The organism is Streptomyces sp. HUAS YS2 (assembly GCF_033343995.1).
GTDB lineage: Bacteria > Actinomycetota > Actinomycetes > Streptomycetales > Streptomycetaceae > Streptomyces > Streptomyces solicathayae.
The window spans coordinates 168,667-615,634 of the sequence record NZ_CP137573.1 but is presented as its reverse complement, the minus strand read 5'-3'; the positions used below and the strand labels follow the sequence as shown (position 1 = coordinate 615,634).

Here is a 446,968-nt window from a genome sequence, read left to right as displayed (position 1 = left end):
GTCGTAGAAGTAGTACGACTCCGGGTACTGCAGGAAGTCGACGGTGACGGTGGAGAGGGCCGCGGCCAGGCCGTCCAGGAGCGCGGCGCCGCCGTCGGAGTCGAGAGCCTCGGCGCCTACCCGGCTGCGCCGGACGTGGGACAGCCGGAGGGCCAGCGCCCTACGGCGGGCCAGCGCTGGGTAGATGCCGAGGAGCCAGGCCACGGTCGCGGACAGGAGGACGAAGCCGACCAAGGCCTCCATGGGAGCGAGCACACGCAGCCAGCCCGAGGCGGGCGCGATGTCCCCCAGACCGAGCGTGGCCAGGGTGACCAGGGAGATGTAGAGAGCGTCGAGCGGACCCGCGTGCTGCTCCGGGGTGAGCCCCGGGGCGTAGGAGAAATCCTCGGGCATGTGGGGCCAGTAGATGAGCCCCCAACCCACGGCCACGATGAGCGCCCAGAGGGCGAGGACCGTCAACATGCCCATCGGGCCGGCGAGACCGGCCGACCGCCAACGCGCCCCGGGATGGGTGGACAGCCACCATACGGACCGCATCACCAGCCTGCTCAGACCGCCGTGACGGGTCGGGTGCCAGAGGGTGTGGAAGAGGTCCCGGAGGATGAACAGCACCAGGACAGCGCCCGCGAGCGTCGGAAGCCACGTCATTCCGGCACACTTCCCCCGGCGGCGACGCACTCCCTCCGTCGGGCGCCGATCTCAGCCCGGTGGCGGACGGCGGGCCGAGATCTCCCGTTCCGTCACATGGGCCTCGGAGGCAGGTTCTTCGGCCCGGGCTCCATGGGGGAGTCACCGGGACCAGGGCCGGTATGACCCATGGGCCCTCTGTCGGCGTCCGAGGGGCGCACTCGTCCTCGCCAGCCTCCGGTCGCCTTCCCGCGATCCTCGATGTACTGCTTGAAGCGGTACAGGTCGCCCTCGACGCGGCTGTCGATCACCCCCACGGCGGCCGCGGCCTTCTCGGTCACGCCCTCGGGTTCGACGTCCATCGCCAGCGTCACCCGTGTGTGCGTGTCGTCCAGACGCTGGAACGTGACGACGCCCTTCTGTTTCGTGTCGCCGCCGACCGTGCGCCAGGAGATCCGCTCGTCGGGAAGCTGGTCGATGATCTCCGTGTCGAATTCACGCGTGACACCGGCGATCTTCATCTTCCAGTGACAGAGCCTGTCGTCCAGCTGCTCGACCGACTCGACGCCCGCCATGAAGCGCGGGAACTCCTCGAACTGGGTCCACTGGTCGTACACCTCGCGCAGTGGAGCGTCCACCTTGATCGTGTCGTGCACCATCGTGGTCATCTCCCTCGACCGATCCGGCCGCCCCGCACTGCGGAGCAGTGGTGTCGGCTGTGCGCGCGGCCCGGCTTCACGGCGAGTACCCCGGTCGGGCCGGTGCATGCGAGTCCGGTCGGTGCCCGCCCTCACTGAGTACCGGCGAGGAGCCGGAGGAGTCCGGCGATCTCGTGACCGGCTTCGGCGGGGTGGCGGAAGCGGCTGTCGGGAGCGATCGTGTAGCGGTTCCGGCGCGCGTCCTCCGCCCGAGTGCGCGTGAGGTACCCGGCAGCCTCGAGGTCCGAGACGATCGCCTGGACCGTACGCTCCGTCAGCCCGCACTCGGCCGCCACGTCCCGGAGCCGCACGCCGGGGTCCCGGGCGATGGCCAGCAGGACACGGGCGTGGTTCGTCAGGAACGTCCAGTCGGATGCGTGGGCGGAGGTTTCTCCCATGACTCAACTATGCCTCTTCCCCTTCAGAGGAGGATGAGGGAAAACGGGAAAACAGCCGAAGCGAATTTCGTGTAATGCGGAGCGTATAATTGATCGAAGGGCAGGAGGTGCGTCATGGCGTCCGACAAGGAGTCGGCAGCACAGACTGAAGGCGAAATCGCCGGTCCGCCCCCGTTCGTCGTTGGGGTCAGCGGCGACATGGACCTGGACCACTCCGCCGAGTTGCGATCCCTGCTTTTCGACGGTGTCGCGCAGGCACCGCATGGCGCTGAGATCGTCGTCGACCTCCAGAATTCCTCGTTCTGCGACTCGACCGGTCTCAACCACTTGTTGGCAGCGAGGCAGTTCGCCCTCGATCGGGGGAGCACCATCACGCTCGCAGGCCCCAGTCACCAGATGGTGCGGCTGCTGGAAATCACGGATTCCGTCGATCTCTTCGGCCTCGCTCCGGCCGCGCAGAGGCGGAGCGTGTGATCGCCGGGTAGCGCTCAGATCTTGCGGAGCGCGGGCAGGAGGGTGCTCTCCGCCCAGTGAAGGAAAGACAGTTGGTGCTCCCCTCCGACCTGTACGAGGGCGAGATCGGTGAATCCCGCCTCGGCGTAGGGTCGGACGGCGTCCACCACGGCGTATGTGTCGTCGCCGCACGGGATCTCCCGGGCCACGTCCTCGGGGCGCACGGCCGCGGACGCCTGCGCGAAGCCGGCCGGCAGGGGGAGTTCCGCGTTGACGCGCCAGCCGCCCAGAGCCCAGCGGAACTGTTCGTGGGCACGCTCGACGGCCGCGTCGCGGTCGGTGTCGTAGCAGAGGGGAAGCTGCCCGATGCGGGGTTTGCCCGCGCCGCCGTGCTCGTCGAAGGCGTCGACCAGTTCGCGCTCCGGCTCGGTGGCGATCAGCAGGTCCGCGTGGTGACCGGCGAGTTCGCACGAGCGGGGACCGGACACGGCGATACCCACGGGCGGTGCGGTGTCCGGGAGGTCCCACAGCTTGGCATCGTCGATCCGGAAGTGAGGGCCGTGGTGTGTCACGTACTCCCCGGTGAACAGCGCCCGGATGATCTCGACGGCCTCCTCCAGCATGTCGAGGCGGACCCGCGCCGAAGGCCAACCCTCCCCGACGATGTGTTCGTTGAGGTTCTCGCCCGATCCGAGACCCAGCCGGAACCGGCCCTCGGACAGAAGCTGGACGGTTGCCGCCTTCTGGGCGATCACAGCGGGGTGGTAGCGGAAGGTCGGGCAGGTCACGAAGGACATCAGCGGGATCCGGGAGGTCGCCTGGGCTGCCGCTCCGAGGACGCTCCACGCGTACGGAGCGTGCCCCTGCGCCTTCAGCCAGGGGAACGAGTGGTCCGACATCACGGAGAAGTCGAAGCCGACGCGCTCCGCCTCGACCACGTGATCGACGAGCTCACGCGGACCCGCCTGCTCGGTCATCATCGTGTAGCCGAAGTGCATCATGTGCCGCGGCTTGCCGCGGACACAGGTCCGTAAACCGAAGTTCAGCGATCAACAGGCCAGCACGGGGCAAGTGATCATGCCGCCGGTCATCCCGCGGCGGTCAGCACGGCGAGCCCGTCCACCACGTCGGTGAACAGTCCTCGACGGCGGTAGGAAGCCCGCTGCCGGGCCGCTCCGGTGCCCTGAGCGCGGATGTGCCGCCACTGGCGAACGACCGGCGCGGTGTCGCCGGCGGCGTCGAGCGCCGGGCGCGCCCGCTCGACGAGCAGGTCGACGAGCTCCGCGACCGGACGCTCACGGCCCGTGTACGGGTCCAGGCCGCATCCGGCCAGACCGTGCCGGGCCGCCAGATCGTGAGCCCGCAGGAGACGAGGCCGCACAGGGGCGGGCGGCCCGGGCTGTTGCCCGTCCAGCTCCGCCAGCAGCGTGGAGGCGAGCCCGCGCACGAGGGCCGCGAGCATGACGACGGTGTCGACGTCCGCAATGGAGTCCGCGACCCGGATCTCGAGGGTGGGGACGTGCTCGGACGGTCGGGAGTGCCAGAACACCATGTGCCGGTCGAGCAGCGTTCCCTCCCGTACCAGCTCGGCCACGTGGGTGAGGTATCGAGACTCGTCCAGGTCGGGGGCCGGCCCGACGGTGGGCCACCGGGCGTGCTCGACCGCCCGCCGGCTCGCGAAGCCCGTGTCCCGTCGCAATTCGTACGGCGAGTTGACCGCGAGGGCCTCCAGGACGGGCAGCCACGGCGCCATCCGGCTGGAGAGGGCGAGCGCGAGGTCCCGGTCGAGGGTCCCCACGTGGACGTGGCATGCGCTGAGCAGGCCGTCGACCGAGCTGAAGCGGGAGGCGAACCGCTGTCCTATGCGTTCGTACCGCTCGCCGTCGGTGATCGTCAACGGACGCTCGGGTGGCAGCACCGGGGTTCCGGTCGCCACGGGCAGGCACTGCTCGGCCCGTGCGGCCTCCCGCACCACGTAGCGCAGCCCGACGAGTTCGTCCCGCAGGTCCGCGCAAAACGACACGGGCTTCGACGCGGTCTCCACCTGAGCGTTGAAGAACTCGGGCTGCACCTGATCACCGAGCTGCCTGCCGGCCGCCCGGATCACGTACGGGCCGCGGTCGACCGGGGCGCGACCACCCCGGTCCACGAGCACGAACTCCTCTTCGACCCCCACCGTAAGGATCTTCATGCCTGCTCCTCGCGTCGGCCCGCGGCTACCCCGTCCGCGCGCGCCCATCCGCGGGGAACCCGCGGGTCCGCGTGTGGCCCGGCCACAGCCGGGTACCCGCGCCGCGTGAGTGCCAAGAGACTCATCAGACCGCCCGGCGTCTACGTACCCCAGGCCGACACGGCATTGCTCATGGACTGCCTGGCCGAGGAAGAGCTGGGACCGGGCGACCGCACACTCGACCTGTGCACCGGCACGGGCGTCGTCGCCATCGCGGCCGCGCGCAGAGGAGCGGAGACCACGGCGATCGACATCTCCGGCGTCGCCCTCGCGGCGGCGCGGTGCAACGCCCGCCTCCACGGATCGCACCTCCGGCTCAAACGCGGTGACCTGGCGACGCCGGTCGAGGACGAACGGTTCGACGTCGTGACGGCCAATCCGCCCTACGTGCCCGCCGCTTCGACGCGTGCCCCGAGGCGGGGCCCGAGCAGAGCATGGGACGCGGGGCCGGACGGCCGACTTCTGCTCGATCGCATCTGCAGTGCCGTGCCCTCCCTCCTGGCGCCGAACGGAGTGCTGCTGCTCGTCCAGTCCTCGCTCGCGGGTGTGGAGGCCAGCCTCGAGGGGCTGAGCCACACGGGGATTCCCGCCGTGGTGGTCGCCAGGCGGCGGCAGCCGTTCGGTCCCGTGATGACGGCGCGTGCCGCCTGGTTCGAGGAGAAGGGCCTGGTGGCGCCCGGGGTACGGAGCGAGGAGCTCGTGGTGATCCGCGCGGTGAACGACTCGGCCCGCATGCCGGTTCCGTTGTCGGGCAGTCGCCGGGTGACATCGGCGACCGGAGCGGAGGAAGCGGCATGAGCACCTCTCGTGCGGGACAGCAGGGCGTGGCGCGTGCGGGGCGACAGGGTGCGGGGCAGCAGGCTGCGGCGTGGCAATGGCCACGGGCCACCGGAGCGCCGCGCGTCGTCGCCGTAGAGGGAGGACCGCTGCTGATCGAGGGCCCGGTGGAGATCGTTCTCCCCGACGGGGCGACCCGCATGTGCGAACGGCCCGTGATCGCCCTGTGCACGTGCCGTCGCAGCCTCCGCATGCCGTTCTGCGACACCAGCCACCGTCGCCGCAACCGCGGGGCGGCCAGGTTCCCCTCGCGCGCCGCCACGACAGCTCAGGCAGGTGCCGAGGGGGCGAAGCAGGCCGAGGAGGCCTGACATGACGTCGACGCAGACCATCGGGACGCAGAACGCCCCGAGCCCGGGGCTGCCGCCCCCGCGCGGGGAGTTGTCACAGGCTGTGGTCGCCTTCCTGCTCGCCGGGGGACGCCCTCTCCCGGACGGCCGGGAGGCCGCGGACGCCGATCCGCTGGGCGAGGACATGCAACTGGCCCTCCATCTGACGTACGAACTGCATTACCGAGGCTTCGCCGGCGTGCCCGACGACATGGAATGGGATCCGGAACTCCTGCGCCTGCGCGGGGTCATGGAGCAGCGGTTCGAGCAGACGCTGCGTGACCGATGTGGACGATACGGGAGCGTGGACGAGGCGTTCGAGGCGATCCTGACCGTCCCGTCCGACGTAAGCGGGGTCGGTCAGTTCCTGCTCCGCGCGGGCACGCCGGCCCATCTGAGGGAGTACGCGGTCCTGCGCTCGGTGTACCAGCTCAGGGAGGCGGACCCGCACCTGTGGGTGGTGCCCAGGCTCTCGGGCCGTGCCAAGGCCGCGATGATGGCCGTGGAGTTCGACGAGTTCGGCTGCGGGCGGGCGGAGCGCATGCACGCCCGGCTCTATGCCGACCTCCTGCAGGACCTGGGACTCGACTCCACCTACGGCGGCTATCTGGACTTCGCCGGCCGCGAGGCACTCGCCACGGTCAACCTGATGTCTCTCCTCGGCCTGCACCGCGCACGCCGCGGCGCCCTCGTCGGCCACTTCGCCGTACTGGAGGCCACCTCGTCACCGGCGGCGTCCTGGATGGTCGCGGCGATGCGGCGGCTCGGCGCCGGGGAGGCGGCGATCCGGTTCTACGACGAGCATGTGGAGGCGGACGCCGTGCACGAACAGCTCGTACGCAGAGAGGTCGTCGGCGGCCTGCTCGACGACGAGCCGGGACTCGCCGGCGACGTCGTGTTCGGCATCGAGGCGACGGACCTGCTGGAGAGCACGTTCACCGAGACGGTCACCGCAGCGTGGGAGGCCGGCACGACGGCACTCCGACGCCCCCTGCCGCTCGGCGGGTGAGGAGGAGGCCGGGATGACACCCCGCAACGACGAACGACTTCAAGGCGCGGCCCTGTTCGACCTGGACGGCACCCTGGTCGACACCAACTACCTCCACGTACTCGCCTGGTGGCAGGCGCTGCTGCAGTACGGACACGAGGTTCCGATGGCACGGATCCACGGGGCCATCGGCATGGGGGCCGACCGGCTCCTCGACAAGGTACTCGGGGACGACCGCGACAAACGGCAGGACGAGTCCGTCGCCGACGCCCACGGCACCCTCTACGCGACCTGGTACAAGGACATCCGCCCGTTCGACAGCGCGGCCGATCTGCTGCGCGCCGTGGCCGCACGCGGGTGGACCGTCGTGCTCGCCAGCTCGGCCAGCGAGGCGGAGGCGTCGGCGGTTCGTCGTCGGCTGGACGCGGAGGACGTGATCGCCGCGGCGACCTCGGGCGGTGACGTGGACAGCACCAAACCCGCCCCGGACCTGGTGGAACGCGCGCTCGACACCGTGGCCGCCGACCCGGAGCGGGCGGTTCTGGTCGGCGACACGGTGTGGGACGTAGAGGCGGCCGCCAGGGCGGGCGTGCCCTGCGTGGCGCTGTTGACGGGCGGGGTGTCGAAGGAGGCCCTGGAGAACTCCGGAGCGGTCGCCGTCTACGACGACGCGGCCACCCTGCTCCGGCACATCGACACGAGCCCACTGTCCCGGCCCCCGTCCTGAGCGGCGGCAGGGGACGAACAGCCGGAGGACTGCTGGGAGGCGCCATGCCGGACCTTGCCGAATTCGCGGATGCGTCGGACGGCACGATGTACGTGGTCACCGCGGCATCCGGCGGGACACGGGCCGGATGTCTCGTCGAATACGCATCGCCCTGCTCGATCGATCCGCCGTACTTCGTCGCCTGGCTGTCGACCGCGAACCGGACGTACGGCGTCGCACGAGACGCCCGCTACCTGACCGTGCACGTGCTCGGCAGGGAGCAGCGGGACCTGGCCGAGCTCTTCGGCGGACAGACCGGCGATGCCGTGGACAAGTTCGCCGAGATCGCATGGCGGGCCGGCCGGGAGGGCAGCCCGGTGCTGTCGGACGTGCGGAGCTGGTTCACCGGCCGGATCGAACGCGTGCTCCCGGGCGGCGATCACGTCGGCTTCGTACTGCTTCCGGTCGAGCACGCGGATCCGGGAGCGGAGCCGCCGCCCGCGCCGCTGCGGCATCGCCACGTCCAGGGCCTGGAGGCCGGTCACGCGAGCGGCGAGCAGCGGGACGGCGACAGTGACCTTGTCCGCATGGATGGGCGTGGACCAGGGCACTAGCCAGTCGCGCCCCCGGGCGCGGACGTAGGACGTGAGTGCGACATGGCGGACTTCGAGTTGATGGACGTGACGCTGGTCTCCGACCGGTTCGGGCGGCTCAGGGTCCCCCTCGAAGGCGACCGGAGGGAGGTCGTGACTCTCCCGGCCGGAGCGGTGGTGAGCACCGTCCTGACGTTCCGGACGGGGCAGGAGGTCGAAGGGCTGAGATTCGTGGAGGAGCGGTTCTGCGACGGCCACCTGATCGCCACGGTCAACAACACGCTCGGCGGGTTCCGCGCGGGCGGTCCGTACGAGCTGCAACTGACGGCCGAGCGATTGCCTGCGGGGCCGGGGAACGTCGGCACGTATGAGGTCGCAGGCCGGTTCCTGGACGGTTCGGGTCGCGAACTCGCCCGCGAGAGCCATCGCTTCCGCATCGTGCCGCCCGGACCTCCGCCCGAGCCCGGATCTCCGCCCGAGACGGACACCTAGCCGGTGAGCAGCTTTCGTGCCGCACTTACGGGAGGAGTGAGCGAGGGATGAGCAAGTCGGCCCGGACGGCCTCACTCCGTCCGGGTCGACCACCAACCTGACGCGGCCGTCACGTGCGACGCCGCATCTTCCCCTTGGCCTCTTCCATCTTGCCCTTGGCCTCTTCCACCGTTCCCTTCACGGTCTTCTCGGTCTCGCCGGCAGCCTGTTTGGCCTGCCCCGCCACCTGGTCCTGTACGCCCTTCATGCGCAGGTCCTGCTTGCCCGTGGCCTCTCCGGCCTTTTCTTTCGCCTTGCCCATGGTTTCCTGGGCCTTGCCGCGAATCTTCTTGCCCTCAGCCACACCGATCAGCTCCTCGGCCCGTCCGACGCCTCCATTGGGAGGCTGCAATGGCGGCTACCCGCCTCACGCCGGGACAATCCGCCTCAGCGGCTTCTCGCTCGGCTCCGGTCCACAAGAGCGACGCCGATCGCGGCCAGCGCGATCTGGATGAGCCATTCGATCCAGTCGACCCCGCTCGTGTCGTCGATTCCGGCCGCGTGAGCAATGGCGGATCCACCCAGTGCGGCCCCGATGCCGATCAGGATCATGAGCCAGACAGGTATGTGCTGCCGGCCGGGGAGAACGAGTCGGCCCAGCAGGCCGATGATGGTGCCGATGACGAGAGCGCTGATGATTCCCGATATTTCCATGGGAACGCCTCCTCCTGAAGTCGTTCGCCATGCAACTTCCCCGTCGCTTGCTGTGCATGCAGAGTGAGGAACAGTCTGTGATATCACGCCGTGCGACTCGTGATGCCTGTCAAGTATCGTGGATATGGAGAGATTTGAACCAGTAACGGGTGTAGATGACAACTTTGGCGGTGAACCGTCACGAATACCGTCCGGAAGCGTAAGAAGGATGACCCCGACGAACCGGCGCCCGAGCGCGACACCGAGTCGGAACCGGGCAGCGAGGCCGAAGGCGAGGCCGAGGACGAGGCCGAATCCGAGACGGACGAGCGCGAAGCCGAAGCCGAGGCCGAAGGCGCTGAGCAGGAATCGGGCGCCGAGCCGGATCGAGTTCCGCCCGCGGATGCGTTGCGTTACGCGGTGGAGCAGCTCAGTGACCTTTTGGGGCGGACGCCCGAATCCGTGTCCGCGCTGAGGCCGACGGATCAGGGCTGGGCGGCGGAGATCGAGGTCGTCGAGCTCGAAAGAATTCCGGAGACCACCAGCGTCATGGCAAGTTATGAGGTTGCGCTGGGCCCGGACGGGCAGTTGCTGGGGTACGAACGCGGCAAACGATATACGCGAGCTCAGGTCGACAAGAAAGAGAGCTGAGCGCGAAGCCGCCCTTTCGACCGCAGGGAGATCGACGTGTCTGTTGTGCAACAGGGCGGCGGAATGCCCGGACAAGGTGGAAGCACCGGAAATCTCTATGACGTGTTGGAGCTGATACTCGACCGCGGGCTGGTGATCGATGCGTTCGTCCGCGTGTCTCTCGTCGGAATCGAGATCGCGAAGATCGACGCCCGCGTGGTCGTGGCCAGCGTCGACACGTACCTCCGCTTCGCCGAGGCGTGCAACCGCCTCGACCTCGAGAGCGGCCGCAATGCTCCCGCTCAGCTGACGGACGTGATGGAGAAGACGACCGAGGGAGGCGCCAAGGGCAAGACCAAGGGCGCACTCACCGGGGCCGTCGAGGCCATCACGGATTCCCTCGGCGGTGGTCGCGACGAAGAGCGCGAGAAGGAACCGCGTCGCGAAGGGAAACGCGGCGACGACCGAGGCCACGAGCGCCGCACGCGGCGTTCCTCCGAGGACGGCGAATAGCGATGGTTCTCTACGTCTACGCGATTACGAAGTCGTCGCACCCGCTCCGTCTGGACGGCCTGACGAGTGTGGGCGGCGAGGAATCGGCCTTGCGTACGGTATGCCAGGAGTCACTGTGCGCTGTCGTGAGCGAGGCTCCTGAACAGATCGAGGTGAAGCGCCCCGATGTGGAGGCGCACCACGAGGTGCAGGAGAGATTGTGGAGCGACGGCGTCACTCTGCCTCTCGGCTTCGGCTTCGTCGCCGAGGACGACGACGCCGTTCGCGCCGTACTCGACCAAGGCGCCGAACAGTTCGCCGAGCGCCTCGAAGAACTCACGGACCGCGTGGAGTTCAACGTGAAGGGAGTCCTGGAGGAGGAGGCGGCCATGCGGCAACTTCTCGAGGAGTCCGAAGACGTTCGTGAGTTGAACGAGGCGACGCGTGACGGCGGTGGGACCTACGACGAACGGCTCCAACTGGGCGAGCTCTTGAGCAAGGGGATGCTGGCCCAACAGGAGGCCCTCGCCGAGTCGGTCCTTGCGGCGCTGAGGCCCTATGCCAGGAGCGAGCGTCTGTCCGAGCCGTCCCAGCAGTACTTCTTGAGTGCCTCTTTCCTGGTCGACCAAGAAGGCGCCGAGGAATTCACGAAGGCGGCCGAGCAGGCGGCCGAAGAGCAGTCCGAGGGCGTCGAGATTCGAGTCCGCGGGCCGCTGCCACCGTACAGCTTCGCCTGACAGGCACCCAGGGAGGCCATCGTGGGTTTGGTGACGGAGATCCTCGCACTGCCCGCCGCGCCGTTCAGAGGGGTCGGTTGGGTCCTGGACAAGGTGGTGCAGGCCGCCGAGCAGGAGTACTACGACCCCGGACCCGTCCAGGAGAAGCTCGCCGACCTCGAACGAGCGCGAGAGGAGGGCCGCGTGAGCGACGAGGAGTTCGACGAACAAGAAGAGCTGCTCCTGCGGCGACTTGAGGAGATCAAGGCGTACCAGCTCCGCAGAGCCGGATCCAACGGCGCGTAGAGACCCGGGCCGGGGGCGAGGAGGGAGAGCAACATCATGAACAACGCCAAGATAGGCACCGCCCTGGTCGGCGGATACGTGCTGGGACGCACGAAGAAAGCCAAACTCGCGTTCGGGCTGGCCATGGCCCTGGCCGGATCGCGGATCAAGCCCGGACAGCTGGGAAAGTCGATCGCGAAGTCGCCCCTCCTGAGCAACGTGAACCAGCAGGTTCGCGGCGAGCTCGTCACCGCGGGCAAGGCGGCGGCGACGACGGTGCTCAACGCGAAGGCCGAGCACTTGGCCGACGCCCTGCACAAGCGAACGGAGGGGCTGCGGGAAGGGGAGCACGAGGACGAGAAGGACCACGAGGACGAACACCCCGACGACAGCGCGGACCACGACGAGGACACGGACGAGGACACGGACGAGGACGCCGGCGAGCGAACAGCCCGAGACGAGGAGAGCAAGCCGTCCGAGGAAGACGAGGAACATGAGTCCCGTCCGCGACGTACGACCTCCTCTCGGCGCAGCGCCTCGACGGCCAAGACCGCGGGGACGGCGAAGTCGCCGGCGAAGAAGGCGTCCAGCGCGTCGAAGGGCACGCGCTCGAGGAGTACCAGGAGGCGGGACGATGCCTGAAGCAAAGGCTTCGGAGCGCGGGACGAAGGGCTCCGAGAGCAGCTCCGGAACGAACCGGCTGGCAGAAGAGTTCGAGAGCTATCTCGAGGCGCGACTGCAGAAGGTGCTCACCGGCGTGAGTCACCGCATAGGCGACGCGGCCGGCAAGCTGGGCGACTCGCACATCGGCCCGGGCCTGGTCCGTGGGGCAGGAAGAAAGCTGGCCGAGCACGCACCGGGCAAGGCCGCGCTCGCTTCGGCGGCCGTGCGCGCCGTGGACACGGCTTCCCACGCCAAGGACACCGCCGCTCACGCCAAGGACGCGATCGCGGACAAGGTGAAGGACGTCACCGGCGCGTCGCACGAGCCGCGCTCCTCGGCGGCGAACGCGGGCCACAAGAGCATGACGGTCATCGAGGACATCGACATCGGCGTTCCCGTGCGCGAGGCGTACAACCAGTGGACCCAGTTCCAGGAGTTCGGGTCGTTCGCGAAGGGTGTCGTATCCGTCGAGCAGGAGGACGAGACGACGACCCAGTGGCAGGTGAAGGTCGGGAAGTCGACCCGGGCGTATAAGGGGACCATCACCGAACAGATCCCCGACGAACGCATCGCCTGGACCTCGGAAGGGGCGAAGGGCACCACGAGAGGCGTGGTCACCTTCCATCCGCTCGGCGAGAACCTCACCAAGGTCCTGCTGGTCATGGAGTACTTCCCCAAGGGCATCGTCGAGAAGACGGGCAACCTCGTGCGTGCGCAGGGCCGGCGTGCTCGGCTCGACCTCAAGGCGTTCCGCAAGTTCGTCATGATGCAGGGCGAGGCGACGGGCGGCTGGCGCGGTGAGATCCGCGACGCCGAGGTCGTCTCCGACACCGACGAGGACGAAGAGACTCCTGAAGAGGCCTACGAGGACGAGGACGAGGGAGAAGAGGCCGAGGACGAGGAAGGCGACGCGGAGCCCGAGGACGAGGACGAAGTGCCGGAGGACGAGGAAGAAGAGGACGAGGAAGAAGAGGACGAGGAGGACGAGGAGGACGAGGACGAGGAGGAAGAGGAGGAAGAGGAAGAGCCGGAGGACGAGTACGAGGAAGACGACGAGGGCGAGGAAGAGGAAGAAGCCGACGAGGCCGGGGCCGAGGAGACGGACGAGCGACCCCGTAGCCGTCGAAGCCGGAAGAGCTGACGCCCAGGGAGCGAGGTCGAATCCGTCGTGGATGCATCGGACTCCGAAGGCCCCTCGGTCGCGCGCTCCCTGACGCCTTACGGTCAGCAGCAGAGTGCGAACCTCGCTGACATCTTGGAACGCGTGCTGGACAAGGGCATCGTGATCGTCGGAGACATCCGGATCAACCTGCTCGACATCGAGCTGCTGACCATCAAGCTCAGGCTCCTGGTCGCCTCGGTCGACAAGGCCAGGGAGATCGGGATCGACTGGTGGGAACACGATCCCGCACTGTCCTCGCGGGCCGGCCATCAGCAGGAGCTGAAGGAGGAGAACGAGCGGCTGCGCGCCGAGGTCAAGTCACTCCGCGCCCGTTCCGAATCCCGGTCGGAGCTGCCGGAAGGACCGAGGAGCCGCCGACGCCGTACCTCCGAGGCGGACGAGCAACGGGCCGCCCCCGAACGCAGAAGCCGACGACGGGAGTCGGACGGCAAGAAGACCCGGGCCCGCGACGAGTCGGACGCCGAAGCCGAGACCGAGGAGCGGCAGGACTGACGTCATGGACGGAGAGCTGAGCTACGCGTACGCCGTCGTACGCCCCACCGCATCCCTGGAAGCGGAGGTGCTGCGGGGCATCCGAGGTGTCGCGTCAGGGCCGGTGAGGATCGTCCGGGCGGGGGAAGCGGCGGCCGCGGTCGGTTCCGTACCGGAGAGCGACTTCTCCGAAGCGGCGCTCAAGGTCCACCTGGAAGACCTCGACTGGCTCGAACGCGTGGCACGGGCGCACCACAGCGTCGTGGAGCTTCTCGCGACGCACACCACCGTCCTCCCGCTGCGGCTGGCGACGGTCTACCTGGACGACGAGCGCGTGCGCGAGGTTCTGCGCCGCGGGGAATCGATGTTCGACCGCATGCTGGACCGGTTCGCCGACCACGTGGAGTGGGGGGTGAAGGTCTACGCCGAGGTTCCCCAGGGCTCCGCCGGGCGGGACGACGACGACACGGACGTTCCTGACCCCGGCCGGGCCTACCTGCGTCGCCGCAGGCAGCAACGCGAGGACAAGGGAGCCGCCTGGTCCGCCGCTGCCGAGGCGGTGCGCAGGATCGAGGTCGAGGTGGCCGAAGTGGCCGAGGAACGTGCGCGGCACCGACCCCAGCAAGGTCAACTCGCTTTCGGAGCAGGGGAGAACGTGGCCAACGACTCCTACCTGGTGCCCCGTACACGCTCCGACGAGTTCCGTGAACGCGTCCTGAGGTCGGTTCAGGACGTGAGCGGGGTCCGGGTCGAGATCACCGGGCCGTGGGCTCCCTACTCGTTCGCGGTTCTCACGGGACCGGAGGCGCCGGAAGAGGTGCGTCGGTCGTGACGAGGCACGAGACGGGGCACGTGGCGAGGCACGACGAGAACGCGCTCGCAGACCGGCAGGTGGCACTCATCGACCTCCTGGACCGGCTGCTGAGCGGGGGAGTGGTGCTGACCGGCGACCTGGTCCTGTCGATAGCGGACATCGACCTGGTCAAGATCTCCCTGCGTGCCGTCATCGTCGCGGCCCAGGGGGACGACCAGTGGGCCCTGACGTCTCTCATGCCGGGCGTGCAGGAAAACGCGCCGCAGGAACTGGAGGGTCCGCGCCGTGACCGGCCGCTCTGACCGTCCCGACCACGCGGGAGGCGATCGCCGTCGCGAGGTGGCCGATGCCGCGCAACGCGCCTTCGCCTTGCTCCCGGCGCGCACGGACGATCTTTCGGCGGTCGACGGAGGGGCGCGGCGTCCTGCTCGGCGTGTGTACAGCGACCCGGAGACCGTGGAGCGTGATCTCGTCCAGCTCGTCCTGACCATCGTCGAGCTGCTACGGCAGTTGATGGAGCGTCAGGCACTGCATCGTGTGGATCAGGGCGACCTGACCGATGAGCAGGAGGAAAGGCTCGGCCTGACGCTCATGCTGCTCCACGACAGGATGGTCGAGCTCTGCGACAGCTACGGTCTCACCCTGGAAGACCTGAACCTCGATCTCGGCCCACTCGGCCCCCTTCTGCCGCCCTGACGACCCCTCGGCCCCCGCGCACGCCCGTCGCGCCTCTCGGAGGCGCGACGGGCGTCGACGGGTGAAGGTGCCTCACCAGCGGTACCAGCGGGCGCTGCTCCCGCTGCGGAAGAAGAATCCCAGTACCCAGAGGACGAGCACGGCGATGGCGATGTACCACAAGGCCTCGACGGCGAAGCCCGTGCCGAAAAGCACCAGGATCAGCAGCAGTACGAGTAGCAGTGGAAGCATGACGGACCTCCTCGGTCCCCACGGGAGGCGGACATCGCCCGGATCCCTCGAGTTGTTTCAGCCGTACCGGCGGTCGGGACGGCCCTGGGCGTCGGGAGGCCTGTCGGGCAAGTTGCCACAGTCCTCGGTGAACTCCCTGACACGGCCCACTCGGCGCTCGCCTTGAGCGTGTAGTGCGCCGCTCGTCGGACGCTTGCGCGGCTACCCGGCTTCGACGGAAGTAATCCGGCGTCGGGGAGGGGAGTGCGTCGACGCGGACGGGTGGGGCCGGCGGGCGTCGTTTCCGACGAGGTGCGCGGGGCACTCGCCCGGCGGAGGCAATCGGGACCGAGGAGGGCGACATGACCGGGCAGGAAGGACGTCGCCGCCGGCCGCGGACGTACGACCGCCGTGGCACGGAGAACGCCGGCGGGCGCGCTGACCCCGCCGACGCGGGCGGACACGCCGCCAAACGCCAGAGCCCCGGCATAGGCCGTGAGGAGCAGATACGTCCGCACCCCCCAGAGGACCACCCTCGCGAGACCGGCGAACAGTCGTGAACCGGAGGAGGGGCGGCGGATCCCATGCCTCGTACGGCGCTCATCGTGATCGACATGCTCAACGCCTACGCGCACGACGACGCCGAGGCTCTGGTCCCGTCCGTCCGTGAGTCGCTCCCCGGGATCACCATGCTCTTGAGGCACGCCCACGCCAGTGAGTCGCCTGTCATCTATGTGAACGACAACTTCGGGGAGTGGCGCTCCCATCACGGAGAGATCCTGGAAGCCGCCCTCGCAGGCCGGCACGGGGAGCTCGTGGAACCGATAGCCCCGGACGAGAACGCGTTGTTCGTGGTCAAGGCTCGGCACTCGATCTTCTTCGAAACCCCTCTGGCCTACCTCTTGGGTCAACTGGGGGCCGAGCGCCTGGTCCTCTGTGGGCAGGTCACCGAACAGTGCGTGCTGTACTCCGCTCTGGACGCTCACATCCGGCACTTCGAGGTCGTCGTGGCGGCCGACGCGGTGGCCCACATCGACGCCGCCCTGGCCGAGGCGGCGCTGCGGATGATGAGCCGCAACATGTCCGCAGAGGTCTGCGACGCGGACGGCATCACGTTCGACGCGCGGCTGGATTGAGGCGGGGAGGCGCCGACGGATACGGCCCCGGGTACCCCGGGGCCGTATGGGCTGACGGGCCGCCCTCGCGTCGAGGTGGGTCGGCACGGCCCGAGGCGAATCGGTCCATCGGCATCAGGGCGTGGCATGCTCGACCTATGGAGGGCGATTTCGTCGTCTCCAACGCCGGCGTCGGCGCGACACCCGAGACGCTGGCGTTGGCGAAGGTCGTCTCGAGACTGCGTGCCGAGGTCGTGGACCTCGAGAATCTCGCGTCGATGACAGCCGTCCTAGAAAGGGCCAAGGGCGTGCTGATGGCCCAGGAGGCCGTCACGCCGGACGCTGCCTACCAGCTGCTGCTCGACCGCGCCACCGACCACCGGCGCACCCTGCTGGAGGAGTGCTGGATCACCCTGGGCCGGACCGGCGCAGTCGCGGTGACGCCGTCACCGCAGGCCTCTGCACCACCGCCGTTCGCCACCGGGACGGTGCGGGCCGCGCCGGAGGAGCCGGACCCTTCGGCGTTCCGTACCAGTCGTTACGCCGGCGAGGGCGGCCCATCGGCGGGTCATCGCACGCTCCTCGCCGGCTTGGCCCGGGACCTGGCGGAAGCCCGCACCCCGAACGAGATCGCTCAGGCGCTCCTGACCGGGCTGGCCGGTGCCGAGGACATCGACGCGGTGATGATCTATACGGTGGCCACTGCCGGGAGCCTGAACCTGATCGGGTCCGCCGGCATCGGTGAGGTCATGGCCGAGCAGTGGAACCACATCCCTCCGCTCAGCGGTATCGCCGCGATGGAGGCCATCGCGACCGGGCGAGCGGTGTGGCTCGAGGACCAGGACGCTGACGCCACCCGGTATCTGCTGATCGGCGATCCGCCCGAGCGGTGGCCCACGCGCGCCTGGCTGCCCGTTCCCCGCAACGGGGCGGGGACCGCGGTCATCGGGTTCTTCCGCAACCGGCCGGGACCCTTCGGCGTCCGTACCCGGACCCTGCTCAGGCGAGCCGTCAGGCTCTGCGGCGGGCCCCTGCACGATGACGTGAGCCCGCACGCGCAGGCCCCCGTTCCCGGTGAGGTCGACGAGATCCAGAAGATCTTCGACGCACTGTCGGGACCGGCGATCCTGCTGACCCCCTTGCGTTCCCGGACGGGCGAGGTGGAGGACTACCGGATCGACGCGGCGTCGCCGGAGTCGCAGGACGTGGCCGGGCGGCGCGGCAAGGAACTGGTGGGCACTCGGATACTGGAGAACTACCCGACGGTGGCGGGCACCGCGCTCTGGGAGGGGTATCTGGACGCGCTGACCATGGGGGAGGTGTACGAGGGAGAACCCTTCGTCTACGAGGAGGTGACCGCCGGAAGGCCGCGGCAGTCCGTGTACTCGGTCCGGGCGTCCAGGCTGGGCGAGCGCCTCGTGGTGTCCTGGACTCGTCACGACACCACCGAACGGGAGATCCGCAGGCTGGACGACCTGCAGCGGCTCGGCAACCTCGGTTGGGCGAACTGGAATCTGGTCACGGACTCGGTCACCTGGTCCGACCAGGTCTACACCATTTTCCACCGCGACCCCGCCCAGGGACCCATGCGGCTGGAGGAACTGCCCGGACACGTCCTGGCGGAGGACCTGCCGGGGCTGGCCGCGGCGGTTCAACGGCTGCTGGGTGATGGTGAGGCCGTCGACCACAACTTCCGCATCGCCACCGAGAGTGGCGTGCGCCATCTCATGATCGTCGCGGAGGCACAACGAGATGCGGACGGCAGCCCGTTGGAGGTGCACGGCTTCTTCCAGGACCTGACCGCGCAACGGGACGCCGAACTGGCCCTGCGCGAGAGTGAACGCGCCAATCTCGTCCAGCGCGGCATGCTGAAGGCCGAACGCGCCCTCGGTGCCAGGCTTCAGGACACCCTGCTCCCGATCCCGGAGCAGTCACTGGAGCTGGCCGGTCTGCACGTCGACGTCGCCTACGTCCCGGTCGACCGTGGGTTGAACGTCGGAGGCGACTGGTACTCCGCGATCGAACTTCCCGACGGCAGCGCGCTGTTCGTCGTCGGAGATGTCGCCGGTCACGGTCTTGCGGCTGTGGGCACCATGGCCCAGCTGCGGTTCACCGCCAAGGGTATGACGATCACCGGTTCACCCCTGCCCGACGTGCTCGGCCGGCTCAACTCCCTCTTGATCCACACGGCTACGGATGCCCAGAGCGCAACCGCCACGATGGTCATGGCGCGCTATCAGCCCTCGGACCACCGTCTGATGTGGGTGCGGGCGGGCCACCTCCCTCCGTTGCTGATTCGCGAGGGTGAGGCGCGCTACCTCCCCCAGCCGGAGGGCGCTCTCCTCGGCGCCGCGGCCGACGCCGCCTACGAGCAGAGTGAGACCGCCCTGCTCCCCGGCGACCACCTGTTCCTCTACACGGACGGCCTCGTGGAGCAGCCGGGAGAGGACATCGACGCCGGCCTCGCCCAACTCGCCGATACCGCGCTCCGGCTCGTGCGGGAAGGGCCGAGCGAAAGGCTGGCCACGAGCCTCGCGGCCCTGCGGCTCGGAAAACGGGACGACATCTGCGTCCTGGAGATCCACGTACCCGAACTGCCCTGACCCGGCCCGGGAGACATCCCGCGACCACCGTCCACGAGCGTCACACCAGCATGGAAGAATTCCCGCGATGACAGACGAACACGGACCCGACGGCGATCTCTACGTGCTGTGGCACGCGCGCCATCTCGCGGTGGAGCAGGACGAACGGGTCATCCATCTCGATGCGGACGGAACCATCCACCTGGACGAGGAGGAGTGGAGGATCATCGGCATCTACCCGGACCAGGCAGTCGCGCAGAGGCAACTGGAGATCTCCAGGAAGCTTCCAGGGTTCCAGGACGAACCTGATTGTTTCGAGATCGCACCCGTGACGGTGGACGAGGATCTGTGGAACCAGGGGTTCGTCACGGTGTACCCCGAAGGGCTTGGGCGAGACTGATGGACCGGATGCTCTACCTCCTGGTGCACAGGCATCACTTCGCGGACGAGGCGGGTGCTCCCACCACCGTCGACTTCATGGAAGACGGCGAGCCCCTCTTCTGGGACGACAGCGAGGACAGCTTCACGTTCCTCGGCCTGTATTCGAGCCGGCAACGGGCGGAACAACGCATCGACCAGGCGCGCACCCTACCCGGGTTCAGGGACCATCCCGACGGCTTCCACGTGCACGAGTACGCCGTGGGTCAAACCCACTGGGCCGAAGGGTTCCTCGTCGGCGAACAGACCGACAGCTGAGCAGCCACCACCGCCTCCAGCCGCCCTCGTCCTGTCACACAGGCAGCCAGTCCGGCCACCAGGGCGGGGCGTTGTCCGGGGCGCAGGCGGTGACTCCTACCGGATAGTCGGCGGGAGCGTTCAGCGTCGCCATGAGCACCCAGTAGACGCACAGCGTGGCGATCACGGCCACCCCGGCGGCGAGCAGCAGTCCCCTTCCGCCGAGCACCCCGAACGCGATGGCCCAGATCAGCGCGACGACCACCCAGACGGCGAAGAAGACGGGAATCAGGGACCAGAAATTCGCTGATGCGTTGACTCCTATTTCGCACTCGTCCCAGGCTCTCGCAAGCATCGTCATCCCGCCGTAGCCGGCTATGGCCCCCATCACGGGACCGAGCACGCAACCGACAAGGCGACGGGCAGCCTGCGCATCTCCGGACAATTTCTGATTCTCCATTCCGAACGGGATCGCCGGGCGCCCCACCGCGTGGGGCGCCCGGCTCGGTTCCTAGTAGTACGGGGAGTGCGGCGCCCTGCCGAGCCTCGGCTGGGTGTTCCGATACTGCAGGTCAGGATATTCGCTGAGCTGACCGATGACGCCTTGGACGCCGGTCTGGAACTCCTGGAACGTCATATCGGCGCCGTACTTGTCGTACATGTCGATTCCGGCCTGAACGGTCAGGACGTCACCGGGGTCGGTCCTGCCGACCGCGCCGCCGAAATCTGCCTCGGCGCCGGCGTGCAGAGCTCCGCCGGTGAATCCGGCGGCCCGGCCGATGAATCCGTAATGGATGTTCGACCAGACGTCGTAGAAGAGTTCCGCGTCCGAGCCGGGAATCTTGAAGTACAGGTCGTCCGCGTTCTCGCCGGACAGCCCGAACTTACTCCTGAGCTTGGGCTTGTGATCCCAGATCGAACCGGAAGCGACACTCGCCCCCCAGAGGCCGAGCGCGGTGAACTGGAGCGACCTCCCCTTGAAGTCCTCACCGCGCTTGAAGGCCGACTCGAACTTCGACACGAGATCCTGGAGCTTGTCGAACCGTGGAGTCGTCTGGTTGAACATCATCTCGTTGTAGATGTACTTCTGCGACTCCGTGTACATGTACTCCTTGTAGTCGGCGGAGAGTTCTCCCCCCTCACTGTGCACGATGCTGGCGTAGTTGCTCCCGTAGCCCGTGACCTTGGTGCCGCCCTCACAGGTGTACATGCCGGAAGCGCACTCTGCGAGCTGGTGGCCGTCGAGTTCGATACGGCTGACAGGGTTGCCGCCGGTGAAGGCGTACCTGTTGCTGGTGTACGGGTCTGTGCCGAGGCCCATGTCGTCGAGGGCGCCGTTGAACATGTCCCGGGTGGTGAAGCGGTTGAGGCCCGGGTTGTAGTCGCGGAAGCCCATGTCGTAGGTGCCGGACTGGGCGTCCCAGCGCTTCGCGTTGTAGCGGTAGGGGTTGTACTCCTCCTTGGTGGGGTCGCCGGCATCCGGCTTGTCGATGCCGGTGAACTCGGAGGTGTCGTCCTTGCCGTAGGCGGTGTAGCCGTAGGTGGCCTTGGTGTCACCGTTGCCGTCGGTCAGCGTCTCGACGTCGGAGTGGCTGTTGTAGCCGTAGTAGCCGTCCTCCGTCGAGCCGTCGCTGTTGTGCTTGACCTGGGAGAGCCGCTCGCCCCACGGGCTGTACTGGAACGACTTGGTCAGCACGCCCGCGACTTCCTCGTTCAGAACCTCCGTGGAGAGACCGAGGTACGTGAAGTCGGTCTTCTTGCCGTCCGCCGTCTTGGAGGAGGTGCGGTCGAGCGGGTCGAACGTGTAGGTGGTGGACTTCATCGCGCCGCCGCCGTCCCGCTGCTGGGACTCGACGACGTGGTCGAAACCGTCGTACACCTTCCGCTCGACGACCGTGCCACCGCTGGTGACGGACTCCTGACGGCCGAAGGGATCGTAGTTGTAGTCGGCCGTCGCTCCTCCGCTGGTGGCGCGCAGCAGCCGGTTGCGGTCGTAGGTGAACGACGTCGAGACGTTCTTGACCGTCTGGCTGATGACGTTGGCGTTGTTGTCGTGGACGTAGGTGTCCGTGCCGGCGCCGTTGCCGGTCTTGACCGACCGGGCGAGCCGCTCCACGGGGTCGTAGCTGTAGTCGGTGGTGGAGTCGAGATAGGCCGCGTGGTTGTCGGCGTTCATCTTCTTCGCCACGTCCTGCGCCTTGTTGCCGTTGGCGTCGTACGTGTACGTGTGCGAGGAGACGAGAGTGCCGTTCGGCTTCTTCTCGGTCTGGCTCTTGAGCGCGCGGTCGAGGTAGTAGGTGTAGTCGACGGTGTTGCTGTTGGGCTTGGTCTCCTTCAGCTTCAGCCCGCGGTCGGTGTACGTGTAGCCGGTGACCTTCGGCGAGGCGTCGGTCGGCGTCTTGCCGACGGAGACGGTCTTGACCAGATCACGCAGGTCGTAGGTGTACTTGGAGAACTGGTCGGGGTGGGTGACCGTCTCCGGCCGGCTGTTGACGTCGTAGGTGTAGGAGGTGGACTTCTTCTCCTGGCCGGCGAGCGCCTCGGTCACCTTCTGCACCTGGTTCAGGCCGGTGTAGGCCACGGTGTAGGCGTCGATCTTCGCACCGGAGGAGGTGTCGTCGATCGAGGTGAGGTTGCCGTTGACGTCGTAGGCGTAGGCGAAGTCCTGCTTCTCGCCGTCGGTCTCACCGGTGGTGTCACGCACCAGCTTGACCCCGTCGGCGACGACCTTGCCGCCGCTGTTCTGGAACAGCTGGAGCTTGGCCAGGTTGCCCTGGGTGAAGGCGAACGAGCCCAGCGGGACCCAGGTTCCGGCGCCGGTGGCCTGGCTGATCGTCTTGTCCGTGGTGCCGGTGGAGTGCGTGACCGTGTACTTGGCGGTCGTCGCGGCCCCCGTCACCTGCGGGAACTTGACGTAGGCGGTGTAGGTGCCGTTCTTGGGGATGTTCAGCGTCCAGGTGAACGCGTCCGTCCCGGTGCCGGCGGCGTGGACCTGGTGGTCGTAGCCCTGCTGGTCGGCGGCTGTGGCCTTGGTCCAGGTGCCGCTGTAGCTGGTGTTCTGGACGTCGGAGTTGTCCACGAGCGGCACCGCGCTGCCCACCGGAACGCCGTCGTCCGTACGGGACTTGAGCTTGCCGTCGGGGTAGTACGACCAGCCCATCGTGCGGGTGGACGAGCCGCCCGCCGAGGTCAGGGTCCGGGCGGTCTGCTTGCCGATCTCGTCGTAGCCGTAGCTGGTGACGATGTCCCAGGGGTCGGTGGTCTTCCTGGTCCAGCCGTTGTCGAAGTACTCGTAGGTGGTGTCGTTGCGGACCGTCTGCCCCTCGGACGGCGGCAGCGAGGTCTTCTTGACCCGGCCGACCTCGTCGTAGACCGTCTCGGTGTAGACGTTCGGGCTGTTGTAGCGAGCGTCCGCCGGGTCGTACGGCTGGAACTGCTTCACCGGCCGGTTGAGCTTGTCGTACTCGGTCCGCGAGGCGAAGTCGTCCGCGTTCGCCGTGTCCACACCCCGCGGGGTGATCACCTTGGTGGCGTTGCCGACCTGGTCGTACTCGAACTTCGTCGTCCGGTAGGTGATGCCGGGGCTGGTGCCCGTGTGCGGGACCTTGACCTGGGTCTGCTTGCCCCGGCCGTCGTACGTGACCAGGGTCTCGTTGTTCTCCGCGTCCGTGGTGGAGACGACCAGCGAGTCCTTGTCGTAGGACTGCCTGGTCGACTTGCCGGCCGCGTCCGTGACCGTGACGACCCTGTGGTTCAGGTCGTAGGCGGTCTTGGTCGTGTAGTCGGTGGTGTCGGCGGTCGCGTTCTTCCTTGGATCGATGACCGTGACCGCGTTGCCGACGTTGTCGTACTCGTACGAGAGCTTGTCACCGGCCGCGTTGACCACGCTGGTGAGCTGGTAGATCTCGTCGTAGTAGGAGGTCGTGAGGTAGTCGTTCGGGTCCGCCGTGGTCGCGGTGCCCTTCGGCTCCGTGGTCGTCCTCAGGTGGCCGGTCTTGTCGTACGTGTAGGCGGTCTTCCGCTCACCGGAGGTGGCCGTGTCCTTCGGGGCCGTCGCGGTGACGACCTGGTCCGCGGCGTCGTACACCGCGGTGGACACCGCTCCGTTGGGAGCCGTGGCGGAGGTGACGTTGTCGTTGGCGTCGTAGACCGGGGCCGGCGTGGTGATGAGGACACCGGCGGTCTGGTCCTTGGGCACGGTCCGGACCATCGGACGGCCGAACGTGTCGTACGTCTGCGTGGTCTTCTTGCCCAGCGCGTCGGTGACCTCACGGACCTGGCCGCGCTCGTCGTAGACGAACGACGTCGACTTCAGCAGCGCGTCGGTGATCGTGTCCGGGAAACCGGTCGGACCGAAGCCGCTGTTGGTCGTCGGGTTGCCGTTGGCGTCGGTCGTCCTGGTCAGCTGACCGTACGCGTTGTACTCGTGCTTGGTGGTGTAGTCGTCCGGCACACCGGTGGTCGCGACGCCCAGCGGGTCGGTGACCGTGGTCAGGTTGCCGTAGTTGTCGTAGCCGAACTGCCAGGCGCGCCCCTCAGGGGAGGACTTCTTCGCCAGGTCGGAGGAGTAGCCGTCCAGGCGGGTCCGGTAGTCGTACGTGAACGCGTTCGCCGGGTGGACGCCGGGCGCGCAGTCGCCCGGCGCCGGGATGCCCGCCTTGTTGTTCTCGGCGTCGCGCCGCCAGAGCGGGTAACCGGTCTTCTGGTCGTAGCAGTACGCGGTCCTGGCGCCGTTGGCCTCCTCGAGGAACGTGACGTTGTTGTCCGCGTCCCAGGCCAGCTTGGTGGTCTGCGACTTGGCGTTGGTGGTCTGCACCGCACGGCCGAAGTCGTCCGTCACGTACTCGGTCGCACGGTTCTCGGCGTCGGTGATCTCCGTGTCGGTGAACTTGGAGTTCGTGGCATCGGCCGCGTACGCGAAGCCGGTGGCGCCCTGCAGACGGTCGGTGATCGTCTTGGTCCACCAGTGGTACTTCGGGTCGTCACCGGTCTGCGGCGCGTGGTAAGCGAGACGCGTGTCGTTGCCGCGCGGGTCGGTGACCTCGACCAGCTTGACGTTCTTGTTGCCCTGCGTGGCGTCGTAGGTGAAGGTGAAGTCCTTCGGCGCTCCGTTGGTGGAGCCGACGCCGTCGGTCAGCCGGCCCAGCAGGCCCTTGTCGGTGTAGAAGAACCCGATCTTACGGCCGGAGATGTCCGTCATGGACTTCACGTGGTCGTAGATCTTGGAGTTGCTGAGGTTGTTGCCGGTGGCCTTCTGGCCCAGGTCGTTGATGTACTCGTAGGTCCCGTCACCCTTCTTGAAGTACTCGACCGTGAGGCTCTGACGCCCCGTCGGGTCGGTGATGTAGGTGAGGAACTTGGTCGGCTTGTTGTTGGACTTGCGCTCCTCGTACGTGTACGTCTGCGTGTTGCCGTTCTTGTCCACGACGGAGGTCAGGTAGCCGTCGCAGCCGAACAGGAACCGGGTGCCGTCCGGACGGGTCAGCGTCCAGGCGTCCGGGATCGGGTCCTTGTCCGGGGTGCAGTCGAGACCCGGCAGCGCGGTCAGCCGGTAGTGGACACCGGCCGGGGCCTTCCAGGTGCCGTCCGGCTGCTTGCTGAACACGTGGGTGGTGCCGTCGCCGTCCGGGAGGCGGATCTCCGTCGGGTGGGGCTTGGGGTGGAACTCCAGCGGCGCGCCGAGCCGGATCGGACCGGCCGCCTGGCCGGACCAGCCGTGACCCAGGACCGTGTCGGAGGTGTCCAGGCTGTTGTAGGCGAGACGGGCGAACGTGGTGATGCCGCGTCCGGGGTTGGAGAAGGCGTTGTACTGCCAGACGCTGTTGCCCGACGCCGTGTTGTTCATGACGGACGAGCCCGCGCCGGTGTTCTTGCCCGCGTAGGAGTAGAACTTCTCCAGGCCGAGCTGGTTGGACGTCGGGTCCTCGACCGCGACGTTCTGCTTCAGACCCGGAATGCCGGCGGTGCCCGAAGCCCATGTGCCGGCGGTCTTGTTGAAGACGTCCCAGGTCAGGACGTAGTCGGTGCGCTTGTTGCCGTTGTCCGAGTTGATCGGCGTCTTGACCTGGGCCTGGAGGGAGACGCTGTCGCCGGGGGTGACGTTGCCGGACAGGGCGGTCTGGATCTGGTTCCCGCCGTTGGTGACGTCGGTGCCGTCCGGCAGGGTCCACCTGTAGGTGAGGACCTGGTCGGCCGCGTTCCACGTGGCCGCGGTGGTGTTGGTGAGGTCGAAGTCGACCGTGTAGGTCGTGTTCGGCGTCATCCGCGCCGGGGTCTGCGGTGCGTAGTACGTCGACTCGGTGGTCGAGTCGACGTACGTGACGAGGATCTTCGGGTGGAGCCGCGGCTCGGCGCCCTCGGAGGACAGGAACAGGGTCCGTTCCTGTTCGGTCGCCTCGTTGGCCATCTTGACGGCCACGCCCTTCTGCGAGGCGGGCGTGGTCACCCAGGACTGGGCCAGGGAGGTGATGTTCCAGTCGTGGCGGGCCGGGTCGTTGCTGAGCGTGCCGATCGTGTCCGCCACCGGCGCGCCGACGTCACCACCCGCGGTGGTCCAGCTGGTGGTCGCGTTCGCCTTCAGCCAGGTGGCGGTCTCGTCGAAGTCCCTCGTCAGCGGGCGCAGTTCGTAGATGCCCCCGGAGGCCGTCGTGGCGGTCTGGGTGCCCCACATGCGCACCTTGGCGTCCAGCACCCGGGCCGTGGTGGGGATGCCGAGGGCGGGGAACTTCAGCAGGGTGCGGGTGTCTCCGTACGTCGCGGAGTTGTTGCCGACGGTGACCCAGGACTGCGGGCCGCCGTCCTGGATGGTGTCGTGCGCCGTGGTCGACTCGAACGACGACAGGGTGGTGTCCTGCGTCGCGGCGAGCACCTTCGTGGTCCGGCCCGCCTTCGGCAGCCGTACCAGCTGCGTCGGCGCACCGACGACCTGCCCGTCCTTCGTCTTGACCGCGACCATGTAGTAGTACGCCCGGCCGAACGGATCCGGGTCGTCCGCCTTCGTGGGCGTCGCGGTGGTGTCGGTGAACGACGTCGTGCCCGGCGCGAGCGGGGACACCAGCGTCGTGGCCGACGGGGTGAAGGTCTGGTAGATCGAGCGGTGGACCTGGTACTCGACGAGGTCGTCACCGGTGGCGGTCGACGGGTCGACGTACCCGGGCCAGTTCAGCTCCGCGCCCGTGTCGTGGATCGTCGTCGGCGCGGCCAGGTTCACGCCCTGTCGGCCGAAGGTCAGGACGAGCTTCGGGTAGTTGGCGGTCTCGCCGCCGTAACCGAACTCGCTGCCCTCGTACCGCGGTCCGCCCTTGGGGCCGTTGGCGGACTCGTCGCCGGCCTTGATGACGAAACCGTGGTTGGTGTTGGTGCCGTCGATCCAGGACTGCACGGTCTTGGTCACCGGGAAGGTGTGCCAGGTGTTCAGCTCGCCCGGCTTCTTGGTGACCACACCGCCCTTGGTGAACCGGACCGCGTCCGCGATCACCGCGGTGGTCGTGGACGCGGGGCCGTCGCCGAGGACGACCTTGCCCAGGGTGCCCGCCTTGAACGGGTGGGTCCCCAGCGTCTTCCAGATTCCCGTGCCACCCAGCTGCTGGTCGACCGAGTACGCCTTGGTCCCGCCGTTGTGGGTGATGGTGTAGGGAACGTTGGTGGGGCGGTCGGTGGCTCCGACCCAGTGCGCCTCGACCTGGTAGTCGCCGTCCTCGGGGAGGTTCGGCTGCCAGGTGTAGGTGTCACCCGCAACGCTGTCCTTGTTGTAGTGGTAGTCGCTGCCGACCGCGTACTGCGTCAGCGTCGAACCCGACGCCGGCCAGGAGCCGACCGCGGCGGTCGTCCCCGAGTCGCCGTCGTCCACCACGACCGCGGTGCCGGACAGCTCGCCCGTGATCGCGTTCGCGTTGTTCCACGTCGCCTGGTCCTCGGCCCACGCCTGCGTGGCCCGGTGCGCCTCCAGCTGCACCTCGGTGTCGTTCGCGGTGTGCGTCTGGTCGTAGTACAGCTTCAGGTCGGCGGTGTCGAGCTTTGTCCCGGCCGGGACGCCGGTCAGCGGGAACCGGAGCAGTGCTCGGGAGGAACCGGTGCTGGTGTTGCCCACCGACAGACGCCAGTTGTCGTCGTAGTTCGATGTCGGTCCGTCCGAGGAGATCATCACGTCCTGGGCCGTGGTCGGCGTCGGAGCGATGGAGATCGTCGGGTCGATCGTGACCGGATACTGCCGCTCCGGCGCGGCCAGCCACTTCGCGTCCGGTGTGACGGTCAGCTTCCAGCCCTTGCCCGCCCGCGTGAGCTTCTGCGTGACCGCGGAACTGTACCCGGTGCCGTACGGCGAGGAGGCGTTCTTCTTCGTGTCTGTCATGAACGCGGCCGGAATGACGAGGACCGGATCCTCGCCCTCTCCGTAGAACCGGACCGAGCCGTCCTTGCCGGCCTTCGGCGTCAGCCCACCGGCATCCAGCGTGAACGTGAACGACACGGGTCCTGAGGGCCGCGTGTCGAGAACGATGTTCTCCTTCACCCGTCCCGGCCCGACCTGGTACGACAGATCCGCACCGGCCACCGCGTCCTTGTAGGTCACGGTGTCGCCCTTGGCGACGGGGGCGAGCGTGCCCGCGCCTTCCAGGCCCAGGGTCACCACGTGACCGTCACCGGATTCGAACCGCAGCAGCCTCGCCGCATCCGCGCCGAACGAACTCTGCGCGATGTTCGTCGTGTTGGTGAAGACGAAGCCCTCGGCGTCGGTCGGGACGACCGTCGGGTCGATGTCCTTCCACGACTTCGCCGACCGGTACGCGGTCGGCGTCGCCGACACCTCGGCCTGCACCCGCCCGTCGGACAACTTCCAGTACCGGGCGTTCGCCGTACGCCTGCCCGTCAGTTCCCCGACGCGCTTCGCCTTCCCGGCCGCCTTGCCCCGCGGCAGCTTCTCCCGGCTCGGCAGCACCGGAGTCCCACCGGTCGACGGCTCGTCCAGCCCGTCCGAATCGCCGTCGTCATCCGAGAACCAGCCCGCGAAGGCGTCGACGACACCCTCGCCGCCATCAGTTGAAACCGGTGCCGCATAAGCGACTTGTGGAAGCATGGTGCCGACGATCGTCGAAACCACGAGGCAGGCTATCGCCCGCCCGTATGTCACTTTCACGCCAATCCCTTCTTCGGCACCCTTCCCGCGCTGGGCGAAAGAGGTGCGCCGACCCCGCCGGCGCGGACAATCCGTCGCCGGTCGTGGCAAACCTGACCTCGACCGGAGCGCCTCAGGGCATGGCGAACCAGGCCACCTTCCGCATGCGGGAAAGCGGCCGCGCCAGAGGCGTGCCGATCACGGCGGGGGGATCCTCATCATGTTGCTGATGAGCCGTCAACCGATAAGGCATACAGGGCATTTCACTGACGTGCCGATGGTGATTGAGGTCGCCTTGCCCGACTTCTCCGTCGCCTGGCGTCCGTCGAATCCGGTGATGTATAACCCAGGCGAATTCACTTCGACAGAAAGCGCGGCCATGCCGACGACCGAGGAACCGGCAGGCCCGTATGGGCCCGAAACCCCGGGCACCCGGCGGGTTTACCGGAACGGCGAGGCCGCGGACAAGCGCCCGACGACACCCACCCGAGCGTCTGCAGTACCTGAAGGAGTCCAGTGACCCCGAACCTCTTCCGTCGCACCGCCAGGGTCGCGGCGGCCACCGCCGTCGCCCTCGCGACCCTCGGTCTCACCTCCCCGGTGGCGCCGGCGGCGCAGGCGCCGGCCGGAGTCCGGAGCATCGCGCTCCAGGGCTCCGATCCCGCCCAGCGCTCGCTGTCGGCTCGGCGCACCGCGCCGTTCTCGATGCTCGGCGTCACGTGGACTGACCGGCGCGCCGCCCTGGGCGGCACGGCGCAGGTGCGTACCCGCGACAGTGTCACCGGTGTCTGGTCCGGTTGGCGTGATCTCGAACTCGACGTCAGGACGGCCGAGGTGGGGCCGGACGGCGACGACGCAGGAGTGCGGGCCGGAACTCAGCCGCTGTGGACCGGGCCGTCCGACGGCGTACAGGTCCGGGTGACCGGACAGCACGGCAAGCTGTCGATGCTGCCGGACGGGCTGCGCGTGGAGCTGGTGGAACCGGGCGCGACCGGGGCGACCACGGCGTCCACCGCGGTGAGCACGGCCCCGCAGCCCACCGTCGTTCCGCGTTCGGGTTGGAATGCCGACGAGTCGCTGGTGAAGGACCCGCCGACGTACACGACCGACACCAAGGTGGTGTTCACTCACCACACGGCGGGCACCAACGACTACACCTGCGCGCAGTCCCCGGAGATCATCCGCTCGATATTCCTCTACCACGTGCAGGGTCAGGGCTGGAACGACATCGGCTACCAGTTCCTCGTCGACAAGTGCGGCACGGTCTTCGAGGGCCGCGCCGGCGGCATCGACCGGCCCGTCCTCGGTGCGCAGACCTACGGCTTCAACACGGACACCTCCGGCGTCGCGGTCCTCGGCAACTACAACGACGCGATCTCCTCGCAGCCCGTGCTCGACGCGGTGGCCGCGGTCGCCGCGTGGAAGCTCGGACTGTACGGATACGACGCCGACGGCACCGTCGTCCTCACCGCGGCCGCCGACAACGGCAAGTACACAAAGGGCCAGAAGGTCACCCTGAACCGGATCTCCGGCCATCGCGACGGCTATCCGACCGAGTGCCCCGGCAACAACCTGTACGCCGATCTGCCGGCCGTCCGCGCGATTGCCTCGGCGGCGCAGGCGAGTTGAGCGCGTCCTGACGCCCGTGGCCAGGCTGCCTACGTCTTCGGCGCGCGCTGCTGGAGGGCGGTGCGGCCGGCCACGGACGTGACGAGCGCGAAGAAGAACAGCGGAATCGCGAGCGCGCTGAACACGGCGCTGCGCCACAGCATCAGAGCCAAGGGCGCGTGGACGACGAGCAGCGCGACGGCGAACGCCATCCCGAGGACCTGCCGAGAGCCGCGGGCCACCAGCAGGAGCGGCCGGCGCAGGCGAGGCGGGACCCGCCGGGCCTGGAACAGCAGCCACCCGCCCCAGCTGCCGACCAGCACGGCCGCGCACGCCAGGCAGGTGACGAGGGCGTCGGTGCCGGCGGCGCCCGCACGCAGGTGGGCGGAGCCCAACGACACCGCGATGGTTCCGGCGAGGGCCACCCAGCGGGAGCCCACGACTGTTCCCCAGGCCATGGTCTCCAGGTTGAAGCGGGCCTGGCGGTCCTTCAGGTCGAGGGCGGCGGACTGGACGAAGCCCTCGGCGGCACGGGTCCACGAGCCGGGGCGGAGCCGGCGGCGGCGCAGAAGGAGCAGCGAGAGGCCGTTGTGGGCCTGACTGCTGTCCGGGTCGAGACGCAAAGCCGTCTCGTAGGCCTGCAGGGCGACGCGGTGATTGCCTGTCTGATGGGCGGTCAGGCCGACGAGGAAGTGCGCGTCGCTCTCCTCGGGGGCGAGGGCGACGGCCGTGCGGGCCGACTCGTACGCGGCCCGCCAGTGCTTCCTGCGGGCGCCCTGGCTGAGGACGGCGCCGAGGGTGTAGTGGCTCGTCCAGTGCTGCGGGGCGAGTTCGACGACGCGGCGGGCGGAACTCTCGGCCTGCTGGTACTCCTTCAGAGCGAGCAGGACGTGGGCGCGCATCTGCCAGGCGCTCACCGAATCGGGTTCGACGCGCAGGGCCTCTTCGATGCCGGTGAGCGCCTGCTGTTCGTCGCCGAGGTGGTGCCGGCACCGGGCGAGCAGCACGAGCGCGGTGACGTCGTCGGGGTTGCCGACGAGGTGCTGGGCGGCGAGTGCGGCGGCCTGCTCGTAGCGCCCCAGATCGAAGAGGGCATCGGCCTGTTGCAGGGTCCGGTTCATCAAACCTTGTCCCGGTCGTGGGTGATGCTGAGCAGGTTCGGTACGAGTGCCAGCCAGAACAGGACCTGAGGGACGGTGCGCTCGCTCCACGGAACGGCCAGGAGCAGCAGCGCGCACAGGGTGGCCCAGGTGGCCTGGCCGAGCACGACCCTGGGCCAGAAGGAGCGGCGCACGAGCGCGAACACGGTGAGCTGCGCCCCGGTCCGCAGCCGCCGGTAGCGGCGCCACGCGCCGAAGCCCCACACCACGGCCATCAGGGTCAGCGCCCACAGCCGGGTGCCGAGAGGGGCGGGCAACTCCTTCGCCTCGGCACCGGTGGTGAAGACGTCGACGGTGACGGCGGCGATGGCCAGACAGAGCAGGGCGAGCCATCGGGTGCCGCGCAGCATCCGGTAGACGGCCCTGTCGAGGTCGGAGCGGAGCCACTCGGAGCCGGGGGCGGCGGCGAGCCCGCCGGCGTAGAGGTCGGCGGCCCGGGCGGCGGACGTGCCGGGCTTGCGGGCCTCGCGCTCGGTGGCCAGGGTGACGGCGAACTGATCGGCCGGGTCGATGCGCAGAGCCTGCCGGATGGACTCCTCCACCAGGTCGGAGCGGCTGTTGAACGCGGCGACCTTGTACAGGGTGTGCCACGTGTCGACCACGTCGGGGCCGAACCGCACGGCCTCCAGGGCTTCCTGGAGCGCCTCCTCCTTCGTCCCCACGAAGATCAGCATCTCGGCGCGCTGGGCGCGCGGGCCCCAGCGTTCGGGCGAGAGGCGGATGGCCTCGCGCTGAGACTGCTCGGCCTCGGGCAGCCGGCTCAGCCTGCGCAGGGCGAAGCCGCGCATGAAGTGCCCGTCGGCGAGCTCGGGTTCGAGCTTCAGCGCCTGGTCGGCGGCGTCGAGCGCCTCCTCGTAGCGGCGCAGGCCGCAGAGGGCACGGGCCCGCACGGTCCACGCCTCGTGGTCGTCGGGCGCCTCGGCCAGATGCCCGTCGAGGAGGGCGAGGGCCTGGTCGTGCCGATCTATTGTGTAGAGCTCCAGGGCCTGTTCGACCCGCTGGTGCAGGGACGTTCCACTCACAGCTTGCGCTTCTTCTTCAGGTAGGCGACGAGATCGTCGTACACACCGCCGTCGTTGGCGAACATGGCGACGTTACGGGCGGAGGCGAACCAGGATTCGCTGGACGGCTTGATCTGCTTGGCCGCGTTCAGGAGGTCCTTGGTGCCGATCATGCGGACGGTGCCGGAACGGGCGGAGTCCAGGAGCGCGTACTCGGCCGCGCTCTCGCAGACATGGGCGAGATCGGCGCCCGAGAAGTCCTCGGTGACCCTGACGATCTTGCCGAGGTCGACGGACTCGATGGGGCGCTCGCGCAGGTGGTACCGGAGGATCGCCTCCCGGGCCGGGGCGTCGGGCGGCAGCACGAGCAGGGTCCGGTCCATGCGGCCGGGGCGGCGCAGGGCGAGGTCCACGTCCCAGGGGACGTTGGTCGCGGCGAGCACGAAGACCCCTTCGTTCTGTGCGGCGTTGATGCCGTCGAGCTCGGTGAGGAGCTGGTTGACGACATTGCGCAGACCGCTGTGGTGGGTACGCGAGCGCTTGGCGCCGAGCGCGTCCAGCTCGTCGAGGAAGACCACGCAGGGCGCCTGGCGGCGGGCGGCCTCGAAGATGTCGTGGACGTTCTTCTCCGAGGTGCCGATGTACATGTCGAGGATGTCGGAGAGCGAGACCGACATGAAGCCGGCACCGAGCTCGCCGGCGACGGCCCGCGCGATGAACGTCTTGCCGCAGCCGGGCGGGCCGTAGAGGAGCAGGCCGCCGCGGAGCGACTTGCCGTACAGCTTGCGGAGTTCGGGGTTGCGCATCGGGGCGAGGAAGGCGGCTTCGAGCCGGTCCTTGACCTCCTGCATGCCGCCGACGTCGGCGAGACGTACGTCGCCGGGGGCGTCGATGTCCCAGGCCGACGCATCGGCCGGGTCGCCGCTGCCGTCCGCGGTCAGGGGGGCCTCGGTGGCGTCCTCCGCGTCGGCGGCGAAGCGGGGGCCGACGACATCGGCGACCTCCTGCTCGGCGGTGGCCCAGTCGAAGGCGGGGGGCTGGTCGCCGACCGTGGGCAGTTGCATGGCACGGACCATCAGGTCCCGCACGGCTTCGTCACCCGGCGCGTGCTGGAGCGCGACCGCGGCTTGCGTGACGGCCTCCTCGTGCCTCCCCTCCGCGAGGAGCAGTTCGGTGAAGTGCAGCCGCAGGGGCACGTCTTCGGGAGCGGCGGCGACAGCGGCCCGCATGCTACGGATGAGAGGAGACTCGTCGGACATGGGGTCAGCCTAGAAAGCGGCCCGTGGCTCTCGATCACCGGGTGCGGCCGAGATCGCCAGGCGCGCGGGGGCGCGGTGCCGTGATCCCCCGCCAATCGGTCGGACGCGCGCCTCGAACGGGTGAGGTGCGGGCTCCGTCGTGCTTGTCCCCAACACGTGGTGCCCGAGGATCGCAGGTGGCCGGTGGACTGCGGTTCCCGGGGCCGTACCGTCCGCCGTATCCCGGGAGGGCCGCCCATGCGCATCCTGCTCGTCGCCAGCAGCTTCAACAGCCTCACCCAGCGGGTCCTGGTCGAGCTGCGAGACCGGGGGCACACCGTTTCCGTGGAGGTCACCCCCGACGGGGCCGCCGTGCGTCAGGCCGTGGCGCGCCACGCGCCCGACCTGGTCGTCGCCCCGATGCTGAAGGCCGTCGTACCCCGGGACGTGTGGACGGCGCATCGCTGCCTCATCGTGCACCCGGGGCCCGTGGGCGACCGGGGGCCGACCTCGCTGGACCACGCGATCCACGACGGGGTCGACGAGTGGGGCGTCACCGTCCTCCAGGCCGACGAGGAGATGGACGCGGGCGACGTCTGGGCCTCCGTCGCCTTCCGCGTCCCGGAGGTCGGCAAGAGCGATCTGTACCGCAACGAGCTGTCCGACGCCGCCGTCACCGCCGTGCTCCTCGCCGTCGAGCGGGTCGCCGCCGGGGCGACACCGACTCCGCAGACCGGTGAGATCCGTGCCCGTCCCGCTCTCCGTCAGGAGGCGCGCCGGATCTCGTGGGAGGAGGACACCACCGAGACCGTTCTGCGCACCCTGCGGGCCGCCGACTCGCAGCCCGGTGTACGCGACCGGCTGCTCGGCGCCGAGTGGTTCCTGCACGGCGGCCACGCGGAGGACGGGCTGCTCGGAAGGCCCGGCGCACTGCTCGCCACCCGGGCGGGCGCGGTCTGCCGCGCCACGGTCGACGGCGCGGTGTGGATCCCGGAGCTTCGCGCCCGCACCGGCCCCGGCCGGCCCCGTGCCTGCAAGCTCCCCGCCACCATGGCCCTCGCGGGCAGGCTGCCGGAGCTCCCCGAACTTCCTGCGCCCGCCGACCCGGCGCCAGGATTCCGGACCTGGTCCGACATCCGGTACCGCGAGGAGGGACCGGTCGGCGTCCTGTCGTTCGCGTTCCCCGGCGGGGCGATGAGCACCGACCAGTGCCGCCGCCTGCTGGACGCGTACGAGACCGCCCGTACACGCCCCACGTCCGTCCTGGTGGTCGGCGGACAGCGCGACTTCTTCTCCAACGGCATCCATCTGAACGTCATCGAGGCCGCCGCCGACCCGGCCGCCGAGTCCTGGGCCAACATCAACGCCATGAACGACCTGGTCGAGGCGGTCCTCACCACGACCGACCGGCTCGTCGTCAGCGCGATCGGCGGCAACGCCGCCGCCGGAGGCGTGATGCTCGCCCTGGCCGCCGACGAGGTGTGGTGCAGGTCCGGTTCGGTGCTCAATCCGCACTACCGGCGCATGGGCCTGTACGGATCGGAGTACTGGACTCGTACCCTGCCCGGGAAGGTGGGCGGGGCTCTGGCCGCGCGGCTCACCGAGGAGGCCCGGCCGGTGTCCGCGGCGGCCTCGCTCGACATGGGCCTGGTCGACCGGGTCGTCGACTGCGGACCCGGGGAGTTCGCCGCAGAGATCACCCGGTTGGCCCTGCGCCTGGCTTCTCGTGACGGTATCCAGCCACGCGTCGCGGCGAAGAAGGCGGAGCACGAGCGCCGGGAGGCCGTCTCTCCCCTTGCCGCCCACCGCGAGCGTGAGCTCTCCCGGATGCGGCGGATCTTCGACGATCCTGCCGCGAGCTACCACGCACTGCGCCGGTCCTTCGTCCGGAAGGAGGATCCGCCGGCGCTGTCCCCGGACGGCCCAGGTGCGGGCGCGGGCGGATCGGCCGACTGTTAAGCAAGACCTAGGCCTGAAGCGAGGCCTCAGCCCCACCCCTCCTCAGGAGGCGACTCATGAGTGCAGTAAAGCCGGCCCCGGTCGAGGACCAGGGTGCCGCACCCGGCAGCGAAGAGAAGCCGATCCATATCCTCTGGATCAACGCGGGTCTGAGCTGCGACGGCGACTCGGTGGCCCTCACCGCCGCCATGCAGCCCAGCATCGAGGAGATCGCCCTCGCGGGGCTGCCGGGCCTGCCCAGGATCGCGGTCCACTGGCCACTGATCGACTTCGAGTGCGGCCCGGTGGGCGGCGCCGACACGTTCATCGAGTGGTTCTTCAAGGGGGAGCGGGGCGAGATCGACCCGTTCGTGCTGGTCGTCGAGGGATCCATCCCGAACGAGGCCATCAAGCAGGAGGGCTACTGGTGCGGCTTCGGCGACGACCCGGAGACCGGCCAGCCCATCACCACGAGCGAGTGGATCGACCGGCTGGCGCCCAAGGCGCTCGCGGTGGTCGCGATCGGCACCTGCGCCACGTACGGCGGCATCCACGCCATGGCGGGGAACCCGACCGGCGCGATGGGTGTCCCGGACTATCTCGGCTGGGACTGGAAGTCGCAGGCCGGCATCCCCATCGTGTGCGTGCCCGGCTGCCCCATCCAGCCGGACAACTTCGCGGAGACGCTGACCTACCTGCTCTACCAGGCGGCCGGCTCCGCGCCCATGATCCCGCTGGACGACAAGCTCCGTCCGACCTGGCTGTTCGGGGCGACCGTGCACGAGGGCTGCGACCGCGCCGGCTACTACGAACAGGGCGAGTTCGCCTCGACGTACGACTCGCCCAAGTGCCTGGTCAAGCTGGGCTGCTGGGGACCGGTCGTCAAGTGCAACGTCCCCAAGCGCGGCTGGATCAACGGCGTCGGCGGCTGTCCGAACGTCGGCGGCATCTGCATCGCCTGCACCATGCCCGGATTCCCGGACAAGTTCATGCCGTTCATGGACGAACCTCCCGGGGCCAGGGTCTCGGTCTCCGCCAGCGGCGTGTACGGCTCGGTGATCCGTCGGCTGCGAAGCATGACGGCCAGGACCGTGGACAAAGAGCCGAAGTGGCGGCACACCGGCGAACGGGTCACCACCGGCTACCGGCCGCCCTGGTGACCGTGACGCCCCCGCAGCACCCCCGCACCACCCTCATCCATCCCCACTGTTCGCGAAGTCGAAGAGTTCACGAAGGGCACCGCAGCGACCATGGCATCTCCGGCGAAGACGACGGGTGACGGCTCCGGCCTTGTGGAGATGGCGTGGGACCCCATCACCCGGATCGTGGGCAGTCTCGGCATCCACACGAAGATCGATTTCAAGCAGAAGCGCGTCGCGGAGTGCTACAGCACGTCCTCCGTCTTCCGCGGCTACAGCGTCTTCATGCGGGGCAAGGACCCCCGCGACGCGCACTTCATCACCAGCCGCATCTGCGGCATCTGCGGTGACAACCACGCCACCTGTTCCGTGTACGCCCAGAACATGGCGTACGGCGTGAAGCCCCCGCACCTCGGTGAGTGGGTCATCAACCTCGGCGAGTCCGCGGAGTACATGTTCGACCACAACATCTTCCAGGAGAACCTGGTCGGGGTCGACTACTGCGAGAAGATGGTCCGCGAGACCAACCCCGGGGTCCTGGAGCTGGCCGAGCGCACCGAGGCGCCGCACGCCGCCGAGCACGGCTACCGCACGATCGCCGACATCATGCGCTCCCTCAACCCCCTCGAGGGCGAGTTCTACCGTGAGGCGCTGCAGGTCAGCCGCTATACCCGGGAGATGTTCTGTCTGATGGAGGGGCGCCACGTCCATCCCTCCACGCTCTACCCCGGCGGTGTCGGCACGGTCGCCTCCGTGCAGCTCTTCACCGACTACATGAGCCGCCTCATGCGCTACGTGGAGTTCATGAAGCGCGTCGTCCCGCTCCACGACGACCTCTTCGACTTCTTCTACGAGGCGCTGCCCGGCTACGAGGAGGTAGGCCGCCGGCGCGTGCTGCTCGGCTGCTGGGGCGCCCTCAACGACCCCGAGCACTGCGACTTCACCTACGCCAACATGACCGACTGGGGACGGAAGATGTTCGTCACCCCGGGCGTCGTCGTCGACGGCAAGCTGGTGACCAACGACCTCACCGAGATCAACCTCGGCATCCGCATCCTGCTCGGCAGCTCGTACTACGAGGACTGGCAGGGACAGGAGCAGTTCCTCACCCACGACCCGCTGGGCAACCCGGTCGACCCGCGCCACCCGTGGAACCAACACACCATCCCGGCCCCGCAGAAGCGGAACTTCGACGACAAGTACAGCTGGGTCATGTCCCCGCGCTGGTTCGACGGCAAGGACCACCTGGCGCTGGACACCGGCGGCGGCCCCATCGCGCGCCTGTGGTCCACCGCGCTCTCCGGCCTCGTCGACATCGGCTACATCAAGGCCACCGGGCACAGCGTGGTCATCAACCTGCCCCGCACGATGACCAAGCCGGAGACCACCTTCGAGTGGAAGATCCCGAAGTGGAGCAACGCCCTGGAGCGCAACCGCGCCCGGACTTACTTCCAGGCGTACGCGGCCGCCGTCGCCCTGCACTGCGCCGAGAAGGGCCTTGAGGAGGTTCGCGCCGGACGCACGCAGACGTGGGAGAAGTTCGAGGTGCCGGACGAGTCCATCGGTGTCGGTTTCACCGAGGCCGTACGAGGTGTCCTCTCGCACCACATGGTGATCAGGGACGGGAAGATCGCCAACTACCACCCCTATCCGCCCACCCCTTGGAACGCCTCCACACGGGACACGTTCGGCACCCCAGGTCCGTACGAGGACGCCGTGCAGAACACCCCGATCTTCGAGGAGAACCCGCCCGAGAACTTCAAGGGCATCGACATCATGCGCGCCGTGCGCAGCTTCGACCCCTGCCTGCCGTGCGGCGTCCACATGTACACGGGCAACGGCAGGACCGTGAAGCAGATGCACGTGCCCACCGGCCTGAGCGGTCTTGCCGGATGAGCGCGACCACCGCCGAACAGGCGGGCCGACGGGTCGAGGAGGTCCTCGACCGGTTGGCGGAGAACGGCGACGCCGAGGCCTGCGCGGCGGCGGAGGAAGTCGTCCGCGTCCTCATGGAGTTCTACGGCACCGGCATCGCCCGCGTCGTCGACCTCCTCGGGCGTCCCGCCGCCCGTCCGCCCGCCGACCCGCTGGGCCCGCTGCTCGCGGACGAACTCGTCGCGAGCCTCCTCAACCTGCACGGACTGCACCCCGAGGACGCGCCGACCCGCATCGACCGCGCCCTGTCCACCCTGCCGCAGCCCGTGGAGAACGCCGGATTCGAGCCGGCGACAGGCGTGCTGAGGCTTCGGGCCGGCACCTCGGCCGGCTGCGGCTGCTCCAGTACCCAGGAGTCCGTCCTGCAGGCGGCCGTGGACGCCCTCGCCTGCTTCGCCCCCGAGGTCACGGACGTGGAGCTGGAGAGCGCCCCGCGCGAACCGGCGCTGCTCCAGATCGGCAGCCGACCTTTGCTCGCGGGCGCGGACGGCCGCTCATCGGCCGCCCGGTGAACGGGCCGCAGAACGGCGCCGTGCGGTCCCCGGGGCCCAGGGGCCTGCGCCGGTTCACCACCCCGCGCCCGCCCCGCGAGGAGCGCTGCGAACTGTGCGGCGCCCCGCTCGCGGCCGAGGAGCGCCACCCGCATCTCGTCGACACGGACAAGCGGGCCCTGGTCTGCGCCTGCGGCCCGTGCTCGCAGCTCATGGACCGCTCCGCCGCCTCCCCGGGACGGTTCCGGGCGGTCCCCGGCCGCTTCCTGAGCGACCCGGGCCACCGCATCGACGACCGGGCGTGGGAGTCGCTCCGCATCCCGGTCTCGGTGGCCTTCTTCTTCCGCAACTCCGCACTCGACCGCCCGGTGGCGCTCTACCCGAGCCCCGCCGGCGCCACCGAGAGCGAACCGGACGAAGAGGCCTGGCAGTCCGTCCTCGACGCCACTCGGCTCGCCGCCCACCTCGAACCCGACGTGGAGGCCCTGCTGCTGCGGCGCCACGAGGGCCGCACCGAGTGCTACCTCGTACCGATCGACCTCTGCTACGAACTGGTGGGCCGCATGCGACTGCACTGGCAGGGCTTCGACGGAGGCGCGGAGGCGCGGGCGGACCTCGACGCCCTCTTCGCCCACGTCCGCGGCCTGGCCCGCGAGCCGCAAGGGAGCCGACCGTGACCGAGTTCTCCTTCGCCTGCACCGACGTCCGCGCCGACGCCTACGCTGCCGGACCCACGCTCGTGTTCCGGCTGAGGATCACCGCCACCGGCGGCACCCGGGTCCACGCCATGGCCCTGCGCTGCCAGATCCGCATCGAACCCGCCCGGCGCGGCTACGACGACCACGAGGCCGCCGGCCTGGGCGACCTGTTCGGCGAACGCTCCCGGTGGGGCAGCACGCTCAACCCGGTCCAGTTCGCCCACGCCTCCGTCATGGTGCCCGGCTTCACCGGCGAGATCGAGACCGACCTCGTCGTGCCGTGCACCTACGACACCGACATCGCCGCGTCGCGCTACTTCCGGGCGCTCTCCGACGGCGACGTCCCGCTGCTCCTGCTCTTCTCCGGCACCGCGTTCACCGGCGCCGGCGGCTTCCACGTCGAGCCCGTTCCCTGGGACAAGGAGGTTTCCCACCGCATGCCCGTGAAGGTGTGGAGGGAGATGATCGACCAGCACTTCCCAGGCTGCGGATGGATCCGGCTCCCGGGCGACGCGATGGACGCCCTGCTCGCCTACCGCTCGCGCCGCGCCCTCCCGTCCTGGGAGGCCACCGTCGCATCCCTGCTGGAAGCGGCGGGGGAGAGGACACCATGACCACCGTCGCCTTCACCCCCGGCACCGAGGCGCGGCTCGCCGTCGCCCGGCATGTCGCCGACGCCGTCCTCTTCGAGGGATACGTCCTCTACCCGTACCGTGCCTCCGCCGCGAAGAACCGGCTCCGCTGGCAGTTCGGGGTTCTGGTGCCGCCGTCCTGGAGCGCCGCCGCCGAGGAGCACGACTTCCAGCTCACCGAGTGCCTCATGGAGCCCCGGGCCGGCGCCGAACTCGCGGTGGAGGTCCGCTTCCTGCGCGCCCAGCGGCGCACCGTCGAGGAACTCCGCGAGGACGGCACCTACGTACCGACCGGCGAACTCCGCCTGGCCGACCGGGTCCTGGTGGCCTGGGACGAGGGCGTCGAGGAACGCGTCACCCTCGCCGTCCCCGTCGGCGACCTGCGGGACGACGGCACCACCCTGCCCTTCACCCGACCCGCCGCCGAGGAGGTGGAGGAGGTCACCGACGCGGACGGGCGCGTCCTCGGCCGACTCGTACGCCGCCGCGAGGAGATCAGCGGCACCCTGCGGATCTCGGCGGCCGAACTCGACGGCCCGTACCGTGTCGAGCGCCTCTCGGTCACCGTGGAGAACACCAGCGCCTGGACCGCCGAGCTGGACACCGACCGCCACGCGGCGCTGCCGTACTCCCTCGTCGCCACGCACACCCTGCTCCGCCTCGACGGCGGCTCGTTCCTGTCGATGACCGACCCGCCGGAATGGGCCAGGGGCGCCGTCGCCGCCTGCCGCAACCTGCACACCTGGCCCGTCCTGGCCGGCGAACCCGGCCGTGCCGACCTGATGCTCTCCTCGCCGATCATCCTCGACGACCACCCGGCCATCGCGCCCGAGAGCCCGGGCGCACTCTACGACGCGACGGAGATCGACGAGATCCTCGCCCTGCGCACGGCAGCCCTCACCGACGAGGAGAAGCGCGAGGCCAGGGGGACCGACGCCCGCGCCGCGGCGGTGATCGAGCTGGCGGACACCATGCCGCCCGAAGTCCTCGAGCGTCTGCACGGAGCGGTTCGGAGCCTCCGGAGCGTCACCGGGCCTCCGGAGCCGACCCGCGACATCCTCGAACCGGAGACACCCTGGTGGGACCCGGGCGGCGACACCGGCGTCGATCCGGGCAGCGACCACGTCCTCGTCGACGGACGCGCGGTCCGCGCGGGCAGCAGGGTCGTCCTGCGCCCACGGTTGCGCCGCACGGACGCCCAGGACCTCTTCCTCGACGGGCGCAGCGCCCTGGTCGAAGCGGTCCTCCACGACGTCGACGGCGGCGTCCACATCGCGGTGACCGTGGAGGACGACCCGGGCGCCGACATCCGCCGCGAACAGGGCCGGTTCCTCTACTTCCAGCCCGATGAGGTCGAAGCCCTGGAGGACGCGTGAACGGTCCCGCGCCCGAGGCCCCGGCGCCCCGCACCCTCGTGGCCGGGGTGGGCAACATCTTCCTCGGCGACGACGGATTCGGCGTCGAGACCCTGCGGCGGCTCAGCCGGGAGGAACTCCCCGCCTCCGTCGAGCTGGCGGACGTCGGGGTCCGGGGCGTCCACCTCGCCTACGAACTCCTCGACGGCTGGGACACCCTCATCCTCGTCGACGTCACCGCGCGCGGCGGCGAACCGGGGACGCTCTACCTGATCGACGCCTCGGCGACCGGCGACCGCGGCTCCGGCACGGGGCCCGCGCCGCTCGACGGCCACCGCATGACGCCCGACGCCGTCCTCGCCCTCCTCGACACCCTGTGCGCGGGTACCGGCGCCGCGCCGCCACGAAGGATCCTCGTCGTCGGCTGCGAACCGGCCTGCCTCGACGAGGGGATCGGGCTCAGCCCGCAGGTTGCCGTCGCCGTGCCCGAGGCGGTGCGCATGGTGACCGAACTGGTCCGCCAGGAAGCCGTCGTATGAACACCGAAACGGAGAGCCCCATGCACAGGAACGTCCTCGGCGCCGCCCTCGCCGCCACCGCCGCCCTCGCCGTCGTGGCCGTCCTGGCGGGAGCCCTCCCCGACCTCCGGCGCTATCTGCGCATCAGCAGGATGTGACGCCCCTCGGCGCGGTGCCCCGCGCCGCGCCGTGCCCCCGGCCCGGCGCGGGAGCGGCTGCACCGAACGGACGACACCGCCATGCCGTCCCGGCGCGCCGGACCGGACCCCGCCGCAGCCCCGTCCTCTAATGGCGCCCGAAACCCACGCCCGCGCCCAGGACGGAGACCGATGCACGAGATGTCCCTCGCGGTCGCCGTCGTCGACCAGGTCGAGACCGCGGCGAGGTCCCGCGGCGCCGTCGGCGTCAGCAGCATCGAGCTGGACGTGGGCGAACTGGCGGGCGTCGTCGCCGACGCCCTCGCCTTCTGCTTCGAACTCGCCTGCGCCGACACCGTCGTCGAGGGCGCCGAGCTGATCACCCGTACCGTCCCGGGCACCGCGCGCTGCGAACCGTGCGCCGAGGTCTGGGCGGTCGGCATGCCGCCGTGCCTGCTCTGCCCCGGCTGCGGCGCCGCCGCCGACGGACTCGTCTCCGGCCGCGAACTCCAGATCCGCGAGGTCCGCTGGGCCGATCCCGAAGCGGCGCGCGAAGACCATCGCCAACCGATCACCGAGGAGAGCTGAGCATGTGCCGAGCAGTCGATCTCCAGCGTGCCGTTCTCGCCAAGAACGAGGCCGCGGCACAGATCCTGCGAACCGAACTGACCGCCCGCGGCACCACGGTGGTCAATCTGCTCTCCAGCCCCGGAAGCGGCAAGACCGCCCTGCTGGAGCGGGAACTGCGGCTCGCCGGCGAACGGGGCGTCGCCGCCGCCGCGCTCACCGCCGACCTTGCGACCGAGAACGACGCCCGCCGCCTGGCCCGCTCGGGCGCCCCCGTCAAGCAGGTGCTCACCGACGGCCTCTGCCACCTGGAGGCCGACATGGTCGCCCGGCACCTGCACGACTGGCTGCCCGAGTCCACCCGGCTGCTGTTCGTCGAGAACGTCGGCAACCTCGTCTGCCCCGCCGGCTACGACCTGGGCGAGTCGCTCCGCGTCGTGCTCGCCTCGGTCACCGAGGGCGAGGACAAGCCGCTCAAGTACCCCACCGCCTTCGGCCTCGCCCAGCTGGTGATCGTCACCAAGACGGACATGGCCGAGGCGGCGGAGTTCGACGAGGCGGCCTTCCGCGCGCACGTGGAGCAGGTCAACCCCGGAGTCGAGGTCCTCCTCAGCTCGGTGCGCGACGGCCGGGGCGCCGGAGCACTCCTCGACCGGGCCCTCGCGGCGGCCGGAGGGAACCGTGTCCACACCCCGGTGATGGCCCGGGCCGGCGCGTGACCACCGCGCGGCCCGGACCCGCACCCACCACGGCCCCGCGGCGCAGCCGTGTGGTCGTCCGCGGTGTCGTGCAGGGTGTGGGTTTCCGGCCCTTCGTCTACGCCCTCGCCACCGGGTTGCGCCTGTCCGGGCACGTCACCAACACGGCGGAGGGCGTCGTCGCGGAGGTCGAGGGAGACCCCGAGGACGTCGCCGCCTTCTGCGCCCGCCTCGCGCCCGACGCCCCGCCGCTGGCCCGGGTGGAGTCCGTCGAGGCGGCCGAGGTGACCGCGAGCGGCGGCACCGGATTCACGATCGTGCCCTCCCGACAGGGCGGCGCCGTCCGCACCCTCGTCCCGCCGGACACCGCGACCTGCGACGACTGCCTCGCGGAGCTCGCGGACCCGGCCGACCGGCGGCATCTGCACCCGTTCATCACCTGCACCCACTGCGGTCCGCGGTTCACGATCGTCACGGGACTGCCGTACGACCGGGTCCACACCACCATGGCCGGCTTCCCGATGTGCCCGGACTGCGCACGCGAGTACGCGGACCCCGCCGACCGGCGTTTCCACGCACAGCCCGTCGCCTGCCCCCACTGCGGCCCCCGGCTGCGCCTGGTCACCGCACCGGACGGCCCGGCCGGCCCCGGCACCCGTCCGGATGCCGGCTTCGCGTCCGATCTCGCATCCGATCTCGCCTCCGACTCCGGTGACGACCCGATCGCCGCCGCACGCCGGATGCTCGCGGCCGGTGCGATCCTCGCCGTCAAGGGCCTGGGCGGGTATCACCTGGCCTGCGACGCGACCGACCCCGACGCGGTGGCCGAACTGCGCCGCCGCAAGGCGCGCGGTGACAAACCGTTCGCGATGATGGCCGCGGACCTCGCGGACATCGAGCCCCACGCCTACCTCGGTCCGCTCGAACGTGAACTCCTCACCGGCGCCGTCCGGCCCGTCGTCCTGCTGCGCCGCCGCGACGCCGCCGCACCCCGCGAGGGAGCCGTCCCGGCGCGCGCGGTGGCTCCCGGGAGCCCCGACCTCGGCTTCATGCTTCCGTACACCCCCGTGCACCATCTCCTGCTCGGCCTCGGCGCGGCGGACCGGGAAGGGCCCCGGCTGCTGGTGATGACGAGCGGCAACCTCTCGGGTGAACCCATCGTCACGGACGACGCGGAGGCACTGACCAGGCTCGCCGGCCTGGCGGACGCCTGGCTGCTGCACGACCGGCCGATCCATGTGCCCTGCGACGACTCCGTCGTCCGCGTCTTCGACGGCGAGCAGCTGACGCTGCGCCGCTCCAGGGGCTATGCGCCGCTGCCGGTCGCGCTGCCCGTCGAGGTCGCCCCCGCCCTCGCCGTCGGAGGGGACCTGAAGAACGCCTTCTGTCTCGGCGCCGGACGCCAGGCATGGCTGTCCGCCCACATCGGCGACATGGACGACCTCGCCACCCAGCTCGCCCTCACCTCCGCCGAGCAGCAGCTCGAGTCCGTCACGGGCGTACGGCCCGGTCTGCTCGCCGCCGACCGCCACCCCGCCTACCGGTCCACTCGCTGGGCCCGGGACCGTTCCGCCGGTCGACCCGTCGTCCCCGTGCAGCACCACCACGCGCACGTCGCGGCGGCGATGGCCGAGAACGGCCTCGACGGCACGTGCCCCGTGATCGGCGTCGCCTTCGACGGCACCGGCTACGGTCTCGACGGCGCCGTGTGGGGCGGCGAGTTCCTGCTCGCGGACTACGCCGGGTTCGAGCGGTTCGCGCACCTGGCCTACGTCCCCCTGCCGGGCGGTGACGCGGCCGTCCGGCGGCCCTACCGCATGGCTCTGGCCCATCTGCGGGCCGCGGGTCTCGCCCTCGACCCCGCACTGCCCTGTACGGAAGCTTGCGCACCCGGAGAACTTCCGCTACTGGAACGGCAGTTGGTCCGCGAGCTGAACTGCGTGCCCACGTCCAGCATGGGGCGCCTGTTCGATGCCGTCTCCTCCCTCGCGGGGATCTGCCACCACGCGGGCTACGAGGCGCAGGCCGCGATCGAGCTGGAGGCCGCGGCCCTGAGCGCACCCGCCGTCGCCGAGGACGGGCGCTACGTCTTCCGTCTCGGCCCGCCGCGGGCCGGGGCCTCGCTCACCGCCGACCCCGCGCCCCTGCTGGCGGCGGTGTCCGCAGACGTGCTCGACGGGACTCCCGCGGCCGTCGTCGCGGCGCGGTTCCACCTTGCCGTGGCACGACTGGTCCGTACGGTCTGCGTCGCCGCCCGCGGGGAGACCGGCGTGGAGACCGTCGCGCTGACCGGGGGAGTGTTCGCCAACACGGTGCTCTCCTCGGCCTGCGCCGAAGGACTGCGGAAAGACGGCTTCACCGTGCTGCGCCATCGCCTGATCCCGCCGAACGACGGCGGTCTGGCTCTCGGCCAGCTCGTCGTGGCCGCCCGGGTCGCGGACGGGGCGGCCCCCGCAACGCCACGACGAGAGCGACAGTGAGGAGACACCCATGTGCCTGGCGGTACCCGGAAAAGTGCTGGATGTCGAGGACCGGGACGGCACCCGGATGGCCAACGTCGACTTCGGCGGGGTGGTCAAGGAGGTGTGCCTGGAGTACCTGCCGGATCTGAAGCCCGGTGAGTACGCCATCGTCCACGTCGGGTTCGCCCTGCAGCGTCTGGACGAGGAGTCCGCCAGGAAGACGCTGGAGCTGTTCGAAACCCTCGGCATGCTCCAGGAGGAGTTCGGCGACCCGTGGGAGTCGGCCGCCGAGGCGACGGGAAACGAGCGGCCGGCGCATGAAGGCGTGGCCGGAGAGGTGCGGCCGTGAAGTACATCGACGAGTTCCAGGACCCCGAGCTGGCCCGGCGGCTGCTCGACGAGATCCGGGCGACGGTGACCCGGCCCTGGGCGCTGATGGAGGTCTGCGGCGGCCAGACCCACACCATCATCCGGCACGGGATCGACCAACTGCTTCCGCCCGAGGTCGAGTTGATCCACGGACCGGGCTGTCCCGTGTGCGTGACGCCGCTGGAGGTGATCGACAAGGCGCTGGAGATCGCCTCGCGACCCGGCGTGATCTTCTGCTCGTTCGGGGACATGCTCCGGGTTCCCGGCACGGACCGCGACCTGTTCCAGGTCCGCGGGCAGGGCGGTGACGTCAGGGTCGTCTACTCGCCGCTCGACGCGCTGCGGATCGCCGAGCAGAACCCGGACCGCGAAGTGGTCTTCTTCGGCATCGGCTTCGAGACCACCGCGCCGCCCAACGCCATGACCGTCCACCAGGCGCGCAAGCTCGGCATCCGCAACTTCAGCCTGCTCGTCTCGCACGTCCGGGTCCCCCCGGCGATCGAGGCGATCATGCGCTCGCCCGACTGCCGCGTCCAGGGCTTCCTGGCCGCGGGGCACGTGTGCAGTGTGATGGGCACGGCGGAGTACCCCGAACTCGCCGCACGCCACCGGGTTCCGATCGTCGTCACCGGGTTCGAACCACTGGACATCCTCGAAGGCGTACGACGGACCGTGCTCCAGCTGGAGCGCGGGGAACACACCGTCGACAACGCCTATCCGCGCGCGGTCCTGCCCGGGGGCAACCCCGCCGCCCGGGCGATGCTGGACGACGTCTTCGAGGTCACCGACCGCGCGTGGCGCGGGATCGGCGTCATTCCGGACAGCGGCTGGCGGCTCTCGGAGCGGTACCGCGAACACGACGCCGAGCACCGGTTCTCCGTCGAGGGCATCGACACCCGCGAACCGGCCGAGTGCCGCAGTGGCGAGGTTCTTCAAGGCCTGCTGAAGCCGCACGAGTGCGAGGCCTTCGGGACGACGTGCACGCCCCGCTCCCCGCTGGGCGCCACGATGGTCTCAAGCGAGGGCGCGTGCGCCGCGTACTACCTCTACCGACGGCTCGACCTCGGTACTCCGTCGCCGAAGTCTCCGGCGGCCGACTCCGCGGCTCTGGAGGGCAGTTCCGTTGTCTGAGCTCATGCGCGACACCCCCGGGGCACAGGCGCCCGACATGCTCGCCTGGACGTGTCCCGCCCCGCTGCGCGATCAGCCGCGTGTGGTGATGGGCCACGGTGGAGGCGGCGCGCTCTCCGCCGAACTGGTCGAGCACGTCTTCGCGCCCGCGTTCGGCGGCCCCGCGCTCTCCGTCACCACCGACGCCGCGACCGTCGAACTCGGCGGTGCCCGGCTGGCTTTCTCCACCGACTCCTTCGTCGTGCGTCCTCTGTTCTTCCCCGGGGGCAGCATCGGCGACCTGGCCGTCAACGGCACGGTGAACGACCTCGCCATGAGCGGGGCCCGCGCCGCCTATCTCTCCTGCGGCTTCATCCTGGAGGAGGGGGTGGAGACCGACGTCGTGACCCGTGTGGCGCAGGCGCTCGGCGCGGCGGCCCGCGCGGCGGGCGTCCAGGTGGCCACCGGCGACACCAAGGTGGTGGAGGCCGGCCACGGCGACGGCATCTACATCAACACCTCCGGCATCGGTCTGATCCCGCCCGGCGTCGACCTGCGGCCCCAGCGCGTCGTGCCCGGCGACGTGGTGATCGTCAGCGGCCCCGTCGGCGTCCACGGTGTGGCGATCATGAGCGTGCGCGAGGGGCTGGAGTTCGGGGTCGAGATCGAGAGCGACTGCGCGGCGCTCGGTGGCCTCGTCGAGGCGATGCTCGCGGTCACCCCGGACCTGCACGTGCTGCGCGACCCCACCCGCGGCGGCCTCGCGGCCTCGCTCAACGAGATCGCGGCCGCGTCGGGCACCGGCATCGTCGTCCAGGAGCGGGCCGTGCCCGTCCCCGCCCCCGTGGCCAACGCCTGCGCCGTGCTCGGTCTCGACCCGATGTACGTGGCGAACGAGGGGAAGCTGGTGGCCTTCGTCCCGCGTGCGCAGGCCGACGCCGTGCTCGCCGCGATGCGCGCGCATCCGCTGGGCGCGGGGGCGGCCGTGATCGGGGAGGCCGTCGAGGCGCATCCGGGGATGGTCGTCGCCCGTACCGGTCTCGGTGGTACGCGCGTGGTGGACATGCCGCTCGGGGAGCAGCTGCCGCGCATCTGCTGAGTGTCAGCCCCGCGTGCCGCCATGGCGGTCGCGGGAGGTGTCGAGGGTCCATGTGTGGGTGCAGTTCGGGCACTGCAGATGGACCTTCGGCCCCTTGTTGGCTATCAGGTAGCGCCAGTGCTCCGAGCAGTTGCGGCGCTCCGCGCAGGGCCCGCAGCCACGGGCGTCGTCACAGCCCGGGCAGGCGACCCAGGCTCGGCGCGCCCGGTCGGCGTGGGGGTCAATGGGAAGCCGCACGGCCCGGCTCCTGTCCCGGCAGTACACCCGCCGCCACCAGCATGGAGTGGATCCGCAGCTGCTCCTCGTCCAGGCCCGAATAGAGCAGGTCGTGCGCGGCCTGCTCCTCCTGCAGCACGGCCACCGGGTCCCAGTCGGGCCCGAGTGCCGCCACGACCTCGGCCCGTCGGCGGGCCTCCTCGACGGTGAGGTCGATGGTGAAGGTGACGTGGTCGGGATCGGAGGCCTGGTTCATGGGGGTGCTTTCGACGTGCTTGCGACGGAAATCGAACGGGATCCGCCACGTCTACCAGAGCGGGCACCGGGCACGGAAGGGCGGAAATCACCTCCCGAGCTGCGTGCCCGGGTGCCCGAGAGAGCGTGGTGCGGGCTGACCCTGCCACGAGACGGGCAGGGGGAGGGCACGGGCCGCGGGAGGCGGCTCGTGAGGGGCCACCACGCCTCGCGACGCTGTGGCGCATCTCACCGTCTTCCGAAGGTCAGGCGAACCCGAACGTACTGCTGACGCCGGCCCGACCGCACCGCGCAGAGCCGGGCCGTCGGCACGCACGCGCCTGGCCCCGCCCCGAGGTCAGTCGGTCGATGTCGGGGCCGTCCGGGCGAAGTGGCGGGCTGTGGGGACCAGGGCCGCGGCGGCCGGCACGAGGAAGCAGGCGGCGGCGCAGACGGCGAGTACGGCCGTGACCCCGAAGGCCTCGATGGCCGGGGCGATCAGGGCCAGTCCGACCGGTGCCAGGCCGTAGGAGACCAGGAAGTCCAGCGAGGAGACGCGGGCCAGCTTGTCCGGGGCGACCTCGCGCTGGGTGGCCGTGAACCAGGGCACATTGAAGAGTTCGATCCCGATCCCGGCGACGGCGTACGCGGCGACGACCGCGACCGGGTGGACGGGGAGCATCAGGCTCAGCGGTGCGAGGCCGTACGCGGCCAGGCCGGCGAAGGCGGCCCAGCCCTGCGAGCGCGGCCGCCAGACGGCGATGACCAGGGCTCCGGCGAGCGCGCCCAGGGTGTACGCCGTCATGGCCGCGGCGAGGACCCACTCGGTGTCGTAGCGGTCCCGGCTGATCATCGGCAGCGCGACGCTGGTCGCGGAGTAGCCGAGCGCGACGACCGCGACGAGGCCGGCAAGTCCGGCGAGGAACCAGGGGTGTCGGCGCGCCTCGCGTATGCCCTCCAGGAACTCGGCGCGGAAGCCGGCGCGCGGGGCGGGCTCGGCGGCAGGGTCCGCCGCAGTGCGGGCGCCCTTGCCCGGGACGAGCGCGGCGACCAGCCACAGGAGGCCGATGCCGAGGAGCAGCGTCCCGACGTCGAGGAACGCCGCGAGCAGCGCGGTCAGGGCGGGTCCGGCGAGCGTGGAGCTCCGTACCGCCATGGTCATGGCGGCGTTGGCCTGCCGGCGGCGCTCGGCGTCGACGGTCTCGGCGGTGAGTGCCTGGAACGCCGGGCGGCAGGCGCCCTGTCCGGCTCCCGCGAGCGCGGCGGCGGCCGTCATCAGCACGAGCGAGCGGCCGAGTCCGGCGGCGAGCAGGGGCGCGGCGACCGCCGCCGCGAGGGCCGAACAGAGGACGACCGAGCGGGGGGAGTGACGGTCGGCCTGCACACCACCGACGGCGACGGCGAGCAGGAAGCCGGCGGTGCGGGCGGCGAGGACCAGGCCGAGGGCGGCCCCGCCGAGGTCGCGGTGCAGTACGGCGAGGCCGAGGACGAAGGGCAGGGCCCAGGTTGCGAGGCCGGAGGCGGTGGTGCCCGCCCAGAGACGCAGGAACGCGGTGTCGCGCAGGACCGAACGCGGGCTCGGGGTCGGGGACTTGGCTGCTGCGGGCGCGGGTGTGATCGCCACGGTGTGGTTGCTCCTTGGAGGTGGGGGAGGGGTCGGCGAACCGCCCCCCGGGGTCGTTAATGAAAATGAATTCCATTACAGTACCCTTCGAACGCGGCATTCCTGCCCGGTGCACGACAACACCCACGCCCTCCCTCCCAGACCGGAGACACCTATGCGCCACCCCGCCCGTCTCGGCGTCGCCCTGACCATCGCCCTCGCCACCGCGGGCTGCTCCACGGCAGCCGACGGCGGCTCGAAGGCGGGTGCCAAGCCCGCCGCCCAGGCGGCATCCGTCACCAGCTGCGGCCGCCAGGCGGCCTTCGCCCAGCCGCCGAAGCGGACCGTCGCCCTGGACCAGACCTCGACCGAGACCCTGCTCGAACTCGGGCTCCAGGACCGGATGGCGGGGACCGCCAACCTCAAGACGAAGATCCCCGCGCACTATGCGGCCGCGTACGCCAAGGTCCCGGTCATCGCCCCGAAGATCGCCACAGGCGAGCAACTGCGCGCAGCCACCCCCGACTTCGTCGTCGCCGGTTCAGCGGACCTCTACACCGAGGATCGCGCCGGCACCCGCGAGGAGCTGGCCGCCCTCAAGCTCCCCACCTTCGTCAGCGCCGTGGACTGCCCGCAGCAGAACCCGGCCGGGAAGACGCCCTTCGAGCTCCTCTTCTCCGACTACGAGAACCTGGGCAAGGTCTTCGGCGTCGAGGAGCGGGCCGGCAAGCTCGCCGCCGCACAGCGCGCCGCGGTGGCCGAGGCCGGGGAGAGCGCCGCGAAGATTCCCCGGGGCGCGGACCGGCCGACCGTGGTCTACCTCTACTCGGTCTTCAACGGGATGCCGTACGTGGCGGGCAAGACCGGTCTGCCCAGTGAGATGAGCCGGATCGTCGGCGCGAAGAACGCCTTCGACGACGTCGACGAGGACTGGCCGGAGGTCTCCTGGGAGGAAGTCGCCGAGCGCGACCCGGACTTCATCGTGATCGGAGATCTGTCCGAGCGCGGCAGACCCGGCGACAGCGCCGCCGAGAAGCGTGCCACGATGACGGCGCACCCGGTGATCTCCGAATTGGCCGCAGTCCGCGACAAGAAGATCCTTGAGGTGCCGGGCATCGAGCTGGACCCGTCGGTGCGCTCGGTACACGCCCTCGGGCTGCTGGCGAAGGGCATGAAGGACCTCGGGTATGTCCGCTGACCCGGTCACCGGGAGAGAGTCGACGGATCTCCTGCTCCCGGCGGCCCGCGGACGGGCGGTGACGGGGAATGCCGTCACCACCCGGCCCCGGTCGGCCGGATCGGCCGGATCCGCCGGGAACCCGGGCCGGTCCGCGGGGGCCCAGATGGTCCTCTTCCTCCTCGCCGCGGGCGTCCTGGCGGGTTCGGTGGCGGCGGCCGTACGCATCGGCACCGCCGACGTGGGCTGGACCGGCCTCACTCGCGTCTTCGGTGCCCATCTCGGTCTGGACGTGGAGCCGTTGCCCCCGCTTGTGGACTCCCTCATCTGGGACCTGCGGCTGCCACGGGTCCTGATGGCCGCGCTCGTCGGCGCCTCGCTCGCCGTGTGCGGCGCGGTGCTCCAGGCGGTCACCCGCAACGCGCTCGCCGACCCGTACCTGCTCGGCATCTCCTCGGGCGCCTCGGCCGGAGCCGTCACCGTCGTCGTCCTCGGCGTGGGCGCGAGCACGCTCGGGGTCACCGGCGGCGCGCTGGCCGGCGCGCTGCTCTCCTTCGGGCTGCTCCTGCTGCTGCTGAAGCGCAGCGGGCTCGACTCGGTCCGTATCGTCCTCACCGGCGTGGTCGTCGGCCAGCTCTTCACCGCACTGACCTCGCTCGTCCTGATGGCCTCGGCGGACGCGGACACCACGCGGGCAGTCACCCACTGGCTGCTCGGCTCGATGGCGCCCGCCCGCTGGAACACCGTCGCGGTCTGCGCGATCGTCACCCCGCTGGGCGTGGTGGCCGCGTGGCTGTGCTCGAACGCCCTCGACGGACTCGTGTTCGGCACCGACACCGCCGCGTCCCTCGGGATCGGCGTCCGACGCACGCGGACGGTGCTGCTCGTGGTCACGGCCGCGCTGACCGCGGTGGCGGTGGCCACCGTCGGTGCCATCGGTTTCGTCGGGCTGATCGTCCCTCACGGGGTGCGGTTCCTCGTCGGGCCGTTGCATCGGGTGCTGCTGCCGTACGCGGCGCTCGCGGGCGCGGTCTTCCTGGTGTGGACGGACGCCCTCGCGCGGATCGCCTTCGCGCCCCGCGAGGTCCCGGTCGGTGTGATCACCGCTCTGCTCGGTGTGCCGCTCTTCCTCATCGTCCTGCGCAGGAGAGGTGAACTGTGAGGATCACCGCCGAAGAACTGACCTGGTCGGTGGCGGGCACCCCTGTCGTACGCGAGGTCAGCACGGACATCGCCCCCGGCGAGACGGTCGGCCTGCTCGGTCCCAACGGCTCGGGCAAGTCCTCGCTGCTGCGCTGTCTGGCCGGGCTGCGTGCCCCCGACGCCGGCACCGTCCGGTACGACGGGATGTCCGTACGGGACTGGAGCGCGCGCCGCATCGCCCGCCATGTCGCCTTCGTCGAACAGGACTCGGGCGCGGACAGTGATCTTCGGGTCGCCGATGTCGTGGGCCTGGGCCGTACCCCGTTCCGGGACCGCTGGCGCGGACCGGATGCCACCGACCGCGCGGTGGTGGCCGCCGCACTGGACCGCGTAGGGCTCACCGCGCTGGCCGGCCGGCCTTGGAAGGCGCTGTCGGGCGGCGAGCGCCAGCGTGCTCACATCGCCCGCGCGCTGGCCCAGCAGCCCTACGGGCTCCTGCTCGACGAGCCCACCAACCACCTCGACGTCAAGCACCAGTTGGAACTGATGGAGCTGCTGACCGATACCGACCAGACGGTCCTCGTCGCGCTGCACGACCTGTCGCTCGCCGCCCGGTACTGCGATCGGCTGCTGCTCCTGCACCACGGCCGCCTCATCGCCTCCGGCCCCCCTGCCGCCGTCCTGACCGCCGAGCGGCTCGCGGAGGTGTTCGAAGTGGACGCCGCACTCACCACCGACGCCCTGGGGCACCCGGCCGTCACCTACCGCCGGCCGCTGGGCGCCCCGCCCCGAACCGAGACCCGGGCACCCCAACCCGCCCTGTGAAAAGGAATCCCATGACCCAGCCGACCCCCGCCGCAACGCTCGTGCCGTCCGTCGACCGGCTCATCGAGGGTGTTCTGGCCGGTGAACACGGCCCGCCGCCCTCCGAACTCGTCGCGACCAGCGTGTTCTGGATCCACCACGGCACCCGCCTGGCCGGCGGCGACACCACCTACCTCAACCAGTACGTCCTGGTCCGCCTCGGCGGCTCCTTCGGCGGCTGCGCCTTCGAGGCCGGCGAGATCGCCCCCTCGATCTGCCGCGACTCGTCCGGCACCCCGCTGGACGTCCTGCTGCGCGAGGCCCCGCGGCCGCTCCGGATCGCCGCCCTCGACGCGTACCTCTCCGAGACCCGCCCGCACCGCGCGGCGGCCGAGGCGGGCGACGCCGAGCCCGTCACCCTCCCCACCGGCACGCCCGAAGTCCGCGCGAAGGCCCGCGACGCCGCCATCGCCGGCCTCCTGGACATCGAGCAGGGCGCAAGGGTCGGCCTCATCGGCGTCGTCAACCCGCTGGTCGCGGCGATCCGCGAGCACGGCGGCGAACCGCTGCCCTGCGACTTCAACCTCAAGGCCACCCAGTGGGGCGACCCGGTAACCGACGACATGCACGAGGTGCTGGACCGGGCCGAGGCCGTCGTCGCCACCGGAATGACCCTGAGCAACGGCTCGTTCGACACCATCCTGGAGCGCTGCCGCTCCCGGGGCATCCCGCTGATCGTCTACGCGCAGACCGGCAGCGCCGTGGCCCGCGCCTTCCTCGGCTCCGGCGTGACCGCCCTGTCCGCCGAACCGTTCCCCTTCTCCCAGTTCAGCGCCGCGGAGACCGTCCTGTACCGCTACCGGACGGTGGGCGGCGCGTGATGATCCCCGCCGCCCGCCCGGCGGCACCCGGTGCCGGTGACCTCCCCACCGGCACCGGGCACGCCCCGTGCCATCACGGCGAGATCCTCCAGGGCGTCTTCCTCGACGCCGACGGCCGCCGGTGCGCCGGCCTGGTCACCCTCCCCATGGCCGGACCCGGCAGCACCGCCGGGTTCACCCGCCGGCCCGGCACGCCGCCCGAGGCGCTCACCGTCGTACCCGCCGACCGTACGAAAGCCGTACAGGCCGCGGCCCTTGCGGCGGCCGAGTGCGCCGAGCGGACCGGACAGCCATCCTGTGGTGGGGAGTTGCGGCTCACGGGCGACGTCCCCGTCGGCCTGGGCATGGGCAGCTCCACCAGCGACGTCATCGCCGCCGTACGTGCGGTCGCCGACTCGTACGGGCTGCGGTTGCCCGGCGAGACGATCGCCCGGCTCGCCGTACGGGCGGAGCTGGCGTGCGATCCGCTGATGCTGGACGGCCGCCCGGTGCTCTTCGCCCAGCGGGAGGGCCGGGTCCTGGAAGTGCTCGGCCCGGCCCTCCCGCCGCTGGTCGTGGTCGGCTGCGCCCTCGGCGGGGGCGCGCCCGTGGACACCCTCTCGCTGCCGGTGCGTGACGTGGACGACTGCGACGTACGGGCCTTCGAGCGGCTGCGCACGCTGCTGCGCCGGGCGGTGGCCAAGGGGGACGTGCAGTTGCTCGGCAAGGTCGCCACCGCCAGCGCCCGACGCGGCCGGCAGGTGCTCGGCCACCCGGAGTTCGACGCGTTGAGCGGAATCGCCCGGCGGGTCGGAGCGGCCGGCGTCCAGATCGCGCACAGCGGCTCGGTGGCGGGCGTGCTGTTCGACCCGGCCGTGACCGGCCTGCGGCATCGCGTGCGCAGTTGCCTGCACGCCCTGGACGCCCACGGCATCCCCGCCACCCGGACCTTCACGACCTTCACCACCACCAAGGAGACCCTGGATGGACCAGCACATCGCGGAGGCGATCGGCCGACCGGACCTGATACGCCTCGACGACCGGCTCGTCTGCCTGCGCTTTGAGACGATGAAGGTGGTCTCCGCACTCGCGGCGGTACGCCACCTTCTCGACACCGGTGCGGTGCGCCGCGGAGACACCCTGCTGGACAGCTCCAGCGGTATCTACGCGTACGCCCTCGCCCTGGCCTGTCACCGCCACGGTATGCGCTGCCACATCGTCGGCTCGACGACGGTGGACCATACGTTGCGCATCCAGCTCGCCGTACTCGGGGCGACGCTGGAGCAGATGGAACCGTGCAGCGACCTCAAGCTCGATCAGAAGCGGCGCGTGGAACGGATCCACGAGATCCTCGCCGCACACCCCGAGTACCACTGGATGCGGCAGTACCACGACAACATCCACTACTTCGGCTACCGCGAGATCGCCGACCGGATCCGGGAGGCCACGGGCGGGGAGCGGCTCACCGTCGTCGGCGGGGTCGGATCGGGGGCTTCCACGGGCGCACTCGCCCGCTACCTGCGCGGGGCGGCAAACGGCCCGGCCGACGTCGAACTCGTGGGCGTCCAGCCTTACGGCAGCGTCACGTTCGGCGCCGAACACGTCTCCGACCCCGAGATCATCATCGCCGGAATCGGCAGCTCCATCCCCTTCGGGAACGTCGCGCACGAGCTGTACGACACCCTCCACTGGATCTCCTTCCATGCGGCGCTGGCCGGCAGCATCGACCTGCTGCGGCGGCACGCCGTCTTCGCCGGGCTGTCGACCGGCGCCGGCTACCTCGCGGCCCGCCATGAACGGGAACACTCCCCAGAGCGGACGGTCCTCTTCCTCGCCGCCGACACGGGACACCGCTACGTCGACACCGTCTACGCCCGCCACCACGAGGCCGCGCGGATCGCGGACCTCGCCCCGCGAGAGGTCTCCGGTCAGAGCGAGCTGGCCCTGCCGTGGTCCCGAATGCACTGGAACCGCGCCCCGGCGGCCGCCCCGTCCCCGGCCTCGTAGCTCCCCGGCAGCCTGCGCCCAGCGGCAGAGTGGCCTCGCCAGGGTGGTTTTCTTCCTCGCCGGATCAGGGTCGGCGCTTTCGGGCCAGGCGAGACCTGCTCGGCGCTTTCCGAATCGTTCCCGTTTCCCCTGGTGAGATGACGCGTTGGCCGTCGTACCCGACTTTCGTCGCGGGAACGACTTCCGGCCAACATCCTGACGTTTCCGCGTTCCGGACAACCGGACGCTCGATGCCTTCCTCTCATAGCGCAGGTGCACCGAGCACCGCATACCGCGTCAGCCCCGGGGCGGTGACCTCCCGCCGGGCCGCGACCGATTTGGCTTTCTCCACAGCATCCGGAGGACGAGAGAACGATGAGTACGACGCGCACCAACCGGCTTCCGCGGCCGCTGCTCGCGGGGACCACGGCTGTCGCCGCGATGGCGGTGACGGTCGGATTCATGACCGCCGCGCCGGAGCAGGCGACGGCCGCGACGGGGCCGCGGCTGAGCCTCGTCGCGGCGACCGGATCGGTCACGCTCACCTCGTGGAAGGAGGATCCGGGCGTCTGGCTGGACCTGGGCACGTACCTCACGGCCGAGGGGAGGCCGCTGGAGCTGAAGGTGACCCGGAAGTCCTTCAAGGATCCGGTGACCGTCACCCAGACCGTGTTCGAGGGCGGCAGGAGCAAGGCGAAGCCGTTGCCCCTGGGTACCGTGAAGGACTTCTCCGGGCTGCCGGGGTTCGCCAAGATCACCGTCAGGGACAAGGACGGCAAGGTCGTCGTCAGCCGCGCGGAGAGCTTCTGCCCGAACAACGCCAGCGGACGCATCCGGCCCGACGCGCCCGCCACCTCGAAGTATCCGGAGAGCTGCCCCAGCAACCCCTTCACCCTCGGCTCCGTGTGGGGCGTCGAGAAGGGGTGGGCCGCCAACACCTACGGCGGTTCCTACACCGAGCCCGTGAAGCTCGCCGCGGGGGCGTACACGGCCGAGGTCAGGGTCGCCAAGAAGTACCGGGACCTCTTCGGCATCGCCGACAAGCCCGCCAAGGTGAAGCTCACCGTCGAGGAACGCAGCTGGGAGAGCGCCCGGTCGGCCGCAGCCGGGGAACACGCCGGACATGGCTCCGCGCACCAGGCATCCTCCGCCCACACAGGGCACGGAGCAGCCCACGCCCCGACCCCCGCCCAGGCCGGCGCACCGCAGACCAGCGGCGCCGGCCCCTCGTACAACGTCGGCCACGGGCCGCTGAAGGCCGCGCCCCCGGCACTGCCGTGGGCGCTGAAGGTGCAGCAGGCCGGGCGCGCCGGTGTCCAGGCCGCCGGTGACACCCCCGGGCAGACCGACGGCTCGCGCAAGGCCCCCGCCCTCGCCCCCCGGTCCGCGCGCCCCACCGGGACCCCGTCCGTCCCGAACGTCCCCAAGCCCGACCTGCGGTCTTTGCCGGCCTACGGCATCATGATCAGCGACGGTGGCGTCCAGGACATCCCCGGCAAGGACTACCTCGCCTTCAGCGCGAACGTCTGGAACGCCGGCCCGGCCCAGCTCGTCGTGGACGGCTTCCGCTCACCCGGCAAGGCCAAGATGGACGCCTACCAGTACTTCTACGACGCCCAGGGCAAGCAGGTCGGCTACACCCCCACCGGCACCATGGAGTGGGACCCGCGCCCCGGCCACGTGCACTGGCACTTCACCGACTTCGCCAGCTACCGGCTGCTGAAGGCCGACAAGAAGGAAGCGGTCCGCAGCGGCAAGGAGGCCTTCTGCCTCGCCAACACCGACGCCGTCGACTACACGGTGAAGAACGCCAACTGGCACCCGAACAACACCGACCTGTCCACCGCCTGCGGCCAGGAGAACTCCATCTCCGTCCGCGAGGTACTGGACGTCGGCTCCGGTGACACGTACACCCAGGACCTGCCGGGACAGTCCTTCGACATCACGGACCTGCCCAACGGCACCTACTACATCCAGGTCCTCGCCAACCCGGCCAAGAGGCTGAAGGAGACCAACCTCGACAACAACAGCGCCCTGCGCAAGGTCGTCCTCGGAGGCACGCCTGGCCGACGGACTGTCACCGTCCCCGCCCACGGCCTCGTGAACGCGAACTGACTACAGGGCGCTCCCCGCAGTACCCGCCGAGCCGGCCCGACCGGGCCGGCTCGGTCGTCACCTGGAGCAGGGTTCCGCTCCTACGCGCCGTCCCGCCAAAGCCCGACCGGCGGGGGTGGTCGCAGCCGGTCGAGGCTGCGTCGGGGCCGGCCCCGACGCCCCGCTTACGACGCCGGCCGGGCGCGGGCGGTTGCGGCGGCCTGAACGGACGGCACCCGAGACGGTCACGCGGTGCCGGAGCGCAGAAGCTGCAGGACGGCGCGTTCGACGCAGCCGTGGCTTGCCGGTTCGCCGAACCCCCTCTTCCACGGCCCGGGCGCGCCGGATCCGTGCAGGCCGACGGGCAGGACGGGACGGCTCCGGGTGTCCTCAAGGGCGACCGCCACGGTGGTGGCGAACGCGGTGTCGCGGACGCGGAAGCCGATCAGAGCCGCCAGCAGCTGAAGCGGGAAGCGAGGCCGTGAGGTGGGTGGCATGGGCACGCTCATGAAATTCCGCGCCCGGGCGCCTCCGAAGGCGGTTGTCATCGAGTTGAGGGGGCAGGGGCAGCACCGGGGGATGCCAGGAAGAGGAGCATGCTCATGACCCCGAAGTCGCACCCCAAGCACGGAGAAGGGCCCAGCCGACACGAAGGGACCGATCAGCACGGATGGTCGGTCGACGTCGACTCCACGCACACGCAGGACAACCCCAGCGCCCGGCGCTCCTTCGACACGCCGGACAAGGCACAGGGCGCCACGCGCAGGCAGCGGCCCTCGGCCAAGGCCGACGAGGGAACGCCGGTCGAGTCCACTTCGCGAAGCGGAGAGGACCTGGCCGGCACGGGCCAGAAGGGCCACCACGAGCTGGGGCCCCGAGGGCGCTCTCAGCGCCCCAGCGGCGGCAAGGACGCCTCCGCGTTCACCGGCGTCGACGCGCAGGAGGGATCGAAGCGGAAAAGGAAGGGCTGACCCGCCCGCCACGACGCCGCGACCAGGCTGGCGGACTCCGGGCGGTGGCGCCACATGGGCATACGAGGTCACAGTCGGCCCCTGCGGGGCCGCACGGTCGTGGTTACCGGAGCGGCGCGCGGGCTGGGAGCGGCCCTGGCGCGGGCATTCGACGACCGGGGTGCGCGATTGGCCCTTCTGGGCTTGGAAGGGGCAGGCCTCCAAGAGGTCGCGGCCTCATTGCGCAACGAAACCGCCTGCTGGGAAGTCGACGTGACCGACGACGCGGCCATGGCAGACACGGCCGGAGAGGTCCGAACCCGCCTCGGAGCGGCATCCCTGGTGGTCGGCAACGCAGGCGTTGCCGAAGGAGGCCCGTTCGCCGACTCCGATCCACTGGTCTGGCGCCGAGTCATCGAGGTCAACCTGATCGGCAGTGCGGCGACAGCACGCTGCTTCCTGCCCGACCTCCTCGAGACTCGCGGCTACTACCTGCAGGTCGCCTCGCTGGCGGCCATGGGGACGTCCCCTCTCATGAGCGCCTACTGCGCCTCCAAAGCCGGCGTCGAGTCCTTCGCCCACGCCCTGCGCGCGGAACTCGCCCACCGAGGTGTGGCAGTCGGCATCGCCTACATCAACTGGACCGATACCGACATGATCCGGGACGCTGACCGTCACGCCGTCCTGCGCGAGTTGCGCGCCCACATGCCGCCGCCCGCACGCAAGGTGTACCCGGCGGATCAGGTCGCCGAGCGGCTGGCCGTCGCCGCGGAGCGACGCGCGACATCCGTGTACATGCCGGTCTGGCTTCGTGCCGTCCAACCCGTGCGTGCTTGTCTCCCGGCCGTGGTGACCCGCGTCGCCCGCAGTGAACTGCCGCGCCTGGAGCGTACGCGGCCCTTCGAAGCCACTGGACTGCTGGGCGCCGGCGGCCACGCGGACGAACGCCACGACGCCTCGCGGCGTTTGGGATCGGGGAGCGCGGAAGAACCCGGCAGGTAGAGGTGCGGTATGTCCCTGTCGGAGCGACTTGGCCCCTCGCGGCTGGGCCGTGCGGGCGATCCACCTCAGTCGCACCTCAGTCGGCAGGGAGAGCGAGGCCGGCCAGGACGAGGAGTGCGGCGTCGGCTCCGGCGAGCAGCAGGACGACCAGGAAGGGCATCCGGCCGCGTGCCAGGACGGGAGGTGCGGCCACCGCCGCCAGACACAGGGCCGATGTCACGCCCAGCAGCAGCCGGTCGGCGGAGGTCACCGGACCGGCGGGTCCGCAGGTCAGCACCGCACAGGAGGCGAAGGCCAGAACGGCGGCCAGCACGATGGATCCGCGTCGTCCGAGTCTTTGCGGGAGACCCAGAACACCGCCCGCGATGTCCTCGTCGATGTCGGGCAGGGTGTTGGCGAAGTGTGCACTCGTCCCCAGCAGGGCGGCCGCGGCCGTCAGCCACACCGGCGGCCAGCCGCCCGGCCGCGAGGTCAGTGTCAGGAAGGCGGGGAGCAGTCCGAACGCGACGGTGTACGGCAACCAGGAAGCGGGCGTGCGCTTCAGCCACAGGTTGTAGGACCAGGCGGCTGCAACGCAGCCGAGGTGGACCGATCCGGCCCGGGCGCCGCAGGCCAACGACAGCGGGACACAGACGATCAAGGCCGCACCCGCCGCCGCGGCCACCACTCCCGGCCGCACCTCTGCTGCGGCGAGCGGCTTGTCGCGGCGGCCGGCCGCCGCGTCGCGCCGCATGTCCAGTCGGTCGTTGCACCAGCCGACCGACAGCTGGCCCGTGGCGACCGCGGCCACCGCTGTGGTCCCGGCGGCGGGGCCGAGCCCGACGGCGGCGGCAAGCAGGGCGGTGAGCAGCGTGACAGCGGCGGCCGGCAGTGGGTGACTGGCTTTGAGGAGCCTCAGGAAGCCTGCGAGGGCGAGCCGCTGGGCCTTCGCGGACCCGGCGGCCGGGGTGGCTGAGGTGACTCCTTCGTCGGTGGTGGCGGGCATCGCACCCACGCTACGTATCCGGCGCGCCCATGACGGCCGCGTTCAGCGTGGCGACGTCCCACTGTCCCTATGTTGGAGCAATGACACGCGTCCTCGCGGTGAGCACGGTGTTCCCGCCGCATCGCTACAGGCAGCAGGAGATCACCGACGTCCTCGCATCCTGCCTGCCGTCCGGGGCCGACGGCGCGCTCCTGCGCCGGCTGCACGGCGCGGCCCAGGTGGAGACGCGCCACCTCGCCCTCCCCCTGGACCGGTACCGGGAACTCGGCGGCTTCGGCCACACCAACCGTCTGTTCGTCGAACTTGCCGTCGGCCTGGGCGCCGAGGCCGTCCAGCGGGCACTCGAAGAAGCGGGTGTGCGGGCCGAGGAGATCGACCTGGTCGTCTCGACGACCGTGACCGGCATCGCGGCGCCTTCCCTGGAGGCGCGGCTGGCCGAACACGTAGGGCTGAGGCCCGACGTCAAGCGGGTACCGCTTTTCGGGCTCGGCTGCTCCGGCGGGGCGGCGGGGCTGGCCCGGGTCCACGACTTCCTCACCGGCCGTCCAGGCGGTACGGCGCTCCTCCTGTCCACCGAACTGTGCTCGCTCACCTTGCAGCCGGCCGACACCTCGCCGGCGAACCTGGTGGCGGGCAGCCTGTTCGGGGACGGGGCCGCCGCGCTGGTGGCGATCGGCGGCGAACACCACAACGCGACAGCGCGCGGGGCCGGCTCGTCCGGGCCGGTGGTCGTGGCCACCCGCAGCCGCCTGTACCCGGGGACCAGCCACCTGCTGGGCTGGGACGTCGGCGACTGGGGCTTCCGCATGGTTCTGGGTCGGGAGATCCCCGAGCTCGTCAGGCTTCACGTGGCGGAGGAGATCGAGTCCTTCCTCGCCGGCCACGACCTCAAACCGAGGGACGTCGCGGCCTGGATCTGCCATCCTGGCGGCCCTAGGATCCTGGACGCGCTAGCCGACGAGCTCGGCCTGCCGGACACCGCCCTGGCTCCCTCCCGGCGCGCGCTGGCCTCCACGGGAAACCTGTCCTCCGCCTCGGTGTTGCAGATCCTGCGCGACACCTGCGTCGAAGCTCCGCCGACGGGAGCGACCGGCCTCATGGTCGCCTTCGGACCGGGCTTCTCCTCCGAACTCGTACTGCTGGCCTGGTGAGTGCGCCATGACGCCGTACACCGTGCTGGTCCTGCTGGTCGTCGCCGAACGGTTCGCGGAACTGGTCGTGGCGCGCGGCAACGCTGCCTGGAGCCGCGCTCGGGGCGCCCACGAACGAGGGGCCGGGCACTACCCGGCGATGGTCGCCCTGCATACGGCGCTGCTGTTCGGCTGCCTCGTGGAGCCCTGGGCGGCCGATCGGCCTTTCTTGCCCCTGCTCGGCTGGCCTGCTCTGGTCCTCGTGCTCGCCGCCCAGGGGCTGCGGTGGTGGTGCATCAGAACCCTCGGTCCTCGCTGGAACACCCGCGTGCTGATCGTCCCCGGTCTCCCGCTGGTCACCGCCGGCCCCTACCGGCACCTGCGCCACCCCAACTACCTGGCGGTCGCCGTCGAGGGCCTGGCCCTTCCCCTGGTACACACGGCCTGGATGACCGCCCTGGGCTTCTTCCTGCTGAACGCCGCCCTGATGACCGTACGCATCCCGTGCGAGGACGACGCGCTGGCTTGCGCCCGCCCCCTTCCGGCCCCGGAGGCGGCCCCGTGATCGACCTCCTCGTCGTGGGCGGCGGCCCGGCGGGCCTGGCCACCGCGATCCACGGAGCACTGGCCGGGCTCGACGTCGTGGTCGCCGAACCGCGTCCCGCGCCCGTCGACAAAGCCTGCGGGGAGGGCCTGATGCCGGGCGCGGTGCGCGCCTTGGACGCCCTGGACGTCGAGGTGACCGGCTGGCCCTTGCGCGGGATTCGCTACGCGGACGCAGTTGGCGAGCGGCGCGCCGAAGCCGTGTTCCGGGCGGGCCACGGACTCGGCGCGCGCCGCACCGTGCTGCACGAGGCACTCACCGCCCGGGTCGCCCAACTCGGCGTTCCGGTCATCCGGCACCGAGTTCGCCAGGTGATCCAGCACGACACCCACGTCACGGCGGACGGGATGGCCGCCCGCTATCTCGTGGCAGCAGACGGACTGCACTCACCGACCCGTCGGGCGCTCGGCCTGAGCGTTCGGCCGGCCGCCCCTCGGCAGCCATCGCGGTACGGGCTGCGGCGCCACTACGCCATCGAGCCGTGGAGCGACTTGGTGGAGGTGCACTGGTCGGCGGCCTGCGAGGCCTACGTCACTCCTTTGAGCCCGCGTCAGGTCGGCATTGCCGTCCTGACGTCCGAACAGCTCCCGTACGATGCCCAACTGGCCCGATTCCCGCTGTTGGCGACCCGGCTCGCCGAAGCAGGCCGGACGCCGGTCCGGGGCGCGGGTCCGCTCCGCCAGCAGGCCCGCTCCCGGGTGGCCGGCCGAGTCCTGTTCGTGGGCGACGCAGCCGGGTATGTCGACGCTCTGACGGGCGAGGGCCTCACCCTCGCCCTGACGGCGGCCGCCGAGTTGGTGCGCTGCCTGCGCGAGGGTCGGCCGCAGGCGTACGAACGCGCGTGGTGCCGGCTGTCCCGCAATTACCGGCTGCTGACCAGGTCCCTGCTGTGGGCCCGCAACCAGCCCCGGCTGGCACCCCTGATCACCCCTGCTGCGGCCCGCTTCCCCGGACTTTTCCAGCACACCGTGAACCTGCTCGCCTGACCGTCGTCAGGCCACACGGGCCGGAGGGCCGAGGCGTACGGGTCCGACGCCTGGAGAGGTGTGCACGAGCGGCACGCCCACGGGCGCGGAACCACGAGCAGCTAGAGTGCGCCTGCGACGCGATGAGGAGGCACGGTGGCCAAGGTCAATATCACGCTGGACGCCGAACTCGTAGTGGAAGTGATGGTCCTGGCGGGGATCGGCTCGCCCCAGGACGCGATCGAGGCGATCGTGCGGGACTACGTCGCCCGTGGCCACCGCACGGAGGCCCGCACCGAGCTCAAGGACCGGCATCTGCGCGACCTCGACGTCAAGCCGCAGGATCCGCAAGGCTGAGCACCCTGCCGTTCCGCCGCTCAAGCCGCGAGGCCACGCGTCCAGGAGCCCGCCGGCGCAGGCGACGAACGGCAGTTACCCCCGGGACCGTCCTGCCAGCGGTCACCTCAGTTGTCCCTCCTGCGTGGTGAGCGTGCCGAAGATCCAGTCCGTGATGTACGCGCTCATGCCGTCGCTGTGCCGGACCCACCTGAAGTGGTCCAGCCGGTGACTGCTTGCAAGGGCCTCGGAGTAGTGCCACCGGCTCACTGGGGCAGCCGGGATCTTCTGCAGCAGATGGTCCGTCGCGCCGGGCGGCGCCAGGCTGTCGTTCTCCACGCCGACCGCGAGGACGGGAAGCGTCAGCCGCGCGAGCGCCGCCTCGTAGTCGGTGTCGCTGCCTCGCAGCGTGTAGCGGCCGGTGCGGCCCTGCCGCGCCCAGTCCCGCATCACTGCCGTGGGCTGGGTGCCACCGAAGCCGAGCCGTTCCCCGGGCCAGTAGCCGAGCACCGTGGCGAGCGCCGCGAACAGCTGGCTGCCGACCAGGTTACGGGGCCCACGCACCCAGCCGAACCCCCGCCACCAGACCGACCCGGCCGCTGTCAGCACGACGGCGTGCACCCCGGTGAGCTCGGTCGCGCTGCTGAGCAGCGCGAGCTGGCCGCCGAGGCTGTGCCCGATGAGTACCACCGGCGACCGCGGGAACGCGGCGGAGACCGCACGGGCGACCGCGGGAAGGTCGTCATCGACCATCTCCCGGTACCCGTAAGCCACTCCGCGGCGTGCCATCGGGGTGCTCTCGCCCTGGCCACGGAGGTCCGTGACCGCCACGTGCAGGCCGCCCTGGTGCAGCCCGCGGGCAAAGGGAGCGTAGAACCGCGCCCGCGCCCCCATCGCCGGTACCACGAGCGCCACGGGGGCGTCTGGCCGCTCCGCACGCAGTAGCCGGACCACGAACTCCGCGCCTCCTGACGACCGTACCCGTACGGACTCCTCGGCGGGATCGTGCTGCTCCCGCGCCACCGACGGTCCCGTATCGTCCGTCTGCGCCTTCTCCGAGGTCACCCTGTCTGGCGCAGTGTGTCGGTCCTGATACGTCATCTTGGTGCTCGTCCTCTCATCGATGCCGACTTCATGCCCAGGTGAATCCAGGGCCCGGGCAGCCCGGTGGGGAACAGGTCCCTGACCGCGCGTCACGCTGATCACAGAGAGCTAGTTGTCACTTCGCCGTAGTTCGGGGAGAACGCGGCCGGGCCAGCCCTGCTCCTTCGCCCTCGACGCGTAGACGGGCACGTACTCCTGGCCGGAGACCTCTGCTATGGCTTGCACAATCAGGTCAGAGACAGCCCTTCGGGCAGCAGCGTCAGCGGCGGAGTCCTCGTACAGGGAGAGGTCGACGGGCTTGCCGAAGACGACCCTGACCTTGGCCGGACGCGGAAGCACGCGCCCGGGCGGCAGGACGCGATCGGTGCCGCTCATGGCTACCGGCACCACGGGCGCGCCGGACTTGAGGGCCAGCCATGCCACACCCGTCTTGGCCCGGTAGAGCCGGCCGTCCGGGGAGCGTGTGCCCTCGGGGTAGATACAGAAGACGCCGCCGTCCTTCACCACCCGAAGACACGCGTCAAGCGAGGCTACCGCCGCCCGTTGGTGCTGGCGGTCAACCGGAACCTGCCCACTGCCCCGCATGAAGGACGAGACGATCCGCGTCGGCCAGGAACCACCCTCGAAGTACTCCGCCTTCGCCATGAAGGTCACCTGTCGGTCCAGCACCAGGGGCAGGAAGGTGGAGTCCACGATGGACAGATGATTGGACGCGAGAATGACGCCGTTCGACTGCGGCACATTCTCCAGGCCCACGGCTTCGAGCCGCACCGCGGCACGCAGCACCGGTCCGGTCAGCCGCTTCAAGTGCTCATACATCAATTCGTTCCTCTATTGGATCTGTGCCGGGCTCGCGGCGAACGAACGCTGCAGGTTGGGCTGCGCCACAAGCAGAACGGTGCAGTCCAGTGCGACGATCACCGCCCCGGCCGCGCTGGCGAGGAGCGGGACCCGAGCGTTGCAGCCGCCGCCCGGTCATGAGGCCATCGGCCCGAGATGGGCGTCCAGCGCACCTTCGACCAACCGGTCGCGACTGTCGGAACCCTCGCCGCCGAGGGCGAGTTGCAGGCTGCCCAGGACCACAGTTGGGCGATGCCGTGCAGGTTCGCCCACAGGGCGGCCGCAGTCACTGCCGCCGAAGGCTCCAGCGGCTGTGCCCGGCGCCGAGCGACGAGCTCTACGTCGGCATCGACCAGTCGTTCCCGCAGGGGCCCTTCAACTTCCATAGACAGTGTCTACCAGACGTCCGTAGACAGCGTCTACTGGCAACTCGACTCCGCGGACCGAGGGCGATGGCTGCCGCCGTCGAAGCCCTGGTCTGGTGTGTCGCTTACGACGCGCAGCTGGCGCTGGTGCGGCTGGCCGACAAGCAATCCTCCGTCTCAGGCGTCGTGCGTTCCCCTCGGCTCCGGTCCAGTTGATGCAGTGCCAGGCGGCAATGGACGACCCGACGTTCAGCGTCTCGAAGCTGATGCCCCGCCCCTCGCGGAAGACCGGGGCAGCGGCGCAGTTGCACACTGTCGTCTTGTGGGACCGAACCGAGGCTCCGGCCGTCGTCGCCTTGGGCTACCGGTAGGTTCATGCGCCGTATGTGGCATGGGGGCTGCTGCGGGTCGGCTGGCGGCAGCCAGCGCGCGGCGGACAGGTGGCAGGGCGTGGCGGACGCCGCTGCGGAGCGCCGGCCGGCGTGCCGTTGGCCCTCTTCGCGAGCGGTCAGGGCGTCAGTCCCGGGGCACCGCGACGTACGCCTCCTTCGGCGTGGTGGTCGGCGTGTAACGGGACGCAGCGGGCGCGGTCGGGATCAGATCCCGATGGATCACCTCGGCCACGGCCCGGATCGTGTTCACGCCTTAGTTCATGGTGCTGTTGCCGTCGGTGAGTACGGAGACGATGCAGTCGTGGCCGCTGCCCTGGAACGTGCCGACGCTATGCACGCGCCAGCCGCGCGTGGCCCGCTGCGGCCAGCCGTTCTTGACATGCACGGACACGGAGGAGGGCGCGCCGACCGGGGTCCCCCACCTCTGCGAAGTGATGACTTCCCCCATGAGCTTGAGGATGTAAGCGCGGGAGTTGTCACTCAGGACGGTGTTCCTGGCGTTGATCAGCGAGACCCGCCGCTGCTCGTCGGTGATGTTGATCTGGGTGAGCCCCCCAGTAGCCGCCGGGACTCCGGCACCGTCCGCGTCACTCCGGCAGCCGCCAGGAAGCCCTTCACCTTGGTGACGCCGAGCTGGTTCCACCGGGAGGTGGTGGGCGCGTGGCATCCCGGCGGCAGCCACGGCCGGAAGCGCGCGGGCACGCAGGGATATGTGGTGAGTCATGTGGGTCCCCCTGGAAACGAATCGAGCACGCCTACGGCGCACTCGCCTTGCATGATTCTTGAGCGCGCGGATGGTTGTGCGAATCCAGCGGGATGGTGGAGCGGGCGCCCCGTGGACATGGTGCCGCTGCGAAAGCGCCTACGCTGACCAGCGAAAACGGCGGGAGCCGAGCTTGCCCGCCCGGAGTTCCGCCCCATGGACTTCACCGGGCGACCTATGTGCGGCCGGGCGCTCCTCCCGCTACCAAGTGGGTAAAAGCACGAGCTGCCTCTAGCCTTGAAGGAGAGACTCCCGGGGCTCGGACACCTGCCCGCGGAGTGGTGGCCATGGAAATGTGCATCGCACGAAACGGCAGCGGGGCGTCTCGCGCAGCCGTTGCCGGGGCAGAAGTGCGTCCACGCTTCCGGGTGTGTCTGCTCCGCCCGCCACGCGATCCCCACCAGGCGCTTCCGATGCCGCGGACCCGACGGTGGACCCACGACGATGAAGAACCCGATGCCCGGTCTTTCGCCGGAGTACACCGGGCCGCACTATCGGCAGTTCCGGCAGCTCCGGCAACTCCGGGCCGTGCAGGTGCCGGCGGGGGCCGGGCGAAGGTGGGGCATGGAACGCCTCCCGAGGACGCGCGCCGCCCTCTCGTGCAGATCACAGGTGGAAGGCCCACAACCCCAGAGACCGCCTGCCGAGACCGGGCGTTCTTCTCCCGCACAGGAGGGAATGGCGATGCGCGAGCACAGGGTCGGCACACAGGAGGAGTTCCAGGCAGCCCGAGAGGAGCTGCTCGTGCAGGAGAAGGAACTCACGCGGCGCGGCGACGAGCTCGCCCAGAAGCGGAGGGACCTTCCCTGGGTGCGGGTCGAGAAGGACTACCGCTTCGAGACCGAGGGCGGGACCGCAGCGCTCGCGGACCTGTTCGCGGGGTGCTCGCAGCTGCTCGTCTACCACTTCATGTTCGGTCCGCCGTACGAGGCCGGATGCCCGGTGTGCTCCTCGATCGCGGACACACTCGATCCCAACGCGGTTCACCTCAAGGCCCGCGACGTGACGCTGATCTGCTCCTCGCGGGCGCCGGTCGACAAGCTCCTCGCCTACCGCGAGCGGATGGGATGGAGCTTCGACTGGGTCTGCGCAGGCGGCAGTGACTTCCACCGCGACCTCGGCTTCCAATACACGGAGGAGGAGCTGGCGCCGTTCCTCCGGGGCGGGATTCCCGCGACCGTGAGCCAGATGGCGGAGGCGTGCGGCACGGACGTGCTCGGCTACGTCTCCGAGGGCCCGGGGCTGAGCTGCTACGCACTGTCGGAGGGCACCGTCTACCGGACGTACGTCACCACCGCCCGCGGCCTGGAGCCCGCAATGGCCTACTACGGACTCCTCGACCGCGCGCCGCTGGGCCGCCACGAGGAGGGCGAGGAGGCCCACTGGCTGCGCCGCCACGACGACTACGAGGAAACCTGAGACAGCGGATCTTCAAGTTCGTCCCCGTCCGCGTCCCCTTTTTGCGGGCGCTGACCGCGTGCTGATGGGCCCCGTTGACAGTGGAGTCGACGGCAACGGTCCACTCCACCCGCCACCGCGTCGTCGCGGACCTGGCTGTGCTCCAGCAGCCTTGCCCAGGTGCCGTCAGCCTCCCAGCGGGCGAACCGGTTGCTGTGGTCGACATAGCGCGCGAGGTGTTGGGCGCCACCGACTGGCTGTCCAGCACCTCCGGTTAGGTTCTGGTCCTGGGCGTTGTCGCCGTCAGTCACGGCGGCCTCCTTGGCCGGAGTGCAAGATCAGGCGAAGGCCGTGTTCACGTCCCCCGCATCCACGAACGGGAGCACGTTCAGGGGACGGTTGGCGGTCAGACCATAAGAATCAGCTGAGACGCCGACGATCGCCACGCACGCCGCCGGATCGGCCTGCGGGCGAATGGGGCTGGGAGCCGTCCTCGTGCAGCTCACTGGGCAGGCTTGACGAAGTGCAGGGCCTCACGGGCCAGTTCGTCCCATGCGAGCTCAGAGTCGGGGTCCAGGCTGAGCCACTCGTGCATGAGCCGGCCGTGCCCCGGGTCGAAGCGCTCGCCCTGACCGGCGTCCACCAGCTCGTCGACCCTGGCCCGCGGGAGCTTCACCACCAGACGGCTCTGCGCGAGCATCGCGAAAATCTTCCCGCCCACCTTGAGGGCGGCAGCGCCGAACTTGCCCTCCTGTCCGGGCGCGTCGCCAGGGACGGTTACCCCGTCCACTTCCTCGAACTGCGCGACCAGCTGCTCGTACCGCTTCTCGGGGGAGACTGCCCGCCGTCGCTCCATCGGCTCCTCGACTCGTGCCGGCCGGTGCGAGGTCTCCTGCCGACCTCGGTCATCACGGCCGGGGGCAGCCTACTGTTGTGGCCAGGTCAGACTGTTGCCGGACACACAAGCCCAGCATGGTGGTTCACGCTCGGACGCCACGGCTGGGTGGTGCCCTCGTCGTGCTGGTGCAGGGCGTCCGTGAAGCGCAGCTCGGCCTGGTCGTCCGGACCGGTCAGGGCCTCGCAGCGGTGCGAGAGGGCGAGTGCCGTGGGCTGGCGTGCGGCCTGCGCCCCATGCGCCCGCAGCGTCGCGGGCTCCGTCGCGCGCTGGCACGCGAGAGGTGGTGCTCCGGCCGCCCTCGCAGTTGCTCGGCTTGATCGCCTTGCCGTACGTGCGTTGACCTGCTGGACGGCCGTGGCATTCATCGTCAGGTAATTGCAATGACTGAACGGGACGTCGTTGCCTTACGCTTCAATCCGTTGCAACGATTTTGCCGTCATGAGCTGCGGAGATGGCTAATTCGCCGCAATGATTGATTGCCAGATCTGTGAATGCAACGTAGCGTTTCGCTCATCAGAAACAGCGGGGGCCGGTAGAGGTCTCGCTGCGAGAGCAAGGAGAGAGAAATGCAGAAGTTCGACACCCCCGCCCCGGTCGCCGTAGTCCTGGACATCCCCACGGGGCGCATCCGGCTCATCGCCATCGACCGGGCCGACACCGTGGTCGAGGTCCTGCCCGCAGACGCTACGAAGAGCCGTGACGTGAAGGCGGCGCAGCAGACCGTCGTCGAGTACGGCGACGACGTCCTGCGGATCGCGGCCGCGCCGGCGAAGAACCAGCTGCTCGGCAACGTCGGATCCGTAGTGGTGACGGTTCAGCTGCCCACCGGCTCCCGCGTCGAATCCACCTCCGCCGCCGCAGAGGTGCGTACCGAGGGTCGGCTCGGCGACGTGACCGTCCACGGTGCTCATCGACGCATCGAGATCGCCGACGTGGAAGGCTTGCGCCTCACCTCCGTCGACGGCGATGTCCACGTCGGTCGGCTGGGCGGCCCCGCGGACATCTCCACCGCGCGGGGCGGCATCACCGTCGGCGAGGCGGTGCACGGCACGGTGGTGCTCCACACCGAGCACGGCAACATTTCGATCGCCGCCGCCGGTGCCTCCGCCACGCTGGACGCCGCCCCCCGCAACGGCCGCGTGAGCAACGCCCTGGAGAACCACGGCTCCCCGGTGCTGGAGATCACTGCCAGCAGCGGCTATGGCGACATCTCCGCCCGCAGTCTCTGACCCCCTCATCCGCGACCATCCCCCTCTCTTCTCCCGCCCCACTCCTCATCCTCGACACTTCCACCCGACAAGGGAGCACCCCGCCATGTCCCAGTTCACCGCTGCAGGGCAGCGCAAGATCCGCGACGTACTGGCCCGCCACGTCGACTCCGGCAAGATCCCGGGCGTCGTCGCCCTGTACAGCAAGGACGACGAGACGCACGTCGAGACGCTTGGCACGATGGAGCATGACGGCGGTGCGCCGATGCGCCGGGACACCATCTTCCGGATGGCGTCCACCTCCAAGCCGGTCTCGATAGCGGCGGCGATGGTGCTGCTCGACGAGTGCCGACTGCGGCTGGACGACCCGGTGGACCGATGGCTGCCGGAGCTGGCCGACCGTCAGGTACTGAAGGCGGTCGACGGCCCGATCGACGACACGGTCCCTGCACGCCGTCCCATCACCGTCCGGGACGTGCTGACCTCCACCTTCGGCCTCGGTATGGACATGACCTCCATCGGTACGCCGATCATGAACGAGGTCTTCGCACAGGGGCTGACGCCCAACCTGCCCACGCCGATGCCGGAGCAGGACGAGTGGCTGCGCCGCCTCGGCACCCTGCCGTTGATGCACCAGCCCGGAGAGCACTGGCAGTACCAGCTCGCCAGCGACCTGGTCGGCGCACTGGTTTCCCGGGTGACCGGTAAGACCTTCGAGGAGGCGCTGCGCGAACACGTCTTCGGCCCGCTCGGTATGGAGGACACCGGCTTCCACGTTCCGGACGACAAGATCGACCGGCTGCCGGTCCTCTACGCGCCCGACCCGGCGACCGGCGAGTTCCACGTGTGGGACGAGTCCAAGGGCGGCCGATGGAACATCCCTCCGGCGTTCCAAGGCGGTGGCGGTGGTCTGGTCTCCACCGCTGACGACTACCACGCCTACTTCAGGATGCTGCTGAACGGCGGCAAACACGGCGGCGAGCGCGTTCTGTCCAGGCAGGCCGTGGAGCTGATGACCACCAACCGCCTCACCCCCGCGCAGACCGCCGCCCGTACCGCGCTGGCCACCGACAACGTCCACATCTCCTTCGGCCAGGGCCAGCACGGCGGTTGGGGCCTCGGGATGGCGGTGCGGACCTACCGCGGTGACTACGCTCCCGTCGGCCAGTTCGGCTGGGACGGCGGCTCCGGTACCTCCACCTACGCCGACCCCGTCAACAACGTCGTCGGCATCCTCCTCACACAGGTCGGCACATCCGTGCCCGACTCGATCCACCTGATGCACGACTTCTGGACCACTCTGTACCAGGCGATCGAGGACTGATCGCGCGCCCGCGCGCCACCCGCGGATCACCTACGCCATGAAACCTACAGAAACGAGAAAATCACGACATGCGTGTGCTGTTGATGGCATACGGATCACGCGGCGACATCGCGCCGCTGGCGGGACTGGCTGCCCAGTTGAGAAAGTTCGGCGCGGAGGTACGCGTCTGCGCACCGCCCGACGAGGAGTTCGCCGAACTGCTGGCCGGTGTCGGTGCGGAGTTGGTGCCCTTCGGACGGGACGTGCGGGCGCTGCGGACGGGAGCGCCGCCGTCGGATGCGGCCGCCTTCGCGGCCGAGCTCGTCGCCGCGCACTTCGAGACGGTCGGCAAGGCGGCCGAGGACTGCGACGTTCTGGTGGCGAGCGGCCTGATGCCGGCCGGTGCCCGCTCGGTGGCCGAGAAGCTGGGCATCCGCTACGTGTATGTGGGCTTCCACCCGTTCGAGATGCCGTCCGCGCACTACCTGCCGTCGCCGCGGCCCGGCCCGCCGGCTCCGCCGGACGTGACCGACGTCCAGGCCCTGTGGGACCTGGACGCCCAGAAAGTCAATGCCCTCTACCTCCAGCCCCTCAACACCCACCGCGCGGCGATCGGTCTTGCGCCGGTGGACAACGTCCGCGACCACGTCTTCGGCGACAGGCCGTGGCTGGCGGTGGACCCGGTCCTGGGCCCGTGGCAACAACTGCCGGACCTCGACGTCGTGCAGACCGGTGCGTGGATCCTGCCCGACGAACGCCCCCTGCCCACCGACCTGGAGGCGTTCCTGGACGCCGGCACCGCTCCGGTGTACGTCGGCTTCGGCAGCATGCCCCTGAGCGCGGCCACCGACGTCGCCCGGACGGCCGTCGAAGCGGCCCGCGCGCGGGGCCGCCGCGTGCTCGTCTCCCGAGGCTGGGCCGACCTGGGTCTGGTCGACGATGCGGGCGACTGCTTCGCCGTCGGCGACGTGAACCACCAGTTGTTGTTCCGCCGGGTCGCGGCCGTCGTGCACCACGGCGGCGCCGGCACCACGACCACCGCCGCCCGGGCCGGCGCACCTCAGGTGGTGGTCCCTCAGTTCGTGGACCAGCCGCACTGGGCCGCCCGCGTGGCAGACCTGGGCGTCGGCGCGGCACACGACGGCCCGACCCCGACCTTCGAGTCCCTGTCAGCCGCCCTCGAGACGGCCCTGACCCCCGAAACGGCGGCACGGGCGAAGGCCGTTGCCGGCACGATCCACACCGACGGGACGACGGTGGCCGCGAAGCTGCTCCTCGACACGGAGCACGCGCGGCGCCGATGAGCCGCGAAAGAGATCTCCGCCATCGCGCAAGCCGACCACCGGATCAAGTCCCCGCTCGACGACGATTCGGTCAGTCGGCTGCTCGAGCACGGCCTGCCGCGAGGCGACGAGCGCGTGCTCGACCTCGGGATGCGGCACGGCCGAATGGCTTCTGCGCGCCCTGGCGACCCGCCCACACCTGCACGCCGAAGACGTCGACGTCTCGGAGGGCGCCCTGACGCAGGCCCGGAAGACCGCACGCGCACTCGGAGTCGACGAGCGCCTGGTACTCCACCAGCAGGAGGCCGCGGACTTCGTCTCCACAGAGCGGTTCGACCTGGTGATCAGCGTCGGCGCCACGCACGCATTCGACGGCCTCGTCCCCACCCTCGCGGCAGCCCGCAAGCACCTGGCGCTCGGTGGCCGCGTCCTGATCGGCGAATCGTTCTGGGACCGCGACCCGTCACCAGCGGCCGTCGAGATGTTCGGGGACCTCGACGACCTGGCGACCACGGTGCACCGTGTCGTCGCCGACGGCTGGACTGGCTCTGCACGCGAGTAGTGGGTTCTGGCACAGATCTTGGGGAGTCGTCGCGGAGCGTTACCCCGATGTTCGATTGCGAGAAGTCAGGTGCGCGTGAGACCGCGTACGCCTTGTCGTCCGACAGTTGGAAGTGACGCTCCCTCAGGTATCTGCTGACCGCGCTGCGGTTGCTTGTGGGCGGTGATGGTGCTGGTCATGCAGACCGATGCACCCTTCTGGGACTCGCTGGTGTTCGAGGGGATCGACGATGTGGATGTCGAGGCGGTTACGGCCGCGTTCGGCTCTGTCGAGGTGGTGGCGAGAGGCCGCGCGGCCGGCTCTCCATGCCCGGACTGCGACCGCTTCGCGGACCGTGTCCACGACCGATACCAACGCAGGCTGAAGGACCTTCCGTTCGCTGATCAGGGCTTTGTGATCCGGCTGACGGTCCGGCGCTTCATCTGCGGGTCGGCGGGCTGCCCGCGCCGGACGTGCGCCGAGCCGTTCTCCCGGCTCGCCGCCCGCATGCACGGTTCACTACGCGGCTCAACCACGCTCTGGAGCGTGTGGGGCTCGCGCTGGCCGGGCGGGCCGGAGCTCGTCTGGCTGCCCAACTGGGCTTCGGCGCGGGACGGATGACTTTGTTGCGCAGGGTCATGGCATTGCCCGATCCCCGGTTCAGCGCGCCGCGTGTGCTGGGTGTCGACGACTTCGCGATCCGCCGCGGCCAGACCTACTCCACCGTCTTGACCAGCGTCGAAGACCATCGCGTGGTCGAGGTGCTCCCGACCCGCGAAGCCGGGCCCGCCATGGTCCGCGCGCACATCCCCACCTTGCGCGGGGCTCCGCCTGCTGTGTCGCCGCGGGCGCCGTCGGTGCGGCAGGTGACCGGCTGGCTCACCCGTCACCCCGCGACCCTGACCGAGGAAGACCGGGCCAGCCTGAAGGAGGTCCTGGCCCGCTGCCCCGAACTGGACAAGGCGGCCGGACACGTCCGCGCTTTTGGCGAGATACTCACCGAACGCCTCGGCTCCACACTCCGCACCTGGATCGACGCAGTCGACGCCGGCCGGCTGCCCGGTCTCACGGGCTTTGCACTCCATTTGCTCCGAGACCGAGACGCCGTGACCGCCGGGCTCACTCTCGACTGGAGTTCCGGCAGAATCGAGGGCGCCGTCAATAGCATCAAGAAGATCAAGCGGCAGCTCAATGGGCGCGCCGGATTCGAACTCCTCCGCAAGATGATCCTGCTTCAGTGACCCTCCGCGATCGCAACCCCAGATGTTGTCCCTCCGAAGCGCGGCCCGACAGTGGGATGCGAGACCAAGGCACAGGCAGCGATCTGCAGTTGCGCTTCCCATGCTGCCTCGTCGAGCCCAAGCGTGTACTCGATGCAGCACGCGCATGGCGGGAGTAGCGCCACGAATGCTTGCTCCTCAGCGGTCTCGACCTCCATCTCCGACCACTCGTCCGATGCCAACTCGGCGAGATCCACCTCCCCGGCGGTGAATCGTGTGGCCAGCCTGCGCAGCGCGTATCGCCGGGCCAGGTGGTGATCGGGCAAAACGATCCCCAATTCTTCGAGAGCCTGCTCGAATGTGTCGCGGATGTCCCGGGGGTCCGCATGGCGCGGCAGGCCGGCGAGCTCGCACAGGGTCGGCGTGTCCATTCCCATTGCGAGTGCCTGGGCAGCGGTCATCGGCAGGTCTTCCGGACACAACTGATCCGCCTGATACAGCCACGCTGCCTCCACCAGGGGCGGATAGGTGCTGCGGACAGGGCTGTCAGGTTCGGATGTGTCGTCTATCGCTGCCATGGTTCACACGATGCCAGCACGGCTCGCGAGGGCGCCTGGAAATTTGGGCTGTCCCGGTAAACCGCCCTGCGGGCCGACCCAACTCATGCTGTTGCCCCGGTGACACTCCGCGACCGCTCCCCAAGATCTGTTCCAGAACCTCGTTCTCGCATACAGAGCCAGCTGGACTCCTGTCCACGACCACGTCAGCACCCGCGCTGAGCTGGACGCCTACGAGTGGGCATGCTGGGGCTCGCTGGCCGCATGGGCCCTGGACCACCCCGCGGATCCGGCCACCGCGCAGGTGCTGGAGGCTGCCACCGACGCACGTTCACAGGGGCTGCACGGGTACCGGGACAGCTTCGGCTTCGTCTGCCTGGTGCTGTGCCGGACCTCGGAGTGATCGCGTAGGCCGCCGGCACGCCGCCACGCCAAGGTGCGGTGCCTCCCGTGGGGAGGTGGGCACCTCACCGTCAATTCGCCTCCGGCCCGAACCGGGCCTTGTACGCCGACGGAGTGATGCCGGTCTCTCGGCGCATCAGCGCGCGCAAGTTGGCAGCCGTGCCAAGCCCGCTACGCCGTGCGACCACCTCGAAGCGGTACTCGCCGCGTTCGATCAACCGGCATGCGAAGGCGAGCCGTTCGCCTGTGAGCCATGCCAACGGTGTCGTTCCGAGCTGAGCCCGGAAGCGGCGATGCAGCGTCGCCGAACTGACCGCCGCACGTGCCGCAAGGTCAGAGACCGCGAGCGGTGAGTCCAACCGTTCCTGCGCCCAGGCCAGGACCGGCGCCAAGGACTCGTCCGGCAGGTCGGGCATGGGGCGTTCCACGAACTGCCGCTGCCCGCCGTCCCGGTGCGCGGCGAAGACCAGCCGCCGACTCACAGAATTGGCGACCTCCGCGCCGTGGTCGCGGCGGACCACGTGTAGCCCGAGGTCGAGCGCGGCCGCGCTCCCCGCCGCGGTCAGGATGTCACCGTCATCCACGAACAGCACGTCCGATTCAAGGTGGACCGAGGGGAAGCGGGCACGGAAGGAATCAGCCCACTGCCAGTGTGCAGTGGCCCGGCGGCCATCAAGGACTCCGGCCTCTGCCAGGGTGAAGGCGCCGCTGCAGAAGCCGACCAGGCGCGCACCGCGTGCGTGCGCCCGTCTGATGGCATCGAGTACGGCGGGACGGTGGGGCATCTCGGTGTCCGGGCGGTTGGGGACGATCAAGGTGTCCGCCGCGTCGGCCGCTTCCAGACCGGCGACTCCCGTGAGCGTGAAGAACCCGTCTCGCATCAGGGTGCGGGGCGCGGGGGAGCAGAGCCCGAAGTCGTAGAGATCACGACCGATCTCCGGTCTGCGCAGACCGAAGACTTCGGTCGCGCAGCCGAGCTCGAAGGGGTTCGAGTTCTCGTCCACGATCACGACGACCCGGTGTACGCCCGCCGAGTGAACCGCATGCGAGGATTCTTGCGCCATGTGCAATTCCTAGCACTCACGCCGACGATGCGGTGCGCCTCAGGATGAGCCCATGAGCAACGAACCCATCCTCCTCGGCAAGGCTCTGGCCTCCTTCGATGCCCTGTGGAGCCCCCACATCGTCACGCGCGTCAACGACTACGACGTCCGCATCGCCAAGGTCGAGGGCGAACACATCTGGCACGTCCACGACGACACCGACGAGTTCTTCCTGGTACTCGACGGCGAGCTGCACATCTCCTTGCGCGAGCCCGATGGCGAGCGCACGGTCCTGCTCCCACACGGGGCGGTCTTCACCGTTCCCCGAGGCACGGAACACAAACCGTACGCTCCATCCGGCGCCGCAATCCTCATGTTCGAGCCCACCGGGACACTGACCGTGGGTGATCGCCACGACGAGATCCCGGACCACGTGGACTCGACGACCGGACATCCACTCAACGCCTGAGCCGACAAGCATCGAGCACGGTCCTCCCTCTGGCAACGGCCCGCCACCGAGCCCGGGTGCGTGAACCGTCGCCGTCGCCGAAGCCGAAGCCGAAGCCTCGGCGCGAAGCCCGTGGTTCGGGGCTACTCCACGCGCACGCCGTCGAGCTCCACGGCAAGGACTGCGTGGCAGAGGCGCAGCAGCAGTGGCGCTCGGCGCGGTCCGTCGCCCGGTCGTCGATACGCAGGCTCGCAGCGCGTCGAGGCGCTGTCCGGCGCGTACGAGACGGCTCAGTAGCCGCCTCGCCGCACCCCGCGCCGGGTGACAGGCCGGGCCCGCTCCGGCCTGTCACCCGAGACCGCCTACGATGACCGCCCATGAGCACGAATGAGGACCGAAGACCCCTGGTCGACGGACGCTTCCGACTGATCTCCCGACTCGGCAGCGGCGGCATGGGAACCGTCTGGCGCGCCCGCGACATCGCCCTCGACCGCGACGTCGCCCTCAAGGAGGTTCGCCCGCCCGACCCCGCCGTCGAGGACGCGAACCCCGGATTCGCCGCGCAGCTGCGCGAACGCGCCGTCCGCGAGGCCCGCGCCCTGGCCCGGCTGTCGAACCCGCACGTCGTGACGATCCACCACATCGTCGAGCCGCAGGACGGCTCGCACCCGTGGATCGTGATGGAGCTCGTCGAGGGCAGCTCCGTGTACGACCGGCTCGCCGCGGGCCCGATGCCCGTCCCCGAGGTGCTCGCCCTCGGCCGTCAGGTCCTCTCCGCACTGCGCGCCGCGCACACCGCCGGCATCCAGCACCGCGACGTCAAACCCGCCAACGTCCTGCTCCGCCACGAAGGCGGGGCCGTGCTCACCGACTTCGGCATTGCCGCGTTCGACGGCGCCACCTCCCGGCTCACTTCCACCGGCGACCTGATCGGTTCGCCGGAGTTCATCGCCCCCGAGCGGGTCCGCGGCGAGGAGGGCAACCCGGCCTCCGACTTGTGGTCGCTCGGCATGCTCCTCTACGTGGCGGCCGAGGGCCACCACCCGCTGCGCCGCGCCACCGGCCTCGCGACCGTGGTCGCGGTGCTCGACGACCCGATCCCCGCGCCGGTGCGGTCCGGCGCGCTGGGTCCCGTACTGACCCGGCTTCTCGTCCGCGATCCGGCACAGCGGCCGGACGGGGCGCTCCTGGACCGGCTGTTGGCGGACGCGGAAGCAGAGGCGGAGGGCGGCGCGGCTGCGGCCCCTGCTCCCGCCGCTGCTTCTGCCCCCGCTGCTTCTGTCCCCGCTCCTTCTGCCCCCGCTCCTTCTGCGCCCATCGCCGCCCCTGCCGCCCCCGGCCCGTACGCGCCGACGCCCGCGCCGTACCCGCACCCTGCCTACGGCCCGCCCGCCGCGCCGGGCGTCGGCTTCGGCCCCCCGACGCTGCCCACCCCCGCGCCCTCCAGCCCGCGCAAGCGCGCCGCAGGCGCCGCCGTCGGCCTCACGCTGGCGGCCGCCGCGGTGATCGGCGTCGTGAACCTGTTCCCCGACGGCGACGACGGCAGCGGCGGTTCCTCCGGGGCGAAGGGTGGCGCCTCGCCGACCGGCGCCGTACGCACCCCCGGCCAGGGCTCGGGCAGCACGGGCGCGGTCCCGTCCGCCTCCGCGCCCGCGGTCCGCGGCAGCCTCCTCACCACCGCCAACGTCCGAGCCGTCATCGCGGAGTTCCGCCGGGCGAGCGGCACCACGACGATCAAGGATCTGACGGTCTACGAGGAGTACGCCCTGGCGAACATCCCGACCCGGCCCGGCGCGAAGACCTACGACGCGTACGAGTACCGGGCCGGCGTGGCCAGGAAGACGGGCCCCGGCGGCACCATCAGTGCCGACGACGCCGACGAGCAGCCCTTCGACGTGTCCACGATGCCTTGGGACAGCCTCCCCGCGCTGATGAAGCGCGGCGAACGCGACCTCAAGGTGGACGACCCCACGATGCGATACGTCGTCGTCGACCGCTGGACCTTCAACGACGACCGTCCGACACTGCGCTTCTACCTCAGCAACGACTACCGGGCCAGCGGCTATCTCGCCGCCGACGCCTCCGGCAAGATCGTGTCGACCCTGCCCGCGTCCTGAGGTCCACCCTTGCGGACCGTAGCTGTCCGCAAGGGTTCCGAGGGTCGGAGCATGACGCAGACACAGACAGGTATACCGGCGCCGCCGACCCCTCACGCCGCCGACAGGCCCCTGCGCAGGCCCTGCACGAGGCGGGCCGCGACCGAACCGTCCGGGTCCAGGCGGGGGTTGAAGATGGTGACGTCCAGGCCCACGGCCCGTTCGTCCGCCAGGGCCGTCCGCAGCACCGCCTCCAGATCGTGCCACGAAAGTCCGCCGGGGAGGCGGTAGTCGACGGCCGGCATCACGGCGTCGTCCAGGACGTCGGCGTCGAGGTGGACCCAGAAGCCGGTGGCGCCGCCGGAGGTGAGCCGTTGGACCGCCTCCCGCGCCGCTGTCGCGGCACCCATGGCCCGTACCTCCGCGAGGTCCATCGCCCGCAGCCGCGGCGGCAGGGGCTGCATGCCGTCCGCGGCCGACTCGGCGGCGTCGCGGATGCCGAATGCCACCACGTCCTCGTCGCGCACCAGCGGGCCGCGGCCCTCGAGATCGGTGAGCGTCCGGGGGCCGCGCCCAGTGGCCAGGGCGAGCTCCATCGAGGCCGCCTCGCCCGTCGGCTCCGCCGAGGGCTGGTAGAAATCGGTGTGGCCGTCCAGGAACAGCAGCCCGTTGCGGCCGCGGCGGCGCAGCGCCAGCAGGTTCCCCAGCAGGATGCTGCAGTCCCCGCCGAGCACCACGGGGAACCGCCCGCGGTCGAGCACCGCGCCGACCGCGTCGGCCAGTTCGGCCGAGTACCGCGCGATGGCGTCCGCATTGAGAATTCCCGTAGCCTCGTCGCGCCTCGGGTCGTACGCGGGCGGTTCGACCCTGCCCGCCCACTCCGCGCCGAGCCCCTCCCGCAGGCCGGCTCCGAGCAGCGCGGCGGGCAGGTCCTGGACGCCGGAGGGCCGCAGCCCCAGCACCGACGGCGCTTCGATGATCGCGGGCCTCCGCACGGACGAACCCCTTCCTCGGGCCCCTCCTCGACTGTCGCACACCCGCCAGGGCCATGGCCGCATCCCGAGCCGGGTGCGGCCGGGGCTCCTTCGTCCCTACACCGCCCGGGACCGTCCCGGTTCCACCTCCACGACCGCCCCCGGCCGGCAGAGGAAAGGTCAGGCGCCTACCCAAACGAAGGGAGGCCGACAGTTCTCTGCGGCGACACCGGGCCGTGGCGATCTTGGTTCCTCCGCTCGAGCGGAGGTGAACCGTGCGCCATCGGCGCCCTGGTCTGCGTCGCCGGCATGGCCGTGATCAGATACGGGCCCGCAAGCACTGACTCTCACCATTCCGCACATGCCGCCCACCCCGTCCAGGCCGAGGGCGAGGGCGACGACCCCGATCTCGTACCTGGCTGCGGCATGCGGACCTATTCGGCGATCCACAATTGCGCGAGCTCCGCCGGCGCTGCGGCCTGGCCGGCATCCTGGACCAGGCCGAGACTGTGCGGGCCGTGGGCGAAGACGTCCACGGCGTGCGGCACCTCGTGCGCGGCCAGTGCCGAGTGGCCGGCGGGGGAGCGGTGTCTGGGGCGGTCGCGCCTGTCTCTCCCCAGTCCACCGAGGCGGATGCGAGTACCAACGGCGCGGTCGCCGCAGCCGTGCCTAGACCGATGGTGCGGCTGTGATGGACGCGGCCCCGCATCGGCTACGCGCTCAAGACGACCCGCAGGAGCCCCGAACGAGGACGTCAGCTCACCACTGACCAGTGGCGATGCCCCACAGGAAGACGCCAATCGCGATCAGCCACAGGAGGCAACCGCACCCCGGACTGCAGCTGTTCCCAGCCGCGACGCCGCCCATGAACGCGTTCGTGTTACTGCCGTTGTTCCCGAACATCAGCGCCCCCGATTCAGGTCCAGATGCGATTCTCGGCCCGGCTGCAAGCACGGGCAATGACAGATCTGGCCAGCCCGAGGAGCCCCTGATGACCGAACCCACACCCGTCAGATGGCGCACCGCCGACGCGATCACCAGCGACGCCCTCGCCCAGCTGTACGCCCGGACTGAGAAGCCCGTGCGAGCAAGCCGTCCGCATCGACTACGCCGAGAAGCACGTCTGCATGCCCGGGACAGACATGTGCTCCATCCCGGCGAGCCGCAGCGTCGAATCCGACTGCCACGGCGGTTTCGACACCAGCTGCGGCCGGCCCGAGCTGCACAAGCCGCTCATCGCCCCGGCTGACATGGAGTACACCCCGGAGAACGGCGCTTGGCACACGGTGTGCCTGGAGGGGAACTGGCGGTACCTCACAACGAAGATGACGACCGAGCAGCGGGAGTACGCCGCGGACCGGGTGGCCGCGTACGGGCAGTATCTCGACGCGGTGGACGGAGATCCTGGACCGTGCGGAGCCGGAGGGCTGCGCTGGTGACGGGAGGCTGGCCGACGACCGCCAGACGGTCGGCGTACGCGCGCCGGGCGCTCGGGATGGAGGCGGGGGCGGTGTGGCCGCTGCTCGTCGTCCACGGCCCGCCGATGGCCGATGGCCGTCTCCGGGCCAGGGGCGCCGCGGTGGGCGGGCGTGGTGTACGTGCTGGGGCCGGCGCTGCTGCTGCCGACGCTGGCCGCCTCCATGCGTGCGGGACCCGCGGCCCGCGGGTTCGCTGGTGGCGCGGGTGGATCGCGTGCTGCGCCCGTATGGCGCGGTCGGGCGAGCGCCGGACGCCGGTGAGCGCGAGGGGGCCCGACACCTAGGGGTGTCGGGCCCTCCCGCTGCCCGGGTGGCCCCATGGTCAGCGTGGGTGACGCAACCACTACTCGCCTGGAGCCCGGTACTGGACTTGCTCCGCTTTGCGCAGGGCATCCAGCGTTTCATCGACGCTCAGGAGAACGGTTGTCTCGAACGAGCTGAGCGCGCCACCTCCGCTGATCGCCAGCGCAACGGCAGCCATGGACACGTTGTCCGGAGCCTCCCAGAGGTTGTAGCCGTCGTGCGTGCCGAAGGCGTACCAGAAGCCGTGGAGCTTTCCACCGACGGATTCGATGTAGACCCGGGCGGCCTTTGCGCGGTCCTCGGGGTGGCCGATCATCCTCGCCCAGGTCTCCGGTGTGTAGCTGAACCTTGATAGATAGAGCGGCACGTTTCTCCCTTTCGTTTCGCCAATGGATGCCCGCGCGGGTGGGAGATGGGTCGGGGCGGATCGCGGTTCGCCCGAACAGCCGGGGACGATGACCGCGACAACGCAGGGGAGGCGCTAACCGGGTGAGGATCGGGTGATCTGTCTCGTCGGCCCGTTCCCGCCCGGGGGCCGGCCGCCAACGTTTCCAGGGCCGCTCGCCGCCCCCGGCTGCGGCTGGGCTACGGGTGCACCTGCCACCAGCCAGCCGCCTCGGCGCGCGCCACTTCGGCGTTGTACTGACTCGCGTCGAAGTGGAACTCGGGCGGAGGGTAGGGCGCGGGCGCGAGCGGAGACTTCGACGGAACCTCCCAGTCCGACCACTGCACGATCTCCCCGAACCGCTGCACGACCACGGTCAGGAAGCCGCAGCAGCCACCGGTGCAGTCCGGTTGCCCCAGCTCCAGGCGGCGTGCTGCGCCGGTCGCGCGGAGAGGGCTGGGGCTGCCGGCCGGCAGCGCATCAGACGCGTACGGCCCGCGGCCCGCGTACGGTCCGGATCCGCCGATCACCTCCTCGACCAAGTCCGCGCCGTTGACCCAGCACCGCACCTGAGCTGGGAACCGGGGCCCCTGCGGCAACACCTTGATCTCCAGATGATCGAACATCAGGCCACCCTACGGAGCCGTATTGCGCAGGTCGGGGCGGTTCCTTGGCAGTCCGAAGCCTGCCATCTCCTTTTCCTCGTAGGACAGGAATCCCAGGCTCCGATAGAAGGCGTGGTTGCGGTAGCCCTCGGGTGACGACTCGTGGTCCGTGGACAGGAGGAAGAACCGGCAGTGGGAGTAGCGCCGCATCAGGTGCTCGACCAGCGCCCGGCCAACCCCCTGCCTGTGCTTCGCCGGATTGACCACGACGTCCTGGACGTAGCAGATGTGCTCGTCGTCGGAGACGGTCCGGGCCAGTCCGAGGAGTGTTCCCGATCCATCTCGTGCCGTGATGACGAGGTGAGAGTTCACGAGACCGCGACAGAGCTTGTCTACGTCACTGGTGTAGCCCTCCCAGCCGACCGAGTCGTAGAGCTTGAGCATCTCCGCAGGATCGAAAACGCCCTCTTCTGCTATGAACATGTCGATCCCCTATGCGCTGGTGCCACTTCTCACCCGCAACTCGACACCACACGCTTCGGGCACGTCAAGATCGACTACTGCCGGACCCGGCCGCCTCTCGCTGGCTCCCCGGCTCGTGGACGGGTGCCGGGGAGACACCCCCCCTGGCGGACGGGTTTCTGGACTGTCTGCACCGCTCCTACGCGCGCACGCGTTTAGTTGGCTGTGTCAGTGGTGCCCCGGCAGCGCGGCGCGAGCTCGGGGTCATCGGAGCACAGGGGCCGCAGCCGACTCGTACGGCCTGTGTGGTCACGGCTGGGATCGGATCACCGCTACGCAGCACAGCGCTGCGAGGCCCAGAGTTGCCGCCGTCACCCCCGCGAGGGCCTCGGTGGCGGTGGCGGGGAGGATGCGGTCGGTCGGCGGGACGCTGGCCTCCGGGTCGAAGACCATCGTGAGGTGCTGGCCCGGGCGCGCGGTGGGACCGCAGGTGCGCCAGGCTTCGTTGGGGACCGGGCTGCCGTCAAGGAGGCGTACTGAGCAGGAGTTCTTGACGTAGTTCCGTCCCTCGTAGCGGTGCACGTGGACCTCGGTGACCACCACCGTACGGGCCTTGCCGCGCGCCGCGAGGACGGCCTGTGCCGCCTGGCCCGGTATCCACCAGGCGAGGGCCCCGCCGAGCAGGGCGACCGCGGCGACCAGGACACGTCCCGCGTTCGTCGAGAAGAGATACCCGGCGGCGGCCAGGCTCACGATGAGACCGACCCCCGAGCCCACCATGCCGAAACCGGTCAGCGCACCCGTCACCACGGCACCCCCGATCAGGAAGCCCACGACGATGCCTTCCACCACCAGGCGGGTCGGTGGTCGTCCAGAGAAGTTGGCCGGGCCCCACAGGAACGCCGCGTCGTAGGACATGCTGCTCCATTCGTCGTTCGGAACCTTGCGGAAGGGGGAGCCGCCCGGCACGTCCTCGGCGTACGGGATCCCGGATTCGAGGGCTGTCCGGGCTGGCGGCCGGGGAGGAGCGATTGTCTGTCTGAGCGAGTCAGCCCGAGCTATCGAAGGGGCCCGCATTCATCGACGTTCATGGTCGGCTCCGACAGGAAGACATCCTGGCCGACGGGGCCGTAAGCGATGTTGAACGTGTCGAGCCAGTACGACCAACCGCGAATTCCCAGTGCGCTGGTGAACCGGTAGTTCAACTGCCAGCGGACCCACTGCCCGGGAAGCAGCCGAACCGCCGGCGGCCTGCGCGGCCGAGGCGGCAACCCGAAGAGCGGCTCCACACGAGCGAGCACTCGGAGCCGATCACCTTCGTCCCGCAGGCTGACACCGATCTCACGAAGGTCCTTCTGGCTCGGACGCGGCTCGAAGCCGTCACACTCGGACATGTTGACGAAGTGGGCAAACCCAGAGGGCACCTGAGGCAACGAGAAGCCGACCGGCACCGCGTTCCTGCGGGCAGCGGCCTCCCCGCCCCGGGACTGCTTCGTCCAGGACGTCTTGATCCACTGCACCGTGATGTCCACTGCACCTGCCCTTCACCGGATCAATAGTCAAGACCTGTGGATCGAGCGATGGCGAGCCCCTATCCCGATGAGGCTGGCGATCTCCTTCGTTGGCCATGGGTCAGTCGGCCATGTGCCAGGTCTCCCAGACCAAGTCAAGGCGTCGGTATGCGTCGTCGAACCAGGCATCGGCCAGTGGGACGGTGACCGTCACCGTCGTCATGGACATTGAGCTGTCCTTGATCGTGACCTGGCACCGGTCATCGTCCTCGTCAAGTTCGATGAACAGCCACGGAGCGCGTTTCCCCTCGCGCCAGGCGATGTCCTGTCCTGCGTCGAGCGAATCCAGGGCCTGCTGCCACTGTCGCAGGTCCTCGGGGAAGACCCAGGTCTTGAGGGCGCCACGGACGAAGGGCGTATCGACCAGGAACTCTCCGACCAGGGCGTCTGCCTCGGTGGGACGCTTCCGCTCCTCCTTCCCCGTGATCCGGAGAATGACGCTATTGCCATCCCCCTCGAGGCGGATCAGGTCGATCGGATCCTCAGCCATGACTGCCCCTCCCAGCTCGCGCATGCTGACGAACACTAATCGTCGGCACGGACACAGGATCGGTTGAGGTGTCAGGCCGCGTGGAAGCGGACCGGCCGATCGGATCGCACCCCTTCGACGTGGGAGCCGCGCCGACTGGGGCGGTTCGGATGACGGCCCGCCGCGACACCTGCCCCGATGTGACGCAGGACACATCGGGCCATGTCACATCCGGCGGGGGTCGCTTGTCCCATGGGCGTCACCGGCACCGAGGCCGGTGCCCGACCCAGGGAGACCGATATGAGCACCGGCCACCGCATCGTCGTTCTCGGCGCCGGCTACACGGGGATGTTCAGCGCGATCCGACTGGCCCACCGCACCCGCCGGACCGGCGTGGAGATCACCCTGGTCAACCCGTCCGGCCGGTTCGTCGAGCGGCTGCGGATGCACCAGTCACCAGGTCGTCGCCGTCACCCGACGGTCCGGCGCCATCGTTCCGGGCGCCGACGTGGTCGTCGCCGACGTGCTGCGACGCGACGAGCTGTTGCGCGCCGTGGACGGACTGGCCGTCGACGTCGTGATCCACGAGCTCACGGCGTTGAGCAAGCCGCCCGCGAAGTACGCCGACATGGAGCTGACCAACAAGCTGCGTACCACCGGAACGGCGCACCTGCTGGAGGCGGCCCGGCCCACCGGTGCGCACCGTTTCCTCACACAGTCGATGGTCCCCGGCTACGGCTACACGGAAAAAGGTCCCCGGCCGCTCACCGAGTCCGACGCCTTCGGCCGGCCTCGCGGCGACAGGACCGATCCGGCCGTGGCCGCTCTGCACGCCACGGAGCAGCAGGTCTTCGGGGCTGCTGGCATCGAGGGCATCGCGTTGCGCTACGGCGCGTTCTACGGCCTGGACGCCTCACAAGGTTTCGTTACCGCGCTGAGGGCCGGGAAGCTGCCCGTGCCGCGCGGCGGTGGCGGCACCATGGCGTGGATCCACCTCGCCGACGCCGCGGCGGCCACGGTGGCCGCGATCGGCAAGGCCACCGCCGGGCAGGCGTACAACGTAGTCGACGACTTCCCGGCCACGTGGGGAGAGATGTTCCACGCGCACGCCCGAGCGGCGGGCACCAGACCGCCGCGCGCCCTGCCCGGCTGGATGATCCGGCTGACGGCCCCCTACTTCGCCAGCCTCATGATCGACACCTCCCTGCGCGTGAGCAACGCCAAGGCGAAGGCCGAACTCGGTTGGAGCCCCGCCCTGCCGAGCTACCGCGAAGGTCTCGCACACGACTTCCCAACCGCCGCACCAGGCAAGCTCCGATGACCTGCGGGCACACCCCATTCGAGACCTTGTCCTCGGGACCTGGGCAACCGGGACTCCCCGCCTCGATCCACCGGTAAGAGCTCGGAGTGAGCCTCGTCCTCCGGCCAGATGCTGCCGCAGTGAGTTCTTGGTGGCGAGGGCGTGCAGGCGGACCTGCCGACCGACCTTTGCAGGTGATGCCTGCGACGCGCTGGGCTGGTGTGAGCGGGGCCTTGCTACGGGGTGGGGTGCCATTCGGCCATGACGATGGTGGCGTCGTCGGACAGCTTGTGCTCCTGGTGGCGCTTGAGTTGCTGCAGGAGCCGTCGCAGGGCTTCGGGGGCGGGTTCGCCGGCGGCCATGGCGCGGATGACGGTGTCGGCGAGACGCTGTTCGCCGAACAGGTCGCCTTGGGGCGAGCGGGCCTCGGTGACGCCGTCGCTGTAGAGCAGGATGCGGTCGCCGGGCTGGAGCCGGGCGCGGTGCGTGGTGGGCGGGGTGTGGCTGTGGAAGTTCCAGCCCAACGGCAGGTTGGGTTCGCGTTCAAGTATGTGCAGGATCTGCCTGTCGCGTACGAGCAGGGGCGGGGGATGCGCGCAGTTGACCCAGGTCAGGGTGCCGTCGGTGAGATCGAGGTCGGCGATGATCGCGGTCATGAGCCGGTCGGTGAACCACTCGTCCAGGATCCGGTCGATCTCGGTGACGATGTCGGTGAGGCTGCCGCCGGAGCGCCGGGTGGCGCGGCAGGCTGCCAGCCCGGCGGCGCTGGCTCCGCCGGAGGCGAGGTCGTGGCCCATGGCGTCCAGGAGCGTCAGGTGCAGCCCGTCGGCGGTGAAGCTGTGATCGAACGCGTCGCCGCCGGCGCTGTAGGCGGGCTCCAGCACGGCGGTCGAGGTGGCCAGGGCGGTGCCGATGGTGCGCGGCGGGAGGAAGGCCCACAGCAGTTCGGCCTGGACGGTCATCGGCTGGCGGCGCTCGGCTTCGACGAGCACCTCACTGTGGGACGACTTCGAGACGAGCAGCAGCGCGGTGACTCCTGCCAGTGCCTCGCAGTCGGCGACGGACAGGTCGGGGCCGCGGGCTTTGAGCACGCCCAGGCGCTCGACGCCGTCGACCATAGGGATCCACGCCGTCGTGCCGTCCTGCGTCAGGTGGGTACGCTCCAGCCGATAGGCCAGCCCGGCCAGGGAGGAGTCGATGTCCAGGGTGGGCTCCCCGGCGGGAACGGGCTGCGGAAGGGCGATGAGCCGCGTCTGCTGCAGGTCGGTGACGTACACGCCGGTGGCTGTCAGGCCCACGCTCTGACCGGCGTCGAAGACCAGTCCGGCAAGATCACGGCCCGAGACCAGCTGCGAGCGAGTCACCAGGTCGGCCAGGAAGCCGTTGCTCGCCACCATGACCAGGACCTCCTTTCCCGGTGGAGCCGGGGAACGCCGGCGCGTCTCGCGCCGGCCAGCGCTCTGTACCCATGCGACTGCCCACAACAGGCTCCGACGACCACCAGCAGGCGACGCCCGACTGCGCGGTCCGTGACCAGTACCGGGGACACCCCGCGTCACCGGGGACACCCCGCGTCGTAGCTGCGCGTGCCCGGATGGAGTCCGGATACGTCGGGGCGGATCGAGGCGCAGACTCTCGGCATGGCGGCGGACCAGCCGCGCGTGATCGTGTACCAGCCCACCGGGCAGGGCCCCGGCGCGTGCGCATCGAAGGCGAGAACGGATCCGGTCGGGTAGGAACAGGTGCCGCGGAAGTGCGCGGAGCGCGCGCTGCAGCGCGTCGGGCAGCGGGGCATCGGCTCGCCGAGCTGCTCGGCGATGGCGGTGAGCAGCCCGTTGACGAAGTCCTCCGGCGCGGTGCCAACGGTGCCAGGCAGGCGTGCGTTCACGGGTTCTACCGCTCGTCCGACGGCGGCGGAGGAGGAGGGAGCAGGGGAGGCGGGGGAGGAGGGAGCTGGGGAGGCGGCGGTGGGACGGGCCGGTTCGGCTGGTGCCCGTCGTGTCCTGGCTGTAGTCCGTCTCTACGGAGGCTGAAAGCGGCCTGGGCGGGCGGTCAGGCTCGCTGGAACGACGACGGCGAGCAGGCTTGCTGCCCCTGCGACGCCCACTCACGCCGCCGGGAAGCAGCGAGCCGTCGAGCCGCCGGAGGGGCTGAAGGCCCGGTGTGAAGCCTCAGACGAGCGTCGGCCTGGGGGTGGGCAGGTAGGGGGTGATGTTGCGCCAGGCACGCTCGATGTACTCCTCCTTCTCGCCGACCGGGGCGACGTAGTGCAATGCACCCTCGGCAGCGTCCTTGCCTTTCAGCCGGGTGATGATCCAGGCGGCGAGGTAATGCGAAGCCAGGCAGCCGCCGGCGGTGGCGATGTTGCCCTTGGCGTAGAAGGGCTGGTTGAGCACCTCGACGCCGGCCGCGATGACCCAGGGCTTGGTGATCAGGTCGGTGCAGGCGGGGATGTCGTTGAGCAGCCCGAGCCTTGCCAGTACGAGCGCGCCGGAGCACTGTGCCGCGATGAGTTGGCGCGAGGGGTCCAGGCCCCGCAGGACACTCATGATCGCCGGATCTTCGACGACCTCACGGGTGGCGATGCCGCTGCCGATGATGACCGCGTCAGCGGTGCACGCCTCCTCCAAGGTGGACATCTGCTCGATGACCACCCCGTTCATGGACGTCACCTTGGGGCTGGGGGTGGCGATGGTGACGCGCCAGTCGTCCGCCTTGATCCGGTTGAGCACTCCGAGCGCGATCAGGGAGTCGAGCTCGTTGTACCCCTCGAAGGTGAGGATGGCGATGTGCATGGCGGCTGTCCTTCCAGGCGGGTGTGGACTGACCTGGACGGTACGGACCCACGAGCAGGACAGTCAAAGAATTGTCATGGGTACACTTCGGTCCATGGCAGTCCCGCGCTACAAAGCTCTGGTCGACGCATTCGCCTCCGACATCCGGACGGGGCGACTCGCGGCGGGCGCGAGGTTGCCGACCCACCGGGCGCTGGCCGCCCGTGAGGGGGTCGCGGTGGTGACCGCGACGCGGGTGTACGCCGAACTGGAGGCCATGGGCCTGGTCAGCCGGGAGCAGGGCCGCGGCACGTTCGTGCGCGACCTCGCGGTTCCACCCGGCCACGGCATCGACCGGCAGCTCGTCGCCACGGACGCAGTCGACCTCAACTTCAACTACCCGTCGCTGCCCGGCCAGGCCGGCCTCCTGCGCCAGGCCCTACGGGAAGTGGCCGTCTCCGGTGACCTCGACTCGCTGCTGCGCTATCAGCCGCACTCAGGCCGACCCCAGGACAGGGCCTCGATCGGACGGCACCTGGGGCGCCGGGGAATCACGGCTGACGCGGACCGAGTCCTTGTCGTCAACGGTGCGCAGCACGGCCTGGCCGTCACGGTCATGGCCACGCTCAATGCCGGCGACGTCGTCGCGGTCGATGCCCTCACCTATCCCGGCTTCAAGGTGCTTGCGCACGCCTTCCGCCTCGACCTGGAGCCCATCCCCACCACCGCCGACGGGCCAGACCTCGAAGCTCTGGAGAAGCTGTGCGCTACCCGACCGGTGCGTGCGGTCTACACCATGCCGACCCTGCACAACCCCCTGGGCTGGGTCATGACGGAAACCGATCGGGCCCGCCTGATCAGGATCGCCCGACAGCACGGCGTGCTCATCATCGAAGACGCCTCGTACGCCTACCTGGTCGAAAACCCCCCACCGCCGCTGGTGGCGACCGCACCGGACATCACCGTCTACGTCTCAGGGCTGTCCAAGAGCGTCGCCACGGGCCTGCGGGTGGGATTCGTCCTTGCCCCGCCGACCACGGTGCCGCTACTCGAACGCGCGATCCGAGCGACCACCTGGAACACCCCGGCCCTGACCACGGCGATCGCTTGCCGCTGGCTCGACGACGGCACGGTGGACCAGTTGGAGGCGCAGAAGCGAGACGATGCCAAGGCCCGCCAGGCCATCGCTGTGCACGAACTGGCAGGGCTACCGCTGGTCGGCCATCCCTCGTCCTACTTCACCTGGGTGCCGCTGCCCGACGACGCACGCGCCGACCGCCTGACGGCCACCCTCGCGCGTCACCGCATCTCGGTCACCACGGCGGAGCCGTTCACCACCTCGGCTCACACGCCGCAGGCGATTCGCCTCGCGCTGGGCTCGACCGACCTGCACAGCCTCCGATCGACTCTGTGCACGGTACGGCGCCTTGCCCTCGAAGACGCATCCACCTGAACCCGCTTGCACGCGGCGCCAAGGCGGACAGGTCCCTCAGCGCCGAGCTGCGGGTTGCGCAGCCCCTCATCCGGTGCCGTCCCGGCAGCATGGTGCGGGCGACTTCCTCGCGGCCGGCAGGGAGAGCGGCATGCTGGGCGACGAGTCGCGCGGTCCGACCCGCAATGCATCAGAACGTGGCGGGGTCGCAGCCGCGCCGACACACACCCCTGACCCGAACCTCACCCACAAGGGGGCAGGGATACCGCATGGTTCGAATGAGGCTCCCTGCCAGCTGGAGCCTCGGCGAGGACGCCGGCCCGACGGAAGGCGTACGCGAACGACTGTTCAGCCGCGCGGGGACGCGGGGGATGCCTTCTGGCAAGCGGTTCTGGGCAGTGGGTGACTTCGCAGGGGCTGGAGCGTCTTGCTGGGTGCACCTCCGCAGGCCGAACGGGGAGGCGTCGTCTGCACCGCCAGCGCTGCAGCATCCGCCCGTCGGTCCCGGATGACGGCGGCCTGCGCCTTAAGCCTTCCTGCCGCTGCTCATCTCCGGCTGGCCCGTCGCGAGCTATGGCGGCCCGCTTTGTCGCACGCGGCGGGCAGCTGCTCCGGCCGGGTCCTCACACCGACGATCGACTATGGCCGTGGCCTTCCCACGGTGGGCCTCCGGGCAAGATCGGGTGCACCAGGTCGCGCTGATACCAGGTGCCTGGCTTACCGCCGAGATGGGCCGGGTCGGCGGGGCCGACAGGGACGAACCCGGCTTTTGTCAGCACCTTTTGGGACGCGGCATTCTGCCGGACGGTGGCCGCTCGCAGTGCGCGCAACCGATACTGGGCCGAGGCTAGTTGGCACAGCTCCCGGACGGTTGTGGTCGCCACGCCGCGGCCGGCGACGTGCTGAGCGACCCGGTAGCCGAGTTCCGCAGTGTGGTTCTCGATGTCGACCAGGTTGAACCTGCCGAGAACCGAGCCGTCCTCGGCGACGAGCACGTGGAAGGCGCAGATACCTGCCTCCTGCTCAGCCAACAAAGCGTCGTACCGGTCGGTGAACTGGTCGAAGTAGTCGTCGCCGCGGTCGGGGACCGAGGCAGCGAAGTAGGTGCGGTTCGCCCGCTCGAAGGCCAGGACCGCCGGGGCATGGCCGGCGTGCAATCGCTGCAACTCAGGCATTGCCCGACTCTACTCAGACGGTGCGCCGAGGCCACCTGGTTTCCGCCGGCAGACGGCCCCAAGCAGGGCACATGACGATCTATGGCTGGAGTACTTGCGGCGAGCGCCAGGCCGAGCACTTCCTGGCCTTCACCGTCATCGCCGGCGCGCTCGACTGCGGCGTTCACCCCTGATCAGGAACACAGCGGCGTGCGTGTCGAACAGGGCCAGCGACGACCGGTAGAGGTTGAGCCACCCCGGTGCCCAGAACCTGGCGGGTCTGCTCCCTGCACCCGCGGGGATGGGCGAGCTGGGCGGAGCGCCGGAAGTACGACAACGACCTGCTCCCCGCACGCGCGGAAGGGTCCCGAGTCGGCCGCGATGACCAGCTCGCCCACCCCGAGGCCAAACCGCGAAGAGTGGGCAGCTCCGCCAGATAGGGGAACTCGGCCGAACCGGCCTGCCCGCTCCTCTGTCCCGCGCGTGGGTCGGATTGGGCTGGTAAGGGCCTCGGCCGTGGCTCGGTTGAGCATTCCCGTGGAATACATGTTCTGGGCGTGCGTTCGGCATATGCCCGCCCCTTGAATGATCCGCAAGCCTATGAGCGCGACTGCCGCCGCGGCGGCGCCGGCATCCATCTGTTGGCTGCCGGACGCCTATGGGACGTGCTGATCGTTCCCGCGTGCCTGGGCCTGCGCGCCGCGGACATCCTCGCCGCCCCTCCTCGCGTCGATCCCGGCCCTGTGCTGCTGGACGGCCGGCGACGCGAGGTCGGTTTCTTCCTGCCTCCCGACCCTGGGGCCACCTGGGTCGGTGACCGCACCCGCCACATCACCCAGGGAGGATGGATCGCCGCCCCTGCCCCCCACTGCCGCTGGGGAGGCCTGCGATGGCTCGTACCGCCCGACGGCAGCTGCGCCCTGACCACGCCCCGCACCATGGAGCTCGCCCTGCACCGGGCCACGAAAGAGCTCGCCCGCTGCCACAGCACCCCCACCCACACAAGCCGGTCCCCCCACCGTACAGGTGGCATTTCCACCACGATCGACAGCACAGGCCGTTGGGGCTGGTGACGAGCTCAGCCAGGACCGGCAACCGGTCAGTCTCACAGAGGCATTGGTTGCGGCGCTGCTGAATGGGGTGGCGATGCCTTGGGTCAGCGGTCCCGCGCCGTCCACGTGAATCCCCTGGCAGAAGCCGCCCGCTCCCGGCCTCCAGGCCGTCCTTGAGCGCCCTGCCGCAGTAGAGCGTCTACCTCGGCAGCGTGACCGCAGCCGCGCTCCTCATCTGGCTCCGCTCGTCAGCCCGGAGGATGTGCTCACTCCTGGGTCTGGAGGTTCTCCAGACCGGCCGCGACTAGCAGGGGAGTGAACTCCATGACGCTGTGCGTGGCGACGTCGTTGAGGACGTACGGGTCGGTGGCGAGAAGGCGGTCAAGTTCTTCGGCGGGCATCTGGGCGGCGAGGTAGACACCACCGACCAGAGGCACCTGGCGGCCGGCAACCAGAAGCAATTTCCGGGATATGAGCTGGTTCAGCCAGTCGCCGTGGGCCGGCCTCTATGGGTCCACTTCGTCCAGCAGTGCCGTGTAGGTGACTGTGACAACGAACATGCCCGGACCGTAGCGGAACACCAAGGACTGCTGCGATCACGTTTCATGATCCGGGAGACAGGCTCTCGGGCAGAATCCCGCCGCTACCTGCCCGAGTGGCCGCGCACAGAGGCCCCCGCCGGATCCGGACAGGGGCCTCTTGCTGCGGTGCCTACTTGGTTAGAGCCACCAGTTCTGGCTGGAGTATTCGTACGGGTTGCAGGACCAGAGGGTCAGGTAGGCCCCGTTCGCCAGGCTCCCGCCGTAGGGAGTGATGCACCCGCCCCCATTGAGGCTGGAGATCCAGTAGTATCCCACGTCCTTCGGCGTCACCGCCCAGCCCTGCGACAGGGCTCCGTTGCATGTCCACAGCGTGAGCACGGTTCCGTTTGCGCCACTGCCGCCACTGGGGGTCAGGCACTTGTGGCTTGCACGGTGCACAATCGCGGAGCCGTTCCAGTCCCACTCCTGCAGCGCGCTTCCGTTGCAGGTCCAGACCGTGATGATGGTGCCGTTGGCCGTGCTTCCCCCCTTGGGGGTGGCGCAGACGTTTTCTGGGTTGTACATGGTTGTGGCCCCCGCCGGCGCGGCGGTGACGAGGTGGGCGGCCAGCAGCGCTACCAGCGCCGTCAGGGTTGCGAAGAGCTTGCGCATGTCCCCTCCTTCTTGATCAACATGCGTGAGAACTTCGGCATCCTACGGGCCGCGTATCCGCACCAGGCATCCGGGAGTTGAGCAGGCACGGACACCTTCCCGCCGGCGACCGGCACACCCCGCCCCGCCCCGCATCCCACCGACGACGTCGAGGAGTTGCTGGCGTTCTACGACTTCCCCGCCGAGCACTGGATCCACTTGCGCACCACAAACCCCATCGAGTCCAACTTCGCCCCTGTCCGGCTCCGCACGAAGGACGTCGAGTCCGCTCAGCAGCGGTAGGGGGCCGTCAATGCCCCCGCCTCGTCGCCCTCGTCCGTGCCGGAGCCCGCTTCGAACGAGGAAACCTCGTCGAACGCCCCGCAGCTCACGCAGCCTGACACCTCAACCGCCTGTGTCCGTGCCGGCGACTAGTGTTCGTCAGCATGCGCGAGTTGGGAGGGGCAGTCATGGCTGAGGATCCGATCGACCATCACGCCGAGGACGCGACCGAGTGGATGCCGCCACTGGATCCGCTGAGATTGGAAGGCGAGCGATCGGACCGGGTGGAGCAACCCAGGCCGGCCGCAAGACACATGACGGAGGGAGTGCTGCGGTTCAGTCGAAGTTGAAGGTGGCGACGACGGGTGCGTGTTCAGACTCGCGGTACTTGGTGTCGATGTCGGCGGCGAAGGCGAGGGAGTCGTCGTGGAGCTTCTCAACGTGCCGGTAGCTCAGCCACCCGATCCCGCGCCGACCGGGCCCCCGGTGATGGCCTGCATCTCCTGCCCGATCATCTCTGGCAGCGGCGAGCCGTCGCGGTTGCTGAGGATGACACCGACCCAGCCGGTGTCCGGGTAGATGCCCCAGTTCGCCCTGACACCGGGGTTGCCGCCGGCTCGCTGGTAGTTCCACTGGCCGTTGACGATGGAGACCGGAATCCCGTACGCCCCGAACGACGCAGGCCCATGGGGGACCTTGGCGGCAGTGAGCACGTCGGCCCAAGGCCGGTCCAGCACCGTGCCGTCGCCCAGCGCGTGCGCGAACCGGACCAGATCCGGCGCGGTGGCGAAGCCACCGTCCCCGGGGGCATCGATGAAGGCGCGGCCCGGATTCTTGCCGAGTACGTTCGGGTCCGGGCTGCTCTTGCTCAGGTCGCGGACGGCGTCCACCACGCTGCCGTCTGCCAGTTCCATGTACGGGTGCGCGATGTGCTCGTCGGTGAGCCACTGCGGCCGGGTGTAGAACGCCGAGCCGGTCATGCCGCAGCGCTCGAAGATGTTCTCCTGCACGTAGTCCCAGTACATCCTGCCGGTCACGGCCTCCACGATCAGCGCGGAAATGGTGACCTCCGCCTCCTCATGGCCAGTGCCAGGAGTGCCCGGGACGCCCACCAGCTTCGCCTGTCGGGCCCGCTGCTCGTAGTAGTCCTGCACCTCGTCCCGGCTCTGGAAGACGCGTTGCACGTCCTCATCCGGGCTGTCCAGCCCGGAGGTGCCGGACAACACGTGGTGGATGGTCACCTGCTCGGCGATCTCCTTGGCAAAGCCCCTCAGATGGGCGCCCACCGTGTCAGACAGCTTCACCTTGCCCTGCTGCGCCAACTGCAAGACGGCCACCGCGCCGAACGGCTTACCGGCCGAACTGAGGCTGAACGTGACGCCCTCGTGGTTGGCGATCCCTTTCGCCTCGTCGGCCATGCCGTAGCTGCGGGACAGCACCGTCCGGCCCCGGTGCGACAACAGCACCACGCCGGAGAACTTGCCCTCGGCGGCCAACTTCGCCACATACCGGTCGTACGCCCCGCCAGGCCGCGTGTCTGGCGGGATCTGGTTGGTCGGGGCCCGGTCGGCGTGGCCGGGCTGGGCCCCCACCGGCGACGCGCCTGCCACCACGCCGGCGGCCGCCATCCCGCCCCACCCGAGCAGCCGCCGCCGGTTGACACCGCATACGGAATCCGAGTCCATGATCACAGTCCTTTCCCGATGGACGAACTGACCGTTGATGCACTTGGGCTGACTCCACTGAAGACGGGAGACCGTTGCGGTGGCGTATGCGATTTCCGATACGTCCGCGATACGCGTTCCGGGAGCATCAATGGTCGACCTCTGCGGGGACGTTGAGCCGGTAGGCCACGGCGGCGCCCTGGCCGCGGTCGCCGCCGTGGCCGGCTTCGCGCAGAACCATTGCGGTGCGGTCGACTGAGTCGCCGCGCATGACTGGCGGCGTGCTCGGCACGGGCGGCGGCAATCCGTCCAGCGTGGCCTGTAGTGTCTCGGCGGCCGTGCCCACCGGTCCAGAACCGCTGGTAGCTAGTCGATCGGGGCGATGTTCCTCGGCGGTCGGCGGTCGGCGGTCGGCGGTTGGCTTCGGTGTCGGAGGCGGTGTCGGCCTGCCGGACCGGGCGTGTCCTGGGATTCCGCGTGGGCGTTCCGCCTCCGTGCGCGGGGATGCGGGGGATCGTCGGGCGGGTCTCGCCAGGGTGGCGGGTGTGGTGCTTCGGTGCGAGGGCCTCTGACGTTCGGTGGTGGCCGGCGCACCGTCCCCCTGAAGCGGATGGTCGGTGTCAATGGCTCTGTCCGGTCCCGCATCGCATCAGTGGTCACCAACCCGGCGGACACGTCTGATCAACGGGCCGTCCCGTCGAAGAGGCGCGCTGCCGTGATGACCGGTACGCCGCCCGGGCGATGGCGCGGATGTGTCCGGCGGGGCCCGTGTGCCGCCCTGACGTGCCTGCACCCATCTGGTAGGAAACGGGTCGAAACGACCGTGACCGAAAGGTGCTCGCCCTATGTTTCGAACCGTTGCGACTGGGCCGCCGGCTGGCAGATCCTTCCTCTCGGGCTCCCGCTTCAGACGCCGCATGAGTGGCTTCCTCGTCGGGGCGCTGATGTGCCTGCCACTGGTGGGGTCGCCGGCGCAGGCCGCGGTCGGGATCGTCGAGTACCCCCTGCCCGATCCGGCCGCTGCTCCGTACAACATCACCACCGGGCCGGACGGCAACTTCTGGTTCGCCGAGCCCGCTGTCGACAGGATCGGACGGATGACCCCGGCCGGCGAGCTCCTCGCCGACTACACCGCCAGCGGCCCGTACGACATCACCGCTGGGCCGGACGGCAATATGTGGTTCACCGAGCAGGGCTTCGGCAGGATCGGGCGGATCACCACGGCCGGAGCCGTCACCGAGTATCCGCTGCCGGACGAAGTCAGCGAACCGTTCGGCATCACCGCCGGGCCGGACGGCAATCTGTGGTTCACCGAGCTCAACGGCAACAGGATCGGGCGGATCACCACGGCCGGAGCCGTCACCGAGTATCCGCTTCCCACCGCGGGAAGTCAGCCGATCGACATCACCGCCGGGGCGGACGGCAATCTGTGGTTCACCACATCGGACGACAAGATCGGCCGGATCACCCCGGCCGGTGTCATCACCGAGTACCCCCGTCCGAACGAGGAGGGCGGCCCCGTTCGTATCACCGGCGGGCCGGACGGCAACGTGTGGTTCACCACCTATGGTGGCAACACGATCGGCCGCGTCACCCAGGCCGGCGTCATCACCGAGTACCCCGTTCCCACGCCGGACAGCTTCCCGCAGGGGATCGCCTCCGGGCCGGACGGCAGCCTGTGGTTCGCGGAGCTCGGCGGCAGCAAGATCGGGCGGATCACCACGGCCGGCGTCTTCGCGGAGTTCCCGCTGCCCACCCCGTTCAGCGACCCCGAAAGCGTCGTCACCGGACCGGACGGTGACATCTGGTTCACCGAACTACAGACCCCCAAGATCGGGCGGTTGGACGTGACCGAGGCCGACCTGGGCGTGACGAAGTCCGACAGCGGCTCGGACCCTGTGCCGGCGGGCGGGAGCGTGACCTACACCCTCACCGCTGCGAACAACGGCCCGCAGACCGCCGAGGGAGTCGTGCTGAAGGACACGCTGCCTGCCGGGCTCGCCTTCGCGTCCGCGTCCGGTGGATGCACCGTGACGGGATCCGCGCCGCAAGTGGTCACATGCGACATCGGAACGCTCGCCTCCGGGGGCAGCGCGGTCAGAACCATCACCGCCACGGCCACCGCCGAGGGCCTCTACAGCGACACCGCGTCGGTGGCCGGCGCGGTTTCCGACGCGAACCAGGCCAACGACACCGCTGCACAGACCACCACCGTCGTGCCGGGTTGTCTCGGTCAGTCGCCCACGATCGTGGGGACCCCCGGCAACGACCAGATCTCCGGCACGCCGCAGCGCGACGTCATCGTGGGCCACGGCGGGTCCGACACGGTCGACGGCCAGGGTGGTGACGACGTCATCTGCGGCGGTGCCGATGGGGACACGCTCACCGGCGGCAGTGGGAACGACCGGATCGTCGGCGAGGACGGCAACGACACCCTGCACGGCGGTCCCGGCAACGACGCACTTGCCGGGGGCGGCGGTGACGACGCCCTGTTCGGAGGCAACGGCCGGGACACGCTCGACGGCGGCCCGGGCGTCAACACCAACGACGGTGGTACGGGTGTCGACGAGTGCACCAACCCCGGCACAGGCCCCGGCTGCCCCTAGACGAGGAGGCCCGAAGGCCCCGGGCGTATGAGCGAGGGTCTCGTCGGCCTGTCGGTGACGACACACGCCACGAGACCTTCGCGACGCGGCATCCGGGGCGACTCCTTACGGCGGCACCCGATCCTCCCGCACCTCACCTGCTGGTACGTATCCGCGCGCGCATCTGCAGCAACTCCCTGTGCGCGGGATCCGTACAGGCCCTGGCCCGGTTCCGTGCGCGCCTGGCCCGCGCCTCCTGATCTAGCTCGCGCTGCGGCTGCACGCGATGGCGGCGGTCGTCCGCTGATCGACGAGAAGGCCGTGCACGGCTCGGCGGAGCGGTCGGGTGCGGGCCCGCGGCCGAGCCCCCAGAGGACGACTTGGTGCGACCGCCTGAGCACGTGCACGAGCCCGGCAGCTCCTTCCGGAGCGTGCCGGGCTCGTCCGGGCGGTGGTCGGAACCGACTACCAGCCGTGGTCGGAACCGCCTACCAGCGGTACCAGCGGTACCAGCGGCCCGTGCGCCCCTTCGGCCGGGCCACGAAACCGATCAGCCACAGCACGAGCAGGATCACCGCGATCCACCAGAGCACCTTGACCGCAAAGCCGAATCCGAAGAGCAGCAGGATGAGAAGGAGTACAAGCAGCAGGGGAACCATGCGTACCAACCTCCAAGAGATGACGGGTACCGAAGGGGGGCGGGAACGGGCCGGGGGTAAGCGGCCCTGGGCAGGGCGGGTCGCGGGTCGCTCCTCGCGCCTCAGAAGCGGGATCCGAGGAGCCGGGCCAGCGGCCCGCTGCGCCGCCTCGCTCGTCGTCCCAGCGCGTACGCACCGGTGATCGCGGCCGTCGCGCCCACGACGGCGCCACCCGTCGCCGCCTTGTGCGAGCGCACGGCGGCCCACAGCGTGCCCCCGGTGCCGCGCGCCACGTACGCGGCCGTACGGGCCTTCTCGGCGAACGGGGCCGGCAGGGCCCGCAGAGCTCCCGTGGCTGCCGGCCGTGGCCTCTCGACCGCGTGGGCGTCCATCTCTTCCGCCGGACGGACGTGGTCCGCGCCGCTCCGGCGGGACGGGTCCCGGTCGCTCTTCTCCGAAGCACTCATATGGGTCGTCTAGCCGGGGCTCGCCCGGGGCAAACCCCCATCCGGCGCGCCGCATTCGGATTCCTGGGCGGGTCTCGGCAGGCCGCCGCAGGTCAGCCCGCCCGTAGGTCTCGGCAGTCCCTCGTGCGAGGCGCTCGCGGCGCGCGACGCTCCGGCCCGTGACGCGCTTGACCCGGCCGATCCGGGACAGACGACCGTGCATGGTGAACGTTCTTTTCGCGGGCATCCCGGCCGTCGCCGCCCTCGGCACCGGCCTCCTGGCCGTCCTGGTGTCCCCTTGGTGGTGGTGCGCGGCCGGCCCCGCCCTCCTGCTCGCCGCGGTGGCATTGCGCGACCTGCTCCAGCGGCGCCACTCGATCCTGCGCAACTACCCGCTCCTTGGGCACCTGCGGTTCGCGATGGAGGCGCTCCGTCCCGAGGTGCAGCAGTACTTCGTCGAGCGGAACGTCGACGGCGCGCCCTTCGACCGTGACACGCGCTCCATCGTCTACGAACGGGCCAAGGGGACCGACGCCGAGGACCCCTTCGGGACGGAGCTGCAACTGGACCGTCCGGGCACCGAGTTCCTCGTCCCGTCCATGGCTCCGCGCCCGGTCCCGACCGAACCGCCGCGGGTCCGGATCGGCGGGCCCGGGTGCAGCAAGCCCTACGACATGGCCCTGCTCAACGTGTCGGCGATGAGTTTCGGCTCCCTCTCCGACCGGGCGGTCCGCGCCCTGAACGAGGGCGCCCGGCGCGGCGGCTTCGCCCACGACACCGGCGAAGGAGGGATATCGGAGCACCATCTCGCTCCGGGCGGCGACCTCGTCTGGGAGATCGGCACGGGGTACTTCGGCTGCCGCACCGAGGACGGCGACTTCGACCGGCGCCGGTTCGCCGAGAAGGCCGCTCTGGACCAGGTCGCCTGCGTCCTGTTGAAGATCAGCCAGGGAGCCAAGCCCGGCATCGGCGGCGTCCTGCCCGGCACCAAGGTCGGCCGGGAGATCGCCGCGGTCCGCGGCGTCCCGCAGGGCCGCACCGTGATGTCGCCGCCGTACCACCGCGTCTACCGAACTCCCAGGGAGCTCGTGCGCTTCCTCGACCGGATGCGCGCACTCGCCGGGGGCAAGCCGGTCGGGTTCAAGCTGTGCGTCGGTTCGCGCCGCGAGTTCCTCGCCGTCTGCAAGGCGATGCTGGAGGAGGACGTCACCCCCGACTTCATCGTCGTCGACGGGGCCGAGGGCGGCACCGGGGCCGCGCCGCTGGAGTTCGCCGACACCGTCGGACTCCCCCTCACCGAGGGCCTGACGACGGTGCACCGCGCCCTCGTCGGCGCGGGGCTGCGCGACCGGATCCGGATCGGCGCCTCCGGCAAGGTCGCCACCGGCGGCGACATCGTCAAGAGGCTGATCCAGGGCGCGGACTACACCAACTCCGCCAGGGCCATGATGTTCGCCCTCGGGTGCATCCAGGCCCAGCGCTGCCACACCAACACGTGCCCCGTAGGAGTCGCCACGCAGGACCGCCGGCGCGCCCGGGCCCTGGACGTCGAGGACAAGGCACAGCGCGTCCAGCGCTTCCAGGCAGCGACCGTCAAGAGCGCTCTGCAGATCATGGCCGCCATGGGCGCCGACGACCCAGGCGGTCTGGCGCCCGGGCTGCTCCTGCGCCGGGTCGGCCCCGACGACGTACGGGCCCACGACGACCTGTACGAGCCGCTCGCTCCCGGGCAGCTCCTGTCGTCCGGATCGGTTCCGGACTCGTGGGCGGGCGACTGGAAGGCGGCTCATCCGGACCGGTTCACCCTGCGGTGACCCGGTCGGTCGATGCCCTTCGCGACAAAGGAGTCTCAATGACGAAGTCAAGCCGCCTGCGTGACCGGTGGGGCGGAGGTGAACGTCCGTCTGTCACGCAGCAGTGCCCAGAGCACGCTCGCGCGGCGGCGGGCCAGGGCGATGACTGCCTGGACGTGCTTGCAGCCCTCACCGCGCTTCTTGAGATAGAAGTCCCGGTTGGGTCCTTCGCGGATGATGCTGGTCTGTGCGGACATGTAGAACACCCGACGCAGGCGGCGGCTGTAGCGTTTGGGTCGGTGCAGGTTGCCGGTGCGTCGGCCCGAGTCACGGGGGACGGGCACCAGCCCGGCCGCCGAGGCCAGGTGTCCGGCGTCGGCGTAGGCCGCGAGGTCGCCGGCGGCGACGACGAACTCGGCCCCGAGTATCGGGCCCATGCCGGGCATGGACTCGATGATCTCCGCCTGAGGATGGCTGCGGAACGTCTCCCTGATCTGCTTGTCGATCCGCTTCAGGCGGTCGTCCAGAGTGAGGATCTGTTCGGCCAGGTCGGCCACGATCTGGGCCGCGACGTCCTCGCCGGGCAGCGCAGTCTGCTGGGCCTGAGCTGCCTCCAAGGCGGTCGCGGCCACTGCGTCGGCGCCCCGGACACCGCGGTTGGCCAGCCACGCCGTGAGCCTCGCCCGGCCTCGGCGGCGGATCGCCGCCGGCAGCTGGTAGCCGGTCAGCAGGACCAGCGCGCCCTTGTGGCTGCTGTAGTCGAAGGCCCGCTCCAGCGCGGGGAAGACACCAGTCAGGACATCGCGCAGCCGGTTGATCATCCGTACCCGGTCAGCCATCAAGTCGGATCGGCGAGCCGTCAACAGTGCCAGATCGGCGGCAAGTTGGGCGGGCACGTCGATCATCGCGAAGTCCCGGCGGTGGCGGGATGTCTCCGCGATCACGTAGGCATCGCGGGCGTCGGTCTTCGCCTCGCCCCGGTAGGCGCCAGCCATGCGGTTGACCGTGCGTCCGGGCACGTAGACCGCCCGTTGGCCGTGACCTGCGAGCAGGGCCAGCAGCAGCGCCGAGGACGTGCCGGAGATGTCCACCGCCCAGTGGACTTCCTCCGCCAGGTCCAGGAGCTCGCCAAGCGCGGCCAGGATCGCCGCCTCGTCGTTCTCGATCTTCTTCGACCACAGCGTCGCGCCGGTCTCATCGACCGCCGCCCCCCAGTGATGTCCCTTGCCCGCGTCGATACCGACCCAGACCTCGGTCTTCCTGTCGCTCACTTGCTCCTCCCCGGTCCGCACAGCCCTGCCGTCGGCCCGAGGAACACCCCGCTGTCATCTCCGTAAATAGCGACCGAAGCGCACATCTCAATCAGCAGCCAGGGCGCCCCGGAGAGCCGGACGGCCGCTCCTTCGCAGCCACAACTGGCAAGACCACATCAGCCACATCCGGCTCTCCCGGGCCGCCTAACAACTTACGGAGACCTCATGACTCGTACCGTCGCCCAAGTGATCGTCGACGGTCTCGCCGACCTCGGTGTGGACCACGTCTTCGGCGTGGTCGGCGATGCCCTCAACCCCCTCACGGACGCCATCCGGACCACGGAGGGCATCGAGTGGACCGGCTTCCGGCACGAGGAGGCCGCGGCCTTCGCCGCCGGCGCGCGTGCCCAACTGTCGGGCGAACTCGGGGTCTGCATGGGCACCGTGGGGCCCGGTTCGGTCCACCTCCTGAACGGGCTGTACGACGCGGCGAAGAGCGGCGCACCGGTCCTGGCGATCTGTGGCCAGGTGCCGTTGTCGGAGGTGGGCGGCGACTACTTCCAGGAGGTGGACAACGACCTCCTGTTCCGCGACGTCGCCGCGTACCGGGCCACGGTGACCTCCCCGACCCAGATGCCGAGGCTGCTGGAGACCGCGGTGCGAGTGGCCGTCACCCGCCGGGGCGTGGCGGTGCTGACCGTGCCCGGCGACCTCGGCGGCCAGAAGGTCGAGGACGACCGGCCGCCCCGTTTCGCGCTGCCCCGCCCGGCCGTGACCCGCCCCGACGACCCGGTTCTGGCCGAGGCGGCGGAGGCGATCGCTGCCGGCTCCCGGGTCACTCTGCTCGTCGGTCGCGGTGCCCGGGACGCCCGCGAGGAGGTGCTGCGCACCTCCGAGCTGCTGGCGGCGCCGGTGGTGCTCACGCTCAAGGGCAAGGAGGGTTTCGAGGAGGACAACCCGTACGAGGTCGGCCAGACGGGCCTGATCGGCAACCCGGCTGCCGCCCACGCCCTGGACCGCTGCGACACCTTGATCATGCTGGGAACCGACTTCCCCTACCGCGACTGGTACCCGGAGGATTGCCGGGTCGTGCAGATCGACGTCCGTGAGGAGCGTCTGGGCCGCCGAGTCCCGTTGGACGTGGGGCTGGCCGGCGATGTCGGTGCGACGCTGCGGGCCCTGCTGCCGCTGCTGACCCCGGTCGACTCCCGGTCCCACCTCGACGAGGCCCGCGAGCGCTTCATGCGGTGGCAGGAGAGCCAGGCGGACCTGGCCGACCCCGCCCACGACATGCGCCTCCTCGGGCGGGTGCGGGCGATGTTCGACAACCGGGTCGAGGAGATCCGCCCCGAGGCCCTGGCGGCCGCGGTGGACCGTCACGCGGCCGACGACGCGATCTTCACTTCCGACACCGGCATGGCCACGGTCTGGCTCTCACGTTGCGTCAGGATGCGTGGCAGCCGTCGGCTGATCGGCTCGTACGACCTCGGCTCCATGGCCAACGCCATGCCCCAGGCCATCGGCGCCCAGCTGTGGGCACCGGACCGCCAGGTCGTGGCCTTCTGTGGCGACGGCGGCCTGAGCATGCTGCTGGGCGACCTCATGACCATCCGGTCCGAGCGGCTCCCGGTCAAGCTCGTCGTCTTCGACAACCGCCGTCTCGGCATGGTCAAGCTCGAACAGGAACAGGCCGGGCTCCCCGAGTTCGGGACGGTCCTCGACAACCCCGACTTCGCCGTGGTGGCCGAAGCCCTCGGGCTCACCGGCATCCGCGTGACCGAGCACGGAGAACTGGACGAGGCCGTACGCCGGGCTCTCGCCGTTCCCGGCCCGGTGCTGCTGGACGTGGTGACGAATCCCGCCGAGGTGGCCGTGCCGGGCAGGCCGACGGTGTCCCAGGGGTGGGGCTTCGCCATCGCCAAGATCAAGGAGAACCTGCCGTCGGGCGACCGCTGAGCGGCCGGAGGAACGGCTCGGAGGGACGGCTCGGAGGAACGGCTCGGCCCGGGACGGAGAGCGGTCTCCGTCCCGGGCCGAGGCCCGCGGGGCGCGTCGGACGGCGCCACCGCCGCCCTGGAACGGGCCCTAGAACGGGCCGCCGATGCGGTAGTACGCCACGAGGTCCTCGCGGTACTGCACGTCGGCGAGGTGCTTGTCGGAGTGGAACTCGGGCGCGTCCTTGACCTGTTCCTTCGTCAGGCCCAGGTGGACGGTGTGCTCCTCCAGGTCGACGCGGGTCACCGCGCTCGCCGGGATCAGCACCTCCTTGCCGAAGATCCACACTCCCGTGTCCACGACCAGATAGGCGTCGTCGACCTCGTCGGAGTGCTTGTCCACCTTTCCGATGTGGCCGTCGGCCGCCTCGACCCGCCATCCGGTGAGGTCGGTGCCCGCCAGGTGGCCGGATTCGGTGTTGTAGGTCCACACGTGGTCGGTCATTGCTGTCACTCCTCTGTTCGTGTAGGTCGTGTCCGTCTCTGCGGATCCCTGTGCGTCTCCGCCCGGTGAGCGACCTGGCTCAGAGCAGGTCGCGCCGGTCGTCCTCGGTGGCCGTGGGGGCCACGGGCGGGACGACCATCCGACGACGGCGAAGGACGCTGGTGTAGACGGCGGTTCCGATGAGGCCGACCGCCATCAGGATGAGCCCGACCAGATCGAGGTCGACCGCTTCGAGCTCCCAGTCGGTGGCGAAGGTGAGAATGGCACCGACGGCGATCAGGATGATGAACAGTCCCAGACCCATGGTTGCTCCCTCCCAAGGGGGTTGGACATCCGCGTACCCGGGTTTCCGAGATTCACGCGGACCGGCCACGGGCGATGGGCATCCTCTCGATCCTCGTCTGCGTGCTCGCACAGGGATGTTCACGTCCCCACCAGGGGAGTCCTGTGGGGCAAGGGCCGCAGCAGGCGCCTCAGGACCCGGCCGACTCGCTGCGGACCGTGCGGGCGGCGGCGACGAGGTCCTCCAGGGACGCTCGGGTATCCGGCCGGCCTCGGGTATCCGGCCGGCCTCGGGTCTTCGGACCACAGTCGGGGTTGACCCAGAGCCGCTCGGCGCCCGCCTCAGGCCGGGCGCATCGCCGCCCGGTAGCGGGACGGGGCGATCCCGAACCGCTCCGTGAACGCCTGCCGCAGCGCCTCGGCGCTGCCGAAGCCGCAGCGCGCCGCCACGCCCGCCATCGGCAGAGTCGTCGAGGCGAGCACGTGCGCAGCGGCCTCGGTGCGGGCCTGCCGGACGTAGCGGCCCGGCGCCCGGCCCAGCTGCTCCGTGAAGAGACGGGTGAGGTGGCGTGGCGTCACCCCAGCCCGCGCCGCCAGCGCCGCCGTGCTCAGGTCGTCGTCCGGGTGGGCCGCGATGTGCTCGACGAGCGCGCGGACCCCGTCGTCAGGGGCCGACGGGGTCGCGGTGAACAGGCTCATCTGCGCCTGGTTCCCGGGCCGTTGCAGATACACCACGAGGTCCCGGGCTACCTGGCGGGCCAGTTCGGGACCGTGGTCCTCCTCGACGAACGCGAGGGTGAGGTCCAGCGCGCTCGTCACCCCGGCCGCCGTGTAGACGTGACCGTCGCGGACGTAGATCGGGTCCGGGTCCACTGCCACCTTCGGGTGCCGCTCGGCGAGCAGACGGGCGAAGCGCCAGTGGGTGGTCGCACGACGGCCGTCCAGAAGCCCCGCGGCTGCCAGTACCCCCGCACCCGTGCACACCGACGCCACCCGCCGGCTCTCGCGCGCCAGCCGGCGCACGTGCCCGACGAGCCGCGTGTCTGATGCCGCGCGCTCGTACCCCGTACCGCCGGAGACGATCAGCGTGTCGAGGGGGCCGCTCAGCCGCTCCAGCGACCGCTCACTGCCCAGGACGAGCCCCGAGCCGCAGACGAGGGGACCGCCGCCCGGACCGGCGAGGAGCACCCGGTACGGGACCTCGGGCGCACCGATCCCGTTTGCCATGGCCAGGGTCGTGGTCACGCACGCGATGTCCAGCAACTCGGCCGCCTCGTAGCCGACCACCACCATGAGCCTCTCCGCCATGCGCCTGACCCTATGCCGGAAGGACGGGTACCCCAAGGGAAAGGACATGGCGGCCGGCCACCGCTTCCCGCCGGCCCGGACGCCACGGACAGTGGTTCTCGCCCACATTCGTCCGTACGTCCGCACGCGGGAGGCACCCCGATGCACACGATCGCGCACCGCTGGCCGACTTTGATCGCCCTGGCCCTGGCGGCTCTGACCTTCCTCGACGGCCGGCCCGCCCCGGAGTTCCTCGCGGGAGTCCTCGCCGCGATGCCGCTGTTCTACCTACTCTTCGGCGTGTTTCGGGGGGAACTGCGGCGCCCGGGCGCCCTCGCCGGACAGCTCGCCGGCCTCGTGTGCTTCGCAGCCGTCGCCCTGTCGGCCGCTTGCCTGAACGGCACCCTCGCCCTGCTCGTCCTCGCGGCCGGCTGGCTGGGCCACGCCGTCTGGGACGCCGTCCATTACGCAAGAGCCCGGGTCGTGCCCCGGCAGTGGTCCGAATGGTGCGGCGTCTTCGACGCCTGCGGTGCTCTGGCCCTGCTGCTCGCCGCCGGGACGGTCACCGGCTAGCAGAAGCACTGAACAACCGTGGCCCCGAAGGCAGTACCGAGGTGTGGCCCGGTCCGCTTGAGCCTGCGGTTCTGGCGGCCCTCGCGCAGCATCCCGGCGAGCGCGCCGACCGCATTCGACGGGAGTGGATTCATGGGACGGCCACCGACGTGGGCACACGGCACGGCGTAGACACGCTGCCGCCGGGCCGAAGCTGACGGTGAGCGCGGATGATGTAGCCGTCGCCAACGAGGAGCTGCCCCTCGCTGCCGGTCACCTCATGCTCGCCCAGCCCTGGCCCGGCCGGCTCTGCCCAGGGGCTCTGGTCCACATCTCGTGGAGGCTTACGGACAGTGATGCAGGTGGCGTGTGGTGGGATGGCCAGACTGTGCCGCTGATCCGCTCGGAGGTTCTCGTGACGTCCTCTTTCCCATCCCTGGCTCGCGCCTTGGCCGAGGCTTTGGTCGATGTCCTGTGGTTCATCGATGGCAGCGAAGACGAGCAGATGGATCAGGACGACGCGGTCAAGGTCATGGAGGGCGTTGCCCACGCGGTCAGCACGCTTCACAGTGATCAGCGAAAGGAACTGATCGAGCTGGTCAGCGAGATGGCAGCCGCCGAGAGCAACCTGGCTCGCCGCCAGTTCCTGGAAGAGTTCCCGGAGGACTTCGGGCTCATCGACGATGCGTCCTGAGTGACCATGACACAACACGAAGACCGCAAGGTCTACACCCGCCGCGACCTCATGGCCGCCTACGGCATGGCACTCTCGCCGCTCGAAGAGTGGTACCGAAACCGCCGATGGACCGGCCACCCCGAAGCACTCGGCCATGCAGGCCGCGAACTGATCTGGGACGCCGCCGAATGGGACCACTGGTACCAAGAACGGAACAACACAACTCACCTGATCAGCCGCACCGGCCTCCAAGAACGCCACGGCCTTGCCCGCAGCACCCTCGAACGCCTTTGGGCCCTCCGTGATGACAACGGGCACCCCGAGCCCGTCAAAACCCTCGAACGCGTCATGTACTGGAACCAGGACGACTGGGACGCCTGGTATGTCGAGTACAAGAGGAACACCCAGCGACGAGACCTCGACATCGACCGCAGCGGAAGCCCCGACGACCTCCTCACCCTCGCCCAGGTTGCCCGCGTCCTCGGCGTCCCACCTGCCAGCATCGCCCACTACCCCACACGCATGCCCCGCAGCTGGCCCGAGCCGGCCAAAGAAGAAGCGCTCCCCAGTGGACGCCCACGCCGCTACTACCGCCGTGCCGACATCTGGAACTACGCCGACAACCGCACTGCCGCCGGACCCCACCGAACCAAACACCCCAGCAGAAAGCCCCGCTCTGATGGACCGGGATAAGCGCGCTGGGTGTCCCGTTGCCGGCCGGCGGGGAGCTTGATGAGGATCTGTGGAAATGGCGCCTGTACAGCGAGCCGGTTGCCGAGCACGCGCCCACAGGCCGCCTCGGCACCAGGCTCTCCACCTGGATCGACGCAGTCGTCGCGAGCCAGCTACCCGGCCTCACCGGCTTCGCACTCCGCCTGCTCCTTCAGGAGAGAGGTGCTGGTCATGGTGCGTCGGCCGAAGCTGGGTTGTACGCCGGCGTCCAGCGCGATCGCCGGGCTGGTGCCTCGATGCGGGCCCTGGAGCGCAAGTACGACGTGACCTTTCGGACGGTACGCAAGCCAGTGAACGCGGCTTGGCCGGAGCCGCGCAAGAAGCCGCCCCGCCGACCTGATCGGCTGCAGCGTCATGGGTTTCTCGTTACTTCACGGCGCGGCCGATGAGTTTGTGGCTCCCGGCCGGTCCAAGCTCGTGATACCGAAGAAAGGACACCGCCATGTCGGAGCTTCTCGTCGACTTCATCACCTCCCTCGACGGATACGCATCGGGAGAGGGGTGGCCCGGGTTCTGGGGCCTCGAGGGGCCGGAGTACCTCGCATGGCTCGGCGAGCAGCCCGAGGTCACCTACCTGATGGGAGCGAACACCTACCGCCTGATGTCGGGCTTCGCCGCAGGCGAGGTCCCGAGTGGCCAGGACGAGTTCAGGCCTGAGGAAGAGGCGTCCTTCGACGAGCTCACGCGAGCCTCCAAGGTGGTGTTCTCCTCCTCGCTCGAGGAGCCACTGACGTGGGCCAACTCCACGCTCGTCCGAGATGATGCCGTCGAGGCGGTTCGCGCCATGAAGTCGAGTGGCTCGGGGCTCCTCAGCACGATCGGCAGCCTCAGCCTGTGCCGGTCCCTGCTACGGGCGGGGCTCGTCGACCGCTTCCGGGTCGTGATGTTTCCGGTGATCACCGGGGCCACGGGCGAGGAACGCATCTACGACGGCTATCCGGACGTTGCCCTTGAGATGATCGAGCACCGCACCTTCGACAACCGCATCCAGTTGGTCGAGTACAAGCCCAGCGTGCTCGAGCACCCGCCGCTCGGCGTCCCCGCGTGACGTCGCCCCATCCGGCCGAGATCGGTACGGACGCGCAGATCTACAAGCACCCGACGCACCCCTACACCCAGGCGCTGCTAGGTCGTGTCCGGAAAGTCATGGGAGCCAGAGTCGGAGGCAGGCGAGGGTGACCATGGCTTGGTAGTGGACGGCGCGTTTGTCGTAGCGGGTGGCCAGGGCCCGGTTCTGCTTGAGCCGGCTGAAACAGCGTTCGACAACGTTGCGGCGCCGGTAGGCGGTCCGGTCGAGGCGGCAGCGGGTCTCGCCGCGGCGGATGCGCCCGTTGATCTGGTCGATCCGCTCCGGGATCGTGCAGGCGATCCCGCGTCGCCTCAGGTAGGCCCGGATCTTGCGGGCCGAGTAGCCCTTGTCTGCGACCACGCGCTGGGGCCGGGTCCGGGGCCTGCCGGGCCCCGGCCGGGCGACGCGGATCCGGTCCATGACCGCCTCGAACTGGGTGCAGTCGTTGACGTTCCCGCCGGTCAGGGTGAAGGCCAGTGGCCGGCCCTGGCCGTCGCAGGCCAGGTGGATCTTGCTGGTCAGCCCGCCGCGTGATCGGCCGAGTGCCTCGCCTTCCCAGGGCCCCCTTTTCGGGCCCCGGCCGCATGCTGATGCGCGCGGACCGTGGTCGAGTCCACGCAGACGATCGACCAGTCGACGGTCCCGACGGCGTCGGAGTGCTGCTGGACGTGGGCCAGCAGCCGGTCCCAGGTGCCGTCGGCGGACCAGTGCCGGAAGCGTTCGTAGACCGTCTTCCACGGCCCGTACCGCTCGGGCAGGTCACGCCAGGCGGCCCCGGTGGACAGCTTCCAAAGGATCCCGTTGACCACCTGGCGCCGGTCCCGCACGGGCCGGCCCATACGGCCCGGCGCCAGCAACGGAGCGATCAACGCCCACGACTCATCCGTCAGTTCATGTCGACGCACCACAAACGGAGTAACGAGCCAACAACTTTACGGACACGGCCTAGGGCTGCCGCTTCCGCACCCGGTGCTGGAAGGCGCAGGACGCGGTTCCACCGAGATCCCGGTGCTCGCGATCCCGGAGCGGTTCAAGGGTCAGGACACCCTGGCCGCGCACGAGTCCGCGTGCCACTTCGCCGAGGAGAAGCAGGTCGTCCCGGTGTGGTGACGCACTGAACACGAGACAGGGTGCCCTGCCGTACGTACCGGCCGGGCACCCTCTTCGTGTGTCCCTGCCTGCCTCAGCCGGTCGGCGCACCCGTCCGCAGGACGCGCACGACCCGCCCCAGGATCTGGTCCTGGGGGCACGGCCCGAAGTGCCGGGAGTCACTGCTGTACGGGCCGTCGCCCTTGACGGCGATGTGCCCGGGAGGAACGGGACCCGGCTGTGACGATCCGGCGGGCATGGGGTCACCGGGCATTCCCACGGCCCGCTTGATGTTCCACGGCGACTCGTCCAGCCCCCGCGGCGCGGGCCGGCCGCTCTGCGGCCAGCCGGTGATGGCGTCTGGCTCGGCGATGACGACCAGATCATCGGCCCTCAGACGCACGGCTCCCCTGCGGACGATGACCCGGGCGCCGGGGCGGAGCGTGGGTTCCATGCTGCTTCCGACGACGTTTACGGCCACGTAGGTGCGCCTGATCCACCAGACGGCCGCGGCAGTCGACACGGGGACGATCCCGAGCAGGTGCCAGGGGCGGATACGTGCGTTCACAGGGTTGCTCCGGATTCGATGTTCTCGGTGTAGTTCGCCGCCTGGATGGTGAAGAGTCTCGCGTACTCCCCGTCGATCCGCATGAGTTCGTCGTGACTGCCGGACTCCGTGATGCGGCCGTCCTCCAGCACGATGATGCGGTCGGCGTCGCGGAGGACGCCGAGGCGGTGCGAGATGAGGAGGCTCGTGGCGCCCTCCCGGTAGACCTTCAACTGGGCGTGCAGCTGTTGTTCCGCCGCTGGGTCCATGCCCGAGCTGGGTTCGTCCAGGACGAGGAGGTCCCGGCCGACGCGCATCAGGGCCCGCGCCAGGGCGAGGCGCTGCCACTGCCCGCCGGAGAGGACGACGCCCGCGAAGTCGGCGTCGGGGTCGCCCTCCATGTCGGGGAACGTCCGGGAGAGCAAGGTGTGGTAGCCGCGGGACAGGCCGGTGAGGTGTTCGTGGATGCCGGCCTCCTTCGCCGAGGCCTCGATACGGGACTGGTCGTCGAGCCGCTGTACGTCCCCGATACCGATGTTCTCCGCGGCGGAGAGGTCGTAGCGGACGAAGTCCTGGAAGACGGCGCTGATCCGGTCACGCAGGGTCGGGAGATCGAGGTTGCGCAGATCCGCCCCGTCCCAACGGATGACGCCCTTCTCCGGGTCGTAGAGGCGCAACAGCAGTTTCACGACGGTCGACTTGCCGGCTCCGTTGAGCCCCACGAGCGCGAGGGAACTTCCCTGTTCGATCGTGAAGCTGACGCCGCGGAGCACCCAAGGCCCGTCCTCGCTGTAGCGGAACCAGACGTCGTCGAACGTGATGCGGTGGGCCAGGGCGGGGGTTGCGCCGGAGGTGCGGGCGGCCGGCAGGTCGTTGGCCGCCGTGGTCACCTCTACGTAGTGCCCATAGAGAACCAGGGCATGATGATAGGTCGTCACCAGGGCGACGGTTGAGGTGAGCGAGCCCTGGACGCCGCCGATCGTGGTGATGAAGGCGGTGATGTCACCGGCGTTGAAGGTACCTGACGTCGCGGCTCCGACGATCCAGACCATGCCGCTGCCCGCGATCACGGCACCGAGGACCGCGAGGGGAGCCTGGGCGAGGAGTGCCTTGCGGTCCACCCGTTCCTCGGCGGCGTTGATGGCGCGGGTCTCGCTGTTCATCCGGCCGAGGAGGAACGAGCCGATCCCGAAGAGCTTGGTCTCCTTGATGGCGGAGACGTTGGTCATCAGGCTCTGGTAGAAGATCTGGCGCCGGTTGCGCGGGCTGATCGACCACACCATCTTCGCGCGCTGCCTGCTCAGGCGGATCTGGATGGCCAGGGCGGGAAGGGCGGCCGCCACCGTCAGGACCGTCATCGTGGGGGAGATGAAGTGGAGCACGGTGAGGAGACTCGACACGGAGAGGGTGTTCTGGATCAGTCCGAACAGGGACTGGGTGATCGCCTGCGGTGCCCCGATCGCCGATTGCTGGGCGAGCTGGAGACTGTCGAGGAAGCGCGGGGACTCGAACTTCGCAATGCCGTCGAACCTGTTGACGGAGGAGAACAGATCCTCCTGAACGCGCAGCACGATGCCTCGGGTGAGCCGCGACTGAACGTACTGGGTGGCGAGCGGCAGCACTGCGGCGAGCAGTCCCAGCACGGCCACGCCGACGACGAGCATGAGGGGGCCGGCGCCGGGGCCGTGCCGGGCCGGGTCCTGGCCGATCTGGTTGAGCAGCCATTTCAGCTGCAGGGCGACTCCGGCGGGTATCAGCCCCTGGACGAGGGTGCAGGACAGATGGATGAGGAACGCGCCCGGGCCGGCGCGCCAGGTGAGAGCGACGATGCTGACCGTGCGGGAGAGGAACTCCCGCCAGCCTCCGACGGTGGCCATAAGAACCCCTCCGCTCGTGCTCCCGCCGACGGATCGGCGGGAGCACGGGTCGTTTCAGATCAGGCGCACTGAGGACCGCAGTAGAACCATTCGCTGCAGTTGTAGGGCGAGCAGCAGCGGGCGTACAGGCTTGAGCCCGCACAGCGGGACTCGTAGCGCGCGAGCCATTCGCCGCAGGAGGTGCACGCCGACCAGCCCGCGGTCGCCGATGCCTCCGGTGCCAGCCGGTTGAGCATGGCGTTGCCGAGCTTGTTGAACAGACTCATGGTTGTCTTACCTTCCTGTGTTTGGTTCCGGGCACGTTCGGAGCCCGACGATGGGCTCCCGCTGACGGATCGGCGGGAGCACGGGTCGTTTCAGATCAGGCGCAGGACGTACGTCTTGGCGCCGTAGCAGTGCTCCTTGAAGGGGTAGGAGGAGGGGCACCCCTGGGAGCAGATGCTCCACGCGGCGGCCGTGGCCTCCGGTGTGAGTCTGGCGAGGAGGGGGTCGCCGAGACGGGGGAGCGGTTCATGGGGAGATCACCTTCCCTTGCGTCGGTGTGTGAGTGGGGTTTTCAGCGGTGGGTACCGCAGAGCTGCCACGACCCACAGGCGCCGACGCGGCAGCTCGTCTCGTGCTCACGCATCCGGCGTCGGCTACGCCGGAAGTGCCTGGAGGGCCGGCTTGGACCCGGTGTGCGTGGCGGTGACGTACTGGTCGGCGTCCGCGATCACGGTCGTCGGGGTCGCGGTGATCGAGTAGAGGGAGGAGATGTCACCGGGAGCCTCCTCGAAGACCACCGTGGCGAGGCCGTCGAGGCGATCCGCCATCTGCCGGGCCTTGCCCTGTTCGCCGGCGATGACGACCACGATCCGGGAGTCGTCCAGGCCGGTCCGTGAGGCGAACTCCGGCATGTCCGCGACGAATTCGTCGCACGCGCCGCAGCTGGTCGTGATGAACGACAGGGCAGCCGCACCGCCCGCGAGCGATTCCGAGGCGAACACCTCGCCGTCGAGGGTGGGGGACGAGAACGTCGGCAGCTTCGTGCCCACCTCGGGACCGGAGGGCGCGTGGGGGTCGACCCGGCGCTGTTCCTCCTGGCGCCGCAACCGTCGCACGATCGCGAGGGAGAGGGCCAGGTTGAGCAGGCCGAGCGCACCGACGAGTATCACGCCCGCGACGAGAAAGACCATTACTGCTACTCCGTTACGAGAGAGGCGATGTCATCGAGGAAGGCGATGACCAGTGTGAAGATCAGGGAAAAGGCGGCGGCGAGCGCCAAGCCCGCGAACTCCGCCGTGCCGGAACGGGTAGTGGACGCGAGGGCGAGGCCCCCCGTCGCCATTGCGGTGAGCAGGGCGTTGCGTACGACGTGCCGGATGCCGAGCGGGGAAGCGGCCCTGCCGAAGCAGGCGCAGACGATCGCCGTCCGGGAGCGGGCCGAGTGAACGGCCACCACGGTGAAGACGGAGAAGAGGAGCAGAGCGGCGGCGAACCCGACGACGCGGAAGGGGAATCCGGGTATCAGAGCGACCGCGGTGACGAGTTCCGCGCCGATCAGTGCGCGCGCGCCGATCGGCGCGTACCGCCGCAGCCCTGGAGCCGTACGCGCCAGCACCTCCTCCACCATGACCCGGGAGTCGCGCGGGGCACGGAGCTTCCCGATGCCGGAGACCAGTAATGTGCCGAGGAGGGACAACTGGAGTGCCGCGAGGAGGTAGTTCACCGTCCGACCGCCTTCCTCGTCTCGTAGGGCGAGAGGAAGGTGCGGGTCGGCGGCTCCTCGGTGTCATGGCCGCCCGTCCTCATGATCATGAACTGGAGCGTCTCGTCGGGGTGGCCCGTGGCGGCCGGATACCCGCCGATGTAGTCCCTGAGGGTCGCGTGCACGGGGGTGACCTGTGCGGGGGAGAGCTTGTCATCCGCGGCGAAGGACAGCTCCTGACAGAGGTCGAGGAAGGCCTCGTCCCGTCGCCGCTCGGGATACCGGACGAACTGGGACACAGAGTGTTTCGCGATGGTTGAGGCGACCTGCCACTCGCCTTCATGGCCGGGCTCGCCGGCTCGGCAGAGCAGATGGAAGTCGTGCTTGACGGGATGGGGGGCGAACAGCCGCCAGGCGGGCAGCATCAGCAGCGTGGGGTTCGACTTGCGCAGCCGGTCTAACGAGCGCAACGGGTGCCGGCTCAGCACGGTAACGGTCAGGGCGGCGCCCGGGGCCACCTCCACACACGTGGCGAAGTGCGAGCCGCGTCGGCCGTGCGCTCCTCTCCCGAGCGGTCCGGGTCGCGCGAACCCGCTCACCGCACACGGCCGTTGAGCTCGGAGAGGTCCAGCCTGTGCCGTGCCACCTGGGAGAGGCTGCCGAGGGGCTCGAGATCGGCGTCGCGGTGCGCTATCAGTGGGAGTCGGGTGTCAGATCTCACGGATGTCCGCCTTCACGGGCCGTTGGTGCGCGTAGTAAAGGAGAGCTGGATATTTGGCGGTGAAGGGCCAGAAGAATCGCCCGAGGCCCATGGTGCCGGAATTGATGAATAGGAGTAGGGGGAATGTACACTCTCCGGCGATCACGGTATAGAAAAGGGCTCGGGTCTCCTTCAGATGTCGGGTCGTATAATCGAATGCCGCTTCCCTCCCGTATGCCCCGGTGCGAGGGATTCCGGAAGGTGCCGCACCCGAGTGCAAATCCGGACCGGCGAGTTTCGAGTAGCCTGCCACCGCGTATGCGAGCGCCGATTGCAGCGATATGCACCAGAGGTAGGCGTCGGAGATTCTGCTGCTCTTTGCGCCGAGCCCGGACAGAGCGGATGCCGGCTGCACCTGGAAGAGGAGCTGCTCCGATCCGTCCGACCAGGATCGTCGCGGCGGTAGCGCAGTTCGGGTGAGGCGGTGAGTCGTCCCCCCAGGGCGGCCTTTCTCGCGCGACTGTGCCGACTCGTCACCAGGAGCGTGACGGCTGCGGCAAGCCGTCCCACCTCGATGTACTCGTCCCTGCTGGGGCCGCTGACCGCGTCGAGCAGCCGACCGAAGGCTCCAGTGGTGCGTGGCGGCCGCTGTCTGGCCAGTCCGTTGACGGAAGTAGCCACCGGCGTGGCCGTGAGACCGACGGCGATGATTCCGGTGCCGACGGCGAAAAGACGTGATCGATCCAGGGGATCCCCAATTCTCGAACGCGGTGATGGCGGCGTGGGCCGCTGACTGCCCCGCCGTCCTTTGATGTTGGGGAGCCTAGGATTTCGACTTCTTGATTGTCAATGCGATAGGTGCATTCATCTAGCGATGGGCTCTGATTGATTTGAGTAAGCTCAGATCTTCCTCAAGTCTCAGCGCGTCCACCCAAATGTGTGGCAAGAAACTCTCCGACAGTCGCGTAGTGGCGCGTGCGATTCGCCGACCGCGTCAGGCCATCCCCTTCGTCATGGAAAAGGAGCTACTCGTGCGCGAGCCCCTGCTGCCGAAGTGCCTCGACGATCTGCTCGGCTTCGGGTCACGCGCTGCCGATGCGCGTGATCTGGCGGTGCTGCTGGACATGCTCGGACTGCTGCCCGAGACCGGCCCAGAGTCGTCGGATCCACTCGGAATAGACGGGCTTCCCTCATGAGCGATGCCCTGGCCGCGAGCGAAACGAGGCTTTGGTGAGCGGCCCGATCGCCCTTTCGGAAGGCTGCCGTGATGCCCTCCACCACTTGAAGCAGACGAGGGAGATCAACACCGCGATCCTCCGCTTCGCTGAGATCCCGGGTGTTCTGGTGGTAGAGGCGGAGGGAAATCTGACCCATGAGGTGCTGATCGGTGCCCTGCCCGCGCACCAGGCGGTCACGGCCCGAAGGCGGCTGGGCAAGCTCCAGCCGGGGCACTGCCACGCGCCCGACTGCCGTGGCCTGTCACATCGGTGCTCAGTTCAGAGATAGGCGGGCTCCAGCAGCCGGTATAGCTGCCGTTGTGATCAAGACTGCTGCCCGCGGCCTCGCCGCGCTCACCCTCGTTGGGGCCTCGCCGCGGACCAGGCGGAGGCCGACGCGCTGACGGTGTACGCCGAGGCCTGCGAGACCACCGCCGTCCACACGCAGGCGTCGGCGCGGTGTCCGAGCCGTGATCTCACAGCCGGCCCGACCAGGCCGTGAACCGCGAACATTCTGACCTTCGGCCCCACGTCAGCGTGGACAGCCCCTGCCGTCCGTCGCACTTCGTGCACGGGCGGCAGAGTGTCCGGCTCCCATTACTTCGGGATCGCTCCTGCTGGTCGAAGTGGCAGTACGTGCTGTGCCGGTCTTCGCATCCGCAGGCGTCGCCCAAGCGAAGCAGACTACTTCCCGCGTGGACAGGACGAAGCCGGCGATGCCGGACGCAGCTACTCCCCGCAGGCGCGGGGTTGGTCCCCGGGTGTCGATCGGCGCCGGGGTGCGGCTCGGTCACGGCACGATGACGTGGTTGCCGCTCATTCATTCGGGGTATGGCTCCGCCGCACTCATCCGAGGGGGGACCATGAGTAGCGACAGCGGCGGTGATCACGCTGAGCACGAGCATGACGAGGACCGGCGGAAGCGTGTCGAATTGCTGTGGCGTATAGGCACAGTGGTGGCAGGGGTGGCCTTCGTCATCTTCCTGATCTCGATCTACGAGGATCCCGGCTCGGTATGCGGCACGGGCCAGGACAAGGGCCCCTGCTGAAACACGGGCGGGAGGTCGACAAGCCGAGAAGGTCGATGTCGCACCGCTGGGAAAAGCGCCGATCGCCGCGTGGTCAGCCTTGGCGCATGTCGCGCCGGCCCTTCCTCACACCTGCGGGGGAGGGTACTGGGACGAAGGTGGACCCGACCCGATACGGGGCAAGGAGCCTGTTCCCCGTCACCCGCAGGGATGGTCCGGGGATTTGCCGGAACTTTGGAACTGGTGCGGAATGCTTTCGATCCGCCGTAGAGTCGCAGGTCAAGACTGCTCCCCCGCCCGCTGGGATGGCCCTACCGCCCGGCCCGTAGTGCCGGCCTCGAATTCCTGCTCCCAGCACCCGCGTGGCGTTCGCCGCAGACCGATGCAACCCGCTTCTCCGGCTGCCCGCCTGAGTGGCGTTTCGCAGGGTGAGGCGAAGCCGCGTGGCGAGCGGTGTGCGGCCGGACCTCGTGACGGTCCCAGAGGCCGGCACCGTGGCGAACAGGCCGGCGCCCCCGTCCAGAGCGCGGATCGGGGGCGCGAGGGGCGGGCCGACGAAAGCCACCACCCCGAAGGGTGAACCGCCCCGGGACACGGTAGGGGGCGGCTACTCGGCGGTGGGCTCCCCGCGGAGCGCCTGGCCGACGTGGGCAGAGGTAAGGCCGATGGTGCGGGCGATCGTCTCCCGGTCGACGCCACGCACGTGCGCCGCGCGCATGGCGGCGTTCCGGTGGGCGACGAGGGCCTGGCGGCGGTCACGGGACGCCACCGTACGTTGAAGAAGACGCGCCCAGTGCAGGAGCGCGCGGCCGGTCCACAGTGTGAAGGGTCGGGGTGCGGGTGTGGTCGGGTTGGCCAACATGTCCCCCTCGTGCTCGACACGGGTGTCACTACTGAAGGTGACGGGACACCAGGTCGCGCCGCAAGGGCGCAAAACCGGCCGCCGGGACAGGCGTGACGGGTGCGGAGATCGGGCGCATGAGTGAGTGGGGGATCGCCCTGATCGCAGCCGGGTCGGCCATCGCGTGCAGCATCAAGACCGGCTGGTTCGCGTGGAAGGCCGGCCACCGGCAGGCCGCCGCAGCGGAGGCTGCCGGCCACGCACAGGCCAACGCGCTGATAACGACCGTCCAGGCCACGTTGGACGAACAGCGTCGCGCACGAGCCGCCGAGTGGCGGCGGCAGGTCTACCTGGAACTGCTCGACGCCGCCCAGTGTTGTCAGGTGGAGGCGACCACCGAAGCGGGGAGCAGGCTGCTGCGGGCAGAAAGCATGGTCGAGCTCGTGGGCCCAGCCCCGATCGCCTCCGCCGCCGATGCCTACATTCAGCTCGTGCTCGTTCAGAATCCGAGCGACCAGGAGAAGGATGACGCTGAATGGGCTCGCAGGGCCTACATCGAGGCCGTACATCAGGCCTTGAACGAGACCTGACGGCGCCGAGCGATGCGACCTGATCGAGACCACGCGGGCCGGCCGCGTCGCCCCGACTAGGACTTGCCCGGTCGATCATGCGCCTGTGATGGAACAAGCATGATGTCGCCCAGGTCGTGGCATCTGCGACGCCACCACGGCCAGGCGTCTGGAGTGTGAGGGTCGGGCAGAGTGCGTGCCAGGAAGTCGACATCGGCTTCTTTGACGACCGATGCGATTTCCCGAGCTGCCCGTCTGTCGAGAGCGCCGATGGCTCGTTCTATCAGGAGGCGGTCGTCCCAGATGTCGTAGCCGGGCAGGTGTGGTTTGGGCAGATAGAGGGGCCAGCCTGGACGGCGCACGAAGCTCCGCCAGCAACGGACGGCGTGTTCGACCGCCCGGACCGGAAGACCGCGTTCGGCCTCGAATCGGGCCGCCTGGCGACGTGTGTGGGGTGAGAACTGTGAGGACTGGCGCCGGTAGTCCTGAAGATGGGACCGGCAGACAGCGTCCAGACGTAGAGCAGCCGCCGTCTTGCGGGGCATGACTCTTCTTTCGAAGTAGTGATCTCGGCGAGTCACTGTACTGGGTGATCTTGCGGTGTTCATGTCCTGAGCCAGATGGCCGGCGCCGCTGCGGTTGCGGTGCCGAGGAAGACGTAGCCGCGTTTGTCGTATCTGGTGACGACGGCTCTGACGTGCTTGAGCTTGCTGATGGCCCGTTCGACGGTGTTGCGCTTCTTGTAGCGCTCTTCGTCGAAGACGGGTGGCCATCCGCCATGTGAGCCATTGCGCAGGCGGGCGGCCTGGCTCGGGCGGAAGGGTAGCTCCGGAGTGAGGCAGCCGCGATGGGATGTCAGCCCCCTCTGCCAGCATGCTGCTGTGACAGGCACATGTGATCAGCGTCCCGCCGAAGCCACTCTGGACTTCCTGCGCTCCGCGTTTCCGTCGGAATGGCGCGAGCCGGCGCTCGGCCATGAAGCCGTGGCGGACTGGGAGCGGGAGAACGGGGTGGTCCTCCCGGAGCCGTACAGGACGTTTATCGCGGAGATCAGTAACGGCTCCAGCCTCGGCCCCGCCGGCGACGGAGGTCTCCAGCCGCTCGGCTGGCTGCCGGACGGATGGCCCGACCTTGGTCCGCGGCAGCCAGGAGAACCGTTCCCCCTGGAAGCAGCCTGGCCCTGGGAGGACGACGAGAGCGTCGGCCCCGAGGACCCGCGGATCGACGCCGCATTCAACAAGGGGTCCATCGTTCTCGGTTCCGAGGACGGACTGTCGTTCTGGCTCCTGCTGACTACCGGCCCCCGCCGCGGTGAGGTGTGGATGATCGCCGACGTCGGCGCCATCCCGGCACCCGGCGACCAGGCATGGGGCTTCAAGGAGTGGGTGCAGTGCTGGAACACAGGCAATGACTGGTGGGACTGAACGCCCCGTACTGACCGGTCACAGGTCACGGGCTGTTCGAATCTCGGGTGCCTCCCAAAGTGGTGAACATCCGCTGTCCGTACTCATGGACATAGCCAGCCGACGGACCGGGATGGTGAGCAGCAAAGGCGGAAGTCCCCCGGTCGCGCGATCGGGGGACTTCACCAAGCGAGCCGGCTCGGGGGACCGGGGTGGGTCCGATTGCAGCCCCGGGTTCCTGGTGTCCGTTTTACGCGGCCGGATTGAGTTCGGCTTGGCCGAACAGCAGGGCGTAGCCGGTGGGGAGCTGGTGGAGGATGCGGGTGATGAGGTCGGGGTTGGCGTGCGCGGTGACGGCGGCGAAGACGGATCCGGTGTCCCACCGGGTGGTGGCCAGGGAGGCGTGGGAGCGGGCGGCGAGGTCCTTTACGAAGGCCCAGCCGGTCAGCGGCTGGGTGTCGGGGATCTGTGCGGTCAGGACACGTGCGGCCTCCAGGGGCAGGCAGGCGGCCAGGTCGACACGTTCGTCGCCGGTCAGCTGGCGTCCCAGTCCCGAAAGGACCAGGCGGACGGCTTCGTCTGCTCGCTCGTGGGTGGGGTAGGCGCCTTCGTAGCGGACTTTCTCCAGCATCTGCTCGTACGCCGTCGAGTACGACTGCTGGTGCTCAAGCGGTACGCGCACGTCGGTGATCACTGCGGTGCATGCCTTTCGTCAAGCCAGGGTGGGATGGTGCCGATGTGCGGCACAGGTGGTCAGGTGGGTTGGGGGCGGCCGAAGAGGAGGTCGTATCCGGCGGGGAGCTGGAGCAGGATCTGTCCCAGCAGGTCCTCGCCGGCGGTGTCGGCGACCGTGGACAGTACGGCGCTGACGTCCCAGGTCGCGGTCTGCTCGGTGGCGCCCTCGATCCAGGCTGCGGTCGCCCTCACGAACCGTTCCGTCGACAGCGGTTCGGCGCTTTGCAGCGGGTTGAGCAGGATCAGGGCGAATTCCTCCGGCAGGCGTGCCGCGAGCTGGGCGCGAACTTCGCCGATCAGGTGCGCGCCGAGCAGCGCGAGCACCACGCGGGCCGCGCGCTCGGCTTCCTCTACAGTGCCGTACTCGCCGCGTTCCTTGACGTGGTCGAGGAACGCTTCGCGTCGCAGAGTCATCTCGGCCGCCACCCCTTCTGGTTATTCGAACTGCCCACAGGGTGCGGAGGGCGGGATGGAGGGGGGAGATCAGGTGCCCGTCCTCCGCACCTGTCCGGCCGGTGTCAGCCGGAGATCTCCTTGTGGCCGGTCCCGACGCCGATGGAGATCTTGCGGGGCTTGGCACGCTCGGCGATCGGGATGCGCAGGGTGAGCACGCCCGCGTCGTAGTCGGCCTTGATGTGCTCGGTGTCGAGGGTGTCGGCGAGCACGATCTGGCGGGAGAAGACGCCCAGCGGCCGCTCGGACAGTTCCATCTGCACGTCGTCGGCCTTCGCCACCGGTCGGCGCTCGGCCTTGACGGTGAGCATGTTCCGCTCGACGTCGATATCGATCGCGTCCGCGGTGACACCGGGGAGATCGAAGGCCACCACGTACTCGTCGCCCTCGCGGTAAGCGTCCATCGGCATCGCCGACGGCCTCGACCAGGTTCCCGGACCCAGCAGCTGCTGCGTCAGCCGGTCCAGCTCACGGAAGGGGTCAGTGCGCATCAACATCGTGAAAACACCTCCAGCAGGTTCAGGCAGTTGCTGCCAATGCGCCTCACTGACACCGTTGTAACATGTCATCCAATGGATGACAAACACAATGTCGTCAGCTCGATGACAAGCCCAGGGAGGTGTTCGTGACCCCGGCCGACCAGCCGTCCACGACCGGCACCGACGCTCACAGCCCGGCGTCGTTCCTCGCCGCCGCCGCGGCCCTCAACGCCATAGACGACGCCTTGCGCGAAGCCCAGCAGGAGGCCCCGAACGCTTCCGATGCCGGGCCGGCACCGGAGCAGGCCCTGGCCTCGTTGTCGCTGCTGCGGCATGTCCGTGAGCGGCTCGCCGGATGGGAGACCGGCCTGATCGAAACGGCCCGCGACGCGGGCGCCAGCTGGGCCGACCTCGCCCCGCCCCTGGGCGTCGCCAGCCGCCAGGCCGCCGAGCGCCGCTACCTGCGCGGCCGCCCCGGCGCGGCCGGGACCACCGGCGAACAGCGCGTGACGGCCACCCGCCAGGCACGTGCCGCCGACCGCACCACGGCCGCCTGGGCCCGCCGCAACGCGGCCGACCTGCGCCGCCTCGCCGGGCAGATCACCGCCCTCACCGACCTGCCCGCCGCGGCCCGCCGCCCCCTCAGCGAACTCGACGCGGCCCTCGCCCATGACGATCCCGCCGATCTCATCGGCCCCCTGACCGCCGCCCGTCCCCACCTGGCCGCCGCCCACCCCGATCTCGCTGCCCGGCTCGACACCCTCACAGCCCCGTAGAACCCTTCCGAGGTCCCCCGGCGGGCTGCTACCTGGCCGAAGTGTGGAGCCGCTCTACGAGATCTCGTGCGCTTGGCCTGTCATCTTCCAGGGGCGTCAGGGCGGTTCGGAATCACCGGCAGCCGGATTGACGCTGCTCGAGGACGGGAAGGTCCACCGTCTCTACCGCTCGTGGGGGTACGAGGACATCGGCCAGAGCAAGCCGTCACCGGCCTCGCCGCTCCTGATGGTGATGATCCACGCCGTTTGACCGGCGCTGCGGGTTCGGGCGTCTCGCCGCAGTGCCGGGTCTGCTGTACGGCCGTCACTGACTCGGAACGGCGATGCCGGCTGCGCGCAGGTTCGCCTCGACCAGCGCGTTCAACCGGGCGAGGGACGGCGACTGGTCCTCGCGGTGGTGGTTGACCATTGCGTACCGGGAGGCGGCGTCGGACTGGTTCCGAAACCCGGTCGGCATCGCCAGCAGCGCGCGGTTGGTGAGCAGCTTGTCGGCCAGTGCGGACGCCAGCTCGTCGATCCGCGGGTCGTCCGGATCCCAGTCCCTCGCATCCCAACCGCGCTTGGTCAGCTCGACGGACTCGGGATCGTCGAGCGAATGTTCAAGCCGGGTCAGGAAGCTGTCGAAAATCTCCGGGACAAGCGCCCGGGCCAGCACCAGAGCCTCCCGTTGACCAGCCACGTAGTCGGAACTGAAGCCGACTTCGGCAAGTCGGTCCAGGACCGCGCAGGCCCGGTCGGGCAGCAGGGCCCGGTCGCCATGGTCGAGACGGTGCAGCCTGTCGCGGCGCGCGATCAGGTCTTCGATCCGTTCGGTGAGCTGGTGATGGACGTTGTCCAGGGTGTCGGCGAACGTCTTGGGATCGGCGTCGAGCAGGTGACCGATCTCGGCCAGCGGCACGCCTGCCGCGGCCAGGGTCCGGACCTGGACCAGCCGGAACAGCTCGCCCGATCGGTAGCGGCGGTAGCCGGAACCGTCGCGATTCGGCTCGGCGACCAGGCCGAGCCGGTGATAGTGCCGCACGGTCTTGATCGTGACACCGACGAACGCCGCCGCCTGACCGATCGTGAGTCCGTCTGCCATCGGGTCAGCGCACCTCCAGATCGTGGGCGGCTGCGGTCTCGCGAACCGCGTCGGCCGGGAAGTCCGGACGATCACAGGAGCGAGGATAGCGCGCAGCAGTTTCAGCCCATCCCCCTGCCGCCGAGCAGGACCGGGACGCCTGTCATCGGTGCCGGGTCACCCCTTGATCGCGATGCGGGTTGACCTTGACCTTGGGTCAAGGCTGCAGGCTCTTCACATGGCCGCTCGAAGGGCCAGGCAGTCACCAGGGCCGTGGGAACTAACACTGTGAACAGGAGATTCATCATGGGAACAAGCAAGAGCGGCTTCTCCGACGCAGGCCTGCGCCGACTGCGCGAGGTGCTGGCACGGCATGTCGAGTCCAAGAAGATTCCCGGCCTTGTCGCCCTGGTCAGCCGCGGCGGCCAGACGCACGTCGAAGCGATCGGGACGATGCGTCATGACGGTGGCTTGCCGATGCGCCGGGACACGATCTTCCGGATGGCATCCACGTCCAAACCGGTCACGATGGCGGCGGCGATGATCCTGCTCGACGAGTGCCGGCTGCGGCTGGACGATCCGGTGGATCAGTGGCTGCCCGAACTTGCCGACCGCCGGGTGTTGAAGCGGCCCGACGGACCGCTGGACGACACCGTGCCGGCGCAGCGGCCGATCACCGTACGGCACCTGCTGACCTCCACGTTCGGGCTCGGAGTGGACTTCGAGTCGATGGCTTCCCCGATCAGGGCCGCGACCTTCGAGCGTCTCGACTACAGCGTGGCATCCGGGCCGGCGCCCGAGCCGGACGAGTGGATGCGCCGCCTCGGCGAGCTGCCGCTGCAGTACCAGCCCGGAGTGCGGTGGCAGTACGACCTCAGCAACGAGGTAGTCGGTGTGCTTGTCTCCAGGGTCACGGGACTGTCGTTGGAGACGTTCCTGCGTGAACGCATCCTCGATCCGCTGGGGATGAAGGACACCGCATTCCACGTGCCCGCCGACAAGACCGACCGACTGCCGCCCCTGTACGGGCCCGACCCGCAGACCGGCGAGTTCATCGTGTGGGACGAGGCGGCAGGGGGAAGGTCCAGCGTGCCTCCCGCGTTCCAGGGCGCCGGCGGCGGGCTGGTCTCCACCGCCGACGACTACCACGCCTACTTCCAGATGCTGCTGAACCACGGGATGCACGGGAGTGAACGGATTTTGTCCCGGGCCGCCGTCGAGCTGATGACCACCAACCGCCTCTCGCCCGAGCAACTAGCCGCCCGGGAGGCCATGTTCAGCAACGTCGCCCACCTGTCGTCCGGCCAGGGGTCGAACGGCGGCTGGGGCTTCGGGATGGCGGTACGCACCTATCGCGGCGACTACGCGCCCATCGGCCAGTTCGGCTGGTTCGGCGGTACCGGCACCACCGCCTACGCAGACAGGACCAACCAGCTCACAGGAGTCCTGCTCACCCAGGTCGGACTGTCCACCCCGGACTCTCCGCGTGCCATGAACGACTTCTGGACCACGCTCTACCAGGCCATCGACTGACAACGAGCTCGACCGTCACCTTGCGGCCGGGGCCAGAGACAAGCGCCCGGCGCCGGCACCAGGTGTCAATCCTCGTCGGTGGCGTCCGGCTCACGCAGCGGACGCAGGGCGACATCGGGATCGCCGCGGCAGTGCGCGGCACGGTCACCGTGAGCACCGGGTCCGGCGAGTCTCCGTCGGCACCGCCCGCGGAGTCTCCCGCCTCCCTGGACTCCGGCACCGCCTACGGCCGGATCCACAACGCACTCAGCAACACCGACGCCGCCGCCGCTGGCCTGAACATCCACGGGACCACCCACCAACGGCGACATCACCGCCCGCAGCCTCTGAGGAGCACCCAACATGACCGCAGGCTCGACCGACCTCTCCGCCTCGGCCCGCACCAGTGGTCACGGGGCGCAGGCCGAGGCGGGTGTGTCAGGCCGGCGGTGCCGGGCGGTAGTCGAGGACGAGCGCCCCCGAGCTGAAGGACTGGGTGCCCGCGAGCGTCCAGGTCTTCGGGGTGAGGCCGTCCGCGAACAGGCGCTTGCCGCTGCCGAGGGTCACAGGGTGGAGGAACAACTTGAGCTCGTCGACCATGTCGTGCTCGATGAGCTTGTTGACGAGCGTGACGCTGCCGTAGACCAACAGGTCAGCACCCGGCTCGGCCTTGAGCTTGGCCACCTGTTCGATGACGTCTCCGTCGATGATCGCCGCGTTCCAGGTCGCCGTCTGCAGCGTGGTGGTGGCGACGTACTTGGGGATGCTGTTCATCCGCGCGGTGAACTCGTCCGACTCGTCACGCGGAGCCCACGCCTCGGCGAAGCTCTCGTAGGTCGCTCGCCCCAACAGCAAGGCGCGGCTCGCGCGCAGTTGGCCGTTCTGATACTTGGCGTGCTCGTCGTTCCAGAACGGGCCGGTCCAGGCGGGGTCCTCGACTACGCCGTCCATTGTGATGTACGTGACCACAACAACCTTGCTCATGCGGAAGTCTCCGTTTCGCAGCATGGGGGAATCCGCTCCGAGGTCCCGGGTGGCCGTCGGACGCGACCTCTTCAGCGTGCAAGATCCGCAAGCGGTGCAACAAGACACAACCGCACCACGCTCGGTTGAGCGCGGCTAAACGATCAAAGGGTGGGCATGCTGGAAAAGCTGGAGCTCGAAGCGTTTCTCACACTCGCCGAGGAGCTGCACTTCGGGCGCACCGCCAAGCGCCTGCACGTCACGACCGGGCGGATCAGCCAGATCATCCGCAGGCTCGAACGCCGCGTCGGCGGACCGCTGTTCGAACGCAACAGCCGCAAGGTGACGCTGACCGCGCTGGGCAAGCAGCTGCGCGACGACCTGCGCCCCGCGTACGACCAGATCGCCGCCGGGCTGGCGCAGGCGATCGCGACGACGCGCGGTGTGCGCATCAAGGGCGTGGTACGTGTCGGCTTTACCGCGCCGTGGTGCGGCAACCTGGTCGTCAAGGCCGCCGACCTGTTCCGCGCGCGCCATCCGGACAGCGTGGTGGAGATCGAGGAGATCCAGCTCGTCGACCCGCTCGGCCGCATGCGGGCCAACGAGGTGGACCTGCAGCTCACCGAGTTCCCCATCGACGAGCCCGACATCGTCCAGGGGCCGCTGATGTTCGCCGAGCCGCGCGGGCTGCTGGTGCCCGTGGACCACCCCTTCGCCGGCATGGAGGCCGTCTCGCTGGAAGACCTCGGCGACGCAACGCTGGTCACGATCGCCTCGGAACACGTCCCCGAGTACTGGATGGACCACTACTTCCCGCGAAGAACCCCGTCGGGCCGGCCGATCACGCAGGGGCCGGCGACCCAGTTCTGGCCCGAGGTGCTGGTCCACGTCAGCATGGGGGTCGGCGTCAGCACGGTGGCGCTGCGCGCCAAGGACTTCCACTCCCGCCCGGGCCTGTCCTTCGTCCCGCTGCGCGACGCCCCACCGATCGACTACGGCTTCCTGTGGCCGCGCACCGGCCTGAGCCCAGTCGCCTCGGCCTACCTCGACATCGTGCACGAGCTCGCCACCCCCGTCCGCTGACCGCTCCCTCGGCCGGGCCGCGTGCCGACGGCGACCAGAGTTCCGCCACCCCGGCGTGTTCGCCGGGTGCCGGGGTTCGCGACGCTTCACGAGCGGGCCGATCAGGTCTGACACGTGGAGAGCCGTTGGCGATGTCCGACCAGACCTTGGAGCGTCACTCCACTGCCGCGCCCGGGTCTCGGTCGACGCTGATGCCGATCAGGTAGCACGTGATCGACTCGCTGCCGGTTTTCCGCAGCAGTCGGCGCATCCTTAGCCGGTGGAGGAAGCACGCCCGGCGCTGCGGTAGGGCTGGAACAAGGCGGTGGGGTGATCGAGCGGAAGAGCCGGATTCCAGGCCGTCAAGCACTGGCTGCTGGGCACGAACAGCGGCTGCGGAAGCGCGTCCAGGGGCCAGAACCGCCAGGCTCCGATGGCCTCCTCCCGCTCGTGCGGGACGCCGCTCCAGGTGGTGACCAGGACGGGAACCGTCAGCCGGACCACGTCGCCCACGCGGTCGAGGAGCGTGCCGAGCACCTGCACGTCGCCTGGGTCCGCCTGGAGGCCGGCTTCCTCGGCGAGTTCTCGCACCGCGGCCTCGGCGAACGTCTCGCCGGGCTCCACGGATCCGCCGGCCAGCTCGTAGGTGCCGCGTCGGTGGCGGCCCAGGAGAACACCGTCCGGGCCGTGAACGATCACGCCGACCCCGAGGGCCGTGTTCGGCGGCGGAGGTGCTGTCGTACGGGGACGGCTCGGGACCCGCTCCGGTCGGCGGGCCATGTACAGCCGGTACGAGACAGGGGTGTCCGGCTGCGGGGCGTCGATCGCCGTGACCGAGTCCAGGATGAGGCCGTGCTCGACGAGGAGGTCCTCCCACAGCTGCGGCGCGAGGACCCACATGTGCACGGAGTGGTCCTCGGTGGTTCTGGGGAGCCGCAGAACCTCCTGCCGTGCGACCACGGAGGCCGAGGGACCGGCCCCGTGGGAGTTGGTGTGCAGCGCGCTGAAAACGAAGCGCCCGCCGGGCCGGAGTCCGTTGGCCAGTGCGGGCAGGAGCCGGCGCGGGTCCGTGAAGGGCACGCCGCTGACCGAGTAGATGAGGTCGTACGGTTGGGTGTCGCGCAGGTGGGCGACGGCGTCGGCGCAGACGAGGTGGAGGCCGGGTGTGTCGGGGTAGCGGGTGGCGGCACGCTGGTGCTGGGTGGGGGAGGAGTCCACGGCGGTGACGGTCGCGCCCAGGGCGGCTATGCGGGCGGCGTGCCGGCCGAGTCCGCTGCCGAGGTCGAGCACGCGCAGCCCCTTCACGTCGCCGAGGACCTCGACGCCGGGGCCGGCACCCGGGATGTCCCAGGCCCACCCGTCGAGTTCGGGCAGGGCGATGTTCCTGGCGAGTTGGTGGGCGCCGTACGTGGTCCAGGTGTCCAGATTCTGTGTCGCGAAGTTCGGCATCGGTTGCTCCAGCAGTAGTGGGGCGGTCAGCGGTCCTGGGAGAGTTCCAGCAGCTCGGCGAAGGTTCCGCCGGCGTGAACGAGGTCGTCGTAGCAGCCCTGTTCGGTGATCTGGCCGTGCTCCATCACGATGATGTGGTCGGCGATCTTGGTGTTCTCCAGGCGGTGGGTGACCACGATGGTGATGCGGTCGGCGGCGATGGTTTTGATCTGTTCGAAGACCTGGTGCTCGCCGCGCGGGTCCATCTGGGAGGTGGGCTCGTCCAGGATCAGCAGGGACGGGCGGCGGTAGAGGACTCGTGAGCAGGCGAGGCGCTGCCACTGTCCGCCGGACAGTTCCGCGCCGCCGAAGATCTCGCGGGCGAGGAGGGAGTCGAGTCCGGCGGGGAGGTCCTCGACGGCCTCGCGCATGCCGACGGCGTCGACGGCGTCCCACACCGGGCCGTCGTCCTGGGTGCGAGGCTGCCCGAGGGTCACGTTCTCGCGGACGCGCAGGGGCCATTGGGCGAAGATCTGGGGGACCAGTCCGGTCTGCTGCCAGACGGTGGCCGGGTCGGTCTCGGCGAGGTCGCTGCCGTTCCAGGTGACGCGGCCCTTGTCGGCGAGATAGATCCCGGTGATGAGGCGGGTGAGGGTCGACTTGCCGGAGCCGTTGACGCCGACGATCGCCAGAATCTCACCGCGGCGCAGGGTGAGGGAGACGCTGTCGACGGCCGGTGCGTCCTTTCCCGGGTACTGGTAGACGGCCTCCTCGAGCCGGATCACCTCCACGGGTGCGGCGATCGCCAGCGGCCCGCGCTTGGGCGCTCGCGCCTCCGCGTCGTCCAGGAACGCCTGCATGTCGGACAGGTAGAGGCTGGTGTGGAACAGGGCCGCGCCGTTGACGATCACCTGGGAGAGGGCGGCGAGGGTGGTCTGCACAGCGACGACGGCCGTCGCGGCGAGCGCGAGCGCGATACGGCCGGTGGTGGCGAGCCAGGCGAGTCCTCCCCAGGTCGCGACGAGGAAGATGCCGGCGACGAAGGAGGAGAGGAGTTGGATCCGTAGCGTGCGCGGAGCTGCGGCGAGGTTCCGCCGGTCGCACCGGTCGGACAGGGAGCGGTACCAGAACAGCAGGTAGTCCGTCATCGAGTTCGCGCGGACCTCGTCACCGTACTTCGACGACGTGGACCACCAGCGCATCATGCCGCGGACGTTGCGGTCGGCGATGTTCGCGTAGTGGATCTCGTAGTCGACGCGCGCGGTGAGCACCGCGCCGACGCCCGCCGGGAGCACGGCGAGCAGGAGCAGTGGCAGCATCAGCGGGTTGAGCACGCTGAGTGCTCCCGCGGCCGTGACCATCCTGACCAGTGCCGAGAGGAACCGCTGGGCGTCGGCGACCATCACATGGGTCCGGATCACGCCCATCTCCGCGGCCTCCTGCCGGTCGGAGAAGCCATCGACCGCGTACGCCGATGCCTCGACCCTGCAGACCGCTGCCACCAGAGCGGTGTCCGTCTCGGTGGTGAGCCGGGGGGTGATGCGGCGCTCCGCGTACGTGGCCACGATGGTCGCCACGCGGGTCACCGCGGCAGCGACACCGACAACGACCAGCGCCGGCAGGGCCTCGTGCAGCCGGTCGGCGACGGCTCCCGTACCGAAAAGCGGGCGCATCGCGCGGGCCGTCGCCGCCAGGAGCACCGCCGCCGCGGCACCGGTGACCACGGGACAGGCCAAAAGGAACAGCACCGCCCGTCGGTCGATACGCCACGACATGACGATGATGCGCTGCAGCACCTTCGGGACCTGTGCGCAGAGCCTGCGCAAGGACGCTTCACCGAGGGGGTTGACGGAGTATTCGCCCGTGTACTGGATCTCCGCCGGCGGCGGAGGAGGAACCGTGCCGTTCTGCTTGGACTCGCGTGTGCCCGCTGTGCTCAACTGCGTCCTCCCTCACTGAACTGCGTGCCATGCGTGATGACACCGAGGTCAACGACGTGGACCCCGATATCGAACACACGTGTTTGAGCCGATGCCGAAACCCCGAGATGGCGGGCCCGGCGTCGCATGTAGAGCCCACGGACCCTTGTTCGGCCCGGACGCCCATCGACCGGCCGGTGGCTGACACGCCGAGCCTCGATACGCCTGCGGCGCATGGGTTTTCGGGACCCGGTGCGGCGGCGGGGTAACGTCGTTCCCCCGGTCGGCTTCACGGAACTTCGGGGGCCTGCGTGGTCATCGGAGAGGCTTTGGAACGAAGGAGCATGCCGGCTCTCGCCAGGTCCTCCGGCGCATCGACCGCTATCGATTCGTTCAGGAACCCCGAGCATCCGAACGCCGTGGCCGTGTGCGACGAAGCGCAGCATCTCCACACCCTCGGTACGCTCCAGCGGGCCCTGCGGGAGGCGCCGGAACAGGTTGAGCGCCGTTCCGGTGAAGCCGTAGAGGCCGAGCTGACGCAGGTAACTCGGCCGGTGTCCGCGCGGGCAGGGCAGATCTGCACCATGAGCACGGCTGTCCGCAGCGGCGCCTCGCTCGTCATGATCCCCCGCTTCGACCCTCAGACCGTCCTGGACGCCATCGCCCGCGAGATCGGCGAGCTGGCCGTCCGGGGCCACACGCATCTTCTGCTCAGGCGTCAGCCTGGCCGCACAGCAGGCCGACCCTGGTCCACTTCTCCGGCTCACCAGGCAAGCGATTCTGAGCAGTCTTCAGGTGCCCGAGGCATTGCAGTTCCAGCCACCGACGTGAGCCAAGGAGCCGCCGGGCCGCCACGCGCCGCCGGCCCGAACACCGTCGCCCGGGCCGGCGGATACCTCCTGGACGGTCCTACGAGCCCTGCTGGGCACGGACGCCCTCGGTGATGCGCTTGCCGAGGGCGGCGTCGATGTTCGTCCAGTACGTGAGGGCACGCTGCAGGACCGGCTCGCTCACGCCGTCGAGGAGGTGGCCGACGACGTTGTCCACGAGGCGGTCGCGGGCCGCGTCGTCCAGGACCTCACGTACGAGGGTGCCGGGCTGCCCCCAGTCGTCGTCCTCCGGATGGGAGACGTAGGCCGTCCGGGTGATCTCGCCGTCAGCGGTCCATCTCGGGGGGCTCCCGTACCGCTCGGTGTCCGCGGCGGGTCCGCCCTTGGAGTTCGGCGCGTAGACCGGGTCGGAGGTCTTCCGGTACGCCATCGCCCCGTCCTTGGAGTACGTGTGGACGTCGACGACGGGCGCGTTCACCGGAAGCTGCTGGTAGTTGGCGCCGATACGGGCCCGGTGGGCGTCCGCGTACGAGAAGAGCCGGGCCAGCAGCATCCGGTCCGGGCTCGGCCCGATGCCGGGGACGAAGTTGTTCGGCTGGAAGGCGGCCTGCTCGATCTCGGCGTGGTTGTCGGTGGGGTTGCGGTCCAGCGTCATGCGGCCCACCGGGATGAGCGGGTAGTCGCCGTGCGGCCAGACCTTGGTGAGGTCGAACGGGTTGAACCGGTACGCCGCGGCGTCCTCGTACGGCATCACCTGCACCTGCAGCGTCCACGAGGGGAAGTCCCCGTCCCGGATGTGCTCGAAGAGGTCCCGCATGTGGTAATCCGGGTCCACGCCCGCCAGCCGGTCGGCCTCGGCCTGGGTGAGGAACTCGATGCCCTGGTCGGTCTTGAAGTGGTACTTCACCCAGGACCGCTCGCCGGACGCGTTGATCCACATGTACGTGTGGGAGGTGTAGCCGTTCATGTGGCGCCAGGACCGGGGGATGCCGCGGTCGCCCATCAGCCAGGTCACCTGGTGCGCGGACTCGGGGGAGAGGGTCCAGAAGTCCCACTGCATGTCGTGGTCGCGCAGGTTGCTGTCGGCGCGGCGCTTCTGGGAGCGGATGAAGTGCTGAAACTTCATCGGGTCCTTGACGAAGAAGACCGGCGTGTTGTTGCCGACCATGTCGTAGTTGCCTTCGGAGGTGTAGAACTTCACCGCGAAGCCGCGGGGGTCGCGCCAGGTGTCCGGGCTGCCGCGCTCGCCGGCCACCGTCGAGAAGCGGACGACGAGATCGGTGCGGGTTCCAGGCTGGAACAGTGCGGCCTTCGTGTAGCGGCTGACGTCGTGGGTGACCTCGAAGCGGCCGAAGGCGCCGCTGCCCTTGGCGTGCGGCTGGCGTTCCGGGATCCGTTCCCGATTGAACTGAGCCATTTGCTCGATCAGGTAGGCGTCCTGGAGAAGGATCGGGCCGCCGGGACCCACGGTGAGCGAGTGCTCGTCGCTCTCCACCGGGGCGCCGGAGTCGGTCGTCGTCGCGGGTCGGCTCTCGGTCATCGCGGTCTGCCTTTCGTAGTCGCGCACGCCCACCTTCTGCCGAGGCGGTGAGAGCCGCTACCTGAGCCGCAGCTGCCGCCCGCTATGTTGGCGGTGCTCACTTGTCCCGAGTGCACCGTCCCCGCGCCGCCGGCCGCGCTGATCGTCCAGCCGCGTTCGCGTAGCAGGTTCCACAGATCCTCATCGGGGGTGCAGATCCGGCCGACGCACGGCCTCGAGCAGGGCGGCGGGCAGCGGATGGGCGGGCGTCCGGCCCGGGGTCGCGGCCCGCCTCGGCCAGGAGCGCCGCCCCTTCCCCGTCGATGTCGAGGTACCCGCCGAGCAACAGCTCGGCGGCGGCCGCCTCGGTCGCCCGCGACTCCATCGCGGCGGCGTGGTACGGCTCGAGGTCGAGGGCGCCGACCAGTCCGAGGATCTCGCGCCGGATCCGGGCACGGCGTCGCCAGTGGAGGCCGATGGCCCCGTACACGGCGGTGGCCACGGTGAACGCGGATGCGGCAAGGGCGAGTTGGAGCACGCCGTCGAGGCTACGTGCACGGGTGTCGGAGCCGACATGGAATTTCGGCACGCTGAGTGATCGCTTCGCGTAGTGCGGATTGTTCACGGTCGCTGACTTCCTGTAGCGGTGTTGGTCGTGCCCGGCGCGTCCCACTGGCGTGGGCGCATACTGGCCGCATGGGATGGCCGCCTCCCACCGTGGACGACCTGAGGGAACGGCTCGGCAGCGAGCTCTTCCGGCGCGTCGCCGGTCCTTCGGGCGAGAAGACGCGCGCCCGTATCCACGAGACGCCCGGACCGCGGTGGTTCGGCCCCGACCGTCCGATCCGCACGGTCCACGGCGACGCCGCGATGTTCACCGGGGGGCTGGCGGCGCTGCTGCTGCAGTCGCTGCACCCGCTGGCCATGGCGGCCGTGGCGGCGCATTCGGGGTTCCGGGGCGACCCGTGGGGCAGGCTGCAGCGGACCAGTACGTTTCTGGCGGTCACGACGTTCGGTACGGCCGATGACGCACGGCGTGCGGTGGAGCGCGTCCGTGTGGTCCACGAGCGGGTGCGGGGCACCACGCCCGACGGGCGGGAGTACCACGCCTCCGATCCGCATCTGCTGGGCTGGGTGCACGTAGCCGAGGTCGACAGTTTTCTGCGGGCTCACCGGCGCTACGGGAAGTACCCGCTCGACCTCGCGGGCTACGACGGCTATGTGGCGGACACAGCCCGGATCGCTGAGGAGTTGGGCGTGGAGCGCCCGCCCCGGAGCCTGGCCGAGCTGGCGCGGCGGATGGAAGCGTACCGAGGCGAGCTCGACGGGACCCGCGAAGCCCGGGAGACCGCCCGGTACTTGCTGTTGAGCCCCCCGATCCCCTGGCAGGCCCGGGCACCCTACGCGCTGCTCGCGGCGGGTGCGGTGGAACTGCTGCCGTCGTGGGCGCGTGGTCAGCTGGGTCTTCCCACGCTCCCCGGGCCGGCGAGGGCGGCCGCGCGCGTGGGAGGGCGGGTGGCGACCGTGGGGATCCGCTGGGTGATGGCTCCGCCCCCGCCGGACGCGGTCCCTCTCCCACGTGCGCGCCCCGGCGGACCGTCGCGTCGGTGAGGGCCGCGAGGCCATGTAGGCGCGTTTGTCGTAGCGGGTGGCGACGGTCGGTTGGTGTTTGATCCGGTTGATGGTCTGGTCGACGACAGCAATGCCCGCCACTGAACTCCGGTGGCGGGCATTGTTGCGTGATGACACCTCAACTAGTAGGTGGGATACCATGCGTGACTGCGGCCGTCGACGTAACACGGCCACTGCACGGCGTGGGTGTCCAAGGCGCTGGAGTTATAGGGAGTCGCGCACTTGCCGCTACCCAGGTTCTTCAGCAAGAACCCGCCTGGGACGTTACTGCTGTACCAGCCCCAATTCTGAGTCGGGTAGTTACGGCATTCGAATTGCACCAGCACGGCATTATCTGCACTGCTCCCATCCTTTACGGACAGGCATCGCTTGCTCTGGAAGTTGCGGAAAGAATTCCCGTCTTCGTACCAGCCTTGCGCAATCTTCCCGCTGCAGTCGACCTGCATGACGGTGAGATTGTCTTTCAAGCCGTTCAGGTAAGGGACCAGGCACTTTCCGCTGTGAACATTCTTGAGGCGGAATGTAGGGATATAGTCGGCAACGTGATTGAGTTCGAACACGAGCCGCTGCGGGTAGTCCTGCTCGTCCTGGATCACCTCGCTGATGCCCCGCAGGCGCACTCTGTTTGCGTCCCAGTCCAGGTTCTGCGACATGTCAGGTGCCATGGTCAGGACCGTCGCATTGAGGTACACAGAGGTGCCCGGGGCAGCCTTGAAAATACAGGAGGCTGCTCCCTTCCTGTATCCGTTGCTGTTATCGAGGTTCCACCCATTGGGGCATTCGCCGCTGATGTAGAAATGCCCGCCCGTGTACACGGCGCCCTGCATGCCCAGGACATTCGAGTACCAGGCTGCTGAGGCGTAGGAGTCGCCGACTTCGGATCCGTTGGCAGACTTCGGCAACCACGTGGTCTGATTGAACGGCCACCGCACGATCCGCCCCTTAGGGCTTTGAACAACCCCGTTGACTGTCCGGGGCTGCCATTCGGATGACACGAGGGAACTGTTTTCGCGGTCGAAGCTCAGCGAGGTCAGGCAAGGCTCAAGCCCTTGAAGGGGTGTACAGGATCTCTCTGTCGCCGTCGTCCAGTACTGGAGGGTGAGGGGAAGTACGTATTGATAGTCGCGTGTAGTCGCCGGATAGTCGTTCCTCTGAAGGTTCGAAAGGCTGTAGACCTCGAGCCGGTATCCGGTTCCCATGATCAGGTTGTCGCCGTACCAGACCACACTGTCGCCGTGGCCTGTCACGGTGCTCACATTGCCGTACCGGTCCACCGTGACGGGCAGAACGTCGACCCAGCGCGGGGTGGCCTGGGAACGGTCAACGAACCTGAACTTGATCGTCTCCCAGGGCTCCTTGGCGTAGTCCTTGTTGTTGTGCCAAGAGACCACCTCCCAGCGCCGACGGGCACTACCCGTGGCAGGCCAATATCCGTCATTGTCGACGGAGGCACTGTGAGGGATCGAGATACCCTGCGGCGTCCACCGGTCAGGGGCGCCCGGGGTCGCCAAACCGCTGTCGTCGGAGTTGTTCCAGCAGTAACCGTCAGCATGCACACCCGGATGGAATGGCTCCGGATAGCACAGTCCAGCCTTCCCTGTCCCTGTCAGCGGCAGGCTCGACAAATTGATCGGGTCGAGGTTGTTGTTCGCTGCGAGTCCGGCGGCGACGTCCCCACGGAGATCCTTGGCAGCGGTCAGCTTGAAGGAGGACGAGGGCGCCAGAACCGGATCGTCCTCGGCGTGAACCGCTCCTGTGCCGGCGCAAAAGCCCACCACCAGAGCGACAGTTGCCGTCACGGCCTGTGCCGCTCGGCGCACGCGCCAACGTTGTTTGATCTTATTCATAGGGCCGACAGTTTGGCATGTCTGCTTCGAGTGCCACCCTTCGGGGATCCTCCGGCCAAGACGGCGGTGCCGGAGATACGGACGGATCCTCGTGCCCGCCGACGTCAGCCTCCAGCCCTTCGCAGGAGGGCGAGCAGACCAGCCTCGAGGGCTGGGGGACCTCTCCGGCGCCGGGCCTGACGACGAGCAGCTCCACCGCAAGGACCTCCGCCGCGCGACCACCACCGAGGGCCGGTTGGAGAGTCACGACCGGCCTCGCGTACGTGCGAGGGACGCGAGACGGGCCCGACGTGGCGCACCGTCCTGTCCGGGCGCCGACATCGAAGGTACGGAACACGGTTGTGCCGTGCATCCCCTGAACGTCCGTCGGGGACGCGTACAGGAAATCCCGGTTCATGGTCGATGGGGTGGTTGGTCTCGCCGATCGACTGAGTGTCAGTACGCCCGGCGGCGCCGGTCGTCAGTCCGCCATGACTACTGATCAGACCGCTGACCCGGCAGCGGATGTCTTCGACACCCCGGATCACGCCGACGAGAGAGGGCAGCACACGGGTCTGGTGGCCGGTCCCCGGTGGACCGTTGACCGCTGGTCGCACGAGGACAGCTGCTTGACCTTGCCGCTGGCGGCAGGGTTGAACGATGACCGGCATGAACAGCACCGCACCACAGAGCAGCAGGGTCGTCGCCATCACCGGGGCGGGCACCGGGATCGGCCGGGCCACCGCCCGCGCCTTCGCCGCCGAGGGCGCCCACGTAGTCGCGATCGGACGGCGCACGGAACCGCTCAAGGAGACCGCTGCCGGGCACGGCCGGATCAAGCCGCTGGCCGCCGACATCACCGCCGGGGGCGAGCCCGAGCGAATCATCCACGCTGTACGGGAGACACATGGCCGGCTGGACGTGCTGGTCAACAACGCCGGCATCGTGCGCAGCGGCACCCTCGGCACGCTGACGCCGGAGATGATCGCGGCGCAGCTTGCCACCAACCTCATCGCCCCCATCCTGCTGGCCCAGGCAGCGCTGCCGCTCCTGGAGGCGTCGGGCGGGGTGATTCTCAATGTCAGCACGTCGGTGGGGCAGCGGGCCTGGCCGGGCAGCTCGGTCTATGCCGCGACCAAGACCGCCCTGGAATTGCTGACCCGCAGCTGGGCGGTCGAGCTGGCACCCCGTGGGATCCGGGTCGTGGCTGTCGCCCCCGGCGCGATCGACACCCCCATCGGCGAACATCAGGGCCTGACGCCGGAGCGAACGGCCGCAGTACGGGAATGGCAGTTGGCACACACCCCGCTGGGCCGGATCGGCCGACCCGAGGAGGTGGCCTGGGCGGTCACCCAGCTTGCTGCACCGGAGGCGTCGTTCGTCACCGGAGTCGTACTCCCGGTCGACGGCGGAGCCGTCGTGGCGTGATAAAAGTGGCCCGGGAGGTGGGACGGATGCAGATCGGCGAGCTGGCCAAAGCGACCGGGACGACCGCCCGTGCGCTGCGGCACTACGAGCAGGCGGGCCTGATCTCCTCCGAGCGGGCCGCCAATGGCTACCGCATCTACGACGAGCAGTCAGTGCTGCGGGTCCGCAACATCCGCTACCTGCTGGCCGCCGGGCTCACCTTGGACGACGTGCGTGTGTTCCTGCCGTGCCTGGATGGTGATGTGGCTGCCGCATCGCCCTCGGACACGGGTCTGCGTGTTGCATTGGAACGACTGGCAGTCCTCAACGAGCGGATCGCCGCCCAGACCGAGACCCGCGATCGGCTGGAAGCTGCACTTCGGCAGAAGGCCGGCGGCCTGATCCGCCCGGTGGCCTGACTGGTTCTCCCAGGACCGCGGTCGAACCCAGAGGCCTACATCACCCCCGGCTCGGACGTCACGTTCGGCGCCCGCGCGGCCGCCGACGTCATCGCATGGAACCCCGCCCGGCTTATCGTCTGGGGCGGCCACAACGACAACCGCGGCAGCCGGCCCACGATCGCCGGGGCGGCCGACGCGCTGTACACCCAGCTCAAGACCCGCTTGCCGAACTGCCCGATCACCGTCATCGGCTGCTGGACCCGACCGACAGCCCCGCCGCGAGCATCGTCAACACCGACACCACCCTGCGCACCGCGGCGTTCGCCGCCGGGCTCCCGTTCATCAGCCCCGTGACAGGGTCCGCGTACGACGCATCTGGCTAGCTAGTCCGGTCCGGCCTGAGGTGCGCCACTCGGGACCATGCGGTGGCGAAGGGCCGAGGCATTCCCTGCCCCGGTTCGCGCTCAACGGGAAGCGTCGGGTCTCCGAGGGACCGTCCCCGAAGACCCGACATCAGGGTCCTGCCGCCGCCACGGGCAAGGCCCCGCCCCCGTCACCCTGCCGTTGCCTCACGATCACCGGCGCACGGCATCCCGGTCGACGCCGAACTCGCCGGCGCCCGTTCCGGCTCCGCTGCCCGGCCGGGGAGTTTCGACGTGAACGCGGCCCTTTCACGGGCGGGGCACGCGAGGGGCTGCTGGTGTGCGAAAGCCCAGTTCAGGTGCCTTCCTTCGTGTCGCTAGAAGAAGCCGAGCTTCTTCGGTGAGTACGACACCAGCAGATTCTTCGTCTGCTGGTAGTGGTCCAGCATCATCTTGTGGGTCTCGCGGCCGATGCCCGACTGCTTGTAGCCGCCGAAGGCGGCGTGGGCCGGGTAGGCGTGGTAGCAGTTGGTCCACACGCGGCCGGCCTGGATGGCGCGGCCTGCGCGGTAGGCGGTGTTGATGTCGCGGGTCCAGACGCCCGCGCCGAGGCCGTACAGGGTGTCGTTGGCCGTGGTGATCGCGTCGTCGAAGTCGGTGAAGGACGTGACCGCGACGACCGGGCCGAAGATCTCCTCCTGGAAGATCCGCATGCGGTTGTCGCCCTCGAAGATCGTGGGCTGGACGTAGTAGCCGCCGGCCAGTTCGCCGTCGTGCTCGATGCGCTGACCGCCCGTCAGGATCTTCGCGCCCTCCTGCTGGCCGATGTCCAGGTAGGAGAGGATCTTCTGGAGCTGGTCGTTGGACGCCTGGGCGCCGATCATCGTGTCGGTGTCCAGCGGGTGGCCCGGCAGGATCTTCTCCGTGCGGGCGACCGCCGCCTCCAGGAACTCGCTGTAGTGGCCGCGCTGGATCAGGGCCCTGGACGGGCAGGTGCAGACCTCGCCCTGGTTGAGGGCGAACATCGTGAAGCCCTCGAGCGCCTTGTCGCGGAAGTCGTCGTCCGCCGCCCACACGTCGTCGAAGAAGATGTTCGGCGACTTGCCGCCGAGTTCCAGGGTGACCGGTTTGATGTTCTCGGAGGCGTACTGCATGATCAGCCGGCCCGTCGTGGTCTCGCCCGTGAAGGCGATCTTCGCGACCCGCGGCGACGACGCCAGAGGCTTGCCCGCCTCCGCGCCGAAGCCGTTGACGATGTTGACCACGCCCGGCGGCAGCAGGTCCGCGATCAGGCTCATCAAGTAGTGCACCGAGGCCGGGGTCTGCTCGGCCGGCTTCAGGACCACCGCGTTCCCGGCCGCCAGCGCCGGGGCCAGCTTCCAGACCGCCATCAGGATCGGGAAGTTCCACGGGATGATCTGGGCGACCACGCCCAGCGGCTCGTGGAAGTGGTACGCCACCGTGTCGTCGTCGACCTCACTGAGCGAGCCCTCCTGGCCGCGCAGCGCGCCCGCGAAGTAGCGGAAGTGGTCGATGGCCAGCGGGATGTCGGCCGCCAGCGTCTCGCGCACCGGCTTGCCGTTCTCCCAGCTCTCCGCGACAGCCAGCTCCGGCAGGTGGGCCTCCATCCGGTCCGCGATCTTCAGCAGGACGTTCGCGCGCTCCGTCGGAGCTGTGCGGCCCCACCCCGGCGCCGCCGCGTGCGCGGCGTCGAGGGCGCGCTCGACGTCCTCCGCGGTGCCGCGGGCGATCTCGGTGAACGGCCGGCCGTCGACCGGGCTCGGGTTCTCGAAGTACTGGCCCCTGGCCGGGGCGACGTACTCGCCGCCGATCCAGTGGTCGTAGCGCGACCGGTACGACATGAGCGCGCCGTCGGTGCCGGGTGCGGCGAAACGGGTCATCTGCGGGGCCTCCTTCGGGCCGCGCCGGCCGTCCCTGGCCGGCGCTCACCGCCGAGTGTGCGGACCCGGACGTTGCAACCCCGTTGCGCCCGCGGACAGTTCCGCGTCCAGGGCGTGCAGCCGGGCCAGCACCGGAGGCCGCTGCGCGGCCGGGACCGCCGCCGCCAGCGCCCGCCACATCTCCACGTCGTCCTCGCCCCACGCGCTGTACGCCCAGTCCGCGAGCAGCCCCGGATCCGCCCGGTCCGCCAGCGCCGCCCGCAGCCGGTCAGCGAGCCGCTCCCGCAGCCGTACGACGCCGGGCGCGCGCGAACCCGGCAGCAGCGGCCCCGGGTAGCCGCCGAGTGCGGCCGCGACCGCGCCGGAGGCCAGCCGGCGGTCGACCGCGGCGAAGTCCGCGTCCACCTCCGTCGAGAGGCGGTACGGGCGCGAGCGGAGCGCCTCGGGGCCGAGCAGCCCGCGCAGCCGGGACAGTTCCGCGCGCAGCGTCACCGGGGTGACCGACTCGTCCTCGTACAGCTGCGCCAGCAGTTCGTCGCCGGTCACGCCCTCCGGGCGGTGGGCCAGCACGACCAGGATCTCGCTGTGCCGGCGGCTCAGCCGCAACGTCCGGCCACCCGTCCGCAGCAGCGCCTCGTCCCGGCCGAGCGCGGTCAGCCGCAGCCGGTCGGCGCGGACCGCCGGAGCACGCAGCGCCAGCTGCGACTCCGCCGCCCGCGCCACCGCCTGCACGAACGCCAGGCTGTGCGGATGGGCGAGCCCGTCGCCGCCGGTGATGTCGACCGCGCCGAGCAGCCGGCCGGTGTGCGGATCGTGGACCGGGGCGGCCGCGCACGTCCACGCCTGCACCCGCCGCCGGAAGTGTTCGGCGGCGAAGACCTGCACCGGACGGTCCACGGCGATCGCGGTGCCGGGCGCGTTCGTCCCGGCCGCCGACTCCGACCAGCGGGCGCCCGCCACGAAGTTCATGCCGTCCGCCCTGCGCAGCGTGGTGGGGTGGCCCTCCACCCACAGCATCCGGCCCGCCGCGTCGCAGACCGCGAGAAGGTGCTCCCCGTCCGTCGCGTACGCGCCCATCAGCTCGCGGATCACCGGCATCGCGGCCGCCAGCGGATGCCCCTCCCGGTACGCGGCGAGGTCGCCGTCGCCCAGTTCCACGCACGCCGCCCCGTCCGGGCTGACCCGGGCCCGCGCCGAGCGCCGCCACGACGCGGCGACCAGCTCGCGCACCGGCGGGCGGCGCAGCTCGCCGCCCGAGGTGAACACCTCGTGCGCCCGGCGCACCGCCCGTACGTCCGGCTCCCGCCCCGCCGCCCAGGTGTCGCTCACATCGGCCTCCCGCCGAGGTCGTCAAGCCCGTCGTCCCCGTGGCCGCCATCGTGGTGCCGGAGCCGCCCGCCGACAAGCGTCCCGGCACGGCCCCGGCCCGGCCCTGGCCGGTCCGCCACGGTGCCGGTCACGTAGAGTGGGCCTCGGGCCGTGACTGGCGCTTGGGTGGATCACCACCGGGGAGCGGCCCGACGGACCGAGGTCCGACTGCCGCGCGCCTGGGCGATTCCCATCGAAGTCGCATCCCAGGAGTGGCCCATGTCCACCAGCACCGTGTCCCTCATGGACGGCACCGCGCTCGCCCGTCGCACGGCCGAGGAAACCGCCGCCCGCGCCGCCGAGATCACCCGCCGCACCGGTGTGACGCCGTGCCTCGCCACCGTGCTCGTCGGCGAGGACCCGGCCTCTGTCACGTACGTGAAGATGAAGCGGAACCGCTGCGCGAAGGCCGGAATCCGCTCCCGGCACGTCGAGCTGCCCGCGGCCACCACCACCGAGGAGCTCGTCGCCGCGATCACCGCGCTGTCCGCCGACCCCGAGGTCCACGGCATCCTGCTCCAGCACCCCGTCGGCCCGCACATCGACGAGCGCGCCGCCTTCGAGGCCATCGTCCCGGAGAAGGACGTCGACGGCGTCACCATGGCGTCCTTCGCGGCGATGGGCTTCGGGCTGCCGGGCTTCGTCTCCTGCACCCCGGGCGGCATCATGCGACTGCTCGACGCGTACGAGGTCGGGCTCAGCGGCAAGCGCGCCGTCGTCGTGGGCCGCAGCGCGATCCTCGGCAAGCCGGCCGGTCTGCTCCTCCTCGGCCGCGACGCCACCGTCACCTACTGCCACTCCCGCACCACCGAGCTCTCTTCGATCGTGCGCGAGGCCGATATCCTCGTCGCCGCGGTCGGCAAGCCGGCCTTCATCAAGGGCGAGGACATCAAGCCGGGCGCCGTCGTGATCGACGCCGGCTACAACCCGGGCAACATCGGCGACGTCGACTTCGCGTCCGCCGCCGAGCGCGCCTCCTTGATCACCCCGGTCCCGGGCGGCGTCGGCCCGGTGACGATCGCCGTCCTGCTGGCCCAGACCGTCGAGGCGGCGGAGCGGCAGCTCGGCCTGCAGTAGCGATGCACGGGCACCGGGGCGTCGGCTCAGCCGCCGCCCCCGTGCCCCGCCGGGTCGTCGAGCACGGCACGGACCACGGAGTGGGCCGCGCCCAGCAGCGGGCCCTCCGTGCCGAGCCGGGAGACCGTCAGCACGGGCCTTCCGTCCCGAGCCGTCCGGCGGGTCAACTCGCGCTCCAGGGACGGCAGGAGCCAGGGCGCGAGGCCGGTCAGCGTGCCGCCGAGAACCACCGCGCGCGGGTCGAGCAGGTTCACCGCCCCGGCCAGGGCGATGCCGAGCGCGGTGCCCGCGGCCCGCAACGCCCTGCGGGCCGCCGGGTCACCAGCGTCCGCGAGCGTCCGCAGCAGCGCCGCCGGGCGGCCCTGCGCGGTGAGACCCGCGGCCCGCGACAGCGCCTCCTCGCCCGCGTACTGCTCCAGGCAACCCCGCCCGCCGCAGGCGCACTTCGGGCCGTCCGGCCACACCGGTACGTGTCCCAGCTCGCCCGCGAAGCCGTGCGTGCCGCGCAGCAGCCGGCCCTCGACGACGACGGCCGCGCCGATCCCGGTCTCCGCCGAGACATGGACGAAGTCGCCCGTGACGCCCGACAGCCAGAGCTCGGCGAGCGCGCCGGCGTTGGCCTCGTTGTCGACCGTCAGCGCGGACCCGTACGGCAGGTGCGCGCCCAGGTCCACGTCGCGCCAGCCGAGGTTCGGCGCGCGGACGACGGTACGGGTGTCGCGGGCGATGAGACCCGGCACGGCGACCGCGACCCCCGCCGGTCGCAGTCCCTCGGCCCGCGCGTCGCCGCTCACCCGGTCGATCAGCGCGGCGAGTTCGGCCAGCACGGCCTCCGCCGGACGGCTCCGGTTGTCGACCTCGGTCGTCACCCGGGCGCGTACGTCGCCCCGCAGGTCCACGGCGATCGCGGCGAGCCGGTCCATTCCCACCTCGGCGCCGATGCCGCACGGGCCGCGGTCGCTCGGCGACAGCGCGCTGCCGGGGCGGCCGACCGCGCCGGACTGCTCGAGCCCCAATTCCGTCAGCAGGCCCGCCCGGATCAACTCGTCGACCAGCGAGGAGACCGCGGCCCGCGTGAGCCCGATCCGTCCGGCCACGGCGGCCCGGGACAGCGGCCCGTGGTCGGCCACGGTGCGCAGCACGAGGGAGAGGTTGCGCCGCCGGATCCCCTGCTGGGTGTTCTCCGCGGCCGGCGGCGGTCTGCGCGCGCTCACCACGGTCCTGCGGGTGCGGTCATGGCCGGATCTTATGGGTGAGGCCCGCTGGCGAACAGGCGTGCAGGCGGGAGGACACCCGCCGCTGAGGGTGTTTCGGGTGGATTCGCGCCCTCGAATGTCACGATTGCGTACGGCCGGGGCCGTAACTGCCGACCCGGTCTCGCGGGTCGCCGGGGCACCGGTCACTCTTTCCTCATGGCTGAGCGACCTTCCTCCTCCGGCCCGCACCGTCGCCTGATGCCCGGGCCGCTGGTGCTCCTCGTGCTGGCCGCGCTCGTCGTGGCCGCCGTCGCGGCGGCCAGGGACACGCTGCGCGCCGAGGACATGCACGACCACGCTCGCCGTCCCGCCCCGGCGACGCCGGGCGAGAGCACGGACTTCCGGCGGCCGGGGACGCCGTCCCCCGACCTCTCGGCGGCGGGCGGCGATCCGGCACGGCTGCCGTCCCCGTCCCCGTCCGCGGCGGGGAAGGCCGACTCGCACCCGTCGCGCCACTCTGCGAGCCCGACGGCATCGACGCCGCCGGTCACACCCGGTCCCCGCGCCGGGCGGTCGGAGCGGCCGCGCGCGGACGGGCGGCGCGCGGCGGGCGAGCCCGTCGCGTTCGAGCGGCTGCGCGTCGGCGACTGCTTCGACGTCGACCGCGAGGCGCCCGGAACCGCGATCCGGCGCGCCTGTGACCGCCCGCACGTTGCGGAGGTCGTCGCCCGGCTCCGGTTGGCGGGCCTGCTCCGGACGGACGACGAGGTCCGCCACCGGGCGGCGGAGCTGTGCCGCCCGCCGCTGCGGGCCAAGGCCGCCGCCCAGCCCTCGGGCACGTACTGGACGACGTACGTCCAGTACCCGTACCACTCCGGCTACCTGCTGGGCTCCGACACCGTCGTCTGCAGCCTCGCCGACCTCTCCGACGAGGACGGCCGGCTCACCACCCGCCTCCAGTAGGGGCATGACCCGGATACGCCAGAAACCCGCCTCAGGATGATCTTGGAGTCCGGATGGCCCGCTACGGGGTGTCGCCCGGGAGGAAGGAGGGTCTCAGGCGGCGAGGGTGGTGTGGAGGGCGTCGAGGCCGTCGCGGTAGATGGTGGTGAACAGGGCCACGGCCTCGTCCTCGGTAGCGCCGTCAGGGTTGAATCGGCCTGACCACTGGACCTCGGCGGCGTTCTCCTGGCCGGGGACGGCGTGGACGCGGATCGTGGAGAGGTAGCCGTTGACGGGGAACGGCGCTTCCAGGATGGCGTAGCTGTAGTGGCGCTCGGCCTCGTTGAAGGCGACGAGGCGCTCGATGATGATCCCGCCCTCGGGGTTGCGCAGGCGGCGGACGCGGCCGCCTTCGAGGGCGGTGCTCTCGGGGATGTAGGGGAGCCAGTCGGGGAGGGAGTCGAAGCCGCCGATGATGTTCCACACCTTGTCGGGGGAGGCGGGGACGATGCGGCTGACGGAGGCGGAGGCCATGATCGGATTTCCTGACGGGTTGGGGGTGGTTCAGGCGCCGTACGGCAGCGGGGCGGCCGGGCTGACGAGGTCGGCGGCGCGCAACTCCTGCCAGAACGCCGCGGGGACGGCCTCGTTGAGCGCCGCCTGGTCCTCGGCGATGCGGCTGGGCTTGGTGGCGCCGGCGACGACCGCGGCGGTGACCGGGTGGGCGAGGGAGAACTGCAGGGCGGCGGCCTTGATGCTCACGCCGTGCTTCGCGGCCAGGGCCTTGAGCCGGGTGACGCGCTCGATGATGTACGCAGGGGCCTGCTGGTACTCGAAGTGGGTGCCGCCGGCGAGGATGCCGGAGCTGTAGGGGCCGCCGACGACCATGCCGACGCCCTGCTGCTGCGCCATCGGCAGCAGGCGCTGGAGGGCGTGCTCGTGGTCGAGGAGGGTGTAGCGGCCGGCGAGGAGGAAGCCGTCCGGCCGGGGCTCGTCGAGGGACAGGGTGAGCTCGATCGGCTCGGTCTTGTTGACGCCCAGGCCCCAGGCCCCGATGACGCCCTCGTCGCGCAGGCGGGACAGGACGCGGAAGGCGCCGGTGCGGGCTTCCTCGAACTTGGCCAGCCACTGGTCGCCGTGGAAGTCCTGGGCGATGTCGTGGACCCAGACGATGTCCAGGCGGTCGGTGCGCAGGCGCTCGAGGCTGTCCTCGATGGAGCGCTCGGTGGCCTCGGCGGTCCAGACGTGCAGCATCTTGTTGGGGTTGCCGTGCTCGAACAGGCCTCCCTTCTCGCCGAGTTCGCGGACGCCTTCCTCCAACTCGTCGAGGATGACGCGGCCGACCTTGGTGGAGAGCACGTATTCGTCGCGGGGCTTGGCGGAGAGGACCTCACCGAGGCGCTCCTCGGCGAGGCCGGCGCCGTAGAAGGGGGCGGTGTCGTAGTAGCGGACGCCTTGCTGCCAGGCGGCCTCGACGGTGGCGAGTGCCTCGATCTCGGGGATCGCGCGGAACATGTTGCCGAGCGGGGCGGTGCCGTAGCCGAGCTTGCCGGGGAGGAGTTCCTTGAGGGGCATGGTGGTGCCTTTCGAACGGAGAGTGCGGGATGCCGGGTGAAGGGCCGGCCCGCAGCGGGCTTCCGGGGGTGCGGGGTCCGTCAGATGAACTGGTCCGGGTGCGGGCCGGTGCGCAGGCCGCGGTCGGTGGCGGCGATGGCGGCCATGTCCTCGTCGGGCAGCTGGAAGTCGAAGACGTCCAGGTTCTGGCGGATGCGCGCCGGGGTGACGGACTTCGGGATGACGATGTTGCCGACCTGGAGGTGCCAGCGCAGCACCACCTGGGCGGCGGACTTGCCGGTGCGGGCGGCGATCGCGGTGATCACCGGGTCGTCCAGGACGGCGCCCTGGGCGAGCGGGCTCCACGCCTCGGTGGCAATGCCGTGCTTGGCGTGGAATGCGCGCAGCTCGGACTGCTGGAGGCCGGGGTGCAGCTCGACCTGGTTGACGGCAGGCACGAGCCGGCTGTCGTCCAGCAGGCGCTGAAGGTGGGCGGGCTGGAAGTTGGAGACGCCTGCGGCGCGGACGCGGCCCTCGGAAGCGAGGCGCTCGACGGCGCGCCAGGAGTCCGAGTAGAGGTCGCGGGCCGGGGTGGGCCAGTGGATCAGGTAGAGGTCGATCTGCTCCAGACCGAGCTTGGCGAGGCTGGCGTCGAAAGCGCGCAGCGTGGCGTCGTAGCCCTGGTCGGCGTTCCACAGTTTGGTGGTGACGAACAGCTCCTCGCGCGGCAGGCCGGAGGCGGCCAGGGCGCGGCCGACGCCGGTCTCGTTGCCGTAGATCGCGGCGGTGTCGATGCTGCGGTACCCGGCCTCCAGGGCGGCGCTGACGGCGGCGGTGGTCTCGCCGTCGGGGACCTGGAAGACGCCGAAGCCGAGCTGGGGGATCTCGACGCCGTTGTTGAGCTTCACGGTGGGGATGCTGAGGTCGTTCATGGTGCGCACTTTCAGAGAGGACGGTCGGCGAGGGTGTAGCGGACGGTCTGGGCGCTGATGAGTCCGTCGCGGAAGACGAAGGTGTCCACGCCGTCGGTGACCCGGTGAGTGGCGGTGGCGGCGGTCCACTGGAGGAACAGCACCCCGTCCGCGAACTGAGGGTCCAGCTGCCAGTCGGCGTCCGGGAGATCGGCCAGGAGGCGGCCGATGACCCGCCGGACCCCGTCGTGGCCGCGGAAGGCGCCCTCGGGGGTGATGAGGACGGTGTCCTCGGTGTAGTTCCCGGCGATGCGGTCGAGGTTCCCGGTGCCCAGTCGCTGACCGTGGTCGGCGAAGACCTCCTGTGGGGTGCGGGTCATCGGGCGAGTTCCGTCAGCGCGGCGGTGGCGAAGGAGTGGTCCTGCTCGGGGGCGCCGCCGCCGAGGCCGATGGCGCCGACGAGCTTGCCGTCGCGGTGGATCGGGACGCCGCCGGCGATGAAGAGGAGCGGCCGGTCGAGCGCGGTGGTCAAGGTGTGGAACGGTCCGTCCGGCTTGACGAGGTCGACCAGGTCGGCGGTGGGGGCGCCCAGCTGGAGGGCGGTGTACGCCTTGCGGGTGCTGGTCTCCCCGGAGATCAGCACGGCGCTGTCGTCGCGGAGGAAGGCGAGCAGGTGGCCGCCCGCGTCCAGGACGGTGACGCTGACCGCGACCCCGGCCGCCTGGGCGGCGCGGCGGGCGGCGGTGACGAGGGTCTCGGCGTCGGCGGTGGTCAGAGGGGTGAGGGTGGTGCTCATGGTGGCGCTTCTCCTGGAAGGAACAGGGAGGGGGAACGGGGAGAGGGATGGTCAGTGGTGCACAGGGACGGGAGCGGCGGTGACGGTGCCCTCCCGTACGGGGGCGCGGCGCTCCAGCGCGGCGGACCAGACGGCCAGCAGGAGGGCGGCCCCGGCGAGCAGCGCGCCGACCCAGTTCGGGGCGGTGTAACCGAGGCCGGCGGCGATGACCTGGCCGCCGAGCCACGCGGCGAGGGCGTTGCCGAGGTTGAAGGCGCCGATGTTGACGGCGGAGGCCAGGGTGGGCGCGCCGTGGGCCTGGTCGAGGACGCGCTTCTGCAGCGGCGGGACGGTGGCGAAGCCGAGCGCCCCGACCAGCAGGATGGAGACCGCGGCGAGGATCTTGTTGTGCGCGGTGAGGGTGAACAGGGCCAGGACGACGGCGAGTCCGCCGAGGGAGGCGTAGAGCATCGGCATCAGCTTGCGGTCGGCGAGCCTGCCGCCGAGCAGGTTGCCGAGGAACATCCCGACGCCGAACAGGACCAGCAGCCAGGTCACCGCGTCGTCGGAGTACCCGGCGACGTGGGTCATCATCGGGGCGATGTAGGTGATCGCCGCGAAGACACCGCCGAAGCCGAGGACGGTCATCGCCATGGCGAGCAGGACCTGGGGGTTGCGGAACGCCGTGAGCTCGCGGCGCAGGTGGGTGCCCTCGGGGCGGGGCAGGGCGGGGACGAGCTTGGCGATGCCGAGCAGTCCGACCACGCCGAGCGCGGCGACGACGGCGAAGGTGACGCGCCAGCCGACGGCCTGGCCGATGAAGGTGCCCAGCGGAACGCCGGCGATGTTGGCGATGGTGAGGCCGGTGAACATCGTGGCGATGGCGCCGGCCTTCTTGTCGGGGGCCACGAGGTCGGCGGCGACCACCGAGCCGATGCCGAAGAACGCGCCGTGGGCGAGGGAGGCCACGATGCGGCCGACGAGCATCACGCCCATGGTCGGTGCCACGGCGGAGAGCAGGTTCCCCGCCACGAACAGGACCATGAGGATCATGAGCATCGTCTTGCGGCTGATCCGGGTGCCGAGCACCGTCATCAGCGGGGCGCCGATGACGACGCCGATCGCGTAACCGGTGACCAGGAGTCCGGCGGAGGGGATGGACACCCCGTAGTCGCCGGCGATCTCGGGCAGCAGGCCCATGACCACGAACTCGGTCGTGCCGATCCCGAAGGCCCCGATGGCCAGGGCTAGGAGCGCGAGGGGCATGGTGTGCCGCCCTCCATGTGATTGCTGTTGCGCCTTACGTGCTCCGACAATAGTTGCATACGCGGGCTAAGTGCAAGTGCGGGCATTCGCTCATCGCTGACAGTGGGCGGTGGCGGCGGGCGTGCGGACGTGGATGAGGCTGGGGTCGCGTCGGCCTCGGGCTCCATTCGCGCTGGTCGGGCACCCGGCGCGGCGAAGTCGCCACCCGTAGGCGCGGGTGCGTCGAGCCTGGATAGTTGGAGCCCCGGTCGACGCGATACTTGCATGAGCGGGATATGCGCGTTGGCCAATATTGAATGCAAGGGCTTATCCTGGGGAGCATGCACCTGGAAGGAGAGCCACGCCCATGACCGCCACGGACCCCGCGCTGACCGCCCTCGCCAATGGCTGGGCGGCCCTCTACCTCCTGGCCGGCCGGATCGAGGCGCACATCGAGCGCACCCTGCAGGCCGAGCACGACCTGAGCGTGCGCGAGTACTCGCTGCTCGACGTGCTCAGCCGCCAGCACGACGGCGAGGGCGGGCACCTGCAGATGAAGCAGGTCGCCGATGCCGTCGTGCTCAGCCAGAGCGCCACCACCCGCCTCGTCACCCGGCTGGAGGACCGCGGCCTGCTCTCGCGCTACCTTTGTGCGACCGACCGTCGCGGCATCTACACCGACGTGACAGGGCCCGGCCTGGAGCTCTTGGAAGCGGCCAGGCCGACCAACGAGGCCGCCCTCCGGGAAGCGCTGGACGAGGCCGCCAAGAATCCCGAGCTGGCCCCGCTGGTCGCCACCGTCGAGGAGATGAACATGTCGCGACGGCTCCCGGAGCCCGCTGCCACACGCTGAGCACGACAAAGCCCCGGGACCTCGCAAGGCGGTCCCGGGGCTTCGTGCTGACTGCGGGATTCTGGCGTATCCGGGTCAGGCCCCCGCCCCCGTTGCTGCCGGGGGCCGTGCCCGCGTCACTCCTCCCCGGCCGTCGCCGTCGCGCCCGCCAGGGCCGAGGCCGGGTCTGCGGTCGGTGGGCCGGCCGGGGTCCAGTGGCTGCCGGAGCGGCGGAAGGGCCACCAGCGGCCGTCGTCGGCGAGGCGGAGTTGGACGTCCGTGCCGGCGACCGTCCAGCGGGCCGGCGCCGACGCACGCAATGTCGGCCGGTCCGCGGGCTCCCAGGCCTCGGCGAGCATCGCCTTCCCCCGCGCCACGACCTCCGGGGACGGCGCCCGGGTCCCGTCGAGGACGGCGAGCGCCGCCGCACTGCCGATCCGCCACGCGTCCGCCGCCGCCTCCAGCTCCGCGCCCCGGCGCCCGGTCCCGGACGCGAGGCGCGCCGCGATCCAGGGGGCCGGGCGGGCGGCCGCCAGCCGGGCCGCGTCCTGTTCGACCGTCAGGGCCGGCTCCCGGGCAGCCTGTTCATGGCCGGGAGTCAGGGCTTCGGCCAGCATCCGTAGCGCCCGGGACGCCGCGTCCGCCGCGAGGAACTCCAGCGCGGCCGGGTCGACACCCGGCTCGGGGTCGGTCTCGGTGTCCAGGGACTGTGCCGCCCCGGGCGCCTCGGGAACCGGCGGCGGCGCGGGCAGCGGCGGAAGGATGTCGCGGGCCGCGAACGCCTCCGCCGCCGGCACTCCGGCCGGCCGCGCCGGCTCCGCGGCCGGCTCCGCCCGGGCCGCACTGCGGTCCTGCAGGTCGTCCAGGAGCCGCCGCTCGCCCCGCCCGCGCATCAGCAGCAGCACGAACGGGTCCTGGTCGAGCAGCCGCGCCACCTGATGGCAGAGTGCCGCGGTGTGCGGACAGTGGTCCCACGCCCCGCACGTGCACTCCGGCTCCAGGTCGCCGATGCCCGGCAGCAGTTCGAGACCGAGCCCGGCCGCGTCCTCCACCAGATGCGGCGGCATCTCGCGGTCGAGCAGCGCCGCGATGTGCCCGGCGCTGTCCGCCGCCATGTCCAGGAACCGGTCCCACTCGCCCTCGGTCAGCTCCCGCAGCAGCACGTCGCTGCGGTGCGTCGTGCCGTCCGCGTCGCGTACCACGGCGGTGATGCGGCCCGGCAGCACGGACACCGCGCCCACCGCGCCCTCCCGCGCCGCCTTCCGGCCCCGCTTGACCTGCTCGCCGTCCAGCGCCGTGTCCTCCAGCGCCTTCAGCCAGGCCTGGCCCCACCACGTGCGGGCGAACCCGCGGCCCCGGACCGGCGGCAGCGCGGCGAAGGTCAGCTCCTCGGCACGGTCGCTCCCGTCGTGCGCGTCGTTCCCGTGCTCGTGCGTGAAGTCGACGAAGTCGACGGGGTCGTCGTCGTATTCGCTCATCGTCCGCTCCCTCGCAGCTCCACCAGGTCCGCCAGCTCCGCGTCGGTCAGCTCCGTCAGAGCGCCCTCGCCGGAGCCCAGTACCGCGTCCGCCAACTCCCGCTTGCGCAGCAGCATCGCCGCGATCCGGTCCTCGACCGTGCCCTCTGCGACGAGCCGGTGCACCTGCACCGGCTGCGTCTGCCCGATCCGGTACGCCCGGTCCGTCGCCTGGGCCTCCACGGCCGGGTTCCACCACCGGTCGTAGTGCACGACGTGCCCCGCCCGGGTGAGGTTCAGGCCGGTTCCTGCGGCCTTCAACGAGAGCAGGAACACGGGTACTTCGCCGTCCTGGAAGCGCTGCACCATCGCCTCGCGCTGCGCGACCGGGGTGCCGCCGTGCAAGAACTGCGACGGCACGCCCCGGTCCGCGAGGTGTCGCTCCAGGAGCCGAGCCATCTGCACGTACTGCGTGAACACCAGTACGCCCGCGCCTTCGGCGAGGATCGTGTCGAGCAGCTCGTCGAGCAGCTCCAGCTTGCCGGACCGGCCCTCGATGCGTGGCCGGTCCTCCTTCAGGTACTGGGCCGGGTGGTTGCAGATCTGCTTGAGCGCGGTCAGGAGTTTGACCACGAGCCCGCGCCGCTCCATCCCGTCCGCCTCCGCGATCGCGGCGAGCGTCTCGCGGACCACCGCCTCGTACAGGCCGGTCTGTTCGGCCGTCAGCGACACGGCCCGGTCGGTCTCGGTCTTGGGCGGCAGCTCGGGCGCGATGCCCGGGTCCGACTTGCGCCGGCGCAGCAGGAACGGTCGGACCAAGGCCGACAGCCGCTCCGCCGCCGCAGGGTCCTGGCCGCCCTCGACGGCCTGCGCGTACCGGCTGCGGAAGGTCCCGAGGCGGCCGAGCAGGCCCGGAGTGGTCCAGTCGAGGATCGCCCACAGCTCGGACAGGTTGTTCTCGACGGGCGTGCCGGACAGCGCCACCCGCGCCCGGGCCCCGATGGTCCGCAGCTCCTTCGCGGTGGCCGAGTACGGGTTCTTCACGTGCTGCGCCTCGTCGGCGACGACCATGCCCCAGTCCGTGCCGGCCAGCCGGCCCGCGTCGAGCCGCATCGTGCCGTACGTGGTGAGGACGAACTCGCCCTCCGCCAGTCCCTCCAGTGAGCGGGCCGCGCCGTGGTAGCGGCGTACGGCGGTACCGGGGGCGAACTTCTCGATCTCCCGCTGCCAGTTGCCCATCAGGGAAGTCGGGCAGACGACGAGCGTCGGACCGGCGGATGTTTGATCGGTCTGCCGGTGCAGATGGAGCGCGATGAGGGTGATGGTCTTGCCGAGGCCCATGTCGTCCGCGAGGCAGCCGCCGAGGCCGAGCGAGGTCATCCGGTGCAGCCAGTTCAGGCCGCGCAGCTGGTAGTCGCGCAACGTCGCGGCGAGCGCCGTCGGCTGGGGGATCTCCGGTGTGCCGCCCTCTGGGTCGGCGATCCGGTCGCGGAGCGCGGCGAGCCACCCGGTCGGGGCGACCTCGACACGTCGGCCGTCCGCCTCGGCGCTGCCGGTGAGGACGGCGCCGAGCGCCTCGACGGGCGTGAACTTGCGGTCCTGGGACCGCCGGGCGCGGTGGACCTGCTCGGGGTCGACGAGAACCCATTGGTCGCGCAGCCGGACCAGCGGGCGGCCCGCTTCGGCGATGCGGTCGAGTTCGGCGCGGCTGAGTTCCCGGTCGCCCACCGCGAAGCGCCAGTTGAACGAGAGCAGCGCGTCGGCGGAGAGGAAGGAGGGCAGGTCGGAGTCGCGAGGGTCGCCCTGGGCGCCGCCGTCGCCGTCGTCCGCTGGGCCGATGACGGCGCGCGCGGTGAGGCGGTGGGACAGGTCGCGGGGCCAGTGGACCTGTACGCCGGTGGCCGCCAGGGCGCGGGCCGCCGGTCCGAGCAGCTCCGCGATCTCCTCGTCGGCCAGCTCGACCGCGTCCGGAACGGCCGCCGACAGCAAGGGCGTCAACGGAGCCCAGGCGCGGGCGGCGCGCCGCAGCGCGAGCAGGGCGTCCATCCGGGCGCGCGGCCCGAACGCCGTCACGGCGGCGTCGGAGGCCCCGGATCCGGCCGCTCCGCCCGAACCGGCCCAGACGTCGGCCGCGTCGGCCAGCAGCGTCGGGTCGGCCGCGCTGTGCATCTGGAGTACGGCGCGGAAGCGGGGCGCCGCGGACGGCTCGTCTTCCGCGGCCGTCAGGCCCGGAACCTCGATGCGCAGCGAGAGCCGTACGCCGGCGTCGTGGCCGGCCGCGACGTCCGCCGCCCACGCGCGCTGCTCGGGCAGGGTCTGCGCGGCGTTGGCGGCGAAAGCCGGTCCGCCCGCGGCGAGTTCGGCTGCCGGTGTGCGCGGCAGGCTGTCGGCGACCGCGTCGAGGAAGGCGCGCAGCAACTGCTCCGGGTCGGGGAGCACCGGCTCCGGCCCGTCCGCGTCCAGGGGTACGGAGTGGGCGGCGGGCGGCATCGACGCGGCGAGCGTCCGTACGAGGCCGAGCTCGTCGGGGCCGAGCGGTCCGATCCGCCAGGCGTCCCGGTCGGTCGCGGTCAGCCCGGGCAGCAGCAGCCCGCGGGCCACCAGGTGCAGGCCGAGGAGCGCGGCCGAGCCCCAGAAGGCGGTGGCGGGCGAGGCGGTCTCCGAGAGCCGGGCGCGGGTCAGGACCGGCAGGGCGTCGCGTACCGGGATGCAGAGCGCGGGGACGGTGTGGACGCGGACGTCCTCGGTCACCACGACCAGGTCGTCGACGGCGACGGAGGCCGGGTCGACCCAGGGCAGGTCGGCGGCTGTGGGCGGAGCGGGGTCGTCGGGGGACCAGAAGGCGATCCGCCCCGTACGGCCGGGGTCACCCGGCAGGAAGACGACGGAGCGGCGGGCGAGGGTGAGTTGAGGGGCGGGAGCGGTCTGGTCGAGTCTCTGCACAGCGAAGACGCATTCCTCAAATTTGACTACTGCGGGCCGGAGCGGCCGAGGGTACTTGAAATGACGGCCCCGCGCCTCCGGAATCGCTGTGACATGGCTCACCAGGGTGGGGCAGGCCCTACCCCGCACACTGGGAGGACCCCCCGAGGATCCGGGGGATGCCGTCATGGCCGCACCCGATCCCCGTTCCGTAGGTTTCAAGGGCCGGCAGCGACAGACGCTCAGACACCCTTCCCACGGACACCGGAGACCGCCATGCCCCAGGCCACCGCAACGCTCACGGCGCCCGCCAGGCCGCCCGCGCCCCGGCGGGCGTCCGGCGCCGGCAGCGAGTTCGCGCCGCTGCTGCGCACCATCAAGGAGCAGGGCCTGCTGGAGGGGCGTCCCGGCTGGTATGCCCGAGGTATAGCCGTCAACCTGCTCGGCCTGGCTGCCGTCGTCGCCGGGCTCTTCCTGATCGGCCCGTCCTGGTGGGCGCTGCCGCTCGCGGTCCCGCTCGCCCTGCTGTCCGCCCGCGCCGCGTTCGTCGCCCACGACGCCGGCCATTCCCAGATCAGCGCCGACCGCCGCCGCAACCGGCTCATCCAGCGCCTGTACGCCAATGTGCTGCTCGGCATGAGCCAGGAGTGGTGGAACGACAAGCACAACCGCCACCACGCCAACCCCAACCACGCCGAGAAGGACCCCGACGTCGCCCCCGACATCCTGGTCTTCGCCCAGCACCAGGCCGAGGGGCGCACCGGCTGGCGCGGCTGGCTCACGCGGCACCAGGCCTGGATGTTCTTCCCGCTGACCACGCTGGAGGGCATCGCGCTCAAGGTGTACGGCTTCCAGTCGCTGTTCGCGGCGGACGGGCCGTACCGGAACCGGCGCGAGCGGCTCGCCGAGGGAGCCCTGCTCCTCGCCCACGTCGGCGGCTACCTCGCCCTCCTGCTCACTGCCCTCACCCCCGCGCAGGCCCTGGTCTTCGCCCTGATCCACCAGATGCTGCTCGGCCTCCACCTCGGCCTCGCCTTCGCGCCCAACCACAAGGGCATGGAGGTGCCCGACCCGGACGGCGAGCCCTGGGGGCACCTGCGCCGGCAGGTCCTGACCTCACGCAACATCCGCGGCGGCGCCCTGACCGACTGGTTCCTCGGCGGACTGAACTACCAGGTCGAGCACCACCTCTTCCCGAGCATGCCGCGCCCGCACCTGCGCCGTGCCCAGCCCGCCGTGCGCGCACATTGCCGCGAACTGGGTATCAGGTACACGGAGACCGGTTTTGTCGACTCGTACCGGCAGGCCCTCGGGCACCTGCACGACGTCGGCGAGCCGCTGCGGAGCGCCTGACGACCGTGCGGGGGCGGACGGCGGGGGAACCGTGCCGTCCGCCCGCGCGTTTCCCTGGAGAAGCGGCCGACGGCCGTGAAGGAGGCCTCGGAGATGTCGACAAGGACCAAAATCGTCATCGGGGGAGTGGCCATCGGCCTCGTCCTGATGCCCTTCATCGGATTCTGGATGTCGCTGCTCGTCGTCGTCGGTGTTCCCACGGTGGCGTACTTCGCGCTCGACCCGAGCCAGCGCCGCAGGCTGCGGAGGATCTCGCACAAGGAGATCGGTCGCTGATCTGTTCGAGGCGCCGGTTACCCTCGTGGTGATCACCGGCCAGGAGAGGTGATCACCAGCGAGGAGAGGGGAGCTCCGGACCATGAGCGGAACGGTCACCACGGTCAGCAGCAACGGCGAGTATTCGTTCACCAAGCCGAACCGGGAGAGCATCACGCTGCTCACCGGGCTCGGCGTGGAGGGCGACGTCCACGCGGGCGTGACGGTCAAGCACCGCTCCCGGGTCGCCAAGGACCCCACGGTGCCCAACCTGCGCCAAGTGCACCTGATCCACGAGGAGCTGTTCGACGAGGTCGCCGGAAACGGCTTCACCGTCGCCCCCGGCGCCCTCGGCGAGAACATCTCGACGCGCGGCATCGACCTGCTCGGCCTGCCGACCGGCACCCGGCTGCACCTCGGCGACGAGGCCGTCGTGGAGGTCACCGGCCTGCGCAACCCCTGCGCCCAGATCGACAACTACCAGCACGGACTGCTCAAGCAGGTGCTCGGCCGCGACGAGAACGGACAGGTCGTGCGCAAGGCCGGGATCATGAGCATCGTCCTCGCCGGCGGGGTGGTGCGGCCCGGGGACCCGATCCGCGTCGAGCTGCCGGAGGAGCCGCACCGCCCGCTGGAGATGGTCTGAGCCCGGGCCTCAGCCAGTGGGCGCCAGCGCGCACGCGTTGACCACGTCGCCGTCCGCCGGCCGAGCCACCGTACGGTCGGCGGGCGGCGCGTCACCGCGCTCCACCCAGGCCCGCAGCGCCGCGAAAGCCGACCGGTAGCAGGGCAGGATCGGCCGCAGCCGGTCCGGGAACGTGTCGTAGAGACCGTCGGCGTGCGTGCCGTCCGCCACCGTGTAGTACCGGTGCAGCCCGCCCCGGCCGCGCTCGTCGATCATCCGCGCGTACACGTCGGAGTCGGTGGCGATCGGCAGCAGCGTGTCCAGGTCGCCGTGCAGGGTGATCAGCGGGCGCCCGATCCGGCCGGTCAGTGCGATCCGCTCGACTGCACGGTGCACCGAGGCAGGACGTGACGCGTAGTCGTACGCGGCGTCCGACGCGCAGGCCGAGAAGATCTGCTCGGCCGTCGAACCGGCCGTCGCCCCGGGGCAACCCGGGTCGTACGACGGGTCGAACTCGGCCCGGAAGACCTTCTGCGTGAGCCCCCAGTAGACCTTCTCGTGGTACGGCCACAGGAACTGCGAACCGGGCGCGAACCCGGCGTCGATGAGCGCGGCGTCGTCGGCCCGGCCGAGGGAGCGGGCGACGGTCACCGGCAGCCCGGTGAGCAGATTGGGGCCCCCGGCGGTCCACAGCACCCCCTCCCAGTCCACGCCGCCGTCGTAGAGGTCCGGCCGGTTCTCCAGCTGCCAGCGGGTGAGGTAGCCGCCGTTGGAGATGCCCGTCATGTACGTGCGGCGCGGGCCGTGGCCGTACCGGAGGCGTACCGCCTGCTTGGCGGCGACCGTCAGCTCGGTGACCCGGCGGTTCCACTCGGCGACCGCGTCGCCGGGGCGGCGGCCGTCGGTGAAGAAGTCCGGACCGGTGTTGCCCTTGTCGGTGGCGGCGTACGCGAAGCCCTGCGCGAGCACGGCGTCGGAGATGAGCGTGTCGGTCGCGTACTGGCGGCGGGTGCCGGGAGCGCCGGTGACGACGAGGCCGCCGTTCCAGTGGTCGGGCAGCCGGATCACGAACTGGGCGTCGTGGGCCCAGCCGTGGGTGGCGTTGAGACGCGAGTCGTCGGGGAAGTGGCCGTCGATCTGGACGCCGGGGACGCCCGAGGGGTTCTTCGTGCCCTTCGCCGAGAGCCCCGCCTGGTCGGCCATGTCGGTGTACGGAGTCCCGGCCAGGCCCGCGGTCGTCAGGTCGGGGAGGCAGGCGGTGACCTGTCGGTCGGCGCCCGGGACGCGGACCCGGTCCTGCCGGGCGCAGTGGGCGGCGGCGTTCGGCGGCCCCGCCTCCGCCGCCCCGACGGGGCTCGCGGGACCGACGGCGGTCAGCGCCGCCAGGAACGCGGTGAGCAGGGGTACGCCACGGAACGGGCGCATGGGCGGCCTCCGGGATGAGGTACGGACGGGGTGCGCCGCCACATCCTCCGATCACCCGCACGGCCCGGCCATGGGCCGGGACCACACCGCGGACCGCCCGCACATGTGGCCCCGACCAGGAGGGTCAGGACGGGCGGACCGCCATCGCGTCCAGCGCCTCGAGGAGCCCGGGCAGCTTGGGTCCGCGCGCCACCGGCAGGACTTCCCGCGGCTCGTCGTCCAGCAGGACGAACGCCATGTCGTCGGTCCGTGCGACCAGGGACCAGCCGGGACCGTCCGCCCGCAGCATCCGCGCGCCGTCCGGAGCGAAGCTCGACCGGACGCGGCCGACCGGCGGCGGGGTCTCCAGGTAGCCGCGCAGCTCGCGGAGGGCACGGCGGACGCCGTCGTAGGGGTCGTGGACGTCGGGAGCGTCGGAGGTCCCCGCCTCGGCGCCGGTGTCGGGGGCTGCGGCGTCGGCGTCGGGGGCTGCCGCGCCGGCCTCCTCCGCCTCTCCGGCCTCTCCGGCCTCTCCGGCCCCTCCGGCCTCGGCGTCCTCCGAGTACTCAGCCTGCTCCGGCGAGGACTCCTCCTGCCCCTCGTCGAACTGCGCACGCCAGGCCGCCCATTGCAGAGCCACCTCGTCGGCACCGAAGCGGCGCTGCGCAGGCCCCCACTCCGAGCCGTCCGGCGGGGTGAGCGGCGCCCGGTCGCCCTCCTCCGGGGTGGGGTCGTGCGGCGCGGGGACGCCGGGCGCGACCGTGGCGACGGCGAGCGGCCACCCGGGCAGCGCTGCGACGACGGTGCGTTCGCCGGGGGAGAGGTCGTACTCCATCCCGCAGTCCCAGGACGCGATCGCGACCGCGACCAGCGAGACGTCGTCGACGACCACGGTCCAGCGGGCCCCCTCGCCGTCCTGGCCGAGCACGAGCCCGTACCCGTCGGCGTACGGCTCCAGGCCGAGCGCGGCGCAGGCGGCCGGGTAGTCGTCGCCGAGCACGCTCGGGAACTGCGCCGGAGTCAGCAGCACCGCCGTGAGCACGTACAGCGCGTCGTCGTCGTCGGCGACGACGGCAGGCGCGTCCACGTCCACGTCGGCGTCGTCGGTGGCGGTCTCGTCCGTCCCGGCCACGTCGGCCTCCCCATCAGCGTCAAGCGTCCCCATCGGTTGTCGGCGCACCTTAACCAGTGGGTAACCCGCACGTCGAGAGTCCTTGCTTCCGGTTCGCGGGTGGCCCTCAGTCCGGCGGCAGGCCGAGCAGGCCCCGGGCGACCGTCTCCGGGGACTCGTCCCGCTCCCGGGCGAGGGCGATCACCGCCCGGACGGCGAGCTCGTTGATCCCGAAGCTGAGCGCCCCCGGGTCCACCCAGGTCGCCGCCTCGTCGACCCGCTCCTGATCGTCCTCCGCGCAGCCGACCACGTACGCCGCCGCGGCTTCGAACAGGTTCCGTCGCCGCCCTGCCTCGGTCTCGTGGGCCCGGGCGCGCATGCGCGTCCTCAGCTCGCGGAGTCGGTCCCGTACGCCGGCCATCGTCCACCGCCTTCCCCGGGCAGGGCCACCCGGTCCCACCACCGTAGAGAGCGGACCGCCGCGGCAGAAGACCGCCGACAGGTCCTCGCCACGGCCCTGCAGCGGTGCCCCGCACCGGCGTTCACGCTCCGCACCGTCGAGTCGCGGAGCGTGAGGGGGTCTGTTTTCATGCGGTCATGGCCGAGCTCGTCGACATCAATACCGCGCCCGTGTCGAAGCTCTCCGCGCTTCCCGGAGTCGGCGACACGATCGCCGAGAACATCGTCGCGTACCGGGAGTCGAACGGTCCGTTCGACTCCGTCGAGGGTCTGCTGCGCGTGGAGGGCATCACGGAGCGGCTGCTCGGCCGGCTGCGACGACTCGTCACCATCTCGGCGCAGCCGGGACGTCCGCCCGTCCCCGAGACCCTGGCCGTCCAACTCGTCCAGGGCTCCGGCGGCGGTGACTTCACCGGCCACTCGGTCTCCGTCACGGGCGTGCACGACAGCGGCGACGCGGCGACCGGCGACGTCCCGTTCGCCGCGTCCGGCCCGGCCGGCGCCGACGGGAAGGTCACGCTGAGCGTCCCCGCCCGGGCCACCATGGTCGGTGAGGTGACCGTACGGGCGAGCGCCCCGGACGGGGAGCTGCTCACCGGCGCCGGGTTCACCGGCACGGCCCTGCCTGCGGCGGTCACCCTCACGGTCCAGGCGCGCGTGCCCGGCACCACCCAGCCGAACGACGACCCGGCGGCCGGCCGACCTGCCCGGGTCCGGGGCCGGGTGATCGACTCCGCAGGACGGCGGCAGGCCGCCGGGCTCCAGGTCGTCCTGTGGGGCGCGACGGCGCCGAACCCGACGCCCGCCGACTTCCGCGCGCTGACCGTCTCCACCACGGACGCCCAGGGGCACTTCGGCGGTCCGTACCCCGTGGGCACCTTCACCGACGCCCACGCCACGGTCGGCATCGAGGACGAGGCCGTCGAGGTGCCCGTCCATCTGGAGCCCCGGGGACTCTTCCCGGAGACCGTGGTCCTCGTCGTCGACCTGCCGGAACCCGACAGCGAGGACGACTGCGCCTGCCACCGGCCGGGCACCGCGCCACGCTCCCCGGACGCCGCCGACCTGGCCCGCGCCGACGGCACCTTCTCGGCCGACGCCGGAATGGGCCGCTGCGTCGACTTCACCCGGCCCGACCGGACCCTGGAGGAGTACGGGTTCAGCTACCTCGTCCGCACGACCGAGCCGGAGATCCGGGGGCTGGTCCTGGACGAGCCCGTCAAGGTCCCGGGGTACCGGCTCGACGCCTTCGTCCGGGACTTCGTCAAGCACGAGCTGACCCGGCCGCTCGCCGCGGCCGGAGCCGCTCCGTCCGTCCCGGCCGTGTCCGAAGCCGCTCCGGCCGGCGGCGACGTCGGGCGCCTCGCCGCCGCGCGGCTCGCGGCGGCCGCCGCCGACGCCCGCTGGCCGGTGCTCGTCGGCGTGCCCAGCGCGGCCGAGGTCGTCGAGTCCGCCGGCCCCCCGGTCACCGGTTTCATCGACGCCGCGGCACTCAGGGCGCTGACCCGCAACCCCGGCACTTCGCCGCTGAAGGCGATCCATGCCGCCGCGGCGCTCACCCGCCACGGCGATCTGCAGCGCTATCTCGGCGCGGCGGTGGCCGAGACGCCCGGCCGGGTACCGCTGACCGCCGGCCGGCCCGTCGACTGGGACAAGGACCCCACGGTCTTCCAGGCGGCCACCATCGCCCACGGGCACATCCTCCGCTTCAAGCAGGAGTGGGTCGCCGACGGCTACTCGATGGGCAATCTGCTCTACAGCCTGCCGCTCGCCCCGGGACAGAAGAAGCAGATCGCCGTCGTCGACTGGGAACGCCGGGAGACCACCGCCCGCCAGGAGTTCCGCGAGGCCCGGGAGAGCCTGGAGGCGAGCCTGACCCGCGACCGGGACATCAGCGAGATCGTCTCCGGCACTCTGAACGAGTCGACGCGCGGCGGCTCCTCCTCGTCCTCCGGCAGCATCGCCGCCGGACTCGGCATCGCCGCGATCATCCCGCCGGTCGGTGGGCTGCTCGGGGTCGGCGGCGGCTACTCCAGCGCGGACAGCTCCTCCTGGCAGGAGTCGTCGCGTTCGACCGCCGCGAACGCGCTCAACCAGCTCCGGGACCGGACCGTCCAGGCGGCGTCCGCGGTCCGCACCCAGCGCACCTCGGTCGTGCACACCGTCGCCCAGGGCGAGCGGGTCGTCGCCACCACCGAGTCGGTCGCCAACTACAACCACTGCCACGCGCTGACGATCCAGTACTTCGAGGTGCTGCGCCATCTCCTCGTCAGGGAACGCCTCGTGGACGTCCAGGAGTGCCTCCTGGTGCCGCTCTTGATGTCCTGGTTCACCGCCGACAAGGCGCTGCGCTGGCGCAGCACCCTGGCGGGTGCTGTGCCGAGCGCGCTGCGGAGCGGCTTCGACGCCCTGGACCGGATCGACGCCGGCTACGAGGGCAGCGATCTGCCCGAGAAGCGGTACGCCGATGAGAACCTGCTCGCGGTCGAGGGCGAGCTGAACATCCGCTTCCAGCTCGCCCGGCCGCGCGACAAGGACGACGACTTCGACCCGGCTACCTGGGACCCGCTCCTGAAGCTGTTCGGCTTCACCCCGAAGGACTTCTACGACCAGTACCTGAAGGGGCAGCAGTTCAAGGACCGGGTGTTCCTGGAGCAGCTCGGGCCGCGGATCGCCTCGTCCGTCGTGCGGGCCCTGCGGGTCCGGGCCGTGCGCGGCGACGACTCCACCGTCGACCTCGGCATCGACCCGACACTGGTGACCCGGTTCGCCGACGACCGGAGCCTGTACGTGTCCCTGCGGATGGGCGGCTCGCTCCCCGCCGTCCGGCGCTCCGACATCAAGGCCGTGACGATCTCCTCCCGACTCGAACTCGTCGGCCTGCCCTTCGTGATCGACCTGCTGCCGGCCGGCTCGCGGGTGATCGTGGAGTCCGGTGCGCTGCGCTACCGCACCGCGCACCTGTCGGAGCGGCTGTTCGGCGACGCGACCATCCAGAACGACCTCACCGGCTACGACGACGTGCGCGTCGAGACCCCCCTGAGCCGGCAGGAGCTGCGCAACCCCCGCGAGGAGGACAAGGAGCTCGCCCGCAACCTGCTCGACCACCTCAACGAGAACCTCGAGCCGTACCACCACCGCCTGTGGTCGCTGATGAGCGACGCCCGCCGCTTCATGCTCCTCGACGGCTTCGTGGCGCCGAACAGCGGCGGCCGTTCGGTGGCCAGCGTCGTCGAGAACGAGCTGATCGGCATCGTCGGCAACAGCCTCGTCCTGCCGGTGGCCCGCGGCTTCCACCTGGACCCGACGTTCCAGCAGGACGTCCGCAAGCCGGTCGACCTGCTGGAGCACTACCAGCCGAACACCCCGATCGAACCGGCCCGGATCGCCGTCCCCACCTCCGGCGTGTACGCGGAGGCCGTCATGGGCGCCTGCAACTCCTGCGAGGAGCAGGAGGAGAACCGGTTCTGGCGCTGGCACGAGGTGCCGGTCCCGGACGGGCCGCCGCAGATCCTGCCCACCTCGACCGACACCCGGCGGACTGCCCCCGGCGACGTCACCCCGACCGAGTTCCCACAGCCGATCATCGCGATGCAGAACGCCCCGGCCGCACCGGATCCGACCGGCGTCGGCGCCGCGCTCACCCTGCTGGGCCAGTCCGGGGCGTTCCGCGACATGGCCGGTCTGGAGGGCACGCAGAAGAACGCGGCGGCCGCTCTGGAACAGGCCTTCAACACCGCCACGACCTTCGGAACCAAGGCGGCCGACCTCGCGCTCCAGGCGAAGATGAGCAAGGACATCGACAAGGCGCTCAAGACCATCAAGGCGGCGAAGGCCGACAAGCTCATTGGCGACAAGCAGGCCGCCGAGCTCGCCGGCACCGCCATCCGCGGCATGGTCGGAGCGGGTGCCACCAACCCGGAGTCCTCGACGACCAACCGGGAGGTCAAGGAGCTCACCGACGCCGCGGGCGAGAACAACGCCGCCGTCACGGTCACCCGGCCCACCGGCGAGAAGATCGACGTCGACGCCCGGCCCGTCATGCCCGGTTCGAGTCCGCCCCAGGACGCGGGCGTTCCGCCGCCGGCGGCGGGCGTCCCGCAGGCGCCGGTCGAGATCGAGATCACCGGCGGCGCGCACACCCTGGACCCGTCGGCCATGGGGCCGCCCGCCGAGTTCGTCTTCACCATCAAGGACTTGAGTGCGATCGCCGCCGACAAGGTGACGCTGACGGTCAACGACACGCTCACCACGCTGCACGAGGAAGTGCTGCCGCAGTCGTTCCTGTCCACCGGACGCCATGTCTGGCACTGGAACGGACGGAACACCGCGGGCATGTTCGACGGGGACGGCCTGCGCCACCAGCTGTACCTGATGCTCACCTTCTCGTACCAGGGCGATACCACGGTCGACAAGCTCGTGGCGCTGGACAACCGGCCCGTACGCCCCTGGTGTCGGTCGAAGGTCGATCCCGTCGCGAAGACGGTCACGGTCGACATGTACGTCGACTGCCAGAACGAGGACGGACCCCTGGCGCAGGCAGGATTCGACCACATGCAGCCGCTCGTCCTGAGCGGCATCGGGAAGTACTGGTCGCGCAGCGTCGTCATCGGCGGCGACACCTACACGGTGACGACGACCGCCCATCAGCGGGGGTACGCCGCCGAGCCCATGGACCTCTATGTCGAGTCCGGCACGTCCTTCCGGCGCAGCCACAACTCGGGGATCATCGACGCCTCGATCTTCTACAACATGGGCTTCTACGGTGGGATGAACGCCAAGGCGGACCAGGAGTTCGAGAAGACCGCGGCGCACGAGTTCGGGCACAGCGTGCTGGACGCGTGGGGCGGGAAGGGGCTCTCCTGGGGCCACAAGGGCTCGGTGAACGCCAACCCCTTCAAGTTCTGGAACTTCCAGGACTATTCGCCGAGCGCCACGGCCCACCCGGCGACCGGCGAGATCGACCTGATGCTGTACTACACCGACGCCAAGCCGGCCGACTACTACAGCAGGGTGAAGGCCGCGGAGGAGGACGTGCTCCGGCTGATCGGCATCACGGGCGTCACGCTCCGGATGCCTTGACTTCCGCTCTCCGCCCTAAGGGGCGGGGATTCCTACCACGGTCGTCTGACCGTCTCGGTGGGTTCCTGTTTCTTCGCGCTGTGCCGGGACGAGTCCCGGTCTTACCCGCGCTCCGCAGGCTGATACCGCCAGTCCGGCGGCCTTGGCGACGTTGACCGCCGCGTTGATGTCCCGGTCCAGGACGGTCCCGCACGCCCCGCACGTCCATTCCCGGACGTTCAGAGGCTTGGGGCCGTCCTTGGCGCCGCAGACCGAACACACCTGTGAGGTGGGTTCGAAGCGTCCGATGCGGTGGAAGGTGCGCCCGTACTTCGCGGCCTTGTACTCCAGCATCGCGACGAACGCCGACCATCCGGCGTCGTGCACCGACTTGGCCATGCGGGTACGAGCGAGCCCCTTGACCGCCAGGTCCTCAACGGCAACCGCTTGGTTCTCACGGATGACCTTCGTTGAGAGCTGGTGGTGGAACTCGCGCCGTGCGTCGGCCACCGCGCCGTGGGCGCGAGCGACCTTGATGCGGGCCTTTGTCCGGTTGTTGCTGCCCTTCGCCTTGCGGCTCAGGTTCCGCTGTGCCTTCTTGAGCTTCTTTTCCGCCCGCCGCAGGAAGCGGGGGCTGTCGATCTTCGTACCGTCGGAGAGGGTCGCGAAGTGCGACAGGCCGAGGTCGACACCGACCACGGCATCCGTCTCGGGCAGCGTCTCGAGATCGGTCTCGACCACGAACGACGCGAAGTACCGACCGGCCGAGTCCTTGACCACGGTTACCGTCGACGGGGTCGAGGGCAGAGCACGGGACCACTTCACTCGCACGTTGCCGATCTTCGGCAACCACAGGTCTTTGCCGGTCGTGATCTTCCACCGGGCATTGGCGGTGAACCGCACGGCCTGCCGGTTGTCCCTCAGGCTCTTGAACCGAGGCGAGCCCATGCGCGGGCGCTTGCCCTTCAACCCACTGAAGAAGTTCCGGTACGCCGTATCGAGGTCTCGGAGGGACTGTTGCAGCACCACGGCCGAAACCTCGCCCAGCCAGGCCCGTTCCTCGGTCTTCTTCGCCTCGGTGATCAGCAACTTCGACAGGTCACCGATTGTCGGGAATACCTCACCGCCTGCACGGGCGGTCTCACGGGCCCGAAGGGCATCGTTGTAGACCACCCGCGCGCACCCGAACGCACGGGCCAGCGCTGAACGCTGAGTCCCGTTCGGGTAGAGGCGGAAGGAGTACCGGAGCTGCACGCCGATCACCGTACGACAGTTGGGTCATAGCCGGCATGCAGAACATTCGTGCAGGCAGGCACTGCCCCTTCGGTACCGATTAGACCTGGTAGCCGTCCCGCTCGGTGCTCAGTCCTCGCGCAGCGCGAGCACCAGGTAGCGGTCGTCCTCGTCCACGTACCGGACCATTCGCCAGCCCGCGTCGGCCAGCAGCGGCCGGAGGTTGGGCTCTGCCCGCAGGTCGTCGTCGGCGATCTGCCGGCCGTGCCGGGCGGCGAGCGCGGCGCGTCCGACGGGGTGGAAGAGGGCCAACTGCCCGCCGGGCCGGACCGTGCGGGCGAGTTCGCGCAGGTTCGGTGCCGGGTCCGGGAGGTGGGAGATCAGGCCCGCCCCGAACACCGCGTCGAGCGCGCCGGTGCGCACCGGGAGCCGGGTCACGTCGGTCAGTACGAGTCTCGCGCTGTCGGCCCGCCCCGCGTCGACGGCGGCCGCCAGCATCGCCGGGGTCAGGTCGGCGCCGATCACCGTGCCGTTCGGGCCTACGGCGTCGCGCAGCGGGGGCAGGGCGCGGCCGGTGCCGCAGCCGGCGTCGAGGACGCTGTCGCCGGGGCGCAGGCCGAGTTCCGCGACGGCGGCGGCGTACGCGGGGCCGTCGTCGGGGAACCGGGCGTCCCAGTCGGCGGCGCGTGCGCCGAAGAACTCCTGGACGTCTTTCGGGTCGTCGCTCATGTGTCCATGATCCCGCATGTCCCGGCGGTCGTTCCGTCCCTCGATCCGGTGGTTTCGCCCTTCCTTACGGTGAAAGTTCGGTGCACTCGTTCGAACTCGGTGCGATCGTTCCAGAACATCTCTTTGTCATATTCCATCAGCTTTCGAACTGCGCCCCCAGCGTGCGCCCCTGCCCCGGCTAGCGTCCCCGAGTCATGGGACACCTGGACCACGCCACCTTCGGTTGGCTGACCCCCGTGCTGTCGTACGCGATGGCCTGCATCGGCGCCGCCCTCGGCCTGCGCTGCACCGTGAGAGCGCTGGAGGCGAGTGGCCGCTCGCGGCGCAACTGGCTGCTCACCGCCGCGTCCGCCATCGGCACCGGCATCTGGACGATGCACTTCGTCGCGATGCTCGGCTTCGGCGTCACCGGCACCGACATCCGCTACGACGTGCCACTGACCATCCTCAGCCTGATCGTGGCCATGGTCGTCGTCGGCGCCGGCGTCTTCGCCGTCGGCCACGGCCGCGACCGGATCCGCTCCCTGCTCATCGGCGGACTCACCACCGGCGTCGGCGTCGCGAGCATGCATTACATGGGCATGGCCGCGCTGCGCCTGCACGGGCAGGTGCGGTACGACCCGATGCTCGTGGCCCTCTCGGTCGCCATCGCGGTCGTCGCCGCGACCGCGGCCCTCTGGGCGGCCCTCAACATCCACGCCCCGATCGCCGTCGCGGTCGCCTCGCTCGTCATGGGCGCCGCCGTCAGCAGCATGCACTACACCGGCATGTTCGCCGTCGAGGTCCACGTCGTACCCGCGTCCACGGCCCTGCCCGGGGCCACGGCGATGCAGTTCATCTTCCCCCTCGCCGTCGGCCTCGGGTCCTACCTGTTCATCACCTCCGCCTTCGTCGCCCTCTCGCCGACCGCGCGGGAACGCGCCGCGTACGCCTCCGCCGAGCGACTGACGGAACCGGACGAGCGGGCCGTCGACGTTGCCCCGCCCGGCTTCCGGGAGACGGTCGGCAACGGTCGCGCCTGACGCGGCCCACTCCGCACGGCACCACACCCGCACGCACCCGGAACGAGAAGGCCATGCGAACTCCCCGCAACACCCCCGACGCGCACCCCGATCGGCCCGCCGACGGGCCCGCCGACGCGACGGCGACACCGCCCGCGGCCGCGGCGCGCGGCCGGCGGGCGCACGCGGGCCCACCGGCCGACGAGCCGCCGGGCACCGGGCCGTTCGCCGCCCAGCCGCCGCCCGGTGACGCCTCCTCCGGGGACCCGCGCGCCGCAGCGGGCGGCCCGGCCGCCGGGGACGGCGCCCCGCCGCCCCGTACCGGACCGCGGCGGCCCGGACTGCGCCCCAGGACCGTCCGGGCGAAGATCGTCTCGCTGCTCATGGTGCCCGTCGTGTCGCTGCTCGCGCTCTGGGGATTCGCCACCGTCACCACCGCACAGGACATCTCCCGGCTCCGGCAGCTCCAGCGCGTCGACGCCGAGATCCGCGAACCCGTCGCACTCGCCGTCGCCTCCCTCCAGGCCGAGCGGCGCGCCGCCGTACGCCAGGCCGCCTCGCCCGGCAGCGGCCGCGCTGCCGAACTCAAGGCACAAGGCCGCCGCACCGACGCGGCGGTGGCCCGGCTCCGCCTCGGCGGCGACCACACCGTCGGCGACACCGGGGACCTGCCCCACGAAGTCGGTGAGCGGGTCGGCCGGTTCGTGAAGCAGGCCGAGGCCCTGCGCTCGCTCCGCACCCGGGCCGCCGACGGGAAGGCGGACGGCGGACAGCTGTACTCCGCGTACACCGACGCCATCGCCACCGCCTTCGAGGTCGGCGGCGCGCTCACCGGCCTCCAGGACGCCCGGCCCGGCTCGGACGCGCGCGTCCTGCTCGAATTCGCCCGGGCCGGCGAGATGTTGTCCCGCGAGGACGCCCTGCTCGGCTCCGGCCAGCTGGTCGGAACCCTCAGCGCGGAACGGCTCCGCCTGTTCACCGGGGCGGTCGAGACCCGTCGCACGCTCACCGCGACCGCGACCACCGACCTGAGCGGCCCCGCCCGCACGGCCTGGCGCACACTCGCCGCACAGGACGGCTACCGGCAGCTCACCGCGGCCGAGAACCGGGTCGTTGCCGCGCCCGCCGGACGGCGGGCCGCCCAGGCGGTCCCCGCTTCGACCTGGGACGCCGCCCACTCCTCCGTACGCGACGGGCTCGCCGCCGTCGAGAGGGACGCGCGTCGGGCCGCCGCGGACCGCGCCGACCCCTTCGCGGGCGGTGTCTTCACCGCCGGTGGCGCCGCGGTCCTTCTCGGCCTGGCCGCGGTCGTCGCGTCCCTCGTCATCTCGGTACGGATCGGCCGCGGGCTCGTCGTCGAGCTGATCAGCCTGCGCAACACCGCTCTGGAGATCGCCCGCCGCAAACTCCCGCACGCCATGCGGCGGCTGCGCGCCGGCGAGGAGATCGACGTACCCGCCGAAGCACCGCCGGGCCCGGCCGCGCACGACGAGATCGGCCAGGTCGGCGAGGCCCTCGGCACCGTGCACCGGGCCGCGCTCAGCGCCGCCGTCGAACGTGCCGAACTCGCCAGCGGCATCTCCGGCGTCTTCGTCAACCTCGCCCGTCGCAGCCAGGTCCTCGTGCACCGCCAGCTCAACCTGCTCGACAGCATGGAGCGCCGGGCCGACGATCCCAACGAGCTCGGCGACCTGTTCCGGCTCGACCACCTCACCACCCGGATGCGGCGGCACGCCGAGAGCCTGATCATCCTGTCGGGCGCGGCGCCCGGTCGGGCGTGGCGCATGCCGGTGCCGCTCACCAACGTCGTACGCGCCGCGGTCTCCGAGATCGAGGACTACGCCCGCGTCGAGGTCCGGCGGCTCCCCGAGACGGCCGTCGTCGGCGCGGCCGTCGCCGACCTCACCCACCTGCTGGCCGAACTCGTCGAGAACGCGGCACAGTTCTCGCCGCCCCACACCAAGGTCCGGATCAGCGGCGAACCGGTCGGCAACGGCTACGCCCTCGAGATCGAGGACCGGGGGCTCGGCATGGGCCCGGACACCCTCGCCGAGGCGAACAGCCGGATCCGGCAGTCCGAGGCTCTGGACCTCTTCGACAGCGACCGGCTGGGGCTCTTCGTGGTCAGCCGGCTCTCCTCGCGGCACGACATCAAGGTCCAGCTGCGCACCTCGCCCTATGGCGGTACGACGGCGGTCGTGCTGCTGCCCACGGCCGTGCTCCAAGGGGCGCTCCCCCCGGGGCGGGAGGGGGCGGTCGGCGCGGCGGAAGCGGCGGACCGGGGACGGGGCCGGGTCGACGAGGCCGACCGGATCCGGATGGACCGGCTGGATCGGATGGACCGACTGGATCGGCTGGATCGGACAGACCGGACGGATCGGATGGGTCGGACCGATCCGAGGGACCCTCCGGAGCCGATGGACCAGTCCGCGCGTATGGACCGTATGGACCGACTGGATCGGACCGATCAGGCGGCTGGCCGGATCGGCCACGTCGACAGGGCGGACCGGGCGGACCGGGTGGACAGGGCGGACCGTGCGGGTCGGCCGAGCATCCCGCCCCAGGGACCGTCCGCTCCCCTCGTTCCGCCTGCCCGCCGCGCGCTGCGGGGCGGAGGGGGCGGCGCCGGGCGACCGGACGCCGGCCGTCAGGGCGCCGACGAGCAGCCACCCGCCCCCGTCACCGCACTGCCGCTGCGCGGCCGTTCGGGCGGGCCGGAGCCTGCGGACCCCCGACGGGCTGAGGCAGCCGTCGACGGCCCCGGCGGCCGGGAGGGAGCGGCCGGTCCGGACGACGCGGCCGGCAGCCTGCCCCGGCGCGTACGCCAAGCCAGCCTGGTCCCGCAGTTGCGTGAGGCCCCCCGGGCAGACCCGTCCCATGGCCGGGCGGCGGGCGCCGACAGCCGCGGCGAACGCACCCCGGAGCAGGCCAGGGACCGGATGACCGCGTACCGCGACGGCTGGACCCGTGGCGGCGGCGCGGCGCCCGGTGCAGGTGCACCGGGACGACCGTCCGGCCCGCCCGGAACCCGCCACCCCAGAACCGGATTCGGCACCGACGGCAGTGAAGGAGACGACGCATGATCGACCACGAGAGGGTTGCCCCGCACCGCTCCGGCGAGCTCGACTGGCTGCTGGACGACCTCGTCCTGAGGGTCCGCGAGGTCCGGCACACCGTGGTGCTGTCGAACGACGGACTCGCCGTCGGCGCGTCCAGCGGGCTGAGCCGCGAGGACGCCGAACACCTGGCGGCCATCGCCTCCGGCTTCCACAGCCTCGCCAAAGGGGCGGGCCGCCAGTTCCGCACCGGGGGCGTGCGCCAGACCATGGTCGAGATGGACGACGGCTTCCTGTTCGTCGCGGCGGCGGGCGACGGTTCGTGTCTCGCCGTCCTCAGCTCGGTCTCGGCGGACATCGGCCTCATCGCGTACGAGATGGCCCGGCTCGTGAAGCGTGTCGGCGAGCACCTGTACACGCCGCCGCGCGTGACCGCGACCCCGCCGGTCGCCGGTTGACCGGCGGCCCCGGACAGCTCCGGAGACACCCATGAACGACGACAGCACCGACGCCAGCGCGAGCGGCGGCAGCGGCGTGCACGGCGCTGTGCCGGGCAGCCAGTGGTACGACGCCGACGCGGGTCCGCTGGTCCGGCCGTACGCGATGACCGGGGGCCGGACCAAACCCGGACCGAGCAACGTACGGTTCGACCTCATCGCCCTCGTCGTGGTCGACGACGACCCGCCCGGCGCGGCCGAGGAATCCCTGCTCGGCCCCGAACACCGGGCGTTGCTCGCCCTGTGCCGGGCCGAGACCCAGTCCGTGGCCGAACTCGCCGCCGACGCCGACCTGCCGGTCGGCGTGGTGCGGGTGCTCCTCGGCGACCTGCTCGAATCCGGCTACGTGAAGGTCAGCCGCCCCGTACCGCCCGCACAGCTCCCCGATGAGCGGATCCTGAAAGAAGTGATCGATGGCCTCCGAGCGCTCTGACAGCATCGGTGGAGGCGAAGCGGCGGACACCACCGCCCTCGCCCTGAAGATCCTCGTCGCCGGCGGGTTCGGCGTCGGCAAGACCACCCTCGTGGGCGCGGTGAGCGAGATACGCCCGCTCCGCACGGAGGAACAGCTCAGCCAGGCGGGGCAGTCCGTCGACGACACGGGTGGGGTCGCCCAGAAGACCACGACGACGGTGGCGATGGACTTCGGCCGCATCACGATCCGCTCGGGCCTGTCGCTGTATCTGTTCGGCACGCCTGGCCAGGACCGGTTCTGGTTCCTGTGGGACGAGTTGTCGCAGGGCGCCCTGGGTGCGGTGGTGCTCGCCGACACGCGGCGGCTCGAGGACTGCTTCCCGGCGGTGGACTACTTCGAGCACCGCCGCATCCCGTTCGTCGTGGCGGTCAACTGCTTCGCGGGCGCCCGGAACTACGGCGCGCACGAGGTCTCCCAGGCGCTCGACCTGGACCGCGGCACACCGGTCGTGCTGTGCGACGCGCGGGACCGCGACTCGGGCAAGGAGGTCCTGATCCGCCTGGTCGAGTACGCGGGCCGTATGCACACCGCGCGATTGCTGGATTCGGTCGGCTAGCCGCTCTGTCGGACGGGAACTTCCGGTGGCGCTTGCCCTGTTCACGACAGTGAGTAAGGCTTACGCGGGACACGCGGCGCCCGTGATCCGGGGCCGCATCAACGGGGAGGACCGAACATGGCGCTGGACAAGGGGCTCGACTGGCTCCTCGACGACCTGACGCGGCGGGTGGAGTACATCCGGCACGCACTGGTGCTGTCGAACGACGGGCTGGTCACGGGCGCGAGCGCGGGGCTGGAGCGGGAGGACGCCGAGCACCTCGCCGCGGTGTCGTCCGGGCTGCACAGCCTCGCGCGGGGCTCCGGGCGGCATTTCCGGGCGGGCAGGGCGCGCCAGACGATGGTGGAGTTCGACGACGCGATGCTGTTCGTGACCGCGGCCGGCGAGGGCAGCTGCCTGTGTGTGCTGAGCGCGGCGGAGGCCGATGTCGGCCAGGTCGCGTACGAGATGACGCTGCTGGTCAACCGGGTCGGCGAGCACCTCGGGGTGGCAGCGCGGCAGCCGGGCGTGGCGGGGATCGCCGATCTCTGAGCAGCCGACTGCGGGCCGAGGTTTTCCACAGGCTCGACGCGACCCCTTCACTCTGCGCTACGGTCGTCACCGAGAGTAATCGTCGCTCGCGGGGAGGACCGCCATGACCACGACCGAGAGCAAGGCCTTGGAAGCGCAGGCAGCGGGCCCGGTATCGGGGCCCGGGGCAGCGGCGCAGCGGCTGGAACTGAAGTGGGACGAGTTCGAACTGGCCGTCCAGATGGGACTGGTGCGCACGGTCGAGGCGACCGGGGCCCGGATCAGGGTGGAACAGCAGGAGCTCGACCGGCTAGGGGCGGCACCGGACTTCCCGAACGGGCTGCGTGAACGTGTGCGGGCAGTGGGCACGGCGGAGGCCGCCCAGCTGCTCTCCGTCTCCTCCGACCGCTTCACCTGGCTTGCGCGGACGGGACACGTCAGTCCTGTGCGGTTCTACTTGAACCGCTACAACACTGTGGTCTGGCTCTATCTCGCCGGAGAGCTGCGGGAGTTCGTCGAGGCGCACGCCGAGCTGTTGACCGCGAGGATGGGGCGCGAAGCCCGCGACCGCCGGATCGCGGGCGAGGACCGGCGCCCGCGGAACTGGCGGGCCCGCCGCCTGGGACTGCTGCTCCGGGGCACGGACGACCCGTGGGAGCGGGCCGCGGCGATCGCGTCCCTGCTGGATCCGGTGCAGCTGGCCGAGGTCGTGGGCGATCCGTACGAGCGGTCGTTCCTGCTCCGGCTGCGTCCGCCGCTGCCGACCGGGCTGCCGGACGGCGCGTCGGCCCGGGAGATCGCCGACCGGCTCATGGTGGCCGACGATCCGGACGAGATCCTGTGGCACCGGATGAGTCTCGCCCTCGCGCTGGACGAGGCCCGCGCCCTGCAGTCCGCCCCACGCCCCGCGGCGAGGCCACCCCGGCCGGCCGCTCCACCGCCACCCGCACCGAGGCCGGTGGCGGGTGCGGCGGGACGGGCCAGAGAGTCGGTACGGCCGCCGGCGAGCCCGCGGAAGCTGCTGACCCGGCTGCGTCTCCGCCGGCCGCGGACGGGGCCGCGGCCCCCGGAGGTCGGGCGATGACGCGGCGCGCGTGCGGGGCTGGGTGGGGGAGGGGAGCATGGGCGCATGTTGTTGGTGCGTCTCGCGGATGTCTCCCATCAGGTCGCCGCCACCTCCGCGCGGTCGGAGAAGATCGCCGCGCTGGCCGGGCTCTTCGCCGAGGCGGCGCCGGAGGAGAGCCCGCTGGTCATCGCCTATCTCTCCGGGAGTCTGCCGCAGGGGCGGATCGGGGTGGGATGGAGCGTCCTGAAGCACGCGATCCCGCCCGAGGTGCCGGCTGCCGAACGGCCCGCGCTGACGCTGGCCGGAACGGACGCGGCGATGTCGGAGCTCGCCGCCGTGGCGGGGCCGGGATCGCAGGCCGAGCGGATCCGGCGGGTGCGCGAGCTGATGGCGGCCGCGACCCTCCGTGAGCAGGAGTTCCTGCTGCGACTGCTCGGCGGGGAGGTACGGCAGGGCGCGCTCGACGCGATCGCCCTGGAGGGCGTGGCGCGCGCCGCCGGAGTGCCGGCCGACGCGCTGCGCCGGGCGGTGATGCTGGAGGGCTCGCTGCCGAGGGTCGCCCGGGCGGTGCTCGCCGAGGGGCCGGCGGCCCTGGCGGAGTTCTCCCTCCGGGTCGGCAGCCCGGTGCTGCCGATGCTCGCCCACACGGCGGGGTCGGTGGGCGAGGCGATCGACACGCTCGGGCCCTGTGCGGTGGAGGAGAAGCTCGACGGGATCCGGATCCAGGTGCACCGGCTCGGGGAGGACGTACGGGTCCACACCCGTTCCCTGGACGACATCACCGCCCGGCTGCCGGAGGTGGTCGCGGTGGCCCGGGGCCTGGCCGCCGACTCGTTCATCCTCGACGGTGAGGTGATCGCCCTGGGCGCGGACGGGCGCCCGTCGGCCTTCCAGGACATCGCCTCCCGCGTCGGCTCGCGGGTGGACGTCGACACGGCCCGCGCCGCGCTGCCGCTGTCACCGGTGTTCTTCGACGTCCTCACCCTGGGCGGCGAGACGCTCATCGACGAGCCGGGGCAGCACAGGCACGCGGCGCTCGCCCGGCTGCTGCCGGAGGAACTGCGGGTGCGCCGCACCGTGGTCGACGATCCCACGTCCGCCGTACAGAAGGAGGCCGCCGAGGAGTTCTTCGCCGAGACCCTGCGCAGAGGCCACGAGGGCGTCCTGGTGAAGGCGCTGGACGCCCCGTACGTCGCGGGCCGCAGGGGCCGCAGCTGGCTGAAGGTGAAACCCGTCCACACGCTCGACCTCGTGGTCCTCGCCGCCGAGTGGGGGCACGGCCGCCGTACCGGCCTGCTCTCCAACCTGCACCTGGGCGCGCGGTCCGCCGACGGAGGGTTCGTGATGCTGGGCAAGACGTTCAAGGGGCTCACCGACGAGGTTCTGAGCTGGCAGACCGAGCGACTGCGGGAACTGGCCGTCGAGGACGACGGGTTCACCGTCCGGGTGCGGCCCGAGCTCGTCGTCGAGATCGCGTACGACGGCCTCCAGCGTTCCTCCCGCTACCCGGCGGGGGTGACGCTCCGGTTCGCCCGGGTCGTGCGGTACCGGCCGGACAAGCGGCCGGACGAGGCGGACACGGTCGACCGGATCACGGCCGGCGGCTGAGCACAGCTCACCTTGCGCTCGGCGCTGCTCACCCGCCGCGGCTCACTCGCCGCTGGTGTACCGGCGGCGGGCCCACAGTGGAAGCACGTACCAGCAGAGGAGGTACCAGGTCACCAGACCCGCCACCAGCCAGGGCACGTACGCGGAGTCGGTGGCGAAGCGGAGCACCAGCAGCAGGGCCGTGCCGAGCGTGGCCAGCAGCAGCGCGAGTCCCACCGCGATCAGCCGGCCCGCCCACCGGACGGCCTGCGGCTTGATGCGCCGGCCGGCCACGATCCGGTGGAAGGACACCGGGCCGATCAGCGCGCCCGTGGCGGCCGAGCCCAGGCCCAGCGTGGCGATGTAGAGGGCGAGGTCGGTCGACGACAGTTCGACGAAGCGCGGCGCGAACACGACGGTGAGCAGGAAGCCGAGCAGGATCTGCACGCCCGTCTGGGCGACGCGGATCTCCTGCACCAGTTCGGTCCACCGGCGGTCCGCGCGCTCCTCGGGGGTCTCGTGCCGGCCGCGGGTCAAGCCGTCCCCGTCCCCGTCGGCCGCCTGCCCGCCCGGACGGTCTTCCCCGGTCTGTCCTTGTTCCTGCCCGGACATGCCGCCTCCTGGGTCTCGGTTCCCATCGAGCCTCTACCCAGAGGGGGCGCTCCGCGCGCCGTCGCGGGGCCGTCCGGGTGAGGGCTCGCGACCGGGCGGGGTCGGGGCGATGCTTGAGGGGTGATTGGGAGGAGATGAGCGACGTGGACGACCGACACATCGACACCGATGTCACGGTGCAGCTGAGCAACTGTTCCGGCGACGACGCGCGGGCGGTGTTCGAAGCCCTCGACCGGGTCTACGCGGTCGAGGACGTGCCCCCACCCGAGGCCCCGCGACAGGTGCCCGCGCCCACCGTGTGGATGGCGACCTTCGACACGGCGGCCGGACGCGGTGCGGCGGCCCGGCCCGGCCACCTGACGGCAGAGGTCCCGGTGCTGCTGACCGGCGGGTACCACGCGGTCGACGAGATCGAGAAGGTCCTGGCGCAGAGCTTCGACGTGCGGTCGCTGGAGTCGGTCTCCGGGGATCAGGAGACCGAGGCGCGCCTCCTCCTCGCCTCCCGCTGAGCGGCCCGGTGGAGGGAAATGCCCGGTCAGGGCGGGAGTGAGGTGACTCACACGGTAGGGGTGGAGAAGTCCGGAACACGGAGCCATGGTTTATCGTTCATGTTTATGTGGCCGTGAAGGTACGGCGCGCCCGCCCCTCCCCCCCCCCGGGTGAGGCAGCGCTCTTCCGGTCACGACACACGGCCCCGGCTGGAATCCCCCGTCCAGTCGGGGCTCTGTCGTTCGCGTGGACGAGACCCCGGACGGCCCTTGAGCCCCATCGACATGTCCCAGCCGACCACGCCGGGTCCGGGTCCCGGAGCCCGGCGCGTGCCACACCCGCGTCAGGCGCCGAGCCAGAGGTCCGGGCCGAACACCTCGTAGTGGACGTCGGCCGGGGCGACGCCCCGCGCCAGCAGGTCGCCGCGGACGGCGCGCATGAAGGGGAGCGGGCCGCAGAGGTACGCGGTGGTGCCGGCCGACAGGTCGAGGAGGCCGACCTCCGCGCGTCCCGCGCGGGCGTCGGTGTCGCCCGGCTCCTCGTACCAGAGGTGCAGCCGGGCGTCGGGCAGCTCCGCGACCAGGCGGAGCAGTTCGGCCCGGTGGGCGTGCGCGGCGGGGGAGCGGTCGGCGTGCACGACGGTGACCGGGCGGGTGGAGCCGGTGGCGGCCAGGTGGCCGAGCATGGCGAGCATCGGGGTGCTGCCGATGCCGGCCGAGGCGAGCAGGACCGGCCCGTCGCCCTCGGGCAGGACAAGGTCGCCGAACGGGGCCGACACCGTCAGGACGTCGCCGGGCGCGGCGTGGGCGTGCAGCCACGACGACACCTCGCCCGCCGGGTCACCGTCGATCCGCTTGACCGTGATCCGCCAGAGCGGACTGCCGGGTGCGGAGGAGAGGCTGTACTGGCGTATCTGCCGCGCCCCGTCGGGGAGTTCGACCTGGACGCTGACGTACTGGCCCGGGCGGAACGCGCCGGCCGGCGAGCCGTCGGCGGGCCGCAGCAGGAAGGAGGCCGTGTCCGGCGTCTCCTCCTGCCGCTCGACGATCTCCATCGAACGCCGGACCTCGCCGTCCGGGACCCCGGTCTCCTGGTAGAGCCGCGACTCCAGGGCGATGAGCGCGTTGGCCATCAGCCAGTACACCTCGTCCCACGCGGCGGCGACCTCGTCCGTCACGGCCTCGCCCAGGACCGCCACGATCGCGGCGAACAGGTGCTCGTGCACCACCTTGTACTGGTCGGCGGTCACGCCGAGGGAGGCGTGCTTGTGCGCGATCCGGCCGAGCATGACGTCCGGGCGGGTCCCGGGGTGCTCCAGGAGTGCGCCGGCGAAGGCCGCGATCGAACCGGCCAGCGCGCGCCGCTGGTCGCCGGTGGCCTGGTTGCCGCGGTTGAACACGTCACGCAGCAGTTCGGGGTGGGCGGTGAAGAGTCCCGAGTAGAACCGCTCGGTGATCTCGTCGAGGTGGGCTCCGACCACGGGAAGCGTGGTGCGGACGACCGGGGTGGCCTGCTCGGAAAGCATCGGGACTCCATATCTGGTAGATGATCTGCGTATTTAAGGCCGTGAGGGATCACGGATCGAACGGGTGGTGAGGAAATCGCGGTGCCGCGGGGCTCAGTCGGTGCGGCGCCCGCTCAGGGACACGAGGACGGGGCCGGTGGGGGACTCGACCAGGTTCGCGACGGTGAGCGGATCGAGCGTGCGGTAGAACGCCTCCTGTGCGGACCGGAGGGCTCCACGCAGCCGGCACGCGGCGCGCAGCGGGCAGGGTGGATCGCCCTCGCAGGCGACGACCTCCTCCTCGCCCTCCAGCGTCCGCACCAGCCAGCCGACCGAAGCCCGTCGGCCCACGTCGGTCAGGGCGAGCCCGCCGCCGCGACCGCGCCGCGCCTCCACGACGCCGAGGTGCTGCAGCCGGGTGACGACCTTGGCCATATGGGCGTACGGCACGGCCATCGCCTCGGCCACCTCGCGGGTGGTGGCCGAATCGTCCTGCTCGGAGACCGCCAGGCGCATGACGGCACGCAGCGCCAGGTCGGTGAACTTCGTCAACCGCACGAGAAGACCGTAGCAAACCGGCATGTGGGATTCGTATTAAGGGTGCCCCGAGGCTGCCGGGCGCCCTGAGGGAGACCAGGGGAGGAGCCGAGGAAGCCTCTGAGGGGCCGCCTGTGGGGCCGCGGCCTGTGCGTCAGCGCGTGCGTGCGCGCAGCGCCGACAGGGCCCGGTCGGCGTGGGCGCTCATCCGGAACTCGCTGCGGACGACCTCCAGCACCGTCCGGTCCTGGTCGATGACGAACGTCACCCGCTTCGTCGGGGCGAGCGAGAAGCCGCGCTGCACGCCGAAGCGGGAGCGGACCGCGCCGTCCGGGTCGGAGAGGAGGGGGTAGCCGAGGCTGTGCTTGTCCGCGAACTCCTGCTGGCGGTCGACCGGGTCACCGCTGACGCCCACCGGCTGCGCGCCCGCGGCCCTGAACTCGGCGGCCACGTCGCGGAAGTGACAGGCCTCTGCGGTGCAGCCGGGGGTCATGGCAGCGGGGTAGAAGAACAGGACGACGGGTCCGTCCTGGAGCAGTTCGCCGAGGGTCCGCACCGTGCCGGTCTCGTCGGGCAGACTGAAGTCCTCGACGACGTCACCGATCTTCATCCGACTCGCGCCCCTTCCGGCCGCCCGCTCCCTGCGGGACGCCGTGACCCTACCGGAGGGTAGTCGCCCGGTCGATGCCGGGCGAGGCTCAGATTCCGGTACGCGCGGCCAGCACCGCCAGGACCTGCTCGCCCCAGCGCAGGTTCTCCTGCTCGAAGGAACGGCCCCGCATCAGCGTCAGGTACGGCCCGATCCGCTCGGCCTCCCGCAGGTACAGGGCCTCGTCGCGGCCGGCCAGCAGGTGGTCCCGGAGCCGGTCGAAGCGGGCCAGCCGCGCCCGCGTACGGTCCAGGTGCTTCTCGACGCTGTTCCGTACGGCCTCGGCGTCGCCCTCGTCGACGGCCTGGATCTGCACCATGAGCTCGTCGCGGATCGCCGTCGGCCGCGGATCGGCGGCCGTGAAGGCGTGCAGTTCCTGCCGCCCCTCCTCGGTCAGCCGGAACAGCCGCTTGTTCGGCCGTCGCTCCTGCTGCACCACACGCGCCGCCACGAGACCGTTCTCCGCCAGCCGGTCGAGCTCCCGGTACAGCTGCTGCGGCGTGGCCGCCCAGAAGTTGGCCACCGAGACGTCGAAGATCTTGGCCAGGTCGTACCCGGAGGACTCGCCCTCCAGGAGGGCGGCCAGCACGGCGTGCTTGAGAGACATCCGGGCACGTTAGCACTCTGACGATTAATCGATTCCGCACCTAGTCCGGGACGCCACGGCGTCGACCGTCTCAGCCGGTGTGCAGGATCCGGAAGCGGTCGGGCTCCGCCGGGTCCCGGTCGACGACCTGCACGGGCGGCCAGGCCCACTGCCACACGCCGATGCCCGGCGTGCGGGAGAACCGGATCGGCCCGCGGGTGCCGTCGACCGCCACGCGCGGCCACGCCCCGGCGACGGCCGCCGGGTCCGTGCCGTGGGCACGCAACACCTCGGCGAGCACGGCGACCGTGTCCCATCCCTCGTACGCGACGAACGAAGGTGCTTCGCCGAGCCGCTCGTGCAGTTCCTTCCCGACGCGTTCGCCGAGCGGGCCGAAAACCTCGGGGAGGTAGCGCAGGAAGGGGACTCCGGCGCCGTCCGCACCCAGCTCCGCGGCCCATCCGGCGAACTCCGGCTGTCCGGCCGGAGCGCCGATCAGGATCTCCGCGAGCCGCTCGTCGCCCCGGACGGCCCTCACGATCGGCACCGCCGGCTCGGGGGTGCCGACCAGCAGGAGGAGCGCCGTCGCGCCGTGCTCGACGAGCGCGTCGCACAGGGCCTCGGGCGTCAGCGCGTTGGCGTCGAGCTCGACGACCGTGCCGCCGCGAGCGGCGAGATGCTCCCGCAGGAGGCGCGTCCCGGACGCCCAGTAGACACTCGGCTGGGTCACCACGGCGACCCGGTCCCGGCCGGCGCCGAGCAGGAAGTCCGCATAGATCCGCCAGCCGTGGGACTGGGCCGGGGCCACCCGCGCGACCCACTCCGTCGGCTCCTCGGTGAGCGCGTCGAGCACCGCGGACGAGCAGAGGAACGGGACGCCGAGGGCGTCGGCACGCGCGGCGGCGGCGCGGGCGACGACGCTGTGGTACTCGCCCGTCACGGCGGCCACGCCCAGGCCGGCCAGTTCGTCCACGGCCGCCGCGGCCCGCTCCGGATCGGCCGCGGTGTCCCGGACCACCAGCTCCAGCGGCCGGCCGTCGACCCCGCCGGCGTCGTTGACCTCGCGCACGCCGAGTTCGAGCCCGGCCAGCAGGTGCCGGCCCGCCTCGACCCAGCCGGGCCGGGTCAGCGGGACGAGAGCTCCCAGGAGGACGGACGGCGAGGGCGGCGTGGCCGGCGTGTTCATCGGGTTACGTCTCCTCGGAAGCGATCCGGTTGAGGTGATGCGATCGCGGTCATTCGATCCACCGCCCTGGCCCGGAGGCAACCGATTATTTGTTCGCCGAGCTGGGCGAGGCGGGTGACCCCGGCGGCGTGTCGGACCGGGCCCGCTCGCCCGGCGGTCGTACGAACGAATGCCAGATGGAGCAGCACGCCTGGGGGTGCGGCGGTCCCGCCGCCCCGATGACCGCATGGGAGCAGACCCCGATGGACAGCAACGCGTTCGTCTACACCACGTACATCCTCACCACGCCCGACGACCTCTGGAAGGCGCTGACCGACCCGGAACTCACCCGGCAGTACTGGGGCGTGGCCTTCGAGTCGGAGTGGACCGTCGGGGCGACGATGGTCTGGGACGAGGCGGGCCGGAAGACGGCGGACCCGGAGCAGGTGGTCCTGGAGGCGGTGCCCGGCCGCCGGCTCTCGTACACGTGGCACACCTTCACGGAGGAGTGGGCGCGGATCGCCGGGATCGGGGAGGACGCGCTCGCCCGGCTCGCGGCCGAGCGGCGCTCGAAGGTGAGCTACGAGATCGAACCGTCCGGGGACATCGTCAAGCTGACGGTCGTGCACGACGACCTCGAGCCCGGCGGCACCATCCGCGGCCTCATCGGCGAGGGCTGGCCGGTCCTGCTCTCCAGCCTCAAGACGCTGCTCGAAACCGGCGAACCGCTGCCCGAACCCGCGCGCTGACGACCCGCGGCGGCGCGGGCGTTGGTGCTTTCGAGTCGTCTCCGGGGGCGGAGCCGCGCCACGCCCGGTGCGTTGATCATCTTTTCCGATCTCGTCCGTTTTGATGCTCGCACACCACACGGACGAGTCGGGGAGGGCCGCATGGCGCCGGTGCACAGGTCGGTCAAGAGCTGGGGAGCCGTCTCCGTGGTGGCGGGGGTCGTCCTGCTGACCGCAGCCGCCCGGCCTGCGGGCCCGGACCGGCCCGCGGACGACGGCGGCTCGTCCGCCGGCGACGGCACCGCGGTCGTCTCCGTCGCCCGTACGTTCGCCGACGCCGGGGCGGTACTGGACGACTGCGGCGGCGCCGACGGGGTCTGTGCCGCGACCGGCGCGGTGCACCGCACGGCCGTACTCACCACCCGCCCCGGCCAGGACGCCGCGGGCACCGACGCCGGACCCGCCCTGCCGGACCTGCCCGCCTGGCCCGGCGGGCCCGTCGAGATCCGGCTCAAGTCCCCGGGCGGACTGGCCGACATCACGGTCGCCGACAGCCGCGGCCGCCGCCTCGCCGGGGTCGTGAGCCCCAACGGAACGCGCTGGACCAGCACCGGACAGGTGCCGGCCGGCCACCGGTACACCGTCCGGATCGCCGTAGAGGACGCGGGCCGCGGCGCGGCCGGCGAACGCCGTTTCACGCGCCTGCACTTCGCCACCGCCCCCGCCCCCGCCGCCTCCGACGAAGGCCGGCTCACCGTCGCGTTCGGGCCCGGCCCCGGCCGCTACGGCGTCGGCCAGCCGCTGACCGCCGAACTCAGCCACCCCGTGCCGGCCGGGAACGCTCACGCGCGGGCCCACGTGGAACGCGCCCTGGAGGTCCACTCCCAGCCCCGCGTCGAGGGCGCCTGGCACTGGGTCGGCCCCACCACCCTGCACTACCGGCCTCGCACCTACTGGCCGATCCATGCCACCGTCCACGTCCGCTCCGCACTCGACGGCGTCCAGATCACCGACGCGCTCGTCGGCGGCCCCTCCCGCCCGCTCACCATCGGCACCGGCGACCGCGTCGAGGCCGTCACGGACGTCGCCGCCCACCTCATGACCGTCCGTCGCAACGGCCAGATCGTCCGCACCATCCCCGTCACCACCGGCAAGGCCGGCTACCGGACGCGCGGCGGCATCAAGGTCGTCCTCGGCAAGGAACCCCTGGTCCGCATGCGCGGCGACTCCATCGGCATCTCCAAGAAGAGCAAGGACTTCTACGACCTCAAGGTGCGCTGGGCGACCCGCGTCACCTGGAGCGGCGAGTACCTGCACGCCGCCCCCTGGTCCCTGGACGCTCAGGGCACCGACAACGTCAGCCACGGCTGCACGGGCATGAGCACCGAGGACGCCGCCTGGCTCTTCGCGGCGGTGCGCGAGGGCGACATCGTCCAGGTGGTCAACGGCGAGGGCGAGGAGATGACCCCCTTCGACAACGGCTTCGGCGACTGGAACCTCCGCTGGCCCGACTGGCAACGCGGCAGCGCCCAGGGCCCCGCCCTGAGCCGCGAAGCAGAGGCCACCGGGCCTCTGCACCCCGAGGTCTGACGGGTGGTCAACCGGAGAGCGCGTAAGTCACGAGCCGCAGACGCTCGGCGGGCAACGGAACCCGTACGTCGGAACGCCCTCGTCCGAGGACGACGGCCAGGCGGCCCCGGCGTATCGCGAGCCGGTTCGGCAGTGCGGGGCCGTCGGCGCCCGCTCGCCCGCAGACCCACGCACCCCCTCTGCCCGGCGCTACTCGGGCCGTCAAGGGCGGGGCGCGGCCCGCTCGTTCGGGCCTTGGAGAGGGTCCGGGGAGGGTTCGCCCTCGACGACGTACTGGAAGGTGAATCCGTGGGCGGCCGGGCCTTGGAAGGTGTGCGGGGTGTGCTGCCATTCGGGGAGCGGGGCCGTCCAGGCGTCGTCGCTCGCGATACGTGCCACGCGCAGGGAGAGTTCCGGCACTCTGCCGTGTTGTCGTACCGGGCCGACCGCCACGGTCGTCCCGCCGGTCCGGACCGGTGTCAGTGCCACGCCGACGGGGCGCAGACCGGGTGGCCACAGGGACCACTCCCAGTTCACGTACGCGTACGACGCGCCGGCCGTCGCCCCCGACCGGACGAGCCCCAGGGCCTTCGGCGCACGGCCCGCGCGGAGTTCTTGGAGGAGCGCCTCGGGGTCCTCCGGGGTGACGCCCGCAGTGGTGAACCAGGTCTCGTCGGCCCCGTGCTTCGGCCGGCCGGCCGTCCCCTGGGCCGTACGGCCGTCGGCCGCCCCGCACCCCGCCGACAGCGCGAGCAGGACCGCCGAGGCGGTGGCGAGGACCGCACGTGTTCCGGTGGGGCGGGTCATGGCGGGTCCTCCGTCCGGCCGGGGCGGACCACGTCCGGCCCGGCGGCGGGCCGCGGTGCGCCGAGCCCATGACACCCACCGGCCGCCACGGCCGCATCTCGACGCCGCCGAATGGCCCCGCCCGGCCCGCCCGTGTGGGCCCGAGCGGCCTCCCTGGCTGCGCCGCGTCCGCAGCCGGGTTAGCGTTCCAGGGTCCGGTCACACGCGAGGGATGAGGTTTGGCAGCGGTGTCGACGCCACATCACGAAGCGTTCGGCGCACCGTGCTGGGTCAGCCTGATGGCACGCGACCTCGACGCGGCGCAGCGTTTCTACGGAGAGGTCCTGGGCTGGCGGTTCCGGCCGTCCGAGCTCGGACCCGAGTTCTCGGTGGGCTTCCTCGGCGGGCGCCCCCTGGCCGGTATCGGCGCCATGGCCGGGAGCCTGTCCGTGCCCGTCGCCTGGACCCCGTACTTCGCCGTCGACGACGCCGACGTCGCCGCCGCACGGATCCGCGAGCGCATCGGCACCGTCGCCGTCGGCCCGCTGTCCTTCGGCACCGGACGCGCCGCCCTCGCCGCCGACCCGCAGGGCGCCGTGTTCGGCATCTGGGAGGGAAAGGCCATCCCGGACTGGCGTTCCGACGCCGACGACGACGGCGGCCCCGCCTGGCTGGAACTGCGCACCCGGGACGCCTTCGCCGCGGCGATCTTCTACGGCGAGGTCCTCGACTGGGCGGGTGGCCGGCCCGACTGCGTACAGGTCTCGTACGAGGGTGAGCACGTCGTCCTCCGGCACGGCGGAATGGCCGTGGCGCGGCTGAGCGGAGGCGCGGTCGAGGAGGCCCCCGACCCACAGATCCGGCCCCGCTGGCACGTGCACTTCCGGGTGCCCGACGTGGCCGCCGCCACCGACACCGCGGTGCGGCTCGGCGGAAGCGTCGTACGAGGCGTGCACAGCGGCGGCGCGGGCCATTGGACGACCCTGCGCGACCCGGACGGCGGGCTGTTCACGATCGGCGAGTCCGGAACCGCCGCACCTGCCGCGCCCACCCGCACGGAGGCCTGAGACGCGCCGCCGGCGGCGGTGTGCGTTCGCCGTCCGCCGGGTGGATCCTGGGAACAGGAACGGTTGCGCGACCGCATCGGCCCGGGGGCGGGTCGGGAGCCGCGGACCACGCACGGTAGGCACGGTATGCGGACAAGGAGGCAGGCCATGACACGTACGGTGCAGTGGACGGTCGGCCTGAGCCTGACCGAGGACGAGGGCACGACGAGGGCCCGTGCGGAGCTCGACACGGGCACATCGACGCTCACCGGCAAGGGAACCGCCCGGTGCAACCCGTCGGACGTCGACGTCCCCGTGATCGGCGACGAACTGGCGGCCAGCCGCGCCATGAAGGACCTCGCGGCGCAGCTGATGCGAGAGGCCAACCGGGACATGGAGGCCGTCGGCGCGGGGACCGTGCCGCAGCACACCGGCCCCGGCTACGGCTGGCCGGAGGCGGTCACCTGACCCGCCCGCGGCCGCCGTCCGACGGCTGAACGCCCCAGGCCCCGGGGCGGCGGGAGACCGGTCCGGGAGCGGCGCCGCGCCCGGACATGGGCGGTGCCCCACCTGGTACCACCGTCCGGTGCCTCACCTCGTACGCCCGCTACGCCCCGCGCGTGACCGGCGCCCCGTCGCGTCGCCGGCGCGTGACCGGCGCCCCGTCGCGTCGCCGGCGCGTGAACCGTGCTCCGTCTCGTACGCTGCCCCGGGGGGTACCTCTGCCCTGTTTCGTCGTATCTCCGCGTCGCCCCGGCCTCCTCACGCTCCCAGCGCTTCGTCCTCCTCGTACCCCAGCCGGTCTTCCACCTCCACCACGCCGTCCACGCTCTCGCACAGCCGGACGACGATCGGGCCGAGGCTCCGGCGCGGCAACGTGCCGCTCAGCGTCACGCGGCCCTCGTCGACGTCGATCGTGACGGCGGACGGCGGCAGCCCGAGCGTGCGGGTGACGATCTCCTCCAGGATCTCCTCCTGGATCGCCCGGTCGCGGCGCAGGAACAGCTGCAGCAGATCGCTGCGGCTCAGGACGCCGATGAGCCGTCCGTCGCCGTCCACCACCGGCAGCCGCTTGATGCGGTGCCGCTCCATCACCCGCGCCGCCTCGACGGCGCTCCAGGCCGGCCGGGCCACGACCGCGGGGCTGGACATCATGCCCTCGGCGGTGCTCGGCCCGTTCTTCTCGGTGTGACGGCGCAGTAGATCGGCCTCGGACACGACCCCCACGGGCCGTTCGGCGTCGTCGACGACGGGCACGGCGGTGATGCCGTACTCGTCGAGCAGCCGCGCGATCTCCTTGAACGGTGTGCCGCGCTGCACGGCGACCGCCGTCGGGGTCATGAGATCGGCGACACTCCTGTGCCTCATCGCGTGCTCGTCCCTTCTCCGCCCCCGCGTGGGGGCGCGGGCACCGGTCTCTCCGGTGTCCCGATAACGGAACGGGTGGTTCCATGGAGGTGGTTCCCCGCTGGAGGGTCCGAGGGCCCGGACGAGGAGTGGCCCCGATGGACCGAGAGACGCAGTCGCCCCGCAACGGGGCCCCGCACCCGCGCGGCGACATCGGCCGCAGGGTGGCGGCCCGACGGCACGAGCTCGGGCTGTCCCGTGAGGAGCTGGCGCTCCGGGCGGGCTCCGCGCCCGGCTACATCCAGTACCTGGAGGAACAGCCCGCCACGCCCGGCGTCGCCTTCCTGCTCCGGCTCGCCGACGCGCTGGAGACCACGGTGCCGGTCCTGACCGGCGCGATCCCGGGCGGCCGGCCGTACACGGCGCTGCTGCGCACCGTGGAACTCGACGCCGCCGAATGCTGGGACCTGCTCGACGCGCACGGCCTCGGCCGGATCGCCCTGACCACCCCCGACGGCCCTGCCGTCCTCCCGGTGAACTACCTGGTCACGGACGGCGAGGTGGCGTTCCGCAGCAGCAGCACCAGCACCAGCACCAGAAGCGGCAGCAGCGCTCGGCCGACCGCCGCCGGCCCCGATGTGGCCTTCGAGGCCGACCACATCGACGAGATGTCCGGGCAGGGCTGGAGCGTCCTGCTCGTCGGTCCGGTCCACGACGTCACCGACCCCACCGTCGTCGAACGGCTGGCCGCCCGCGCGGACGGCGGCCCCTGGACGGGCGGCGAGGACAGTCACTGGACGCTGCTCGCCCCCCGTCGCGTCACCGGCCGTCGGATCCTGCTCGCGGGCTCCTGAGCCCGCCGCGCGGGCCCGTGCCGCACGCGGCAGGGCGTGACTCACGCGTACCCACGCGTCCAGTCCGGGCCCGTGCGGCGCCACTCGTACTCCCATTGGGCCGCCCGCCGCCGGTCGGCGATCCGGCGGACGCCGACACCCACCACCGCGGCCGTGCCCGCGGCGAAGGCGGTCGAGGTGACGCCGATGGTCGCGGCGCCGAGCCATACGTCCGTGCCGCTGAGCGGCGGACTCGTCATCCGCCCCTTCTCGTCCAGCCAGATGGGCGTCTGCTCGCCGCGCTTGGTGTCGGCGGGGACGAACGCCTTGCCCTGGCCCTGTTGACCGTCGCTCCCGGTCCACCGGACCTTCACCTGCGCCTTGATGCCCCGCCCCGAGTCGTACGTCGACGGGGCCACGTCCGAGGCGTTCTCCAGGACCACCGCGGGGACCCGCTCCCGGGTCGCCGCCTGCTCCACCGCGACGGCGCTGTCGTGCCTGTACACCGACCAGCCCGCCGCCAGACCGGCGACCGGGGCGCCTACCCAGAGCGCCACACCGACGACGAGCAACGCCCAGGCCTCGACGACGTCCACGGGCCGGCGCAGCGGATGGTCGCGCCATTCCTGTCTCCACACTGGCGCGGCCATCGCATCCACCACCCCTCCGCAGGGCCTCCCCTCCAGCGTGCTCCTCCCCTCCGGAGGCCGCCACGCGGCGGGCAGCGCCTGGAGAGGATGCGGCACGCGGTGCCCCGCGTCCTGGCGGACAGGGGGTCGCGCCCGGATGATGTGCGGGTGAGCTCCCCGCCCCCGCTCCCGGCCGACCCGCCCACCCCTACCGCCCGCCTGCTCGCCTCCGTCGCGGGCGTGGTGGCCGGCTACGCAGCGCTCGCGGTGGCCGAGCTGGTCGCCGCAGCCGTGCGGCCCGAGGCCGGCCCCGTGACCGCGGTCGGCGGCTCGGCGATCGACCTGACGCCCGCGCCCCTCAAGGAATGGGCGATCCGCACATTCGGCGAGAGCGACAAGACGGTCCTTCAGCTCGGCATTCTGGTCGTCCTCGCCGTCGTCGCCGTGCTGCTCGGGCAGTGGGAGCTGTGGCGGCGGGGCGCCGGCGCCGCGGGCCTGCTGGCCTTCGGCGTCATCGGCGCGGTCGCTGCCGCGACCCGGCCCGACGCCGGCTCCGCCGCGGACGCCCTGCCATCCCTGGTGGGCGCGGCGGCCGGGGCCGGCCTGCTGTACTGGCTGGTCGGACGGCTCGTCGCCCGCCCCGGAGCGCCCGCCGGGTCCCGGCGCCGCTTTCTCCTCGCGGCCGGCGCGACGGCCCTGGCCGCCACCGGCGTGGCCGCCCTCGGCCGGTCCCTCGGCGCGAACCGCTCGAAGGACGCGGAGGCGTCCCGCGCGGACGTGCGGTTGCCCCGCCCCGACGAGCCGGTCCCGCCGCGCCCCCGCGGCACGCAGCTCGCCGTCGCCGGCATCAGCCCGTTCATCACCCCGAACAAGGACTTCTACCGCGTCGACACCGCCCTGGTGGTCCCCAAGATCGACGCCGCGCGCTGGCGGCTGCGCGTCCACGGCCTCGGGGTGACCAAGGAACTCACGCTCACCTTCCAGGATCTGCTGGACCGTCCGGTGATCGAGCGCGACCTCACCCTCAACTGCGTCTCCAACGAGGTCGGCGGCCCCTACATCGGCAACGCCCGCTGGACCGGCGTCCGGCTCGCCGACCTGCTTCGCAAAGCCGGCGTGCGCCCGCCGTCGCGCGGCGGTCCGGCCGACCAGCTCGTGGCCCGCTCCGTCGACGAGATGACGATCGGCACCCCCGTCGAGGACGTCATGGACGGCCGCGACGCCCTGCTCGCCTTCGGGATGAACGGCGTGCCGCTGCCCTTCACGCACGGCTTCCCGGTCCGGATGCTCGTTCCAGGCCTGTACGGATACGTCTCCGCCTGCAAGTGGATCGAGGAGATCGAGCTCACCACCTTCGACGCCTACGACGCGTACTGGGCGCGCAACGGCTGGGCGGCCCGAGCGCCCGTCAAGACGCAGTCCCGCATCGACACTCCGCGGGACCAGGCCCGGCTGCGCGCCGGGACGGTCGTCGTCGCGGGCGTCGCCTGGGCGCAGCGCCGCGGCATCGAACGCGTGGAGGTGCAGGTGGACGAGGGCCCATGGGAGCGGGCCGAACTCGCCGCGTCGGACGGCCCGGACACCTGGCGGCAGTGGTTCCTGCGGTGGCGGGCGACCCCGGGCGAGCACACCCTGACGGTCCGCGCGACCGACGGAAGCGGCGAGACGCAGACCGCCCGGCGCACCGGCACGATGCCGGACGGTGCGACCGGGCGGCACACGATCAGGGTCCGCGTGGAGTGAGTTCCACGGCGGCCGACGGGCCGCTGAGCGGCCCGGGTCCTGGGCCATGGGGCTCCCCCCGGGCGGTACGCGGTGGTACCGATCCTTCGGGAGGTCCGGGCGACCGCCGGCCGGGCGGCCCCCGAACCGGGGACCGACGGCGCCTCACGCGGCTGTGACGAGCAGGTGGACCGCGAGGACCACGATCAGCGTGCTCGATGCCGTCGCCGTGGCCAGGCGGCCCCTGCTGCCGGTCAGTGACCGTCCGAGGAGTGCGCCGCCGGAGGCGAGCAGCAGCTGCCAGGCCGCCGACGCGGCGAACGCGGCCGCGACGAAGACGGAGCGGTTCACCGGGCCGGTGAGGGAGCCGCTCGGCCCGCCGATGACGAGCGCGGCGAAGTAGACCACGGTCAAGGGGTTCATGATCGTGATCCCGAGGAAGCCCAGGTAGGCCCGGAGTGGACCGAGGGGCGTCTCCTCGCTCGCCGGCCCGGCGGGTCCGCGGGCGCGGTACCGCGCGATCGCCGTCGCCGCCCCGCGCACCGCGAGGGCGACGAGCACGACGGCGGAGGCGATGCGCAGCGGTACCAGGAACGGCTGGAGGACGGGGACGAGGGCCGCGCCGCCGGCGACGGCGATCAGCGCGTACAGGCCGTCGGCCGTCGCGACCCCGAGGGCGGCGCACGCGCCCGTCCTCAGGTCCGTCCGGGCCGTGACCGCGACGAGGTAGGTCGCGACCGCTCCGACCGGCATGGCGATGCCGAGTCCGGCGAGCAGTCCGGCGACCAGCGCGCCGCTCACGCGTGCGGCGGATCGAGCCTCCGGTGAAGGCCGGTCTGCTGCTGCTCACGCACCGAACGGTCGGCGGGGATCAGCGGCAGCAAGGCGTGGAAGGTCGGGTTCATGCGCCGGATCGTGCCCGACCCGGCTCGTCCCCGACAAACGGTTTTCCGCACCCGCCCCGTCGGCCCCGGACGCCGTTGCCCGCGCCCGCGCCCGCGCCGGCGCCGGCGCCGGCGCCGGCGCCGGCGCCGGCGCCTGTGCCGACGCCGTGGCCCGCCCCGCCCCGCCCCGCGCCGTCCGCCCGGAGCGTCAGCGTCGCGCGTCCTGGTGGTACGCGTCCGTGACGCAGTCCGCAGCGCACCCAGCCCGCTCGAACCGACGGCGCAGCACGTTGCCGGCCTGCCACCGGGGGACCTCCACGTAGCCGAACCGCTCGTCGAGCACCCGCAGGACGTCGGCAACGGTCACGATGGCCGGTTCGCCGTGACCCGCCGCGTCGCGTGCCGACGCGATCGCCAGGTCCGCGGAGCGCACCAGATGCCTGTGGTACAGCCGTGCGTCGACGGCCCGCGCACGGGCGCGGGACAGAGGGCGCACGATCCGGCCCTTCCAGATGACCCCGACGGCCATCAGCACCGCGCCGGAGACGATCACGAGCAGTCCCACCAGGCATCGACTCCCCACGGCCGCACCCTCGGCGGCCTCCTCCGGCGTTCCGTCCCGCCGCCTTCTAGGAGTCCTTCCCTCCCGGCACCGGTTCCCACGCGTCCGGGGGCCCGGATTCGTACAGAACGGTGTGGAAGCGCCCCGGCCCCGCCCGTCCCGACTCCTCCCGCCCCGCCGGGTCCGCGCCCAGCGCCCGGACCGCCTCGACGGCGAACGCCTCCTCGCGGGCGTCGGTGAACAGCCTCTGCGGATAGGTCCGGGTGACGTCGGCGACCGTGCGCAGCCCGTACCCCGACAGGGTCTCGGCGACGGGCACGTACGAGACGGTGCGCAGCACGAACGCGCTGACCCGGACGGGCCGACGGGCGCAGGCGAGGAGCGCGTCGAAGGTGCGCCGGGTGAGGTAGCTGCCGCCGCCGGTCAGGGTGAGCAGGCCGACCCCGGCCATCGCCTCCCGCAGCCGTGCGCTCGGCGCGTCCCGTTCGAGGTTCTCGGCGAACGCGTCGTCCAGCAGGCCGACGTCCTGGGCGTACCGGAGTGCGCGGCCTGCGATGTCGAGCCCGATGACGTGGAGGGCGTCAGCGCGCCGCCGCGCCCCGTAGAACTGCTTGTCCCGCAGCACGAGTTCGGCCGTGGTGAGGTCCTTCACGCCGGGCGCGGTGTAGTGCCGGTACAGCTCCGACAGCGACACGTCGTGGTTGAGCAGGGCCGCGTTGATGCCGTACGAGCAGCACAGGTCCAGGACCGTCCCGCCGTCCGTCGCGGCCGCGGCGCGCCGGAAGGCGGCCTGCGCGTGGTGCGGGATCTCGTACTCCAGCGGAGCGAGCCGCCGGAAGTACGCCCGCGGGTCGGGCCGGTCGTAGATGTCGTCGAACCGCGCCTTGCCGGACATGGCGTACGCCTCCTCCTGCATCCAGGATCTCGCACCGCGCGAGCCCGGAGCGATCCTGCGCTCCGCCCGTCCCCGTTCTCCCGTACGCATCGGGGGCGCACGGGGGCAACACCCGTTCGGCGGCGCGGGCGGCAGGGCGGGGGCGCGGGCCGCATCCGGACAGGTTCGTGCACGGGTCTTGTCTCCGGGCGCCGACCTCCCTACGGTTCCGCTTACTTACTTGAAAGTAACACCGTCGGTAACACCGCCGGGACGCCGGCATCGGGCCGGCAGAGACCACCGGGAGGACCATCGTGTCGACCGCACCGCGCAGCCGTGCCCGCCGGACGGCCGGGTGCATCGCCGCCGCGCTCGCCGTACTCGCCACCACCGGCTCCGTTGCCGCCCCGGCGGCGGCCGATCCCGGTCTGCGCGAGGTCATGTTCGTCGGCAACAACTGGGAGGGCACCGCCGACGTCGTCGAGGCGCGCGGCGACTTCGCCCGGATCGGCCGCGTGAACGTCATCCCGGACAAGGCGGACCGCCTCCGCGAGATCTACTGGAACCCGCTGAAGCTGGCGTTCTTCCTCGGCATCCGCGAGTCCGCGGGCGAGGGCCACGACCAGTTCGTCGACGACATGTACTCCACGCCCGACGGCACCGCCGTGGTCGTCTCCCGGCCGAGCTTCGCCGACGTGGTGTCGATCGACCTCGCCAGCGGCCGGATCAACTGGCGCTTCCCCGTCTCCGGGTTCCGCTCAGACCACATGGCCGTGTCGCCCGACGGCACGCGCGTCGCCGTCTCCGCGTCCACCTCCAACACGGTGCACGTCCTGGACATCCGCAGCGGCCGTGAGCTCGGCTCGTTCAAGGGCGGCGACAAGCCGCACGAGAACGTGTTCAGCCGCGACGGCCGCTACCTGTGGAACATGGCGATCGGCGAGGTCAACACCGCGCTCGACGCCCCCTGGCTGGACTTCACCAAGGGCGACCGGCACATCAGCGTCGTCGACGCCACCACCTACAAGCAGGTGCGGACCATCGACATGCGCGAGCGGCTCGACGCCTTTGGCCGCAAGGACCTGTCCGACGCGGTCCGCCCGGTCGCCTTCACCCCGGACGAGCGGCACCTGTACTTCCAGGTGTCGTTCTTCAACGGCCTGGTCGAGTACGACGTGGCCGCCGACAAGGTCACCCGGGTCAAGACCCTGCCGAAGAACCCGGAGACCAGCGAGGACCGCACGACCTGGGTCAACGACTCGCGTCACCACGGCCTGTCCATGAGCCCCGACGGGGACCACCTGTGCGTCGCCGGCACCATGGACGACTACGCCACCGTCGTGGACCGCGAGACCCTCCAGGAGGGCCCGCTGATCCCGGCGTCCAAGCCGTACTGGGCGACCGTCAGCGGCGACGGCAAGTCCTGCGTCATCTCCGAGAGCGGCGCCGACCGCATCACCGCGATCGACTTCTCCACGGGCCGGAAGGTCGCCTCGGTACCGGTGGGCGACCACCCGCAGCGCGTCCGCGTCGGCCACGTCACCGCCGACTGGCGGCGCTGACCGCGCGGCCACCGGACCGGCGGGTCAACGGGTGCGCAACGCCTCCGCGACGGCGGCCGCGAAGCGGTCCAGGTCGCGGGGGCGGCGCGAGGTGATCAGCCGGTAGCCGCCCCTGTCGTCGATCACGACCTCCCGGTCCACCCACGTCCCGCCCGCGTTCGACAGGTCCGCCCGCAGCGTCGGGTACGAGGTCAGCTCCCGACCGGCGGCCAGCCCGCTGTCCACCAGCAACCACGGGCCGTGACAGATCGCCGCCACCACCTTGCCCGCGTCTGCGAAGGCCGAGACCAGGCGCTGTGCGTGGTGGTCGATCCGGAGCCGGTCCGCGTTCACCGTGCCGCCGGGCACCACCACCGCGTCGTAGTCGTCCGCCGACACCTCCGCGAACGTGGTGTCCGGCCGGATCCGCTCGCCGGGTCCCCGGTCGGAGACCACCGTCTCGATGTCGTCGGACGTCCGGGCCGCCACCGTGACCCGCGCACCCGCCCCGCGCAGGGCGGCCACCGGCTTCTGCAGCTCGCTCTGTTCCGTGCCGTGGTTCGTCGTGATGACCAGTACGTTCCGGCCCTCCAGGGACTTCTCGGGCATGCCGCCTTCCTCCGCCGCCGGGTGTTCCTCCCCTCCAGCCTCGCCCGGCGACCCCCGGGCCGCAATGCGTTGGCGGGGGCGGCGCTGACCGCCTAGGGTCAGCGGCCATGGCGATCATGGGAGCAGACGACATCGACGCGGCGGTGGAACTCACCGCCGCTTCTCTACGCGCGGTGACGGACCGGGACTGGTCCGTCCACGCCTCCGGACTGGAGTGGAGCTGTTACGACACGGCCGTGCACATCGGCAGTGACTTCACCGCCTACGCCGGGCAGTTGACCGGCCGGGCCACCGACGCGTACGTCCCGTTCGAGATCGCCGCCGACCCCGGCACCACCCCGGAGGGTCTGGTCCGGATCATCGAGGCGACCGGCGGCCTGCTGTCCGCCGTGGTCCGGACGTCCCCCGCGGAACTGAAGGCCTGGCATCCCTTCGGCAGCGCCGGTGGTGACGGCTTCGCCGCCATGGGCGTCCTCGAAGTGCTTCTGCACACGTACGACATGCTCGGCGCGCTCGACGTGCCCGGCTGGCAGGGACCCGCGCCGCTCTGCGCCAAGATCCTCGACCGGCTCTTCCCGCACACCCCGCGCAGCGACGACCCGTGGCAGGACCTGCTGTGGGCCACCGGCCGGGCCGAGCGTCCCGGACTGCCCCGGCTCGCCGCCTGGCGCTGGTACGCCGACCCGCTGCGCGGCGAACGCCTGGTGCTCTGCGAGGTGTCGCCGCGGGTGGCGGACGACCTGCACGCGGGCGGCACCGGCGGCTTCGCCTGGGCGGACGCCGGTCCCGGCGAGGGCATCCGGAGCGCGGCCGGCCGGGTCGTGAAGGCCCGCGACGAGGGCAGGTTCCGGCCGGGCTGGGGCACGTACGCGATCGTCCGCGCAGACGACGGCCTGGCCGTGGGCGGCATCGGCTTCCACGCCGACCCGGACGGCGACGGCACCGCCGAGATCGGCTACGACGTCGTCGAGTCGGCGCGCGGCCGGGGCTACGCCACCGAGGCCGTACAGGTGCTCGCCGACTGGGCGTTCCGGCAACCTGGGGTCGCCGCGCTGCGGGCCCGCGCCGACGAGGACAACGATGCCTCGCGGCGGGTGCTCGCCCGCGCCGGCTTCGCCGAGACGGGCACGGTCTGCTACGAACTCAGAAGACCCGCCGTCGCCTGACCGCGCAGGGCCCGGGCCGGCCGCCGAGGCCGCCGGCCCGGCGCCCACGCCAACACACCGCGCGAGGCCGAGGGGCGGGTACGGTCTTCGACCATGACCGAGCCCGCCTTCCTCCACGCCACCCGGGTGTCGTACGACGCCATAGCCGCCGACTACGCCGAGCGTTACGCCGGAGTGCACGACGCCCAGCCCCTCGCCCTGGCGATGCTCGACGCCTTCGCCGCCCTCGTCCGCACGGCCGGCGGCGGCCCCGTGGTCGAGGTGGGCTCCGGGCCGGGGGAGGTGACCGCGCGGCTGCACGGGCAGGGCCTCGACGTACGCGGCGTCGACCTCTCCCCGGCGATGGTCGCGCTGGCCCGCCGGGACCACCCGCAGCTGCGGTTCGAGGAGGGCAGCATGACCGCCCTGGACCTCGGCGACGGCGCCCTGCGCGGTCTCGTCTCCTGGTACTCGCTGATCCACATCGCCCCGGAGGCCGTCCCGGCGGCGCTCACCGAGTTCCACCGGGTGCTGGCCCCCGGCGGACTGCTGCTGCTCGGCTTCCAGGTCGGCGACGAACCGCTCAGCTTCACCGAGGCGTTCGGGCACGCGGTGGACCTCGACTTCCACCGGCTGCGACCGGAGAAGATCGAGGTACTGCTCCGGGAGGCGGGCTTCACCGTCCAGGCCCGGATGGAGCGCGCGGCGGACCCGGACGAATCGACTCCGCAGGCCTACCTGCTGGCCCGCAAGGCGCGGTAGCGCGCGGGCCGGCCGCCGCTCAGAGCCAGCCGTTGCGGCGGAAGCTGCGGTGGATCACGTAGCAGGCCAGGGCCATCGCGCCGAGCGCGGCGGGATAGCCGTACTCCCAGTGGAGCTCCGGCATGTGGTCGAAGTTCATCCCGTACACGCCGCACACCATCGTCGGCACCGCGATGATCGCCGCCCAGGCGGTGATCTTCCGCATGTCCTCGTTCTGCGCGAGCGTCACCTGCGCGAGGTGCGCCTGAAGGATGGAGTCGAGCAGCGCGTCGTACGACGCTATCTGCTCCGTCACCCGCGTGAGGTGCCCCGCCACGTCCCGGAAGTACGGGACGAGTTCGGCGTCGATCGGCGTCGTCGGACCGGCCGCCAGCTGCTGGAGCGGACGGTCCAGCGGGGCCACCGCCCGCTTCAGCTCCATGAGCTCGCGCTTGAGCTGGTAGATGTGCCCGGGGTCGGCCCGCGCCGCGTCCTCGCTGAACACCTGCGTCTCGACGGCGTCGAGGTCGTTCTGCAGGGCGTCGGTCACGGCGAGGTAGTCGTCCACCGCGCGGTCCGTCACCGCGTGCAGAACAGCGGCAGGCCCCTTCGCGAGTTGGTCGGGGACCGACTCGAGGGCCTCCCGCAGCGGTCCGAGCGAGCCGTGTCGGCCGTGGCTGACCGTCAGGACGAAGTCCGGCCCGGCGAAGACCAGCAGCTCACCGGTGTCCACCACCTCGCTGGTCGCGGTCAGTTCCCCGTGCTCGACATAGCGGCAGGTCTTCAGGACGGCGAGGAGCGTGTCGTCGTACCGCTCGAAACGCGGCCGCTGGTGGTGGTGCAGGGCGTGCTCCGCCGCGAGCGGATGGAGCGCGAACAGCTCGGTCATGCGGGTGACCTCCTCGCCCGACGGTTCGTGCAGACCGACCCAGACGAATCCCGTGCCCGCCTTGCGGACCCGGGCCAGCGCCTCCTCCGCCGGGTAGGCGCCCGGCTGCCGCACCCCGTTCTCGTAGATCACGCAGTTGACGACCGAACTGCCCAGCGGGGACCGGGCGGGATGGCTCAGGTCCACGGTCCGTTTGTAGGCGCGGCGCATCAGACGCCTGAGGTTGCGGATCACGGACACGCGGGTGGCTCCTTCGTTCGACCGGCGGACAGTGTGCCATCTGTTCGTTCGTAGACAGTGTCTACGCCCTGGTGGTAGACAAGGTGCCATGAGTGATCAGCAGGAAGCCGGGCTGCGGGCCCGTCTGGTGGCGGCCGGAGTCGAACTCGTGACACGGGAGGGCGTGCAGGCGCTGTCCCTGCGCGAGATCGCCCGCAGGGCCGGTGTCTCGCACGGAGCACCCCGGCGCCACTTCCCGACCCATCTCTCGCTGCTGTCCGCCATCGCGGCCGAGGGCTTCGGCGCGCTCGGCGCGCGGCTCGCGGCGGCGGTCGGCGACGACGCGGCGACGCCCCGGGAGCGCGTCGCCGCGCTGGGGCGGGCCTATCTCGACTTCGCCTTCGGCGAGCGCGGCATGTACGAGCTGATGTTCCGCCACGACCTGCTGGAGAGCGGGCAGAAGGGCGGCCTGCGCGCCACCAGCCTGCCGCTCTTCGCGGAGTTCGTGGCGCTCGTCGGCAGCGCCCGGCCGCAGGGCACCGTTCCGCCCGCCGTGGCCGCGGGGGCGCTCTGGGCCAACCTGCACGGCATCGCCCAGCTCTGGGGCTGGGGCAGCCTCCAGCTGGCGACCGGCGCGGACGCCGTCGAACCGCTGCTGCGGGCCGCGCTCGACGCGCATCTCGGGCCGGAGGACGGACGATGAGCGGGGGAGCGGCGGAGGCGCCGGCCACGGCGGGCTCCGGTTCGCGCGCGGACGCACCGGAGCCCGGGAGTGCCGTGTCGCGCGCCCGGCGGGGGGTGACGCTGGCCGGGAGCATCACCGGGGCCGTGATCGTGGCGCTCGACGGGACGCTGCTCACCGTCGCCCAGCCGACCCTGCAGCGCGACCTGGACGCCACGTTCGCGCAGGTCCAGTGGACCAGCACCGGTTACCTGATCGCCGTGGCGAGCCTGCTGGTCCTCGCCGGGCGCCTCGGCGACCGCTACGGCCACCGCCGGATCTTCGCCGTCGGCACGCTCGGCTTCGCCGCCGCGTCCGCGGGCATCGCCCTCGCCCCCGGCATCGGCTGGGTCGTCGCACTGCGGGTCGCCCAGGGCGTGTTCGGGGCGCTGCTCCAGCCCGCCACCCTCGGGATGCTGCGCGCCGTCTACCCGCCCGACCGGCTCGGCATGCCGCTCGCGCTGCGCACCAGCGCCATCGGCCTCGCGGCGGCCGCAGGACCGCTCGTCGGCGGCGTCCTCGTCGCGCACTTCGGCTGGCGCGCGGTCTTCCTGCTCACCGTCGTGCCGGCCCTCGCGATCGCCGTGCCCGCGCTCCTGTACCGGGAGAACCCCGAGCCCTCGCCCGCCGCGCCGCTCCCGCTGGACCTGCCGGGGGCGGGGATGCTCGCGGCGGCCCTGGCCTGTTTCGTGCACGCCCTCGTCGCACTGCCGGATGGCGGTTCGCGCGGGGGGTCCGTCCTCGGTCTCGTCGCGGCGGCGGCCCTCGGCGCGGCGTTCGTCCGCCGCGAGCGGCGCACGGCGAGCCCGCTGGTACCGCCCCGGGTGCTCGCGCCCGCCGCCGTCCGGGGCGCGCTCGGTGCCCTCGTCGCAGCTTCCGCGGCGCTGTTCGGCGCCCTCTTCGTGTGCACGTACTTCCTGCAGGACGTGCTCGGCCTGGACCCGCTGGCGACCGGGCTGACCGTACTCCCGCTCGCCGTCATGATGGTCCTGGCCGCGCCCCTCGCCGCGCTCCTGGCGCGGCGCTGGGGCCCGCGCCGGACGACCGTCGGCGCGGCGCTGCTGCTCGCCCTCGGGGTCCTGCTGCTGGCCCGGCTCGACCCGGACTCCGGCCGCGTGGCCGTCGCCGGCGCGTCGCTGCTCGTCGGCGCCGGGTTCGGCGCCGTGATGGTCACCGCGACGACGGTCGTGGTGCGGCACGCCTCGGTCGCCGACGCCGGCGTCGCGGGTGGCCTCCAGCAGACCGCCATGAACGTCGGACCGGTGCTCGGTGTCGCCCTGGCCACGACCCTGCTGGCCCGCGGCGCCTTCGCCGAGGCGACCGGCCCCGCCCTGACCGCCCTCGCCGCCGTTGCCGCGGTCGGAGTGCTGCTCGCGGCACGGCTGCCACGGAAGTGATCTTCGGAGCGCGATCGGCATAGGGTGGCCGGGACGACGAGGACGGCGTGACAAGGAGGTTCGCGGTGAGGGAGTTTCGGCCGGCCGGAACAGAGGCGTACATCCGCTGGCTGGACATCCCGGGCGACGACCTGGTCGCCCCGGTACGGGTGTACCTGCACGGCCTGGGCTGCTCGGCGTCCTCCGACTTCGCGCACGTCGTCGCCCGGCCCGGCCTGTCCGGCGCCCGGTCGCTGCTGGTCGACCTGCTCGGCCACGGCCTGAGCGACCGCCCCCGCGACTTCGACTACACCATGGCGGAGCAGGCCGCGGTGGTCGCGGAACTCCTCGACCACGAGCGGATCCGGGACGTGGACCTCGTCGGGCACTCGATGGGTGGCGCGGTCGCGATCCAACTCGCCGCGGCCCGCCCGGATCTGGTGGCCCGCCTCGTGGTCGCCGAACCGAACCTGTACCCGGGCGGCGGTGCGTTCAGCACCCCGGTGGCGAAGCAGTCCGAGGAGGAGTTCGTACGGGAGGGGTACGCCCGCATGCTCACGGAGCAGGCGCCCGACTACGCGGCCCGGGTGCGGCTCACCGACCCGGCCGCGCTGCACCGCAGCGCCGTCGCCCTCCTCGAAGGCACCGTGCCGTCCGGCGGCGAGCTGCTGACCGGGCTCGACCGGCCGCGCGCGTTCCTGGTCGGCGCGCACAGCCGCCCCGATGCGGAGGCCGACGGCGTGGCAGCGGCCGGGGTGCCGGTCTTCGAGGTGCCCGGCGCCGGCCACAACATGCTGATCGAGAACCCGGGCGGGTTCGCGGAGACGCTGGTCCGCGCCCTCGCCGGGGCGCGCCCGGCCGCCTGATCCGCCGCAGTGCGGGCGGGGTCGCCGCGGCCCCGCCGCACGGAGGGGAAGTGGTACGACGGGGCCTGCTGGGCGGCTGCCCGAAGGCCCCCCGGCTATGCCCGGTTCATAGCGATATGTCCAGCCAAGGGTGGTGCGAGCGCAGAGGCGCGCCGACGGTGCGCCCCGAGGCGAGGTCCAGCTCGTGCCCGGAGACGCCGCTGGTGCCGAACTGGCCCTTCCCGCAGGCGCGTTGGCGACCGTACGGTCGGTCCGAGACTGTCAGGCACCCAACGAGGAACGTGAACCGTGATCGTCATCGCCCACGTCAGCGACATCCACGTCGACGAAGAAGAGCGCAGCGCCGCCCGGACCAGGGCCGTCATGGAGTACCTGGAGGGGCTGCCGTACGCGCTGGACGCCGTTCTCGTGACCGGTGACATCGCGGATCACGCGAGCCCCGTCGAGTACGAGACGGTCCGCGAGCTGCTGCGGTCCCGGCATCCGGTACTCGTGTGCCCGGGGAATCACGACGACCGCGGGACGTTCCGCCGCTCGCTGCTCGGCCTCGAGGACGGGGAGCGGCCGGATGCTCCGGTCAACCGGGTGCATCGTGGGGACGGCTTCGTCGTGGCGCTGTGCGATTCGTCCGTGCCGGGCAAGGACGAGGGGTTCCTCGAGGACGAGACGCTGGAGTGGCTGGAGGACGTGCTGAGCGGGACGCCGCGGGACGTGCCCGTCCTCGTCGGCTTCCACCACCCGCCCGTGCCGCTGAACACGCCGTTCGTGGACGAGATCCGGCAGTTCGGCGAGGAGCGGCTCGCCGCACTGGCGGGCCGGCACCCGCACCTGGCCGCGTTCCTCGCCGGTCACGCCCACACGGCGGCCGCCACGACCTTCGCCGGACGCCCGCTGCTGGTCGCGCCCGGTGTCGTCTCGGCGCTCCGGCTGCCGTGGGAGCACCCCGGAACGACCGTGGAGTACGTGCACCTGGACCTGCCGCCCGCCCTCGCCTTCCACGTCCTCGACGACGAGGGCCGGCTGACCACCCACTACCGCACGGTGTCCGTCTGACGCCGGGCTCGTCCGCTCAGGAGTAGTGCGGGACCTCGGCCGCGGCCCAGTCGGCCAGCGCGCGGGCGCATTCTGCGACCGACTCGCGCCAGCTGCGGGCCGCTCCCTCGCCGGCCTCGTCGCTGACGTGCTTGACGATCCGCAGCGGCACTCCGGCCAGGCGGGCGGCCGTCGCCAGGGCGTAGCCCTCCATGTCGACCAGGGCCGCCCGCTCCGCGAGGCGGGCGCGGGCCGCCTCGTCCGAGATGAAGGCGTCACCCGTCGCCAACGTCGCGGCCCCGTCACCGTCGCCGTCCGGCAGCGTCAGGGGCGCGCCGTAGCGTTCGCCGGTCAGCGTGGCCAGCAGATCGCCGTCGAGGTCGTGCTGGAGCACGGTCCCGACGACATGGGTGCCCGTCCAGCCGGGGCGCAGCGCGCCGGCCGTGCCCAGATTCACGATCCCGGACGGCAGCGGGCCGCGCCCGAGGACGGTGGACAGGGCGGTCGCCGCGTTCACCTTGCCCATGCCGGTCAGCAGGATCGGCAGCCTCGTCGCGAGGAACTGCGCCTCCTCCTTGACGGCCAGCACGAGCAGCGGACGGTCGGTGGTGATCTGCCCCATGAGTTCCATGGCCCCCACGCTAACCGTGCCGCGCCGGCGAGCGAACTCCGGGGCGGCGCTGAAAAGAGGGTGCCCCCGGCCCTGGGCGGCGGGCATGATCGACGCCATGACCTCCCCGAGCTTCCCCCACCCCGAGTGGATCACGATCGCCGGATACGGGAACGTCGCCGGCCGCCCCGCACCGCTCGCCGCCGTCCGCGCTTGACTGCGTGAGCGCGGCGTCGACTGGATGCCGTTCCGCCCCGAGGACATCGGCTGGAGCCTGTCCTGCGGCCCCGGGCCCGACGGCCGCTGGCACGGCTGGTTCGACGTCCGGGTCCGCGCCGAGGCACTGCGCCCGCTCGGCCTGCACCCCGATCAGCCCACCGCGCGGCCCGCGGCCGGCTCGCCGCCCGCCTGGTGGCACGCGGCGGCCGACCGGGCCGCCGACGGGATCTGGCCCCTGGACAGCTGACACCCCCGACGGCCTCAGCCGCCCTCGAAGGCGGTCGTGCCGTCCGGGAGGACCGCCTCCACCGCCGTGCCGTGCTCCACCGTGCGGCTGACCGTGCAGTACCGCTCGTGCGTCAGCCGCACCCCGCGGGCGAACTTCTCCGCGGCCTGCTCGTCACCCGCCGGCAGTTCCATCTCGTAGCTCACCCTGATCCGCCCCACCCGGCCCTCGTCCTCCGGTCCGGACACCGACTCGACCACGATCCGCAGCCCGTCGTGCTCGACGGTCCGCGCGGTCCGGTCCACCACCAGGCCGCCGCATCCGCCCATGGCCGCCAGCAACAGCTCCACCGGCGTGAACGACGGCTGCGCCCCGTCGTCGTCCGCCGCCCCGATCCGGACCTCCGCGCCCCGGTCGTTGCGAGCGGTCCACCTCCGGAAGCCGTCCCGTACGGTCTCGATGCGGTAGTCGGCCATGGTGCGGGGCTCCTCGGGGTCGAATACGGCGTGTCCACCCAAGGAACCCCACGTCCTCCGCCCACGCCAACCGGGCGCGCCGTGAACCAGCCTCACACCGGCTTCAGGCCGTCCTCGGTCCGTCCTCGGTCCGGCCTCAGACCGGCATCAGCCGGGCGATGAGCGCCCCCAACTGACGTGCGTTGCGGCACGGATGCATCTCCACCAACCCCGCGTACGTGAGCGCGACCGAGTCGCCGGTCTGCCACAGCGAGGGCTGTTCGGGATTGAGCCAGTACACCCGCCGCGCGCGGTCCGCGATCGCCTTCAGGGCCGGGAGGTTCGGGTCGCTCATGTTCGTCCGCGCGTCGCCCAGGACGAACACGACCGTCCGGGGGCCCACCGCGTCCGCGAACCGCTCGGCGAACTCGCCCAGCGCCGTGCCGTAGTCGCTCTGCCCGTGCCAGCTCGTCAGCGTCCCCTCGGCGAGGACCCGCTCGCCGAGCCCCGCCGGGTCCGCGGAGGCGCGCGCCACGAGTTCCGTGACCTCGTCGACGCGGTTGACGAAGGCGAACACCCGTACCTTGCTGAACTGGTCGTGCAACGCCTGCACCAGCAGCATGGTGAAGTTCGCGAACCCGGCCACCGACCCCGACACGTCGCAGAGCAGCACGAGTTCCGGTCGTCCGGGCCGCCGCCGGCGCAGCACCGGCCGCATCGGGACACCTCCGGTCGACAGCGACCCGCGCAGCGTGCGCCGCAGGTCGATGCTGCCCCGGGCCGCATTGCGGCGGCGCGCCGCCAGCCGGGTGGCGAGGGTGCGCGCCAGCGGCCGTACGGTACGGCGCAGTTCGTCGAGCTGGGCGCGCCCCGCGAGCAGGAAGTCCACGCTCTCCGGCGTCCCGCCGACGGCGCGGCGCGCGACCCGGTCCCTGCCCTGCCGTTCGGCGACCCGGCGCCGGGCCTCCGCCCCCACCCGGACCCGGAACGCCTCGATCCGCCGCCGGATCTCGTCGTCGTCCAGCCGGTCGGTGAACTCCGCCGCCTCCGCACCGCCTCCGCCGCCGCCCCCGGACCCGCCGGTACCTCCGGAGCGGCCCGCCCGCTCCGCGCGGATCGCCGCCCGGACCCGTACGAGCAGGGTCTGCGGCCGCAGCCGGTCCAGGGTCTGGTACGAGGACCAGCCGTCCGCCCCCGGCGTCGAGCCGTAGCCGCCGAGCGCGCCCACCGCCTCCGCCGCCAACCGGTCGAGCAGGGCCCGGTCGTCGGCCGCCAGCGCGGCGACGAGGCGTTCGCGCAGCTCCGCCGTGTCCGGCGTCCCCGCCTCGGGAGGAGGCCCGTCCGCGACCCCGACGCGCAGTGGAAAGTACAGGTCGAAGACCCGGTCGAACAGCGCCCGGTGGCCCTCCTGGTGCAGCAGCGTGGCCGCCAGGCCCTCCCGCATCCGCTCACGGTCCTCGAACCCCAGAGCCTCCAGCGCGTGCCCCGCGTCCACGGTCTCACCCGGCCCGATCGCCAGCCCGTGCGCCCGCAGCGCCTGGACCAGCCCCGTCAGCCGGTCCGCGACCCCCGCCGGCGAGGCGGCGGCCCCCGCCCCCGGGTCCGCGATCACACGGCGTCCAGATCGAGCTTGGCCGCGGCCTTCAGGATGTCCTCCTGGTGCTTCAGGACCACCCCGAGGCTCTCCCGCACCACGGTCTCGTCCAGCGTCGCCGCGCCGAGCGCCAGGAGCGTGCGGGCCCAGTCGACGGTCTCCGCGACCGAGGGTGCCTTGCGCAGGTCCATCGCCCGCAGCGCCGCGACCACCCGCACCACCGAGGCCGTCAGCGCCTCGTCGATGCCCGGCACCTTCATCCGGACGATCCGGCGCTCAAGCGCCTCGTCCGGGAACCCGATGTGCAGGAAGAGGCAGCGGCGCCGCAGCGCCTCCGACAGCTCGCGGCTGGCGTTCGACGTGAGCACGGTGAACGGCCGGCGCGTCGCGCCGATCGTGCCCAGCTCCGGCACGGTGACCTGGAAGTCGCTGAGCACTTCGAGCAGCAGCCCCTCTACCTCGATGTCCGCCTTGTCCATCTCGTCGACCAGCAGCACCTTCGGGTCGTCCCCGCGGATCGCCGTCAGCAGCGGACGGGCCAGCAGGAACTCCTCGCTGAAGATGTCCGTGCGGGCCTCGTCCCAGTTCTCCCCGCGCCCCGCCGTGATGCGCAGCAACTGCTTCGCGTGGTTCCACTCGTACAGGGCACGGGACTCGTCCACGCCCTCGTAGCACTGGAGCCTCACCAGACGCGCGCCGGCGACCTGGGCGACCGCCTTCGCCAGCTCGGTCTTGCCGACACCGGCCGGCCCCTCCACGAGCAGCGGCTTGCCCAGCCGGTCCGCCAGGAAGACGGTGGTGGCGACCGCGGGCGAGGCGAGATAGCCGGTCTCGGCCAGCCGCGCGGCCACGTCGTCCACCGAGGCGAAGTACCCGCTGGAGCTGAATTCCCCGGTCGTCATGGCGTGTTCCCCCGGCTCTCCCGAAACGCGTCGATGCTGCTCCCGTACTTGATCAGCCCGTCGCGCCGCCGCACAACGGGGCGCCGACGTTTGCGGTGAACGTCACGCCGAACCCGCTCGGGGGTCGACCGGCGGCGGCGTCTCTGCCAGAGTCACCGGCCGAGGACAGGCGCGGCCGGGAAGGGGTTCACGCACATGACGGAGGAGACCACGGAGCGGCGGCCGGGCCTGCTGCCCCCGGGCCTCGGGCGGGCGATACGCGACACCGCGGACGAGATCGCGGCCCTGCTGCGCGACGCGCCCGACACCGGGCTGCCGGTGCCCGGCCTGACGTGGACGGTCGGCGAGACCGCGGCCCATCTCGCGCAGGCCAACCTGCTGATGGCAGAGGTGGCGGCCGGCCATGCGCGCACGCACGGCGACGGCACCCCGGGAAGCATCGCCGACGCCAACAGTCGCGTCCTCGCCGAGTTCGGCGAGCGCGCCGCCGCGCCGCTGGCCGATTTGATCGCGCAGCAGGCCGCGGACTTCCTCACGGCGATCGAGGAGCGCGACCCGGAGGAGGTCCTCGTGACGCCACTGGGCCCGATGGACCCCGCCACGTTCGGCTCGTACCTGCTGACGCACATGCTCGGCCACGGCTACGACCTGGCCAGGGCCCTGCGCACGCCGCACATGATCGACCGCACGCGAGTGGAGCTGACGCTGCCGTTCATGCTGACCGCCATGCCCAGAGTGGTGGACCGGGGGGCCGTCGCGGACCTCAGCGCCCGCTTCACGGTCCGGCTGTGGGGCGGTGCACGGTTCGGCGTCACCGTGGTGGACGGTGCCGTCACCGTCAGCGCCCGCCCGGTGGACCGCCCGGACTGCACGATCTTCACCGAGCCCGTCGCGTTCTTGCTCATGGGGCTCGGGCGCCGCGGGCCGTGGGGCGCCGTGGCCAGGGGCCGCGTGCTGAGCTGGGGACGCAAGCCATGGCTGGCACCCCGCTTCCCGACCCTGTTCGTGGCGCCCTGAAGCAACCCGACCTCGACCTGAACCTCAGGTGGAGGTTCAGGTCGAGGTCGAGGGTGAGACTCGGACCGTGACGGCCTTCAGGCAAAGATCAGGAGAAGACGACCGACCGGAGCTTGAGCCGCGCAGAGCCGTAGCCGGTGAGCGGGCGCATCGTGAAGTGGTCGCCGGTGCAGCCCGCCCCGGTGAAGACCGTGGTCGTGGCGTCCGTCCGGTTGCCGGTCGCCGTGATCGATCAGGTTTGCGCTCCTGGAGCGCACGACACTGCGCGCCTTCCCCGCCCACACCCCCGACGTGCGCCGCTGTCCTGCTGAAACGATCCCTTGTCACCCGCTCGGTGTGCCGTGTGGCCCGTGGTGCTGATGGAATGGCTGTGTCGGGTGCTGCTCGGAGTGGGCTGCCGAGGTGGAGGTGCCGTGTCGGAGCGCGAGGGTGCCCAGGGGGTGCCGGCCCGGGAGCACGCGGCCGTGCTGGACCGGCTGCGTGCCCTGGAGGAGGCGGCCGACCGGATCGGTGCGACCCTCGGCGTGGACTCCGTCTGCCGCGAGACGGTGGCCTTCCTCCGGGACCGTCTGTGCGACGCGGCGGCCGTCGACCTGCTCCCCGAACCTGTGGACCTGGGGGACCAGCGGCCGGAGGCGGCCCCGCCGGCCGCCCCGTCCACGGCCCGCCGCGCGGCCCAGGTCGGGCCTGAGGACCTCCTGGACCACACCGACACCTCGCGCACCGTCTCCGTCCCGCTCGCCGCGCACGGCCTGCTCCACGGCACCCTGCTCGCCGCCCGCGCCGAGGGCCCCTTCACCGCGCACGAGCGCGCCACGCTCCGGACCGCTGCACAGATGGCCGCGACCCACCTCGGGCACGCCCGCCGGCTGGCGGCGACCGAGGAGACCGCCCTGCACCTGCAGCGCGCGCTGGTCGCCGAGCCCGGCCGCCCCCATCCGAACCTGGAGATCGCCGGCCGCTACCTCCCGTCCGGCCCGCGGACCCTCGTGGGCGGCGACTGGTTCGAGACGGTACGGCTCCACTTCGGCCGCAGCCTGCTCGTCGTCGGCGACGTCATGGGCCACGGTCTCGACGCCGCCGTGGACATGAACGCGTACCGCTCCGCGCTGCGCGAGGTCGCCTCAACCGATCTGCCTCCGCACCGGGTGCTGCGCCAGCTCGACACCGTCGTCGCCGAGGACCGCGCCCGGCGCCCCGCCACCTGCCTGCTGGTACGGGTCGACCCGACACGCGGCGCGGCCGGCTTCGCGAGCGCCGGGCACCTCCCGCCGGTCGTCTTCACGGCCGACGGCTCCGCCGACATCGTGGAGGTCCCGGTGGGTCCACCGCTGGGCACCGGCTTCGGCGGCTACGAACTCGGCACCCGTGAACTCGCCGCCTCCGAGACGCTCCTGCTGTTCACCGACGGCCTGGTGGAGCGGCGGGGCGAGGACATCGACGTCTCCCTGGAGCGGCTGGCAGCCCTCCGCATGCGGCCGGGGGCCGCGCCGGAGGAGGTGGTCGAGGAAGTGCTGCGCCGGCTCGACGCCCGCCACGCCGAGGACGACGTGGCCGTCCTGGCCGCCCGGATCCGCGACCGTGGCCCCGTCCCCGGCCTCCGACCCGACGCCCGCCCCACCCCATTTCCCTGATTTCTCTGGCTCCGTACCGTCCCCGGGGACGCCCCGGTACGGCCCCGTTCGCGCCCTCGTGCGCCCCTCGGTGCGTACATGCGCGCCTACGGCGCGAATTGCTCGGTCAACCGCCTTGTGCGAATCCCCCGGTGAGCGGCACGATCCGGGTATGAACACAGCCCGGCACGCCAGTGAACGGCTGATGAGCTGGCCGTCGCTGATCGCCGACCGCGCCCATTGCGGTGCGGAGCTCGGACTGCGCACCACCACGCAGGAGATCGTGCACTTCCACGGCGAGCACGAAGCCGACGTCCACCTCACCCGCTCCATGATCGCCAAACTGCGCCCGGCACTGATCGGGTCCACCGCGGTGCGACTCCGCGCGGGGTCGGGCTGGGTGACGGTGCGTCTGGACATGGGGTCGGACATCGACCTGCTCGCCACCCTGGTGAGCGCCGCGCTCCAGGCGTCCACCGCTGCCCTCCCGGGCGGCGCGGACGCCGGAGCTCCGGACCACTGCACCCGTGAGACCGGCCGTACCGCGACACGGCGCGCGGTGGGCCGCCCCTGACGCACCTGCCCGGCGCTTCGAGGCCCCCATGGCCGCCTGACGCCCCTGCCGTCCTCGTCGCCCGTTCCGTCCTTGCCGGGCGGGCGGGCGGCTGGCAGTCTGGCGCATGTGATCGACTCGCCCGCCGTCGCCGACCCGCTCGTCCCGTTCACCGAGCACCGGCGGCTCCTGTTCGCCACCGCGTACCGCATGCTCGGCAGCGTGGCCGACGCCGAGGACGTCCTGCAGGACGCCTGGCTGCAGTGGGACGGGGCCGACCGCTCCGCCGTGCGCAACCCCCGCGCCTATCTCGTACGGACCGTCACCAACCTCTCGCTCAACCGGCTGACGTCGGCCCGCGCCACCCGTGAGGCGTACGTGGGCCCCTGGCTGCCCGAGCCGCTGCTCACCACGCCCGACATCGCCGAGGAGACCGAGCTCGCCGAGACGGTCTCCACCGCCATGCTGGTCGTCCTGGAGAGCCTGAGCCCGCTCGAACGCGCCGTCTTCCTGCTGCGCGAGGTCTTCGGCTACAGCCACGCCGAGATCGCGACGGCCCTGGAGCGCAGCGAGGCCACGGTCCGTCAGACCGCCCACCGGGCGCGGGAGCACGTCCAGGCCCGCCGCCCCCGTTACGACGCCGACACCGCCCGCCGACGCGAGGCGACGGACCGTTTCCTCGCGGCCTGCTCGGGCGGCGACCTCAACGCCATGATGGAACTCCTCGCCCCCGACGTCACCGTCTGGTCCGACGGCGGCGGCAAGGTCACGGCCGCCCGCCGGCCGCTGCACGGCGTGGACGCGGTCGCCCGCTGGATCGTCGGCATCTTCGCCAAGCCCGAGAGCCAGGGAATCACGCTGCGCCCCGCGCACATCAACGGGGAGGAGGGCGTGCTGGCCTTCATGGGAGACGTACCGATCGGGGCGCTCACCTTCGACGTGGTCGACGGGCTCTTCGTGAACCTGCGCTTCCAGGTGAACCCCGACAAGCTCACCGGTCTGGACCCGGAGCGCGCGCTCTGAATCCGGGTCGGCCCGCACACGCCTGACGACACGTGGCGTGACCCGACGTGCCGCCGTCGACACCCGTTCGGCGGCACGTCGGAGACGTCGGGCCCGTGGGCGGGTACTCGACCGAACATGCCGCATTCCTCCGATCCCGGCCCTGGTCCCGAGCCCGGTCCCGGTCGCCGTCCCGGTCCCGAGCCCGCGCACGGACACTGGTTCCACCGGCTCCACGTGCGCGTCGTGACCTCGGTCGTCGGGCTGGCCTGGAACCGCGGCCGGGAAATGGAGTTGATGCACCGGGCGATGGGCTTCGCGGCGCTCAGCCTGCTCACCCTCGTCCCGCTCCTCATCGTGGTCGCGGCCGCCGACCTGGCCAGCGGTCAGGGCTTCGCACGCTGGCTGGTGCAGGGGCTCGGCGTGTCCGAGGTGTCCCAGGAGGAGGTCGAGCAGCTCTTCGGCAAGCCCGGTCAGGCACTGCAACGGACCACCGCGTTCGGTCTCGCCGCGCTCGCCGCGTTCGGCGTCACCTTCGGTTCCGCGGTGCAGACCGGGTACGAGCGGGCCTGGGATCTGCCCACCGCCCGCTGGCACACGATGTGGCGGCACGTCGTCTGGCTCGCGGTGCTCGTTGCCGCGCTGCTGCTCTTCGTCAACGCGCCCCAGCCGGAGGAGTCCTCCGCGCCGCTCACGCTCCTGGTGGCCCTGGCCGACCTCGTCGGCACGTTCCTGTTCTTCTGGTGGTCGCAGCGGTTCCTGCTGTGCGGGCGCATCCGCTGGCGCGCGCTGATGCCGGGGGCGGTCGGCACCGCGCTGGGACTGCTGGGGCTGCGGGTGTTCTCGCAGTTCGTCTTCTCCCCGCTGATCGCGTCGAACGCGGTCACGTACGGGCAGTTCGGCACTGTGCTCGTGCTGCAGTCCTGGCTGGTGGGCGTGGGGTTCGTCGTCTACGGCGGCGCGCTCGTGGGGCGGCTGTTCCACGAGCGACGGGTGATGCGGCGCATGGACCTGGAACCGCTCGACTGGGAGTGACGCGAGCGCAGGCCCCGGCCCGAGTCGATCACACGATTCGGTGATCCGTGCCGGGGCGGGCGGATCACGGCCGCCCGGTCGGGAGGATGGGCCGGAGACCCGTCGAGAGAGAGCTGACCCCATGGCGAAGACCTGGCTGCCGCCCGCCGAGTACATCGCGACGTTGCCGAGAGCCACGGCGTACGCGTGCCTGTACTTCACCGACACCGCGGGCCGGCCGTTCCAGCTGCGCTCGGTGTACGGCTCGGAGGCCTGGCAGTGGCCCGGTGGGAACATGGACCCCGGCGAGACGCCCTGGGAGACGGCCGTGCGCGAGTGCCACGAGGAGACCGGGATCGCCTACGACGGCGAGCCGCGGCTGCTCGGAGCGCACTTCCTCGCGCCTTGCGGCGAGGACTGGCCCGCCAATCACATCGGCTTCATCTTCGACGGCGGGATGCTCGACGACGAGCAGATCGCGGCCGTCGTCCTGGACCCCGAGGAGCACACCGAGTACCGGGTGTGCACGCTCGCCGAGTGGGAGCGCGAGATGACCCCGCGGAACTTCCAGCGGCTCGCGCACATCGACCGGGCGCGGCGGGAGGGCGCGGCCGTGTACCTGGAGACGGCCGCGTTCATCTGACTGAGGGCAAGGGCAAGGGCAAGGGCATGGGACGGGCCCGGCCGTCGGCGGCCGGGCCCGCGTCGATGTCCTCCTTGCTCCCCGGTCAGACAGGGCAGCCGTGCGGGTGCCTGACGTCCAGGACGAAGCGCTCCGGGGAGTGCAGCGTGAACGTCTTGTACACGGGTTTGGCCTGGAACGCGGTACCGAAGGTGACGACGCCCTCGAAGTCACCGGTGAACGCGAGGCCCTTCAGTACGGGCAGATGGATCTTGAGGAGCCGCGGCCCCTTGTAGACGGACTGACCGGCGTCATTGTGGGCGGCGGCGGGGGAGAGCTTGATCTCCAGGAAGTACTTCCCGGCGAGCGGAACCTTGTTCCCCGAACCGTCGTACCGCAGCACCTTCACCGGCTTCACGGTGACGGGCGGCATCTTGCCCTTCACGTCGATGACCAGCCGGTCGAAGGAGCCGTGCCCGCCCCACCGGGCGTTGACCACGAGGGCGGTCGACGGCACGGTGGCGGGGGACTGCGGTGCGGAAGCGGTGGCCGGGATGGTGGCGCCGATCCCGGCGGCGAGAAGAATGCCCGCGGCGGCCGCCGCGAGGCCCTGGCGGTGGAACATGACGCCCCCGATTCCTGCTGCTGTGGGGACAGTGGTGTCACTGGTGAAGACATCCACCAGAACCATACGGTTCCGGTTGATTTGTGCGAAAGGGGACGATTTCTTCGAATTCACCACCAGTGTGAAGCAAACAAAGTGTTCACATCGAATCGTTGACACTGCTCCGTGTGTCAGCCCATTCTGGACGCATGACATCGACACCGGAGCCGTCCGCCGACCTGTCCGCCGACTCGTCCGCGGATCCGTTCACCCCCGCGCACCCCGAACAGGCCCGCGCGCAACGCGTCCACGCCTCGCTGTTCCGCATCGCCGAGCGGCATGCCGCCACCGACGCGCAGCGCCGCCGCCAGACGCATCCGTCGATGCTCGGCCCGCACGAGGCCGTACGGCTGGTGTCGTTCCTGCTCAGCGGTGCCACGCTGCCGGTCGAGGATGAGCCCGAGGTGGATCGCGCCGACATCACTGCCGCGCTCAGCCTCGTACCGCTCGTGCGCGGCGAGATGGACGAACTGGAGGCCGGGCTGCTGCAGATGGCCCGGGGGCGGGGGATGACCTGGCCCGAGATCGCCTTCGGCCTCGGGCTCGGCACGCCGCAGGCGGCCCGCCAGCGCTACGAGCGCCTCGTCAGCCGGACCGGGTCGCCCGACGAGGACGGGGCTCCGCACGCGTGACGTCGCCCGCGTCCAGCCCGTCGGTACGGTCCCGCAGCCAGCCGAGGAGCCGCGCGACGCGCTCGTCCCGCTCCGGCGGCCGGGGGCCGAGGAGGTAGTAACTCGTGCCGTCCGGGCGGAAACCGAAGGGCGCGGCGAGCTGCCCGCGCTCCAGGTCGTCGCGCACCAGCGCGTACGGCCCGATCGCGACCCCGACGCCGGCCGCCGCGGCCTGCAGCGTCAGGTAGAAGTGCTCGAAGGTCTGCTCGCCCGCGCTCCCGCCCTGGGCCCCGGCCTCGCTCGTATCGCCCGCGGCCCGCCGCCAGTCCTCCCACGCGCCGGGCCGTGTCCGGGTGTGCAACAGCGGCAGTCGCTCGACGGAGGCGGCGAGATCGGGGCGGCAGACCGGGCCGATCCGCTCGGCGAACAGCAGCGTCCGGCTCACCTCCGGCGGGACCGGGAAATCGTCCCGGCGGATCGCCACGTCGACTCCGCCGCGGTCGAACGAGACGGGCCCGCCGCCCGCGGACAGCAGCACCGTCACGTCCGGGACGCTCGCTGTCAGGTCGGGCAGCCGGGGGATCAGCCACCGCATCAGCAGCGTCGGTTCGCACGACAGCGTCAGCGGACCGCCCGCGCCGCGCCGCGACACCTGCCCGGCCGCCGCGTCGATCTGGTCGAGCGCGTCCCGGACCACGGCCGCCAGCTGGCGCGCCTCGGGCGTGGGGCGCAGCGTGCGTGCTCCGCGCTCGAACAGGGTCACCCCGAGCGCCCGCTCCAGGTTCTGGATCTGCCGGCTCACGGCCCCGTGCGTGACGTGCAGCTCCTGCGCGGCGGCGGTCATGCTCGCGTGCCGCACCGTGGCCTCGAAGGGCAGCAGCGTGTTCGGCGGGGGCAGATCGGGCCAGCGCGGCATGTGTGAATTCTACTCACGGGACATGTGAGAACGAATCGTTTGTCCTGCGGGTTTCCCCTGCACCAGACTCGATTCCGTCACAACAGCCAGCACCACCGCACCCGACTCCCTGGAGGAACAGGCATGGCCATCGCCATCCTGGCCGACGACCTCACCAGCGCCGGGGACGGCGCCGCCCCCTTCCGCCGCACCGGCCACGACGCCCGGATCCTGTTCGCCACCCCTGCCGCGCCGTCCGCCTCCGGCGCTGCCGCTCCCGGCCCCGACGTCACCGCGATCGACCTCGGCACCCGGATCCTCGACGAGGCCACCGCCGCCGACCGCACGCGCCGGGCCGCCCGCGCCTGCGCGGACGCCACGCTGCTCCTCAAGACCGTCGACTCCACCCTGCGCGGCCACGTCGCCGCCGAGATCCGGGCCGCGCGGGAGGGCTCCGGCCGCCGCGCCGTCGTCGTCGCCCCGGCGTTCCCGGCGGAGGGCCGTACGACCGTCGGCTCCGTCCAGTACGTGCGGGGCGTCCCGGTCCACGAGAGCGAGTTCGCCCGCGACCCGGTCCACCCGGTCACCCGCTCCGACCTGACCGCCGTCCTGCCGGGATCCGTGCCGGTCGCGCCCGGCGAGGTCGCCGGCCGGCTGCCGGAACTGATCCGCCACGGCGGCCTGTTCGTCTGCTCCGCCGGCACCGACGCCGACCTCGACCGGATCGTCGCCGCCGTGCCCCGTCCCGACGCGGTGCTGTGGGTCGGCTCCCCGGGCCTCGCCGCCGCCCTCGCCCGCCGCTGCGCCGGCCCCGGAGCCCTGGGCGCCGCCGCCGCCCCGCCGCCGCCCGCCCGACGCCCCCTGGTCGTCGTGGGCAGCGCCAATCCGGCCACCCGCCGCCAACTCGCCCGGCTCCGCGCGGAGACGGACGCGGACGGCGTCACCGTGACCTCCACCGCCGCCGGCACCGCCGCCTCGCTGCGCCGCCTGACCGCCCCCGTCCTGACCCTCTCCACCCCCGACACCCGCGTCCCGGCCGCGACCGCGCGCGCCCTCGCCGAGATCATGGCTGCCGCCGTACGGACCCTGGCCGCTGAAGGCGTCGTCGACGCGCTCGTCGTCACCGGCGGAGAGACGGCCGCCACCGTGCTCCACGCCCTCGACGGCACCGGCCTCGACCTCGTCGACGAACCGGAGCCGGGCGTCGCCCGCGGCACGCTGCTCGGCGGCCCCGCCCCGCTCCCCGTCCTCGTCAAGGCCGGCGGCTTCGGCGACGACGACACGCTCGTGCGGCTGAGCCGCCTGACCCTCGGGACGGTGGACGCATCGTGAAGCCGATCGCCCTCACGATGGGGGACCCCTGCGGCATCGGCCCCGAGATCGTCCTGAAGGCCTGCGCCGACCCCGCCCGTACGCCCTGCCCGGTCGTCGTCGTCGGCGACCCCGGGGTCCTCGCCCGCGCCGACCGGGCCGTGCGCACCGGGATCGCCCTCCGCCCGATCGCCTCGATCGACGAGGCGGCGTACGAGCCCGGCACCGTCGACGTGCTCCATGAGGACGCACTGCCCGACGACCTGCCGTGGGGCGCCCTCGACGCCCGCGCCGGCGCCGCCTCGTACCGGTACGTGCACCGCGCGGTCGAACTCGCCCTGAGCGGCGCCGTACGGGCCATGGTGACCGCGCCGATCAACAAGGAGGCGCTCCGCCTCGCGGGCATCCCGCACCCCGGGCACACCGAGATCCTCGCGGAGCTCTCCGACACCGACGACTTCGCCATGATGATGGCCACCGACGAGCTGCGGGTCGTCCTCGTCACCGTGCACCAGTCGCTGCGCACCGCCATCGACGCGCTCACCCCGGCCCGCGAACTCGACATCATCCGGCTCACCGACCGCACCCTGCGCCACGCCGGCCTGCCCGCCCCGCGCATCGCCGTCGCCGGGCTCAACCCGCACGCGGGCGAGAACGGCCTCTTCGGCCGTGAGGACCTCGACATCATCGCCCCCGCCGTCGCCGCCGCCCGCGCCGAGGGCATTCAGGCCGACGGCCCACTGCCCGCCGACACGGTCTTCATGCGGGCCCGCGCCGGCGAGTTCGACGCGGTCGTCGCGCAGTACCACGACCAGGGCCTGATCCCGGTCAAGTACCTCGGACTCCAGCACGGCGTGAACATCACCATCGGCCTGCCCTTCGTCCGCACGAGCGTCGACCACGGAACCGCCTTCGACCTCGCCGGGACCGGCGCCGCCGACCACGCAGCCCTGCTCACCGCGCTGCGCCACGCCGACGCGCTCGCGGCCCCCGCCGCCCCGCGCTCCTGAAAGGACCCGCACCACCGTGGACTTCATCTTCATGCTGACCCGCGACGACCGAACCGTCACGGACTGCCTCGACGTCCTGGACGACATCGCCGGCCTCGGCATCACCCACATCGGCTTCAAGGACGTCGGCGTCGACGCGGACACCCTCGCCCGCCTGCACACCCGCATCCGCGCCCTGGGGGCCACCAGCTACCTCGAGGTCGTCAGCACCGACCGCGCGCAGGCGCTCGCGTCCGTCCGGACCGCCGTCGAGCTCGGCGTCGACCAACTCCTCGGCGGCACCTGGATCGACGACACCCTGCCGCTGCTGCGCGGCACCGGCATCGCCTACCTGCCGTTCGCCGGCGAACCCCTCGGTCACCCCACCCGGCTCGCCGGTGGCCCCGACCGGATCGCCGCGGACTGCCGGCGCGCCGAGGCGGCCGGCTGCGCGGGCGTGGACCTGCTGGCGTACCGAGCCACCGACGCGGACCCCCTGGACCTGGTCCGGGCGGCCCGCGCCGCCACCGGGGGCCGCCTCGTCGTCGCGGGCTCCATCGCGAGCACCGAACGCATCCGGGCGCTCGCCGACGCCGGAGCGGACGCCTTCACCATCGGCTCGGCGGCCTTCGACGGCTCACTGCGCCCCCGGGCCGGCACCCTCCGCGCCCAGCTCGCCCCCGTCCTCGAGGCGGTGCGTGCCCCCGTACGGTGACGTGCTCAGCGGCTGACGCAGCGGAAGCCGAGGTGGCAGGCGGCGGTGGTCTCGGCCTCCGCGAGGCGAGCGGCCGGCCGGAAGTGGTGGCAGGACCGAGGGGCGCACAGATGCGAGCCGCCCTTGACCACCCGGTGCGCGTGGCGGGCCACGGCGCTGCGGGAACCTTCCGCCGCGCCGTCGGCGTCCGGCACGCGGCACGGGTGGGCGGAGCGTGCCGCCAGCTCGGCCGCGGCCGGGTCCGAGGTCCACTCCCACACGTTGCCGACCATGTCGTGCAGCCCGAGGCCGTTGCGGTCGTAGGCGCCGACCGGTGAGGTGCCGTGAGGCGCGGCGCGCCGCCAGGGGAAGTCGCCGTGCCAGGTGTTGGCCATCCGGCGGCCGTGCGGGGCGAGCTCGTCGCCCCAGGGGTACGCCGTGCCGGCCAGCCCGCCGCGGGCCGCGAACTCCCACTCCGCCTCGGTCGGAAGCTGCTTGCCCGCCCAGGCCGAGTACGCCGTCGCGTCCGTGTAGGTGACATGGGTGACGGGATGGTCGGCGCGGTCCTCCAGGGAGGAGGCCGGGCCCTGCGGGTGGCGCCAGTCGGCGCCGGGGACGTAGGTCCACCACCGGTTGCGGTCGTCGAGGGGCACCGGGCCGTCCGTCGGCCGGAAGACGTACGAGCCGGGGATCCGGGGCGGCGCGGGCGGGGCGGACGGCCTTTCGGAGGCGGTGACGTGACCGGTCGCCAGGACGAAGGCCGCGTACTCCGCGTTCGTCACCGGCCGGATGTCCATGAAGAAGCCCGCGACGGAGACCGGCCGGACGGGCCGTTCCTCCGGATGAAAGTTCTCGCTGCCCATGGCGAAGGTCCCTCCCGGAACCCACACCATGCCGTCGGGCACCGCCCGCACCCCGTGAATTTCCAGCCCCTCAGTCATGCCGTTCACCTTAACCACAGAAAGGGCAATACGGTCATATAGCCCGTTCAGTGATCTACGCGTCGCAGTGGCGTCGCCCGCGGCTGGATGTGCGGGTGATGAGCTGCGTGGGCATCGTGATGCTGTCGGGGTTGTTGTGACCGATTCCTTCGATGGCGTCGATGAGGAGTTGGACGACGGCGGTGCCGATGCGGCGGGGTTTGAGGGAGAGGGTGGTGATGGGGGGTTCGGTGGTGGCGTAGACGGTGGATTCGCTGCAGCAGACGAGGAGGAGGTCGTCGGGGACGCGGAGTCCGTAGCGTCGGGCGGCGGCGAGGAGGTCGGTGCCGTTGGGGTCGAAGAGTCCGTAGACGGCGTCGGGTCGGTCGGGTCGGGCGAGGAGTCGGTCGGCGGCGACGGCTCCGGCGCAGGGGTCGTGGGCGGGGTAGGCCTCGTAGACGGGGTCCTGTCCGACGCGTCGGCACCAGTGGAGGTAGGCCTGGGTGGAGAGTCGGGTGTAGGTGTCGGTGGTGGTGCCGGTGAGGAGGCCGATGCGGCGGGCGCCGGCGTCGGCGAGGTGGTCGAGGAGGTCGAGGACGGCGGCTTCGTGGTCGTTGTCGACCCAGGCGATGACGGGGAGGGTGCCGGCGGGGCGTCCGTCGGAGACGACGGGGAGGCCTTGTCGGACGAGTTCGGTGACGACGGGGTCGTGGTCGGAGGGGTCGATGACGACGGTGCCGTCGAGGGCGACGTTGGACCAGACGTCGTGTCGGCTGGTGGCGGGGAGGATGACCAGGGCGTATCCGCGGGCGAGTGCGGCGGATGTGGCGGCTCTGGCCATTTCGGCGAAGTAGGCGAATTCGGTGAAGGTGAAAGGTTCATCCCCGTAGGTGGTGACGGTCAGGCCGATGAGGCCGGACTTTCCGGTACGGAGGGTGCGGGCCGCCGCTGATGGGCGGTAGCCCAGTCGGTCGGCGACTTCGCGGACGTGGCGGCGGGTGGCGTCCGGGAGCCGGCCCTTGCCGTTGAGCGCGTCGGAGACAGTCGTGATGGAGACCCCGGCGGCGGCGGCCACGTCCCGGATACCCGCCCTGACGCGTCGGTGAGCTGCAGTCGTCATGTTCACCTGATGGTAGGCCTGGACGGGGCCTCGATTCCCGGCCGGGGAACGGAGTTGACGCTTTTTCACATACCTTCCGGCCAATGATCGCCTGTGGCGCACGAGCCCCCGCGGCGGCCGCCCACGGTCGAGTGGATCACCGGTGCGGATGAAGGCGTACGTGACTCGGATGCCGCGCCGTCGGTGGCGTTTCGTCTGCCCGATTTCTGGCACTGTGTCGTGTTGTGTGCTTGATGTGGCACGGGAACGTTCCTAAGGGGTGCGCAGTGAACGCGGTGAAGCGGAGCCGGACGACGAGGACCGCCGCAGGAGTCTCGGCCGCAGTGCTCCTGCTGCTGACAGGGTGTGAGGTGCCGGGCGTCTACCGCCCCGCCCGCCCCGTTTCCGGCGGCCCGTACACCTTCTACGTGAGCCCCGACGGCGACGACGAGAACGACGGCCTGACGCCGGGGAAGCCCTGGCGGACCCTCGACCACGCGAACGACGTGCGCTTCAAGCCGGGCGACCGGCTGCGGCTCAAGGGCGGCGAACGGTTCCGCGGCACCCTCAGTCTCGAGAAGGGCGAGGCGGGCAGCGCGACCCGGCCCGTCGTGATCGACTCCTACGGCACCGGCCGCGCCACGATCGCGCCACGCGGCACCTCCGGCATCACCGTGCGCAACACGGCAGGGGTCGAGATCAGGAACCTGACCTTCGTCGGCGAACGCCGGCCCCGGCGCGAAGCCATGGGGATCGCCTTCCACAACAGCCTCCCGAACGCCCGGCGCCTCGACCACGTCCGGATCTCGAACGTCGAGGCGAGCGGCTTCGAGAACGGGATCAGCATCGGAGCGGGGAAGAACGGCGCGGGATTCAGCGACGTGCGGATCGCCGACACCTCCGTGCACCACAACCTCGAGGCCGGGCTCGCCTTCTTCGGCCCCGAGTTCGAGGCCGACGACCCCACCTACGCGCACGAGGGGCTGCGGATCGAGCGGGTGAAGGCGTACGGCAACACCGGCGACCCGACGAGCGACGAACGCAACACCGGCAGCGGGATCGCGCTCGGCAGCGTCCGGGACGCCAAGGTCATGCGCTCGGTGTCGCACGACAACGGCGCGAAGTCCGCCGCCGACGCCCTCGAAGGGCCCGAGGGCGTCTGGGTGTACGACTCCACCCGCGTCGTCCTGGAGAACAACAAGTCCTACCGCAACCGCACCGGCTCGCGGGTCGACGGCGGCGGCTTCGGACTCGACAACAACGTGTCGTCCTCCGTCATGCAGTACAACCTGGCCTACGGCAACGACGGGCCCGGATTCCTCGTCTACTCGGGGCAGCCGACCGGTGCGCACAGGAACAACACCGTGCGCTTCAACATGAGCTGGGACGACGCCCGGAAACTCCCCGAGTACGGCGGCATCGTCGCCTACGGCACCCGCATGAGGAACGTGGACATCTACCACAACACGGTGCTGATGCGGACCGCCGGACTGAAGTCCGCCGAGGAGGCGAACGACCGGCCGCCGGCGCTCCGGCTGCGCGACGGCATGACCGGCGTGCGCGTCCACAACAACATCTTCGTCACCGACGGCGGCCCGCTCGTCGAGGCCGATTCGTCCTACAGCCCCACCAAGCTCCGGCTCCAGGGCAACGACTACCACAGCACCGGCCGCTGGGCACTGTTGTGGGGCGCCAAGCGCTTCACCACCCTGGCGAGCTGGCGCACGGCGTCGCGCCAGGAGGTCCTCGACGGCGAACCGACCGGCTCCAGCGAGGACCCGTGCCTGACGGACGCGGCGGCGCCGGTGACCGACCGGGCCGGAGCGGGGAACCTCGTCCCGCGGTGCGTGTCCGAGCTGTCCGGCCTGCACGGCCCGGCGGCGTTCGGCGTCGACCCGGGGCCCGTCGACTACTTCGGCAACCGGCTGCGGAACTCTGTGACGATCGGGGCCGCGCAGGCGAAGGACAAGGACTGATCCGGGCGGGACACAGCGCCGCCGGACCGGAATCCGGGTGCCTGGGGTCGTGGTCCGCGCATAGCCTCTTGCGCGGACCACGACCCCAGGAGTGCACATGGCCCCCATCGCGCTGCCCCTCACCACCGACCGGCTGATCCTCCGCCTGTTCACGGCGGACGACATCGACGACATGTACGCGTACCAGGGCCTGGAGAGCGTCGCCCGCTACCTGTACCGGCCGCCGCGCACCCGCGAGCGCTGCGCGGAGGTCATCGACGGGTTCGCCGAGCCGGCCGGCTGGGCCGCGGACGGCGACAACCTCGTCCTCGCGGTGTGCCGCGCGGACGAGCCCGGCGTCATCGGCGAGATCGTCCTGAAGCTGGCGAGCGCGCACGCCCGGCAGGCGGAGATCGGCTGGACCCTCCACCCGGCGTACGAGGGCCGGGGGTACGCCACCGAAGCGGCCCGCGCCGCGGCCGCCGCGGCCTTCGACAGCCTGGGCGCGCACCGGATCTTCGCCCGGCTCGACGTCGAGAACACCGGCTCGGCGAGGGTGTGCGAGCGCCTCGGCATGCGGCGGGAGGCCCACCTCGTGGAGAACGACCTGGACGGCGAGCGCTGGGGCAGCGAGTACATTTACGCGGCGCTCGCGCACGAGCTCAAGCGCTGAGCGCACCCGGTGTCCCCGCACGGACGCCACCCCACACGCACGATCCAGGGGAGGAACCACATGTCCCGTCCGGTCACCGTCGTCACCGGAGGCAGCCGCGGCATCGGCGCCGCGACCTGCGTCCGCCTGGCCGCCGAAGGCCATGACCTCGTTCTCGGGTACGTCCGCGACGAGGCGGCCGCCGAGGCCACCGCCGCGGAGGTCCGCGCGGCGGGCGCCCGTTGCGCCACCGTCCGCGTCGACACGTCCGACGAGAAGGACGTGGAGCGGCTGTTCGACGTCGCCGCGGAGGAACTCGGGCCGGTCACCGGCCTGGTCAACAACGCCGGTGTGACCGGCCCGCTCGGTCGGCTCGCCGACGCCCGCACCGAGGACCTGCGCCGGGTCGTCGAGGTCAACCTGCTCGGCTACCTGCTGTGCTGCCGGCGGGCGGCCCGGGACATGGCGGCGCACGGCTCCGGAGCCATCGTCAACGTCTCGTCCGCCGCGGCCACGCTCGGCAGCCCGAACGAGTACGTCCACTACGCGGCGACCAAGGCGGCCACCGACGCCCTGACGGTCGGCCTGGCCAAGGAGCTGGGGCCGGACGGGATCCGGGTCAACGCGGTCGCCCCTGGCACCATCGAGACCGACATGCACGCGGCCATGGGCGACCCCGACCGGGCCGAGAAGTCGGCGGCGTTCACCCCCCTGGGGCGGCCGGGGAAGCCGGCGGAGATCGCAGCCGCCGTCGCCTGGCTGCTGTCGGCGGACGCCTCGTACACGACCGGCACGGTGCTGCGCGTCTCCGGCGGTCGTTGACGCGACCGGACGTTCCTGGCGACGCGGGCGTGACCGAATCGCCGCTCGGTAGTTGTTCTGGTCATGAAGAAGCGCAGCATGCTCGCCGTGGCGTCGTTCGCCGCCGGCGTCGTCACAGCCATCGTCAGCCCCTCTCCCGCCTCCGCCGACGTCGGCGCCGAAGGCCTCAGCTTCCCGCCGGACCCGACGGCCGTCGGGTCGATCGTGAACGAGACCGTCTCGACCATCGGTGGCAGTGAGCTCGCGGGACCGGCTGCGGGTGGCGGACTCCTCTCGCAGCACTGAACACCGGGCCACCGGAGAAGGGGCGACGACGGCCTACCGGCCATCGTCGCCCCTTCGTGCTTCCCGAACGGGCTCGGGGCGCGGGAAAGTCGGATGACCGGCGGGGCGCCCCCGCCTAGCCTCTGACCATGACGATCTCCGCGACGCCCGTTTACCCGCCCAAGCCCGTGCCAGGCGACCGCGTCGCCGTGCTCTCGCCCTCCGGCGGGCTCCCGGGAATCCTTCCGCTGCCGTTCGAGCTCGGACTGCGCCGGCTGCGCGAGGAGTTCGGGCTCGAACCCGTCGAGTACCCGACGACGCGGAAGCCGGACGCGACACCGCGGCAGCGGGCCGACGACATCCACGCCGCCTTCGCGGACCCGGAGATCAAAGCCGTGATCGCCTCCATCGGCGGCGAGGACCAGATCACCGTCCTGCGGCATCTCGACCGCGAGTTGCTGCGCGCGAACCCCAAGCCCTTCTTCGGGTTCAGCGACAACACCAATCTGCTCCTGGCCCTGCGGAACCTCGGCATCGTCGGCTACCACGGGGCCTGCGTGATGACCGAGCTGGGCCGCCCGCACGCGATGGACCCGATGACCGCCGACTCGCTCCGAGCCGCCCTCTTCACCTCCGGCCCGTACGAACTGCGCCCCGCGGAGCGGTACCGCGACATCGACCGAGACTGGGCCGATCCCGCCACCTTCGAGAGCGCGCCGCTGACGGAGCCGGGCGGAGGATGGATCTGGCACGGGCCCGCGCGGACCGTGGAGGGCCCGGCGTGGGGCGGCAACCTGGAGATCCTGTCCTGGATGCTGATGGCCGACCGGGAGATCGCCCGCGACCCGGCGGCGTACGAGGGCGGAGTGCTGTTCCTGGAGACTTCGGAGGAACTCCCCGGCGCCGACGAGGTGTTCTGGATCCTGCGGAACATGGGCGAGCGGGGACTGCTCGCCCGGTTCCCCGCCCTGCTGATGGGCCGCGCGAAGGCGTGGTCCTTCGAGCGGCCGCACGACGCCGAGGGCCGACGGCGGTACGCGAGCGAGCAGCGCGAGGCGGTGCTGCGGGCGCTGGCGGCCTACGCGCCGGAGACTGTCGCCGTCTTCGACGTCGACCTCGGGCACACCGACCCGCAGGTGGTGATCCCGTACGGCGGCACGGTGCGGGTGGACGGGGTCGCGCGGCGGATCACCGTCACCTACTGACCGACGAGTGGCACACCGCCGTTGTCGGTGGCGGGGGATAGCGTCGTTCCCACGGTCCGGTCGTCGGGCCGTCACGGGGGAGGGGCGACGACATGAGCTTTCACATGCACCTGCGCGCGGTGCCGGCGGGGGAAGTCCGGGCAGACGCGGTCTGGTTGGAGACGTTCATGCGGGACGCGTGGGACGCCCACGCGGTCGAGTCCGCGGCAGGAGTCTCGACGTCGATCGAGAAGGACTTCGGCGTGGTGGGGCAGCTCCACTCGGCCGCGGTCTCGCTGGACGAGAGCGACGGCGGGAGCTGCGAACTGGCCGTGTACGGAGGGCGGGTCGTGGACGTGCTCGGGGGGCGAAGACCGCCGTTCGTGCTGCTCGGGCCCGAGGAGGTGCGCGAGGCCGCGGCGTTCCTGGACCGGGCCGACTTCGACGCGCTGTGGGCCATGATGGGAGCCAGGCTCGCCGGGCCGGGGTCGGGTACCGACGAGGACGAGCTGAGGCAGCACATACGCGGCCACCATGTCCGGTTGCAGGGGTTCTACCGGCGGGCCGCGGCGGCCGGGTACGAAGTCGTCAAGGCGTTCTGGTACTGACCGCGCGGAGGATGGAGCGGGGGGCCGGAAGGGGCGCGAGCGGAAAGGGAGTGCGGGGTGGCACGGGCTCGTGTTTGGATGCCCGGCGTGACTTCCGATCTTGATCCTGAGTGCCGCCGTGACCTGCTGGACCGTATCGAGCGCTACTACGACGCCGTACCGCGTTCCTCCGCCCGTGCCGAGGACTTCGGGCCGCTGACGCTGTTCGTGCAGGAGGGGGCGGGCTGGCCCTACTACGCGCGGCCCACGGTGAAGGCGGCAGCCGGGGCGACGGCCGACGACGTGGCGCGAGTCCGCGCGCGGCAGCGGGAACTGGGCGTGCCGGAGGCCTTCGAGTGGGTCGACGAGACCACCCCCGGCCTGCGTGCCGCCGTCGAGGGCGCCGGGCTCGTCGTCCACGCGCACCCGCTGATGGCGCTGGACCTCGACGCGCCCGCCGAGGCCGCGGAGCCGCCGCGTGCGGACGGTGTCGTCGTACGGCTGCTCGACGCGGACGATCCCGCGCTGCTCGGCGCGGTGACCGTCCCGCACCTCGCCTTCGCCGACCCCGGCACGCAGGTCGGCGCCGCCGGCGCGCCCGAACTGGCGGACCTGATGCGGCAGCACGCCGGCGACGGATCCGCGGACCGTGTCGCGGGCCGGATGACGGCCGGACTGACGCGGCTCGCCGCCGCTCTGGAGAACGACACGGTGCTCTGCGCGGGACAGCACCAACCGGTCGGCTCCGTCAGCGAGGTCGTCGGTGTCGGCACGCTGCCTGCCGCCCGCAGGCGCGGACTGGGGCTCGCCGTGACCTCGGCGCTGGTGGCGGACGCCCGGGAACGGGGCGTCCGCACGGTGTTCCTGTCCGCCGGTGACGAGGACGTCGCGCGGATCTACGCACGGCTCGGCTTCCGCCGGGTGGGTACCGCGCTCATCGCCGAGGCGGAGAGCGGCCCCGACGGCGAGTGACGCGCGGCGGGCCGTGGCAGGCGTCCGCCCCGCCGTCGCGAGGCCGGTCCGCAGGGACGGTGCGCGAGGACGGGGCAGGACGGGGCCCGCGGGCGCGGGTCTACGCCGAGGCGGCCGGCACGGCCGAGGCCAGCGCCGAGGCGGGCTCCGGCTCGCCGGCCGGCGACGCGATCGTGGCGCGCAGCGGCTCGTGGACCGCTGCGACCTGCGGCCGGTCCGCGGGGGCGGGACGGCCGAGGGCCTTGACGGTCCAGCCGGCGGCCCGCCACTCCTCGTGCGCCAGGGCGTTGCGCCCGTCGATCAGGATCGGATTGCGTACGACGCGGCCCAGCTTGACCGGGTCCACCTCGCGGTACTGGCCCCACTCGGTGAGGTGCAGCACGATCTCGGCGCCCTGGCAGGCGGTGAGCAGATCCGAGCTGCACCGCAGCTCCGGGTGGGCGATCCGCGCGTTGGCCGTGCCCTCCGGGTCGTGCACCCGGACGTCGGCCCCCTCGCGGTGCAGCGCCGCCGCGACGGCCAGCGCCGGCGAATCGCGCACGTCGTCGCTGTTCGGCTTGAACGTGGCGCCCAGCACGGTCACCCGGCGGCCGGTGAGGTCGCCGCCGACCATCTGACGGGCCAGCGTGACGGTGCGGGCCCGCTGACGCTTGTTGATGTCGTCGACCTGGTCGAGGAACGCGACCGCCGGCCCGACGCCCAGCTCCTGGGCGCGGGCGGTGAACGCCCGGATGTCCTTGGGCAGGCAGCCCCCGCCGAAGCCGAGACCGGCGTTGAGGAACCGCCGCCCGATCCGGGTGTCGTGGCCCAGCGCGTCGGCGAGCGTGACCACGTCCGCGCCCGCCGCGTCGCAGACCTCCGCCATCGCGTTGATGAAGGAGATCTTCGTGGCGAGGAAGGAGTTCGCCGCCACCTTCACCAGCTCCGCCGTGTTCGGGTCGGTGCTGATGTACGGAACGCCCGCCTCGATCATCGGGGCGTACACCCGGCGCAGCGTCTCGTCGGCGTGCTCGCTGACGACGCCGGCGACGAGCCGGTCCGGCCGCAGGGTGTCCTCGACCGCGAAGCCCTCGCGCAGGAACTCGGGGTTCCACGCGACCTCGGCCCGTACGCCCGCCGGCGCGAGTCCGGCGATACGGGACGTCAGACGTGCGGTGGTGCCCACCGGGACCGTGGACTTGCCGACCACCAGGCACGAGGCGGGAAGGTACGGCGCGAGGCCGTCCACCACGGCGTCCACGTACCGCAGATCGGCGGCCTGGGAGCCGGCCTGCTGCGGCGTGCCCACGCAGATGAAGTGGACCTCGCCGTGCGCCGCGGCCTCCCGCAGGCTGGTGGTGAACCGGAGCCGGCCGGAGGCGAGGGCCCGGGTCAGGACGTCGTCGAGTCCCGGTTCGTAGAAGGGGGGTCTGCCTTCGGCGAGGGCGGTGATCTTCTCGATGTCGACGTCGACGCCGAGGACGTCGTGCCCGATGTCGGCCATGCACGCGGCGTGCACAGCTCCCAGGTATCCCGTACCGATGACGGTCAACCGCATGCGGAATTCTCCTGTCTGAACGACGATGCTGATGAAGTGCGAGGAGTACAGGCGCCTCAGGGGGCGTAGCCGTACGGGTTCTGCTGCTGGAAGTTCCAGGCGTCGCGGCACATCGCGGCCACGTCGCGCCGCGCGGTCCAGCCCCACGCGGACTCGACCTTCGCCGGGTCGGCGACGAGTTCGGCGACGTCACCCGGCCGGCGCGCGGCGATCCGGTGCGGGATCGGCCGGCCGGAGACCTCCTCGAAGGTCTTCACGAGCTCCAGGACCGACGAACCGCGCCCGGTACCGAGGTTGAACACCCGCATGCCGGGTTCGTCGTCGATGTGGTCCAGGGCGGCCCGGTGACCCTCGGCGACGTCGACCACATGGATGTAGTCGCGCACCCCGGTGCCGTCCGGCGTCGGGTAGTCGTCGCCGAAGACGCTCAGTTCCTCACGGCGGCCCACCGCGATCTGGGCGAGGAACGGCATGATGTTGTTCGGGATGCCGCGCGGGTCCTCGCCGAGCAGCCCGGTGGGGTGGGCGCCCGCAGGGTTGAAGTACCGCAGCGCCAGTACCCGCAGCTCCGGCAGATTGCGGCACAGGTCCGCGAGGATCCGCTCGCAGGTCCACTTGGTCGTGGCGTACGGATTGGTGGGCGCGGCCGGGGACTCCTCGGTCAGCGGGACGACCGTGGCGTTGCCGTAGATCGAGCAGGACGACGAGAACACCAGCCGGTGCACACCGTGGTCGTGCATCGCGGAGACCAGCGCCGTGGTGCCGCCGACGTTGATGTCGTAGTACGTGAGCGGGATCTGCACCGACTCGCCGACGGCCTTCTTCGCGGCGAAGTGGATCACGGCGTCGATCTTGTGGCTCGCGAAGACCTTGTCCAGGGCCCGGCGGTCGCGTACGTCCGCGGTGTGGGCGGCGGCGATCGGACGGCCCGCGATCTTGGCGACGCGCTCGAGGGACTCGGGGGAGCTGTTGGAGTGGTCGTCGAGGACGACGACCTCATGGCCGGACCGGAGCAGCTCGACACAGGTGTGGCTGCCGATGAAACCGGCGCCGCCGGTCACCAGGACTGTCTGGGGCACGGGAGACCTCATTTCTCGATCGGCCGCGGGGGCCGTCACCAGGCGTAGAAGCCGGCGAGGTAGGTGGGGAAGACGGCGACGGCGAGCGCCAGGGGAACCAGGGCCAGCAGTCCCGCGGTCATCGGTACGGCGGCGGTGCGCAACGCCCGGTACCGCGGCACGCCCGCGGCGCGCGCCGTCTCGCCGATGTGCAGCGCGCCGATCGACAGTGTCACCGTGGCGTACGAGAGCGAGCCCAGGAGGCACAGGAAGACATAGCCGAAGGCGGGACCGGTGAACTGGCCGACGAGGGCCGCGCCCGACAGGAACAAGGTGATCAGGAGGTACGGGGCGACGGTGCGCAGCGGGAGCCGCTCCAGGCCGTCGCGCTTCTTCGGCGTGACCTTGAACGTGATCTGACGGGGCCGCAGCTTCTGCATCACGGCGGCGGAGACGCCCCACGCGACGTACGGCCAGCGTGCGAGCCCGAACAGCCAGCTCTCCCAGCTGAGGACCGGCGCGCTCCGGGGTCGGAGCAGGCCGCGGCTCCGGGCCAGCAGAGTGAGCAGGATCAGCCAGAACGACATGGCCCAGAAGTGGCCGAGGAACTCGAAGTAGTTGACGTTGATCCAGGGAAGCCCGGTCACCGCCGCGATCGGAGGCAGGGCCAGTCCCATCGTGGTGGTCACGGCGAGCAGCGGGTAGTACGAGAGCGCGAAGGAGAAGCGGAGGCGGAGTTTGCCGGGCATCCGCCCCAAGTGGCGCGGGAGCATGCCGAACAGTGCGACGGCCAGGCTGCGCGACCACTGGAACTCCTGCGTGGCCATGGCGGCGAAGGTGATCGGACCGTCACCGTGGGCCTCGGCGTCGATCGCGAACGCGCCCTGCCATCCTGCCGAGTTGAGCAGGAACGTGGTGGTGAAGTCCTCCGCGAGCTCGGGGCCGAGGCCGCCGATGTTCCGCAGGGCCTGGGTGCGCACCGCGTAGTGCGAGCCGATGCAGAGCGGCGCCAGGCCGTCGGAGTGCCCGAGCTGCACGGGGCCGTGGAAGGTGGCCTCGCGGTGCAGCCGGCCGCGGGCGGCCCAGGAGTGGTCGGCGTTGGCGTCGCAGATGCTGGGTGCGCCGACGTAGCCGATGGCGGGGTCGGCGAAGGGGCGGACGACCTCGGCGAGATAGTGCGGCTGCGGGACGTGGTCGCAGTCGAGCTGGGCGACGACGTCGTAGTGCTCGTACCCCCAGTGGTCGTAGAAGAAGGCCAGGTTGCCCTCCTTGCAGCGGGTCCGCCGCGGCCAGTCGGCCCGATGGTAGTCCGCCCGGCCTCGGCGGCAGGAGACGCCGACGCCGTGGGCACGGCACCAGTCGAGGATCTCCTCCGTGGGGTCCTCGTCGCACAGCCACACGTCGTACGCGTGCGGGAAGTCCTGGTCGAGCATCGCCTCCAGCGTGGTGCGGGCGATGTCCCAGCTCTCCGACGGGGCGCGGGTGACGACGAACGCGGTGCGCAGCTGAGGGACCTCGACGGCGGGGTCGAAGCGCCGCATCCGGATCATCGCGACCAGGAAGTGCAGGGGGAGCAGGGTCAGATAGATCAGCAGGGCGCTGTTGACGGCCAGTCCGACCCAGCCGGCCCGGTGCGCGGGCTGGAGCCACCACATCCAGAACCAGGCCGTGCACGCCACCCAGCCGAGGGACAGCGCGGCCACCAGGACGCGGTCGCCCACGGAGAACTGCCGCACGAAGCTCGACCGGAGGGTGGCGAGCGTGCGCGGAGGCGTCGCGAACACCGGTCCGTCCGGGCCGATGGAGGCCACCGCACCGTTCGTCAAGGCACGGATCTCCTCGCCCAGCGCCTCCCATTCCTCCGGTGAGCCGGGGGCGGGGGAGTGGAGCGGGGGATCCTGGACGGTGCCGGTCCCGTGGACGGGACTCTGCTCCAGCGACGTCATGACAGCGAGTTCTCCAGGCGGTGCGGAAACGGGCCGTGATCGGTTGGGGGAAGGGCGGAGGGAAGAGGGCCGTGGCCGGGCGGCGACCGCCCGGCCACGGGCCGCGGATCAGCCTCCCGAGGCGGGCGAGCCGGTCGCCACGCCGGTGGCGGCGGTCGCCGGGGCGGGGATCGTCTGGGACGGGGCGGCCGGGGCCGTCGCCGCGGCCAGCGGGACGGTCTCGTCCTGGCCGCCGCGGATGGCGGCGGCCGAGGCGCCGAGCCGCTCCGGCTCGGACGCGAAGTACGCGACGGTCCGGCGCAGGCCCTCGGTGATGTCGGTCTCCGGCTCCCAGCCCAGCACGTCACGGGCCCGGGTGATGACCGGGCGGCGCCGGACCGGGTCGTCGACGGGCAGCGGGTGGTACTTCACCTCGGACGCCGAGCCGGTCATCTCCAGGACGATCTCGGCCAGTTCGGTCACCGTGCGCTCGACGGGGTTGCCCAGGTTGAACGGGCCCAGCTCGGACGAGTCGAGGAGCGCGAGCAGGCCGCGGACGAGGTCGTCCACGTAGCAGAAGCTGCGGGTCTGCGTGCCGTCGCCGTACACGGTGAGCGGCTCGCCGGTCAGCGCCTGGGTGATGAAGCTGGACACCACACGGCCGTCGTGCGGCCGCATCCGGGGGCCGTAGGTGTTGAAGATCCGCGCGATGCCGACGTCGACGCCGTGCGTGCGGCGGTAGGCGGCGGAGACCGCCTCCGCGTACCGCTTGGCCTCGTCGTAGACGCTGCGCGGGCCGATGGAGTTGACGTTGCCCCAGTACGCCTCCTCCTGCGGGTGGACCAGCGGGTCGCCGTAGATCTCGCTGGTCGACGCGAGGATGAAGCGGGCGTCGTGGCGCAGCGCCAGACGCAGGGCGTTCTCGGTGCCACGGCTGCCGACCGCGAGGGTCTCCAGCGGCTGGCGGAGGTAGTCGGGCGGGGAGGCGGGGGACGCCAGGTGAGCGACGGCGTCCACGCGGCCGGCGACCTCCACGGACACGCTCACGTCGGCGTGGTGGAACTCGAAGGCCGGGTCGGACAGGAGGTGTGCGATGTTCTCGGGGTCGCCCGTCGAGAAGTTGTCCAGGCACACCACCGAGTCGCCGCGCCGCAAGAGCGCCTCGCACAGGTGTGACCCAAGGAAACCACCGCCACCGGTCACGGCAACGCGCATTTTGTTTCTCCAGGAATGGGAAGCGGAAAGGCCTCACGCCCCGCCGCGCGAACGTCCGGAAGGAAGATGACCGGATGATCCGAAAAGCGGAGCACTCTCTCGGAAAACGCAGGACGAGAGTATGGGCATACGTAGTCATTTTCCCGACGGCAAATCGGCTGATGGTCTGTTCGGCGGGTACCGTTCGGGGGCGCACGAGGGGTTGCCGCCCAGTTCCATGGCACTTCGGCTTTCGAACGGCGTAATCCGCAGGTGTCACGCGTATGTGTGAGGGCAGGCCGCGCGTGCCTGCCCGGTCGGCCCATTCCGTCGCACACGTGAATTCCGTGTACGGGTTCGGAGGCGGGGAAAGGGAGGGCGGTGCGGCGGCGGGACGGTGGCGCTCGAGGTCAGCCGAAGCGGCGACGGTACGTCGCCCGGCCCGCGGGGAAATCGGTGAGGGTGCCGCCGCCCCAGTCGTGGTCGAAATACGACTGGTAGGCGACCTCGCCCCAGGAGAAGTACTCCGCCATCCGCTCCACGAAGAACGTGTTGTCGCCACCGCCGGCGAACGCGTCGCCGGCGCGGTAGAGCCCCCACTCGGAGCACACGTTGCGCTTGCCCCGCGCGCGGACGAAGGCCGTGTGGGCGTCCAGGCCCATCGCCTGGGACCGGATCCAGGACCAACGGTCGGCGGCGGAGGCGCCCGGGTCGCCCCACTTGAGGTCGTACGCGTTCATGCCGAGCCAGTCGACGTACGCGTCCCCCGGGTAGTAGTCGGCGAAGGCGCCGAGCCGGTGCCCCGGCCGCACGCCGAGCGAGCTGGACAGCTCGAACGTGAAGCACGCGCCGGGCGTCGCACGGAACACGGCGACGACGTGCCGGAACAGCGCCGCGTAGCCCCCCGGGTCGTCCGTCGCCTGCCAGGGACCGATGGCGCGGTTGTTCGGCTCCCAGCCCAGCCGGACGATCGCGTCGCCGTGCCCCGACTCCACCAGAGCCCGCGCCGCCCGCGCGTACGCGGCGTCGAACTCGCCCGCCGTGCCCCGCGCGAACGCGCCCTCGAAGCCGTCGACCAGCGGCGGGATCCCGTAGACGAACGCGGCACCCGGACGGGCGTCGCGCCACTTCCGCCACGGGTCGAGCTGGTACCCGCACATCGTCGCCGGATCGAAGTCCGACCAACTGCCGTGCGGCAGATAGTCGTTGCCGATACCGACCGGCCGGCCGAGGAGCTCCTCGTGTCGCTCGACCGCGGCGACGGCCTCGGCGCCGTACCCCTTGTACACGCCCAGCAGCGGGGCGGTGGACCTGTCCACGGCGCACCTCCGGAACGGGCCGGCCGACACCGCCCCGGCCAGCATCACCCGGCCGGCGTCCCCCGGACCGTCACGCCACGCGGGCGGTCGCCGCGTCAGTGCCGCGCCTCGCCGACCCGCGCCACGCGGCCGGCCGGCGCAGGACGCCCCGGCGCAGCGTGTTCCGGCCGCAACTGCGCCACTGCGCGGGCGAGATGCGCGGCCGGTGCGCCCCGTTCGTGATCAGTGCGTTGACCGACGTCATCGGGTCGGTGGCGGCGGCCTTGGCGAGCAGCACACCCACCACCAGCGGGAGCACGGCCGCGGCGAGGGCGGTGCCGGCCACGGTGACGTGCTGGATGCGCGGGTGCGGGCGCCGGTCGTCGAAGTTCATGCCCTCATTCGATCAGCGCCCGCGGCCCGGGGGATGGGGTGACGTACTCAGAAGGGGCGGCCGCGGGTACTCAGCGGCGGAACAGCGCCGTCCACAGGAACGGCTTGCCGAACAGGGCCGAGTCGTCGGATTCGTCCCGCATCCGGCGCAGTTCGACCTCCGTGAGGTCGGCGAAGACCCAGCGCAGTTCCTCGTCGGTGTAGGCGAGACCGCCCTGCAGCCCGGCCGCCCGGTAGAACTCGGCGTCCGGCAGTTCGGAGCCCATGGCGCCCGCCGCGAAGCAGGTCAGCGACAGGTGACCGCCGGGGGCGAGGAGGCGGTCGAGCAGGGCCAGGTAGCTGACCCGGCGGTGCGGCGGCAGATGGTGGAAGCAGCCCGAGTCGTGGATCAGGTCGTACGGCCCCTCCAGCGCCGCGCCCGCCTCCCCGAACGCGTCGCCGCACACGAAACGGACCTCGGCCCCGGTCTCTGCGGCCCGCTCCGCCGCCCAGGTAAGCGCCGTCGGGGACAGGTCCACCGCGTCCACGCGGAAGCCGAGGGACGCGAGGTGCAACGCGTTGCGGCCCGGGCCACAGCCCAGGTCGAGCACCCGGCCGCCCGGCGGGACGATTCCGCGCTCCAGGTACGACGCCAGGTTCTCGTCCGGCTTCGGGACGAAGAACGGCACCGGCTTCGACCGGTCGGTGTAGAAGCCGTCCCACCAGCCGGCCCCGTCCGCCGTCCAGCGGTCCGCCTCCGGTGCGAACAGGTCGTCCATGAGCCGCAGTACGTCGTCGACGGTGCGTATGTTCCGGTGCATCCGGGCTCCTTTCCGCGTCCTGCGACACTACGTCGCGGATCATGGAAAGCCCAGGTCGGAGCCGGTGCGGCAAAGCTCCGGACGGGCACGGGCCGGCCCCGGGGGCGGCGGCCGGACGCCTCCCACCACCCTCGGGGCGAACGAGCGCCCCGCCCGGCTCCAGGCGCCGTCACGGCCGGTCCACGGGCCGCGCCCGGGCCGCCGGTTCGGCGTGTACGCGTACCGGCGCCGCTCACCGGGAGGCGGCCGGCACGGCGTGTCCGGATGTGACAGGGAATCGTCATTGCGGCCATCGGTGCGCGCCTCGAGGATGGGGTCATGCCCCTTCCGCACCACGTCGTCATCGCGGTCTTCCCCGACGTCGACCTCCTCGACGTCACCGGCCCGGCCGAGGTCTTCGCCCTGGCCAACCGCGAGACCGCGGGCCGCGCCGGCTACCAGGTCCGGCTTGCCGGCCCGGTCGCCGGCCCGGTCCGTACCTCGGCGGGGGTGCGGCTGCTCACCGACGTGGCTTTCGACGACGTCGGCGGGCGGGTGGACACCCTGCTCGTACCGGGCGCGGTCGACATGACCGACGACGGGCCGGTCGCCCGCATCGACGAGACCGTCGTCGCCTGGGTGAAGGAGACCGCCCCGCACGCCCGGCGGGTCGCCTCGGTCTGCGTCGGCGCGCACTTGCTGGCAGCGGCCGGGCTGCTCGACGGGAAGACGGCGACCACCCACTGGTCGACCGCCGCCCAGCTGGCCGCCGAGCACCCCGACGTCACCGTCGACCCGGACCCGATCTTCGTCAGGACCGACCGGGGCCGGTTGTGGACCGGGGCCGGGATCAGCGCCTGCCTGGACCTCGCGCTGGCCCTGGTGGCCGAGGACCAGGGCGAGCAGACCGCGCTGGCGGTGGCGCGCCAGCTGGTGATGTACCTCAAGAGGCAGGGCGGGCAGAGCCAGTTCTCCGTCTCGCTCAGCCGTCCCGCCGCCACGCGCAGGGACATCGACGAGCTCAGGCTGTGGATCGCCGACCATCTCGACGAGGACCTGTCCGCCGCGGCCCTGGCCGCCCGGATGTGCCTCAGCGAACGGCACTTCGCCCGCGTCTTCGGCCAGGAGACCGGCACCAGCCCCGCCGCCTACGTCGAGGCGGCCCGCATCGAGGTGGCCCGGCGCCTCCTGGAGACCACGGACGACCCGCTCGACCAGGTCGCCGCCGTCGCCGGACTCGGCTCGGCGGAGACCCTGCACCGGGCCTTCAGACGGCAGCTCGCCACGACCCCCGCGGCCTACCGCCGCCGGTTCCGCACCCAGGCCGGCTGACCCGGCGCACCGAACGCCTTCCCCTCGGCATGCGGCGAGGCGGAGGACTTCGCCATGCCCTCTTACCGGACACCCGGACACCCGCCAACCCAGATGAAAGGTTCCCCATGACCACGAACGTTCCGTCCACCACCCTGCGCGAACTCGTCGGACTGGACAGCCGGCCGCCCCGGCTGAGCGAGTCCGTGCTGATCATGATCGACTTCCAGAACACGTACCGCACCGGCGTCATGGCCCTGCCCGGTGCCGAGGAAGCCGTCAAGGCGGGCGCCCGGCTGCTGGCACGCGCCCGTGCCGCGGGCACGCCGGTCGTCCACATCGTCAACGACGGCGGCGAGAACACCCCGTACGACATCCGTGCGCACATCGGCGCGATCAGCGACGAGGTGGCGCCCGTCGACGGGGAGCCGACCGTCGTGAAGCAGTTCCCCAACGGCTTCCACGCCACCGAACTGGAGCAGGTCCTGAAGGACGCCGGAGCCGCGCCGGGCAGTGGCAAGGACCTCGTGCTGGCCGGGTTCATGACGCACATGTGCGTCGTCTTCACCGCCCAGGGCGCGTTCAACCTCGGTTACCGTCCCACCGTGGTCGCCGATGCCACCGCCACCCGGCCGCTGCCCGCCCCGGACGGCGGGGTCCTGCCGGCCGACGTTCTCCAGACGGCCGCGCTGACCACCGTCACCGACCTCTTCGGCCTCGTCGTCCCCGGTGCGGACGCCCTGGACGACTGACCAGGGCGCCTGACCGGGACCGCTACACGGCGCCGGCTTCCATCAGGTCCCTGAGGTGCTCCTCGTTCCGCGGAATCTCCTTGCGGACCCGCGGTTTGACCACGAGGGGCACCAACACCTTGCCGATGCCGTGGGACTCGAAGTCGAGCGACAGGGTGAGCCGGGACCGCCTGCCGTCGTCGAGCGGTTCGATCGTGCCGCGGACGTCGCCGCGGACCGGACCGTCGGTGCCGTGGAAATGCCAACTGCGTGGCGGGTCGTACTCCGTGACCTCCATCGTCATGGGCATTTCCCGGCCCCCGATGCGGCGCTTCACCGCGATCTGGGAGCCGACGCCGAGCGGTTCGTCGCCCAGCTTGCGGGCCGACACCGCGCTCTCCTGCCATTCCGGAGTGTGCGAGGGGTCCATCACGTACGAGAAGACGTCCTCGGGGCTGCGGGAGATGTCGATGGTTTCTTCGATGCGGGACATGACGCCCCCTTGAAGTAGCTCCTACGACAAAATGATCCCACGGCGGCGGGGACCTGTCGGGCGAAGCCCGTACGGTCGCCGTCCGCCGTCAGTCGCTCACACACAGCACCGGCACGTGCTGCACGAGGTTGTTCGCGAAACCACCCCGGTTCCAGGGCTGTTCCAGCGGCTGCGTGCGCCCCTCGGCGTCCGTCGCGCGCACGCTCAGGACGTACCGGCCCGGCTCCGCGGTCCACAGCGCCCGCCAGCTCGCCCAGGCCCACGGATGCGGGGCCTGCCGCCCGACGTCGGCGTCCGTCCAGGTCTCGCCCCCGTCGGCGGTCACCTCGACGCGCTCCACCGGGGCGTACCCGGACCAGGCGCGCCCCTCCAGGGCGACGAATCCGGGGCGCACGACCCGCTCCCGGGACATGAAGTCGGGGAACCCCGGCGGGATCATCAGCGCCCGCGGCGCGATCCGGGTGACCGGCTCCCCGGGTTCGTCGGCGGACTGCCGCAAGCGGTACGCCACGGCCTGCTGGAATCCCGTGAACGGGGTGTCCGTGACCGTCACCTCGCGGAGCCACTTCACGTGGGCCATCCCGTACCAGCCCGGCACCACGAGCCGCAGCGGGTAGCCGTGCTGCGGCGGCAGCGGCTGCCCGTTCATCGCGTACGCGACCAGTACCTCCGGCCAGTCCCCGGTGGCCACCGCCAGCGGCAGGCTGCGCCGGTAGTCCTGCTCCACGCCGCGCTCCACTCCGTGGTCCGCGCCCGTGAACACCGCCTCCACCGACCCGGGCTCCACGCCCGCCTCGGCGAGCAGCGTCCGCAGCGGCACCCCCGTCCACTCCGCCGTGCCGACGGCCTCGACCAGCCACGGCTGGCTGACCGGCCGCGGGCTCAGCCGGGCCCGCCCGTTGCCGGCGCACTCCATGGTCACCCGCTGGGTGACCGCCGGGTATGCCCGCAGGGCGGCCATGTCCAGCGCCAGCGGGGTGCGCACCCGGCCGCCCACCGCGAGCTGCCATCCGGTCGTGTCCACCGCGGGGATGTCGTAGTGGACCAGTACGTAGTGCAGGCCGGGTGGCGTGACGTCGTACCGCAGGCCCTCCAGCGGCAGCCCGTGGTTGCGGGCCGCCAGCGCCAGCTCCTGCGTGCTGATGCCCTCCTCCGGCCCCGCGACCCGCCCCGGCCCGCTGACGCTCTCCAGAGAACCGTCCATGCCCTCATGGTGCGCCGCGCCCCGCCGCCGGGCACGTCGGACCCGGGGCGGCGCGGGGGCTGGTGGCGAACCGAGGGGAGGCTCCCGCGTCCCTACATTCGCCGCGCGCCCGCCTTGATGGCCTCGCGGATCCGGTTGTACGTGCCGCACCGGCAGATGTTGCGGATCTGGTCGAGGTCGGCGTCGGTGATCTCACGGCCCTCGGCGGCGGCCTGTCGGACCTTGGCGACGGCGGTCATGATCTGTCCGGGCTGGCAGTAGCCGCACTGCGCCACGTCGAGATCGAGCCAGGCCTCCTGCATGGGGTGCAGGTCCTTGCCGACGCTGGCCGCCAGGCCCTCGATGGTGGTGACCTCGTCGTCCTCGGCGATCTTCGACACCGGCACCGAACAGGGGTTGAACGCCTTGCCGTTGATGTGCGAGGTGCAGGACTGGCAGACGCCGAGCCCGCAGCCGTACTTGGGGCCGGTCACGCCGAGCAGGTCGCGCAGGACCCACAGCAGCCTGACGTCGTCCTCGGCCTCGACCGTGACGACCTCGCCGTTGAGCTTGAAGGTGTGGCTGGGCATGGGGACTCCTTCAGTACGCGCGGTCGAGACCGTCGGTGGGGGACTGCGGGGTGGACGGTTCGAGGGGCGGCGGCGTGAAGCTCAGCGTGCCGTGGTTGATCGGGAAACTGGTCGGCAGCGTGCCGGTGGCCCGGGCGTACGCGCAGGCGATCGCGGCGAAGGCCGGTGCCACGCCCAGCTCGCCCGCGCCGCCAGGGGTTCCGGTGGTGGGCGGCATGACGATCACCTTCAGCTCCGGCGGGGTGTTCCACTGCCGCGTGTAGAAGTAGTTGTCCCAGCTGCCTTCGAGCGGAATGCCGTCCTTGATGTGCAGGCTGGACGTCAGCGCCATCGCGAGGGCGTCGTTGAGGCCGCCCATCATCTGGGCCTCCAGACCGCGCGGGTTGATCGGGAAGCCGGCGTCGACGACCATCAGGGCGCGGGTGACCCGCGGGCCGGTGACGGCGTTCGGGATCTTCCGGTTCACCGTCTCCGGGCGGCAGTCGATCTCCACCAGCGTGGCGACCGCGCCCCGGTACTCCGTGTGCAGGGCGATCCCCTGCGCCACACCGGCGGGCAGCGACCGGCCCCAGTCGCCCTCCTCCGCCGCCTTGTCGAGGACGGCGCGCAGCCGGTCGTCGCGCAGGAACTCCCGCCGGAACGCGACCGGATCCTTGCCCATCTCGCGCGCCAGCTGGTCCACCACCAGTTCGCGGGCGCAGGCGACGTTCGGCGAGTAGATGTTGCGCATGCTGCCGGTGTTGAACTTCAGCGGCACCTCGTTCAGGAGCTGCGTGGTGACACCGAAGTTGTACGGCGACGACTGCGTCAGCGTGAAGATCGTCTCGGCGAAGGTGAGGTTCCCCGCCACCGGCAGTTGCGCCGCCGTCGCGGTGATCATCTCGCCGAGCCCGTGGCCGAAGTCGGTCTCGGAGCTGGTGTGCCGTTGCTCGAAGCTGACCACGTTGCCCAGCGCGTACGTGGCCCGTACCCGCGAGATGCACATCGGATGGGTGCGGCCCTGGCGGAAGTTGTCCGTCCGGGACCAGGACAGCTTGACCGGCTTGCCCATCTTCTGCGAGATCTCGGCGGCCTCTGCGGCCACGTCGTGGAAGAGATGCCGGCCGAACGAGCCACCGCCGTCGACGACATGCACCTTCACGGCGGACTGCGGCAGCCCGAGCCGGGTGGCGATGTCCCGCTGCGCGACGATCGGCACCTTCAGGCTCGCCCAGATCTCCGCCCGGTCCGGCCGGACGTCCGCGATCGCGTTGTCCGGCTCCAGCGGGCTGTTGCTGGCGAACGCGAAGGTGAACTCCGCGTCGAGCTTCTTGGTGAGCAGCGGCGGCACGACCATCGGCAGCGCCGCGGCCTTCAGCTTGGCGAGGACGGTCGCGTCCGACTCGCGGTCCACCGTCCCCGGTCCCCAGGTCACCTCCAGGGCCCGCAGGGCGTCGATGCACTGCCCGAAGGTCTCCGCGCGCACCGCGACGCCGTGCCTGATCGTGGCGACGTCGGTGACGCCGGGCATGGCCCGGACCGCGTCGGCGTTGTGCACCCCCACGACGGTCCCGTTGATGGTCGGCGGCCGGCGCACCATGGCCGGCTTCGCGCCGGGCACCCGCAGGTCCATGCCGTACTTCTTGCGGCCGGTGACGATGTCGCGGGCGTCCACGCGGCCCTGCGGGGTGCCGATGATCCGGAACTCCGAGGGGTCCTTCAGGCGGGCGGTGAGCGCGGTGGTCGCGGTGCCCGCCGCCGCTGCCGCGAGCGAACCGTACGTGGCGCTGCGCGCCGTGCCGTCCGCGACCACGCCGTCCTTCGTCGTCAGCCGGGCCGCCGGAACGTCCCACTGCGCGGCGGCCGTCGCGACGAGCCGCTGCCGGGCGACGGCGGCGGCGGTGCGCACCGGCAGGTACAGGCTCCGCATCGAGTTCGATCCGCCGGTCAGCTGGTTCATCAGCAGCTCGGGGCGGGCGTCGGCGGAGGTGACCCGGACCCGCTCCAGCGGCAGGTCCATCTCCTCGGCGATCATCATGGCCACGGCGGTCGTCATGCCCTGGCCGACCTCGGCGCGCGGCACCTCGAACGACACCGTGCCGTCCTCGTGCACCCGCACCGTGATCAGACCCGGACGTCGGTGCCGCCGCGAGGTTCTGCATGTCCCCCAGGTCGAAGAGGTTCTCCGGCTGCGGCAGCGTCGGGATCGCCGCCTGAGCGGACTGCGGGGCGACCGCGTCGGCCCCGAGCCGTACCCCCACGGCGAGGGTCGGCGCGGCCAGCAGGTACCCGAGCACCCTGCGCCGTCCGATGCCCTCGGACCCTGCGGTGTCTGCCATCGGTGTCGTCCTCCCGGAACCTGAGCTACCGTCGCGTACGGTCGTCGCGCCGGGCACAGGATGCCGTGCCCGGCGCAGTTGATCAGGTTCTTCACGGGACGTCTACAAGACGGCTATCCCCAGGGGTCGTTCGCCGGCGGCGAGGCGGCGGGTGTCGCCGCTGTCGAGGTCGACGACGGTGATCCCGTCCCAGTAGCCGTCGCGGGTGAAACCGCCGGTCACGTAGGCGGTGCGGCCGTCGGCCGAGACCGCGACGTCCTCGTGCGGCCCGTCCAGCTCGTACACCCGTTCCTTGCCGTCGGGGGCGCGCACGGTGAGCGAGGCGCCCTTGTCCTCGGACGGGTCGATCGGGCCTGTGCCGACCACGAGGAGCGAGCCGTCGGGGGCGAGCGCCGCGCCGTGCTGGTGGGTGTCGGCCGTCATCCGCTCGATCTGTGTCCGCCCCGTCCTCGGGTCGACGACGGCGAGGCGTTCGCCCTCGAAGGGCAGCAGCAGCTTGCCGTCGGACGGCCGCACGGCCGTGTAGTGCGGCTTCAGCCAGGAGCCGAGGCCGCCCTCGGTGCCGTACGGGGCGACCTCGATCCGGCGGGTGTCGCCGGGGGAGCGGGTGGGGACGACGGTGACGTCGAAGGAGTCGTGGTTCGTCGCGTACACCTCGGAGCCGTCGCGCGAGACGTCCACGTCGAAGGGGCGGCGGCCGACCGGGACGGTCTCCGGCACCTCGAGTTTCGCGGTGTCCACGATCTCCAGGACGCCGTTGCCGCCGGGCACGTTGACGCCGACGTACACCTGCCTGCCGTCGGGCGAGAGTGCGATGCCCATGCCGCCGCCGCGGTACTCGCCGGTGGTCGCCCGGCCCGTCTCGGTCTCGTACGGGACGAGGGCGATCCGCTTGCGGGCGACGGTGTCGACGACGGCGACGCCCTCGGCGGTGGCGACCCAGGCGCGGCCGTCCTCGCCGACGACGAGGCCGTACGGGGCGGTGCCGACGCGCACGGAGTCGAACGCGCCCTTCGCCGGGTCGACGAAGCTCACCGTGTCCGCGCCGAAGTCGGCGACGAGCAGGGTGCCGGCCGGGGTGCGGCCGGTGACCTTCGTGGTCGGCGCGGGGGACGCGGCCGGCTTCGTGGGCGCGCCGGCCGGCGACTCGGCCGCGCCGCCGGACCGGGCGCAGGCGCCGAGCAGCAGGGCGGCGGCGACGGTGGGCAGGAGTACGCGCGCGGTGCGTGCGGACGCGTTCATGGACTCGCTCTCCTTCCGGGGCGGTCGCCGGAAGGGAGGTCCCCCGGTCCCCGCTCCTCTGCCGTCCATCCTGGGTGCCGGTCCGGGGCCGGACGGTCGGCAGTGCGGCGGGAGTGGGGGAGACGTACGGGGGACGCCGACGTCAACCGATCGGATGACCCGGCCGGTCGCCGCGGCCTTCCGGGTACGCGACGCGTGTCGTGATCCGGGCGATGCGGCGGGCGGACTCCTCCGGGGAAGCGGCGGGCTGCACGATGTGACTGACCGTGAGGCGCACGATCGTCTCCACCGCGAGGCCGCGCGACTCCTCGTCGACGTCGGGCCAGGCGTCGACCGCGTACGCGTCGAGCATGGCCATCGCGGTGTCGAAGACCGGCTGGGAGCGCGTCGTGAGGTACGTGAGCAGGTCGTCCTCGCCGCCCCGCGCCGAGAGCATGATCGCCTTGATCAGAGGGTTGTCGACCGCCTGCTGGAGCGTGTAGCCGACGCCCGCGGCGGCCGCCGCCTCCAGTTCGCCGCGGTGCGCGTCGAGCTCCCGCTGGATGCCCACCAGGAAGCCCTCCAGCTCCCGTTGGACGAGGGCCTTGCCGATCGCCTCTTTCGAGCCGAACTCGTTGTAGAGGGTCTGTCGGCTGATGCCGGCCGCGCGGGCGATGCCGGCCATGCGGAGCACGCTCCAGCCGTCCGCGGCGACGAGGTGGTAGGCGGCGTCGAGTACCTGCTCGCGCAGCAGGGACCGAACACTTTCGCGAAAGCGTGTCATGGTGTCCCCACTTTATCCATCGGTGACTGTCCAGAGTATTGACGGACCCTGCTGCCACTGTCTAACTACTGGACAGTACGCAAGCAAAGTGTCCACTCGATGGCGAGGAGCCGAGATGGCCCTGCACAGCGAACCACCCGTGGAACCACCCGTCACCCCCCTGACCTGGCGCGACCCCAAGCGCTATCTCTGGCTGCTCGGTCTCGTGATCCCGGCCTTCCCCTTCATCGCCTGGGGTCTCGTGGCGGCCACCGGCCTCGGGGTGTTCTGGTGGATCGGTGTCGTCGTGCTGTACGTGATCTTCCCCGTGGTCGACCAGCTCATCGGCAAGGACTCCGTCAACCCGCCGGAGAGCGCGCTCGCCCAGCTCGAACAGGACCGGTACTACCGCTGGTGCATCTTCGCCTACCTCCCGCTCCAGTACGCCGGCCTCGTGCTCGGCTGCTGGCTGCTGGCCGAGGGCGGCCTCTCCCTGACCGGCAAGATCGGCCTCGCCGTCACGCTCGGCGGCGTCTCCGGCATCGCCATCAACACCGCCCACGAGCTGGGCCACAAGAAGGAGTCCGCGGAGCGCTGGCTGTCCCGCATCGCACTCGCCCAGACCTTCTACGGGCACTTCTACATCGAGCACAACCGCGGCCACCACGTCCGCGTCGCCACCCCCGAGGACCCCGCCAGCGCCCGGCTCGGCGAGAGCTTCTGGCGCTTCCTGCCCCGTACCGTCGCCGGCAGCCTCACCTCCGCCTGGCACCTGGAGAAGACCCGGCTCGGCCGCGCGGGCAAGTCCCTCTGGGGCCCGCACAACGACATCCTCACCGCCTGGGCGATGTCCGTGGCCCTCTTCGCCGCCCTCGCGCTCGCCTTCGGCCCCGGCATCCTGCCCTACCTCGCCTTCCAGGCCGTCTTCGGCTTCTGCCTGCTCGAGGTCATCAACTACACCGAGCACTACGGCCTGCGGCGGGAGCGCACCGCGAGCGGCCGCTACGAACGCTGCGCCCCGCGGCACAGCTGGAACAGCGACAACGTCGCCTCGAACGTCTTCCTCTACCACCTCCAGCGGCACAGCGACCACCATGCCAACCCCACACGCCGCTACCAGTCCCTGCGCCACTTCGACGACGCCCCGGAGATGCCCACCGGCTACGCCGGGATGATCGTCCTCGCGTACTTCCCGCCGATCTGGCGCCGCGTCATGGACCACCGCGTCGTCGCCCACTACGAGGGCGACGTCACGCGCGCCAACATCCAGCCCTCGAAGCGCGCCCGCATCCTCGCCCGGTACGGAGCCGCCGCATGAGCCGGTACCGGTGCCCCGGCTGCGACTACGTCTACGACGAGCGGCACGGCCACCCGCACGAGGGCTTCCCGGCCGGAACGCCCTGGGCCGAGGTGCCCGACGACTGGTGCTGCCCCGACTGCGGCGTCCGCGAGAAGATCGATTTCGAACCCGAGGAGAACGAGTGACCCCGCCCGCGAAGCAGTGGCAGTGCCTGGTGTGCGGCTTCGTCTACGACGAGGCCGAAGGCTGGCCCGAGGAGGGCTTCCCGCCGGGAACGCGCTGGGAGGACATCCCCGACGACTGGTCCTGCCCCGACTGCGGCGCCGCCAAGGCCGACTTCGAGATGACCGAGATCACCCATGCCTGAGCCTTCCCCGAGCTCGCGGCTGCGCTCGAGCAGGGGATGCCCCATCGTGATCGTCGGCGCGGGCGTCGCCGGCGCCACGGCCGCGCTCACGCTGCGCGCCGAAGGGTACGCCGGGGCGCTCGTCCTCATCGGCGAGGAACCCGAACTCCCGTACCGCCGGCCCCCGCTGTCCAAAGAGGTCCTCACCGGGGCGCAGGCCCCGGCCCGGACCCTGCTTCGACCCGCCGGCGCCTGGGCGGAGCAGGACATCGAGCTGCGCACCGGAACGACCGTCACCGACCTCCACCCGGCGGACCGGATGCTCGTCCTCGACGACGGATCCGTACTGCCGTACGACCGGCTGCTCCTCGCCACCGGAGGCCGCCCCCGGCGGCTGCCGGGCGTCCAGGAGCGGCCCGGACTGCACCACCTGCGGACCCTCGCCGACGCCCGCGCGCTGCGCGCCGACCTCATCGACGGAGACTCCGTCCTGGTCGTCGGTGCCGGGCTCATCGGCCTCGAAGTCGCCGCCGCGGCCCGGGGGCTCGGCTGCGAGGTCACCGTGACGGAGACCGAGGAACGGCCGCTGGGCCGGGTCCTGCCGCCGGCCGTCGCCGACGCGGTCACCGCCCTGCACCGGGAGCGGGGCGTCGACCTGCACACCGGGACACGTCTGGAGAGCCTCGAGCGGCTCGGGGACGTGTGGACGGCCACCGACGGGAACGGCACCCTGCTCACCGCCAGGACCGTCCTCGTCGCCGTCGGCATGGCTCCCGACACCGCCCTCGCGGAACGGGCGGGCCTCAAGGTCGACGACGGCATCCTGGTCGACGCGTACGGCGAGACCTCGGCGCGGGGCGTGTACGCGGCCGGCGACGTGGCCCGCCGTCCCGGCGGACGCGACGGCGGCACCTGCCGGGTCGAGCACTGGACCAACGCCCAGGACCACGGCGCGGCCGTCGCCCGCAGCATGCTCGGCACGCCGACCCCGTACGCGCCGGAACCCTGGTTCTGGACCCACCAGTTCGGCCACAACCTGCAGATCGCCGGCGTGCCGCGGGCCGGGGACACGCTGGAGGTGGACGGGGACCTCGACGCCCTGGACTTCACGGTCCGTACCCGTCACGAGGGCCGCACGACCGGGGTGATCTGCGCCAACCGCCCGGCCGAGTTCCGTCGGCTGCGACAGGAGCGGGAGCGGGGCTGAGGCGCGTGGCCACCGGCGTGGCGGGGGAGCGGGCAGGCCCTTCCCCCGCCCGCGCCGCGCCTCACTCCACGGCCATCCGCACGCCGAGCAGCACCAGCACCCCGCCCGAGACCTGCTCCAGGCGCCGGCGCACGTTCGCCCGGGAGATCAGAGCCCGCATCCGGCCGATGAACCACACGTACAGCCCGTAGTAGCCGACCTCGTACACCGCCCAGACGGCCGCCAGGGCGACCATCGCGGGCAGATGCGGCACCCCGGACGGCACGAACTGCGGGAGGAAGGACATCGCGAACACCGCGGCCTTGGGGTTCGCGAGGTTCAGCAGCAGGCCGGCACGGTAGGACGACCAGCCGGAGCGGTACGGAGCGACCTGCTCCGACGCCTCGTCCGTGGCCTGCCGTCCGCGCCGCGCGTCCCACAGCGCCTTCGCGCCGAAGCAGACCAGCGTCACCGCGCCGACGATACGCAACACGTCGTACGCGAGCTCCGAGGCCGCGAGCAGTGCGGTCAGCCCGCACGCCGCGACGACGCCCCAGACGAACACGCCCGTCTCGTTGCCGAGCACGGTCAGGAAGCCGTGCCGCCTGCTGTGCAGGGACTGGCGGATGATCAGCATGGTGCTGGGGCCCGGCGAGGCCGCGATCAGCGTGCAGGCGCCGAGGAAGGCGATCAGAGTGCTCCACATGGGCCACATCGTCGGCCGTTCCCGTTCGGCGCGTCCACCCCCTTCGGGCCCGGTCAGTCGCCGAGCACCTCGACGTGGTCGCCGACCGCCACCACCAGGACCCGCGAGCCCGGCTCGGTGGTGCGCCACCGATGGCGCACCCCGCCGGACAGCAGCAGCGTGTCCCCGCGGCCGAGCCGGTGGACCCGGCCCTCCGCCTCCACCTCGACCGCACCGTCCGCCACGTACATCAACTCGTCGTTGCGGTGCCGGAATTCACGGTCCGCCTGCTGCTCGCCGGTGAACTCCAGCGCGTGCAGCTGATGCCGGCCGCGCACCACCGGGCGGACCCGGGCGCCGCGCCGCAGCCCGCTGTCGTCGCCCGCCCGCACCAGGTCGACCGTGCGCGTCTCGTCCGACGCCGCAAGGAGCTGCACGGCCGTCGTGTCGAGGGCGTCGGCGATCCGCTGCAGCGAGCGCATGCTGGGCCGGGCCCGGTCGTTCTCGATCTGGCTCAGAAAGGGCGAGGACAGCCCGCTGCGTGCCGCGATGTCCGCGAGCGTGAGGTCCAGCGCGCGCCGGCGGCGGCGCACGGCCGCCCCCACGCGCGGCGTCTCCGATGCCTCCATGGCGTCCCGTCCCTCCCCGTCCGGCCTGCCCACCAGGTGATCCTCCCAGCTCCCGGCACCCTACGCCGCTCCGCGTCCGGTCTCCGTGGACGGTTTCGCACAGCCGACACACGCCCGTCACACGACGCCTCTAGGTTCAAAGCCTGTTGCTCTCATCAAAGAAACTTTGACGCCTTGGAGGCGAGCCCCGCCATGCCCTCGATCGACCAGAACTCCCGCCGCCGACGCCCCACCGGCCTCATCGCCCTCGACGAGGACGCCGCCTACCCCGGCTACACCCTCTACGCCCCCCTCACCGGCTCCGGCGAGGTGTACCTCGTCGACCTGCACGGCCGGACCGCGCACCAGTGGACCTTCCCGTACCGCCCCGGCCGCCACGCCCGGATCCTCGGCGACGGGACCCTCGCCTACAACGGTGTCCTGCCCGGCGAGGACGCCCTCTTCCCGATGTGGCACAAGTACCGCGGCGGCGTCATGCTCCAGGCCGGGCCCGACGGCACCGTGCTGCGCGAACACCGCGATCCGCTCCAGCACCACGACGCCCACCACCTCAACGACGGCCGCGTCCTCTACACCGCCGTCGAACCCCTGCGCGGCGCCGACGCCGAGGCCGTCCGCGGCGGAGTCCCGGGTTCCGAGGCCGCCGACGGCACCGTCTGGGCCGACACCATCCGCGAAGTCGCCCCCGACGGCAGCCTGCTCTGGTCCTGGCGCGCCGCCGACCACCTCGACCGGGCGGAGTACCCGCTGCACGAGGCGTACGCCCGCGAGCACTGGCCCCTGATCAACAGCGTCACCCCGCTGCGCGACGGCAACATCCTGGCCAGCCTGCGCAGCGTCTCCGCCGTCGTCGTGATCAGCCGCGCCACCGGCGAGATCCTGTGGCGGAGCGCGCCCGGCACCGTCTCCCAGCAGCACGCGCCGACCGAACTCGACGACGGCAACCTGCTCGTCTTCGACAACGGCGTCTTCCGGCCGCACCACGACGTCCCCCACTCCCGCGTCGTCGAGATCGACCGGGCGAGCGGCGCGGTGGTGTGGGAGTACCACGACCCGGCCCGCGAGTTCTTCTTCGCCCCGTTCATGGGCTCCGCCCAGCGGCTCCCCAACGGCAACACCCTGGTCACCGACTCCCCGTCCGGCCGGCTCTTCGAGGTGACCGCCGAGGGCTACCTGTGCTGGGAGTACGTCGTCCCCCACTTCGGCGCGTACCGCGAGTCCGAGGTCCGCGGGCTGTTCCCCTCCGAACCGAACGCAGTCTTCCGGTCCTACCGCTACGCGGCCGCCGAACTCCCGTGGCTGGGGGCCGGATCGTGACCACGACTCCCGCCACCACGCCGTCCGTGGCGCCCGTCGACGCCCGCGTCCCGGTCCGCCGGCTCGTCCCGCTGGCCGCCCAGCACGTCCTCGCGATGATCGCCGCGCCGGTCTCCACCGTCTTCCTCACCTCGGGCGCGCTCCGGCTGTCGCCCGGCGCCACCGCGTCGCTGCTCAGCGCCGTGCTCGTCCTGTGCGGAGCGGGCGCGCTGCTCCAGTCGCTCGGGGTGTGGAAGATCGGCGCCCGGCTGCCGTTCGTCATGCTCCCCGGCGGCGCGGCCACCGCGCTGTTCCTGCAGATCGCCCAGGAGCACGGCACCCCCACCGCCGCCGGGTCCGTACTTCTGGCCGCGGCCCTGCTGCTCGCCGTCCTCCCGCTGTACGCGCGGATCGTCCGGCTCTTCCCCCCGCTGGTCATGGGCGTCACCGTGCTCCTCATCGGCATCGCGATGATCCGCGTCGCCGCCCGGCTCGTCACCGGCCCGGACGGCACCGGCGAACCGAGCGCCGTGCTGCTGGCCGCGCTCACCGTCCTCGCGACCGTGGCCGCGTACCTGCTGCTCCGCGGGGTCTGGCGGCAGACCGCCGTCCTCACCGGCATGGCGGCGGGCACGCTGCTCGCCGTCGTGACCGGCATCGGGGAGTTCACCCCGGCCGCCGGAAGCGGGTTCGCGCTGCCCGCCCTCCTCCCGTACGGGGCCCCGCGGTTCGACCTGCTCGCGGCGCTGCCGCTGCTGATCTTCAGCCTCACGACACTGGCCGAGATAACCGGCCAGACGGTCATGAACAGCGAGACCGTCGGCCGCACGCCCGACCCCGGACGTGACGTCCCCCGGGTCGCCCGCGCCGACGCGCTGGTCTCACTGATGGGCGGGCTGTTCGGCACCTCGCTGATGGTCACCAGCGCCGAGAACGTCGGGATTGGCCGGCTCACCGGGGTACGCAGCCGGTTCGTCACCGCCGCGGCCGGTGCGCTGCTCGTCGTCGCCGGGCTGACCACACCCGTCTCCCGGGCCCTGGCCGGCATCCCGGAGGCGGTGGTCGGCGGCTCCTCACTCGTCGTGTACGCGGTCATCGCGGTCATGGGCGTCGAGATGCTCCGCCGCGCCGACCTGTCAGCGGCGAGCGGCGGCCCGATGGCCGCGGCTCTGGCCCTGGCGGCAGGGCTGCTGCCGCTCCTCGTGCCCGGACTGTACGACGGCTTCCCCGGCTGGGCCCGTACCGTCCTCGGCAGTGCTGTGGTCGCCGGAACTCTGACCGCGGTCCTTCTCACGCCGCTCTTCGCGCGTTTCTCCGTGCCTTCCGACGAGCCGCCGCCAGTTCGTTCGGATTAATCCGGCAAAGGTATTGACTCGCTCTGAAATCGGCGGAAACTGGTCAATACACCGGACAACCGGAGAGAGCCGCACCCGCCGACGGAGACGTCCGAAGGCCCGCGTGACCCTGATCCAGGCTCTGGCCAGGCCCCCGGCAGACCCTGTCGACGAAGGAGCCGCCGACGACGGTCGGCGACCCTCGGAACCGACGAGGACTGCCGGGGACTGTCTTGTGCGAGCGCGCCCGGGGCCCCAGGGACCCGGGCGCGAAATGCGGTGGAGTCCGTTCCTCGCGCCGTGATCTGCTCACGCCATGAGTCTCTGCGTCGACGTGTACATCCCCCGTCCGGACGGATCGATCGAGGAACTCCTCGACACCCCGGAAGGCTCCTCGGACCTTGCCGGATTCGAGCGCTGGCGCACCTTCGTCTGGGGCTCCGACGCCGTGCGCGCCCTGGGGGCCCGCTACTTCCCGGTGCTCGCCGACAACGACCTCAGGGTCCCGCCCGGCGAGATCGCCGAGTTCCGCCGCGAATGCGCCCTGCTCCGCGAGAACATCCCGCACGTGGCGGCCCGCGACGACCCGAACTGGACGTACGAGCAGCTCATGAACGCCATCTCCGCGCGTCTTGCCAACATCGAGGACGCCGCCCGGCGCGCCGAGCGGATCGGCGCCGCCCTCATCATCTGGTGACGTCGCCCGCGGCACCCGCGCCCCCGGGCCGTCCATCCCCCGGTGGCCGCAGGAAGGGTCGGTCCGGGAGCCCGCGCACGCGGTCTCGGCTAGGGTGAATCGAGAGGAATGGGCCCTCAGGGGTTAGGTCGGTGCGTTGGACACTCACCAGTCATCCAGCGATGTCCGGCAGCAGCCGCCGGCGGCTGTCGGCTACGCGGGCGTGCTGAACGAACTGCTCCCGATCGCGCTGTGGCGCGAGGACGCCGAAGGGCGCGTCGTGGAGTGGTCCCTCGCCGCCCAGGACCTGCTCGGACACCGCCCCGACGAAGTGCTCGGCCGGCCCGCCTCCGAGATGCTCGTCCCCGAGAACAACCAGGCGCTCGCCGACCAGCTCACCCGCCGCGTCCAGGCCGGGGAGACCGTCGTCGGCACCCTTCCGGTCCTGCACCGCGACGGCCACCACGTCACGATGGAGACCTGGATCGTCCCCGCCGCCGACCCGGAGGGCAGGGCCGGCGCGATGCTGATCGCCGTCGAGACGTCAGAGGTCCTGCGCATGCGGGACTCCCTGGCGGCACTTGAGAGCCTGTTCACCCAGTCGCCCATCGGCCTCGCCACGCTCGGCCTCGACCTGCGCTTCGTACGGGTCAACGACGCCCTCGCCCGGATGAACGGCCTGTCCGCCGCGGAACACGTCGGCCGCCGCCTCACCGAGGTCGTGCCCGACGTCAACGCCACGGCCCTGGAATCCCTCATGCGGCAGGCGCTGGCCCGCGGCATGGCCGTCGTCGACGCCCGCCGCACCGGCCGGACCGCCGCCGACCCCGACCACGACCACACCTGGTCCAACTCGTACGCCCCGCTGCTCGACGGCGCCGGCCGTCCACTCGGCCTGATCGCCTCCATCATCGACATCACCGTCGCCGAACGGGACCGCGTCGAGGCGGAGCGGGCCCGGCGGCACGTCGCCCTGCTCGCCGAGGCCGGCGCGCGGATCGGCACCACCCTGGACCTGCGGCAGACCGCCGAGGAGGTCGTGCAGGTGCTCGTGCCGAGGCTCGCCGACTCCGCCGACGTGCAGCTGCTCGAATCGGTCCTGGAACCCGACGAGAGCGGCGCCTCCACCCGCGGGGTCCTGCGCCGCCTGGCCGTCCGATTCCCCGACCCGAACGCCCCCACCGCCCTGCTCGCCCCCGGCCAGACCTTCCAGATCCCGCTGGACTCGATGTACGAGACCGTCCTCAACCAGGGCCGCCCCCTCGACCTGAGCGAGGCCGACGTCCCCGCCCTCATCCAGGACCCGAGGGCGGCCCCGCTGCGCAGCTACCTGATGACCCAGCTCAGCTGCGCCCGGATGGTCCCGCTCGTCGCCCGCGGCACGGTCCTCGGCACCGTCACCGTGACGCGGCTGCGCAGCCGCGCCCCGTTCGACGAGCAGGACTGCGTCCTGATCGACGAGGTCGTCGCCCGCGCCGCGCTCAACATCGACAACGCCCGGATGTACACCACCCAGCGGGAGGCCGCGCTCACCCTGCAGCGCAGCCTCATCAACAGCGCCCTGCCCGAGGACACCGGCCTCGAACTCACCGGCCGCTACCTGCCGGCCAGCGAACACGACGTCGGCGGCGACTGGTTCGACGTCATCTCGCTGCCCAAGGGCCGGACGGGACTCGTCATCGGCGACGTCATGGGGCACGGCATCCACGCGGCCGCCGTCATGGGGCAACTGCGCACCGCCGTCCGCACCCTCGCCCGGCACGACATCCCTCCCGTGGCGATGCTGCGCTCCCTCGACGACGTCGTCGCCGAACTGGGCGAGGACGAGATGGCGACCTGCGTGTACGCCGTCCACGACCCCGCCACCGGCAGCTGCGTGGTCGCCCGCGCGGGTCACCCGCCGCCTGCCGTGGTCACTCCCGGCGGGCGCATCACATTCCTCGACGGGCCGCCCGGCACGCCGCTCGGCACCGGAGAACGGGACTTCGGCACCGAGGAGGTGCCGCTGCCGCCCGGGAGCCTGTTCGCGCTGTACACCGACGGACTGATCGAGGCCCGCGACCGCGATCTCGACCAGGGCCTCGCCGAACTCGCGCAGGCACTGCACGGGCGCGGCCGGCCGCTGAGCGAGGTCTGCGACGCGATCCTCGCCCGGCTGCTGCCGCACCCGGCGCAGGACGACGTGGCGGTGCTGCTGGCCCGCACGCCGGGTGGTCCCCTCCGCTCCCAACTCCCTTGATTTCGCCCCGGGCTGAACGTTCCGGCGGGACCGGCGGGCGGCCCGGCTCCTAGGGTGGAGCGGTGAGCACCCCAGAGCGCGACCAGGAACACCACGACGCCGCGGAGCGGACGGCCCGCGTGCTGCCCCTCCGCCCGGCCGGACGGAAGCAGCGAGCCGAAGAGCCCCTGTGGCGGGACGTCGTAGGGAACGTCCTGCGCCGGGAACGGCGGGCCCAGGGGCGCACGCTCCAGGACGTCGCCGATGCGGCGCGGATCTCGATGCCGTACCTCTCGGAGATCGAGCGCGGCCGCAAGGAGGCCTCCTCGGAACTGCTCGCGGCGGCGGCCCGCGGGCTCGGCCTCGGCCTCGCCGACGTGCTGACCCTGGCCCAGGAGGAGATCGTCCGGCTCACCGGCGTGGCCACCCTGCCGACCCGTCGGTCCGTCTCCGCACCGCGGCAGGGCGAGGTGCGCCTGGCGGCCTGACGCGGACCTCTCAGTCCTCGGGGTCCTCGGGCGGGCGGCGGTGCGTCACGTAGGCCACCAGGACCCCGGCGAGCGCCGCCCACGCCAGGGCGGGCGCGCCCGCCACCGGCCAGCCGGCGGCGCCCAGGCACAGCGCCGCCGCGCCGCCCAGGGCCACCGCCCTGCCGTCCCGGGCGAAGGCCCACTCGCGCACCCCGCGGCCCGGCGTGCGCCACTCCAGGACGGCGACGCGGACGACCAGCGCCGCGGCGGCGACCGCCGCCGTCATCACCGACGGGTCCATGCCCGGCCCTCGCCTTCGTCGGAATTCCTCTGCCCGGGGACGTGACTCCGGCATAGCATGGGTCACATGATCTGGCGACATTGATCCAGCACTCCGCCTTCCCGGGGACCGCCCCGGACGCCGCGTATCCGGCGTCCGAGCTGTCCTCCATGGGAAGGCAACATGACTGTTTCACCCGCGCATTCATCCGCCGCGCAGGTGCCCGCGCCGGGCACCGGGAGCGGTGTGCCCGCCGGCGGGGTCCGCCGCATCGCGGCCACGCTGTACGGCTACTCGTTCTTCGAGGAATTCGTCCTGTTCTACCCCGTGTACGCGCTGCTGTTCAGCGACACGGGTCTGGGGCTGTGGCAGATCTCCTCGCTCTTCGCCCTCTGGTCCGTGACCAACATCCTCCTCGAGGTCCCGTCCGGCGTCTGGGCGGACACGGTGTCGCGCAAGCGGCTGCTCCAGATCGGTCCGCTGCTCACCGCGGCCGGCTTCGCCCTGTGGGTGCTGTTCCCGTCGTACTGGGCCTTCGCCCTCGGCTTCGTGCTCTGGGGCGCTGGCGGCGCCTTCGGCTCCGGCGCGCTGGAGGCCCTCGTGTACGAGGAGCTGGACCGGCGCGGCGCGGCCGACCGGTACCCCCGGATCATGGGCCGGGCCCGCGCCGCCGGACTGGTGGCCGTGATGGTGGCGACGGCGCTGGCCGGACCGGTGTTCACGGCCGGCGGCTACCCGGTCGTCGGCGCGGCCAGTGTGCTGACCTGCCTGGTCACCGCCGCGCTCGCGAGCGCCTTCCCGGAACACCGCGGGAAGGCCGCCGCGGCCGAGGACGGGGAGCCGGGGGAGGCCGGCTGGGCGGCGACGCTGCGCGCCGGCGTCGCCGAGGCCCGGCACGACCGGTCCGTCCGCGCCGCCGTGCTGCTGGTGCCGGCCGTCACCGGCATCTGGGGCGCCCTCGACGAGTACACGCCGCTGCTGGTCCGGGACACCGGAGTGGCGCCCGGGACCGAGCCGCGGCTGCTCCTGCTGATCTGGGCCGGAGCCACGGCCGGCGGCCTGCTGGCCGGACCGGCCGGGCGGCTGGGCGCGCGCGGACTCGGCGCGCTGCTCGCGGTCGCCGGACTCGCCCTGGCCGCCGGCGCGGCCTGGGGGACCCCGGTGGGCATCGTCCTGGTCGCGATCGCGTTCGGCGGCTTCCAGCTCGGCAGCGTGCTCGCGGACGCCCGGCTGCAGGACAGCATCACCGGCCCCGGCCGGGCCACCGTCACCTCACTGGCCGGCCTGGGCACCGAGCTGACCACCGTCAGCGTGTTCGGCCTGTACGCGGTGGCCGGCACCGCGGCCGGCCACGGCACGGCCTTCGCGCTGCTCGCGCTGCCGTACCTGGTGGCCGCCGCGGTCCTGTCCCGGGGGCGCCGTCGGCGTCAGTGACGCGCCGGGCCCGCCAGGCGCTCCGGGGTGAGCAGCTCCGCGATGCGCTCGGCGGGCAACAGTCCCTGTTCCAGGGTCAGTTCGGCTACACCGCGGCCGGTCCGCAGCGCCTCCTGGGCGATGGCGGTGGCCGCGGTGTAGCCGATGTGCGGGTTGAGCGCGGTGGCCAGACCGATGGAGCTCTCGACCGCCGCGCGCAGCTGCTCGGTGTTGGCGGTGATTCCCACGACACAGCGCTCGGCGAGCGTGAGGCAGGCCTGGCGCAGCGAGGTGATGCTGCGCGACAGGGCGTGCAGGATCACCGGCTCGAAGGCGTTGAGCTGGAGCTGGCCCGCCTCGGCGGCCATGGTGACGGTGATGTCGTTGCCGATCACCTCGAAGGCGACCTGGTTCACCACCTCGGGGATCACCGGGTTCACCTTGCCCGGCATGATGCTCGAACCGGCCTGGACCGCCGGGAGGTTGATCTCGCCGAGCCCCGCCCGCGGTCCGGAGGAGAGCAGCCGCAGGTCGTTGCAGGTCTTGGAGAGCTTCACGGCCAGGCGCTTGAGCACGCCCGACAGCTGGACGAAGGCCCCGCAGTCCTGGGTGGCCTCGACCAGGTTGGCGGAGGTCACCAGGGGCAACCCGGTGATCTTCGCGAGGTGGCGGCGCGCGGTCTCGGCGTACCCGGCCGGGGCGTTGAGCCCGGTGCCGATGGCGGTCGCGCCCAGGTTGATCTCGTGGATCAGTTCCACGGCCTCGGAGAGCCGGCCGCGGTCCTCCTCCAGCATCACCGCGTACGTCGAGAACTCCTGGCCGAGCGTCATGGGCACGGCGTCCTGGAGCTGGGTGCGGCCCATCTTCAGGACGTCGCGGAACTCGATCGACTTCGCCGCGAAGGCGTCCTGGAGCACGGCCGCGGCGCGCAGCAGGTCCCGCATCGCGAGGATCGTCGCGACCCGGACCGCCGTCGGGTAGACGTCGTTGGTGGACTGGCTGAGGTTGACGTCCTCGTTGGGGTGCAGGTGCCGGTACTCGCCCTTGGCGTGGCCGAGGAGTTCGAGCGCGCGGTTGGCGATGACCTCGTTGGCATTCATGTTCGTCGAGGTGCCGGCGCCGCCCTGGATGACGTCGACGACGAACTGGTCGTGCAGCTTGCCGGTGCGGATCTCCTGGCAGGCGGTCGCGATGGCGTCGGCCTTCTGCGCGGGCAGCAGGCCGAGTTCCTCGTTCGCCCGGGCCGCGGCCTCCTTCACCGCGGCGAGCGCGTCGATCAGCCGCGGGTACACCGAGATCGGGGTGCCGGTGATCGGGAAGTTCTCCGTGGCGCGCAGGGAGTGGACTCCCCAGTACGCGTCGGCGGGGACGTCACGGTCGCCGAGGAGGTCGTGCTCGCGGCGGGTGGGGAGGGACGGGGCAGCGGTCATCGGGGCAGCCTTCGGGAGGGGAGGGCGGAGCGCGGTGAAGGGGGGTGGCGGGGAGCCGTGACTCAGTGGTGAGCGCCGGCGGGCGTGGGGCTGCCGCCGGAGAAGCGGGAACCCGCGGCCAGCGCGGGCTCCTGGAACGCCGGGCCGTTCAGCAGGCCGCGCAGCAGTTCCGTGCGGTGGTTCGGCGAGACGTCGGCGAGCAGCGCCGACAGGACGGCGATCCGGGTCTGTGCGGCCCGCAGCGTGCCGGTGAGCAGACCGCCCGCGGCGACCAGGTCGACCGCGCCGCCTCCGGTGTAGATCTCGGCGACCTCACCGGCGGGGACCCGGGTGGTGATCGCGACCAGCACGCCCTGCTCGACGGCCTCGGCCACCGCGTCGACGAACTCGGGCGTGGCGTTGCCCGCGCCGGTGGCGACGAGGACGATGCCCCGGGCCCCGGCGGCGAGGGCCGCGCGGAACAGCAGCGGGTCGGCGTCGCTGTGGTGGGTGATGACGTCCACGCGGGGGAGGGCGGCACTCGCGTCGGCCGCCGGGAGCGGCAGCGGCGCCGGGCGCTCGGGGCTGCGGTGGGTGTCGACCCGGCCGAAGCCGACCTTGCCGAGGTGCTGCGCCGACGGGTCGGAGAACGCGTCGGAGGCCAGGGTCTGGGTCTTCACGGTGCCGCGCGCCGGGTGCACGAGGCCGTCGAAGACGACCAGGACGCCCAGGTCGCGGACCGAGGCGGCGACCTGGAGGGCGTCGTACACGTTGCCGGGGCCGTCGCTGTCGCCCGTGCCGATGGGGCGCTGGGCGCCGGTGAGGACGACCGGGCGCGGGTCGGAGTGGTGCAGGTCGAGGAAGAAGGCGGACTCCTCGAGGGTGTCCGTGCCGTGGGTGATCACGACCCCGTCCACACCGGGGTCGGCCAGCGCCTCGTGCACGGCGTGCAGCAGGGCGAGCTGCCGGACCGAGGTCATCCGGGAGCTGTTCACGTTGAACAGGTCGACGACGTCGACCGTCACGCCCTCCGGGAGCGCGGACGCGCCCAGGACGTCACTGCCCGCGGCCTCGGCGGCGTACCCGGCGCCCTGCCAGCGGCTGGCGATGGTGCCCCCGGTGCTGATGAGGGTGATCCGTCGCGGCCGCTCGTCGCGTATCCATTCCATGTGCTTCGTCCCCGGAGTCGTTCTGTTTCCTCGGCGCGGCCGGTGCGGGACCGCGTCTCCGCAAGGATAGGAAAAAAGCGACGCAATCGGGTTGCCGATCTCGGCTCCGCACGCAACATGAGTGGTGGATAATTGCGCCATGGACCGAATCGATCTCCATATCTTGCGTGAGCTCCAGGAGGACGGCCGGCTGACCAACCAGGAGCTCGCCCAGCGCGTCGGACTGAGCCCCTCGCCGTGCATGCGCCGGGTCCGGCAGCTGGAGCAGGACGGCGTGATCCAGGGCTACCGCGCGATCGTCGCCCCGGAGGCCGTCGGCCGCAGCTTCGAGGTCCTCGTCTCCATCGAGGTGCGCCGCGACCGGGAGGCCGTCGAGGCCTTCGAGGCCGCGCTCCAGGACATCCCCGACGTGATCGAGGCGTACCGGCTGTTCGGCAGCCCCGGCTGCCTGCTGCGGATCGCGGTCGCCGACCTCGCCGCGTACGAGCGGCTCTGGATCGAGCGGCTCACCACGCTCGGCGGCGTCACCGAGGTGAACTCGCAGATCATCATGAAGCGGATCAAGGAGCCGAAGGGCCTGCCCGTCCCCGACTGACACCCTCCGGCTCCCTCAGCGGTGCTCCGGGTTCGGGAAGTCGAACCTGCAGCCCGCGTCCCACTCCGAGCGCTGGTTGCCGTGCGCCGTGATCCCGCCGGACCACTTCAGCAGCGCCGCCATGCGCATCAGGTTCCAGCTCATGAAGGCGGTGTTGCGGTTGGTGAAGTCGTTCTGCGGGCCGCCCGAACCGGTTCATGGCGCAGTGCTTCAGGCCGTCCTTGCCGGTGATCAGGATTCGGTTACTGTACGCCCGTCACCCGGTGTCTGAGGTGCTCGGGGCGGTGGTACGCAGGCGTCCGCTGATCGCGTGTCCGGTGTCCGGGGCAGGCGTGGTGGTGGGGATGCCCAGGCGGTCGGCCAGATCGTTGAGATGCAGGTCGCAGGCGGTCTCGATCAGGTCGGCCAGGACATCCGCGGCGGCAAAGGCGCGTACGGCGGCAGTGGTCAGGACGGCGGCGCCGATCAGGGCGGCAGGCCACCAGGCGGCGGCGAGGGGGAAGTAGAGGAGCCCCCAGGCGGCGAGGCGGGCGGTGGCGGCGTAGGTGTCGCGGGCGGCGGCGAGGTCGGTGCGGAGCTCGGCGGACAGCACAGTCCACAGGCGTGGCCAGGCCAGGGGCAGGTCGTCGAGGCCGTTGTTCTGGGCGGCATGGAGCGTAGCGAGCGCGAACCGGTCGCCGATGCGGGTGGTGTGGCCCGGCCGGACGGGGCCGAGACGGGACCGTCGGCGCTGCCGGGCGCGCACCTGGGCAGCGCGGGTCCGGGCGGCGTCTGTGGCCCGGGCGGCGTGCCGGATCGCGGTCTTCAATTGCTCGCCTGCCGTGTCCCAACGTCTTTGGCGCCAGGCCCGTATCCAGGAAGCAGGAGGGAGGTCGCCGGGAAGTGCCCACAACTGCTCGACCAGGCCGCCGAGAGTGCCGGCGAGGAGTCCCACACCGGTGCTGACCAGCAGGACCGCGGATGCGGCGAGTGCGACCGTGCCGGGGGCGTGGGCGGCTGGGCGGGCGGCGAGCTGGTCGAGCCAGTCGCCCAATCGGTCGACGGCGAAGGGGTGGTCCTGGCCCAGGTGCAGGCCTGTTACCAGCAGCGCGGTCCACAACAGGCCGGGCAGCAGCAGCGCGTTGAGCCACCGATCGGCGAGTTTCGTGCCGATCCCGGCCAGAAAGGCGCTCGTCACCGCATGCTGGGCGAGTAGGGCTTCATCCGTCCGTCCTCACCCACGGCTGCCGCACAGGTCGGCGGGTGCGGGGTCTCGTCGGGAAGGACCACCCGGCTGCACCTGCTCAGCGGGCAGGTCCACCCGGCAGGCCCCCCTGTGTCCGCTCCCATGCCTGGCGGCAGGGACGGGACACGACGGGTCAGCGCGGGCAGGCCCTGCCGCGCGCAGGCGTCCTCGATCACGTCGAGCAGCGTGGCCACGTGCCGCTCGTCGGGCTCGGCCCGGTTGGCGAGCAGCGCCAGCAACTCGCTCAGCTGCGGCAGCGCCCCGGCGTCGCCGATCACCGTCGCCAGCTCCGGCCAGCGGCTGAGCTCACCGCACAGTGCCGCCACGCGCTCGCCCACCACGTCGTCCATGCTGCCCCTCTGCACGGTTCCACCTGGCTGGCATTCGAGGGTCCTGCGCCAGCAAACGGGGCCCTGTTCCCCCGAGTTGACCAAAGTATAGGTTGTGCGGCTTGTGTCGTGGTTAGCATCCACTCAAAGCGCAACGCCCATGTTGTGCGTGCAGTCGCGGCTTGCCTGGGCATGCACATCGGGCCCGACAGTGATAGTGATGCTGTTCCTTCGGGGGATACCTGCCATGCCGGACCGCGATGCGGCACTCGCCGCCCTCAACAGTCACCTCGCCCTCAACGCCGGCGACTCCACCCACATCCTCGAACGTGAGGTCCGCCGTGCCGCCCGCGACCTGGAGCGTGTCACCGACCCCGAGCACGACCTGTCCGCCGCGCAGGTCCTGGGCTGGTACCACTGGCTACGCCACCTCGCCCTTTCCGAGGGCCAGGGCCGGGATGATCTGGCAGCTGCTACCCGGTTCTTTGCCCCCGTCCATCGAGTGAGCCCTCAGTCCGTTCCCGAGCCTCTGCACCGCACGCTGCAAGAATCTGCCGTCGGGACCCCCGCGCCGGAGTTCGATCCGCGCGCCATGGCCACCGCGCAGGCTCGTGCCGTCGATCTGCTCACCGCATACGAGCGCACGGGGCAACGGGACGTACTTGAGCAGGCCATCGCTGCGTTCCGCACGGTGCACACCATGCTTCCCGAGGACCACCCCAGCCATGCTGCCGGTCTGCACAACCTCGGGAACGCCTTGCAGTTCCTGTCCGAGCGCGTCGGCGAGATCGAGGTATTGGAAGAAGCCGTGCAGGCCGGCCGGGGGGCCGTGACCGCCACCCCCCAAGGCCACCCCGACCGCGCCGGGTTTCTGAACTCGTTAGGGGTCGCTCTCCAGCGCCTGTTCGGGCGCGTCGGTGACATCGAGGTACTGAGAGAAGCAGTAAAGGTCAGCCGGGAAGCAGTGGCTGCCGTCCCCCAAGGCCACCCCCACCGCGCCATGTACCTCGACAACCTCGGGAGCACGCTGCGAATCCACTTCGAGCGCATCGGTGACCTTGCGGTACTGGAAGAAGCAGTGCAGCTTGGCCGGGAGGCTGTGGCCACCTCCCCCCGCGACGACCCCGGCCGAGCCATGAACCTCAACAACCTCGGGAGCACGCTGCGAATCCACTTCGAGCGCATCGGTGACCTTGCGGTACTGGAAGAAGCAGTGCAGCTTGGCCGGGAGGCTGTGGCCACCACCCCCCGCGACCACCCCAACCGCGCCGGGTACCTGCACAACCTCGGGAACACGCTCCAGGCGCTGTTCGGGCGCGTCGGTGACATCGAGGTACTGAGAGAAGCAGTAAAGGTCAGCCGGGAAGCAGTGGCTGCCGTCCCCCAAGGCCACCCCCACCGCGCCATGCACCTCAACTCCCTTGTGAACGCGCTGCAGGCGCTGTCCGGACACACGGGACGGACAGAAGCACTGGAGGAAGCAGTACAAGCCGGCCGGGAAGCAGTGGCCGCCACTCCTCACCACCACCCCAACCGCGCCGGATACCTGACCTCGTTGGGGGTCGCTCTCCAGCGCCGGTTCGAGCGCGTCGGAGAGATCGAGGTACTGGAGGAAGCAGTACAGGTCAACCGGGAAGCCGTGGCCACCGTCCCCCACAACCACCCCAACCGCGCGACCCCCCTCAACAACCTCGGGACCGCCCTGCAGACCCTGTTCGAACGCATCGGGGACATCGAGGTACTGGAGGAAGCAGTACAGGTCAACCGGGAAGCCGTGGCCACCACACCTCACAACCACCCCAACCGCGCCACGCACCTCAACAACCTCGCAGGCAACCTACTGGCCCTGTTCGAGCACATCGGTGAGATCGAGGTACTGAAAGAGGCGGTACAGGTCGGCCGGGAAGCCGTGGCCACCGTCCCCCACAACCACCCCCACCACGCCGTGCAGATCGGCAACCTCGGAAGCATCCTGCAGACCCTGTTCGAACGCACCGGTGACATCGAGGTACTGGAAGAAGCCGCACAGGTCGGCCGGAAAGCCGTGGCCACCACACCCCACAACCACCCCAACCGCGCTGTGCAACTCAACAACCTCACAGGCACGCTGGCAGCCCTCTTCGAGCGCGTCGGTGACATCGAGATACTGAAGGAAGCCGTAAAGACCAGCCGGGAAGCAGTGGCCACCACTCCCCGCGACCACCCCAGCCGCGCCGGGTACCTGCACAACCTCGGAAACATCCTGAAGACCCTGTTCGAACGCAGCACCGATATCGAGGTACTGGAAGAAGCCGTGCGGGTCAGCCGGGAGGCCGTCAGCGCCACCCCCCACGACCACCCCCACCGCGCCGTGTACCTCAACAGCCTCGGCGGCAAGCTGGCAAATCTGTTCGAGGTCGGGGGTGGGACGCAAGCGCGGGAGGACGCATGCCGCTACTTCGGCGAGGCCGCGGGCAGCACGACGAGTGACACAGTCACCCGCATCAAGGCGTATCGGCGCTTCGCGCTCCTGGCCTCCGGCCCCGACGCCCCCCAGGCGGCGCTGGAAGCCGTGGAGGAGGCCATTGCCCTGACGGCGTCCCTCGCCCCGGGCAGTCTGGGCCGCGCGGACCGCGAGTACCAGCTCGGCCGCCTGCCAGGTCTACCGGAGGAGGCCGCCGCCGCCGCGCTCGCCGCAGGCCGGCCGGAGCGGGCCGTGGAGCTGTTGGAGCGCGCCCGCGGAATCCTCGCCACCGACACCCTCGGTCTGCGCAGCCGTGATGCCGTCCGCCTGCGCGAGCACGCCCCCCACCTGGCGGACGAGCTGCGCCAACTGCGGGCCCGCCTCGACGCCCTGAACCACCCCCGCCCCACGTCATCGGCGGAGGCCCCGGAAGTGCTCCGGGAGGCGAACCAGCGCCTGGCAGAGCACAGGCGCGAGGCCCACGACGCGTGGCAGAGCCTCATCGCGCGCATCTCCGGCCTCCCGGGCTTCGAGGACTTCCTCCACGCGCCCCCGATCAACGAGCTCGCCCGCCATGCGCACGAGGGGCCCGTCGTCTTCGTCACCGCCAGCCCCCGCCGCTGCGACGCCCTCGTCCTCACTGATTCCGCCGACGCTCCTGTCCGGGTCGTGCCCTTGCCCACGCTGACCCAGGATGCCGCCTTCGAGCAGGGGGAACGACTCCTGGCTGCCCTGCACGCCACCACCGACCACGAGATCGCCCCCAGGGCACGTGTCGAAGCCCAGCGGGAAATCCTCGCCGTTCTGACCTGGCTGTGGGACACCGTTGCTGAGCCTGTTCTGACCGACCTCGGCCACACGACCGCCCATCAGCCCGGTGAGCCCTGGCCCCGCCTGTGGTGGTGCCCGGTGGGCATCCTCGCCTATCTCCCCCTCCACGCGGCCGGCCACCACACCGACGACGTCCAGCGGGAGGGCGGACCGCGGACCGTCCTCGACCGCGTCGTCTCCTCCTACACCACGACCGTGCGGGCCCTCGCCCACGCCAGAACCCGCCAGTCCGGGCCGTCCACCCCCAGCACCCTGGTCGTCGCCGCCGCCAAAGCCCCGGGCACCCCGCCGCTGCCCGGCGTCCGTGTCGAGGCCGCCGCCATCACGTCCCTGATCCCGGACGCCCGCCTCCTGGCCACCCCCACGCGCGACACCGTTCTCGACGCGCTGCCCAGCCATGGCATCGCCCACTTCTCCTGCCACGGCGAAGCGGACTGGACCGACCCCGCCCGGAGTCACCTGGTCCTCACCGACCACGCCACCGCGCCCCTGACCATCGCCGACATCACCGCCCTGGACCTGACTGCCGAGCTGGCCTACCTCTCCGCCTGCGACACCAGCAACACCGCCCCCCGCCTGGCCGACGAATCCCTCCACATCACCGGCGCCTTCCACCTAGCCGGCTACCGGCACGTCATCGGCACGCTGTGGTCCGTCGACGACCGCACCGCTGCCCAACTCGGCACCGACTTCTACGCCCACCTCACCGACAACGGCACGGCCCCGCCCCAGGCCGACCGAAGCGCCCTCGCCCTTCACCTCGCCACTACACGCCTCCGCAGCAGGTACCCCCATGTCCCCAGCCTGTGGGCTGCCCACACCCACACCGGTACATGACCCTCGGCACCGTGCCGGCGTGCCTCGCGAGCGTTAGTCGTCCGAGGGGCGGGGCCGGTCCTGTAGCTGTTCGAGAACACCGACCGGGCGGCGGAGACCGCGGAGGCGTCCAAGCGGTCTCCGATGTTCCGGCCGGAGTTCAACGGTGCTCGGGGTTCTCGAAGTCGAAGCGGCACCCGGCGTCCCACTCGGAGCGCTGGTTGCCGTACGCGGGGATGCCGCCGGCGTCCTTGAGCATGCGGGCCAGGTGGAGCAGGTTCCAGGTCATGAACGTGGTGTTGCGGTTGGTGAAGTCGTTCTCCGGCCCACCCGAGCCCTCGTCGAGGTAGGAAGGGCCGGGTCCGGCCGGGCCGACCCAGCCCGCGTCGGCCTGCGGCGGGATGACGTAGCCCAGGTGCTGAAGGCTGTAGATGACGTTCATCGCGCAGTGCTTGGCGCCGTCCTCGTTACCGGTGATCAAGCAACCCCCGACCCGCCCGTAATATGCGTACTGGCCACGTTCGTTGAGGATCGACGAGCAGGCGTACAGGCGCTCGATGACCTTCTTCATGACCGAAGAGTTGTCTCCCAGCCATACAGGTCCGGCCAAGAAGAGGATGTCCGCTGCCATCACCTTCGAGTAGATGACGGGCCACTCGTCGGTCTCCCACCCGTGCTCCGTCATGTCCGGCCAGACACCGGTCGCGATGTCGAGATCCACCGCCCGCAGCACCTCGACCGCGACGCCCTGACGTTCCATGATCCCGGTGCTGATGTCGATCAGCCCTTGAGTGTGGCTCCGCTCCGGCGACCGCTTGAGGGTGCAGTTGATCACCAGGGCGCGGAGATCACGGTAGGACGTGCCGGTGTCGGTCATCGATGCGTCCCCCTGCGGACGAGTGGGTGGTCGGGGCGGCACAACACCCGGCTGCCGACGTCGATGGTGCCCCGGGTTGGTCCGGCCGAAAATCCCGTCCACTGTCTCTCCTCGTGGGGCGGAATGATCAAACGCCGCGCCAACGGTCACGGAGCCGGCCACCCGATCACCCGCACGGCCCCGCACCGATGACACGTATCCCCGAATCAGGTCGGCCCGCACAGCACCAGGATGTCGGCCGCCATCACCCGCTCGTCCAGCTGCGGCCACTCGTCCGAGGCACGTCGTCGTAGCGGACGGCATCGGCATGCATCGGCATCGGCATCGGGGGACCGCTCGGGCCGGGAGGACTGCGGACAGACCGCCCCGACCCTGCCCCGTGGGGCGGGCGCGCCCGATCCGGCGCGCCCGCCCTCGGCGTCACGTCACCCGACGGGACGTACGAACCGCAGGGTGCGCAGCTCGAAGGGGCGCAGCCGCAGGGCCACGTCGCCCCCGTCCTCCGTCCCGGCGTCCTCCTCGGGGAGCGGTCGCTCCAGCAGGTCGCAGACCTGCACGCCGGCGTGCGTGAACCCCGGCGTCAGCCGGGCCGCGACCCGGCCGCCGTGCGCCTCGTACAGCCGGACCACCACGTCCCCGCTGCCGTCGTCCGCCAGCTTGACCGCGCTGACCACGACGGCCGGATCGTCCACATCGACGAGCGGCAGGACCTCGGCGTCACCGGGCACCCGCCGCTCGGGCAGGCCGATGCGGTACCCCTCGCGGACCGCGTCGCCGACCGTCGCGCCGGGCACCAGGGCGTGCCGGAAGCGGTGCACGCCCTGGTCGGTGTGCGGGTCGGGGAAGCGCGGCGCGCGCAGCAGGGAGACCCGGACGGTCGTCGTCGTGCCCCGGTCGGCGGGCCGCACCGTCCGCGTGACGTCGTGCCCGTACGTGGACGCGGTCACCAGGCCGACGCCCCAGCCCGGTTCCTCCAGGTGCACGAAGCGGTGGTTGCACGCCTCGAACTTGGCCGCCTCCCAACTGGTGTTGGTGTGCGTGGGCCGGTACAGGTGGCCGAACTGCGTCTCGGCGGCGTAGCGGTCGGTGTGCAGGTCCAGCGGGAACGCGGCCTTCAGGAACTTCTCCGTCTCCTGCCAGTCGACCTCGGTGTCCAGGTCGAGCCGGCATGCCCCGGCGGCCAGCGTCAGCGTCTGGACCGCCCGCGACGCGCCGAACGACCGCGTCACCCGGACGGACACGGACCCCGGGGAATCGTCCGCCACGACCACCTCGTCGACGTCCGTCAGGTCGGTGACGGTGTTCCGGTAGAACCTGTCGACGTCCCAGGCGTCCCACATGTTCGGGAAGTCGGGGTGGATCTGCAGCAGGTTCGCCGCCTCGCCCGGCGCGACCGTCTCCCGGCCGGAGACGAGGTCCCGCACCGAGACCGCGAGCCCGCGCCCGTCCACCTCGACGCGCAGGAGCCCGTTCTCCAGCACGAACCCGCCGCCCTCCCGGGGCCGTACGGCGCAGGCCGCGGCGGCCGGCCCCGTGCCCGCCGGCCGTGCGCCCCCGGCGGGCACCCCGGCCCGGGCGTGCGGCGCCGCGTTGAACACCACCTCCCCGCCCGCCGACCCGTCGCCGGCCAGGGCCCGCTGCGCCGCGTCGACGATCCCGCGCAACTCTGCGGCCACCGCCGCGTACGTCCGCTCCGCCTCGCGGTGCACCCAGGCGATCGACGAACCCGGCAGGATGTCGTGGAACTGGTGCAGCAGTACCGTCTTCCAGATCCGGTCCAACCGCTCGTACGGGTACGGGAACCCCGCCCGCACCGCCGCCGTCGCGGCCCACAGCTCGGCCTCCCGCAGCAGGTTCTCGCTCGCCCGGTTGCCCTGCTTGGTGCGCGCCTGGCTGGTCAGGGTCGCCCGGTGCAGCTCCAGGTACAGCTCCCCGACCCACACCGGCGCGTCCGGGTACTCGGCTTCCGCGCGGGCGAAGAACTCGGCCGGCCGCTCCCAGCGCACCCGCGCCGAGCCCTCCAGGTCGCGCAGCCGCGCCGCCTTGCCGATCATCTCCCGGGTGGTGCCGCCCCCGCCGTCGCCCCAGCCGGTCGGCGCGATCGAGTGCCGCGCCCTGCCCTTGTCCTTGAAGTTGCGGACGGCGTGCGCGATCTCCCGACCCTGCATCGAGCAGTTGTAGGTGTCGATCGGCGGGAAGTGCGTGAAGATCCGTGTCCCGTCGATGCCCTCCCACCAGAAGGTGTGGTGCGGGAAGCTGTTCACCTGGCTCCACGAGATCTTCTGCGTCAACAGCCAGCGCGACCCCGCCGCCTTGATGATCTGCGGCAGCCCGCCCGCGAAGCCGAACGTGTCCGGCAGCCAGGCCTCGTGGTTCTCCACCCCGAACTCGTCCAGGAAAAACCGCTTGCCGTGCACGAACTGACGGGCCATCGCCTCCGAGCCCGGCATGTTCGTGTCCGACTCCACCCACATCCCGCCCGCCGGCACGAACCGGCCCTCCGCGACCGCCTTCTTGACCCGTGCGTACACCTCCGGGCGGTGCTCCTTGATCCACGCGTACTGCTGGGCCTGCGACATCGTGTAGACGAAGTCCGGCTCGTCCTCCAACAGCGCGGTCATGTTGGCGGTGGTGCGCGCCACCTTGCGGACCGTCTCGCGCAGCGGCCACAGCCAGGCCGAGTCGATGTGCGCGTGCCCGACCGCGCTGATCCGGTGCGCCGACGGCTCGGCCGGCGTCGCCAGCACCCGGGCGAGCTCCGAACGGGCCGCCGGGGCCGTGCCGTTCACGTCCTGGAGGTCGATCGCGTCCAGGGCCCGGTCGACCGCCCGCAGCAGGTCCCAGCGGCGCGCGCCCTCCACCGGCAGCTCGGCCATCAGCTCGCCCACCACCTCCAGGTCGAGCACGAGCTGCCACACCGTCTCGTCGAAGACGGCCAGATCCATCCGCTCCAGCCGGTACTGCGGCTCGCTGCCCGCCGTCTCCTTCTCACCCAGCTCCGTCGGCACGAACGGGTGGTAGTCGAGCACCACCGGGTTGGACGCGGCCTCGACGTGGAGCAGCACCTCCTCGCCGCCGGCCGCCGGAGCGGCGACCCGCACCCACTGGTTGCGCGGATGCAGACCCTTCACCGGGGTGCCGTCGCTCCGGTACACCAGGCCCTCGCACTGGAAGCCCGGCATGTTCTTGTCGAAACCCAGGTCGATCAGCGCCTCGACGGTCCGGCCCGCCCAGGTCTCCGGCACCGTGCCGGACACCGTGAGCCAACTGGTGCCCCACGGCGCGCCCCACCGGGTGCCCACGGAGATCGGCGTACGCGGGGCGGCGATGCCCTCGGCCACCGGCACGGGTTCGTCGGGGGCGGTCCAGATCCCGACCTCGAGCGGGACCGACTCGGGATACACGGCGGGACGGACGCGCTCCTCGAGGACGCGCTTGAGACGGGACTCGATCAGACTGCGGTCACTGTGCATGGCGGAAGCTCCGTGGGACGAGGACGGAAGAAGGCCGGGTGCAGAAGGCAGGATTCAGGAGGAGGCACGGGATGAGGGAGAGGCGCGTCGGCCGACTCCGGCGTCGTCGACCGTGACGAGCCGAGTGATACCCCGGGCGGCGAGGTGCGACGGGTCCGCGGCACGCCCGGCGAGCACGGTCGTCGGCCGGACGCCCTCCGTCGACAGCCGCATGAACGCCTCGAACACCGCCCCGCCGGGGCCGCACAACGAGCGCCCGGCCGCGTCGTCCGGCAGGTCGACGACGAGCGCCGTGGTCCGCGGCGCCGCCCGCCCGTTCCCGGCCCGCAGCTCCTCGACGATCCGGGCGATCTCCCGCCCGGCCGGCTTGACCCGCCGGTCGTTGGTGAGCAGGCCCAGCGTGTACTCCAGCTCCGGGAAGTCGGCGAGCGCCCGGTCGACGTCGTGCGAGCACCACCACGTCACGCCCCACACGCCGGGGCAGTCCAGCGCCGCGGCGATCGTCGTCCGGGTGAACCCGGCCGCCCGGTCCGCCGGGATGTGCGGGGCGGGCGCGCCGACCTCCTGGAGCCAGACCGGCCGGTGCGGGTCCTCCGCCCAGGCCTTCGACAGCTCGATCATGTACGCCGCGTGCTGCCCGGTCGCCGGCGAGTCCGCCCCGTAGCGCTGCGCGGTGCCGTTGAACACCCAGGAGTGCACCGCCGTCACCGCGCCCAGCCGGGCCGCGTGCGCCGGGGTGAAGGGGTGGTCGTCGACGTACCAGGAGGCGTCGTACTCCGCGTGCAGGTGCATCCGTCCCGGCGCCCCCTGTTCACAGGCGTCGAGCATGCGGCGCAGCCAGCGCTCGGCCTGGGCCGGGGTGATCCGGTCCGGGTCGGGGTGCGGGTCGCCGGAGAACTGGTTGATCTCGTTGCCCAGGGTCATGCCGAGGAAGGCCGGCCGGTCCGCGAGTGCGGCGGCGAGCGTGCGGAGGTAGGCGGCCTGGCCGTCGACGACGTCCGGGTCGGTGAACATGTTCCGCCGGTGCCAGCTGACCGTCCACGACGGCTGGAAGTCGAAGCTGGACAGGTGGCCCTGCAGCCCGTCCACTGCGACGTCCAGGCCGCGTTCGGCGGCGGCGTCCGCCAGTTCGACCAACTGCTCCACCGCCCGCGGGCGGATCAGGGTGCGGTTCGGCTGGAAGAGCGGCCACAGCGGGAAGACCCGGACGTGGTCCAGGCCGAGTGCGGCGATCGAGTCGAGGTCGGCGCGTACGTCGTCGAGGTCGAAGTCGAGCCAGTGGTGGAACCAGCCCTTGCTGGGGGTGTAGTTGACGCCGAATCGCGGGGACGTGGTCATGCGCGGACCGTGTCCTTTCCTGTGCGGGTGCGGTGAGCGCTCATCGGGCGGGCGCTCATCCTTTGATCGCGCCTTCCTCGACGCCCTTGAAGAAGAACCGCTGGAGCGAGGCGAACACGATCACGATCGGAATGAAGGCGATCATGGTGCCGGCGGCGATGAGCCGTGGGTTGGCGGTGAAGGTGCCGTTCAGGTACTGGAGTCCGACGGTGAGGGTGTAGCGGTCGGGGTCGTTCAGCACGATCAGCGGCCACAGGAAGTCGTCCCAGGCGCCGATGAAGGTGAAGATCACGACCACGCTGAGCATGCCCCGGACGTTCGGCAGACCCACATGGACGAGCCGCTGCCACACGTTCGCCCCGTCGACCAGCGCCGCCGCGTCCAGGTCCGGGGGAACCGCCTGGAAAGCGGTGTACATGAGCAGCACGTTCAGCATGGCGAGCGCCCCGGGCAGCGCCACGCCGGTGAGCGTGTCGGTCAGGCCCAGGCTGCGCACGGTCACGTACTGCGAGACGATCGTGACCTCCCCGGGCAGCACCAAGGTGGCCAGGAACAGCCCGGTCACCAGCCGCACCCCGCGGAAGCGCAGCCGGGCCAGGGCGAAGCCGGCCAGGGTCGCGCCGACCGCGTTGCCGAACACCGCGACCGCGGCCACCGTCAGCGAGTTGGCCGCGTACGTCCAGACCGGAATGGTCTCGGCGACCCGCGCGTAGTTGGAGAACGTCGGGTCCTCGGGCAGGAACGCCGGGACGCGGGAGTACACGTCCTCGCCCGGGCCCTTCAGGGAGGTCGAGAGCTGCCACAGGAACGGTCCGATGGTGAGCAGCAGCACCAGCGCCAGGAGCAGATAGCGCGCTGCCTTCCCGGCAGGGGTGGGCGTGCCGAATCCCCGTGCGGGCATCTCAGGCCGCCTTCCGGTTCAGCCGGGCGAGCAGCAGCATCGGCCCGATGGTGATGACGAACAGCAGCAGGCTCAGGGCGGAGGCGTAGCCGATGTGCCCGGTGAAGCCGCGGCTGTACATCTGGATCAGCATCACCACGGACATGTCCCGGCCGCCCGGGCCGCCGGTGCCGTTGGACAGCACGTACAGCTCGGAGAAGACCCGCAGCGCCGAGACCGAGATCAGGACGGAGATCAGCATCATCGCCGTCCGCACGCCGGGCAGCGTGACGTGCCAGAAGCGGCGGACGGCGGACGCGCCGTCGACGGCCGCGGCCTCGTGGAGTTCGCGGCCGACGTTCCCGAGGGCGGAGAGGTAGATGACCATGTAGTAGCCCAGGCCCTTCCACACCGTCAGCGCGATCGCGCTGAACAGCAGCAGCCAGCGGTCGGTGAGGAAGGAGACCGGGCGGTCCGCGATGCCGAGCTGCCCGAGCAGGCCGTTGAGGAGCCCGCGGTCGTCCAGCAGCCAGCCCCAGATGATCCCCACCACGACGGCCGACGCCACGACCGGGGTGTAGAACGCGGTGCGGAAGAAGGTGATGCCGGGCAGCTTCCGCTCCACCAGCAGCGCGAGCAGCAGCGGCAGCAGGGTGAGCAGCGGCAGGCAGATCAGCAGATAGACGATGCTGTTGATCAGCGCGTCGGTCAACTGCTCGTCGGTGAGGGCGCGTTCGTAGTTCTCCAGGCCGGTGAAGCGCCCGCCGCCGAGGGGTTTGGCGTTGGTGAAGGAGAGGATCACCGTGTTGACGGCGGGCCAGAGGTTGAACACGAGCAGCCAGACGACGGCCGGCCCGGCGAGCAGCCAGGGGGTGAACCAGCGCCGGTGGGTCATCGTCGTGTCCCTCAGTCCTCGAGCAGCTGGTTGGCGCGGGTCACCGCCGTGTCCAGGGCCTTCTTCGACTCCGCCTGTCCGCTGATCGCGAGGGCGATCTGCTGGTTGATGACGGTGTTGATCGCGTCGTTGGCCTGGACCGGCTGGAGCATTTTCGCGGAGGCGAGCGAGGTGAAGGCGGTGACCTTCGCGTCGCCGGCGTTGGTGCCGTCGCTCTTGCTGAAGAACGGGTCGTCGGCGGACGCCTTCGTGGACGGGAAGATGCTGGTGAGGTGGGCGAACGCCGCCTGGTTCGGGGCGTTCGTCACCCAGCGGGCGAGCGCGACCGCGGCGGCCGCGTTCTTCGTCGATTTGGCGACCGACAGGCCCTGGACGTACAGCGGAGGCGTGCCCATCGCGGGGGAGGAGACCACCTTCGGGGCCAGGGTCGGGTTGTCGGTGGCGATGCCGCTGATGTGGTTCGCGCCGCCGGTGGTCCAGGCGGCCGTGCCCGCGTTGAAGAGCTTGGCGTTGCCCGCGTACGTCTCGGTCAGCACGTCCTTCGGGAGCAGGCCCTCCTTGAAGGCGCTGCGGTACTTGTCGAGCAGGGCCGCGGCCTCGGGGGTGTTGAAGGTGAACTGCGTACCGTCGTCCGACATCAGCTTCACGCCGGCGTTGGCGAAGTCCATCAGGCCGGGCTTGCGGCTCATCAGGTAGGTCGCGCCGTTCGACTTCGCCTTGACGACGCGACCGGCCGCGATCAGCTCGTCGAGGGTCGCCGGGGGCTTCTTCGGGTCCAGGCCGTACTTGCCGAGCAGCTCGGAGTTCCAGTAGTTGACGTCGGTGTTGAGGTACCAGGGATAGCCGTACGTGCCCTTCCGGACGCCGAAGCGGTACGCCTCCAGGCCGCCCTGCACGTACTCGTCCGCCGCCTTCGGATCGGCGCTCGCCACGTCGAGCAGCATGTTCTGCTTCACCAGCGGCAGCGCGAAGTCCGGGGGCAGGTTGACGACGTCGGGCAGGGTGCCGCCGGCTGCCTGGCTGAGCACCTTCTCGGAGTAGCCCTCGCCGGGCTGGTCGAGCCACTGGACCTCGACCCCGGGGTGCTTCTTCTCGAAGGAGTCGATGACGCCCTGCATGTACGTGGTGAACTTCGGCTTCAGGGCCCAGGTCTGGATCGACACCTTGCCCTTCACCTCGCCGTCGACGGGCGAACCCGCGCCGTCCGCGCCGTCGGAGGCGCCCGGGTCGCCGAGCCCGCAGCCCGCCAGGGTCGCGGCCGCGACCGCCGCGAGGACCGGCCGTATCCAGATTCTGCTGCGCATGTGAGGTCTCCCGGTCTGCTCGTATCTGCGATGCGGTGCCGTTGCTGTGATGCGCTGTGCTGCGCGTGTCGCGACTCGCCGTGCTGCGATGCATGAGCTACTAAACCGGTCTAGCGATTCGGGACTATGCTCCTGGCTAGACTCCGGTGTCAAGAAGGTGTGCGGACCGAAGGGGCACTGCGTGGCCAGACCGACGATCGCCGACATCGCCCGGCGGGCAGGGGTGTCCAAGGGCGCGGTGTCCTTCGCGCTGAACGGCCGGCCGGGCGTCAGCGAGACGACCCGTGCGCGGATCCTGCAGGTCGCGGAGGAGATGAACTGGCGTCCGCACAGCGCGGCCCGCGCCCTCGGCGGCGCCCGCGCGGGCGCGGTCGGCCTGGTCCTCGCCCGGCCGGCCCGCACCATCGGCCTCGAACCGTTCTTCAGCCAGCTGCTCTCCGGCCTCCAGGCCGGCCTGTCGGTGCGCGGCACCGCCCTGCAGCTGCTCGTCGTCGAGGACACCGCCGCCGAGATCGAGGTCTACCGCCGCTGGACCTCCGAGCACCGGGTGGACGGCTTCGTCCTGGTCGACCTCCAGGTCCGCGACCCGCGTATCCCCGTCCTCGAGGAACTCGGCGTCCCCGCCCTGGTGCTCGGCGGCCCCGGCCGGCACGGCAGCCTGCCCGGCGTCTGGGCCGACGACCGCGAGGCGATGGTGTCGATCGTCGACTACCTGGCCGCCCTGGGGCACCGGCGCATCGCCCACCTCGCCGGGCTGCCCGCCTTCCAACACACCCAGCGCCGTATCCGCGCCGTACGGGACAGCGCCCGCCGCCTCGGCCTGACGGCGGTCTCGCTGCCCACCGACTTCAGCGACGCCGAGGGCGCCGCCGCGACCCGGACCCTGCTCGCCCGCCCCGAACGGCCGACGGCGATCATCTACGACAGCGACGTGATGGCAGTGGCGGGCCTGGGTGTGGCCGCCGAGATGGGCGTGAGCGTGCCCGGCGAACTGTCCGTGGTGTCCTTCGACGACTCGGCGCTCGCGCGGATCGTCCACCCCTCCCTCACCGCCCTGTCCCGGGACACCTTCGCGCTCGGCGAGCAGGTCGCGACGGCGCTGCTCGCTGTCGTCGACGACCAGGCCGCGACCGGCGACACGAAGAACCCCACACCGCGCCTCACCGTCCGCGAGAGCACTGCACCGCCCTCTTGACCCTGCCGACTAAAGCCGTTTAGCCTCCCGGGTCGTCGGAACAGGCAGCCGCGCCTCGCCTCTCCGTGCGAAACGCACGTCCAGCACGTCCAGCACCCCCACCCCACGCACGCTGGAACGGAGCCCCGGATGAGACGACCCCTCACCCTCCTGCTGACCGCGGCGCTGATCGGCGCCGTGCTCGGCCTCACCCCCGCACACGGCGCCCCGCCGCCGAAACCGGTGCGGGCCGCGGCCGCGGGCGACCAGCCCCACGCCTCGTACTGGTACCCGAACTCGATCCTGGACTGGGACCCGGCGACCGACCCCGACGCCCGGTTCAACCGGTCCCGCGTCCCGCTGCGCCCGCGCACCTCCGACCCGGCGCTCAAGGCCAACGCCAACGCCCGGTCGGGCGAGGGCGGCGTCACGGCCCTGGTCTCCTTCGGCCCCACCTCGAACAACCCCTCCCAAGGCGCCCTCGACCCGAACTACTACGCCTTCGGCCACTGGCAGTACGTCGACAAGCTGGTGTTCTGGGGCGGCTCCGCCGGCGAGGGCCTGATCCTCGCCCCCAACGCCACCGTCATCGACGCCGCCCACCGAAACGGCGTGAAGGTCTACGGCACCGTCTTCTTCCCTCCGACCGCGTACGGCGGCCAGATCCAGTGGGTCCGCGACTTCGTCCAGAAATCCGGCAGCACCTACCCCGTCGCGGCCAAACTCGCCCAGGTCGCGCAGACCTACGGATTCGACGGCTGGTTCATCAACCAGGAGACCGCAGGCGGCGACGCGACCCTCGCCACCGAACTGCGCAACGCCATGCGCTACGCCCGCGGCCTCGGACCCGTCGAGTTCATGTGGTACGACGCGATGACCGAATCCGGCTCGGTGAGCTGGCAGGACGCGCTCACCGGCGCCAACGACGCCTTCCTCCAGGAGGGTGCGCAGCGGACCTCGGACTCGATGTTCCTGGACTTCGGCTGGAGCTCCGCCGGACTCGACTCCTCCCGCACGCTCGCCCGGAGCCTGGGGCGCAGCGAGTACGAACTCGCCGCCGGCATCGACACCGAGGCGAACGGCTACAACACCTCCGTCCCCTGGAGCTCGGTCTTCCCCGCCGGGCAGAAGCACGTCACCTCGCTCGGCATCTACCGCCCCGAGTGGACGTACAACTCCTCGACCGGCCGCGCCGACTCGCACACCCGCGAGGCCCGGTACTGGGACGGCGCCAACGCCGACCCGTCCGACACCACCACCACGTCCTCCTGGAAGGGCCTCGCCCATTACATCCCCGAGTCCTCCGCCGTCACCGCGAAACCCTTCGTCACCTCCTTCAACGCGGGCCAGGGCGACTTCTACAACGCCCGCGGCACCCGCGTCTCCTCGACGGGCTGGAACAACCTCTCCCTCCAGGACGTGCCGCCCACCTACCGCTGGCTGGTCGCCTCCACCGGCACCCGCCTCACCCCCTCCGTCGACTTCACCGACGCCTACGAGGGCGGCTCCTCGCTGCGCCTCACCGGCACCCTCGACGCCGTCAACACCGTCCGGCTCTACCAGACCAAGCTCCCGGTGGCCGCGGACACCAAGCTGTCCGTCGTCGTGAAGACCCCCGCCGCGGGACCGACCCGGCTCAAGGCCGCCGTCTCCTTCACCGACGCCCCGACCGCATTCACCACGCTCGACCTCGGCTCCACCTCCGGCAGCGGCTGGGAGACCAAGACCCTGGACCTGTCCGCCTTCGCCGGCCGCACCGTCGCCCAGATCGGACTCCAGACCGCCGGCACCGACCCCTCGTACGACATCCGCGTCGGACAGCTCGCCGTGTACGACGGCACCGTGGACAGCGCTGCCGCGCCGACCGGCGTCACCGTCCTCGGCGCCACCGACGTCAGCGGCACCCGCAAGACCCTGCGCCTCGGCTGGACCCCGTCGGCCACCGGCTCCGTGCACCACTACGAGGTCCACCGCCGCAACCCCGACGGCACCCGCACCTTCCTCGGCGCCACCCCGAACGACGCGTACTTCGTGCCCCGGCTCGACCGGGTCGGCACGGAGGGCACCACGACCCTCGACGTCGAGGCCGTCTCCACCGAATACGGCCGCTCACCGGTCGCCACCACGACCGTCTCGTGGTCCGGCACCGCCCCCGAGACGAACCTCGCCCTGAACCGGCCCGCCACCGCCTCCGGACAGTGCAACAGCTCCGAGACCCCGGCCAAGGCCGTCAACGGCACCGTCAACGGCGGGAACACCGACAAGTGGTGCACCCTCACCACCGACAAGTGGCTCGAAGTGGACCTGGGTTCGGCCCGTGCCCTCACCCGCTTCACCGTCCGCCACGCGGCCGCAGGCGGCGAGAACGCCTCCTGGAACACCCGCGACTTCACCATCCAGGTCCGCTCCTCGACCGCCGACCCGTGGACCACGGCGGCGACGGTCACCGGCAACACGGCGGCCGTCACCACGAACCCGGTGTCCGTCACGGCTCGCTACGCACGGCTCCAGATCAACCGGCCCACCCAGACCACCGATCCGGCCGCCCGGATCTACGAGTTCGAGGCCTGGGGACCGTAGATCCACGTGGTCACACGTCCGGGCGGGCACGGCGCGGCAGCGGATCCGTCGCGGGTCCCTGCAGCACCGTCCCGTCCGGCGCGAACCGCGAACCGTGGCACGGACACTCCCACGTCTGCTCGGCCTCGTTGTACGCCACCAGACACCCCATGTGCGTACAACGGGCCGACAGCGAGTGCAGAACACCGGACGCGTCACGCTGGACCGCCCGCGGCTGACCGTGGTCACGCACCACCACACCCATCCCCGGCAGCAGCGTGTCGAGCTGCTCGGCCCGCTCCAGATGCCGTCGGTCGCCCAGGTAGTGCGCCGCGACCTCCTTCTGCGAGCGCACCAGATCCGGCCACTCCCGGGGCGACGCGGGCCGCCGGGGATCGAACAGCTCCGTCCACGACGGCCGGGGCCCGCCCAGCAGATGCGCGGTCAGCAGCCGTCCGGCCGCCATCCCGTTGCTCATGCCCCAGCCGCCGAACCCGGTGGCCACGAACACGTGCCGCGTCCCGGGGTGCATGTGGCCCACGTACGGCACCAGATCGATCGAGTCCACGTCCTGCGCCGCCCAGCGCAGCGGCGCACCCGTCGCGCCGAACCCGGGGAAGTACCGCCGCGCCCAGCCCTCGAGCCTCGCGTACCGTGTGCCGACGTCGCCCGCGCCCGGCCGGAACGACTCGCCCGTCACCACGATCAGCCGCCGGCCCGCCCCGTACGGCGCGGTGCGCACCGAGCGCGTCCGGTCCTCCGACGTGACGTACATCCCCTGCGGGTCGGCCGCCTCCGGCATCGGCGCGGCCACCACCAGCTCGTGCCGCGGAGTCAGCCGCACCAGCAGGGAGGACGGGCCGAAGGCGGGGAAACCGGTGGCCACGACGGCGTCCGTGGCCCGGATGACGGCACCGTCCTCGGTCTCCAGCCGGATGTGCGCGAGCTCGTGCAGGGCCGTGATACGGGTGTGCTCGTAGACGCGACCGCCGGCCGCGGTGAAGGCATCGGCGAGCAGGGTCAGGAACGCGGCCGGATGGAACTGGTACTGCCCGTCCACCCGGACGGCGGCGGCCACCGGGAACGGCAGCCCTGTCTCCGTGACGAAGTGGGCCTCGATCCCTGCCGCCCGGGCCGCCGCCGTCTCGGCCCGCACGTCCGCGACGCGGCCGGGTTCGGTGACGTAGGTGACGGCGGACCGCTGCTCCAGCTCCGCGTCCATCTCCAGCTCGGCGCAGAGCGCGGCCGTGCGCTCGACGCCGTCCTGCTGCGCGGCGGCGTACAGTCCGGCGCCTTCCGCGCCGACCGACCGCCGCAGGTGTTCGTAACGCAGCCCGTGCAGGGCGGTGATCTTGCCGGTCGTGCACCCGGTGGTCCCGGAGAGGATCCGGCCCGCCTCGAACACCACCGCCTCCCGGCCCGCCCGGGCCAGCTCCCATGCCGTCGCGAGCCCCGCGATCCCGCCGCCGATCACGGCCACGTCGACCGTCAGGTCCTCGTCCAGGCGTGGCCGGGGCCGACGGTGCGCGGTGGCCAGCCAGTGGGACGCGGGGCCGGTCTCGTGCTCACGCGCCATCGGGTCCTGCATGGCGGACCTCCCGCCCGTGGGTGCCGGTCGTCTCTCCCAGGATGGCCCCGCGGGCGGGTCCGCGCCGCCCCGCCCGGGGCCGTGCGCCCGGGCGTTGTCAGTGGCGGCTGCGATGCTTGCGGGCATGGACGAGCTGATGAGAGGGCGTGTCTACGGCGCCGACCACGACGATCCCCACCCCGGTCCGCGCCCCGGTCACGTCTACCGCGAACTGGTGGCCGGCCCGCTCGACGGCCTGCTCCTCGACGTGACCGGCTGGTCGGAGCACCAGCTCGGGGAGCCCGTCGAGCTCCCCACCGAGATAGGCGCGTACGGAGCGGGCGGCCGCGCCCAGTACGCACCGCGCCCCGGCGACCCCCGCCGCTGGGACTGGCGGGGCGACACGCCTGACGGCCCGGCGTGACGTTCAGGCGGTCCGGCCTGGGCGTGAAGGGCGGGCGGCCCCGGCGTGACGTTCAGGCGGCGCTCCCGGTGACCTGCGCGTCCAGCGCGCCGAGCAGCCAGTCGTGCGCCGCGCCCGCGGTGGTGTGGTCCGGTCCGAACACCTCGGCGGCGAGCTGCCAGTAGCGGTCGATCCGCGGATCCGAGGCGAGCACGCCGCGCAGCCCCCGACGGAACGCGGGCGTGTCCCGGGTCCCGCCCGAGCGGGCGTACGCCGCGACGAAGCAGTCCAGCGCCTCGCCGTCCCGAGGCACCCGCCCCGCCCGCAGCTCGGGCCCCGCCAGCGCGTACGCCTCGTCCAGACCCTCGTACAGCACGGCGGGACGCAGCCCCTCGCCGGAACGGTGCGCGGCCGGCTGCGCGCGGTCGCCGCCCTCGCACGGCACGGTGACGAACGCGTGCATCCGGGCGAAGGCCAGCACCTGCCCGGGCTCCGGGTCCTCGGGCGGCTGCGGCACGGTCCGGTCGAGGACGGTCTCCACCACCCGGGCCGGGAGCCGGGGCGGCAGCCAGCGCCGCCAGAAGCGGGCCAGCGCGTCGGTGCTCGGCGGCGCGGTCACCGCGCCGACCAGCCGCAGTCGCTCCGGGCGTTCCTCCGGGGCGCAGTCCCGTACCAGCCGGAGCGCCGCGTCCCGCCAGCGCAGCGCGGCCAGTTGTGAGCCCAGCTCGCGCAACTGGCCCGCGATGACGTCCTCGAGCACGTCCTGCTCCTCGAGCACCCGCCCCACGTCCGGGACGGGCAGGTCGAGCGTGCGCAGCGACCGGATGAGCCGGAGCCGGTCGAGCGCCTCGGGGCCGTACCGCCGGTGGCCCCCCGCGCTGCGGCCGGCCTCCGGCAGCAGGCCCCGGTCCGAGTAGAACCGCACGGTCTTGACGGTGACGCCCGCACGCCCGGCGAGCTCGCCGATGCTCCACATGCCGTCGGGTGACACGGCGTGTACCTCCCCCAGCGGAGTCCGAACAGCTTCGTGCGCACCATTGTGACCGCGTCACCCAGGGTCGTCGGACGGTCACCCCTGCGCGTGGCGGTCCGCTCGACCTGTGAGCCGGACGGCCGGTGCGTAGCCTGGATGCAGGAGGTGTTTGCGATGCTGGCGGACTCACCCATAGCCGCGATCATTCCGGTCAACGACCTGGAGCGGGCGAAGCGCTTCTACACGGAGACCCTCGGCCTGACCATGACGAGGGAGTCGCCCGAGGACACCAGGTTCGACTGCGGCGGTACGACGATAGGCATCTACGAGACGCCGTACGGCGGCAAGGCCGAGCACACACTGGCGAGCTGGAAGGTGGCCGACCTCGACACGGAGATGGCGACGCTGCGGTCCAAGGGCGTCACCTTCGAGGACTACGACCTGCCCGGCCTCAAGACGGTCGACGGCGTGGCCGAGTCGGACACGATGCGCGGCGCCTGGTTCAAGGACAGCGAGGGCAACATCCTGTGCGTGACGGAGGAGCGCTCCGGCTGAGGTCCGCCACCCGAACCTCCCTCTCTTGAATCTCCCTCAGGGGGAGTTCGTAGCGTCCCGGTGAGCGAGGGCGGGCCGAAGAGCTGCCCGCCCCGCGTACCGAGACTGCGCGAGGGAGAGGTTCATGACGGCGTTCATCCTGGTGCCGGGCCCGTACACCGGAGGCTGGGTCTGGCAGGACGTGGCGGCACGGCTGCGCGAGGCGGGAGCGGAGGCGCATGCGGCGACGCTCACCGGAATGGCCCCGGACGGGGCCGCGGCGGACGCGGAGGCGGATCTCGAGACCCACATCCAGGACGTACTCGACCTGATCGACCGCATCGACGACCCGGAGATCGTGCTCGTCGGGCACGACTACGGCATCCACCCGGTGTTCGGGGCGGCAGACCGGCGGCCCGAGCGGATCGCCCGGATCGTGCACGCGGACGCGGGCATGGCCCGGGACGGGGCTCCGGCCTTGGCCCTCGTCCCCGACCCGACGGTCCACGAGGCGCTCGCCGCTCCGGAGGACGGCGCGCACCCAGGGCCGCTTCCCGCGCCCGCGACCCGCGACGACTGGCAGCGCTGGGGGAGCACCGAAGGCGTCACCGACGAGGCGATCGCCCGGCTGAGCCGGCTCGCCGCACCGCAGCCGCACGGCACCCTCACCCAGCCGCTGAAGCTGACCGGCGCGGCCGCCGGGCTCCCGGTCACGGGCGTCCTGTGCGTCGCCAACGGGTCGAGCATCGCCACCCTCGAGGCCGTGGTCCAGCTCGGCGATCCTCGGCTCCAGGCACTGATCGACCCGCGGATCACGTTCTTCGAACTCGCCACCGGACACTGGCCGATGCTCTCCGCCCCTGACACGCTCGCCGACGTGCTGCTGGCCGCCGCGAAGGGCGACGGACATCGCCTCTCCCGGCCGGCCGAGGGCGAACTGCCGCCGCATCTGCGTCCGTTCCTCCTCGACCTGCCGGAGCACCGTCGCGAGAGGGTGGGGCGTGTCGATCTGCACCTGCCTGACGCCGACGGCCCGCGCCCCGCGGTGCTGTTTGTGCACGGCGGACCCGTACCCGACGGAGTCGAGCCGACGCCCCGCGACTGGCCCACCTTCATCGGCTACGGCCGGTACGCGGCGAGTCGCGGGGTCGTCGGGGCGACCCTGGACCACCGGCTGCATGAGGTCACCGCCTACCCGCAGGCCCATGAGGACGTAGCCGCCGCCGTCGAACTGCTTCGCGCCGACCCGCGGGTCGACCCGGACCGGATCGCCCTCTGGTTCGTCTCCGCCGGCGGGCTGCTGTCGGCGCCCTGGATCGCCGGGCGCGAGCCGTGGCTGCGCTGCGTTGCCGCCGGCTACCCCATCCTCGCGCCGCTGCCGAACTGGGGTGTCCCGGAACCCCGGTTCCAGCCGGTGGCCGCGCTCGGCGCGACCGACCGGCCGCCCCTCGTGCTGCTCCGGATGGAGCGGGAGCGTGCCGAGATCGCGGCGACCGTGGCCGAGTTCCTGGCCGCCGCCGAGGAGACCGCTGCCGACATCGAGGTGATCGACCTCCCGGGCGGTGTGCACGGCTTCGAGACCGTCGACCACTCCGAGGAGGCCCGCGACGCCCTGGGCCGGACGATGCGCGCGGTCCTCGACCGGCTCGGGATCTGAGCGCCGGGGTCCGCGTTCCGGCCTGTCCGAGGCCGGCCTGCCCTCGGCGGCGCGGCCTGTCCGCGTCCGGTCAGGCCGCGCCGCCGAGGGCCTTCGCGAGCCGGCCGAGCCCCTCGCGGATCTCCTCGGGGGTGTGGGTGGTGAACGACAGCCGCATCGCCCGGGGGTCGGGCGTCCCCGCGAAGAACGGGGCGCCCGGCACGTACGCCACCTCGTGGGCGACCGCCGTGCGCAGCAGCTCCGTGGCGTCGTGGCCGTCCGGGAGCGTCACCCAGACGAACATCCCGCCCGCCGGACGGTTCCAGGCACTTCCCGCGGGCAGCGCGGCCGGGAGTCCCTCAAGCAGGGCGTCCCTGCGCTCCCGGTACGCGCCGCGGATCACCTCGACGTGCGCGTCGAGGTCGCTGTCGCGCAGATAGCGCGCGGCGGCGGCCTGGTCGATGGTCGACGTGTGCAGGTCGGCCGCCTGCTTGGCGATCACGCAGGACCGGCGCAGCCCGTCCGGGGCGCGCAGATACCCGAGCCGCAGCCCCGGCGCCAGGATCTTGGAGAAGGAGCCGAGCAGCACGGTGCGGTCCGCAGCGGCCGGGGAGGCGGCGATCCAGGGCACCCGATCCCCGTCGTACCGCAGCTCGCCGTACGGGTCGTCCTCGACGATCCAGAACCCGTGCCGTGCGGCGGCCTCGGCCACGGCCGTGCGCCGCTCCAGGGGGAGGGTCCGCCCCGTGGGGTTCTGGAAGGTGGGGACGAGGTACAGGAGCTTGACCGGCTCGCGCGCGACGATCTCCTCCAGGGCGTCGGGCACGATGCCGTCCTCGTCGGTCGGCACCGGCACCACGCGCGCCCCGGCGAAGGCGAAGGTCTGCAGGGCGGCCAGATAGCAGGGGTCCTCGACCAGGACCACGTCGCCCGGCTCGAGCGTCGCCGTGGCGATGAGCGTGAGCGCCTGCTGCGAACCGGTCGTCACGAGGAGGTCGTCGGCCTCCGTCGGCAGCCCCTGGGCGGCCAGGCGCTCCGCGACGGCGGAGCGCAGCCCGGGGTCGCCCTCGGTCGTCGAGTACTGGAGCGCCAGCCGCGGGGCGTCCGTCAGCACCCGGTCGTACGCGGCCCGGAGGCCCGTGACGTCGAAGAGTTCGGGCGCGGGCAGACCGCCCGCGAACGAGATCACCTCGGGACGCGCGGTCAGGGCGAGGATCTCCCGTACGGGGGAGGAGGCGATGCCGGCGAGCTTGGCGGCGAATGCGGGCACGGGTGCGGCGGTGGGAAGCATGGCGTGAGCATATAAACCACATGTGTCGTTCGGTCAGGGGCGGTTGGACGCCGAGTCTCGGTCCCGGTCGCCGGCCTGCTCCCGGTCCGCAGCCCGCTCCCGGTCCCTGGCCTGCTCCCCGTCCTGCTCCGGGTCCGGGAGCGGGAACCGTACGTCCGTCAGGCGCTCCGACACCTCCCACAGCTGGCGGCCCGCCTCGGCGTCGGTCGCGCGCGGCGACAGCCGCACGCGGGTCGGCGCGCCGCGCAGCTCGCCCCGTCCGTCCGGACCGATGAATCGGCCGCTCTCCGCCTCCGGGGCGGTGGCCGCGAACAGCTGGGGGAGCGCACCCCGTTCGGGCGACTGGGCGAGGGGGGCGAGCAGCCGCCCGAACAGCAGCTTCACCATGCCGACGGCCTTGCCCTGCAGGGCGGTCGAGGCGTACCCGGGGTGGGCGAGGAGGCTGCGCACCGGGCTCCGGGCCTCGGTCAGCCGCCGGTGGAGTTCGTGGCCGAAGACCGCGTTGGCCAGCTTCGACCGGTTGTAGAACGCCATGGGCGCGTAGCCCCGTTCGCCGGCGAGGTCGTCGAGACGCAGCTCGCCCTGGCGGTGGTTGAGCGAACTGACGGTGACCACGCGCGGATCGTGCCCGGTGGTCAGCAGGTCGAGCAGCAGCCCGGTGAGCGCGAAGTGGCCCAGGTGGTTGGCGGCGAACTGCAGCTCGTGACCCTGCGGGCTGAGGGTGCGCGGCGGGGCCATGACGCCGGCGTTGTTCACGAGCACGTCCAGGTGCTGGTGGTCGGCGCGCAGCTCGGTGGCGAAGGTGCGGACCGAGTCGAGGTCCGCAAGGTCGAGGCGGCGTACCTCCAGGCTCGCGCCCGGCTGCTCCGCGGTGATGCCGGAGGCCGCCCGGCGGCCCTTGCTCTCGTCGCGCACCGCGAGGATCACGTGCCCGCCGTGCCGGGCGAGCGCGCGGGTGGTCGCCAAGCCGAGGCCGCTGTTGGCCCCGGTGACGACGAACACCCGGTCGGTCTGGTCGGCGATGCGGTCGGCGTTCCAGTGCTGATCCCGTGTCATGCGGCACACGTTGCCCCTCATGTCACTTGGTGTCAAGTGTGCTGCTGAGTGCCGAAGATGGCATGCAGGAGTACCATCGGAGGGTGAGTACGCGACCAGAAGTGACGATGGCCCAGCGCAAGCGGCAGCTCGTCGCAACCGAGTTGACGGAGGCGGCGCTGCAACTCCTGGCGCTGAAGGGGTTCGACGGGGTCACCGTCGACGAGATCGCGGCCGCCGCCGGCGTGTCCAAGCGGACGTTCTTCCGCTACTTCGCGTCCAAGGAGGACGTGGTCGTCCAGTTCCTCACGGAGATGGGCGCCGACATCCGTTCCGCCCTCGCGGACCGGCCCCCCGGCGAACTCCCCTCCGTGACCCTGCTGCACGCCGTGCGCGTCCCCATCGACACCTGCGGCGAGCACTCCGAGCGCGCCCTGCGCGTCGTGCGGCTCATCCTGCGCACCCCCGCCCTGCGCGCCCGCTTCCTTGAACGCCAGGCGCAGTGGCGTGACGACCTCGCGGAGGAACTCGCGGCCCGGTACGGTGCGACCGCCGGCGGCGGGCTCTACCCCCGCCTGGCCGCCGGCATGGCGCTCACCGCCTTCGACACGGTGCTCCAGAGCTGGTGCGACAGCGGCGGCGCCGCCGACCCGGCCGCACTGACCGACCGCGCGTTCGCCGTCATCGCCCCCGCGCTGGACGCCGTCGCAATGGACGGCACCGTCGAGGACGGTGCCGTACGGGAGCCCTGACGTCAGTCGGCGTCGGTCACCGGGGAATCGGTGAGCAGGATGCGCACGGCGACGAGACCGCCCTCGGCGTCGAGGTCGGCCCGCACCGGGAAGAAGCCGTCGCCGATGCCCGTCATCGCCCCGAACACGCGCGCACCGCGCACCTCGATGTCCGCCGCCTCCGCCTCGTAGCCGCGGATCCCGCGCATCATCCGCCAGTGGTGCGAGTGCGGCCGGAAGTCCACCGCGAGCCGGCGGTCCGGGTCCGCCGCCTTCCATTCGAGGACCGACCGCGCCTTCACCAGCGCGTCCGCCACCTTCAGATCCCGCCAGCCACGGACCCCGTCCTCACCGGGCTCGCCCAGCTCGGGGGCGCTGAGGGCCGCGGCCGCCTCGGCGACGTGCCTGCCCCAGAAGGCGACGTCCGCGAGGCCGTCCAGGGAGTCCTCGTGCTGCCAGGCGCTCAGCGCGTCGGCGTCACCGAGGAACACGCGCGCCCAGTCCACTCCGACCTCGCCCAGGGCCACGGACCGCGCCACCGGAGCATCGCTCACCCGCACGTGCAGGTCGGCCCACGGGCCGCCGGCCTCGTCGGCGGCGACGGTCGCCAGGACCGGCAGCGTACGGTCGCGCGGCAGACCTCCCACCGCGACGACCGGCACACCGTGCACCAGGAAGCCGCCCCCGCCGTACGCCGCGCACCGCCGAACCCGCTCCCGGTGCGGGGAGCGCTCGGGCAGCCGCTCGAGCCGGGCGTCGAGGCCGTGCTCGCGGCAGTGCGCGTCGAAGAACTCGCGCAGCGCGGGGACCTGGGACGCCGGAATGTCGTACACCGTCCGGCCCGGTTGACGGTCGAACGACGCAGCCGCCGCGGCGGCGTCCGCACCGGCGATGACGAAGTCGGACGCGGCCGCGACGTCGGCGGCGAGCTGCGGATCGTGGATGCCGAGCAGCTCGGGCTCGACGTCGGCGGGGGAGCCGTCGCCGCTCCACAGACCCAGGTACCCGCCGTCGACGACGACCAGCTCCCCGGAGGGGCAGTCGATCCGGCCCAGCGTCACGGTCTCTCGGTTCACAGCGGCAGCTCCAGTCGGCGGACGTGCAGTTCGGCGCGGATCAGCTCCAGGAGGCGGCCCAGCCAGTTCCGGCCCTCCGCCTCGCACCCCCAGAAGTCGCCTTCGTGGCCGGCGAAGGCGCCCCGGTGGTGGATCCGGGCCGATCCGGTGCCGGTCAGGAGATCCGCCAGGTCGGGGTGCTGGTCGAACTTCGCCCGCAGCAGCGCCGCCATCACCGCCGTGTGCGCCTCGGCGGGTGGGGCGATCGCGGCCCACGCCGCGCTCACCGAGGGGTAGGTGACGTCCCCGACCAGGAGCGGCGCCGGCCACTCGTTGCACAGCCCGGCGAGCGCCGGCGCGTCGTCGGGCCAGTGGGCCTGGAGATGCCACATGTCGAGAAGTACGGTCGGGTCCTCCGGTTCCGCCGGGCGGCGCCAACGGGCGAGGAACTCCCGGGGATCGCCCCACTCCTCGTCGAAGTAGTCCAGGGCCTCCTGGTACTCGTCCGGCGTCACCTTGGCGCCGATCCCCATGGCCAGGTCGTACAGCGGGCCGTCCCCCACCGAGTGGTCCGCGAGAGCGGCGTGCCGCTCGTGCTCGGGGATCTCCTCGTACGCCGCCCGCAGCTCGGCCCGGCGCTCCTCGGTCGGTTCCGCTCGGAACGCGTGTACGGCATGCCAGGCGCGGGCGGTCGAGTCCGGCCGGCCGTTGAGGTCGTCGATGTCGTCGCGGACCTCGGCGATCAGTGACTCGGCGGTGAGCACGCTCCGCACCCGCGCGAATTCCCACTCCGCCGTCTCGTGGACGGACGCTCTGGTCCCTTCCTCGAACCGCGTGACGATCCGGCCGCTTCGCACGGCGGCGGCGAACTCCTCCAGGGTGAGCAGCCCCCAGCAGTCGATCATCCCGTCCGCGTAGATCCCGAGCTGGACGAGATAGTTGGTGTCGCCGTTGCGGCGGAACACCGGACGCGACACTCCGGGTATCCGCTCGCCGTCGACGACCCGGAAGATCTTCTGGTTGCTCACCGGCCGATGATAGGCGCAGACTCGGCCGCATGATCGACGAGGCGTTCGCGCAGCAGGGCCACGGGGTGCGGTTCGAATGGAGAAACCCTGGCTCCGGACCAAGCGTTATGAGGCAAACGGCAAGGTCAGAAGCGGTACGGGAGGTATCTGCTACCTCTTCTGGCCGGTCAAGCCAGCACCAAGTCAGCACCCCGCACCGCGGTCGCTCGGCCTGCTGTGAGCATGTGGGGCCCACGGCCGTCTCGACGACCTGACGGCAGCGCTCCTGGCCGTCCTGCGTGAGGTGGCCGTACCGGTCCACCGTGACCTTGATCGAACGATGTCCGAGCCAGCGAGACACCTCGTGAATGGACACTCCGTTGGTCAGGGCCACGGTGTCCATTTACGCCGCAAGTCGTGCGGGTTAAATGCGGGAAGCTCGAGCCGCCTGATGGCGCGGTCCCACGACTTTCGTAGAAGGTCGGGATACGGCATTCCGCCGCTTGCATTACGGATCGGAAGCCGGTCGATGAACGGCTCAAGGGAAGCATGCGCGGTATGTCGCGCCACTCGCCTTCTTTCCGATGCTGCAACGGGGCGTATTTCGGTGTGTGCTTTCCGGAGGCGTCCTTGTAGGGAATCGCCTGCCGCCGGATTCGCAGGGTGCCGTCGCGCATGTCCTCCGGGAAGACTCCCAGAGATTCCTCGATACGAAGTCCGCAACACGTCATGAGCACGAATCCAGCGCCTGGTGGGCCGTCCGCGGGAGATGTGGAACGACGACTGGCCGGATTGGGAGTCGCTCGACTATGTCGCCATGGAGGCGTACGGGATGGATGCCGTTGACCACCTGGCGGCGATCCCGCACCGGACGGGGCCCATCGGCGACGGAGCCGGCAGCGGCTCGATCACTGCCCAGGACTCATCGGTCAGCTCATGACGAGGTACCACGAACAGACCAACGCACCAACCGCCTTACGGACACGACCTGGGGCCGCCCGGCGGCGCCGAAGGGGTCTCTCGGAGCCAGTCCGCGAAGGTCTCGGGAAGACAGTCCAGCTCGGCGGCTGTGACGGTCAGGAGCCGCAGCCCGGACAGAGCGGCCGGCTTCCGCTTTCGCTCCACCTTCGCCGCGTACGCCTCGCCCTCCATCAGGCCTAGCGCCTCGACGAACGTGCCGTCGGCCCGCCGCCAGTCGGCGCGAAAGCCCGTGGTGTTGAGCTCTGGATGGTGCGGGTAGTGCGGCTCCGGTTCGTGCGCGATGCCCCAGTGGTGCAGGAAGTCGTCGAGGTGACGTTCGAACAGCGACCGGCACAGGTGGCCGTCCGTCGCCGTGGTGACCGTACCCATTGCCGTGCGGACACCGTCGCCGAGCAGCCCGGCCAGCTGTAGCCACTCCGTCCAGGTGCGGGCCCTGCCCGCCGGACGGGTGCTCAGGAGCGTCGACCACCGCTGTCGAGTACAGGGGTCTCGGGCGGGCTGTCCCCCGTGGGCGGACACGCCTGCGCTGAGGCGGTGGTGTGCCGGAGCTCCGCGAGGAGCTCGCTCTGTCCGACCAGGAGCTCCGTGAGGATGCGCCGTGCGGCAAGCAGGAGATCCGCCACGTCACCGCCGGCGAGGGCGTAGTTGACGTTGGAGCCGTCACGGATGGAGACCACGATGCCGGACCGACGCAGCACTGCCAGTTGCTGGGAGAGGTTCGACGGTTCGATCTCGATCTCGTTCAGGAGTTCGCGTACAGGTACGGGGCCGTTCTGGAGCAGTTCCAGTACGCGGATCCTGACGGGATGTCCGAGCATGCGAAAGAACTCCGCCTTGGCCTGGTACAGCGGCACTTGCATGCGACAACACTCCCAATCGGGTTGGACCGTTCCAAGGCCGGTCGGCCAGACCTGCGACTTGCAGTCCGGCCATCCTTCCGTCTCCCGGCTCCGGTCTACCCTCGCCTGACCATTTTCAGATGTGCCGAGTTGAAGACTCTTTCAACTTGTGGGCATGAGGGAGCCGGGAAACAGGGGGTGGCTACAGCTCGAGTCCTGCTTCGATGCGCTTGAGCTGGTGTCGGGCCATTGCCAGGTTCGCCCGGCCCTTGTCCAGGACGATGTACAGGAACAGGCCGTTGCCCCCGCGGCCCTTGAGCAGCCGGATGAGGTGGTACTGGCTGCCGAGAGTGATCAGTACATCCTCAATCTCTTCGTTGAGACCCAGCATCTCCATGGCGCGGACCTTCGCCCGGATCACATCGGTGTTCCCTGCGGCGGCCACCGTCAGGTCGAAGTCCTTGCCCCCGCCAAGCGTCCCTAGCGCCATGCCGCTCGTGTAGTCGACCAGTGCGGCTCCCAGGCTCCCCTCGATCGAGGTCATCGCCTCCTTCAGAGACGTCTCCACACTCAACATCGATCCTCGCTCCCCTCTTCTCGACGACCCCGGCCGGTCTCACGTTCCTGGCCGAGTGATGACCGCAGAGGCTACCCACTGGCTGTCAGGGGTTGGGGGAGCATCGGGAATCTGACGGGAATCGATCCCACGTGCCCTACCATTCGCCTTCCTCGAGGCATGACGGGTGCAGTTCCTTCAACTGGGGTTCGGGTTCTCGGCCATGCTGCGCGTAGCCAAACCGCCTCGCATCTCACGCGCGCCCGGTCGAGGACTGGGCCCTGGAAAGCTTGTTTCCTCTCGATCACCATCGAGTTCGGGCAGAACGGCACGGGCCCGAGCCCTCCGCATGCCGGCGAGGTCAGACTTTCCGCTGCCCAAGCCGTTCTGCGGCGCCAGCTCCCGGACCAGGTCCCACAGCCGCAACTCCTCGGCCGCCTGCTCCTCGGCGTAGCCGGGGCTGGTCTCGCGGCCGCCGGTGACGACGCCGGTATGGGGGTGTTCCTCACCGGACCAGCCGGGCATCGGCTCGACCGGCCACAACAAGGTCTGGCACAGCGCAGCGTACTCGGCACGAGCCTGGTGGAAGCGGCGCTGCGCCTCACGTCGCCGTGGCGACGGAACTGGACGCCGGACTCCGTGCCGGTGCTGAACGACGCGGGGCGTTCACGGCGACCTGGACGTCCCGCGTCCCGCGGCATGGCGCCGCGTTCGCGCCGACGGAGGTCACCCCGCGCCGAGCGGCGCGGGGGTCCCGGGGTTGGGGTCAGGCCTCCGATGCGACGGCGGCCGGTTCCGGCGCGGCGGCCGGCACCGTGTCGAAGTCCCAGGCGTGGCGCTTGAACTCCTTGCGGAAGTCGGCGTGGTCCTCCCACATCCGCGCGATGCTCCGCAGCACGTCCCAGTTGTGCTCCAGCGCCTGGTCGATGACGCTGCGCAGCTTCGGATCGGCCGCCGCCCGCTGCTCCGCGAGTCCCTTGACCGCGGACGCGGCGGCGACGGAGTTCCGCAGCGCGCGCAGGGCGCGCGAGGTGTCGTCCATCCCGAAACCGTGGTCGCTGCCGTTGGCGGGGTCGAAGATCGGGGTGAGCCGCGCCTCGATGAAGGCGGTGATCCGCTCGAAATGCTGGGCGTCCATCGGGCTCTCCGTCTCCTGCCGTGCAGCCGTGGCGCACGGGCCGTCCGCGTGAGGTACGCCGACCCCGCGTCAGCGCAGGTCACAGGATAGCCGCCGGGCTCGGGCCGGGATCGCGTCGCCCCGGGCGACGGCCCGTCAGGCGCGCTGGTCGAGCAGTTCCTGGAAGGAACTCATGCACGACACGCAGTGCCGGTCGGTGTTGTCACGGTCCGTGGAGGGCTCCTTGTGGAGGGTCTGACCGCACAGGGCGGTCGCGCGGTCCTTCGCGGCGATGTGCCAGACGAGGGTTCCGTCCGGCGGTGCGATGCCGACGTGCATTTCGTACATGGCCGTCTCCGTGATCGGCGGACGCTTGACCCTTCCAGTGCACCGGGCCCGGGCCCGGTGCACGCCCGGTGCGGGTCTGTTCGGGTGGCGTGCGGCGGCGACCCCGCCGGTCGGCCGGTCGGGTGAACGGCGGCCGGTGCGGGCCCCGGGCGGCCGACCGTCCCGCCGCGGCTCGCGCACGCCGACCTGCCGTTCCGCCGCACGGACTTCGGGGCGCGGCCGTGCCGCGGCGCACTGTGCCACAGGGGGCGACCGGACGCCGCGTCGGACGTCCGAAGACGCCCTGCCCGGGCCCTCGGCGCGGGCCCGTGGACGCCCCCCGGGCGTCACCCGCAGCCGCACCCTCCGCAGCCCCCGCCCCCGCACCCGCCTCCGCCGCATCCACCGCAGCTTGTGCCGGCGGAGTTGCGGCCGGACGACGAGGTCGACTCCGGCCGGCGGTCCTTCTGCCGAGCCGCCGCCATCCGCTGCTTCGCGGCAGCCGCCTCCGCGGCCGTCCGGACCCTGCGGCGCTCCGTCAGGCGGTGGGAGACGCCGGACGACGTCCAGATGCCGGGCCGCCGGCGTCGCCGCGGCAGCAGCGGAGCCGTCACGATCCGGTCGACGATGCGGGTGTCGCCGTCGTACACCGCGTACTGCAGGACGGCCTCGGAGCCCTCCGCGAGGGTTCCGTACAGCACCGCCTCGAAGGGCTCTTCGAGCGGGTCGATGTCGTGGTGCTCCTGCCGCAGCGTGTGCTCCGCTCCGCCGCGCAGGAGCCGCCTGCCGCGATGGGTGTCCGGGGGCCAGGAGAAGTAGGCGATCAGCGGTCGCGCGGCCGGGGTCCGGGCGTCCGGGGTGATCCACTGGTGCCGGCTCGCCGTGGCCCGGACGCCGACGATCAGCGCGGGCTGCGGGCCGTCGTACAGCCGCCGGGCGGCCCACCGGGTGACCAGCCCCCGCCCCACGAGAGTCGTCCCGGGTACGAGCAGCAGCAGGGCCGTGACCTGCTGGCCGATCGGCTCGTACGCCGCCGGCCCGTCGTCCGCCGTCAGGTCCTGGACGAGCCCGTGGGCGAGCAGCGCGGCGGCGGCGAGGCAGAGACCGCCGCCGAGCCCGATCCAGCGCCCGCCGCGTCGAACGTGGGAGTCGGGGATCCCGTCCGGCAGCGGGTGGCGGGCCGAACCGGCCGCCGCGCGGGCGACGGCGCGCTGCCGCCGCCTGGCCCGGAGCCGGAACAGCGCGCCGGTGAACGCCCAGACGGCGGCGAGGAACGCCGACACGAGCCCGAGCCGAACCCCGCCGTCGGCGGCACCGCCGAGCAAGACCACCGCGTCGGCGGCGACGACGACCGCGCAGAGCAGCACGGGGACCGGCAGGTACCGGTACCAGAGCGGCAGCGCGGCGGTCAGGACCGCCATCGGGTACGCCGACCACGGCGCGCCGTCCGGCCACGGGGTCAGCGCGAACGTGACCGCGACGAGCGCCGCGAGGACCCAACCGCCGCCTCCCGGAGCGAAGACGGCGGAGCCGCCCGCGGCACGCCAGCGCTCGGCGTCGTGCGGCGACCACGTGCCGGCGTCCCCGGGAGCCGTGCCCGTGGGCAGGTACTTGACATGGTCGGTCATGGGGCGCCTCCCCCTGGCGGACCGTCATCCGAGTCAAGTCCAGTGTGAAGTAGGGAGGTTCGGGCGGGCGAGGCGTTTCTGGAATTGTTTTCTGTTTTGCCTCCGGCCCGTCACGGTTCCAGGGAGCGCAGGATCCGTTCGGGGAGGATGCGTGCGGCCTGGGCGAGGTCGATGTCGTACGTACTGGACAGCCAGCGCCGCGCGGTCTCCTCGATCGGGCCCATCACCAGCACCTCGATCACGGGCGTCGGCAGCGCGGCGATCTCGCCGGCCTCCATGAGCGGGCGCAGCCACTCCGCGATCGCCCCGAACTTCGTCGCCTTGAACGCGCGGATCTCCGTGGCGTGGGCGGCCAGATAGCCGGAGTAGGCCGAGGCGTGCAGGAACAGCGCCGCGTCCCGGTGCTCCACGGTGAACCGCAGGTACGAGGTGACCAGCGCGCGGACTCCGGTGCGCACGGTGCGTGTTCGGGCCAGCGAGTCGAAGACCTCGTCGCAGAGCTGCCCCAGGCAGCGGATGTAGAGGCCGGCGGCGAGCCCGTCGAAGCTGCCGAAGTGGTGGTAGAGGCTGCCCAGGCTCACGCCGCTGGCCGCGGTCACCGCGTTCACGGTGAACCCCTGCTGCCCGGACGCGGCGTACACCTGCAGAGCGGTCGTCAGCAGCCGGTCGACGGTCGCCTCGCCTCGCTGCTGCTTAGGCGCCATGCTGCGATCCCGTCGACGTCATGAAGATCAGCCTACGCCAGCGGAGTGCCGCCCCCGAAGCGCGCGTTCAGGAAAGAATCGTGGTCAGCAGGGCGCCGAACTCCCTCGGTTCCTCAGTGGCGCCGAGGTGGCCGCCCGGGAATTCCACCACCTTCGAGCCCAGCAGCTCCGCCAGCCGCGCGGCGGGCCCGTACAGCGCCTCCTGCCCGAGCGAGTCCCGCCCGGCCGCGAGGACCAGCCGGTCCGAGGACGCGCGCAGCACCGTCAGGTCCGGAACGCTCGCCGTGAACGGGCACAGCACGTGCTCCAGGAAGACGGGCATGTTGGCGATCATGCGCGGCATCATCTCCCGGATCTCCGGGGCGGGGTCGGTCGCGCGCTCGGGCTCCTTCCGGCCATCGCCCAGCCCCTCGCTGAACCGCGCCACCGCCGCTTCGAGACCCTCCTGCCGCAGCAGCTCCCGTACCTCCGCGAACAGGGCGCGGTACGGCTCGGGCTCCGCCAGCAGCTCCACCAGGGGCGGCTCGTGCGCCACGACGCGGCGCAGCCGGCCGGGGTGCCGGGCAAGGAGGGTGAGCGCGACGATAGCGCCCGAGCTGCAGCCGAGGACGTCGGCCTCCTCGTCCGGCGCGACCAGGTCGAGCAGCCGGCGCGCGTCGTCGGCCCACACCTCCACCCGCTGGTCGCCCACCGGGCCGTCGAGCGGGCTGCGGGACATCCCGCGCTGGTCGTACGAGACCACGGTGTACCGCTCGGCCAGCCCCGGGGCCATCCCCGCGTACAGGCCGGCGTCCCCCGCCCCGCCCGGTATCAGCAGCAGCACCGGGCCGCTGCCCCGCACCTCGTAGTGCAGCGTCGCGCCGGGCACGGTCAGGGTGCCGGTCTCGGTCTTCGTCATCACGCGTTCCCCTCGGGCCGGGTGGGCCAGTTCGTCAGCAGGACATGGAGCGCGTCCAGCGAGCGCGACCAGGACTCGCGCACCTCGCGGGAGTGCGCGAAGCCGCCGCTGAGCTCCAGGTGGATGTAGCCGTGGAAGGTGCTGCGCAGCAGCCGGGCCGCGTCGGTCAGGTCCGGATCGGTGAGGCCGTAGCCGCGCAGCATTCCGTACGTCAGCTCGACGCTGCGGCGCAGTCCGACGGAGCCCGCGACCTCCTCCGGTTCCATTCGCATCTGGGACGCCGCGTACCGGCCGGGATGCGCCAATGCGTAGTCGCGGTACGCGTCGGCGAAGGCGACGAGCGCCTCCTTGCCGGACCGGCCGGCCACGGCGACGGCGATGCGGTCGGTCATCTCCTCGCCGGACAGCAGCGCCACGCGGACCCGCAGCTCGCGCAGGTTCTTGACGTGCGAGTACAGGCTCGCGTCCTTCACGCCGAACTGCCGGGCCAGAGCGGAGACGGTGACCTTGTCGATCCCGATCTCGTCCGCCATCAGCGCGGCCGCCTCCGTCAGCCGGGCCGCCGTCACACCCGCGCGCACCATCCGGCGCCTCCTCTGCTGGCTAGCATCTCTAGTCAGAAACCTAGGACCTCTAGGAAGTGGTGTCAACGCAAAAAAGAGGACGGCCCCACCCCCGTCGGGGGTGGGGCCGTCCGTCGGCTCGGTGCCGGGCGGGCCGGCGGGGAGCTCAGTCGCGCTCGGCGTTCTTCTCTTCGTTCTTCTCCTTGATGCGCACGGCCTCCTTGCGCGTCTCGGCCTGCGTCGCGCGCTCCTTCTGGAGCCACTCCGGGTTCTCCGCCTTCAGGGCGTCGATCTGCTCCGTGGTGAGCGCCTCGGTGACGCCGCCGCGGGCGAGCCCGGAGATCGAGACGCCGAGCTTCGACGCGACCACGGGCCGAGGGTGCGGGCCGTTCTTGCGCAGATCACGGAGCCAGGCCGGCGGCTCCGTCTGGAGCGCGTTGAGCTCCGTGCGCGAGACGACGCCCTCCTGGAATTCGGCGGGGGTGGCCGGCAGGTACACGCCGAGCTTCTTCGCGGCGGTCGCGGGCTTCATCGTCTGGGGGGTGTGCTGCGCTGTCATACCTCGAGAATATCGAGCATGTGCGCTGGTCCCGACCATGCCCGGTAGCCTGGGCTGGTGACACGCTCGGAAGACCCCACCGCAGATTCCCCCTCGTTCCGCCTCGCGTACGTGCCCGGCGTGACCCCCGCGAAGTGGGTACGGATCTGGAACGAGCGCCTGCCCGGGATCCCGCTGCTGCTGACCCCCGTCGCCGCCGCCGACGCGCTCGACGTGCTGCGCGGCCGCGGGGCCGACGCGGGATTCGTACGGATGCCGGTGGACGACGAGGACCTGAGCGCGATCCCGCTCTACACCGAGACCACGGTCGTCGTGGTCCCCAAGGATCATCTGGTGGCCGCGGCCGACGAGATCTCCGTCGACGAGCTGGCCGACGAGATCCTGCTGCACCCGCTCGACGACACCCTCGACTGGGAGCGCCCGCCGGGCAGGCCCGCGTTCGAGCGTCCGGCGACCACCGCCGACGCGATCGAGCTGGTCGCCGCCGGCATCGGACTCCTGGTCGTACCGCAGTCCCTGGCGCGGCTCCATCACCGCAAGGACCTTACGTACCGGACGGTCACCGGCACCCCGCAGTCGCGCATCGCGCTCTCGTGGCCGAAGGACGAGACCACCGACATGGTGGAGGACTTCATCGGCATCGTCCGCGGCCGGACCGTGAACAGCTCGCGCGGGCGCCGGGCCGACGCGGAGGAGTCGAAGGGGCAGGCCGGGAAGCCGGCGGCGGGGCGGAAGCCGGGCGCGGGCCGGGCGACCGGCAAGGCCGGTGGCAAGGCCACCGGGAAGACCGGCGGCAAGACCCAGGGCGGCCGGCCGGCAGCCCGGGGCGCGCGGGCGGGCGGCGCCGGCGGTACGAAGGGCGGCGGCAAGCCGGGGAAGCCGCGCCGCAGGTCGTAGGCGGGTGCCGATGCCGATGCGGCGGGCCGGGAGAGCCCGCCGCCCGGGCTCCTGACTCAGGCCGCGTCGAGCGGCAGCAGGTCCGGGCGCTTGGCCGTGCGGCCGTCGCCGGACGACCGGCCGCGCAGGCGGCGGCCGATCCAGGGGCCGAGGAACCCGGCCACCCAGCGCAGCTCGGCCGCAGCCGCCCGCGCACCGGTGGGGACGGCCTGCGGCGGCAGAGGCCGGGTCCAGGTGTCGTCGCTGCCGGGAAGGCCCAGCGCGTCGGCGAGCGCCGCCGCGATGCGGTCGTGCCCCAGCGGGCTGGCGTGCAGCCGGTCCGATGACCAGAGCCGCGGGTCGGTCGTGACCGGGTGCCCCTCGCACTCGGCGACCACCACGCCGTGCCGCGCCGCGGCGGCGCGGATCCGCCGGTTCAGGTCGTACACGCGGGGCGCGAGCGGCCGGGCGAGCGGGGTGATCCGACCGATGTCGGGGAAGGTCACGGTGGCCACGTCGGCTCCGGCGGACCGGAGCGCGGCGAACATCTCCTCCAGGTGACCGACGACCTCCGCCGCGTCGAACCCCGGCCGCAGCAGATCGTTGACCCCGGCCACGACCGTGGCCAGGTCGGGGCGCAACTCCAACGCGGGGCCGAGCTGTTCGGCGCGTACCTGGCCGGCGAGCCGTCCCCGTACCGCCAGGTTCGCGTACCGCACCTCGGGTTCGGCGGCCGTGAGCCGCTCGGCCAGCCGGTCGGCGAACCCGCGCAGCCCGGCGACGTCGTCCCCGTCACCGACCCCCTCGGACTGGCTGTCGCCCAGGGCGACGTAGCGCTGGTAGGCGCCGCTGGGACTGCTGGGACCACTCGGCATGTGACGCCCGCCTTCCTCGTACCCGCTCCTGCCGCGCCGACCTTACACGCGGAAGTGGCTATTCGCATTATTGACTATTCGTGGGGGCGGCGCCCGGCGGCTACGGTGGTGCGGTCCGAAGATCCTTCCGGAAGGAACGGCGAGACCATGCCCGACGAGCCGCACGTGCTCCTGCGCACCGAGGGGTGCGCGGGATTCATCACCCTCAACCGGCCGCGGGCGATCAACGCGCTGACCCACTCGATGGTGCTGCGCATCGACGAGGCGCTCACAGCGTGGGAGGCCGACCCGGCCGTCGCGACCGTCGTCATCGAAGGGGCGGGGGAGCGCGGGCTGTGCGCGGGCGGCGACATCCGCGCCATCCACGACGACGCCCGCGCCGGCGGCACGGCTTCGGCCGCCTTCTGGCGCGACGAGTACCGGCTCAACGCGCGCATCGCCCGCTACGGCAAGCCGTACGTGGCGTTCATGGACGGCATCGTGATGGGCGGCGGCGTCGGCGTCTCGGCCCACGGGTCCGTCCGCGTCGTGACCGAACGCTCGCGCGTGGCCATGCCCGAGACCGGCATCGGCTTCGTGCCCGACGTGGGCGGCACGTACCTGCTGAGCCGTGCCCCCGGCGAGCTCGGCACCCACCTCGCTCTCACCGGGACGCCGGTCGGCGCCGCGGACGCGCTGACGGCCGGGCTCGCGGACCACTTCGTACCGTCGGAGGACCTGCCCCGGCTCGCCGTCGAACTCGGCCGCGTACCCGCGCACGAGGCGGTGGCCCGGTTCGCGCGGACCGCCCCGGCCGGCACGCTCGACGAGCGGCGCGAGTGGATCGACTCCTGCTACGCGGCCGACCGCGTGGAGACCGTGGTGGAGCGGCTGTTCGATGTCGGCACGCCCGAGGCGAAGGAGGCCGCGACCACTCTGCAGACCAAGTCGCCCACCGCGCTGAAGGCCACCCTCGCCGCGATCCGGCGGGCCCGGTACGCGGACTCGCTGGAGTCCGTCCTCGACATGGAGTACCGGCTCTCCTGCGCCGCGCTGTCCTCCGCCGACCTGGTGGAGGGCATCCGCGCGCAGGTCGTCGACAAGGACCGCGACCCGCGCTGGTCCCCGGCCACGCTCGCGGAGGTGACGGACGCGGACGTCGCCCGGTACTTCGCCGTTCCGGCCGGCGGCGACCTCGGCCTCTCGGCGCCCGCCTGACGGGTTCCGCCCCTCGGATTCAGCCTCGTCGGTGCCCGGGCACGCGCCGACGCCCTCCCGTGGGGAGGTCGGGAGGGAGGCGCGGCCCCGCCTGCGCGCGGCGCAGGACGGGGCCGATGGCTCCTCGCATCTCGGGGGACTGCCAGGCGCCGCGCTCAGCATGGCACCCGTCCCGCCGCCGCGACAGACTCGTGCAGGTACGAGTCATCGGCATATGCGGCAGGTGGGGGAACCTTTGCCCGGGCGGCCGTCACACCTCGGCGACCAGGGCGTAGCGCTCGTCGTCCACCGGGCCGCCCCACAGGTCGGCCTCGCCGCTGAGCGGTTCGATCCGCAGCGAGGCGACCGACGGCCGCACCGCCGCGGCCAACTCCTCCGCGGTGACGCCGCCGCTCCAGGGCAGCGACGCGGCCCCGGCCACGTACGGCGTCCCCGTCTGCCCGGCCTCGCGCCACCGGCCCTCCACCAGGACGAGCCGCCCACCCGGCCGGAGCATCCCGGCCCATTCCCGCAGCGCTGCGTGCGGGTCGGGCAGCGTCCACACGAGGTGCCGGCACAGCAGGACGTCGAAACGGTCCACCCCGGTCGGCGGCCGTGACGCGTCACCGACCAGGAACCGCGCCGGCAGGCCGGCGTCCCGGAGCTTCGCGCGGGCCTGTTCCACCATGCGGGGCGCCAGGTCGACGCCGGTGACCCGGTGGCCGGCCTCGGCGAGGAGCAGCGAGAGCGACCCGGTGCCGCACCCGATGTCGAGGACCTCCAGGGCGTCGGCGGGGACGCGAGGGCTCGCCGTCTCCGCCCCGACCCAGGACCTCAGCCGCGCGGCCCAGGCGGCGCGGGTCCGCTCGGCCCGCAGTCCGTGGTCCGGCTCGTCGTCGAAGGCCGCCGCGGCGGCGTCCCAGTAGGCGCTGATCTCAGCGGTGCGATCGTTCATGCCGGCGATCTTGGCAGCAGCCACTGACAGAGGCTCACCGCCGAGCCCCGCCTCCCGAGCTCCCTCTCTAGCGGAACGCGGCGTTCTACCGGAACGCGGCGGCGTTCCGCGCGGCCCAGTCCGCGAAGGAGCGCGGCGCGCGACCCAGGACGCGTTCGACGTCCGGGCTGATCCGCTGCTCCTCGGGGGTCGGCTCGCCCAGAATGTCGAGGGTCGTCTCCACGACCGGTTCCGGCATGAACCGCGCCATCTCCGCGTGCGCCTCCGCCCGCGTCTGCTCCACGAAGCGCACCGGTTCACCGAGGGCCGCGCCGATCGCGGCGGCCAGCTCGCGGGGCGTGTTGAGGGCCGGGCCGGTCAGCTCGTAGACGTGGCCGGCGTGCCCCTCCTCGCGCAGGGCGGCGGCGGCGACCTCCGCGATGTCGTCGGGGTCGACGACCGGCAGGCCGGTGTCGGCGAACGGCGCGGCGATCGCGCGCCGTTCGCGGACCGACGGGACCCAGGCGAAGGCGTTGGAGGCGAAGCCGCCGGGCCGCAGGATCGTCCAGTCGAGACCCGACTCCCGCACCGCGTCCTCGAAGCCGCGGGCCGTGTCGCCGTGCGAGGCCGAGTCAGGCCGCGTCACGACGCCCAGCGAGGAGAGCAGGACGACTCGTCCGACGCCGGCGGACTTGGCGGCGCCGGTGATGTCCCACGGGTTCAAGAGGTGCGCGCTGGGGCCGCCGTTCTGGAGGAACAGCGCGTCCGCGCCGTCGAGGAGAGGACGAAGGCTCTCGATGTCGGCCAGGTCCGCCGCCCCGTGCCGTACCCCCTCGGGCACGTCCGCCGCCGAGATGCCCCGCGAAGTGGCGGTGACCCGCTCTCCGGCGGCGGCCAGGATCCGAACGAGAGAGCGCCCGACGTTACCGGTTCCGCCCGTCACGACAATCACAATGAACTCCCTTGTCGATCAACATGGTTGGCAAGACCCCGCAGGGGTCGTAGGCGCCCGGAGAGTCCCTCCCGCGGCGCACGTGAGGACGCTAACAGCGTTCGTATAGTAGGTACCTAGAGGAAAGTGACTGACGGAAAGGGAAGTGCGTGATGAAGAAGGGGAGTTCGCAGATCGCCGTGGACACCGACCCGGAGCTCGCCTGTCCGGTCGGGCCGGTCGTCGACATCGTGTTCAGCCGCTGGACCACACCCATCCTGTGGACCCTCAATGCCCATGGCCGGCAGCGGTTCGTCGAGCTGGAACGGCGGATCGGGCGCATCACGCCGAAGGTGCTGACGCAGCGGCTGCGGCAGCTGGAGCGGGACGGTCTGGTCGTGCGGACGTACTACGCCGAGGTCCCGCCGCGGGTCGAGTACGAGATCAGCGAGCTCGGCCGCAGCCTCGCCCCGCTCTTCGCCCACCTCGCGGAATGGTCCGCCGACCACCTCGGGCGGGTGGAGGAGGCCCGTGAGGCCTACGACGCGGCCGGTGGCCCCCGGTAGGCGTCGAACGGCCCGGCAGGTTTCGTTCTTACTCGGGGGTAGGCCCGCGAGGGGCCCTTGTTGTACGGTCCGTCTAACAAGCGGGCGGCGGTGTGATGGGCGTCACTCCGTCTGCCCGGCCGTCGTCGAGCCGAGGAGCCGCAGCATGGCCAGCAGCATCGTCCGACCGGACACCGAGGGCCGGGACAAAGAGCGGGACGAGGACCGGGACGAGCACTCGGTCGCCCGGCGGCTGCTCGCCTCGGCCGCCGTCCTCGCCTACGACCCGGCCACCGAGGTCGACTGGGACACGCCGCTGGACAAGGACTTCCACGGCGCGAGCCCCGAGTGGTGTTCCCTCTACGGCACCGCGTACTGGGACGAGATGACCGACGCGCAGCGCAAGGAGCTGACCCGGCAGGAGGCCGCCTCGGTCGCCAGCACCGGCATCTGGTTCGAGATGATCCTGCAGCAGATGGTGCTCCGCGACATCTACGCGAAGGATCCGACCGACGCGAAGTTCCAGTGGGCGCTCACCGAGATCGCCGAGGAGTGCCGGCACTCGATCATGTTCGCCCGCGGCGCCGCGAAGCTCGGGGCCCCGGCGTACAAGCCGCCCCGCTACGTGCTCGAACTCGGCCGCGCGTTCAAGACGATCGCCTTCGGCGAGGCCGCGTACGCCGCGATCCTCGTGGCCGAGGAGGTCCTCGACGTCATGCAGCGCGACTGGATGCGCGACGAGCGGGTGGTGCCCTTCGTCCGCACCATCAACAACATCCACGTGGTCGAGGAGTCGCGGCACATGAAGTTCGCCCGCGACGAGACGCGCCGGCGCCTCGCCGGCGCGGGGCGGGTGCGCCGGCAGATCCAGGCGTTCGTCGTCGCCATCGCCTCGTACTTCATCGTCACCAGCATGGTGAACAAGCAGGTCTACGCGAACGCCGGGCTCGACACCGAGCGCGCCCTCGCCGAGGCGCGGGCCAACCAGCACCACAAGTCGATGATGCGGTCGAGCTGTTCGGGGCTGATGGACTTCCTCGCCTCCGCCCGCCTGCTGACCCGGCCGGCGCTGATGTTCTACAAGCGCGCCCACCTCATCTGAACGCGAGCGACCTCATGACGTACGCCATCACCCAGACCTGCTGCAGCGACGCCACCTGCGTCGCCGTCTGCCCGGTCAACTGCATCCACCCCACGCCGGAGGAGCGGGCCTTCGGCAGCACGGACATGCTGTACATCGACCCCAAGGCCTGCATCGACTGCGGTGCCTGCGCCGACGCCTGCCCGGTCGACGCGATCTTCCCGGTGGAGTCCCTGACCGGCCCGCGCAAGGAGTACGCCGCCCTCAACGCGGCGTACTACGAGGACGGCGACGCCGCAGAAGCCGAAGCCGCCGCGGCAGCCGGACCCGGAGCCGCCGCGGAAGCCGAGGCCGCAGCCGAGCCCGTCGCGGCACGATCGGCCGACCACGGCCCCAACTTCCACGTCTGGGGCGAGCCGTCCTTCTCCCGCGTCCTGCCGTCCGACTTCGCGCCCCTGCGGGTCGCTGTCGTCGGCACCGGCCCGGCCGGCATGTACGCGGCGCAGGACCTGCTCCTGCACACCGACGCCGAGGTGACGCTCGTCGACCGGCTGCCCGTCGCCGGCGGCCTGGTCCGCTACGGCGTCGCGCCCGACCACCCGGCGACCAAGAAGGTCGGCGAGACCTTCTCGCGGTTCCACGACCACCCGCGGGTGCGGATGTACCTCGGCCTGGACGTCGGCGAGGACATCACCACCGAGGAACTCGCCGCCCACCACGACGCGGTCGTCTACGCCGTCGGCGCGTCCGCCGACCGGAGGCTGGCCGTCCCCGGCGAGGACCTGCCCGGCAGCCTCTCCGCCACCGCCTTCGTGGCCTGGTACAACGCGCACCCCGAGGTCGCCCCCGACGCGATCGACCTCTCCGCCGAGCGGGTCGTCGTGGTCGGCAACGGCAACGTCGCCCTCGACGTCGCCCGCATCCTGCTCGCCGACCCCGACGCCCTCGCGCGTACCGACATCGCCGACCACGCGCTCGCGGCGCTGCGCGCCGGCAAGGTGCGCGAGGTCGTGCTGCTCGGGCGTCGCGGCCCCGAGGACGCGGCGTACACCGTGCCGGAGATGCTCGCCCTCAAGCACCTGCCCGGGGTGGACCTCGTGGTCGACGACCACGACCCCCGGATCGGTGAGGCCATCGAGACGGCCGGGCCCAAGGGCAAGGCCGCGATCCTGGGCGACGTACCGCGCCGGAGCGTCGACTGGACGCTCCCGCCCGAGGACGGCCGCCGCATCGTGCTCCGCTTCCACAGCGCTCCGGCCGAGGTGCTGGGCGACGACCGGGTCCGGACCGTACGCACCGAGAACGCCGCCGGCACCCGGGACATCCCGGCCGGCATGCTGCTCCGGGCCATCGGATACCGCGGCGCACGCGTCGCCGACCTGCCCTTCGACGAGACTGCCGGCACCATCCCGCACGAGGCCGGCCGGGTCGTCGGCCGGCCGGGCACCTACGTCGTGGGCTGGATCAAGCGCGGCCCCTCCGGCGGCATCGGCGCCAACCGCACCTGTGCCGCCGAGACCGTCGGCACCCTGCTGGCCGACGCCGTCGCCGGCGCCCTCCCCGCACCCTCACCCGCGCACGGCGCCAAGCCCTTTCACCGTTTGGTCCGTCGCCGCACCACCCACCTCGTCGACGCCCGCGGTCTCGGCGCCATCGAACGCGCCGAGACCGCACGCGGCGCCGCGGACGGCCGCCCGCGCGTCAAACTCGCCACCGTCGGCGAACTGGTGGCGGCGTCGAAGCGCCGCAGCCGCTGGGGGCTCGCCCGCTGACGGCCGGTACCCGGGCGTACACCATCCGGTGTACGGGGTACGCCCGGCGGGTACGCGCAGGTGACTGCGCACGGACGACGCCCGGGCGCGGCGGCCTCTCTAGCGTCCTCCTCATCGATCACCGACGAGGAGGAACACATGGAGAGCGTGCGGGAGATCCGGCGACCGAGCGGGGCCCGGCACCGGGACATGACAGGGCGGAGCACGGTGGCCGCGCTCGCCCTGGCAGCCGGGGCGATCGCGGCGGCTGATCTGCTCAACCCGCAGTACAGCCCGGTGAGCGAGGCGGTCAGCCGGTACGTGAACGGCTCGGCCGGCTGGCTCGTCACCCTGGCCCTCGTCGCCATCGGCGCAGCCTCCGCGCTGCTCGCCGCACGGCTGGGCCGTCTCCCGGGCGGCGGCGTCGCCCGCCGGACGGGCCGGACGGCCCTGGCCGTCTGGGCGGGCGGCGTCCTGGTCGCGGCGGTCTTCCCGGCGGATCCGCCGGGACACTGGAGCCGACCGACCTTGTCGGAGATGGTGCACGGCACGGCGGCCATGCCCGCGTTCGTCGCACTGCCGCTGGCGGCACTGGTGCTGGCCGGGCCTCTGGGTGCCCGGTGGCCGGCCGGGCGCACCGCACTGCGTGCGCTCGCGGCCGCGTCCGTCGTCACCACCGTTGCCCTCGCGGTGTGCCTCGTCGACGTGATGGACGGACCGTCCCTCGGCGTCGGCTCCGCGCCGACCCTGGTCGGACTCGTGGAACGGCTCGCCATCGCCGCCGACCTGGCGTGGCTGGCGCTCGCCGCGACGGCGGTCTCCACCGGGATCCGGAACGACGGGAACGCCCATGCTTGACTTCCTCCCTCTCATGAGTGAGGGGGATTCCTACGGCTCGCGCCGTGGGGTTTTCTGCTTCATCGCCGACTGCCCGCCCGGAGTTCTCCGTTGAGGTCTTATACCCGCTCCACAGACTGTCACGGCCAGCCCGGCCGCCAGAACGTTCTTCGCCGCGTTCACGTCCCGGTCGTGGGCCGTCCCGCAGCCGTCACACGTCCAGGTACGGACGCCGAGCGGCATCCTCTCCCTCAGGGTGCCGCAGTGGGAGCACAGCCTGGAGGAGGGGAAGAATCGGTCGACCGCAATCACTTCCCGCCCGTACCAGGCGGCTTTGTACTCCAGCAGGGAGCGGAACTCTCTCCAGCTCGCGTCCGAGACGGCTCGGGCGAGCGTGTGGTTCTTGACCATGTTCCGCACGGTCAGGTCCTCGATCACGAGCGTTTGGTTCTCACGCACGAGTCGGGTGGTCAGCTTGTGCAGGGTGTCACGCCTGCGGTCGGTGATACGGGCGTGGATCTTGGCGACCTTCCGCCGGGCCTTGGCCCGGTTGGCTCCGTCGCCCTTGGCCTTCTTCGCCAGAGCCTGCTGCGCCCTGGCGAGCCGTGCGCGGTCGCGGCGTTCATGCCGGGGATTGGCGATCTTCTCGCCGGTCGAGAGAGTCAGCAGGTGGTTCAGGCCGACATCGATCCCCACCGCCTTGTCGGTGGCGGGGAGCGGCTGCACGGACGGGTCGTCGCACAGCAGGGAGACGAACCAGCGACCCGCACTGTCCTGCGACACGGTCACCGTGGACGGCCGCGCCCCGGCAGGCAGCGGACGCGACCACACGATGTCGAGCGGCTCACTCATCTTCGCCAGAGTCAGCTCACCCTCGCGGAAGCGGAAACCGGAGGTGGTGTACTCCGCCGACTTGCGCGACCTCTTCCTCGACTTGAACCGCGGATACTTGGCCCGCTTGCCGAAGAAATTCGTGAACGCCGCCTGCAAGTGCCGAAGACACTGCTGAAGCGGGACCGACGACACCTCGGCGAGGTAAGCCAGTTCCTCGGTCTTCTTCCACACGGTCAGCATCGCCGACGTCTGGTTGTAGTTGACCCGCTCCTGCCGGGCCCACGCCTCGGTACGGGCCGCAAGAGCGAGGTTGTAGACCTTGCGGACACACCCGAACGTGCGCGACAGCTCGGCCGCCTGCGCATCGGTCGGAAAGAAGCGGTACTTGAACGCCCGCTTCACACACGCCATGGTCACGCTCAGAAACTAGCGAGACTCCGGCTGGACACCAAACCTGCGGGTCAGGGCACTGCGATCCGCCCTGACGACGAATCCAAGCCCCTTGCCCTGCTCCGCAGGAGACTCGTTCCTCCCCCGGCCGAGGCCGGGGGGCATCCCGAGAGGAATCAGATGACCCCCGACCTGCCCGACCCGATGCCCGCCGAGGGCAGGCCCGCACGCCGATTCCAGCTCGCCGACCTCGCCGTGGCCGGCGCGACCGCGCTCGGCGTCCTCGCGGGAACGGCGTTGCTCGGCGGCCGCCTCGACCAGGCGGGCGTTGCCACCCTCGCCGCCCAGCTCGGGCTCGTGCTCCTGCTGCGCCGGCGATGGCCGCTGGCCGTCCTTCTGTTCAGCGTCCAGGCGGTCATCGTGTTCCGCAGCGCCGGCCTCACGGACGTCGGCTGGGTGTGGCCGGCCACCGCCGCGTACGTCACCCTGGCCGTCGGCGACCGGCCCCGCGGACCGGGCCTCCCGTGGGCCGTCGCCGTCGGGGTGACCGAACTGGGCTTCGCCGCGAGCTGGGAGGCCGCTTCCGGCACGGACGCGCGGACGATGCTGGGCTCGCTGGGAGCGGAGGCCCTCTGGCTGGCGGCGGCCCTCGCCGCCGCCGTCGCGTACCGCAACACGCGCCGCTGGCGCGCCGAACTCGCGGCCGGGCTGCACCGCGCCGCACAGGAGGAGGAACGCGAGGCGCGCCGCCGGCTCGTCGCGGCGCGCCTGCAGATCGCCCGCGAGCTCCACGACGTCGTCGCCCACACGCTCACCGTCGTCGGTGTGCAACTGCGCGTCGCAGACGAGGCGTTGGAGGACTCGCCGGAGGAGGCGCGGGCCGCTCTGGCGGCTGCGCAGCAGGTCCGGACCCAGGCCGTGCACGACCTGCGGTCCCTCATCCTGATCCTCCGCGACCCCGACGACGCGACGACCGGAGCGGACGCCCGAGCGGAAGCGCTCGTGCCGCAGACAGGACTCGACGGGCTGCCGGGCCTGCTGGACCGCATGCGCGCGGGCGGCCTGGAGATACGCCTGGAAGCGACGGGTGACACCGATGCGCTGCCCGCCCCGGTGGCGCTCGCCGCCTACCGGGTCGTGCAGGAGTCGCTGACCAACACCGTCCGGCACGCCGGGGCCCGCCGCGCCACCGTGCGCCTGGACCGTACCCAGGGGCGGCTGAGCGTCGAAGTGATCGACGACGGCGGCGGCGGCGCCGGGGGCACGTCCGGCCCCGGCCCGGCCGCGCCGGGCCACGGGCTCACCGGGATGCGGGAACGGATCACGGCCCTGGGCGGGGACTTCAGCGCGGGGCCGGTGGCCGAAGCGGGCGGTTACGCCGTCCGCGCGACCCTTCCTGTGCCAGTCTTCCCGTCATGACGATCAAGGTTCTGCTCGCCGACGACCAGTCCCTGGTGCGTGCGGGCTTCAGCAGCCTGCTCCGACGCACCCGCGACATCGAGGTCGTCGGCGAGGCGGCCACCGGCGACGAGGCGATCCGCACGGCCCGCGCCGTCCGCCCCGACGTGGTGCTCATGGACATCCGGATGCCCGGCATGGACGGCCTCGCCGCCACCGAACACATCGTGAACGAACCGGAACTGGCGGGCTGCCGGGTCATCGTGCTCACCACGTTCGAGACCGACGAGTACGTCTTCGCCGCGCTGCGCGCCGGCGCCAGCGGCTTCCTCACCAAGGAGACCGAACCCGAGGACCTCCGCCAGGCGGTCAGGGCGGTGGCCGCCGGTGACGCCCTGCTCTCCCCGAGCGTGACCCGGCGGGTCATCGAGCAGTTCGGCCACCGGCCCGTGCTGCCGACCGACACGGGGGAGCGGCTGGCGGTGCTCACCGAGCGGGAGCGGGAGGTCGTCCAACTGCTCGCCACGGGCCTGTCCAACGAGCAGATCGCGGACCGCCTCGTCATCAGTCCGCTCACCGCCAAGACGCACGTGACCCGCTCCCTCGCCAAGCTCGGGGTCCGGGACAGAGTCCAACTGGTCATCCTGGCCTACGAGACGGGCCTCGTGCGCCCCGGGCGCCACGCCGACGGCGGCGCGTAGCGGACGATGCGGCGGATGCGCGCCGTACGGTGGCCGGACGTCGAGGGGAAGGGGAACGCGCACGTGCCGGAGAGCGAGCGGGACCGACGCGTCCGGTATCTGCGGGCGTGGGCCCAGGCCATCGGAGGCGGCGTACGCGAGGACGATGCGGCGGCGGTCGTACGCCGGGTCTTCGCCGTCCAGGCCCAGGACGCGACGGCCGCCCGGCTCGGCATCCGGGCGCGCTCCCGCGCCGTCGACGGCGAGGCGGTCCGCGTCGCGTACGAGGACGACCGGAGCATCGTCCGGGGCTGGTTCATGCGCGGCACCCTGCACACCGTCCCCGCCCCGGACGTCCGCTGGCTGCTCCGGCTGCTGGGTCCGCGGCTCCTGCGCGCCGGCGAACGCCGCTACCGCGAACTCGAACTCGACGAAGCACTGCGCGAGCGCGCGGACGACCTGCTGAAGCGCGCCGTCACCACGCACGGGCCGCTCACCCGCGCCGAACTGACGGAGCGTCTGGCACCCCTCGGGGTCCCCCCGACCGGGCAGGCGGCGTTCCATCTGATCCGCCATGCCGCGCTCCGCGGCATCCTCGTCCACGGACCGGAGCGGGCGGAGGGAGAGTACGCGGGCGAGGCGACGTTCGTGCTGCTGGACGACTGGCTGCTGGACGACTGGCTGCCGGACGCGGGGGCGGCGTTCCCGGAGGACGCCGCCGCGGAACTCGCCCGGCGCTACCTGAAGGCCTACGCCCCCGCCGACGCCGCGGACTTCGCCGCCTGGGCGGGACTCCCGGCCGGCGTGGCCCGTACCGCCTGGCGGGCGCTGGCGGATGCCGGGGCGAGCGCCGAGTACGCCGGCCTGACCGTGCCCGCGCGCCGGGCCACCCAGGACGCCGACGAGACGGACACCCCCGACGTGCGGCTGCTGCCGGCCTACGACAACTACTTCACCGGCTACCGCACCCGCGAGCTCTCCGTGCCCGCCGCCCACGAGAAGCGGGTGTGGCCCGGCGGTGGCGTGCTGCGTCCGACCGTCACCGTCGACGGCCTCGCCGTGGCGACCTGGTCCCGGCAGGTCACGAAAGAGGCGGCCGACGTGCGGGTGGAGCCCTTCGCGCCGCTCTCCCGGGAGGTCCGCGACGGCCTGGCCGAGGAGACCGCGGCGGTCAGCCGGTTCCTGAGGCCGGAGTGACGGATTCCCCGGCACCAACTCTTGTTCACGTGAAGCCCCTTGCGCACCGCGCGCGTCCGTCTCTACTCTCCCCGTCAATGGTTAGGAAAACTTCCTAACCACCACGCGCCCCACTCTTCCTAACCCCCATGAAGGAGTTGTGATGCGACGCAAAGGCATAGGTCTGCTCGTCCTCTCGGGTCTGCTGGCGGTGCCCCTGACGGTCCTGCCCCTCCAGGCGACGGCCGTGTCCCCCTCGGCCGATGCGGCCGACGCGCCGGCCGCGGCAGCCGCGGCGGACGCCCTGGTGTCGACGGGCAAGCCCGCCGCCGCCTCGTCGGTCGAGGGCAGTGGCTTCGGCGCCGCGCTCGCGGTCGATGCCAACGCCTCCACCCGGTGGGCGAGCGCGGAGGGCGTCGACCCCCAGTGGCTCCGTATCGACCTCGGGTCGAACCACACCGTCTCCCGCGTGCGGCTCAACTGGGAGGCCGCGTACGGCAAGGCGTACAAGATCCAGACCTCGCCCGACGGCACCACCTGGACCGACGTGTACGCAACCACCACGGGCAACGGCGCCGTCGACGACCTGACCGTCTCCGGCACCGGCCGCTACATCCGCATGTACGGGACCGCCCGCGGCACCGCGTACGGCTACTCCCTCTGGGAGTTCGAGGTCTACGGCAGCCCCACCGGCACCGGCGGAGGCGGGGGGCCGGCCGTCCCGTTCGGCAGCCACACCCAGCCGTACGCCGCCGGCATGCTCCGGCCGAGCGGCTCGCAGGCCACCCTCGACCAGAAGGTCGTGTCCTACTACAACAACTGGAAGTCCGCCTTCGTCCGGCAGAACTGCGGCAACGGCTGGTACCAGGTCATCTCCCCGGACGCCGACCACCCGTACGTCGCCGAGGCGCAGGGCTACGGCATGGTCATCGCCGCGACCATGGCGGGCGCCGACCCCGACGCGAAGAAGATCTTCGACGGACTGGTCAAGTGGAAGATCGACCACCCGTCCTCGGTGAACCCGAACCTGCTCGCCGCCGAGCAGGACACCGCATGTCGCAGTGTCAACGGCGGGGACGGCGCCACCGACGGCGACATGGACGTCGCGTACGGGCTGCTGCTCGCCGACCGGCAGTGGGGCAGCACCGGCACGTACAACTACAAGGACCTGGCGATCAAGCACATCAACGCCATCAAGAAGGACGAGCTGAACCCGTCCACCCACCTGCTCAAGCTCGGCGACTGGAGCAGCTCGGGCGACCAGTACTACTACATCACCCGGACCTCGGACTGGATGGTCGACCACTTCCGCGCCTTCCGGAAGGCGACCGGCGACAGCACCTGGGACACCGTGCGCAGCGCGCACCAGACGCAGATCGCCAACCTCCAGTCGACGTACGCCCCGAGCACCGGCCTGCTGCCGGACTTCGTCGTCAACACGAACACGACGCCCAAGCCCGCCCCCGGACAGGTCCTGGAGGACCCGAACGACGGCAAGTTCTGGTGGAACGCCTGCCGCACCCCCTGGCGCATCGGTGACGACGCCGTGACCAGCGGCGACGCCAAGTCCCTCGCGGCGGCGCGGAAACTCAACAGCTGGATCAAGGGCAAGACGGGCGGCGACCCGAACCGGATCGCCGTGGGCTACGCGCTGGGCGGCACCCAGATCTCCTCCGGCAGCGACCCCGCCTTCTTCGCACCCTTCGCGGTCGCCGCGATGACGGACGCCAACAGCCAGGCCTGGCTCGACGCGCTCTGGAACAAGATGGTCGGCACCCCGATCCAGACCGACAGCTACTTCGGGGCGAGCATCCAGCTCCAGACCATGATCACGGTGTCCGGCAACCACTGGGTGCCGTAGGAGCGGTGATGCGACGCAGACGCGCCTCGCCCCTCGTCCTCCGTGACGAGGGGCGAGGCCGTCGGCGCACTCAGCGCACTCAGCGCACTCAGCGCACTCAGCGCACTCAGCGCACTCAGCGCACTCAGCGCACTCAGCGCACTCCGTGCACTCCGTGCACGACCGCGCCGAGCACCAGCGCGGCGACCGACAGCGCGAGGAATCCGAGCGCCCCGCCGAGCCGGCGATCGCCCACCCGTAGATGCGCGCCGATCGCGCCGAGGAAGTACAGGACGAGCCCGATTCCCGCGGCCGTTCCGAGCAGCGGCACCGCGAACCCGGCCAGCAGGCCCAGCGAGCCCGCCGCCAGACACACACCCAGCGGCGCCATCCACGACCGCGGCACGCTGAGCCGGTCCGCGATCGCGGCGATCGACGCGTGCCCCACGAGGTCCAGATACGCGCCGTATCCGAGGGCGGCGGCGGTCAGGACGGTGACGACGGCATACACGGCGTATACGGCGGACACGGAAACCTCCACGTGCTTCAAGGCGGAACGGCGGAGCGGCGGAACAGCAGTCCGGCGGAGCCACGGGGCCGAGCGCCCCGACCACCACCTTCCCCGCGCCCGCCGTTGCGGGTCCAATACCTGCATCCATAACCTGACGGCATGGATGTGGACACCCGGCTGCTCCGCTACTTCGCTGCCGTCGCCGAGGAGGGCAACCTCACCCGCGCCGCAGAACGGCTGTACATCTCGCAACCGGCGCTGACCAAGCAGATCCGGCAGCTGGAGGCACAGCTGGACGTACGGCTGTTCACCCGATCCCGGTCCGGCATGGCGCTCACCGAACCCGGCCGCGCCCTGGCGGCCGGCGTGCCCGCACTCCTCGCCGACTGGGACCGGGTCCGCCGCGAGACGCGGAGCGCGGCCGCCCGCGCCGAACGCGTCCTGCGCGTCGGCTTCCTCGCCAGCGCCGCCAACGAACTCACCCCGTCCATCACGGCCGCGTTCGCACACCGGCGCCCCGGCTGGCGGGTGGAGATGCGCCAGGCTCCCTGGTCGGACCCGACCGCCGGACTCGCCGCCGGGGACGTCGACGCCGCGCTGCTCCGGATCCCCTTTCCGGGCCAGAACGAGCTGCGCACCGAGGTGCTGCTGACCGAGGAGCGCTGGGTCGTGCTGCCCGCGGCGCACGCCCTGGCGGAGCGGGACGCGATCGCCTTCTCGGAGCTGTGGGACGAACCCTTCGTCGCCGCTCCGCCCGAGACCGGCCCGTGGTGCGACTACTGGCTGGCCGTCGACGCCCGCGAGGGCAGGCCCGTCCGCATCGGCGCCGTCACCGAGAACCCCGACGACTGGCTGACCGCGATCGCCAACGGCTACGGCATCGCCCTCGCCCCGGAGTCGGCCGCCCGTTTCTACCCGCGTCCCGGCATCGTCTATCGGCCCGTCACCGGCGTGGCTCCCACCAGCGTCGGCGTCGCCTGGCCACCGTCCGCCGACGTCGACCCCGTCGTCCAGGACTTCGTCCGCTGCTGTCTGGACCGGAGGCCGCCCGAACAGCTGGATGCCGGCTGAGGCACCATGATCAGGTGACGAACGCGAACACCGGCGGGCTGACGCCGTACCAGGCGGCACTGCGCGACCGCATGCTCGACACCCCCGTCCTGCCGGCGCCCGCGCCTTGGCGGGAGGTCTTCGAGACGACCCTGACCCCCGTCGGCGGCCTCCTCGGCATCGGCTTCGCCACACACCCCGAAACCGGCCACGACCTGGTGATGGTCGTGTCGACCAGCGGCCACGGCCTGTTCGACGCGGTCACCGGCGAGAAGCTCGACCGGTTGTACGACCCCGAGCCCGAGGACAGCCACCCGGACGAGTCGCCCGACCTGACCTGCCCCGGATTCGGACCGATCGCCGGTACGCGGGTCCACATCGCGGGCCTGTTCGGCGGCGGACTGCACGCGACCGCCGACGGCTGGCGCGTCGAGGCGATCAGCCCCGAGTGGCCGCACCACCGGGTCCTGCTCTCCGCGGACGGCGGACAGCCCCACCGCGGCCCGTACGGCGAAGGCTGGTGGCACGTCTTCCACGCCCACTACTCGGAGCTGCGTGCCGTGGGCTTCTCCCCGTCGGGCCGGACCCTCGCCGTCGCCACGAGCAGCGACCTCACGCTGTGGACCTGCCAGGACTGACCGACGCGAGCCGTCGGCGTCGGGGCGAACCTCTCGGCGAGCACCCCCGGACGCGACCCCCAAACCGGCACCTCTGCCGTCGGCAGAGCTCGCCGGGCGCCCGCCGGGAGTCTGCGAGCATGACCGCATGGGACAGCACGCGGAGATCCTCCGACTCGACCTCGGGTACTTCGTCCGGCCCGCCTCGGAGACGGGCGGACCGCAGCCACGGGTCGAGCCCGTGCTCGCGTATCTGGTCCGGCACGAGCGGGGAACGCTCCTGTTCGACACCGGTATCGGCGACGCCGGCCCGGAGACCGAGGCGCACTACCGGCCGCGACGGCGCGATCTGCGCAAGGCACTCGCCGCCGTCGGCGCCGGTCTCTCGGACATCGCGCTCGTGGTCAACTGCCACCTCCACTTCGACCATTGCGGTGGCAATCCGCTGATGCCCGGAATCCCCGTCCTGGTCCAGGCCGTGGAGCTGGCCACCGCCCGCCGGGGCGGCTACACCGCGGACGAGCTGGTGGACTTCCCCGGCGCGGTCCACGAGGAACTCGACGGCGAGGCCGAGGTCTGGCCCGGAGTGTGGGTCGTCCCCACCCCGGGCCACACCGACGGGCACCAGTCGCTGGTCGTCAGCCGGCCCGACGGCACGGCGGTCCTCGCCGGGCAGGCGTACGACTTCGCGTCCGAGTTCGGCGCGGACCACCTCGCCCGCCGTGCCGCGCGCGACGGCGTCGCCCAGCCCCTGCCGGCCTATCGGCCCTGGATGGACCGGCTCGCCGACTTCGACCCGCGCCGGGTGTACTTCGCCCACGACTGCGCGGTCTGGGAGCCCGCCCGGGACGAGTCCTGAGCGGGCACCGGGCGATCAGCGGCGCCGGTTCCAGAAGCCGCCGCTGCCGACGGGGCGCGGGGTGATGGTCCAGCCGCCGTCGGTCCTGATCAGCAGCAGCCGCGGTCCCTTGGTCAGCGGAGCGCTGCCGCGTCCTCGGTCGTACTTGTAGTACACGTCGTCGTGCTTGCCGTTCTGCCGCAGGGCCTTGATCTCGAAGACCCCGCTCCCGCTCTTGTCGCCCCGGTGCCGGATGGCGATGTCCGTGGGGTCACCGGTGTGCGCGATGACGTCCGGTCCGTGACCCTCGATCTTGTCGTTCAGCTCTTGGAGCGTGGACACCGGACGTACGGAGACGGTCCACTCGTTCTCCGTCCGGATCCGCATCCGCAGCGGAGCGAGTCCGTGGTGGTCCGCGATGCACCGGCCTCGCATGTTCTCGGCGTAGCTGTACAGGAGGGACTTGTCGTCGCGGTTGCGGTGGTTCAGGGTGATGAGCTCCGTGTAGCTGCTGCCCTTCACGGCCACGTCGACGACCACGAACCCGGCCGGGATGTCGACCTCGACGTGGATGACCCCGTTGCCGTCTCCGCTCTGCTCGAAGTACGGGAACTCGGGCCCGAACTCGACGGGCAGCCCGTTGCGGGCGAACGCCGGACCGCCGAACGGCGCGGCAGCTGCGGGCTGCGTCGCGGGTACGGGCTCCGCGACCGGCGCCGGCACCGGCGTGGGCTGCGGCTCTGGCTGCGTAATCTGCTCGGCGGCCACCGGCGCCGCCGCAGGGACCTGCGCAGCCCCCGGCGGCTGCGCAGGCACCGGTACCTGCGCGTCCGCCGGCAGCGGAGGCGCCGGCGGGAGCTGCCGGGGCAGCGGCTCCGGATCCGGCTCGTCAGAGGCGTCCTCCACGGGCTCCTCGTCCGGCACGCTGAAGCCGAAGTCGGCCGCCAGGCCCGGCAGGCCCGACGCGTACCCCTGCCCCACCGCGCGGAACTTCCACCCCTCGTTCCTGCGGTAGAACTCGCCCAGCAGGATCGCCGTCTCCGTGGTGGCGTCCTCGATCGCGTAGAGCGCAAGCTGCTCGCCGGTGGCGGCGCTCACCGCCTGCATGTACAGGTCCCTGACCTGTCCGAACGTCCCGCCGTCGCAGGACGCCGAGACCACGATCCGCTCCACTGACGGCTCGATCCGGCCGGGATCGATCTCCAGCCAGTCCGCGGACACCCCGCCTTCGCCCTGGGCGTTGCCCAACAGCCGGACCCCGCTCGCCGCGTGCGCGGGCTGGTTGTAGAACACCAGGTCGCCCTGGCCCCTGACCTTGCCGTTCGCGTCCACGAGCAGTGCCGCCGCATCCACTTCCAGCTTCCCCGGACCGGTGGACCGGCGGACGACGGCGACCCGCATCGGCTCGCCGCTCAGCGGAAGGTTGCCCCCCTTGATGATCTCTGTCATGCGCGCATCTTCACATTCTTCACAGCGTCTGCAACAGGGGTAAACGCCAAGATCACTCCGGGAGTTCTCCCGACCGCGCCACCTGCTCGTACCACCGCGCGCTCGCCTTCGGCGTCCGCTCCAGCGTCCCGTAATCGACGTGCACCGCGCCGAACCGCTTCGCGTACCCGTACGCCCACTCGAAGTTGTCGAGCAGCGACCAGAGGAAGTATCCGCGGACGTCCGCGCCATCGGCGATCGCGCGGTGCACGGCCGCCAAGTGCCCGTGCACGTAGGCGATCCGCTCCGGGTCGTCCACCGAGCCGTCCGGGCCGACCACGTCCTCGTACGCCGCCCCGTTCTCGCTCACCACCAGAGGCAGGTCCGGGTACCGGGCGGACACCCGGGTGAGCAGGTCGTACAGACCGTTCGGGTCCACCGGCCAGCCCATCGCGGTCCGTTCACCCGGCGCCCGGTGGAAGGCCACGTCGTCCGCACCCGGCCAGGGGGAGTGGGCGCTGTCGCCGTGCCCGTCGTCCTGCGGCCTCGTGTCGCCCTCGCGAACCGCCGAGACCACCGTCGGCGCGTAGTAGTTGATGCCCAGCCAGTCCAGCGGCCGGCCGATCGCCGCCGCGTCGCCGTCCCGTACGAACGACCAGTCCGTCAGGTGAGCGGTGTCCGTGAGCAGGTCCTCCGGGTACGCGCCCTCCAGCATCGGACCGAGCCAGATCCGGTTGCCGACCGCGTCGATCCGCCGCGCCGCCTCGCGGTCCGCGTCCGACGGCGTCAGCGGGCGCACCTCGTGCAGGTTGAGCGAGGCGGCCAACCGGCCGCCCGACGGCAGCGCCGCACGCAGCGCGTCCACGGCGAGACCGTGCCCCAGGTTGAGATGGTGGGCGGCGCGCAGCGCGGCGACCGGGTCGGTGCGGCCCGGCGCGTGCACGCCCGAGCCGTACCCCAGAAAGGCGCTGCACCAGGGCTCGTTGAGCGTCGTCCAGCGTTCCACCCGGTCGCCGAGCGCGCCCGCGAGCAGTATGGCGTACTCGGCGAACCGCTCCGCGGTGGCCCGCTCCGGCCAGCCGCCCGCGTCCTCCAACTCCTGCGGCAGGTCCCAGTGGTAGAGCGTGAGCGCGGGCTCGATGCCTGCCGCGAGCAGCTCGTCCACCAGCCGCCGGTAGAAGTCGAGTCCCTTCTGGACGGCCGGGCCCCGGCCGGTCGGCTGGACCCGGGACCAGGAGACCGAGAACCGGTAAGCGTTCAGGCCGAGTTCGGACATGAGACGGACGTCGTCGCGGTACCGGTGGTAGTGGTCCACGGCGACGTCCCCGGTGTGGCCCTCGAAGACCTTGCCGGGGGTGTGCGAGAACGTGTCCCAGATCGACGGGGTGCGACCGTCGGCACGGGCGGCGCCCTCGATCTGGTACGCGGCGGTGGCGGCGCCCCACAGGAAGCCGGGCGGAAAGGAACGGGTACGGGCGGCCGGCAGCGGCCGGGTCTCGGACGTGGTCATAGCAGAGCGCTCCCAACGCGGAGAAGGTTCGGTACGAGAGGGGTACGGAAGGGGCGGGACGGCGGAGAGGGCGGCCAGTCGGTTCATGACCGCGCCTTCATGACCGCGCCCGCCGGTCAGTTCTTGACCGCGCCGGCCGTGATGCCGCCGACGATGTGCTTGCCGAGCACGGCGAACACCAGCAGCAGCGGCAGTGTGGATATCAGCGCGCCGGTCAGGACCACGGCCTGGTCGACGCTGTGGTTGCCCGCGCCGAGGCCCGCAAGCGCCACCTGGAGCGTCGGGCTGCCGTCCGGGGTGAGCGCGATGAACGGCCAGAAGAAGTCGTTCCAGGACTGCACGAACACCAGCATCCCGAGGACCGCCATCGCCGGCCGCGCCACCGGGAACACCACGTGCCACACGACGCGCAGGCTGTGTGCCCCGTCCATCCGGGCCGCTTCGACGAGTTCCACCGGCAGCGCCTCGACGAGGAACTGGCGCATGAAGAACACGCCGAACGCGGCGACCAGCGAGGGCAGGACCACCGACTGCAACTGGTCGACCCAGCCGAGGTCCGTGATGATCTGGTACAGCGGGATGACGCTGAGCTGCGGCGGGATCGTCATGGTCGCCACGACCAGGGACAGCAGCGCGCCGCGGCCCCTGAACGGCAGCTTGGCGAAGGCGAAGCCGGCCAGCGTGGAGAACACCACGGTGGACAGCGCCACCAGGCCGGCGACCACGGTGGTGTTGATCAGCGCCTCGCCCATGTCGACCTGGTTCCAGGCGAAGGACAGGTTCTCGAACAGCCGTGGTCCGGGCAGCAGCGGGGCCGGTGCCTCGACCACGCGCTCGCCGGTGTGCGAGGCGGCGACGAGGTTCCAGTACAGCGGGAAGAGGGACACCAGGGCGGCGAGGCCGAGCAGCAGGTAGGTCAGCGGCCCGGCGTGGTGCTGACGGCCCGCGGCGGGGCGTCCGAGACGCCTCTTCGGCCCGGTCGCGTCGGTGGTGTGTGCGCGCTTCATGCTCCGGCCCCCGGATTCTTGCGATGTGTGCGGGCGACGAGGGTCCGGACCGCTCCGATCAGCAGCAGGAGCAGCAGCATGACCCATGCGACGGCGGACGCCTGGCCCAGCGCGCCGGTGATCCACCCCTTCTCGTACATCAGCAGGCTCAGCGTCTGGAACTGGTTGCCGCTGCCGCCGCTGATCCCCACGCTCCCGCCGTACAGCATCGGCTCGCCGAACAGCTGGGTGGCGCCGATCGTGGAGACGACGACCGTGAACAGGATCGTCGGCCGGATGGAGGGCACGGTGACGCTGACGAACTGCCGCCACCGCGAAGCCCCGTCGAGCGCTGCCGCCTCATACAGGTCCTGCGGCACCGCCTGCATCGCGGCCAGGTAGATGAGTGCGTTGTACCCGGTCCAGCGCCAGGTGACGATGACCGAGATCGCGATCTGGGCCGGCCACTTGGAGGCCTCCCAGTCGACCTTCCCGACGCCGGCCCAGTCCAGGAACGTGTTGATCATCCCGTAGTCGGTGTTGAAGAGCTGCGCGAAGACCAGGGTCGCCGCCGCGATCGAGGTCGCGTACGGGGCGAGCACCGCCACACGGAAGAACCCCCGGCCGCGCAGCCGGTAGTTGAGCAGATGGGCCAGGCCCAGGGCCATCAGGAGCTGCGGGACCGTGGACAGGACGCCGATGGTGAACGTGTTGGCGAGCGCGTTCCAGAAGAACTCGCTGCCCGCGAGATCGGTGTAGTTCTCCAGCCCCTTCCACTCGGCCGAGCCGCCGAGCTCCACCCGGTGCAGGGAGAGCCAGCCGGTGTAGATCAGCGGGAAGAGCCCGAAGGCCGCGAAGGTGAGGAAGAACGGGGCGACGAAGGCGTACGGCGTCGCCTTCAGGTCCCAGCGGTAGAGGCGGCTGCGCCGGGCCGCGGCACGTGACGGGCGGCCGGCATCGGTCGGGTCGGGTCGGGCGGGGTCGGGAGGGGCCGGGTCGGAGGGGTGTGCGGCGTCGCGCGGCGGCGGGGAGTCGCCGGCCGCCGCCGTGACGGAGGTGGCCACGAGGGGCGTCCTTCCAGGTCGTTGCTCGGTGCGTGCGGGTGGCCCGGGCGGCGCGCCGGTCCGCCGTCCGGCCCCGGGGAGGTGGGCGGTGGAGGACCGGGCGCGCCGCCCCCGCTACTGGTCGATCTTGTCCTCGACCAGCTTCCTGACGTTCTCCCAGGCCTTCGCCGGGTCGGTGCCGCGCTGTTCGATGTCGAGGATCCCGTTGTCGGTGAGGAAGGTCTTCACCTGGCCGTCCCAGCGGCTGATCGGCGCCGGCTTGATGCCCGCCGCGGCCTCCGAGTAGATCCGGCCCACGGGCGCGTCGCCGAAGTACGGCAGCTTCGTGTCCTGGACGACCGAGGAGGCGAGGGTGTCCTTGGTCGACGGGATGTTGCCGTTCACCCCGAACACCTTGGCGTGCTGGGCGGGTGCGGTCAGCCAGGCGGCCAGCTCCGCCGCCTCCTTGGTGTGCTTCCCGGACTTGGGGACGGCGAGGAACGAGCCGCCCCAGTTCCCGGCCACCGGCGGCGCGGCGATGTCCCACTTCCCCTGGTTGCCCGGGCCGGCCTGGTCCTTGATGATGCCGGTCATCCAGCTGGGGCAGGCGACGGTGGCGAACCTCGAGTTCTTGAACGCGGCGTTCCAGGTGCCCTTCTCGTCGAACTGGCGCAGCTTCGCGGTCAGTCCGCCCTGTGCGGCGGCGACCGCGGTGTCCCAGGCCTGCTTCACGCCGGGGCTGTTCTCCCAGTCGAGCTTGCCGCTCGCGTCCGCGTACTGGACGGCGTTGCCCGCGAGCACCGCGTTGAACAGCCCGCTCGCGGAGTCGTGGAACGCGGTGCCCGCCGGGGCGTTCTTCTTGTACGTCCGGCCCGCCTCGACGAACCTGGCCCAGTCGCCCGCCCAGAGCTTCGCCACCTCGGCCCGGTCGGTCGGCAGCTTCGCCTGGGCGAAGAGGTCCTTGTTGTAGCAGATCGCCATCGGGCCGATGTCCGTGCCGAGGCCGATGACCTTGCCGTCGGCCGTCGTGGCCTGCTTGACCTTCCAGTCGAGGAACGCGCCCAGGTCCGCGCCGCCGGCCTTGCCCAGGTCGACCCACTTGCCGGCCAGTGCGGGGCCGGTGGCCTCGGCGATGTAGCCGACCTCGAGGGCCTGGATGTCGGCGAGGCCGCTGTTGCGGGAGAGGCGCAGCTTCAGCGTGTCCCAGTACTTCTGTCCGTCGGCGACGTTGGACTCGACGATCTCGATGTTCGGGTGCAGCTTCTCGTACTCGGCGTAGAGCTTGGCGCCGGTCTTGTCGTCGTACCCGAACGAGCCGAAGGTCCCGACCCGCAGCGTGATCTTCCCGTCGCCGGCGGCCTTGTCGTCGTCACCGCTGCCGCAGCCGGTGAGCAGGACGGCTCCGACGGCGATGGCGGTTGCAGTGCTGATCGTCGCGGCGGCGGTGCGGGGCCGTCCGCGTCTGCTGCTGGAAGTGCGCATTCCACTCTCCTCGTCCAGGGGCGGTGTGCATGGGAGCGCTCCCACGGGGCTTGCCGGAAGGTTGCTGCTTGCCGCGTGCGGGTGTCAAGACGTGAACGCGCATTCGTTACGAGGGGCCTTGGCGCGTGCTCTTGTGGTCGCCCCTTGGTGTCGACCCGTCATTCCTTGAACGCTTCGGCGTGGTTCCGCGCCGTGGAATGGATTAGTGTGGGAGCGCTCCCACTGCTCGTCGGGTTCTATGGTTCTCTGACCGGCGCGGAGCACGAGGTGCGCGACGGAGGACGTACGACGAGGGGAGAGCGAGAGCCTTGAGCGGACGGCAGAGCGGCAGGCCCACCCTGGAAGAGGTCGCGGCCCGGGCCGGGGTCGGGCGGGGCACCGTGTCCCGGGTCATCAACGGCTCGCCCCGGGTCAGCGACCAGGCCAGAGAGGCCGTCGACCGCGCCATCGCCGAGCTCGGCTACGTCCCCAACCAGGCGGCGCGCGCCCTGGCCGGCAGCCGCACCGACGCCATCGCGCTGGTGATCCCCGAGACCGAGGCAAGACTCTTCGCCGAACCGTACTTCCTGGACATCATCCGCGGCGTGAGCGCCGAACTCGCCGAGGCGGACAAGCAGTTGCTGCTCACCCTGGTCCGCTCCGAGCAGGAGCGGCGGCGATTCGAGCAGTACGTGGCGGCCCAGCGGGTGGACGGCGTCCTGCTGGCCTCGGTGCACGCCGACGACCCGCTGCCCGATCTCGTACGCGAACTGGGCCTGCCGGTCGTGCTCAACGGCCGCCGGTCGGAGGACGAGGCCGTCACGTACGTCGACTCCGACAACACCGGAGCCGGCCGGGCCGCCACCGACCACCTCGCCGGCCGGGGACGCCGCGCCATCGCCACCATCACCGGCCCGTTGGACATGTACGTCGCCCGCGCCCGGCTCGACGGATACCGCGCCGGGCTCGCCGCTGCCGGGCTCGCCGCCGACGACGCCCTGGTGGCCACCGGGGACTTCACCGAGGAGGGGGGCCGGCGCGCGATGCGCGAACTCCTCGACCGACGCCCGGACCTGGACGCGGTCTTCGCCGCCTCGGACGTGATGGCGGCCGGGGCGCGCGCCGCCCTGCGCGAGGCGGGCCGCCGGGTCCCCGAGGACGTGGCCCTCGTGGGCGTCGACGACTCGGCGGTGGCCCGCCTGATGGACCCGCCTCTCACCAGCGTCCGCCAGCCCATCGAGGAGATGGGCCGCACCATGGCACGGCTGCTGCTCCGGGAGATCGCGGAGGCGGGCACGGAGCAGCCGCGACGGGTGCTGCCGACGGAGCTGGTTGTCCGGGCCTCGAGCTGACGCTCGGATCCGGACCGCCCGGCCACACCACCTGAAGGCGCCGTCCCGGTCCGGGAGCGGCAGAACCGGAGGCAGGGGAGGCGCCGTACCGGAGGTCACCGTACGATCACGCGCGGAGGTACCCCCCGCAGGCCAGTCCCTGGAGGACCGCGTGGATCAGCTGCCCCTGCCGGACGTCGAACGGCTCCTCGCCGTCGTCGCCGACATCCACTCCGCGCGCACGCTGCCGGAGCTCGGTGGGCTGCTCACCGAGTCGCTCGCGGCCCGCCTGGACTTCCGCCACGCCGCCGTCCTGACCGGTGACACCCGGCCCCGGCTCTTCCAGGACACCTCGGCCCAGTCGTCCGGCATCGCCGTGCCCGCCATGGAGCCGTACCGCGAGCGGTTCCACCGCCTCGACCCCATCGCCGTCGCCGCGGGCGCCGCCGCACGGCGCGACGTCCCCGCTCCGCCGCTGACCCTGCTCGACGTCGCCCACCTCGTCGACGAGGAACGGCGGCCGTTCGTGGACGACTTCCTGCGGCCGTACGGCATCGGCGCGGTGATGGCCAAGTCCTGGTCGGCGCCCGACGGCGGTGCGCAGCTGGGGATCGCCCTCTTCGACCCGAGCGAGCGTGCTTTCGGTCCGCGCGAGGTCGCCCTTCTGGGCCTGCTCGGTCCGGCGGTCGCCCGCGTCGCGGCGGGCCTGCTCGCGGCCCGCCCGCGCTGGGCCGACCTGCTCACGCCGCGCGAGACGGAGGCGGTGACGCTGCTCGCCGAAGGGCTGACGGACGAGCAGATCGCCCGTCGCATGGTGGTCGACACCGGGACCGTGAAGAAGCATCTCGCGGCGGTCCGCCGGAAGTCCGGCTGCGCCAACCGGGTCGCCCTGGCCCGCGCCTGGGCACTCTGACCGGCCGGACACCGCGGAGAGCATCTCTGTGCCGGTCCGGCCCCCCGTGCCGGACCGGCACAAGAGGAATTCCCCGCTCCCCCGAGCCGTCCTCAGCATGAACCATCGCCGGGCGCCGGACCATGGGCCTAAAGGGGAAGATCCGCCGGTCAGAGGTGGGGCGGGGGCACGGACGGGCCCGACCGTCAAACTCGGCGAGAGAGGTGTCGGTCCGGGAGCCTCGCCGCCTGCGTCCCGTATCCGACGCCGGCCGCCGGCCTGCCGTTCGCGGCCACCTGCTCGGCCCGCGCTCACGGGCGTCGTGCAAGCCTCCTCAACGTGCTGTGCCGTCAGACCGCAGCGTCGGCACCTTGCAGGATCTGCCATCCGTTGGCCCTGTCCCCGGCCGCGAGCAGGTGCGTGCCGGTCCCGCTGAGGGTGACGAGCGCCGTGTACGCGGTGGGGAGTTCGTCGGACGGGCGCCCGTAGAGAAGGATCCCGGTCAGCTCCAGGTCGACCGGCGCCGACAGCCCCACGATGCGGACGAAGCGCGCGCCGCGCCGGACCGGCCCTCGGAGACAGCGCACGACGACGCGCGCCTCGCCGTCCTCGACGCCCCGCAGATGGTCGATCTGAAGCTCGGCCACCGACGCGGCGCCCGGTCCCGGAGCACGGTTACGCACAGCCGCAGGCCTCACATGTAGTCCGCGGCGGACCACGCGGCCGGGGTGAAGTCCTCGAATTCGCCGCCCTGTTCGGCGGCGACGATTCTCCGCAGGGCCGCCTCGGCCTCCTCGGTCCGCAGACCGGCCAGGTACTCCTTGCTCGCGGCGAGCCCGGCGCCGCACAGCAGCTGGACGTCGATCGAGATGCTCGCGTCCCAGCTCGCGGTCTTAGCGCGCCAGATCAGCAGGACGTCGTCGAGCGCCGCACCGTTGAACAGCTGCACGCAGCACAGCCTCATCAGGATCGTGTTGCCGAGCCCCTGCGACTGCCGCTCCCGACCGGTCTGCTCGGACAGCAGCGCACGCACCTCGTCGAGGGCCGGTCCCTCGGGGTGCAGGCCGTGCCGCTCCAGCCAGGTGTCCTCATCCACAGTTGCTCCTTGCTTCGTACGATCCGCCGGAGGCCCGCGCTCAGCGGAATTCGCGCACGACCTCGATCTTCCCCACGATATGGGCGTTGAACAGGTCCAGCTCATCGGCCGGTACCCACAGCTCCAGGATCGTCTGTCCGCCGGCCTGCTGGACGGGGTACCGGCTCAGGAACTCCGTCTCGACCTCGAACCGGGTCACGAAGCCCACTCCGCTGTGCTTCACGTTCCAGTCCCGCGCGATCCTGATCGCGTAGTCCTCGTTCAGCACCGGGTAGAAGATCGGCTGCTCCGGCAGCCGCGGAGGCCAGGCACGCCAGTCCAGCTCCTCGACGAGCCTCAGCTCCTCTGGGCCGGTGGGGCGCCACAGCGTCGTCGTCGGTCGCAGGCCGGTCATCGCGCATCGCTCTCGGGTCGGGGCCGGCCACGTGGTGCGGCCGGCCGGAAGCGGCGACATTACCGGCGCCCCGGCCCCATGGCCACGCGGTTTCGCGGCCCCGCTCCCCGGGTGGCCGTGGCCGTGGCCTACGAGAGATGCCGGGCGAAGAAGGTCCCGACCCGGCGCCGTACCGCGGCGAGCGTCACCGCCGGGTCCCCGTCGCCGATGAGCGCGGTCCGTGCGGTCGCTGTCACGAGACCGTGGGTCCGGAGCTGGGCGACGAGCGGGCCGAGGTCGGTGAACGACCAGTGGTTCGCGTCGGTGAGGAGCGCGCGGCTGCCGGGCAGGTCGGCCCAGGAGGACTCGATGCGCGGGGCGCCCTCGAATCCGTCGGTGCGGCACAGCAGCAGCGGTCGGCCGAGGCCGGTGGCCGGGTACAGGTCGAGATAGCCCTCCAGGTTCGCCACGGCGTCGACCCGGCGGTCGCCCCGGGCCGCGTACACCACCGCCGTTCCCCCTGCGGAGTGTCCGTACAGCCCGATCCGCCCCAGGTCCATGACCGGGGCGAGCGGGAGGCCGCTCAGCCGGTCCAGGACGAAGCGCAGGTCCGCGATCCGCGTGTCCACCATCGTGCGGAAGGTCGCCGGGTCCGGCGGCCCGAACAGGACGGTCGTCCGCATCCCGGTCGGCAGCTCCACCTGCGAGGCGTCACCGGGATGGTCGACGAGCACGACCACCCGGCCGTGGCTCGCCAGATCCTCGGCGAGACTGGTGCCGAGCGTGCGGGAGTCGCCGCCACCCGGTGAGTACACGAGCACCGGTCGCCGCCCGGGCAACGGCGGTGCTCCCACGTGCCCGTGGGTGAGGACCGCCCCCCAGTCCACGGCACCCGGCTCGGGCAGCCCCTGGCGCATGAGCGGAGCGAGGTCGGCGAACTCCTTGGCCTCGCCCGGGGTGAGCTGCGGCGCCCGGGAGAAGCCGCGCACCGATCGAGCCGGGTAAAGGACGGTCAGCATCAACTCCCGCACGCCGCCCACCCACGGATCGGGACGGGACGGGTCCGTCAGATGGACCTTCCGCAGGCCGACGGGGTACGGGCCCGAGGGCGCCGGCAGGCAGAGGAGCGGGCCGCCGTCGGAGGCGGACGCGGGCGTGGGCAGCAGGGCGGCGGCACTCCCGAACAGGGTGCCCTTCAGAAGGGTTCGTCGAGTAGGCATGCGAACATCGTCGGGGCGGGGGCCGTCACGGAGCGAAGCTTTAGGCCCTGGTCGAAAGGGTGGCCCGGGGTGGGGAGTTGTGAGTCGTGGCGGTGCTGCGCATCCGTTTCACCGCGGAGGACTTCGCGCGGATCCGCTTCGTACCCCGCCCGGCGCCGCTCCAGGAACTGCATGCCGCCCTGGCGACGGCCGTGGCGCCGCGGGGCGTTCCGCTGCTCGCGACGTGGCGCGGCCGCGTGCTGCGCTCGCTTCCGGCCGCGGCCGACCCGCTCGCCGACCTGGTTCCGGCGGGCCGGCCGCCGTCCTTCCTCGACGTTCTCGGCGACACCCTGTCCGACGGATTCGAACAGATCCGCACCACCGACCCCGGCATCGTCCGCTCCGAACTGGAGCGGGTCCATGGGGCAGTGCTCCCGCCCCGCTGGATCCGCGGCCTGCACGCGGGCGACGAGGCGTCCTGGCGCACCCTGCGCCGCGCTCAGCAGGCCGCGTACGAGGCGGTCCTCGCCCCGGTCTGGTCCGTCGTGCAGGATCTCCACCGTGACGAGTTCACCCGCTACGCCCTGGGCGTGGCCGAGCACGGCGTGGCTGCCACGCTGACCGGCCTGGCCCCGGGCACCCGCCTCCACGACGGGGTCTGGGAATGGCCCGGAGTGGCTCCGGCCCGCGACGTCCATCTCGACGGGCGCGGCCTGATACTGCTGCCGACCTTCCACCACCCGGCGGGCCCGCTTCTCCAGGACGTTCCGGGCCGTCCCGCAGTACTGACGTACCCGGCCGGCCCCGGGCTGCCGCCCGCCGCGGGGCGCCCGGCCGATACCGCGGAGGCGCTGGCCGCCGTCCTCGGTCGCACCCGGCTCGACGCCCTGCGTCTCCTCGCCGAGCCCCACACCACGACATCGCTGGCCCGCGCCCTCGACGTCAGCGACGCGACGGCCTCGTCCACCGCGACGGCGCTCAGATCGGCGGGCCTGGCGACGACGACCCGCACGGGCCGCTCGGTCACCCACCGGCGCACGGCACTGGGCACACTGTTCGCGGGCGGCGGCCCGCCGTAGTTCACCGGCTTCGTCGAGCGCGGAAGACGATCATGGCGGTGTCGTCGCGGTGGTCCGAGATCTCCTGGAGACGTTCCAGGAGTTCGGGCAGGGGTTCACCGCGGTGGCGTGCCGCCTGCGCGGCCAGGCGACGTTGCCCGTCGTCGAGCGAGGCGATCGGCGTCTCGATGAGTCCGTCGGTGTGGAGCAGGAGAGCGTCGCCCGGCTCCAGCAGATGCGTGTGGGCGGTACGGGCGAAGCCGGGGACGACGCACAACGGCGGATCCTCGCCCGAGCCGGTGAGGAAATACGGGTCGCCGTGCGCGGGAATCAGCAGCGGCGGCGGGTGACCGGCGTTCGACCAGACCAGCAGCCATCGGCCGTCGTCCCGCCGGTTCAGGCGGGCGTGCACGGCGGTGGTGAACGGCGCCGCGTCCAGGCCCTCGGCGACCTCGTCCAGCCGGGCGAGTACCTGCGCCGGACCCGAACCCGGGCCGCCGCTGTAGGCCAGCGCGCGCAGCATGCTGCGCATCTGCCCCATGGCGGTGGCGGCGGTCAGGTCGTGGCCGGCGACGTCACCGATGTCGAGGGCCAGCGTGCCGTCGGGGAGTGGGTACGCGTCGTACCAGTCGCCGCCGATCTCGTCCGCGGAACTGGCCGGCGCGTAGCAGGCGGTCAGATCCGCCCCCGGGACGGTGGGCGGGCAGGTGAGGTGGGCGCGCTGCAGTCCGAGCGCGGTGCGGCGGGCCTGCTGGAGGTCGAGGGCCTGGCGGATCGGCCGCTGCGCGTGCCGCAGCACGTCCCGCAGCAACTCGGTCTCGGCGGCCCCCGGAACGGGCGTGTCGCCGTTGCTGCTGGTGGCGGCGTATCCGAGCACGATGTCATCGACGACCAGGGGGATCAGCGTCAGACTCGTCGCCCCCGACGCGACGAGCCACCGCTCGGTCACCACCGGGACGAGGTCCGGCGGGACCGGACCGCCCGCGGGGAACTGGAACGTGTGCGGCGTACGGCTCTCCAGGATGTCCCGTACGGCGGCGGACAACGTCACCCGCTGCCCGCGCAGCGCCGGCGGTGCGGGCAGACCGGGCCGGGTCGCGGAGGCGACCCGGCGCGCGGTGACCCGGGCGCGCTCGGGCAGCGGCCACTCCTCGCTGGACAGCAGCAGGATCAGGCAGGCGTCGGTGAGTTCGGGCACGACGACCTTCACCACCTCGGCGAACGCCTCGTCCAGACTCGGCCCGGACACGGCCGCCACCTGCGCGAGCAGCCGCTCGCGCAACCGGGCGCCCCAGGTGTCCTCGATGTCCGCGGTCGCCGCGATCCACTCCGCGACCCGGCCGTCACGCAGCACGGGCACCCCGCGCGTGGCCATGTGCCGGTACGAGCCGTCCGCCGCGCGCACGCGGAAGGTGCACTGGAAGACATCGGGCGGGCCGTCCACGGCGGCGGCCTGCCAGGCCGCCCTCAGCCGCTCGCGGTCGCGCGGGTGGATGTGCGTGTACCAGCCCTCGTCGGCGTGCGGGCGCCAGGGGATTCCGGTGAGCTTCTCCCAGCCGGGGACGAGTTCCTCCATCGTTCCGTCGGTGCGCATCACCCAGACCATCTGCGACACGGCCGAGACCAGCGCCTCGTACCGCTGGAGCGTGCACGTCTCGGCGCTGGTGTCCATCGCCACGAGCAGGAACCCCGCGCCCTCCCGGGTGACGACGGGACTGCACGAGTACACGAAGTACCGGGCCTGCTCCGCGGCCCCCGGATCCGGCTCGCGCGCCCCGGCGACCTGCCGGGCGTGCCCGGTGGCCCGTACGTCCGCCACGACGGAGAGGAACCGCCATGCGTCGGGATCCGGGAACGCCTCGAGCACCGGCGCGCCGATGGGCCGCGGGCCGAACATCCGGGTGAACGCCGAGTTCGTGTAGATCAACCGGTCCCCGGGCCCGGCGAGCAGCGCGACCGCCGCGACCGTGTCGTCGAACACGGCGGGATCGAGCCCGGACTCCGTACTCACCGCCCGACCGCCGTCGTCACCCCGGCACCACCCGCCACGTCACCGACCGCCCTCCGCACGCGCGGCACTCCACCCGACGCCTGCCCCGCACCCGCCGCACCCCCGCCTCCGCCCCGGCCGAAATCCATCGAACGGCGCACAGGGACGCGGCGTCCGTGCGACCGGACGGGCGAGGTGCGGCCCTGGGCAGGAGAGTGGGGGAGTGGATGTCGACGAGGTCATCGATGATCTGTACCGGCTGAAGCCGTCGGACTTCACCGCCGCCCGGGACGCGTACGTCGCGCAGGCCCGCCAGGCCAAGGACTCCGTCGGCGCCAGACGGATCGCCGCCCTGCGCCGGCCGACCCTGCCCGCGTGGGCCTCGAACCTGCTCGTACGGACGCGGCCCGCCGAGGCGGAACAGCTCCTGGCACTCGGCCGGGCGCTCCGCGAGGCCCACCGGACCCTCGACCCGGCCCAGCTGCGAGGGCTGAGCCGCCAGCAGAACCACGTCATCGCCGTACTGGTACGCGACGCGGCCGCGCTCGCGGAGCAGGCCGGGCAGCCCGTCGGTGGACGGGCGCTGGACGAGGTCGGGCACATCATGCGGACCGTCCTCGCCGACCCCGAGGCCGCCGAGATCTGGGTACAGGGAAGGCTCGTGCGGTCGCCGGAGCCGACGGTCGGGTTCACCGCGATCACGCCGGACACGGTTCCGCCGCGGGCCGCCCCTGCCCCGAAGGAAGGGCCGAAAACGAAGGAACGACCGGAGCCGAAGGAACGACCGAAGCCGACGCCCCGGTCGGCGCCGCCCGAGCCGACACCATCGGATGCCTCACGCGCCCGTCGCGAAGCGCGTCTGGAGCAGGCCCGCGCGGCGGCGGGAGACGCCGAGGCCGAGGCGCGCCGCCTCGAGGCGGAGTTCCACGAGGCCGAGTCCCGGCACCGCGAGGCCGACGCCCGTGCCACTGCCGCGGCCGACCGGGTCACCGCACTCGACGGACAACTGCGCGAGGCCCGCGAGGAGCAGCGCGAAGCCCGTACGGAGGCGACGCGGACCGCCGGCGAGGCCCGCGCGGCCGAACGCGCGGCGAAGGCGGCGCAGCGTGCGGCCGGCCAGGCGGCCCAGGCGCTGAAGCGGCTGGAGGACGGGGCGTCGCACACGTAGAGGAGGCTTCTGCTCAGTCGTCGGCGTCCACGTGCCCGGCGAGGCGTTCCTCCAGACCACGGATCAACGAGGTCAGCCCGATCTCGAAGCCCAGTTCCGCCTGTTCGGGATCGAGGGTGATCAGGTCGAGCGCCGAACCGACCACAAAGTACTCGATCGACCGGACGACGGCCGGGACTTCGGAATCCGGCCAGCCCGCCTCGCGCAGGACGGCGTAGGCGCGCTCGTACGCGTCCAGCGTCGCGGCCGAGCCGATCGGCTGGGCCGTGAGCAGCGGCACCACGCGGGGATGGGCGGCGAACACCGTGCGGTAGGCGCGCGCCCAGCGCTCCGCCGCGACCGTCCACGGCCGCAGTTCGGCGTGGCCCGTGCCGATCCGGGCGGTGAGCAACTCCCGCAGTCCTTCTACCAGTTCGCCACGTCCCGAGATGTGGTTGTAGAGGGAGGGTCCCTTCACGCCGAGTTCCGCCGCGACGCGGCTGACGGAGAGGGCCTCCGGGCCGTGCTCGTCGACGAGCCGGAGCGCCGTGGTCATGATGCGCTCGCGGGTGATCAGTCGCGTACTGGGGCGTGCCACCGGATGCCTGTTCTCGTTCTGCTTTTTCGGTCTGTTGCTCGGTCTGTTTCTGGGTCTGTTCTCGATCGCTCTTGTCCGGGCCCTCGGGCCGTCGCTAGCCTAACGCAAAACTACGCCCTCTAGTTTTAGATGATTGGGGATCCCCATGCGTTACGAGGAGTACCGGCGCTTCGACGCGGTGGGGCTCGCCGAACTGGTCGCCCGGCGCGAGGTGTCGGCCCAGGAGCTGCTCGACGTCGCGGTGGAGCGCGCGGAGGCAGTGAACGGACGTCTCAACGCCATCGTGCGGCCCCTGCACGAACTCGCCCGCGAGCAGGCGGGCGGCGAACTCGGCGGCCCGTTCGCCGGTGTCCCGTTCCTGATCAAGGACCTGCTCCAGGACTACGCCGGCGTGCCCACCGGCAGCGGATCGCGCGCCGCCCGCCGCCACATACCCGCCCGGCACAGCGAGGCCGTACGGCGCTGGCTGGACGCCGGCCTGGTCGTCTTCGGCAAGACCAACACCCCCGAGTTCGGGCTCAAGTCGATCACCGAGCCCGAGGTCGACGGCCCCACCCGCAACCCGTGGCACCTCGACCACACCCCCGGCGGCTCGTCCGGCGGCTCCGCCGCCGCCGTGGCGGCCGGGATCGTCCCGGTGGCGGGCGGCAACGACGGCGGCGGTTCGATCCGCATCCCCGCGGCGTGCTGCCACCTGTTCGGGCTCAAGCCGGGGCGCGGCGTCGTGCCCGCCGGCCCGGCGTACGCCGAGTACGAACAGGGCCTGGCCACCGACGGCGTGCTCTCGCGCACCGTCCGGGACACCGCCGCGATGCTCGACGTACTCACCACCGGCGACGACCTCGGCGGCCCCTACCTCGCCGCCCGCCCCGAGGCCTCGTACGCGGAACTGGCCCAGCGGCCGCCCGGCCGGCTCCGCGTCGGATTCACCACCCGCTCGCCCATCGGCACACCGGTGGCGCCCGAGGCCGTGGCCGCCGTAGAGGACATGGTCGCGCTCCTGACCAAGCTCGGCCACGACGTCGAACCGGCGGAGCCGGAGGTGGACGGCGAGGCGCTCACGCTCGACTTCCTCACCGCGTGGTACGCCGGCACGGCCGCCACCGTCGGCGAGTTGCGCCGGACGGCGGGCGCACGGGCCAAGGACTTCGAGACCGACACCCTGCTGCTCGCCGCCGTCGGCCGTTCGATGCGGGCGCCGGAGTACCACCTGGCCAACCACCGGCGCAACGAGCACTCCCGCGCGTTGACCGCCTTCCACGAGCGCTACGACCTGCTCCTCACCCCCACGCTCGCCGAACCGCCGGTCCGCATCGGCGCCCTCGACACGCCCGCCTTCGTGAAGGCGGCGGGCCAGGTGGTGATGAGGCTCGGGCTCGTCGGGCAGCTCGCGAGGACCGGCCTGTGGAAGCAGGTCATCCTCACCAACCTCGCCACGGTCCCGTTCACCCAGCTCGCCAACATGACCGGCCGCCCCGCCATGTCCGTCCCCGGCTACCGCACCCCTCAGGGCCTGCCCCTGGGCGTCCAGTTCGTCGCGCCGCTCGGCGGCGAGGCCCGCCTCCTCTCCCTCGCCACCCAACTGGAGACGGAACGCCCCTGGGCTCAGGAGGAGCCCCCGCTCCAGCCATGAGTTTCAACCCTGCGTGACGACTTCACGACACGTTGTGACGATTGCCGTGTAGCGGCGCGTTCTGCGGGCAGAGACGTCTGGACTCGATTTGCACACCCGCAGTCCGCACACATGCACCTCGCACAGCAGGGGAGACGCCCGATGTCTTCATGGCCTCCAGCCGACGAGCCGGTCTTCACCGCCGACTTCGCATCTCCGGAACAGTGGGTCGCGGGCCGCTCCTGGGCCTATCCCGACGGTGGGCCGGTCAACCCGGGGGACGACAAGCTGGACCACCTCGTCGCGGACCCCACGTACAGCCGCGCGGGCACGTTCCGGGCGACGCGGCGCGGCGACGGACTCTGGGACACCGGGCTGCTGACGACGGAGGGCAGCGCCGAGGGGTTCGAGGTCCGCGCGGGGGACGTCCTGGAGGCGCGGGTGAGACTCCCGGAGGAGACCGGCGCCTGGCCGGCGATCTGGACCTGGCGGGACGGCGGCCAGGAGGTCGACGTCTTCGAGTACCACCCGGACAACCCCGATCTGCTGGAGCTGTCGAACCGGGTGCGCGGCGGATACCACTACCACCGCGCGCCCGGTATCCGGCCCGGTGGCTGGGTGCGCCTGCGCGTCAAGCTCGGCGCCCGCTCGGTGGTGTGGTGGGTCGACGACGTCGAGGTCTTCTCCGACGGGCGGGGCGTCGGGCGGTCCTGGCACGCCTACCTGATCGTCAACCTCTCCGTCTGTGCCGGGCGGTACCACCCGGTCCCGGACCCGGCGACGGACGAGATGTCGTACGAGGTGCGTGATCTGCGCGTCTTCAGGTCGGCGTCATGAGCGGCCCGGGCCACCGGCCGCGCCGCGAGCCTGACGGCCGTGCTCCAGCCAGGCGCGCTCCCACTGCCTGGTCAGGGCCGGATAGACGACGAGGTAGCGGAACGGGGCGATCGCGGCCATGTAGTACCGACCGAAGCGGCCGTTGGGCTTGACGAGCACGGCCATCCGCAGCTCGTGATCGCCGTCGGCGCCCCGGACCCAGCCGAGGTGCATCACCGTGTGCACGGTCTTGTTCGCGAGCTCGCGCGCGGCCTCCGAGTCGAGCTCGTAGACCGCCTTGAGCGGCATGTTCTCGTCGTCCGGGCCGCGGGGCGCGGCGCGCAGATCGTCGGGCAGGCGGTCCCGGAGCGAGTCGACCCGCCTGCCGACTCCCGCCGCGGCCTTGTCCCAGCCGAGGAGCGCGCCGAGCTTCCAGCGCACGGCGAACAGGAATCTCACGGGCAGGGTCTGTGTCGCCGGGCCGCCGGCCGCCCGCATGGCGGCGAGCATCGCCGGGAAGTCGCCCGGCCCGGCTCCGGGGGTGCGGAAGGCCCAGACGTCCTCGACAGTGAAGTCGCGGGTGAGCGCGTGGATGCGCCAGGGCTGCTCGGTGTAGTCGGTCGCTGCGCGTCGTGACACGGTCCGACCTCTCATCTATACGGTGCCGTACAGGTCGTGTATACGGTACCGTACAGATCTTTCGCGATCAACGACGGCACCCGCCGCTCCGGTAGTGGCGTGAGTCTCGAACTCCGCCTCGTCGCCGCTCACTTGTCGCCCAGCGGCTCGCGGACTCCGCCGCCCGTACCGCTTCCGGTGTCGCACCCGGCGCGAGTGGTGCCCCCCGATCGGTGGGCTTGTCGTCATCGAGGGTTGACGTCTTCGTGATCGCGTCCCGGGCTCCCGCACCGCCCGCGTCCTCGACGGCACACCCGCCGAACGGGCCACCCGCCCCTGGCACGTGCTCAAGGCGTGAGCCCGGCGGGCAGGGGAGAGGGCGCCGGCGCGTCACTCACACGGGCAAGTCGGTCGTGTCGGCGCCCGGACCGGCGGGGGTACGGGAGCAGGATGGGCCCCACGCTCCCCGCCGACCCCCATGCCGACAGGAGAACCCCGCCATGCTCGAACGCAAGCAGCGCAAGAACCGGACCGAGATCACCTTCGTCCTGCCCGCCGACACCCCGCCCGGCCCCGTCAGCGTCGTCGGCGACTTCAACGGCTGGGACCCGCACGCCCACCCGCTGCGCACGCGGGAGGACGAGACCCGCGCCGTGACGGTCGCGCTGCCGCGCAAGAGCAGCCACGCCTTCCGCTACCTCGCGGCCGGCGACTACTGGTTCAACGAGGAGTCCGCGGACGGACAGGACGGCCAGAACAGCCGCGTGAACACCTGACCGTCCGGGCCGGGGCGAGGGCGCGATACGGTCGGCCGCATGGCAGAAGTCCGGTTGACCACACCCTCGTACCTCGTCCTCGGCATCGTCGACAAGCTCGGTGAGGCGACCCCGTACGACGTGAAGGTGGAGGCCGCCCGGACCGTGGCGCCGTTCTGGTCCATGCCGCACGCCCAGGTGTACGCGCAGTGCGATCGGCTCGTCGAGGCCGGTCTGCTGTCCGAGGCCCGCCAGGCCGGCGGGCGGAACCGGCGGCTGATGAAACTGACCGACGCCGGCCGGGCGGAGCTGACGGCCTGGCTCGGCGACGCGTCCTTCGTACCGGTAGAGGCCCGTGAACGCGGCATCCTCAAGCTCTGGTTCGGCGCCGACCCGGAGCGGCTCGCCCCCGTCCAGCTCGAGGAACACCGCCGCACCCTCGCAGAGTACGAGAGCCTGGCGGAGAGCGTCGGCGAACTGCTCACCGAGGGTCAGCGCGGGGCCCTGGAGTTCGGCATCCGCTATGAGCGGATGATGGTGGATTTCTGGCAGTGGACGCGGCGCACCGAGGCCTGAGCACCCGCAACCCCACTTTGTTACCGACCGGTTGACCCTGACGGCGGACACCCCTACCTTCTCGATAGTCCAGAAAGGACTATTGAGGTGGAGCGGAGCGGGGGAGTTCGCGTGGACCGACTCAAGCGGGTCGCATGGGGGCGCGTGGCCACCGTGACCGTGGTGGCGATCTGCCTCGGGTACGCGCCGATCGCGATGACCGAACTGTGGCCCTACGCGCGGCCGGGCGCCCCCGCGTTCGGCGAGTGGCTGCTCGGCAAGGCGGTGTCTCCGGGGTACGTGGCAGAGGCCCTGGCCACGCGGATCGAGCCGTACCGGCGCAGCCTCGTCCCGCTGATCGTGCACTCGGTACTGGGCGGCGCGCTGATGCTGCTCGGTCCGGTCCAACTGCTGTCGGCGGTCCGCCGGCGCATCCGGCTGCACCGCGCCGTGGGCGTCGCGTACGCGGTCACGGTGTACGTGTCGATGGCGGGAGCGGCCGTCTACCTCGCCCGGACCGCACCGCGCGACGCCTTCGACGGCGCGTCCTTCTGGCTCGTCCTCGCCACGATCCTCGTGGGCACCGTGCTCAGCGTCACGTTCGGCGTGCTCGCGGCCGTCGGCCGCCTCCCCGACGTGCACCAGCGCTGGATGCTGCTCTGCTACGGCTACCTGATGACGGCACCACTGCTGCGCCTGGAGTGGGGCGCGCTGCCCTGGATCCTGCCGGACGGGCTGTCGATGGAAGAGGTCAACCGGGTCGCGATCATGCACCTCGGCTCCGTCGTGGTCTTCGGCGCGCTCCTCGCCTCGCGGTCCCTGGACCGGCGTGCCTCGCACCCGTCCGACGCGGCCCGCGCCACCTGGGCACCCTGGCCGGTCCTCGCGCTCGCGCACCTGGCGGGAGTGGCGGCGCTCGTCTGGATCGGCCGGGCGTTCTGGGAGTACGGGGCCGAGGGGCGGCGGCTGTTCGCCGCGTTCCTGCTGCCGTACGCGGCGACGTACGTCGTGATGGCGGTCCGTCAGAGGCTGGCGGGCCGGCGCGGCCGCCCGTGGGCGCGCGAGGAGTGGCGCCTGCACCTGATCGCGCTCTGCCTGGCTCCGGCGTTCTCGGTGGCCGCGACGCTGTCCTTCGAGCGGTTCATGGCCCTCGACGGCCTGACCGCGCTCTCGGCCGGCGTCGGCATCGGCACCGGAGTGCTCGCCTTCGCCGCGACCACCGCCGTCAGCCTGCGCGTCCTGTACGCCCGCGAGGTCGCCCGCAGGGAGGCCCTGGCGGCGGGCTCCCCGCCCTCCGAGACCGCCACCTCGGGCCTCGCCCGGATCTGACCCGCACACACCTCGACACGGAGCGGAGAACGATGAGCACCGAGACACACGAGACGGAGCCGCCGAAGCCCGGCCCGATGCCGGCCGCGGCCGAGGGCGGTGGCCGTGAACTGACGGCAGGAATAGCCCTGTTGTCCGCCGTCGTCGCGGTCGTCTCCCTCCTGACCGGCGGCCTGCTGGCGATCGGCAGCCTCGCGGGGCACGCGATCGGAGCCTGGACCTCTCCGGAGGCGCTGACCCCGGGGCTCGTCGGTGCGGCCATGGTCGGGGTGGCGCCCGGACTGTTCGCAGTCGGCCGGGCACGGGCCTGGGAAGACGTTCGTACCCTCGTCCTCCCCACGGTCGTCGTCCTCGTGGGCCTGTTCACCGTGAGCGTCCTCAACGGCGGCGAGCTCCAGGCGGCCGAGGGCGGGCCGCTGTTCCTCGTCCTGTTCAGCCTGGGCTGGGTGGCCGTGCTCGGGGCGCTCGCCCTCGCGGCCGTGGGCTGCGTCCTCGCGCAGTACCGCAGGCGGGCCGCGCCGCGACCCGCCCCGGAGACTCCGATGCCCGGCTGGACGAAACCGTTCCTGGCCGTGCTCGGCGCCGGCTGGCTCGGCATCGGCGCCGGACTCGCCCTGCTGCCGGACTACTGGTCGGACTTCGTCCCGTGGAACGTCGGCCGCGCCGACGCCCAGGGCCTCGGTGTCTGGGCCCTCGCCCTCGGTGTCGGCGTCCTCGGCTCGCTCGCCGAGGACGACCTCGCCCGCGTCCGGCCCGCGCTCATCGCCGTCCCCGGGGTGGCGGTCGCCGCGGCCGTCGTCCTCGCCGTCCACGCGGCGGACGTCGACTGGACGTCGGGACCGGGCGTCTCCCTCGTGTCCCTGCTGGCCGGCCTGCTGTCCACCGGCCTCATCGGCGAACGGATCCGCCGCTCCCGCCGGGCAGGGGTCTGAACCGATTCCGCGCCGCGGCGCCCCCGCGCGCGGTACCGGCGCACGGGGCCCGCCGCGGTCAGGAAGCCGGTCGCGGGCGGACCAGCAGGACGTTGCCCAGCGAGCGCTGACCCGTCGCGTCCGAGGGGCGGTTGACGATGCCCGAGGCGGCCGTGGCCATCACGCTGGAGCCGCCGCCGTCGAGGTTCATCGCCTCGCGCGCGCCCAGCCGCCGCATCAGCCGGGCGGCGTCCGCGATGCTCAGACCCTCGCTGTAGCCCGCCTGGCGGCCGTCGACCACGACCACGAGCAGTCGGCCCCGGTCGTCCACGCCGATCATCGAGCGCGGGTTGGCCCGCACGGTCCAGTTGTACGTGAAGGTCTGGTCCGCCCCCTCGCGGATGATGCCGTCCCGCCGGGCGTTGACCGACACCTTGCCGTCCCGGACCAGGGTGGGGCCGACCTGCAGGATCGTCGTGTCCGGGGTGAGCCGGACCCTGCGGCCCCTGCCGTCCAGGACCCGCTCGTCGAAGGTGAGCTTCGTGCCGACCGCGGCGTGCCGCAGCAGCCAGTCGGCGCTCTCTCCGATCGCCTGAACGGTCGACCCGCCGGCCGGAACGCCCGCGCCGCGCGAGGTGTTGACCGCGGTCACCAGTCCGTTCGCGTCCAGCACGGCCTCCGTGCCCGCGCCCGTGGGCGTCCGGCCCCACTCCGGCGTGAACCGCACCAGCTCACTGCTGTCCGTGCACTTCAGGTCGTGCTGCGGCTTCTGGGTCGGCAGGTCGCCGCCGACCCCGCCGCAGTTCCAGATCTCGCCGGGCACACGGTTCACCCCGTCGATCTCGACGCTGTCCGTCCCGGCCCGGAGCGTCACGTGCGCCGTGTACGTGTCGATGCCGGCGGAGCGCCCGCCGCGCGTCAGCTTCAGACCCGCGCGTCCCTGGGTGGCGGAGCCGAGCAGTCGGCCGTCCTTCACGTACAGGCCGCCCGGGGCGCTGTTGTAGAACCACTGGGCGTTGACGCCGGCGAGCGCACCCGTCCCCGCGACCAGATCGGTCAGCTTCTCCGTACCGTTCAGCGCGGGGCCGTAGTTCGTCTCGAGGGTGCCGTCGAAGGTGCGGAAGTCCAGCCGCAGGACGTGCAGTTTCTGCGGGGCCCGGGAGTCGGTGCCGTCCTGGGCCGTGTAGCGGGTGCCGCCGGCGAATCCCGATGCCTTGACGCGAGCCAGGAGGGCCGTGGCGTCGGCGGCGTCGGCGTACCGGCCGATCCGTACCGTCCAGCCGAGCGTTCCGGCGCGCCGGTCGGCGTACGCCGGGATCCGGACCTCCTCGACCCGCGGCGCGAACCCGCTGTCGCGCAGAGCCGCGGCGACACGGTCGGCGGTGGCCCGCGGACCGAGCGCCATGGCCGCCGTCGCGAGCGGACCGGCGGGGTCGACCGGCAGGTTGACGTGCACGGTCCACCGGTCGTCGGCGTCCTGGCCGCCGAGGGCCATCGTGGTGAGTGTCACCCCGGGCGCCACGGTGGTGGTCCCGGTGGTCGTCGCCGCCGAGGAGCGCGTCGGCGCGGCCTCCGCGAGAGGCGCGGGCGCGGCCGTGGCGGCCCCGAGCACAGTGGCGGCCGCGACCATGAGTGAGAGGGACCTGCGCTGCATGAGCGTCCTTCCGTCGTCGGTACGTGAGCCAAGGCAAGACGCGTTCCGTTTACGGGAGATGACTCGGAGTACAACAGACGAGGCTGCCCTGTGGAAGGCTGCGCGTTGTCGACCGGGGGTCGGCCGGGGTAGGGTCCCGGATGTGAACACCGGACCGGCCTCGCGCCACTCCCAGAACGGCTATCCGGTGGAGGGCTGATCGCACGACGGGTGCGCACGAAGCACCCCGACTGTCGGACACGCGGACCTCCCCGGGCTCGTACACGACGAAATCTCTTTCATCCGTGACGAGCCGACAATGAGGAAAGCCGCATGCCAGCAACGTTCAACCACACCATCATCGCCTCCAAGGACCGCAACGAGTCCGCGCGTTTCTTCCGCGACCTTCTCGAGATCGCCGAAGCGCCGTCCTGGGGCCCCTTCACCAACATCCAGCTCACCGACGGCGTACTGCTCCAGTTCGCCGAGCCTCCGGTGGACGTCCAGATGCAGCACTACGCGTTCCTCGTCGACGACGAGCTGTTCGACCGCGCGTACCAGCGGCTCCGCGAGGGCGGGGTCGAGCACTGGGCCGATCCGCAGATGCGCCGCCCCGGTGAGATCAACGACGAACACGGGGGTCGCGGGGTCTACTTCAAGGACCCCTCCGGCCACGCCATCGAGCTGCTCACCCGTCCCTACCTGTAGACCGTCGGGCTTTCGGCCGGGCACGCCGCGCGCGTGCCCGGCCGGGTGGCCGTGCGGCGCCGAGCCGCGGTGCTCCACGCCGCGGTGACGGCACGTCGGGACACGTCGGTCGCCGCGACGGTGTCCACGGGCAGCCGAGCCGGCGCCCCGATGTGGACGTGCAGCCGAGGGCGGCGCAGCGGGGCGGTCAGCAGTCCGGCGAGCTGCTTGGCGGTGCTTCCCGACGTGATGCGACGAGCACCGGCCTGCCCCAGCGGCACCAGCGGGGCCCCGGCGGCGGCCGCCAACCGGGCGGGCCCGCTGCGGAACCGCTCCGGAGGGGCGTCCGCCGAGTCCGGGCGGTCGGGGATGCGGCCCTCTCCGTACACCAGGACGTGGCGGCCGGCGCGCAGAGCGGCCTCCGCCCCGCGCAGCGCGTCGGCGGCGTGGGCCGTGCCCCGGTGCACGGGGACGTACCCCTCGCGGGTCAGGGCGCGGCCCAGCAGCGGGACGCGCCACAGACCGGCGGTGCACAGGACGACAGGCTCGATGCCCATGCGGCGCAGCGCCGCGAGCACCACGGCCGGATCGGCGAGGCTGGTGTGGTTCGCGACGATCACGGCGCCACCCTCGGGCAGCCTCGGGATGTCGGCGGTGACGGTCAGCCGACCCACGACGGGAACGAGGGCGGCGGCGAGGCGACTGAGCACGTGAGGCCTTTCCTGGCTGGTACGGAAGCTGCCCTCATCGTCGGCCTCCCGGCCTGGCCCCCGCCTGCGCGCGGCTACTCAACTCACGTGAGTACGGCGTCGGTTGGTCCCGGGCCTCACTGCCCGTCGTCCCCAGGAAATAGTAGCCATGTACATAATAGCCATGTACTGTATCTCTCGTGAGTTCAGCTACTGAGCGCGCCACGGCCGGGTTCCTGGTCTGGCGTCTGTCGATGAAATGGCGGGTCGCCGTCGACCGGGCGGTCGGACCCCTGGGCCTGACCCATGCGCAGTACGCGCTGCTGGCGTCGCTGTACGGCATGCGGCGCTCCGGGCTGCGGCCCAGCCAGCGCGCGCTCGCCGACCAGACCGGGCTGGAGCCGTTGTACGTCTCCAAGCTCGCCCGCGCCCTGGAGGCCGGCGGGCTCGTCGCCCGCACCCGGGACCCGGAGGACCCGCGCGCCATGCAGCTGTCGCTCACCGGGCAGGGCGCCGACGTCACCGGCCGCGCCATCACGCTGGTCCAGGGTCTGCTGGACCAGCTGCTGGAGCCGCTCGGCGGTCAGGGCAGCCCGCGCACACGGCAGTTCACCCGCGAGCTGGCGATCCTGCTCGACGCGCCTCTTGATCCACACGCCGAGAACGAGAAGGAGCAGTCATGACCACCACCATCAACTCCGCCGCTGCCAACGCCACCGCGCCGTCGCTCAACGCCCGGGTCCTCGCCCTCGCCCACTACGCCGGCCGTGGCCTCCTGGAGGACGTGCTGACCCGCTACGGCGTCACCTTCCACCAGAGTGTGACGCTCCGGGCCGTCGCGGTCGCGGGCGAGTCCATCGGCGTCGACGCGCTCGTCGGCGACGTCACCGGCTCCCTGAAGGAATCCGATGCGGTCATACGCGGCGTCATCGAGGAACTGACGGCCACCCAGGTGCTGGAGGCGGACCCGGCGGACGCGACCCGCGTCCGGCTCACTGATGCAGGACGGGACCTGTACGAGCGCACCTCCGCCGAGAGCGCCAAGATCTCCGCACGGCTCTACGCCGACATCCCGGCCGAGGACCTCGCGGTCGCGGGCCGCGTGCTGACTCTCATCACCCAGCGCGCGAACGCCGAAGCGGCCGCCGGCTGACGTGCGGGGACGCCGGCCGGATCGAATCGGAGCGGGGCCGCGCAGGAGCGGAAGGAACCCGGTCATGGCCGGGGGTGAAACCGCCAAGGTCGAGCGCGTGGGCCCTGCATTAGGTGAAAGCTTCCTGCACCGCCCAAGATGTGCCCATGCGTTCTTCCACCCGGAGCGGCCCCGCAGACCGATGAGCCACAGCACCACCGATCGCCCTGCCCGAGACGCCCAGCCGCCCGCCGAGGCCGGTCGCACGCACGCCGGCCTCCGCGGGCGCCGGCCGGCAGGCTCCGGCCCCGCCCGCCCCGGCACCCCCGTCCGGGCGCCACGGAGGCGGAACCCGCCCGGGCGGGGGAGCGTCGCGACGGCGCACCCGGACGAGCGCGCGAGGGAGTCACGCGACGCCTCGCTCGCCTCGGAGTCCGTGAGCGAGGACCCCGCGCAGGACGTGCGCGCGACGGACCCGCGCCCCGCCCTCACCCCGGAGGACGCCTTCGACGCGCTCTACGCCTGGGCAGCCCCCGGGCTGATCCATCAGATCCGCCTGCTCACCGGGCGCCGAGGGTTCGCCTTCGAGGTCGTCGAGCACGCCTTTCACCTCGCCTGGGAGCACTGGCCCGAAGTCGCCGTCGACAACGACCCGGTCGGCTGGGTGCGCGCCCGGGCCTACGACCACGCGCTGTCGCCGTGGCACCGGCTCCGTCCCGCGTTCCGCCGCGCGGAGCCCGCGCCGGCCGATCCGGTGCTGCGCGCGCTGCTCGACCTGCCGGCGCCGTACCGCCGCGTCGCCCTGCTCTGCGACGGCCTCGGGCTCAGCGTCTCCCAGGCCGCCGCCGAGACGGAGGCGAGTACCGCTGCCACCAGGAACCGGCTGCACCGGGCACGCTCCGCCGTCATCGAGGCCGTACCCGAACTCGCCGACGATTTGGACGAGTTGCGAAAGCACCTGCGCGCGCTCGTGAACGACGGCGGCACCGCCACGATCCCCAGCGCCCGGTCCACCCGGACCGGAAGCGAACGCCGCATCCGCCAACTCACCCGGACCGTCGCCGTGATGACGGCGACCCTCGCCGCCGTCATCACGTACACCGCGTTCGTCACCGCGAGATGAGGGGGCCTCCCCTCCGTCGCCGAAAGGAACGCCCCCGACCTCCTACCGCGCCATGTAGTCCTGTCGCAGGGCGTCGAGTATCTGCGCCGCCTCGGACAGGTCCGCCTTCCGGCAGCGGGCCGCCGCGGTCGTCAGCCGGGCGATGGCCTCCTTGAACCGGCCCAGACCGTTGCCCTCGATCAGGGCGGCGATCCGGACGGCCTCCGCACGCGGCATCTCGCCCTGCTCCCCGCCCTGCTCGTGGGCGGCGATGGCGGCTTCCGCCTCGGCCAGGGCCTCCGGGAAGCGCTCGGCCTCCGCCAGGACGCGGGCGCGCCGGTAGTGCACCGAACCGCTCTCGTACCAGGGGACGAAGTCCTCCGTGCCTTCCGGCACGGCGGCACGCACCGCGTCGGCCTGCTTCAGGTGGTCCAGTGCCGTCTCCAGACCGTCGGGGCCCCGGGACAGCATGGTGAGGCGGGCGAACTCGCACATCATCTGGGTGATCAGACCCGGGTTCGGCGCCTCCGCGTGCGCCGCGAGAGCCCGCTCGTACGCCGTGCCCGCGGCGTCCCAGCGGTCGGCCATGGCCAGCGTGGTCGCCGACTCGACCGCGACCAGCGTGTGGATCTCGCGGTCCTCCTCCCACGCGGCCACCGTGTCCGCCAGCCGCAGGAACTCCTCGGCCGAGGCCAGGTACTCCTCCAGCTCCCGCAGCCCGCGCGCCAGCGTCAGCCGTGCCTGCGCGGCCAGCCGCTCGTGCAGCGAACCGGCGGCCTCGTCGGAGAGCACGGACTCCAGCACGGCGACGGCGTCGGCCTGCTGCCCGGTCCGCGCCAGCACGTCCGCCAGCTGGAGCCGCAGGTCGGCGGCCTCGTTGTGCGCCTCCTCCTGGTCGTACCGCGCGGCCCCCTCGGAGAGGTGGCGCACGGCACCGGCGAAGTCGCCGAGATGCGAGGCGGCGTGGCCGAGCAGCGCGTACGTCGGCGCCATCGGGAAGTCCGCGTCGTCGTAGCGGACCGCGTCGGCGATAGCCCGGTGCAGCAGCTCCGTCGCCTCCGCGTGCCCCTGGTTCGGGATCAGGATCTGCGCCAGCAGCGCGCGCGGACGCGAACCGCGCCAGGGCCGTTCGGACGCTTCGATGTCCTTCAGGGCTGCGCGCAGCTGCGACTCGGCGAGGGCGAGGTCACCGCGCCGGCCCGCCACGTCCGCGACGAACTGCCGTGCGTTCGCGACCTGGTGGGGGACGGACAGCCGCTCCGCCTCGGTGTGCAGCGTACGGGCGGACGCCTCGAACCACGCGACGGCGGAGTCGGCGGGCTCCGGCTCCTGCCGCAGCAGCTCCTGGTAGGCGGCGAACGTACAGGAGTACAGCACGCCGAGATGGGCGAGCACCCGCTCCACCGCCACGTCGACCCCCGCCGCGGCCTCGCCCTCCCCGGGGTTCTCGCCCGTGAGCGGGGCCTCGGCCTTCAGGCGCTCCGCCTCGCGCAGCACCTCGTCGACATCGGCCCGGATCGCGTCGGGGTCCAGCGACGCGTCGTCGTCGGCGTTCCCGGCCGAGGCCCCGTCCGCGTCGCCGTCACCGGGCCTGGTCGACCAGGCGACCGCGCGCGACCGTGCGGACAGCGCGTGCCACGGCATGCCCAGACGCCCGAACAGCTCGGCGGCCTGAGTCAGTTCGGTGATGCTCTCCGCGTCACGCCCCTTCTGCGAGAGCTGGAAGGCACGCTGCTCGGCGAGCTCGGCCCGCAGCAGGTCCTCCGGTCCGAGACGATCGTCGTGCGTGGCGCTGCCGTCGGCCAGACGCTCGGCGATACGGGTCCAGAGCCGCGTGTCCCCGGGGTGCCCCTCGTTCGCCATCCGCCGCGCCTCGCGCACCAGGGCGACGAAGTCCTCGGGAACGGCGGGTCCCGCGGCGGGCGCCGGGAGCGCGGCCGGCACACCCGCCGCCGCGCGGGTGACCGACGTGCGCAGTCCCAGCGGCAGCGGCTCGTCCAGGAGCGGGCGCCGCGCGAGACGGCTCCGGCGCTCGTCGCCGACGGCCGAGGTGCCGTTGCGCGCGTCGAACGCGGCGCTCAGCGGGTCCGCCTCGGAGCGGACATGGGCCAGGAGTTCGCCCGCGGTCCAGTTCCGTCCGGGCGGCCCGGCGACGGCGGTGTCGGCGTGTCCGTCCTCGACGAGGCGGGCGAGCAGCACCTCGGCGCCGGTGAGGAAGCCCAGCCGCGCCAGCGGCGCGCCGGTCGTCTCGAACAGCGGCCGGTTCTCGGCCAGGATCTCCAGACCCCGGCCCTCGTTGCGCGAGAGCGCGCAGAATTCCAGGTGCAGACCGACCTCGTCCTGCATGCCGGTGTTGCCACGGACCCGGCGGTAGCCGGTGAGATGGTGCGAGCGGGCCTCGTCCGTGCGGCCGGTGCGCAGCAGCGGGAGCAGCGCCCGCGCCTGGCTCATCTGCGGCTCCTCGGTGCAGCTCATGGCCCCTTCGAGGACCGGCCGCCACTCCTCCAATGCGCCGGCGTCGTCACCCGACGTCGCCCGGTGGACGGCGAGGTGCCGGGTCTCGCACGCCTCGCAGTCGCTCAGCTCCGTACGGGGCCGGGTCGCCCACAGCTCGTGGGCCTCGACGACGCCGGTGCCGGTGTGCGCCGCGACGTGGTAGCGCATCGCCGCCACCGGCTGCATGCCGTGCTCGGCAGCCTCGTACCGCTCGCGCATCCGGTCGATCCAGCCGTCGACCGTGGCCAGCGGCACCTCCGGCACCTGCAGCAGGGACGTCGTCACCCACTTGAAGCGCCAGAAGACCTGGTGGGCCTCCCACTCGCTGAACGACTCGGCAGCGGTGTCCCACAGCTTCAGCAGCCGCGCGAAGACGACGGGCGACTTGCGGTGCTCGCCGGTGAACTCGTACGCCGTCATCAGCTCCAGCAGGGCCGTGACCAGGACGTCGGGCTTCTCGAACTGCTCGGCCGCCTCGACGAGCTCCTCGGCGGTGATGGTGCGCGGCAGGCCGTGCGGACGGTCGTGGTTCTCGCGGAGCGCCTCGACCACGGCCTCGGGGGTGTCCAGCATCAGATGTCCTTCCGGGGCTCGGAGTCTGGCGTGGCCGTGCCCGGGTGGTGCATGGCGTGGGTGAGCAGGCCGATGAAGGCCCGGTTGAGGAGCGCGCTCTCGCTCGCCCGGAGCGGGCGGCGGCTGAGCAGCAGCGCCTGGCCGTAGAGGGCCTCGGCGGTGGTGACCGCCAGGCCGCGCTCGGTGATCGTGATCGCCTGGCGGACCAGCGGGTTGAGGTGGTTCAGGACGAGTTGGGCGCGCGGTGTCTCCTGCCGCAGCGAACCGAGGATGTCCGCCCACAGGCCGTCGCTGTCGGCGGCGAGGCCGGACCTGGTCCGCTCGTGGCGCGCGTCCCGGTTGTCGAGGAGCAGCGCGGGCGCGGTGACGGGCTGGAAGTCGCGCAGCACGACGTCGCAGTCGTGCACGCCGATCGTCTCGCGCGCGACGCCGAGGAAGGCCGCCGCACGCAGCTCGGCGGTCGGGTCCACGGCGTCGAGATGGGCGGTGACCGTGGCCGGGTCGAGGTCCGTGACGGCCGTGCCGGGGCGGATCTCCGGGAGCCGGTGCACGAGATCCCGGTCGTACGTGTAGCCGCCGTTGACGACGCCCAGGCCGGCGGCCGAGGCGATCGGGGCGACCTGGCGGAACTCCTCGACGCTCCGGGTGACCAGCAGCGTCGGATGCGTCCGCGCGAACTCCTCCAGCGTGACGTTGCCGTCGGTGGTCTCGAACGGCAGCCAGGGCAGCACGATGCGCAGCAGCTCGTCGTCGTAGCGGGCGAGCGCCTTGACCGCGAGGTGGTGCGTGTCGATGAACCGGTGCAGCAGCGACGGGTTGCTGGCGGCGAGCCCGGTGAGCCAGTCACGGATCCGGTCGCCCAGGGCGTCCCGTACGGCGGACAGCGTGCCGTCCTCGTACAGCGCCTCCCGCGACGCGGTCGGCCGCAGGCTCGTCGTGTCGACCACACAGCGCACGAAGAACGCCCACTCCGGCAGCAGCTCCGGCGCCTGGTCGGTGAGCAGCATGCCCTTCAGGTGCACCCGGTGCCCCGCGCGCTGCGCCGGGCTCACGGCGGTGGGAAGGACGTAGGCCACGCCGCGCAGGCCGGCCGCCGGCAGGTCGAGCTCGATCGTGTCGAGCGGGGTGAAGTCGAACAGGTTCCGGCAGTACGCGGTCAGCGCCTCGCGCCGGGCCAGCGGGGACCGGTGCGACTGCTCCCACGGGGGCGCCTCGTTGACCCGGTGGGCCTCGCCGCGCGGGCCGACGACCGTGACCTCGTGGCGCAGCAGACCGCCGTAGTGCCGGGCCAGCGAGACGACCTGTTCCGGGCTCGTCCATTCCGCGTTGTCGGCGCGCGGCGTGAGCCGGACGGTCGTGCCCGGCTCCGGCACCGCCGAGGCGGGCAGCGTACGGATCGTGTACCGGCCGTCGGAGTGGCCGATCCACTCGACGGCCGGGGCCGACGGGTCGGTCGCGGTCCGGCTGAGCACGGTGATCTCGTCGGCGACGACGAAGCAGGCGAGCAGTCCGATGCCGAACTGGCCGATGAACTCGCCGCGCGCGGCGTCGAGCCCGGCGCCGTCCAGCGCGCCGTCGGCGGTCCGCTTCGAGCTGCGCCCGATGGTGGCGAGAAACCGGTGCACGTCGGCCTCGGTCAGGCCGATGCCGGTGTCGGTGACGGTCAGGGTGTCACCCGTGCGCACCGTGATGGAGCCGGGCGCGCCGGGGGTCACGGCCTGCCGGGCGGTGATGGCGTCCACGGCGTTCTGCAGCAGCTCGCGCAGGTAGACGCGGGGGCTCGAATAGAGGTGGTGGGAGAGCAGGTCGACCAGGCCGCGCAAGTCGACCTGGAACGTGTGGGCGGTCTCTGAAGGGGACACCCGGCGGAGTCTTTCGGTGTGCGCGCCCGAGCCGGCGAACGGAGCGGGCGGGAAGACGGTCGGAAGAGGAGTGAGGGGAGGGCGCTCGGTACGCGCGCGCCCTGGTCAGCGCCCGGCGGACGAGCGGTGCTTGCGGTAGGCCGCGACAGGATCGGAGCCGTTGAGGTAGTCCCACGGGGACTCCGTGACGCGCCCCTCCGTCGCCTGGAAGCACTCCCGGGCGCCACCCGCGTCCCCGGCCAGCGAGAACGCCATCGCGAAACTGTTCAGCAGCCCCAGCCCGGGGCCCGCAGCGACGAAGTCCGGGTGCCGGTACGAGCGGTCCGCCGCCTCGCGCAGCGACTCCACCACCTCCGGCCGGCACATGTACGCGGCGTCCGGCCCCGAGTCGAGCGACAGCCACTGCTCGATGTGCGCGTCCGGCACCAGCCGGCCGAGCAGCGTGCCGCCGGGAGCGCCGAGCGCCGACGCGCGGGCGAACGCGTGCATCTCCTCGTGCGAGCCGCCCCACTTCTCGCAGATCTGCTGCAACTGCTGCGTGTGCGCCCCCAGGTGGTACGGGTCACGGCGCACGGTCGCCTCGAACCGGCGGCGTGCCATGACCTGCCCGACCTGCAGCCCGCGGCCGGAGATCTGCAGGCCGTACCAGGGCGAGGTCCAGCCCGGCTCCCGCTCAGCCGCCTTGTACAGGTACTCCTCGGCCTCGCGCAGCCGGGAATGGAACACCTCGAACTGCTCCCGCGAGACGTCCTTCGCCCGAGCGGCCGTCCGGGCCTCCCAGCCCCAACTGATGTACCGGATACCCGCCACCGTCAGCGCCAGCGCCGACTCGGGCTCCGCCTTCAGCACGTCCCCGATCCAGCGCTCCACTCCCGCCGTGTCGGCCACCGCCCACAGCAGCCCCGTACGGTCCGCACTCTCCGGCCGTGCCCCCAGCACGTCCCGCACGACGGCCCACTCCGCGGCGGCGGCCGCCACGCGCACCCGTTCCACGTCCGGATCGTCGCCGTCCCGCACAAGTCGCGCCTCGGGCCGGACGGCCCATCTTCCCAGCGTGAGCCCCCAATCACGGAGCAACGCCATGTCCCCACCCCTTGCTGTGTACGAACGGGGACAGCGATGATCAGTGCCCCCGTGGACGTAGTGACTATCACGTGCGACCGACATGCGCACACCCGATTCCGCACCCACGTCCCCGACGCTCACTCGCCCACGCCGTCGTGGTGCCGGACGGGATTCGACTCGACCACCGAAATGCAAGACCGGCACGATCTTTCGGCCGCGCACGAGGTGGGATATCCCTGGAAAAGCGACCCGATTCGGGGGCGTTCCCAGGGGGAGGAGTCAAGCCATGGACGGCTGGTACGTGGACGACCGGTGCACCAATTGCGATGTCGCGCGGCAGTTCGCGCCCGAGTTGATCGACGAAGCGGAAGGAAAGTCGCGCCTGCTCCGGGCGCCGACGAACGAGACGGAGACGCAGCACTTACACGCTGCCGTGTTCGCCTGTCACACCCGTTCGATCCGCCCGGAATCCGGAAAACTGGACCCGACGACGGATCCCTTCCCGCTGGCCCTGGACGACCACGTACTCGCCTGCGGACACAACGCCACCCGCACCGCCGGCGCCAATTCCTACCTGCTCCTGAGGCCTTCCGGCACGGTGATGATGATCGACACCCCGCGCTGGAGTGCGTCCCTCGCCGACCGGTACGCGGCCGAGGGGCCCGTCACCGACGTGCTCCTCACCCACCGCGACCACGCCGCGCACGGCCGCCAGTACGCGGATCACTTCGGCGCCAGGCTCTGGATCCACGAGGGCGACCTCGACGCGGCACCGGACGCGGACCAGGTGATCCGCGGGCTGGAGGACGTGCAGATCGGCGAGGGAGTCACGGCCGTGCCGCTGCCCGGCCATACCCGGGGCAGCGTGCTCTATCTGGCCGACGACCGTTACTGCTTCAGCGGTGACAGCTTCTACTGGTCGCGCATGACCGGCGACTTGGAGATCGCGGAGAGCGTGACCTGGTACTCCATCGAGGAGTTGGCGGCCTCCTTGGACCGGGTGGCCGGCCGTCTGCGGTTCGAGCACGTCCTGCCGGGCCACGGAGGGCGCCGGAGCCTGCCGGCGGAGGAGATGTCCGGCAGGCTGCGGGCTCTGGCCGAGCGGGCGCAGGGGATGCGCCCCCGGCCGATCGACTTCACGGCCCTCCGCTGGTGAGCGGTCGGCCCACCGGGCTCGGCGCTACTGAGGGCGCCGGCCGGACGCGGCCCGGACACCGGCGTCGGACTCGGCGTCGGACTCGGCGTCGGACTCCGCGTGCGCGACGGTGATGTGGGCGTGGGCGCCGGGAGACTCGAGTTCGTCGACGGCGGCGACCGCGAGGTCCTCGGCGCTGATCCACGACCGGCCGTCGTCGGTGGCCAGCATCGTGGTGGTGCCGCGCCGGTAGCGGCCGGTGCGGTCGCCGGGCTCGAGGAGCGCGGGCGGGCTGAGGTACACCCAGTCCTCGTGGGAGTGGCCCTGGCAGGCGCGGAGTTGGGAGATTCCGGCGGCGGCGACCGGCTTCAGCGCGTCCGGCACGAAGGCGGGGTTGTCGGCGACGAGGAGATCCTCGTCGCCGGGGCTGCGCAACGCGCCGGCGCCGCCGACCACGAGGACCCGGATCCGGAGTTCCGCGGCGATGTCGAGCACTGCGCGGGTGGTGCCGACGAGGAAGGCCTCGTCGACCGGTTCGGTGCGCACGGCCAGCACGACGGCGTCCGCGGCGGGGTGCCCGGCCGAACCGGAGAGGGCTTCGCGCAGGGCGTCCGTGTCGGTCGCGTCGACGGGGACCGGGGTGACGTCCGGGTGGTCGCCGACGGGCTTGCGGGACAGGGCCAGCACACGGTGGCCGCGTACGAGCGCCTCCGCGATCACGCGGCTGCCGACCATTCCGGTGGCGCCGAGCACGGCGATCGTGCGGGGGGTGCCCAGGGGGTCGGGCGTCATGCGAATGTCTGCGTCCGTGGCGATGTCGGTCATGGAATGCGTCCTCATCGAATCTGCGTTTCTCGTGTCGGAATGGGGTCGGCCGCAGGGCGGCGGCGCGCGAAACGGCCGGTCAGGTCCGGCGCGGTGAACTGGGCGGCGAGCAACGCGGCCAGGGCGACGAAGAACCCCAGGGTCTGCAGCGCGCCGAGCGACTCGCCGAGCGCGACGCCGGCGACGGCCGCGACGAGCGGGGACAACAGCACCAGCGGCGCGGACGCGCCGACCGGCAGCCTCCCCAGCCCGCGGAACCACAGGGTGAAGGAGATCAGCCCGCCCATGCTGCCGAGCCACAGGTACCCGGCGGCGGCCCCGCCGTCGATCCGCTCCGGAACCCCCTCGAAAGCGAGCGTGAGCGGGAGCAACAGCAGCCCTCCGAAGGTGAGTTGCCAACCGGCCAGTGTCATCGGGCCGACTCCCGGAGGCCGTCCCCAGCGCTTGGTCAGGACCACGCCGCCGGCCATGCCGGCCGTACCGCCGAGAGCCGCGAGGATCCCGACGAGGTCGAGGCGTGCGCCCGGCCCGAGCACCACGAGTCCGACGCCGATCACGCCGATCACGGCCCAGCTCAGCCGCCAGACCGTCGGCCGCTCGTGCAGTACCGCGACGGCCAGGCCCGCGACCATCAGCGGCTGCGTGGCACTGAGGGTGGCGGCCACGCCGCCGGGCAGCCGCTCGGCGGCCAGGAACAACAGAGGGAACAGAGCGCCGATGTTGAGCGCCCCGAGAACGGCGGCCTTCCACCACCAGTCGGCGCGGGGCAGTACCCGGGTGATCGCCAGCGCGAGCAGTCCCGCGGGCAGCGCGCGCATGAGTCCGCCGAACAACGGGTGGCCGGGCGGCAGCAGTTCGGTGGTCACCGCGTAGGTCGTGCCCCAGGACATCGGGGCGAGTGCGGTCAGTGCGACGGTCGTCGCCCGCTGCGTGGACGAGGTCCGCGACGAGCCCGTCGACTGCTCGGTCGAGGTGTGCATGCGGTGAAGTCTCGGTCCGATCCGGCCATGTATCCAAAGCATGGTTGCGATGCCAGCGATGAACCAGCACGATCGTCCCGTGGACCTCCAGCAGATGCGGTACGTCGTCGCCGTGGCCGAAACCCTCAACTTCACCCGCGCCGCGGAGCGCTGCGACGTTGTGCAGTCCTCGCTCAGCCACCGGATCGCCGGGCTGGAACGGGAGTTGGGAGTCCAGCTGTTCGCCCGCTCCAGCCGTCGGGTCGAACTCACCAGCGCCGGAGCGGCGTTCCTGGAGGGCGCGCGCGAGTGCCTGGCCGCCGCCGACCGCGCCGTCGCCGACGCCGCCGCGGCGACGGGCGTGGTGCGGGGCCGGCTCGCCGTCGGCGTCATCGTCACCACGGCCGCCGTCGACGTGCCCGACCTGTTGCAGCGCTACCGCGATCGGCACCCGCACGTGAACGTCCTCCTGCGCGCCGGAGGCAGTGACGAACTGGTCGCGGCGATCCGCAGGGGCGAGCTGGACCTCGCCTTCCTCGGCCTGCCGGAGGGGGAGGAGCCGCACGGGGTGGAGAGCCTTGTCCTCGACCACGACGCGCACGTGCTGGTGGTGGCGGCCGGACACCCGCTCGCGGGTGCGTCGCGGGTCGCGCTGCGGGAGATCGTGGGGGAGACCTTCGTGGACTTCACCGAGGGGACGCCCGCCCGGGCCCAGTCGGACCAGGCCTTCGCCGCCGCAGGCCTGGTCCGGGAGGTCGCGTACGAGGCCGGGTTCGCCGAGCTGATCCCGCGACTGGTCGCGCGCGGGCTCGGCGTCGCGCTGCTGCCGTCCGCCTTCATCCGCCCGCTGGCCGCCGCCGACCCCGGACTCGCCCTGGTACCGCTCGTCGACGGTCCCCACCGCATCGAGAGCCTCGCCTGGAGCCGGTTCAACCCCAGCCCCGCCACCCGGGCCATGCTCGACGTCCTCGGAGTCCGCGCCCCGTCACGGCCCGGGGCAGGCCTTGCCGGCTAGCCTCGCGGATCGCGGCCGCTGAGGGCCAGCGCGCGGGCCAGCGCCGGGGCGCCCTCGGTCGCCGCGGTGGGCACCGGCGCGGCGAAGCCTTCGTACTGGCGATAGACCTCGGCGTGCTCCTCGACGACCCCGAGGACGAACGCGGCGGTCTCCTCCGGGAGGCTGAACTCCTGCCCGGTGGACCGGGCCACATCCCAGCCGTGCAGGGCGAGTTCCTTCACCAGGAGCGATGCGACGGTGGGGGCGGGCATGGCGGTGAATCCGAGATCGATCTCGCCGTCCCAGACGCCGGGCCGCTCCCAGGCTGCCAGAGCACGGCCGAGCTGCTCCTCGTACCGCTCGGCCCAGTCGCCGTCCGCGGTGAAGTCCCGCTGGACGGTTGCCTCGGGAAGCTGGGTGCGCAGGGCCCGGTGCTCCAGTCCGTGCGCGGTGTAGAGGACAAGGTGGTTGGCGAGCTCGCGCACGGTCCAGTCGGCGCACACGGACGGTGCGGCGAGCTGCTCGGGCGTGACGCCTCGGGTGACGCGCGCCGCTTCGGAGGCACTGACGGTCAGGTGGGTGTGGATCGCGTTCATGCTTCGGACGCTACGAGGCTCCCGAGACCCCGTCTTGAACTTTTGCGACACCGAACGCCCTCTCGATACGGAGAGACACGCGGCTACGCAAAGTCACCTCACGGGTGCTTCGCGTGTTCGTCGGTGGTTCACTGGCGGCATGCCTTTCGACCGCTACGGCGTGCTCTCGGGGACCGTGTACCGCCACTATCGCGACCAGCCGGACGACCAGGGCCGCTGGTTCCACCTCAACGTCGAGGTGGACGCCCCCGACGGGCGGTACCACTGTGCCGTCGACGTCGACAGCCACAAGTCCAACGTGGGTGTGCAGTGGAAGACGTTCACCCTCGACGCCCGCGCACTCGGGCCGGCCGCCGCCCTGCCCCCGGGGTACCACGACCTCGCGCGCACGCCGGACTCCGGAGCCCTGGACTACCTGCGCCACCCGGCGCTGCTGGACCGGTCCGGCGTCCTGTTCGAGCGCCGGCCGCCGTCCTGGCTGCAGGAACTGATGGACCTGTTCGGCTCGCGGCCCTGGCACGCGGGCTCCAATGTCGACGCCGCCGCCGTGCTGGAATCGATCCTGCTGGCGGGGCAGCAGGTCCTCGTCTTCGGCGAGCCCTTCGACGACGATCCCGAGGGCGACCTCGGCATGCACAACATCCACCAGAACCAGGGCGATCCGGCCGGCTCCCAGTGGTGGCCGGAGAACGGCATCTGGCAGGACGGCGCGACGGTCACCCAGCGCCCCGACGGCCGGTACGACGTCTTCCTCAACAAGTTCTCCAGCCAGGCCGCGCACACCGACTCCGCAGGACACCCCGCGTCGTGAACGGATCCCGTCGCCGCGTCCCATGACGCGGTGTGAGGCGCGGAGTCGGCGATGTCAGAGGGCGTGCGAGGATCCCCGGCGTGATCGTCTCGCCGGAAGCCCTGCTGCCCGCCGCCGGCACCCACGTGTCGACCACGTACGCCGACTGGGTCACCGCCCATGACCCGGCGGCCGCTGCGGCGGCGCGCGAGCTCGTCGACACCATGGGCTCCGAGCTCAACCTGTCCTGGACCAAGCCCGGCCGGTTCGTCGACACCATGGCGGCGCGGGCGCGCCGCCTGCCTCCGGCGCATCTGCCGTGGTTCTGGGACACCGTGGGCCACCGCCTGATCGGGTACGGCAGCCGGCCCGGCGGGCGTGCCTACGCGGCGGCCCGGGCGGCCGAGGCCGAGCACGGCCTGCCCGGCGGAGGTGATGGAGGCGGGCCGCGTCGTCGCGCCCGACGAGACGGGCGGCCTGGTGCCGTTCGGCGGCAGCCTGGACGGGGCGACCGCGTACGACTCCGGCCCCCTGGTCGTCTGCGCGCCCGGCGGTGCGTCCTTCCTGCGCCCCGCGGCGGTCGCCGACCCCGAGGTGTGGCGGCAGGTGCGCGAGGAGGTCACCGACCTCGCAGAGGAACTGGACCGGGTGGCCTCGCTGCTGGCCGGTGGTGGCCTGGAGCGGATGATGAGGCGGGCTCGCTCGGGCGCGGTGCCGTCGGGCGCGTACGAGGCCGACCCGCGGCAGTCCTGCCCCGAGCTGGTCGCGCGCGTGGCCGGTGAACTCGGGACGGGCGAGGACGCCGCGGCTCTGTACCTCCAGGTGGCGACCCTGGCCGCACCCACCGACCGTAACGTGCGCCGGTGGAACGGCTGGTCGGCAGGGCAGCTCGCGCAGGCCCGCGCGGATCTCCTCGCCACCGGCGCGGTCGTGGAGGCCAAGCGGTCGCGCGCCGGCCGCACGGTGTTCCTGCCGGGGGAGTGGACCGACCTCAAGGCCCCGCACCTTCCCCTGGAGACCGCGAAGCTGGCGCAGCACCGCGTCCGCCCGATGCGGCGCAACGAGATCCAGGGCCCTTTCGTACGCGTACTGCCGATCGCGCCGCTGCACGAGATGTTCGCGACGGCCTGGGAGCGGACGTCGGGAGAGCGCGAGAGCGGCCGGTAGGCCAGCCGGTCCGGCCCGCTCACTCCCAGGGAACCCGGCCTGTCAGTCGGGTCCCGTCGGGAGTTCGCCGCGCAGGCGCTGGGCGCGCAGCACGAGCAGCATCTCGAAGCGCCGGTCCGGGACGTCGAGCGCGTCCCCCCACAGCTCGCGGATCTGGCGCAGCCGGTACCGGGCCGTCTGTGGGTGCACCCCGAGGCGGCTGGCGACCTCGGGCGCGCCGCCGGACGTCTCGATCCAGGCGAGGAGCGTCGCGGCCAGGCGGCGGGCCTGGGTGGGGCCGACCTCCTCCAGCGGGGCCAGGCAGCGCGGCGCCGCCGCGTCGATCAGCTCCTGGGAGGGGAGCAGGACCAGTTCCTCGGTACGTTCGGCGCAGTGCTGCACCTCGCCCCGGGGCAGCAGGCCGTCCTCGATCAGCCGCACCGCGGTCTCGGCCCAGCGTAAGGACGTCGCGGCGGCCGCGAGCGGCACCGAGGGGCCGATCGCCCCGGACCAGCCCGTCGTGGCCCGGCGCACCAGCTCGGCACGGCCCGCGGTGTCGGGCTCGGGGATGACCACGCGGGGCTGCTCGCACTCCATGTCCAGCAGGATGCCCTGGCCCACGGCGGGGGCCACCGCCTCCCAGGCCGGCCGGATCAGCACGCCGACGGCGATCGTGGCCGGAAGGTCCCAGCCGATGCGCGCGGCGCGCTCGCCCAGCGTGTGCACCGGATCACCGGGCGGATGGGACAGCAGCCGGTCGATCAACTGCCGTTGCAGCCTGATGCGTTCGCTGGCCTGGAGCGCGGCCGCCTCCGCGTACCCGCGCACCGACTGCTCGACCAGACCGTCCAGGTACTCGAAGCCCGACTCGGCGAGCTCGTACATCGCGGGCGCGGCGATGTCGACCCGCTGGCCGATCTCGGCGAACCGGCGCCAGGCGAGACGGACACCGAGCCGGTACACGGCTTGGAGGGAGTCGAGGCTGCGCCCGCCCAGCCCCTCGCCGCGGCCGAACTCCTGGAAGACCTCGGGCGGCACCCTCGGGTCGGCCGCACCGGACGCCAGGTGCTGGACGAAGCCCTCGATCGCGCGCCGAATGCCGACCAGCGCCATCGGCTCCCCGGACCCGTCCTCCACCAGCCGCAGCTGGGGGAAGTCCTGCCGGATCTCGCACAGGATGGTCTGCGCCAGCTCCGCCGACTCCGCAAGGGCGAGCGAGGCGAACCGCTCCACCTGCGCCCGGGGGACCTGGCTCCACGCGGACCGGCTCATCGGCGCGGCGCCGCCGTGTCGTAACTGATCAGGGGGACGTTGGGCTGCTCCGGAGGGGCCTCGAGCAGTGCCACGATGCCGAAGGCGGCGCCCACGGCGAGTGCCGCGGCGATCACCGCCGTGGTCGTTGCGACGATCAGTCGGTGCATTGTGTCGGGTCAGCTCCTCGTTGGAGACGATCCCACCCCGCCGGCCCCCACCGGCTGAAGGCACAGTGTTGACAGGACATTGACAATCCGTCAAGTGGCTGCCTAGCGTCTTCGGACACAAGGGCTCGACCGGCCCGGGGTCCGTGCTTCTCCCTGCGAGTTCCTCGAACCAGGAGTGCCCGGATGCGTCGTACCGCTTCACCGATGTCCCTGTTCCTCCTGGGAGCAGGGGTGTTCTTACTGGTCCTCGCCCCGTTGCTGGTGACCTACGTCCAGCCCCGCGCCAAGCGCACCCCGGTCGACATCGACACCACGACCGTCTTCACCGGCACCGGCAGCTACTTCGACACCGCACGCCTCGAGACCGTGCACGGGCGCCGGATCACGATCACCCGCCAGGTCCGCGGCGATGTCGCGGACAGCACCGACAGCGGCCGCGCCGTCTGGGACGTGTCGACCTCGGTCGACACCGACCAAACGCTCCCGGCCTCCGACCCCCGCGACGCGCTGCAGTGGACGCTGGAGCGGTGGGTGACCGACCGGCGGACCAACGAGCCGGTGCACTGCTGCGGCGAGTCGCCCGCCTTCGACGGCGAGGCGTACCTCAAGTTCCCCTTCGACGTCCAGGAGCGGGACTACCGCTGGTGGGACGGCACGCTCGGCGGTGTCGTACGGCTCCGCTACGCGGGCCGCAGCACCGTGCAGGGATACGAGGGGCTGCGCTTCACCGGCAACGTCCCGCCCACCAGAACGGGCGTGCGGCAGGTGCCGGGCCGGCTCGTCGGCCTGCCCCGCACGCCCCAGGTGCTCGCCGAGGAGTGGTATGCCAACACCCGTATCGAGCTGGTCGCGGACCGGCGCACCGGGCGCATCGTCCTCGCGGCCATCGGCCCGCGGAAGACGCTGCGCGCCCCGGGCGCGGACAAGGACGCCGTGGTCCTCCTGTCGAGCGACAGGCTCGTCTTCACGCCCGGTACCCAGCGCAGGCAGGTGGATCTCGCGGCGTCCGACAGCAGGAAGCTCGAGCTGCTCGGCCGTACCGTGCCGCTGGGCGCCGGCGCACTCGGGTGCGTGCTGGCACTGACCGGCGGCATCCTGGTCGTACGCGGGCGAAGGACCGAACCAGGCTCCGAGCATACTCACTTGACGTCGCATCAAGCGGACTGAGATAGGTCGAAGTTGTCAGACCGGTGAGTAGCCTTAGGCCGATCACGTGCCGAAAACTGGCGTTCGAACCGAGCACGGCCCCTCCCGGTCCCCTTGCCCGTCCCCGCCCGCGCACCGCTTGCCGTCCCCCAGGCACCCCCACCCCCCACGTCCCCCGGTACGAGACCCCCACGTTCCCACCCCCACCTCCCCCCCACCCGCGTACGCCCCCGACGTACGGCTTCACCTCCCCCCAACCCCCCGCACCCTGACACGAGTTGGAGCACCCATGCCCCAGCACGTACCTCCCCCGCTGCTCGACCCCGGCCCGCAGCCGCAGCACTCGCGGGCACCGGAGAGCCGTGACCACGCCCTCCCGCACGGAGCCGAACCGCCCCGGCGCATCGTCTTCCTCGCCCACCGCGACCTCGGCAACCCGGCCGCGGGCGGTTCGGAACTGCTGATCGACCGCCTCGCCTCCGGGCTCACCGAACTCGGCCACGACGTCACGCTCCTGTGCGGCGGCCCCGCCGCGCCCCGCGAGTACCGCGTCGTGTCGGCCGGCGGCACGCTCGGGCACTTCGTGAGCGCACGCTCCGCCTTCGCCCGCCAGGTCGGCGACTGCGACCTGCTGGTCGAGGTGTGCAACGGGATGCCCTACCTCTCCCCGCTGTGGCACCGCGGCCCCACGGTGTGCCTGGTCAACCACGTGCACACCGAGCTGTGGGACATGCGGTTCCCCCCACCCGTCGCCCGCGCGGGCCGGATGCTCGAACACTGGGCGCTGGCGCGGGCCCACCGCGGCAACCTGCTGGTGGCCGTGTCGCCCTCCACCGCGGGCGCGCTGCACGCCATCGGAGTCCCGGAGGGACAGATCCGCGTCGTGCACAACGGCGTCCACGAGCCGGGGCCGCGCGCGGCGCGGTCGGCGACACCGACGTTCCTGGCCCTCGGCCGTCTGGTCGACTACAAGCGCATCGACCTGCTGCTGCGGCTGTGGGAACGCGTCCGGCCCGTCACCGGCGGCCGGCTCGTCATCGTCGGGGACGGCCCCGAACGCGAGCGGCTCGAGCGACTCGCCGGTCCCGGCGTGGAGTTCAGGGGCCATGTGTCCGAGGAGGAGAAGCACCGGCTGCTCTGCGAGACGTGGCTGCTGCTGCACCCGGCCGCCGTCGAGGGCTGGGGTCTGGTGGTGACCGAGGCGGGCGTGCGCGGCACGCCGACCCTCGCGTTCGACGTGCCGGGGCTGCGGGACTCCGTCCAGGACGGCATCACCGGCGTACTCGCCCGGGGCGAGTCGTCGTTCGCGGCGCTGTGGTGCACGCTCGCGCTCGACGACGACCGGCGCGAGGCCATGGGCAAGGCGGCGGCCGAGCGGGCCGCCGGCTACCTGTGGAGCAGCGCCGTACGGCAGTTCCGCGCCGTCGCCGCCGAGGCGGTGCACCGTGCGCACGCGCCGGGCGGCGCTGCGCGGGCGGAGGGCGCACACACGTGAAGGACCCCTCGTTCCGCCGCTCCCTCACCCTGTTCCGGGCCTTCCTGCGCGAGCAGGACGACCCGCACACCGCCTACGAACTGCTGGCCCGCGACGCGGTCGACCAGGTCGAGCGCCTCACCCGGCTGGACGGCCGGGTCGTCGTCGACGTGGGCGGCGGCCGCGGCTACTTCACCCGGGAGTTCCGCCGCCGCGGCGCCCACGGCTACCTGTTCGAGCCGGACGCGGACGAACTCGCCGCCGAGCCGGGCGCCGGGACGGTCGTCGCCGACGGCTATCTGCTGCCCCTCGCAGACGGCGCCGCCGACGTCTGCTTCTCCTCCAACGTGCTGGAGCACGTCCGCGATCCGGGCACGTTCCTCAGCGAGATGGTGCGGGTCACCCGGCCCGGCGGACTGATCTACGTCTCGTTCACCAACTGGCTCTCGCCGTGGGGCGGCCACGAGTGGGCGCCCTGGCACTACCTCGGCGCCGAACGGGCCCGCGCCCGCTACGAACGGCGCACCGGCCGGGCCGCCAAGCACCGGCTCGGCGACAACCTCTTCGCCATCGGCGTCGGTCCGACCCTGCGCGGGGTCAGGAGCCGCGACGACGTGGAGATCCTCTCCGCCCGCTCCCGCTACTGGCCGGTCCTCCCGCAGCTCGTCGCGCGGGTGCCCGGGCTGCGGGAGTTCGCGACGTGGAACCTCCTCCTCATCCTTCGGCGGTGTCCATGACCAGCACTGTCCATGCCCGCCCGCCCGCCTCCCCGGCCGGACCCGGCCCGGGAGCCGGGCCCGCGCGCGGAACGCCGCACCCGGAGCGCAGCTCCCGGCGCTGGCTGCTCGGCTTCTGGGCGGCGGTGTTCGTCGCCTTCCTCGCCGTGTCGCCGGGACGGATGACGTTCGAGACCAAGCTGGGCGTCGTCGTCGATCCCTGGCGGTTCCTGCGCGACCTGGGGCAGCTGTGGCACGACCGCGCCGGCTTCGGCGGGATCGCCGACCAGTACGTCGGCTACGCCATCCCGATGCTGCCGTTCCACGCCGCGGCCGACCTGGCGCGGCTGCCCGTCTGGCTCGCCGAACGCCTGTGGCTCTCCCTCGTGGTCACCACCGCGTTCTGGGGTGCCCTGCGTCTCGCCGAACGCCTCGGCACCGGCTCGCCGGCGACCCGGCTGCTCGGTGCCGCGACGTACGCCCTGTGGCCGACGTACACGATCGTCGTCGGCTCCACCTCGGCCGCCGCACTGCCTGGCGCGGTCCTGCCCTGGGTGCTGCTCCCGCTCACGGACACCCGCCGCAGCCCCCGCCTGGCCGCGGCGCGCTCCGCGCTGATCATCCCGCTGATGGGCGGGGTGAACGCCGCGTCGACGCTGGCCTCCCTGCTGCCCGTCGGCCTCTACCTGCTGTCCCGGCCGGCCGGTCCCCGCAAACGGGCCCTCATCGCGTGGTGGACGCCGTGCGTGATCCTCGCGACGGCCTGGTGGACCGTACCGCTGCTGCTCCTCGGGACGTACGGCGAGAACTTCATGCCGTACGTGGAGTCCTCGCAGACCACCACGGCGACGATGTCGGCGGCCGAAGTCCTGCGCGGCGCCGGGAACTGGGTCGGCTACCTGAACTTCGGCGAGCCCTGGCTGCCCGCCGGCTGGACCGTCGCCACCTCGGCCCCGGTCGTCACCGGTTCGGTGCTCGCCGCGGCACTCGGCCTCGCCGGCCTCGCCCGGCGGGACCTGCCCGAGCGCCGCTGGCTGGTGCTGACGGCGACCGCCGCCGCGCTGATCGCGCTGGCCGGGTACGGTGGCGCGCTCGGCGGCCCCTTCCACGAGACCGTACGGGACTGGCTGAACGGGCCTCTGGTGCCGTTCCGCAACATCTACAAGTTCCAGACGGGACTCGCCCTCGCGCTCGCCCTCGGCCTGATGCACCTGACCGCCTCGGACGCACTCCGGTCCACGTCGGCCCGGGCCCGCCGCCTCGCCCCCGTCGCGGCCGCCCTGCTGGTCCTGCCCGGCCTGGCCTGGCCGTACGTCAACGGCACGATCCTGCAGCCGGGTTCGTTCCGGAAGCTTCCCACCTACTGGGAGACCACCGCCGACTGGCTCGCCGAGCACGCCCCCGAAGACCGCGCCCTCGTCGTCCCGGCGACCGCGCACGGCATCTACACGTGGGGCTCGCCGATCGACCAACCGCTCGACGTCCTCGCCCGCTCGCCCTGGGCGCAGCGCGACTACGTGCCGTTCGGCACCCCCGGCAACCGGCGGGCCATGGACGCCGTCGAACAGGCCCTGACGACGGGCGGACAGGTACCCGGACTCGCCGACTACCTGGCCCGCGCCGGCCTGTACCACGTGGTGGTGCGCAACGACCTCGACCCGGACCAGCTCGGACACGTCCCCACCACGACCGTGAAGCGCACCCTGGAGGCCTCCGGCTACCGGCGGGTCACCGGCTTCGGCCCGGTGCTGACCGGCGGCCGGATCGCCGAGGACACCCCGGTGCAGGTCGAGGGCCTCTTCCCGCGTCAGCGCGCGGTCGAGATCTACGCGCCGCCGGCCACCACCCCACGCCCCGGCCCGGCGAAACTGACGCCCGTCGCCGAAACCGCGGAGGTCAGCGGCGGCCCGGAGTCCCTGCTGCCGCTGACCGCGTCCGGCGCCCTGACCGGGCGGCCCGCGATCCTCACGGGCGACGCCCACCCGGGCGTCGACCGGCCTGCGCTGTACGCGGCGGGCGACGGGATGCGCCGGGCCGACACCCGCTTCGGCCTCGTCAACTCCGGCACCTCGTACACGTACACCCGCGACGAACGCAACGCGCCCGAGGCCGTCCAGGACCCGGGCGAGGAGCCGCGGCAGATCCTGCCCACGTCCGGGATCCGGCACCAGACGACCGCAGTGCTCCGCGGCGCCGCGTCCGTGACCGCGTCGTCGGTGGGGAACTGGCTGTTCCACCTGCCCCAGTACGACCCCGTCAACGCCTTCGACGGCAACCCGGACACCGGCTGGGCGGAGGGTTCGCCCGGATCCCCGCAGGGCGAATGGCTGCGGATCGGCTTCACCGGCCCGATCCGCGTCCCCGGCACGCTCGACCTGACCCCGCTGCCCAGCGGCAACGTGCGGGCCGCGCCCACGGTGGTAAGGGTCGAGACGGACCGGGGCAGCCGGGTCAGCCCGCTGCGCCCGGACGGCACCACCCAGCAGGTCGCCGCGCCGGAGGGCGAGGCGACCTGGCTCAAGGTGACGATCCTGGAGTCTCAGCAGGGCCGGCCGGGACTCACCGGCGCCGGGTTCACCGAGATCTCGGTCCCCGGCGTCCAGGTGACCCGGATGCTGGAGCTGCCCGCCGACACGCCACGCGACGCCGCCGACTCGGTCGCGTACACCCTGGGCCGCGGCAGCGACCCCGGCGGCCTGTCCGCCGTACCCGCCGAAGTGGGGCTGCACCGACAGTTCGAGGCCGCCCGCGACGGGGACTACACGCTGAGCGCCACCGCCCTGCCGGTACCGGGCAAGGAGCTCGACCGACTGCTGTTCGACCTCACCGGGCAGCGAGACAAGATCGTCGTGACCGCAGACTCGACCGCGCGCCTCGGTACGAACCTGAGCCCGCGCAACCTGACCGACGGCGACCTGACCACGGCCTGGGTCGCGGGCGAACGGGCCGTCCTGCATGTGACCTGGCCTGAGAGGATCGCGGTCGGCGAGATCGTCCTCGCGGCGGCCGGTGGACTCGCCACCCGGCCCGAGCAGGTCCAGATCAGCTCACCGGACGGCACCGCGGTGGCCGCGGTCGACGAGAACGGCATGGCGAGGTTCTCCCCGATCACCACCGACCGGATGGACATCACGATCTCCCGTGTCGCCCCGCTGACCCTCCACAACCCGGTCGCCGACGACCAGTTGCAGCTTCCCGTCGGGCTCAGCGAACTGCACGTCCCGGCGCTGGAGAAGTACCGGGCTCCGCAGCCCGACCCGGCCAAGCAGTTCACCCTGCCGTGCGGCAAGGGGCCGATCGTCTCCGTCGACGGCACGTTCCTCGCGACCCGCGCCCAGGGGCGGGTCCGTGACCTGACCGAGCGCCGCCCGATCGCGGTCTCCCTGTGCACCGACGGCGGCCGGGTCGCCCTGGACCGGCGCACCCACACCGTCGAGGCCGGCGACACCGGCCCGCTCGCCGTCACCCGCATCGACCTCGCCACAAGCGGTCCGCACGCCGTGTCGACCGCCACGCGCGAGATCGCGGCCGTGTCGGGCAGCGGCGACCGGCGCACCGTGCGGGTCGGCGCGGGCGACGCCGCCTACCTCCAGCTCCACGAGAACCACAACGCGGGCTGGAAGGCCACGCTCGACGGCGGGGAACTGCGCCCGGTGCGCCTCGACGGCTGGCAGCAGGGGTGGCTCGTCCCCGCCGGAGAAGGCGGCACCGTGACGCTGCTCTACGAGCCGTCCCGCGTGTACGACGCCGGCCTCGTCGGCGCCGCGGCACTCCTGGTGCTCCTCGCCGGCCTCGCGCTCGTCGGCCGCCGCCGCGCGGCCACGCCGCTCGTCGGCCCGGACCCGGATCCGCCGGGGTGGGACGAGGCGCCGGCGCCCGGACTGCTGCTGGGGACGGTCGCGCTCACGCTCGTGGGCGTCGTGATCGCCGGGCCCGTGGCGGTGGTCGTGCCCGTACTCGCGGTCGTCGCCTGGCTGCGCCCGGCGCTCCTCGCGCCGATCGCGTTCGCCGCGATGGCCGGCGCCGGGATCGCCACGCTGAGCGGGAGCGGCGACGCCGCGTCGCTGGGGCACGGCGCGTACGGCCCGGTCGCCCAACTGCTGGCCCTGACAGGGCTGTTCGCGGCGATGGTGTCGGTGGGACGCGGGCGGGCCGGGGCGGGCAGGGGCGTACACCGGGGCCGAGGAGGCCGGTGATGGCGACCGACCAGCGGGGCGCATCCCCGCGCACCGCCGCCCCGCGCGCAGCCGGCGGGCCGGACCTGCCGCGGGTGCCGTTCCCCGTCGTGGACGAGATCGCCCGCCACTGCGCCGACGACAGCGAGCCGAACACCGTCCACATCGAGATCCACCTGCCCGGACGGGTCCGACCCGACCGGCTGCGCGAGGCGTTCGCCCAAGCACTCGCCCGGCACCCGAGGGTCCTGATGCGGGAGCGCAGACGGGAACGGCACGGCAGACCCGCCCGACGCTACGAGTGGGAGCTGGCCGGAAGCCCCGACGCCGACGTGGTCTCCTTCCCGCCCCGCGAACCCGGCGCCCTGGTACGAGCCCGGCAGCGGGCCCTGACCGACGCGCCGTCGCTGCTCGCGGCCCCGCCGCTGCGCCTCGAGGTGATCGAGGAACCGGACGCCGACGGCTGCGTCCTGCTGTTCACGGTCCATCACACGGCGCTCGACGGCCCCGCGTGCCTGCGGATCGCCGCTACGGCCGCGGAACTCTACAGCGGCCGGCCCGCCCCGCCCGTCCCGGCACCGGCGCGTCCGACCGGCGGACCGACGGGACATCCGGCGGGGCCCGCGGCGACGGCGCGGCCCGCGCGTGTCGCGCCCGGCACCCCCGGGTCCGCGCCCGGCAATGCCATGCTCCTCACCGAACTGCCCGTGCCCCGCCGCGAGCCGGGCGCCCCGTACACCGTGAACGACCAGCTGATGGTCGCCACGGCCCTGACCGTCGCCGACTGGAACCGCGAGCACGGCGCGCCCGCCCGGCCGCTGCGCATCACCATGCCTGTCGACGACCGCACGCGCGGGCCGGAGATGCCGATCGGCAACGGCACCCGGCTGGTCGAGGTCGGCTTCACGGCGGCCGAGGTCGCCGCCGACGCCGACACCGGCGCGCTGCTGCGCGCCACCGCGGAACGCACCCGCGCGCTCAAAGCCCTCGGCCGGCCCCAACTCGGCCACGGCGCCGCACTCCTGACCGCCCCCGTCCTGCCGGTCGCCGCCCGTGCGGCGCTCACCCGGGGCGTGCGGCGGCTGGCAGCGCCCTGGACGTCGACCACGCTGCTCAGCAACATCGGGCGGATCCCCTACCCGCTGGACTTCGGCCCGGCGGGCCGGGCCCGTGCGGTGTGGTTCTCGGCGCCGGCCGGGATGCCCCGCGGGCTCACCTTCACGACGGCGTCGACCGGAGGCCGGCTCCACCTCGTACTGCGCTGGTCCCGGACCCTGCTGGCCGACGAGGACGGTGCCCGGCTGTGTGCGATCTTCACCGACCGGCTGGCAGCGACGGATGCGGAGGCACTGTGACCGGCTACACCGCGGACACGACCACGGAGGGACGGCCGGGGGAGGGGCGGCCGGGCGAGGGACGGCCGGGGGAAGGGCGCACCGTGCCCGACCACGCTCCCGGACTGCGGGACTTCTACGAGAACCCCGCCGTGCCCGTGGCGTCCGGCGACGCCCGGAGCAGACGGCAGGCGCGGTTGCTGGCCGCCGCGCTCCCCACCCCGGGCGCGCTGGTCGTCGACGTCGGCTGCGGGGACGGCACCGCGGCGGCGACGGCCGGTCCGATCCTGGCCGGACACCGGATCGTCGGGGTCGACTGGTCGCAGGACGCGCTGCGCCGTGCCCGGTCGCGCCTGATGCACGTGGTGCGGGGCGAACTGGACCACGGCGGACTGCCGTTCGCGGACGGCAGCGCGGACGCCGTGCTGTTCAGCGAGGTGATCGAGCATCTCGTCGACCCCGACGCGGCGCTGGACGAGCTGCGGCGCATCCTCCGGCCCGGCGGCCATCTGATGGTGTCCACCCCCAACCTCGCCGCCTGGTACAACCGCGGGCTTCTGTTGGCCGGTTGGCAGCCGGTGTTCTCGGAGGTCAGCCTGCGCGGCATCCACGGCCGGCCCGGGACCGAAGTCGTCGGCCATCTCCGGCTGTACACGGCCCGCGCGCTGCGCTCGTTCCTCCGGTCGGCCGGCTTCGACGACGTACGGATCACGGGCGCGCCGTTCCACGGGGTGCCCCGGGGCCTGCGGCTCGTCGACCGTGCGGCGTGCGCCGTTCCGTCGGCGGCCTCCATCCTGCTGGCGCACGCCCGGCGGAGGTAGCGGGATGTGGTGGGGCGTCGCGGCGGCGCTCTCGGCCAATGTGCTGTACAGCGTCGGTTTCGTCCTGGAGAAACGGGCGCTCGGCGGACTCCCGGCGCTCTCGGCCGGACGGCCGCTGCACGTGGTCGGCGTACTGCTGGCCAGCCCGCTGTGGATCGCCGGCTCCCTCGCGCTCGCCGCCGGGTTCGTCGCCCAGCTGGTGGTGTACCGGGCGCTGCCGATCGCCGCCGCGCAGGGCATCTTCGTCTCCGGTCTCGTCCTGCTCCTGCTGCTGTCCTCGGTGGTGCTCGGCGAACAGCCCTCCGGCCGGGAGCGGTACGCGCTCGGCGGGGTGCTCGTCGCGCTGCTGATGGTCGTCGCGTCTCTGAGCGAGGGCGACGACGTGGTGAGCAGCGGTGCGCCGGGGCCCCGGGTGCTCCTCGTGTGCGTGCCGACGCTCGCGGCCGGGCTGCTGCTGTACGGGCAGGTCGAGCGGCGCGCCCGCAGACGCCACCGGGTGCCGACCAACGGCATGGGATACGGCGTGGCCGTCGGACTGCTCTACGGTGTCAGCTCGCTGGCCATCAAAGGGGCGTCCGGCAGACTCACCGGCGGGAGCGTGGCTGCGGCGGCGCGGTCGCTGTTCGGCTCCCCGTACCCGTATCTGCTGCTGTTCACCGCGGGCGCCGGGCTGGTCATGTCACAGGCGGCGCTGCAGCGCTGCCGGGCCTCGCTGATCGTGCCCGTCTGCACCACGGTGACCTGCATGTTCACTGCGGTCCTGGGGACGCTGACGTTCGGCGAACGCCTGCCGGACGACCCGCTCCTGCTGACCCTCCGCGTCGCCGGCACGGCGCTGGCCCTGTCCGTCCTCCTCGTCATGCCCCGCCACGACCCCCAGCCCTGACCCGCTCCTCCCGTCGAGCCCACACAGAAGAACGAGGACCGTCCATGAACCCCGACGACCCCCTGCTCCAGCTCCTGGCCTGCCCCCTCGACAAGGGCCCCCTCACCCTGCCGCCCGGCCGTGAGGTCCTCTACAACCCACGCCTCCAGCTCGGCTACCCGATCGTGGACGGCATCCCCCAACTCCTGCCCTCGTCCGGCACCCGGGTCTCCCCGGAGGACCACGAGCGCTACACGAGCAGCGGGGAGGAGTGACTGCCGAGGCGTGAGCGCGCGCATACAACGCGGCCCGTGCGGCGAGGAGCCGCACGGGCCGCGTCGGGGTAACCGGTAGGCCGGGGAAGCCGTGCCGGTATCCGCAGGCGGCCGGCGTCGAGGACGCTACGCAATGGCGTTGGCGGCGCCGGCCGCGGTCGTCCGGATGTCCCTCACACCTGCCGACGGGCGAGGCGTGTGGTTCCGTGGTGACAGTCTCATTGCTGCCGACCGTCCTTTCCAGGGACCGAAATTGCAGATAATTGATCTGCTCATGCGGTGCGGCGGCAGCACGGTCCGTCGCCGCCGCCCCCAGCTCTACCGACAGGTGCCTCGCGTGCAACTCGCCGTCACTGACCGGGATTCCCTGAAGCAGCTCCTGCGGGAGCGCAGGGCGGCCATCGACCCCATGTCCGCGGGGTTTCCCCGGCGGATCCCCGGCCCAGGCCGCCGCGCGGCCGGCCTGAGCCAGGAGCAGATGGACGAGCTGCTCGGCCGCACCCCCGGTACCTACAACCGCTTCGAGAACGGTCAACTCGCCAAACCCGGCGACGACTTCCTCACCTCGGTCGCCAGGACGCTCCGGCTGAACGAGCAGGAATGGACGTTCCTGTGGCGGCTCGCGCGCAAGGTGAACCCGCCCTTCACCCTGCACCGCGACTCGGGCATGTCCGTGCCGGGCGTCTGGCAGCGGGTCGTCGACGAGATCACCGGCGTCATGGCGTACATCAACGACGTCGAATGGAACCTGCTCGCCCGCAACGACGACTTCTGCCGGCTCTTCCCCCGCGCCGAGCCGCCTGCCAACACCATGCGCTGGATGCTCCTCGACGAGGAAGCCCGCACCGAGGTCCTCCTCGAATGGGAGAGCCGGTGGGCCCCCGTCGTGATGCCCCAGCTCCGGCACGCCATGGAGATGCGGCCCGACAACCCGGCCCTGGGCCGTCTGGAGGCCGACGTCCTCGACGACCCGGTGGCGGGCCCGATCTACCGGGACACGGCCTCCGCGCCGGTTCCGTACCCCGACGGCACCGAGCGCCCCATCAACCACGCGATCCATGGCCCCGGTTGGGTCACGACCTGCGTGGCCGAGCCCGTCACGTCCCCGGGTGCCCGCGTCATGCTCCTGCTCTACACACCCGGCATCTCTCTGACGGAGCGTCACCCCGTGCTCACCGCACCGCTGAAGTCCTGACCGGCCGGTCCTCCGCCGCGCTGCAAGCGCTCTCGAACCAGGGTGAACTGACGTCACGTAGGTTTCACGTGTCCACACACGTCCCCCACACCCATCCCCGAGGGAGCCATCCGTGGCCTACGTCGCACGCCCCGCCATCGCCCTGCCCGAGCACGTCGTCACCACCGACGAACTGTGCGACGACATCCGCCGCGCACACCCCGACCTGCCCCGCCTCGAGGCGTACCTGCGCATCGCCCGCGCCACGACCGTGAAGACCCGCCACTTCACCCGCCCGCTGTCCGCACCGACCGTCTCCGGCAGCGCCACGATCGAGGAGCGCAACCGCGCGGCCTACGAGGACGCCCTCGAACTGGCGGTCACGGCAGGACGCCGGGCCATCGAGAACGCCGGCCTGGAGCCGGCCGACATCGACGCCGTCGTCACCAGCCACACCACCTCCTGGACGGTGCCCTCGCTCGACGTCTCCCTGGTGCACAGACTCGGACTGCGCCCCGGCATACGCAGGATGCCGATGGCGACGGTCGGCTGCGCCGGAGGCGCCCAGGCGATCGTGAACGCGCGCAAGGACATCGTTGCCCACCCGGGCGCGCACGTGCTCGTCGTCGTCGCGGAATGCCTGTCGACCGCCACGTACAACCACGCCGACACCAGCCGCGAGTCGGTGATCTACAAGACGCTGTTCGGAGACGGCTCCGGAGCCGTCGTCGTCAGCGGGGACCCCAGGTGGACCGGCCCGAGCGTACGGATCGAGGACACCTTCGAGTACGTCCTGCCCGACAGCATGGACCGCTACCAGGGCCGCCTGGACGGCACGGGCCTGCACTTCGACTCCACCGAAGCCGCCACCCGCGCCCTCGACGACTCCTTCCCCGCGGTCCGTACCTGGCTCGCCGGACGCCCGCTCGACTTCGCCGTCGTCCACCCCGGCGGCCCGAGAATCCTCACCGACGCCGCCAAGGCCCTCGGCCTGCACCCCGACCCGGCCACCGGCGACCTCTCGCACGCGTGGGCCAGCCTCGCCGAACACGGCAACCTCGGCGGCTCAGCGATCCTCGACGTCCTCGCCCGCACCTTCACCTCGCCCCCCGCCGCCGACAGCGAGGGACTCCTGATCGGCTTCGGCCCCGGCTTCGTCCTCGCCGCCGCCCACGCCCGCTGGATCGGCGACGACAGCTGACGAAGGTCGCAGCGACCACGTGACGACTCAGTTCCGCTGAACGACGCCACCTGCTCCGGGGCCGCCGCCTCGGCCGCGTCGCACGATGCGGCCGGGGCGCGGTTCGACGGGGTGCGGGCGAGCGCCTGAACGCCGTCGACAAGACCCGGACCGACTCCCGGATCCTCCGAACCCAGTTGTCAGACCCCTGCGCAAGGATGTTCGGCATGACGACTCTTCCTGCCGATGAGGCGAACGCCGGCCTGTCCGACCGTGCCGAATACGAGGCCGCCCTGCAGCGCCTGCGCGACGCGTCGGGCACGTACTACGGCGCGGGGTACAGCGTCATGGACGACGCCACGTACGACCTGCTGCGGCTCTCGGTGAAGGCGTGGGAGGAAGAGCACCCCGCCGAGGTGGCCGCGGACACTCCGACGGACCAGGTCGCCGACGGAGCCGCCCCGGTCGGCGACGTCGCGCACACCTCGCGCCTGCTGAGCCTCGACAACGCGTTCAACCCCGAGGACCTCCTGGCCTGGGGCGCGTCGCTCCAGCGCCGTCTCGGGCACGAGCCGGAAGGCGGCTTCACCGTCGAGCCGAAGATGGACGGCGCGGCCATAGCGGCCCGCTACCGCGACGGACGGCTCGTACAGATCATCACCCGCGGCGACGGCACCCACGGCGAGGACGTCAGCCACGTCATCGGCACGATCGTGGGCCTGCCGGAGCAGCTTGCCGCCCCGGTCACGTTCGAGGCCCGCGGCGAGGTCCTGTTCACCCAGGAGCAGTTCGAGGCGGCGAACGAGGTGCGTACCGCGCACGGCGCCGACGTCTTCGCCAACCCGCGCAACGGCGCGGCCGGCACGCTCCGCGCGAAGGACCGGCCGTACCGCCTGGCCATGACGTTCTGGGCGTACGGCGCCGTCGAACTGGACGGGGCGGCCTTCCTGCCCGCCGGAGCCGGCCACGACGAAACGCTGGCCGCGGTGGCGGAGGCGGGGGTGCAGACCACGGCGCAGACCCCGGCGGGGCTGCACGTCGTCGCCACGCTCGACGAGGCACAGCAGAAGGTCGACGCCATCGCCGCGATACGCGCCACCCTGCCGTTCGGCATCGACGGAGTCGTCGTCAAGGCCGACTCCGCGGCCGAGCAGACCGCCGCCGGGTTCGGCACCCGCTTCCCGTACTGGGCCATCGCGTACAAGCTCCCGGCCGTCGAGCGGCAGACGATCCTGGAGGACGTCGTCTGGGAGGTCGGCCGCACGGGCGTCCTCGCGCCCACCGCGCTGCTCACCGCCGTCGAACTCGACGGCTCCACCGTCACCCGGGCCACCCTGCACAACCCCGCCGACATCCTCCGCCGCGACCTGCACGTCGGTGACACGGTCACGGTCTACAAGGCCGGCGACATCATCCCGCGCGTCCAGGCCGCCGTCGTCGAGCTCCGTCCGCAGGACGCCGTGCCCGTCCCGCTACCCACGGAGTGCCCCAACTGCGGCGGCGACATCGACAAGAGCCAGGAGCGGTGGCGCTGCGCGAAGGGCACCGCCTGCGCGCTCGCCCCGCTCATCGAGTACGTTGCCGGCCGGGACATCCTCGACATCGACGGCCTCGGCAAGAAGTACGTCGACGCCCTCATCGCCACCGGCGACGTCGGAGACGTCGCGGATCTGTTCACCCTCACCGAGGAGCAGCTCACCACCGCCTCCGGCAGCGCCAAGCGCGGCGCCAAACTGGCCGAACAGCTCCAGCTCGCCAAGGCGCGCCCCCTCAGCAGGGTGTTCTGCGCCCTGGGCGTCCCGGGCACCGGCCGGAGCATGTCCCGCCGGATCGCCGCGTACTTCGGCACCATGGAAGCGATCCGCACGGCCGACGCCGCCGTCCTGCAGGAGGTCGAGGGCATCGGACCCGAGAAGGCCCCGGTCATCGTCGAACAGGTCGCCGCACTCGCCCCGGTGATCGACAAGCTGATCGCGGCGGGCGTCAACATGACCGAGCCCGAGCAGCCCACCGACTCCATCGGCGGCGACGGCCCGCTCGCCGGAAAGACCGTCGTGGTGACGGGCAAGATGGCCGGCCCCCTGGAGGGCTGGGGACGCTCCGAGATGACCGCCCTGATCGAGAAGGCCGGCGGCCGCGCGGGCAGCAGCGTCAACTCCAGAACCACGTACCTGGTCGCCGCCCCGTCCGCCAACGGCAAGCCCAGCTCGAAGGCCGTCAAGGCCCAGGAACTCGGCATCGAGGTCCTCACCCCGGAGGGCTTCGCCGCTCTCCTGGCCGACTACCTGGACTGATGGACGGAGACGAGCGGCGCTCTCCAGGACCCGAAGGCGCCGCTCTTGGGCAGGAGGGGCAGCCGAGGGGGCTGAGGTCACAGACTGCCGGGGGCCGCGCCGGTGACCCGTGCGGCGCCGAACGAGTGGACTCGCCGGAACACGCACCGGACGGGAGCCTCCGCCACGGCCCTCGGCGGTCATGTTTGCCGTCCGAACCCGTGACCCGGAAGAAGCGCCCCGCATGCGACGTACTCCCTACCGCCTGCTGTTCACCGCGACCCTCCTCGCGGCGTCCGTACTGGCCCCGATGACGGCGGCTCCCGCGACGACCGTCCACGCCGCCGCGAGCGCCGACCGGCACGACAAGGACGACTGCCCGCCGGGTGGTCTCGGGCCCGAGCTGACGGCCCGCCTGGACAAGGCGATCGAGGACGTCCGCAAGGAGGCCGGCATCCCCGGCGTCGTCGTCGGACTCTGGATGCCGGGCCAGGGCAGCTACGTCCGCGCCACGGGCGTCGCCGACACCGTCACGGGCCGGCCGATGCCGGTCGACACCTACGTCCGGATCGGCAGCGAGACCAAGACCTTCACGGTCACCGCACTGCTCGAGCTCGTGGACGAGCACCGGATCGGGCTGGACGACCCGATCTCCAAGTACATCAAGGGCGTCCCGAACGGCGACCGGATCACGCTGCGCCAGCTCGCCGAGATGCGCAGCGGACTCTTCCCGTACACCTCCGACCCGGACTTCATCCACGACCTGCTGAGCAACCCCCAGCGCTACTTCACCCCCCAGGAAGTCCTCGCCTACGGCTACAAGCACGACAACACCTTCGAGCCCGGCCAGGAGTTCCAGTACTCCAACAGCAACCTGGTCCTGCTCGGCCTGGTGGTCGAGAAGGTCAGCGGCCACCGGCTCGCCGAGTTCATCCACCGGCGGGTGCTCCGTCCCGCCCACCTGCGCCACACGCTGTTCCCGAAGGGGCCCGAATTCCCGGAGCCGCACGCCCACGGCTACACCGACCAGACCCTGAGCGGCGCGACCGAGGACGCCACGGACTGGAACCCCAGCTGGGCCTGGGCGGCCGGAGCGATGATCTCCAACCTGCACGACCTACGCAGCTGGGCGGAGACCCTCGCCACCGGCAAGCTGCTCAGCCCCGAGACCCAGGCGCAGCGGCTCAAGACCCTGCCCACCGGCTTCCCCGGCACCACGTACGGCCTCGGAATCCTCGAGACCAACGGCTGGATCGGCCACAACGGCTCCCTGCCGGGCTACGAGACCGTGACCGTCTACCTCCCCTCGAAGAAGGCGACCCTGGTCGTCATCCTCAACACGGACTCCCTCCACGAGGGCCAGGAACCGTCCACGCTCCTCGCCCGGGCGATCACGCAGGTCGTCACCCCGGACAACGTCTACGCCGGCAAGGTGGTCCCGAACTGAGCGACCGGCCGCATGAGGGTGGTCCTGGCCGCGAAACCGTGACGTGACGCGGGGTCCGAGCCGTTGACGGTTCCATGCGACGAATGATCATCTCCGGCACGCTGGCAGCCGCCCTCCTCGCGAGCGCGGCTGCGGCAGCGGCCACGACCGTCCCGGCTCTGGCGGCAGCGCCGAGCACGGGCGACTACAACTCGTGCGGCTACTACCCCACAACGACCGTCCACCTGCGCACGGGCCCCGGGCCCCGGTACACCTCGACCGGTCTCCTGGGGAAGGACGACGGGTTCGACGTCGACCGAGAGAAGGACGGCTGGTACCACGTGACCCTGTCGAACCGCTCCCGCAGCGGAATCCCGGCGGGCAAGACCGGCTGGCTCGCGAAGAAGTACGCGAAGCCCGCGGTGTGCATGCAACTCGACTGACCCTCCGACCCTGCATCACCGGTGCGCCTATCCGGGTCACTTCCGGACGTCCCCCGACCGGGAGACGCTCGGCGGGGGTAGGCCGATTGGCAAGGTGCCCCTGGGATCCACGAGGAGATGAGCCATGTACGCGGTGATTCGACGATACGAAGGCGTGACCGACCCTGCCGAGGCGGGCCGCCGAGTGGCCGAGGGATTCGTACCCCTCCTCCGCGGAGTCCCCGGTTTTGTGGCGTACTACTGGGTGGACGCCGGGGACGGAGTGATGGTCTCCACCAGCGTCTATGAGGATCAGTCCGGAGCCGAGGAGTCGGTCGCCAGGGCGGCGGACTTCGTACGCGACAACCTCGCGACGCTCCTTCCCAACCGTCCTCAGATCACGGCCGGCCCGGTGCTGGCGGTCGGGTAGCGACGTCCGAACCAGGCCGCCCGCCAGGGGACCGGCGGTCGGTAGCGTCGACGTGCCATGGACAGCGACACGAACACGTTCGAACCGACCGATGGCGCGAGCGAGTGCCCCTTGTCGAGGAGGACCGACCGGTCGGTGTCCTGCTCCCGGCGGCCGAACCGGCCGAGCCGGAGCACTGCGCGCAGCGGGGGCACAGCGCCCCGATTCCCCGGAACGGCGCAGCACGGCCCGTGCACGCAGTACGCGCACGCGGACGGCGAGCGTCTGGCTACATGGCCCCGAAGCAGCTGGCGGCCTTCGCCGGTTGCCCGCTCGCCGACCTGCAGTCGGCGAGCAGTGAGCGAGCGGCGGATTCGCGTGCCGTCAGTCGGAGTCGGTGGGGTGACCCGGCTCTGCCGAGTCGTCGTCCGGGCGCACACCGCCTCCGAGGGCACGACGCGGACTGCGCTGTTCCGGGTGATGGGTGCTGAGCACGCCGCGGGCCCGCATGTCGTCGAGGTCGGGCAGGCGGACACCGGGAAGTTCGTCGAGGAGATCGGCCTCGGTGGCGCGGATGTGCGCGAGGTCCTGGGGGCCTGTGCCAAGGCTTCGGCGTAGGGTCACGCCGATCATCGTACGGGCGGGAGCGGCCGGATGCCCCCGCGACCTCCCAGTGACGATCAGCGGCCTGCAGGGACAGCAGTCGGAACGCTCCCTTGCCGACCGCCCAAATGCCCATCGTGACCTCGAGGCCGCCGGCCGTGGCACAGCGTCGAGGTCGACGTTTCGCGCTCTACGGGAGGTGCACGGCCTGTCGCTGGCTCAAGCGCGAGCCACATCGTACGAGTTGAAGACCAACGGCGTCCTCGGCACGCTCGTCGAGATGGAGCTCATGGCCGCCAGGCTCCGGCATCGTTCCGTCGGAGTGGTAGTCGAGTCGGCGCACAGTTGACATCGTCCGGCGGCGACGGCCGCTGGTCGCTGACATCGCCGCCTGCGGCGTCGGCAAGCCGGAAATTCCCGCGCCGCGTCGTCCACGGCAGTGCAGACTCGCCCCATGGCGGAGATGCAATTGTTCCTGGACGAGGTCGGCGGCTGGGCGGCGGGGGGTTCCGGAGGGCCGGCGGGTGAGTTGGCTTCGCGACTGGGGATGCGGACCGTCGTGCTGGTGGAAGGCCTGAGTGACCTCGCGGCCGTCGAGACGCTCGCCGTCCGGCGCGGACGTGACCTGGCTGCCGAAGGGGTGTGCGTCGTACCGATGGGTGGGGCGATGAACGTCGGACGCTACGCCGGCCTCCTCGGCCGGCCCGGCCTCGGTCTGCGCCTGACGGGGCTGTGCGACGAGCGCGAGCACGGTTATTACGTCCGTGGCCTGAGGCGGGCGCAGGCGTCGGACCAGGACATCTTCGTGTGTGTTTCCGACCTGGAGGACGAACTCATCCGCGCGTTGGGTACGGAGACGGTCGAGGAGGTCGTCCGGGAGGAGGGCGACTTCCGTGCGCTACGGACCTTTCTGCACCAGCCCGCGCAGCAGGGGCGTTCCCGGCAGCAGCAGTTGCGGCGTTTCCTCGGCACGAAGAAGGGGCGCAAGATCCGCTACGGCACCCTCCTGGTCGAGGCGCTCGATGTCGACGCAGTACCGACGCCGCTCGAAGACCTCTTCGCGAACCTGTGACCTGTTGGGCGAGGGAAGACCCTGACCCAAACGGTCCTTGACGGGCACGTCGTTAATCAGTTGACCGTGCCACGTCGCCTCGGCATGCTCCAGCAGGACCTTTATGAACACCGCTCCCATGCGGACCGCGCGCCCGATCGGTGCGCGGGCCGGTGAGTCAGATGATCGGAGATCCCGAGGAATGCCTCCCCGCCTCGACACGCTTTGCTTCGACGCGCACGACCCCCTCAGTCTCGCGCGCTTCTGGGGCGGCGTCCTCGGCTGGGAGGCGGCCGAGGACTCCCACGACGGCATCGCCATCCTCCCGAGCGACGACACCGGCTTCCAGATCCGGTTCCTTCCGACCCAGGAGCAGAAGACCAGTCAGAACCAGATCCATTTCGATCTGACGAGCACGTCCCTGGAGGACCAGCAGAACACGGTCGCGAAGGCGCTCGAACTCGGCGGCCGGCACCTCGACATCGGTCAGGGCCCCGAGGCGACCCATGTGGTGCTCGCCGACCCCGAGGGGAACGAGTTCTGCGTCATCGCGCCGGGGAACAAGTTCCTCGCCGACTGCGGTTTCATCGGAGCGCTCTCGTGCGACGGTTCGCAGGAGGTCGGGTACTTCTGGAGCAAGGCGCTGGGCTGGCCGTTGGTGTGGGACCAGGATCAGGAGACGGCGATCCGCTCTCCGCACGGCGGCCCGAAGGTCACGTGGGGCGGCCCGCCCCTCCTGCCGAGGACGGGGCGGACCCGGCTCCGGTTCGATCTCGTTCCACCGGCCGACGGCGACCAGCAGACGGAGGTCGACCGCCTCGTCGCCCTGGGCGCGACGCGCCTCGACACCGCTCCTCAAGACGCAGCCGGCGGTGTGGCGATGGCCGACCCCGACGGCAATGAGTTCCGCGTTCTGCCCTCGCGATAGGGCGGCCGGGGCCAGGTGGGGCGGGGGCTGGGGAAAACCCCAGCCCAGGTCTGCGGCCTACCTCAGTGACCAGGCGGCTGCCGGTGCGGGACGGTGAGGGGACGACAATGGCGACCGAGCCTTCGTCGTCCTCGCCGGTCCACAGCCGAAGGAGCCGCCGCCGTGCGCAGTTCCGTACCCCCGCCACACCCCACACGACCCGAGCCATGGCCTACGCTCTCCGGTCGCGCGCTCGCCCTGCCCGCCACTTTCGCCACGGTCTTGATCGCCGCCCTCTCCGTCGCCTTCGTCGTCGCCCCACGCATGCTGGCCGCGGCGAGCGCGTCGGACGGTGCAGGCTTCGCCGACAGACGCGCGCTCGTCGGAGCCCTCCGCGAAGCGTTCGTCGGGTACTGGACTTCCGGCGCCCGGGATCTCTCCCCGGGCATGCAGGACGTTGTCGACTACTGGTTCCGCTACCACGTGGCCAAGGCCGCGATCGCCGCGATCCTGCTGATCGTGCTCGCTGTGATCGGCGTTGCTCTCTGGAAGGCGTTCCTGAGAGCCGGCGCTCGCGGTACGGCCGGCAGGACCGCCATCGCGTCGGCGGGCGTCCTCGTCACGACGCTCGCGCTGTTCGCGCTGGCGACGGTGATGGCCAACATCCAGGGCGCGATAGCGCCCTATGCCTCCCTGCTGCCGATGCTGAACTCCGGCGCCCCCGAGGGACGGCCGGGCGGTGATGCCTCCGAAGCGGCCGCCGGTGCACTCGATCAAGCCAGACAACGCCTCGCCGACTCACTGAGCACGGGCACCCGAACTCCACCTGCGCTGGAGACGATGACCAGCGACTTCGCTCGCTATCACGTGGCCATGGCCGTGATCGCCGCAGTCGTAGCGGTCGCCCTCTTCGCCCTGAGCGTCGTGCTGTGGAAGCGGAGGACACGAACCGAGCCGTCCGACCGGCGGACGAGACGCCTGCTGGGATCGTTCGGAACCGCCTCGGCGCTGCTGTCACTCGTCGTCATCGTCGTCGCCGTGGCCAACACGACGACCGCCGCCGACCCGGAGCCGGCACTCCTGGCCTTCCTCGACGGCGGATGGTGAGGTGCCACTGGACAGCCGATCCATCCACCAGCGAAAGGGAACCTGGGACAATCACCGCATGGGTGCATTAGATGCAGTGGCAGGCAGGGTTGCTGGTGGGGCCACCGTGACGTTCCGCCCCAGCGGCACTTCCATGGTCCCCCTTGTACGCAGTCGGCAGCAGGTGGTCGTTGCTCCGGTCGACCCTGCGAAGCTGGAGGTCGGGGACATCGTGCTCGCCCGTGTCGCCGGGACGGTCTACTTGCACTTGGTGTCGTCTGTGGACCCCGCCAGGAAGCGGGTGCAGATCAGCAACAACCGTGGCCGCATCAACGGTTGGACGAGTCACGATCGTGTCTTCGGTATCTGTGTGGCCGTCGAAGGCGTCACCCGGAACGGAGCCGCGGCCAAGGCACGCACCGCCGGCTCCGACGACTCCTCCTGAGCACGACGCTCCAGCGGCTCTCGGCCGCCAAGCGATGCCCGACGCGGCACGAGCGCTTCGGGCGGTGGCGAGCGAGCGCCGTCGCCACCAGGGCCGCGCCGTGCACCGGAGCCGGTGCGGCGGAGGCGAGCCCGCCGCCCCGTCGGCGACGAACACCACGTCCGAGGCCATGACCTTCATCAGCTCCTTCTGGGGCGGGAGCGGGGCCGAGGCCGCCGGCGGCGACGCGCTGCCATCGCCCGAACGGTGCGTCCGCGTTGCTCCCGGCCGCGTCGGGACCTCGGATGGAACCTGCAGGGGAGTGACCGCCACTCCCACGAGCGCCGTCCGACGACAGGAGCGCAGCCATGTTCGTTCGCACCCTCTACGCCACCGGGGATCCCGCCAACATCGACGCTTGTCTTGACGCGCTCCGCGCCGAGGCCCCGCAGCTGCTGGCCGACCAGCCCGGGTACCGGGGCTTCTCGCTGTTCACCGATCGCGAGCTGGGCAAGATCCTCATGGGGTCCTGGTGGGAGAGCGAGCAGGCGCGGCAGAACAGCGACGATCACCTCAAGGAACGACGCGCGGCCCTCCTGGAACCGTTCGCGCACACCGCGACGGTCGACAATTGGGAGGCAGCGGTGTTCACGCCCACTCCCTCGGTGAAGTCCGGCGCAGGCTTCCGACTGACCCGTTTCGAGGTCGACCCGTCCGGCGTCGATCAGCTGGTCGAGACGTTTCGGAACACCATCCTGCCCAAGGTTCAGGCCATCGCCGGGTTCGAGGGCACGGCGATGCTCGTCGACCGGGCCAAGGGGCAGGGCAGCGTGGGCGCGCTCTTCACCGATCGGGTCGCGATGGTGGCCTCCCGGGGGAAGCAGTCGGCGATCCGCGGCGAGGCGGTCAGCACGACGGGGGTGGCTATCCGCAGCATCGAGGAGTTCGAGGTGATCATGGTCGAGCGCGTGTAGGCCGTTGCGGCTATTGCTCCTTGCCGTTCTTGCTGTCCTCGCCGTGGTAGCGCTGGGCGAGCCGGGCCAGTGCCACCGCGCCGAGCAGGAGGCCGAAGTCGCGCAGCGCGACGTCGTAGTGTCCGGGGATGGTCAGCAGGTTGACGATGATGCCCGCGAGCCATCCGGCCACCAGCCAGCCGCCGAAGCGGGGGGCGAAGGCGACGGCGAGGCCCGCGAGGATCTCGACGACGCCGACGGCGTACATGGCAGCCTGAGCGCTGCCGGGAACGATGTCGTCGATCCACGGCGCCAGGTAGGTGGGCCAGTCGACGAGCAGGTTGGCGAACTTGTCCAGGCCGAACAGGATCGGCGCCACGGTGAACCCGACGCGCAGGATGACGAACGCCTGGTAGCCGGGGTCGGAGAGCGCGGCTCGCCGGCGGGTGGCCGACGTGGTCGCTGTGGTTGCGGATGATGTGGACGACATGACTCCGCCCCTTCTATCGACAACTTCTATTAACAATAGAAGCTCGCAATCCTTCTTTAGTCAATGGTCGTGAGTTTTACACTGGTGTCCGTGGACCCGAAGGAAGTCCCCCACCTCGACGTCTCCGCCGTCGCCGCGCTCGACGAGCCGACCCGCAGGAGGCTGTACGACCACGTCGCACGCCGGCCGGAGCCGGTCAGTCGCGACGAGGCCGCCGCCGCCCTCGGCCTGGCGCGGCAGACGGCGGCCTTCCACCTCGACCGGCTGGCCGACGAGTCCCTGCTCGACGTCGTCTACGAACGGCGCAGCGGCCGCACCGGCCCGGGAGCGGGTAGGCCCGCGAAGCTCTACAAGCGCTCCGGCAAGCAGGTCTCCGTCAGCCTGCCCGAGCGGCACTACGAGCTGGCCGGACGCCTTCTCGCCCAGGCGATGGAGGAATCCGAGGCGACCGGCGAACCGGCTCGTACCGTCCTGTACCGCAAGGCCCACGAGCTCGGTGCGCAGCTTGCCGGGCGGGGCGGCGCAGGGGTGTTCGACCTGCTGGAGCAGTACGGGTTCGAGCCCCGTCGTGACGGTGGCGCCATCGTGCTGGGCAACTGTCCGTTCCACGTGCTCGCCCGCGAGCACACCCAGACGGTCTGCGGAATGAACCTCCACCTGCTCCGCGGCGTCCTGCGAGGGCTCGGCGAAGACGACCTCCAGGCGCGCCCGGCGCCCGGCCCGGGCCTCTGCTGCGTCCGCCTGGAGCCGGCTTCCTCTCCTCCCGAGGCCGCGAGCACCTGACGCGCCCCCCTCGCCGCGGCGGCCCAGGAAGGCAGGTCAGCGTGGGGACTCCTCGGGCTTCCGTCCCCAGGTGGTGAGCATGCCGGCCGACAGCGCGGCACATCCGTCGGAGCCGAGGTAGCGGATCACCTCGTCCACGGTCGCGTCGTCGACGAGGCCGGTGCCGAGCATCGCCGCCCTGCTGCGTTCCCATGTGTCGGCCCAGAAGCGGCTGATGGGACTGCCCGGCAGCAGGGGCGGCACGTGGATCTCGGCGGCGACGGACACCAGCCCCGCCCCGCGCAGCAGGTGCGGGTACGACGGCACCCAGGAGACATCGGTGCCGATCGTGCTCCGCAGCCCCTGCCACATGGCCCGCATCACCGTGGCGTACGGGGAGCCGGGCGCCCGCTCGCTCGTCAGGTCGACCGCGTCGCTGAGCACGAGTACTCCGCCGGGCGCGACGAGTCCGGCCAGTGTCGTGATCAGCCGCTCGTGCTCGGGCAGGTGCATGAGCACGAAGCGTGCGTGGACGAGCTCGAACCGGCCGGGGCCGAAGTCGGGGGCGGTGACGTCGGCCTCCAGTACCTGTAGGCCGGGCGTGGGGCGCCGTCTGAGGAACCGTACGTCGCGGTCCACGGCGAGCACGCTCGCCACTCCGACCTCGTCCAGCAGCCGGCGGGAGACCGTGCCCGTACCGGCGCCGACGTCGAGGCAGCGCCATCCGGGACCGGCCCCGAGCGCCCGCAGCCGCGCCATGGTGATGTCGTCGTAGGCCAGCGCGCCGAAGTCGATGCGCTCGCCCTCGCCCGCCTGCTCGGGCCGGAAGACGGCCTCGCCGTAGCGGCCGCCGGCGCTCGGGTCGGCGGCGGTCACGTCGCAGCCGCCGACGCGATGCCGCGGGGCTCGTCGTCGAATGGACTCATAGCCGGACCTCTTCACACGGTGGGGGCGGTGCAGAGCGGCCCGAGGCCGCCGCGCCACTGATCCTCCACAGGTGACCGCCCGTACGGCCGAGGCGCGCCGCACCTGAGCCGATCGGCCCAGGGTCGTGGCACGCTCCTCTTCAGTCGGCGTCGCTGCTGGTCCCCTGGTGAACGCGCAGCAGTAGGCCGTGCAAGAGCGTCCGCTCCGCGGCGCTCAACGGGGCGAGCACCTCGTCCTGGACGGCGCGCGCCTCGTCGTCGAGGTCGGCCAGGAGGGCACGCCCGGAAGGTGTGAGGGAGACGGAGACGCGGCGACGATCCCGTGGATCGCGCGCACGAGCGACGTGGCCGGCGGCGGCCAACTGGTCGACCACCTTGGCGATGTCGCTCGCGTCCACGCCCAGCCGTACGACGAGATCACGCTGGACGTGCGGCCCGAAGTCCGACAGCGCGGCGAGGACCGCCATGTCCCAGAGGCGCAACCCGCGTTCGGCCAGCCGCGCACCCAGCCGGCTGCGGGCGGTCTTGCCGACCCGCGAGAGCAGGTACGTGCTCAGGTCGAGCAGCGTCGGGGGAGTGGATTGCCCTGAAGCCATGAGACAAGTCTAGGTGTAGACCTACAGTGGGTGTGCACCCACTATTTCGATCGGGCGAACCAATGCCCGTACCCCGAGGAGCATTTGCCGTGGACGCTCTGCACCCCCGCCTGCTCGTCACCCGCTTCTCCGAGTGCTTCCACTTCTACCGGGCGATCCTGCCGCCGCTGGCGGGCGCGAAGCTGGTGAAGGGCTCGCCGGAGGGTCCGTACGCCCACTGGGACGTCGAGAGACAGGGCCTGTTGTCGCTCTTCGACCGCGGCGCGATGGCCGCCGCTGTAGGAGCGGCCGGCCTTCCGTCCGAACACGGTCCCGCGCAGGACGCGACCATGTTCGTGCTGCGCGTCGACGACGTCGACAAGGCGGTGGCCCTCTGCGTGCAGAGCGGCGGCACCCTCGTCGTCGGACCGACCGATCGTCCGGAATGGGGCCCGAATCTCCGAAGCGCCCATCTGCGCGACCCGGAGGACCGCCTGATGGAGCTTCAGTCGTACTGAGGGGCCACCGCGTGTGCGCTCGCCAGGTCACGAGGCTGTGGTGGACGGCGCGGCACATCCGCTCGATGGTGGCGATGTCCTCGGCGTGGTTGAACGCCTGAACCGCGATCCCGATGTCGAAGCGCTGCTCGAAGGGCGCATCTCGGCGTCCACGCAGAGCCGCGCTCTTCGTGCTGGCATCGCACGGGACTTGGTGCGAGGGAGGAGTGTCCTCGAGCCGATACGCTGCGCGAAACCTACGACGAGCCGCCGGAAGGCATCATGACACGCACCCCCAGGCCGACGCCCGAAGCGATACTCGCCGTACTTCCCGAACTCGCCCCCCACGCGCGCGACGCTGTCCTGCTCCATCCCGAGCGGGCAGAGCCGGGCTGCCGGAGCAGTTCGATCGGCGGACCGCTGTTGTGGCCGAGCGACGAACCGTGGCCCGAGTGCGACCTGCCCGACGAGAACGACCCCATGGGCGTGCTCGCCACCGCCATGGTGCCGGTGGCGCAGATCCTCCGGCGTGACGCGCCGGGACCCTGGTGGCCCGCCGACGTCGACCTCCTGCAGATCCTCTGGTGTCCCAATGAGCACTGGGATCCTCCGGGCCGGCAGGCCGACGGCAGCCCAGTCGTCGAGCTGCGATGGCGCCGTGCCGCTGACGTGGTCGGTCCGGTGACGGTTCCGCCGTCGCCGTCGCGGTACGACGAGGACTGCTACCTGCCCGAGGCGTGCACCATCAGCACCGAGCACGTGACCGACTTCCCCTTCCGTGAGGAGCTGCCGACGAAACTCCGCCCGCGCCTGCAGGAATTGGTCCGCGAGACCGGCGACGGCGGTGACGTCGTCACCCGCCTCGCCGGGTGGAAACTCGGCGGCTGGCCGACCTGGCACCTGACGCACCCCACAGTCCTTTCTTGCGGTGACTGTGGCACGGCGATGACGCTCCTGTTCACCGTGGCCAGCGACGACGAGACGGGGGTGGTTGTCGGCCGTTGGGGAGACCTGCGCATCTTCACCTGCCCGGCCGACCACCGCCACGCCTTCCAGGTAGACCTGCACTGACCGGGGCGCCGGCTGCCATGGTGGCGAACGGGTTTGTCCGGACTGGTCCCCAGGAGCCCAAGGCGGCCGATACCGTTGTGGGGCAGATCCGTTCCACGCCCCACGGAGGCCTACATGAGCGAGCAGCCGGCCCCCGCCGACACCGCCCGGCAGCAACTGGACCCCAAGGCTGCCGACGCGGTACGTGCGTACGCCGCCCGAACCCGGGCCAATGCCGACCAGTTCGCCGCCGTCCTGGAGGACATCGCCACCAACGGCCTGCCCTCGGTGGAGGACTGCGCGCCGTGGGAGGAACTGCGCGAGGCCCACCTCGTCCGGCTCGCCACCCAGCGCCCGGCCGTCGCCTGATGCCTCCGCCGCAGCAGGGCCGGGGCCGCGCCCGGATCGCGTTCTCCGACTCGGCCGCCAAGCAGCTGGAGGCGATCACCAGCGAGGCCGCGGTCCACGCCCTCGACCGCGCCCTGGTCGTCATCTCCGTCGACCCCGAAGCCGGCACTCCGATCCCCGGCGGCGCCTCGGCCCCTCAACTGCGCCAGTACGCAGACGAGGTCGAGCACGTCCGCGTCCTGTACTTCGTCACCACACTCCGCACCGTGGTCGTCGTCGCATACATCGAGGTTTAGGCCGCGACTCCTTGCGCGAGCGCCGCGCGCCGCGACAAGCCGGAGGTCCATTCGGTCCACTCACTCCGGCTACGAGTCCCTCTCCCGGCGCATCACGGCGCCGGCCACGGCGCGGAGCACACGCACGTACGGCGACCAGCGCGCCGGGCGTCGCAGCACGCCGGTGCAGGCGAGTTCGGCACGGTCGAGGCCGTCCTCCAGGCAGGCGTCGTGCAGTGGGCGCCATGCCAGGGGCCAGGTCAGCCGGGCCAGGCCCCTGGGCGCCATGGTGAGGGTGTGGTGCAGTCGCGTGCGGTCCGGGCCGGCGGGGAGCACGGCCAGTTCATGGAAGCCGTGGAAGCCTCGGGGCCCGGTGAACTCGAAGCGGACCCAGCGCCCGGGCGCGTACCCGGCCACGGTGTAGCGCACCGGTCCGTGGCCGCCCACCGCGCCCGGCCCCAGCGGACGGTCGAACTGCATCGGCGACCAGGCTGCGCCCGGCCAGAGCCGGTCGCCCTCCCCGCTCGCCAGGGTGTCGATGAGCGCGCCCACCTCACTTTCCTTCGCGGGCAACAGGCGCTCGTGCACGTTGTGGACGCCCATGCGTCCTCCCCTCCAGAGTATTGGAGACCTCTCTCCAATTAATTGGAGGGTACTCTCTGATTCATGGCGCGACCACCCCGCTTCGACACGGACCAGCTTCTCGACGCCGCCGTCCGCCTCGCGGCCTCCGGCGGACCCGCCGCCGTGACCATGTCGGCCGTCGCCCAGGCCGTCGGCGCCCCCAGCGGCTCCGTGTATCACCGCTTCGCCGGGCGCGCGGCGCTGCTCGCAGAGGTGTGGCTGCGCACGGTGGAGCGTTTTCAGGAGGGCTACTCCGCCGTCCTGACCGGCGAGCCCGACCCCCGACGGGCGGCCCGCGCGGCGTCCCGGCACGTGGTGGCCTGGTGCCGCGAGAACCCGGACGAGGCGGCCCTCCTCCTCTACGGCGCGGCCGACTTCGGCCGTGCCGACTGGTCCGAGGAGCACGCCCGACGCGCGGACTCCGGCAACAACCGAGTGTTCGCCGCCCTTGCCGCCCTCGCGGAAGCCCTGGGCGCCCAGGACGAACAGGCCCGGGACCGCATCGCCCTGGCGCTCATCGACCTCCCGCTCACCGTGGTCCGCCGCCACCTCCGCGCGGGCACCCCCCTGCCCCCGCACGCCGAAGACCTCACCGAACACTGCACGGCGGCACTACTGGGCTAGGCCCAGAACCAGACCAAAACACCATGCAGAAGAGCAGGTTGGCCAGCAATGATCAGCGCATGGACGACCTTTCGCGATTCCTAGTCGCACGCATTCATGAGGACAACCACGCCTACGCCTACGTGTCCGACACCATCGGAAGCGAGGCCCTCCTCGACAGCCATCTACCCATGCTCGATCTGATAGAGATGCTGGCGAACGATTACGCAAGCATGGACACCTCGGACGCACGCTCGTCCGGCCTCGCACACGCCCTGCGTGTCCTTGCACAGTCGTACGCGACACATCCCGCCTACCGTCAGGAATGGCGTCCGTAGGCCTTCGAGGATCGCGTGGCGGAGGGGGTGGTCGAGGCGGACTCGTCGTGGGCTGGACGAGGCGCTCCGTGAGTGGGAGAACGGCGGCAAGGGTGCCGTCGCCTGTGGATCCTGCGGCCAGGAAACCCCGCGCCGCCAACACGCCCCGCCGCTGCACCGTGATGGACGAGCCCGGCTCTGGAACGGAGATCGTCGAGCGGTAGGCTCGTGCCGCAACACGGCGCGAAGGGGAGTATGAGTGGCGCGGGTTGCGGTGATCGGTGGAGGTATCAGCGGGCTGGGGACGGCGCTCATGCTTGGGCGGCGAGGTCACAGAGTCACGCTGTTCGAACAGGACGAACGGCAAGCCGGCGAGGACCTGGACGGGGACTTCTTCCGCTGGGACAGGCCCCGAGTCCCGCAGGCCGCCCAACCCCACTCGCTGCTCTCGCCCGTACGCACCGTCCTGCGTACCGAGGCCCCCGATGTGTACGCGGACCTGTTGGCGCGGGGAGCGCGGGAGCACCACGACTTCGACTGGTTCGGCGAGCATCCGCCGCACCGTGCCGGGGACGAGGACCTGGTCACTCTGCGCACCCGCCGGATCGTCCTCGAAGCCGCGCTGACCGCGGCCGTGCGGCGGGAGCCCGCCGTCGAGGTGCGCCGAGGCCGCCGGGTGAGCGGCCTCGTCATCGAGGAGGGCCGTCCCGCGCGGGTCACCGGCGTACGAGTGGGCGCCGCAACCCACCCGGCGGACTTCGTCGTCGACACGTCCGGTCGTCGCTCGCCCGTGCCCGCCTGGTTGACCGAGGCCGGCTGCCGCCCGCCCGTCTTGGACAGCCACCGCGCGGGAATCGCCTACCTGTGCCGCTGGTACCGCCTGCGCGATGACGGACCGCGAGACCCCGGGCGGGTGAAGACCGCCTCTGCCGCACCGTACGCGTTCGCCGGCGTCTTCCCCTCCGACAACGACACGTTCGCGGTGAGCGTGGTGCTCTCCACGGGTGATCCGACCCGGGGCGCGCTCACCGACCCCGACGTGTTCGAGGCCGTAGCCCGCCGCTTTCCCGCTTCCGCCGCCTGGCTCGCCCTCGCCCCCGAACCGTGCACCGCCGTGCTGGGGATGGCAGGCCTGGACAACCGCTGGACCACCCTCGCCGACGCGGACGGACCTGTCGTCACCGGACTGGTCAACGCCGGGGACAGTCTCATCCACACCAATCCCACCTTCGGCCATGGCGTGGCTCTTGGTCTGCGTGCCGCCCAGTACCTCGCCGCCCACGCCGATCGGATCGCCGCGGACCCGATGGTCTACCACGCGTGGACGGTCGAGGCCCTCCGCCCGTGGTTCGACGCGCAGGTGACGGCCGACCGCGCCGACGAGCAGCGCCTCGCCGAGGCTTCACCGCCCTCGGACCGGCGGGCCGCCGCCCGGGCCGCCTGCGCTTTCGACGATCCCGTGGTCATGCGAGCCCGCGCCCAGGTACGCCACCTCCTGCGCCTGCCCGACGAGGCCTACGGCGCCGACGAAGTCGACCGTCACGTCAGCAAGTGGCTCGCCGCCCGCCCCGACTTCACGCCGCAACACGACGGCCCGACCCGGGAACAGTGGGAGGCGCTCATCCCGGGCTGAGTGCCGACCGGCAGCTCACCTCGGTGTGCGACGCCCTCGGCCGGGTACAGCGGGGTCAGGATCAGGACGCGGCCGTCGGTGGCGTACTGGGCTCCCGATGCGGCGCGTCCTGAGGGGGCGCCGTCCAGCTGGTCAGGAGCTGGAGGGCCTGGGCAGTTGGGGAGGCCGGGTCGACGTTGTAGACGCAGAGCGTCTGGTCCGTATCGCCGGGAGCCTGGAACGACTCGTAGGAGAAGCGGAGTTCGCCGACGAGAGGGTGGTGATAGTGCTTCTCGCCATGGGTGCGCCGCAGTACGCGGTGGTCGTTCCACCAGGCGGTGAACTCCGGGCAACGCAGGGTGAGTTCGCCGACGAGGTCGGCGAGCTGCTTGTCGTGCGGGTTGCGGCCGGCGTCGAGGCGGAGCATGGCGACGGTCTCCGCGGCGATCCGCTCCCAGTCCCCGACGCGTTCGCGGGCCTCGGGGTCGAGGAGGTAGTAGCGGGCCAGGTTCCGGCTGGGCGCAGGCAGCGCGTCGAAGTCGGTGAGGACCTCGCGGGCGAGGCGGTTGGCCGCCAGGACGTCGGTGCGCCGGCCGAGCACGAACGCGGGTACGTGCTCGAGGGTATGGAGCATCAGGTGCAGTCCGGGGCGGACCCGTTGCGGACTGGTCGGGCCGCGGCGCGCTGCGGTGGGGCGCGAGAGGAGGTCGGTGAGGTGCTCGCGTTCGGAAGGGTCGAGCCGGAGGGCGTTGGCGAGGGCTTCGACGACTTCGGGGGAGGGGTTTCGCGCGCGGCCCTGTTCGAGCCGGGTGTAGTACTCGGTGCTGACACCCGCGAGCCGGGCGGCCTCGTCGCGCCGCAGGCCGGGCACCCGACGAACGCGTCCGTCGGCAGGTAGCCCCGCCTGCTCGGGAGTGATCCTGCCTCGGCGTGAGCGGAGGAAATCGGCGAGCTCGCCACCACGGTCTGCCATGGCTTCAGTGTGACGAACCGGAGTGGGTGTGTGTGAGGGGAAGGGTGGCCCTGCCAGTACCAGTTCCGTCGGTACCTGCCCGGACAGGGCACTTCTCGGCGGCCCGCGACAGGGCGGCGGCTGGTGTTCTGGATGTGGGCGAACGGCCGGACGGCCCGACCCCGTAACTCACCTCACCACCCCGAAAGGTGTCCACCATGACCACGCAGACCTCTGCTCGTCCCCTCTCCGGCCGCGTCGCGGTCATCACCGGCGCTTCGAGCGGTATCGGAGAGGCATCGGCCGAGCACCTGGCCGAGCTGGGCGCCGAAGTCGTCGTCCTGGCGCGGCGTGCGGACCGGCTGGACCAGTTGGTCGCCCGGATCGAGAAGAACGGCGGACAGGCTCTCGCCCTCGCGGTCGACGTGACCGACGCGGAGGCGGTACGGGCCGCGGCCGACCGGGTCACGTCCCGATTCGGCGGCGCCGACCTGCTGTTCAACAACGCGGGCGTCATGCTGCCGGCCCCCGTCGAGGAGCTGGCCACCGGCCAGTGGCAGCACCAGATCGACCTCAACGTCTCCGGCCTGATGAACGTCATCGGCGCTTTCACCCCGCAGCTCGTCGAGGCCGCCGCGGAACGCGGAGTGGCCGACCTGATCAACACCTCGTCGATCGCCGCGCAGAACATCTTCCCCAACTTCGCGGTCTACTCCGCCACGAAGGCGTACGTCACCCACCTCTCCCGGCACCTGCGGGCCGAGCTGGGCGCGAAGAACGTCCGCGTCTCGGCGATCGAACCCGGCATCGTCGGTACGGAGCTGCAGAGCCACGTCACCGACGAGGGCGCGCTCGCATGGCTGGAAGGCTCCAAGGAGACGATGGAGTGGCTCACGCCGGAGGACATCGCGCAGACGGTGGCCTTCGTCGCGTCCCTTCCGCCGAGGGCCAACCTCCAGCAGGTCACGATCATGCCGACCGCCCAGGCGGCTTGATCTCCGGGCGCCGCCGGCTCCGCCCCGCGGGTGGCGCCGGCGGCCGGGCGGGCCCGGCCGGGGCGATTGGCAGCCGCTCGCGCGAGTGCGGGGCGGGCAGCAGCCGACCGACCGAAGCTCAGATGTGGGCCCGGATCTGCTTCACGGGATGCCCGAGGGCGGCTGCCACCGCGCTCAGCTCGGCATCGGTGAACCAGGTACGTTCCGGGTTCCAGACGGCGATCTCGAACCGGGCGAAGCCACAGGGCCAGTCGTAGTTCAGCGCGTCCAGGGTGGTTCGTTCCCGGCAACACGGAGTCTCGATCGCAAGGGTGGCGAAGCCGTCGTCGCAGTGGGCTTCGAGCAGGTCTCCCCACCACTGCGTATCGATCGACGCCCGGCACAGGGGACAGCCGATTCTCCCCAGGTTGCCCCCGCAGTCCACGGCGGTCACCGCGTCGTTCCACGTCACGTCGATCTCCACGTCGACTCCGTCGGGAACACCGGGAGCCAGCTTTTCGACCAGCGATGCCGCACGATGCGCGGCATCGCGGTCGGGCTGCCACTCCGGGTCGGTCGGGATGACGGACAGGACATCGTCGCTCACAGCGCCCCCACCTGGTCAGATGCAGCGCAACGCCGCTGCGTGATGCTATCGAAGGTCCGCTTGGGCCGGGGCCCACCGACATGGGACATGGGCCCGAGGCGGACTCGCTTGCGCGCTGCAACTGGCAGAGCCAACGCCGAGCCACGCGGGTCTCCCCATGAGAGGCTGGACGGCATGGGGGCAGCATTGGGCGATCACGAATCTCGGGAGTTCCTGGCAGGAATCCGCGTTGGCGACATCTGCGGGGGGACGGTCGCAGAGATCACGGGGCGTCAGGGGGTGACGGTCACCCTGGACGGATTCTCCGCGCGTCCACTGGGGATCGTCTGGCCTTTGGACATTTCCTGGAGAGGGGATCCGCACCTGGCCGTGAAGGTCGGCCAACGGATCACCGCAGAGGTGACCGCGATCGATCTGGACACGCACCACGCCCGGCTGGCCATGACCGCCACCGAGAATCCGGAACTCTGGGCGTTCCTGAAATCACGTCACCGCGGCGAGATACTGTCCGGCACGATCGCGGCCATCGAACGGTTCGGGGTGTTCGTGGGACTGGACGACGGTCCCGACCATCCTGTGTTCCCCGGCGTCGGGTTCATCACGATTCCCGAACTGTCGTGGCGACGCGTCGAAGCGCTTTCGGACGTCGTTCAGGTCGGGCAGCGCGTCTCGTGCGAGTTCCTTCAGTTCGACACATGGCACGGAGAGGCCAGACTGTCCCTGAAAGGGACTCAGCCGGACCCCTTCCAGGCCTTCGCCGACAGAGTTGCGATCGGGCAGACGGTACAGGGGCAGGTCACCAAGCTGGTCCCGTTCGGCGTTTTCGTGCAGGTCGCCGACGGCGTTGAGGGACTCGTCCATCTCGCCGAACTCACCTCGACGCCCGTGGCGACTCCGGAGGATGCCGTGGAGGCGGGTGACGAGGTGACCGTCGTCGTCACGGACATCGACCGAGTGCAGCGCAAACTGAGCCTCTCGCGACGACAGGTGTCATCTGACTCGCTGTGACACGAACGTTTGCGGTCACAGCACCAGCGGGCCCGGTCAGCGCCCTATGCCGTAGATCTTCGGCGCCGGAGTCGGTCGGGTTCGGGACAGCTTCGCGGCCGTGCCGCGGGCCGTCTCGAAGGCTACGACCGGGTTCCCGCTCTTGCGCCAGCACTGGGCGCCGCACCACGGTCCGATGAGGCGGAACTGCTCGAGGGCGCGGGCGTACATCATCGATCGGACCATGTAGTGCGCAAGGAGGTGGCGCAGGGCCGGCAGGCGCTCGTCGTCGGGTGCGACCTGTTCGAACGAGGCGGCGACCCGCTTCAGCAGGCGCCTCATCAGGGGCGTGACGGGCTGCGCAAAGGTGGCGGGCCGATAGATGAGCTCGTCCAGCGCGTGCAGGTAGATCCCGGCGAGGGGGCTGCCGGGCGGGGCCTTGCGGACCGCCTGCCGGGCGAACCGCATCATCCGCCGGTCGCTGCCGAACCACTTGGCACACCAGTACTGGAGGGCCTGCCAGTGGCCCTCGTAGTGGTGGGGCGCTCGGGCGACGAGCCCTTCCCAGAGTGGCTTGAACTGCGCGCGGCGGTACTGAGCTCCGCGCGCTGCCGTGATCATGACGACCCAGGGGCCTGGGTTCGCGGGGTCGAGCAGCGCGGCCTGTCGCGCCTCCTCGATCGCGGCCGGGAGCATGGCGCGGAAGCGGTTCATGTCCGACGTCATGACCTCGTGGGCGTACCCGCTGCCCCGGATCTCCCAGGCCTGGTGGACCATGATGCTCGCGTGAAGGGTGGCCGCGTCGCAGTTCCCGGGCTCGGCGGCGCGCCAGGCCTCGAGCCAGGCGTCGTCCTCCCCGGCCACGTGCTGCAGGAGCTCCAGCCGGGACCAACGCTCGTCCCAGTCCTCGCCCGCGGCCTGGACGTACCGCTCGGCGGGCTTCCAGTCACCTGCCCATGCGGCGTCGGCCACGGTCTGTCGCTCCTCCGTCCGGTGTGCCGGCGGGGGCGGGCCGGCGTGCCGCGAGTCGAGCTGGGCGCGGGGCGGAAGGTCGTAGTCGGGCGCCACGAAGTGCTTCCCGACCCAGTCGGCGGTACGGCGGATGACGAAGTGGTGGAGCGCGAGGAGGAGCGCGCCGATCGCAAGGACGGGGATCACGGTCACGGCGGGGATCTTTCCCGAACCGATCACCCTCCGCAATAGTCCAGGCCAACGAAAAGGTGAGGTCAGAACGGCGCCCAGGGGTACGTCCCTTGGCCGGCTCGAGGGGCTGGTGACGCTCAGCTAGCGTTCCCTGGGCGCGTGCGTGGCAGTCGTGAGGGCTCACTGCGCCCCGGGTGCAGCCGCTCGTCGGTGGTTGCGGACGGCGGCCTTCGCTCGGGAGGCGTTCAGGCCCTGCCGTCGTTGGCGGTGGCCTGGCAGAGGCCGGCCACGCCGGGCCGGCGGACCGATGGATCACGGGCATCCGCACCCTTCGTTCCCGCCCACTTGTGCCACCAGGTATCTTGCAGCGCATGGAACCAGGTGATTCGACCAAGCAGGCCCGGGCGGCCGCCCAGCTGCGCAAGGGCGTCCTGGAGTACTGCGTACTCGCCCTGATGCGGGACCGACCCCGCTACGGCGTGGAACTCCTCCATGCCCTGGAGGAATCCGGTGCTCTGGCCACCAGCCAAGGCACGGTCTACCCGCTGCTGTCCCGGCTCCGCCGCGACGACCTTGTCACCACGACCTGGCAGGAGTCCGCCTCCGGACCACCCCGTCGCTACTACGCGCTCACCGACAGCGGCCGCGCCGCGCTCGACGAGTTCACCCGCGTCTGGCCCGGCTTCCGCGATGCCGTCGACACCTTCCTGACCACCCCGCACCCCTTCACCGGAGACCACGCATGAAGACCTCTGCCGATCTCGTCAGCGACTACCTCTCCGCCGTCGAGCGCGAGGCCTCCGCGCTCCCCGCGGACCGTCGCGGGGAACTTCTCGCCGACCTCACCGAGCACATCGAGGTGTCGTGCGCCGAACGCCCCGACGCCTCGATCGGCGAGGTCCTGGCGGAGTTGGGGGATCCCCGTACCATCGCGGCGACGGCGCTGTCCGAGGCGGGAGGGACGGGAGAGGTAGCAGCCGGGGCCGCCGGGGCTCAGGCTCGGGGCGGTGCCGGGGCGCCTGTGCGGCGCGGCAAGGTGCACCCGCTGGTCCCGCTCTTGATGCTCACGCTCTCGATGCCCTTCATGATGGTCTTCACCGCCGCCCCCGGTCAGCTCTTCGGCGTCCTGTTCCGTGTCATCGGCGCGGTACTCGTGTGCACCTCGGTGCACTGGACCGCCGTCCAGAAGACCACCGGCGTCCTGCTCGCCGCCGTCCTGCCGAGTGTCATCATCGCCACCTGGAACCTGTCCACCGGTGGCCCGGAGGCAGGCTCCCCGGCCCTCCTGGCCAACCTGGCGATGCTCGCCCTGATGTCCGGCGCGGCAGCGTGGCTCTGGCGGGTCCGCCGCGGCTGAGCGCGGCAGCGTCCCGCCCCCGGCGCCCTGTTCGCCGGGCCCGGCATCGTGACTCCCCATCAGCCGATCTGCAGGGGCGCGGCATGGGTCTACGGTGAGTTCATGCCTCACGACATCGCACGCTTACATCACGTCGGCCACGTGGTCAGTGACATGACACAGGCCATGACGCTCTACCGGCGGCTCGGATTTCACGTTCCGCCGCCCAGTGTGCCGGCGCTGGCACCCCGTGAAGGTGCCGCGCCGGAGCCCTTCGGAGCCGCGAACACCCACGCCGAACTCTCGCGGAGCTTCGTCGAGTTGGTGACTCCGGTGCAGCCCGGGACCATGGCCGGCCTGCCCCCGGACGCAAGGATCGTTCCGCTCCAGGCACCTCCGGAGAAGCTCCCCCTGGTCCAGTCGCGGATCGAGACGGCCAGCGCCCAACTCGGCGGATGGCGCGATCGCTTCGAAGGCCTCCACATCCTCATGTTCTCCTCACCGGACGTTGACGGCACAGGGAACCGGCTCAGCGCTGCGGGTGTCGGACACGGTGGCGTGAACACCGTCGGCCGACCGGTCGAGACCCCCGACGGTGTGCGCACGGAGCCCGTTCGCTACCTGGAGATCGACGGTGCGCCGGAAGGTCGGGTCGGTGTCGTTGCCGACTTGGATCCGGAATTCCAGCACGCCCGTCACCTCGACCACCCCAACGGTGCACGGGACCTCGTAGAGGCGGTCCTGTGCGTACCTGACGGACAACTCCCCCTGTTCCGCCAGCGGTACGAGCGGTACCTTGGCCGGCCGATCTCCGCAGAGGGCCCGGTGACACTCCTGACCGAGGCCGACCTCCCGGGCCTGCTGCCGGGCGAGGATCCGCGCGCAGCCCCGGCGCTCGTCGCCTTCACAGTGGCCGTCCCCGACATTGCCCGTGTGCGTGCGCTGCTTTCGGAGAACGGGCTGCCCGTGCGCGAAACGGCCCGAGGGGAGCTCTTCGTTCCGGCCGATGCGACCCTCGGCGCAGCTGTGATCTTTCGAGAGGTCTGAGAGAGGGGCTGGAGGAGCGTCATCAATGGCTGTGTACGCGACTTCGGATCGGACCTCCGGGCACATGGCGTCGGCGACCGACGCCGCCGGGCCCCGGGACTACGCGCCTCCGGGTAGCGCACGAGGATGCTCCACGAGCCGACGAGCCTCGGCGGTGACTTCGGCGTCGACCTGGGCCAGTGTCCTGTCGCCGTATTCGAGGATGTCGTACTCGTCGTCCAACGCGGCGAGTTGTTCGACGAAAGGCACGCTGTGCCCGAAGCGCTGGTGGATCCAGAAGGTCAGCTCGCGCGGCGTCAGCTCGCCGGCCAGCATTCGGGCGGCAAGCGCCCGCACGGCGGCTTCCTGTCCGGCAATGCTGCCGACCGGGTAGAAGGTGAGCCCCAGTTCGTCGAGTGCCGGAGGGAGGAGGTCGGGTACGTCGTGATCCGCCTCCGCCCGCGTACAGGCGGCGAGGATGCGCAGCGCCGGGCTGTCGAGTCCGGCGACGAGCGCGTCACAGGCGGTGCCTACGACCTCGTGGGCACGGATCTCGCTCATGCTCCAGAGGGCGGCATGGTCCTGCAGCGTGCGAGCTGCTGCTGATTCGGCCGTGTTCATCCGTTCATGATCCGAGGGCAGGACGGCCTGGTCGAGGATTTTCAGCTGCCCCTCGGGGTTGGCCCCCGGAGTCGCCGCGAAAACCCGTTGGCGGACCGCGTCGGCCGCTGCTACTTTCGCGGAGGCCGTGCGAGAGAACGAGGAGGTGGTACCCGTGAAAACAGTTTCGACATGGGTGCTCCCCTCCGGGGTCACGGTCGGGCGATAGGTCGTCCGGGAGCGCCGTCCATGGCACTCCCGAAAGGCACGACCATGAACTTCACTTCTGAGCAGCGTCTCGACGACGGAGTCCTCGAGCGCGAATTCACCCTCGGTGAGATCCCCGGCATCCTGTGGACGCCCACATCCGTACCGGCGTCCGCATCGGCATCGACGTCCACGTCTGCGTCCGGACCGGTGCCGCTGATTTTGATCAGCCCTCCGCCCCTCGGTCTGCGCAAGATGTACCCCCGGCTGGCGGGGCGGGCCCGGTACTACGCGGCGAAGTACGGCTTCGCCGCGGCCACCATCGAGCTCCCGGGGGCCGGTGACCGACCCCGATGGGACGCCGTCGAGCAGGCCCGCGCCGACCTGCGTCGGGTGATGGAGACCGGCGCGCCGGTCGGCGACGAGCTCATCGACGCCCTCATCCTCCCGCTCGTCGAAAGGTCGGTCCCGGAATGGCAGGCCGCTCTGGACGCCCTCCTGTCGCTGCCGGAGATCGGCGGCCCGGTCGGGTACGAGGGGGGAGTGATCTCCATCGGCGTCCGGCTCGCGGTGGTCGAGCCGCGCATCGTGGCCGCCGGGTTCTTCGCCGGGAGCCTCGTGCCCGCGGCGATGTACGAGGAGGCCAGCCGCGTCACCATTCCGCTGCATGTCCTGCTGCAATGGGACGACGAAGGCGACGACCGGCAGGCGTCCCTCGACCTGTTCGACGCCTTCGGCTCCAAGGAGAAGACCCTGCACGCCAATCTCGGCGGGCACACCGGCGTCCCTCAGTTCGAGCTCGAAACCGGGGCCCGTTTCTTCGCCCGGCACCTGAAGTGAGCCCGGGCCGCCAGGCCGGCAGCAGAAAGTAAGGGGTGTCGGTCAGAGCGCCACTCATCGAGGAGGCCCCGGCGAGAGCTGAGAAAGCGAGGGCAGCGAAAGCCCACGGTGTGTCGGCAGGACGATCGAGGCGCCGCGCTACCAGTCTCTGACGGATTCCACCCCGGAGATCAGGCTGTCGCGGGCTTCGCCGAAGTCAGGGCCGTGAGGGACGTCGGTCTCGTTCACGATGTGGTCGAGGGCGGCGAAGAGTTCCTCGCGCTCGACGGTTTCGATGAAGCCCGATCGGCGGTCGAGCCGGTTGAACTCCTCGCCGTAGGCGCGCCCGATTTCCTCCAGGCGCTTCGGTCGGACGGCCGTGGGTTCGTCGGCGAGTGCCTGAAGGATCGCCTTCCGTGTCGCCTTGTACTGGGTGACCGCCCGCTTGTAGGTGGTAGCGCTGATGTGCTCGCGGCCGTCCCAGTCGCGCAACGGGTTGTTCCGGTTCTCCTCGATCCACTCGGGCTTGCGGGCCCGGAGAACGGACACGTAGGTACCTGCGGGAATCTCGTGTCGCCAGGTGCGGCGCATTGGCGCGGCGTACGCGGCAGGGACGCTGTGGAGGTCGACTGATTCCAGCTTCGGTACGCATTGCGGTCGAAGGAGGTCTTCTCCGGTCATCCCGAACAGGTCGTCGATGCTGATGCCTTGGAGTGAGGTCAGTCGGTTCAGCTCGCCGGCGGCGGAGAGGAGTCCCAGGCGTCCGTACAGATGAAGGCGGGTCACCTCCGGGAATCGCTGGACGAGTTGAGCGCAATCGAGGGCTTCGATGTCTCTGATCGTCAGCTGCGTGATCTCCGCGCGTGGCTCGGCCGGCCGGCCGAGGAATTCGTTGACCGTCTCTCCGGTGTACTCCGCCTTCCAGGCCACGACCGGGTCCTCGCGGAGGCCGCTGTCCCACCGCCGCTGGCGAGCGAGCTGGTCACCCAGGTGCCATCCGGCGCCCAGCTGTTCGACGGTTCGTCATGGAGCAGGCGCATCGCCCCGACGACCTTGTGGCTGCGGGGGAGGCCCCACTGATGGTTGCAGAAGGACAGCGCGCCGTTCCACGCGTGGTGGGTCAACCTGAGCGGGACGACATCGCCGAGGTCGGCCACGGAGAACGGCTCGGAGCCGGACCAGTCCAACTCGAGCACGGCTGCCGTCTGCGAATCGGCATCGAGTCGGACTATCTGCGCGACCGTCCACTCCCCAAGAGCCCGCGAATGCGCGGCCACGACATCGCCGACCGTGAGTGGCCTCGGCGGCGCGGCCTGCTTTCGATTCGACTCCCTCACCGAAGCACCTTCATCCTCGTCATGCCTGGGCGGAGTCGCCCAGGAGGAACCGGTCGATCTCGGCGGGGGTCCCGTCCGTGAGGTCCGTCGGCGTGAGCGTCAGGACATCACGTCGGTGGTTACGGATCTCCAGCCAACTGCCGGGCAGGGCTTCGGACAGCAGCTGGATCCCCCGTTCCAGCATCGATCGCGGGTAGACCTTGAACGCCTTCTCCCGTACCGAGTTCGCGCCCCGCAGGTCGAATTTCAGATCGATCACGGGAAAGGGCTCACGGTCCCAGGTGGTCGACGGCATCGAGCCGCGCCCTTGGAGTCGCGCCTCGACGAATGTCTCGCTGTCCTCGTCCGAGATCTCGCAATCGAGGATCGGGATGGCCTTGCCGAGCCTGCCCCCGTACCGGTTGCGACACAGCGAGGGGGCACAGAACAGCACGTGATCGAACTGGCCGATGGGAGAAGGCAGCGGCACCTTGTGGTGGGAGTGGCCGTCGAAGGCCAGCTCGAGGCGAGGGCGGACGAAGTCGAGGAACGCCGCGATGCTGCGCGGATCGTGGCCGGGCTTCTTCACCACGAAGTGCAGGCCCCGGCGCTCGTCCTCGCTCAGGACCACGTAGTCGTAGAAGGGACCGGGCCCGGCCGCGAAGTCGTGGAACTTCGCGAACACCCCGTCGTATCCCTCGACCTGCTCATAGCCCGCCCAGTAGGCGTCCCAGGCGCCCTCGTATCTCTTCTCCTCCTGCGCCCGCATCACGTCGAGCAGCTTGTCGTCCGCAGTGGCATCGGCGGAGGCCGCGGTCGTCTCCGTGGCGGCGCCCGACGCGACCTCGACGTACCCCTGGCGTCTCTTCTCGCTGACCTTCCTGCCGAAGTGACGCTTGGCGTGCGCCTCGTCGTCGAGCGTCATGCTCGACCCCTGAGTCCGGCCGCCCACCTGCCCCCAGGACATGTGGCAGCGGATGCCGTCGCGGCTGATCTGCCAGTACCGCACGACGCCACCGCTGCTCTTCTCGAAGCGCTGCGTCTCCACGCTGCCTCCCTCACCTCCGCGACCGACATCCGGATGATGCCACGACCAGCGGATCTGACCGCCTCCCGGTCACCTCAAGGGCAGGACAGGCACAGCAGATGTCGTGCGTACGAGCCGACGGCGCGTCCGGCCCTGACGCCCGGCCGCCAGGGATGGACAGGGTGCTCCGGGTGTATGGCCGCAGCCGGCATGGTCGAAGAGGGCACGATCCGCGAGCACGTGCTCAAGGCCGGACGATGGCGCGACTCGGTCGTCCACGCCATCCTCACCGCGAGTGGACGGCACGCGTCGCAGGCCACTGACACGGGCGTGTGAAGCGCCGGGAAGTGCCTCACCGGACAGGCTGCGTCGTCCGCTTCGTACGGGACCGTGGTCCCGCCGCCCTAACGCAGGGCGGCGGCGACCAGACCCTCGAGGGCCTCGCGCGGTACCTCGCCGCCGCTGACCAGTCGGTCGAAGACCAGCCCGTCGATGCAGGTCAGCAGGGTGTGCGTGCGGTTCTCGACGTCCGTGACGCCGTGCGCGGCGAGGAAGATCCGGACGGCCTCGCGGCCGGCGTTCTCGCGGAGGAGGAGGATCTCGCGCAGCTCCGGATCGCGCACGCTCTCGATCGTGCAGGCGTAGCGGGCGAGCGAGCGGCGGCGGCCCTCGCCGGTGAGGCGCTGCCGGGTGAGCAGTGCCATGCCCTTCACCAGGTCCTCGACGGTGCGCAGGGGCGGAAGCTCTGTGGGCATCGTGTGCAGTTCCGCCTGGTCCAGTTGTACGAGGCGGGTGACGAGTGCCGTGAGCAGCGCGGCTCGGGTGCGGAAGTAGGCCGAGGTCGTGCCTGGTGGTAGCGCGGCTCTGCGGTCGACCGCGCGGTGCGTCAGGCCGCGGATGCCGTCGTCGGCGAGTACGTCGATAGCCGAGTCCGCGAGGAGGGTGCGTCGATCCGAAGCCATGCTCCTTTCTACACCTGTAGACACTCGGCTAGGATCGCCTTCTACAGGTGTAGAAGAATGGGGGTTCGACATGGGCGGCACGGCAGTGGTGCTCGGAGGGGGCATTGGCGGGCTGGCCGCCGCGCTCGGCCTGCGCCGCATCGGATGGGACGTGACGGTGGTCGAGCGCGCGCCCCTGCTGGAGGACGCCGGCGCCGGCATTTCCCTGGCCGCCAACGGCCTGCGCGCGCTGGACGAACTCGGCATCGGCGAACCGGTGCGGGACGCCTCGAAAGGCCAGTACACCGGCGGCACTCGGACGCCCCGGGGCGGATGGCTGGCCCGGATGGACGGCTCGGCGCTGGAGAAGGCGGTGGGTACGCCGATCATGGGCATCCCTCGCGCCACCTTGCACCGGCTGCTGCGCGCGTCCCTGCCCGCCGACTCCCTGCTGATCGGCGCCGAAGCGGCCCGGGTCGAGCAGACCGGCCCCGGGACCGTTCAAGTCGACTGCGGCGAGTCGGTCCTGAGCGCCGATCTGGTGGTGGCGGCCGACGGTATCGGCAGCAAGGTCCGCGGCCGTCTCTTCCCGGAACATCCCGGTCCGGTCTACAGCGGCTCGACGGTGCTGCGCGCCATCACCGAGCCCGCGGTCGATCTGCGTGCCGACTTCGAACTGACATGGGGTCGAGGCGCCGAGTTCGGACACATCGCCCTCCAGGACGGGCGGGCGGAGTGGCACGCCGTCCTCACCCTGCCTGCCGGTTCGCGATTCGCCGACCCGCCGGCCGAACTGCGCCGACGGTTCCAGGCCTGGCACGACCCGATCCCCGCCCTGCTCGAAGCGACCCTGCCCGCTGCCGTACTGCACCACGACGTGAACGAACTCCGCACGCCGCTCCCGTCGTACGTGGTCGGCCGGATCGCGCTGCTCGGCGACGCGGCTCACGCGATGACGCCCAACCTCGGGCAGGGCGCCTGCCAGGCACTGGAGGACGCGGTCACTCTGGCCGCCGCCCTCCGCGCCGAGTCCACCGTCGAGTCCGCGCTCGCCCGCTACGACGCCGAGCGCCGGCCGCGGAGCCAGGCCGTCGCCCAGGCCGCCCGGCAGGCCGGGAGAACGGGCCAGCAGCTCGCCCACCCGCTGGCCGTCGCGCTGCGGAACACGGCGATGCGGCTGACGCCGTCCCGGGCTGCTATGCGCATGATCCTGCGCCACCATGCCTGGGTGGCACCTCAGCTGGGCTGATCAGGCTCGCTCCGGGCGGCCGGCCACGAGGTGCGCTCAGGTACCCCTCAGGCATCCTTCAGTCCGCGTCACTGGAACGGGATCGGCTGGGTGAGGTTCACCGGGTTGCCGTCGGGGTCCTTGATGTGGGCGACGCGCTGCCCCCACGGCATGTCGTTGGGGCCACCGCTGACCGAGCCGCCCAGCGCGGTCACCCGGCCGAGGGTCTCGTCGACGTCGTCGACCGCGATGCTGAGCAGGATCCGCGGCGCCGCCTCGGTGCCGGCGTTCGCATCGGCCACGAGCCCGAGATCGGTGTCGCCGATGCGCAGGCCGAGATAGAAGGCCGGGCCTTCGTCCGGCACCCGGAAGAACTCTTCGGCACCGAACAATTTCGTATAAAAGTCGAGCAGGACGTCATGGTGGGCGGTCACGATCACTGGCTGGATGGTGGACATGTCACTCCTGTCGAGAACGGTCGTGTTGCCGGGTAGACCGCTCGACGACGGTGAACTCATCGGCAGAACCGCCCTCGCACCCCAGTCGATCTGCACCCCGGACTGCCGTCCATGACCGGACACCGATCACCGGGCCCGCCGGCCTGACGGTCGGCAGGGCCCGCGACGGTCAGGTCACGAGCGCAGCAGGTCCAGTTCGCTGCCGATCGCATCTCGCAGCACGTCATGCTGCGGACCGAGCCTGAACCGCTCGTCGCTCCACCGCTCACGCGGATGGAGCCACACCGGCTTGCCGACCACATCAGCCGGCTCCCACTCGAACCGCGGCCAGACATGCGCATGCAGGAACGGATCCGTATTCCCCAGGATCTCCAGGTTGACTCGCCGGAAAGCCGGGTCCAGCCGCCGACAGGCACGCTCGACCGCTTCACCGAGCTGGTCCATGTCGGACAGGAACGACATCCGCTTCGCCCTCGGCAGGTCCGACAGCCGCTGCACATCCGGCTCGTCCACGAGCAGAACCGAGTATCCCGGCAGGAACTGAACATCCCCGATCACCGCGAACCCCGACGTCAACCGTCGCATCACGGTCGGGTTCTCACCCCTCAGCGCAGTCCCGATCCGATCCGTCCGCCAGTCACCAGTCATGGCCAAAAGCTACCTTCCGGTGATCAAGGACCGCTCATGGAGGTACGTTCAGGACATGGATGCCAGCCACCAGCCGACGCTTGACGAGATCGAAGGGCGCTTCGTCGCGCTGGTCGAGGGTCGCCTGACCCGGGACGAGGCCGATCGCTGGGCCGGGGCGTGGGTGGCCGACGACACGCTGGTCTGGGACGACATCTCCTGGTGGGCACTGAACCTCCTCCACGGAATCGACCTTCCCGCAGGCGAGAACGGCGCCTACCTGCACGACGGCGAGCAGCTGCGTACATGGCTCGCCGAGCTGAGGCGCCTGAACAAGGGGCAAGGTCAATAGAACCCCTTGCCACGTCCACGGGTTTGAGTAGTCCGTCAAGAGCTGCAAATGGCAGGTACCGTTTGATGCGCACAACAGAGCTGGCAGAAGCCTGCATCGAGGATGCGAGCAACGTCTTGGTCGCGCCCTCGACGGTGCAAGGCAACGACGTGATCGGGGACTTCTTCGGATCCGTCATCACGCCGGAGGACCTCGCGTCTGGTTCGCCCGACCTCGCGCGGAAGACCGTCTATCTGTGCGGCGACATGTCCGGGATCAGTCGCCGTCAACTCCGTTCGGCTGCCCGGGTGTTCGTGGTCCGGGAGCTGTCTCATGGGTACCAGGAGGACGGCGACGACCATTGGACGCTCGTCGGCCTCGGGCGAGTTCCGGTTCGCGTACACGGCGTCGGCGTGTACTATCGCCGCTTTTTCGAACCCGGTGACGATCACTTCGGGCGGATCCGTGCGGAGCACACGTTCCAGTCCCTGACGGAGTCCACCAAACCGGGAACAGCCCATCGCAGCGGGATCTATCTGACGCCCGTCACGCGAAGGGGTGACGAACTGCATTTCCGTCTGCTCCGGTGCTCCACGAATCTCTCGGGGCCGACCGAGAGCTTTCGCCCGACCGACACGCGCATCGTCGAGGAGTTGAACCGCGAGGCCGCCGCCGTCTTCCGGAACCAGGCACCGCTGAATCACGTCCTCGCGCAGGTCTACCACAACACCCTTGCCACGGCCGAGCGCAAGCAGTCCAAGGCCAAGATCTCGGCCCATGCCGACAAGACCAAGGACATGCCCGTCAACGGCATCATGGCCTTCTGCACCTTCTATGACGGGCTCGACAAACTGGAGCCCCTGGCCGACGACGCGTTCGACCACGGTGTGAAGGGTACGAGCGGGCTGACCAGGCTCCACTTCCGCCTCAAGGGGGCGGTCGAAGAACGCGACGGAATCCCGCTCCCCGCGCAGTTCACCGTGACTCTCCATCCCGGCTCCGTGTTCTTCATGCCGCTGTCCACCAACCGTCTCTACACGCACGAGATCCGGCCCTCGACGTTGGACGCCGAGTTGCTCCCCACCCGCCTGGGGTACGTGGTGCGCTGTTCGAGCACCGAGGCCGTACACAAGAACGGCCACACGTTCCTCAAAACGGCCGGAGACCTGGTGCAGTTGGAGTCACCCACACCGGCCGGCATGGACGAGCTGCGCAGGCTGTACGCCGAGGAGAACAGGACGTCCTCCTTCATCGATTACGGCGACGAATTCCTGTTCAGCATGAACACGGGAGACTACGTTGCCCCTCGAGCCTAGGATCTCGGACGGGATCCTCTCGTTCGATCTGCCGACCGAGGAGAACCTCTTCGCGGAGCTGTCCGCGTCGACTCGATGGGAAGACGTGGGAAAGGGCCGGCGAGGCGCCGTGCTGACCAGGACCGACGATTCGGGTGGTGTGCCTCTCGTACGGACCACTACGCGGTACGGCAGCCCTGCACAGCGCTTCCGGGCGGTGCATGAACGGCTGGCGCAACAGATTCAAGAGCGTGCGGCACTTTCGACCGGTTTCAACAACGCTCTCATCGAGTGCTACACGAACGCCTACAGAACGATGGGTGGCCACTCCGACCAAGCGCTCGACCTGGCCGAAGAGTCGTTCATCGCCGTCTTCTCCTGCTACCAGCATCCCGAAGTGAGCCCGCCGAGGAAGCTGATCTTCGAATCGAAGGGGTCCGGTGGCGAGAAGCTCGAGGTTCCGCTCGCCCACAACAGCGTCGTCGCGTTCTCCGTCGCAACGAACCGGCGACTCAGGCACAAGATCGTATGGGACGCGCCCGTCCACACGGTGGACAACCCATGGTTGGGTGTGACCTTCCGAACGTCGAAGACCTTCGTTCGGTTTCGCGACGGACAGGCGTACCTTCCGCAGGGTGCGCGCCTCATGTCGGCCGAGGACGAGCAGAGCCGCGAGTTCTACCAGCTGCGACGCCGTGAGAACAATGAAACGGAATTCACCTACCCGCCGTTGACGTACACGATCAGCGAGAGCGATTTGACGCCGCCGGTCTGACCCGAGCCGCCGCGCCGCTCCGCGCGACGAACCGGGGGACGGGCACCCATACTGAGGATGACGGCGCCCGCCCAGCGGTGCGTACGCTCAGGAATCGCGGTGGCGATGCAGCAGGTGCCCTTCGACGAGGTGACCACCAGCGCGGCCCGGGACGCGGGCGGGTGGCTGGGGGCCCTGCCGGTCGCCGTGGTGGCCACCAGCGCGGACGGGGCGATCGTCCGTTGGGACCACGCGGCGGAGGACCTGCTCGGCTACACCCCCCACGAGGTGCTGGGCCTGCACATCGCCGACCTGCTCCACCCTGGCGCGGACCGCAGCCTCGGCCGATCGTTGTGGGAGGGCGCGGCCACGGGGCGCGGGGTCATGGGAACGGTGACCGCCTGGCACAAAGAGGGACGCCCGCTGGACCTGGAGATCTGGGCGTGTCCGGTGCCGGCCCGGCACAGAGGTGGGACGACGGTGCTGGTGTTCGCCGCGGAGGCCCAGGCCGCACGGCAGATCCGCGGCTCGTCGGCGGTGTGGGACGGACTGTTCTCCCGCTCCCCGGTCGGCATCGCGGTCATGGACACGCAACTCAGGTTCCTGCGCGTCAACCCCGCCCTCGAGGCCATGAACGGCCTCCCGCAGGCCGCTCACATCGGACGCCGCCTGGTCGAGGTCCTGCCCGACGTCGAAGCCGCGGACATGGAGCGCGCCATGCGCCGGGCGCTGGACGAGGGAACCCCCGTCCTGGACTCCCGCGGCACGGGCCGGACCCCGGCCGATCCGGACCACGACCACGTGTGGTCGGGGTCGTACGTCCGGTTGGAGGACGCCGAAGGACGCCCGATCGGGCTGGCCGCGACGCTGATCGACATCACCGCCCAGCAGCAGATGCAGCTCGAAGCCGACGAGAGCCGGCGCCACCTCGCCCTGGTCAACGAGGCGACCGTCAAGATCGGCACCAGCCTGGACCTGGAACGCACCGCGCAAGAACTCGCCGATGTCGCCGTGCCCGATCTCGCGGACGCCATCACCGTCGACGTCCTGGAGTCCCTGGCCGCCGGCGGCGAGCTCGGTGCCGGCCTGACCGGCGGTACCACGCTGCGCCGGCTGGCCAAGGCGCCGCTGACCGGGTCGCCCGTCACGAACGCACTCGTCCCGCTGGGACGCACGCTCGCCTTTCCCGCCAACGCGCCCTACACCCGGGCCCTCGGCGCGCGCCGCTCCTACGTCGTCGCCGAGTTCGACGAGCAGGCCATCGCCTCGGCGGCCGGTCACTCCACCACGCCCGCGGAGCTGCTGCGGCTGGGGGTGCACTCGTTCATGATGACCCCGCTGCTCGCCCGCGGCGTGGTGCTGGGCCTGGCCACGTTCTACCGGACCCGGCCCGTCGGCCCCTTCACCGAGGACGAGGTCGCCCTCGCCGGTGAACTGGCGGCCCGCGCCGCCGTCTGCGTCGACAACGCGCGCCTCTACCGCCGGGAGCACGACACCGCCGCCGTGCTGCAGCGCAGCATGCTCCCGCAACACATCACTCCGCCTCCGGGGATCGAGGTCGCCCACCGCTACCTGCCGGCGAGCGACGTCAACGAGGTCGGCGGCGACTGGTACGACGTCATCGCCCTGGACGACGGCAGGGCCGTGCTCGTCATCGGCGACGTGATGGGCCACGGCACCACGGCGGCGGCGGTGATGGGCCGGCTCTCCGCGAGCGTCAGGGCCCTCGCCCGCCTCGATCTCTCCCCGGAGGAGATGCTGTACCAGCTGGAGGCCGCTCTGCACGACCTCGCCGAGCCGATGCTCGCGACCTTCCTGTCCGTCGTGGTCGACCCGGCCACCGGCCACTGCCGGATCACTCGGGCAGGACACCCGCCCCCCGCGGCCGTCTCGCCCGACGGCGTCGTCCGCCTTCTCGACGTACCGCCGGGGCTGCCGCTCGGCGTCGGCGGCGTCCCCTTCACGACCACGGAGGTCACCCTGCCCCTCGGCAGTCTTCTCGTTCTGTACACCGACGGCCTCGTCGAGGCGCGCAGCAGCGACATCGACGCGCGCCTCGACGAACTGACCGACCTGCTCGCCAAGCCCGTACCCTCCCTGTCCGCCGTCTGCGACCGCCTGCTCACGCACCTCGTCCCGGCCTCCGCGGACGACGACATCGCTCTCCTCGTCGCCCGGATCAACACACCGGCCTGATCAGCGGGCACCGACCTGCCGTGGGTCGGCCGCGGGGGTCAGTCCTGGGGCACGGGGGCAACACGCGCGCGGTCGTTGTCGTCGGCGTGGTCGAGCGACTCGTGATCATGACCTGCCCCCTCACGACACCAGACCGCGCCCGCCGGCCCGCCGGCCGGAGGGGCCGGGCAGGTTTCGACCGGGGCCGAACGGCCCGGTCGGGACGCTCCCGGTACGGCCCATGCGGCCCTCCCGGGCAGCCCCCTTGGGCACTGTGTCGGGGGAAGCGGGGGCGTGAGGGTGGAAGCGAGAGTCCGACCGAACTCCGCGACCCGATCCGTCTGCCGGGTCCGTTCCGCAGGACCGCACACAAGGAGCAGAACAATGGCCGGAGACAAGGCGGAGCGCAGGCACAGTCACCTCCTCGACTTCAACGACTGGTTCAACCGGGAGTTCCCGGGGCTGCCCGGGTGGCGTCCCGGGACCGCCGCGCACTCCGTCCCGGTGGAGGTGTCCAGCGGTGGCGGCGAGTACGTGCTGCGCGCCCAGTTGCCCGGGATGGACCCCGACGACGTCACCGTCACCGTCGAAGACAACCTCATCACGGTGAGCGCCGAGCACAGCGAGGGCCAGGAGGACAAGGAGCACTCGGAGTTCCGCTACGGAGCGTTCCGCCGGACGGTGAGGCTTCCGTCGACCGTCGTCACCGACGGTGCCGAAGCCTCGTACCAGGACGGCATCCTCACCATCCGTGTCCCGATGCCGGAGCAGGAGAGCGCGGGCCGACGGACCATCCCCGTGCGACGAGCCGACGGCACCGCGGGCGGCGAGAGGTCATGAACCACATGGGAAGCGAGCTCGGCAGCACGCGGTGAGTGCCGGTCCGGTCGGCTCCGGCTCCTCACCGCCCCGCGCCCGGTTCGACGACCGGGGCGTGGGCGTCGGTGGCGTCCCGAGCCGGACGCTCCCGGTTGCGGCGCCGCAGCTTCGCGAAACCCTGGAAGAGACCGCAGTACCGAGCAGGGCCGGGCGCGGCCCGATGAGGGGCGCGTCGGAGGCGGAGGCGGGGCACCGCCTCGGACATGACCGGTCCTCGTTCGGAAGGCGGTCCGGTCTGCACCTTCGCGCCGGACCGCACCGGACCGCGCCGGCCCGCGGGGCCCGACCGGTCCCCTCCCGGGAACCGTTCGGCACATGCGCCGACGCGGACCGGCGGCCGAGTCTGATGCGGAAGGACACCCGAACGCACCGAAGGAAGTGGGTGGGTGTGATGAAGGCAGCCGTCTTTCAGGGACCGGGCCCGATCGCCTGGCAGGACGTGCCCGACCCGGGCATCAAGGACCCCGCGGACGCGATCGTCCGGGTAGACGTCGTGACGATCTGCGGCACCGACCTGCACATCCTCAAGGGCGACGTGCCGGAGGTGACGCCCGGCCGGGTGCTCGGTCACGAGGCCGTGGGCACGGTGGTCGAGACCGGTCGGGACGTGCGCACCGTACGGCCCGGGGACCGTGTCCTGATCTCCTGCATCTCGGCCTGCGGCCGCTGCCGCTTCTGCCGCGAGGGCCGCTACGGCCAGTGCCGCGGCGGCGGAGGCTGGGTTCTCGGGCACACCATCGACGGCACGCAGGCGGAGTACGTCCGGGTGCCATTCGCCGACCTGTCCGTGCACCCGTTGCCGAGCGCGGTCGACAGCTTCGACGCCGTCCTGCTCGCGGACATCTTCCCCACCTCCTACGAGGTGGGCGTCCTCAACGGCGGGGTACGGCCGGCCGACACGGTCGTCGTGGTCGGCGCGGGCCCCATCGGCCTCGCGGCCATCGCCACCGCACGCCTCTACAGCCCCGGCCGGATCATCGCCGTCGACCTCGCGGAGTCCCGGCTCGCCGCCGCGCGCACGCTCGGCGCCGACGCCACCGCGACCGTCGGCGAGGGCCCGGAGCAGCTCGTCGAGGACCTGACGGAGGGCCTGGGCGCCGACGTCGTCATGGAGGCGGTCGGCGTTCCCGAGGCCTTCGAGATGTGCACGCGGATGGTCCGGCCCGGCGGCCGGGTCGCCAACATCGGCGTGCACGGCAAGCCCGCGGTACTGCACCTCGAAGACCTGTGGATCAAGGACGTCACCATCACCACCGGTCTCGTGGACACCTCGTCCACCCCCATGCTGCTGCGCATGATGGCGGCCGGCCGCCTGCCGGCGGCGGAGCTGGTCACCCACCGTTTCGAGCCGGGGCAGATGGAGGAGGCGTACGACGTGTTCGGCCGCGCGGCCGACACCGGAGCCCTCAAGGTCGCGCTTGGCGCGCCGCAGCACACGGCCGTCATGGCCACCGGGTCCACGGCGGCCGGATGAACGCTCGACGCGCGGGCTCCCCGCCCCCGCAGGCTGTCGTGTGCGACACCGACGGCGTCCTGCTCGACTCCGCCGCCGTGCACGCGACCGCGTGGAAGCGCGCATTCGACGCCTGCCTCGACCGACTGGCACCCGAGGCGGGGAGGCAGGCGCCGTTCGACGCCGACACCGAGTACCGGCGGTACGTCGACGGCAGGTCGCGGTACGACGGCGCCGAAGCGTTCCTGGCCGCCCGCGGCATCCGGCTCCCACCGGGCGATCCGGGGGACCCGCCCGGCTGCGGCACCGTCTGGGCCGTGGCGGCGGGAAAGGAGGCGGCGTTCCAGGACGCGCTCGACGGCGTGCAGGTCGCCTGCTACGAGGACGCCGCGGAGGCGCTGGCCGTCCTGCGCTCCCTGGGTGTGCCCTGCGCCGCCGTGTCGGCATCCCGCCACGCCCGGGCGTTCCTCGACGTCACCGGGCTGCACCACTTCCTCGCCGCCGTCGTGGACGGCGAGGACGCCGCCCGGATCGGCCTCGCCGGAAAGCCGGACCCGGCGCTCTTCCTGCACGCGGCCGGCCTCCTCGGCACCGACCCGGGTCACACCGCGGTGGTCGAGGACGCCCTGGCCGGCGTACGCGCCGGACGCCGGGGAGGCTTCTGCCTCGTCGTGGGACTCGACCGCACGGCGGACGCGCACGCCACGCCGGACCTGCGGGGAGAGGGAGCGGACCTCGTCGTCCCCGACCTTGTGACGCTGGTCCGGAGCGTATGGGGTGAGCGCGGATGACCACCGGCTGGACCTGGACGTACGACCACTACGAACCGGAACGCGAACGGCTGGTCGAAGCGCTCTGCACCCTCGGCAACGGCCGGTTCGCCACCCGGGGGTCAGCGCCGGAATGCGCGGCCGACGCCACCCACTACCCGGGCACCTATCTGGCCGGCTGCTACGACCGGCTCACCTCGGTCGTCGCGGGGGAGCGGGTCGAGAACGAGGACCTCGTCAACCTCCCCGACTGGACCCGCCTGCGCTACCGCTGCCTGCCGGACGACGGGCCGCCCGGAGACTGGCTGACGCCCGACTCCGAGGACTCGCGGCACGACGACGTGCACCTCGATCTGCGCGGAGGCGTGCTGGGCCGGCACCTGTTCTTCCGGGACGACCACGGCCGCGGCCTGCGGGTGAGCCACCTCCGGATCGTGCACATGGGGGACGCCTCGCTCGCGGCCCAGCGCACGATGTTCCGTGCGTACGGCTGGAGCGGCGTCCTCGAGGTCGAGTCCGTCCTGGACGGCGCGGTCACCAACGCCGGGGTGGAGCGCTACCGGAATCTGGAGGGGCGGCATCTCACGGGCCACCGAGCCGGGTTCGAGCCCGGCGGGGTCGCCTGGCTCACCTGCCGCACGGCCGACCCGGAAGCCCTGATCGCCGCGGCCGTCCGCACGATCACCCGCCCCGAGCGCCCTGCCCGCGAGACTGTGACGAGGACCGGCACCGTCCAGACGTACCGCCTGCCGATCGCTCCCCGCCGCTCGGCGAGCGTCGTGAAGACACTGGCCCTGCACACGTCCACGGACCGGCCCGCCGGTGATCCCCGCGCGAGGGCCTGCGACGGGGCATCCCGCGCCCCGGCCTTCCCGCAGCTGCTGGCCACCCACAAGGCGTCCTGGCAACGTATCTGGGATCAGGGCACGTTGCACGTCCCCGGGAAGGCCGGCCGAATCCTGCGGCTGCACCTCTTCCATCTGCTCCAGACGCTGTCCCCGCACACGGCGGAACTCGACGTGGGCGTTCCGGCGCGGGGTCTGCACGGCGAGGCCTACCGGGGCCACGTCTTCTGGGACGAGTTGTTCGTGCTGCCGTACCTCGACCTGCACTTCCCAGAGGTGGCCCGGTCCCTGCTCCTGTACCGGTACCGCCGCCTGCCGGCCGCCCGCGCGGCGGCTCGCGCGGCCGGTGGCGTCGGTGCCATGTACCCGTGGCAGAGCGCGAGTTCGGGCCGTGAGGAGACGCAGGAGCTGCACCTCAACCCGCGCTCCGGACGCTGGCTGCCCGACCACTCCCGCCTCCAGCACCACGTGGGCTCGGCCGTCGCGTACAACGTGTGGCGGTACGCGGAGGCCACCGGCGACCGCGGATTCCTGTACGGCGAGGGGGCGGAGACGCTCCTGGAGATCGCCCGGTACTGGGCCGGCACCGCCCGCTACGACCCGTCGCTCGGGCGTTATCGGATCCGCGGGGTGGTCGGCCCCGACGAGTACCACGACGCCTACCCCGACAGCACCGCACCGGGCATCGACGACAACGCGTACACGAACGTCACCGCCGCCTGGGTGCTCGCCCGGGGCCTCGACCTCCTGAGCGAACTGCCCGCCGCCCGGCGGTCGGAGCTGCGGGCGCGACTGTCACTGGACGACGCGGAGTCCGACCTCTGGGAGGACGTCTCCCGCCGCCTCCACGTGCCCTTCCACCAGGGCGTGGTGAGCCAGTTCGAAGGCTACGGCGACCTCGCGGAGCTCGACTGGGACGCGTACCGGGCGAGTTACGGCGACATCCGCCGCCTCGACCGGATCCTGGAGGCGGAGGGCGACACGGTCAACCGGTACCAGGCGTCCAAACAGGCCGACACCCTCATGCTCGGCCATCTGTTCCGGAACGAGGAGCTGTACGCGTTGTTCGACCGGCTCGGCCACCGGCTGGACGACGAGGTGTGGCGCGCCACCGTCGCGTACTACCTGGAGCGCACGAGCCACGGCTCGACGCTCAGCAGCCTCGTCCACGGCTGGGTCCTGGCCCGGCAGAAGGGCGCCGACGCCTGGAGGTACTGCGAGGAGGCCCTCCTCGCGGATGTGGCCGATCTCCAGGGCGGGACGACCGGCGAGGGCATCCACCTCGGCGCGATGGCGGGCACGATCGACCTCGTCGAGCGCGGCATCACCGGCCTCGAAGCCGGCTCGGAGGGGCTCCGGGTCGCCCCGGTGATGCTGCGGGAGCTCCCGCGGTTCGCGTTCACCCTGTGCGTCGCCGGTCATCGAGGGGTGCGCCTCCGGGTGCTTCCCAGGCGACTGGCCGTACGGGTCCCGGCCTCGTCGAGGGCCCCGCTGACCGTCGTCCTGCCGGGCGGACGGCGCCGCGCGGTCGCACCGGGGGAGGAGCGCTGGTTCCGCCTGTGACCTGGTTCCGTTCCGCCTGTGACGCTGGTTCCGCCTCCGTTCCGAGGCTGCGGCACACGTGAGTCCGCTCAGACGAAGGTCAGCACCTCGGAGGCGGGCCTCCTCGGGGTGGCTCCGCCCCGGGGCCCGTAGCCCAGGCGGATCACCATGTGGACGTAGCCGGCCGTGGAAGCCGGATCGCGTGCGTCGGCGCGGAGTTCGGGCCATTCGAGGGGCTGGGACGTGAGGGAGGTGGAGAGACCGTCGAGGGTGGCCCGGAGCAGTACGCGCTGCATCGCCTGGCCGGCCCTCAGCCAGTCCATCGGGGTGTCCTCGGCCGTGCCGAGGAGGGCGATCCGGGGGTGGTTCTCGAAGCGGGCCGAGGGACGCTCGGTAACGTGCCGGGAGGAGTCGAAGTCCCTGACCGGAGACGTCACGTCGTACTGCCGGGGGCCGAGGGCGGCCGATGGGATGCCCTCGGCCCCACCGCTCTCGTCGCCCGCGTCCGTGCGGATCCAGCTGGCGATCTCCGCCCGGACCGACGCGTCCGCGGCCTCGAACAGCTGGGAGGTGTGGACGAGGTGCATGACGGTGTCGGTGTGCCACGCTCCCGGCAGGACCAGGTGGCACCCCTCCAGGAGGGCGGCGGCACGGAGGCCGTCCAGGATCTCGGAGGGTATCTGCTCGTCGGTGAACGGGAACCGGCTGGTGTGCCGGATGCGCAGGGCGGGCCGGAGCGCCGCCAGGCGGTCGTCGACGGCGGCCTGCCGAACCCACTGGATGCGCACGTCGGCGAGGTGCCAGGGGTCGTCGGGATCGGGCAGCAGCCGGGGCGCGGACTTCCGGCCGTGGTGGGCGGCGCTGACGCGCAGGTTGAACAGGGCGGCGCCGCATCCGAGGTGGATGGCGCGGTGGTCGGGGTCCTCGCGTGGCATCTCGCGCGAGGGGTCGCCATGCAGCTCGATGGTGTCGGTATCGGTCCGGTGGACGAACTTCCACGGCTGTGCGTTGTGCATCGACGGTGCGGTGATGGCGTCCTCGATCATCGAGGTCACGAGTGCTCGGGTCAGGGTCGGGGTTGTCACGGCTCGTCCTCCCTGTGTGCGGGATTCATTCGAAGGCTTCGTGGGAGGTTCGCGCGGCGGGTGCGAGTCGGGCGCCGTCCTCCTGGGCGGAGACGCGGTCCACGACCGCGACCACACCGTCGACGCGCTCGGTGAGGCCGACGAGCATCCGCGCCTGGCTCCGCCGCCGGAGGCGGCCTTCCACGGTCACCACGCCGTCCAGGACGTGCACGTCGACCGCGTCACCGGGCAGGCCCAGGACGTCGGCGAGGACGTCCTCGCGCACCCGACGCCGTATCTCCGCGTCGGGACGGAGATAGACACAGAGCAGATCGCGCCGGGTCACGATGCCCACCAGTCGTTCTTCCTCGTCGACCACCGGCAGGCGCTCGACTCCACGACGCACCATCAGACGGGCCGCATCCGCCACCGACTGCTCGGCGTGCACGGTGACGGCCGGCTCGGTCATCAGCTTCCGCGCGGTCGGCTTTCGCGCGGCCAGGAGGTCGCTCTCGGAGACCACACCGAGCACCCGGTCGTCCTCGTCGACCACGGGGACTCCGGTGATGTCGTGCTCGGCGAGCAGCTTGGCCACTTGCTTGAACGAGGTCGCAGGGGTGGCCGAGACCACATTGCCGGTCATCAAGGTGCCGACCTTCATGTGCTTCATCGCCGCGCCTCCTGTTCGCGCTGCCGCTACGGTGCGCTGCCCCGTGTCACCACCCTCTTCCGACCACCGGTGCTCCGGGAGGGCCGAACGGTCCACAGCCGGGTCCGAACGGACTGGGACCCGAGCGGCCGGGACTCCGCACCCTCAAGGGGACCTTTGGCCCCTGCCGTGGCCCCAGCGGCCCTCCGGCAGCCGGGACGTCGGCTGTCACGGTGGGAGCAAGCCCACGGACCGGAGGAGGAGCCATGGACGGAACCAGGGACCGTCCCGGCCTGGGCCGGGTCGTTGTCGGTCTGGACGGGTCACCGTCCGCGCAGGCGGCGGCGATGTGGGCCGCGAACGAGGCGGTGCTGCGCGGCAGCGGCCTGTGCCTCGTCCACGCGACTGACACCGACGCGGCCTCCGGGCTCCTTTCTCCGGCGGAGGAGGACCGGCGCCGGCAGGCCGGCCGGGAACTGCTCGACCGGGCCGCCGAGGCCGTCGCGGCGCGCCACCCCGACCTCGTGGTCGTCACGGAACTCGGCACAGGCTCGCCCGTCGACGTCCTGCGCAGGGCCGCCGCACTGAGCGGCACGATCGTCGTCGGGCACCGGGGCCGCGGCGGGTTCTCCTCCCTCCTGCTCGGCTCGGTCGGCCTCGAACTCGCTGCCGGCGCCACCACGCCGGTGGTCGTCGTGCGCGGAGCCGCCGAGCCGGCCGAGACGGGCGCCGTTCTCGCGGCGATCCGGGACGAGAACGACGTGGGCTGCGCGAGGGCGGCGGCCCGCGAGGCCCAGCTGCGCGAGGTCCCGCTGCGGCTGTTCCACGTCTGGGGAACGGACCCGTACTCCGGCGTACGAGGTGCGCTGCGCAACGGCGCGGACAACCGCGCACGTGCGCACGTGCACGCGTCGGTGGAGATCACCGACAGGCTCCGGAAGGAGTTCCCGGGACTGGCTCTGGACACCGAGGGCGAGAAGAGCCACAGCGTGCCCGGCACGCTCGTCGAGGCGTCACGCCGCGCCGACCTCGTCGTCGTCGGCGGCCGGCGGGCGCCCGGCTATCTCGGACCGACGCTCGGCCGGACCACGCTCACCCTGCTGCAGCACGCCCGCTGCCCGGTGGAGCTGATCCCCCGGCACGGACCCGGACACGGCAGCACGTCCTGACCAGGACAAGCGGCGGCTGACCGTCGGGCCCGGGTCCGGCTGCCAGGCCCGACAGGAACGGACTGGGCATCGGGATTACGGTGAAAGCGGGCGCGACGGGCTTCGTTCGCGCGCGTGACGCGACCGGAGGTTTCGATGGGCCGGGAGAGCACCGGGTCCGCGGACACGCGGCTGCCACGGCTGAGACTCGACGAGCTCCTCGACGAGGTCCAGGCGCGCATCGAAGAGGTCCGGGGCACCAGGGACCGGCTCAACGGGCTCCTGGAAGCGGTCATGTCGGTCGGCCGCGAGCTCGACCTGCCGCAGGTGCTGCGCGGCATCGTCGAGGCTGCGGTGACCCTGGTGGACGCCGAGTACGGTGCCCTGGGCGTCATCGGGGATGGCCTCAAACTCTCCGCATTCGTCCCGATCGGCATCGACGACGACCTCCGTGAACGGATCGGCGCCCTGCCGTCGGGCCACGGCATCCTCGGCGAGCTGATCCGCAACCCGGAGCCGCTCCGCCTGTCCGAGCTCTCCGAGCACCCTGCCTCTTACGGCTTTCCGGCCCACCATCCGCCCATGCACACGTTCCTCGGCGTCCCGATCCGCGTGCGCGACGAGGTCTTCGGCAACCTCTATCTCACCGAGAAGCGCGGCGGCGCCGACTTCGACATGGAGGACGAAGCCGTGGTCACCACGCTGGCCGTCGCGGCCGGCATCGCCATCGAGAACGCCCGCCTCTATGAGGAGGGACGGCTGCGCCAGCGCTGGCTGGCCGCGAGCGCCGACTTCACCAGCGCGCTCCTGTCCGGCGAGGAGGAGACCGATGTCCTCGGCGGGATGCTGGAGCGAGCCGTGGACATCGCGGGCGCGGACATCGGGGTCTTCTACCTGGTCGGACCGGGGGGAGAACTGCGCGGTTCGCTGGCCTGCGGCGACGGAGCCGAGGCGCACCGGGGCGTCGAACTGCCCAGCAGCGAGGGAACCCTCGCCGCCGCAGCCCTGACCCAGGACGGTCCCCTCACCGTGGCCGACGTCGAGAACGACCCTCGCGTCACGGTCCACCCCGAGCGCTGGAAGGGATTCGGACCGGCGGTGGCCGTCACGGTGGGCACCAAGGAACGGCTGAGCGGTGTGCTCATCCTCGCGCGGTCCGCGGGACGCTCGCCCTTCACGGGCGTGGAGACCAGCGTCCTGCCCGGATTCGCCGGGCAGGCGGCACTGGCTCTCGAACTGGCCGACCGGCGTCGTGACGCCGAGCAGGTCAGCCTCCTCGAGGACCGCGACCGGATCGCACGTGACCTGCACGACCTTGCGATCCAGCGGCTGTTCGCCACCGGCATGACCCTGCAGAGCGCCCGCCGGTTCGTCGAGCACCCGGAGGCCGCGGACCGGCTGACCCGGGCGATCGACGACCTCGACTCCACCATCAAGATCATCCGCTCGACGATCTTCGGCCTGCGGGAGCACGACACTCCCGGGACGGCACCGAAGCTCCGGAACCGCATCGTGAAGGCGGTCGACTCGGCCGCGTCCACGCTCGGGTTCGCCCCCGCGCTGCTCATGGAGGGCCTCCTCGACACGGACGTGCCGTCCGAGGCGGCCGACGAGGTCGTCGCGGTCATCGGCGAAGCTCTCACCAATGTCGCCCGCCACGCGAACGCACGCCACGCGGAGGTGTCCGTCGTCGCCGCGGACGGCGTCCTCGCGGTGACGGTGAGCGACGACGGGGTGGGCCTGCGTCCGGGTGGGGTCCGCAGCGGACTGCGGAACCTCGCCGAACGGGCCGCACACCTGGGCGGCGACCTGTCGGTCCGTTCACGACCCCAGCCGACCGGCGGCACGCTGCTCGAATGGCGTATCCGCCTGCCGGCCGCATCCGACTGAGACTCCGCTACCGCTCCTCGGCCCCGTGCTCGTGGACCTGTGCGGCGATGACGGCCGCCTGCACCCGCCGCTCCACACCCAGCTTGCCGAGCAGCCGCGATATGTGGTTCTTGACCGTCTTCTCCGACAGGTACAGCTGCTGGGCGATCTGCCGGTTGGTGAGCCCCTCACCGATGAGGTCGAGCACCGAACGCTCCCGCTCGGACAGCACCGCGAGCCGCTCGTCCTCCGGCGGCCTCGCCGCTTCCGGATCCCGCAACGAGTGCATGAGCCGGGCGGTGGTGGCGGGGTCGAGCATCGACTGGCCCGTGGCCACGGTCCGTATCGCCGACACCAGGTCGGAGCCCTTGATCTGCTTGAGGACGTACCCGGCGGCCCCGGCCATGATCGCGTCGATGAGGGCGTCCTCGTCGTCGAACGAGGTCAGCATCAGGCAGGCAAGCTCGGGCATCCGTGAGCGCAGCTCGCGGCACACGGAGACCCCGTCGCCGTCCGGCAGCCGTACGTCGAGCACGGCCACGTCCGGCCGCAGCGCGGGCCCCCTGGAGAGCGCCTGGTCCGCGGTCGACGCCTCCCCGACCACCTCCATGTCGGGCTCGTCGTCGATCAGGTCACGCAGGCCCCGCCGGACCACTTCGTGATCGTCCACGAGGAAGACCCGCGTGGGAGTCTCGACTGCCGGCAGATCGGTCATGACGACCCCTGTGGTCGATGGGCATCCACCCGCCCCTACCAGGATTGTCCGTCATGAGGCGTCTTCCCGGGCACCGAGACCCCTCGTCGGACCGGCCGGTGGGGGCACGGTGGGCGTCGCGCTTCCGTCTTCCGTTCAGTCCTCGAAGACGAGGTCCTCGGAGGCGTGGGTCATTCGCACCTTGCTGTCCATGACTTCGACCACCGCGTCGAGGCCGGTCGTGAACTGGCCGGTGGACAGGATCCAGAACTTGTCCTGGGCCTGGTCCAGGAACGCGGGGAACCCGCTCAGGTCCGGGTCGCCGAGGTTGAGGTAGTCGACCAGGCGCCGGAACAGCTTCGGCAGGATCACCGCGCCGGTGTCCTTGGTGAGATCGGACATCCCGGTGACGGTCGCCCCGCTGAGGGTGACGTCGTCGGGCCAGAGGCCCTTGGCGGGCGTGGCGGCCTGCGCCTGATGGACGGCGGCCGTCAGCTCGTTGCGCAGATCGGCGAAGAGGCTGCGGTAGTAGGTGGGGTAGGCCAGGCCGGTCGCGAGGAGGTGGTGGTTGGCGGTGGTCCTCAGCAGGGCCTCGTCGACGAAGATCTCCGTCCCGCTCTTGCCGGGCGGTGTGCCCCGGCCGGCCAGGGCGATGCAGCGGTGATCCTGAGCGGCGCCGCGGGTGAGGATCCAGCCGGGCACGGTGGCGGGCGTGGCGGCGGTGACCTTCTCCTTCGCGTTCCGGGTCACACTGGTGAAGCCGAGCCAGCGCAGCAGTTCGTCCTGCGCGGCGTGGCCGTGGGCCAGCGGCTGGTGGACCTCAGGGCCGGTCCGGGAGTAGTGGGTCTCCAGCGCGTCGATGGCGTCCAGCCGCAGCCTGGCCCGGCCGGACGCGTTGTGTTCGACCTTGTAGAACCCGCCGACGAGATCCCACTCGGTCGGATCGTCGGGGGTGAAATTGACGGTGTCCCCGTCCGGACGGGCTTCGAGGATGTGGTACGAGCCCTTGATCAGCAGCATCGGCATGGCGACATGACTCCCTCGTGGCTGAAGCGGGTGCGAGCACCGCTACGGACATGACTGATAGTCACCATAAGTCTGATATTCGTAACCTAAAGTGACGCCACGCCAGATGTGCGTGCCCCGGCTCGCGGATCACCGCTTCGGCCGAGGAAGGTGACTCCGCGGCGGGTCGGCGCCCGATGCGAAGGGTCAGCCGCGCCGCGGCGGGGTCAGACCTGCCTCATGGGCGGCGACGGCCGCCTCCACTCGGTTGCGGGCGCCCAGCTTCGCCAGGACCGCGCTGACGTGTTGCTTCACCGTGCCCTCGACGAGGTGCAGGCGGCTCGCGATCTCCGCGTTGGACAGGCCTGCGGCGAGCAAGGCAAGAACGTCGCGCTCCCGCTGCGTGAGCCGGTCCAGGGAGCGGTGGGGGTGTGCCGTGCGGTGGGCGCGCATTCCGGCGATCACCCGGCCGGCCACCCGAGGGGAGAGGTAGGCGCCGCCGGCGCCGACCGCCCGTACACGGTTGAGCAGTTCCCTGGGGTCGTCCGCCTTGAGCAGGAAACCGTCGGCGCCTTCCTCGAGTGCTCGGGTGATGCACTCGTCCTGGCCGAAGGTCGTCAGCATGATCACACCGACGGTCGACGGTTCCTGGCGAAGCCGGGCCACCGCCGTCAGCCCGTCGAGGCCCGGCATCTGAATGTCCAGCAGCACGACGTCCGGCCGGTGCCGGCGGGTGAGTGCGAGGGCCTCGCTGCCGTCGCCCGCCTCGGCGACCACGTCGATGTGCGGGTCCCGGGCCAGGATGGCCCGCACGCCGGCCCGGACCATTGCCTCGTCGTCGGCCACCAGGACGCGTACGGGCCGACCGTTCGGTGTCGTCTCTTCCGCGCGAGGAGCCTACGGCCGGCCCGTGGCTGTGCCGGTGGTGAGTCCCGCGGTTCCGCCCAGCGTCGGGGTGTTACCCCGACGAAAGGCAGGACGCCCCTTCCTTTCGGCCGATGGGCGTCGGCCGCGTGCGCTCATAGCGTCTCTGCCGTACGGGAATCGCGGCGGGCTGCCGCGGTGCCGTGCGCCCGGCTCGGCGTTCCGCCCGCTCCGCGTTCGTGCGCGCCGAGCCTCCTGACCGACACTGAGGGGATTTGTGTGATCAGCCTCCGAGGACTGACCAAGCGCTACGGCGACACGCGGGCCGTGGACGACCTGACCTTCGACATCCAAGCCGGCCGGGTCACCGGCTTCCTCGGCCCCAACGGGGCCGGGAAGTCCACCACGATGCGCATGATCCTGGGTCTCGACCACCCCACGCGCGGGCGGGCCCTGATCGCCGGCCGGCCCTATGCGGACCTGCGACGGCCGTTGCGGGCGGTCGGAGCGATGCTGGACGCCCGGGCCGTCCACCCGGCCCGCTCCGGCCGCGCGCATCTGGTCGCCCAGGCACGAGCCAACGGCATCCGGGTACGGCGGGTGGACGAGGTCCTTGAGGCGGTGGGTCTCGCCAAGGCGGCTCGCCGGCCTGCCGGAACGTACTCACTGGGCATGAGCGGGCGGTTGGGAGTGGCGGGCGCTCTGCTCGGCGACCCTCCGGTGCTGATCCTGGACGAACCGGTGAACGGCCTCGACCCCGACGGTGTGCAGTGGATCCGCCGGCTCGTGCGGGACCAGGCGGCGGAGGGGCGCACCGTCTTCCTCTCCAGCCATCTGATGAGCGAGATGCAGGTGACGGCCGATCACCTCGTCGTGATCGGACGGGGCCGGCTGCTGAGCGACTCGTCCCTGGCGGAGTTCCTTGCCGCCGCGTCACCCGCCTCGGCGCGGGCCTCGGTGCCCGATCCGGAGGAGCGGTCCACGCTGGTCCGCTGCCTGACGGCGGCCGACGGCGTGAGCGTGGAGACGTCCGAGGCCGGGGAGCTCGCCGTGGGCGGCATGAGCGCGGCCGAGGTCGGTGACCTCGCCCACGGACTGCGGCGTGCGGCTGCACGCGCTGAGCGACGTACGGGTCTCGCTGGAGCAGGCGTACATGGATCTGACGGCGCGGAGCGTCGAGTATGCGTCCGGCGCCCCGGAAGAGAGGGGACAGCGATGATCGACGCGACTTCATCCGGGAAGCGGACGCTTGCGGTGCCACGGGAGGAGCAGGAGGGGCGGAAGGATCAGGAGGAGCAACAGACTCCAGGAGGGGGCACCTTCGGTGGTTTCGCCGGGGCCGTGGCATGCGAGTGGACGAAGCTCTGGTCCGTCCGGGCTTCCTACCTCTGCCTTCTGGCGGGGCTCGTGGTCACCGCCGTGTTCACGTACTACTACGCGTCGATCGCCCGCATCAACGACCACCCGGTCCAGCCCGTGGGGAACGCGGCCGCCGCCTCCGTCGTGGTCACCCAGTTCGCCGTCGTCGTCCTGGCCACGGTCGCGGTGACCTCCGAGTACTCGACGGGTACCGTGCGGGCTTCCTTGTTGTGGGTGCCGCGGCGGCATCGGGTCCAGGCGGCGAAGGCGCTGGTGGCGGGCCTGGTCGTCCTCCTCGCTGGTGCAGTGTTCGCCGTGGTGGGCACGGTCGTTGCCCGGGTGGCGTTCGACGGGCGGGCCTCGTTCGACGCCGGCACGACCGTCGGTCAGATCCTCGCGGTCGGGGTCTATCAGGCGTTGGTGGCCGTACTCACCGTCGGTGTGGCCTTCTCCACGCGGCACCCGGCCGGCGCGCTGTCGATCCTCGTCGCCCTGCTGTGGGGGCTGCCGAGCGTGCTCCTGGGGCTCGGCAGCGACGCGCTAGAGGCCGTGAACGACGCCATGCCGTACGGAGCGGGGGACCATTTCATGCGCGTCGGTGGCGACGCCCCGTACTCCTCGACGGCGGCCGTCCTCATCGTGGCGGCGTGGACCGCGGCGGCGCACGTGACCGGCCTGTACGTGTTGCGCCGCCGGGACGCCTGACAGCGCGCCCGGTGCAGGCAGCGCTCTCCCGCCGCACGTCCCGGAGAATCGACGATCGACGCCGGCAGCACCTCGCGACCCCGATCGAAAGGACTCCACGCACCATGTGGCACCCTCGCATCCCCCCGACCAGGCTCGTTCTCGCCGACGGGGCGCTGTTGGCCGTGCTCGCCGGTGCCACCGCATACGGGTTCCGGGACGCGGGCGGGGACGCGTCGCCGGTGATGGACCTGTTGCTCCCGCTGGCCGTGCTGGCGGTGACCGTACCGTTGTCCCGCAGCCGGCCGGCGGTGGCGGTGCTCGTCGTCAACGGGTTGTGCGTACTGGGCCTGGCCGACTCCGCGACCCCGGCCAACGCCCATGTCCTGTCGCTGGCCGCCCTGAGTTGTCTGCTCGGTGTGCGGATCGCTCGGGCCGGGGGACCGCTGGTGGTTCTCGCGGCGTGCCTGGGGATCGACGTCGCCGCCTGTGCCGCACTGCGGGTGCCGGCCGTGTGGTGGTTCTACACCCTGGCCGTGATACCCGCCGCGCTCCTGCTGCCGTGGCTGGCGGGACGCCACTGGCGCGGCCGGCGTGAACTCGTGCGGGACGGATGGAGGTTGGCCCAGAGCCTGGAGGAACGCCAGCACCTCGTCGCCGAGCGGGCGCGGCTCACCGAACGCGCGGACATCGCGGCCGACATGCACGACTCACTCGGCCATGCCCTGAGTCTGGTCGCCCTGCGCGCCGGTGCCCTGGAACTCTCTCCCGACCTCACCGACCGCGATCGCGCCGACCTCGCCGAGCTGCGCGGAACGATCGCCGACGCCGTCGAGCAGCTGCGGCAGACCATCACCGTCCTGCACGAACCACGGGACGCCGGGACCGAGTCGCCGACGGCCGCGGGCGGTCCGTCGGTCAAGGACACGGTCGCGGACCTCCTCGGCCGTGCCGCCGCCTCCGGGGTGCCGGTGAGCTGGGAACGGCGTGGAGCGGTGCCCGCACTGCCACCGCTGGTCGAACGGGGGATGTACCGGGTGGTGCAGGAAGCCCTCACCAACGCCGTCAAACACGCCCCCGGCCGCGCCGTCAGGGTGGGAATCGACCACGCGACCGACCACACGCGTGTGAGCGTCGTGAACGCCGCCGCGCCGGAAGACGGGCGGACCGGGCACGTCGACGAGCAGGCGACGAGCACCGGAGGCCGGGGACTGACAGGGCTTCGGGAACGGGTGCGGGTCCTCGGCGGCAGCTTGCACACCGGCCCGCACCAGGGCGGCTTCCGTGTCACCGCCGTCCTGCCCCACCAGGCCCCGGCCCGCCCCCTGTCGCAGGCAGCCGTCACCGGGACAGGCAGGCACACCGGCCACCCCTCCGCCCCGGAATCCGCCGAAAGGCTCGCCACGGTGCGGCGCGCCGCACGGCGCCGCACCGTGGCCGCGTTCGCGGTGCCCGCCGCCGCAGCGGCGTTCTTCGTCCCGGCCGCCGCCGTTCTGGCCTGGCAGCTGACGACCGGCGTACTCGCGCCGTCCCGATACGACGCGCTGGAGCCGGGACGACCCCGCGCCGAACTCGGCCCTCTGCTCCCGGCCCGCGCTTTCCCGTACCCGCCCGACCACGCCCGTTCCGCACCCCGGCCGCCGGGTACCGACTGCGAGTTCTACCGCTCCGGCCGCGACCTGCTGGACGATGTCGACCTCTACCGGCTCTGCTGGTCCGACGGCGTTCTCGTGGCCAAGGACACCCTGAAGGCCCACCGGAACTGACCGCCCGGCCCACACGCAGCGGCGCACCGCCGCCGCACGAGCGCGTATCGGTGAAACGACCGATGTGGGGGAGCTGGGGGCGTGGCCATAGTCCTCGGGAGATTGTTCGCGGGTTGCCGTCGTGGTGCACCCGGTTCCAGAAAGGACCTTCTGTGGACGCGTATGCGGATCTGGTGTTTCTCGGCGGACGGGTCGTCACCGTCGATGCCGAGTTCTCCGTCGCCTCGGCCCTGGCGGTGACCGGTGGGATCATCAGTGCCGTCGGTGGACGGGACGACATCGTGCCGCTCGTCGGACCCGACACCCGTGTTGTTGACCTCCGCGGTGCGACGTTGCTTCCCGGGATCAACGATTCCCATCTGCACGGATGCGCCTTCGGCATGGCGACGCCGCCGCTCTCCCTGGACCTCGGCCATCCCGCCGTGTCCTCCCTCGCGGACGTGACCGAGGCGGTACGGGAGGCCGTAGGGCGGGTGCCGGGCGGGCAGTGGATCACGGGGCACGGCTGGGACGCCGGCTACCTCGACGAGTGCGTCGCCGATCCGTCGCGGCTGCCCTCGCGGTGCGACCTCGACGCCGCGAGCCCGGACCACCCCGTCGTCCTGTACTCGTTCTCCGGACACGCCACCTGGGTCAACTCCAAGGCGATGGAGCTCATCGGGATCGACCGGCACAGCGTCGCGCCGCCCGGCGGGGCCATCGTCGTGGACGAAGCCGGGGAGCCGACCGGGCTGCTCCACGAGGGGGCACAGGCCCTCGTCCAGAACGCGCTGCCACCGCTCAGCCGGCAGGAGCGGACCGATGCGATCAGGTCGACGCTCGCCACGCTCGCCCGGCTCGGCGTGACCAGCTACACCGAGCCCGGCCTCGGCCCCGGCGGCGACGGCATCATGCGGGGCGCGCTCGGTGCGGAGACCCTCGACGTCTACCGCCGGCTGTTGGCCGACGGCGAACTGACCGCCCGCGTCGGCGTCCTGCTCCTGCCCACCGGAATGGCAAGCACCGCCGAGGAGTTCACCCGCAGCCTCTCCACGTCCGCCTCGCCCACCGAGCTCACCTCGCCCACCGAGCTCACCTCGACCACCGCCCTCGGCGCGTCCGGCGACGCGGATCCGCGCCGCCTCGCGATCCACGGGGTCAAGATCTTCGCCGACGGCATCGTCCCCAACAAGACTGCCTGGATGCACGAGCCGTACGTCGGCGGCGGCTGCGGCGCCCTGTGCGTCGGTGGCGACCTCGACGACGAACGGGTCGACGAGATCCGGGCCATGGTCCGCCACGCCCACGCCGCCGGGCATCAGCTCGGCGTCCACGCCACCGGCGACCGGGCCATCGACACCGTCACCGACGCCTTCGCCGAAGCCGCTGCCGAGCATCCGCGGCCCGACGCCCGCCACTACGTCATCCACGGCGACTTCATCACCGCGCACAGCATGAAGTTGCTGGCCGCGCACGGCTTCGGCGTCAACATGAACCCCACCATCAAGTGGACCGTCGCCGACATGGAGGAGGAGTTCGTCGGTGCGGGACGGGCCGCGTACGCATGGCCCTATCGCGATGCCATCGACGCAGGAGTGCGGGTCGCGAGCGGGTCCGACGCCCCCGTCACGTACCCGGACTGGCGCCAGGGCGTCGCCACCATGATGCTGCGCGAGTCGAAGGCCACCGGCCGGGTCAGCGGCCCGGAACAGCGCATCGGCCTCGCCGAGGCGATCCGTACGTACACGATCGACGCGGCCTGGCAGGACTTCGCCGACGACTGGAAGGGCTCCCTGGAGCCGGGCAAGGTCGCCGACCTCTGCGTGCTCGACGGGGACCTGCTCGGCGCCGACCCGCACGACATCCCGGGGATGCCCGTCGTCCTCACCGTCGTGGACGGGCAGGTCGTGCACGACACGCTTCGCGATTGACCTGCTCCGGGCACATGATCATCCTTGGAGGATGGCAACGGAGCGGAGCACGGCGGACATCCTGGACGCGGCCCTCCACGTCCGAGAGGCCGCCAGGAGCGCCACGAGCGTTGGGACCGGCGTCGACACGGTCCTGGCGGCGCTGTCGGAGGTGATCGAGTACGACCACGCCTCTCTGGCCCGGTGGGACCCGCTGCGCCGGCGTCACACCACCCTCGCCGGGAGCTACCCGGACGACGCCACGGCCTACATCGAGACGCACCTCCACCACGATCCGGTGTTCCCCGTGCTCCGCAGCCCGGCCCGAGGCGGCCTCTGGCTCAGGGACGTCCCCGGGCAACTCCTGGCGGCGTCCCCGGGCTTCCAGGACGTGCTGCGTCCCCTGGGCATCGAGGACGGCGTGGCCCAATGCCTGTTCGCCGCCGACGGCCGGTACGTCGGCATGCTGAACGTCAGCACCCGCCGGCCCCGGCGCGCGCCCGATCCGGCGCGCGCCGTGCTCACCCTGCTCACCGAGGCACTCACCGCGGCCGTCGACACCCCCGCAGCCCCGCCGCCCGAGGAGGTCGCCGCGCCCGACCCCGCCGGGAACACGCGGCGGCCCGGCGGACTCTCGCCTCGGGAGCTCCAGGTCCTGGCCGAACTGGCGGCCGGCCGTACCAACCGGGAGATCGCCGAGCGGCTGTACATCACGCCCCGCACCGTGGGGACCCACGTCGAGCACATCCTCGCGAAGCTGGATGCCCCCAACCGCGCGGCCGCCGCCGCCCGAGCCGTCGCCTGGGGAATCGAACCCTCAGCGGTGTGACCGGAGTGGCGATCATGACGTGTGTGAAGGGTGCGCAGCTCCTGACGCACCGGGTCGGGCGCGAGCCCGGTGAGGGCAGCGAGCTCGGAGACGCTCGGAGCCTGCCCGGTGCGCGCGAAGCCAAGGTAGACGGCCAGGCGGACCCTTTCCGTCCCGTCGAGGCTCATCGGTACCGTCGAGGCGTTCTCGGTCATTCCTGTGGTTCGATCGCTGATCGAGGCGATGAATCCAGCGTGCGCCTTGCGGAGGTCGGGGGCTCGAACGCTCGTGCGGAGCGCATGGGACCATGACGTTCTCAGGGATCAGTGCGCCCACCCGATGCACGCCGACGACACGTACGCGTTCGGAGTCACCGATCATGGTGACCGGTCGTTCGTGTGGAGGAGAGCGCGGCACGTCGGTGCGGCAGGGCTGGTGATCGCGATCCATCCGATGCCCTGCACCCCCGCTTGCGCGTTCGGTTAGGCTTACCTTGCTTGGCGGACGGGCAGGGTTCGGGTTCCGGCACCCCAGGTGCCAACCGGTAGGACGGAACGGGCAGAGGCAGGGTGCAGGTGAGAGATCGTGACCGGGCTTGTGCGTGTCGTGCGCCCGCCGCGGCCGGGACGCCCATGCGGGTGACGGGCGTCCGGGGTTCCGGGCCGGCGCTCGGGACGGGGCGTCGTGGATAAGATCGCGCTCACAGCCGGAGCCCTGTACGTCATCGTCCTGCTCCGCGCCGGAGGGACGTTCGCCGTGGGATGGCTCGCCGGCGCCGGCGCCCGGCGCAGCAGGTTCGCCGGCCGGATCTCCTCGCCGAAGTTCCTGCGCGCCGAGCGGGCGATCCAGCGGTGGGGCGCACCGGTGGTGGCCGTCTCCTTCCTGACCGTCGGATTCCAGACCGCCGCCAACTTCCTCGCGGGAAGCATGCGCATGCCGCTGCCGCGCTACCTCCCCGCCCTGTTCCTGGGCGGAGCGGCCTGGGCGCTGATCTACGCGACCGCGGGGCTCGGCGTGCTCGAAGTGCTCAGGAGGCTCTTCGCCGAGCAGACGGCCCTCGGGGTGTCCGCCGTCGCCGGCCTCCTCCTGGCGGCGTGTGGGGTGGTCGTGTACCGCAGAAGAAGGGCGACCGTGTCCTCGGGTGACACCGCGGCAGAGGAATCCTGAGCCGATCCCACCATCGCGCCCCACCTGGTGAGACGGTCACGACGTCGGCGACGCGAACGGGCACGGGCCCGAGTTTCGGAGCTCAGAGCACGGTCAGCACGATCTTGCCGGTCGTGCGGCCCGTCTCGCCCATGGCGGGGGCCTCGGCCTCATCGGCGAGCGGAAGACGGCCTCGATGTGGACGCGCGGGGAGCCGGACCGCCACGCCGCACAAAGGCGTGCCGGCTCCGGCCAGGGCCGCGTGATCACCGCGCGACGCGGCGCCTACCCTGCGGGAATGATGAAGCCGATAGAACTCGTGATCTTCGACTGCGACGGCGTCCTGGTCGATACCGAACGCCTCGCCGTACGCCTCCAGGTCGTGCTCGGAGCGGAACTCGGTTGGCCACTCACCGCCGACGAGGTGGTCGAGCGTTTCATCGGGCGGTCCAAGGAGTCGATCGTCGACCAGCTCACCGAGCGGCTCGGCACGGAGACCGCCGGGCTCTGGTGGAGCCGGCTCATGCAGCGCCACCGGGACGCGGTGGATCTCGGCATCGACCCGGTGGACGGACTGCCCGAGGCGCTCGCCGCGCTCACCCTGCCGACCTGTGTCGCCTCCAGTGGTTCGCACGAGAAGATGCGCCACACCCTCGGCCGCACAGGGCTGTACGACTTCTTCGCCGGCCGGATCTACAGCGCGAGCGAGGTGCCCCGCGGGAAGCCCGCGCCCGATCTCTTCCTGTACGCCGCACGGCGGATGGGCGTCGACCCGGCGGCATGCGCGGTGGTCGAAGACAGCGGGCCCGGCGTCGCGGCGGCCCGGGCGGCAGGGATGCGGGCCTTCGGCTACGCCGGAGGCCCGACGCCCGCCGCACGACTCGAAGGCCCGGACACCATCGTCTTCGACGACATGCGCCAACTGCCGGACCTGCTCGCCGTGCGGTGACGCTCGATCAGGGAACGGCACTCGAACGGGGTTACGGGCGGGGTAGGGTGGGGGAAGCGTCGCGTGCCGGTGGCAGACCGTGTCAGGCATGGAGGCGCCGGATTGAAGGAGGCCGACGATGTACGCGTCGCACCCTTCGCTCTCGCGTGACTGAGCGCGAGACGACCAGGCTCGTGGCCTGGAGCCAAGAACTCCGTCAGGTGCACCACCGACTACGGGAAGCGCTGTCCGTGACCCGCGCCTCCCTCGCCGAGGGGACCCCCGGCGAGGCGGCCACCCGTGAACTGCTGCTGTATTGCCACGGCTTCTGTACGGCTCTCGACGGCCACCACCAGGGCGAGGACCGCACCCTGTTCCCGGCGATCGCAGCTGCCCACCCAGAGCTGCGCCCGGTGCTGCGCGCGCTCGAGCAGGATCACTCGATGATCGCCCACCTGCTCGGCGGGCTTCGTGCCGCGGTCGAACGGGCCGCGCCGCCTGAGGAACTCGACCAGCACCTCGAAGGCATCGCCGCGATCATGGAGAACCACTTCCGCTACGAGGAGCGGCAACTGCTCACCGTGCTCGAAACCCTTGAGCTGGCAGCCGTACCCGGGGAGGTGCTGGGCCCGATCTGATCCTGCGCCGGTAGGCGGACGTAGGACGCCGGACGTCGGACGCTGGGTCAGCGTTCGGCGTCCGCCGGAACGGGCCGTCGGTGGACAATCCATGTGCACCGACAGGTCAAGTTGGGGAACACTGTCGCGATGATCTCCGCAACCTTCCAGACATCGCAGGAACGAGCCCTTCGGCATGTCGCGGAACTGGCGTCGGGCCCTCCCATGGACCCGGCGCTGCGGGTGACCCTCAACTTCCACCCGGACCGTCTGCTGCGCGGCATGGCGATCCTGGAGGCCATGGCAGAGGACGGCGTCTACTCCTCGCAGTTCGTGACAGGGACCAGCAACGGTGGGCTGACCGCGCACCCAGGCGGCGACCGGTGGCGCTGGGAGAGCCGGATCTTCGACACGGCGTACGACGCAGCGGCCGCTCATGAGCGCCCCGTCTACGGAGCGTTGAACTTTCGTCGCAAGCCGGTCGGTGGGGCGCCGCGGTTCGGCTCGGCCCACTTCCGGCTGGCCGCCGACACGCTGGCGCGGACCACGTTCTGCTACCCGGACAGTTTCCTGGAACCTTCGAACTTCGGTGTCGCGGCCCGCATGGGACTCATCGAACTGGCCCTCGCCGATCGTCAGGACGATCTGGACGACTACATCGAGGCGCAGGTGCACGGGCCTGTCCGGCTCGACCGTCATGTGGAGGCGCTGGTTCTGGACCCCTGCTACCGAGGCACAGAGGTCGAGGCTGCGGCGCTGCGCCTCGGCTGCCCTGTGGAGTGGCACCCCGGCTTCCGACTCGGGGTGGAAGAGCTCCGCCGTCGTCCCGACTACCGCGGCCAGGAGTACGTCGACTTGGGCACGCGCATCGCGGTCGACGGCGTGCTCGATCCTCGTATCGTCGGGGACGCCGAGCGTTCCGGCCGCCATGACCCCCAGGCGGTCAAGAAGGTGTGGCACTACCTGGCGCGATTCGGGGCGCCCGGCAACCCCGCCGACAGCCAGGTGACTCCGGCACCGATGGAGGGGGCCACAGTCGAGGGCCTTCGTCCCTAGCTCCGACAGCGCGGCACGCTTCAATCGAGGATGAGCGCACCGCGGACCGCCTGGCGGCCCATCTCCTCCAGAGGCACGTGCACCGTGATGCGCGGTCAGGCACGGCGCGCCAGGTCCTCGTGGCGGACCGGGTACAGGAAGGGCTCGCCGCGCGCGTAGCGCGCGAGTTCGTCCACCGCGAGCGCGCCCAGCCGGCCGACCTCGTTCCCCAGGGCGCCCGCGAGGTGCGGGGTGAGGAAGACGTTCGGCAGGGTCCACAGGGGGTGGTCGGGAGGCAGCGGTTCGGGGGAAGTCACGTCGAGCACGGCGTCGAGGCGTCCGGCGACCAGCTGCTCGGTGAGCGCGTCCGTGTCGACGAGCGCGCCGCGCGCGGTGTTGACCACGACCGTCCCCGGGCGCATCAGGTCCAGCAGGCGGCGGTCCAGGAGGTGGTGCGTGTCGGGGGTGTGCGGCGCGTGGATCGACACCACGTCGCTGGTCGCGGCCAGGATGTCGAGGTCGACCAGCGTCCAGCCCTCGCGTTCGGCCTCGGCGCGGCTCACGTACGGGTCGTAGAGCAGGACCGTCGCGTCGAGCATGCCCAGCATGCCGAGCAGACGGCGGCCGGTGTACGACGCGCCGATGATCCCGACGGTCAGCCGATGCGTCCCGAGCCAGGGGTGGGCGGCCAGGTCGGCGGGGGTGCGGTGGGTGCGGCGCGACCGGAAGGAGCCGGCCAGGGAGAAGGCGCGCTTGGCCCCGAACACGATGGCGGCGAAGGCGAATTCGGCGACGGGGACAGCATTGGCGGCGGCCGCCGACGAGACGACGATGCCGCGGGAGTGCACCTCGGGGCTGAGGAAGGTCTTCACGGTGCCGGCCGCGTGAATCACCGCCCGCAGGTTCGGCGCGGCATCCAGGGCCTCGGTTCCGATCTCGGGGCACCCCCACCCCGTGACCAGCACGTCCACCTCGGCGAGGACGGACCGCGCCGCGGCCGAGGAGAAGTCCGTCACGGGCCCGGGACACAGCAGCTCCGCGGTCGTCAGCAGCCGTGCGCGCACATCGGGCGGGAAGACGCTCTCCACGTGCGAGGGGTCCATGGCGAGGGCGGTACGTGGTCGGCGGAGGGTCGTGGCCCCGGCTGTCGCATCGGAGTCGGCACGCATCCGCTCGGGCGGCTCGTCGCTGATATCCACCATGGCTCCCGATAGTAAACGTGTACTGCAATGGGGAGGCACGTTAGGGAGGCATCCGACAGAGCGTCAAGGGTGACCAGGAACCTGAAGGGCGTTATATCCAGCATCAGTTGGTTGCTACCCATGGGATCGCGGGTCGATCGCCCCGAACCAGTACGCCGATTCGAACCGCTCCTCTTGACGAAGAGGTTAAGCGCTTACTACCTTCCGCCGACAGATGAACGCTCCATGCCCTGGCCCGATCGGGGCGCCTCCCCGCCGAACAGGACCGCTCATGGCTGATGCCACGCCTTCCCCGCCGCCGGCCGTCCATCGCCTGTCGCTGCGCCAGCGGCTCCGACGCGACAAGGTCATGCTGCTGCTGACCCTGCCGGGGCTGCTGTATTTCGTGGTCTTCCACTACGTGCCGCTGCTCGGCTACGTGGTCGCGTTCCAGGACTACCAGCCGTACCTGGGCTACATGCACAGCGCCTGGGCGGGCGTCTCGAACTTCACGTCCTCCTTCGCCGACCCGGCCTTCTGGTCGGCCACCGGCAACACGCTGAAGATCGCCCTCGTCCAGCTGGTGTTCTTCTTCCCCGTGCCCATCGCCCTCGCGCTGCTGCTCCACAGCATCGTCAGCGACAAGGTGCGCCGCTTCGTGCAGAGCGTCGTCTACCTGCCGCACTTCATCGGCTGGGTCATCATCGTCTCGATCTTCCAGCAGATACTCGGCGGCGCGGGGGTCCTGCCCGATCTCCTCGGTCAACTCGGCCTGCCACGCTACGACATGACGACCGACCCGGACGCCTTCCCCTGGCTACTCGCGCTCCAGGTGGCCTGGAAGGACGCGGGCTGGGGCACGATCATCATGCTCGCCGCCCTGCTCAACATCGACCGCGGTCTGTACGAGGCGTCCGCCATCGACGGTGCCGGCCGCTGGCGGCGCCTGTGGCACGTCACGCTCCCCGGCCTGTCCCCGGTGATCGTCCTGCTGCTGATCCTCAACCTCGGCCAGATCCTCTCCGTGGGCTTCGAACAGGTCCTGCTCCAGCGGGACGCGGTCGGCCCCGACGCCGGCGAGGTCCTCGACACGTACGTGTTCTTCCACGGCATCCAGAACAGCGAATGGGGCACGGCCGCCGCCGTCGGACTCGTCAAGGCGGTCATCGGCACCGCGCTCGTCCTCGGCGCGAACACGTTTGCCCACCGGCTCGGCCACGAAGGGGTGTACCGCGGTGCTGACCGCTGAGAAGCAGACGACCTCCGACCCCCGGCCCCGCCCGGCCGCACCGCGCCGCCGGCCCGTACCGCCGCGCGGGGACTCCGGTGGCCGGCCACCATGGATGGAGAAGCCCACGCGGGCGGGCCTGATCGGCAAGGGGATCGTCCTCACCCTGGTCGTCGCGGCCGTCGCCTACCCCCTGCTCGGCGTGATCGGCACGAGCTTCGCCTCGCAGAGCGACATCATCCGGAGCCCGGGGCTCGTGCTCTGGCCCGACCATCCGACCACCGAGGCGTACCGCACCGTCCTTGGCGGCGGAATCGTCACGCACGCGCTGCTCATCAGCATCGGCGTGACGCTGGTGGGGACGGCGTGCAGCGTCCTGGTGACCATCGGCATGGCCTACGGGCTGTCCCGTCGCGACGTCACCGGCTCCCGCTTCATCCTGATGACGGCCCTGTTCACCATGCTCTTCGACCCCGGCATCATCCCCAAGTTCCTCACCGTCAAGGAACTCGGCCTCTACGACACGCTCGCGGCCCTCGTCATGCCGACGCTGGTCAGCGCCTTCAACCTCGTCGTCCTGCGCTCCTTCTTCATGAACCTGCCCGAAGAGCTGTACGACGCCGCGAAGGTCGACGGCGCCGGCGACCTCCGCATCCTGATCCAGGTGGTCCTGCCGCTGTCCAAGGCGGTCCTCGCCGTCATCAGCCTCTTCTACGCGGTGACGTACTGGAACGCCTTCTTCAACGCCATGCTCTACCTCAACGACAGCGAGAACTGGCCGCTGGCGATGGTCCTGCGCACCTTCGTCCTGCAAGGCCAGTCCCTGGAGGGCGCCTCCGCCGGCGAGTCGCTCGCCCCGCAGCAGTCCGTCCAGATGGCCGTCCTCGTCATCGCCGTCGTGCCCATCCTCTGTGTCTACCCCTTCCTGCAGCGCTACTTCACCAAGGGCGTGCTGACCGGAGCGATCAAAGGCTGACGCCCGCCCGTCCGCACCACCCGAAGAGGCGCACGGAAGCGCGCCCTCACGACCTCACCCCCCCCGCGTTCATGTCACCTCCCCACCGAGGAGTTCACCGTGTCGCGCTCCACCCCCATCAACCGCAGGACCGTGCTCCGTACCACGCTTGGCCTCGGCATCGGGCTCGCCGCCACCCCTCTGCTCACCGCCTGCGGCGACGGCGCGGTGGCGGGCAAGTCCGCCGCGAAGAACCGGAGCGCGCTGCCGGCCACCGCCGCGGCCAACAACGTCCGGGCAGACCTGCCCGGCACGCCGGCCGGCGTGCCCAACGGCTTCTTCAGCTACCCGAAGACCCCCGTCCGCTCCGTCCGGGGGACGCCGCTCAAGGGCGCCCAGCCGGTGCGGGCGATGACCGAGACCTTCGCGCCCCCCGCGGCCGCCCGCGACAAGAACGCGGCCTGGCAGGCCATCGAGAAGCGGCTCGGCGGAACGGTCGACGTCACCGCCGTCGCGGCCGACGACTACCCGGCGAAGTTCTCCACCATGGTCGCCGGTGACGACCTCGCGGACGTCTTCATGTACCCCGAGACCGGAGGCGTCGACCAGAAGGCCGCCTTCCTCGCCGCCAAGTGCGCCGACCTGACGCCGTTCCTGGGAGGGGACGCGGTCAAGGCGTACCCGAACCTCGCGGCGATCCCGGCGACCGCATGGCAGCAGGGCCTCTACGGCGACAAGCTGTACGGCGTTCCGATCACCCGCTACGGCACCGCCGGCGCCGGCTTCTACCGGCACGACCTGTTCAAGCAGGTCGGCGTGGACAGCCTCGACCAGATCACCGACCTCGAGCGCTTCTTCGAGGTCTGCAAGGAGCTGACGCAGCCGAAGAAGCAGCAGTACGCCGTCGTCGCCGGGGTCACGACCATGCTCGCCATGTCGGCGGGCGCGCCGTATCTCTGGGCGATGGACAAGAAGACCGGGAGGTTCACCGCCGACCTCGAGACCGCCGAGTACCGCTCCGCGGTCGAGATGGCCGCCAGGCTGTACAAGGCGGGCTGCTACTACCCCGGCACCCTCGCGATGTCGGGCGCGCAGAAGGCCCAGTACACGGACCTCTTCAAGAACGGCAGGGGTGCCTACGTCTTCGACGGGATCCCCGCCTACCTCCAGCCGTCCACCGGATACGTGGACTCGATGGCGGCCATCGACAAGAGCTACGACGTGCGGCCGTTCGTCCCCGTCGGAGCGAAGGCCGTCTCGTGGACGGACAACGCCACCCTCAGCCAGTCGTACCTCAAGAAGGCGTCCAAGGAACGCGTCGAGCAGGTCCTGGGGCTCCTCGACTTCATCGCGGCCCCTTTCGGGACCGAGGAGTACACCCTCATCACGTACGGGGTCGAAGGCACCGACCACCGGCGCGACGCCAAGGGCAACCCGGTGCTCACCGAGCAGGGCAGCCAGGACGTCGCCGTTCCCTGGGGGAAGCTCGCCTCCGGCATCCCCTCGCTCTTCTCCACCACCTCCGAGAACGCCGTCCGCCACGTCCACGAGGCGTACACCAGGATGATCCCGAAGCTGGTGCAGGCCGAGTTCCTGAACTACACGTCGCCGACCTGGGACTCCCAGGGCAGCGGCAGCCTCGCGACCCTGAAGCGGGACGGCCTCAAGGACATCATCTCCGGCCGCAAGTCCATGAAGGACTACGACGCCCTGGTCGAGGACTACCTCGCCAAGGGCGGGGAGAAGGCCCGCGCCGAGTTCCAGGAAGCCGCCCAGAAGGACTCCGCCCAGAAGGGAGCCGGCAAGTGATCCGCAGCATCCGCGCCGCCATCGCCACCGTCTCGGCCGTGGCGGCCCTCGCGCTCGCCGCCCCGGCCCAGGCCGCCCCGTTCGACCCGAAGCCCGGCTCCGACGGCGTCGGCGACCCCCTGTTCCCGACGCTCGGCAACGGCGGCTACGACGTCACGCACTACGACCTGTCGTTCGACTTCACCCCGCTGACCTACGACTTCACCGGCACCATGAAGATCTCCGCGACCGCCACCCAGGACCTCTCCTCCTTCAACCTCGACATCGACTCCCTCGCCGTCGACGCGGTCACGGTGAACGGCGAGGACGCCGCCTGGGCGGTCTCGCCCGGCAAGAGCGGCCAGGAACTCACCGTCACCCCGGCCGGCGGTCTGTACGAGCACCGCCCCTTCGACGTCGCCGTCCGCTACCACGGGAACGGGAAGACCAAGCCGATCGGCGCCCCCGGCTGGCGCCACATGAGCGACGGCGGCTTCGTCTCCGCGGCGCAGTCGTCCCGCGCCGACACCTTCGCCCCCGTCAACGACACCCCGAGGGACAAGGCGAGCTGGACCTTCCATCTCACCGCGCCCGACAGCTGGACGCCCGCCGCCAACGGCACGGCCACCGGCACCCGCCCCGCCGGCGAGGGGAGGACCACCCACGACTTCCGCCTCGACGCCCCCATGGCCTCCGAACTCCTCGGCATATCCGTGGCCAAGCAGACCCTCCTGACCGGGGAGGGACCGCACGGCGTGCGGCTGCGCCACTATGTTCCGGCCGACCAGGTCGACACCTACCGGCCGATCGTCGAGCAGACCGGCGAGCAGATCGGCTGGCTGGAGCAGACCCTCGGCGTCCGCTACCCCTTCGACACGTACGGGATGCAGATCGTCCGCGACGGTTACGGCGACGCCCTGGAGAACCAGACCCTGTCCCTGTTCGGACCCGGCTGGTTCAAGAACGCCGACACCTCGACGACGTACACGAACGTAATGATCCACGAGCTGACCCACCAGTGGTTCGGAGACTCGGTCACTCCGATCGACTGGCAGAACGCCTGGCTGAACGAAGGGCCGGCCGTCTACTACGCCGCCCTCTGGGCCGACCAGCAGGGCACCGCCTCCATGGAGGCCAAGATGCGCACGGCGTACGGCAAGCTCGACGCCGTCCGCAAGACCGACGGGCCACCCGGACTCCCCACCGCCCTCGGTGGGTTCAACATCTACGACGGCGCCGCCGTCACCCTGTACGCCCTGAACCAGCGGGTCGGACAGGAGGAGTTCGACGCGCTCATGAAGTCCTGGCTGCTCAAGAACCGGCACGACAACGCCGGCTCCCAGGACTTCATCGACAACGCCGTACGCGTCACCCACGACCCCACCCTGCGGCCCTTCCTGGAGGACTGGCTGTTCAGCACGGACAACCCGGCCATGCCCGGACACCCCGACTGGAGCTGAGGCCGACCATGAACCGCTTCCCCCTGGCGGCGGGGATCGCCGTCGCCGCCACCCTGCTGTCCACCACTCCGGCCGCGCAGGCCGAGCCGGCGCCCCGCACCCTCCACGCTGCTCCCGACGGCTCGGGTACGGCCTGCACGCCGGTCCGGCCCTGCTCGCTCGAAGGCGCCCGTGACGCCGCCCGATCGGTCGACGGCCGCGACGTACGCATTGAACTGGGCGACGGAACCTACACGTTGAACCGCCCCCTGGAGCTCGGCGCTGCCGACTCCGGACGCGACGGGCACACCGTCACCTGGACAGCCGCGCCCGAAGCCCACCCGGTGCTCTCCGGCGGCCGGGCGCTCACCGGCTGGTACGCGAACCCGGACGGCACCTGGACGGCCCCAGCCCCCGAAGGCGTCACGCCGCGCCAGCTCTTCGTCGCCGGCGAGCGTGCCGTACGGGCGCGCGGCGATGCCTGCCCCGCCGCCGTCTGCGACGCAACCCGGACCGGCATGACCGGCGCTCAGGCCACCGGCATCGCGCACTGGGCCCGGCCCACCGACGCCGAGGCCGTCATCCGGGTCCGGTGGCGGAACTACCACTGCCGGATCGCCGGGGTCAGCGGCGACGTGATGACCTTCGCCCAGCCCTGCTGGACCAACGCGGCCTCCGGGACCGGCCGCACCGGACCCGCCTGGGACACCACCACCGTAGACTCGACCCGCTACTCCAAGGTCTCCTTCTTCGAGAACGCCCGAGAACTCCTCGACGAGCCCGGCGAGTTCGTCTGGAACTCGGCCGCGCGCACGGTCACCTACCTGCCGCGCACCGGCGAGGACATGCGGCACGCCAAGGCCGTCACCCCGATCACCGAGAACCTGCTCACCCTCGACGGCGCCCACGACGTGCGCGTCACCGGCATCGGATTCGCGTACGCCGCCTACCACCAGCCCTCCACCGACGAGGGCTACGCGGGCACGCAGGCCGGACTCACCCTGACCGGCGCCACCGGCCCCGAGGACCACGCGGGCCGCCACTACACCAAGCCCGCCGCCGCGCTCACCGTCCGTGGCGGCCGGCACGTGGTCGTCGAGGGAGCGTCGTTCAGCCACCTCGGCGGCGCGGGCGTGATCTTCGAACAAGGTACCCAGGACTCGACGCTGACCCGCTCCCGGTTCACCGACCTGTCCTCCGGCGCCGCCTACATCGGCGACACCGAACCCCAGCCGGCCGCCGAACTCGCGGGCGCCCGCAACACGGTGTCGTACAACACCGTCCGCCGCGCCGGAGTGGAGTACACCGACGCCGTCGGCATCTGGGCGGGCTACGAGGCCGGGACGGTCGTTGACCACAACACGCTCGATGACCTGCCGTACTCCGGCATCTCCGTCGGCTGGGGCTGGAACCAGCCCGATGCTCAGGCCTCCGTCCTGCGCGACAACCGCATCACGAACAACCGCATCACCAATGTCATGCGCGCCGCGTACGACCAGCACGACGGCGGCGCCGTCTACACCCAGGGCGCCCAGCCCGGCACCGTCATCTCCGGGAACTACATCAACCGCAGCGCGCACGGCAACACCGAGCGCGACGGCAACGGCATCTACCTCGACGAACAGTCCAGCCACATCACCGTCGCCCGCAACGTGATCACCCGCATCGGCTACAAGTGGGTCTCCAACTGGGCCGACTACGGCATCGACAACCACGCCACCGGCAACTGGACCGACACCGCGGCCCCCGCCCTCGCCGGCACGGGCTCGACCATGACCGACAACCTGACCGGGCTCGACGTCCTGCCCACCGAGGCACTGAAGGTCGCGGAAGCGGCCGGCGCGGACGGACGCGGCCGCGTCGAACAGCTCCGTCCCGACCTGGCCCGGACCGGCACCGCGACCCAGTCGTCCACCGACGGCACCGCCGCGGCCACCCGCGCCACCGACGGCGACACCACCACCGACACCCGCACGCTCGCGGAGCCCGGCGCCTGGTGGCAGCTGGACCTCGGCGCCGTGAGCCACGTCGGACAGATCGAAGTGTGGAACAACAGCTCCATGACCACCGCCGACTTCGACGTCCGCCTCGCGACCAAGGCCGACTTCTCCGACGCGACGACGGTCCACGTCACGGGCAAGGCGCTCCGGCCCACCCTCCTGGACACCGACACCGAGGCCCGGTTCGTACGGATCGAGCTCACTGGAACCGGTCGCGTCGCCCTGTCCCACGTCCTGGTCCACCCGTAACCCCGTAGCGGCGCAACTCCGTAACCCTGTAACCCCCAAGCCTCGTACGAGAGAAGGCAGGCCATGAACGCCCCCTCCGATCTGCGCCTCGGCGTCCTCGGGTACGGACTGCGCGGCTCCCTCGCCCGTACCGCCCACCGGCCGGGCGCCGGCTCCCGCGTCACCGCGCTCGCGGACCACGACGCCGCGGCGCGGACGGCGGGGGCGCTCGCCTTCCCCGGCGCCACCATCACCGGCGACCACCGCGAGGTGATCGCCGACCCCGACGTCGACGCGGTCCTGGTCCTCACCCCCGACCACACCCACGCCGACGTCGCCTGCGAGGCACTGAAGGCGGGCAAGCCCGTCTTCGTCGAGAAGCCCCTCGACATCGAGGTCGAGCGGTGCGACGAGATCCTCCGCACCGCGTACGAGACCGGCACCCGCCTCTACGTCGGCCACAACCTGCGCCACATGCCGGTCGTCCGCCTGATGCGCGACATCATCGCGCGCGGCGAGATCGGCGAGGTCAAGACCGTGTGGGTACGGCACTTCGTGGGCTACGGGGGCGACTGGTACTTCAAGGACTGGCACGCCGAACAGCGGTACACGACCGGTCTGTTGCTGCAGAAGGCCGCCCACGACATCGACGTGATCCACTGGCTCGCGAACGGCTGGACGCGCCGCGTCCAGGCCCTCGGCGACCTCATGGTGTACGGCGACAACCCGCACCGCCGCGAGCCCGGCGAACCCAAGGCGGACGACTGGTACACCAAGGACGGCCACTGGCCCCCGCACACCCAGCGCGGCCTCAACCCCGTCATCGACGTCGAGGACGTCTCGCTGGTCAACATGCGCCTCGACAACGGGGTTCTGGCGGCCTACCAGCAGTGCCACTTCACCCCCGACTACTGGCGCAACTACACCGTCATCGGCGACGCGGGCCGCCTGGAGAACTTCGGCGACGGACCCGGGGGAGTGGTGAAGGTGTGGAACTCCCGCCGGTCGGGACACCGCCCCGAGGCCGACGCCCAGTACCCCGTCCCGGCGGCCGAGGACAACGCGGGCCACGGCGGGGCCGACCCCCTGCTCGTCGACGAGTTCCTACGTTTCGTACGCGACGGCGGCCGCACCGACACCTCGCCGGTCGCTGCGCGAATGGCCGTCGCGACCGGCGTCCAGGCGACGGATTCCCTGCGCGACGGCGGAGCCCCGCGCGAGATCCCACCCCTCGACCCGGAGCTGGTCACCTACTTCGAGCGAGGGCAACAGCGCCTCGGGCGCTGAGGCCCGGACGCTGAGGGGGCCCAGGAACTGAGGCCTCCCGGACGGGCGTCAGCAGACGGGTGGTGTCGTTCCGCCGACTTGGATGGTGGCGTTCTTGTCGTGTCGGGTGGCCAGGCGCCACAGCTTGAGCTTGTTGATGCAGCGCTCGACGGTGTTGCGCCGCCTGTTGGTCTCGCGGTCGAAGGCCGGCGGGCGGCCGCCGAAGCGGCCCAGCCGCTTGCGGTTGGAGACTAGGTCGAGGCGATGCCGTGCAGGTAGGCGGTAAGGGTGCCCTGCGGCGAGGCGGTCTCGTTGATGGCGGTTCGGTAGAACACCAGTGAGTCCGTGAGGGCGATGAGTTCTTCAACGTGTGCGTCGGAGCTGGGCAGTCCTGCTGCGGCGAGGGCTGACGCTGACACCTGGTGGGCGATGGCGTGGACCGCGGACTCTGCCGTCAGCTTTGCTCGAAGGTGTGGCGCGTCGTCGAGTTCGAGGAGGAGGGCGTATCGGGCTCTCATGTCGTCGCGACGTGAGGCGAGAGTCTCGACGAGTCCTGCGAGCTGCGCGGCAAGCTCGTCGATGCCGAGCCGGCGTTCGGGCTCGAACGTCGTGTTCAGGGAGTCGGCGAGTTCGTCGGTGTCAGCCTTCGAACGGGCAGCGAGTGCGTCGACGATGAGTTCCAGCAGCGCGAGCCGCGTCTTCGCATGGTACGAGGTCGATCCCTGCGGGATCCCCGCCTCGCGGTCGACGGCTCGATGCGTCAGGGCGCGCACACCGTCGCGGGCGATGATGCGGATCCCGCTGTCCGCGATCGCGTTCCGCCGCTCACTGCCACTCGCCACATTCGAAGACACGACTCGATGCTACAGGTGTAGAGTCTTGATTCACGGAGGCTCTACACCTGTAGTGGTCATGAGGGTACGGGCCGACAGGGCGTGGGGGAGACCAGGAGGAGAGCGCCATGATCGATTTCGTTCCCGACCCGAGCCTGTATCCCTTCGAGTCACGCTGGTTCGACTCGTCCGCCGGTCGGGTTCACTACATCGACGAGGGGACCGGGCCACCGATTGTGTTCTGCCATGGCTCTCCCACCTGGAGTTTCCTCTACCGCCACATCGTGAAGAGCCTGCGCCACCAGTATCGCTGCATTGCTGTCGACTACCTGGGCTTCGGCTTGTCCGCGCGCCCGGCCGGCTTCGACTACACGATCTCGGAGCACACGGCAGTCGTCGGTGAGCTGATCGACCATCTGCAGCTCGACGGCTTCGTCCTGATGGGACAGGACTGGGGTGGCCCCATCGGGCTCGGCGCGGCGACCACGCGCGCAGATCGCGTCAAGGGGCTCGTGCTGGGCAACACCGCGTTCTGGCCGATCGAGCCGCTGGCGAATCGGGCGTTCAGCGTGATCATGAGCAGCCGTCCCATGCAACGGCGCATCCTCGAACAGAACCTTCTCGTAGAACAGTTCCTGCTCGGCAGAACGGGTCCCACCCTGACCGCAGCCGAGGCCGACCACTACCGCAGGGTGCAGCCCACGAAGCAAGCCCGACGTGGACTCACGGTCATGCCCCGGGAGATCCGCGCCGCACGCCCACTGCTGGAGAAACTCGCCCGGGACGTACCTGCCTGCCTGGGTGACAAGCCGACGCTGGCGGTATGGGGCATGCGGGACATGGTGTTCCGGCCGACAGCGTGCATCCCGCGGATTCGCTCCTCGTTCACCGACCTCGCCATCGTCGAACTCCGCCAGGCGAAGCACTTCATCCAGGAAGACGCACCGGATCAGATCGCGGCAGCGATCGCCGAACGATTTCACTGAGTCAGTCATCACCAACGTCGCGGAGCCGCGAGCATGCCGTGAGGCACGCCGCCCGTGAATTCCGCTCCCGAACGGTCGCGGCCCCTGCCGTCAGGGTGATTCGAGTGCGCCGGCAAGTGCAGCGAGCACGCTCGTGGCGGCGAGGGCGGTCATCACGTACAGCACCACTGAGGACAGCCGTTCGCTCCGCTGCCGACAGCGCCCGCTGCCGCCGTGGACGCCGTGAGTGCGGTCGAGCCAGTAGACGCCGAGGAGTGCGGCCGGATGCTCCTCGTCAGGCGGAGTGAAGGTCATGCCCCCATGAACGGCTGCCTGTGCCACAACGCCACGGGCGCCCGCCGACTCGTGATTCGATCGTCACCTTCCTTGAGGCCGCCTGGAGGCGGGTACGCCCCCTCCGGACGGCGACCTGCGCAGACTCGTGGTGGAACGACATCGGAAGCAGAGGCGCTTTTGTCGACGAGTGAGCCGAGCGGGTCCTCCGCCACGCGGGCAGCCTTCCCTGCCAGAGGCGTCGCGGCACTGGGCCACGGTCGTCATGCCACGGTTGCCTTCTCCTTCTCGGCGCCCTTCGCGGCGGCCGGCGTGTTCACCCGGTCGGTGAGGGGTGCCCGGCCGGTCCGCAGGCCTAGGCGGGCGATGACCGCGACGAGTGCGAAGGCGGCGGCGCCGATCCAGAAGGTGAGGGTGAAGCCGGACTCGGCGGGCAGGGCCGGGACGCCTGCGGGCAGGTGCTCGATGGTCTTCGAGGCCAGGATCGTGGTGACCACGGCGCTGCCGATCGCGCTGCCGGTGGAGCGGGAGATGGAGTTGATGCCGTTGGCGATGCCGCTCTGGTGGTGGGGGACGCTCGCCATGATGACAGCGGGCATGGCCGCGTATCCGAAGCTGACGGCCGCGCCGACGATCACACCCGCGCCGATCACCGAGGGGGTGTGGCCGTGGTCGAGGGCGAGCCAGGCGAAGCCCACGGCGCCGAGGACGGCGGCCAGGGCCAGCGCGGTGCGCGGACCGCGGTGGCGGACGAGCCGGCCGCCGACCGGCGAGGCGAGGAGGGAGACGATCGCGCCGGGCAGCAGGAACTCGACGGAGGCGCGCAGGATCGACGCGCCGAAGCCGTAGCCGGTGAGGGCCTCGGGCATCTGGACGAGGTACGAGACGCCCAGGAAGTTCGCGAACATGCCGAAGCCGACGAGGACGCCGGCCAGGTTGGCCATGAGCACCGGCCGGTGCACGAACATCCGCATGTCGACGAGCGGTTCGCGGACCTTGAGCTCGGTGAGGACCCAGACGGCGGTCATGACGGCCGCGGCTGCGAAGCTGCCGAGGACGCGGCCGGAGGTCCAGCCCCACTCGTGGCCCTGCGAGATCGGCAGCAGGAGCAGCAGCAGGCTGGCGCCGAGGGTGAGGGCGCCGAGGAAGTCGGTGCGGCCACCGGTCTTGTGGCGGGTCGCGGGGACCAGGAACACGACGGCGAGCAGGGCGATTGCGGCGAAGCCGGTGGCCATCCAGAAGGCGCTGCGGTAGTCGGCGTCGGAGCCGGAGGTGAGCAGGCCGGTGGCGACGAGCGCGAGGCCGCTGCCGAAGGCGAGGGTGCCGCTGACCAGGGACATCGCGCCGGGCAGCTTCTGCGGGCGGACCTCCTCGCGCAGCACGGACAGTGCGAGCGGGAAGATCGCGGTGGCGGCGCCCTGGAGGACGCGGCCGAGGATCAGCAGGGGGAGCGAGGTCGCCAGGGCGGCGACGACGGAGCCGGCGACCATGACGCCGAGGACGGCGACCAGGGTGGGCTTCTTGCCGTGCTGGTCGCCGAAGCGGCCGAGCAGCGGGGTGAAGACGGCGGCGGAGAGCAGGGTGGCGGTGGTCACCCAGCTCACGTTCGCGGCCGAGGTGCCCAGGTCGGCACGGATGAGGCCGAGGATCGGGACCGGCAGGGTCTGCATCATCGACACGACCATGGCGGCGAGGCTCAGCGCGAGGACGACGAGCGTCTCGCGCCGGGGATCGGCGGCGGGCGGGGTGATCTCGTGACTCATGGGTGGGGCCTTCTCGGTGCTTCAGCTCGTAGATATTTCATGTCTTCAAGTAATGTGACGACGGTAGGCTCCGATGCTTGAGGTGGTCAAGTAAATGGTTGAGGTGCTTAAGTAAACAATTGACAATGTCAATGAATGTGGGGGTCGACGCCGACAGGTCGGCTTGCGGTCGATGTCAGGCGTGCAGTTCGGTTCCGTCCGGGAAGCGGATCGTCACGGCGGGAGCGTCCGTAGCGTCGTCACCTTCGGCGCTGCCCGCGTCGCCTTCCACGGAGACCTCGACGGCCGTACGGAGCTCCTCCGGGTGGACGGCGTCGCCCGAGAGGACGACGAGGGTCACGTGGAGACTGCGTCCTCCCGGATGGGCGGGAGACCGGAGGTAGGGGACCGCCGAATGCGGGCCGAAGGCGTTGGCCTCGATGTCGCGGGCCACCTCGGCCGTCTCGTCCCACCCGTACAGGCCGACGACCGCGCTGGTCAGGCCGTCGAGGCGGCGGGCCATCGCCCAGTACGGTCCGGTGTGCCCGGCCGGCCGCTCCGGCCCGGCGAGCGCGTGCCCTCCCTCGCGCACCGTGGCGCCGGGCGGCGCCTCGACGCGGTGCACCCGGACCTCCCAGGGCCCGTGCAGCAGCGAGGTCGTCCCGATGCGGTACGCGGTGTCGTGGCCGGGAAGCCGGGCCGCGTGCCACGAGGCGGCCCGGCGGCCCTCGGCGCCGAGCGGACGGATGCGGACGCGGCGGCTCACGGCTCCGTCCGCGTCGACCAGGGCGATGTGGTTGTCGGCCGTCCGCTCCCAGGCGTGCGGGGCGCTCTGCGGCGCGGTGTGGGTGGAGTAGGCGAGCGCGGCGTAGTGCGGGTCGGCCAAGACCTCCGCGGGCTCGGGCGGATGGTGGTCGCTACCGTGGTTGACCAGCCGGACAATGCCGTCGTGCCGGGTGCCGTGCAGCAGCCAGCCCGGCACCGGCAGGGCGGTGTACTGATCGGCCTCCTCGACGGGCAGGGGCAGCTCCCGTGCCGTCCACACCTCGTGGTCGGCCGGAAGGAGCAGCCCGAGGAAGCCCTTGCTCGCCCAGTACGGCGAGGCGGGTCCGGAGTACGGCTGGGTGCTGGGCAGGAAGGTGTCGTACCAGCCCAGCGGGAGCAGCCCGCGCTCGTCGGGGACGCCACACTCGGTGAAGTACCGTACCGATCCCGACGCCAGACGGCGCGTCAGACCGGGGGCGTACGGGGTGGCTCCGGTCAGCGCGCCCATCCACACCGGGGCCAGGGCGGCGTAGCGGTACGCCAGCGAGCGGCCCTGGTGCACGGGCGCGCCGTCGCCGCCGAAGAAGTGCACGTAGCCGCGGAGGAACGCGGTGAGGCGCTCCTTGTAGACCTTCGCCCGGTCGCCGTCCTCGTCACCGGCGATCCGCGCCCACAGCAGCGGATACAGGTGCAGCGCCCAGCCGTTGTAGTAGTCGAAGTTCCGGCCGTCGCCGTCGGTGTACCAGCCGTCGCCGAGGTACCAGTCCTCGATCCGGTCCAGGCCGCCGTCGATGTCCGCCTGCTCGTACGGGGCCCCGACGGAGGCCAGGAACTGCTCGGAGACGACCTGGAAGAGCCGCCAGTTGTTGTCCCAGGTCCGGGCGCCGACGAAGCCGGAGAACCAGTCGACGACCCGTTCCTGGACGCGGGGGTCAAGCCGGTCCCAGATCCAGGGCCGGGTCTCGTGCAGGCCGATGGCGACGGACGCGGCCTCGACCATCTGCTGCGAGCAGTCCGTCAGCCGGGGCCAGGCCTCGCCGGACGCCGGATCGGTCCCGGCCGCCAGGCCGGCCGCGTACCGTTCGACGAGCCGCGGATCCACGTCGCCGCCCGCCCCGGCGATGCGGAGAGCCGCGAGCAGGAACGTCCGCGCATAGCCTTCGAGTCCGTCGCAGACGATTCCCGACCAGCTGCCCCGGCCCGGCAGTCGGTACTGGGCGAAGCCGGGCGTGGCGTACGGCGCCACGCCCGCGAGCAGCGCGTCGGCTACCGCCTCCCAGTGGGCGCGGGTCCATCCGGTGCGCGGTGACAGCACCCGGTCGGTGGGCGGCAGGGACACGTGGGGCGCGGGCATGGAACCCTCATTTCCTGGGGCGGGCGGCTTACAGGGTCGGGGCCGGAGCCGGGGCTGGCGCTGGGCCGGGGCGACCGCCGGGGGCCTCGGAGATCAGAACAGTTCGGCGGCGTGCGTGTGCCCGCGTGAGCCGCCGACGCGGACAGTCAGGACCGGTCGGCGGCCGGAGGCGACCGTGACGGTGTCGTCGGTACTCCGCACGCCCTCGACCGCCCACGGCAGTTCGACGGTGAGCGTCGTGCCCGTACGGCCGGGGTCCGCGACGGCCACGGACACCCCCTCGTCGCGTCGTCGGAGCAGGACCGTGCCGGGGCCGCTCGAGGTGATCCCGGCGACGCTGCCGGCCGCCCAGAAGTGGACGGCGATCAGTCCGAGCGCGCGCACCCGGATCGCCTGCGCCGCGGCGGTGTTGGCGACGATCTCCACGGGACGGGACGCTGCCCAGGCGGCGGTCCGCGCCGGGCTGAAGCCGGGCAGCAGCACGTACGCGTATCCCGCGTCGGCCGGCGAGACGCCGTGGTCGAGCCAGAGGGTCGCGTACCGGCGGGTCGTCGTGTCACCCGAACCCCCGGTGTCCGCACCGGTGTTGATGTCGCTCCAGGCGCCGGCGCGATCCTCGCGGAGGGCCTGCAGGTCGGCCCCTCCGGGGAAGACGTAGCCGCCCACCCCTTCCAGGTGGGCCCACCCGGCACCGGGGAACGGCGTCGCCCGCCCGACGACGTCGGTCACGTCCCGTCCGTCGACGGTGAGCAGGTTGGCGCCCTCGGCGTGCAGATTGCGGTTCTCGACCACCGTCTCGATCGTGCGGCCGTCGGAGGCCGTGATCCCGGCTCCCAGCGCGACCACCGCGTCGTCCAGGCAGAACCACGCCTTCCTGGCGCGCAACGTGCTGCCGTTCCCGATCAGCTCCATCGCGGCCGCCCCGTAGCGGCCGTCGAGGACGGCGCCGCCGGCGACGGTGTTGGCCGGCCGGTACGTGCTCGTCCCCGGCGTGCTGCCGGCGTCCGCCCGCGGCCGGGTGTCCACGGTGGTCCCCGGCAGCCGGTACGGATCGACGGTGGGCCAGAAGTCGTCCGAGTACTGGGCGCGATCGGCGTCGTACAGGTACGTCATCCCGTCGCCCGTGTGCCAGCCGTGCAGGTTCTCGCCGTTGCCCGCCTCGTACGCCGCGATCCGCTTCGACGACAGGCTGAGTGCCAGCGTCCACGCGGGTCGTCGGTGCACGACCCGGTCCATGTCGGCGAAGACGGTGTGACCGACGGGCGGCGGGGCGGCGGGGATCGCCGGGTCCGAGAGGACGGCGCTCGCCCGCCGGGTCGCGGCGATACCGACGAGCGGGAGGTAGGGCGTGGCGGTGTTGCGCTCGATCCAGCCCTTCGCGATCGAACGCCATCGGGCGGCGTACTCCGGCGGCGCGCCCATGGCGAGCAGCAGCACGTTGGAGGTCGTGCCGGACCCGGTGTGGAAGTCCCGCTCACGGTTCCGGGAGACCGCCCGTCCCCGTACCGCGTCCATCATCAGCCCGTCGAAGGTGACGGCGGCGAAACTCCGCTCCACAGACTCGTGGATCACCGAGATGCCGGCGTCGGTGATGCGCCAGTCCGAGTCGGCGAGCAGGGCGGCGAGGTAGGCGACCCGGCTGAGCAGGACGTTGCCGTACGTGCCGGTGTAGGCGACGTCGTTGTGCTGGATGAACGAGCCGTCCAAGTAGAAGCCGTCGCCCGAGGCGACGTACCGGAAGAGACTGTTCCGCCCCGCGTCGCGGGCGTCGGACAGCCCGTCGCGGGCCAGGGCGAGCTTGTCGGCGCTGCCCCCGACGATGCCGCGCAGCGCGACGATCGCCGCCTTGTCGGCCCGGTTGGCGCCGGTCTCGGCGAGGGTGGGCAGGTTGGTGCGGCGGTCGGGATTCGCGCAGAACCGGTCCACGACGGCGCAGTAGTTCGCGATCCGCTCGGGAGCGATCCGGTCGTGGAGCAGGACGCAGACGTCCATGAGGTTGCGCGGCGCGCCGATCTCCCAGAACCACCAGTTGCCGGACTCGGGCTTCGCGGGGTTGTACGCCCGGTCGAAGAGGAAGGCCAGCCCCTCGACGACCGCCGCGGCGACCTCCTCGTCGCCGCGCAGCGCGGCGCCCGGGGTCGCCCAGGCCGTGGCCAGGGTGAGCAGCCGCCCGTACGAGAGGGTGAAATTGGACGGTGCTGTGACGGGGGCGAGGTCCGACCAGAGAGCGGTGCGGCCGGCGCTCCGGTCCAGGGCCGCCCACTGCGCCGCCGCCGAGGAGTTCAGGGACGTCAGCGCGGTGGTGTACACGGGGTCGAGGGGGTCGATGGCGCCGCCGGTGGCCAGCTCCGCCGCGCGGGCCCGCAGGGCGGCGAAGGAGTCGGTGGCCGGAGGAGCGGAGTCGGCGTGGGCGGTGCCCGCCCCGGCGGTGACCGGGAGGAGGAGGGCGCCGATGCCGGCGGCGAGGAGGGCGCGTCTGCGGGGCTGGAAGTCGGTCACGGTGGTCCTCCCGGACGGGGTGGCAGTCGGGCGTCAGTCGGTGAGGCTGCTGGGGTCGACGGCGGGCGCGGGGAGGTTCAGGGCGGCTATCTCGGCCCGGCCGGCGGCGTCGATCGGGAAGGCCCAGCGGTCC

431 protein-coding genes, 17 pseudogenes and 1 riboswitch (2 of these 449 running past the window's edge) are annotated in these 446,968 nt (G+C 71.5%); of the genes and pseudogenes, 246 read left to right on the top strand and 202 right to left on the bottom strand.

Going from position 1 to position 446,968, the window contains the following annotated elements; all coding sequences use genetic code 11:
- From R2D22_RS03030 to R2D22_RS03020, 3 genes are all read right to left on the bottom strand, one after another.
- Nucleotides 1-648, bottom strand: partial view of a potassium channel family protein gene (locus R2D22_RS03030; RefSeq protein ID WP_318101001.1) — the 5' portion only. The gene continues 234 nt to the left of window position 1, outside the view; the window shows 648 of its 882 coding nt (coding positions 1-648); it begins with the start codon at nt 646-648; the stop codon falls past the left edge of the window.
- Nucleotides 649-740: 92 nt separating this feature from the next.
- Nucleotides 741-1,286 carry an SRPBCC family protein gene (locus R2D22_RS03025; protein ID WP_411976966.1) on the bottom strand — a complete coding sequence of 182 codons (546 nt, stop codon included), beginning with the start codon at nt 1,284-1,286 and terminating at the stop codon, nt 741-743.
- A gap of 131 nt (nt 1,287-1,417) precedes the next feature.
- Nucleotides 1,418-1,723 carry a helix-turn-helix transcriptional regulator gene (locus R2D22_RS03020; RefSeq protein ID WP_318100996.1) on the bottom strand — a complete coding sequence of 102 codons (306 nt, stop codon included), beginning with the start codon at nt 1,721-1,723 and terminating at the stop codon, nt 1,418-1,420.
- Nucleotides 1,724-1,837: 114 nt separating this feature from the next.
- Here R2D22_RS03020 and R2D22_RS03015 point away from each other — a divergent pair, with 114 nt between their 5' ends.
- A complete protein-coding gene (locus R2D22_RS03015) occupies nt 1,838-2,197 on the top strand; it encodes an STAS domain-containing protein (protein ID WP_318100993.1) in 360 nt (119 codons plus the stop codon).
- A 14-nt stretch (nt 2,198-2,211) separates the two neighbouring features.
- Here R2D22_RS03015 and R2D22_RS03010 read toward each other — a convergent pair whose 3' ends face one another.
- A complete protein-coding gene (locus R2D22_RS03010) occupies nt 2,212-3,177 on the bottom strand; it encodes an LLM class F420-dependent oxidoreductase (RefSeq protein ID WP_318100991.1) in 966 nt (321 codons plus the stop codon).
- 86 nt (nt 3,178-3,263) lie between these two features.
- A complete protein-coding gene (locus R2D22_RS03005) occupies nt 3,264-4,367 on the bottom strand; it encodes a carboxylate-amine ligase (protein ID WP_318100990.1) in 1,104 nt (367 codons plus the stop codon).
- A gap of 105 nt (nt 4,368-4,472) precedes the next feature.
- On the opposite strand from R2D22_RS03005, the gene R2D22_RS03000 reads away from it, so the two are divergent.
- The 6 genes from R2D22_RS03000 to R2D22_RS02975 are packed head-to-tail and all read left to right on the top strand — an operon-like array spanning nt 4,473 to nt 8,351.
- Complete coding sequence (locus R2D22_RS03000) at nt 4,473-5,204, top strand: HemK2/MTQ2 family protein methyltransferase (protein WP_318100988.1); 732 nt, start codon at nt 4,473-4,475, stop codon at nt 5,202-5,204.
- The gene (locus R2D22_RS36075) at nt 5,201-5,554 is read left to right on the top strand and encodes a CDGSH iron-sulfur domain-containing protein (RefSeq protein WP_411976965.1); all 354 of its coding nucleotides are present in this window, start codon (nt 5,201-5,203) and stop codon (nt 5,552-5,554) included. The genes R2D22_RS03000 and R2D22_RS36075 overlap by 4 nt, the downstream gene beginning before the upstream one ends.
- Nucleotide 5,555: 1 nt before the next feature.
- Nucleotides 5,556-6,581, top strand: a complete 1,026-nt coding sequence (locus R2D22_RS02990) for an iron-containing redox enzyme family protein (RefSeq protein ID WP_318100986.1) — start codon at nt 5,556-5,558, stop codon at nt 6,579-6,581.
- Nucleotides 6,582-6,594: 13 nt separating this feature from the next.
- Complete coding sequence (locus R2D22_RS02985; protein WP_318100985.1) at nt 6,595-7,287, top strand: HAD family hydrolase; 693 nt, start codon at nt 6,595-6,597, stop codon at nt 7,285-7,287.
- A 44-nt stretch (nt 7,288-7,331) separates the two neighbouring features.
- Nucleotides 7,332-7,880 carry a flavin reductase family protein gene (locus R2D22_RS02980; RefSeq protein WP_318100984.1) on the top strand — a complete coding sequence of 183 codons (549 nt, stop codon included), beginning with the start codon at nt 7,332-7,334 and terminating at the stop codon, nt 7,878-7,880.
- A 42-nt stretch (nt 7,881-7,922) separates the two neighbouring features.
- Entirely contained in the window at nt 7,923-8,351 is a 429-nt protein-coding gene (locus R2D22_RS02975; RefSeq protein WP_318100983.1) for a hypothetical protein, read from the top strand.
- Between the two features lie 109 nt (nt 8,352-8,460).
- Here the strand turns inward: R2D22_RS02975 and R2D22_RS02970 are convergent, their stop codons facing one another.
- Together R2D22_RS02970 and R2D22_RS02965 are read right to left on the bottom strand one after the other, a co-directional pair.
- Nucleotides 8,461-8,694, bottom strand: coding sequence for a CsbD family protein (locus R2D22_RS02970; RefSeq protein WP_318100981.1), 234 nt, complete (start codon nt 8,692-8,694; stop codon nt 8,461-8,463).
- A gap of 83 nt (nt 8,695-8,777) precedes the next feature.
- Nucleotides 8,778-9,044, bottom strand: coding sequence for a GlsB/YeaQ/YmgE family stress response membrane protein (locus R2D22_RS02965; RefSeq protein WP_318100978.1), 267 nt, complete (start codon nt 9,042-9,044; stop codon nt 8,778-8,780).
- 399 nt (nt 9,045-9,443) lie between these two features.
- On the opposite strand from R2D22_RS02965, the gene R2D22_RS02960 reads away from it, so the two are divergent.
- Genes R2D22_RS02960 through R2D22_RS02915 form a run of 10 tightly spaced genes read left to right on the top strand, consistent with a single transcriptional unit; the run spans nt 9,444 to nt 14,973 of the window.
- Nucleotides 9,444-9,674, top strand: coding sequence for a gas vesicle protein GvpO (locus R2D22_RS02960; RefSeq protein WP_318100976.1), 231 nt, complete (start codon nt 9,444-9,446; stop codon nt 9,672-9,674).
- A 36-nt stretch (nt 9,675-9,710) separates the two neighbouring features.
- The gene (gvpJ, locus tag R2D22_RS02955; protein ID WP_411976964.1) at nt 9,711-10,166 is read left to right on the top strand and encodes a gas vesicle protein GvpJ; all 456 of its coding nucleotides are present in this window, start codon (nt 9,711-9,713) and stop codon (nt 10,164-10,166) included.
- Nucleotides 10,167-10,168: 2 nt separating this feature from the next.
- Complete coding sequence (locus R2D22_RS02950; RefSeq protein WP_318100973.1) at nt 10,169-10,882, top strand: GvpL/GvpF family gas vesicle protein; 714 nt, start codon at nt 10,169-10,171, stop codon at nt 10,880-10,882.
- 21 nt (nt 10,883-10,903) lie between these two features.
- Complete coding sequence (locus tag R2D22_RS02945; protein ID WP_318100971.1) at nt 10,904-11,167, top strand: gas vesicle protein GvpG; 264 nt, start codon at nt 10,904-10,906, stop codon at nt 11,165-11,167.
- 36 nt (nt 11,168-11,203) lie between these two features.
- Entirely contained in the window at nt 11,204-11,788 is a 585-nt protein-coding gene (locus R2D22_RS02940) for a hypothetical protein (RefSeq protein ID WP_318100969.1), read from the top strand.
- Nucleotides 11,781-12,950: an SRPBCC family protein gene (locus R2D22_RS02935; protein ID WP_318100967.1), complete on the top strand. Its 1,170-nt coding sequence runs from the start codon at nt 11,781-11,783 to the stop codon at nt 12,948-12,950. Before R2D22_RS02940 ends, R2D22_RS02935 begins: the two co-directional genes overlap by 8 nt.
- Nucleotides 12,951-12,977: 27 nt before the next feature.
- Entirely contained in the window at nt 12,978-13,484 is a 507-nt protein-coding gene (locus tag R2D22_RS02930) for a gas vesicle protein (protein WP_318100965.1), read from the top strand.
- A gap of 4 nt (nt 13,485-13,488) precedes the next feature.
- Nucleotides 13,489-14,295 carry a GvpL/GvpF family gas vesicle protein gene (locus R2D22_RS02925; RefSeq protein WP_318100962.1) on the top strand — a complete coding sequence of 269 codons (807 nt, stop codon included), beginning with the start codon at nt 13,489-13,491 and terminating at the stop codon, nt 14,293-14,295.
- 20 nt (nt 14,296-14,315) lie between these two features.
- On the top strand, nt 14,316-14,579 hold the full coding sequence (locus R2D22_RS02920; RefSeq protein ID WP_318109556.1) for a gas vesicle protein: 264 nt from the start codon (nt 14,316-14,318) through the stop codon (nt 14,577-14,579).
- On the top strand, nt 14,563-14,973 hold the full coding sequence (locus tag R2D22_RS02915) for a gas vesicle protein K (protein ID WP_318100960.1): 411 nt from the start codon (nt 14,563-14,565) through the stop codon (nt 14,971-14,973). The genes R2D22_RS02920 and R2D22_RS02915 overlap by 17 nt, the downstream gene beginning before the upstream one ends.
- A 72-nt stretch (nt 14,974-15,045) precedes the next feature.
- Here R2D22_RS02915 and R2D22_RS02910 read toward each other — a convergent pair whose 3' ends face one another.
- Nucleotides 15,046-15,204, bottom strand: coding sequence for a hydrophobic protein (locus R2D22_RS02910; RefSeq protein WP_318100957.1), 159 nt, complete (start codon nt 15,202-15,204; stop codon nt 15,046-15,048).
- A 563-nt stretch (nt 15,205-15,767) separates the two neighbouring features.
- Between R2D22_RS02910 and R2D22_RS02905 the strand changes: the two genes are divergently transcribed.
- The 4 genes from R2D22_RS02905 to R2D22_RS02890 all read left to right on the top strand — a co-directional run bounded on the left by R2D22_RS02905 (nt 15,768) and on the right by R2D22_RS02890 (nt 19,576).
- Nucleotides 15,768-16,319 (top strand): cysteine hydrolase family protein, encoded by a 552-nt coding sequence (locus tag R2D22_RS02905; protein ID WP_318100955.1) that lies wholly within the window; start codon nt 15,768-15,770, stop codon nt 16,317-16,319.
- Between the two features lie 137 nt (nt 16,320-16,456).
- Nucleotides 16,457-18,901: a SpoIIE family protein phosphatase gene (locus R2D22_RS02900; RefSeq protein WP_318100954.1), complete on the top strand. Its 2,445-nt coding sequence runs from the start codon at nt 16,457-16,459 to the stop codon at nt 18,899-18,901.
- A gap of 67 nt (nt 18,902-18,968) precedes the next feature.
- Entirely contained in the window at nt 18,969-19,280 is a 312-nt protein-coding gene (locus R2D22_RS02895) for a hypothetical protein (protein WP_318100952.1), read from the top strand.
- Complete coding sequence (locus R2D22_RS02890; protein ID WP_318100951.1) at nt 19,280-19,576, top strand: DUF7336 domain-containing protein; 297 nt, start codon at nt 19,280-19,282, stop codon at nt 19,574-19,576. Before R2D22_RS02895 ends, R2D22_RS02890 begins: the two co-directional genes overlap by 1 nt.
- Nucleotides 19,577-19,610: 34 nt before the next feature.
- Here the strand turns inward: R2D22_RS02890 and R2D22_RS02885 are convergent, their stop codons facing one another.
- A complete protein-coding gene (locus tag R2D22_RS02885) occupies nt 19,611-19,910 on the bottom strand; it encodes a hypothetical protein (RefSeq protein ID WP_318100950.1) in 300 nt (99 codons plus the stop codon).
- Between the two features lie 156 nt (nt 19,911-20,066).
- The gene (locus R2D22_RS02880) at nt 20,067-28,628 is read right to left on the bottom strand and encodes a golvesin C-terminal-like domain-containing protein (RefSeq protein WP_318100949.1); all 8,562 of its coding nucleotides are present in this window, start codon (nt 28,626-28,628) and stop codon (nt 20,067-20,069) included.
- 555 nt (nt 28,629-29,183) lie between these two features.
- Between R2D22_RS02880 and R2D22_RS02875 the strand changes: the two genes are divergently transcribed.
- Nucleotides 29,184-30,296 carry an N-acetylmuramoyl-L-alanine amidase gene (locus R2D22_RS02875; RefSeq protein WP_318100947.1) on the top strand — a complete coding sequence of 371 codons (1,113 nt, stop codon included), beginning with the start codon at nt 29,184-29,186 and terminating at the stop codon, nt 30,294-30,296.
- Between the two features lie 29 nt (nt 30,297-30,325).
- Here R2D22_RS02875 and R2D22_RS02870 read toward each other — a convergent pair whose 3' ends face one another.
- The 3 genes from R2D22_RS02870 to R2D22_RS02860 are packed head-to-tail and all read right to left on the bottom strand — an operon-like array spanning nt 30,326 to nt 33,695.
- The gene (locus tag R2D22_RS02870; RefSeq protein ID WP_318100945.1) at nt 30,326-31,396 is read right to left on the bottom strand and encodes a tetratricopeptide repeat protein; all 1,071 of its coding nucleotides are present in this window, start codon (nt 31,394-31,396) and stop codon (nt 30,326-30,328) included.
- Nucleotides 31,396-32,457 (bottom strand): tetratricopeptide repeat protein, encoded by a 1,062-nt coding sequence (locus R2D22_RS02865; RefSeq protein WP_318100943.1) that lies wholly within the window; start codon nt 32,455-32,457, stop codon nt 31,396-31,398. The genes R2D22_RS02870 and R2D22_RS02865 overlap by 1 nt, the downstream gene beginning before the upstream one ends.
- Nucleotides 32,454-33,695: an AAA family ATPase gene (locus tag R2D22_RS02860; protein ID WP_318100941.1), complete on the bottom strand. Its 1,242-nt coding sequence runs from the start codon at nt 33,693-33,695 to the stop codon at nt 32,454-32,456. The genes R2D22_RS02865 and R2D22_RS02860 overlap by 4 nt, the downstream gene beginning before the upstream one ends.
- Nucleotides 33,696-33,932: 237 nt before the next feature.
- Here R2D22_RS02860 and R2D22_RS02855 point away from each other — a divergent pair, with 237 nt between their 5' ends.
- The 15 genes from R2D22_RS02855 (at nt 33,933) to hypE (ending at nt 48,822) form a co-directional block, all read left to right on the top strand.
- Complete coding sequence (locus R2D22_RS02855) at nt 33,933-35,633, top strand: hydrogenase maturation protein (RefSeq protein ID WP_318100939.1); 1,701 nt, start codon at nt 33,933-33,935, stop codon at nt 35,631-35,633.
- Between the two features lie 56 nt (nt 35,634-35,689).
- Nucleotides 35,690-36,772 carry an NADH-quinone oxidoreductase subunit B family protein gene (locus tag R2D22_RS02850; RefSeq protein ID WP_318100937.1) on the top strand — a complete coding sequence of 361 codons (1,083 nt, stop codon included), beginning with the start codon at nt 35,690-35,692 and terminating at the stop codon, nt 36,770-36,772.
- 90 nt (nt 36,773-36,862) lie between these two features.
- Nucleotides 36,863-38,647 (top strand): nickel-dependent hydrogenase large subunit, encoded by a 1,785-nt coding sequence (locus R2D22_RS02845; protein ID WP_318100935.1) that lies wholly within the window; start codon nt 36,863-36,865, stop codon nt 38,645-38,647.
- Entirely contained in the window at nt 38,644-39,198 is a 555-nt protein-coding gene (locus R2D22_RS02840; RefSeq protein WP_318100933.1) for a hypothetical protein, read from the top strand. The genes R2D22_RS02845 and R2D22_RS02840 overlap by 4 nt, the downstream gene beginning before the upstream one ends.
- Nucleotides 39,195-39,854, top strand: a complete 660-nt coding sequence (locus R2D22_RS02835; RefSeq protein ID WP_318100931.1) for a DUF5947 family protein — start codon at nt 39,195-39,197, stop codon at nt 39,852-39,854. The genes R2D22_RS02840 and R2D22_RS02835 overlap by 4 nt, the downstream gene beginning before the upstream one ends.
- The gene (locus tag R2D22_RS02830; RefSeq protein WP_318100929.1) at nt 39,851-40,489 is read left to right on the top strand and encodes a DUF6084 family protein; all 639 of its coding nucleotides are present in this window, start codon (nt 39,851-39,853) and stop codon (nt 40,487-40,489) included. The genes R2D22_RS02835 and R2D22_RS02830 overlap by 4 nt, the downstream gene beginning before the upstream one ends.
- Entirely contained in the window at nt 40,486-41,883 is a 1,398-nt protein-coding gene (locus tag R2D22_RS02825) for a hypothetical protein (RefSeq protein WP_318100927.1), read from the top strand. The genes R2D22_RS02830 and R2D22_RS02825 overlap by 4 nt, the downstream gene beginning before the upstream one ends.
- A complete protein-coding gene (locus R2D22_RS02820; protein ID WP_318100925.1) occupies nt 41,880-42,401 on the top strand; it encodes a hydrogenase maturation protease in 522 nt (173 codons plus the stop codon). Before R2D22_RS02825 ends, R2D22_RS02820 begins: the two co-directional genes overlap by 4 nt.
- Nucleotides 42,398-42,538 carry a DUF6893 family small protein gene (locus tag R2D22_RS02815; protein ID WP_318100923.1) on the top strand — a complete coding sequence of 47 codons (141 nt, stop codon included), beginning with the start codon at nt 42,398-42,400 and terminating at the stop codon, nt 42,536-42,538. The genes R2D22_RS02820 and R2D22_RS02815 overlap by 4 nt, the downstream gene beginning before the upstream one ends.
- 171 nt (nt 42,539-42,709) lie before the next feature.
- Nucleotides 42,710-43,105 (top strand): hydrogenase maturation nickel metallochaperone HypA/HybF, encoded by a 396-nt coding sequence (locus R2D22_RS02810; RefSeq protein ID WP_318100922.1) that lies wholly within the window; start codon nt 42,710-42,712, stop codon nt 43,103-43,105.
- A 2-nt stretch (nt 43,106-43,107) separates the two neighbouring features.
- Nucleotides 43,108-43,803 carry a hydrogenase nickel incorporation protein HypB gene (hypB, locus tag R2D22_RS02805; RefSeq protein ID WP_318100920.1) on the top strand — a complete coding sequence of 232 codons (696 nt, stop codon included), beginning with the start codon at nt 43,108-43,110 and terminating at the stop codon, nt 43,801-43,803.
- Nucleotides 43,800-46,262 carry a carbamoyltransferase HypF gene (gene hypF / locus R2D22_RS02800; protein ID WP_318100917.1) on the top strand — a complete coding sequence of 821 codons (2,463 nt, stop codon included), beginning with the start codon at nt 43,800-43,802 and terminating at the stop codon, nt 46,260-46,262. Before hypB ends, hypF begins: the two co-directional genes overlap by 4 nt.
- 10 nt (nt 46,263-46,272) lie before the next feature.
- Nucleotides 46,273-46,593: a HypC/HybG/HupF family hydrogenase formation chaperone gene (locus R2D22_RS02795; protein WP_318100914.1), complete on the top strand. Its 321-nt coding sequence runs from the start codon at nt 46,273-46,275 to the stop codon at nt 46,591-46,593.
- Entirely contained in the window at nt 46,590-47,744 is a 1,155-nt protein-coding gene (gene hypD, locus R2D22_RS02790; protein WP_318100911.1) for a hydrogenase formation protein HypD, read from the top strand. Before R2D22_RS02795 ends, hypD begins: the two co-directional genes overlap by 4 nt.
- A gap of 4 nt (nt 47,745-47,748) precedes the next feature.
- Entirely contained in the window at nt 47,749-48,822 is a 1,074-nt protein-coding gene (gene hypE, locus R2D22_RS02785; protein ID WP_318100910.1) for a hydrogenase expression/formation protein HypE, read from the top strand.
- A 3-nt stretch (nt 48,823-48,825) separates the two neighbouring features.
- Here the strand turns inward: hypE and R2D22_RS02780 are convergent, their stop codons facing one another.
- From R2D22_RS02780 to R2D22_RS02770, 3 genes are all read right to left on the bottom strand, one after another.
- On the bottom strand, nt 48,826-49,059 hold the full coding sequence (locus tag R2D22_RS02780) for a hypothetical protein (protein ID WP_318100907.1): 234 nt from the start codon (nt 49,057-49,059) through the stop codon (nt 48,826-48,828).
- Nucleotides 49,043-49,294 (bottom strand): DUF6400 family protein, encoded by a 252-nt coding sequence (locus tag R2D22_RS02775; RefSeq protein WP_318100904.1) that lies wholly within the window; start codon nt 49,292-49,294, stop codon nt 49,043-49,045. The genes R2D22_RS02780 and R2D22_RS02775 overlap by 17 nt, the downstream gene beginning before the upstream one ends.
- Before the next feature lie 336 nt (nt 49,295-49,630).
- A complete protein-coding gene (locus R2D22_RS02770; RefSeq protein ID WP_318100902.1) occupies nt 49,631-50,896 on the bottom strand; it encodes an MFS transporter in 1,266 nt (421 codons plus the stop codon).
- Nucleotides 50,897-51,050: 154 nt separating this feature from the next.
- Between R2D22_RS02770 and R2D22_RS02765 the strand changes: the two genes are divergently transcribed.
- The 7 genes from R2D22_RS02765 (at nt 51,051) to R2D22_RS02735 (ending at nt 58,960) form a co-directional block, all read left to right on the top strand.
- Nucleotides 51,051-52,073 carry an ABC transporter substrate-binding protein gene (locus tag R2D22_RS02765; protein WP_318100899.1) on the top strand — a complete coding sequence of 341 codons (1,023 nt, stop codon included), beginning with the start codon at nt 51,051-51,053 and terminating at the stop codon, nt 52,071-52,073.
- Entirely contained in the window at nt 52,063-53,214 is a 1,152-nt protein-coding gene (locus R2D22_RS02760) for a FecCD family ABC transporter permease (protein ID WP_318100896.1), read from the top strand. Before R2D22_RS02765 ends, R2D22_RS02760 begins: the two co-directional genes overlap by 11 nt.
- Nucleotides 53,211-54,020: an ABC transporter ATP-binding protein gene (locus R2D22_RS02755; RefSeq protein WP_318100894.1), complete on the top strand. Its 810-nt coding sequence runs from the start codon at nt 53,211-53,213 to the stop codon at nt 54,018-54,020. Before R2D22_RS02760 ends, R2D22_RS02755 begins: the two co-directional genes overlap by 4 nt.
- Before the next feature lie 11 nt (nt 54,021-54,031).
- A complete protein-coding gene (locus R2D22_RS02750) occupies nt 54,032-54,880 on the top strand; it encodes a Rossmann-like domain-containing protein (protein WP_318100891.1) in 849 nt (282 codons plus the stop codon).
- Nucleotides 54,880-55,923 carry a GHMP family kinase ATP-binding protein gene (locus R2D22_RS02745; RefSeq protein ID WP_318109554.1) on the top strand — a complete coding sequence of 348 codons (1,044 nt, stop codon included), beginning with the start codon at nt 54,880-54,882 and terminating at the stop codon, nt 55,921-55,923. The genes R2D22_RS02750 and R2D22_RS02745 overlap by 1 nt, the downstream gene beginning before the upstream one ends.
- Complete coding sequence (locus R2D22_RS02740; protein WP_318100889.1) at nt 55,844-56,866, top strand: pyridoxal-phosphate dependent enzyme; 1,023 nt, start codon at nt 55,844-55,846, stop codon at nt 56,864-56,866. Before R2D22_RS02745 ends, R2D22_RS02740 begins: the two co-directional genes overlap by 80 nt.
- A gap of 354 nt (nt 56,867-57,220) precedes the next feature.
- On the top strand, nt 57,221-58,960 hold the full coding sequence (locus R2D22_RS02735; RefSeq protein ID WP_318100887.1) for a lysyl oxidase family protein: 1,740 nt from the start codon (nt 57,221-57,223) through the stop codon (nt 58,958-58,960).
- Between the two features lie 224 nt (nt 58,961-59,184).
- On the opposite strand, the gene R2D22_RS02730 is transcribed toward R2D22_RS02735, so the two are convergent.
- Nucleotides 59,185-59,436 carry a L,D-transpeptidase gene (locus R2D22_RS02730; RefSeq protein WP_318100885.1) on the bottom strand — a complete coding sequence of 84 codons (252 nt, stop codon included), beginning with the start codon at nt 59,434-59,436 and terminating at the stop codon, nt 59,185-59,187.
- 105 nt (nt 59,437-59,541) lie between these two features.
- On the opposite strand from R2D22_RS02730, the gene R2D22_RS02725 reads away from it, so the two are divergent.
- Both R2D22_RS02725 and R2D22_RS02720 read left to right on the top strand, forming a co-directional pair.
- Nucleotides 59,542-59,910, top strand: coding sequence for a hypothetical protein (locus tag R2D22_RS02725; RefSeq protein WP_318100883.1), 369 nt, complete (start codon nt 59,542-59,544; stop codon nt 59,908-59,910).
- Nucleotides 59,911-59,964: 54 nt separating this feature from the next.
- A complete protein-coding gene (locus R2D22_RS02720; RefSeq protein WP_318100881.1) occupies nt 59,965-60,891 on the top strand; it encodes an SDR family oxidoreductase in 927 nt (308 codons plus the stop codon).
- Nucleotides 60,892-60,967: 76 nt separating this feature from the next.
- Here R2D22_RS02720 and R2D22_RS02715 read toward each other — a convergent pair whose 3' ends face one another.
- Nucleotides 60,968-61,876 carry a UbiA family prenyltransferase gene (locus R2D22_RS02715; RefSeq protein ID WP_318100878.1) on the bottom strand — a complete coding sequence of 303 codons (909 nt, stop codon included), beginning with the start codon at nt 61,874-61,876 and terminating at the stop codon, nt 60,968-60,970.
- Between the two features lie 80 nt (nt 61,877-61,956).
- Between R2D22_RS02715 and R2D22_RS02710 the strand changes: the two genes are divergently transcribed.
- The 4 genes from R2D22_RS02710 to R2D22_RS02695 all read left to right on the top strand — a co-directional run bounded on the left by R2D22_RS02710 (nt 61,957) and on the right by R2D22_RS02695 (nt 64,932).
- The gene (locus R2D22_RS02710; RefSeq protein ID WP_318100875.1) at nt 61,957-63,027 is read left to right on the top strand and encodes a type III polyketide synthase; all 1,071 of its coding nucleotides are present in this window, start codon (nt 61,957-61,959) and stop codon (nt 63,025-63,027) included.
- 7 nt (nt 63,028-63,034) lie between these two features.
- On the top strand, nt 63,035-63,571 hold the full coding sequence (locus tag R2D22_RS02705; RefSeq protein ID WP_318100873.1) for an isoprenylcysteine carboxyl methyltransferase family protein: 537 nt from the start codon (nt 63,035-63,037) through the stop codon (nt 63,569-63,571).
- Entirely contained in the window at nt 63,568-64,596 is a 1,029-nt protein-coding gene (locus tag R2D22_RS02700) for an NAD(P)/FAD-dependent oxidoreductase (protein ID WP_318100870.1), read from the top strand. Before R2D22_RS02705 ends, R2D22_RS02700 begins: the two co-directional genes overlap by 4 nt.
- A 135-nt stretch (nt 64,597-64,731) precedes the next feature.
- On the top strand, nt 64,732-64,932 hold the full coding sequence (locus R2D22_RS02695) for a type II toxin-antitoxin system VapB family antitoxin (RefSeq protein WP_318100867.1): 201 nt from the start codon (nt 64,732-64,734) through the stop codon (nt 64,930-64,932).
- Nucleotides 64,933-65,034: 102 nt separating this feature from the next.
- Here R2D22_RS02695 and R2D22_RS02690 read toward each other — a convergent pair whose 3' ends face one another.
- The 3 genes and pseudogenes from R2D22_RS02690 to R2D22_RS02675 form a co-directional block, all read right to left on the bottom strand.
- Nucleotides 65,035-65,976 carry an alpha/beta hydrolase family protein gene (locus tag R2D22_RS02690; protein ID WP_318100864.1) on the bottom strand — a complete coding sequence of 314 codons (942 nt, stop codon included), beginning with the start codon at nt 65,974-65,976 and terminating at the stop codon, nt 65,035-65,037.
- A 147-nt stretch (nt 65,977-66,123) separates the two neighbouring features.
- Nucleotides 66,124-66,834 carry a lysophospholipid acyltransferase family protein gene (locus tag R2D22_RS02685; RefSeq protein WP_318100862.1) on the bottom strand — a complete coding sequence of 237 codons (711 nt, stop codon included), beginning with the start codon at nt 66,832-66,834 and terminating at the stop codon, nt 66,124-66,126.
- 902 nt (nt 66,835-67,736) lie between these two features.
- A pseudogene (locus R2D22_RS02675) lies at nt 67,737-68,266 on the bottom strand (serine hydrolase); the annotation flags it as partial.
- Between the two features lie 793 nt (nt 68,267-69,059).
- Between R2D22_RS02675 and R2D22_RS02670 the strand changes: the two are divergent.
- Entirely contained in the window at nt 69,060-69,794 is a 735-nt protein-coding gene (locus tag R2D22_RS02670) for a DUF899 domain-containing protein (protein WP_318100860.1), read from the top strand.
- Between the two features lie 5 nt (nt 69,795-69,799).
- Here the strand turns inward: R2D22_RS02670 and R2D22_RS02665 are convergent.
- A pseudogene (locus tag R2D22_RS02665) lies at nt 69,800-69,982 on the bottom strand (IS5/IS1182 family transposase); the annotation flags it as partial.
- 293 nt (nt 69,983-70,275) lie between these two features.
- The gene (locus tag R2D22_RS02660; protein WP_318100857.1) at nt 70,276-70,629 is read right to left on the bottom strand and encodes an MmcQ/YjbR family DNA-binding protein; all 354 of its coding nucleotides are present in this window, start codon (nt 70,627-70,629) and stop codon (nt 70,276-70,278) included.
- Nucleotides 70,630-71,237: 608 nt separating this feature from the next.
- Between R2D22_RS02660 and R2D22_RS02655 the strand changes: the two genes are divergently transcribed.
- The 6 genes and pseudogenes from R2D22_RS02655 to R2D22_RS02630 all read left to right on the top strand — a co-directional run bounded on the left by R2D22_RS02655 (nt 71,238) and on the right by R2D22_RS02630 (nt 76,247).
- Complete coding sequence (locus R2D22_RS02655; RefSeq protein WP_318100855.1) at nt 71,238-71,900, top strand: DUF4097 family beta strand repeat-containing protein; 663 nt, start codon at nt 71,238-71,240, stop codon at nt 71,898-71,900.
- 85 nt (nt 71,901-71,985) lie between these two features.
- On the top strand, nt 71,986-73,203 hold the full coding sequence (locus tag R2D22_RS02650) for a serine hydrolase domain-containing protein (RefSeq protein ID WP_318100852.1): 1,218 nt from the start codon (nt 71,986-71,988) through the stop codon (nt 73,201-73,203).
- 68 nt (nt 73,204-73,271) lie between these two features.
- Entirely contained in the window at nt 73,272-74,486 is a 1,215-nt protein-coding gene (locus R2D22_RS02645) for a glycosyltransferase (protein ID WP_318100849.1), read from the top strand.
- Between the two features lie 12 nt (nt 74,487-74,498).
- Nucleotides 74,499-75,009: pseudogene (locus R2D22_RS02640) on the top strand (SAM-dependent methyltransferase); the annotation flags it as partial.
- Nucleotides 75,010-75,204: 195 nt separating this feature from the next.
- Nucleotides 75,205-75,627, top strand: coding sequence for a transposase family protein (locus tag R2D22_RS02635; RefSeq protein ID WP_318100847.1), 423 nt, complete (start codon nt 75,205-75,207; stop codon nt 75,625-75,627).
- Nucleotides 75,555-76,247, top strand: coding sequence for a transposase (locus R2D22_RS02630; protein ID WP_318100844.1), 693 nt, complete (start codon nt 75,555-75,557; stop codon nt 76,245-76,247). Before R2D22_RS02635 ends, R2D22_RS02630 begins: the two co-directional genes overlap by 73 nt.
- Here R2D22_RS02630 and R2D22_RS02625 read toward each other — a convergent pair.
- Nucleotides 76,241-76,804 (bottom strand): hypothetical protein, encoded by a 564-nt coding sequence (locus R2D22_RS02625; protein ID WP_318100841.1) that lies wholly within the window; start codon nt 76,802-76,804, stop codon nt 76,241-76,243. The two genes, R2D22_RS02630 and R2D22_RS02625, sit on opposite strands and share 7 nt — an antisense overlap.
- 163 nt (nt 76,805-76,967) lie before the next feature.
- Here R2D22_RS02625 and R2D22_RS02620 point away from each other — a divergent pair.
- Nucleotides 76,968-77,186, top strand: a pseudogene (locus tag R2D22_RS02620) (SAM-dependent methyltransferase); the annotation flags it as partial.
- Between the two features lie 70 nt (nt 77,187-77,256).
- Here R2D22_RS02620 and R2D22_RS02615 read toward each other — a convergent pair.
- Nucleotides 77,257-78,249, bottom strand: a complete 993-nt coding sequence (locus R2D22_RS02615; protein WP_318100839.1) for a GlxA family transcriptional regulator — start codon at nt 78,247-78,249, stop codon at nt 77,257-77,259.
- Nucleotides 78,250-78,301: 52 nt separating this feature from the next.
- Between R2D22_RS02615 and R2D22_RS02610 the strand changes: the two genes are divergently transcribed.
- Nucleotides 78,302-78,697, top strand: coding sequence for a cupin domain-containing protein (locus R2D22_RS02610; protein WP_318100836.1), 396 nt, complete (start codon nt 78,302-78,304; stop codon nt 78,695-78,697).
- A 356-nt stretch (nt 78,698-79,053) separates the two neighbouring features.
- Nucleotides 79,054-80,793, top strand: a complete 1,740-nt coding sequence (locus R2D22_RS02605) for a serine/threonine-protein kinase (protein WP_318100832.1) — start codon at nt 79,054-79,056, stop codon at nt 80,791-80,793.
- A 92-nt stretch (nt 80,794-80,885) separates the two neighbouring features.
- Here the strand turns inward: R2D22_RS02605 and R2D22_RS02600 are convergent, their stop codons facing one another.
- The gene (locus R2D22_RS02600; protein WP_318100830.1) at nt 80,886-81,767 is read right to left on the bottom strand and encodes an arginase family protein; all 882 of its coding nucleotides are present in this window, start codon (nt 81,765-81,767) and stop codon (nt 80,886-80,888) included.
- A 1,106-nt stretch (nt 81,768-82,873) separates the two neighbouring features.
- On the opposite strand from R2D22_RS02600, the gene R2D22_RS02595 reads away from it, so the two are divergent.
- Nucleotides 82,874-83,185 (top strand): hypothetical protein, encoded by a 312-nt coding sequence (locus R2D22_RS02595; protein ID WP_318100828.1) that lies wholly within the window; start codon nt 82,874-82,876, stop codon nt 83,183-83,185.
- 382 nt (nt 83,186-83,567) lie between these two features.
- Here the strand turns inward: R2D22_RS02595 and R2D22_RS02590 are convergent, their stop codons facing one another.
- The 6 genes from R2D22_RS02590 to R2D22_RS02565 all read right to left on the bottom strand — a co-directional run bounded on the left by R2D22_RS02590 (nt 83,568) and on the right by R2D22_RS02565 (nt 87,064).
- The gene (locus R2D22_RS02590; protein ID WP_318100825.1) at nt 83,568-83,894 is read right to left on the bottom strand and encodes a GYD domain-containing protein; all 327 of its coding nucleotides are present in this window, start codon (nt 83,892-83,894) and stop codon (nt 83,568-83,570) included.
- Nucleotides 83,895-84,112: 218 nt separating this feature from the next.
- Nucleotides 84,113-84,538 (bottom strand): hypothetical protein, encoded by a 426-nt coding sequence (locus tag R2D22_RS02585; RefSeq protein ID WP_318100822.1) that lies wholly within the window; start codon nt 84,536-84,538, stop codon nt 84,113-84,115.
- A gap of 9 nt (nt 84,539-84,547) precedes the next feature.
- Complete coding sequence (locus R2D22_RS02580) at nt 84,548-85,000, bottom strand: GNAT family N-acetyltransferase (protein WP_318100820.1); 453 nt, start codon at nt 84,998-85,000, stop codon at nt 84,548-84,550.
- A 288-nt stretch (nt 85,001-85,288) separates the two neighbouring features.
- Entirely contained in the window at nt 85,289-85,897 is a 609-nt protein-coding gene (locus R2D22_RS02575) for a hypothetical protein (protein WP_318100818.1), read from the bottom strand.
- Between the two features lie 140 nt (nt 85,898-86,037).
- Nucleotides 86,038-86,511 carry a hypothetical protein gene (locus tag R2D22_RS02570; RefSeq protein WP_318100815.1) on the bottom strand — a complete coding sequence of 158 codons (474 nt, stop codon included), beginning with the start codon at nt 86,509-86,511 and terminating at the stop codon, nt 86,038-86,040.
- A 100-nt stretch (nt 86,512-86,611) separates the two neighbouring features.
- Complete coding sequence (locus R2D22_RS02565) at nt 86,612-87,064, bottom strand: DUF5959 family protein (RefSeq protein WP_318100813.1); 453 nt, start codon at nt 87,062-87,064, stop codon at nt 86,612-86,614.
- A gap of 255 nt (nt 87,065-87,319) precedes the next feature.
- On the opposite strand from R2D22_RS02565, the pseudogene R2D22_RS02560 reads away from it, so the two are divergent.
- Nucleotides 87,320-87,472 (top strand): annotated as a pseudogene (locus R2D22_RS02560) (FAD-dependent oxidoreductase); the annotation flags it as partial.
- 55 nt (nt 87,473-87,527) lie between these two features.
- Nucleotides 87,528-88,340, top strand: coding sequence for an NAD-dependent epimerase/dehydratase family protein (locus tag R2D22_RS02555; RefSeq protein ID WP_411976963.1), 813 nt, complete (start codon nt 87,528-87,530; stop codon nt 88,338-88,340).
- A gap of 215 nt (nt 88,341-88,555) precedes the next feature.
- Here the strand turns inward: R2D22_RS02555 and R2D22_RS02550 are convergent, their stop codons facing one another.
- From R2D22_RS02550 to R2D22_RS02540, 3 genes are all read right to left on the bottom strand, one after another.
- Nucleotides 88,556-89,716, bottom strand: coding sequence for a PP2C family protein-serine/threonine phosphatase (locus R2D22_RS02550; protein WP_318100811.1), 1,161 nt, complete (start codon nt 89,714-89,716; stop codon nt 88,556-88,558).
- A gap of 158 nt (nt 89,717-89,874) precedes the next feature.
- On the bottom strand, nt 89,875-90,207 hold the full coding sequence (locus R2D22_RS02545) for a hypothetical protein (RefSeq protein ID WP_318100809.1): 333 nt from the start codon (nt 90,205-90,207) through the stop codon (nt 89,875-89,877).
- Nucleotides 90,208-90,490: 283 nt separating this feature from the next.
- On the bottom strand, nt 90,491-91,114 hold the full coding sequence (locus R2D22_RS02540) for a DJ-1/PfpI family protein (protein ID WP_318100806.1): 624 nt from the start codon (nt 91,112-91,114) through the stop codon (nt 90,491-90,493).
- A 94-nt stretch (nt 91,115-91,208) separates the two neighbouring features.
- Between R2D22_RS02540 and R2D22_RS02535 the strand changes: the two genes are divergently transcribed.
- Nucleotides 91,209-92,546 carry an aminotransferase-like domain-containing protein gene (locus R2D22_RS02535; protein ID WP_318100803.1) on the top strand — a complete coding sequence of 446 codons (1,338 nt, stop codon included), beginning with the start codon at nt 91,209-91,211 and terminating at the stop codon, nt 92,544-92,546.
- Between the two features lie 602 nt (nt 92,547-93,148).
- On the opposite strand, the gene R2D22_RS02530 is transcribed toward R2D22_RS02535, so the two are convergent.
- Entirely contained in the window at nt 93,149-93,700 is a 552-nt protein-coding gene (locus tag R2D22_RS02530; RefSeq protein ID WP_318100799.1) for a GNAT family N-acetyltransferase, read from the bottom strand.
- Nucleotides 93,701-94,260: 560 nt separating this feature from the next.
- Here R2D22_RS02530 and R2D22_RS02525 point away from each other — a divergent pair.
- Nucleotides 94,261-94,752: a hypothetical protein gene (locus R2D22_RS02525; RefSeq protein WP_318100797.1), complete on the top strand. Its 492-nt coding sequence runs from the start codon at nt 94,261-94,263 to the stop codon at nt 94,750-94,752.
- 245 nt (nt 94,753-94,997) lie between these two features.
- Here the strand turns inward: R2D22_RS02525 and R2D22_RS02520 are convergent, their stop codons facing one another.
- Complete coding sequence (locus R2D22_RS02520; protein ID WP_318100794.1) at nt 94,998-95,192, bottom strand: YciI family protein; 195 nt, start codon at nt 95,190-95,192, stop codon at nt 94,998-95,000.
- Nucleotides 95,193-95,450: 258 nt separating this feature from the next.
- Nucleotides 95,451-95,924, bottom strand: a complete 474-nt coding sequence (locus R2D22_RS02515) for an RICIN domain-containing protein (protein ID WP_318100791.1) — start codon at nt 95,922-95,924, stop codon at nt 95,451-95,453.
- 135 nt (nt 95,925-96,059) lie between these two features.
- Here R2D22_RS02515 and R2D22_RS02510 point away from each other — a divergent pair.
- Nucleotides 96,060-96,304 (top strand): annotated as a pseudogene (locus R2D22_RS02510) (transposase); the annotation flags it as partial.
- Nucleotides 96,305-96,637: 333 nt separating this feature from the next.
- Here R2D22_RS02510 and R2D22_RS02505 read toward each other — a convergent pair.
- Complete coding sequence (locus tag R2D22_RS02505) at nt 96,638-97,870, bottom strand: serine hydrolase domain-containing protein (protein WP_318100788.1); 1,233 nt, start codon at nt 97,868-97,870, stop codon at nt 96,638-96,640.
- Between the two features lie 127 nt (nt 97,871-97,997).
- A complete protein-coding gene (locus R2D22_RS02500; RefSeq protein WP_318100785.1) occupies nt 97,998-98,120 on the bottom strand; it encodes a hypothetical protein in 123 nt (40 codons plus the stop codon).
- A gap of 646 nt (nt 98,121-98,766) precedes the next feature.
- Here R2D22_RS02500 and R2D22_RS02495 point away from each other — a divergent pair.
- Nucleotides 98,767-100,455, top strand: a complete 1,689-nt coding sequence (locus R2D22_RS02495) for a virginiamycin B lyase family protein (protein ID WP_318100783.1) — start codon at nt 98,767-98,769, stop codon at nt 100,453-100,455.
- A gap of 467 nt (nt 100,456-100,922) precedes the next feature.
- Here R2D22_RS02495 and R2D22_RS02490 read toward each other — a convergent pair whose 3' ends face one another.
- Nucleotides 100,923-101,093: a DUF5670 family protein gene (locus R2D22_RS02490; protein WP_318100781.1), complete on the bottom strand. Its 171-nt coding sequence runs from the start codon at nt 101,091-101,093 to the stop codon at nt 100,923-100,925.
- Nucleotides 101,094-101,194: 101 nt separating this feature from the next.
- Nucleotides 101,195-101,539, bottom strand: coding sequence for a hypothetical protein (locus R2D22_RS02485; protein ID WP_318100779.1), 345 nt, complete (start codon nt 101,537-101,539; stop codon nt 101,195-101,197).
- A gap of 200 nt (nt 101,540-101,739) precedes the next feature.
- On the opposite strand from R2D22_RS02485, the gene R2D22_RS02480 reads away from it, so the two are divergent.
- Nucleotides 101,740-103,332, top strand: a complete 1,593-nt coding sequence (locus tag R2D22_RS02480) for an FMN-binding glutamate synthase family protein (RefSeq protein ID WP_318100776.1) — start codon at nt 101,740-101,742, stop codon at nt 103,330-103,332.
- A gap of 47 nt (nt 103,333-103,379) precedes the next feature.
- Here the strand turns inward: R2D22_RS02480 and R2D22_RS02475 are convergent, their stop codons facing one another.
- Complete coding sequence (locus R2D22_RS02475) at nt 103,380-104,582, bottom strand: IS110 family RNA-guided transposase (protein WP_318100773.1); 1,203 nt, start codon at nt 104,580-104,582, stop codon at nt 103,380-103,382.
- Nucleotides 104,583-104,789: 207 nt separating this feature from the next.
- Here R2D22_RS02475 and R2D22_RS02470 point away from each other — a divergent pair, with 207 nt between their 5' ends.
- The gene (locus R2D22_RS02470) at nt 104,790-106,520 is read left to right on the top strand and encodes a thiamine pyrophosphate-dependent enzyme (RefSeq protein WP_318100771.1); all 1,731 of its coding nucleotides are present in this window, start codon (nt 104,790-104,792) and stop codon (nt 106,518-106,520) included.
- A 129-nt stretch (nt 106,521-106,649) separates the two neighbouring features.
- On the opposite strand, the gene R2D22_RS02465 is transcribed toward R2D22_RS02470, so the two are convergent.
- From R2D22_RS02465 to R2D22_RS02450, 4 genes and pseudogenes are all read right to left on the bottom strand, one after another.
- Nucleotides 106,650-107,003: a ribosome maturation factor RimM gene (locus R2D22_RS02465; protein WP_318100770.1), complete on the bottom strand. Its 354-nt coding sequence runs from the start codon at nt 107,001-107,003 to the stop codon at nt 106,650-106,652.
- A gap of 79 nt (nt 107,004-107,082) precedes the next feature.
- The gene (locus R2D22_RS02460; protein WP_318100766.1) at nt 107,083-107,307 is read right to left on the bottom strand and encodes a DUF6458 family protein; all 225 of its coding nucleotides are present in this window, start codon (nt 107,305-107,307) and stop codon (nt 107,083-107,085) included.
- A 169-nt stretch (nt 107,308-107,476) separates the two neighbouring features.
- Nucleotides 107,477-107,620 (bottom strand): annotated as a pseudogene (locus R2D22_RS02455) (hypothetical protein); the annotation flags it as partial.
- Nucleotides 107,612-108,593, bottom strand: a pseudogene (locus R2D22_RS02450) (GlxA family transcriptional regulator); the annotation flags it as partial. The pseudogenes R2D22_RS02450 and R2D22_RS02455, both read right to left, overlap by 9 nt.
- A gap of 141 nt (nt 108,594-108,734) precedes the next feature.
- On the opposite strand from R2D22_RS02450, the gene R2D22_RS02445 reads away from it, so the two are divergent.
- The 4 genes from R2D22_RS02445 (at nt 108,735) to R2D22_RS02430 (ending at nt 111,580) form a co-directional block, all read left to right on the top strand.
- Complete coding sequence (locus R2D22_RS02445) at nt 108,735-109,145, top strand: hypothetical protein (RefSeq protein WP_318100762.1); 411 nt, start codon at nt 108,735-108,737, stop codon at nt 109,143-109,145.
- A gap of 199 nt (nt 109,146-109,344) precedes the next feature.
- On the top strand, nt 109,345-109,818 hold the full coding sequence (locus R2D22_RS02440; RefSeq protein ID WP_318100760.1) for a hypothetical protein: 474 nt from the start codon (nt 109,345-109,347) through the stop codon (nt 109,816-109,818).
- A complete protein-coding gene (locus R2D22_RS02435) occupies nt 109,819-110,493 on the top strand; it encodes a hypothetical protein (protein ID WP_318100757.1) in 675 nt (224 codons plus the stop codon).
- A gap of 481 nt (nt 110,494-110,974) precedes the next feature.
- Entirely contained in the window at nt 110,975-111,580 is a 606-nt protein-coding gene (locus R2D22_RS02430) for a dihydrofolate reductase family protein (RefSeq protein WP_318100756.1), read from the top strand.
- A 96-nt stretch (nt 111,581-111,676) separates the two neighbouring features.
- Here the strand turns inward: R2D22_RS02430 and R2D22_RS02425 are convergent.
- Nucleotides 111,677-112,509 (bottom strand): annotated as a pseudogene (locus R2D22_RS02425) (IS5 family transposase).
- Between the two features lie 41 nt (nt 112,510-112,550).
- Between R2D22_RS02425 and R2D22_RS02420 the strand changes: the two are divergent.
- A pseudogene (locus R2D22_RS02420) lies at nt 112,551-112,711 on the top strand (peptide ABC transporter ATP-binding protein); the annotation flags it as partial.
- Nucleotides 112,712-112,784: 73 nt separating this feature from the next.
- Here the strand turns inward: R2D22_RS02420 and R2D22_RS02415 are convergent.
- The 6 genes from R2D22_RS02415 to R2D22_RS02390 form a co-directional block, all read right to left on the bottom strand.
- The gene (locus R2D22_RS02415; RefSeq protein ID WP_318109553.1) at nt 112,785-113,213 is read right to left on the bottom strand and encodes a S26 family signal peptidase; all 429 of its coding nucleotides are present in this window, start codon (nt 113,211-113,213) and stop codon (nt 112,785-112,787) included.
- A gap of 41 nt (nt 113,214-113,254) precedes the next feature.
- On the bottom strand, nt 113,255-115,114 hold the full coding sequence (locus R2D22_RS02410) for an ABC transporter ATP-binding protein (protein ID WP_318100752.1): 1,860 nt from the start codon (nt 115,112-115,114) through the stop codon (nt 113,255-113,257).
- Between the two features lie 59 nt (nt 115,115-115,173).
- A complete protein-coding gene (locus R2D22_RS02405; RefSeq protein WP_318100750.1) occupies nt 115,174-115,380 on the bottom strand; it encodes a hypothetical protein in 207 nt (68 codons plus the stop codon).
- 372 nt (nt 115,381-115,752) lie between these two features.
- A complete protein-coding gene (locus R2D22_RS02400; protein ID WP_318100748.1) occupies nt 115,753-116,289 on the bottom strand; it encodes a TlpA family protein disulfide reductase in 537 nt (178 codons plus the stop codon).
- Nucleotides 116,290-116,294: 5 nt separating this feature from the next.
- Nucleotides 116,295-116,822 carry a MauE/DoxX family redox-associated membrane protein gene (locus tag R2D22_RS02395; protein WP_318100746.1) on the bottom strand — a complete coding sequence of 176 codons (528 nt, stop codon included), beginning with the start codon at nt 116,820-116,822 and terminating at the stop codon, nt 116,295-116,297.
- Nucleotides 116,819-117,325 (bottom strand): hypothetical protein, encoded by a 507-nt coding sequence (locus R2D22_RS02390; RefSeq protein ID WP_318100743.1) that lies wholly within the window; start codon nt 117,323-117,325, stop codon nt 116,819-116,821. The genes R2D22_RS02395 and R2D22_RS02390 overlap by 4 nt, the downstream gene beginning before the upstream one ends.
- Before the next feature lie 1,207 nt (nt 117,326-118,532).
- On the opposite strand from R2D22_RS02390, the gene R2D22_RS02385 reads away from it, so the two are divergent.
- Nucleotides 118,533-118,697 carry a hypothetical protein gene (locus R2D22_RS02385; RefSeq protein ID WP_318100741.1) on the top strand — a complete coding sequence of 55 codons (165 nt, stop codon included), beginning with the start codon at nt 118,533-118,535 and terminating at the stop codon, nt 118,695-118,697.
- Between the two features lie 884 nt (nt 118,698-119,581).
- The gene (locus R2D22_RS02380) at nt 119,582-119,767 is read left to right on the top strand and encodes a hypothetical protein (RefSeq protein ID WP_318100738.1); all 186 of its coding nucleotides are present in this window, start codon (nt 119,582-119,584) and stop codon (nt 119,765-119,767) included.
- Nucleotides 119,768-120,353: 586 nt separating this feature from the next.
- Here R2D22_RS02380 and R2D22_RS02375 read toward each other — a convergent pair.
- The gene (locus tag R2D22_RS02375; protein ID WP_318100736.1) at nt 120,354-120,515 is read right to left on the bottom strand and encodes a hypothetical protein; all 162 of its coding nucleotides are present in this window, start codon (nt 120,513-120,515) and stop codon (nt 120,354-120,356) included.
- 209 nt (nt 120,516-120,724) lie between these two features.
- On the opposite strand from R2D22_RS02375, the gene R2D22_RS02370 reads away from it, so the two are divergent.
- Entirely contained in the window at nt 120,725-121,177 is a 453-nt protein-coding gene (locus R2D22_RS02370) for a hypothetical protein (RefSeq protein ID WP_318100734.1), read from the top strand.
- Nucleotides 121,178-121,760: 583 nt separating this feature from the next.
- On the opposite strand, the gene R2D22_RS02365 is transcribed toward R2D22_RS02370, so the two are convergent.
- Nucleotides 121,761-122,048 carry a hypothetical protein gene (locus tag R2D22_RS02365; protein ID WP_411976962.1) on the bottom strand — a complete coding sequence of 96 codons (288 nt, stop codon included), beginning with the start codon at nt 122,046-122,048 and terminating at the stop codon, nt 121,761-121,763.
- Between R2D22_RS02365 and R2D22_RS02360 the strand changes: the two genes are divergently transcribed.
- Nucleotides 122,038-122,580: an SMI1/KNR4 family protein gene (locus R2D22_RS02360; protein WP_318100732.1), complete on the top strand. Its 543-nt coding sequence runs from the start codon at nt 122,038-122,040 to the stop codon at nt 122,578-122,580. The genes R2D22_RS02365 and R2D22_RS02360 overlap by 11 nt on opposite strands.
- Before the next feature lie 229 nt (nt 122,581-122,809).
- Here R2D22_RS02360 and R2D22_RS02355 read toward each other — a convergent pair whose 3' ends face one another.
- The 3 genes from R2D22_RS02355 to R2D22_RS02345 all read right to left on the bottom strand — a co-directional run bounded on the left by R2D22_RS02355 (nt 122,810) and on the right by R2D22_RS02345 (nt 124,244).
- On the bottom strand, nt 122,810-123,253 hold the full coding sequence (locus R2D22_RS02355; RefSeq protein WP_318100731.1) for a DUF2267 domain-containing protein: 444 nt from the start codon (nt 123,251-123,253) through the stop codon (nt 122,810-122,812).
- A gap of 59 nt (nt 123,254-123,312) precedes the next feature.
- The gene (locus R2D22_RS02350) at nt 123,313-123,708 is read right to left on the bottom strand and encodes a DUF2267 domain-containing protein (protein ID WP_318100729.1); all 396 of its coding nucleotides are present in this window, start codon (nt 123,706-123,708) and stop codon (nt 123,313-123,315) included.
- A 104-nt stretch (nt 123,709-123,812) separates the two neighbouring features.
- A complete protein-coding gene (locus R2D22_RS02345) occupies nt 123,813-124,244 on the bottom strand; it encodes an Hsp20/alpha crystallin family protein (protein WP_318100727.1) in 432 nt (143 codons plus the stop codon).
- A 128-nt stretch (nt 124,245-124,372) separates the two neighbouring features.
- On the opposite strand from R2D22_RS02345, the gene R2D22_RS02340 reads away from it, so the two are divergent.
- Both R2D22_RS02340 and R2D22_RS02335 read left to right on the top strand, forming a co-directional pair.
- Nucleotides 124,373-125,002, top strand: coding sequence for a type III effector protein (locus tag R2D22_RS02340; protein ID WP_318100726.1), 630 nt, complete (start codon nt 124,373-124,375; stop codon nt 125,000-125,002).
- A gap of 142 nt (nt 125,003-125,144) precedes the next feature.
- Nucleotides 125,145-125,252 (top strand): annotated as a pseudogene (locus tag R2D22_RS02335) (GNAT family N-acetyltransferase); the annotation flags it as partial.
- Between the two features lie 54 nt (nt 125,253-125,306).
- On the opposite strand, the gene R2D22_RS02330 reads toward R2D22_RS02335, so the two are convergent.
- Complete coding sequence (locus R2D22_RS02330) at nt 125,307-126,083, bottom strand: MerR family transcriptional regulator (protein WP_318100724.1); 777 nt, start codon at nt 126,081-126,083, stop codon at nt 125,307-125,309.
- Nucleotides 126,084-126,368: 285 nt separating this feature from the next.
- Here R2D22_RS02330 and R2D22_RS02325 point away from each other — a divergent pair, with 285 nt between their 5' ends.
- Nucleotides 126,369-127,595, top strand: a complete 1,227-nt coding sequence (locus tag R2D22_RS02325; protein ID WP_318100722.1) for a serine hydrolase domain-containing protein — start codon at nt 126,369-126,371, stop codon at nt 127,593-127,595.
- Nucleotides 127,596-128,012: 417 nt separating this feature from the next.
- Here R2D22_RS02325 and R2D22_RS02320 read toward each other — a convergent pair whose 3' ends face one another.
- Nucleotides 128,013-128,558, bottom strand: coding sequence for a dihydrofolate reductase family protein (locus R2D22_RS02320; RefSeq protein WP_318100720.1), 546 nt, complete (start codon nt 128,556-128,558; stop codon nt 128,013-128,015).
- A gap of 156 nt (nt 128,559-128,714) precedes the next feature.
- On the opposite strand from R2D22_RS02320, the gene R2D22_RS02315 reads away from it, so the two are divergent.
- Nucleotides 128,715-129,620 (top strand): LysR family transcriptional regulator, encoded by a 906-nt coding sequence (locus tag R2D22_RS02315; RefSeq protein ID WP_318109552.1) that lies wholly within the window; start codon nt 128,715-128,717, stop codon nt 129,618-129,620.
- A gap of 252 nt (nt 129,621-129,872) precedes the next feature.
- Here the strand turns inward: R2D22_RS02315 and R2D22_RS02310 are convergent, their stop codons facing one another.
- From R2D22_RS02310 to R2D22_RS02295, 4 genes are all read right to left on the bottom strand, one after another.
- Entirely contained in the window at nt 129,873-131,048 is a 1,176-nt protein-coding gene (locus R2D22_RS02310) for a bifunctional class I SAM-dependent methyltransferase/NUDIX hydrolase (RefSeq protein WP_318100719.1), read from the bottom strand.
- Nucleotides 131,049-131,074: 26 nt separating this feature from the next.
- The gene (locus tag R2D22_RS02305; RefSeq protein WP_411977121.1) at nt 131,075-132,802 is read right to left on the bottom strand and encodes an ATP-binding cassette domain-containing protein; all 1,728 of its coding nucleotides are present in this window, start codon (nt 132,800-132,802) and stop codon (nt 131,075-131,077) included.
- Nucleotides 132,803-133,855: 1,053 nt separating this feature from the next.
- On the bottom strand, nt 133,856-135,316 hold the full coding sequence (locus R2D22_RS02300) for a catalase (protein ID WP_318109551.1): 1,461 nt from the start codon (nt 135,314-135,316) through the stop codon (nt 133,856-133,858).
- A 97-nt stretch (nt 135,317-135,413) separates the two neighbouring features.
- A complete protein-coding gene (locus R2D22_RS02295; protein WP_318100714.1) occupies nt 135,414-135,833 on the bottom strand; it encodes a hypothetical protein in 420 nt (139 codons plus the stop codon).
- A gap of 158 nt (nt 135,834-135,991) precedes the next feature.
- Here R2D22_RS02295 and R2D22_RS02290 point away from each other — a divergent pair, with 158 nt between their 5' ends.
- Nucleotides 135,992-136,906 carry an oxygenase MpaB family protein gene (locus tag R2D22_RS02290; protein WP_318100711.1) on the top strand — a complete coding sequence of 305 codons (915 nt, stop codon included), beginning with the start codon at nt 135,992-135,994 and terminating at the stop codon, nt 136,904-136,906.
- Nucleotides 136,907-137,049: 143 nt separating this feature from the next.
- Here the strand turns inward: R2D22_RS02290 and R2D22_RS02285 are convergent, their stop codons facing one another.
- Nucleotides 137,050-138,774: an RICIN domain-containing protein gene (locus R2D22_RS02285; protein ID WP_318100708.1), complete on the bottom strand. Its 1,725-nt coding sequence runs from the start codon at nt 138,772-138,774 to the stop codon at nt 137,050-137,052.
- A 639-nt stretch (nt 138,775-139,413) separates the two neighbouring features.
- Here R2D22_RS02285 and R2D22_RS02280 point away from each other — a divergent pair.
- Together R2D22_RS02280 and R2D22_RS02275 are read left to right on the top strand one after the other, a co-directional pair.
- Nucleotides 139,414-140,181, top strand: coding sequence for an SDR family NAD(P)-dependent oxidoreductase (locus R2D22_RS02280; RefSeq protein WP_318100705.1), 768 nt, complete (start codon nt 139,414-139,416; stop codon nt 140,179-140,181).
- A 26-nt stretch (nt 140,182-140,207) separates the two neighbouring features.
- Nucleotides 140,208-140,579, top strand: a complete 372-nt coding sequence (locus R2D22_RS02275; protein ID WP_318100703.1) for a MerR family transcriptional regulator — start codon at nt 140,208-140,210, stop codon at nt 140,577-140,579.
- A gap of 721 nt (nt 140,580-141,300) precedes the next feature.
- On the opposite strand, the gene exaC is transcribed toward R2D22_RS02275, so the two are convergent.
- Nucleotides 141,301-142,824: an acetaldehyde dehydrogenase ExaC gene (gene exaC, locus R2D22_RS02270; protein ID WP_318100701.1), complete on the bottom strand. Its 1,524-nt coding sequence runs from the start codon at nt 142,822-142,824 to the stop codon at nt 141,301-141,303.
- Nucleotides 142,825-142,869: 45 nt separating this feature from the next.
- Complete coding sequence (locus tag R2D22_RS02265) at nt 142,870-144,153, bottom strand: GAF domain-containing protein (protein WP_318100699.1); 1,284 nt, start codon at nt 144,151-144,153, stop codon at nt 142,870-142,872.
- Between the two features lie 140 nt (nt 144,154-144,293).
- Nucleotides 144,294-144,384: riboswitch (ZMP/ZTP riboswitch) on the top strand.
- 27 nt (nt 144,385-144,411) lie between these two features.
- On the opposite strand from R2D22_RS02265, the gene R2D22_RS02260 reads away from it, so the two are divergent.
- Nucleotides 144,412-145,269: a bifunctional 5,10-methylenetetrahydrofolate dehydrogenase/5,10-methenyltetrahydrofolate cyclohydrolase gene (locus tag R2D22_RS02260; RefSeq protein ID WP_318100697.1), complete on the top strand. Its 858-nt coding sequence runs from the start codon at nt 144,412-144,414 to the stop codon at nt 145,267-145,269.
- Nucleotides 145,270-145,295: 26 nt separating this feature from the next.
- Here the strand turns inward: R2D22_RS02260 and R2D22_RS02255 are convergent, their stop codons facing one another.
- Complete coding sequence (locus R2D22_RS02255; RefSeq protein WP_318100695.1) at nt 145,296-146,483, bottom strand: ROK family protein; 1,188 nt, start codon at nt 146,481-146,483, stop codon at nt 145,296-145,298.
- 198 nt (nt 146,484-146,681) lie between these two features.
- Here R2D22_RS02255 and R2D22_RS02250 point away from each other — a divergent pair, with 198 nt between their 5' ends.
- Nucleotides 146,682-147,428, top strand: a complete 747-nt coding sequence (locus tag R2D22_RS02250) for a hypothetical protein (protein WP_318100694.1) — start codon at nt 146,682-146,684, stop codon at nt 147,426-147,428.
- Between the two features lie 93 nt (nt 147,429-147,521).
- Here the strand turns inward: R2D22_RS02250 and R2D22_RS02245 are convergent, their stop codons facing one another.
- From R2D22_RS02245 to R2D22_RS02220, 6 genes are all read right to left on the bottom strand, one after another.
- Entirely contained in the window at nt 147,522-147,941 is a 420-nt protein-coding gene (locus R2D22_RS02245; RefSeq protein ID WP_318100693.1) for an SRPBCC family protein, read from the bottom strand.
- Between the two features lie 30 nt (nt 147,942-147,971).
- A complete protein-coding gene (locus R2D22_RS02240; RefSeq protein ID WP_318100690.1) occupies nt 147,972-148,982 on the bottom strand; it encodes an aldo/keto reductase in 1,011 nt (336 codons plus the stop codon).
- A gap of 80 nt (nt 148,983-149,062) precedes the next feature.
- Nucleotides 149,063-149,893, bottom strand: coding sequence for an aldo/keto reductase (locus R2D22_RS02235; protein WP_318100688.1), 831 nt, complete (start codon nt 149,891-149,893; stop codon nt 149,063-149,065).
- An 11-nt stretch (nt 149,894-149,904) separates the two neighbouring features.
- Nucleotides 149,905-150,252, bottom strand: coding sequence for a nuclear transport factor 2 family protein (locus R2D22_RS02230; RefSeq protein WP_318100686.1), 348 nt, complete (start codon nt 150,250-150,252; stop codon nt 149,905-149,907).
- Complete coding sequence (locus tag R2D22_RS02225; RefSeq protein WP_318100683.1) at nt 150,249-150,668, bottom strand: GlcG/HbpS family heme-binding protein; 420 nt, start codon at nt 150,666-150,668, stop codon at nt 150,249-150,251. The genes R2D22_RS02230 and R2D22_RS02225 overlap by 4 nt, the downstream gene beginning before the upstream one ends.
- A gap of 51 nt (nt 150,669-150,719) precedes the next feature.
- Nucleotides 150,720-151,913, bottom strand: a complete 1,194-nt coding sequence (locus R2D22_RS02220) for an MFS transporter (RefSeq protein ID WP_318100680.1) — start codon at nt 151,911-151,913, stop codon at nt 150,720-150,722.
- A 346-nt stretch (nt 151,914-152,259) separates the two neighbouring features.
- On the opposite strand from R2D22_RS02220, the gene R2D22_RS02215 reads away from it, so the two are divergent.
- Nucleotides 152,260-152,745, top strand: coding sequence for a MarR family winged helix-turn-helix transcriptional regulator (locus tag R2D22_RS02215; protein WP_318100679.1), 486 nt, complete (start codon nt 152,260-152,262; stop codon nt 152,743-152,745).
- A 116-nt stretch (nt 152,746-152,861) separates the two neighbouring features.
- Here the strand turns inward: R2D22_RS02215 and R2D22_RS02210 are convergent, their stop codons facing one another.
- Together R2D22_RS02210 and R2D22_RS02205 are read right to left on the bottom strand one after the other, a co-directional pair.
- Nucleotides 152,862-154,202: an SWIM zinc finger family protein gene (locus R2D22_RS02210; protein WP_318100677.1), complete on the bottom strand. Its 1,341-nt coding sequence runs from the start codon at nt 154,200-154,202 to the stop codon at nt 152,862-152,864.
- Complete coding sequence (locus R2D22_RS02205) at nt 154,199-157,123, bottom strand: DEAD/DEAH box helicase (protein WP_318100675.1); 2,925 nt, start codon at nt 157,121-157,123, stop codon at nt 154,199-154,201. Before R2D22_RS02205 ends, R2D22_RS02210 begins: the two co-directional genes overlap by 4 nt.
- A gap of 255 nt (nt 157,124-157,378) precedes the next feature.
- Here R2D22_RS02205 and R2D22_RS02200 point away from each other — a divergent pair, with 255 nt between their 5' ends.
- From R2D22_RS02200 to R2D22_RS02190, 3 genes are all read left to right on the top strand, one after another.
- A complete protein-coding gene (locus tag R2D22_RS02200; protein ID WP_318100671.1) occupies nt 157,379-158,455 on the top strand; it encodes an acyl-CoA desaturase in 1,077 nt (358 codons plus the stop codon).
- Between the two features lie 93 nt (nt 158,456-158,548).
- Complete coding sequence (locus R2D22_RS02195) at nt 158,549-158,731, top strand: hypothetical protein (protein ID WP_318100669.1); 183 nt, start codon at nt 158,549-158,551, stop codon at nt 158,729-158,731.
- A gap of 82 nt (nt 158,732-158,813) precedes the next feature.
- A complete protein-coding gene (locus tag R2D22_RS02190) occupies nt 158,814-159,356 on the top strand; it encodes an MOSC domain-containing protein (protein ID WP_318100666.1) in 543 nt (180 codons plus the stop codon).
- A gap of 9 nt (nt 159,357-159,365) precedes the next feature.
- Here the strand turns inward: R2D22_RS02190 and R2D22_RS02185 are convergent, their stop codons facing one another.
- From R2D22_RS02185 to R2D22_RS02175, 3 genes are all read right to left on the bottom strand, one after another.
- Nucleotides 159,366-160,760: a tannase/feruloyl esterase family alpha/beta hydrolase gene (locus R2D22_RS02185; protein WP_318100663.1), complete on the bottom strand. Its 1,395-nt coding sequence runs from the start codon at nt 160,758-160,760 to the stop codon at nt 159,366-159,368.
- A gap of 124 nt (nt 160,761-160,884) precedes the next feature.
- Complete coding sequence (locus R2D22_RS02180) at nt 160,885-161,904, bottom strand: hypothetical protein (RefSeq protein ID WP_318100661.1); 1,020 nt, start codon at nt 161,902-161,904, stop codon at nt 160,885-160,887.
- Nucleotides 161,905-161,977: 73 nt separating this feature from the next.
- A complete protein-coding gene (locus R2D22_RS02175) occupies nt 161,978-162,229 on the bottom strand; it encodes a hypothetical protein (RefSeq protein WP_318109550.1) in 252 nt (83 codons plus the stop codon).
- Between the two features lie 218 nt (nt 162,230-162,447).
- Between R2D22_RS02175 and R2D22_RS02170 the strand changes: the two genes are divergently transcribed.
- Nucleotides 162,448-167,391: a helix-hairpin-helix domain-containing protein gene (locus R2D22_RS02170; protein ID WP_318100660.1), complete on the top strand. Its 4,944-nt coding sequence runs from the start codon at nt 162,448-162,450 to the stop codon at nt 167,389-167,391.
- Between the two features lie 15 nt (nt 167,392-167,406).
- On the opposite strand, the gene R2D22_RS02165 is transcribed toward R2D22_RS02170, so the two are convergent.
- Nucleotides 167,407-168,624 (bottom strand): RNA-guided endonuclease InsQ/TnpB family protein, encoded by a 1,218-nt coding sequence (locus R2D22_RS02165; RefSeq protein WP_318109548.1) that lies wholly within the window; start codon nt 168,622-168,624, stop codon nt 167,407-167,409.
- A gap of 108 nt (nt 168,625-168,732) precedes the next feature.
- Entirely contained in the window at nt 168,733-169,332 is a 600-nt protein-coding gene (locus R2D22_RS02160; RefSeq protein WP_318100658.1) for a class I SAM-dependent methyltransferase, read from the bottom strand.
- 194 nt (nt 169,333-169,526) lie between these two features.
- Here R2D22_RS02160 and R2D22_RS02155 point away from each other — a divergent pair, with 194 nt between their 5' ends.
- From R2D22_RS02155 to R2D22_RS02120, 8 genes are all read left to right on the top strand, one after another.
- Nucleotides 169,527-170,354 (top strand): MHYT domain-containing protein, encoded by an 828-nt coding sequence (locus R2D22_RS02155; RefSeq protein ID WP_318100657.1) that lies wholly within the window; start codon nt 169,527-169,529, stop codon nt 170,352-170,354.
- Between the two features lie 53 nt (nt 170,355-170,407).
- Nucleotides 170,408-173,416, top strand: coding sequence for a sensor histidine kinase (locus R2D22_RS02150; RefSeq protein WP_411976961.1), 3,009 nt, complete (start codon nt 170,408-170,410; stop codon nt 173,414-173,416).
- Entirely contained in the window at nt 173,413-173,847 is a 435-nt protein-coding gene (locus R2D22_RS02145) for a roadblock/LC7 domain-containing protein (RefSeq protein WP_318100655.1), read from the top strand. Before R2D22_RS02150 ends, R2D22_RS02145 begins: the two co-directional genes overlap by 4 nt.
- Nucleotides 173,848-173,878: 31 nt before the next feature.
- The gene (locus tag R2D22_RS02140; RefSeq protein ID WP_318100651.1) at nt 173,879-174,319 is read left to right on the top strand and encodes a DUF742 domain-containing protein; all 441 of its coding nucleotides are present in this window, start codon (nt 173,879-173,881) and stop codon (nt 174,317-174,319) included.
- Complete coding sequence (locus R2D22_RS02135) at nt 174,300-174,917, top strand: GTP-binding protein (protein WP_318100649.1); 618 nt, start codon at nt 174,300-174,302, stop codon at nt 174,915-174,917. The genes R2D22_RS02140 and R2D22_RS02135 overlap by 20 nt, the downstream gene beginning before the upstream one ends.
- Before the next feature lie 117 nt (nt 174,918-175,034).
- Nucleotides 175,035-175,448 carry a roadblock/LC7 domain-containing protein gene (locus R2D22_RS02130; protein WP_318100646.1) on the top strand — a complete coding sequence of 138 codons (414 nt, stop codon included), beginning with the start codon at nt 175,035-175,037 and terminating at the stop codon, nt 175,446-175,448.
- A 103-nt stretch (nt 175,449-175,551) separates the two neighbouring features.
- Entirely contained in the window at nt 175,552-176,511 is a 960-nt protein-coding gene (locus R2D22_RS02125; RefSeq protein ID WP_318100644.1) for a DUF6397 family protein, read from the top strand.
- Nucleotides 176,512-176,556: 45 nt separating this feature from the next.
- A complete protein-coding gene (locus R2D22_RS02120) occupies nt 176,557-178,101 on the top strand; it encodes an ATP-dependent DNA ligase (protein ID WP_318100641.1) in 1,545 nt (514 codons plus the stop codon).
- A gap of 42 nt (nt 178,102-178,143) precedes the next feature.
- On the opposite strand, the gene R2D22_RS02115 is transcribed toward R2D22_RS02120, so the two are convergent.
- On the bottom strand, nt 178,144-178,692 hold the full coding sequence (locus R2D22_RS02115; protein ID WP_318100638.1) for a DUF6328 family protein: 549 nt from the start codon (nt 178,690-178,692) through the stop codon (nt 178,144-178,146).
- Nucleotides 178,693-178,826: 134 nt separating this feature from the next.
- Here R2D22_RS02115 and R2D22_RS02110 point away from each other — a divergent pair, with 134 nt between their 5' ends.
- Nucleotides 178,827-179,201, top strand: coding sequence for a hypothetical protein (locus R2D22_RS02110; protein WP_318100634.1), 375 nt, complete (start codon nt 178,827-178,829; stop codon nt 179,199-179,201).
- Between the two features lie 323 nt (nt 179,202-179,524).
- Here R2D22_RS02110 and R2D22_RS02105 read toward each other — a convergent pair whose 3' ends face one another.
- From R2D22_RS02105 to R2D22_RS02085, 5 genes are all read right to left on the bottom strand, one after another.
- Nucleotides 179,525-180,706, bottom strand: a complete 1,182-nt coding sequence (locus tag R2D22_RS02105; RefSeq protein ID WP_318100632.1) for a globin domain-containing protein — start codon at nt 180,704-180,706, stop codon at nt 179,525-179,527.
- Between the two features lie 93 nt (nt 180,707-180,799).
- Nucleotides 180,800-181,243 (bottom strand): RrF2 family transcriptional regulator, encoded by a 444-nt coding sequence (locus R2D22_RS02100; protein ID WP_318100630.1) that lies wholly within the window; start codon nt 181,241-181,243, stop codon nt 180,800-180,802.
- A gap of 133 nt (nt 181,244-181,376) precedes the next feature.
- Nucleotides 181,377-181,832, bottom strand: coding sequence for a peroxiredoxin (locus R2D22_RS02095; RefSeq protein ID WP_318100628.1), 456 nt, complete (start codon nt 181,830-181,832; stop codon nt 181,377-181,379).
- Between the two features lie 88 nt (nt 181,833-181,920).
- A complete protein-coding gene (locus tag R2D22_RS02090; protein WP_318100625.1) occupies nt 181,921-182,478 on the bottom strand; it encodes a PadR family transcriptional regulator in 558 nt (185 codons plus the stop codon).
- 70 nt (nt 182,479-182,548) lie between these two features.
- Nucleotides 182,549-183,643 (bottom strand): ABC transporter substrate-binding protein, encoded by a 1,095-nt coding sequence (locus tag R2D22_RS02085; RefSeq protein ID WP_318100623.1) that lies wholly within the window; start codon nt 183,641-183,643, stop codon nt 182,549-182,551.
- 89 nt (nt 183,644-183,732) lie between these two features.
- On the opposite strand from R2D22_RS02085, the gene R2D22_RS02080 reads away from it, so the two are divergent.
- Both R2D22_RS02080 and R2D22_RS02075 read left to right on the top strand, forming a co-directional pair.
- Entirely contained in the window at nt 183,733-184,371 is a 639-nt protein-coding gene (locus tag R2D22_RS02080; protein ID WP_318100621.1) for an SRPBCC family protein, read from the top strand.
- A gap of 141 nt (nt 184,372-184,512) precedes the next feature.
- Nucleotides 184,513-185,940, top strand: coding sequence for a L,D-transpeptidase (locus tag R2D22_RS02075; RefSeq protein ID WP_318100618.1), 1,428 nt, complete (start codon nt 184,513-184,515; stop codon nt 185,938-185,940).
- 201 nt (nt 185,941-186,141) lie between these two features.
- On the opposite strand, the gene R2D22_RS02070 is transcribed toward R2D22_RS02075, so the two are convergent.
- On the bottom strand, nt 186,142-186,726 hold the full coding sequence (locus R2D22_RS02070; RefSeq protein ID WP_318100617.1) for a hypothetical protein: 585 nt from the start codon (nt 186,724-186,726) through the stop codon (nt 186,142-186,144).
- 278 nt (nt 186,727-187,004) lie between these two features.
- On the opposite strand from R2D22_RS02070, the gene R2D22_RS02065 reads away from it, so the two are divergent.
- Entirely contained in the window at nt 187,005-187,772 is a 768-nt protein-coding gene (locus R2D22_RS02065; protein WP_318100615.1) for a VOC family protein, read from the top strand.
- Between the two features lie 147 nt (nt 187,773-187,919).
- Nucleotides 187,920-188,219, top strand: coding sequence for a DUF1876 domain-containing protein (locus tag R2D22_RS02060; RefSeq protein ID WP_318100613.1), 300 nt, complete (start codon nt 187,920-187,922; stop codon nt 188,217-188,219).
- 294 nt (nt 188,220-188,513) lie between these two features.
- On the opposite strand, the gene R2D22_RS02055 is transcribed toward R2D22_RS02060, so the two are convergent.
- Nucleotides 188,514-189,119, bottom strand: a complete 606-nt coding sequence (locus R2D22_RS02055) for a CBS domain-containing protein (RefSeq protein ID WP_318100610.1) — start codon at nt 189,117-189,119, stop codon at nt 188,514-188,516.
- Nucleotides 189,120-189,256: 137 nt separating this feature from the next.
- Here R2D22_RS02055 and R2D22_RS02050 point away from each other — a divergent pair, with 137 nt between their 5' ends.
- Nucleotides 189,257-189,952, top strand: a complete 696-nt coding sequence (locus tag R2D22_RS02050; RefSeq protein WP_318100608.1) for a helix-turn-helix domain-containing protein — start codon at nt 189,257-189,259, stop codon at nt 189,950-189,952.
- Between the two features lie 41 nt (nt 189,953-189,993).
- Here R2D22_RS02050 and R2D22_RS02045 read toward each other — a convergent pair whose 3' ends face one another.
- On the bottom strand, nt 189,994-190,581 hold the full coding sequence (locus R2D22_RS02045; protein WP_318100607.1) for an Rv1733c family protein: 588 nt from the start codon (nt 190,579-190,581) through the stop codon (nt 189,994-189,996).
- Between the two features lie 141 nt (nt 190,582-190,722).
- Between R2D22_RS02045 and R2D22_RS02040 the strand changes: the two genes are divergently transcribed.
- Entirely contained in the window at nt 190,723-192,303 is a 1,581-nt protein-coding gene (locus R2D22_RS02040; protein ID WP_411977120.1) for a molybdopterin-dependent oxidoreductase, read from the top strand.
- A 144-nt stretch (nt 192,304-192,447) separates the two neighbouring features.
- Here R2D22_RS02040 and R2D22_RS02035 read toward each other — a convergent pair whose 3' ends face one another.
- From R2D22_RS02035 to R2D22_RS02025, 3 genes are all read right to left on the bottom strand, one after another.
- Nucleotides 192,448-193,083 (bottom strand): LysE family transporter, encoded by a 636-nt coding sequence (locus R2D22_RS02035; protein ID WP_318100601.1) that lies wholly within the window; start codon nt 193,081-193,083, stop codon nt 192,448-192,450.
- A 291-nt stretch (nt 193,084-193,374) separates the two neighbouring features.
- Nucleotides 193,375-193,731, bottom strand: coding sequence for a hypothetical protein (locus tag R2D22_RS02030; RefSeq protein ID WP_318100599.1), 357 nt, complete (start codon nt 193,729-193,731; stop codon nt 193,375-193,377).
- A gap of 64 nt (nt 193,732-193,795) precedes the next feature.
- Complete coding sequence (locus tag R2D22_RS02025; RefSeq protein WP_318100596.1) at nt 193,796-194,623, bottom strand: hypothetical protein; 828 nt, start codon at nt 194,621-194,623, stop codon at nt 193,796-193,798.
- A gap of 293 nt (nt 194,624-194,916) precedes the next feature.
- Between R2D22_RS02025 and R2D22_RS02020 the strand changes: the two genes are divergently transcribed.
- Nucleotides 194,917-196,164: a YncE family protein gene (locus R2D22_RS02020; RefSeq protein ID WP_318100594.1), complete on the top strand. Its 1,248-nt coding sequence runs from the start codon at nt 194,917-194,919 to the stop codon at nt 196,162-196,164.
- 24 nt (nt 196,165-196,188) lie between these two features.
- Here R2D22_RS02020 and R2D22_RS02015 read toward each other — a convergent pair whose 3' ends face one another.
- Entirely contained in the window at nt 196,189-196,752 is a 564-nt protein-coding gene (locus tag R2D22_RS02015) for a type 1 glutamine amidotransferase domain-containing protein (protein WP_318100592.1), read from the bottom strand.
- Between the two features lie 107 nt (nt 196,753-196,859).
- On the opposite strand from R2D22_RS02015, the gene R2D22_RS02010 reads away from it, so the two are divergent.
- Both R2D22_RS02010 and R2D22_RS02005 read left to right on the top strand, forming a co-directional pair.
- On the top strand, nt 196,860-197,918 hold the full coding sequence (locus tag R2D22_RS02010) for a GNAT family N-acetyltransferase (RefSeq protein ID WP_318100591.1): 1,059 nt from the start codon (nt 196,860-196,862) through the stop codon (nt 197,916-197,918).
- 93 nt (nt 197,919-198,011) lie between these two features.
- Entirely contained in the window at nt 198,012-198,659 is a 648-nt protein-coding gene (locus R2D22_RS02005; RefSeq protein WP_318100589.1) for a class I SAM-dependent methyltransferase, read from the top strand.
- A 19-nt stretch (nt 198,660-198,678) separates the two neighbouring features.
- On the opposite strand, the gene R2D22_RS02000 is transcribed toward R2D22_RS02005, so the two are convergent.
- Nucleotides 198,679-199,767 (bottom strand): magnesium and cobalt transport protein CorA, encoded by a 1,089-nt coding sequence (locus R2D22_RS02000; protein ID WP_318100586.1) that lies wholly within the window; start codon nt 199,765-199,767, stop codon nt 198,679-198,681.
- A gap of 88 nt (nt 199,768-199,855) precedes the next feature.
- Between R2D22_RS02000 and R2D22_RS01995 the strand changes: the two genes are divergently transcribed.
- The 4 genes from R2D22_RS01995 to R2D22_RS01980 all read left to right on the top strand — a co-directional run bounded on the left by R2D22_RS01995 (nt 199,856) and on the right by R2D22_RS01980 (nt 203,762).
- Complete coding sequence (locus R2D22_RS01995; protein WP_318100585.1) at nt 199,856-200,449, top strand: TetR/AcrR family transcriptional regulator; 594 nt, start codon at nt 199,856-199,858, stop codon at nt 200,447-200,449.
- Nucleotides 200,446-201,864 carry an MFS transporter gene (locus R2D22_RS01990; protein WP_318100584.1) on the top strand — a complete coding sequence of 473 codons (1,419 nt, stop codon included), beginning with the start codon at nt 200,446-200,448 and terminating at the stop codon, nt 201,862-201,864. The genes R2D22_RS01995 and R2D22_RS01990 overlap by 4 nt, the downstream gene beginning before the upstream one ends.
- Nucleotides 201,865-201,929: 65 nt before the next feature.
- On the top strand, nt 201,930-202,709 hold the full coding sequence (locus tag R2D22_RS01985; RefSeq protein WP_318100583.1) for an alpha/beta fold hydrolase: 780 nt from the start codon (nt 201,930-201,932) through the stop codon (nt 202,707-202,709).
- Between the two features lie 288 nt (nt 202,710-202,997).
- A complete protein-coding gene (locus R2D22_RS01980; protein WP_318100581.1) occupies nt 202,998-203,762 on the top strand; it encodes a metallophosphoesterase in 765 nt (254 codons plus the stop codon).
- Nucleotides 203,763-203,778: 16 nt separating this feature from the next.
- Here R2D22_RS01980 and R2D22_RS01975 read toward each other — a convergent pair whose 3' ends face one another.
- Nucleotides 203,779-204,372 (bottom strand): nucleosidase, encoded by a 594-nt coding sequence (locus tag R2D22_RS01975; protein ID WP_318100578.1) that lies wholly within the window; start codon nt 204,370-204,372, stop codon nt 203,779-203,781.
- 220 nt (nt 204,373-204,592) lie between these two features.
- On the opposite strand from R2D22_RS01975, the gene R2D22_RS01970 reads away from it, so the two are divergent.
- Entirely contained in the window at nt 204,593-204,817 is a 225-nt protein-coding gene (locus tag R2D22_RS01970) for a hypothetical protein (protein ID WP_318100576.1), read from the top strand.
- Nucleotides 204,818-204,831: 14 nt separating this feature from the next.
- On the opposite strand, the gene R2D22_RS01965 is transcribed toward R2D22_RS01970, so the two are convergent.
- The 3 genes from R2D22_RS01965 to R2D22_RS01955 form a co-directional block, all read right to left on the bottom strand.
- Nucleotides 204,832-205,272 (bottom strand): OsmC family protein, encoded by a 441-nt coding sequence (locus R2D22_RS01965; RefSeq protein ID WP_318100573.1) that lies wholly within the window; start codon nt 205,270-205,272, stop codon nt 204,832-204,834.
- A gap of 136 nt (nt 205,273-205,408) precedes the next feature.
- Nucleotides 205,409-206,863 (bottom strand): VWA domain-containing protein, encoded by a 1,455-nt coding sequence (locus tag R2D22_RS01960; protein WP_318100570.1) that lies wholly within the window; start codon nt 206,861-206,863, stop codon nt 205,409-205,411.
- Entirely contained in the window at nt 206,860-207,747 is an 888-nt protein-coding gene (locus R2D22_RS01955) for an AAA family ATPase (protein ID WP_318100568.1), read from the bottom strand. The genes R2D22_RS01960 and R2D22_RS01955 overlap by 4 nt, the downstream gene beginning before the upstream one ends.
- Before the next feature lie 195 nt (nt 207,748-207,942).
- On the opposite strand from R2D22_RS01955, the gene R2D22_RS01950 reads away from it, so the two are divergent.
- The 6 genes from R2D22_RS01950 to R2D22_RS01925 all read left to right on the top strand — a co-directional run bounded on the left by R2D22_RS01950 (nt 207,943) and on the right by R2D22_RS01925 (nt 213,589).
- On the top strand, nt 207,943-208,764 hold the full coding sequence (locus R2D22_RS01950) for a maleylpyruvate isomerase family mycothiol-dependent enzyme (protein ID WP_318100566.1): 822 nt from the start codon (nt 207,943-207,945) through the stop codon (nt 208,762-208,764).
- Nucleotides 208,765-209,177: 413 nt separating this feature from the next.
- Nucleotides 209,178-210,398 carry a PP2C family protein-serine/threonine phosphatase gene (locus tag R2D22_RS01945; protein WP_318100564.1) on the top strand — a complete coding sequence of 407 codons (1,221 nt, stop codon included), beginning with the start codon at nt 209,178-209,180 and terminating at the stop codon, nt 210,396-210,398.
- A gap of 151 nt (nt 210,399-210,549) precedes the next feature.
- Nucleotides 210,550-210,951, top strand: coding sequence for a luciferase domain-containing protein (locus R2D22_RS01940; RefSeq protein ID WP_318100562.1), 402 nt, complete (start codon nt 210,550-210,552; stop codon nt 210,949-210,951).
- Between the two features lie 108 nt (nt 210,952-211,059).
- Nucleotides 211,060-211,953, top strand: coding sequence for an RNA polymerase sigma-70 factor (locus R2D22_RS01935; protein ID WP_318100561.1), 894 nt, complete (start codon nt 211,060-211,062; stop codon nt 211,951-211,953).
- A 117-nt stretch (nt 211,954-212,070) separates the two neighbouring features.
- Entirely contained in the window at nt 212,071-212,967 is an 897-nt protein-coding gene (locus tag R2D22_RS01930; RefSeq protein ID WP_411976960.1) for a YhjD/YihY/BrkB family envelope integrity protein, read from the top strand.
- Nucleotides 212,968-213,088: 121 nt separating this feature from the next.
- Entirely contained in the window at nt 213,089-213,589 is a 501-nt protein-coding gene (locus tag R2D22_RS01925; RefSeq protein WP_318100558.1) for an NUDIX hydrolase, read from the top strand.
- A gap of 85 nt (nt 213,590-213,674) precedes the next feature.
- On the opposite strand, the gene R2D22_RS01920 is transcribed toward R2D22_RS01925, so the two are convergent.
- Complete coding sequence (locus tag R2D22_RS01920) at nt 213,675-214,193, bottom strand: AMIN-like domain-containing (lipo)protein (protein ID WP_318100556.1); 519 nt, start codon at nt 214,191-214,193, stop codon at nt 213,675-213,677.
- 188 nt (nt 214,194-214,381) lie between these two features.
- Between R2D22_RS01920 and R2D22_RS01915 the strand changes: the two genes are divergently transcribed.
- Complete coding sequence (locus R2D22_RS01915) at nt 214,382-214,864, top strand: DNA-binding protein (protein ID WP_318100554.1); 483 nt, start codon at nt 214,382-214,384, stop codon at nt 214,862-214,864.
- Here the strand turns inward: R2D22_RS01915 and R2D22_RS01910 are convergent.
- Nucleotides 214,818-215,759 (bottom strand): LysR substrate-binding domain-containing protein, encoded by a 942-nt coding sequence (locus R2D22_RS01910; protein ID WP_318100553.1) that lies wholly within the window; start codon nt 215,757-215,759, stop codon nt 214,818-214,820. The genes R2D22_RS01915 and R2D22_RS01910 overlap by 47 nt on opposite strands.
- Before the next feature lie 123 nt (nt 215,760-215,882).
- Between R2D22_RS01910 and R2D22_RS01905 the strand changes: the two genes are divergently transcribed.
- The 3 genes from R2D22_RS01905 to R2D22_RS01895 are packed head-to-tail and all read left to right on the top strand — an operon-like array spanning nt 215,883 to nt 218,753.
- A complete protein-coding gene (locus R2D22_RS01905) occupies nt 215,883-217,070 on the top strand; it encodes a four-carbon acid sugar kinase family protein (RefSeq protein ID WP_318100551.1) in 1,188 nt (395 codons plus the stop codon).
- Entirely contained in the window at nt 217,067-218,059 is a 993-nt protein-coding gene (gene pdxA / locus R2D22_RS01900; protein WP_318100549.1) for a 4-hydroxythreonine-4-phosphate dehydrogenase PdxA, read from the top strand. The genes R2D22_RS01905 and pdxA overlap by 4 nt, the downstream gene beginning before the upstream one ends.
- 16 nt (nt 218,060-218,075) lie before the next feature.
- Nucleotides 218,076-218,753, top strand: a complete 678-nt coding sequence (locus R2D22_RS01895) for a HisA/HisF-related TIM barrel protein (RefSeq protein WP_318100546.1) — start codon at nt 218,076-218,078, stop codon at nt 218,751-218,753.
- A gap of 5 nt (nt 218,754-218,758) precedes the next feature.
- Here the strand turns inward: R2D22_RS01895 and R2D22_RS01890 are convergent, their stop codons facing one another.
- Nucleotides 218,759-219,673: a formylglycine-generating enzyme family protein gene (locus R2D22_RS01890; protein ID WP_318100544.1), complete on the bottom strand. Its 915-nt coding sequence runs from the start codon at nt 219,671-219,673 to the stop codon at nt 218,759-218,761.
- A 55-nt stretch (nt 219,674-219,728) separates the two neighbouring features.
- Nucleotides 219,729-220,772 (bottom strand): LacI family DNA-binding transcriptional regulator, encoded by a 1,044-nt coding sequence (locus R2D22_RS01885; protein ID WP_318100542.1) that lies wholly within the window; start codon nt 220,770-220,772, stop codon nt 219,729-219,731.
- Between the two features lie 266 nt (nt 220,773-221,038).
- Here R2D22_RS01885 and R2D22_RS01880 point away from each other — a divergent pair, with 266 nt between their 5' ends.
- The 7 genes from R2D22_RS01880 to R2D22_RS01850 all read left to right on the top strand — a co-directional run bounded on the left by R2D22_RS01880 (nt 221,039) and on the right by R2D22_RS01850 (nt 227,187).
- Nucleotides 221,039-222,727: a right-handed parallel beta-helix repeat-containing protein gene (locus R2D22_RS01880; protein WP_318100540.1), complete on the top strand. Its 1,689-nt coding sequence runs from the start codon at nt 221,039-221,041 to the stop codon at nt 222,725-222,727.
- A gap of 97 nt (nt 222,728-222,824) precedes the next feature.
- Nucleotides 222,825-223,379: a GNAT family N-acetyltransferase gene (locus R2D22_RS01875; RefSeq protein WP_318100538.1), complete on the top strand. Its 555-nt coding sequence runs from the start codon at nt 222,825-222,827 to the stop codon at nt 223,377-223,379.
- A 60-nt stretch (nt 223,380-223,439) separates the two neighbouring features.
- Entirely contained in the window at nt 223,440-224,180 is a 741-nt protein-coding gene (locus R2D22_RS01870) for an SDR family NAD(P)-dependent oxidoreductase (protein WP_318100536.1), read from the top strand.
- 63 nt (nt 224,181-224,243) lie between these two features.
- A complete protein-coding gene (locus tag R2D22_RS01865) occupies nt 224,244-224,465 on the top strand; it encodes a hypothetical protein (protein WP_318100534.1) in 222 nt (73 codons plus the stop codon).
- 128 nt (nt 224,466-224,593) lie between these two features.
- Entirely contained in the window at nt 224,594-225,649 is a 1,056-nt protein-coding gene (locus tag R2D22_RS01860; protein ID WP_318100532.1) for a S66 family peptidase, read from the top strand.
- 92 nt (nt 225,650-225,741) lie between these two features.
- Nucleotides 225,742-226,236: a DUF1877 family protein gene (locus R2D22_RS01855; RefSeq protein ID WP_318100530.1), complete on the top strand. Its 495-nt coding sequence runs from the start codon at nt 225,742-225,744 to the stop codon at nt 226,234-226,236.
- 87 nt (nt 226,237-226,323) lie between these two features.
- Nucleotides 226,324-227,187 carry a GNAT family N-acetyltransferase gene (locus R2D22_RS01850; RefSeq protein WP_318100527.1) on the top strand — a complete coding sequence of 288 codons (864 nt, stop codon included), beginning with the start codon at nt 226,324-226,326 and terminating at the stop codon, nt 227,185-227,187.
- Between the two features lie 100 nt (nt 227,188-227,287).
- On the opposite strand, the gene R2D22_RS01845 is transcribed toward R2D22_RS01850, so the two are convergent.
- The 7 genes from R2D22_RS01845 to R2D22_RS01815 all read right to left on the bottom strand — a co-directional run bounded on the left by R2D22_RS01845 (nt 227,288) and on the right by R2D22_RS01815 (nt 235,392).
- The gene (locus R2D22_RS01845) at nt 227,288-228,724 is read right to left on the bottom strand and encodes a UDP-glucose dehydrogenase family protein (RefSeq protein WP_318100524.1); all 1,437 of its coding nucleotides are present in this window, start codon (nt 228,722-228,724) and stop codon (nt 227,288-227,290) included.
- Between the two features lie 56 nt (nt 228,725-228,780).
- Nucleotides 228,781-229,803, bottom strand: a complete 1,023-nt coding sequence (gene galE / locus R2D22_RS01840; protein ID WP_318100522.1) for a UDP-glucose 4-epimerase GalE — start codon at nt 229,801-229,803, stop codon at nt 228,781-228,783.
- Nucleotides 229,804-229,838: 35 nt separating this feature from the next.
- Complete coding sequence (locus R2D22_RS01835; protein ID WP_318100519.1) at nt 229,839-231,728, bottom strand: glycosyltransferase; 1,890 nt, start codon at nt 231,726-231,728, stop codon at nt 229,839-229,841.
- Nucleotides 231,729-231,836: 108 nt separating this feature from the next.
- Nucleotides 231,837-232,922: a UDP-glucuronic acid decarboxylase family protein gene (locus R2D22_RS01830; RefSeq protein ID WP_318100516.1), complete on the bottom strand. Its 1,086-nt coding sequence runs from the start codon at nt 232,920-232,922 to the stop codon at nt 231,837-231,839.
- Nucleotides 232,923-233,311: 389 nt separating this feature from the next.
- Nucleotides 233,312-234,220, bottom strand: a complete 909-nt coding sequence (locus R2D22_RS01825) for a glycoside hydrolase family 26 protein (RefSeq protein WP_318100513.1) — start codon at nt 234,218-234,220, stop codon at nt 233,312-233,314.
- Nucleotides 234,221-234,290: 70 nt separating this feature from the next.
- Complete coding sequence (locus tag R2D22_RS01820; protein ID WP_318100511.1) at nt 234,291-234,593, bottom strand: hypothetical protein; 303 nt, start codon at nt 234,591-234,593, stop codon at nt 234,291-234,293.
- 70 nt (nt 234,594-234,663) lie between these two features.
- Nucleotides 234,664-235,392, bottom strand: a complete 729-nt coding sequence (locus R2D22_RS01815) for a class I SAM-dependent methyltransferase (protein WP_318100508.1) — start codon at nt 235,390-235,392, stop codon at nt 234,664-234,666.
- Nucleotides 235,393-235,710: 318 nt separating this feature from the next.
- Between R2D22_RS01815 and R2D22_RS01810 the strand changes: the two genes are divergently transcribed.
- Nucleotides 235,711-236,703: a GlxA family transcriptional regulator gene (locus tag R2D22_RS01810; protein ID WP_318100506.1), complete on the top strand. Its 993-nt coding sequence runs from the start codon at nt 235,711-235,713 to the stop codon at nt 236,701-236,703.
- Nucleotides 236,704-236,810: 107 nt separating this feature from the next.
- Nucleotides 236,811-237,434, top strand: a complete 624-nt coding sequence (locus R2D22_RS01805; protein ID WP_318100504.1) for an isochorismatase family protein — start codon at nt 236,811-236,813, stop codon at nt 237,432-237,434.
- A gap of 22 nt (nt 237,435-237,456) precedes the next feature.
- On the opposite strand, the gene R2D22_RS01800 is transcribed toward R2D22_RS01805, so the two are convergent.
- The 6 genes and pseudogenes from R2D22_RS01800 to R2D22_RS01775 all read right to left on the bottom strand — a co-directional run bounded on the left by R2D22_RS01800 (nt 237,457) and on the right by R2D22_RS01775 (nt 244,002).
- Entirely contained in the window at nt 237,457-237,906 is a 450-nt protein-coding gene (locus R2D22_RS01800) for an SRPBCC family protein (protein WP_318100501.1), read from the bottom strand.
- An 88-nt stretch (nt 237,907-237,994) separates the two neighbouring features.
- Nucleotides 237,995-239,110, bottom strand: coding sequence for a sulfite oxidase (locus tag R2D22_RS01795; RefSeq protein WP_318100498.1), 1,116 nt, complete (start codon nt 239,108-239,110; stop codon nt 237,995-237,997).
- A gap of 92 nt (nt 239,111-239,202) precedes the next feature.
- On the bottom strand, nt 239,203-239,679 hold the full coding sequence (locus R2D22_RS01790) for a (2Fe-2S)-binding protein (protein ID WP_318100495.1): 477 nt from the start codon (nt 239,677-239,679) through the stop codon (nt 239,203-239,205).
- A gap of 10 nt (nt 239,680-239,689) precedes the next feature.
- Nucleotides 239,690-241,997: pseudogene (locus R2D22_RS01785) on the bottom strand (xanthine dehydrogenase family protein molybdopterin-binding subunit).
- 102 nt (nt 241,998-242,099) lie between these two features.
- Nucleotides 242,100-243,239, bottom strand: coding sequence for a hypothetical protein (locus R2D22_RS01780; protein ID WP_318100494.1), 1,140 nt, complete (start codon nt 243,237-243,239; stop codon nt 242,100-242,102).
- 142 nt (nt 243,240-243,381) lie between these two features.
- Nucleotides 243,382-244,002 (bottom strand): TetR/AcrR family transcriptional regulator, encoded by a 621-nt coding sequence (locus tag R2D22_RS01775; protein WP_318100492.1) that lies wholly within the window; start codon nt 244,000-244,002, stop codon nt 243,382-243,384.
- A gap of 115 nt (nt 244,003-244,117) precedes the next feature.
- Here R2D22_RS01775 and R2D22_RS01770 point away from each other — a divergent pair, with 115 nt between their 5' ends.
- The 4 genes from R2D22_RS01770 to R2D22_RS01755 are packed head-to-tail and all read left to right on the top strand — an operon-like array spanning nt 244,118 to nt 246,834.
- Nucleotides 244,118-245,299, top strand: coding sequence for an alkane 1-monooxygenase (locus R2D22_RS01770; RefSeq protein ID WP_318100489.1), 1,182 nt, complete (start codon nt 244,118-244,120; stop codon nt 245,297-245,299).
- Nucleotides 245,296-245,466, top strand: coding sequence for a rubredoxin (locus R2D22_RS01765; RefSeq protein WP_318100487.1), 171 nt, complete (start codon nt 245,296-245,298; stop codon nt 245,464-245,466). Before R2D22_RS01770 ends, R2D22_RS01765 begins: the two co-directional genes overlap by 4 nt.
- The gene (locus R2D22_RS01760) at nt 245,463-245,648 is read left to right on the top strand and encodes a rubredoxin (protein WP_318100485.1); all 186 of its coding nucleotides are present in this window, start codon (nt 245,463-245,465) and stop codon (nt 245,646-245,648) included. Before R2D22_RS01765 ends, R2D22_RS01760 begins: the two co-directional genes overlap by 4 nt.
- Nucleotides 245,649-245,694: 46 nt before the next feature.
- Entirely contained in the window at nt 245,695-246,834 is a 1,140-nt protein-coding gene (locus R2D22_RS01755; protein ID WP_318100482.1) for an NAD(P)/FAD-dependent oxidoreductase, read from the top strand.
- 61 nt (nt 246,835-246,895) lie between these two features.
- Here the strand turns inward: R2D22_RS01755 and R2D22_RS01750 are convergent, their stop codons facing one another.
- Entirely contained in the window at nt 246,896-247,519 is a 624-nt protein-coding gene (locus tag R2D22_RS01750; protein ID WP_318100479.1) for a LysE family translocator, read from the bottom strand.
- A gap of 53 nt (nt 247,520-247,572) precedes the next feature.
- On the bottom strand, nt 247,573-248,127 hold the full coding sequence (locus R2D22_RS01745) for a helix-turn-helix domain-containing protein (protein WP_318109545.1): 555 nt from the start codon (nt 248,125-248,127) through the stop codon (nt 247,573-247,575).
- A gap of 192 nt (nt 248,128-248,319) precedes the next feature.
- On the opposite strand from R2D22_RS01745, the gene R2D22_RS01740 reads away from it, so the two are divergent.
- From R2D22_RS01740 to R2D22_RS01720, 5 genes are all read left to right on the top strand, one after another.
- A complete protein-coding gene (locus tag R2D22_RS01740) occupies nt 248,320-249,444 on the top strand; it encodes an aryl-sulfate sulfotransferase (protein ID WP_318100476.1) in 1,125 nt (374 codons plus the stop codon).
- On the top strand, nt 249,441-250,778 hold the full coding sequence (locus tag R2D22_RS01735) for a uracil-xanthine permease family protein (RefSeq protein WP_318100473.1): 1,338 nt from the start codon (nt 249,441-249,443) through the stop codon (nt 250,776-250,778). The genes R2D22_RS01740 and R2D22_RS01735 overlap by 4 nt, the downstream gene beginning before the upstream one ends.
- Before the next feature lie 295 nt (nt 250,779-251,073).
- Nucleotides 251,074-251,454, top strand: a complete 381-nt coding sequence (locus R2D22_RS01730) for a hypothetical protein (protein WP_318100470.1) — start codon at nt 251,074-251,076, stop codon at nt 251,452-251,454.
- Between the two features lie 136 nt (nt 251,455-251,590).
- Entirely contained in the window at nt 251,591-253,672 is a 2,082-nt protein-coding gene (locus R2D22_RS01725; RefSeq protein WP_318100469.1) for a SpoIIE family protein phosphatase, read from the top strand.
- A 62-nt stretch (nt 253,673-253,734) separates the two neighbouring features.
- Nucleotides 253,735-254,139, top strand: coding sequence for a helix-turn-helix domain-containing protein (locus R2D22_RS01720; RefSeq protein ID WP_411976959.1), 405 nt, complete (start codon nt 253,735-253,737; stop codon nt 254,137-254,139).
- A 10-nt stretch (nt 254,140-254,149) separates the two neighbouring features.
- Here R2D22_RS01720 and R2D22_RS01715 read toward each other — a convergent pair whose 3' ends face one another.
- Nucleotides 254,150-254,422, bottom strand: a complete 273-nt coding sequence (locus tag R2D22_RS01715) for a hypothetical protein (protein WP_318100467.1) — start codon at nt 254,420-254,422, stop codon at nt 254,150-254,152.
- Nucleotides 254,423-254,584: 162 nt separating this feature from the next.
- Between R2D22_RS01715 and R2D22_RS01710 the strand changes: the two genes are divergently transcribed.
- On the top strand, nt 254,585-255,835 hold the full coding sequence (locus R2D22_RS01710) for an MFS transporter (protein WP_318100464.1): 1,251 nt from the start codon (nt 254,585-254,587) through the stop codon (nt 255,833-255,835).
- Here R2D22_RS01710 and aspA read toward each other — a convergent pair.
- Together aspA and R2D22_RS01700 are read right to left on the bottom strand one after the other, a co-directional pair.
- The gene (gene aspA / locus R2D22_RS01705) at nt 255,829-257,244 is read right to left on the bottom strand and encodes an aspartate ammonia-lyase (RefSeq protein ID WP_318100461.1); all 1,416 of its coding nucleotides are present in this window, start codon (nt 257,242-257,244) and stop codon (nt 255,829-255,831) included. The genes R2D22_RS01710 and aspA overlap by 7 nt on opposite strands.
- A gap of 62 nt (nt 257,245-257,306) precedes the next feature.
- Entirely contained in the window at nt 257,307-258,392 is a 1,086-nt protein-coding gene (locus tag R2D22_RS01700; RefSeq protein ID WP_318100458.1) for an asparaginase, read from the bottom strand.
- A gap of 139 nt (nt 258,393-258,531) precedes the next feature.
- Between R2D22_RS01700 and R2D22_RS01695 the strand changes: the two genes are divergently transcribed.
- Nucleotides 258,532-258,987, top strand: coding sequence for an Lrp/AsnC family transcriptional regulator (locus tag R2D22_RS01695; RefSeq protein ID WP_318100456.1), 456 nt, complete (start codon nt 258,532-258,534; stop codon nt 258,985-258,987).
- A 15-nt stretch (nt 258,988-259,002) separates the two neighbouring features.
- Here R2D22_RS01695 and R2D22_RS01690 read toward each other — a convergent pair.
- The 3 genes and pseudogenes from R2D22_RS01690 to R2D22_RS01680 all read right to left on the bottom strand — a co-directional run.
- Nucleotides 259,003-259,179 (bottom strand): annotated as a pseudogene (locus R2D22_RS01690) (flavodoxin family protein); the annotation flags it as partial.
- A gap of 64 nt (nt 259,180-259,243) precedes the next feature.
- Entirely contained in the window at nt 259,244-260,164 is a 921-nt protein-coding gene (locus tag R2D22_RS01685; RefSeq protein ID WP_318100454.1) for a hypothetical protein, read from the bottom strand.
- Nucleotides 260,161-260,577: a hypothetical protein gene (locus tag R2D22_RS01680; protein WP_318100453.1), complete on the bottom strand. Its 417-nt coding sequence runs from the start codon at nt 260,575-260,577 to the stop codon at nt 260,161-260,163. Before R2D22_RS01680 ends, R2D22_RS01685 begins: the two co-directional genes overlap by 4 nt.
- A 184-nt stretch (nt 260,578-260,761) precedes the next feature.
- Between R2D22_RS01680 and R2D22_RS01675 the strand changes: the two genes are divergently transcribed.
- Nucleotides 260,762-264,652: a CHAT domain-containing protein gene (locus R2D22_RS01675; protein ID WP_318100450.1), complete on the top strand. Its 3,891-nt coding sequence runs from the start codon at nt 260,762-260,764 to the stop codon at nt 264,650-264,652.
- Nucleotides 264,653-264,791: 139 nt separating this feature from the next.
- On the opposite strand, the gene R2D22_RS01670 is transcribed toward R2D22_RS01675, so the two are convergent.
- The 6 genes from R2D22_RS01670 to R2D22_RS01645 form a co-directional block, all read right to left on the bottom strand.
- A complete protein-coding gene (locus R2D22_RS01670; protein WP_318100447.1) occupies nt 264,792-265,508 on the bottom strand; it encodes a flavodoxin family protein in 717 nt (238 codons plus the stop codon).
- A 425-nt stretch (nt 265,509-265,933) separates the two neighbouring features.
- The gene (locus R2D22_RS01665; protein WP_318100445.1) at nt 265,934-268,981 is read right to left on the bottom strand and encodes an alpha-mannosidase; all 3,048 of its coding nucleotides are present in this window, start codon (nt 268,979-268,981) and stop codon (nt 265,934-265,936) included.
- A 54-nt stretch (nt 268,982-269,035) separates the two neighbouring features.
- A complete protein-coding gene (locus R2D22_RS01660) occupies nt 269,036-270,319 on the bottom strand; it encodes a glycoside hydrolase 5 family protein (protein ID WP_318100443.1) in 1,284 nt (427 codons plus the stop codon).
- A 55-nt stretch (nt 270,320-270,374) separates the two neighbouring features.
- Nucleotides 270,375-271,220, bottom strand: coding sequence for a carbohydrate ABC transporter permease (locus R2D22_RS01655; protein ID WP_318100441.1), 846 nt, complete (start codon nt 271,218-271,220; stop codon nt 270,375-270,377).
- A gap of 1 nt (nt 271,221) precedes the next feature.
- Nucleotides 271,222-272,094, bottom strand: coding sequence for a carbohydrate ABC transporter permease (locus R2D22_RS01650; protein ID WP_318100438.1), 873 nt, complete (start codon nt 272,092-272,094; stop codon nt 271,222-271,224).
- A gap of 11 nt (nt 272,095-272,105) precedes the next feature.
- Nucleotides 272,106-273,398 (bottom strand): extracellular solute-binding protein, encoded by a 1,293-nt coding sequence (locus tag R2D22_RS01645; protein ID WP_318100436.1) that lies wholly within the window; start codon nt 273,396-273,398, stop codon nt 272,106-272,108.
- Nucleotides 273,399-273,579: 181 nt separating this feature from the next.
- Between R2D22_RS01645 and R2D22_RS01640 the strand changes: the two genes are divergently transcribed.
- Both R2D22_RS01640 and R2D22_RS01635 read left to right on the top strand, forming a co-directional pair.
- The gene (locus tag R2D22_RS01640) at nt 273,580-274,593 is read left to right on the top strand and encodes a LacI family DNA-binding transcriptional regulator (RefSeq protein ID WP_318100434.1); all 1,014 of its coding nucleotides are present in this window, start codon (nt 273,580-273,582) and stop codon (nt 274,591-274,593) included.
- 129 nt (nt 274,594-274,722) lie between these two features.
- Entirely contained in the window at nt 274,723-277,152 is a 2,430-nt protein-coding gene (locus R2D22_RS01635; protein WP_318100432.1) for an endo-beta-N-acetylglucosaminidase, read from the top strand.
- 10 nt (nt 277,153-277,162) lie between these two features.
- Here the strand turns inward: R2D22_RS01635 and R2D22_RS01630 are convergent, their stop codons facing one another.
- A complete protein-coding gene (locus R2D22_RS01630; protein WP_318100429.1) occupies nt 277,163-278,719 on the bottom strand; it encodes an FAD-dependent oxidoreductase in 1,557 nt (518 codons plus the stop codon).
- A gap of 124 nt (nt 278,720-278,843) precedes the next feature.
- Between R2D22_RS01630 and R2D22_RS01625 the strand changes: the two genes are divergently transcribed.
- A complete protein-coding gene (locus R2D22_RS01625) occupies nt 278,844-279,122 on the top strand; it encodes a hypothetical protein (RefSeq protein WP_318100428.1) in 279 nt (92 codons plus the stop codon).
- 52 nt (nt 279,123-279,174) lie between these two features.
- On the opposite strand, the gene R2D22_RS01620 is transcribed toward R2D22_RS01625, so the two are convergent.
- Entirely contained in the window at nt 279,175-280,077 is a 903-nt protein-coding gene (locus R2D22_RS01620) for a MerR family transcriptional regulator (protein ID WP_318109543.1), read from the bottom strand.
- 171 nt (nt 280,078-280,248) lie between these two features.
- On the opposite strand from R2D22_RS01620, the gene R2D22_RS01615 reads away from it, so the two are divergent.
- On the top strand, nt 280,249-280,629 hold the full coding sequence (locus R2D22_RS01615) for a VOC family protein (protein WP_318100426.1): 381 nt from the start codon (nt 280,249-280,251) through the stop codon (nt 280,627-280,629).
- A 124-nt stretch (nt 280,630-280,753) separates the two neighbouring features.
- Nucleotides 280,754-282,265 (top strand): alpha/beta hydrolase, encoded by a 1,512-nt coding sequence (locus R2D22_RS01610; RefSeq protein ID WP_318100425.1) that lies wholly within the window; start codon nt 280,754-280,756, stop codon nt 282,263-282,265.
- Nucleotides 282,266-282,335: 70 nt separating this feature from the next.
- Here R2D22_RS01610 and R2D22_RS01605 read toward each other — a convergent pair whose 3' ends face one another.
- Both R2D22_RS01605 and R2D22_RS01600 read right to left on the bottom strand, forming a co-directional pair.
- Complete coding sequence (locus R2D22_RS01605) at nt 282,336-283,535, bottom strand: aminotransferase-like domain-containing protein (RefSeq protein WP_318100424.1); 1,200 nt, start codon at nt 283,533-283,535, stop codon at nt 282,336-282,338.
- Between the two features lie 33 nt (nt 283,536-283,568).
- Nucleotides 283,569-284,591, bottom strand: coding sequence for an oxidoreductase (locus R2D22_RS01600; protein ID WP_318100423.1), 1,023 nt, complete (start codon nt 284,589-284,591; stop codon nt 283,569-283,571).
- Nucleotides 284,592-284,653: 62 nt separating this feature from the next.
- Between R2D22_RS01600 and R2D22_RS01595 the strand changes: the two genes are divergently transcribed.
- Nucleotides 284,654-285,322, top strand: coding sequence for a TetR family transcriptional regulator (locus R2D22_RS01595; protein ID WP_411976958.1), 669 nt, complete (start codon nt 284,654-284,656; stop codon nt 285,320-285,322).
- 2 nt (nt 285,323-285,324) lie between these two features.
- Here R2D22_RS01595 and R2D22_RS01590 read toward each other — a convergent pair whose 3' ends face one another.
- Together R2D22_RS01590 and R2D22_RS01585 are read right to left on the bottom strand one after the other, a co-directional pair.
- Entirely contained in the window at nt 285,325-286,377 is a 1,053-nt protein-coding gene (locus R2D22_RS01590; protein ID WP_318100422.1) for a hypothetical protein, read from the bottom strand.
- Entirely contained in the window at nt 286,374-287,384 is a 1,011-nt protein-coding gene (locus R2D22_RS01585) for a DUF7638 domain-containing protein (RefSeq protein WP_318100421.1), read from the bottom strand. Before R2D22_RS01585 ends, R2D22_RS01590 begins: the two co-directional genes overlap by 4 nt.
- Nucleotides 287,385-287,463: 79 nt before the next feature.
- Between R2D22_RS01585 and R2D22_RS01580 the strand changes: the two are divergent.
- A pseudogene (locus R2D22_RS01580) lies at nt 287,464-287,604 on the top strand (peptidase C39 family protein); the annotation flags it as partial.
- A gap of 594 nt (nt 287,605-288,198) precedes the next feature.
- On the opposite strand, the pseudogene R2D22_RS01575 reads toward R2D22_RS01580, so the two are convergent.
- The 11 genes and pseudogenes from R2D22_RS01575 to R2D22_RS01525 all read right to left on the bottom strand — a co-directional run.
- Nucleotides 288,199-288,320: pseudogene (locus tag R2D22_RS01575) on the bottom strand (IS5/IS1182 family transposase); the annotation flags it as partial.
- A gap of 18 nt (nt 288,321-288,338) precedes the next feature.
- Nucleotides 288,339-288,713, bottom strand: coding sequence for a hypothetical protein (locus R2D22_RS01570; protein WP_318100419.1), 375 nt, complete (start codon nt 288,711-288,713; stop codon nt 288,339-288,341).
- 83 nt (nt 288,714-288,796) lie between these two features.
- The gene (locus R2D22_RS01565; protein WP_318100417.1) at nt 288,797-289,204 is read right to left on the bottom strand and encodes an ArsR/SmtB family transcription factor; all 408 of its coding nucleotides are present in this window, start codon (nt 289,202-289,204) and stop codon (nt 288,797-288,799) included.
- Between the two features lie 181 nt (nt 289,205-289,385).
- Nucleotides 289,386-289,760 carry a hypothetical protein gene (locus tag R2D22_RS01560; protein ID WP_318100415.1) on the bottom strand — a complete coding sequence of 125 codons (375 nt, stop codon included), beginning with the start codon at nt 289,758-289,760 and terminating at the stop codon, nt 289,386-289,388.
- 745 nt (nt 289,761-290,505) lie between these two features.
- Entirely contained in the window at nt 290,506-290,877 is a 372-nt protein-coding gene (locus R2D22_RS01555; protein ID WP_318100412.1) for a hypothetical protein, read from the bottom strand.
- A 135-nt stretch (nt 290,878-291,012) separates the two neighbouring features.
- Nucleotides 291,013-291,204: a hypothetical protein gene (locus R2D22_RS01550; RefSeq protein ID WP_318100408.1), complete on the bottom strand. Its 192-nt coding sequence runs from the start codon at nt 291,202-291,204 to the stop codon at nt 291,013-291,015.
- A gap of 326 nt (nt 291,205-291,530) precedes the next feature.
- Nucleotides 291,531-292,811 carry a hypothetical protein gene (locus tag R2D22_RS01545; RefSeq protein ID WP_318100406.1) on the bottom strand — a complete coding sequence of 427 codons (1,281 nt, stop codon included), beginning with the start codon at nt 292,809-292,811 and terminating at the stop codon, nt 291,531-291,533.
- Nucleotides 292,812-292,921: 110 nt separating this feature from the next.
- Nucleotides 292,922-293,515 carry a TetR/AcrR family transcriptional regulator gene (locus R2D22_RS01540; protein WP_318100405.1) on the bottom strand — a complete coding sequence of 198 codons (594 nt, stop codon included), beginning with the start codon at nt 293,513-293,515 and terminating at the stop codon, nt 292,922-292,924.
- Nucleotides 293,516-293,582: 67 nt separating this feature from the next.
- Nucleotides 293,583-294,413, bottom strand: a complete 831-nt coding sequence (locus R2D22_RS01535) for an alpha/beta fold hydrolase (protein ID WP_318100404.1) — start codon at nt 294,411-294,413, stop codon at nt 293,583-293,585.
- Nucleotides 294,413-294,997 carry a TetR/AcrR family transcriptional regulator gene (locus R2D22_RS01530; protein WP_318100403.1) on the bottom strand — a complete coding sequence of 195 codons (585 nt, stop codon included), beginning with the start codon at nt 294,995-294,997 and terminating at the stop codon, nt 294,413-294,415. Before R2D22_RS01530 ends, R2D22_RS01535 begins: the two co-directional genes overlap by 1 nt.
- 145 nt (nt 294,998-295,142) lie before the next feature.
- Nucleotides 295,143-295,535 carry a DUF5997 family protein gene (locus R2D22_RS01525; RefSeq protein WP_318100400.1) on the bottom strand — a complete coding sequence of 131 codons (393 nt, stop codon included), beginning with the start codon at nt 295,533-295,535 and terminating at the stop codon, nt 295,143-295,145.
- A gap of 57 nt (nt 295,536-295,592) precedes the next feature.
- On the opposite strand from R2D22_RS01525, the gene R2D22_RS01520 reads away from it, so the two are divergent.
- The gene (locus R2D22_RS01520; protein WP_318100398.1) at nt 295,593-296,432 is read left to right on the top strand and encodes a LysR family transcriptional regulator substrate-binding protein; all 840 of its coding nucleotides are present in this window, start codon (nt 295,593-295,595) and stop codon (nt 296,430-296,432) included.
- 56 nt (nt 296,433-296,488) lie between these two features.
- On the opposite strand, the gene R2D22_RS01515 is transcribed toward R2D22_RS01520, so the two are convergent.
- Entirely contained in the window at nt 296,489-297,286 is a 798-nt protein-coding gene (locus R2D22_RS01515; RefSeq protein WP_318100395.1) for an SGNH/GDSL hydrolase family protein, read from the bottom strand.
- Nucleotides 297,287-297,433: 147 nt separating this feature from the next.
- Here R2D22_RS01515 and R2D22_RS01510 point away from each other — a divergent pair, with 147 nt between their 5' ends.
- The gene (locus R2D22_RS01510; protein WP_318100392.1) at nt 297,434-298,483 is read left to right on the top strand and encodes an enoyl-CoA hydratase/isomerase family protein; all 1,050 of its coding nucleotides are present in this window, start codon (nt 297,434-297,436) and stop codon (nt 298,481-298,483) included.
- 250 nt (nt 298,484-298,733) lie between these two features.
- Here R2D22_RS01510 and R2D22_RS01505 read toward each other — a convergent pair whose 3' ends face one another.
- Together R2D22_RS01505 and R2D22_RS01500 are read right to left on the bottom strand one after the other, a co-directional pair.
- On the bottom strand, nt 298,734-299,417 hold the full coding sequence (locus R2D22_RS01505; RefSeq protein ID WP_318100390.1) for a class I SAM-dependent methyltransferase: 684 nt from the start codon (nt 299,415-299,417) through the stop codon (nt 298,734-298,736).
- Between the two features lie 85 nt (nt 299,418-299,502).
- The gene (locus R2D22_RS01500) at nt 299,503-300,348 is read right to left on the bottom strand and encodes an SDR family oxidoreductase (RefSeq protein WP_318100389.1); all 846 of its coding nucleotides are present in this window, start codon (nt 300,346-300,348) and stop codon (nt 299,503-299,505) included.
- Between the two features lie 152 nt (nt 300,349-300,500).
- On the opposite strand from R2D22_RS01500, the gene R2D22_RS01495 reads away from it, so the two are divergent.
- From R2D22_RS01495 to R2D22_RS01480, 4 genes are all read left to right on the top strand, one after another.
- On the top strand, nt 300,501-300,893 hold the full coding sequence (locus tag R2D22_RS01495; RefSeq protein WP_318100387.1) for a winged helix-turn-helix transcriptional regulator: 393 nt from the start codon (nt 300,501-300,503) through the stop codon (nt 300,891-300,893).
- 145 nt (nt 300,894-301,038) lie between these two features.
- Nucleotides 301,039-301,974: an AurF N-oxygenase family protein gene (locus R2D22_RS01490; protein ID WP_318100384.1), complete on the top strand. Its 936-nt coding sequence runs from the start codon at nt 301,039-301,041 to the stop codon at nt 301,972-301,974.
- 14 nt (nt 301,975-301,988) lie between these two features.
- The gene (locus R2D22_RS01485; RefSeq protein WP_318100382.1) at nt 301,989-303,725 is read left to right on the top strand and encodes an FAD-dependent oxidoreductase; all 1,737 of its coding nucleotides are present in this window, start codon (nt 301,989-301,991) and stop codon (nt 303,723-303,725) included.
- Between the two features lie 138 nt (nt 303,726-303,863).
- Nucleotides 303,864-304,562, top strand: a complete 699-nt coding sequence (locus R2D22_RS01480; protein WP_318100378.1) for a DUF998 domain-containing protein — start codon at nt 303,864-303,866, stop codon at nt 304,560-304,562.
- 30 nt (nt 304,563-304,592) lie between these two features.
- Here the strand turns inward: R2D22_RS01480 and R2D22_RS01475 are convergent, their stop codons facing one another.
- Complete coding sequence (locus R2D22_RS01475; protein WP_318109541.1) at nt 304,593-305,786, bottom strand: RNA-guided endonuclease InsQ/TnpB family protein; 1,194 nt, start codon at nt 305,784-305,786, stop codon at nt 304,593-304,595.
- Between the two features lie 159 nt (nt 305,787-305,945).
- Here R2D22_RS01475 and R2D22_RS01470 point away from each other — a divergent pair, with 159 nt between their 5' ends.
- The 4 genes from R2D22_RS01470 to R2D22_RS01455 all read left to right on the top strand — a co-directional run bounded on the left by R2D22_RS01470 (nt 305,946) and on the right by R2D22_RS01455 (nt 310,880).
- Nucleotides 305,946-307,184, top strand: coding sequence for a sensor histidine kinase (locus R2D22_RS01470; protein ID WP_318100374.1), 1,239 nt, complete (start codon nt 305,946-305,948; stop codon nt 307,182-307,184).
- On the top strand, nt 307,181-307,864 hold the full coding sequence (locus R2D22_RS01465) for a response regulator (protein ID WP_318100371.1): 684 nt from the start codon (nt 307,181-307,183) through the stop codon (nt 307,862-307,864). The genes R2D22_RS01470 and R2D22_RS01465 overlap by 4 nt, the downstream gene beginning before the upstream one ends.
- Nucleotides 307,865-307,879: 15 nt before the next feature.
- Nucleotides 307,880-309,040 (top strand): DNA glycosylase AlkZ-like family protein, encoded by a 1,161-nt coding sequence (locus R2D22_RS01460; protein ID WP_318100369.1) that lies wholly within the window; start codon nt 307,880-307,882, stop codon nt 309,038-309,040.
- A gap of 142 nt (nt 309,041-309,182) precedes the next feature.
- A complete protein-coding gene (locus R2D22_RS01455; RefSeq protein WP_318100368.1) occupies nt 309,183-310,880 on the top strand; it encodes a glycosyl hydrolase family 8 in 1,698 nt (565 codons plus the stop codon).
- A gap of 133 nt (nt 310,881-311,013) precedes the next feature.
- Here R2D22_RS01455 and R2D22_RS01450 read toward each other — a convergent pair whose 3' ends face one another.
- A complete protein-coding gene (locus R2D22_RS01450; RefSeq protein ID WP_318100365.1) occupies nt 311,014-311,388 on the bottom strand; it encodes a DoxX family protein in 375 nt (124 codons plus the stop codon).
- A gap of 141 nt (nt 311,389-311,529) precedes the next feature.
- Here R2D22_RS01450 and R2D22_RS01445 point away from each other — a divergent pair, with 141 nt between their 5' ends.
- The 3 genes from R2D22_RS01445 to R2D22_RS01435 all read left to right on the top strand — a co-directional run bounded on the left by R2D22_RS01445 (nt 311,530) and on the right by R2D22_RS01435 (nt 313,896).
- Nucleotides 311,530-312,441 carry a LysR family transcriptional regulator gene (locus tag R2D22_RS01445; protein WP_318100364.1) on the top strand — a complete coding sequence of 304 codons (912 nt, stop codon included), beginning with the start codon at nt 311,530-311,532 and terminating at the stop codon, nt 312,439-312,441.
- 71 nt (nt 312,442-312,512) lie between these two features.
- Nucleotides 312,513-313,058 carry a hypothetical protein gene (locus R2D22_RS01440; RefSeq protein ID WP_318109540.1) on the top strand — a complete coding sequence of 182 codons (546 nt, stop codon included), beginning with the start codon at nt 312,513-312,515 and terminating at the stop codon, nt 313,056-313,058.
- Nucleotides 313,059-313,185: 127 nt separating this feature from the next.
- Nucleotides 313,186-313,896 carry an N-acyl homoserine lactonase family protein gene (locus tag R2D22_RS01435; protein ID WP_318100363.1) on the top strand — a complete coding sequence of 237 codons (711 nt, stop codon included), beginning with the start codon at nt 313,186-313,188 and terminating at the stop codon, nt 313,894-313,896.
- A 15-nt stretch (nt 313,897-313,911) separates the two neighbouring features.
- On the opposite strand, the gene R2D22_RS01430 is transcribed toward R2D22_RS01435, so the two are convergent.
- The 5 genes from R2D22_RS01430 to R2D22_RS01410 all read right to left on the bottom strand — a co-directional run bounded on the left by R2D22_RS01430 (nt 313,912) and on the right by R2D22_RS01410 (nt 320,324).
- Complete coding sequence (locus R2D22_RS01430) at nt 313,912-315,324, bottom strand: TerD family protein (protein ID WP_318100361.1); 1,413 nt, start codon at nt 315,322-315,324, stop codon at nt 313,912-313,914.
- A gap of 52 nt (nt 315,325-315,376) precedes the next feature.
- Nucleotides 315,377-316,813 carry a GH1 family beta-glucosidase gene (locus R2D22_RS01425; protein WP_318100359.1) on the bottom strand — a complete coding sequence of 479 codons (1,437 nt, stop codon included), beginning with the start codon at nt 316,811-316,813 and terminating at the stop codon, nt 315,377-315,379.
- A 116-nt stretch (nt 316,814-316,929) separates the two neighbouring features.
- Nucleotides 316,930-317,820: a carbohydrate ABC transporter permease gene (locus R2D22_RS01420; protein WP_318100358.1), complete on the bottom strand. Its 891-nt coding sequence runs from the start codon at nt 317,818-317,820 to the stop codon at nt 316,930-316,932.
- On the bottom strand, nt 317,817-318,863 hold the full coding sequence (locus R2D22_RS01415) for a carbohydrate ABC transporter permease (RefSeq protein WP_318100356.1): 1,047 nt from the start codon (nt 318,861-318,863) through the stop codon (nt 317,817-317,819). The genes R2D22_RS01420 and R2D22_RS01415 overlap by 4 nt, the downstream gene beginning before the upstream one ends.
- Before the next feature lie 114 nt (nt 318,864-318,977).
- The gene (locus R2D22_RS01410; RefSeq protein ID WP_318100353.1) at nt 318,978-320,324 is read right to left on the bottom strand and encodes an ABC transporter substrate-binding protein; all 1,347 of its coding nucleotides are present in this window, start codon (nt 320,322-320,324) and stop codon (nt 318,978-318,980) included.
- Nucleotides 320,325-320,632: 308 nt separating this feature from the next.
- On the opposite strand from R2D22_RS01410, the gene R2D22_RS01405 reads away from it, so the two are divergent.
- Together R2D22_RS01405 and R2D22_RS01400 are read left to right on the top strand one after the other, a co-directional pair.
- Nucleotides 320,633-321,655 (top strand): LacI family DNA-binding transcriptional regulator, encoded by a 1,023-nt coding sequence (locus R2D22_RS01405; RefSeq protein WP_318100351.1) that lies wholly within the window; start codon nt 320,633-320,635, stop codon nt 321,653-321,655.
- A gap of 151 nt (nt 321,656-321,806) precedes the next feature.
- A complete protein-coding gene (locus tag R2D22_RS01400) occupies nt 321,807-322,547 on the top strand; it encodes a helix-turn-helix transcriptional regulator (RefSeq protein ID WP_318100349.1) in 741 nt (246 codons plus the stop codon).
- Nucleotides 322,548-322,876: 329 nt separating this feature from the next.
- On the opposite strand, the gene R2D22_RS01395 is transcribed toward R2D22_RS01400, so the two are convergent.
- The 4 genes from R2D22_RS01395 to R2D22_RS01380 all read right to left on the bottom strand — a co-directional run bounded on the left by R2D22_RS01395 (nt 322,877) and on the right by R2D22_RS01380 (nt 325,215).
- A complete protein-coding gene (locus tag R2D22_RS01395; RefSeq protein WP_318100347.1) occupies nt 322,877-323,173 on the bottom strand; it encodes a hypothetical protein in 297 nt (98 codons plus the stop codon).
- A gap of 47 nt (nt 323,174-323,220) precedes the next feature.
- The gene (locus R2D22_RS01390) at nt 323,221-323,622 is read right to left on the bottom strand and encodes a hypothetical protein (protein ID WP_318100345.1); all 402 of its coding nucleotides are present in this window, start codon (nt 323,620-323,622) and stop codon (nt 323,221-323,223) included.
- Nucleotides 323,623-323,662: 40 nt separating this feature from the next.
- The gene (locus R2D22_RS01385; RefSeq protein WP_318100343.1) at nt 323,663-324,016 is read right to left on the bottom strand and encodes a hypothetical protein; all 354 of its coding nucleotides are present in this window, start codon (nt 324,014-324,016) and stop codon (nt 323,663-323,665) included.
- 128 nt (nt 324,017-324,144) lie between these two features.
- A complete protein-coding gene (locus R2D22_RS01380; RefSeq protein WP_318100341.1) occupies nt 324,145-325,215 on the bottom strand; it encodes an alpha/beta hydrolase family protein in 1,071 nt (356 codons plus the stop codon).
- 92 nt (nt 325,216-325,307) lie between these two features.
- Between R2D22_RS01380 and R2D22_RS01375 the strand changes: the two genes are divergently transcribed.
- Nucleotides 325,308-326,273: an ArsR/SmtB family transcription factor gene (locus R2D22_RS01375; RefSeq protein WP_318109539.1), complete on the top strand. Its 966-nt coding sequence runs from the start codon at nt 325,308-325,310 to the stop codon at nt 326,271-326,273.
- Nucleotide 326,274: 1 nt separating this feature from the next.
- On the opposite strand, the gene R2D22_RS01370 is transcribed toward R2D22_RS01375, so the two are convergent.
- Nucleotides 326,275-328,263 (bottom strand): SpoIIE family protein phosphatase, encoded by a 1,989-nt coding sequence (locus R2D22_RS01370; RefSeq protein WP_318100339.1) that lies wholly within the window; start codon nt 328,261-328,263, stop codon nt 326,275-326,277.
- A gap of 202 nt (nt 328,264-328,465) precedes the next feature.
- Here R2D22_RS01370 and R2D22_RS01365 point away from each other — a divergent pair, with 202 nt between their 5' ends.
- Nucleotides 328,466-329,410, top strand: coding sequence for a hypothetical protein (locus tag R2D22_RS01365; RefSeq protein ID WP_318100337.1), 945 nt, complete (start codon nt 328,466-328,468; stop codon nt 329,408-329,410).
- Nucleotides 329,411-329,423: 13 nt separating this feature from the next.
- Here R2D22_RS01365 and R2D22_RS01360 read toward each other — a convergent pair whose 3' ends face one another.
- Nucleotides 329,424-329,987 (bottom strand): TetR/AcrR family transcriptional regulator, encoded by a 564-nt coding sequence (locus R2D22_RS01360; RefSeq protein WP_318100335.1) that lies wholly within the window; start codon nt 329,985-329,987, stop codon nt 329,424-329,426.
- Nucleotides 329,988-330,132: 145 nt separating this feature from the next.
- Here R2D22_RS01360 and R2D22_RS01355 point away from each other — a divergent pair, with 145 nt between their 5' ends.
- Complete coding sequence (locus tag R2D22_RS01355; protein WP_318100333.1) at nt 330,133-331,620, top strand: amidase; 1,488 nt, start codon at nt 330,133-330,135, stop codon at nt 331,618-331,620.
- Between the two features lie 141 nt (nt 331,621-331,761).
- On the top strand, nt 331,762-332,436 hold the full coding sequence (locus tag R2D22_RS01350; RefSeq protein ID WP_318100331.1) for a LamG domain-containing protein: 675 nt from the start codon (nt 331,762-331,764) through the stop codon (nt 332,434-332,436).
- Here R2D22_RS01350 and R2D22_RS01345 read toward each other — a convergent pair.
- Nucleotides 332,431-333,069, bottom strand: a complete 639-nt coding sequence (locus R2D22_RS01345) for a DUF2867 domain-containing protein (RefSeq protein WP_475638832.1) — start codon at nt 333,067-333,069, stop codon at nt 332,431-332,433. The genes R2D22_RS01350 and R2D22_RS01345 overlap by 6 nt on opposite strands.
- Before the next feature lie 464 nt (nt 333,070-333,533).
- On the opposite strand from R2D22_RS01345, the gene R2D22_RS01340 reads away from it, so the two are divergent.
- The 4 genes from R2D22_RS01340 (at nt 333,534) to R2D22_RS01325 (ending at nt 336,604) form a co-directional block, all read left to right on the top strand.
- A complete protein-coding gene (locus tag R2D22_RS01340; protein WP_318100327.1) occupies nt 333,534-333,809 on the top strand; it encodes an isoamylase early set domain-containing protein in 276 nt (91 codons plus the stop codon).
- A 39-nt stretch (nt 333,810-333,848) separates the two neighbouring features.
- Nucleotides 333,849-334,364 carry a PadR family transcriptional regulator gene (locus R2D22_RS01335; RefSeq protein ID WP_318100326.1) on the top strand — a complete coding sequence of 172 codons (516 nt, stop codon included), beginning with the start codon at nt 333,849-333,851 and terminating at the stop codon, nt 334,362-334,364.
- A 111-nt stretch (nt 334,365-334,475) separates the two neighbouring features.
- On the top strand, nt 334,476-335,672 hold the full coding sequence (locus R2D22_RS01330; protein WP_318100323.1) for a DUF2306 domain-containing protein: 1,197 nt from the start codon (nt 334,476-334,478) through the stop codon (nt 335,670-335,672).
- A gap of 32 nt (nt 335,673-335,704) precedes the next feature.
- Nucleotides 335,705-336,604: a hypothetical protein gene (locus R2D22_RS01325; protein WP_318100320.1), complete on the top strand. Its 900-nt coding sequence runs from the start codon at nt 335,705-335,707 to the stop codon at nt 336,602-336,604.
- A 58-nt stretch (nt 336,605-336,662) separates the two neighbouring features.
- Here the strand turns inward: R2D22_RS01325 and R2D22_RS01320 are convergent, their stop codons facing one another.
- Nucleotides 336,663-338,237: a phosphodiester glycosidase family protein gene (locus R2D22_RS01320; protein WP_318100318.1), complete on the bottom strand. Its 1,575-nt coding sequence runs from the start codon at nt 338,235-338,237 to the stop codon at nt 336,663-336,665.
- Nucleotides 338,238-338,549: 312 nt separating this feature from the next.
- Between R2D22_RS01320 and R2D22_RS01315 the strand changes: the two genes are divergently transcribed.
- Nucleotides 338,550-338,924, top strand: coding sequence for a VOC family protein (locus R2D22_RS01315; RefSeq protein ID WP_318100315.1), 375 nt, complete (start codon nt 338,550-338,552; stop codon nt 338,922-338,924).
- On the opposite strand, the gene R2D22_RS01310 is transcribed toward R2D22_RS01315, so the two are convergent.
- Nucleotides 338,915-339,613 (bottom strand): lysophospholipid acyltransferase family protein, encoded by a 699-nt coding sequence (locus R2D22_RS01310; protein WP_318100313.1) that lies wholly within the window; start codon nt 339,611-339,613, stop codon nt 338,915-338,917. The genes R2D22_RS01315 and R2D22_RS01310 overlap by 10 nt on opposite strands.
- Before the next feature lie 179 nt (nt 339,614-339,792).
- On the opposite strand from R2D22_RS01310, the gene R2D22_RS01305 reads away from it, so the two are divergent.
- The 3 genes from R2D22_RS01305 (at nt 339,793) to R2D22_RS01295 (ending at nt 341,847) form a co-directional block, all read left to right on the top strand.
- A complete protein-coding gene (locus tag R2D22_RS01305; RefSeq protein ID WP_318100311.1) occupies nt 339,793-340,275 on the top strand; it encodes a MarR family winged helix-turn-helix transcriptional regulator in 483 nt (160 codons plus the stop codon).
- The gene (locus tag R2D22_RS01300; RefSeq protein WP_318100309.1) at nt 340,272-340,745 is read left to right on the top strand and encodes a MarR family transcriptional regulator; all 474 of its coding nucleotides are present in this window, start codon (nt 340,272-340,274) and stop codon (nt 340,743-340,745) included. Before R2D22_RS01305 ends, R2D22_RS01300 begins: the two co-directional genes overlap by 4 nt.
- 415 nt (nt 340,746-341,160) lie before the next feature.
- Nucleotides 341,161-341,847, top strand: a complete 687-nt coding sequence (locus R2D22_RS01295) for a sigma factor-like helix-turn-helix DNA-binding protein (protein WP_318100307.1) — start codon at nt 341,161-341,163, stop codon at nt 341,845-341,847.
- 42 nt (nt 341,848-341,889) lie between these two features.
- On the opposite strand, the gene R2D22_RS01290 is transcribed toward R2D22_RS01295, so the two are convergent.
- The 3 genes from R2D22_RS01290 to R2D22_RS01280 form a co-directional block, all read right to left on the bottom strand.
- Nucleotides 341,890-344,895 carry a hypothetical protein gene (locus R2D22_RS01290; RefSeq protein ID WP_318100305.1) on the bottom strand — a complete coding sequence of 1,002 codons (3,006 nt, stop codon included), beginning with the start codon at nt 344,893-344,895 and terminating at the stop codon, nt 341,890-341,892.
- Complete coding sequence (locus tag R2D22_RS01285) at nt 344,895-346,757, bottom strand: HSP90 family protein (RefSeq protein ID WP_318100303.1); 1,863 nt, start codon at nt 346,755-346,757, stop codon at nt 344,895-344,897. The genes R2D22_RS01290 and R2D22_RS01285 overlap by 1 nt, the downstream gene beginning before the upstream one ends.
- A gap of 105 nt (nt 346,758-346,862) precedes the next feature.
- The gene (locus R2D22_RS01280; RefSeq protein WP_318100300.1) at nt 346,863-347,840 is read right to left on the bottom strand and encodes a hypothetical protein; all 978 of its coding nucleotides are present in this window, start codon (nt 347,838-347,840) and stop codon (nt 346,863-346,865) included.
- 268 nt (nt 347,841-348,108) lie between these two features.
- On the opposite strand from R2D22_RS01280, the gene R2D22_RS01275 reads away from it, so the two are divergent.
- A complete protein-coding gene (locus R2D22_RS01275) occupies nt 348,109-348,978 on the top strand; it encodes a 4Fe-4S domain-containing protein (RefSeq protein ID WP_318100297.1) in 870 nt (289 codons plus the stop codon).
- 24 nt (nt 348,979-349,002) lie between these two features.
- Here the strand turns inward: R2D22_RS01275 and R2D22_RS01270 are convergent, their stop codons facing one another.
- Both R2D22_RS01270 and R2D22_RS01265 read right to left on the bottom strand, forming a co-directional pair.
- On the bottom strand, nt 349,003-349,749 hold the full coding sequence (locus R2D22_RS01270; RefSeq protein WP_318109538.1) for an NAD(P)-dependent oxidoreductase: 747 nt from the start codon (nt 349,747-349,749) through the stop codon (nt 349,003-349,005).
- A 44-nt stretch (nt 349,750-349,793) separates the two neighbouring features.
- The gene (locus tag R2D22_RS01265) at nt 349,794-350,762 is read right to left on the bottom strand and encodes an EamA family transporter (protein ID WP_318100296.1); all 969 of its coding nucleotides are present in this window, start codon (nt 350,760-350,762) and stop codon (nt 349,794-349,796) included.
- Nucleotides 350,763-350,841: 79 nt separating this feature from the next.
- On the opposite strand from R2D22_RS01265, the gene R2D22_RS01260 reads away from it, so the two are divergent.
- Complete coding sequence (locus tag R2D22_RS01260; protein ID WP_318109537.1) at nt 350,842-351,756, top strand: LysR family transcriptional regulator; 915 nt, start codon at nt 350,842-350,844, stop codon at nt 351,754-351,756.
- On the opposite strand, the gene R2D22_RS01255 is transcribed toward R2D22_RS01260, so the two are convergent.
- Nucleotides 351,753-352,331 (bottom strand): TIGR03086 family metal-binding protein, encoded by a 579-nt coding sequence (locus R2D22_RS01255; RefSeq protein WP_318100294.1) that lies wholly within the window; start codon nt 352,329-352,331, stop codon nt 351,753-351,755. The two genes, R2D22_RS01260 and R2D22_RS01255, sit on opposite strands and share 4 nt — an antisense overlap.
- Before the next feature lie 139 nt (nt 352,332-352,470).
- Between R2D22_RS01255 and R2D22_RS01250 the strand changes: the two genes are divergently transcribed.
- Both R2D22_RS01250 and R2D22_RS01245 read left to right on the top strand, forming a co-directional pair.
- Nucleotides 352,471-353,142 (top strand): DUF2278 family protein, encoded by a 672-nt coding sequence (locus tag R2D22_RS01250; RefSeq protein WP_318100291.1) that lies wholly within the window; start codon nt 352,471-352,473, stop codon nt 353,140-353,142.
- A gap of 414 nt (nt 353,143-353,556) precedes the next feature.
- On the top strand, nt 353,557-354,288 hold the full coding sequence (locus tag R2D22_RS01245; RefSeq protein ID WP_318100289.1) for a hypothetical protein: 732 nt from the start codon (nt 353,557-353,559) through the stop codon (nt 354,286-354,288).
- Nucleotides 354,289-354,330: 42 nt separating this feature from the next.
- Here the strand turns inward: R2D22_RS01245 and R2D22_RS01240 are convergent, their stop codons facing one another.
- Both R2D22_RS01240 and R2D22_RS01235 read right to left on the bottom strand, forming a co-directional pair.
- Complete coding sequence (locus R2D22_RS01240; protein ID WP_318100288.1) at nt 354,331-355,539, bottom strand: PucR-like N-terminal domain-containing protein; 1,209 nt, start codon at nt 355,537-355,539, stop codon at nt 354,331-354,333.
- Nucleotides 355,536-355,688 (bottom strand): hypothetical protein, encoded by a 153-nt coding sequence (locus R2D22_RS01235; RefSeq protein WP_318100286.1) that lies wholly within the window; start codon nt 355,686-355,688, stop codon nt 355,536-355,538. The genes R2D22_RS01240 and R2D22_RS01235 overlap by 4 nt, the downstream gene beginning before the upstream one ends.
- 183 nt (nt 355,689-355,871) lie before the next feature.
- Here R2D22_RS01235 and pgfA point away from each other — a divergent pair, with 183 nt between their 5' ends.
- From pgfA to R2D22_RS01135, 20 genes are all read left to right on the top strand, one after another.
- Nucleotides 355,872-356,855 carry a cell envelope lipid trafficking protein PgfA gene (pgfA, locus tag R2D22_RS01230; protein ID WP_318100284.1) on the top strand — a complete coding sequence of 328 codons (984 nt, stop codon included), beginning with the start codon at nt 355,872-355,874 and terminating at the stop codon, nt 356,853-356,855.
- Nucleotides 356,856-357,123: 268 nt separating this feature from the next.
- Nucleotides 357,124-358,329: a glycosyltransferase family 4 protein gene (locus tag R2D22_RS01225; protein WP_318100282.1), complete on the top strand. Its 1,206-nt coding sequence runs from the start codon at nt 357,124-357,126 to the stop codon at nt 358,327-358,329.
- Nucleotides 358,326-359,045: a class I SAM-dependent methyltransferase gene (locus R2D22_RS01220; RefSeq protein WP_318100280.1), complete on the top strand. Its 720-nt coding sequence runs from the start codon at nt 358,326-358,328 to the stop codon at nt 359,043-359,045. Before R2D22_RS01225 ends, R2D22_RS01220 begins: the two co-directional genes overlap by 4 nt.
- On the top strand, nt 359,042-363,220 hold the full coding sequence (locus R2D22_RS01215) for an alpha-(1->3)-arabinofuranosyltransferase domain-containing protein (protein ID WP_318100278.1): 4,179 nt from the start codon (nt 359,042-359,044) through the stop codon (nt 363,218-363,220). The genes R2D22_RS01220 and R2D22_RS01215 overlap by 4 nt, the downstream gene beginning before the upstream one ends.
- Nucleotides 363,220-364,554, top strand: a complete 1,335-nt coding sequence (locus tag R2D22_RS01210; RefSeq protein WP_318100277.1) for a condensation protein — start codon at nt 363,220-363,222, stop codon at nt 364,552-364,554. The genes R2D22_RS01215 and R2D22_RS01210 overlap by 1 nt, the downstream gene beginning before the upstream one ends.
- An 83-nt stretch (nt 364,555-364,637) precedes the next feature.
- Nucleotides 364,638-365,354 (top strand): class I SAM-dependent methyltransferase, encoded by a 717-nt coding sequence (locus R2D22_RS01205; protein ID WP_318109536.1) that lies wholly within the window; start codon nt 364,638-364,640, stop codon nt 365,352-365,354.
- 4 nt (nt 365,355-365,358) lie between these two features.
- Complete coding sequence (locus tag R2D22_RS01200; RefSeq protein ID WP_318100275.1) at nt 365,359-366,240, top strand: hypothetical protein; 882 nt, start codon at nt 365,359-365,361, stop codon at nt 366,238-366,240.
- A 44-nt stretch (nt 366,241-366,284) separates the two neighbouring features.
- Nucleotides 366,285-366,494, top strand: coding sequence for a Trm112 family protein (locus tag R2D22_RS01195; RefSeq protein WP_318100273.1), 210 nt, complete (start codon nt 366,285-366,287; stop codon nt 366,492-366,494).
- Between the two features lie 337 nt (nt 366,495-366,831).
- Nucleotides 366,832-367,689 carry an MmyB family transcriptional regulator gene (locus R2D22_RS01190; protein ID WP_318100271.1) on the top strand — a complete coding sequence of 286 codons (858 nt, stop codon included), beginning with the start codon at nt 366,832-366,834 and terminating at the stop codon, nt 367,687-367,689.
- A gap of 112 nt (nt 367,690-367,801) precedes the next feature.
- The gene (locus R2D22_RS01185) at nt 367,802-368,869 is read left to right on the top strand and encodes a type III polyketide synthase (protein WP_318100269.1); all 1,068 of its coding nucleotides are present in this window, start codon (nt 367,802-367,804) and stop codon (nt 368,867-368,869) included.
- Between the two features lie 206 nt (nt 368,870-369,075).
- Nucleotides 369,076-371,142, top strand: coding sequence for an NAD-dependent DNA ligase LigA (gene ligA, locus R2D22_RS01180; RefSeq protein WP_318100268.1), 2,067 nt, complete (start codon nt 369,076-369,078; stop codon nt 371,140-371,142).
- 223 nt (nt 371,143-371,365) lie between these two features.
- Nucleotides 371,366-372,568 carry a serine hydrolase domain-containing protein gene (locus R2D22_RS01175; RefSeq protein ID WP_318100265.1) on the top strand — a complete coding sequence of 401 codons (1,203 nt, stop codon included), beginning with the start codon at nt 371,366-371,368 and terminating at the stop codon, nt 372,566-372,568.
- Between the two features lie 83 nt (nt 372,569-372,651).
- A complete protein-coding gene (locus tag R2D22_RS01170; RefSeq protein WP_318100263.1) occupies nt 372,652-372,990 on the top strand; it encodes an SH3 domain-containing protein in 339 nt (112 codons plus the stop codon).
- A gap of 154 nt (nt 372,991-373,144) precedes the next feature.
- Nucleotides 373,145-373,399, top strand: a complete 255-nt coding sequence (locus R2D22_RS01165) for an antibiotic biosynthesis monooxygenase family protein (RefSeq protein WP_318100261.1) — start codon at nt 373,145-373,147, stop codon at nt 373,397-373,399.
- A gap of 357 nt (nt 373,400-373,756) precedes the next feature.
- Nucleotides 373,757-373,996, top strand: coding sequence for a hypothetical protein (locus tag R2D22_RS01160; protein ID WP_318100259.1), 240 nt, complete (start codon nt 373,757-373,759; stop codon nt 373,994-373,996).
- A gap of 439 nt (nt 373,997-374,435) precedes the next feature.
- Nucleotides 374,436-375,053: a TOPRIM nucleotidyl transferase/hydrolase domain-containing protein gene (locus R2D22_RS01155; protein ID WP_318100257.1), complete on the top strand. Its 618-nt coding sequence runs from the start codon at nt 374,436-374,438 to the stop codon at nt 375,051-375,053.
- 181 nt (nt 375,054-375,234) lie between these two features.
- A complete protein-coding gene (locus R2D22_RS01150) occupies nt 375,235-375,960 on the top strand; it encodes a VOC family protein (RefSeq protein WP_318100255.1) in 726 nt (241 codons plus the stop codon).
- Nucleotides 375,961-376,221: 261 nt separating this feature from the next.
- On the top strand, nt 376,222-377,046 hold the full coding sequence (locus R2D22_RS01145; RefSeq protein ID WP_318100253.1) for a hypothetical protein: 825 nt from the start codon (nt 376,222-376,224) through the stop codon (nt 377,044-377,046).
- Between the two features lie 133 nt (nt 377,047-377,179).
- On the top strand, nt 377,180-377,470 hold the full coding sequence (locus R2D22_RS01140) for a S26 family signal peptidase (protein ID WP_318100252.1): 291 nt from the start codon (nt 377,180-377,182) through the stop codon (nt 377,468-377,470).
- Between the two features lie 347 nt (nt 377,471-377,817).
- Nucleotides 377,818-378,423 carry an antibiotic biosynthesis monooxygenase gene (locus R2D22_RS01135; RefSeq protein ID WP_318100250.1) on the top strand — a complete coding sequence of 202 codons (606 nt, stop codon included), beginning with the start codon at nt 377,818-377,820 and terminating at the stop codon, nt 378,421-378,423.
- A 10-nt stretch (nt 378,424-378,433) separates the two neighbouring features.
- On the opposite strand, the gene R2D22_RS01130 is transcribed toward R2D22_RS01135, so the two are convergent.
- Entirely contained in the window at nt 378,434-378,892 is a 459-nt protein-coding gene (locus R2D22_RS01130) for a hypothetical protein (RefSeq protein ID WP_318100248.1), read from the bottom strand.
- 63 nt (nt 378,893-378,955) lie between these two features.
- Here R2D22_RS01130 and R2D22_RS01125 point away from each other — a divergent pair, with 63 nt between their 5' ends.
- Nucleotides 378,956-379,675: a helix-turn-helix transcriptional regulator gene (locus R2D22_RS01125; RefSeq protein WP_318100246.1), complete on the top strand. Its 720-nt coding sequence runs from the start codon at nt 378,956-378,958 to the stop codon at nt 379,673-379,675.
- A gap of 36 nt (nt 379,676-379,711) precedes the next feature.
- On the opposite strand, the gene R2D22_RS01120 is transcribed toward R2D22_RS01125, so the two are convergent.
- Together R2D22_RS01120 and R2D22_RS01115 are read right to left on the bottom strand one after the other, a co-directional pair.
- A complete protein-coding gene (locus tag R2D22_RS01120) occupies nt 379,712-380,530 on the bottom strand; it encodes a class I SAM-dependent methyltransferase (protein WP_318100244.1) in 819 nt (272 codons plus the stop codon).
- A gap of 190 nt (nt 380,531-380,720) precedes the next feature.
- On the bottom strand, nt 380,721-381,176 hold the full coding sequence (locus tag R2D22_RS01115; RefSeq protein ID WP_318100242.1) for a MarR family winged helix-turn-helix transcriptional regulator: 456 nt from the start codon (nt 381,174-381,176) through the stop codon (nt 380,721-380,723).
- 89 nt (nt 381,177-381,265) lie between these two features.
- Here R2D22_RS01115 and R2D22_RS01110 point away from each other — a divergent pair, with 89 nt between their 5' ends.
- The 4 genes from R2D22_RS01110 to R2D22_RS01095 all read left to right on the top strand — a co-directional run bounded on the left by R2D22_RS01110 (nt 381,266) and on the right by R2D22_RS01095 (nt 383,346).
- Entirely contained in the window at nt 381,266-381,673 is a 408-nt protein-coding gene (locus R2D22_RS01110) for a VOC family protein (RefSeq protein WP_318100241.1), read from the top strand.
- 261 nt (nt 381,674-381,934) lie between these two features.
- Nucleotides 381,935-382,723 (top strand): YwqG family protein, encoded by a 789-nt coding sequence (locus R2D22_RS01105; protein WP_318100240.1) that lies wholly within the window; start codon nt 381,935-381,937, stop codon nt 382,721-382,723.
- Nucleotides 382,724-382,837: 114 nt separating this feature from the next.
- On the top strand, nt 382,838-383,071 hold the full coding sequence (locus R2D22_RS01100) for a hypothetical protein (protein ID WP_318100239.1): 234 nt from the start codon (nt 382,838-382,840) through the stop codon (nt 383,069-383,071).
- Entirely contained in the window at nt 383,071-383,346 is a 276-nt protein-coding gene (locus R2D22_RS01095; protein ID WP_318100238.1) for a hypothetical protein, read from the top strand. Before R2D22_RS01100 ends, R2D22_RS01095 begins: the two co-directional genes overlap by 1 nt.
- A gap of 69 nt (nt 383,347-383,415) precedes the next feature.
- Here R2D22_RS01095 and R2D22_RS01090 read toward each other — a convergent pair whose 3' ends face one another.
- Entirely contained in the window at nt 383,416-383,928 is a 513-nt protein-coding gene (locus R2D22_RS01090) for an SRPBCC family protein (RefSeq protein ID WP_318100236.1), read from the bottom strand.
- 63 nt (nt 383,929-383,991) lie between these two features.
- On the opposite strand from R2D22_RS01090, the gene R2D22_RS01085 reads away from it, so the two are divergent.
- The 3 genes from R2D22_RS01085 (at nt 383,992) to R2D22_RS01075 (ending at nt 386,502) form a co-directional block, all read left to right on the top strand.
- Nucleotides 383,992-384,573, top strand: coding sequence for a TetR/AcrR family transcriptional regulator (locus R2D22_RS01085; protein ID WP_318100234.1), 582 nt, complete (start codon nt 383,992-383,994; stop codon nt 384,571-384,573).
- 23 nt (nt 384,574-384,596) lie between these two features.
- The gene (locus R2D22_RS01080; protein WP_318100232.1) at nt 384,597-384,890 is read left to right on the top strand and encodes a DUF6221 family protein; all 294 of its coding nucleotides are present in this window, start codon (nt 384,597-384,599) and stop codon (nt 384,888-384,890) included.
- Between the two features lie 292 nt (nt 384,891-385,182).
- A complete protein-coding gene (locus R2D22_RS01075) occupies nt 385,183-386,502 on the top strand; it encodes an NAD(P)/FAD-dependent oxidoreductase (protein ID WP_411976957.1) in 1,320 nt (439 codons plus the stop codon).
- Nucleotides 386,503-386,563: 61 nt separating this feature from the next.
- Here R2D22_RS01075 and R2D22_RS01070 read toward each other — a convergent pair whose 3' ends face one another.
- Nucleotides 386,564-387,454, bottom strand: coding sequence for a helix-turn-helix transcriptional regulator (locus R2D22_RS01070; protein ID WP_318100228.1), 891 nt, complete (start codon nt 387,452-387,454; stop codon nt 386,564-386,566).
- A gap of 197 nt (nt 387,455-387,651) precedes the next feature.
- Here R2D22_RS01070 and R2D22_RS01065 point away from each other — a divergent pair, with 197 nt between their 5' ends.
- Nucleotides 387,652-388,428 carry an SDR family oxidoreductase gene (locus R2D22_RS01065; protein WP_318100226.1) on the top strand — a complete coding sequence of 259 codons (777 nt, stop codon included), beginning with the start codon at nt 387,652-387,654 and terminating at the stop codon, nt 388,426-388,428.
- 118 nt (nt 388,429-388,546) lie between these two features.
- Here the strand turns inward: R2D22_RS01065 and R2D22_RS01060 are convergent, their stop codons facing one another.
- A complete protein-coding gene (locus R2D22_RS01060) occupies nt 388,547-389,014 on the bottom strand; it encodes a hypothetical protein (protein ID WP_318100224.1) in 468 nt (155 codons plus the stop codon).
- A gap of 174 nt (nt 389,015-389,188) precedes the next feature.
- On the opposite strand from R2D22_RS01060, the gene R2D22_RS01055 reads away from it, so the two are divergent.
- Nucleotides 389,189-390,022 carry a S1 RNA-binding domain-containing protein gene (locus R2D22_RS01055; protein ID WP_318100223.1) on the top strand — a complete coding sequence of 278 codons (834 nt, stop codon included), beginning with the start codon at nt 389,189-389,191 and terminating at the stop codon, nt 390,020-390,022.
- Between the two features lie 36 nt (nt 390,023-390,058).
- Here R2D22_RS01055 and R2D22_RS01050 read toward each other — a convergent pair whose 3' ends face one another.
- A complete protein-coding gene (locus R2D22_RS01050; protein ID WP_318100221.1) occupies nt 390,059-391,165 on the bottom strand; it encodes a hypothetical protein in 1,107 nt (368 codons plus the stop codon).
- 350 nt (nt 391,166-391,515) lie between these two features.
- Between R2D22_RS01050 and R2D22_RS01045 the strand changes: the two genes are divergently transcribed.
- The 3 genes from R2D22_RS01045 to R2D22_RS01035 all read left to right on the top strand — a co-directional run bounded on the left by R2D22_RS01045 (nt 391,516) and on the right by R2D22_RS01035 (nt 393,527).
- Entirely contained in the window at nt 391,516-391,890 is a 375-nt protein-coding gene (locus R2D22_RS01045) for a PadR family transcriptional regulator (RefSeq protein WP_318100219.1), read from the top strand.
- A complete protein-coding gene (locus R2D22_RS01040) occupies nt 391,887-392,501 on the top strand; it encodes an HAAS signaling domain-containing protein (protein ID WP_318100218.1) in 615 nt (204 codons plus the stop codon). Before R2D22_RS01045 ends, R2D22_RS01040 begins: the two co-directional genes overlap by 4 nt.
- Before the next feature lie 102 nt (nt 392,502-392,603).
- Nucleotides 392,604-393,527, top strand: a complete 924-nt coding sequence (locus R2D22_RS01035; protein ID WP_318100217.1) for a VOC family protein — start codon at nt 392,604-392,606, stop codon at nt 393,525-393,527.
- 99 nt (nt 393,528-393,626) lie between these two features.
- Here the strand turns inward: R2D22_RS01035 and R2D22_RS01030 are convergent, their stop codons facing one another.
- Nucleotides 393,627-394,322, bottom strand: a complete 696-nt coding sequence (locus R2D22_RS01030) for a hypothetical protein (protein WP_318100215.1) — start codon at nt 394,320-394,322, stop codon at nt 393,627-393,629.
- A gap of 57 nt (nt 394,323-394,379) precedes the next feature.
- Here R2D22_RS01030 and R2D22_RS01025 point away from each other — a divergent pair, with 57 nt between their 5' ends.
- Nucleotides 394,380-395,153, top strand: coding sequence for an alpha/beta hydrolase (locus R2D22_RS01025; RefSeq protein ID WP_318100213.1), 774 nt, complete (start codon nt 394,380-394,382; stop codon nt 395,151-395,153).
- Between the two features lie 138 nt (nt 395,154-395,291).
- Here the strand turns inward: R2D22_RS01025 and R2D22_RS01020 are convergent, their stop codons facing one another.
- Nucleotides 395,292-396,062, bottom strand: coding sequence for a hypothetical protein (locus tag R2D22_RS01020; protein ID WP_318100212.1), 771 nt, complete (start codon nt 396,060-396,062; stop codon nt 395,292-395,294).
- A 426-nt stretch (nt 396,063-396,488) separates the two neighbouring features.
- A complete protein-coding gene (locus R2D22_RS01015) occupies nt 396,489-397,496 on the bottom strand; it encodes a WGR domain-containing protein (protein ID WP_318100211.1) in 1,008 nt (335 codons plus the stop codon).
- A gap of 174 nt (nt 397,497-397,670) precedes the next feature.
- Between R2D22_RS01015 and R2D22_RS01010 the strand changes: the two genes are divergently transcribed.
- Nucleotides 397,671-397,811 carry a GNAT family protein gene (locus R2D22_RS01010; protein WP_318100210.1) on the top strand — a complete coding sequence of 47 codons (141 nt, stop codon included), beginning with the start codon at nt 397,671-397,673 and terminating at the stop codon, nt 397,809-397,811.
- 68 nt (nt 397,812-397,879) lie between these two features.
- Here R2D22_RS01010 and R2D22_RS01005 read toward each other — a convergent pair whose 3' ends face one another.
- Nucleotides 397,880-398,437: a TetR/AcrR family transcriptional regulator gene (locus R2D22_RS01005; RefSeq protein WP_318100209.1), complete on the bottom strand. Its 558-nt coding sequence runs from the start codon at nt 398,435-398,437 to the stop codon at nt 397,880-397,882.
- Between the two features lie 70 nt (nt 398,438-398,507).
- Here R2D22_RS01005 and R2D22_RS01000 point away from each other — a divergent pair, with 70 nt between their 5' ends.
- Nucleotides 398,508-399,665, top strand: a complete 1,158-nt coding sequence (locus R2D22_RS01000; RefSeq protein WP_318100207.1) for an FAD-dependent monooxygenase — start codon at nt 398,508-398,510, stop codon at nt 399,663-399,665.
- A gap of 68 nt (nt 399,666-399,733) precedes the next feature.
- On the opposite strand, the gene R2D22_RS00995 is transcribed toward R2D22_RS01000, so the two are convergent.
- Both R2D22_RS00995 and R2D22_RS00990 read right to left on the bottom strand, forming a co-directional pair.
- Entirely contained in the window at nt 399,734-400,102 is a 369-nt protein-coding gene (locus R2D22_RS00995) for a VOC family protein (protein ID WP_318109534.1), read from the bottom strand.
- 174 nt (nt 400,103-400,276) lie between these two features.
- A complete protein-coding gene (locus tag R2D22_RS00990; RefSeq protein ID WP_318100205.1) occupies nt 400,277-400,750 on the bottom strand; it encodes a diadenosine tetraphosphate hydrolase in 474 nt (157 codons plus the stop codon).
- A gap of 55 nt (nt 400,751-400,805) precedes the next feature.
- On the opposite strand from R2D22_RS00990, the gene R2D22_RS00985 reads away from it, so the two are divergent.
- The 5 genes from R2D22_RS00985 to R2D22_RS00965 all read left to right on the top strand — a co-directional run bounded on the left by R2D22_RS00985 (nt 400,806) and on the right by R2D22_RS00965 (nt 406,124).
- Entirely contained in the window at nt 400,806-401,081 is a 276-nt protein-coding gene (locus R2D22_RS00985; RefSeq protein ID WP_318100203.1) for a hypothetical protein, read from the top strand.
- Nucleotides 401,082-401,146: 65 nt separating this feature from the next.
- Nucleotides 401,147-402,376, top strand: coding sequence for a hypothetical protein (locus R2D22_RS00980; RefSeq protein WP_318100201.1), 1,230 nt, complete (start codon nt 401,147-401,149; stop codon nt 402,374-402,376).
- Nucleotides 402,360-403,130 carry an alpha-ketoglutarate-dependent dioxygenase AlkB family protein gene (locus tag R2D22_RS00975; protein WP_318100199.1) on the top strand — a complete coding sequence of 257 codons (771 nt, stop codon included), beginning with the start codon at nt 402,360-402,362 and terminating at the stop codon, nt 403,128-403,130. Before R2D22_RS00980 ends, R2D22_RS00975 begins: the two co-directional genes overlap by 17 nt.
- A 105-nt stretch (nt 403,131-403,235) precedes the next feature.
- The gene (locus R2D22_RS00970; protein ID WP_318109532.1) at nt 403,236-405,305 is read left to right on the top strand and encodes a SpoIIE family protein phosphatase; all 2,070 of its coding nucleotides are present in this window, start codon (nt 403,236-403,238) and stop codon (nt 405,303-405,305) included.
- A gap of 363 nt (nt 405,306-405,668) precedes the next feature.
- Nucleotides 405,669-406,124: an Hsp20/alpha crystallin family protein gene (locus R2D22_RS00965; protein ID WP_318100197.1), complete on the top strand. Its 456-nt coding sequence runs from the start codon at nt 405,669-405,671 to the stop codon at nt 406,122-406,124.
- A 61-nt stretch (nt 406,125-406,185) separates the two neighbouring features.
- On the opposite strand, the gene R2D22_RS00960 is transcribed toward R2D22_RS00965, so the two are convergent.
- Nucleotides 406,186-406,368, bottom strand: coding sequence for a hypothetical protein (locus R2D22_RS00960; protein ID WP_318100195.1), 183 nt, complete (start codon nt 406,366-406,368; stop codon nt 406,186-406,188).
- A 186-nt stretch (nt 406,369-406,554) separates the two neighbouring features.
- Between R2D22_RS00960 and R2D22_RS00955 the strand changes: the two genes are divergently transcribed.
- The 3 genes from R2D22_RS00955 to R2D22_RS00945 are packed head-to-tail and all read left to right on the top strand — an operon-like array spanning nt 406,555 to nt 410,794.
- The gene (locus R2D22_RS00955) at nt 406,555-407,637 is read left to right on the top strand and encodes a zinc-dependent alcohol dehydrogenase family protein (RefSeq protein ID WP_318100194.1); all 1,083 of its coding nucleotides are present in this window, start codon (nt 406,555-406,557) and stop codon (nt 407,635-407,637) included.
- Nucleotides 407,634-408,407, top strand: coding sequence for an HAD family hydrolase (locus R2D22_RS00950; protein ID WP_318100192.1), 774 nt, complete (start codon nt 407,634-407,636; stop codon nt 408,405-408,407). The genes R2D22_RS00955 and R2D22_RS00950 overlap by 4 nt, the downstream gene beginning before the upstream one ends.
- Entirely contained in the window at nt 408,404-410,794 is a 2,391-nt protein-coding gene (locus R2D22_RS00945) for a glycoside hydrolase family 65 protein (protein ID WP_318100190.1), read from the top strand. The genes R2D22_RS00950 and R2D22_RS00945 overlap by 4 nt, the downstream gene beginning before the upstream one ends.
- A gap of 68 nt (nt 410,795-410,862) precedes the next feature.
- Here the strand turns inward: R2D22_RS00945 and R2D22_RS00940 are convergent, their stop codons facing one another.
- Both R2D22_RS00940 and R2D22_RS00935 read right to left on the bottom strand, forming a co-directional pair.
- Nucleotides 410,863-411,858, bottom strand: coding sequence for an Acg family FMN-binding oxidoreductase (locus R2D22_RS00940; RefSeq protein ID WP_411976956.1), 996 nt, complete (start codon nt 411,856-411,858; stop codon nt 410,863-410,865).
- Nucleotides 411,859-411,883: 25 nt separating this feature from the next.
- On the bottom strand, nt 411,884-412,507 hold the full coding sequence (locus tag R2D22_RS00935; RefSeq protein ID WP_318100188.1) for a CBS domain-containing protein: 624 nt from the start codon (nt 412,505-412,507) through the stop codon (nt 411,884-411,886).
- Between the two features lie 245 nt (nt 412,508-412,752).
- Between R2D22_RS00935 and R2D22_RS00930 the strand changes: the two genes are divergently transcribed.
- Both R2D22_RS00930 and R2D22_RS00925 read left to right on the top strand, forming a co-directional pair.
- Nucleotides 412,753-413,655: a universal stress protein gene (locus tag R2D22_RS00930; protein ID WP_318100186.1), complete on the top strand. Its 903-nt coding sequence runs from the start codon at nt 412,753-412,755 to the stop codon at nt 413,653-413,655.
- A gap of 135 nt (nt 413,656-413,790) precedes the next feature.
- On the top strand, nt 413,791-415,524 hold the full coding sequence (locus R2D22_RS00925; protein WP_318109528.1) for a sensor histidine kinase: 1,734 nt from the start codon (nt 413,791-413,793) through the stop codon (nt 415,522-415,524).
- 7 nt (nt 415,525-415,531) lie between these two features.
- Here the strand turns inward: R2D22_RS00925 and R2D22_RS00920 are convergent, their stop codons facing one another.
- From R2D22_RS00920 to R2D22_RS00910, 3 genes are all read right to left on the bottom strand, one after another.
- Nucleotides 415,532-416,218 (bottom strand): response regulator, encoded by a 687-nt coding sequence (locus tag R2D22_RS00920; RefSeq protein ID WP_318100184.1) that lies wholly within the window; start codon nt 416,216-416,218, stop codon nt 415,532-415,534.
- 135 nt (nt 416,219-416,353) lie between these two features.
- Nucleotides 416,354-417,223 (bottom strand): nuclease, encoded by an 870-nt coding sequence (locus R2D22_RS00915; protein ID WP_318100182.1) that lies wholly within the window; start codon nt 417,221-417,223, stop codon nt 416,354-416,356.
- Between the two features lie 186 nt (nt 417,224-417,409).
- Entirely contained in the window at nt 417,410-418,030 is a 621-nt protein-coding gene (locus R2D22_RS00910; protein ID WP_411977119.1) for a response regulator, read from the bottom strand.
- Between the two features lie 315 nt (nt 418,031-418,345).
- Between R2D22_RS00910 and R2D22_RS00905 the strand changes: the two are divergent.
- The 9 genes and pseudogenes from R2D22_RS00905 (at nt 418,346) to R2D22_RS00865 (ending at nt 428,319) form a co-directional block, all read left to right on the top strand.
- Nucleotides 418,346-419,285: pseudogene (locus R2D22_RS00905) on the top strand (ABC transporter ATP-binding protein).
- Nucleotides 419,282-420,130, top strand: a complete 849-nt coding sequence (locus tag R2D22_RS00900; protein WP_318100178.1) for an ABC transporter permease — start codon at nt 419,282-419,284, stop codon at nt 420,128-420,130. The pseudogene R2D22_RS00905 and the gene R2D22_RS00900 overlap by 4 nt, the downstream one beginning before the upstream one ends.
- Before the next feature lie 104 nt (nt 420,131-420,234).
- Nucleotides 420,235-421,875 carry a sensor histidine kinase gene (locus R2D22_RS00895; protein ID WP_318100176.1) on the top strand — a complete coding sequence of 547 codons (1,641 nt, stop codon included), beginning with the start codon at nt 420,235-420,237 and terminating at the stop codon, nt 421,873-421,875.
- A gap of 152 nt (nt 421,876-422,027) precedes the next feature.
- Nucleotides 422,028-423,785, top strand: coding sequence for an amidohydrolase (locus tag R2D22_RS00890; protein ID WP_318100174.1), 1,758 nt, complete (start codon nt 422,028-422,030; stop codon nt 423,783-423,785).
- Between the two features lie 31 nt (nt 423,786-423,816).
- Nucleotides 423,817-424,593: a helix-turn-helix transcriptional regulator gene (locus tag R2D22_RS00885; RefSeq protein ID WP_318100172.1), complete on the top strand. Its 777-nt coding sequence runs from the start codon at nt 423,817-423,819 to the stop codon at nt 424,591-424,593.
- A 663-nt stretch (nt 424,594-425,256) separates the two neighbouring features.
- Complete coding sequence (locus tag R2D22_RS00880; RefSeq protein WP_318100170.1) at nt 425,257-425,739, top strand: DedA family protein; 483 nt, start codon at nt 425,257-425,259, stop codon at nt 425,737-425,739.
- 277 nt (nt 425,740-426,016) lie between these two features.
- Nucleotides 426,017-426,667 (top strand): HAD family hydrolase, encoded by a 651-nt coding sequence (locus R2D22_RS00875; RefSeq protein ID WP_318100168.1) that lies wholly within the window; start codon nt 426,017-426,019, stop codon nt 426,665-426,667.
- 146 nt (nt 426,668-426,813) lie between these two features.
- The gene (locus R2D22_RS00870; RefSeq protein ID WP_318100166.1) at nt 426,814-427,284 is read left to right on the top strand and encodes a hemerythrin domain-containing protein; all 471 of its coding nucleotides are present in this window, start codon (nt 426,814-426,816) and stop codon (nt 427,282-427,284) included.
- 204 nt (nt 427,285-427,488) lie between these two features.
- Nucleotides 427,489-428,319 carry a DUF3626 domain-containing protein gene (locus R2D22_RS00865; RefSeq protein WP_318109526.1) on the top strand — a complete coding sequence of 277 codons (831 nt, stop codon included), beginning with the start codon at nt 427,489-427,491 and terminating at the stop codon, nt 428,317-428,319.
- Nucleotides 428,320-428,414: 95 nt separating this feature from the next.
- Here R2D22_RS00865 and R2D22_RS00860 read toward each other — a convergent pair whose 3' ends face one another.
- Nucleotides 428,415-429,401, bottom strand: coding sequence for a hydroxyacid dehydrogenase (locus tag R2D22_RS00860; RefSeq protein ID WP_411977118.1), 987 nt, complete (start codon nt 429,399-429,401; stop codon nt 428,415-428,417).
- A gap of 370 nt (nt 429,402-429,771) precedes the next feature.
- Between R2D22_RS00860 and R2D22_RS00855 the strand changes: the two genes are divergently transcribed.
- From R2D22_RS00855 to R2D22_RS00830, 6 genes are all read left to right on the top strand, one after another.
- Nucleotides 429,772-430,728 (top strand): ABC transporter permease, encoded by a 957-nt coding sequence (locus R2D22_RS00855; RefSeq protein WP_318100165.1) that lies wholly within the window; start codon nt 429,772-429,774, stop codon nt 430,726-430,728.
- A gap of 94 nt (nt 430,729-430,822) precedes the next feature.
- The gene (locus tag R2D22_RS00850; RefSeq protein ID WP_318109522.1) at nt 430,823-431,683 is read left to right on the top strand and encodes a carbohydrate ABC transporter permease; all 861 of its coding nucleotides are present in this window, start codon (nt 430,823-430,825) and stop codon (nt 431,681-431,683) included.
- A 99-nt stretch (nt 431,684-431,782) separates the two neighbouring features.
- A complete protein-coding gene (locus tag R2D22_RS00845; RefSeq protein ID WP_318100163.1) occupies nt 431,783-433,471 on the top strand; it encodes a type 2 periplasmic-binding domain-containing protein in 1,689 nt (562 codons plus the stop codon).
- Entirely contained in the window at nt 433,468-434,910 is a 1,443-nt protein-coding gene (locus R2D22_RS00840; RefSeq protein WP_318100161.1) for a M1 family metallopeptidase, read from the top strand. The genes R2D22_RS00845 and R2D22_RS00840 overlap by 4 nt, the downstream gene beginning before the upstream one ends.
- Before the next feature lie 8 nt (nt 434,911-434,918).
- Complete coding sequence (locus R2D22_RS00835; protein WP_318100160.1) at nt 434,919-437,138, top strand: right-handed parallel beta-helix repeat-containing protein; 2,220 nt, start codon at nt 434,919-434,921, stop codon at nt 437,136-437,138.
- A gap of 63 nt (nt 437,139-437,201) precedes the next feature.
- Nucleotides 437,202-438,404 (top strand): Gfo/Idh/MocA family protein, encoded by a 1,203-nt coding sequence (locus R2D22_RS00830; RefSeq protein ID WP_318100158.1) that lies wholly within the window; start codon nt 437,202-437,204, stop codon nt 438,402-438,404.
- A gap of 87 nt (nt 438,405-438,491) precedes the next feature.
- Here the strand turns inward: R2D22_RS00830 and R2D22_RS00825 are convergent.
- Both R2D22_RS00825 and R2D22_RS00820 read right to left on the bottom strand, forming a co-directional pair.
- Nucleotides 438,492-438,647, bottom strand: a pseudogene (locus R2D22_RS00825) (IS5/IS1182 family transposase); the annotation flags it as partial.
- Nucleotides 438,635-439,237: a TetR/AcrR family transcriptional regulator gene (locus R2D22_RS00820; RefSeq protein ID WP_318100156.1), complete on the bottom strand. Its 603-nt coding sequence runs from the start codon at nt 439,235-439,237 to the stop codon at nt 438,635-438,637. The pseudogene R2D22_RS00825 and the gene R2D22_RS00820, both read right to left, overlap by 13 nt.
- Nucleotides 439,238-439,344: 107 nt before the next feature.
- Between R2D22_RS00820 and R2D22_RS00815 the strand changes: the two genes are divergently transcribed.
- Complete coding sequence (locus R2D22_RS00815; RefSeq protein WP_318100154.1) at nt 439,345-440,202, top strand: haloalkane dehalogenase; 858 nt, start codon at nt 439,345-439,347, stop codon at nt 440,200-440,202.
- A 90-nt stretch (nt 440,203-440,292) separates the two neighbouring features.
- Here R2D22_RS00815 and R2D22_RS00810 read toward each other — a convergent pair whose 3' ends face one another.
- The 5 genes from R2D22_RS00810 to R2D22_RS00790 all read right to left on the bottom strand — a co-directional run.
- Nucleotides 440,293-440,496 carry a hypothetical protein gene (locus tag R2D22_RS00810; protein WP_318100152.1) on the bottom strand — a complete coding sequence of 68 codons (204 nt, stop codon included), beginning with the start codon at nt 440,494-440,496 and terminating at the stop codon, nt 440,293-440,295.
- A 242-nt stretch (nt 440,497-440,738) separates the two neighbouring features.
- Nucleotides 440,739-442,238 (bottom strand): MFS transporter, encoded by a 1,500-nt coding sequence (locus R2D22_RS00805; RefSeq protein WP_318100150.1) that lies wholly within the window; start codon nt 442,236-442,238, stop codon nt 440,739-440,741.
- A gap of 175 nt (nt 442,239-442,413) precedes the next feature.
- Nucleotides 442,414-444,336, bottom strand: coding sequence for a DUF2264 domain-containing protein (locus tag R2D22_RS00800; protein WP_318100148.1), 1,923 nt, complete (start codon nt 444,334-444,336; stop codon nt 442,414-442,416).
- Nucleotides 444,337-444,429: 93 nt separating this feature from the next.
- Nucleotides 444,430-446,835 carry a polysaccharide lyase 8 family protein gene (locus tag R2D22_RS00795; protein ID WP_318100146.1) on the bottom strand — a complete coding sequence of 802 codons (2,406 nt, stop codon included), beginning with the start codon at nt 446,833-446,835 and terminating at the stop codon, nt 444,430-444,432.
- Nucleotides 446,836-446,868: 33 nt separating this feature from the next.
- Nucleotides 446,869-446,968, bottom strand: partial view of a M60 family metallopeptidase gene (locus R2D22_RS00790; protein ID WP_318100144.1) — the 3' portion only. 1,274 nt of this gene lie beyond the right edge of the window; the window shows 100 of its 1,374 coding nt (coding positions 1,275-1,374); the start codon falls outside the window, past its right edge; it ends in the stop codon at nt 446,869-446,871.

Excerpts from the sequence above, each read along its gene's own strand:
- R2D22_RS00955 (WP_318100194.1), top strand. The coding sequence starts at position 406,555 with ATGAAGGCAGCCGTCTTTCAGGGACCGGGCCCGATCGCCTGGCAGGAC.
- R2D22_RS01410 (WP_318100353.1), bottom strand. The coding sequence starts at position 320,324 with ATGCGCACTTCCAGCAGCAGACGCGGACGGCCCCGCACCGCCGCCGCG.
- R2D22_RS01525 (WP_318100400.1), bottom strand. The coding sequence starts at position 295,535 with ATGACAGCGCAGCACACCCCCCAGACGATGAAGCCCGCGACCGCCGCG.
- R2D22_RS02405 (WP_318100750.1), bottom strand. The coding sequence starts at position 115,380 with ATGAGTCTGTTCAACAAGCTCGGCAACGCCATGCTCAACCGGCTGGCA.
- R2D22_RS02650 (WP_318100852.1), top strand. The coding sequence starts at position 71,986 with ATGTCCCAGTTCACCGCTGCAGGGCAGCGCAAGATCCGCGACGTACTG.
- R2D22_RS00930 (WP_318100186.1), top strand. The coding sequence starts at position 412,753 with ATGGACGGAACCAGGGACCGTCCCGGCCTGGGCCGGGTCGTTGTCGGT.
- R2D22_RS02950 (WP_318100973.1), top strand. The coding sequence starts at position 10,169 with ATGGTTCTCTACGTCTACGCGATTACGAAGTCGTCGCACCCGCTCCGT.
- R2D22_RS01445 (WP_318100364.1), top strand. The coding sequence starts at position 311,530 with ATGGATGTGGACACCCGGCTGCTCCGCTACTTCGCTGCCGTCGCCGAG.
- R2D22_RS00965 (WP_318100197.1), top strand. The coding sequence starts at position 405,669 with ATGGCCGGAGACAAGGCGGAGCGCAGGCACAGTCACCTCCTCGACTTC.
- R2D22_RS02185 (WP_318100663.1), bottom strand. The coding sequence starts at position 160,760 with ATGCGCCCGTTCCGTGGCGTACCCCTGCTCACCGCGTTCCTGGCGGCG.
- R2D22_RS01255 (WP_318100294.1), bottom strand. The coding sequence starts at position 352,331 with ATGAACGCGATCCACACCCACCTGACCGTCAGTGCCTCCGAAGCGGCG.
- R2D22_RS00915 (WP_318100182.1), bottom strand. The coding sequence starts at position 417,223 with ATGCCGATGCTGCTGATCAAGGGCTCGTACCACATCCTCGAAGCCCGT.
- R2D22_RS02625 (WP_318100841.1), bottom strand. The coding sequence starts at position 76,804 with ATGGCAGCGATAGACGACACATCCGAACCTGACAGCCCTGTCCGCAGC.
- R2D22_RS02895 (WP_318100952.1), top strand. The coding sequence starts at position 18,969 with ATGACAGACGAACACGGACCCGACGGCGATCTCTACGTGCTGTGGCAC.
- R2D22_RS01105 (WP_318100240.1), top strand. The coding sequence starts at position 381,935 with ATGACACGCACCCCCAGGCCGACGCCCGAAGCGATACTCGCCGTACTT.
- R2D22_RS01750 (WP_318100479.1), bottom strand. The coding sequence starts at position 247,519 with ATGTGGAGCACTCTGATCGCCTTCCTCGGCGCCTGCACGCTGATCGCG.
- R2D22_RS02935 (WP_318100967.1), top strand. The coding sequence starts at position 11,781 with ATGCCTGAAGCAAAGGCTTCGGAGCGCGGGACGAAGGGCTCCGAGAGC.
- R2D22_RS02140 (WP_318100651.1), top strand. The coding sequence starts at position 173,879 with ATGAACGACGACAGCACCGACGCCAGCGCGAGCGGCGGCAGCGGCGTG.
- R2D22_RS01695 (WP_318100456.1), top strand. The coding sequence starts at position 258,532 with ATGGACCGAATCGATCTCCATATCTTGCGTGAGCTCCAGGAGGACGGC.
- R2D22_RS01610 (WP_318100425.1), top strand. The coding sequence starts at position 280,754 with ATGACGGCGTTCATCCTGGTGCCGGGCCCGTACACCGGAGGCTGGGTC.
- R2D22_RS01465 (WP_318100371.1), top strand. The coding sequence starts at position 307,181 with ATGACGATCAAGGTTCTGCTCGCCGACGACCAGTCCCTGGTGCGTGCG.
- exaC (WP_318100701.1), bottom strand. The coding sequence starts at position 142,824 with ATGACCCGTTTCGCCGCACCCGGCACCGACGGCGCGCTCATGTCGTAC.
- R2D22_RS02480 (WP_318100776.1), top strand. The coding sequence starts at position 101,740 with ATGGTGAACGTTCTTTTCGCGGGCATCCCGGCCGTCGCCGCCCTCGGC.
- R2D22_RS00800 (WP_318100148.1), bottom strand. The coding sequence starts at position 444,336 with ATGCCCGCGCCCCACGTGTCCCTGCCGCCCACCGACCGGGTGCTGTCA.
- R2D22_RS00895 (WP_318100176.1), top strand. The coding sequence starts at position 420,235 with ATGTGGCACCCTCGCATCCCCCCGACCAGGCTCGTTCTCGCCGACGGG.
- R2D22_RS01155 (WP_318100257.1), top strand. The coding sequence starts at position 374,436 with ATGGCGGAGATGCAATTGTTCCTGGACGAGGTCGGCGGCTGGGCGGCG.
- R2D22_RS03005 (WP_318100990.1), bottom strand. The coding sequence starts at position 4,367 with ATGAAGATCCTTACGGTGGGGGTCGAAGAGGAGTTCGTGCTCGTGGAC.
- R2D22_RS01470 (WP_318100374.1), top strand. The coding sequence starts at position 305,946 with ATGACCCCCGACCTGCCCGACCCGATGCCCGCCGAGGGCAGGCCCGCA.
- R2D22_RS01460 (WP_318100369.1), top strand. The coding sequence starts at position 307,880 with ATGCGCGCCGTACGGTGGCCGGACGTCGAGGGGAAGGGGAACGCGCAC.
- R2D22_RS02325 (WP_318100722.1), top strand. The coding sequence starts at position 126,369 with ATGGGAACAAGCAAGAGCGGCTTCTCCGACGCAGGCCTGCGCCGACTG.
- R2D22_RS01170 (WP_318100263.1), top strand. The coding sequence starts at position 372,652 with ATGATCATCTCCGGCACGCTGGCAGCCGCCCTCCTCGCGAGCGCGGCT.
- hypE (WP_318100910.1), top strand. The coding sequence starts at position 47,749 with ATGCGCGACACCCCCGGGGCACAGGCGCCCGACATGCTCGCCTGGACG.
- R2D22_RS01740 (WP_318100476.1), top strand. The coding sequence starts at position 248,320 with ATGCCCTCGATCGACCAGAACTCCCGCCGCCGACGCCCCACCGGCCTC.
- R2D22_RS02825 (WP_318100927.1), top strand. The coding sequence starts at position 40,486 with ATGACCACCGTCGCCTTCACCCCCGGCACCGAGGCGCGGCTCGCCGTC.
- R2D22_RS01795 (WP_318100498.1), bottom strand. The coding sequence starts at position 239,110 with ATGGACGGTTCTCTGGAGAGCGTCAGCGGGCCGGGGCGGGTCGCGGGG.
- R2D22_RS01080 (WP_318100232.1), top strand. The coding sequence starts at position 384,597 with ATGCAGAAGAGCAGGTTGGCCAGCAATGATCAGCGCATGGACGACCTT.
- R2D22_RS01490 (WP_318100384.1), top strand. The coding sequence starts at position 301,039 with ATGGCCAGCAGCATCGTCCGACCGGACACCGAGGGCCGGGACAAAGAG.
- R2D22_RS01805 (WP_318100504.1), top strand. The coding sequence starts at position 236,811 with ATGACCACGAACGTTCCGTCCACCACCCTGCGCGAACTCGTCGGACTG.
- R2D22_RS01265 (WP_318100296.1), bottom strand. The coding sequence starts at position 350,762 with ATGCACACCTCGACCGAGCAGTCGACGGGCTCGTCGCGGACCTCGTCC.
- R2D22_RS01655 (WP_318100441.1), bottom strand. The coding sequence starts at position 271,220 with ATGCCCGCACGGGGATTCGGCACGCCCACCCCTGCCGGGAAGGCAGCG.
- R2D22_RS02060 (WP_318100613.1), top strand. The coding sequence starts at position 187,920 with ATGACACGTACGGTGCAGTGGACGGTCGGCCTGAGCCTGACCGAGGAC.
- R2D22_RS01950 (WP_318100566.1), top strand. The coding sequence starts at position 207,943 with ATGACGGAGGAGACCACGGAGCGGCGGCCGGGCCTGCTGCCCCCGGGC.
- R2D22_RS02890 (WP_318100951.1), top strand. The coding sequence starts at position 19,280 with ATGGACCGGATGCTCTACCTCCTGGTGCACAGGCATCACTTCGCGGAC.
- R2D22_RS01215 (WP_318100278.1), top strand. The coding sequence starts at position 359,042 with ATGACCAGCACTGTCCATGCCCGCCCGCCCGCCTCCCCGGCCGGACCC.
- R2D22_RS02280 (WP_318100705.1), top strand. The coding sequence starts at position 139,414 with ATGACCGGCATGAACAGCACCGCACCACAGAGCAGCAGGGTCGTCGCC.
- R2D22_RS01510 (WP_318100392.1), top strand. The coding sequence starts at position 297,434 with ATGCCCGACGAGCCGCACGTGCTCCTGCGCACCGAGGGGTGCGCGGGA.
- R2D22_RS01250 (WP_318100291.1), top strand. The coding sequence starts at position 352,471 with ATGCCTTTCGACCGCTACGGCGTGCTCTCGGGGACCGTGTACCGCCAC.
- aspA (WP_318100461.1), bottom strand. The coding sequence starts at position 257,244 with ATGACCGCTGCCCCGTCCCTCCCCACCCGCCGCGAGCACGACCTCCTC.
- R2D22_RS01650 (WP_318100438.1), bottom strand. The coding sequence starts at position 272,094 with ATGACCCACCGGCGCTGGTTCACCCCCTGGCTGCTCGCCGGGCCGGCC.
- R2D22_RS01325 (WP_318100320.1), top strand. The coding sequence starts at position 335,705 with ATGAGCACCGAGACACACGAGACGGAGCCGCCGAAGCCCGGCCCGATG.
- R2D22_RS02235 (WP_318100688.1), bottom strand. The coding sequence starts at position 149,893 with ATGAACGACCTCAGCATCCCCACCGTGAAGCTCAACAACGGCGTCGAG.
- R2D22_RS02505 (WP_318100788.1), bottom strand. The coding sequence starts at position 97,870 with ATGGACTCGGATTCCGTATGCGGTGTCAACCGGCGGCGGCTGCTCGGG.
- R2D22_RS01125 (WP_318100246.1), top strand. The coding sequence starts at position 378,956 with ATGGTCGTGAGTTTTACACTGGTGTCCGTGGACCCGAAGGAAGTCCCC.
- R2D22_RS01315 (WP_318100315.1), top strand. The coding sequence starts at position 338,550 with ATGCCAGCAACGTTCAACCACACCATCATCGCCTCCAAGGACCGCAAC.
- R2D22_RS02470 (WP_318100771.1), top strand. The coding sequence starts at position 104,790 with ATGACTCGTACCGTCGCCCAAGTGATCGTCGACGGTCTCGCCGACCTC.
- R2D22_RS01965 (WP_318100573.1), bottom strand. The coding sequence starts at position 205,272 with ATGGCCGACTACCGCATCGAGACCGTACGGGACGGCTTCCGGAGGTGG.
- R2D22_RS01745 (WP_318109545.1), bottom strand. The coding sequence starts at position 248,127 with ATGGAGGCATCGGAGACGCCGCGCGTGGGGGCGGCCGTGCGCCGCCGC.
- R2D22_RS02725 (WP_318100883.1), top strand. The coding sequence starts at position 59,542 with ATGACCCCGAAGTCGCACCCCAAGCACGGAGAAGGGCCCAGCCGACAC.
- R2D22_RS01615 (WP_318100426.1), top strand. The coding sequence starts at position 280,249 with ATGCTGGCGGACTCACCCATAGCCGCGATCATTCCGGTCAACGACCTG.
- R2D22_RS01275 (WP_318100297.1), top strand. The coding sequence starts at position 348,109 with ATGGACGGCTGGTACGTGGACGACCGGTGCACCAATTGCGATGTCGCG.
- R2D22_RS02515 (WP_318100791.1), bottom strand. The coding sequence starts at position 95,924 with ATGCGCAAGCTCTTCGCAACCCTGACGGCGCTGGTAGCGCTGCTGGCC.
- R2D22_RS01660 (WP_318100443.1), bottom strand. The coding sequence starts at position 270,319 with ATGACCACGTCCCCGCGATTCGGCGTCAACTACACCCCCAGCAAGGGC.
- R2D22_RS02565 (WP_318100813.1), bottom strand. The coding sequence starts at position 87,064 with ATGCGCGAGCTGGGAGGGGCAGTCATGGCTGAGGATCCGATCGACCTG.
- R2D22_RS02155 (WP_318100657.1), top strand. The coding sequence starts at position 169,527 with ATGGGACACCTGGACCACGCCACCTTCGGTTGGCTGACCCCCGTGCTG.
- R2D22_RS02310 (WP_318100719.1), bottom strand. The coding sequence starts at position 131,048 with ATGCCGAACTTCGCGACACAGAATCTGGACACCTGGACCACGTACGGC.
- R2D22_RS01380 (WP_318100341.1), bottom strand. The coding sequence starts at position 325,215 with ATGCCTACTCGACGAACCCTTCTGAAGGGCACCCTGTTCGGGAGTGCC.
- R2D22_RS02870 (WP_318100945.1), bottom strand. The coding sequence starts at position 31,396 with ATGAACCGGACCCTGCAACAGGCCGATGCCCTCTTCGATCTGGGGCGC.
- R2D22_RS00875 (WP_318100168.1), top strand. The coding sequence starts at position 426,017 with ATGATGAAGCCGATAGAACTCGTGATCTTCGACTGCGACGGCGTCCTG.
- R2D22_RS01150 (WP_318100255.1), top strand. The coding sequence starts at position 375,235 with ATGCCTCCCCGCCTCGACACGCTTTGCTTCGACGCGCACGACCCCCTC.
- R2D22_RS02445 (WP_318100762.1), top strand. The coding sequence starts at position 108,735 with ATGCACACGATCGCGCACCGCTGGCCGACTTTGATCGCCCTGGCCCTG.
- R2D22_RS02315 (WP_318109552.1), top strand. The coding sequence starts at position 128,715 with ATGCTGGAAAAGCTGGAGCTCGAAGCGTTTCTCACACTCGCCGAGGAG.
- R2D22_RS02985 (WP_318100985.1), top strand. The coding sequence starts at position 6,595 with ATGACACCCCGCAACGACGAACGACTTCAAGGCGCGGCCCTGTTCGAC.
- R2D22_RS00960 (WP_318100195.1), bottom strand. The coding sequence starts at position 406,368 with ATGTCCGAGGCGGTGCCCCGCCTCCGCCTCCGACGCGCCCCTCATCGG.
- R2D22_RS01715 (WP_318100467.1), bottom strand. The coding sequence starts at position 254,422 with ATGGACCCGTCGGTGATGACGGCGGCGGTCGCCGCCGCGGCGCTGGTC.
- R2D22_RS01550 (WP_318100408.1), bottom strand. The coding sequence starts at position 291,204 with ATGTACGAAATGCACGTCGGCATCGCACCGCCGGACGGAACCCTCGTC.
- R2D22_RS01430 (WP_318100361.1), bottom strand. The coding sequence starts at position 315,324 with ATGACAGAGATCATCAAGGGGGGCAACCTTCCGCTGAGCGGCGAGCCG.
- R2D22_RS01055 (WP_318100223.1), top strand. The coding sequence starts at position 389,189 with ATGGGGGCAGCATTGGGCGATCACGAATCTCGGGAGTTCCTGGCAGGA.
- R2D22_RS02900 (WP_318100954.1), top strand. The coding sequence starts at position 16,457 with ATGGAGGGCGATTTCGTCGTCTCCAACGCCGGCGTCGGCGCGACACCC.
- R2D22_RS01530 (WP_318100403.1), bottom strand. The coding sequence starts at position 294,997 with ATGGTGCGCGCGGGTGTGACGGCGGCCCGGCTGACGGAGGCGGCCGCG.
- R2D22_RS01175 (WP_318100265.1), top strand. The coding sequence starts at position 371,366 with ATGCGACGTACTCCCTACCGCCTGCTGTTCACCGCGACCCTCCTCGCG.
- R2D22_RS02905 (WP_318100955.1), top strand. The coding sequence starts at position 15,768 with ATGCCTCGTACGGCGCTCATCGTGATCGACATGCTCAACGCCTACGCG.
- R2D22_RS01810 (WP_318100506.1), top strand. The coding sequence starts at position 235,711 with ATGCCCCTTCCGCACCACGTCGTCATCGCGGTCTTCCCCGACGTCGAC.
- R2D22_RS00850 (WP_318109522.1), top strand. The coding sequence starts at position 430,823 with ATGGAGAAGCCCACGCGGGCGGGCCTGATCGGCAAGGGGATCGTCCTC.
- R2D22_RS01845 (WP_318100524.1), bottom strand. The coding sequence starts at position 228,724 with ATGCGGTTGACCGTCATCGGTACGGGATACCTGGGAGCTGTGCACGCC.
- R2D22_RS02150 (WP_411976961.1), top strand. The coding sequence starts at position 170,408 with ATGCGAACTCCCCGCAACACCCCCGACGCGCACCCCGATCGGCCCGCC.
- R2D22_RS02220 (WP_318100680.1), bottom strand. The coding sequence starts at position 151,913 with ATGCCCCTCGCGCTCCTAGCCCTGGCCATCGGGGCCTTCGGGATCGGC.
- R2D22_RS01995 (WP_318100585.1), top strand. The coding sequence starts at position 199,856 with ATGAGTGATCAGCAGGAAGCCGGGCTGCGGGCCCGTCTGGTGGCGGCC.
- R2D22_RS01770 (WP_318100489.1), top strand. The coding sequence starts at position 244,118 with ATGGCCCTGCACAGCGAACCACCCGTGGAACCACCCGTCACCCCCCTG.
- R2D22_RS02645 (WP_318100849.1), top strand. The coding sequence starts at position 73,272 with ATGCGTGTGCTGTTGATGGCATACGGATCACGCGGCGACATCGCGCCG.
- R2D22_RS01095 (WP_318100238.1), top strand. The coding sequence starts at position 383,071 with ATGCCTCCGCCGCAGCAGGGCCGGGGCCGCGCCCGGATCGCGTTCTCC.
- R2D22_RS01545 (WP_318100406.1), bottom strand. The coding sequence starts at position 292,811 with ATGACCGACCATGTCAAGTACCTGCCCACGGGCACGGCTCCCGGGGAC.
- R2D22_RS01335 (WP_318100326.1), top strand. The coding sequence starts at position 333,849 with ATGGCAGAAGTCCGGTTGACCACACCCTCGTACCTCGTCCTCGGCATC.
- R2D22_RS02240 (WP_318100690.1), bottom strand. The coding sequence starts at position 148,982 with ATGCCCCTCAAGGAACTCCTCCCCGGCAAGCTCGGCTACGGCACCGCC.
- R2D22_RS01765 (WP_318100487.1), top strand. The coding sequence starts at position 245,296 with ATGAGCCGGTACCGGTGCCCCGGCTGCGACTACGTCTACGACGAGCGG.
- R2D22_RS02065 (WP_318100615.1), top strand. The coding sequence starts at position 187,005 with ATGGCACGCGACCTCGACGCGGCGCAGCGTTTCTACGGAGAGGTCCTG.
- R2D22_RS03010 (WP_318100991.1), bottom strand. The coding sequence starts at position 3,177 with ATGATGCACTTCGGCTACACGATGATGACCGAGCAGGCGGGTCCGCGT.
- R2D22_RS03020 (WP_318100996.1), bottom strand. The coding sequence starts at position 1,723 with ATGGGAGAAACCTCCGCCCACGCATCCGACTGGACGTTCCTGACGAAC.
- R2D22_RS01860 (WP_318100532.1), top strand. The coding sequence starts at position 224,594 with ATGACGATCTCCGCGACGCCCGTTTACCCGCCCAAGCCCGTGCCAGGC.
- R2D22_RS01560 (WP_318100415.1), bottom strand. The coding sequence starts at position 289,760 with ATGTTGAGTGTGGAGACGTCTCTGAAGGAGGCGATGACCTCGATCGAG.
- R2D22_RS02010 (WP_318100591.1), top strand. The coding sequence starts at position 196,860 with ATGGCGATCATGGGAGCAGACGACATCGACGCGGCGGTGGAACTCACC.
- R2D22_RS02215 (WP_318100679.1), top strand. The coding sequence starts at position 152,260 with ATGACCGCCACGGACCCCGCGCTGACCGCCCTCGCCAATGGCTGGGCG.
- R2D22_RS02230 (WP_318100686.1), bottom strand. The coding sequence starts at position 150,252 with ATGACCCGCACCCCACAGGAGGTCTTCGCCGACCACGGTCAGCGACTG.
- R2D22_RS01855 (WP_318100530.1), top strand. The coding sequence starts at position 225,742 with ATGAGCTTTCACATGCACCTGCGCGCGGTGCCGGCGGGGGAAGTCCGG.
- R2D22_RS02145 (WP_318100655.1), top strand. The coding sequence starts at position 173,413 with ATGATCGACCACGAGAGGGTTGCCCCGCACCGCTCCGGCGAGCTCGAC.
- R2D22_RS01815 (WP_318100508.1), bottom strand. The coding sequence starts at position 235,392 with ATGCACCGGAACATACGCACCGTCGACGACGTACTGCGGCTCATGGAC.
- R2D22_RS02795 (WP_318100914.1), top strand. The coding sequence starts at position 46,273 with ATGTGCCTGGCGGTACCCGGAAAAGTGCTGGATGTCGAGGACCGGGAC.
- R2D22_RS01075 (WP_411976957.1), top strand. The coding sequence starts at position 385,183 with ATGCTTGGGCGGCGAGGTCACAGAGTCACGCTGTTCGAACAGGACGAA.
- R2D22_RS02720 (WP_318100881.1), top strand. The coding sequence starts at position 59,965 with ATGGGCATACGAGGTCACAGTCGGCCCCTGCGGGGCCGCACGGTCGTG.
- R2D22_RS01045 (WP_318100219.1), top strand. The coding sequence starts at position 391,516 with ATGGAACCAGGTGATTCGACCAAGCAGGCCCGGGCGGCCGCCCAGCTG.
- R2D22_RS01345 (WP_475638832.1), bottom strand. The coding sequence starts at position 333,069 with ATGAGAGGTCGGACCGTGTCACGACGCGCAGCGACCGACTACACCGAG.
- R2D22_RS02090 (WP_318100625.1), bottom strand. The coding sequence starts at position 182,478 with ATGTCTCTCAAGCACGCCGTGCTGGCCGCCCTCCTGGAGGGCGAGTCC.
- R2D22_RS02105 (WP_318100632.1), bottom strand. The coding sequence starts at position 180,706 with ATGCTTTCCGAGCAGGCCACCCCGGTCGTCCGCACCACGCTTCCCGTG.
- R2D22_RS01340 (WP_318100327.1), top strand. The coding sequence starts at position 333,534 with ATGCTCGAACGCAAGCAGCGCAAGAACCGGACCGAGATCACCTTCGTC.
- R2D22_RS02110 (WP_318100634.1), top strand. The coding sequence starts at position 178,827 with ATGAGCGACGTGGACGACCGACACATCGACACCGATGTCACGGTGCAG.
- R2D22_RS02500 (WP_318100785.1), bottom strand. The coding sequence starts at position 98,120 with ATGCGCGGCGACTCAGTCGACCGCACCGCAATGGTTCTGCGCGAAGCC.
- R2D22_RS00990 (WP_318100205.1), bottom strand. The coding sequence starts at position 400,750 with ATGACTGGTGACTGGCGGACGGATCGGATCGGGACTGCGCTGAGGGGT.
- hypB (WP_318100920.1), top strand. The coding sequence starts at position 43,108 with ATGTGCCGAGCAGTCGATCTCCAGCGTGCCGTTCTCGCCAAGAACGAG.
- R2D22_RS02495 (WP_318100783.1), top strand. The coding sequence starts at position 98,767 with ATGAGTGGCTTCCTCGTCGGGGCGCTGATGTGCCTGCCACTGGTGGGG.
- R2D22_RS02200 (WP_318100671.1), top strand. The coding sequence starts at position 157,379 with ATGCCCCAGGCCACCGCAACGCTCACGGCGCCCGCCAGGCCGCCCGCG.
- R2D22_RS02575 (WP_318100818.1), bottom strand. The coding sequence starts at position 85,897 with ATGTCCTACGACGCGGCGTTCCTGTGGGGCCCGGCCAACTTCTCTGGA.
- R2D22_RS01130 (WP_318100248.1), bottom strand. The coding sequence starts at position 378,892 with ATGTCGTCCACATCATCCGCAACCACAGCGACCACGTCGGCCACCCGC.
- ligA (WP_318100268.1), top strand. The coding sequence starts at position 369,076 with ATGACGACTCTTCCTGCCGATGAGGCGAACGCCGGCCTGTCCGACCGT.
- R2D22_RS02850 (WP_318100937.1), top strand. The coding sequence starts at position 35,690 with ATGAGTGCAGTAAAGCCGGCCCCGGTCGAGGACCAGGGTGCCGCACCC.
- R2D22_RS02430 (WP_318100756.1), top strand. The coding sequence starts at position 110,975 with ATGTCGGAGCTTCTCGTCGACTTCATCACCTCCCTCGACGGATACGCA.
- R2D22_RS02195 (WP_318100669.1), top strand. The coding sequence starts at position 158,549 with ATGTCGACAAGGACCAAAATCGTCATCGGGGGAGTGGCCATCGGCCTC.
- R2D22_RS01210 (WP_318100277.1), top strand. The coding sequence starts at position 363,220 with ATGGCGACCGACCAGCGGGGCGCATCCCCGCGCACCGCCGCCCCGCGC.
- R2D22_RS01245 (WP_318100289.1), top strand. The coding sequence starts at position 353,557 with ATGGAGGCGGGCCGCGTCGTCGCGCCCGACGAGACGGGCGGCCTGGTG.
- R2D22_RS02585 (WP_318100822.1), bottom strand. The coding sequence starts at position 84,538 with ATGTTCGATCATCTGGAGATCAAGGTGTTGCCGCAGGGGCCCCGGTTC.
- R2D22_RS03025 (WP_411976966.1), bottom strand. The coding sequence starts at position 1,286 with ATGGTGCACGACACGATCAAGGTGGACGCTCCACTGCGCGAGGTGTAC.
- R2D22_RS02965 (WP_318100978.1), bottom strand. The coding sequence starts at position 9,044 with ATGGAAATATCGGGAATCATCAGCGCTCTCGTCATCGGCACCATCATC.
- R2D22_RS02595 (WP_318100828.1), top strand. The coding sequence starts at position 82,874 with ATGCCCGGGACAGACATGTGCTCCATCCCGGCGAGCCGCAGCGTCGAA.
- R2D22_RS02005 (WP_318100589.1), top strand. The coding sequence starts at position 198,012 with ATGACCGAGCCCGCCTTCCTCCACGCCACCCGGGTGTCGTACGACGCC.
- R2D22_RS01885 (WP_318100542.1), bottom strand. The coding sequence starts at position 220,772 with ATGACGACTGCAGCTCACCGACGCGTCAGGGCGGGTATCCGGGACGTG.
- R2D22_RS00925 (WP_318109528.1), top strand. The coding sequence starts at position 413,791 with ATGGGCCGGGAGAGCACCGGGTCCGCGGACACGCGGCTGCCACGGCTG.
- R2D22_RS02465 (WP_318100770.1), bottom strand. The coding sequence starts at position 107,003 with ATGACCGACCACGTGTGGACCTACAACACCGAATCCGGCCACCTGGCG.
- R2D22_RS36075 (WP_411976965.1), top strand. The coding sequence starts at position 5,201 with ATGAGCACCTCTCGTGCGGGACAGCAGGGCGTGGCGCGTGCGGGGCGA.
- R2D22_RS02115 (WP_318100638.1), bottom strand. The coding sequence starts at position 178,692 with ATGTCCGGGCAGGAACAAGGACAGACCGGGGAAGACCGTCCGGGCGGG.
- R2D22_RS02370 (WP_318100734.1), top strand. The coding sequence starts at position 120,725 with ATGAGTGAGTGGGGGATCGCCCTGATCGCAGCCGGGTCGGCCATCGCG.
- R2D22_RS02290 (WP_318100711.1), top strand. The coding sequence starts at position 135,992 with ATGGGATGGCCGCCTCCCACCGTGGACGACCTGAGGGAACGGCTCGGC.
- R2D22_RS02190 (WP_318100666.1), top strand. The coding sequence starts at position 158,814 with ATGAGCGGAACGGTCACCACGGTCAGCAGCAACGGCGAGTATTCGTTC.
- R2D22_RS02160 (WP_318100658.1), bottom strand. The coding sequence starts at position 169,332 with ATGAGCGACGACCCGAAAGACGTCCAGGAGTTCTTCGGCGCACGCGCC.
- R2D22_RS01915 (WP_318100554.1), top strand. The coding sequence starts at position 214,382 with ATGACATCGACACCGGAGCCGTCCGCCGACCTGTCCGCCGACTCGTCC.
- R2D22_RS02285 (WP_318100708.1), bottom strand. The coding sequence starts at position 138,774 with ATGAATAAGATCAAACAACGTTGGCGCGTGCGCCGAGCGGCACAGGCC.
- R2D22_RS01535 (WP_318100404.1), bottom strand. The coding sequence starts at position 294,413 with ATGACGAAGACCGAGACCGGCACCCTGACCGTGCCCGGCGCGACGCTG.
- R2D22_RS02880 (WP_318100949.1), bottom strand. The coding sequence starts at position 28,628 with ATGCTTCCACAAGTCGCTTATGCGGCACCGGTTTCAACTGATGGCGGC.
- R2D22_RS01300 (WP_318100309.1), top strand. The coding sequence starts at position 340,272 with ATGACCACCACCATCAACTCCGCCGCTGCCAACGCCACCGCGCCGTCG.
- R2D22_RS02300 (WP_318109551.1), bottom strand. The coding sequence starts at position 135,316 with ATGACCGAGAGCCGACCCGCGACGACGACCGACTCCGGCGCCCCGGTG.
- R2D22_RS02130 (WP_318100646.1), top strand. The coding sequence starts at position 175,035 with ATGGCGCTGGACAAGGGGCTCGACTGGCTCCTCGACGACCTGACGCGG.
- R2D22_RS01970 (WP_318100576.1), top strand. The coding sequence starts at position 204,593 with ATGCCGTTCCGCCCCGAGGACATCGGCTGGAGCCTGTCCTGCGGCCCC.
- R2D22_RS02330 (WP_318100724.1), bottom strand. The coding sequence starts at position 126,083 with ATGGCAGACGGACTCACGATCGGTCAGGCGGCGGCGTTCGTCGGTGTC.
- R2D22_RS02730 (WP_318100885.1), bottom strand. The coding sequence starts at position 59,436 with ATGCCACCCACCTCACGGCCTCGCTTCCCGCTTCAGCTGCTGGCGGCT.
- R2D22_RS02320 (WP_318100720.1), bottom strand. The coding sequence starts at position 128,558 with ATGAGCAAGGTTGTTGTGGTCACGTACATCACAATGGACGGCGTAGTC.
- R2D22_RS02670 (WP_318100860.1), top strand. The coding sequence starts at position 69,060 with ATGCGCGAGCACAGGGTCGGCACACAGGAGGAGTTCCAGGCAGCCCGA.
- R2D22_RS01355 (WP_318100333.1), top strand. The coding sequence starts at position 330,133 with ATGCGTTACGAGGAGTACCGGCGCTTCGACGCGGTGGGGCTCGCCGAA.
- R2D22_RS01025 (WP_318100213.1), top strand. The coding sequence starts at position 394,380 with ATGAACTTCACTTCTGAGCAGCGTCTCGACGACGGAGTCCTCGAGCGC.
- R2D22_RS02485 (WP_318100779.1), bottom strand. The coding sequence starts at position 101,539 with ATGAGTGCTTCGGAGAAGAGCGACCGGGACCCGTCCCGCCGGAGCGGC.
- R2D22_RS02710 (WP_318100875.1), top strand. The coding sequence starts at position 61,957 with ATGACACGCGTCCTCGCGGTGAGCACGGTGTTCCCGCCGCATCGCTAC.
- R2D22_RS00935 (WP_318100188.1), bottom strand. The coding sequence starts at position 412,507 with ATGAAGCACATGAAGGTCGGCACCTTGATGACCGGCAATGTGGTCTCG.
- R2D22_RS01000 (WP_318100207.1), top strand. The coding sequence starts at position 398,508 with ATGGGCGGCACGGCAGTGGTGCTCGGAGGGGGCATTGGCGGGCTGGCC.
- R2D22_RS01800 (WP_318100501.1), bottom strand. The coding sequence starts at position 237,906 with ATGTCCCGCATCGAAGAAACCATCGACATCTCCCGCAGCCCCGAGGAC.
- R2D22_RS02245 (WP_318100693.1), bottom strand. The coding sequence starts at position 147,941 with ATGGCCTCCGCCTCCGTCAGCCGCATCGTCCCCGCCTCCCCCGACAAG.
- R2D22_RS01625 (WP_318100428.1), top strand. The coding sequence starts at position 278,844 with ATGGACGAGCTGATGAGAGGGCGTGTCTACGGCGCCGACCACGACGAT.
- R2D22_RS00815 (WP_318100154.1), top strand. The coding sequence starts at position 439,345 with ATGATCGATTTCGTTCCCGACCCGAGCCTGTATCCCTTCGAGTCACGC.
- R2D22_RS01990 (WP_318100584.1), top strand. The coding sequence starts at position 200,446 with ATGAGCGGGGGAGCGGCGGAGGCGCCGGCCACGGCGGGCTCCGGTTCG.
- R2D22_RS01790 (WP_318100495.1), bottom strand. The coding sequence starts at position 239,679 with ATGCCCAGCCACACCTTCAAGCTCAACGGCGAGGTCGTCACGGTCGAG.
- R2D22_RS01665 (WP_318100445.1), bottom strand. The coding sequence starts at position 268,981 with ATGCACAGTGACCGCAGTCTGATCGAGTCCCGTCTCAAGCGCGTCCTC.
- R2D22_RS02045 (WP_318100607.1), bottom strand. The coding sequence starts at position 190,581 with ATGGCCGCGCCAGTGTGGAGACAGGAATGGCGCGACCATCCGCTGCGC.
- R2D22_RS02125 (WP_318100644.1), top strand. The coding sequence starts at position 175,552 with ATGACCACGACCGAGAGCAAGGCCTTGGAAGCGCAGGCAGCGGGCCCG.
- R2D22_RS02460 (WP_318100766.1), bottom strand. The coding sequence starts at position 107,307 with ATGGGTCTGGGACTGTTCATCATCCTGATCGCCGTCGGTGCCATTCTC.
- R2D22_RS01495 (WP_318100387.1), top strand. The coding sequence starts at position 300,501 with ATGAAGAAGGGGAGTTCGCAGATCGCCGTGGACACCGACCCGGAGCTC.
- R2D22_RS01425 (WP_318100359.1), bottom strand. The coding sequence starts at position 316,813 with ATGACCACGTCCGAGACCCGGCCGCTGCCGGCCGCCCGTACCCGTTCC.
- R2D22_RS01555 (WP_318100412.1), bottom strand. The coding sequence starts at position 290,877 with ATGGACGCCCAGCATTTCGAGCGGATCACCGCCTTCATCGAGGCGCGG.
- R2D22_RS02210 (WP_318100677.1), bottom strand. The coding sequence starts at position 154,202 with ATGAGCGAATACGACGACGACCCCGTCGACTTCGTCGACTTCACGCAC.
- R2D22_RS02535 (WP_318100803.1), top strand. The coding sequence starts at position 91,209 with ATGGCAGTCCCGCGCTACAAAGCTCTGGTCGACGCATTCGCCTCCGAC.
- R2D22_RS02775 (WP_318100904.1), bottom strand. The coding sequence starts at position 49,294 with ATGAACCAGGCCTCCGATCCCGACCACGTCACCTTCACCATCGACCTC.
- R2D22_RS01010 (WP_318100210.1), top strand. The coding sequence starts at position 397,671 with ATGGCCGCAGCCGGCATGGTCGAAGAGGGCACGATCCGCGAGCACGTG.
- R2D22_RS02400 (WP_318100748.1), bottom strand. The coding sequence starts at position 116,289 with ATGGTCTTTCTCGTCGCGGGCGTGATACTCGTCGGTGCGCTCGGCCTG.
- R2D22_RS01455 (WP_318100368.1), top strand. The coding sequence starts at position 309,183 with ATGCGACGCAAAGGCATAGGTCTGCTCGTCCTCTCGGGTCTGCTGGCG.
- R2D22_RS01730 (WP_318100470.1), top strand. The coding sequence starts at position 251,074 with ATGAGTCTCTGCGTCGACGTGTACATCCCCCGTCCGGACGGATCGATC.
- R2D22_RS02685 (WP_318100862.1), bottom strand. The coding sequence starts at position 66,834 with ATGTATGAGCACTTGAAGCGGCTGACCGGACCGGTGCTGCGTGCCGCG.
- R2D22_RS01240 (WP_318100288.1), bottom strand. The coding sequence starts at position 355,539 with ATGAGCCGGTCCGCGTGGAGCCAGGTCCCCCGGGCGCAGGTGGAGCGG.
- R2D22_RS01085 (WP_318100234.1), top strand. The coding sequence starts at position 383,992 with ATGGCGCGACCACCCCGCTTCGACACGGACCAGCTTCTCGACGCCGCC.
- R2D22_RS02610 (WP_318100836.1), top strand. The coding sequence starts at position 78,302 with ATGAGCAACGAACCCATCCTCCTCGGCAAGGCTCTGGCCTCCTTCGAT.
- R2D22_RS02635 (WP_318100847.1), top strand. The coding sequence starts at position 75,205 with ATGCAGACCGATGCACCCTTCTGGGACTCGCTGGTGTTCGAGGGGATC.
- R2D22_RS01515 (WP_318100395.1), bottom strand. The coding sequence starts at position 297,286 with ATGCCGAGTGGTCCCAGCAGTCCCAGCGGCGCCTACCAGCGCTACGTC.
- R2D22_RS02540 (WP_318100806.1), bottom strand. The coding sequence starts at position 91,114 with ATGCACATCGCCATCCTCACCTTCGAGGGGTACAACGAGCTCGACTCC.
- R2D22_RS02025 (WP_318100596.1), bottom strand. The coding sequence starts at position 194,623 with ATGTCCGGCAAGGCGCGGTTCGACGACATCTACGACCGGCCCGACCCG.
- R2D22_RS00995 (WP_318109534.1), bottom strand. The coding sequence starts at position 400,102 with ATGTCCACCATCCAGCCAGTGATCGTGACCGCCCACCATGACGTCCTG.
- R2D22_RS00970 (WP_318109532.1), top strand. The coding sequence starts at position 403,236 with ATGCAGCAGGTGCCCTTCGACGAGGTGACCACCAGCGCGGCCCGGGAC.
- R2D22_RS00830 (WP_318100158.1), top strand. The coding sequence starts at position 437,202 with ATGAACGCCCCCTCCGATCTGCGCCTCGGCGTCCTCGGGTACGGACTG.
- R2D22_RS01920 (WP_318100556.1), bottom strand. The coding sequence starts at position 214,193 with ATGTTCCACCGCCAGGGCCTCGCGGCGGCCGCCGCGGGCATTCTTCTC.
- R2D22_RS01835 (WP_318100519.1), bottom strand. The coding sequence starts at position 231,728 with ATGACGTCGCTGGAGCAGAGTCCCGTCCACGGGACCGGCACCGTCCAG.
- R2D22_RS02175 (WP_318109550.1), bottom strand. The coding sequence starts at position 162,229 with ATGCGCGCCCGGGCCCACGAGACCGAGGCAGGGCGGCGACGGAACCTG.
- R2D22_RS02885 (WP_318100950.1), bottom strand. The coding sequence starts at position 19,910 with ATGCTTGCGAGAGCCTGGGACGAGTGCGAAATAGGAGTCAACGCATCA.
- R2D22_RS02750 (WP_318100891.1), top strand. The coding sequence starts at position 54,032 with ATGACCCAGCCGACCCCCGCCGCAACGCTCGTGCCGTCCGTCGACCGG.
- R2D22_RS01350 (WP_318100331.1), top strand. The coding sequence starts at position 331,762 with ATGTCTTCATGGCCTCCAGCCGACGAGCCGGTCTTCACCGCCGACTTC.
- R2D22_RS02055 (WP_318100610.1), bottom strand. The coding sequence starts at position 189,119 with ATGAGGCACAGGAGTGTCGCCGATCTCATGACCCCGACGGCGGTCGCC.
- R2D22_RS01645 (WP_318100436.1), bottom strand. The coding sequence starts at position 273,398 with ATGCGCAGCAGAATCTGGATACGGCCGGTCCTCGCGGCGGTCGCGGCC.
- R2D22_RS02660 (WP_318100857.1), bottom strand. The coding sequence starts at position 70,629 with ATGGAGCGACGGCGGGCAGTCTCCCCCGAGAAGCGGTACGAGCAGCTG.
- R2D22_RS02605 (WP_318100832.1), top strand. The coding sequence starts at position 79,054 with ATGAGCACGAATGAGGACCGAAGACCCCTGGTCGACGGACGCTTCCGA.
- R2D22_RS01905 (WP_318100551.1), top strand. The coding sequence starts at position 215,883 with ATGGCCATCGCCATCCTGGCCGACGACCTCACCAGCGCCGGGGACGGC.
- R2D22_RS02345 (WP_318100727.1), bottom strand. The coding sequence starts at position 124,244 with ATGTTGATGCGCACTGACCCCTTCCGTGAGCTGGACCGGCTGACGCAG.
- R2D22_RS01630 (WP_318100429.1), bottom strand. The coding sequence starts at position 278,719 with ATGCAGGACCCGATGGCGCGTGAGCACGAGACCGGCCCCGCGTCCCAC.
- R2D22_RS02070 (WP_318100617.1), bottom strand. The coding sequence starts at position 186,726 with ATGACCCGCCCCACCGGAACACGTGCGGTCCTCGCCACCGCCTCGGCG.
- R2D22_RS02275 (WP_318100703.1), top strand. The coding sequence starts at position 140,208 with ATGCAGATCGGCGAGCTGGCCAAAGCGACCGGGACGACCGCCCGTGCG.
- R2D22_RS02015 (WP_318100592.1), bottom strand. The coding sequence starts at position 196,752 with ATGCCCGAGAAGTCCCTGGAGGGCCGGAACGTACTGGTCATCACGACG.
- R2D22_RS02410 (WP_318100752.1), bottom strand. The coding sequence starts at position 115,114 with ATGGCCACCGTCGGAGGCTGGCGGGAGTTCCTCTCCCGCACGGTCAGC.
- R2D22_RS01475 (WP_318109541.1), bottom strand. The coding sequence starts at position 305,786 with ATGGCGTGTGTGAAGCGGGCGTTCAAGTACCGCTTCTTTCCGACCGAT.
- R2D22_RS02170 (WP_318100660.1), top strand. The coding sequence starts at position 162,448 with ATGGCCGAGCTCGTCGACATCAATACCGCGCCCGTGTCGAAGCTCTCC.
- R2D22_RS01485 (WP_318100382.1), top strand. The coding sequence starts at position 301,989 with ATGACGTACGCCATCACCCAGACCTGCTGCAGCGACGCCACCTGCGTC.
- R2D22_RS02760 (WP_318100896.1), top strand. The coding sequence starts at position 52,063 with ATGTCCGCTGACCCGGTCACCGGGAGAGAGTCGACGGATCTCCTGCTC.
- R2D22_RS03015 (WP_318100993.1), top strand. The coding sequence starts at position 1,838 with ATGGCGTCCGACAAGGAGTCGGCAGCACAGACTGAAGGCGAAATCGCC.
- R2D22_RS01100 (WP_318100239.1), top strand. The coding sequence starts at position 382,838 with ATGAGCGAGCAGCCGGCCCCCGCCGACACCGCCCGGCAGCAACTGGAC.
- R2D22_RS00950 (WP_318100192.1), top strand. The coding sequence starts at position 407,634 with ATGAACGCTCGACGCGCGGGCTCCCCGCCCCCGCAGGCTGTCGTGTGC.
- R2D22_RS01775 (WP_318100492.1), bottom strand. The coding sequence starts at position 244,002 with ATGACACGCTTTCGCGAAAGTGTTCGGTCCCTGCTGCGCGAGCAGGTA.
- R2D22_RS01115 (WP_318100242.1), bottom strand. The coding sequence starts at position 381,176 with ATGGCTTCAGGGCAATCCACTCCCCCGACGCTGCTCGACCTGAGCACG.
- R2D22_RS01930 (WP_411976960.1), top strand. The coding sequence starts at position 212,071 with ATGCCGCATTCCTCCGATCCCGGCCCTGGTCCCGAGCCCGGTCCCGGT.
- R2D22_RS00920 (WP_318100184.1), bottom strand. The coding sequence starts at position 416,218 with ATGACCGATCTGCCGGCAGTCGAGACTCCCACGCGGGTCTTCCTCGTG.
- R2D22_RS01865 (WP_318100534.1), top strand. The coding sequence starts at position 224,244 with ATGAAGAAGCGCAGCATGCTCGCCGTGGCGTCGTTCGCCGCCGGCGTC.
- R2D22_RS01565 (WP_318100417.1), bottom strand. The coding sequence starts at position 289,204 with ATGCAAGTGCCGCTGTACCAGGCCAAGGCGGAGTTCTTTCGCATGCTC.
- R2D22_RS01955 (WP_318100568.1), bottom strand. The coding sequence starts at position 207,747 with ATGACGACCGGGGAATTCAGCTCCAGCGGGTACTTCGCCTCGGTGGAC.
- R2D22_RS02860 (WP_318100941.1), bottom strand. The coding sequence starts at position 33,695 with ATGTCCGACGAGTCTCCTCTCATCCGTAGCATGCGGGCCGCTGTCGCC.
- R2D22_RS00860 (WP_411977118.1), bottom strand. The coding sequence starts at position 429,401 with ATGGACCCCTCGCACGTGGAGAGCGTCTTCCCGCCCGATGTGCGCGCA.
- R2D22_RS02990 (WP_318100986.1), top strand. The coding sequence starts at position 5,556 with ATGACGTCGACGCAGACCATCGGGACGCAGAACGCCCCGAGCCCGGGG.
- R2D22_RS02490 (WP_318100781.1), bottom strand. The coding sequence starts at position 101,093 with ATGGTTCCCCTGCTGCTTGTACTCCTTCTCATCCTGCTGCTCTTCGGA.
- R2D22_RS01540 (WP_318100405.1), bottom strand. The coding sequence starts at position 293,515 with ATGGCGCCTAAGCAGCAGCGAGGCGAGGCGACCGTCGACCGGCTGCTG.
- R2D22_RS01830 (WP_318100516.1), bottom strand. The coding sequence starts at position 232,922 with ATGCGCGTTGCCGTGACCGGTGGCGGTGGTTTCCTTGGGTCACACCTG.
- R2D22_RS02740 (WP_318100889.1), top strand. The coding sequence starts at position 55,844 with ATGGACCAGCACATCGCGGAGGCGATCGGCCGACCGGACCTGATACGC.
- R2D22_RS01635 (WP_318100432.1), top strand. The coding sequence starts at position 274,723 with ATGAGACGACCCCTCACCCTCCTGCTGACCGCGGCGCTGATCGGCGCC.
- R2D22_RS01005 (WP_318100209.1), bottom strand. The coding sequence starts at position 398,437 with ATGGCTTCGGATCGACGCACCCTCCTCGCGGACTCGGCTATCGACGTA.
- R2D22_RS01290 (WP_318100305.1), bottom strand. The coding sequence starts at position 344,895 with ATGCTGGACACCCCCGAGGCCGTGGTCGAGGCGCTCCGCGAGAACCAC.
- R2D22_RS02260 (WP_318100697.1), top strand. The coding sequence starts at position 144,412 with ATGTCCACCAGCACCGTGTCCCTCATGGACGGCACCGCGCTCGCCCGT.
- R2D22_RS02810 (WP_318100922.1), top strand. The coding sequence starts at position 42,710 with ATGCACGAGATGTCCCTCGCGGTCGCCGTCGTCGACCAGGTCGAGACC.
- R2D22_RS02910 (WP_318100957.1), bottom strand. The coding sequence starts at position 15,204 with ATGCTTCCACTGCTACTCGTACTGCTGCTGATCCTGGTGCTTTTCGGC.
- R2D22_RS01440 (WP_318109540.1), top strand. The coding sequence starts at position 312,513 with ATGCTCGACACCCCCGTCCTGCCGGCGCCCGCGCCTTGGCGGGAGGTC.
- R2D22_RS00855 (WP_318100165.1), top strand. The coding sequence starts at position 429,772 with ATGGCTGATGCCACGCCTTCCCCGCCGCCGGCCGTCCATCGCCTGTCG.
- R2D22_RS01975 (WP_318100578.1), bottom strand. The coding sequence starts at position 204,372 with ATGGAACTCATGGGGCAGATCACCACCGACCGTCCGCTGCTCGTGCTG.
- R2D22_RS00810 (WP_318100152.1), bottom strand. The coding sequence starts at position 440,496 with ATGACCTTCACTCCGCCTGACGAGGAGCATCCGGCCGCACTCCTCGGC.
- R2D22_RS02305 (WP_411977121.1), bottom strand. The coding sequence starts at position 132,802 with ATGTCGTGGCGTATCGACCGACGGGCGGTGCTGTTCCTTTTGGCCTGT.
- R2D22_RS01620 (WP_318109543.1), bottom strand. The coding sequence starts at position 280,077 with ATGTGGAGCATCGGCGAGCTCGCCGGGCGTGCGGGCGTCACCGTCAAG.
- R2D22_RS01595 (WP_411976958.1), top strand. The coding sequence starts at position 284,654 with ATGCAGGAGTACCATCGGAGGGTGAGTACGCGACCAGAAGTGACGATG.
- R2D22_RS02855 (WP_318100939.1), top strand. The coding sequence starts at position 33,933 with ATGCGCATCCTGCTCGTCGCCAGCAGCTTCAACAGCCTCACCCAGCGG.
- R2D22_RS01070 (WP_318100228.1), bottom strand. The coding sequence starts at position 387,454 with ATGGCAGACCGTGGTGGCGAGCTCGCCGATTTCCTCCGCTCACGCCGA.
- R2D22_RS02095 (WP_318100628.1), bottom strand. The coding sequence starts at position 181,832 with ATGAAGATCGGTGACGTCGTCGAGGACTTCAGTCTGCCCGACGAGACC.
- R2D22_RS02380 (WP_318100738.1), top strand. The coding sequence starts at position 119,582 with ATGAGTAGCGACAGCGGCGGTGATCACGCTGAGCACGAGCATGACGAG.
- R2D22_RS01890 (WP_318100544.1), bottom strand. The coding sequence starts at position 219,673 with ATGACTGAGGGGCTGGAAATTCACGGGGTGCGGGCGGTGCCCGACGGC.
- R2D22_RS01480 (WP_318100378.1), top strand. The coding sequence starts at position 303,864 with ATGGAGAGCGTGCGGGAGATCCGGCGACCGAGCGGGGCCCGGCACCGG.
- R2D22_RS02735 (WP_318100887.1), top strand. The coding sequence starts at position 57,221 with ATGAGTACGACGCGCACCAACCGGCTTCCGCGGCCGCTGCTCGCGGGG.
- R2D22_RS02615 (WP_318100839.1), bottom strand. The coding sequence starts at position 78,249 with ATGGCGCAAGAATCCTCGCATGCGGTTCACTCGGCGGGCGTACACCGG.
- R2D22_RS02050 (WP_318100608.1), top strand. The coding sequence starts at position 189,257 with ATGGACCGAGAGACGCAGTCGCCCCGCAACGGGGCCCCGCACCCGCGC.
- R2D22_RS01385 (WP_318100343.1), bottom strand. The coding sequence starts at position 324,016 with ATGACCGGCCTGCGACCGACGACGACGCTGTGGCGCCCCACCGGCCCA.
- R2D22_RS02085 (WP_318100623.1), bottom strand. The coding sequence starts at position 183,643 with ATGAACACGCCGGCCACGCCGCCCTCGCCGTCCGTCCTCCTGGGAGCT.
- pgfA (WP_318100284.1), top strand. The coding sequence starts at position 355,872 with ATGCGTCGTACCGCTTCACCGATGTCCCTGTTCCTCCTGGGAGCAGGG.
- R2D22_RS00910 (WP_411977119.1), bottom strand. The coding sequence starts at position 418,030 with ATGGTCCGGGCCGGCGTGCGGGCCATCCTGGCCCGGGACCCGCACATC.
- R2D22_RS01195 (WP_318100273.1), top strand. The coding sequence starts at position 366,285 with ATGAACCCCGACGACCCCCTGCTCCAGCTCCTGGCCTGCCCCCTCGAC.
- R2D22_RS01700 (WP_318100458.1), bottom strand. The coding sequence starts at position 258,392 with ATGGAATGGATACGCGACGAGCGGCCGCGACGGATCACCCTCATCAGC.
- R2D22_RS01505 (WP_318100390.1), bottom strand. The coding sequence starts at position 299,417 with ATGAACGATCGCACCGCTGAGATCAGCGCCTACTGGGACGCCGCCGCG.
- R2D22_RS01065 (WP_318100226.1), top strand. The coding sequence starts at position 387,652 with ATGACCACGCAGACCTCTGCTCGTCCCCTCTCCGGCCGCGTCGCGGTC.
- R2D22_RS00835 (WP_318100160.1), top strand. The coding sequence starts at position 434,919 with ATGAACCGCTTCCCCCTGGCGGCGGGGATCGCCGTCGCCGCCACCCTG.
- R2D22_RS01200 (WP_318100275.1), top strand. The coding sequence starts at position 365,359 with ATGTGGTGGGGCGTCGCGGCGGCGCTCTCGGCCAATGTGCTGTACAGC.
- R2D22_RS02225 (WP_318100683.1), bottom strand. The coding sequence starts at position 150,668 with ATGAGCACCACCCTCACCCCTCTGACCACCGCCGACGCCGAGACCCTC.
- R2D22_RS02925 (WP_318100962.1), top strand. The coding sequence starts at position 13,489 with ATGGACGGAGAGCTGAGCTACGCGTACGCCGTCGTACGCCCCACCGCA.
- R2D22_RS01910 (WP_318100553.1), bottom strand. The coding sequence starts at position 215,759 with ATGCCGCGCTGGCCCGATCTGCCCCCGCCGAACACGCTGCTGCCCTTC.
- R2D22_RS00805 (WP_318100150.1), bottom strand. The coding sequence starts at position 442,238 with ATGAGTCACGAGATCACCCCGCCCGCCGCCGATCCCCGGCGCGAGACG.
- R2D22_RS00865 (WP_318109526.1), top strand. The coding sequence starts at position 427,489 with ATGGACCCGGCGCTGCGGGTGACCCTCAACTTCCACCCGGACCGTCTG.
- R2D22_RS01435 (WP_318100363.1), top strand. The coding sequence starts at position 313,186 with ATGGGACAGCACGCGGAGATCCTCCGACTCGACCTCGGGTACTTCGTC.
- R2D22_RS01225 (WP_318100282.1), top strand. The coding sequence starts at position 357,124 with ATGCCCCAGCACGTACCTCCCCCGCTGCTCGACCCCGGCCCGCAGCCG.
- R2D22_RS01820 (WP_318100511.1), bottom strand. The coding sequence starts at position 234,593 with ATGAACTTCGACGACCGGCGCCCGCACCCGCGCATCCAGCACGTCACC.
- R2D22_RS01875 (WP_318100538.1), top strand. The coding sequence starts at position 222,825 with ATGGCCCCCATCGCGCTGCCCCTCACCACCGACCGGCTGATCCTCCGC.
- R2D22_RS02350 (WP_318100729.1), bottom strand. The coding sequence starts at position 123,708 with ATGACTCTGCGACGCGAAGCGTTCCTCGACCACGTCAAGGAACGCGGC.
- R2D22_RS01420 (WP_318100358.1), bottom strand. The coding sequence starts at position 317,820 with ATGAAGCGCGCACACACCACCGACGCGACCGGGCCGAAGAGGCGTCTC.
- R2D22_RS01270 (WP_318109538.1), bottom strand. The coding sequence starts at position 349,749 with ATGACGCCCGACCCCCTGGGCACCCCCCGCACGATCGCCGTGCTCGGC.
- R2D22_RS02980 (WP_318100984.1), top strand. The coding sequence starts at position 7,332 with ATGCCGGACCTTGCCGAATTCGCGGATGCGTCGGACGGCACGATGTAC.
- R2D22_RS02530 (WP_318100799.1), bottom strand. The coding sequence starts at position 93,700 with ATGCCTGAGTTGCAGCGATTGCACGCCGGCCATGCCCCGGCGGTCCTG.
- R2D22_RS01570 (WP_318100419.1), bottom strand. The coding sequence starts at position 288,713 with ATGGGTACGGTCACCACGGCGACGGACGGCCACCTGTGCCGGTCGCTG.
- R2D22_RS01925 (WP_318100558.1), top strand. The coding sequence starts at position 213,089 with ATGGCGAAGACCTGGCTGCCGCCCGCCGAGTACATCGCGACGTTGCCG.
- R2D22_RS02550 (WP_318100811.1), bottom strand. The coding sequence starts at position 89,716 with ATGGTGGCGAGCAACGGCTTCCTGGCCGACCTGGTGACTCGCTCGCAG.
- R2D22_RS02765 (WP_318100899.1), top strand. The coding sequence starts at position 51,051 with ATGCGCCACCCCGCCCGTCTCGGCGTCGCCCTGACCATCGCCCTCGCC.
- R2D22_RS00900 (WP_318100178.1), top strand. The coding sequence starts at position 419,282 with ATGATCGACGCGACTTCATCCGGGAAGCGGACGCTTGCGGTGCCACGG.
- R2D22_RS02940 (WP_318100969.1), top strand. The coding sequence starts at position 11,204 with ATGAACAACGCCAAGATAGGCACCGCCCTGGTCGGCGGATACGTGCTG.
- R2D22_RS00985 (WP_318100203.1), top strand. The coding sequence starts at position 400,806 with ATGGATGCCAGCCACCAGCCGACGCTTGACGAGATCGAAGGGCGCTTC.
- R2D22_RS02975 (WP_318100983.1), top strand. The coding sequence starts at position 7,923 with ATGGCGGACTTCGAGTTGATGGACGTGACGCTGGTCTCCGACCGGTTC.
- R2D22_RS02250 (WP_318100694.1), top strand. The coding sequence starts at position 146,682 with ATGGCTGAGCGACCTTCCTCCTCCGGCCCGCACCGTCGCCTGATGCCC.
- R2D22_RS01135 (WP_318100250.1), top strand. The coding sequence starts at position 377,818 with ATGTTCGTTCGCACCCTCTACGCCACCGGGGATCCCGCCAACATCGAC.
- R2D22_RS02840 (WP_318100933.1), top strand. The coding sequence starts at position 38,644 with ATGAGCGCGACCACCGCCGAACAGGCGGGCCGACGGGTCGAGGAGGTC.
- R2D22_RS01780 (WP_318100494.1), bottom strand. The coding sequence starts at position 243,239 with ATGAACGCGTCCGCACGCACCGCGCGCGTACTCCTGCCCACCGTCGCC.
- R2D22_RS02180 (WP_318100661.1), bottom strand. The coding sequence starts at position 161,904 with ATGGGGACGCTTGACGCTGATGGGGAGGCCGACGTGGCCGGGACGGAC.
- R2D22_RS02120 (WP_318100641.1), top strand. The coding sequence starts at position 176,557 with ATGTTGTTGGTGCGTCTCGCGGATGTCTCCCATCAGGTCGCCGCCACC.
- R2D22_RS02705 (WP_318100873.1), top strand. The coding sequence starts at position 63,035 with ATGACGCCGTACACCGTGCTGGTCCTGCTGGTCGTCGCCGAACGGTTC.
- R2D22_RS01320 (WP_318100318.1), bottom strand. The coding sequence starts at position 338,237 with ATGCAGCGCAGGTCCCTCTCACTCATGGTCGCGGCCGCCACTGTGCTC.
- R2D22_RS01140 (WP_318100252.1), top strand. The coding sequence starts at position 377,180 with ATGGTCCCCCTTGTACGCAGTCGGCAGCAGGTGGTCGTTGCTCCGGTC.
- R2D22_RS02745 (WP_318109554.1), top strand. The coding sequence starts at position 54,880 with ATGATCCCCGCCGCCCGCCCGGCGGCACCCGGTGCCGGTGACCTCCCC.
- R2D22_RS01040 (WP_318100218.1), top strand. The coding sequence starts at position 391,887 with ATGAAGACCTCTGCCGATCTCGTCAGCGACTACCTCTCCGCCGTCGAG.
- R2D22_RS02075 (WP_318100618.1), top strand. The coding sequence starts at position 184,513 with ATGGCGCCGGTGCACAGGTCGGTCAAGAGCTGGGGAGCCGTCTCCGTG.
- R2D22_RS02845 (WP_318100935.1), top strand. The coding sequence starts at position 36,863 with ATGGCATCTCCGGCGAAGACGACGGGTGACGGCTCCGGCCTTGTGGAG.
- R2D22_RS01940 (WP_318100562.1), top strand. The coding sequence starts at position 210,550 with ATGAACACAGCCCGGCACGCCAGTGAACGGCTGATGAGCTGGCCGTCG.
- R2D22_RS01035 (WP_318100217.1), top strand. The coding sequence starts at position 392,604 with ATGCCTCACGACATCGCACGCTTACATCACGTCGGCCACGTGGTCAGT.
- R2D22_RS00945 (WP_318100190.1), top strand. The coding sequence starts at position 408,404 with ATGACCACCGGCTGGACCTGGACGTACGACCACTACGAACCGGAACGC.
- R2D22_RS01235 (WP_318100286.1), bottom strand. The coding sequence starts at position 355,688 with ATGCACCGACTGATCGTCGCAACGACCACGGCGGTGATCGCCGCGGCA.
- R2D22_RS01710 (WP_318100464.1), top strand. The coding sequence starts at position 254,585 with ATGACTGTTTCACCCGCGCATTCATCCGCCGCGCAGGTGCCCGCGCCG.
- R2D22_RS01600 (WP_318100423.1), bottom strand. The coding sequence starts at position 284,591 with ATGACACGGGATCAGCACTGGAACGCCGACCGCATCGCCGACCAGACC.
- R2D22_RS00980 (WP_318100201.1), top strand. The coding sequence starts at position 401,147 with ATGCGCACAACAGAGCTGGCAGAAGCCTGCATCGAGGATGCGAGCAAC.
- R2D22_RS01605 (WP_318100424.1), bottom strand. The coding sequence starts at position 283,535 with ATGCTTCCCACCGCCGCACCCGTGCCCGCATTCGCCGCCAAGCTCGCC.
- R2D22_RS02715 (WP_318100878.1), bottom strand. The coding sequence starts at position 61,876 with ATGCCCGCCACCACCGACGAAGGAGTCACCTCAGCCACCCCGGCCGCC.
- R2D22_RS01870 (WP_318100536.1), top strand. The coding sequence starts at position 223,440 with ATGTCCCGTCCGGTCACCGTCGTCACCGGAGGCAGCCGCGGCATCGGC.
- R2D22_RS02580 (WP_318100820.1), bottom strand. The coding sequence starts at position 85,000 with ATGTTCATAGCAGAAGAGGGCGTTTTCGATCCTGCGGAGATGCTCAAG.
- R2D22_RS02815 (WP_318100923.1), top strand. The coding sequence starts at position 42,398 with ATGAACACCGAAACGGAGAGCCCCATGCACAGGAACGTCCTCGGCGCC.
- R2D22_RS01675 (WP_318100450.1), top strand. The coding sequence starts at position 260,762 with ATGCTGTTCCTTCGGGGGATACCTGCCATGCCGGACCGCGATGCGGCA.
- R2D22_RS00885 (WP_318100172.1), top strand. The coding sequence starts at position 423,817 with ATGGCAACGGAGCGGAGCACGGCGGACATCCTGGACGCGGCCCTCCAC.
- R2D22_RS01090 (WP_318100236.1), bottom strand. The coding sequence starts at position 383,928 with ATGGGCGTCCACAACGTGCACGAGCGCCTGTTGCCCGCGAAGGAAAGT.
- R2D22_RS01280 (WP_318100300.1), bottom strand. The coding sequence starts at position 347,840 with ATGGCGTTGCTCCGTGATTGGGGGCTCACGCTGGGAAGATGGGCCGTC.
- R2D22_RS01670 (WP_318100447.1), bottom strand. The coding sequence starts at position 265,508 with ATGACCGACACCGGCACGTCCTACCGTGATCTCCGCGCCCTGGTGATC.
- R2D22_RS02655 (WP_318100855.1), top strand. The coding sequence starts at position 71,238 with ATGCAGAAGTTCGACACCCCCGCCCCGGTCGCCGTAGTCCTGGACATC.
- R2D22_RS02135 (WP_318100649.1), top strand. The coding sequence starts at position 174,300 with ATGGCCTCCGAGCGCTCTGACAGCATCGGTGGAGGCGAAGCGGCGGAC.